Here is a 461,373-nt window from a genome sequence, read left to right as displayed (position 1 = left end):
CGAGGTCGGCATCCCCGAACTCGCCGACCGCATGCCTGAGGACATGTCGGGAGGCCAGGCACAGCGCGTCGCCATCGCGCGGGCCCTGGTCGGCAGCCGCCGGCTGCTGCTGGCCGACGAGCCGACCGGCGCCCTGGATTCCAACACGGGCACCGCCATCCTCGAGGTGCTGCGCCGCCGCGCCGATCAGGGCGCCGCGGTGCTGCTGGTGACCCATGAGCCGCGGTTCGCGGCGTGGGCCGACCGCACGATTTTCCTGCGCGACGGCTCCATCATCGACGCGACCGAACCCGACGACGTGGATCGGCTGCTCGACGGCGACGGCGCGCCCTTCGCCGGATGACGCCGGCGCCGTGCGCCCGCGCTCCCATTCCGTATCCCCATCCCGTATTCCTGCATTACGACCGCCATCCCGACTGCGAGGCCAATGATGATCCGCTCATCCCTATCCGAACGCATGCTCACCGCGTGCCGCCGCTGGAGGCCGGCGCTGCGCATGGGCTGGCGCGACGCGCGCCGCCATCTGGCGCGCACCGTATTTTCCCTGCTGCTGGTCGTGGTGCCCGTCGCCGCGCTGATCTCCGGACTGGCCGTCACCACCGCGCTGCGGGCCAACCGCCAGCAGGCGCTGGATTCGATTCCCCCGGACGCGCAGGGCGTCATCACCGCGACCGCCGTGCGGCGCGGCGACGAGCCGTTCCCGCAGTTGCCGGAGGGCGCGCCCGGGGTATGGGTGGACGACCTGTCCCAGCAGCCGGCCACCGTCGACGAGCTGCAGCGCATCATCCCGCCGGAGGACACGCTGCTGCCGTTCTGGAAGTCGCCCGATCTGCTGGCCACCACGGCCACGTCCATGCGTCCGGGCGAGCAGAGCGCCGCCGGCGAGAAGGTCAGCGCGGCGGCCGGAAAGACGGATATCGCCGCCACGAGCGTCGTCACCATGACCGAAGCCGGCGCCGAGGCGCTGGACCAGCTGCTGCCGACGCCGTCAAGCGGCTCGGTGCCGCGCGATGCGACCGAGCTGGTGGTCACCACCGGACTTGCCGAGCAACTGCATCTGCGCGTCGGCGATACGATCACGATCACCGCTCCCCCGTTCCAAGGCCATATGAGCACCGACGGCCGCATCGGCGACGTCATCGAGGATTCGCAGCGCGCATGGCGCGTCAGCGGGCTTGTCGACGATGCCGGATCCCATGCCTGGGGGCTTGAGGGATGGATGTCACGCATGGTGGAGCAGGATCCGCTGGGCGTCGACGGCCATTATCTGGTGATGGGAAGCGGCCCGGTGACCTGGGCGCAGGCGAAATCCATGAACGTGCTGCAGGCATTCGTGGTGTCGCGCCACGTGCTGACCGACGGCTATCCCCCGGCCGACCAGCGCTATCCGGTGCGAATCGACGCGCAGGCCGCGCTCGCGCAGGCCGTCGCCGGCATCCTGACCACGGTGCTCGGCGTCGTGGTGGTGCTCTTCTTGGTCACGCCGGCGTTCTCGGTCTCCACCGACCAGCAGCGCCGCACGCTCGGTCTGGCGGCGGCCTGCGGCGCGTCGCCGCGCGACCTCAAGCGCATCGTCACCTCGCAGGGGCTCATCATCGGCCTGTGCGGCGGTCTGATCGGCACGCTGCTCGGGTTCCTGGCCATGCTGGTCGCCGTGCCGCCGCTACGCCACATCAGCATTCCCGAGGTGTTCGGATCCTTCCCGTGGCCGATGATGGCCGCGGTGATCGCCATGGCGATCATCATCGGCTATGTAGCCACGCTGATGCCGGCCCGGCGGGTCGGCAAGCTCAATCCGGTCGAGGCGCTGAAGGACCTGCCCGCGGCCGAGCGCCACGGTCGCGGCCGCATGCACGCCGCCGCACAGTACGCCTCGGGGCCGGCGCTGCTCGTCGCCGCGGTCGCCTGCGGCGCGGCGAGCCTGGCCCTGCCGACGCCGGCCATAACGGACGGCGATGTGTCCGGCGGCGGGGGCACGTCCCTGCATATGACGCTGCTGGTCGTCACCGTCGTGCTGGCGCTGGCTGCCTTGGTGCAGCTGGTGCGCGGCGCCACCGCATGGGGCTCGTCGATCGGGCGGCGCGCTCCCCTGGCGTTGCGCCTGGCCTGCCGCGACGCGGCCAATCACCCGCACCGATTCGTCCCGGCGGCCACCGCGGTGCTCGTCACGATCGCCATCGCCTCGTATTCGCTGGTGCTGATCGGCTCGGCGCTGGCCGACCAGCGCGACAATGAGGGGTTGCCGGTCACCGGCCGCAACCATATGGCGCTGTTCGCGAAGGTTCCCATCAGCAACGACTACGACCGCATGGTCGTCACCGATGCCATCGACAAACTGCGCGCGGACCATCCCATCGTCGACCATCACCCGATCTACGCCGCGGCCAGCCCCAAGGCCGACTACGGTCAGGGGAACGACGCCGCGCAGCGGCGGGAATCCCAGCGGCTGCTTAGCGCGAAGGCGCTGCTGCCGCAGTCCGAGGAATGCCAGGGCAGCCTCACGCAGGACGTGGCCTCGGTCATCCATCCGGGCACGCCCGTGGCCTGCACCGACGTACGGCGGGGGTATCGCGGCAACATCGCCGGCCTGGGACTGGTCAACGCCGATGTCGAGGTGCTGATCATCGACGGCGACGCCATGCGCGACTCGGGGTATCCGAACGCCGATGCCGCGGCCAAGGTGCTCGACGAGGGCGGCATCGTGGTGAACAACGCGGCGCAGGTCGTCGACGGCGCCACCGAACTGGCCGTGGAGCCGCGCGACGGCGACATACCGTCCCGAGCCAACGCCGACCGCATCGTCACGCTGCGATCCGTATTCGTCCGCGGCTTCTATCCGCTGGCCATGAGCGGGAAGACCGCACGCGAGCTGGGCTTCACCGAAGTGCGGTACATCGGCGAGTACGTGAGCCTGGCCGGCGCCGATGGCCATGGTCTGCCCGGATTCATGGATATGGACGGCATCACTGCGGCCGTCGATGCCAAGTATCCGCTGGTCGGCACCAGCCAGGACAAGGGCGTATGGGGGGTCTCCCCCATCACCTTCGCCCAGAGCGCCATGCTGGCGCTGCTGGCGCTTGCGGCGACCCTGATCTCGCTGCTGCTGGCCAGAACTCAGACGCGGCGGGACCTGTCCACGATGCATGCGGTCGGCGCATCGCCGCGGTTCCTGCGGCGTTTCGGTCTGGCGCAGGCCGCGGTGATCCTGCTGACGGGCGTGCCCGGAGGCATGGCGGCCGGTCTGGCCCTCGGCTGGTTCCATGTGGCGTGGAACCGCCGCATCGGCGCCGACGGCGCGTGGCTGCGGACCGATCCGATATGGCCGATGCAGCTCGCATTGGCCATCGCCGTGACCCTGATCGCGCTGGCCATGGCCTATCTCGTCACCCGCCCGGCACGGGATCTGACCAGACGCTCCATCGACTGATTGCAAGGCGCCGTTGTCCGCTCGCCCCGGTCCGTCCTGAGATTCTTAGCACGCAAACCTGCGCATAAGCGTGCTAAGAATCTCAGGACGGACCGGGGGCACGGGGGCGCGGATCCGGCGCAACCGTGGCGGGTCGATGTAGCCACCAACGAGTAGGCTTGCTTACGGACGTGGAGCGTGCACGCTCCCCAATCACAATCAGTATGGAGGATGCCCACAATGGCGAAAACCGTCCTTGTCATCAATTCCGGTTCCAGCTCGATCAAGTACCAGCTGGTGGATCTCGAGTCCGGCGAAGGCCTCGCTTCCGGCCTCGTCGAGAAGATCGGCGAGCCGGTCGACGGCCACTACAAGCACGAGTACAACGGCGAGAAGCACGAGCTTGAGGAGCCGATCCACGATCACGAGCAGGGTCTGAAGCGCGTGCTCGGATTCTTCAAGGAGTACGGCCCGGATCTGTCCGAGGCCGGCATCGTCGCCGTCGGCCACCGCGTGGTCCAGGGCGGTTCCCTCTTCCCGAAGCCGGCGCTCGTCACCGACAAGACCATCAACCAGGTCAAGGATCTGGCCGTACTGGCCCCGCTGCACAACGGCCCGGAGGCCAAGGGCGCCGAAGTCATGCGCGCGCTGCTGCCGGACGTCCCGCAGATCTTCGTGTTCGACTCCTCCTTCTTCTTCCAGCTGCCGAAGGCCGCCAGCACCTACGCGCTGAACAAGGAGATCGCCGACCAGTACCACATCCGCCGTTACGGCGCCCACGGCACCTCCCACGAGTACATCTCCTCCGTGGTGCCGAGCGTCATCGGCAAGCCTGCCGAGGGCCTCAAGCAGATCGTCCTGCACATCGGCAACGGCGCCTCCGCCTCCGCCGAGGTGTCCGGCAAGCCGGTCGAGACCTCCATGGGCCTGACCCCGCTCGAGGGCCTGATGATGGGCGGCCGCACCGGCGACATCGACCCGGCCGTGGTCTTCCACCTCATCCGCAACGCCCACATGAACGTGGACGAGCTCGACGCCCTGTTCAACAAGCGTTCCGGCATGATGGGCATGACCGGTTATGGCGACCTGCGCGAGGTGCACCGTCTGGTGTCCGAGGGCAACGAGGACGCCAAGCTGGCCCTGGACGTCTACGTGCACCGCATCGTCAGCTACATCGGCAACTACACCTACCAGATGGGCGGCTGCGACGTGATCACCTTCACCGCCGGCGTCGGCGAGAACGACGACGTGGTGCGCAAGATGGTGTGCGACAAGCTCGCCCCGTTCGGCGTCAAGCTGGACGAGGAGAAGAACGCGACCCGCTCCAAGGAGCCGCGCATCATCTCCACCCCGGACTCCTCCGTGATCATCGCCGTGATCCCGACCAACGAGGAGCTGGCCATCGCCCGCAAGTCCGCCGAGATCGCCGAGAACGGCACGGACACCTACGGCAACACTTTCGCCAAGTGAGTGGATGCCGAAAGGCTCTGACTAGTCTCTAGTCGCAACGCAGTGAGGGGCTGATTCCGATCGGAATCAGCCCCTCACCTGTTGTGTGCAGTGCCGTGACGACCCGATGCGCCGCACTCCCCTCAGTCGCCTCCGGCGGACAGCTCCCCTCAGGGGGAGGGAGCCAAGTCAAAAAGGGGCTGGCTCCCCTCCCTGAGGGGAGCTGTCCGCGCAGCGGACTGAGAGGAGCATCCTACCGGAAACTACTCCCCCAGCATGCCGTTCCACATGCCGACGAAATCAGGCAGGGTCTTGCGCGTCGTGGCCACGTCGATGACCGTGATGCCGGGAATGCGCAACCCCAGCATCGCGGCGAACGTGGCCATGCGGTGATCGGCATAGGTCTCCATCACGGCGCCGTGCAGCGCATCGGCCGGGACCGGCTCGACGCGCAATCCGTCGGGCAGCTCCTCCGCCACTCCCCCGACGCGACGGATCTCATTCACCAGGGCTTCCAAGCGGTTCGTCTCGTGACCGCGCAGATGCCCGATGCCGACCATGTCGGTGGGCGCATCGGCGAACACCAGGATCGCCGCCAGCGAAGGCGCGATCTCCCCCGCCGCCGTCAGATCGAAGGTGCCAAGACCGTGCACTGTGCCGTCTCCGGCCACCTCGCAGTAGCGCACGCCGTCATCGTCCTGCGGGAAGGACACGGCCGCGCCCATGCGTTCCAGGTATCCCGGCAGCAGTCCGCCCGGCTGCGTGGTTTCGGCCGGCCAATGCGGCACGCGGACCGTGCCCCCGGCGATCAGCGCCGCACCGAGGAACGGCGCGGCATTCGACAGATCCGGCTCCACGACCACGCGGTCCGGCAGCTGCAGCGGCGCCGGACCGGCGGCCCAGACCCGGGCATGCTCGTCGGCCGTGATCCGCCCGCCGGCGCCGTTGACGTCGGCGACGGTCATGCGGATATGCGGCAGGCTCGGGGTCTTCTCCCCCGTGTGCGTCAGCGTCAGACCGCCCGGCAGCCGCGATCCGATCAGCAGCAGGCCGGAGATGAACTGCGAGGAACCGGACGAATCGATCGCGACCCGGCACGTCTCATCCGCCAGCCGGGCCGGCGGCGTGATGGTGAACGGCAGGCGGCCGGTCTCGCCACGGTACTCGACCGTGGCTCCCAGTTGCTCAAGCCCGTCCAGCACGGGCTTCATCGGGCGGGCGTAGGCCTGCTCGTCGCCGTCGAAACGCACCGGACCGTCGGCGAACAAAGCCAGTCCGGGCACGAAGCGCATCACCGTGCCGGCCAGCCCGCAGAACACGTCGACGCCGCCATGGAAACGGCCGTCGGCGGGCGGCGTCACCGTCACGGTGGTGGCGTTGGCCGGGTCGGCCTCGCAGCGCACGCCGAGCGTCTCCAGCGCGCCCATCATGAGTTCGGTGTCGCGCGAGCGCAGGAGCCCAACCAGCGTGACGGGCCGCGAGCCGAGCGCGGCGAGGATCAGGTATCGGTTCGACAGGGATTTGCTGCCCGGAATCGTCACGGTGGCGTCGAGCGGGCGCCCGGCCACCGGCGCGGGCCAAAGCGGTGATGCGGTCGTAGTCATACGCCTATCGTATCCGCTCCGGCCCGCTTTCGGCGCTGCATGGCCGCATCGCGCACGGCATGTCGCATCCGGCCGGCCATGCGGCCTCCGGTTGCGCCGCATGGCGCCTCCCCGCCAACGCATAACGACGGACCGGCCGGCTGGGTCAAATGCCCGGCAAGTTGCCCGGACCGTGATCCGGCGCCCGGGAATGGACCTATACTGGGCATCGGATGGGGTCTGGTGCATCGGCGTGGAGCCGATGCGGAAAAGAGGCGGTCATGGTCACCATGTTGCTGGCGTCGACGCTTCGCGGGGCCACGCACGCCGTGGACCAGCTTGCGCCGTCGTCGCCGCGCACGGTCACCTATATCCCGACGGCGGGGACCGTCGAGCCTTGGGGAGGGCTGCATGCCGCGGCCAACCGCCGCATGCTGCGCCGGATGGGGTTCGCCGTCGACGAAGTGGACATCGCCACGGCCGCGCCGGCCGATATCCGCCGCGCGCTCGAGCGCAACGCGTTCGTCTGCGTGTCGGGCGGCAACACCTTCTTCCTGATGCAGGAGCTGCGGCGCACCGGCGCCGACGCGATGCTGTCGGATCGGGTGCGGGCCGGCACGCCGTACATCGGCGAATCGGCCGGGGCCGTGGTCACCGCCCCGAGCATCGCCTACTGCGCCGACATGGACAGCACGGACAAGGCGCCCGACCTGAACGATTATGCGGGGCTGGGATTGGTCGACTTCCACGTCGTGCCGCATCGCGGCAACCTCACGATGGGGCGTGCCGCGCAGCGCATCGTCGACCGGTACGCCGGCACGCTGGACATGCGCGTGCTCACCGATCGCCAGTCCGTGCTGGTCAAGGACGGGCAGGCGCGCACGCTGACCGCATAGCATCCCGCGTTTGGCTCCCCTCCAAGAGGGGAGCTGTCGGCGTAGCCGACTGAGGGGAGCTCATGCGAATCGGCTTGATTCAAGCGTTCATGGCAATGCTCCCCTCAGGCCGCTTCGCGGCCAGCTCGTCCGCAATCAAGGACGGCCTTACGGCCGCAGTTTTACCTGCTCACTGTCGTTCGCCTTCGCCTACAAACGCCTCCGGCGTTTGCTTCACGGCTCAGCCTCCAAGAGGGGAGCCAAATATAGTACACGAACTTACGGCGCGGGATACTAGCGGGATCGTGCGATCCCCTGCGCGTAGGCGTGCACCTGCGCGACCACATCGTTCAGGTAGGACAGGGACGCGCGCCAGTCGCCGCGCACTTCGATCGAATGGTTGGCGCGGGGATATTCGTGCACGGCATGCGTGAGCCGCACCGCACGGTCGTGGTCGTACAGCGGGTCGGCGGTGCCGGCGCACACCAGCGGTTCGGGTGCCGGCTGTGCGGCCGGGTCATCATCGGTCGTCGGATAGTCGGCGTCGCCGGGCACGGGGATGACCGCATGGGTCGGGTCGAAATCCGCCGGCGCAAGCACCGGAGTGAGCAGCGCGATGGGCACGCCGCGTTCGAAGGCGTGCGGGTACACGAAAGTCGACAGCGATTTGGCGATCAGCAGCGTCGTGGGCGTGCGGCCCGCCGTCTTGGCGTCATCCTTCACCATCGCCAGCCATTCGTCGACGGCCTGGCCCAGCATCGCGATGATCCGCGACGACGGGGTTTTCGACAGATCCGCGTTCACGTCAAGCCGATCCACGTACCAGCCGTCGTCGATTAGCGCCATCGCGGAGCTGTACAGCAGCGGACGGTCGCAGTTGTACCCGGTGCCGGGCATGAGCAGCACGCGCTTGCCGGCGCCGCCGGCTTCGATCCGGTTCCTGCCCCACCGGCGTATGGCATATGTCGGTTCAACCGATCCGTCTCCCGCGCGCGTTTCGATCATGCGTCCGTTCCCTCCGTGCATTCATGACTCGTCGTTATCCGCCCATATTGTACCCGCGAACCGCATAAGACACCGTCGGAGGTCTCAGGCAAGCGGCCGGTTCTCCCCCGCGGCCGGTTTGACGAAATCGCCGCCGTCGAAGTATCCGGCGACGTCGTTCTGCTCGACGATGAGCCTGGGATCGATGGCGAGCGTGTGATGCGGATCCTCGGTGCCGCAATAGACCTTGTCATGGCCGAGCAGCCGGCGGTCGACGTACATCGGCAGGCCGTTCAGAAACAGCGGGCCAACCGTGCCGACGTCGTATCCGGTACGTTCCCTGACCAGCTCGGGCGAGGCGAGATGAATCTGGCGCAATCCCAGCTCACGGCCAAGCTGGCGCCACTTGAGATGCGCGGACGCGCATGCGACCACGGCGAACACGCCTTCCTTCGCCTCGACGATGTACGTGGCCGCCGCCCGGTCGATGTCGAATACCTTCGCCCCGGACACCAGATCCACGATCGCCGTCTCATGCTCGATCAGTTTGGCGCGGTCGCCGTGTTCGGCCGCGAATCGGCGGATCGCCTCGTATTTATCGTTCATGATCTCCCCGCATTGCCGAGTGCATGCCGCACATGTCGATATACCGATAATGTTGTACACGAGCATATCGTCAACGGATACGGCCTCATATGCTGGGCGATTCACGATCCAAGGGGCGAAACAAGGTCTCCGACGACTTCATTCCGCGGTTTGAGGGGTACGATCGACCGCTACTGCGACCGCCACCACGCCGTTTTCCACCAAGATTCCCCGCGCCGGGGATCCGGCTCATGCAAGAGATGCCCCTCAGATCGCCGAATGAGGTCTGCACAAGGCCGATTCTGCCCCTCAGATCGCATTTTCGCTTCCAACCATGTCTCCCGGCGGCCAGACCCTTCGAACACCACGGCGACGAAACCGGGCATGGACCGTCGCCGACGAGGAGGGTGCGCGAGGCGCTGCCGGTGCCGTCCGGTATTCAGGGCGGCACCGGCAGGACGCCCGGCGTCAGCCTTCTTGCTCCTCGAGAGGCGCCAGCAGGCGCTTCAACGCGGCCAGGTATCGGTCGAAGGCCGTTCGCCCTTCCGGGGTGATCGCCGCATAGGTGGCGGGCTTGCGGCCTTCGAAGGTCTTCTCGATACGCACGTACCCGGCTTGTTCCAGCTTGGTCAGGTGCACGGAGAGATTGCCCGGCGTCATGTCGAGCAGATCGGCGAGTTTGGCGAACGAGATCGTCATATCATCGTTCAGCGAGGCCAGCGTGGTCATGATCCGCAGCCGTGACGTGGCATGGATCAGAGGATCGAGTTCGTCACTCATTGACGGCTCCCCTGCATCAGCGCGGCGAAGGTCTTGTTCCGCCGGCCGAAGACCAGCGCCCATACGCCCATCAGGAGCATGGCGCCGCCGCCCAGCAGGGAGAGCATGGCATAGCCCATGACCCCGCTGAGAAACGCCGCCGCGAACGCGAGCACCAGCATCCACACGCCCACGACCAGCTGCGACAGATCTCGCCATATCGCCGCACCGGCCATATACAGGGTTCCGGTGATCAACGGGACGACGATGTTGTACAGCACCGCGGCGGCATTGTCGGACAGGCCGAGCCGGCCGACGGCCACGCCAAGCGATGACATGCCGAGTCCGAACGACAGGCACCACGTCCAGCCATAGATCGCCCCCATCCGCATCTCGCCGGCACCGGATTGATATCCTCGTCTCGTGCTGACGCCAACGACGATCGAGGCGATGATGCCGACCAGCAGAACCCCGCCGAAGACGGCGAACGCCCATGCCGGCATCTTGCCGCCGCCCATTCTGATCCCCACGCTCAGCATGCCGTAGGCGACCAGCCAATCGATGCCCCATATCACGCAGAACGCCCAGTCGAACACGCGGAACACGCGGTCGACGCGCCCCGACTGATGCTCGATGATGCGCAACGCCTCCCGGGCGTCCTGAATGGATTCGCTGCCGCCGCGCGGCTTCCCCTTCGCGTCCATAATGTCTCCTTGATCATCCAGTGAACTTTGTGGACATAATATACTTTACGATACAAAGTAGATTATGTCAATGCACACTTCGGATAGATCAACGCACCCCCGCAATCAGCCGCTCGGCATCTCTCATCGTAAGTTCGTGTATTATTTACGTCTCCAAAACCAATGGTTCAATGCCATACTCTTCCAAGATAGGAAGCAGACGTTCCATGCATTTGCGGCGTGCACGCTCGTCCTTCATATGCGCCATGCGCTCACCGACAACACTGATATGAAATGATTCTATTGTCTCCGGCTCTCTAATGACCTCATCTTTGAACCGCGGTACCATATCATGCCAGTGCAGTTTCCTTGCGCCCTGGCTTGAGTCTTACGAGAGCACGGCGAATGGAGTCCGGGGCACCGGTAATCAGGGGAGCGCCCATCATATGCCACGGATGATCCAAGTCTTTGGCTCGAATGCTCTCCTCACCCCAAACGTGGGCCAGCATGATGAGAACATCCTAATATCAATGCCGTCGTCGATAATCCAGCATGGCACCAGAAGACCGCATCGGCTCAGGCCAGCTGCCCCCATACGCAAGCGCGCAATATGCAACAATGATTTGCATACGCCGCACAGAACCTCAGAACCAAATACGCATTCGCTCACAAGGTCCCGCCCAAACCGGCTTTGTACCACATCACGGCGATGTTGACGCGGGTTTTGGCATCGAGTTTGGAGAGGATGCGGGTGACGGTCTTCTTCACAGAATCAGGTTGGATGCCGAGCCGATCGGCGATTTCCGCGTTGTCCAATCCGTCGGCGACCAGTGCGGCGATCTCCAGCTCGCGCGGCCCCAACGCATCGAATCGGGAGCGCAGCGTGGCACGTTCATCATCGGCGCGGCCGGCGTTGACGGGGATGGCACGGCGGATGACCTCGCCGGTGACGCGGGGCGTAAGAATCGCATCACCGGCCGCGACCGCATGGATCGCCTTGCACAGGTCGGCGGTGCGCACGTCCTTGAGCAGGAAGCCCGACGCCCCGGCGCTTAAGGCACCGAAGGCGTAGGAGTCCTGGTCATAGGTGGTCAGGATCACGACCTTGACGGCCGGCCAGCGACGCGTGATCTCACCGGTCGCATCGATGCCGTCCATGACGGGCATGCGCACGTCCATGAGGATCACGTCGGGCAGCGGCTTGCCCTGCGCCTCGAGCAGGGCGATCGCGTCGACGGCCTCGCGCCCGTTGGCCGCCTGGGCGATCATGGTCAGGGCGGGATCCTTGCGCAGCATGAGAGCGAAGCCCATGCGTGCAGCTCGTTGATCGTCCACGATCATCACGTTGATCATGTCTGCGGCTCCTCGTTCGTGGTGTTTCCGTTTGCTTCATGCCGACCATTACCGTTTCCTCTACCGGATTGCATAGATGGCATCACCGCCTTGAGCATATAGCCCATGTTGTCCGGCCCCGCCTCGAACGAGCCGCCTGCGGCCGCGACCAGTTCGCCTAGCCTGTTCAGACCCATGCCGGTGCCGGTAGCGGCGTCGTTCGCTCCATCGTGTTGTTCCGGATTGCCGCTGGCCCCATCGTCTCTGACGATCACGGTCAGGGATCCGTTATCCGCATGGTCCCATGAGATGACGATGCGGCGCAGATTACGGGCGTGGCGGATGGCGTTGGTGACGGCCTCGCGGGTCACCGTGAAGCACAGATCCGCTTGCCGGGGGTCGTCGGGTCTGTACCCGGTTTCCGTATGCGCGACGATGAATCCGAGCTGCTTGGCATGGCTGAGAATCGGCGCGACGTCATTCCACGTATGCAACTGGCTGAACGTGGAATGGCCGCGATCCATGACCGGACTGGCATCGGGATTCTGCAGGGCGCATACGGCTTGGCGGGTGTCGGCGAGACCGCTGCGGGCGAGCTCGTTGACCGTGGCGATGGCCTCGTCGATCTGCGGGTCGCCGCTCATGCCCCCCAATCCTTCGGTGAGCGCGATGATGGCGGTCAGGTCATGGCCAACGCTGTCGTGCAGTTCGGCGGCGATGTCGGTGCGACGGCGAGCCTCGTCACGCTGACGTTCCAGTTCAACGCCGCGTCTGCGCTGATCCTCGATCACGGCCTTGGCCTCGCGTCGTTCGCGGATGCCGCGCGAGCACAGGCCAAGAGCGATGACCGAGGCATCGAGGAACGCCATCGGCAGCAGAATCGCCCACGGTTCCACTGACGTACGCATGTGCAGCAGGGCTCCGGAAACGAGTACGGCCGCGTTCACGGTGATGCCCACGACCAGGAGCGACGGGACGCAAAGCAGCGTGCACGAGTACAGGGCGAACAGCATGGGCAATGCCATGTACGCTTCCATGCCGAACAGCGCGGCGCACAGGTATGCGGCGCACACCACGCAGGCCGCGACGAACGGACGACGCAGACGTACCAGCAGCGCCCCCACTGAGATGAGGCACAATACGACCATCAGGGGCAGCCCCCACGGCTGGCGTGTCAGCACGCCGGCCTGGGGATCGGCTCCCGGTCCCGCGAATACGATCCGGGTGAGCATCATCACGTCGTAGCACAGGCACAGCACCGGCACGGCCATGCGCGCGACCGAACTCGACCGCCAGAACTTGGCCAGTCCGCCGAATGGGCCGGCGAACGCGTTCCATATGACGCTTCCCGGTTTGGTCTCCTCCGCCATTCCGCTCCTCTCCCCCTCGATGCACCGTCGACCATTCTATTGCTCCTTGGAGGTGAGATTCACGGTTCCGGTGAATTGGTCGCCGGTCACGTAGACATAGAAGCTGGTGCCTTCGACGTCATAGGTCTGATCGATTGCGCCATCCGTGACGGGCACGGCTCGCTTCGCGTCGCTGCCGTTGGCCACAAGGATTTTGCCGATGCCGGACATGTTCTCGATGGTACCGGTCAGGTGGATGGAGGTCTCCTTGCCGGTGCCGCCGAACACGGTCTCCTCGCCGGTGAACTTGTCGTAGTCGGCCTGGTAGACACCCGTGTAGGAGTCGTTGCCCGTGGTGCGCGCGCCCTTGAGGTCCTTGTCTCCGGACACGCCGATGCCGGTCGAGCAGCCGGCGAGCATGATCGCGGCGAAAACCGCGAGGAGGACGGCGATGACGCGATGCGGCAGACGTATGACCCGTTCGCCGCGTCGGTTGGTGATGGTGCGCATGATGAAACCTTTCGATACATATGGATGCCGCATCGGGACGCCCCCCTCAGCGAGGGAGACAAGGTTTGCAATCCGACTCCCCGCTGAAAGGAGCTGGCGTCGAAAGCGGCGGAGAGAAGCGTCAGATGGCTCGTTCGGCGAGCCGGCGGAAGATCAGGGCGCTGACGGCGACCCAGACGGCGGCGGCGATCGTCGAGACGAGCATGGAAGCCGGGCTGGCGACATCGGCGAGGTCGCGGGCGGCGGAGGCGCTGGTGATCAGGGCGAGCGGATACAGCTGGGCGACGGCGGGCGCGGCCAGGCTCAGGGTGCAGCCGCCGATGGTCAGGACCATCATCACGCTCATCGTGCCCGCGAACGATTCCGCCTTCGCGCTCACCGCCTGCGTGAGCGTCATGATCGCCCACACCGACAGCGTCAACGGGATGCCGCGCAGCAGGAACGGGCCGAGTCGCGCCGGATCGAAACCGGCGGCGAGGCGTCCGACGAGGATGAACTCGGCCTCGAACACGAGGACGGTGAGGAACGAGGCCATCAGACCGTACAGCATCTTGCCGGCGATCGCCGCGTTCACGGTGCCGGTGGCGTTCAGGCGCTGCCAGTTGCGGCCTCGATGCTCGTTGGCTTCGACCTGCGCGGCGAATGCGGCCACGAGCACCGGCATGAACACCATGCTCGGCAGGAGGATCGCCTGACCCCAGATCGCCGCCCAGGTCACGCCCTGCCTGGCGAACTCCGCCTGGTAGCCGGCGTACTGGCTCCACCCGTTGAACATGCCGATCGCGTCGAACAGGACGGTCACGATCCAATACCACAGGTTGCCTGCCTTGCGCGACTCCCACCGGAACGCCGCCCACACGGACGGTTTGCGGCGCGGTGCCGCATGCGTGCGGGGCATCGCATGGTTCATTGCCGGATTCATCGTGTTTGCGCGCGTCATCGTCTTGACTCCTTCACCTTGACCACGGCCACCGAGACCAACGTCCAACCGAGGAACGCCACGGCCGCGGCGATGACGAGCATCCACGGGCGTGCGGCGAGCAGCATCGCGGCGTTGCCGTCCACGTCCACGGACCTGACGAACGGGCTTGCGGCCGAACTCAGGCCGGCCGGGAACAGCCAGCCCAATGCCGGCTTGTTCATCGCTCCCAGGCCGGAGGCCAGCACGCCGGCGATCACGCCGATTCCCAAGCCGATGGCCTGACGGTCGATCACCATCGAGAGCATCAGCTGGACCGCGCTCGTGGCCATCGCGGACAGAAAACCGACCGATGCCGGCACCCACAGCAGCGCCGTGAACGAGCCCGCCGCCGTGAAACCAAGGGTCTTGGCCACCAATGGAACCCACAACAGGGGGATGAGGAAGCAGACGCCGACGGCGGCGCCGGCGACGATGAGCTTGCCGACGAACCGGGCCGCGTCCGACTGGCCGAACGACAGCCATTTCACATTCATGCGTTCCGTGGTCTCCAACACGGCGATGCGGCTGGTCAACAGGGCCGCCAGAATCGGGGCCAGGAGGCTCACGATCTGATAGACCTCGCCGTCGGACAACGCAATCGACCGCAACGCCGGGGTGGGGCTGCCGGCGCGTTTCGCGAACGCCATGCCGGCCCACGCCGATACCAGCAGGACCATGCCCAGCCACATCCACCAGAACAACGACCCCCGCACCTTCAACAACTCCATACGCGCCAAGGTGAACGGATCGCCGCTCTTCACACGGGGACGAGATATGCGACGCGATCCCGCGTACACGATCATGCCGCTCATCGTGCGCCTCCGTTCGCCGGAACGAACGCCGCCCGCCCCACGGCAGGCGACGATTGGCGCGAGGATGCGCGCGCGGGCCGCGGCACGGCACCGGAAACCGCCGCGCCCTGCGTCGGATGCGACGCGGGTTCGTGGTTCCGCGGGCTCTCGATCAGTTCGAGGAACGCCTGCTCCAGCGTCTTGCGCTCAGAGGCGACACGATAGACCGCGACACCCTGGCCGACCAGTTGCGTGACCAGGGCGCCGATCCGCTGGTCCGGCAGTTCCGGCAGACGCAGCACGCCGCCATCCCTGTCCGGCAGCCACCGGTAGTCGATCCGATCCGAGCCCAGCATCGCCGCCGCCAGCTTCGCGTCCGAAACCCTCAGGTCGATATGCCCCTCCTCGCGCAGACTATCGAGCGAACCCTGATACAGCAGTCGCCCGGAGGCGATGATGCCCACGACCGGCGCCATCTTCTCGATCTCGGAAAGGATATGGCTGCTGATGATCACCGTGATGCCCTGCTCGCGGCTCAGACCCATGATCATCTCGCGCACCTCGACCACGGCCTCGGCGTCCAACCCGTTCGTCGGCTCGTCCAACAGCAGCAGCTCGGGCTGCGATATCAACGCCATCGCGATGCCGAGCCGCTGCTTCATGCCCAGCGAATAGTCCTTCGCCTTCTTGTCCTCGTGACCGGCCAGGCCGACCCGTTTCAGGATCGCCGGCGCGGCCGAATACGGCAGGTTCAGATAGTCGGCCACCATACGGCAGTTGTCCAGACCGGACAGGCCCGGGTAAAAGCTCGGCCCCTCGATCAGCGAACCCACACGCCCCGGCTGCAACCGGTGCCGGCCGTCCACCTTCTCGCCCAGCATCCACATGTCGCCGCCCGTGGCCGAGGTCAGGCCGAGCAGCAGCTTCATCGTCGTGGACTTGCCCGCGCCGTTCGGCCCCAGCAGACCATACACGCCATGCGCCGGCACATTCAGATTCAACCCGTTCACCGCACGGAAACCGCCATACTGTTTCACCAGCCCACGCGTCAGCACCGCGTCGTCGGCCATATCCGCCAGATGTGTCACATATTGCGGAACGCTCATATCGCATCTCCTTGAATGCCACGTTATTCGTTGACCATTCAAGACAACGCCAAACCGCAACGGAAGGCAACGGATCACGGTCCATCCGCCCCCCTAGGGGGACACCGGCCGGGACACACGTCCCCCATAGAGGACACAGGCCGAACGAAACCCATCCCCGCAGACAGCCAGGGCGGCTCTCCCCTCGTCCGGCATCAATGCGACGGACTGAAACGCCTCCCCGGATGCCGATAACCGGTCAGTCGGCCCGGTGATGCACACTCAGGCGACCCACCGAAGAGTCGGATTGCGGCGGCACGCAGCAGCGCGGGCTACAGGAGCGTGATCACTGAAGCAATAGCCGCCAAGCCCGCAACTGCGCCGATCCCTACGGCAAGGAAGGGCTTTCCATTGGCGCCGCCTTTCAGCGATACGAGCAACGCCACGATCAACAGCAGCACGCCGACGGCTCGACAGAGCAGACTCAGGGCATCTCCCGGAATCGCAAAAGCGAGCGCCTGCAACGCGACGGATACGGACAGCAGTACGGCGACCGGCCGTTGGGCACCGCGTTCCCGCACTGACTCGTCATCATCGGACTTTGCCATGGCGATCGCCCCGTCTTCCTTGAGTTCCGGCTTCATGACGGCACTTATGCCATTCTATTTGATCCGATCGCAGACACAAGTACAACATCATGTCAGGCAATCGCATGACATGATGGCCGGGCACCTCATTGCTCTCCGGTCAGCCGTTCCTCAGCGGTATCGCGGCGTACAAGTTCGTCGCGATACACGTCGCCGAGGGGTTTGAGACGCACACGGGCGGCGCACATACAGGCGCCGAATCGGGTTTCGCCCATCACGCGCGAGGATATACGATGACCCCGGAGTTTCATGATGTTTCGCATGAGTGACTTTCACGGGGCCTTGCATCAAATATTATAGGTCTCATGACCGATGTAACGCAAGTCACGCTCAAGGACCTACGAGACTGGTTCTCCAATGAACGCATGAAACGATATGAGGACGCGGCGGCGGATCCAGTAGCTCTGTATGTGTGGAACGCCCGTCTGTCAAAGGCTTATCTTGAAGACATCGCTCATGTGGAAGTCCTTTTGCGCAATTTCATCGCGAATCGGCTAATCGCTGAATGTGGTCAGAAGAATTGGTATGACTGTTCCGACTACTTTGGTTTTGACTATGAGTTCAAGAAAGCTGTCGAACGAGTCAGGAAACGCATCCGATATTCTGGACGTAGTCTCACCCCTGATCGAGTAATCGCCGGGCTCTCATTAGATTCATGGCGGTTTCTTCTCGTACGCAAGTTAGAGCCGACTGTTTGGAAAGCGCTGCGCGACCAAACCAATGGTGGTATGCCGTATTACCGGTCTCGACGTCGCAAAGAATTCGAGAGCCATGTTGTTCAACTGTTGGAACTGCGCAACCGATGCAGCCATCAAGAACCACTCATCCAGCCAAACGTGACTGAAGAAGACAATTATCTTGATGCCCGATGGGAAAATCTCCTGTGGATCGCGCATATCATCAATCCAAAAGCCGCTGATTGGATTCGCAACCAATCGCGCGTGCCTGATTTACGCGGACAACGGCCCGATCCCCTCAATGGGCTAACATCCATCTGACAATATTGTCATCGGTCAAGGATCCGCATGACTATCGATAAGTAGCCCGCGAGCAGAAAGGTGAACAACCATCCGAACAGCACTGACAGGTTCGGCAGAGGTGTCGTACCGTGGACCATTGCGCGGATCGCCGTCGAATAGAACAGGCCACTGGTAGCCGGCGCAAGATAGACGATGAACGGCTTGAGCAGTATGGGCACCAGAAAGTAGACGGATAATCCAAGTAGCACATTCCCGGCAAGCAAAGACAGCGATAGTGCCGCAACGCCGTTCAGCGTTGCCAACGCCATGTATTGGAGCACAAGACGGCCAGTACTTCCACGCTCATAGACGATGGCATTGCCGATGGTGCCCACCATGGTCAGGAGCAGTCCGAAAACGAGGATGATCACGATTTTCGCCGTCATCAAAGCAGCCGCCGTTCGGCATCGGGAGCCGGCGACGAGCGCGGCGATTGCCGGTTCCCCTGAATTGATATCGATGTTTGCCAGAACGGCGGCGATGATCACGAGAGCCTGTGACGCGAGTGCGACGCTGCTTTCAGCATTCAGCGGGTTGGTTCCGGAAAAGTCCAGGCTTATCGGCAGCCGTGCGACCACATACACGATGGCCACCCAGCAAAGGGCCAGTATGCATGCGATTCGTAGGATTCGTATCGTCGCATCCTTGTAGATCAGGGCTTTGATCATGGCTGCACTCCCCTCATGCTTTCGACTTCAGGAACAGCCGGCTTCGCACCATCACCGCCGCGACGAGCGACGCCACCAGCCAGCATGCCATGACGATTGCAGACGCGGCCACCGGAATTTCTCCGGCCTCGACGGCCCGTCCGAAGGCGAAGCTTTTGCCGCCGATCATCGGCAGCAGCACATCCGCGTGAACCACTTTCAGCACGCCGGACAACGAGACGACAAGCAGCAGGAGAATCACGACCAGCGTCGGCATGTCACGCTTCGTGGCCACCGCCGCGATGTAGCCGATCAGTCCCATGACCACGGCGAACACCGTCACCCGCAAAGGAGCGGTGATAACCGTAGCCGTGAGAAACAGCGGCCGCAGGGCCGGATGCAATGTCACCACGAGTATCGCCGCATTCAGCAGTGATGACAGCAGCGAGACGACGATGCAGTAGAGCACGGTCGCACTCACATCGCCGGCCACGAACGGGTATGGGCGGTTATACAGGAGCCGTAATTGGCGTTCGTCGCCCGATCGGAATCCCGCCGCCACGTTCAACGCCACGATGATCGGGATGAGGATGATCGATGTCTGGTAGGGCGAGGCGAGCACGGCGTCGGACACGATGTGCGCCGGGTTCTGGTCCAGGGCGTCGCGCGAGTGGATGGCACCGTTCGCCGCGATGGATACCGTCGAGGAAATCGTTTGCACGTCGAGTACCGAGAACAGTGCGGTGAACGCCAGGACAGCGCATAGCGACCAGTAGAATTGCCGGTTCGCGCAGTATCGCAGCAGCTGGCAGGACAGTTGGCGGGACGATGATGCCATTGTCATCAGTCTCACCTCTTCACCACGTTGAAGTACGCCTGTTCGAGGCTGCCGTACTTGTCGAGCAGCGCGTCGATATCGCCGTCGAGAACCTTCCGGCCGTTCGACAGACCCACGACGTGATCGGCGACCAGTTCGAGCTCGGCCATGTAATGGCTTGAGACGACGACGGTCCGGTGGCCCGAAACGTAATCCTTGATGAAGTCGCGTACCCATTTGATGCCTTCCGGGTCGAGACCGTTCAAGGGCTCGTCCAGTATGAGGTACGGGGCGTCGGTCAGGATCGCGGTCGCGATGCCCAAGCGCTGCTTCATGCCGAGCGAATAGGTCTTGAACATCCGGTTGCAAGCCTCGCACAATCCCACGAGCCGCAGGCATTCATCGCATCGATTGAACGAAACGCCGGCACCCAGCGCTACCCAGCGAAGATGATTCAGGCCGGTCCGCGACGGATTCGGGGTCAGCCCGTCGATGAACGATCCAACAACATTGAACGGAGACGGCCCCAGTTCGTTGTATCGTTTGCCATCGAACGTGGCCGTACCGCTACTGGCTGGTTCCAGTCCGAGCAAAATGTGCAGCAAGGTTGACTTTCCGGCGCCGTTCGGACCGATCAGCGCGGTGACCTCGGCCGTTTCCAAGGACTTTTATGTCATGTGGGGCACGGGTTCGCCGGCAGTGGCGATCAAGCATTGCCATAACCCGCATACCAGGCCGGATGTGCTGGTGTTGGATATGGCGTTGGGCGGGATCACGGGCGCTGACGTGTGCCGGCGTATCCGGCGCAGGAGCGGAGGGACGGGCATCGTGTGCGTCACCTCGTATTCCGTGGACGTCTACCGGCGGGAGGCGGTCGCGGCCGGCGCGCAGGGACTGTTCGCGAAGGAACGCCTGAAGACCGATATCGCCGACGCGATACGCCTAGCGGCCCAGGGGCTTCCCACCGGCGGACAGGCCGCCTTGGGGTTCCGTGACGCGCAGACCGCCTACGGGTTGCTGTCCGGCACGGTGCCGGCGAAGATGTCCGTTGACATGAGGGATTCCCTGTCCTCGCGCGAGAAGGAGACCCTGCGCCTGTACGCGCGGCGGCTGACCACCGACGAGATCGCGGGCCGGCTGGGCATCTCCAAGGGCAGCGTGTTCACGTACGTGCACCGCGCGGCCGACAAGCTGGGAGTCGCCAGCCGCAAGGAGGTTCTGGACGCATGCGCCAGATACGATCTGCTCTGACCCGGCTCTCCGACCGGCTCGGCCTGCGGCATGCCGGGCATCCGGTGATCGCGGCGTCCTGCGCCGTATTGTCCGTCGCGGCGCTCGCGGAATATGCGTTCTCGATGGCGGCGCGGGTCCCCGGCACCGCGACCGTGCATGACATCGTGTTGGTTCTGGCGGTGCTTGCCAGCCTGGTCGGCGGCATGTTCCGCCCGAAGTGGTTCCTGTTGCCGGCGCTCATTGCGGGCGTGGTCCTTATGCTGGATGTCCCGATGGTCACGCCGATAGCCGTCGGCGTCGCCTGCGCGGGGTTCCTCGCCTACCTCGACGCACGGGCCGGCGTCATCGCCACCGTGATCCTGCTCGCCTCCACCATGGACGGCCTTGATCCCAGCAGGAGCCGGGTGATGGTGGCTACGGTGCAGAGTCTGGCGTTCTACTGCTTCCCGCTCCTGGCCGGCCTGCTATTGCATGTGATGCGCCAGCGCGACCATGACTCGTACCTGTTGCAGCGGCAACGCGAACGCGAGGACACGGCCCGCAGCCTGCACGACACCATCAGCAACGACCTGGCCTACCTGATCCTGCGCATCGACCACGCCGGGACCAACGGCCTGCCCGCCGACGAACACGAATACCGGAGACAGCTCGACGAATTGCGCGACGCCGCCGGCCGGGCCATGGGCCACACGCACGAGGTCATCGACTCGCTCGAAGGCCACACACCAGCACAAGCTGGCCAGACGCCGGATGACGAGAACCCCCGGCCGGCCGGGCCCGCGGAAGCCGACACCGTATCCTCGCAACGTGCCGGACTGCAATCGCTGATCGACGAGGAGGAGGCCAGGCTCGAAGCCCTGGGCTTCACCGGCGACAACCTGCTCGCCGAACCACACCGGCCGCTCACACCGGAGACCATGCGCCTGCTGGCGGGCCTGCTGGCGGAACTGTACGCGAACATCGCCAAGCACGCCGACCCGGGCGAATGGTACGCCATCTGCGTCACCTTCGACACCGACGCCATCCACATCTCCGCCAGCGACACCATCACACCCGATGATACGAAACTCGGCCTGGGCAGCGGCCTCGACCGCTACCGGACCATCATCGAAACACGCGGCGGCACCTTCCAAACCCACACCGAACAAGCCCACTGGCAGTTGGACATCAGTATTCCGGTGTAAGGCCGGAAGGATTCCGGGGAGAGGATCACCCCAAAAAGAATCACGGTTCCGGTGTCACCGGCGCGACGAGTATGCTGTCGCTGCTCCGGTTATCGGGGATATACGCCGGCGTGGTCGTGCGGCTGCCGGCGGCCGTGTCGATGTTGATGATGCTCCCGACCTGTTTCACGCCCCGCTCCGGGACCCGTGAAGCCGGGTTCGAGGAGTCGCGCACCAGCAGGATGATTCGCGTGCCGGCCGCGATCGCCTGCGACACATGCGGCGACGGGACCGTATCGGGAAGCATGATGCACCGCCCGCCTATGCCAAGTATGACGGGCGGCTGTTCATCATCATCGGCGCCTCCGGGTTGAAGCGAATATCCTACGACCGGTTGCGGAAGCAAACCTTGCCGATACCCAAGACTGCCAGGTAAAGCAGGAACGTCACGGGCACGACCCATGCCACCACGTACCGTCACAGGTCGATCTGGAACACCTCGAAGACAATGAACATGACGCCCCACACATCGATGGCGACGATCGCCAGAATCTGGGCGGTCACTCCTAATATGGCGGAAGCACCGAAAAAACCGCAGCAGGCCTTGATTCCGACGTCCACCATGGGAGGCCCGCACCTCATTGTCCGCAGCCGTATCGTCCCCGCATTCCATAAAGTCCGACGCGTACGCGTGCCATCTCGATGAAGGCGCTCAAAGAGCCAAGCAGACAACATGCCTTCAAACAATCGCATGACAGGGCAGATCTTTGTCGAACAAATGCGACGAGAACATCAGATGTTGTTAAGAATCAGTTATCTTTGTTTTTATTGACAGATAAAGCAAAGAAATCGATTATAATCGATTTATATACCATTATGGCTTAAGAACACGATTACAACTGTATTGCCCGGCAAAAGGAGATCGTCATGATCGACCGTCCCATGTACATGGATCAGATACGTCCTTTCGTCGGGAAAAACGTCATCAAGGTACTTGTGGGCGCCCGACGCTCCGGCAAATCAACACTCTTGAAGCTTATCCGCAAACAATTGAGCGCCGAAGGTGTCGCCGAGCGATCCATGCTCCACATCAATGTCGAATCGGGTGAGTTCTCCGGCATTGCGAACGCCGACGACCTCACTCAATACGTCAGTGAGCGCATGAATGTGGTCGAAGGCAAGGTCCGGCTGTTCTTCGATGAGATTCAGGAGGTTGATCACTGGGAGAAGGCCGTACGGTCTTTCATGGTCGACTATGACGCCGATATTTATCTGACCGGGTCGAATGCACGTATGCTGTCCGGCGATCTTGCCACCTATATCACCGGCCGCTACGTCACCATCAATGTATATCCGTTCTCGTTCGCGGAATTTCTCGATGCCTACCGTCAATCGGTCGGCTCGATTGACGAACGCGCGGCATTTCGCCGGTATGTGGCGCAAGGCGGATTCCCGTTCCAAACCGATCTGGCCTTCGACGAGGCCGCTTCCCTGCGCTATCTTGATGACCTGTTCTCGACCATATTGTTCAAAGATGTCGTCCGCCATGCGGGCATACGCGATGCAGATGCCTTGGAGAGGGTCATCCGCTATGTCATCGGCGAGGAGGGACATCTCATCACTGCGGCCAGCATCGCCGCTTACATGAAAAACGAGCATCGCAAGGTATCGGCTGAGACGATCGCAAACTATCTCAATGCGGCGGCCAAAGCTTTCCTTATCTACCGCGTTCCGCGCGAAGATGCCATCGGCAAACGCACATTGAAGATAAACGAGAAATATTATGTGGTTGATCAGGGGCTGCGCCATGCTGTCGGACTCAACAACGCCAATGCGATTGACCAAGTTCTGGAGGGCATCGTCTATATGGAGCTCAGGCGACGCGGATATGACGTTCGCGTCGGCAAGGTGGATGATAAAGAAGTAGATTTCATTGCGAGGCGCGGAGATGCGGTCTCCTACTATCAGGTCACCTATCTCATCGGATCGCAGCAGACGGCAGAGCGCGAGTTCGGGGCTTTCGCCGGCATCCATGACAATTGGCCTAAATTCGTGCTGAGCATGGACGAATTTCCTCAAACGCGAGACGGCATTCAAGGAATCAATATCATCGATTGGCTACTTGCTGGTGATGCTCACCGACTTTGAATTCGTCTTCAAAACGATGGTTGGGCATAACTTTCGCCTAATTCAAGTCCGCTTGCGTCGGCCCATCGCGGCGGCCCGTCAAGCAAGTTCCTCGTCAGCCCAATTTCAGGAAGGTACATTGGTCCTATGGCTAAGCGCAAACATATCGGCACCGTCATTCTCGCGATACTGGTCGCGATGCTGCTGGCGGCGGGCATTGCCGGCTGGATGTTCTGGCAGTCGGCGCAGCGGGTGACCGGCGAGGCGCGGCAGGCGGGCAAATATGCGGCCAAAGCGCGGCAATCCGTCGAGCAGGGCGACTTCAAGCAGGCGCTTGAACAACTGGACGGCGCGGGCGGTCATATCGTCGCGGCGCGCGACGAAACCCAGGGCATGCTGTGGCAGACCGCCGAATACGTGCCGTACTACGGTTCGGATGTGAAGGCGGTGCGCGGCATGCTGGACGCGACCGCCGACGCCGCGACCAACGCCTTGCCCAAGATCGACAGTGCCGCGCAGGGCACGCTGGTGGACTTCGACATCACGGAGCTGCTGTCCGGCATGAGCTTTTCCGACGGCACGCTGTCCATTCCCAAAATCGCGTCCGTCAAACAGGATCTGTCCGACGCCGGCGTGGTCCTGAAACGCGTCAAGACGTCGATCCATGCGCTGCCGCAACCCCACACGGAACAGATCACCGCGATGGTCAACCAGGGCAAACAGGTGGTGGACCAGATCGACGAGACCTTCGACACCCTGAACGCCATCGTCGAAAAGATTCCGGGCTGACGTCGATAACGTTCCGCTTGCAGGATGTGCACCATGGTCGAGTTGCCGCAACCGCAGAATGTCGACTATTAGCATACAAATACATAACTATTGTCTTACATAATGCTGTTCGGAGGGTAATGATGAGCATGGCATCCGTCACCATCCGCGTGGATGCGGACACCAAGCAGAAAGCCGCAAGCATAGCCGAGGATCTCGGTCTGGACTTGTCTTCGGTCACCCGCGCCTTCTACAAGCAGATTGTCCGAGAGAAGCGCATTCCCGACCGTGCCGCCCGAGACCATGAAAGCCTTTAACGAGGCGAAGAACAAGCCCGCCGACGGCAAACCTCGTTTTCAATAATGCCGATGAGATGTTCGATTCGTTGGGAATCTGACATGTTCATGCGAACCGACAATCATGACGAGCTGCTGGGCAAATAGCGGGTCTACATCCCTGCCTTGAACCAGCCGATGGCGATTTGGGTGCGATCGCGCAGACCCAAAGTCGCGAGGATACGGGTTACGGCACGTTTGACGGAGGCTGGTTCGACGGTGAGTTGAACGGCGATTTCCTCGTTGTTGAGTCCTTCCGCGATGAGCGCGCAGATCTCGCGCTGGCGTGGGGTAAGCGCGTCGAATGCCTTGCGTAGTTCTTGCTGGCATTGGCTGCTGGTGGGGTGCGGAACGCCTCGTTCAAGCACTTGTCTGGTGATTCTCGGGGTGAGGATCGCATCACCATTGGCGATGGCGTGAATCGCATCGATGAGGTTGCGCTTGGTGACGTCCTTGAGCAGGAAGCCGCTGGCTCCGGCGTCGAGACCGCCAAAGGCGTAATCGTCCTCGTCGTACGTGGTAAGAATGAGGATGCTGATGGCAGTCCAGCGTCTGGCGATGCGGCGCGTGGCCTCGATGCCGTCCATGCCGGGCATCCGCACATCCATGAGGATTACATTCGGTAATGGCTGATGTAGAACGGCGAGCTGTTCGAGCGTTTCGATGGCGGCTTGGCCGTCAGCGGCCTGGGTGGTGACAACAATGTCGGAAGCACCGTCGAGCATGAGTTGGAAGCCAAGGCGGGCGAAGCGTTGGTCGTCCACGAGCATGACACGGATCATGAGACCGGATCCTTTCCGTTGACGTTGCGGTCCATGGATGGAATGACCGCCGTGACGACCCACTCGCCGTTTTCGTCCGGGCCATATTCGAAGGTACCGCCGATGGATTCGATGCGGTGGGTCAGGCGAGTCAAGCCGGTGCCGGTGTCTTTGCACACTGGGCTCCCCTCAGTCCGCTTCGCGGCCAGCTCCCCTCGGAGAGGGGAGCCAAGAAGGGACGATGTACCATCATTGTGAATAATTGCAGTAACGGCAGCGTTCTCAGTGTGGTTCCACGCGACATTGACATGCGTCACGTTTTGTCCGTGACGGATGGCGTTGGTGATGGCTTCGCGAGTCACATCGAAACACAAATCAGCCTGAGCTTCGTCATCGGCGCGCGTACCGGTCTCGGTGAACACCGTGACGATGCCCAGCGAGCGAGCGTGCGCGAGAATCGGCCGAATGTCATCCCATGAATGCTGGTCTGATTCTTGCGTGTGCGTATCATCACCGTTCGCCGTTCCATCGAACTCGGTCAGTGCGCGGACGGCTTTGCGCGTGTCGGTCAGACTCTCCCGCGCGATTTCGTTGATGCCGTGCAGCGCATCCTCCACGCGCGGGTCATCGGTTTTGCCGGCCAGGCCCTCGGACAGTGCGATGATTGCGGTCAGACCATGGCCCACACTGTCGTGCAGTTGGCCGGCTATGCGCGAACGGCGTATTGCGGCGGATGAGCATCCACTGCATCGCGAACAGCGTCAGACACATCAACGCCACGGCCGCCCCGATAACGACACGCGACTGCGGCGAGGCGACCGTGCCGAACGAGTCGGCAATATGCACGCCGAATATGGACGATGATTCGATGTCGCCCGCCGTGGCGCGGTCGACGCCGCCCAACGCTTCCGCCTTCCCCTCGGCGATGGCGGGTAGGGATTGCAGCGTGTAGAACAGCGAGCACAGAATCGGCGCCTGGATCAGCGAAGGCAGGCATGAGCCAAGTGGATTGGCATTATGCCGCTGCTGCAAGGCCATGATTTCACGTTGCATGGCTTCTTTGGAACGCGGGTCCTTGCGCGCGGCGTACTTGCGCTGGATGCGCCGGATCCGCGGCTGAAGCGCCTGCATGCGGCGCATCGCGCGCATCTGGGAGAGAAACAGCGGCAGCAGGCACAGGCGGATGACGAGCACGAGGCACATGATCGAGATGCCCCACGCGGGGCTGGGACCGGCCGGCATGCCGAACGCGACGAGGACGCGGTGGGACAGGGCGAGCAGTTGGGCGACGGCCCATTCCAGGGGTCGCAGGATATGGTTGAGGATAGTGATGAGGTTCATTGGGGCTTTCCTGATGAAGATGACGAATCTGAAGATGGTATGCGTATATGTAATAAGTCGCATCCATTAGCACAACGGCGACATGTCCTCCCCTCAGTCCGCCTATGGCGGACAGCTCCCCTCCAAAGGGGAGCCGAGAAAATACGGCGCGGTTGGGCCAGCGAGACGAGAGAGAGACCTGAATCAGATTCGGGAATCGGGAAGCGTGTAGCGGGCCCATCGCGGCACCCATTGCGGGCGGGCCCATGAACGGACGGCGTTCATCACCGCCGCGTCGAAGCGGAAGCTGGCCGGCAGCGGACCGCGGCCGGCCGCACCGATGACGGACAACAGCATCGTGGCGGCGCAGCACACGCCTGCGCACACCGCCGTCACCGTGACGGCGAACACCATGGCGGCCAACGTCGCCGGAGAACCGGTACCGCAGGTCCAGCATCCCGAGCAACCCAGCGCCATCAGCACCGTCGCCATCATGACGATGCTCGTCAGCGGCATCGGGCGAGCCAAGGCGCCGCCGCGCGAAGCCAGGAGAATCCTCGCACCGGCCATGCGCTGGCGCAGCGATTCCATGCAGGCCACGGGCAGAAGAACCGGCATCAGCAGCAACATGCATACGGCGAACCCGACCTGGGTGCCGAATGCGATGCCGTCCATGATTCCCCCCATATTCCCCTACGCCCGTGCCACCGTACGTGATGCAGCTTCAGTATACCGCCGATCCGGCGCCACTTCGGCATTGCCCATAGGCGCCGGGCAATGCACCGGGGATGCCGTTGCCCATACGGCGCCCGCCACGCGCCGGCCGCCACAACACCGTATATCGCCTGCTCGTTCGCGAATTATTTTCCTGAATCGTGGAACGCGCCGCAGGCTGGAATTTATTTTGAGTCCTGAGTAGATTAACCGTTCACAAGGCCAATATCGCAACGGCGCAACGGTCGTGCCAACCCACCCGAAAAGCCCGTGATTCCGCCGATGCGAGACGGTCAGCGCACCAACCGAAGCAGCACCGAACACCAACAGGAGGTCATCGATCATGTCGACGAGCATGGCAAAAACAAACAACATTCGATTTACCGTCGGGTTTCTGGCCTTCGGCCTGCTGTGGAGCACCGGCCTGTATGTGGTGGCCACCGTGCTGCTCCCCCAGCTGTTCAAGGACATCGGCGTCGCGAACCCCGACGCCGCGGTCGGCACGCTGAATTCGGTCACCGCCATCGTGGGCCTGGTCTCCAACCTCGTGTTCGGCAACCTGTCCGACCACACGCGCTCCAAGCTGGGCCGGCGCACCCCGTGGATCATCGCCGGCACGGTCCTCGCCGCGATCACGCTCGCCGCGACCGGGCAGATGCCGACCGCCACGCTCATCATCTTCATGTACTGCCTGTGCATGGTCGGGCTCAACGCGCTGCTCGCGCCGGCCCTGGCGGATCCTCTCCGACCGCGTGCCGGCGCAGCTGTGCGGCACCGTCTCCTCGTTCTACGGCGGCGGCGTGGTCGCCGGTCAGCCCATCGGCACGATGATCGGCTCGCGCATGATCAACAACGCGCAGGCCGGCTTCCTCATCGGCGCCGTGATCATGCTGGCGTCGGGCTTCGTGGCGCTCGCCATCTGGCCGCGCGAGGCCTCCTCGAAGGACATGGCGCGCACGAGGATGACCTTCAAGGATCTCGCCGTCTCCTTCCACTTCCCGAAGTTCTCCACCTCGCGCGACTTCTACCGGGCGTTCGGCTGCCGCGTGTGCATGCTGCTCAGCTACCAGATGATCTCCGTGTACCAGCTGTACATCGTCGAGGACTACGTGCACCAGACCAAGACGGAGGCAGCCGGCACGATCGCCACCATGTCCGTCATCACGATGGTCGTCTCGCTGACCGCCTCGCTGATCTCCGGGCCGATCTCCGACCGGATGCACACGCGCAAGGTGCCGGTCATCATTGCCTCGCTGCTGTTCGCCGTCGGCACCGCGATGCCGTGGATCATGCCGAGCGTCACCGGCATGTACCTGTATGCCGGTATCGCCGGCTTCGGCTACGGCGTGTACTCCGCGATCGACCAGGCGCTCAACGTCGACGTGCTGCCGAACAAGGAGGAGGCCGGCAAGGATCTCGGCATCCTCAACCTGGCCACCACGCTCGGCCAGGCCGTCGGCCCGACCATCACGTCGGTGGTCAAGACCATGACCGGCACCTTTACGGTCGCCTTCGCCATCTCCATCGTCATGGCCGTGTGCGCCGCCGCCTTCGTCCTGCGCATCCGGAAGGTGAGGTAGCGCCGGCGCCGGCCCCGCTCACTCCCGTCTCGCGCGGTGGACCGTCAGGCGCAGCGCCATCCCCAGCACGACCCACACCACGACGATCACCCACGAGGTCGGCTTGAGCGCGGCCGGCGAGAACGGCAGCACCTGCAGCGCGATGATGACCGCGCCGGCCGCGATGGCCAGGCCGATGCCGATCTTTCCCCCGGGCACCGTGTACGGGCGCGGCAGATCGGGCTCGCTCCACCGCATCTTCATGCAGGCGGCCGCGGCCATCGTGCACGCGAACACGAACGACAGCGACGAGACCTCGGTCAGCGGGATGAGCAGGTTGCCGCCGAGGAACGGCCCGATGACCGTGGCGACGGCGAGCACGATGTTCGCCGTCTTCGGCGTGCCGGTCCTGCCGTCGATGGACGCGAAGCTCTTCGGCAGATACCCCTTGCGCCCCATGGCGAGCATGATGCGCGCGGTGGCCCCGTAGAACGAGTTCATCGGACCGAGCGGGCCAAGCGTGCCGATCACCAGCATGGGCAGGTAGAACCACATGCTGATCTTCTCGATCGAGGCGAGCGCCGGCACCGGCATCGCCACGGACTGCCGCCACGGGAAGATCGTGCCGAACGCGTAGATGCAGAACACGTAGAACAGGCCGGCGGCGAGCAGCGAGGCGGAGATGACCATGCCGAACTTCTTCCAGTCGAGCCCCTCGCTCGCCTCTTCGGCGCTCTGTGGGATCGTGTCGAATCCGGTGTAGAAGAACGGCGTCATCACCAGCACCGCCAGCACGCCCGGCAGGAACGCCCCGGCCGTGGTGACCGCGCCGGACGCCGATCCCGACTGCGCGGCCTCCACCTTGGCGAACAGCGGCATGAGGTTGCCCGGGCCGCCCTTGAACAGCGAGACGACCATCGCCAGCACCATGCCGGCCAGCAGCGCCTTGGACAGGAACGAGCTGAGCTTGGCGGCGGCGGAGGCGCCGCGGAAGTTCAGCGCGATGACCAGCACGCACACGGCCTCGCTGATCAGCAGCGGCCACAGGTAGACGCTGGACCCGGCGATGTCGTACAGCTTGACGCCGGTGAGCCATCCGAACCCGTCGAGCCGGCTCCACATGGTGGCCAGCAGCGAGCTGATCGCGATCGCCTCCCACGGGCACAGGATGCCGTTGCCGAGGCTCAGGAACCAGCCGGTGATGTGCGCGGCGGTCGGCCCGAAGGTGCGGTCCACGTATTCGACGATGCCGCCGGATATCGGGATCGCGCAGGTCAGCTCGCCGAACACCGCGCCGATCGGCAGCAGGAAGACGGCGCCCAGCACGAAGGCGATCATCGCCTCGACCGGGCCGCCGCCGAGGATCATCCAGTCGCCGACCAGCAGCACCCATCCCGTGCCGATGATCGCGCCGAACCCCATGGTGAAGTAGTTCCACAGGCTCAGCGATTTGACCATGCCGCCGTGCGCCTCGCCGCCGCCGTGCGGCGGGAGTTCGGGGGACGATGCGGTGGATGCGGTTGACATGACAAGCCTCCTTTGATCCGATGTGACGCGACGCGCGGTGCGCCCGGCGCGACCCGGCACGATATGACGCCGGCCGGTCCGCTAGCGCTGCCGGATGACGTCGCCCTCCTTCATGACCATCGTCATGTTCTCCACGGCCAGGTCGCGGATGTCGGCGCTCGGGTCGCCGTCGATCACCAGCAGGTCCGCGGACTTGCCGGCCTCCAGCGTGCCGGTCACGTCGTCCACGCGCAGCATCCTCGCGCCGTTCTTCGTGGCGCAGGTGATCGCGAACAGCGGCGAGAACCCGACCTTTTCGACGAAGGAGTAGACCTCGCCGATCAGCGTGGTGCCGTAGGGCGTGAGCGACGAGCAGAACGAGTCGGAGCCGGTGACCAGCACGATGCCCTTGTCGTTCGCCTTGCGCAGGTTGTCGTAGACGCGGTTGAGCTCGCGTTCGATGCGCGTGGCTCCCGGGTAGGCGTCCTGCGCCGGGTTGTACTCGGGCGGGTAGGTCTTGAACCACTGCTCGAGGAACTGGATCGTCGGGCAGAAGTAGATGCCCTTGTCGGCCATGAGGTCGAGGCATTCGTCGTTGAGCGTCTGACCGTGGATGATCAGGTGCACGCCGGCCTTGGCCGAGGCGAGCGCGCCGCCGTAGCCCTCCGCGTGCGACCAGACCGGCACGTTGCACATCGCGGCCTCGTCGACCACCGCCTGGATCTCCTCGTCGGTGTAGTGCTGCAGCAGCTTGTCGTCGTGCCGCCAGATGCCGCCGCCGGTGGACCAGATCTTGATCGCGTCGACGTTCTCGCGCAGGCGGCGGCGCACCGCGGCGCGCAGGGGCCACGGCCCGTCGACGCGCTCGGCCCACGGGTGGGAGGCCTCGTTGTAGGCCAGCGGCAGCTTGTGCGAGTCGCCGTGCCCGCCGGTGCGGCAGAAGCCGAGGCCGGTGCACACCATGCGCGGGCCCTTCATGATCCCGGCGTTGACCGCGTCGCGGATCGCCACGCCGGAGCGCGAGATCTCGCCCACGGTGGTCAGTCCGCTCTCGAGCGCGTCGTGCGCCTGCTGCACGGCGATCACGGTCTTGAGGGTGACGTCGTCGAGCACCCACTGCGTGTCGTCGTCGCTTTCGTTGCCGGTGAAGTGCAGATGCGAGTCGATCAGGCCCGGCATCACGGTTTGGCCGGTGATGTCGCGGACCGCCGCGCCTTCGGGGATCGGCTGCCCCTCGCGGGGGCCGGCATAGGCGATCGTGGTGCCGTCGACCAGCACCAGCGAGTCCCGGATCGGCTCCGCGCCGTTGCCGTCGATAAGGGTTCCGCCAACCAATGCGATATATGTGACATGGCAAGCTCCTTTGGCTGTCTGACTGATGATCCGTCGTCCTCGACGGGGCATGCGATCATCCCCGATCGCATGGCAGCATCAGTCTACGCCCGGTTGCCGCGACACGCGCGGAGGCCCGGACGGGGCGACGCACGGGCCGAGCATGGGGCCGCACCCGCCCCAGAATCCCCGAAAAACCGGTTCTCCGATGCTAAGCCGATACCGGTCGCAGGCACGCCGAAGCGCCGGTCCAAGCCAATGCGACGAGCCGAAGGGGGCCATGATGAGCAACGTATTCGACCAGTACCCCCTCGACGAATGGAAGGACCCGTCCTACCGGTTCATGGACAAGTTCTCCCTCGCCGGCAAGAAGGGGTTCGTCACCGGCGGCGCCGGCGGGCTGGGCCGCAACGCCGCCGCCGCGTGGGCCGAGGCCGGCGCCGACGTCGCGATCGTCGACTTGCCTTCGAGCAGGGACCGGCTGGAACCGCTCGCCGCCGAGCTGTCCGGGCGCTACGGCGTCCGCGTCGTCCCCCCCCTGTACTGCGACGTCTCGGACAAGGACCAGGTCGGCGCGCTCAAGGAGTCGCTGGTCCGCGAGCTCGGCACCGTCGACGTCGCGTTCATCAACGCCGGCGTCTGCGTGCCCGGCGACGACGTGGACGTCCCCTACGAGGTGTGGAGCAAGACCATCGGCATCAACCTGACCGGCGCCTACCTGACCTCGCAGATCGCGCACCACATCATGCGCGAGCACCGCCATGGCGGGTCGATCATCATCACGTCGTCCCTGTCCGGGCACAACGCGAACTTCATCGGCGGCGGCCCCTCGCCGGTGGCCAGCTACGGCGCCACCAAGGCCGGGGTCTACGAGCTCGCCCGGTACATGGCCGCGGCGCTGGCGCCGCACCATATCCGCGTCAACGCCATCTCCCCGGGGTACGTGTGGTCGGGCATCTTCGACTGCCGCATCACCGAGGAGGGCCACGACGTGATGCTGGAGACCGTGCCGATGAAGCGGTTCGGCACCAACGACGAGATCGTCTCGGCCGTGCTGTTCCTCGCCAGCGACGCCTCGTCGTACGTCACCGGCACCAACCTGCAGATCGACGGCGGCTACTCGGTGTACTGACCGACGCCGCGACAATCCGCGCCCGTCTTCACGGTAAGCAAAAGAGCCCCGCGGCGCCGGTCCGCGGCGCGACAATGATGGGGACGATATTGGCGGGCGCGCGTCCGTGGCGTACGGACGGCGGACCGGCGGCGGATCGGCCGGAGGCATCGGCGCGTTCTCCGGTTCCGCCCGGCCGGGCCGCGGCGCACCCGCGTCACGAACATCATCGAAAGGATCATCGTCATGTCTGATCAACGGGTGAAGGTTGGCAACAGCGATCTGGAGGTGTTCCCGCTGGTGCTGGGCGGCAACACCTTCGGGTGGACGAGCGACGAGGCGGCCAGCCGCGCGGTGCTCGACGAGTACGCGGAGGACGGCGGCAACTTCGTCGACACGGCCGACGTGTATTCGGCGTGGGCGCCGGGCAACGCGGGCGGCGAGTCCGAGATCATCCTCGGCCGCTGGCTGGCGGTGCGCGGCAACCGCGACAGGATGGTCATCGCCACGAAGGTGAGCGAGCATCCGCAGTACAAGGGCCTGTCGCGCGGCAACATCCTGGCCGCCGCCGACGAGTCGCTGCTCGCCTCGGTGGATCTGCAGCTGAGCGCCGACGAGATCGTCGCGCTCGACAAGGCGTCGGAGCCGTTCACCAAGTAACGCGGCCGCGTGTTCCCGCTGGATGGGCAGTCCTGTGAACTGCTTATCCAGCGGGGGCATGCCGATTCGGGCCTCATCGCTGAATAACCGAATGGCCGGTCCTTCTGCTGAAGGACCGGCCATTCGGTATATTTGCATGCCTTATCTACGCGACGTCTAGTATCCCCGCCGTTAATTCGTTGAGTAATTCCGGCTCCCCTCTCCGAGGGGAGCTGTCGGCGTAGCCGACTGAGGGGAGCATATGCAAATCGACTTGATTCAGGCGGTCTCGGTAATGCTCCCCTCAGACCGCTTCGCGGCCAGCTCCCCTCCAAGAGGGGAGCCAGACATAGTACACGAACTTACGACGCAGGATACTAGCCGATGCGTTACAGGTGGATGTCGGGCGCCGGCTCCGCGGGGCGTTCGTCGATAGCGGCGAGCCCGCTGGCGTCCGCGGCGTAGAAGCGCTTGAGATCGGCGGCGAACTTGGCCAGACTCGGTTCGGAGGAGTACAGCATGTGGCCGGCCGGGTAGTACGTGAACGCCACGTTGCCGCGCAGCGGCTTGGGCAGGCCCAGGTGGTCGATGTCGTATTCGGTCTGGAAGAACGGCGTGCACAGGTCGTAGATGCCGTTGCCAAGCAGCACCTTCAGCGTCGGCTGGTGGGTGATCGCCGCCGCCAGATCGGGCAGGACGTTCGGGAACGGGATGCTCGCGTCCCACGAGGACTTCGTGTTGTCGGGCTGCTTGTGCCACCACACCCAGCCCTTGCCCGGCTCGGTCGAATTCCATTCGAGGGCGGCGAAACCGCGGCGTTCATCCCTGCCGGACCATCCGAGCTCGTCGCGCAGGTAGGCGTTGCACAGGCTCGAATACGCCGGGTCGAGATACGCGTCGTCGACGACGAAGGTCTCCGTGTCGTTCAACCGGTCGAGATCGTACCCGGCCACGCGCCCGTCGTACCGGCCGACGATCCGGTCCTCGTCGCGCAGCAGGGCCTTGCGGAAGCGGGTGTCCACCACGCGCAGGTCGGAGTCGTAGACGTATTGCGCGTCCAGTCCGGTCAGTTCGGCGTAGCGCTCGGCCACGCGGCGCTTGGTGCCGTCGTCGAGCGACGCGCCGGCGGCGAGCGCGAGGCGCAGCGGCCCGTTGGCGAAGGCGCGGGCGGCCTGCAGATGGTCGGCGATCTGCGCGCCGGACGCGGCGCGGCCATGATATTTCGCCACGGAGGCGAAGGTCGGGAAATAGCCGATGTAGAACTGGTCGGACGTGTCGATCGTGTACGCGTAGTCGAGGATGTTGGAGATGAGCGTCAGGCCGTTGAGGGCGACGCCGTCCTGCTGCAGGCGGTAGGCGAGCGCCGCGCCGCGCGTGGTGCCGTAGGATTCGCCGAGCACGTACTTCGGCGAATTCCAGCGCCGCTCCTGGCTCAGGTATGCGCGGATGAACGCGCTGAACCCGGCCACGTCGCCGTCCACCGACCACAGTTCCGGCTTGGCGGCGTCGAGGATGCTGGAGAAGCCGGCGCCGGGCGCGTCGACGAAGACGAGATCGGAGACGGGCAGCAGCGTGTACGCGTTGTCGACCAGCGTGTAGGGCGCCGCCGGCACCGGCACCGCGTCGGGCACGCTGATGCGCTTGGGCGCGAGCGAACCCATGAGCAGGAAGGTGCTGGCCGATCCGGGTCCGCCGTTGAAGATGAACGTGACCGGGCGGCTGGGATCCGTCTTACCGGTGGCCGTGGGGTCCAGCGCGAACGAGGCGTAGAAGACGACGGACGCGTCGCGGACCTTCGGGGTGTCGATCGGGATCGTGCCGACGTTCGCTATGTAGCTGATCTCCTTGCCGTCGATCGTCATGGTGTGGCGGGTGGCGTGCGCCGCCGGCGCGATCCGCGCCTGTTCGTTCGCGGGCCGCGCGGCCGCGGTCGAGGCCGCGGTCTCCGCCGTGCCGGCCTTGTCCCCCGTGTTGGTTGCATTGGTATTGTCCGCCATGGTGTTCCCCTTTCATCGTGCGGGCGTTGGTGACTCACACGATAGCACCAAACATCCCGACGCGCGCGGCGGAAAGGGCGCTATCGGGGGGCATTGGCGGCCCTTCGCCCGCGGACGGCTGCGGGCCGGGCGGGCGCCGGCGCGGCCATGCGCGGCCCATCGCGGACGACGCGCGAAAATACGGCAACGGCCCCTCCCCTTCGCGGGGCGGGGCCGTTGCCATGCATGCCGTCGGGCGCGAGGCCCGATCGGGCGTCAGTCCTTGTCGATGGTCTTGCCGGCGGTGGCGCCCGAGGACAGGTCCTGGATCTCGGTGATCTCGAGCACCGGGATGGCCGCGGGCTTCTTGGTGCCCTTCTCCTCGGCGACCTTGACCTGCGCCTCGTAGATGTCGTCGTCGGTGTGCAGGGTCACGACGCCGCGGAAGCGGTAGCCCTTCTTCTCGGCGAGGTTGGCGACGGCGACGACCAGCGGGGAACCGTCCTGCAGGTTGCGGTAGTGCTGGCCGGCGGTGCGCTCGTGGTAGGCGAGGTGGTTGTCGTCGAGCACGAACATCGACATCTTCGGGCCGAGGTCGAGGTTGCCGTCCTTGTCGACGGTGGTGATCCACGCCAGATTGCTCTCGATGAAGGCCTTCATATCGGCGGTAAGCGTTGCCATGGTGCGCGTCCTTTCGTAAAACACCGGTTGTTCAGCTTCTTCAAGAGTACTTCATCGGCCGGTTCGCGCACAGGGAAACAGCGCGGAACGCGGCCGATTGTGAGCAATCTCACTGCCCCGCCCTCACCGACCCGCACGAACGGGGGGGGGAAACGCTCGGGTGCCGCGCGCCACGGGCCGCTGACCGGCATGCGGTCTAGGGTGGACGCAGATCACGGGTGGTTACGGTATACGACGATCCTGAGGCGCGCCGGGCATGCCGCGCCGCCATGGAACCGCCGCGGAAAGGAGCGATGCGATGAATGTTCAGGAGGCCATGGCCGCACGCCATGCGGTGCGCGACTACGCAGACAGCCCCGTCGACGAGGGAACGCTGCTCGCGCTGCGGGAGGCGATCGAGCGCGCCAATGAGGAAGGCGATCTGAATATTCAGCTGATCCACGACGAAACGGACGCCTTCGGCGGATGCCCGACGCATTACGGCCGGTTCAAGGGCGTGCGGTATTGCATCGCGCTGATCGGCCCCGACGCCGCCGACCGTTGCGGACGCGGATTGGATGAGCGCGTCGGCTATTACGGGGAATCTTTGGCGCTCAAGGCAGTGACGCTCGGCCTGTCCACCAGCTGGGTGGTGCTGCACGACACCGAAACGCACGGCACGTGGCGCATCGCGGACGGCGAGCGCATGCCCGCGGCGATCGCGTTCGGCCATGGGGCCCGCGAGGGCAGGCCGCACCGCAGCAAGCCGGCCGAACTGCTGGGCGCCGTGGAGTCGGGCACGCTCGAGACCGCGCCCGACTGGTTCGCGCATGGCCTTGCGGCCGTGCAGTTGGCGCCCAGCGCCCTGGGCAAGCAGCCGTTCCGGTTCACGCTGCTGGCCGATGGCCATACCGTTCGCGCCGAAGCGCTGGAAGGGCTGCAATCCGAAATCTGCCTGGGCATCGCCAAGCTGCATTTCGAGCTGGGCGCCGGCGCGGGCAACTTCGCTTGGCAGGCCAGGGGCTAGTCGGCGGGAGCCGCGATGGCGGCGTCGTAGTCGGGTTCGGTGGTGATCTCCGGCACCTGCTGGGCGTAGGCGACCTTGCCGTCGGCATCGATGACGATGATCGCGCGCGACAGCAGGCCGGCCAGCGGGCCATCGGTCATGGTCACGCCGTAGTCCTCGCCGAAGGTCGAACGGAACGCCGACGCGTTGACGACGTTCTTGATGCCCTCGCTGACGCAGAACCGTTCCTGTGCGAACGGCAGATCCTTGGACACGCAGAGCACGACGGTGTTGCTCATGCCGGCGGCCAATGCATTGAAGCGGCGCACGCTCTGCGCGCACACGCCGGTGTCGAGGCTGGGAAACACGCTGAGGATCACGCGCTTACCGTCGAAATCGGACAGGTGGATGTCCTGCAGGTCGCTGCCGACCAGCGTGAATTCGGGAGCCGGCGAACCGACCTCGGGAAGGGTGCCCGACGTGTGAACGGGAGTCGAATTGAAGGTGATAGTAGTCATGCTCCACATTGTGCCGGCAAATGAGCAATAAGGGCAATCCCCGTTCGCTGATGGGATAACCGGCCCGGACCTCCGGCATCGGCGTGGTCGGCACGCCGAACTGCCATGCCGGCATAACAAAAAATCGGAACCGCCGTATCACCCGACGATTCCGATCCTTCCGGTGGAGCTAAGGGGATTCGAACCCCTGACCCTCTCCATGCCATGGAGATGCGCTACCAGCTGCGCCATAGCCCCGTATTCTGTTATCCGTTCCTTGCGGACCTGTGATAGGTTACGACGAAAACCAATCTGGTGCAAGCACCCGGCGTGTCGCGCGGGATATCGGGCCTGTTCGGCACCGTGCCCCCGCACATGCCGCAGGTCGCCGATTCTGGCTCTCCGCGTTGTGAAGAGCTCATATCCCACGCTATTCATTCGTTTAGTAATTCTGGCTCCCCTCAGAGAGGGGAGCTGTCGGCGCAGCCGACTGAACTGTGCCCCATTTGTTGGACGTGGTTTATTTATAGGGTACCCGGTCAAGCGGTGGGGAACGTGTTGCGGAATTCCTCCGGGGTGCGTCCCTCGAGTCTCGCCTGGCGTCGTTTGGTGTTCCAGTGGACGATGTACGCGTCCAGCCCGGTCCTGAATTCCTCGAAGGAGGCGAACTCGCGCCCGATGCAGAACTCGTCCTTGAGGTGGCCGAACACCTGCTCGGTCGCGGCGTTGTCCAGGCAGTTGCCCTTGCGGCTCATCGACTGGCGGATGCCCAGTTCCTCCAGGCGGGCCCGCCACCAGGAGTGCTGGTACTGCCAGCCCATGTCCGAGTGCAGGATCGGGGACACGCCTTCGGGAAGACGGGTCTCGAGCATGGCCAGCATGCGCTTCTGCTGGGCCAGATCGGGATGACGGCTCACGTCCCAGGCGACGATCTCCTTCGAGCCCATGTCGTACACGGGCGCGAGGTACGCCTTGCCGCCGGCGACCCTGAACTCGGTGACGTCCGTGCCCAGCTTCACCCACGGGGCGTCGGCCGCGAAGTCGCGTTCCAGCAGGTTCGGCGGCTTCGCGCCCGCCTCGCCCCGATAGGAGCTGTACCCGCGGTGGGGGTTCGGCCGGCGTATGACGCACTCCAGGCCCATGCGGCGCATGACCTTGAGCACGCTCTTGGAGCTCACCGTCACGCCGAACTCGTTCACGAGGCACATGCGCACCTGCCGGTGCCCGCACCCGTTGGGCGTGCGGTGGAACACCTCATCGACCAACGGCTCGATGTCGGGCCTGGTGACCCGCTCGGGATGGGACCGGTGGTAGTAGTACGTGCTCCTCGCCAGTCCCGCGGCCCTCAGCAGGAGCGGAAGCGGATGGCCAAGCCCCGCCAGCGCCGAAACGATCACCGTTTTCTCCCGGTTGGTGATCTCGAGGCCGGCAGGGCCAATGCTTTTTCCAGGTATGCGACCCTCGCCCGCAAGAACTCGTTCTCCTCCCGCAACGCCCCCTCGGGCGTCGGATCCGGCTCCGGCCTCGGCCCCGATCCCCTGGGCCTGCCCCTGCGTCCCGGTCTGAGCGCCTCGGCCCCGCCGGCCCGGTACGCACGACACCAGGCCTCCAACGTCGTGACGCACGCGATCGCGTACCGCTCCATCACCACGGACTTCGCCACTCCCCGGTCCACGTGATCGCGCGCGGCCGCGACCTTCGTGTCCCAGTCATAGCTCCTGTTGCCCCCGCGTTTCGCCATAAGCGCCTCCCGTCCGCCGACCCGATACGCCAGCGACCATTTCTTCGCGGTCATCACCGGCATGCCAACCCGACGCGCCGCGGCCTTGTAACCCAACCCCTCACCAAACAGGGCGGCCACCGAACACCTGAAAGCATCATCATACCGACGCCTGCGATCTGCACACACAGAAAACCACACCTCCAATCATCAAACATGAATTACTCCAGTCCAACAATCAGGGTGCAGTTCAGACTGAGGGGAGACCATGCGAATCGGCTTGACTCAGACGTTCGCGGTAACGCTCCCCTCAGACCGCTTCGCGGCCAGCTCCCCTCATGGAGGGGAGCCAGAATTAGTCCACAGATGAATGGCGCGGGATGCTAGTTGGCGCCGGTGGTGGTTCCGCTGCTTGACGAGGAACCGGACGAGCCGCCGTTGGAGGTCGTCGAGCCGGAGGATCCCGAGTCGGACGAACCGGAACCCGAACCCGTCGACCCGGAGGTTCCGGACCCGGAGGTTCCCGAACCGGAGGTATCCGAGCCGGACGAACCGGATCCCGTCGAACCCGCCGAACCCGAGCCGGAGGAGTTCCCCGACGAATCGGTCGACGCCCCGGAGCCGGACCCGCCGCCGGTCGAGGAATCCGTGGAGCCGCCGGTCGTGCCGCTTGTGGAATCACCCGCGCCGCCACTGGTGCCGCCGGTGGAATCGCCCGTGGTGGAGCCACTGGAATCACCGGTGGAACCGCCGGTCGAGCCGCCCGTGGACCCGGTCGAACCGGAATCCGTGGACCCGGAGTCGGTGGGGCTCTTGGAGTCCGTGCCCGTGGAGTTCTTGTCCGTCGTGCCGCCCTGCCCGGTGCCGTTGTCCGCAGGGCTCTTCCTGTCTTCGTTGCCGGGCACGGAGTCGTTGGTGCGCCTCGGCGTCTGGGTGGTGCCAACCAAGTCGCGCACCACGGAGTCGGTGCCTTCTCCTTGGGTGACCAGCATGATGACGCCCGCCGTGGCCGCCACGGCGATCAGCGCGCTGACTATGGCGACCGCGATGGCGATGCGCTTCTGCTTCACGCTGGAAGGCAGCGCGGCCGACGAGGCGGATACATGGCCCCCAGCCAGCACGCCGCCACGGGCTCGACGGCCCGACGCCGAGGCCTCGCCGACCACGCTGCGCGGCGTCGTCGCGCCCGCCGTGCCAACGGGCGTCATCACGGCCGTGCCGTCCTGCACCGCCGTGCCATGCAGCGTTTCGCCCGATGCTCCGCGCCCCGCCTCGTAGGCCGGCATGGTAGCCGTTTCCATCACGCCGGTCGCCGGTCCGTCGCCGGGCACCGGGCCGAGGGCGTCCGTCGAGGACAGCGGCGCCGTATCGTCGCCGGAGCTGACCACGCGCCCAACACGGGACAGGTCCACGGCTCCGGGCGCGATCACCGTGGTCCGGTCATCAACGGAAGAACCACCGTTCGCGGACTCCTCCCCCGGCGCCGCGCCCACGCCGACGGCGCCGGCCGCGTTCTGCAGCTTCTCGCTCGACGCCTTCAATACGTTCTGGTAGATCTGCGATGCCACGGCGGACACCACGGAGCCCGCGGCGACGCCGATCACCGAGCCGGCGATGCCGATCTTCGCCGACAGCAGGAACGACGTGACCGCGGCCAGGGCTCCGGCCGCGATCGAAGTCAGCGATATCCCTTTGAAAAAATTCCTCACGGATACCGACCGTAGCCGCAAACCGTGGCAACGCGCTGAGCGTAACGTGAAAATAACCGAATTCTCACAGCTCGTCCCGCAAATTTTCACGAATTCGCGTACCGTGCAACGGCTTATGCGCGCCAGGCTCGAGTTGTCGGTGCACGGCTCGGTGGAACAGGTCGATTATCCCTGAAATATAACGTTTCATCAGCCTCGATAGAGAGGACGTTCCGCGGCCCCGCACCGACAACTCGCATCCTCGCGGCAAACGGCAGCGGAAACCACGGCGATGGCCGCGCCACGGCGGCGCACGCCCCTCCTCACCGCCCCCGGCCGCTATCCGACGCGGAAGGAACCGCCCTCGTAGGCGATATCGGCGCCAGGCGTCGGCTCGAGATGCAGATCGACGTGCAGCCGCTCCCCGCCGCGCCCGACCGCATCGTACCCGTAATGCAGGTTGCCGAGGTCCGTCGGCACGGTCGTGGCGGTCGCCAGCCACGGATTGCGGCGCCTGACGGAGATCAGGCCCTGCACCAGATGGAGCATCCGGTCCCCGCCGTGGCCCAGCCCGTCCGGCGTGGCCGGGTACATCGGGCGGATCGCGTCGTCGCCGCCCATCGCGTCGGCCTTGACGCCGCGCCATGCCTGCTCGTCGCCGTAGTACAGGCTCGGGCAGCCGCCGACGGTGAACAGGACCGCCATCGCGAGCGCCGCCTCCTGCACGCCGATCTGGCTGACGATGCGCGTCACGTCGTGGTTGCCGACGAAGGTGAGCGGCGTGAACGAGTCCATGAACCCGTTGTGCCGTTTGAGGCTCCAGTCAAGTTCGTAGAAGTTGCCGGATTTGATGGAGCTCCAGATCGCCTTCCACAGCTCGTACTGGGTCACCGAGTCCATGCCGGAGTCCTTCACGATCGCCGGATAGTCGCCGTGGATGACCTCGCCCATGAACCAGGCGTCGGGGAATGCGCGCCGCACGTCGGGCAGCACGCGGGTCCAGAACGCCGGGGGCACCGCGTAGGCGGCATCGAGGCGCCAGGCGTCGACGCCGCGGCGCATCCAGTGCAGCATCACGTCGGTGACGAGCCGCGCGGTTTCCGGGTCGTCGTGGTTGAGCTCCGGCAGGTCCGCGTTGCCCTCAAACCGCGCGTATCCGGTGACGTTGCCGTCCCCGTCGCGCTCGATGCGGAACAGGTTCCCGTGCCCGCGCCCGGCGATCGCGTCGCGAAACAGCGGATGCGCGGAGCCGACATGGTTGAACGCGCCGTCGAGCATGAGCCGGATGCCCCTGCCGTGGCAGGCCTCGACCAGGCGGTCGAACGCGGCGTCGTCGCCGAGCCTCGGGTCGATGCGGTAGTAGTCGACGGTGTCGTAGCCGTGGGAGGTGGAGGCGAAGACCGGGTTGAGCAGCAGCCCGTTGGCGCCGAGGTCGATCAGGTAGTCGAGCCACCCGATCACCATGTCGAGCCGGGGGGTCACGGCGCGTTCCGCGGCGGATTGGGGCCGGATCGGCGCGCCGGTGAACCCCAGCGGATACACCTGCCACCAGATGGTGTTGAGATTCAGATCGTCGCTCATCGCCGCCCCCTGTCCGTAGGCCCGTCAAAAGTCCGTACCCAACCAGCATACGGCCGGCGTGGAGGGATTGACGTTCGCGCCTGTCCCGTCAGCGCTGCCGCCGCCTGCAGGAACCCCGCGGGCGCGGCGCGGCGGGCGCGCTCAGAGCGCCGGATGCTCCCACTGGTCGGTGTCGGCGATGGCCGGACCGTGATTGTAGTCGAGCAGGCGCCAGCGCAGCGTGCCGTCGGCTTGCTCGAACGGGATGAGCCTTGCCCAGTGGGCGTTGCGCATGCCCATCACGCCGGCGAAGTCGGCCCCGGCCCCGCCGAGGCCGAGCAGGGTCTGCAGCGTCTGGGCGATCCAGGCGCCGTGGGAGAACACGTACAGGTCGGTGTCGGCTCCGGCCCGGTGCGCCCAATCGTCCAGCGCGGCCGCGCCGCGCGCGCCGACGGCCTCTTTCGGCTCGGCGCCGTACTTGAGCTCGCCGCCCTTGAATTCGGACCACAGGCGCCAGTCCTGCGGGTAGCGCTCGGCGAGTTCCTCGACCGAGATGCCTTCCCAGTCGCCGAAGCTGCGTTCGCGTACGCGCTCGTCGGGATGCACGTCCAGTCCGAGCGGATCGGCGAAGGCGTGTGCCGTGGCCATGGCCCGGCCCAGATCCGAGGAGACCACGATCCTGTTGGGGATGTCGGGGTGCCGGTCGACGTACAGTTCCCGCAGCGCCTCGGCAGTCCGGAGCACCTGCCATGATCCGATCGCGTCGAGCGGGATGTCGATCTGGCCCTGCAGCCGGTGCTGGGCATTGTATGAGGTGCGCCCGTGGCGCACCAGCGTGATGGAACGAACGTGGGCTGTTCCGGTCATGCCACTCCTTTGGACGATGGTGAACGACGTGGATGCGGGCCGCCGGACGCGTCAGACGGCGGCCGGCGCCGGCGCGTGCTCCGGGTGGGCCAACTGCAGGTCCACCGTCGGGCAGTCGCGCCACAGCCGCTCAAGCCCGTAGAACCCGCGCGACTCCTCATGCATGACGTGGACGACGAAGTCGCCGTAGTCGAGCAGCACCCACTGGGCCTGTTCGAGGCCCTCGCGCGAGCGGGCCTCGCGGTGGCCCGCCTGAAGGTACAGATCCTTCTCGATCTCCTCGGCCACGGCGAGCACCTGCCGTTCGTTCGAGGCCGTGGCGATCATCATGATGTCGGTGATGCCCAGCAGGTTGCTCACGTCGAAGGAGATGATGTCGAAGGCCTTGAGACGGTCGGCTGCGGCTGCGGCGATGCGGATCGCCTCGATCGATTCCTGTGCTGCGGTCAAATTCCTCACTCCTTGTGCGCGGTCGGATGCGGCGTTCCGGTCAGGTCAGCGCTCCCACGCGGGCTTCCAGCCCTCGACGTCGTGCTGCGTGTTCTCCGAGTAGACCATCGTGTCGTCCGGCACGTCGTGGCGGATGACCGAGCCGGCGCCGGACGTGACGTTGTCGCCGACGGTGACCGGCGCGACGAACAGGTTGCCCGCGCCGATGTGCGAGCCGGCGCCGATGTGGGTGCGGTTCTTGTGCACGCCGTCGTAGTTGGCGGTGATCGTGCCGCCGCCGATGTTGGTGTGGTCGCCGAGCTCGGCGTCGCCGACATAGCTCAGATGCGGCACCTTGGTGCCGTTGCCGATGTGCGCCTTCTTCATCTCGACGAACGCGCCGGCCTTCGCCTCCTCGCCGAACTCGTTGCCCGGGCGCAGGTAGGTCCACGGGCCGATGGTGGTGGCGCGGCCGATGTGCGACTCCTGCACGCGGGAGCGCTCCACAGTCGCCTCGGCGTCGACGGTCGCGTCGATCAGCGTGGTGTACGGGCCGATGACCGCCGCCTCGCCGACCACGGTGTGGCCCTGCAGGAAGCTGCCGGGCAGCACGGTCACGTCGCGCGACAGCTCCACGTCGTCCTCGATCCAAGTGGTATCCGGATCGAGGATGGTGACGCCGGCGCGCATCCACGCCTCGCAGACGCGGTGGTTGTGCTCCCTCGCCAGCGCGGCGAGCTGCACGCGGTCGTTGACGCCCTCGACGCTCAGCGGGTCGGGCGCGGCGAAGGCCCCGACGCTGCCGTCGGCCTTGGCGGTCTCCAGCGCGTCGGTCAGGTAGAACTCGCCCTGGGCGTTGTCGTTCTTCAGCCCGGCGATCGCCTTCGCCAGCACCTTCGCGTCGAACACGTACACGGAGGTGTTCACCTCCTGCACGGCCAGTTCGCTGCGGTTGGCGTCCTTCTGCTCCACGATGCGCAGCACGTGGCCCTCGCGGTCGCGGATGATGCGGCCGTATCCGGTCGGATCGTCCAGCATGGTGGTGAGCACGGTGGCCCCGTCGCCGCTGTTCTCATGGAACGCGACGAGCTGGCGCAGCGTGTCCGCGTCGAGCAGCGGCATGTCGGAGGCGGCGATCAGCACCGATCCGTCGAGCTTGCGCTCGGCCTCGAGCTGGGCCATCGCGCACTGCACGGCGCGGCCGGTGCCGGGGATGTCGTCCTGATTGACGATCTCCACGTCCGGATCATAGGATCGCGCTGCCTCGGCCACCCGGTCCGCCTGATAGTGCACCGCCACCGCCAGCGTGGACGGTTCGAGCGCGCTGACCGAATCCATCACACGGTTGAGGAAGGTCTTCCCCGCGAACGTGTGCAGCACCTTCGGCTTGGCGGAACGCATGCGGGTGCCTTCACCTGCGGCGAGAACGATTGCGGCGGATAATGCCATCGACATCTCCCATTCTGTTATGCTGCTGCCTGCGCAATCCGGACAGCAATCAGCGGATAACGAGAGACGCCCGGCCGCGGCGCGCACGATGAATGCGCGCCATGCCGGCCGGGCGTCTGGCTCGTTCCCCCACCTGGACTCGAACCAAGACAAAGGGTTCCAAAGACCCGTGTGCTGCCATTACACCATGGGGGACCGGCGGAACGAGTTCCGCCAAGTGTTTATTATGCCATACCTTTCACGCGCCGCGTGTCGCTCCGGCATTCCCGCACGCTTTCCGCGCACGGCCGGGCGCGATGGGCGCGCGCACACGCTCACGCGAACAGGAAGCCCTGTCCGTGGTGCTCGGGATAGGTGTCGAACAGTTCCGCGACGGAACCGTCCTCGAAGACCGCGCGGATCGCGCTGGCCAGCAGCGGGGCGATCGACAGCACGGTCAGGCCGTCCCAGCGCTTCTCCTCGGGGATCGGCACGGTATCGGTGAGCACGACCTCGCGCGCGCCGCAGCCCTTGAGCCGTTCGACGGCGGGGCCGGACAGCACGCCGTGCGTGGCCACCACGGTCACCGACTTGGCGCCGGCCTCGGCGAGCACGTGGCATGCGCCGGCGATGGTGCCGGCGGTGTCGATCAGATCGTCGACGAGCACGCAGTCCTTGCCGTCCACGTCGCCGACCACGCGGTTGGCGACCGCCTGGTTCGGACGCGTGATATCGCGCGTCTTGTGCACGAAGGCCAGCGGGCCGCCGCCCAAGCGCTGCGCCCACTGCTCGGCCACGCGGATGCGCCCGGCATCCGGGGAGACGACGGTGACGTTGTCGAGCTTGTTCGAGAACCGGTCGCGGATGTAGTCGACCAGCACCGGCATGGCGATCAGATGGTCGACCGGGCCGTCGAAGAAGCCCTGCGACTGCGCGGCGTGCAGGTCGACGCTCATGATGCGGTCGGCGCCGGCCGTGCGCAGCAGGTCGAAGATCAGGCGGCAGGAGATGGGCTCGCGGCCGCGGTGCTTCTTGTCCTGGCGAGAATAGCCCAGCAGCGGGCAGACGGCCGTGATGGAGCGGGCCGAGGCGCGCTTCAGGGCGTCGATCATGATGAGCTGCTCCATGATCGCCTTGTTCACCGGCTTGGAATGGGATTGGAGCACGAACACGTCGGCGCCGCGCACCGATTCGGTGTAGCGCACGTACATCTCGCCGTTCGCGAAATCGTATGCGGTGGTTTCCAGCACGTCGATCCCCAACTGCTCCGCGACATCGGTCGCCAGTTTCGGATGCGATCGGCCTGTTACGAGGATGAGATTCTTATCGGGCTTTCCTTCAAGGATTGCGCTCACCATGATCTCCAAACGTTCGATTCGCTGAAGTGACTGTCCTTCATAGTAACCGTTCACACCGACCGTTGGCCGGACGCGTGTTCCCCGCCGGTGCCCGCATCGCCGTCACCGGTACAGTTTCATGCCCTGCGGGCACGGGGTGAATCCGGCCACATGCAGCATGCGCGTCGTGTCGGTGCGCATCGTCAGGGGCTCCCCGTTGAGGTCGGCGAAGGTGGCTCCCCCGCCCGGATCGGACCTGCGCAGCAGCGCGAAGGCCAGTTCGGCGCAGGCCGGGCGCAGGACGCCTTCGCTGCGGTCGAAGGCGATGAGATGATGGGTTTTGGGCGCCGCATAGAGCACCGGCCTGCCCTGCGCAAGCACGACCATGGTTCCCGCCCGGCGTGCCGGGCGCCTCTCGCCGCGCGGCCACGGCACCGACGCGCCGACCAGCGACGCCGGATCCGTGGCGTCGAGCGCCACGTTCGACCGGTTGTGCCACCGTTCGCCGTCGCGCAGCGCGTCGACGGTGTCCCTGCCGGCGAACTGCGCGGCGCCGAACCCGCGCACGAACATGCCCCGGACCAGCACGCCGGACTCCTCCATGCGCCGAAGCACGGGATACAGTCCCGAAAACCCGCCGGGAATGCGCTCCTTGTCCACCAGCGGCTGGGCGATGACCCCGTAGCGGTCGAGCAGACTGTCCACCTGGGCGAGCGCATACCCTTCCACGGCATGGTCCCGCGCGAAGGACGGCGCCTCGCCGCCCCCGACACCCGCTCCGACACCGCCCGCGGACCCGGAGCCGGCCGTCGCGCCGAAACCGTCACCGGCGTCGTCCGCGCCGCCCTCTGCGGCACCGGCCACGGCGCCGACCGAGGACCATAATCCGCCCATGGTGGCCGGCACGGCGGGTTTCACGCGCACGCGCCGGCGCGACGCGCGGGCCGGCGCCCGGACCGTGCGGCCGCCGGCATTCGCGGCCAAGGCGCGCAGCGGCGCAAGGGAGCTGTTGGTGACCAGCCCCTGCCAGACCAGCGACCACAGCGCCTCTTCGAATTGACCGTCCGACCACGCCGGAACCGTGATCTCGCCGGTCTGCGGATCGACCGACACCGCCGCCGACTGCCACAGCTCGCGCGTCTTCGCGGCCAGCTGCGACGCGTGGTAGGCGCCGCCGGGCCTCAATACGGCGCTTATGGCCTCGGGAATGGTCATGGCGCCATCCGCGGAAGACGCCTCAGCTTCTCCGGAAGCCGCCGCCACCGCCTTGGAAGCGCCGTTGCCGCCCGTCACGCCGTGCGGCCCAGCCGACCCAGACCGCGGCTGGGCGGGATCCGCGCCCACCAGCAGGGAATCGGCCGGATGAAAGGCGATCTGCCCCGACTCTCCCGCCTTGCCGTCGCCGGTGGCGGAGCCGACCCACACCACTTCGCCGTCCGCCAGCAATCCGTCGAGCATCGCCGGATTGTAGTCGCGCACGCGGGACGGGAACACCGAGCAGTCCCACGTCCGTATGGGCAGCGCAATACCCTCCAGCTGCTCGATGACGCGCATCAGGCCGTCAGGCCCCTCATAGCGCTCCCCGCCGACCGGGCCGACGCCCTGCCGGTCCAGCACGAAGGCCTGGTAGACGTCCGGGTCCACGGGTTTGACGGCCTTGCGCGCCTTGGCCAGCGAGCGCGAGCGGATGCGGCGGAACACCTCCTTGTGCAGCCATTGGCGTTGCCCGGCACCGCCGCCGACCGGTTCCACGGCCGAAGAAGCCGCCGCCGTGGGAGCCGACGATGCCACCGTCTTGCCGGAATCGGCATCGCCGCCGGAAGCGAGGAATGCGCCATACAGCAGCTCGCCCCGCTGCTTGAGCTCATCCAAAGCGTGCACGGCCTGCGTCGCGTCCAGGCCGAGATCGGCGATCATCCGGTCCGCGACGAACGGGCCATGGGTTTTCGCGTATCGGGTGACGCGGCCGATGACGTCGTGCTCGTCCAGCTCGTTCCAGAACGTGCGCGAAGCCAGCTGGCTCTCGACCTCGGCGATGGCCTCGGGATCGAGCACCGCCGACAGGTCGGTGGCGCCGATGAGCTTTTCCAGCACCTCCGGATCCATCGACAGGATCTGGGTGCTGCGCTCGGCCTGCGGCACATCGTACTGGTACATGACCGTGCCGACGAAGCCGAACAGCAGGCTTTCGGCGAACGGCGACGGCACCTGCGTCTGGACGTCGCTGAGCCGTATGGTCCCGGCGTTGAGACCGGTCATGATCTCGCGCAGCGCCGGCAGGTCGTATACGTCGCTGAGGCATTCGCGGGCGGTTTCCAGCAGCAGCGGGAAGTTGTGCCTGGTGCGGGCGGCGTTGAGCAGCTGCGCTGCCCGCAGCCGTTGCTGCCATAACGGCACGCGCTTGCCGGGATCGGTTCTGGGCAGGAACAGGGAACGCGCCGCGCATTCCCGGAACCGCGCGGCGAACAGCACCGACTCCCCGACCTGCGTTTCGATGGCGCGCTGCAGGTCGTCCGGATCGAACAGGAACAGGCCGCGCGCGTCGATATGGCCCTCTCCGTCGGGGACGCGCAGGACGATGCCGTCGTCGGCCGCATATGCCTGCCCGTCGAACCCGTAGCGCTGTTTGATGCGCGCGGTGATGGCCATGGCCCATGGCTCGTGGACGCGGCGGCCGAACGGCGAGTGCAGCATGATGCGCCAATCGCCCTCCTCGTCCGGGCAGCGTTCGATGACCAGGTCACGGTCGCCGGGCACCACGCCGGTGGCTCCGCGCTGCTCGCCGAGCAGCGCGGCGAGATTCGACAGGGCGTTGTCGTCCAGCCCGTCGGCGCGCAGCCGGCGCTCGGCCTCCTCATCGAATGACCATCGCCCGGCGCCCGCGTCAAAGAACCGCCCGCCCGGACCCTCCTCCGACGCCAGGCCACCGGCAAGCTCCCGCAGCAGCCGCCCCCGCGCCAGCCCGAACCCGTAGTCGCGCCCGTTGCCCTCGCCGTGCCAGAATGGCAGCCGCGCGGTACGCCCGGGAGCCGGCGTGACGACGACGCGGTCGCGCGTGATCTCCTGGATCTGCCAGGAGGAGGTGCCCAATGTGATCACATCGCCGACGCGCGATTCGTAGACCATTTCCTCGTCGAGCTCGCCGACCCGCTTGGGGCCAGGGCCCGCGTCGGACTCCGGAAGCACCACCGTGTACAGCCCGCGATCGGGGATCGTGCCGCCGCTGGTCACGGCCAGACGCTGCGCGCCGGGCCGTGCGGAGATGATGTCGCCGTCGTGGTTCCAGACCAGCGGAGGCCGGAACGCCGAGAACTCCTCGCTGTTGTAGCCACCGGTCATCATGGCCATGACCGAGTCGAACACGCTTCGGTCGAGATCGGCGAATGGGGCCGACCGGCGTACCGTGGCATACCATTCGTCCGGTTTGAGATCGTCCATCGCCGCGGCCGCCACGGTCTGCTGCGCGAGGATGTCCAACGGGTTGCCGGGCACCGACAATGGCTCGAGTTCCCCGGCCGACATGCCCTCGATGGCCGCCGCCACCCCGATGAGCTGCTCCCGGGTCAGCGGATAGAACAGGGCGTGGGACACGCCGCCGACCCGGTGGTCGGCGCGGCCGACGCGCTGCAGGCCGGAGGCCACGGACAGCGGCGGCGCGATCTGGATAACCAGATCGACCGACCCCATATCGATGCCCAGTTCCAGGCTGCTCGTGGCGACCACGCAGCGCAATTGGCCGCGTTTGAGCTGCTCCTCGATATGCTTGCGGCGATCCTTGGACACCGACCCGTGATGCGCCATCGCGATGACGTCCGCCGGATCATGCGTACCGACCAGCGCGGTGGACGAACCGACGACGGGATCGTAATGGAGGGCGCCGGCGTACCCTTCGCCATCCGGTTTCGCCGGTGCCCCGCCGCCCCTGTGCCGCACCTGCGCGTACAAGTCGTTGAGCCGGGCCGTGAGTTTTTCCGCCAAGCCGCGCGAATTGACGAACACCAGCGTGGTGCGGTGCGACAGAACCTCGTCGAGCACGCTGCGCTCCACCACCGGCCAGATCGAACCGGAGGCCCGGTCGCCAGCGGCCCCGACGATGGCCGAGGAATCGGACGGCAGCCCTTCCGCCCCGCGTGCGCCGGGCGAGGCCGCCGCCCTGGAGCCTTCCGCGGAGCCGACCACTCCCCTGCGCTCCGCAAGGCGCTGCATGGCCGGGGTGACGCCGGTGATGCGCGGAGCCGACGGCTTGCCGGAATCCACGCCGCCGGCCCGGTGCTTCACGTTGGCGGATTGCAGGTCGCGCATATTCGCCAGCGGTTCGACCACGCGCAGATCCATGGCCGGCCTCGACCCGGGGTTCACGATGCGCACCGGACGCACGCCGCCGAGAAAGCGCGCGACCTCCCGGGGCGGGTTCACCGTGGCCGACAGCCCGATGCGCTGCGCCGGGCGCGCGGTCAGTCGGTCGAGCCGTTCCAGGCTCAACGCCAGATGCGCGCCGCGTTTGGTGCCCGCGACCGCATGCACCTCATCCACGATCACGGTGTCGACGGTGGCGAGGATGCGCCGCGCCTTCGACGTGAGGATAAGGTACAGCGATTCGGGCGTGGTGACGAGGATATCGGGCGGATGGGAGACGATCGCGCGGCGCTCCTGCGGCGTCGTGTCGCCGCTGCGCGCCGCCACGCGGATGTCGGGCGAACGCAGCCCCCTCGCCTCGCATTCGGCGGCGATGCCGCTCAAAGGCGCCTGCAGGTTTTTCGCCACGTCCACGGCGAGCGCCTTCAGCGGCGACACATAGAGCACCGTCACGCCGCGGGCGCCGGAACGCTTGGCGCGCCCGCCCGAGCGCGGCTTCGCCGGGACCGGCGCCAGGCGGCCCATCAGACGGTCGATCGCCGACAGGAACGCGGACAGCGTCTTGCCCGAGCCGGTCGGGGCGATCACCAGCACATCCTCGCCCGACCGGATCGCGGGCCACGCCTCGCGCTGCGCTTCGGTCGGCGATCCGAACGCATGCTTGAACCACGCCTCGGTGGGCTCCGAAAACATATCCAAACATTCGTACATATGTTCGATTATGCCGCAATCCACCGACGCGCGACACACCGGCACGCGCCGCGCCGGTCACCTGCCCGCCACACGACAGGATATATCGTTTTTCGATATGATTATTCGGTGAAGAAATGAAATTCGATAGTTATATATCGAATTTCGATAGCTTATGCTTGCGGCAATGACTTCCGAATCAGGAGGAACCATGCACGACCAGCACAAGCACCGCACACCGCACACCGACCCGACCAACGGCGTCGCAGACAAAGTCGCTGCCGCCGCCGGCGAAGGCACCGCCACCGCCATCACTGCCGCCGCGCATTCCCCCACTGCCGCCGCGCCGCAAACCACGATCCAACCCCCACCGGAGCCGGCGTCACGGACGGATGCGGCGGCAGACGCCGCCGCACCGCTCCGCCCGAGAACCCTCCGCCTGCTCGCCGCCGCATTGGCCATATCGCTGCTGTTCGACCGTCTCGTCGCCGCGGACCCGTATCTGGCGCACTGGAATCTGACGCTCGGCGCGTTCTGGATATCATGCGCGGCCATCGTCACCGCACTGCACTGGCGCACGGCAGGATCGCGGCCGGCGATCTGGTTCGTCGACGCGGCGATCATGGCACTGGCCGCATGGCTGGCCCTGCACGGCGGCCCTTCCGGCTCCGATGCCGCATACGCGCTGCTGACCGTCTTCGTCGCCGCGCCCTCGCTGCTCATGCTGCACGCGCAACTGGCGAACGGCCTGTTCAACGTGCGCCGGCCCTGGGGCATCGCGTTGCGATGGCTGTCCGGTTGGATCATCCAGCCGCTGACCGGTTTGGGCGGGTTCGGCCGCGCCGTCGCGGCGCTGGCCCATAGCGCCGCCAGCGGCGGGCAGCGCCCGCTGGCGCGCAAGATCGGCATCGCGCTGGCCATTTCTGTTCCCGTACTGGCGGTGCTTGTCCCGCTGCTGGCGAGCGCCGACATGGTGTTCCGGTACGGCCTGCTGCATCTCATCGGCGACATCGACGCCACCGAGCTGCTGGCGCACGGCGCGCTGGTGCTCATCCCGTTCCCGTTGCTGTTCTCGCTGCTCGCCGGACTTGACGACACCGACGGCGACGCGGCCTCGGCGTATGCGGCGCATCCGCGGATCGCGCTCGACCCGACCGTCACCGCGATCGTGCTGGGCATGGTGCTGGCGGTGTACGCCGGGTTCTGCTCGGTGCAGTTCACGTTCCTGTTCGCCGGCGCCGGTCTGCCCGACGGCCTGACCTACGCCGAGTACGCGCGCGGCGGCTTCTTCCAGCTGCTTGCAGTCGCCTCCATCAACATCGCCGTTTTCGGCGCGGTGCTGTCGCACGCCGCGCGCACGCGGGCGGTCACGGTCTCGCTTGCGGGGCTGATCGCCGCGACCGGCGTGATGCTCGCCTCGGCGGCGAGACGGCTCGCCCTGTACATCGGCGCGTACGGCCTGACCTGGCTGCGGTTCGCGTCGATGACCTTCATCGGTCTGCTGGCCGTGGTGCTGGCGCTGTGCCTGATCCGCATGGCGACGGATCGGCTGCCGCTGGCCGCCGTGTGCTTCGCGCTGTTCGTCGTATGGTACGTGGCGCTCGGCTACTGCGCCGCCCCGGCCATCGCCGGGTTCAACGCCATGCACGGTTTCGGCGCGCCGATGGACCCGCTGCCATGACAGCCACGCCGGATCACGAAAACCACACCGAGACGCACAGGTCGCACCGGAGCGTTGAATCGCCGAGCCCGACGCTCACGCCACCGCGGCGGCGGGCCCGGCGTACGCCCCTTACGCCCGCTTGCGGCGCAGGGACTCGTGCATGGCGACCATGAGCGCCAGGAAGAACAGCATGTAGAACGGGAACAGCCGGATGGAGACATACTGCGCGATCAGGCCGAACAGCGGCGGCATGAGCATCGATCCGATGTAGGCGCACGCCATCTGCACGCCGACGATCGCCTGCGACTTGTCCTCGCCGAAATACGAGGGGGTCGAATGGATGACGCACGGATAGATCGGCGCGCAGCCGAGCCCGATGATCACCAGACCGCCCAGTACGCCGGCATGGTGCGGCAGCGGCACCAGCATGACGGCGATGCCGACGAGCAGCAGGGCCTGCCCCCTGCGGATCATGACCGGATCGCTGAATCGCATGGTCAGGAACCCGCTCAGCGCCCGCCCGACCGTGATGCCGATGCAGAACAGGCTCGCCCAGCGGGCCGCGGTCACCTTGTCGATGCCCTGGCCGATCACCATATAGCTGCTGCCCCACAGCATGGCCGTCTGTTCGATCGCGCAGTAGCACAGGAACATCACCAGGATCTCCTTGGCGCCGCTGATGGCGAGCACGCCCCTCAACCCGAGCGGCTTGCGCTGCTCGGCGCTCTCCCCGGCGCCGGAATCCGACGGCCCGGCCCCGTCCGCCGCGGCGGCCCCGGAGGCCCCTGATCGCGCACGCGACTTCCACAGCGGCAGGCTGAACACCAGGATGACGGTCAGCGCGACCTGCAGGATGCCGATGTACCGGTATCCCCACGGCCACCCCTGGCCGCCGGAGAGCGCATAGCCCATGACGTACGGGCCGATCAGCGTGCCGACGCCCCACATGCAGTGCAGCCAGCTCATATGCCGGCTCTCGTAGTGGATGGCCACATAGTTGTTGAGCGCCGCGTCGACGCCTCCGGCTCCCAGACCGTAGGGAACCGCCATGAGCAGCAGCGTCCAGTAGTTCGGGGCGAGGGAGAAGCCGAACAGCGCGGCGGCGGTCATGCCGACCGACACGGCGGTGACGCGGCCCGCGCCGAACCGCAGCGTCATGCGGTCGCTCAGCAGCGCCGAGACGATGGTGCCGGCGCTGATCGTCATCGAGATGCCGCCGGCCCACGAGACGGGCGCCCCCAGATCCTGGCTCATCGTCGGCCACGCCGCGCCGAGCAGGGCGTCCGGCAGGCCGAGGCTGATGAAGGCGATATAGATCACGGCGAGCAGCAGGTTGACCATGGCGTCTCCTTTCGGCGTTGTTGCATGTCCGCTCACACCGCCACAGCGATGTACGTTCGTACAAGATTATAGGAACACCAAGATAATTACCAGTTGGTAGGTAGCGCGTGTCGCAGTACCCGCCATCTCATCCCGATGTGTCCGGATTCACAGTATCGCGTTGAGCAAAACTATGGCATGTCGTGCGCAAACACGCCATGATAAGGAGCGGGATATGCTAAGGATCGCCGCACCGGGCGATGTACCGAACCGGGGGACGCGATGCACAAGGATGGACGATTATGACGAACGATACGACCACGGTTCCGGCCGCGCCTCACGCGCAGGCCATGCGGACCGAGCATGACTGCATCGGCACGATGGACGTACCTGCGAACGCGTACTGGGGCATCCACACCCAGCGCGCGATCGGCAACTTCACCGTCAGCGGGATCAGCGACATGCAGCACCCGCAGATGATCCGCGCCTACGCCACGGTCAAGCGCGCCTGCGCCGAGGCCAACGAGGAGCTCGGTCTGCTCGACCACGAGCGGGCGCGGGCGATCGCGGCGGCGTGCCTCGAGATCGAGGGCGGCGCGCTGGCCGACCAGTTCCCGGTGGACGTGCTGCAGGGCGGCGCCGGCACCTCGCTGAACATGAACGTCAACGAGGTGATCGCCAACCGCGCGCTGGAGATCGCCGGGCACGCCAAGGGCGACTACGGCTACATCCACCCCAACGACCATGTGAACCACTCGCAGTCCACCAACGACACGTATCCGGCCGCGTGCAAGATCGCGCTGGTCGACGCGCTCGGCCCGATGGCCGAGGAGACGAGGAAGCTCTCCCGCGCCTTCCACGATCTCGCCGACCGGCACGCCAACGACGTGACCATCGGACGCACCCAGCTGCAGGACGCCGTGCCGATGACCTTCGGGCAGGAATTCCACGCCTTCGCCAGCTTCCTGAAAACCGATATCGCCGAGCTGGAGGCACTGGTGCCCCAGCTGACCGTGCTCAATCTCGGCGCGACCGCCATCGGCACCGGCATCTGCGCGGATCTGCGGTTCCGCAACGCCGCCACCGAGCATCTGGCCCGCATCACCGGGCTGCCGATCCGCGCCGCCTCCGACCCGATCGCCTCGGTCACCGACATGAGCGCCTACATCGCCGTCTCCCAGACCGTCAAGAATCTGGCGATCCACCTGAAGAAGGCGGCCGACGACCTGCGCCTGCTCAATTCCGGCCCGCACGCCGGGTTCAACGATCTGACCGTTCCGGCGCGCCAGGCCGGCAGCAGCATCATGCCCGGCAAGGTGAACCCGGTGATCCCCGAATGCGTGGACCAGTGTTGCTTCATGGTGTTCGGCATGGACACGACGGTGACATGGGCCGCATCCGAGGGACAGCTGCAGCTCAACGCCTTCGACCCGGTGATGGCGCACGCGCTGCTCGAGGGCATCGGCGTGCTGACGCGCGCGATGGCGATGTTCCGCGAACGCTGCGTCGAGGGGATCACGGTGCATACGGCGACCGGGCTGCGGTACGCGAATTCCTCGCCGTCTATCGCCGCGGCGCTCAACGGCGAAATCGGCTACGAGCATGCGGCCGACATCGCGAAGGAGGCCATGGAAACGAACCGCAGCGTGCGCGAGGTCGCCGGCGAACGCACCGATCTGCCGGCTGATCGGCTCGACGCGCTGCTCGACCCGATCACGCTGTCGCGCCGCTTGGGCCAGACCTGCCGCGAGCACCGCTGATGTGCCGCGTCATTACTTCGTTAACTATGTCTGGCTCCCCTCTTGGAGGGGAGCTGTCGGCGTAGCCGACTGAGGGGAGACCATGCGAATCGGCTTGACTCAGGCGTTCGCGGTAACGCTCCCCTCAGACCGCTTCGCGGCCAGCTCCCCTCCAAGAGGGGAGCCAGAATTAATAATGATGCAGCACCGCTAGGCGCGCACGTAGAGCAGGTATTCGCTGTTGCCGTGCGTGCCTTCGATGGGCGAGGGCGCGGCGGCGACGACATGCAGGCCGTGCCGCTCGGCGCAGCGCATGACGGCGTCGAGCGCGCGCCGGCGCAGCGCCGGGTCCTCGACGATGCCGTTCTTGCCCAAGCCCTCCCGGCCGACCTCGAACTGCGGCTTGACCAGCAGCACGATATGGGCCCCGGCCGCGGCGATGCGCGCGATGACCGGAATCACATACGTCAGGGAGATGAACGACACGTCGGAGACGACCAGCTGCGGGCGGAAGGCGAGATCGTCGGCAACGACGCCGCGGATGTTGACCCCGTCCATGCGCACGACCCTGCCGTCGCCGGCGATGCGCGGATCGAGCTGCCCGTGGCCCACGTCGAGGGCGATGACCTGTGCGGCGCCGCGCCGCAGCAGCACTTCGGTGAATCCCCCTGTCGAGGCGCCGATGTCCAGGCACCGCATCCCCTCCGGCTCGGGCAGCCCATGCTGGCGGAACGCGTCGAAGGCGCCGACCAGCTTGTAGGCGCCACGCGATACGTAGTCGTCGCCTTTGTCGACGGTGATGACCGAGGCCATGGCCACGTTCGCGGCCGGCTTGGTCGTCACCCTGCCATCGACCAGCACATGGCCGGCCTTGATGAGCCGCTGCGCCTTGGAGCGCGTGTCGACCAGCCCGAGTTCGACGATGACGGCATCCAGTCGTTGCATGTCAGCGGCTTTCGTCAAGGTCGTGCTGCAGCTGGTCAAGGGCATGCTGGAACGCCTCGAGCCGTTCGGCATCGTCCATCGACTCGAGATCGGCCAGTTGCGGGAACCGCCGGAACAACGCGTCGGAATCGGGCATGCACGCTCCTTGAACGAAATCCGGCCCTCCCATGAGGAGAGCCGGAACACGGATGAATCAGAATTGGATGATCGGCAAGCGCAGACGGCCGGCGTCGCCGCCGTTGTCGGCGAAGCGCCATGCGGCGGCGCAGGCCGCGCGCAGGGCGTCGAGGCGGCGCCCGCCGCTCACCGTGAGCGTGTCCGCGTCGAAGCTGGCGACGGCTTCGCCGCACGTCCATGCGCCGTCCGCGGCCTGGTCCACGGCCGGCTGCGCCTCGAGCAGGCCGCGCAGATCCTCGGCGATGAAGGTCGGGCGCAGATGCGCCGGGGCGAGCATCAGTTCGCGGGGATTGGTCACGCCGGTCAGTACGGCCAGCGAATCATAGCCGCCGCGGTTGCCGGCCTCGATGTCGGTGTCGAGGCGATCGCCGATCGCCAGGCACCGGTCCTTGTCGACGGGTTGCTCGCCGGGACCGGCCGCGAGCAGCCGGGCCTCGTCGTACATGGCGGATTCGGGCTTGCCGGCAGAAGCGACCGGTTCGACGCCGGTAGCGTTGATCACGGCCTGGATCATGGAACCGCATCCGGGCGCGATGCCCAACTCGCGCGGGATCGTCAGATCCCGGTTGGTCACGAAGTACGAGGCGCCGCGTTCGACCGCATAGGCCACCTCGGCCATCTCGTTCCACGACATGTCCGGATACCAGCCCTGGATCACAGCGGCCGGATCGTCGGCGGCATGGTCCACGACATGCAGACCCTGCCCGGCGACCTCCTCACGCAGATGCCCGGCGCCCAGCACCAGCACCTTGGCCCCCTGCGGCACATGCCGTGCGACCATGCGCGCGGCCACGACCGAGGAGGTGATCACCTGATGCGGCTCGACGTCCAGATCGAAGCCCCGCAGCTGGTCGGCGACCACGCACTGGAGCCGCGAGGAATTGTTGGTGGTGTATTCGATGGACATGCCCGCCGCTTCGGCGCTGCGGATCGCGTCCGCGGCGTGCTCCACCGGGTTCTTGCCCCGGTAGACCACGCCGTCGAGATCCAGCAGCGCCAGGCGATAGGCTTCCGCGATGGGCCGCGATGTGGATTTCAGCATGGGCGCCATCGCCTACTCGGCGTCGGCGGGCTGGCCGTCGGAGGCGTCCCCGGGCTGCGGCTCGGCGGACTCGTCCGCATCATCGGACCGCTCCTGATCGCCGTCCTCGGCGGACTCGTCGTCGGCGTCCTCGGCATCGCCGTCGGCATCGGCATCGGCATCGGCATCGGCATCATCCGGCTCGGGCGCCTGCGCCGGCTCGACGACGGACTCGGCGCCATCCTGCGTCTCCTGCGCGGGCAGCGTCTCCTCGTCGTCGGCGTCCTCGGCCTTGTCGGCCGCGACGATCGCCTCGGCGGTCCTGATCGGATCGTCGTCGGACTCGTCGCCATCGTCGGCGTCGTTCTCGGCGTCCTCGTCGTCGGACTCGTCGTCGCTGTCGGCGGCGTCGTAGTCGTCCGGCGCGTACCGGGCGTCGTCCTCGCTGATGCCGAGCATGTCGAGCTCGTCGTCGGAGAAGCGCTCGAGATCGTGGTCGATCACCACGTCGTCGATGTTCTCGTCATCGTCGGCGTACTGCGTCTCCAGCTTGTCGAGCAGGCCGTCGAGCGCGGCGGCCTCGTCGGCGCGCCCGGCCTCCTCGAGGAAGTACTGCTCGGCCTGCACCGCGCGCATGCGGTACTCCCCCGGCAGGCCCTTCGAACGGCCGACCGTGTGCACGATGTCGATGGCCTTGTCCCACAGCTTCAGATCGGCGAGCGCGCCGGCATAGACCAGGAACATCTCGACTTTGGCCTCGCCGCGCAGCTGCTTGGCCTCGTCGGAGGTGGCCATCTCGACGGCCTTCTTCGGGTTGCCGGTGCCGCGCTCGCAATCGGCGATGAACGGCAGGTAGTCGAGGAAGCCGTTCATGCGGTACGCGGTGCGGAACTCGCGCAGCGCCAGCTTGTAGTCGCCCTGGCGGTACGCCACGAAGGCGAGCGTCTCGCGCGCGAAATCGATGCGGGAGGCCTGGCGGGCCACCCACTTGGCATGCTCGAGCGCGTTCGCCGGGTCGCTCTCCTCCAGCGCATAGGCGGCCAGAATGTGCAGGCCGATGTTCTCGGCGTGCTCCTTGGACAGGCCGCGCAGACGTTCGCGCTCGTCGGTCGACAGCATCGACCACTCCATGCCCTTGGGCATCTTCGGCTCGTCGGGGCGGCGGTCGGTGTACGGATTCTGCGAGGGGAAGCTTATCGTGCCGTCGGAGTTGCGGCGCGGGCCGCTCTCCAGATAGTCGCGGCGCTTGCTCTCGCGGTATTCGCGCTTCTCCTCGTACGTGAACTCGCGGCGCTCGCCATCGTTGCGGCGCTCGCCGTCACGGCGGTCATCGCGGCGGCCGTCGCGGCGGAAATCCTTGCGGCCGTCGCGGTGGAAGTCACGACGATCGCCGTCGTTGCGGCGGAAATCGCGACGATCCCCGTCACGGCGGTCGCCACGCCTGCGATCGTCACGGTGGAAGTCGCGGCGGTCGCCGTCACGACGGTCATCACGGCGGAAATCGCGACGATCCCCGCCATGGTCACGATAATTGCGGCGCTCACCGTCACGACGGTCATCACGATGGAAATCACGGCGCTCGCCATCGTTGCGGCGCTCGCCATCGTTGCGGCGCTCGCCATCGTTGCGGCGCTCGCCGTCACGGCGGAAGTCACGACGATCGTGATCGCGGCGATCATCACGGCGGAAGTCACGACGATCCCCGCCATGGTCACGATAGTTGCGGCGCTCGCCGTCGCGGCGGTCGTCCCGGCGGAAATCGCGGCGCTCGCCCTGATCGCCGTCGCGGTGCTGGTAGCGGGGCCTGTCACCGTCGCGGCGGTCGTCGCGTCCGCGGTACCCGCCCTTGCCGCGGTACCCGCCGTTGTCACGGCGGAAGCCGCCGTGATCGCCGTCGCGGCGCGGCCCGCGGTGGAAGCCGCGGTCCTGGCCGCCGGATTCTCCGGCCTCGCGATCGCGGCGGAAATCGCCGTCCTTGCGGAAGCCGTCCTTATGGAACCCGCCCGACTTGCGGTAGCCGTCGCGCGATCCGCCGAACGACTTGCCGTCGCGTCCGCCGTTGCCGCGCGGCTTGAATCCCTTGCCGCCGCGCGCACCCGGCCTGCCCGAGCCGTACGATTTGCGGTTGCCGTAGGATTTGCCGCCCGAGCGGCCCTGTTCTTCTGCCATTGATGTCCTTAATGTGTTGATATATGACAAGTCGTTGATTGTTGCGATCCGATGCGGGTGCCGGTGCGGGTCAGTGCCGTTCGACCGCGCCGAGCACCTTCTTGCCTCGGCGGATCAGCGCGAAACGGCCGTGCAGGAAGTCGCCGTCGGCCAGCGTCTGGTCCTCGCCCTCCACGCGGGCGTTGTTGAGGTACACGCCGCCGGACTTGATGGTCTTGCGCGCCTCCGAGATCGACTTGAACAGCCCGGCCTTCACGCCGGCCTCGGCCACGCGGTCGCCGGCCGATGCGGCCGGGAAGGCCTTCTCGCCGTTCTCGTCCTCGACCTTCAGACCGTCGATCGCGGATTCGAGCGTCGGCTCATCGATCGAGGCCAGATCGCCGCCGCGGCCGAACAGCGCGGCCGACGCGTCGATCGCGGCCTGCGTCGCGGCGTCGCCGTGCACGAGGCTGGTGACCTCCCAGGCAAGCGTGCGCTGCGCCTCGCGGGCGCCCGGATTGGTCTTCGACTCCTCCACCAGGCGTTCGATCTCGGCCTTCGGCAGGAAGGTGAACGCCTTGAGCAGGCTCTCCATCTCCACGTCCGGGCGGTTGAACCAGAACTGGTAGAACTTGTAGGGGCTGAGCATGGTGCCGTCGAGCCACACGGCGTTGCCTTCGGACTTGCCGAACTTCTTGCCGGTGGCGTCGGTGATGATCGGGCTGGTGAACACGTTCACCGACGTGCCGCGCACCTTGCGGATCAGGTCCATGCCGGAGGTGAGGTTGCCCCACTGGTCGGAACCGCCGATCTCGAGCGTGCAGCCGTACTCGTCGTACAGGTGCAGGTAGTCGTTGCCCTGCAGCACCTGGTAGCTGAACTCGGTGAACGAGATGCCGTCCTCCGAGTTGAGGCGGCGGGCCACCGTATCCTTGGCGAGCATGGTGCCGAGACGAAAGTTCTTGCCGACGTCGCGCAGGAAGTCGATGACGGACATCTGCGCGGTCCAGTCGTAGTTGGAGACGAAACGCACCGGGTTGTCGCCGGTCGTCTCGAGGATGCCGCCGATCTGGTTCTTGAGGCGTTCGGCCCAGCCGGCCACGACGTCCTTCGGGTTGAGCGTACGCTCGCCCGACTGGCGCGGATCGCCGATCAGGCCGGTGGCGCCGCCGACGAGGGCGATCGGGTGATGCCCGGCCGCCTGCAGGTGACGCATGTTGATGAGCTGCACAAGATTGCCGATATGCAGGGAGGCTGCGGTCGGGTCGAACCCGCAATAATAGGTGACCGGCTCTCCGTTCAACGCTTCGGCGAGCTGATCGCGGTCCGTGGACTGCGAAATCAACCCGCGCCATTCCAGTTCATCGAGGACGGAATCGAATCCGGCCTCCTTGAAATCGATGACGTGAGCCATGTTGTCGTTACTCCCTATCAAATTGTGGGCATTGTGCGCCTCTCAGTTTCTCAGAACAGGCCGACAGGCCCGGCAGGCGCGTCACCTGTTCCGGTACATCTTTTCCAGCATCTCACGCAGCTCCCGGAGCGTATCGTAATTGCGGTCGGTGCGCAGCTTCGGGAACGAGGCGATCATGCGCCTCTGCTGCCGGTTGAGGATGGAACTCGCCGAGTCCCTGACATGCAGCATGAAGTCCATGGACATGTCCATGCCGTTGTTCCACGATTCGCCGACCTTGGCGGAGGCGCCGTTCACGGCCCCCTTCATCGTGTCGCCGTAGTGCGCCATGATCGCCATCACCTGGTCGAGGCTCTTGTCGAAGTCGACGATGCCCGCCACGGTGACCGCCAGATCGATGGCGGTCAGGAGCGCGAACACGACGCTGAGCCAGTGGATGGCCGGCAGCGGCATCAGATCGGTCCATCCGCCGACCACCGGCTGCACGACGTCGACGATGATGATCGCGAAGACGCCGAACACGATGGCGCCCAACAGGCAGATGCGCCCGTCGAGGTTGAACCGAAAGTTCGTGTAGTCCCACCACCGGGCGTGGAACAGCTTCTCCATCGCCCACGAGGTGAAGTATTCGAGGATGCTGGCGCCAACCGCGCCGATGATGAACAGCAGCAGCGGATTGCGGATGTTGCCGAGCACCACGACGCCGCTGACCGCGCCGACCCCGTAGATCGGGCACAGCGGGCCATTGAGGAAGCCTCGGTTGACCGGGCGGCGCTCCTGGCAGGACACCAGGATCGACTCGTATACCCAGCCGCAGAAGCTGTAGAGCAGGAACCACAGGAAGAGCTTTTCGAGAAACAGCATCAGCCCCGGTCCCCCGTTCCCGAGGCCGGCGTGCGCGAGAGTTTCGGCCGGTGGAAGCGCGAGAGGCTGAGCGTCTCACGGGTGGCGCTGATCTTGTCCGCCATGGTGACCAGATAGCCTTCGATATAGCTCGGCGGCTTGGGGGTCATCGGGAACATGTGGCAGGCGATGCTGTCGCGTTCGATCGCGTTGAGGCGGAAGTCACGCAGCGCGTTGCGCAGCGCGGCGCCGCCGTGGGTGAACCCGTGCAGCCGGTGCTCGCCGCCGTCCCAGTCGTGCCAGTCATACAGGAAGTAGTCGTGCAGCAGCGCGGCGCGGATCAGCGAGTGCAGGTCGACGCGGTTCCACAGATGGAGCCGGTCGGCGAGCCACACGGCAAGGCACGCCACACGGATCGAATGGGCGAAGGTCGTCACGCAGCCGTGCTGGTAGCAGCCGCGTTCGATGCGCATATGCTTGTGCCCGATGATGTCCCGCCCGTGCTCCTGCACCAGGCCGCGGATCTGATTGCGCGTCAGCACTACTGGTCTCCCCCTGTATTCGTCATTCGGTCCGTACACATCGTGTCTTGACATATCCGTGCCCGATTGTAGGGCAGACATGCAACGCCCGTGGTCATCCGCAAGGATGACCACGGGCGGATCGAAGAAACGCGGCGCATAGCGGCATCAGTCCGTTGGCTCCCCTCAGGGTGCAGTTCACCCTGAGGGGAGCCAACGGACCGGCGGCTAACGGCTAGCGCAGCGATTCGGGAGCCTTGTAGGCAGGGCCGTCGGAGCTCGAGTTGGCGAAGGCGCGCAGCGATTCGACGGCGCTCTTGGCGGCGACGATCTGCTCGCGCACGCGCAGCGGCGAGGTGCCGCCCTTGCCGTTGCGGGCGGAGACGGAGCCTTCGGTGGAGAGCACCTCGCGCACCTCGGCGGCCTTGTCCGCCGGCAGGAAGTCCTTGAACACGCCGGCGAAGTCCTCGTCGGTCAAGTCCCACAGCTCCTGGCCGCGTTCCTCGGCGATCTTGACGCAGGCGCCCGACAGCTCGTGCGCATGGCGGAACGGCACGCCGTTCTTGACCAGCCACTCGGCGATGTCGGTGGCGAGCGCGAAGCCGGTCGGCGCTTCGGCCTCAAGACGGTCGTGGTCGAAGCTCATGGTGGCCACCATGCCGGTGAAGGCCGGCAGCAGCACCTCGAGCGTGTCGACCTGGTCGAACACGGCTTCCTTGTCCTCCTGCAGGTCGCGGGCGTACGCGGTCGGCAGCCCCTTGAGCGTGGCGAGCAGGCCGGTCAGATCGCCGATCAGGCGGCCGGACTTGCCGCGCGCCAGCTCGGCGATGTCGGGGTTCTTCTTCTGCGGCATGATCGACGAGCCGGTCGAGTAGGCGTCGTCGAGGCGCACGAAGGCGAACTCCTGCGTGTTCCAGATGATGATCTCCTCGCTCAGACGGGAGATGTCGACGCCGGCCATGGCGGCGACGAACGCGAATTCGGCGACCAGATCGCGCGAGGCGGTGCCGTCGATCGAATTGGCGGTGACGTTGGTGAAGCCGAGCTCGCGGGCCACGGCCACAGGCTCGAGGCCGAGGGTGTTACCGGCGAGGGCGCCGGAACCGTACGGGCTGGCGTCGATGCGCTTGTCCCAGTCGACCAGGCGCTGCACGTCGCGCAGCAGCGGCCAGACGTGGGCCATGAGCTGGTGCGCGAGCAGCACCGGCTGGGCGTGCTGCATATGCGTGCGGCCCGGCATCACGGTGCGGCCGGCCTTCTCGGACTGCTCGATGAGCGCGAGGGCGAGCGCGAGCAGCTGCTTGGCGATGACGCGCGCGTGGCGGCGCAGCCACATGCGGATCAGGCAGGCGATCTGGTCGTTGCGCGAGCGGCCGGCGCGCAGCTTGCCGCCGAGCTCGTCGCCGGCGATGTCGAGCAGACCGCGTTCGAGCGCGGTGGCCTCGTCCTCGTCGTCCTCGATCGGCGCGAAGGCGCCGGAGTCGACGCGGCGCTGCAGCTCGTCGAGCGCGGCCTCCATGCGGGCCAGCTCGTCGGCGGTGAGCAGGCCGGCGCGGCCGAGCGCGCGGGCGTGGGCGCGAGAGCCGGCGATGTCGTCGTCGGCCAGTCGCCAGTCGAACTGCGTGGACTTGGACAGGCGCGCCAGCTCGGGCGACGGGCCGGAGGTGAAGCGGCCGCCCCACAGGGCCAGATGTTCGTTGTTCTCAGCCATGAATGCTCCTTGAGACCTTGGATTGCAAACTAATCAGACTGTCTGACAGACTATCAGCGTGAGGCTACATACCGACCCATATCTCTCAATTCTCTCAATCCTCATCGTGCTCTTCGGCATCTATGTCGAAGCCTCCCGCCAAGATGAAACGTCTCAGTGTACGCGTGGCACGCATACGCACTTTGCGCATCGGCAGCACCATATGATCGCGCTGCTCAAAGAACGTTTTCGCCCGTTGCACGTCCACCGAAGCGCGCAACACGTCAAAGCGCCCGAACTCGTTGACGTTCGCCTCATCCACTCGGGCTCCGCAAAACTTCCCAACGGCCGGTTTTACGAGATCCGACTCGCTTGAGCAGACCATACCTGACTAATGATTCGACGTCCCTGCGCACAGTTGCCGAAGACACCCCTACGGCACGAGCCATAACATCATATGTTGCGTCAGGGGTCACTCTCGTAAATTCAAGTACGGCTCGCTGCCTTTCGGTTATCTGCTCATTTATCTGCTCATTATTATCATTTATCCGCTCACTCCGGCCGGATGAATGCTTATTGTGATCGGATATCTGCTCAAAGAAAATAATGCGGACATTCACGCACAATGTCATAGTCATTGCCGAACATCAGCAGGCCACCAAACGTGGGATGGAGCCTACCGTCTTCACGGCTCACCGCTGCCGCACCAACAGCGCGCAGAAAACGCTCGTCATCGAGGCCCGTCCAAGAGCGACCCGGACGGACCGCGCGAAAACGGATACGATACGCCCGCACCGTATCAGCATTGAAATCAGCAACAGTGAGATCGCCCAGTACCTTGGAATCCATCGTTTCGGCCCCTTGATCCCGGAGCATTGCCGAAATCTCCTGTCTCGTGCAACGATAGTCGCCTTCACCGCGTCGGCGATAAGTTCCTGCGAAGAGATTGTCGTTGATATACACGGGGCGCTCCTCACGCGGAGCTCGCGGAACATGAATGGCCACCACTATGCCATCATCCGCTTCAAGCGCTTCGACTTCCGATTCGATAGGCAGCACGGCACTCACTTTGGAGCGGTTGCTTACCGTATTCCAAAAATCCTGACGAAGATGTTCGCCCTCGGCTGCGGTGAGCCCGACTGTCCCGAATGTACCATCTTCGCGCTCTTTGACGCCAAGCAGAATGACACCGCCATAGGTGTTGGCGAAAACGGAGTATGTCTCCCATATGCTGCGCGGGAGTCCACCTTTCGCGGACTTCGCCTCGATCCGGTTGTTCTCACGATATGAGGCGAGCTTCGTGATATCGAATGTCTCCATTGCGGCCCTCCTCACATGAACATCTTATCAAGCAAGGACCTCTTGATGCTTTGCAGCAATTCCTTCTAATCAATTATTCCATCTTCCGACGTCTTCATCCCAAAGAAAAAGCTCAAAAAACAGAAGGCCCCCTCGCCACGGAGGGAGCCTAGGAGCGAAAGCTCGATACGAACTACTCGACGGTGTTGGTCGGGACCTCGATGCCGTTGCCGAACTTGACGTCGCGGGCCGCGGCCACGCGGGACGGCAGGCCGTAGATGTCGATGAAGCCGTTGGAGGACTTCTGGTCGAAGGTGTCGCCCGAATCGTAGGTCGCCAGCTTGTAGTCGTACAGCGAGCTGTCGGAGCGGCGGCCGGTGACCACGGCGCGGCCGCCGTGCAGGGTCATGCGGATCTCGCCGGAGACGTACTGCTGGGTCTCCTCGATGAAGGCGTTGAGCGAACGGACGGCCGGGGAGAACCACTGCGCGTCGTAGACGAGCTCGGCCCAGCGCTTGTCGATGTCGCGCTTGATGCGGTGCTGCTCGCGCTCCAGACAGCAGTTCTCGAGCTCCTGATGGGCGGCGATCAGGGCCACCGCGCCCGGGGCCTCGTACAGCTCGCGCGACTTGATGCCGACCAGACGATCCTCGATCAGGTCGATGCGGCCGATGCCCTGGGCGCCGGCGCGGCGGTTCATCTCCTCGATGGCCTGCAGCGGGGTGACGTCGCGGCCGTCGATCTTGACCGGGACACCCTGCTTGAACTCGATGACGACCTCGTCCTCGACGGGCGGGAATGCCGGGTCGTCGGTGTAGGAGTAGCAGTCCTTGGTCGGACCGTTCCACGGATCCTCGAGGAAGCCGGTCTCGATGGCGCGGCCCCACACGTTCTGGTCGATGGAGTACGGACTCTTCTCGGTCTGCGTGATCGGGAGCTTGTGCTCCTTGGCGAAGGCGATCTCCACGTCGCGGGTCAGCGACAGGTCGCGGATCGGGCTGATGGCCTTCAGGGTCGGGTCGATCGAGGCGATGGATACCTCGAAGCGCACCTGGTCGTTGCCCTTGCCGGTGCAGCCGTGCGAGATGGTGTCGGCGCCGAACTGGTGGGCGGCGCGCACCAGATGCTTGGAGATCAGCGGTCGCGAGATGGCGGAGACCAGCGGGTACACGCCCTCGTACATGGCATTGGCCTTCAGGGCCTTCATGCAGTATTCGTTGGCGAACTCGTCGCGGGCGTCGACCACGTAGGATTCGACGGCGCCGCAGGCGAGGGCGCGCTCCTTGATGGTCTCGAGGCTTTCGCCGCCCTGGCCGACGTCGAGGGACACGGCGACGACGTCCTTGCCCGTGCGCTCCTTGAGGTACGAGATGGCGACGGAGGTGTCCAGGCCGCCGGAATAGGCGAGGACGATACGCTTGTTATCGGTCATGATTACCTTTCTTCAAAGTCGATCTGATGCAAGTATATGCAATGGTATGTATAAGTATGCAGTCGGTGTGGCGCGCGTTCAGCTCTTGGACGCGATGCCGAGCAGCCACTGCGCCCGGTCGGCGGCAACCCCGTCGTCCGAGCAGATCACCATCACGGTGTCGTCGCCGGCGATGGTGCCCAATACCCCGGCGATCGGCTGCTTGTCGACCACGCTCGCCACGTACTGCGCCGCGCCGGACGGCGTGTGCACGACGACGAGGTTCTTGGCAGAGGCCACCGAGGTGACCAGCCCGGAGAGCACGCGGGACATCTGCAGCTCGGCCTTGGCGCCGACCCCCGCTTCGCCGGCGTCCTGGCTTGGCGGCTCGCCTACCGTATAGGCGATCGTGCCGTCGGCGAGCCGGGTCTTCATCGCGTTGATCTCGTCGAGATCGCGGCTGAGCGTCGCCTGGGTCACGTCGATGCCCTCGTCGGAGAGAATGCCGGAAAGCTGCGACTGCGACGTGATGACGTGGCTGAGCAGGATCTTCTCGATGACGCTCAGACGCGCGGCGCGCGTCGCGGGCCGCTGCAGTGACGGGGTGGAGTCGCTCATGGGCACCAGCTACGCCAGCAGGCTTTCGTCGCCTCGCTGCTGGCCGATCAGCCAGGTGAGCAGCGCCTTCTGCGCGTGCAGACGGTTCTCGGCCTCGTCCCACACCACGGACTGCGGGCCGTCGATCACCGACGCGGTGACCTCCTTGCCGCGGTACGCCGGCAGGCAGTGCTGGAACAGCGCGTCCGGCTTGGCGAGCGCCATGAGCTCGTCGTTGACCTGATAATCCCAGAACGGCTTGGAGCGCACCGCGTACTCGGCCTCCTCGCCCATCGACACCCAGGTGTCAGTGAACACGCAGTCGGCGCCGGCCACGGCCTCCTTCGGATCGGTGGTGACGAGGATCGAGCCGCCGTTCTCGGCGGCGATGCGCTCGGCGTCGGCCACGATCGCCGCGTCGGGCAGGTAGCCGTAGGGGCCGGCCACGCGCACGTGCATGCCGGCGACCGCGCCGCCAAGCAGGTAGGAGTTGGCCATGTTGTTGGCGGCGTCGCCCAGGTAGGCGATGGTCTTGCCGGTCAGCGCGTCCACGCCGCCGCGGAACTGCGCGATGGTCAGGAAGTCGGCGAGGATCTGGCAGGGATGGAACTCGTCGGTCAGCGCGTTGACCACCGGGCAGGTGGCGTACCGGGCCATCTCCTCGACGCGGTCCTGGCCGAAGGTGCGCCAAACGATGCCGTAGGCCATGCGGGTGAGCACGCGGGCGGTGTCGGCCACGGGTTCGCCGCGCCCGAGCTGGGAGCCGGACTTGTCGATGACCAGCGGGTATCCGCCGAGCTCGGCGACGCCGATCGAGAAGCTGGAGCGGGTGCGGGTGCTCGGCTTGTCGAAGAGCACGGCCACGCCCTGCGGGCCGGCGAAGGGCTGGCGGTAGAAACGGTTGGCGCGGAACTTCATGCCGAGTTCGAGGATCTGCTTCTGCTCCTCGTGGTTCACATCGTCGTCGCGCAGCATATGGCGAAGTTGACCGGTCATTGGTGGCTCCTTTTGGATTTGGTACGGATGGGTTGCGGGGCCTCCCCCGCTCCGCCGTCGCGGACGGCTCCCCAAAGGAAGGGGAGCCGGGCAGGCATGCGGATCAGTCGTTGGGCAGGTCGGCGGGGATCTGGGCGAGGATGGCGATGGCGTCGTCGACGTCCTTGGCGCTGACGATCAGCGGCGGCGCGAGACGCAGGGCGTCCGGCGCCACGGCGTTGACGATCAGGCCATGCTCCAGGGCCCAGTTCATCGCGGCGTGCGCGCACGGGCGGGTGAGCTGGACGGCGTCGAGCAGGCCGCGGCCGCGCGCGTATTCGAACAGCGGGTTGCCGGCGGCCATGATGCCGGCACGCAACTGCGCGCCGCGCTCCTCGGCGTTGGCGACCAGATGCTCGTCCTCGATCACGCCGATGGTGGCGAGCGCCGCTGCGGTGCCCAGCGGGTTGCCCGCGAAGGTCGACCCGTGGGAGCCCGGGGTGAACAGGTCGGACAGCTCCTTGCCGAAGGCGATCATGCCGCCCATCGGGAAGCCGCCGGCCACGCCCTTGGCGAAGGTGACGATGTCGGGGGTGATACCGCCGGACAGGTCCTCGCGCTGGAACGCGAACCAGGAGCCGGTGCGGCCCATGCCGGTCTGCACCTCGTCGATGATGAGCAGCGCGTTGTTCCTGTCGCACATCTGGCGGGCCTTTTTCACGTAGTCCGCGCCGAGCGGGCGCACACCGGCCTCGCCCTGGATCAGTTCCATGATGACCGCGGCCACCGGCCCCTTGCCGTACCGGCCCTTGCCGGTCTGGGCGAAGGCCTCGTAAAGCGCCACGGGGTCGCCGGCTTCCACGAACTCGATGTTGGGCACCAGCGGCTCGAACGGCTTGCGGATCACGGGCTTCCACGTGGCCGACAGCGCGCCGAGCGTGCGGCCGTGGAATCCGTGGGTGAGCGCGATGATGCGGGCCGGCTTGCCTCCGATGGCCGGCAGCGCGCCGGGCAGCGTGCGGCCGTACAGCTTGGCGAGCTTGATCGCCGCCTCGTTGCCTTCGGCGCCGGAATTGCCGAAGTACACATGCGATCCGGCGGGGGCACCGGCGAGCTCGACGAGCTTGGCGGCGAGCCTGATCTGCGGCTCGGTGGCGAAGTAGTTGCTGGTGTGCGCCACCTTCGCGGCCTGCTCGGCCACGGCCGCGACCCACTTGGGGTGCGCGTAGCCGATCGAGTTGACGGCGATGCCGGCCAGGAAGTCGAGGTATTCGTTGCCGTCGACGTCCCAGACGTGCGCTCCGGCGCCGTGGTCCATGACGCGCAGCGGCGTGCCGAACACGTTCATGTGGACCTGGGAATACTCCCCCAGCCATTTGGCGTCCTCGGCGCCCAGGGTTTCCTCAGCTGTTTGCTCAGCAGCCATATGAGCTCCTCATTTCCACACCATCCTCGGGAACGACCATCGTGCCGATGCCCGCGGTGGTGAAAATCTCGTTCAGGATGGAATGCGGCTTGCGTCCGTCGATGATGTGCGCCTGGGGCACGCCTCCGTCGATCGCGCGCACGCATGCCTCCATCTTAGGCCGCATGCCGCTCTCCAGATCGGGCAGCATGTCGCGCAGGTTCTCCACGCCGATGCGGCCGATGAGCGAATTGCGGTCGGGCCAGTCGGCGTACAGGCCGTCCACGTCGGTGAGCACCACGAGCTTGCGCGCGCCGAGCGCCGCGGCCAGCGCGGCGGCGGCCGAATCGGCGTTGACGTTGAGCACCTCGGTGGCGTCGTCCTCGTTGGGGGCGACCGACGAGACGACCGGGATGCGGCCGGCGTTGATGAGGTCCTCGACCGCCGAGGCGTCGACGCTGACCACATCGCCGACCAGGCCGACGTCGGTGGGCTTGCCGTCGATGACCGGCTTGCGCTGCATCGCGGAGAACAGCGCGCCGTCCTCGCCGGACAGGCCGACCGCGAACGGGCCGTGCGCGTTGATCAGGCCCACGAGCTCGCGCGACACCTTGCCGGTGAGCACCATGCGCACCACGTCCATCGCTTCGGGCGTGGTGACGCGCAGGCCGCCCTTGAACTCGGACTTGATGCCGAGCGCCTTGAGCATCTGCGAGATCTGCGGGCCTCCCCCGTGCACGACGACCGGGTGCAGGCCGACCTGGCGCAGGAACACCATGTCCTCCGCGAAGCACTGCTTGAGATGGTCGTCGATCATCGCGTTGCCGCCGTACTTGACGACGATGCGCTGCCCGGCGAACTCCTCGAGCCACGGCAGCGCCTCGATGAGCACTTCGGCCTTCTGGTCGGCGCGCAGGTCGGTGTGCACGTCGAAATGGAATCCGGGTCCCTTCAATTCCTTACCCATGTTCTTCTTTCGTTTGTTATCGCGTCGCCGGCTCCCCGGCAGGGGGAACCGGCGACGCCAGGCGGCTCGCGGCGCGGGCCGTCAGCTTTCGTAGTCGGCGTTGATGTGCACGTACTCGTGGGTCAGATCGTCGGTCCAGACGGTGGCCTCGGCGTCCCCCGCGTTCAGGTCGATGTCGATGTGCACCTCGCGCGGGGTCATGTCGACCTCGGAGCGGTCGCGCCCGGCACCGCCGTTCTCGCAGATGCGCACGCCGTTGACGTCGACGGTCACCTTGTCCGAATCGTAGGGCGCCACGTCGAGCGGCACGGTGCCCAGCGAGCTGACGATGCGGCCCCAGTTCGGGTCGTTGCCGCTGATCGCGCACTTGAGCAGATTCGAGGCGGCCACGGCGCGGGCGCAGGCCAGGGCCGCGCCCTCGCTGGTCGCGCCGGTGACGGTGATGCGGATGTCGTGGCTCGCGCCCTCGCCGTCGCCGATGATCTGGCGGGCGAGCGAGGCGCACGCCTTATGCACCAGCGCGTTGAACTCGTCGGGATCGGGCTCCACGCCGGAGGCACCCGAGGCGAGCAGCAGCACGGTGTCGTTGGTGGACATGCAGCCGTCCACGTCGATGCGGTTGAACGACGTGTCCACGCCGGCGTTCAGCGCGGCCTGGAGCTGCCCGGCGCCGACCACGGCATCGGTGGTGATGACGCACAGCATGGTGGCCAGCTGCGGCGCGATCATGCCCGAGCCCTTGACCATGCCGCCGATGCGGTAGCCGGCGCCCTGCACCTCGACGGTCTTGGGCTTGGTATCGGTGGTCATGATCGCGCGCGAGGCGACCGCGCCGGCCTCGGCCGTGTCGGACAGCTGTCCGTACGCGGCCTTCGCCCCGGCAAGCACGTTGTCCAGGGGCAGCAGCTCGCCGATCAGGCCGGTGGAGCATACGGCGATGTCGCCCGGCTCGGTGCCGAGCAGCGCGGCGACCGTCTCGGCGGTGGCCTTCGACTGCTCGTATCCGGCCTGCCCGGTGCAGGCGTTGGCGCCGCCCGAGTTGAGGATCACGGCCTTGACGTGGCCGTTGGCCACGGCCTTGCGCGACCACTGCACCGGCGCCGCGCAGAAGCGGTTGAAGGTGAATACGCCGGCCGCCGCGTCCAGCGGGCCGTTGTTGACGACCAGCGCCAGATCCTTCTTGCCGGCCACCGAGGAGATGCCCGCGGCCACGCCGGCCGCGGAGAATCCTTGTGCAAACGTTACGCTCATGGTGCCACTCCGATCTTGGTCAGTCCTGCATCCTCGGGAAGTCCCAGTGCGATGTTCAGCGATTGCACGGCCTGCCCGGCCGTGCCGCGGTTGAGGTTGTCGATCGCCGCGAAGGCGAGCAGACGACCGGCCTTGCGGTCCACGGCCACCTGCAGGTGCGCCGCGTTCGACCCGATGACGTTGGCGGTGGCCGGCATCACGCCGGTCGGCAGCATCACCATAAAGTCCTCGCCGGCATAGGCGCGGGTCCACACCGCGCGGATCTCGTCGTCGCTCATCGCCAGCGCCCTGTCGGACAGCCGCGCCGAGACGGAGGCGAGGATGCCGCGCGCCATCGGCGCCAGGACCGGCGTGAAGCCCAAGGTGAAGCGCGAGGCCTCCGACGCGCCGAGGCCGGCGGCGTGGGCGAAGTTCTGCAGCACTTCGGGGATGTGGCGGTGCGTGCCGCCTACCGAGTACGGCGCCGCCGAACCGAAGGCCTCGGCCGCCAGCAGGTTGGTGCGTTTGAGGTTCTTGCCCGCCCCCGAGTATCCGACGACCAGATCGACGACGATGTCCTTCGGGTCGACCAGCCCTTCGGCCACGCCGGGCTGCAGGGCCAGCGTGGTGGCCGTGACGTTGCAGCCGGGGCCGGCGATACGCTTGGTGCCGGGAAGCGCCTCGCGCTGGCGCGAGTACGTTCCGTCGGCATGGCGGCCGGTGATCAGCTCGGGCATGCCGTAGGTCCAATGCTCGTAGAAGTCGCCGCCGTAGTACTCGTCCCACGCGGACCGCTCCTCGAGACGGTGGTCGGCGCCCAGGTCGACCACCACGGATTCCGGGTCGAGCCGGGCCGCCAACGCGCCCGACGCGCCGTGCGGCAGGGCGAGCACGATCACGTCGTGCCCGTTGAGCGCTTCGGGGGTGGTGTCCTCGACGGTCAGGTCGGCGAGCTGCGGAATATGCGGCATATGCTTGCCGAGCTTGTCCCCCGCCGACGAATGGCCGGCCACGCAGGTCACGTCGAAGTCGGGATGCGCCGCGAGAATGCGCAGCGCCTCGCCTCCGGCGTAACCGGTCGCGCCGGCCACGGCTACCGTGTATTTGGCCATGTCACTTCTCTTTTCCTTGCTGGGCCATGAACTGCATACGACTATACACTTTATGCAGTACATTGCATAACTATGCAATTCGTGTCGGCCGCGGAGCGCCCGTCACCGCACGGCTCGGCACGGCCGACGCCCCGCCGGGCGCGCCCGGCACCGATGCGCTCAGACGCTCAGGCGCTCAGCGAGCCGCCGTCGCCGCCCGTGCCGGCGCCCGAGCCCCGCATCATGTTGAGCAGCTGCAGGTAGTAGTCCTCGGCCGTCATGCCGTGCATCATCAGCCACACGACGAGGATGGTCTGCAGCACGTTGAGCACCACGGCGGCGAGGCCCAGCCAGAATCCCTTCATATGGAAGGTGCGCGTGCGCCACATCGACATCGCGCCCATCAGGGCAGGCATCACGGGCACCGCGAAGAACAGCGCACACAGCAGCGCGATCACGGAATAGGCGTCCCAGCGGCCGTACATCGGGTTCTTGTCCGGGTCGTTGACGTCGATGCCGTTGATGTACCGGGGCTGGCGCCCCTGCCCGTTCGGGGATCCGTCCTGGCCGGTGCCCGGCCGCCGGTATCCGGGGTATCCGGGGTGCTGCTGATACGGCCTGTAGGGCTGGTACGGCTGATACGACCCCGAAGGCATGGGCTGTGCGGACGGCTGTTCGGCGGCAGCGCCGCTCCCCGCCTGCGCGTCGCGCTCCGGCTCCGGCCTGCCGTAGACGTACGGGTCGTATCCGGACGGGAACTGGCTCGACATGGCGCCGTATTCGGGCTGCTGGTACTGCCCGTACCGGGGCTGCCGCCCCTCTCCCGTCTGGTTGTCGTTGTCGGTTCCGGAGTCGGTCATGGGATATCCGTCCTTACGTCTAATGAATAATTCCCCGGTGCGGAGGGCACCGGGGAATATGGTGTGCGGTCGGTCACGCGCGCAGCTGGGCGCCGAGCGTGGCCGCCTTGGCGACGATCGCCTTGCGGATCGCCTCGCTGTCCTCGGCGGTCAGCGTGCGGTCGGGCGCGCGGAACACCACGGCGAACGCGAGCGACTTCAGTCCCTCGCCGATCTGGTCGCCGGTGAACACGTCGAACAGCTCGATGGACTCGAGCGCGTCGCCGGCCGCCTGGCTGATCACGGCCTCCAGCTGATCGGCGCTCACCGTGTCGGGCACGGTGAAGGCGAGATCCTGCTTGACGGGCGGGAACGTGGAGATCGGCTTGGCCTGTACCGGCTTGCCGTCGAGCGTGGCGAACAGGGCCGTCAGGTCGAGCTCGAACGCGGCGGAGTGCGCGGGGAAGCCGAGCGCCTCGTTGACGTGCGGGTGCAGCTCGCCGACGTATCCGACGAACACGTCGCCGGCCATCACGCGCGCGGCGCGGCCCGGGTGCCACTGCACGGGCACGTCGGCGGCGGCCGGCTGGTCGAGGGTCAGCTTGGCGCCGAGACGATCGGCAATGCGGCGGACGGCCTCGACGGCGTCGCTCCAGTCCACGGCGCGGCGGCCGCCCAGCCAGCCGCTGTTCTCGGCGAGCCCGGTGAGGATGCCGGCGACGTGCATCGGCTGGTCGGGCAGACCGGCGTCAAGCGCCGCGAGCTGCTCGTCGGTCGGGCGCACACCGCCCGGCAGGGCCGGGATGGCCGGCGCGTTCGGATCCCACAGATAGACGTGGCCGAGCTCGTACAGGCTGATGTTGTCCAGTCCGCGGCGCAGGTTGAGCTGCACGGTGCCGGCGAGGGTCGGCAGGATGGAGCGGCGCAGGTACGGGCGGTTGCCTGCCAGCGGGTTGGCGATCTCGACGCTCACCGGCTCGATCCGGGCCGGGTCGTAGCCGAAGGCCTTGAAGTCCTCCTCGCCGATGAACGGGTAGCTCAGCGCCTCGATCATGCCGTATTCGGCCAGTTCGCTGGCCACCTCGCGGCGATGGCGCTGCTCGTCGGTCAGGCCGACGCTGCCCTCGACCGGTGCCGGCGGCACGGTGACCGGGATCTGGTCGTAGCCGACCAGTCGGGCCACTTCCTCGACGAGGTCGCACGCCTCGTTGAGATCCGGGCGCCACGTCGGCGCGGTCACGGAGAACTCGCCGTTGCCGCCGCCGGCCACGCGGCAGCCGATGTCGGTGAGGATGTCGCTGATGCGGTTCACGTCAACGTCGAGACCGGCCACGCGCTTGACCTCGGTGGCCTTGAAGTGGATCGGGCGGCGGGTGGCGACATTGTTCACGTCGGTCGGCTTGTCGGAAGGCTCACCGTCGCCGTACTTGGACAGCAGGTCGGCGGCCATCTGCGCGGCGGCGGGCTGCAGCTGCGTGTCGACGCCGCGCTCGAAGCGGCGGGACGCCTCGGACGGGATCTTGTGGCGGCGCGCGGAACGGGCGATCGACACCTGGTCGAAGTGCGCTGCCTCCAGCAGGATGTTCTTGGTGTCGGCGGTCACCTCGCCGTACAGGCCGCCCATCACGCCGGCGATGCCGAGGATGCGCGAGCCGCGCTGGCCGTTCGGCGAATCGGTGATCAGCAGGTCCTCTTCGCTCAGCTCGTGCTCCTTGTCGTCGAGCGTGGTGAGCTTCTCGCCGGCCGCCGCGCGGCGCACGACGATCGGCCCTTCGAGCTTGTCCAGATCGTAGGCGTGCATCGGCTGGCCCAGATCGAGCATCACGTAGTTGGTCACGTCGACGGCGAGCGAGATCGAGCGCATGCCGGCGCGGATCAGGCGGCGGCGCATCCAGTTGGGGGTGTGGCTGCCGGGCTTGAAGCCGTGGATCGCGCGGGCGTAGTACCGGTCGCAGCCGGGCACGCCGTGGATCGGGTTGCTGTCGTCGATCACGACCTCGATGTCGGAGGCGCCGCCGGTCACCACCGGGGCCTTCTCGCCGAGCTCCTCGGCCGGGTCGACGTACGGGGCGCCGGTCGAATGGTGGTACTCGCGGGCGACGCCGCGGTAGGACAGCGCGTAGCCGCGGTCGGGCGTGATGTTGATCTCCAGCAGCGGCTGGTCGAGGTGCAGCAGGTGCATCGCGTCGTCGCCGGGCTTGAGCGCGTCGTACTCGGCCGGGGTGAAGCCGTAGTTGCGCAGCAGGATGATGCCGTCGTGGTTATCGCCGAGCCCCAGCTCGCGCTCGGAGGCGCACATGCCGTCGGAGACGTGGCCGTAGGTCTTGCGCGGCTCGATCTTGAAGTCGCCGGGCAGCACCGCGCCGGGCAGGGTGACGACGACCTTCTCGCCGGCGGCCATGTTCGGGGCGCCGCAGATGATGCCGCGCGGCACCTTGTTGCCGTTCTCGTCGGTCTCGTTGTACTCGTCGCCGACGTCGACGTGGCACCAGTTGATGGTCTTGCCGTTCTTCTGCGGTTCGGGCGTGGCGTCGACCACGTAGCCGACGACGATCGGGCCGGTGATCTGCGAGGAGTGGATCTCCTCCTCCTCGAGGCCGACCTTGACCAGGTCCTTGGCCAGCTGCTCGTAGGTCAGGCCCTCGGGGACCTCGACGTGGTCCTTGAGCCAATCAATATCAACCATGGGCATGGATTATCACTCCCCCATCACAAACTGTTCGCTGAATCGCACGTCGCCCTCGACCAGGTCGTGCATGTCGTTGATGTCGTGGCGCAGCAGCAGGGTGCGCTCGACGCCCACGCCGAAGGCGAATCCGGTGTAGACGTTCGGGTCGATGCCCGCCGACTTGAGCACGTTCGGGTTGACCATGCCGCAGCCGCCCCACTCGAGCCAACCCGGGCCGCCCTTCTTGTCGGGGAACCACAGGTCGAGCTCGGCGCTCGGCTCGGTGAACGGGAAGTAGCTGGGGCGCAGGCGCGTCTTGGCCTCGGGGCCGAACATGGCGACGGCGAGCTTGTCGAGCACGCCCTTGAGGTCGGCCATCGTCAGGTGCTTGTCGACGGCGAGCGCCTCGCACTGGTGGAACACCGGCGTGTGCGTCGCGTCGAGCTCGTCGGTGCGGAACACGCGGCCCGGGCTGGCGATGTACAGCGGCACGCCGCGGGTGATGAGCGCGCGGACCTGGTCGGACGAGGTCTGGGTGCGCACCACCATGTTGGAGCCGACGAACCCGGCGGCGTCCTTGGCCTGGTTGCCCTTGACGTAGAAGGTGTCCTGCATCTGGCGGGCCGGGTGGTCGGGGCCGAAGTTCAGGGAATCGAAGTTGTACCATTCGGATTCGATTTCGGGGCCGGACGAGATCTGCCAGCCCATCGAGACGAAGAAGTCCTCGACGTCCTCCATGACGCGCGACAGCGGGTGGCGCGCGCCGAGCGGCTTGCGGTTCACCGGCAGGGTCATGTCGACGGTCTCGGCCGCGAGGGCCTTCGCCTCCTCCTGCGCCTTGACCGCGGATTCCTTGGCGCCGAACGCGCGGCCGAAGTCGGCGCGCAGCTTGCCCATAAGCTTGCCGGCGTCCTTCTTCTGGTCCGCCGGCAGCGATCCGATGGCCTTGCTGGCCTGGGTCAGCGCCGTGATGACCTCGCTTTTGACGGCTTTCAGTTCCTCCGAGCTGGAGGCGTTCTCGATTCTCGCGATGCCGCCGGTGACCGCGTCGGTCACTGCCTGGGCATCGAATAGCACTTCTGCCACGAGCTACCTTTCCTTGACTTGCAACCTCTTACCACACATGAAAACATGCATTTTTCAAGCTTTTGCCGACTTCACATTCTCCCAAAGCGACTCGACATAGCCATGCTCATGAGCATGACCGCCGCGCTGGTGCCCAGATTCAGGGACTCGGCCTTGCCGTAGAGCGGGATCGCCACGATCCGGTCGGCGCGCTCGAGGATCGCGGCCGGCAGGCCTCGCGCCTCGTTGCCGAACAGGACGGCGCACCCGGCGCGATCCGCCGCGGCTCCGCCTTCCGCGTCGACGCCGGCGAGCATGTCGGGCAGCGGCTGCGGCGGGCGCCCCTCGGTGCCGTACACATCGGCGGCGATCACGCCTGCGCCGTGCTCGGATGCCCACGCGAGGAACTCGTCGGTGCCCATCGTGAGCACCGGCAGGTGGAACAGCGAGCCGGCCGTCGAGCGGATCACCTTGGGGTTGAACATGTCGACGCATTCGTCCACGAACACGATGGCGTCGCAGCCGGCCGCATCGGCCGCCCGGATCACCGTGCCGGCGTTGCCCGGATCGCGCACCTGCCAGAACGCGGCGACGAACGGGCGCTCGGACGGGCCGTCGTACCGCATGGCATCGCGCATGGCGCCGAGGTCGCCGACCGCGACGATGCCCTGCGCGTCGGAGCTGATCTTCGCGATCACATCGCGCGTCGCCTTGTGCACGTACACGCCGGCGGACAGGGCCTTGCCGGCGAGCTGCGCGACGGTCGGATTGGCGAACGGCGCGTCGGGCGCCCCCGAAGCGACCTGGACGTACAGATCCCTCACCACGCCGGGGTGCCACGCGATCGCCTCGCGCACGGACTGTGGTCCCTCGATCAGGAACCTCCCCGCGCGTTCGCGGCTCTTGCGATTGGACAGATCCCCCGCGCGGCGGATGCGTTCGGCTTTCGGATTGGCTAGTACTTCAGCGGAAATCGGCATACCCGATACCCTACCCCATGCCATCGCTATGCCTGACGCCGCCGTTCCGGCACCGGCGGCCGGACGCCCCTCATTCAGCCAATGTCCAGAAAGCACACCAAAACATCACATTTGACCGCCAGTGTCGGTTCAGCGACATTACAGGCCCCTGCCATCGAAGCACGCTGTGATGGCAGCAAGGCGGATTCGCCCAAGTTCGATCCGCCGTACCCACCCGATACCCAATCAAAGGACGACAATGTTCGTAATACGCAACGCATGGCGCAATGTCATACGCAACAAGGGGCGCAATATCCTCATCGCCATCATCGTCGCGATCATCGCGGCGGCGGCCACCATCGGCCTGTCGATCCGCCAGGCGGCGGTCAGCACGCGCGACAGCGGGCTGGAGAACACGACCATCACCGCGCAGATCAGCTTCGACCGCTCCAAGGCGATCAGCGAGATGCGCAACGGCTCCGGCTCATCCGACTCGTCCGATGCATCCGGCTCCCAGCCGGACTTCGAGTCGATGCGCGCATCGCTGAGCGACAAGCAGCTCACCCTGTCCGATTATCAGACCTACGCGAAGGCCTCCGACGCGGTGAAATCGACCTACTACACCCAGACCGCATCGCTGAACGGAACCGACGACTTCCAACCGGTCGAGGACTCGACATCCTCCAGCTCCGGCAGCTCCGGCTCCGGCGGTTCCTCCGACTCCTCCGGTTCCGGTGATTCCGGTGATTCCGGCGACGCCGGGAAGGCCGGCGGCCAGGGCGGGCCCGACGGCATGGGCGGCGGCATGACCATGACCACCGGCGACTTCTCCCTGGTCGGCTTCTCCTCCGACGAGGCCGTCGCCAACGCCGCGAACGGATCGTTCACCATGAGCGACGGCGAGGTGTTCGGCTACGGTTCCGACGCCGACGGCGACGTGATCATCACCAAGGAGCTCGCCGACTTCAACGGGCTGTCCGTGGGCGATACGATCAGCGTGGCCAACGCGAGCGACGAGGACACCACATACACGCTCACCATCGTCGGCATCTACGAGAACGCCACCGAATCCTCCAACCAGATGGGCAGGCCGATGGGCTCGACCGCCTCCGACCCGGCGAACGCGATCTACACCTCCGTCTCCACGCTGCAATCGCTCGGCCTGGACGCCGACTCGACCGCCGAATCCACCGACGCGAACGGCAACACCGTCGAAACCGCCGCGGCCCAGCTCGACTACACGTACGTCTTCGCCAGCAAGGACGACTACGAGACCTTCGTCTCCGACGTGGAGCGGGCCGGCCTGAGCGACGACTACACGGTGTCGTCCGCCGACGTGGAGCAGTACGAGGCGAGCCTCGTGCCGCTGGACAACCTCGCCCGGTTCGCGCTGACGCTGCTGGTCATCGTGCTCGGCGTCGGCGCGGTGGTGCTCGTGGTGCTCACCCTGTTCAACGTGCGCGAGCGCAAGTACGAGGTCGGCGTGCTCACGGCCATCGGCGTCAGGAAAGCCAAGGTGGCCGCGCAGTTCACCTTCGAGCTGCTGGCGGTCACGATGATCGGCCTGGCGATCGGCGCCGCGGCCGGAGCGGTGGCCTCGGTGCCCGTGTCGAACCAGCTGCTGGCCGCGCAGGTCGAGCAGCAGCAGTCGCAGCAGGCCAGCCAGAACGAGCAGTTCGGCCGCGATATGCAGGCGCCCGGCGGGCAGGACGGCGAGTCCGGTTCCTCCGGCGAATCGGCGTCGGGTTCGACCGGCTCCGGTTCGGCCGAAAGCGGCTCGTCGAACGGCTCGGCCTCCGGCGGATCCTCATCCGGCTCCTCGGTCGACGCGCAGGGCCAGCCCGGAGGCGACGCCCCGGGCGGCATGATGGGCGGATTCAACCGGGCCGTCAGCTACGTCTCGTCCGTCAACGCGACCGTCAATCTCAAGGTCGTCGGGCAACTGCTGCTCATCGGGCTCGGCCTGACGCTGGCCGCGGCGCTCGTCGCCGTGATCTTCGTCATGCGCTACGAGCCGCTCCAGATCCTCGCCGACCGCTCCTGACGGCACCGCCCAGAAACCGCTCGGGAACCTCCCAAGACAACAAGGAACCGAATACCATGACCGAATCAACCCCCATTCTCGAACTCGACAACGTGAGCTACGCGTACACCAAGGGCGGCAAGAAGGTGCTGAAGAACATCAGCCGCTCCTTCATGCCCGGCAAGGTCTACTCGATCACCGGCCCGTCCGGAGCGGGCAAGACCACGATGCTGTCGCTGATCTGCGGACTGGCCGGCCCGACCGAGGGCAGGGTGATGTACAACGGCGGGGATCTCGCCAAACAGGACCGCTACGGATACCGCAGCCACGACATCGGCGTGATCTTCCAGAGCTTCAATCTGCTGCCGTCGCTGACCGTGGCCGAGAACATCGTATTGTCGATGGACGCCTCCGGCAAGGCCTTCGGCATGCCGAAGAAGGAACGGGCCGTGCAGCTGCTTAAGGAGGTCCATCTGCCGGCCGAATACGCGAACGAGCGCATCCTGCACCTGTCGGGAGGCGAGCAGCAGCGCGTGGCGATCGCCCGCGCGCTGAGCTACGACCCGTCCGTGATCGTGGCCGACGAGCCGACCGGCAATCTCGATCTCGTCACGCAGGACGACATCATGTCGATCTTCCGTTCCCTCGCCCACGATCAGGGGCGCTGCGTGATCATCGTCACGCACAGCCCGGAAATCGCCGCGGCCTCCGACGAGGTCTTCGAGCTCGCGCCCCTGCGCAAGCGGGCCGGCTGGTCGTCGCCGGCCCCGGCCCAACCCGCTTCCGGCCAGAACCAAGCGGCCGTCTAGTGATTCATTCCGCAATTGGCTGAGGGGCGATCCTCCCGCTGGCGGGAGGTGGCGCGTAGCGCCGGAGGGTGGTCGAATGCTTGATGCTGTGGTGTCCGTCGACCACCCCCCCAGTCGGCTACGCCGACAGCCCCCGCCAGCGGGGGGCATGCACTCCGTGTATTGTTCCACGGACACTCCACCGGATCGTCCGTTCGGCGGGGCGTGGACCACTTCATTATTAACGGCGCGGACCGCCGGCGGGGAAGGCGCGCAGGCGCCGCGGATCGCGGCGCCGCACGGCGTCACGCCAGATCGTAGGCGTCCTCGAAGAAGCGACGTTCCAGATGCACGATGGTGCGGAACACGTCGGCCTCCGGCCCGTCGACGCTGGCGTACTCGTTGACCAGCGCGATCAGCCGGCCGGTCCACGCGCGGAACAGCTCGCCCTCGTGCAGGTCGACCCAGCCCTTGTGGGCGGGCACCTGCTGCACGACGCCGGCGTCGATCGTGCGCTTGGCCCAGGCCAGATACAGCCACTCCATGCAGCACAGCGCCGTGATGAGCTCCTGCCAGGTGCCGTTCACCACCTTGTCGAGGTACGCGCAGTACTCCTTGTTGGCCGGCGTCTGCGGCGCCGCGTCGTACTGCTCGTCGCTGACGCTGTACACCTTGAGGAAGTTCGTGAAGTACGGCGCCTCCTCATTGGCGAAGAACTCGGACTGCTTGCGCAGCATCGCCTTGATCTCCTCCGTGGGGGCCAGCGCGATGGCATGGTCCATGATGCCCTGGTTGAAGAACTTGAAATCCTGGATGAGGTACGAGATCAGCACGCGGTCGGGCAGCGTGTCGTCCAGCAGCTCGTTGACGAAGCGCGAGTTGATCGCGGCGCGCCAGTCGTCGGCCGCCGACAGGTACAGCGCGTCCGCCACGCTGCCGGGCTCGGCGCCGAGGAAGGCGTAGTCGCCGCTGCGGTTCTCCGGTGCTTCGGGTACGTGATTGGTCATGATTGCTCCTTGTTGTTGTGTGGTTTGTTGGTGTGGTTTGTTGGCACGCCGTCTGCCGGCATGCCGTCACGGGTGGTGGCTGACGATTCCGCCCCGCCCGGCGGATCGGGCCGGGCGGAACGGGGACGGGTCAGGAGGTGATCATCGGCTGGCTCCAGAGGCCGGTGGCGATGGCCGCGGCCAGCGCGATCACGGGCACGACGATGCCGATCACGTAGGAGACCCAGTCGATGCGGTGCAGCGAGGACACCCTCGCCGAGGATCGCGGCGTCGAGCCGCCGAAGCCGCGCGCCTCCATGGCCGTCGCGAGCTTGGTGGCGCGTCTGATCGACAGCACGAGCAGCCCGAAGGCCTGCGACATCGCGCGCTTGATGGCGTTGTCGTCGCCGAGCCCGCGCGAGCGGCGCGACAGGCCGAGCGCCCGCCAGTCGTCCTGCAGCAGGGTGAACATGCGCATGCCGGCCAGTCCGCCGTACACGAAGCGCGGCGAGAGATGGGCCACCTGCACCAGGCCGTCGGCCAGATCGGTCGGGTCCAGACCGAACGCCAGCACCACCGAGGGGATGGCGATGGCCAGCACGCGCAGGAACGTGGCGATGGCGAGGTACACCGATCCTTCGGACACATGGATCACGCCCCATTGGAACAACGTCGCCCCGGAGGTCTTGCCGTACATCAGCACGGACAGCAGGCCGCCGCACGCGGCGATCCACACGGGCCATGTCTTGCGGCAGACGGTGATCGGGTCCACGCCGCCGATCCACAGCAGCACGAGTTCGATGCCCAGCGCCACGGTGGCGCTGACCACGTCGAGGCTGAAGAACAGCGGCACGCTGAGCAGCAGCGCCATGACGAAACGGCTCACCGGGTTGAGGCGGGCCACGAACCACGACGGCGACGCCGCCTTGACCGGTTCGTTGCGTTCCGTCTGCGCGCTGACCACGACCGTGCCGCCGCTTGCGGCGGACTGGGCCTCCTGCGCGGCGATGGTAAGGCCTGAAGCCGGTTCGGGCGAAGCCTGCCGCGCGCCGTCGGAGGCTCCGGACGGTTCCGCCGCGGGCGCGGGCGCTTCGGCGCCGCCTGTGGCGCCGGCCGGAGACTCGGCCAGACCGCGCTCGTGGAACAGTATCCGCTTGGCGCCGAGCGCCTCGACCAGGGCCTCGTCATGCGTGACCATGATCACGGCGGAGCCCTCGTCTCGGGCCATGGCGATGAGCTTCACCATCTCGGTCCACGTCGCGAAGTCCTGCCCGAAAGTCGGTTCGTCCATGATGAGCACCTTGGGGGCGGCCGCAAGCATCGAGGCGACCGACAGCCGCCGCTTCTCGCCGCCCGACAGCGTGTAGGGGTTGGCCTTGGCGAAGCGGGCAAGACCGAGCCGGTCCAGCATCCGATCGGCGATGAGATACGCCTCGTCCTGGCCCTTGCCCATGGACTTGGGGCCAAGCGCCACCTCGTCGCGCACGCTCGAGGTGACGAACTGGTGCTCCGGCTCCTGGAACACCATGCCGACGCGGCCGAGCAGCTCACGGCTCTTCCACGCGCGGGGCTCGTCGCCTTTGCCGGCCGGAGCGAGGTCGGCGCGCACGCGCACGTGGCCCTCCAGCGGTTCCAGCAGGCCGGCCAAGGTCAGCGCCATCGTGGACTTTCCGGCGCCGTTCGGCCCCATCATCGCATAGATCTCGCCGCCGTCGAAGCCGAGGTTCACATGCTCGCCAAGCGGCGTGCCGCGGCCGAAGGCCAGATCCTGCGTGTACAGGATCGGACCGGCCGGCACGTCGGCCGCACTCGCTGCGGCGGGTGCGCCGGGTGCGTCGGCGGGCTCGGGCCGCGCATCGTCCTGCACGGGCCGCACCGGCTGCGGGTCGCGGTACTGCATCGGGATCGCGCGGCCGGGCACCCACGCGCCGCCCTCGGCCAGCACGTCGCCCATGGTGGCGAACACCTCGTCAGGCGTGCCGTCGGCGATCACGCCGCCGGCATCGTCATCGGCGTCCGGCTTGCCGAGCACGATGACGCGATCGATCAGGTCCAGCCACACGTCGATATGGTGCTCGACCACAACCATCGTCTCGTGCCCCTGCTCCAGCACATGGCGGACGGCGTCGTGCACCTCGCGCACGCCCTCCGGGTCGAGGTTCGAGGTCGGCTCGTCCAGCAGCAGCAGCCCCGGATGCATGGACAGCACGCCGGCGAGCGCGAGCCGCTGGCGCTGGCCGCCGGACAGATGGCCGGTGGAGCGGGCCAGATCGAGCGCGCCGAGGCCGACGATGCCGAGGGAATCGCGCACCCGGTCCCAAGTCTCCTCCCGCGGCACGTCGAGGTTCTCGCAGCCGAAGGCCGCGTCGTCGCCCAGGCGTTCGAGGATGATCTGCGAATCGGGGTCCTGCAGGACCAGGCCGGCCCGGCCGCGGGCCGCGCTCGGCTTGACACCGTCAAGGGTCAGCGCGCCTTCCTCCTCGCCTTCGTCGCCGCCGCCGAGCACGCCGGCCAGCGCGGCCATCAGCGTACTCTTGCCGGCGCCGGACGCGCCGAGCAGCAGCACGTGCTCGCCGGGGCGGATGTCGAAGTCGACATGGCGCAGCGCGAATTCGCGGCGCGTGGAATGCCGCCATCCCCAATCCCTGGCGCTTACGGCGACCGCGGAGGAGGTGGATTCAGAAGTCTTACTCATGGTTGTGTTCGTCCCCAAGTCTTTCCCCGCGAAGCAGGGAGATATAGCAGAAGCCGGCGGACGGGCCGATGCGGCCTTGTCCGCCGGCTTCATGGGCGATTGGTCAATCGTTGGATTCGGGCCGGATCAGACCAGCGCCTGGCTGCGTCCGGATTCGAAGCGGTCGAGCACGCCGGTCGAGGCGATCGCGCGATGCAGGAACCACATGAGCAGGCCGGCGATCACGGCGCCGGAGACGGCGTCGCTCACCAGGGTGACGACGATCTGCAGCGGGCCCCAACCCGGGCTGGTGATCCAGCCGTACAGCCAGCAGCCGATGCCGGTCATCGTTCCGGAGACCAGCGTGGAGACGAAGTTCCACTTCTTGTAGGCGAACACCGTGAAGCCGAGCTCGGCGAACGCGCCCTGTATGAAGCCGACGATCAGCGAGCCGGCGATGCCCCACGGGTTGCCCAGCAGCAGCTCGATGAAGGCGGCGACCGTTTCGGCGAACAGCGCGGCGCCGGGCTTGCGCACGATGATCGCGGCCAGCGGGCCGGCGAACAGCCACATGCCGCTGACCAGACCGTCGAGGCCCGGGGTCACGCTCTTGAGCACCGCCATCGGCACCGCGCACACGATGTCCCATGCCCAGAAGATGACGCCGGCCGCGACCGCGACGATGGCCGCGACGACGATATCGACGACGCGCCACTTGTTGGAATGTTTGACAGCTGCAGTTGCAGACATGATATGTGCCTTTCCTCTGTGCGCACCGGATTTCGGTGCGGCAAACAAGGCACGGGAAAAGAGCGACGTCCGTGCGCCGGCATTACCCGGATTCACGTTCAATCGGTCGAGGAAACCCTCATCTCAGCCACGCCCGAGCCCATTGCCCGGCCGAAGCCCCCGTGTCAACGCCTTGAGTGTAACCCACCCCCGGAACTTTTTCCCGAGCGCGGTCATTTTCCCGGTCAGCGGAGCTCCCGGCGCAGCGAATGGTTGGGTAACACCATGGTTCTCGGACACTATCTACGCCACACAGCCATTTGGCGTAGAAAACGGTTGAGTAACAACATGATTCTCGGACACTTTCAACGCCACACACCCAATTCGCGTAGAAAACGTCTGGGTAACACACCGGTTCTCGGACACTATCTACGCCACACACCCAATCCGCGTAGAAAACGTCTGGGTAACAACATGGTTCTCGGACACTTTCAACGCCGCGAGGGTGCCGGGCGCACCAGGCCCGGACAGCACAACACCCCGCCGCACCGGGAAAACCGGCGGACGGGGTGCATGTCACCGACGGGTCACTTGCCGAGCTTGGCCAGCAGCAGGGCCTCGGTGATCACGTTGTTCTTCAGGCCCGGCAGGCTGATGGACTCGTTGGGGCTGTGGGCGTTGGCCTTCGGGTCCTCGGGCCCGGTGACCAGCACCTGCGCCTCGGGGAAGATGCGCTGCAGCTCGGGGATGAACGGGATGGACCCGCCCTCGCCCTTGTTGATCGGGGCGACGCCGAAGGCCTCCTCCATCGCCTCGAGCGCGTCCTTGGTGGCCACGGCGTTCGGATCCATCGCCCAGCCCATGCCGCCGTCGCCCGCGTCGACGCTCACTTCGGCGCCGAACGGCGCGTGCGACTTGAGGAAGTCGACGAGCGCGGCCTGCGCCTCCTCGGGGCGCTGGCCCGGGGCGATGCGCAGGGACAGGCGGAACGTGGTCTCGGGGCTGATCACGTTGAACGAGCCTTCGACCGGATGCGCGTCGAATCCGATCACGGTCGCGCTCGGCTTGGTCCACAGGCGCGAGGCGATCGAACCGGTGCCGGCGAGGCGGTACCCATCGACGATGCCGGCGTCCTCGCGCACGGAGCCCTCGTCCAGATCGCGCTGCAGGCCGCCGACCGGCTCCTGCGCGGCGAGACCCGGCACGGCGAGGTCGCCGTTGGCGTCGTACATCGAGGCGATCAGCATCGCGGCGAGCGTGTTGGCGTCGAGGATCGGGCCGCCGTACTGGCCGGAGTGCACCGGGTGCTCGAGCACCTTGACGGTCACGTCCACGCAGGTGTTGCCCCTGAGCGACGTGGTCAGCGACGGGATGTCGGCGGACCAGTTGCCCGAATCGGCGACGACGATCACGTCGGAGTCGAATTCGTCGCGGTGCTCCTCGATGAACGGGATGAAGCTGGGCGAGCCCATCTCCTCCTCGCCCTCGATGAACACCTTGACGTTCACCTTGAGATCGTCGCCGAGCGCCGCGAGCGCGCCGGAGTGGATCGCGATGCCGCCGCCGTCGTCGGCGGCGCCACGACCGTACAGGCGGGTGTCGATCTCGGTGGCGACGAACGGGTCAGTGTCCCATGCGGCCGGGTCGGGCACCGGCTGCACGTCGTGGTGCGCGTACAGCAGCACGGTCGGCGCGTCCGGATCCACGATCCCGGATCCGATGACCTCCCACGCGCCGGGCGTGCCGTCCGGATTGTGCGACTGGACGACCTTCGTGTCGACGCCGACCTTGGCCAGTTCCTCGGCCACGAACTGCGCGGACCGCTTCATATGCCCGGCGGTGATGCCCTCGGCGGACACCGACCTGAGCGCGATCTTGCGGCCCAGCAGGTCAACGATGCGCTGCCAGTCCTTCTCGACGCGGGAACGGATCTCATCGGCGGTAAGTTCGGCCATGATGCTCCTTCTATGCGTGCGCGTGCGGGGCACGCGCACCGGTGTATGCGCCGGCGCTCTGCCGGCGACGGTATTGCCAGCAGCCATTGTATCCGTTCCGTCCAATATTCGGACGCCGCACGCGCCATGCCGCGCCCGGGCTTGCGGGGCTTGGCATTGCAGCGTCTATGCGTCACCGTAATCTGGGCAATCATGACATGGAATCCGTTTAAGAAAGACAAGGCTCAGGAGCCGGTCGAAGAAGCCGCCAAGCCCGCGCCGACCCAGGGCAAGGGCCGCCCGACCCCGAAGATGAAGCAGGCCCAGGCGCAGAACATACGCCCGCTCGTGCCCGCCGACCGCAAGGCCAGCGCCAAGGCCGCCAAGGAGCGCCTGCGCGCCAAGGAGGACGCCGAGTACGAGGCGATGCGCACCGGCGACATCAACCACATGCCGAAGGCCGAGCGCCTGCCGTGGCGCGTGTACATCCGCGACTACGTGGACGCCCGCTTCAACCTCGGCGAGTTCTTCATCCCCGTGGCCTTCGTCATCCTGATCGGGTCGATGCTGGTCACCACCGTCTATCCGGCGCTCTCGCTGCCGATGATGATCCTCATGTACGTCTATCTGTTCGCGGTGATCATCGACGTGGCCATCATGTGGCGCGGGCTGAAGAAGAAGCTCATCGACAAGTTCGGCGAGGCCTCGGTTTCCAAGGGTTCGCGTTCCGGGTCCTACGCCTGGAGCCGCGCGATCCAGGTGCGCCGCTGGCGCCTGCCCAAGCCCCGCTCCCCCAAGCGCGGCAACTGGCCGGAGTGAGCCTCCAGCGAAATCCATGGCCTGAGCACGGGCCGTGTCCGGCGTCCGCCCAGGCGGCGTTCCGGTAGGGACATCGATCGAACAGGTCAGCCTTCGGGCTGGCCTGTTCGCGTATGCGGGCCGGCCTTTCAGGATCGGTCGCAACGGCCGTAATAGTATTGGATCGTCTGCAGCAAGGAGGCATGGTATGAGCGAACAATACGATATCGCGATCATCGGCGCGGGTCCCGGCGGCTATTCGACCGCACTGCGCGCGGCGGAGCTCGGCAGGAAGGTGGCGCTGATCGAACGGGACGGCACGCTCGGCGGCACCTGCCTGAACCGCGGATGCATTCCCTCGAAGGCGCTGATCACCGCCACGCACACCATCGACACCGTGCACCGCGCGGCCGAGCTCGGCGTCAACGCCTCCGTCAACGGCATCGACTTCGGCACGCTGCGCGACTATCGGCTGCGCGTGGTCGACACCATGACCAAGGGGCTGGCCGGGCTGCTCGCGCACCGCGGCGTCGCCGTCTACCACGGCGAGGCGAGCGCCGTGGCGCCAGGCTCGGTCACGGTCAGCCCGTCGCCCGGCTCGGCGCAGGTCGAGCGCTACCTTAAGGCCGGCGTGCCCGAGCCGCTCGACGGCGATGTGACAATCGAGGCCGGCGACGTCGTGATCGCCACCGGGTCGCGCCCGCGCCCGCTGCCGGGCATCCCGTTCCGCGGCGCGCTCATCGATTCGACGACCGCGCTGTCGCTGGACGAGTTCCCCGCCAGCGCCGTCATCATCGGCGCCGGGGCCGTCGCATTGGAGTTCGCGTCGATGTGGCAGGCCGCCGGATGCGAGACGACGCTGCTGATCCGCAAGGACCGCGTGCTGTCGGGATGGGACCGCCGGGCGGCGACGACGCTGACCCGCGAGCTCAAACGGCACGGCCTGACCATCGTGACCCGCACCCATGTCACGCAGGTCGACACCGGAGCCAACCTCGGCGCGACCGTGCACTACACGCGCGACGGCGAGGACGGAGACCACACCGTGTACGGGCAGATCGTGCTGGCCGCGATCGGCCGCGACCCGATCACCGATGCCGGCTGGTTCTCCTCGTCCGGCATCGCGCGCGACGACCACGGCCTGATCGTCACCGACCAGCTGGGCCGCACAAGCGTTCCGGGCATCTGGGCGCTCGGCGACGTCACGCCGGGCCATGCGCTCGCCCACCGCGCGTTCGAGCAGGGCATCACCGTCGCCGAGGCCATCGCCGGTCTCGACCCGAAGCCGGTGGACGACGCGACCATCCCGCAGGTCGTGTTCTCCTCCCCCGAGGCGGCGTGCGTCGGCCTGACGCTCGACCAGGCCTCGGCGCGCGACGATCTGGTCGAGGTGAGCGAGACGGTGTACCCGATGATGGGCAATGCGCGCATGCTGATGAGCGGATCCGGCGGATCCATTTCGCTGGTGTCCGGGGCGAGCGTGGCCGATCCGGATACGCCGGTCGTGCTGGGCGCGCACATCATCGGCCCGATCGCGTCCGACCTGATCGCCGAGGCCGAGCAGCTCATCGGCAACCGCGTGCCGCTGCACGACGCCGCGAGGCTGATCCACCCTCATCCGACCTTCAGCGAAGCGCTCGGCGAGACGCTGCTCAAGGCCGACGGCCGCCCGCTGAATACGCGATGAGGAATACGCGACGATGAACACACGGCGAACGGCGCCTGCCGGCGGTGCTGGCGGCGGATCATGCGCGCCCCGCCGGCATGGCTCCCTCAAACCGCATGGCGGACCCGCCTTGCTGGTAGAGTAGTGAAATAGTGTGTCCATCCCTAGGCAAGTGAGGAAATACATGGCTGCAAAGGAAGCGAAGCCAAAGAAGCAGAGCACGATCAAGCAGGTCATCCAGATCTACAAGTACACGTCCAAGGAGGACAAGCAGCTGCCGTGGCTGCTGGCCGGGGCCGGGCTTGCGCCGATCGTGGTGTTCGTCATCCTGGGGATCGTGCTCAAGTGGACGTGGCTGACGTGGATCTTCATCATGATCACCGCCATCATGCTCGGCCTGCTGTTCGCCACGATGGTGCTCACCCGCCGCGCCGACGCCGTCGGCTACAAGCAGCTGGAGGGCCGCCCGGGCGCCTCGGTCAGCGTGCTCGGCAACATCAACAAGGCCGGCTTCAACTTCCCCGAGCAGCCCGTGTGGATCGACCCGCGCACCAAGGACGCCATCTGGCGCGGCACCGGCTACAACGGCATCTACCTGCTGGGCGAGGGCGAGTACGGCCGCGTCGCCCGTGCGATGGAACGCCAGGAGCAGAGCATCAAGGGCGTCACCGCCGGCTCCCGGATCCCGGTCTACCGCATCTTCGTGGGCACCGGTGACAAGCAGGTCCGCCTCAAGGACCTGCGCAAGACCGTGATGAAGCAGAAGGCCTATATGCCGACCGACCACAAGAACGCGCTGGTGGCCAAGATCCACCCGCGCCGCCGTTTCATGCTCACCAAGGAGGAGCTGGACACGCTCAACGCGCGCCTGCGCACGCTGCAGACCAAGGCCGGCTACGGCATCCCCAAGGGCGTGGATCCGAACCGCCCGCAGCACGTCAGCCGCCGCGCGATGCGCGGTCGATGACCGCCCCGGAAGGCCGTTCCACCCGTTCCAACCCGCCAGCCCCTTCGGTCCGGCGGGTTTTTTCATGCTCCGCCAAACCCGGCATCCCGCGTCATTCCGCCGTAACGCGCATGCCGTGCAACAATCCGAAACATGTTCGTAACCGAACCGTCGAGCCTGCGAAATGCTCCTTTCTAGACTTATAGCCTGTAAGTTACTTCACGAAAGGAGCGGTCCCGTGACTGCACTTGAAACCAAGGCTGACGCCGAGGCCCTTATCAACAAGGAAGGCATCGAGTATGTCTCCGTTCGCTTCACCGATCTGATCGGCGTTCAGCAGCACTTCACCGTGCCGGCGAGCGAATTCCTCAAGGATGCGTTCGATGAGGGCATGCCGTTCGACGGCTCCTCGGTCGAAGGCTTCCAGGCCATCAACGAATCCGACATGAAGCTGGTCCCGGACATCGAGACCGCCTTCGTCGATCCGTTCCGCAAGCACAAGACCCTCGACGTGGCCTTCTCCATCGTCGACCCGCTGACCGACGAGCCGTACTCGCGCGATCCGCGCCAGGTCGCCGGCAAGGCCGAGGCCTACCTGAAGGCGACCGGCATCGCCGACACCGCCTCCTTCGCTCCTGAGGCCGAGTTCTTCATCTTCGACAAGGTGCGCTACGAGAACTCGATGCAGCGCTCCTTCTACGAGGTCGACTCCATCGAGGCCCCGTGGAACACCGGCTTGGACACCGAGGAGGACGGCACCCCGAACATCGCGTTCAAGAACCGCGTCAAGCGCGGCTACTTCCCGGTTCCGCCGATCGACCACACCCAGGATCTGCGCGACGACATGGTCGCCAACCTGCAGAAGGTCGGCCTGATCCTCGAGCGTTCGCACCACGAGGTGGCCGGCGCCGGCCAGCAGGAGATCAACTACCGCTTCAACTCCCTGCAGCACGCGGGCGACGACCTGATGAAGTACAAGTACGTCGTGCACGAGACCGCCGCTCTGGCCGGCAAGGCCGCGACCTTCATGCCGAAGCCGCTCGCGGGCGACAACGGCACCGGCATGCACTGCCACCAGTCCCTGTGGAAAGACGGCAAGCCGCTGTTCTACGATGAGAAGAACTACGGCGGCCTGTCCGATCTGGCCCGCTGGTACATCGGTGGCCTGATCAAGCACTCCTCCTCCGTGCTGGCCTTCACCAACCCGTCGCTGAACTCCTACCACCGCCTGGTTCCGGGCTTCGAGGCGCCGGTCAACCTGGTCTACTCCGCCCGTAACCGTTCCGCAGCCATCCGCATCCCGCTGGCCGGCACCTCCCCGGCCGCGAAGCGCATCGAGTTCCGCGCCCCGGATCCGTCCTGCAACCCGTTCTTGGCCTTCTCCGCCCAGCTCATGGCCGGCCTCGATGGCATCCTCAACCACATCGAGCCCCCGGAGCCGGTCGACAAGGACCTCTACGAGCTGCCTCCGGAAGAGCACGCCGGCATCAAGCAGGTGCCGAGCTCCCTGGCCGAGGCCATGGACGCGCTCGAAGCCGACCACGACTTCCTGACCGCCGGTGACGTGTTCACTGAGGATCTGATCGAGACCTGGATCGACATCAAGCGCGGCGAGATCGATCAGGCCCGTCTGGCCCCGACCCCGCTGGAGTACGAGCTGTACTTCCACATCTGAGTTGCAGAGCGCTGAGATCGTTGGAATTCCAGCGATCCATACTCATGAGGCAGCCACAAGGCAGCTGAATTGAGATAAATCCCCTCTCGGGTTCTTTCCCGAGAGGGGATTTTGTTATGCGGTTTCCACTATCGTGAATCTGCCGGTGCGGGAGGGGAAAGCAGTGATCGAGACGTACGAGCGTGCGTCTGAATTGGACGTGGGCACATGGAATGGCATCATGCCGATGTTGCCGGATATCGCGTTGGGCACGGTGGGATTGGCGTTGCAGGAACGCAACGCTGCCACGGAGATGCGGTACCTGGTCGATGTGGACGGGTCCGGCGCATGGGTTGCTGGCTTGCCGTGCGCGTTGGCCACCGATCGCTCGGTATGGGTCCTGGGCCGTCCCGATCGCATGGTGGTGCGGGCCGCGAACGAGATGGGCGACGCCAAGGCGGCGGCCATGGTCGGCCTGCATGACGATCTTGCCGCCGACCTGCTGCCGTCGCTGGTGTTGGGAGGCCGGCATATGGGCAACAGCGCCGTGCTCTTGTCGGACAAGGTCGCGGACAAGCCCGCCATGCTGGAACGGCTGCTCGACGCCGCGGAAGTTCAGGCACATTCGCTGGGCGCCAGGTCGATGGCGTTTCCGTTCCTTCCCGATACGTCCGAAACACTCATCGGGCTGCTCAGGGAGCGCGGCTGGCGGATGTTCGGCCCGGACGCGCAGGCGGGCGTCATCTGCCGTCAATCACGTTTCACGCATCGACTATGGGACCGGCAGCGAACACACCAAGGCGTTGCTTGCGGCGGCTGTGCTGGAGACTCTGGGCGAGTTCATGAACAAGCAGTCCACGGGCTCGCTGCTCGCCATCATTCCGCCCAAGAGGTTCATCGGCTACGCGACGGGCATCTCCCAGACCATCATCAGTGTGCTGGAGGTATTCGTGCCCCTGCTCGTCGGCGTGGTGCTCTCCTCGAACGTGGCCGTCGGATTCGCGGTCATCTGGGTGTTCACAATCGCCGCCGCGATCATCTCATGCACCGCACGCATACGGGGCGAACTCGGCAAGCCCATCTCCGATATCCAGTAGGCGGCAGACGGGCGACGGGCGGTAAGCATCCGAAGGCCGTTGAATGCCCTAACTTCCAAGGCGTCCAACGGCCTTCTTGCACGATTCGCGCGCCTGGGAGGATTTCGCGAAACGCTCTTGTCACCGCTGTTCTTCAAGCTCCGTCCGTGCCCGATGCCACATGTGCGCGATGATGCCGGCGACTTCATGGTCACGGGCGACGAAGAAGCCCTGCCCCCTCGGGTTCATGGTCTCCCGACCATATTCATCCATGACGACGCCTCCGACTTCATGCACATGGAGGATTGCGGCATAGTGGTCCACTGGACCGAATCGACCGATCAGGCTGGCTACGCCGCGTCCCAAGGCGACCCCGGCGACCGTGCTGGTTCCGGTCCCGGGAATGCGCAGCATACAGAAGCGATCGGAGAGTTCTGTGAACATATGCGGCAGGCACGGCCATGCGACATTGTTCAGGAGCTCAACGGAAACAATGGTTCCGCTGATGGGATCCCGCTCGTCGACGGTCCGCTCCGGCAGTTCCCATTGCCTGTCATCGATCCAAACGCCGTGGCCTCGCCATGAGGTAACGACGCGCCAACCGGCTGGATCGATGGTCGCTCCGACTACAGGCTCGCCATTGCATACGAGTGCGAGCGAAAAGCTGAACCACGGCACTGCGTTGGCGAAGTTGATGGTACCGTCGAGCGGATCGACGAACCAGCACCACCCGCTATCAGGTTCCTTGCCACCCATTTCCTCCCCGACGACGGGAATGTCGGGAAATTGCGCAGCCAAGGCATCGCGCACCTGACATTCGATGAGTCCGTCAAGATCGGTGACAAGGTCAGCGGGAGTGGCTTTGCCATGTATATTGGTACGGTATTCGCTTCCGGATTCACGAATCAGCGCGACTGCCGCCTGCGCAATATGCCGTGCCGTATACAGCGCCCGAAGTTCGTCAACCTCATCGGTACGGGGGCCGTCGGCGGCTTTGAGTGCCGCGGCACGAATCGCACCCATACGGTTGGATGTGATGCCGTCTGCACCAATGCCGGCAAGATACTCGGCGAAGACCGGCTCATCGACGGTCCAACAATGAACGTTGAGCCCAAGTTCATGAGCGCGCCCGACAAGCCGCGGACCGACGATGATATACGGCAGATTGATGACCTGCGGCTTCATGGCTTGCAGATCCGATTCCTGCGGCAGTCGGCCGCTCTCCCATGCAAGCCATATGATCGCCTCGGGGCTCAGATCGCGGATAACCTGCATGCCTTCGGGCAGCCCGCACCATTCGACCTCCTTCTCCATGCCCATATCATGCACGACCTGGTAAGCGGGCTCGGCAACCCGCGCATTGTCCATATCGATGAGCAACAAGGATCCGCTGTTGTGGATGAGCGTCAGCACCTCGGACAGGAGAGGAACCCGGTTGTCGGGATTCTGGTTCGCCTCCTGCAGTTCGGCCAGCGTGACGTCTTCGACACGGCGAGCGTCTCCCCAGACCCGCTCCAGATCGGGATCATGATTGACAACCACTCGTCGGTCTTTGGTGAGTCGTATATCAAGTTCGATCAGATCGGCATGCTCTGCGACCGCGACCTTGAATGCGGCGAGCGTGTTTTCCTTGACGCCTTTGTCGGCGTCATGTACACCGCGATGCGCGGCGAAACGCATATTCATGCGAGAATCTCCTTGAGCTGGTTGTCGTGATAGTGATAGGCCTTGCTTGCAGTGATGTCAACCTGGTCGCCGATATGGAGTCTTGTGTCGCCGAGTGGGCGGAGCCCGATGATGGTTGTTCCGTCGAATGCGTCGAACCACATGTCCTCGTAGCGGCCATGAGGAATGACGCGAGTCAGCCGGGCGGTGAATGACGGGAGTTGACCAGTCACCTGCAATTGGCCTTGCGGGGCGTAGACCACATCTTCCGGGCGGACCAGCCAGTGATCTTTCACACCGTATCCTTTCGGATCGAAGGCTTTGTCGTATTCGCTCATGGTGCCGATGAAACGCGCGATGTTCTCTGTATTCGGATGTGTGTACAGGTCTTCCGGCTTGCTGATTTGCTCGAGCACACCATCGTGCATGACCGCGATCCGATCGGAAACCGCCATGGCCTCCTGCTGGTCGTGGGTGACCATAATCGTGGTGATGCCGAGTCGTTGTTGGATCTCCCGAATGTCCTCACGGACTTTTTCTCGTAGTTTCGCGTCGAGGTTGCTCAGCGGCTCATCCAGCAGAAGGATGCTGGGTTCTTGGACCAGCGCTCGGGCCAGCGCGGCACGCTGCTGCTCGCCACCGGACATTTGGGAGGGACGCACATTGCGCCGAGCGGTCAGATTGACCATTTCAAGCGCGGCGTCGACTCGTTTCACGATTTCGCCCTTGGGACGTTTGGCTACGCGCAGCGGGAAGCTCACGTTCCTTTCGACGGTCATATGAGGCCAGAGCGCATAATTCTGAAAGACAAGGGCGCTGGGGCGTTTTTCCGCGCCGAGATCGGTGACATCGACTCCGTCCATCCATACGCTGCCTCTGTCTGGGTGAAGGAACCCTGCGATCATGCGCAACGTGGTGGTCTTGCCGCATCCGGAGGGTCCGAGCAAACACACCAGTTCACCAGGCTGCACATGGAGAGTAACGTTTTTGATGATTCGACGCCCGCCCAATGATTTGTGCAAACCTTCAAGGCGAAGGCCTCCGGCATCGCTCGCTGTCATATCGTTCATGATTATTCTTTCAACGTGGTTGTCATGGTCATCAGCGGATTTGGAAACCCTCAGCCAACCGCCCGCCGACAATGTACTTGCGGCATGCGAGCAGCAGCACCGTCGACGGGATCGCCAGCAGAAGCGCGAATACGGCTGACACCTGTTCCGGATAATTGAGCACCATGGAATACATCTGCGTCGGCATGGTCATGTACTTGGGCGCTCCGACCAGATACGTTCCCTGGGATTCATCGAACGACGCAAGGAACGACATGACCACGGCGACCAGAATGCCAGGCGCGGCCATCGGCAAGGTCACCGAGAGGAATACGCGGAATTTACCAGCTCCTGCGTCAGCCGCAGCCTCTTCCAGGTTTCGCGGAACGCTGGCGAATGCGGCGGCCGGAATCCAAGTCATGTTCACCAACGTGCTGATGACATGAATGATCAGGATACCGGTCACGGATTCCATGAGATGCATACCGTAGAAAATGGCCGCCATGGATACGAACAATCCCATTTTCGGGAACGCGTTCACCGCAAACAGGCTGATTTGGAACAGTCGGCGACCAGGAAAGTCAAAGCGCGCGAACGCGTACGCGGCGGGCAGACAGATCAGGGAACTGATGGCGACGGTCAGTGGCGCGAAGAACAGGCTGTTGCCGATGGCGGATTCCAGTTTGTCGTCGGCGAATACGACGTTCCACCACTTAAGCGTGAAACCGTCCGGATACAGATTCGGATATTTCCAAGACGTGGCGAATGCATGAACGACGAGCCACAGAAATGGACCGACAATAAACAATGCCGTCAACAGGACGATCAGCCATTTCACGATCGTTCCCAGCACATGCCGGATTTGCCCGTTCATCGTTCACCTTCTTTCTTTCCACTGTCCCCAACTGATACTTTGATGTATGCGACAGCGATGCCGATAGCGAATACAAAAATCACGCAGGCGATCGCCACCGACTGTTGCGGCTGGTTGAATGATTGGAAATATTTGGAAATGTCGACTCCGAGCATGCTTGGGGCGTTCGGCCCGGTGAAATACGGCACGGTGAACTGGCCGAGCACACCGATGGCGGTGAACGTGGATGCGATCAGGATCGGCACTTTGGCGAGTGGAATGAGAATCTCGCAGACGATACGCATGGTCGAGGCACCCGCATCTCTCGCGCTTTCAATCAACGCGTCGGGAATACCCTCGATTCCTGACGTGACCATGAGGGTCGCGAACGGCAGATTCACCCAAATTGATGCAATGATCACACCGGCAGTGGTAAATCCAAGCGTGGGACCTTCCACATGGAATTGGGCGAACAACGATCGGATGAAACCGTTGGATGAGTAGAACGTCAGGTTGGCCCACGAGGCAATCACCACCGGAATGAACAATGGAATGATCGCCATGCTGGTCAGCAGGGTTCCGACCTTTGATCTGGTCAGCCGTGCGTACACTGCGATTCCCACCGTGAACACGAGCACGAACAAGGTACTCACCACGGTAATCAACAGCGTGACCCACAGGTCACGAACAAATCGCGGATCGGAGATGATGTCTCCATACGCAGCCACGGTAAACGGCGTGCCGGCATGAACATGCTGACCGATCTGAGCGGAAACCTGATTCAAACCACCCGTATATCCGAAGCTGAACAGGATTGCGAGGACAACAGGAAGCCCGACGAAAAGCACCAGCACGATGATCGGGGGCAGAGCCATAAGGAACCCAATGAGATTCCTGCGATTCTGCAGACGACGTTTCGTCGTCCTCCCCTGATCCGCCATGCCAGCGTCGGCCGGTGACGTCTGCGAAACCGTCATTTGCCTGGAACCAGCTTGTCCCACTGATTATTCATATCGGAGGTGACTTCCGAATCATAGGACGGGCGGAGAGCGGATGGGTCGGCATCCTTGAACTTCGTCGCTACGGCAGAGTCCATCTTGTCCAGATTGATGACCGGATAGCCGGACACCTGATCGGAAACGATTTCCTGCCCTTCCGGACTGAGCACAAAATCGACGAGCTTCTTGACTGCATCCTTGTTGTCAGCGGTCTTGGGAATCCCCAGGTAAGAAGCGCTGCCATTGAGTGACGGATCGGAAATCTGCGTGTATTTGATGGTCTCGGGAACGGTGCCGTTCTTCTGGGCGGTAATGAACTGATCGGACCACACCGGCGCCATTGCAATGGAACCATTGCCAAGCATCTGAATGACCTGATCGTTGCCATTCGGATACACGCCCTTTTGATATACGTATGGATTGAGCGAAGCAAGCTCGTCAAAGCCAGCCTTCCATGCGGCTTCGGACGCCTGATCCTGTCCCTGGCGCAACTTGTCCTGCTGCTCCTTGTCCAGATGACTATCGAGCACGGTGGTGACAAAAGCACCGCCGGAGCCACCGGTTGCCGGGGAATTGTATGCGAATTGGCCGGGATTCTTCTTGATCCAAGCAATTAGATCGGCAAGGGTCTTCGGAACATCCTTGACCTTGGTGGAATCATACGCAAGCAGTACGGATGACGCACGGTACGGGATGCCGACCCCCTTGCCACCGGCGACCGTATCAGCGGGAATGTCGGCGAAAGCCGGCTCATCGGATTCACTCACTTTGTCGAGCAGATCGGCCTTCGCGGCCTGACCGGTAACCCAACCCGCGTCGATCAGCTGGTATCCGGGATCCTTCTGGTCATTCACTGAGGTGGCGAGCTTGGCCACGGTCTGCTGGTCGTGTTCACCGTGAAGATCCAACTGGGTCCTGACCTGAATGTCGGGATTCTTCTTCTCGAATGCAGGAATGATGCCCTTGCTCCATAAATCATCGACATTCGTATCACCGGAGATGAACACGGTAATGGTCTTCTTGCCGTCGGACGTCGAAGCGGCCTGATCACTGCCATCACTTGCGGTCGCCCCGCAACCGGACAGCAGCAGGCCAGCCGCACACAAGAACGCAATGGCTGAGCCACAACGCTTGATGCTCATAAGTTATTCCTTCCACTGGATTGGGTCGCCGTTTCTTCAGCAACCGGAGGAAAGGAAAACACCGGTACATGAACGCGAAGCCGTTTCGACATGCCATGCACCGAAACTTTCCGAGAACTCTGTCTCGGGATCGATTCAACCGACGTTCATATTGCCGTTAGGCGTGCTCGAGCCATTGTTTGCAAACATTTGCGCTTCCGACTCTTTGACCGGATCCCTGGAAAAGACGCGATAATGTTTCCTGTATTGTTCGTACACGCCAAACGCAGAACAAACTGCGGATAAATATCGTGTAACTCGGTTTATAGATTTGCCAAGCCAAGGCAACCCCGTTATTACAGCAAGTTTCGCGTCTGGATCCGTCCGGTTATCCGTCCTATAGCGCAAAGTGGATCCACGCCTTTGTGAAAGGCATGAAGCCGCTTTGCGTATTGTGCGGATGCTCTCGCGTGCGACATCAATCCCAGCGGACTGCATGCGTATGAGGCCCTTCGGTACCGTATCGACCACCCTCAGTCTCGCTGCGCGAGCCAGCTCCCGCCGGCGGGAGCACGACGATTCCATACGATGGAACTTGTGTCGCAGCGGCCGTGGAGAACCGCGTTCACCTGATTCGGACCATTGCTTTCACTCCCCTCAGACCGCTGCGCGGCCAGCTCGGCCTGCAATCAAGGACGGCCTTGTGGGCCGAGCTTTGTCCGCTCGGCTGTCGCCTCGCCTTCGCCTACAAACGCCTCCGGCGCTTGATCGACGGCTCAGCTTCAGAGAGGAGAGCCAGACATAGTCAACGAATTAACGACACAGCACCCTAAGTACGCGGCAGAGGATGGACTGTCGCATACCGCGATCTTCTCGGCGATGCCTTGGAACGGTCATAACGGCCGTGGCGGTCACTGTGTCGCGAGCACGATGAACGGCAGGAACACCGACAGCACGAGCAGCAGTACGCCGCCGACACGCTGCATGGCCAGATAGAATTCGGTGGGTTCGCCGCCCTTGACGCTGAGGAAATTCTCTATCTTCCACAGGATCTCGGGTTTCCAGATCATGAAGACGCCGATCGCCACGATCACGATCTCCATCAGCACTATGGCAACGATCAGCATTGGGGCCTCCTTACCCTCGTTCCTCTCCGGCGTTCGCACAACCCATATCTCAAGTATGGGGCCCCGAAAACACACGAACCGCGAGTTGTCGGTGCGACCCCTGATATGGCAACCGGTTGCGGCACCGACAACTCGACGAAAAAACCGATATAGAACGTTCCAAAAGCTTGTGGCTACTCCGTCTCGCACCGACAACTCGACATTCCGCGTCCGTCCATCCCGGCGCATGGCGTCATGCCGCGCCACACCACATCACGCCATGCCATGCCACGTCACGACGCGCCCGTCATACCACCCAGCCGCTTTCGCGCCCAAAGCGCGCACGGACCGCAACCGCAGGAGTGCGGCGGGCGCGGAAATCCCTCCACACCGAACGCGCACGGCCGCAATGTCACATCAGGCGTTCGGCCAACGCCTTGAACGCCTCGGCGACCGGCGTGGAGTCCAAAGCCCCGTACCGGTCCAGCACCGCCGGTCGGCCGGACTCCCCCACCTCGCGGACCTCGGGGATGAGCGGCAGCTGGGCCAGCAGCGGCACGTCGTAGCCGAGCGCCTGCGTCAGCTGGCCGGCGACGCGCTCGCCGCCGCCCCGGCCGAAGATCTCCAAGCGCTCGCCCTTGTGCTCGTAATAGCTCATGTTCTCCACGACGCCGCGCACCTTGAACGGCACCTGCAGGGCGACCAGGCCGGAACGCACGGCCACGTCGGAGGCGCTCGGCTGCGGGGTCGTCACGACCACCAGCTCCGCGTTGGGCAGCGCCTGGGCCACCGAAATCGCCATATCGCCGGTGCCCGGCGCCAGATCGAGCAGCAGCACGTCCGGCTCCCCCCACCACACGTCGGAGAGGAACTGCTCCAGCGAGCGCTGCAGCCGGGGCCCGCGCCACAGGATGGCCCGGTCGGCCCCGGCGAACATGCCGATCGAGATCAGCTTGACGCCCCACGCGGTCACGGGCATGAGCATGCCGTTGAGGTTGGTCGGCTGGGTGGTGACGCCGAACAGCTTGGGTTGCGAGAAGCCGTAGATATCCGCGTCGATCACCGCCGTGTCGAGTCCGAGCGCGGCGAAGGTGGCCGCCAGATTCGCGGTCACCGAGGACTTGCCGACGCCGCCCTTGCCGGAGGCGATCGCGAAGATGCGCGTCTTGACGCCCGGCTTGTTGAACGGGTTCTGCTTGCGCTCGGCCTTAAGCCCCGCCACCAGGTCGGCGAGCTTGTCGCGGCTCATCGAGGTGACTTCGATATGCGGCGTGAGCCGGGCGTCCGGGTACGAGGCGACCGCGCCGTTGATCTGGTTGGTGATCGTCTCCGACAGCGGGCACCCCTCGACGGTGAGCTCCACCTGCACGGTCACGTCGTATGCCTGCATGGCATCATCGTTCCCGCCGTTCGCGGTCTCCGTATCGTCGCAGGGCACCGCGTCGATGGCGGCGATCATGCCGAGATCGGTGACCGATCGTCCGAGTTCCGGATCGATGACGCGGCTCAGCCGTTCGTAGATGGCCGTTTCGATGTGCCGGGTGTCTATCATTCGTCCTCCTTGTTGCCCGTACCAGCCTAACGTGAGATGCGGCGGCATGCCAGAGGAAAATGTTGGGAAGATTGTGACGAACCGCACAGCGCCTCGCCGGCGCCGTGCGACACGCCGTCACAGCGCCACGTCGCCGGTTTCGAGCAGCACCTTGAACTGGTCCTCGTCGAGCATGGGGACGCCGAGCGCCTCGGCCTTCTCCGCCTTGGACCCGGCGTTCGCCCCGACGACCACCCAATCGGTCTTCTTGCTCACCGAGCCCGCGGCCTTGCCGCCGCGCTCGATGATCGCCTCCTTGGCGGAGTCGCGCGAGAATCCTTCGAGGGAACCGGTGACCACCACGGTCTTACCGGCCAGGGTCTGCGGCAGATCGCTGGTCCGCGCCTCGCCGACGCCGACGCCGGCCGCCGTCCACGCCTCCAGCACCGCGCCGCGCCAATCGCCGGGCTCGCGCGCGGCCGCGAACCACGACACGACGGATTCGGCGATTTCCGGCCCGATGCCGTCGATCGCCGACAGGTCATCGACCGTGGCGCGCGAGATCGCGTCCAGGGAGCCGAACGCCGAGGCGATCAGCCGCGCGGTCGGCGGGCCGAGACGGCGGATGGACAAAGCGACGAGCACGCGCCACAGGTCGGCGCGCTTGGCCTTGTCCATCTCGTCGAGCATCTTGCGCGTGTTCTCGCCGGGGCGGACGATCACCGGCACCTCGGCCACGCCCGTGCGCGTGGTCTTGCGATCCACCCGCACGATCCGCGCATCGGACGGCACGTCATAGTCGGGATAGCCGGACGCTTGGCCGGTCTGACCGTCGGCAGCGGACCCGGTACCGACCCCGGCGGCGGCGTCCCGTTCGGCGCGCTGCTTGGCCGTCAGCTTGCGGGCCGGGGTCGCGGCGGTCCAGAACGCGGGTACCTGATGCCACAGGCCTGACCCGCCGATGCGCTTGCGCACGGTCTTCTTGCGCCCGTCCGCACCGGTGGTCTCATGCACCTCGACGATCGCGGACTCGCGCCAGACGCGCACGTCGCGCAGGTCGTTGGCGGTCAGGGCGAACAGCCCGGCCTCGCTGGAGAGCACCGGCGTCTGCGCGGCCGGCAGCTCCAGCCCCTCGACCGGCTCGTAAGGCTCCGGCTCCTCGCCCGGGCCGACCAGGATGTCGGTGATGTTCGGCGCGTAGGTGGCGACCGAATCGGGTCGGTTCTCCTCGGGGTTGGTCAGTGCGATGGCCGACTGGTCGCCCAGATGCTCGATGTCGAAGGCCTTGCGCGAGGCGAGGTTGATGATGCGTTCGGTCAGCTGCGCGGGGCAGGATTCGACGTTCGGGCACCGGATGTCCTTGTCGCCCTCCTTCGCCGGCGCCAGCAGGGCGCCGCAGCTGGGGCAATGGGTCGGCATGACGAACGCGCGCAGCGCGTCCTCGCGCCCCTTGCGCCGCTCAAGCACCGGGCCGACGAGTTCGGGGATCACGTCGCCGGCCTTGCGCACGACGACCGTGTCGCCGATGAGCACGCCCTTGCGCTCCACCTCCGAAGGGTTGTGCAGCGTGGTGCGGGCGACGGTCGAGCCGGCCACGTACACGGGCTTGAGCACCGCGACCGGCGTGACGCGGCCGGTGCGCCCGACCTGCACGGTGATGTCGAGCAGCTCGGTGTTGACCTCCTCGGGCGGGTACTTGTAGGCGATCGCCCAGCGCGGCGCCCGGGAGGTGGCGCCCAGCGCGCGCTGCAGCGCCAGGTCGTCGACCTTGACCACGATGCCGTCGAGCGCGTGCTCGATGTCGCCGCGGTGCTCGCCGTAGTAGTCGATCATGTCGAGGATCTCGTGGAACGAGCTGACCGTGCGGTTGTGCGGGGAGACGGGGATGCCCCACTTGGCGTACAGCGCGTAGGCCTCCGACTGGTCGTTGACCGTGTCGTGGGAGTCGGCCGGCCTGCCGGCGCCCCATCGCAGCGTGCCGATGCCGTGCGCGTAGAAGCTCAGGCGGCGGGTCGCGGTGATGCGCGGGTCCTTCTGCCGCAGCGAACCGGCCGCGGCGTTGCGCGGATTGGCGAAGGGCGTTCTGCCGGCGTCCTCGTTCTCGGCATTGAGCGCGGCGAAATCGTCCCAGCGCATGAACACCTCGCCGCGGATCTCCACGAATTCGGGGATGTCCTCGGCCGGGCCGCCGAGATTGGCGGGGATCGAGCCGATCGTGCGCACGTTGAGCGTGATGTCCTCGCCGGTCACGCCGTCGCCGCGCGTCAGCCCCTGCTCGAGCACGCCGTTGCGGTAGATCAGGTTCAGGGCCAGGCCGTCGATCTTGACCTCGCAGCTCATCGGCAGCGGCTTGGATTCGGGCCAGTCGAGGTCGCGCAGCACGCTGTCGTACCAGTCGCGCAGCTCCTCGATGGAGAACACGTCGTCCAGGCTCATCATGCGCGAGGGGTGGCGCACCTCGGTGAAGTCGTTCGAGAACGTGCCGCCGACGCGGTGCGTCGGCGACTGCGGCGAGTCGAGCGCCGGGAACGAGGCCTCGAGCCGTTGCAGGCAGCGCAGTCTGGCGTCGTAGGCGGCGTCGGAGGAGACGGGGGCGTCGTCGATGTAGTAGGCGATCTGGTCGGATTCCACCCATGCGGCGACGCGCGCCCACAGACGGGCCGCGGCCTGGCTGGACATCGCCGGCACGTCGAGGCGGTCGAGGCGCATCGCGTCCGCGTCGTCGGGCTGCAATGCGGCGATCCACCGCTCGCTGCCGGGGGCGAACCGCGCGGCGCCCTCGTCGCTCGCGGGGTCCGTGCCGGTGCCGGCGCCCGGCGCGTCGAAATCCCATGCCAGTTGTTCGCTCGTCATGCTCTCCTGCCTTCGTGTGATGTGCTCACCTGATTGTAAGGCGTGCGCCGGGCGTATGGGGACACGGCCGCGCGGTCACGGGTTGAGGGAGCGCAGGAATTGGTTCTGGACCACGTCGATGCCGTCGTTCGGATCGTCGTTCATGCGCGCGCAGGCCACCGACAGGGTGCGCGCCGGCACGAACATGCCCTCGTCCACGCTCACGCGGGCCGCGTCGTTGACGATCGTGGCGGCCTCGGTGTGCGGCCATACCGGCAGATCGTGCGCGGCCAGCACGGCCTTGGCCGCCTCCACGCTGTCGGGCACGACCACGCACTGCGAATTGGCCCGGGCCACCAGCTCGTGCAGTTCCTCGTCCAACGCGCCGATCTGGCCCGGGCTGATGTACTCGCTCATGATATAGGCCGCGACGCCGACGGCGAACTGGTCGCGCATCCACTCCGCGTAGGCGAACCGGTAGTAGGCGAACGCGGCGTCGTCGCGGTCGAGCGCGACGCGCAGCGCGTTGAGGCACGCGGCCCGCGCCGAATCCCAATCCTCCCGGCGGGCCAGCTGCACCGCAAGCTTCAGGTGGGACAGCGGATAGGCCGGAGCATAGGAGACCATCGCGTTGAGATGCGGCAGCGCCGCCTGCGCGCCCCTGGTCTGCGAGAGCACGTCGGCCGCTTCCGTATGCGCGTAGAACAGATCGTCGGGAATGAGCACCGTCTGTTCGCCGGTGGTGGCGAACAGACGGTTGTACACCACGCGTTCGGCGTACGAGTTGAAATAGCGCGGCACGCCGGGATTGTTGGCGAACATGATGTCGATGCGCTCGAGTTCGGCCTCGATCACCTCGATCGCCCGGTCGGCCTGGCCGGAGAACAGCAGGTCGCGGGCCTTGAGGCGTTCCCGGTCGAGCTCCGCGTTGAGCTGGAACTCGAAATCCGGCGTGTCCTTGCCGTCGATGAGCGCGCTGGTCACCTGCGGCGCCAGCGCGCTCAGCTCCGGATCGCCGATCCGGTCGATCAGGCGCATCGCCCGCTGCGCCTTGGCCACGGAAGGCAGATCCTCGTCCGCGGCAAGCCGGTGGAACGCGGCCACGCCGCGCTGCAGCAGATCGGTGCGCTGAATGGACAGGCCGGCCTCGTCCTCGGCGCCCAGCACCCTCGCCACCGCGGGGGAAAAGGTCCTGTCGGACAGTTCCGGCTCATCCTGCGACCCGTTCGGGGCGAATCTGCTGTCATGCAGATCGAATCCGGGCTCGACGGGGGTCAGGCCGCCGTGCCCGTCCAGCGACATGACCGCGCCGAACATGCGATAGGTGCCGATGGGGTGTTCCAGACCGTCCTCGTACAGACGGCCCAGCAGCTCGTCCCTCGTGAACGTGACGGTGACCATGGTGCGCACGGTCGGGTTGGCGCGCAGCGCGCTCAGCGGATCATCCGGATCGTCCGGATCGTCCGGACCGTCCGCGCCGGCCGGCAGCGCCTCGCGGCCGTCGCCGGCGAATGCGCCGCCATCCGGGCCGTTGCCGATCCCCCCGGCGTCGGGGGCCGCGTCCATGCCGTTGTCCCCCGGCACGTTGAACATGACCTCGTCCAGATCGACGTCGCGCATGAGATCCTCGAACTGGCTGTCCAGAACGTCCTTGTCGGACTGCCCGCCAGGCTTCCCCGCCCCCGCACCGGCGCCGTCTGCTCGGCCCGACGCGGGCAAGTCGCCGCGGCCATCCGCCGGGGCGGCCTCGGCCGGCTCCCCCTCATCCGCGGCATCATCCACGGTGCGGGGCAGCGTGTGCGACGGGTCGCCATGGTAATCGCCGTCCTTGGGGTCGGCCTTGGACCCGCCCAGACCGGCGTCGCCCCAGCGCGCGCTTTCGAAGGAACGCAGCATCCGGCCCATCAGATCGGAAATCGCGGAATCCTGTTCGGCCACGGCCTCCTCAAGGCCGATCGAATCGATGTGCAGCGATACCCGGCGAATGCGCGGGCTCGTCCCGAAGCTCAACGCGGCCATCATCAGCCCGGCCCGCAGGTTGTACTCGGCGCTCAGCGCGGCCCGGTCGTCGTCGCTCAGCGACACCCACGCATGCTTCGCATCGTCGTAGCGGCTGGACGGCATCATCGAGGGGCCGGCCGTGGTGAATCCGATCGCGGTCTCTCCCCCGGTCAGATTCGCGCGGAAGTCCACGTCGAAGCGATACGGCAGCCGCAGCCGGCGCAGCAGCGTCGACAGGGTCCGCCGGTACAGCCATTCGGAATCCGCGAGGATGTCCTCGCCGCTCCCGCCCCGCGCGGCGGCGATGGGGTCGGGATACCGTTCTGACAGGCGGCGCGACTGGTCCCGCGCCTCGTCGATCAGGCGCGTCACCGCGTGCCATCCGCTGCCGGCGGCCACGGCGGCCGGCGACGGATCGGCCTCGCTCTTCAGGGCGATAAGCGCCGGGTTGGTCAGCAGCATCCAGTCGATCTGCGCCGCCTGCGCGCGCGTGACCGTGTCCTCGGTGGGAGTCAGCCCGAGCCGCGCATTGCGTTCGAGCCATGCGCTGACGTTCGCGAAGCGGTTGAGGTTGCCCTCGATCTTCAGCGATTTCAAGGCGGCCGGGAACTGCAGCCCGGAATCCCAGGTGAAGAAGTAGTTGCCCGAATAGGTCGACGTGTACAGGCGCAGCGGCTCCGCGCCGTGCACGGCTTCGAGGCCGGTGGTCTGGTCGAGCACCTTGGCCTCGTGCATGAGGTCGGCGAAATGGTCCTCCAGCCCGGAGGCGCGCATGCCATGGGCGCGCGCGTCCAGGGTATCGCGCAGGCTGCGCCGGATCGCGCCGATCGGCGCCTCGCGGTTGAGCCGGCGGAAGATGTTGCCGGCCCCGAACCCGATGAGCAGGCCGTGCATCTGGGGCAGCATGTAGGTCGCGAAGAACGCGATGGTGATCGCGTCGCGGTATTCCAGATCGAAGCGCATGGACGCCGGCAGCGTGGCGCGCACCTGTTCGAGCGTGTACCGGTTGTTGGTCTTGAGCCACGAGGAGAGCCAGGTCATGCGGCCGGTCTCGTCCCGGCCGACGATGCCGCCCTGGATGGCGTCCACGATGGCGCCGCCGCCCTGCTCCGCGTGGTGCCCCAGACGCGGCCCGTCCGGCAGACGCAGTTCGCCCTCCTTGCCGAACATGAACCGCACGTCCATGCCGTGCGTGTCCATCGCCGGATCGGTGCCGACGAACACGCGCCCCTTGCTGTCGGCGAGCGCGATCTGCGAGAAGTGGTTGCGGTCGGTGAACGCGCCGAGCGAGAACGACGCCCCCTGCGTGACGGGCAGCTGCGCCCACCCGAGCTGCAGGCCTTCGGGCACACCCTCGAAATCGGTAAAGATGCGCCGTTTGACCAACGGGCCGAGCGTGATGGCATGTTCGGTGAGCGCCGCGACGACGTCGCCGCCGTTGCCTGCGCCGCCGGCCGCGCCAAGGGCGGCTTCGAACGGGTTGACGGGGGTCTGCTTCGCGCGGCGGCCCCGAACGGCTGCGCCGAGGGAACGCACCAGCCGCCCGATCGAGGCCGGCACGCCGATGCCACGATTCCTGCGATGTGGTGTGTGTCTGGACATGCCTCACATTCTTCCAATCCAACCAGACATGAAGCCGATAGAATAATGGGGTGCATTCTTCGTTCCGCCGCCCGATCATCAGGCCACGCACCCTGGCGTGCGCCGCGATAGCCATGCTGCTGATCGCGGTGCTGGAGTGCGTCGCCTTCAACCTGCCGTTCTGGACGACGCTGGCCGCCAGCACCGACACCGCGGCCGCCGAGAACACACTGGGACCGGGGCTGACGCGCACCGACGACGGCCTGCTGCGGGTGACCGATCCGACGCAGGCGTATCTCGACGTCGCCGCGGACGGCACGTCGCGCTACGCGCGCGTCGATCTGGTGTCGCCGCGCGACCTGCCCGGCGAGGACAAGCCGCTGGACACCTTCCACCTGCGCGTGGACGGCGACGGCTCCGCCGGCCGCACGCAGTCGATGTCGGCGAGGAGCCCGCGCTCGCTGTACCTCAACACCGACGCCGATGCGACGCTGCGCGTGTGGGTGCAGGAGGCCAAGGGGGCGCTGGTGCCGATCCTCGCGGTGCGCGCGAACGAGCGCGTTCCGTTCTCCTGGAGCTGGACGCGCGTGGCGGCGCTGGCGTGCGCGGTGCTGCTGGTGCTGGCGTGGCGGCCGGGCTCGCGGCTGTGGCGCACTCGGCTCGACCCCTCGGACCGGCGCCAGCGCTGGGGGCTGGCCGCCGCACTGGCGCCTGCTGCGCTGCTGACCTGCGTCAATGTCGTGTGGCAGATCGTCACGGCGGCGCCGCTGTCGTTCCATCAGCAGGGCGGCTACACCTACGATTTCGACCAGTACGCGCATGTGGCCGACGCCCTGATGCACGGCCGTCCGTGGCTGGACCTGCCAGTGCCGGACCAGCTGGCGTCCGCGGCGAATCCCTACGACATCGCCACGCGTGACCGGTTGCTGTCCGGCGGCGTGACGCCGATCTACTGGGATTACGCGTTCCATGGCGGCCACTGGTACTCCTACTTCGGCGTGCTGCCGGCCCTGCTGCTGTTCCTGCCGTACCGCGCCGTCACCTCGCTGTTCACGGACGGGGGCCTGTCGCTGCCGACCGGCGCCGCCGAGCTGCTGCTCATGTTCGGGTTCCTGGTGTTCGGCTGCCTGCTGATCATCCGCCTGGTGCAGCGGCTCACGGCGCAGGCCTCACTGGCCGGCACCTCGATGCTGCTCGTGTTCTTCCTGCTGGCGACGAATTCCAGCTACCTGTGGTTCCGCACGAATTTCTATTCGATCCCGATAGCGGCCTCGCTGCTGCTCACCTGCCTGGGGCTGTGGCTGTGGCTTGGGGCGGTCCGCCGGCCGCGCACCGACGCACAGACGCTGGACTGGTCGATCGACGGCGCCGCCCCCCTGTCGCTGCCGCATCTGGCCGGCGGCGCGCTGTGCATCGCCGCGAATTTCGGATGCCGCCCGACGTTCGCGCTGGCGGCGCTGCTGGGCATCGCGCTGTTCTGGCCGCAGATCACAAGCCTGTGCGCGCTCGTGAAGGCGCGGCGGATCGGCTGGGGGCAGGCGCTGCGGGCGCCGCTGGCCGTGCTGGTCCCGGCGATCGCCGTGGTGGCGCCGCTGATGGCGTACAACGCGATCCGCTTCGGTGGCCCACTGGATTTCGGCAGCGAGTATCAGCTGACCGTCACCGACATGACCCGGTACTCCCTGCCGGCCGCGGACATCCCCTACATGGCGTTCTACTATCTGCTGCTGCCGGCGCGGTTCACCGGGTCGTTCCCGTTCATGTCGATCCAGCCGACGCCGTTGCCGGAATGGGGCTTCACCGAACCGATCGTCGGCGGACTGTTCATGCTGTGCCCGCTGGCGCTGGCCGCGTTCCTGCTGCCCCGGTTCCGCAGGCGGCTGCGCCGCCCGTACGGCATGACGCTGATGCTCGCGCTGGCGCTCGGCATGGTGGTGGTCGCCGTCGACGTGCTGGCCGGCGGTCTGGGATGGCGCTACATGGCCGATTTCGGATGGCTGTTCGCGCTGGCGGCCCTGCCGGCCCTGCTGCGCGCGCTGGAGGGCGGCGCGGTGTTCGACACCCCCCTCGACGAGGATCTGGAAGACCCCTCGTACCGGACCACGCCCGTATGGCGCCTGATCGTGCGGCTGGCCGTCATGCTGGTCCTGCTGTTCTCGCTGGCGATCATGGTCCTCTCCTGCTTCGTGCCGGGACGCGACGATTCCCTGGTCCGCAACAATCCGGCGCTGTTCCACGACGTGCAGTCCTGGTTCACGCTGCTGGGCATCGGGTGACGCGCCCAGCCGACACCCAGCCACGCACCAAGCTTCTCCAAGGCCGGCGGCATACTACTGGTAACGTTGCCCATCCGCCGACCGAAGAGTTGCCATGAACACCCGAACCTCCCCGAAAGCCACCGCAGTACGCGCCGTCGCCGCCACCCTGGCCGCCCTGGCCGCCATCGGGCTGTGCCTGCTCACGCAGGACAACGTCAGCGCCGACATCAAGGCGAAGCGCGTCGAACGTCTCAACGCCCGCATCGCGAACGTGTACACCGCCGACTACCAGCAGATGGCCGAGGAGAACCTGGTCAAGGCTCGCGACAAGCAGGCGCGCACGATCGACGACATCTACGTGCAGGACAACCCGTACGGCACCAACACGACGTCGATGTACGTGTACTTCACCACCGACTACGCGACCAAGATCAAGTACACGGTGTCCGCCGACGGCTATCCCGATTTCACGCGCGCCGTGGCGCAGGACGAGGAGTACCAGAAGGAGCACGAGTTCCTGGTGCTCGGCCTGATCCCGGACGTGGAGAACACGATCACCTTCACCATCACCGACGACAACGGGCTGGACATCACGCAGACGATCACGCACGACGGCCCCTCGCTGCTGGGCGTCGAGGAGGTCCAGCTCGAGCGGACCGTGACCGCCGACGACGGCGCCGATCTGGGCGACGGCCTGTACGCGATTCTCGGCAACGACAGCGACGAGCAGGACTTCATGTACTACTACGACACGAATGGCGTGCTGCGCGGCGAGATCCCGGTCAAGTACTACCGCTCGCACCGGCTGCTGTTCGACGATGACGGGCTGATGTGGTTCTCGGCCTCCACGCACACGATGGTCGGTATGAACCGCCTCGGCAAGCTGGAGAAGATCTACGATCTGGACAGCCGCTTCATCCTGCACCACGACTACGCGCTGGACGCCAACGGCGACATCGTGCTGCTCGCCACCGATCTGGAGCGCGGCGACCACGCCGTGCAGGACCAGGTCGTCAAGCTCGACACCTCCACCGGCGAGACGACGCTGCTGCTCGATTTCGGCGACCTGTTCGACGCGTACAAGCAGTCCACCGACCATTCGGGCATCGACGAATCCGACCCGACCGCCACCAACCGCTGGGACTGGCTGCACTGCAACACGATCCAGCTGCTCGACGACGGCTCGGCGCTGTTCTCGGCGCGCGAGACCTCCACGATCATCAAGATCGACGATCTCGAGGGCACGCCGACGCTCGACTACATGATCGGCGAGCCGAGCGTGTGGGACGGCACCGACGAGCAGGCCGCGTTCCTCACCAAGGACGGCGACTTCGGCGACACCGGCGGCCAGCACTCGATCACCTACGTGGCCGACGACTCGCTCGCGGACGGCCAGTACTACCTGTACATGTTCGACAACAACTACGGCTACGCGATGACCCGTCCCGACTACGACTGGACGGTCATCGACGGCATCAGCACCGCGGCCTCGTCCAAGGACGAAGGCTCCCGTTCGCAGTACCGCAGGTACCTGGTCGACGAGAACGCGGGCACGTACACGCAGGTCGCCGAGTTCGACGTGCCGTATTCGCCGTACGTGAGCTCCGCGCAGGAGCTCGGCAACGGCAACATCCTCATCGATTCGGGCATGCAGGGCCTGTTCGGCGTCTACGGCAAGGACGGCACGCTGCTCGCCCAGTACCGCATGGCGCTCAGCACAAGCTACATCTACCGCGTCTACCAGTACGATTTCAGCGGCTTCTTCTTCGCCTAGTATCCCGCGTCGTAAGTTCGCGCACTATGCCTGGCTCCCCTTCAAGAGGGGAGCCAGATACGGGACGGACCGCTAGTATTGGTGGCATGGGATTGTTCGATTCGCTGTTCGGGGCCAAGGCGCCCGCCGCATGCTCCTCCGTCACCTTCGCCCTTGACCGGGCCGGCCACACCTATGACGACGGCAACGTCGGACTGGAGCCGACCACGCTGCACATCGGCCCGGACGACCGCCGCGTCGGCGTGATCGGGCTCAACGGGTCCGGCAAGACCACGCTGCTCAAGCTCATCGACGGCGCTCTGGCGGCCACGACCAGCACGGTGACGGTCATCGCCGCCGGCGACGACGGCACAGCGGCCACGCCGCTCGACCCGGCCGTCAAACGCGACCGCCGGCGCATCGAGGATCTGGTCGGCCGCGTGCGCCGCGAGGAGATCCCCGAAAGCTACTATCGGGCGGCGTCGATCCGCGAGGCGATCGACCAGCCGCTGAAGAAGCACAAGGTGCCCGAATCGGAACGGCAGGCGATTATCGGCAACCTGTTCGCGCATTTCGATCTGGCCGGCGTGGCGATGCAGCCAGCCAGCGCGCTGGACAGCGAGAAGCGGCACCTGCTGGCGATCGCCTCCGCGCTCAGCTTCTCCCCCGCGGCGATCGTGGCCGACGAGCCGACCAAGGGATTGGACGAGATCGGTTCCGCGTATGTGGCGCGCGCCCTGTTCGGCTACGACAAGCAGGTGGTGTTCGCCACGCACGACGTGGAGATGCTCACGCGCCCCGTCTACGCGATCGACCGCGTGCTGGTGCTCGACGAGCACCGGATCGTCTTCGACGGCGCCCCGGCCGAAGCCGCCGCATACTACAACGACCTGATCCGTCGGCAGTACGAGGCGCTCGGGCGGTAACGGCGCTTCCTTTCCCGGATGCATCCGCCGGCATACGGCCGCCGAGCGCCCGCTGGGAGGCCGTATGCCGGCAGGCGTCTCACAGCATGCCGTTGACGGCGGCGAGCACCGCGCGCACGTTGCGCTCGAATTCGTCGGGTTCGGGCAGCAGGGAGATCGCCAGGTACCCGTTGGACTCCATGTCGAAGAAATACCCGGGCTGGCCGCTGACGCGGTGCGATGCGATCATCGAGAGCACCAGCTCGTTCTCGTCCAGCACGCCGGGCACGCGCAGCAGCACGTTCCAGCCGCCCTCCGCGCGCAGCACGGAGACCAGCCCCCGGTCGTCCCCGTCGAGCAGACGATGCAGCAGCGCGAGATTGCCCGCCACGCGGCGCCGCACGGTCTCGGTCTGCACCGGCGCCGCGGCCAGCAGATCGGGGATGAGGCGCGCGATGAGATCGCTCATCGGCAGATAGTCGTCGGCGATCACGTCGAGGCGGCGCTGCGCCTCGGCGACCTCCGCCTCGGGGCCGGACACCTGGATCCAGCCGACCTTCGCATGGGGCGCGGCGAGCATCTTGGAGAACCCGTCGAGCGCGAAGGTCAGCGCGCCCCGTTCGCCGGCCAGGCGCGCGTTGCCGTCGAAGGGCTCAAGCGCGTAATCGTAGAACACCTCGTCGGCGATGATCGCGACGCCGTGCTCGCGGCACAGGCCGACGATCCGCTCCCGTTCGCCGGCCTTGACATAGGAGCCGGTCGGATTGTTCGGGTTGATGAGCACGAGCGCGCGGATGCGGCCGGATTCCGGCCCTTCCAGCAATGCGGCGAGTTCGGCGACGTCGATGTACCACGACCCGTCGAAGCGCAGCTGGTATTCGACGGCATCCACGCATTCGAGCCACGCGATCGACTCGATCAGCGGGTAGCCGGGCTTGGGGGCGAGCACCGCGTCGCCGGCGTCGCACAGCAGCTTGATCAGCCACGAGTACGCCTCGGACGTGGAGCTGAGCAGATACAGCCGATCCGCGTCGACCGGGCTCCCCTGCGCATGCGACAGGAACGCGGACAGCGCCTCGCGGGCCGCCCGCGGGCCCCGTGGATCGGCCGTGTACACCTCCGGGACCAGGGCCGGGGCCAGCCCATGGCGGGTCGGGTTGGAATCGTTGAGTTTGCCGAGCGTCACCCCCTGCGCCTTGGCGAGGGCTTCCGCCGCCGCGATCGGATTGGGGTCGCTGATGTCGACTCGTGAGGAAAAACGCATGGTCCCCACCATAGTCCGAGCCGCGCTCAAGCCGGCACGGCCACGAACAGAAAACGGGGCGCCCCTCCCCTCGGAAGGGCCGCCCCGCACGGCGCCGGACGACGTCCGCCGGCTCGTTCGGCCGGCGAACCGGCTGCTACTTGGTGCTCGCGTAGTAGGCGGCGCCGACGATGCCGGCCTCGTTGCGCAGCTTCGCCGGAACGATCGGCGTCTTGATGTCGAGATACGGCAGGAACTTGTCGCTCTGGCGGCTCACGCCGCCGCCGACCACGAACAGGTCGGGGTTGAAGTACTTCTCCATCAGGCCGTAGTACTTGGTCAGGCGCTTCGCCCACTTCTTGTAGCCCAGGCCCTCGCGCTCGCGCACGCCGGAGGAGGCGTACTTCTCCGCGTCGCCCTTGCCCTTGGCCAGCTCGATGTGGCCCAGCTCGGTGTTCGGGATGAGCACGCCGTTGTAGATCAGCGCGGTGCCGATGCCCGTGCCCAGCGTGGTGGCGATGACCAGGCCGTTCTGGCCCTTGGCCGCGCCGAACTGCTGCTCGGCGAGACCGGCGGCATCAGCGTCGTTGACGACGACGACCGGGCGGCCGCATGCCTCGGACAGGGCCGCGGTGATGTCCACGCCGACCCACGACTGGTCGAGGTTGGCGATCCATTCCAGTTTCTGCCCCGGCTTGACCGGCGCGGGGAACGCGACGCCGACCGGGACGTTGTCGGGTACGGCGAAATGCTCGAGCTGCTGGCGCACGATGGCGCCGACCGCCTGCGGGCTGGACACCTCGGGCGTGAGAATCTTCAGGCGCGGCTCGGCGAACTCGCCCTTCTCCAGGTTCACGGGCGCCGCCTTGATGCCCGAACCGCCAATATCCACGCCGAACGCTTGTGCCGTCTCAATCATCGTTGACCTCTCTTCATGATAGGTGGGTACCGAATCGGTACCGGCATTGTATAACGGATTTGCGCCGGCGCGCCTCCCGGCGTCCGCATGCCCGACACGCGGCGGCCCCGCGCCGCGCCGTCGCGGCCGCATCGGCGCGGCATCGGTGGGATAATGGGGAAGTATGGCAGAACATACCCAGCTTATCGATGCAATCAACATCCGCACGTCCGTGCGCGCCTATGACGCGGACCCGATCGACGACGACACCGCCCGCCAACTGTCCATGACGCTGGACGCGGTGAACATGCTCAGCGACACGCATATGCAGCTCGTGCGCGACCAGCCGGCCATCTTCGCCGAGGCGAACGCGTCCGGCCATCTGACGAACGCGGCGAATCTCATTGCCGTCATCGGCCCGAAGGACGATCCGCAGGCCCGGGAGCGCGCCGGCTTCTACGCCGAACGCGTGGTGCTCACCGCCACGCTGCGCGGGCTCGGCACGCTGTGGGTCGGCGGCAGCTGGAACCGCGACGAGGCGGCCGGGCATTGCCGTATCGGCGCCGGCGAGGAGCTGTACCTCGGCATCGTCATCGGGCACCCGCGCAACCATGCGGCCCATGTGATGAAGAGTTACGAGGAGCTGACCGAATTCCAGCGCACGCACCGGCCGACCAAGACCTACGAGCAGTTCACACGCACCATGGAGCAGGAGGAGCGCGACGCCGCCCCGGGCTGGTTCAAGGCCGGCGTCGAGGCCGCGATGAAAGCGCCGAGCGCGATGAACCGCCAGCCGATACTGTTCACCTACCGCGCGGCCGACGGCACCGCCGCCGCGCATATCGACCCGGAGGCGGGCAACGGCGAAGCGCTCAACGATCTGGGCATTGCCAAACTGCATTTCCAGATCGGCGCCGGCCAGGGCGAATGGGCGTGGGGCGACGGCGGCCTGTTCATCCACAAGTAGGCGAAGCAGGCGCACCGAAGCAGCCGCACACATCGCCAGGTGAGCGCCGGCGTTACTTGAGCGCCGGCATCGGCTTCCAGTCGGGGTCGTGCATGAGCTTGCGCGAATCCCACCAGCCCCTGGCGATCTGAGCCAGCCCGGTGCGCATGTGCTCGCGGTCGACCATCACCAGCCGGATGACCTCCTTGACCGCCGTGGCGAGCGTGCCGACGCCGAACAGGAACGGGCGGAAATCGCCGTGCACCATGAAGTAGCGGGCCATGTAGCCGCGGTTGCGCATGATGTGGTACCGGTTCGTGTCGGAGGTCGAGTTGAGCTGGCGCAGGCCGGCGATGTCCCAGTTGCCGATCTCGCGCGTGCGGCGCAGCACCACGTCGGGCACGACGATGGGGTTGGTGACCTTGCTGGCCAGATAGCCGTAGATCGTGTCGTCCCAGTAGATGAAGAAGCGGGGATCGGGGAATCCGATCTTCTCGACGACGCTGCGGCGGAACAGGCCGCCCTCGAAGCACAGCGTGTCCATCACCCGGTATCCAGCGCGGCCGAACGCGGCCGGCGCGATCGGGTTCGGGATGCCCAGCGGCACGATGAAGTCGTACTGCCAGTAGAACGGGCCGCCGTCGTAGTCGTAGCGGCTGCCCTGGATCACATCGTGGCGCGCGGTCCACTTGGCGAGCTTTTCGATGCCCTCGGGCTCGACGGCGACGTCGTCGTCCATCACCCAGAACCATTCGGCGCCCAGCTCATACGCCTTCTTCACGCCGGCGGAGAAGCCGCCGGCGCCGCCGAGGTTGCCGGACTGCGGCGCGTACACCACACGGGCATCGTTGCCGGTGCGGTCGGGCACCGTGCCGCCCCACTGCCGGGCGACCGCCGCGCCGAACCGCTCGACCATCGCCTTCGTCTCGTCGGAATGCTCGTTGTCTACGACCACCACGCGCCACGGCGCGACGGTCAGGCGGCGGATCGAATCGAACAGCTTGGTCAGCAGCTGCTGGCGCTTGTACGTCACGACGACGATGGCCAGTTTGTCAATGGTCTTCCTTGCGGCATGCTTTTCGGTCATGCTCTCCATTCTATGCGGTGGACGCGCCCGCGCACCGCAACGACATCCGCCGCGCCAGGAGGCGCCGGCATGCGGAGCATCGCGTCCGCATGCCGGACGCCATCGAACAAGGCCACGCAGCCCGCGACACCGCGGAAAACGGCGGAACGCGCGCCGCGCGCACGCCGCGTCCGGCGTGTCGCATTCCGCTTCCGGCTCATGCGCGCCCGATAAATCCACGGCTTGGCGTATAGATGATCCCGTCAGTTTCAGGGAAGGTGCAATTCCTTACTGGCGGTAACGGCGCAGCCCGCATCCATATGGGCGCCGCCGAAGCCCGCGACCCGCGCAAGCGGCTGATCCGGTGGGATTCCGGAGCCAACGGTACAGTCCGGATGAAAGAAACGGAGCTCATCATGAGCGTCTCTTCGCATACCGATCATCAGGTTTCCGCCACGGCCGCGTCCCGGCCCGACAACGCGCATTCGACCGGCGTGGCCGATTCGGGCCGCTGGTCCACCCGCCGTATCGCCGTGTACGCGCTGTTCGTCGCGCTGGCGATGGCCACGAGCTTCATCGAATTCCCGATCATCCCCGGCGTGCAGTGGCTCAAATACGATCCCTCGGGCATCGTGTGCCTCATCGCCGGATTCGCGTTCGGACCTGCGGCGGCCGCGATCGTCAGCGTGCTCGGCTTCGTGCCGCACCTGTTCCTCAATCCGTGGGGCACGTTGATGGCGGTGCTCGTCGCGCTGACGCTGTCGGTGCCGGCCGCGCTGATCTACCGCGCGAACCGCACGCGCAAGGGCGCGGTGATCGGCCTGATCGTCGGCGCCGTGTGCGCCCTGGCCGCGGCGATCGTCGGCAACCTGATCGTCACGCCGTTCTACGCGCATATGACGGTAGCCCAGGTGGCCGCGCTGATCGTACCGGCCCTGCTGCCGTTCAACCTGGTCAAGTTCGCGATCCACGGCGTGGCCACGTTCCTGATCTACAAGCCGATCAGCACGCTGCTGAACAAGTAGCGGATCCGTTGCGGCCCTTCCCGTCCAGGGAGGGCCGCGACTGCGTTTTTCCATCCCGTTCGAACAGTATCGGAACACATATCATGCACAGCGCTCCGGCAGCCGATCTCACCGGCATCCGATTCAGCTACGACGGCGGCGCGACCTGGGCGCTGGACGGCGTCGATCTGGTCATCCGTCGCGGCGAATACGTATGCCTGACCGGACCGAACGGTTCGGGCAAGTCCACGCTCTCGCGCATTCTCGCCGGCCTTGCCGCGCCCGATGCCGGCACGGTCGTGCTGCTCGGGCACACGGCCTTCGACGGGGCAGCGCACCCCGAAGCCTACCGCGCCGCGCGCCACGGCATCGGCGCGGTGTTCCAGAATCCGGAGGACCAGATCGTCACCACCGTGGTGGAGGACGACGTGGCCTTCGGCCCGGAGAATCTCGGGCTGGACCACCCCCTGATCGGCCGGCGCATCGCCGATTCGCTGCACGCGGTGGATATGGCGGCCCACCGTGCGGACGATCCCACGCGCATGAGCGGCGGCCAGCAGCAGCGCGTGGCCATCGCTGGAATGCTGGCGATGGGTCCGGACATGCTGGTGCTGGACGAGCCGACCGCCATGCTCGACCCGGCCGCGCGCGCCGAGGTCATGCGCATCCTCGACGAACGCCACGCGCAGGGCACGACGATCGTGCACGTCACGCATCATCAGGATGAGACCGCGCACGCCGACCGGGTGATCCGGCTGGAGCGCGGGCGGCTCGTTCCGGCCGATAACGCAGCCGGCCCGGCTGCCGCCGATGACGTTGCCGCTGACGGCGACGCGGCGCCTGCCGGCGGCGCCGCCCAGCCGGGGAACGATGCCGGTGACGGCGCACCGCATGCGGACGGCATGGGCAGCGGCCGCACGCCGGTCATCGATATCCGCCATCTGTCGTACCGCTATCCTGACGCGCCCTCCCCCGCGATCAGCGATCTGTCGCTGTCGGTCGGCCAGGGCGAGATCGTGGCGATCATGGGCGAGAACGGCGCCGGGAAAAGCACGCTGGCACGGCTGATCTGCGCGCTGGACCGGCCGGACGCCGGATCGATCAGCATCGACGGCATTCCCGTCGCCGCTCCGAAGCCGTCCCGAGGCACCGGCGCCGCCGCCGGCACGCCGCGCATGCTTAACCGGCGGCAGCGCGAACGGCTGCGCCGCACGGTCGGACTGGTGATGCAGCATCCCGAACGCCAGTTGTTCGCGGACACCGTGGCCGAGGACGTCGCCTACGGGCCGCGCAACCAGCATCTCGACGAGGCGGCCGTCGCGCAGCGGGTGCGCGAGGCGCTGCGCCTGCTGCGCATCGACCATCTCGCCGACCGTTCGCCCTTCGACCTGTCCGGCGGCCAGCGGCGTCTCGCGGCGATAGCCGGCGTGATCGCCTGCCAGCCCGCGGTGCTGGTGATGGACGAGCCGACGGCCGGCCTCGACGCCGCCGCGAGCGCGCGCATCCGCGAGCTGATCCTCGATCTGCGGCGGCGCGGCGTCACGACGCTCATCATCACGCATTCCCGGCGGGAGGCCCGGCTGCTGGGCGCCCGCATCGTCACCATGCCGGCCGCCCCCGCGGCGGACGCGGCCACGGCCGTGGAAGCCACTGGCGAAGGCGGGAACAACGCCGCGGAAGCAGCGGAACCCGTCGGGACCGGGCGCGAATCCCTCATCGCGCGGCTGGATCCGCGCGTGAAGATGGTCTCGTTCCTGGCGATGATGTTCGCCGCGTTCGCGATCAACACGCCGGCCCAGCTGCTGCTCGGCATCGCGGCGATCGCCGGCATCACCGCGCTGGCGCGGATCACGCCGATGCGCCTGGTCGCCTCGGTGCACATGTTCCTGGCGATGTTCGTCGTGTTCGGCCTGCTCAACGTCTTCTTCGTGCGCACCGGCACGCCGGTCGCCCATCTGGGGCCAATCCCGATCACGGATGACGGCATCGTCATCGCGATCCTCTACGCCTGCCGCTTCGCCCTGGTCGTCATGCTCGGCGCGCTCATGCTCGAGACGACCACGCCGACGGCGATGACCGACGCCTTCGGATCGCTGCTGTCGCCGCTGCGCCGCTTCGGACTGCATGCGCAGGAGATCGCGCTGGTGATGAGCCTGGCGCTGCGGTTCCTGCCAACCCTCGGCACGGAGGCCCGGTCCATCGCCGACGCGCAGGCCGCGCGCGGCGGCAGCATCGAAACCGGCTCCCCCGCCGCGCGCGTCAAGGCCATGGTCGCGATCATCGTGCCAGTCTTCGCGGGAACACTGCGGCACGCGGACAATCTGAGCCTCGCTCTCGACGCGAGGTGCTACGAGGAGGGCATCCGCCGCACGCATTGGCGCGAGCTGCGGGTCCGCCCGCGCGACGCGGCGTTCGCGGCGGCGACGCTCGCGTACATCGCGGCGCTGGTGGCACTGCTGGCGCTGCGCTAAGTGTCGCAGCAGAGCCGCGCCACAATAGGGCCGCGCCGGGATTACAGCGTGCCGGCCCGCAGGATGTCGGCGAACGACCAGACCACGTGGGCGTTGCGGTTCAGCTCGGCGTACCGGCCCGTGGCCAGCCACTCGGCGCGGTAGCGCTCGAACCACCGTTCCAGTTCCTCGGCAAGCGCATAGCGGCGGATCTTCCGCTCGCGCTCCGCGGCATCGTTCACGGCGGAGCGGCCGGAATCGCCGGCCATGGCCAGCAGCTCCTCGCCCAGCCTGTTGAACAGCTGCTGCGCGTCGAGCATGGTCCAGACGAGCGACGGCGCCAACCCGCTTCTGGACTCCCCCGCCAACGCCGCGACGATGGCCTCGCCGCAGTCGGCCAGCATGCCGTTGCGTTCCGGGCGGGTCGTGATCCGCTCCCGGTTGAGCAGCAGCAGACGCCGGCGCGCATCGGCGCAGTCCAGCGCCCGGTCGAAGATCGGCACGCCGCCGTAGGAGCGTTCCACGTACGCGGCCACATCGGCGTTGAGCGCGCCGCCGCCGGCGTCGAGCTCAAGCACCTGCACCGCAAGGTCCCAGGGGAACGACGCGCCGTCGCCGGTGCGCGACAGGCTGCCCATCATCCGCCCCGAGGCATCGCGGTAGACGAGCCGCGAGATGCGCGCGTTCATCGCGTCGGCGCCGATGTCGACGGGATTCCATGCGTTCTGGGCGCCGTAGCACAGGCCCGGCAGGCTCAGCCGAGGATCGTTGACGTGGCCGTAATCGCCCCAGTCGGTGATCACGATGCCCTCGGCGCCGTGCCTGCGCCCGGCGGACGCCATGCGGTAGGTGTTGAGCCACGCGCCCTCGTAGTCGGGGACGAAGCGGCTCCACGCGCGCACGGCCGGGCACACGAACTGGCGGCGGCCCTGGCGTTCGATGGCCGCGATGCTGTCCTCGTTGATGTCGGGGTCGTACATCCAGTTGAGCATCGTGATGTTGCCGGGCAGCAGCTCCATGGTCCCCGGCGATTCGAGCGCGATGTCGGCCCACAGCATAGGCTGGAGCCCCAGCTCGCCGAGGGTGTCGCATAGCCCCTTGACGAAGCCGGCGTACAGTTCGCCTGCGCTCGCGCCGGGGGCGGTCCGCGCGGATTGGCCGCGCCCCAGGTCGAAGGTCTCGTCGCCGCCGATGTTGAACGATCGCGAGTGGAACAGCGGAGCGTATTCGCGGATCAGCCGCTGAGCGAAGGCCAGCGCCTCGGGATCGGCTGCATTGAGCGTATGGTGCTCCATACGTTCGACGAAGCTGAACGGGCGGTCGGCGTCATCGGGGAATTCGCCGAGCCGGCGGTGCGTGCGCGTGCGCAGGTTCATGTACATGTGCCCGAAGGTGGCCAGCGACGGCACCAGTTCGATGCCGCGCCGCGCGCAGTAGTCGTCGAGCCGCACGATGTCGTCGGCGGCCAGCGGGTCGGTGCCGCGCCACGCCTCGCTGAGCTCCCCGAAGGCGAAGGCGTGCTCCACGTACAGCTGGAACTGGTTGTATTTGTAGAAGGCGAGCTGGTCGACGAACCATGTGAGGAAGCCCATCGTCGGCACGCGGCCGCGCGTGACGTCGAGGCTGTAGGCGCGCACCGCGAACGCGGGGTGGTCGCGGATGTGCACGAGGGGCAGCTCGCGCGGCGACTGGCGCAAAATCTGGCGCAGCGTCTGCACGCCGTAGCGCAGCCCGGCCGGTCCCCCGCCGCGCAGCTCCACGGCGGCGCGCCGGTACGCGGGCGAGTCCTCGCCGCCCGGTGCGACCGGCGCGACCGGCTCACCGAGCCCGCGGACATCGATCGCATATTCCTCATCGCCGAGATCCGCGTCCCAAGCCAGCGTGACCACGGCGCCGCGCATGTCCGCGCCCGTGGAGCCGGGGCGCTCCCGATTGTCCGGCTCCCGGCGCACCGCTTCCGGAACCGCCGAATCCGGCACCGCCCCCGAACGACGGATATCCGCCGAGCCGCCCGTGGCCCGGCGATACTCGCCGGCCAGCTGCTCGGCCAGGAACAGGGCGCTTTCGTCGATGCCGGCATCCATGACGATCGTCATCGCGGCGCCAAGCGCCGCCGAGCCGCCGTCGTAGCGCACCGTCACCGGTTGGGGAATCAGCACGAGGCGCTCCGCGCCGCCGTCCGTCGACTGCTGATATGCGAGCATGGGATGGTCCTTTCTTATCGCGCACCGTCGTCACACGATTTTGTAAACGTTTACGAATACTCAGCGTAGCACTGTTGTAAAGGTTTACAACAGCAGTGTGTCGCGCGCGTTCGCAGCCGCGCGCCGCCGACGCGCTACAATCGCCTACAGCGACCCATCGCCGCGCGGAGAGGACGTATACAGCGCATGCCAACCCAGACCATCGAGGACCCGACGCCGAACGGCGCATCGCCGGAACCCGGCTCGCCGCATACGCCCCGCAGGACGGCGACCATCATGGACGTGGCCGCGGAGGCCGGCGTGTCATACGCTACCGTCTCCCGCTACCTCAACGGCAACCCGCACGTGTCGGCCAAGGCGGCCGAGCGCATCGCCGACGCGGTCAGGCAGGTGAACTACACCCCCAACAACGCCGCGCGGTCGCTGGTGCGCCAGCGCACGCAGACCGTGGCGTTCGTGGTGCACGGCCAGCCGGATTCCATCGTCGCCGACCCGAACATCAGCACGATCCTGCTCAACGCGAACCAGACCATCGGCGACGCCGGCTACCAGCTCGTCATCCTGATCGCCGACTCCCCCGAAGCCGGCAGGCGCATCGCCCGCCTCGCCTCCAGCGGATTCGCCGACGGGTGGATCCTCAATTCCTTCCATACCGGCGACCCGCTGTTCGACGTCTTCACCCGCATCGATGCGCCCGTCGCCATCTCCGGCGTCGGCTACGGCGACAGGATCCCCTTCCCCACGGTCGACATCGACAACCGCGCGGCCTCCCGCGCCCTGACCGAACATCTGCGCTCATGCGGGCACCGGCGCATCGCCTATATCTGCGGTCCCGATTATCTGCCCTGCTCGGACGAGCGCCTGCGGGGCTTCCGCGACGCGATGGGCGGCGACGCCGACCCGTCGCTGATCGTCCGGGCCGGGGAATGGACGCGGCAGGAGGGGCGTGCGGCCGTCATCCGGCTGCTCGGCACGCTGGGCGGCGGCGCCGGACACGATGCCGACGCGCGCCGCATCCTCGCCGACCACCGCGTCGATGCGCTGATGTGCGGCAGCGACTGCATCGCGGCCGGGGCCATGCAGTATCTGATCGGGCAGGGCGTGGACGTGCCGGCCGACATGGCCATCGCCGGTTTCGACGACAGCTCCGACGCCACCGCCATGCAGCCCCAGCTGACCACCATCCGCCAGCCGCTCGCGGCGTTCGGCGTCAATCTGGCGTCGATGGTGCTCGATCAGATCGAGGGACGGCCGATCCGGCACACCCTGATCCTGCCGACCGAACTGGTGGTCAGGGGATCCACGGCGCGATAACGGAGATCCAGCCTCGCACGGCGGTTCCCCATATCAGCCCAGTGATCCATTTCGCACATGGATGAGCGGCTGATGCCACGATGCTATCGGCCATCCCCAGTCGGCTTCGCCGACAGCCCCCGCCAGCGGGGGCATGCACTTTGTGCACCACTGCGAACGACCTATCGGACCGCCCGCCCGGCGGGGCGTTCATCGCCTAAGCATTCACAAGACCGACCATCAGAGCACCCGCGGCCGTCAGCCCCGATCCCACTCCGGCTTCCACGAGTAGTGCATGTCGTAGGCGCTCGCCCAGAACATGTACTCGTTCTCGACGCCGGTCACGAAGATGTCGATCAGCTCGCGTTTGCGCTCCTCCGACAGCCCCTCGACCAAGCGCTCGATGTGCTCGATCAGCCACGCCGACCCTTCCCAGAACGAATCGGTCTTGTACATGTCGACCCAGCTCTTGTACGGGTTGGAGTCGAGGGTGCCGGCGAACTCGCGGGCGAGGCGCTGTCCGTAGTCGGCGTAGACCCAGGCGCACGGCAGCACGGCGACGAGCACGTCGACCAGCTGGCCGCCGTAGGCAATCGACAGGATGTTCGAGGTGTAGGCGCGGGCGAACGCGGACTGGCGCACCGCGTTCATCTCCTCCTCGCTCACGCCGTAGCTGGCCATGTAGGAGCGGTGCACCTTCGACTCGACGTTGAAGATGCCGTTCTGCACATTGACCATGAAGGTCATGATCTCGGAATCCATGGTCTTGGTGAGCGCCAGCGCGTGCACCTTGGCATAGTCCTTGAGGTAGCGGTAGTCCTGCAGCAGATAGAAGGCGAAGCGCTCGCGCGCGAGCGTGCCGTTGCCCAGCTCGCGGATGAACGGCTGCCGGTACCCCTGCTCCCAGACCAGATCCGCGGCCTCGCGCATGCGGCGGGCGAACGGCGGAAGGTGGTCCGGGGTGATCGGCCCGAACGCCTCCGCGTCGAACGGCTCGTCGGACGGCACGCCCTGAGCGGCATCGGACAGGGTCGGCTGGATGGACGGACGATACTCCATGATTATGTCTCCCTTCGCTGGTGTTAACCAACAGGTTCTAAGGGTCAGGCCCACGGCCTTTCTCAACCCGTCACCGGGTTCCCCTGCATTACGCCGATCATTATGGCACCGCACACCGACCGGCGGCGTGTGCCGCGCGCCGGTTCAGCCCTCCGCGCCGGGGTTGCCGGGCGTATCGCCCGGGCCGGGCGGGGTGGACAGACCGGCCTGATCGGGCGGATCGGCGAGCGTGGCACGCTTCCCCGCACGGCCGATGAACTAAGCTGGATCGCACGTCATATGCCACAGCGGCATCGCGTTTCGGGAGGCGATATGCACATACGGATGACGGCCAGCATCGAGGGCATCGGCGGCGAAGGTCCGGCCGGCAGCGGCGACGACCGCGTGTTCGTCATGTTCCATGGATACGGCAACGACGAGGACGAGATGGTGCGCATCATCGAGGCCGTCTACCGCACGGATCGGGACGGCGCCGCGCATGGCGGCCAGGCCGGCCCGGACCGGACCGCCCTGGGACCGGAGCCCAGCTACCTGTCGTTCCGCGGCACGCATGCGAGGCCGTATATGGGCGGCAACTACTGGTATCCGGACGGGTGTTCGGTCGGTGAACGGCGCCGCGCATGCTCCGAGGTCGGCGATGCCGTCGCCGCGCTGCTGGCCGGACCGGCGTTCGCACCGCGCCGCAAGATACTCGTCGGATTCTCGCAGGGCGGGTACCTGTCGTACCGCATGGCGCTGGAGCATCCGGGCCTGTTCGACGCCGCGGTCCTGCTCAGCCCGTCGTTCGCCGGCGAGTCCGGCACCGTGCTCGGCCCCGACCGCACGACCGCGTTCTTCCTCGCCTACGGCTCCGAGGACCGCACGATCCCCGCGGACGACCAGCGCACCGCACGGCGGGTGCTGGAGCAAACCGGGCGCCTGACGCACCGCGTCTACCCCGGCATGGGGCACGCGATCAGCGACCAGGAGATCGCGGATATCCGCGCGTTCCTGACCCGGTAGCCCCGCCGGCGACGCGCGGCCGGCGGCACCGGCGTCACTCCACGACGAGTCACTCCACGATGGATAGGCGCGCGACCGACTCCGGCCGCCATGACCCGTAGTGGCGAAGGAACCAGTTGGGCCGGTCCTTGGACGCGGCCCGATAGGAGACCCGGCCGCCCACGGCCAGAGCATGGTCCCGCCCGTAGACGGACGCCGTCGACAGCAGCGAGCCATCGTCGACGGTTCCGCCGGAGCCGGCCTCATCCAGCGTGACCAGCGCGGGAGGGATGCAGGGGTGCAGGCCGACGTTGCGCAGAGTCAATGTCGCATCCGCGGGCGCCCCACCGGCATCGTCCTTATCGTCGGAGTCATCCTTCGCCAGCATGCAGGGCTCATCCAATGCCGGATCGACATCCTCCGCCGCGCCGGATGCGTCGCCGCCGCGCAACGGCCCCAATGCGGCCTGCGAAAAGCCGCTGACGATGACGTCCATCCCCGGATCGGTCGCCAGCAGACCGTCGGCGGCAGCGTTCGCCCCGACGTGCACGGGCAGTGCGGACACTTCGCCGAACGCCAGCGTGATCGAAGTCTTCTCTTCGGCGTCGGCCTGCTGGCCCGCCTTCCATTCGACCGCCGCCGTCACCGACCGGAACGGGGCCAGCACGATGGTTTCGCCATCCGGCACGCTGCTCACGCCGGTCTGGCGGTTGCCCGGCACGACGCGCAGATGCTGGTCCTCATCGCCGCGCACGACCGTGAGCTCCGGAGGCCCCGACGGTACCGAGCACGCTCCGTCCGTCGTGTTCATGACGCGCAGGTACGCGATTGCGTCGCCCATGGCCTGATCCTGTGATTCCGCGACGGCGGCGAGATCATCGTTCCCGCAGGGCGGCGCCCCGGAACCCGCAACGCCCGCATCCTTTCCCGAAGCCACCGTCAGGGCGACGACCGGACGTGCCGGTTCCGGGTGATAGCACAACACGGCGGCGATCAGCCCGGCGATGACCGCCAACGGCGCGATCAGCGCAACGGACCTCGCCGGGCCTTCGGATGCACGACTCATGGTTTCCCCCTCTCGCAGACGATCGCGTCTGTGCCCAACTGGCTGCAAGTATAGCGGATCAAGCATGTAAAACCGCCATTTTCCAAGGGTCGCAAGCCTTCGACCACATACCCCGTTGCTGCTGGACAGCCTGGTTCCGGATCGCCTATCGTCATGCGAAAGACGTTACCGGCAGCGCTACGAAGCGTGGTCGCGACCATGGATCGGAGGCAACATATGAACAATTCCATTCTTCATAACCCCAACTATGCGCTACATCACCGTCTCATCGACGATGACGTCAGACACATCACGCCCGAAGAGGCGTCCTTTGCATGGAGCAACCAGATGTTCCGCCGTCCCCGTCCCCGTACCGATCCTCTGCAGATCGCCGCGCTGGGCCATGACTCACACGGTACAATGATCGAGATGGTCGCCTACGACGCCGGCGCGTATGCGGACAGAAACGGCAACCCGCAGAACTGGCCCAAGGACAAGCCCATGGAGCCATGGTTCCGGAAACTGCTCGACGAACATCCCGAATGGATATGCCGCGAACCGGAGCAGGACCAGGAGCAGGAGCAGGGCTAGCGCCACCCGTGCGCAATCCCGTCCGGCATGATCGCCCTGCGGCGATTCCGGCCCCATACCGGGTCCGCGCGACTAGAGTTGGACCACGGATACCGCACCCGACCAATCGCGGGAGATCCAAAGGAGGACTCATCATGGGATTGTTCGACTCATTGAAGCATGCGTTCGGCCATCACGGCCACGGCAAGCGCGTCGGCGAACCGCTGACCCTCGCCGACGCGAAGGCGCTGCTCGCCTCCATCGTGGTGCGCCAGCAGCTGGCCGACATGCGCAAGGTGGCCGACGCGGTCAAGCAGCTGCAGGACGAGCTGCCCCAATACGCCACTTTCGGGATGTCCCACTACTACAGCGAACCGAAGCGCGTGCGCTTCCAGTCCGAAGGCGGCAGGTTCATCGACGCGGACGCGATCGCGACCGCCTACGCCGCATCCACCATCGTGCGCGACGAATGCGAGATCCAGCATCTTATGGGCGATATCGCCGACAACCGCGAGCACCGTGGCCCGGCGACGACGCCGGCCGTGCCGATCGACGGCCTGCTGCGCGCCACCGCCGAGCGCACGCGGCCCGGCGCCGACGACCGGTCGCGGCGCGACTGGCTGTTCGCCCTGTTCGACCAGTTGGGCGACATCGACGAGGCGACCAAGCACAACCTCGCCCCGTTGGCCGACCAGCTGTCGGATACGCTGCCCGAATCCGGGCAGGCGCAGGCCGCGGCCGACCCGCGCGGGCGGATCACGGCGATGATCGCCGACGCGCTGTACCCGGACGATCAGAACGGGCACGCCGCCGTGCGTGAGCTGATGATGGACCCGAGCGCGACCGCAACGGATTACATGGATGCGGTGACGCTGCTGCACGGGCACGGTCTCGCCGTCCCCGGCATGGCCGACTAATCGCCGAGCAATCGTCCGCACGCGGCATACGCCGGCATACGCGACCGCCGGCCGTCGCCACGGAGGCGCCGCCGCCGCATCCGGCTCGGCCTGCTCCCAGCTCGCTTCCGGCCCGCTCAGTCCGCACCTGCGGAAACGTCCTCGGCCTCGCCGCGGGTGATGAACGGCATGCAGGCCAGCGCGCAGACGAACAGGACCACGGCGTAGATGAACATCCACCGGTACTCGCCGAGCGACTGCTGGATGAGGCCGAAGATCGTGGGGCTGATCGCCGCGCCGAACGACGTGGCGAGATAATAGTAGGCGGTCATGGCGCCGGTGTGCTCGACGCCGCCGAGCTGCGTGATCCACGGCAGGGCGTTGACGACCACCAGGATCCAGAACACGCCGTACGTGAACGCGAGGATCGGCACCATGAACGGCCGGCCGACCCACGGCATCGACACGAACAGCGCGGCGGACAGCACCAGGCCGGCGCTCATCGTGGCGCGGCGGCCGAACCGGCTGCCGATCATGCCCGCGGGAATCGCGAACGCGAGCATGCCCACCGCGTACCACACCAGATCGCCGCCGGCCGTGGCGGCGTCCATGCTCAGATCATGCGTGGCGTACAGCGTGAAATAGGTCTCCACCGCGTTGCCGCCCATCGTGTACAGAAACAGCACGATCAGGATCAGCATGAAGCTGCGCCGCGCCTCGCCGTCCAATCCCAGCCGCGGCACCACAGCCTCGCGGAATTCCTTCCACGACACGAACGGCAGACGAGCCCGCTCGCCGGGCGCCGTCACGAATTCGGCGGGTTCGCGCACCAGGCGCATCAGCGCGGTGACGGCGGCGACCATGATGACCGCCCCGGCCACGAACGCCGCGGACATGCCGAACCGCTTGTACAGCAGGCTGCCGCCAGCGAGCGCGAGCACATTGCCGATGGAACCCATGAAATTGATGATGCCGTTGGCCCTGCTGCGCAGCCTCGAATCGGTCACGTCGGGCATGAGCGCCACGATCGGCGCGCGCGACGTGGCCATGACCACCGCGTAGATCACGATGGCGGTCACGGTGAGCGGCACGTTCGGCGCGACCGAAATCAGGATCAGGCACAGCGCGCCGAGCGGTATGGAGAACAGCGCGAACGGCAGGCGCCGGCCCCAGCGGGTCCTGACCTTGTCCGACAGGATGCCGAACAGCGGTTGGACCGTGAACCCGCAGAAATTGTCGATGCCCATGATCATGCCGACGACGGCGGTCGGCAGCATCAGGCCTTTCAGCTTGATCGGCACATAGGCGTTGTAGAGCGCCCACGCCGCGGATATGGCGAGGAAACCGAACCCGATGGAGAACGTCTGCGCATAGTTGAGTTTCGGCCGTACGGCGGCGCCGGCCGTGGCGCCAGCGGCGCGCCCGGCGGCCGCATCATCGTTTCTCGAAGTCACAGTTCATCCTTAGTCGGCCGATATGGCCGGTCGCCGTATCGCGGGATACCGCAATATGACATGCGCGTGAATTCCAGTCACCACCCACCGCCCATTCTAGCGACTACACTGGTATGTCAATATCCGCGTCCGGGCCGGCCACCGCACGGCACAGCACGGGCGCCCATCCGGATCGGAGGAATCATGACCAATGCAGCCACGGCGATCGCCGCCGACCTGTCGCAGGCCCTGCGCACCATGCCCAAGGCGGAACTGCACGTGCACATCGAGGGCACGCTGGAACCGGAACTGGCGCTGGCGCTGGCCGAGCGCAACCACGTCGCGCTGCCGTGGACCGATCTGGAGGAACTCAGGCGGCAGTACGAGTTCGAGAACCTGCAATCCTTCCTCGACCTGTACTACCAGCTCATGGCCACGCTGAGGACCGCGGACGACTTCCGGGACCTCATGCTCGCCTATCTCGAACGCGCGGCGGCCGATGGCGTGCGGCACGCCGAGATCTTCTTCGACCCGCAGGTGCATGTCGGCAACGGCATCGACCTGGACACGGTGATCGACGGCCTGCTGGAGGGCCTGCGTCTTGGCCGCGAACGCTTCGGCATCACCGGAGGGCTGATCCTGTGCATCGTGCGCGACATGCCGGTCGCCTCGGCCGAGGCGATGCTTACGGCCGCCCGGCACCGCGCCGGCGACCTGATCGGCGTCGGGTTGGATTCGGCGGAGGTCGGCTACCCGCCCTCGCTGTTCGCCGAGGTGTTCGCCAAGGCCCGCGCGCTTGGCCTGCACTGCGTGGCGCACGCCGGCGAGGAGGGCCCGGCCGCATACGTGGCCGAGGCGCTGGATCTGCTGCACGCCGAGCGCATCGACCACGGCATCCACGCGATCGACGACGAGGCGCTGGTGCGCCGACTGGCCGCGGCCGGCACGCCGCTGACCTGCTGCCCGCTGTCGAACCGGCGCCTGCAGGTGGTGCACGACCTGCATGACCTGCCGCTGCGCCGTTTCCTCGACGCCGGGGTCGCGATCACGGTCAACTCCGACGACCCGGCCTATTTCGGCGGCTATATCGCCGCGAACTACGAGGCGATGGCGTCGGTCGGGTTCACGCTGGACGAGCTGTCTCGGCTCGCCGAGAACTCGATCCGGGCCACCTTCCTGCCGAACGCGGACAAGCAGGCGCTGCTTGACGAACTGGACGGCTGGAAAGCGCGGCATCTCGGTGATGAGTGTCCCGCGTCATAAGTTCGCATACTATAGGCTCCCCTCGCTGAAGCTGAGCCAGGATTACGAAACGAATGAATGACGCAGGCCACTAGCGCCCGTCAGTTGCTCTACCTGCGCCGGTCGAGCAGCGCACGGATGCGGGCGGCGAGATGCGCGTCGCGCACGGAGGTCATGGAGGGGAAGGTGCGGATGAGGCGGCGCTGCTGCCAGTTCAGGCGGCGCAGCACACGGTCGGCCTGTTCCTTCGTCCATTGCGCGGACTGGGATACGTATTCGGCCGGGTCGAGCAGCCGCCCGGCGGATTCCTGCAGCCGGCCGGCGGTCTCCTTCCACTGTTCGTTCGCCGCGTCGATGCGCGTATCGATCTGCTCGATCTGCTCGCTCTTGAACGCATCGATCTCCTCGCCGATGCGAGCCAGGCGCGAATCCAGGCTGCACAGCCCGGCGGCGGTGATCGCCGCATCGACCGTGGCCGCCAGGAACAGCACGCCGGCCACGAGATGCAGCATCAACGGCGGCCACGCATCGAGCACGCCCATCAGCCACGGCTGCACCACCAGCTTGACCAGCGTGGCGCCGGCGCCGAAGGCGATGAACCCGTTGAGGTATACGCGCCCGTTGATGTTGAGCGGCTTGCCCGTGTAATCCCACAGCCGCACATGGAACAGCTTCTCGATGGCCCACGACGACAGGTACTCCAGCGTGCAGGCGAGCACGCCGCTGGACAGGAACAGAGCGAGCGGATTGGTCACGTCGGCGAGCAGTACGATCACCAGCAGCGCACCGAAACCGTAGATCGGGCACAGCGGGCCGTTGAGCACACCGCGGTCCTCGAACCGCTTGCGCAGCACGACGCTCAGCATCGTCTCCCACGCCCATCCGACGAACGAGTAGGCCAGCCAGCACAGCAACACCCGTTCCGCCACTCCCAGCACCGTCATATCCGGCTCCTTCCCCGCCCGCGCGGCGACGGTCACCGCCTCGGAGCGGAATCCATGGGAAAACGCTTCGGGCCGGGACCGCGCAATGGAGGCCATTATTCCACCGGCCCAACGCACCCGGCCACAAACCATACAGATTCCCCGGCAATGTCGTGATTGCGGGTTCCCTTCCGCTCCGTCGGCCATCCATCACCGCCGCGAGGACGCCCTCGGGGCGGCTCCGCGCGGCGGCAATGTCGACATGTGTCGAGTTGTCGGTGCGCAGGTCGGCAGCCTCGGCTTGATTACACGTTTCAGCATGCATATTGGAACGTTATAACCGCGCTTGCTCGCAAGCCACGCACCGACAACTCGCCACTGCAGATCATCGGCGTCCCCTGACGCGCCGCTGACGCGCCGCTGACGCGCCTCCGGCACCGCGCATGCATGGCGGCGCCCGAATATTTCCGTATACTTGGCAAGCATGGACATTGCATGTGTTGTACGCAATATCATCAACGGCGACGGATCGGCCACGGTCAGCGACTACGGGGCCCATCTGATCGGCTGGACCCCGGCCGGGCAGGCGCCCGTGCTCTGGCAGCCGAAAACCCTGGCCTTCTCCCCCGGCATCGCGCTGCGCACCGGCATCCCGATCATCTTTCCATGGTTCAACGGCGGCTACGACCACGGCACGATGGCCGCGAAGCGCCCCAAGCACGGGTTCGCCCGTTCCAGCTTCTGGCACGTCGACGAGGCGTCCCTGACCGACCGCCATATCCGCTATACGCTCGACTCGGACGAGTTCGACGGCGCCACGGTGGCGCAGATCATCTCCGGCCCCGGCTCGCGGTTCCGGGCGGCCTACGACATCGAGGTCGGCGAACGGCTTTCGGCCACGCTGACGGTGACCAACACCGGCGAGCGCCCGCTGGAGTACGAGGCCGCGCTGCACACCTATCTGCGTGTGGGCGACGTGGCGGAGGCGCGCGTGCTGGGGTTGGCCGGCACGCGCTATCTCGACGCCACGCGGCCCGGATTCCCCGAATGCGATCAGGCGAATGACGCTCTCGCCTTCGACGGGACCATGGTTGACCGCATCTACTCGTCCGACACTCCGCTGCGCCTGCGCGACGATGCGCTGGACCGCACGATCGTCATCGGCAAATCGGGTTCGCCACAGACCGTGGTGTGGAATCCCGGCGAACGGGCCGGCAATGCGATCGCGGACCTGTCGGACGGAGAATGGCGCGACTTCGTATGCGTCGAGGCCGCGGCTGTCCGGGACCACGCGGCCCGCGTCGAACCCGGCGAATCGCATTCGCTCGGCCAATCCATCAGCGTGGAATGACGAGGCGGGCCGCCGAGACACCCGGCGGCCCGCCTCGTGCATGATCGATCAATCAATCACGCACAGCCCGCTTCTACCGCCTGGCGGCACGTATCCGGAAGGCCGCCGCCAGCGCCACGATCGCGATCACGCACAGCACGGTCATCGTGGCGAACACGCATGCCCCGCCAACCGCGGTGGCGTGGCGGAACGCCGCCGTGCCCTCCTCGCCGGCGCCGGCTTGGGCCACGCCGAGGATCGTGGAGAACAGCGCGGTGCCCACCGCGCCGCCGAACTGCAGGCAGGTCTGGAACACGGCGTTGCCGTCGGGCGTGAACGCGCGGTCGATGCCGCTGAGCGCGCTGGTCATGATGTTCGAATAGCCGAGCGCATAGCACAGGCCGAAAATGAAGTAGAATCCGGCGAGCAGCGCCGGCGTGAGCCGCATGGAGAACACGAGCAGCAGCACCGGGCCGAGCGTGGCCACGCCGATGGCCGAGAGCACCGGCTTCGGCGCGCCGAAGCGGTCGTACAGCATGCCGCCGACCGGGGCGAAGAACGCGCCGATCAGGGCGCCGGGCAGCACCAGGGCACCGGCGACGAACGCCGAGGTGCCGAGCGAGAGCTGCGCGACGTTGGTGATCACGTACCCGAAGCCGATGCCCACGATCGGCAGCAGCGTGTACGCCAGCAGATGCAGCCGCATGACCGGGTCGCGCAGCCACCCGAGGCGGATCAGCGGCGAGAACGAGCGGCGCGACGACCAGCCGAAGAACAGCAGCGACCCGACGCCGACGATCAGGCTGACGATCGCGATGGCCGCGGGGCGCGCCGCCGACCCTCCGGAGACGGCGGAGCCGATGGCCACGCCGGACTGGTTGAGCGCGAGGATCAGCCCGCTCAGCGCCAGCACGACCGCCACGAATTGCAGCGGGTTGAGCCGCGCGTCCTCGGTCGGGCGCTTCTGCTCGATGCAGCGCAGGCCGATCGGCAGGGAGACGAACAGCACGATCGGTATGGCGATCACGAAGATCGCGCGCCACGGCAGCACGCTGGAGATCGCGCCGCCGACGGTCGGCCCGATGGCCGGCGCGACGGTGATGACGAGCGATCCGACGCCCATGAGACGGCCGACCTTGCTGCGCGGGGACTGTTCGAGGATGATGTTCATCATCAGCGGCGTGGCCACGCCCGAGCCGATGCCCTGGATCACGCGGGCCAGCAGGATGAGCGGGAACGCGTGCCCGACGATCATGATGGCCGATCCGGCGACCGCAAGCACCACGGCGGCGACGAACAGCGCCTTCGGCGGGAAGCGCCGGTTGAGGAACGACGACAGCGGCATCGTGGCGGCGACGACCAGCAGGTAGATCGTGGTGATCCACTGCACGGTGGCCGTGTCCACATTGAATTCGCGCATGAGTTCCGGGAACAGCACGGTCATCACGGTTTCGGTGAGGATGCCGATGAACGCCAGCGAGCCGACGGCTACGATCGCGCCGATCAGGCGCTTGGGGATGCGCTCGTCCGAAGGGGTCGAACCCGGGGTCGCGCTCGTGGTTGAAGTCATGGTGATCCGTCCAGACTGACGCCAGTTGTTTCCGGATTAGCCCTTACGATACTCACACTGCGTCAAGCCACACTACAGTGTAGCGGAGGTGCGGACGAACGCGGGCGCCCGGTCCTTCCTCGGGTTCGGGAAGGGCCGGGCGCCCGCAGGGATCGGCGTCGGAGCCGACGCTATTGTTTCTTGCCGACGGCGGTGACCGCGCGCTGCAGCACCACGAAGGCGAGGATCATCAGACCGACCACGATGGTGGTCCACTCCGAGGGCACGCCGAAGTCGGCGGTCAGCGGGTCGATGGTGGAGCGCACGAGGGCGCCGACCACGGAGCCGAGCACGTAGCCGAAGCCGCCGGTGACGATCGCGCCGCCGATGACGACGGAGGCGACCGCGTCGAGCTCCCAGCCCACGCCGACCGTGTTCTTGGCCGAGCCGATGTTCGCCGTGTACACGACCGAGGCGAGCGCGGCGAGCGTGCCGGAGGTCAGGTAGATGATGTACTGCGTGCGCTTGACCGGCAGGCCCATGAGCTCCGCGGAGGAGCGGGAGCCGCCGATGGCGTAGATCGTGCGGCCGGTGCGGGTCTTGTGCAGCAGGATGTAGCCGAACACGACCACCAGCGCGGCGATGATCACGCCGACGTTGATCGACAGGTCGTTCTTGATCTTCGGGTTGTCGATGATCTTGATCGTCTCGGCGATCCAGCCGTAGTTGTTGTTGTCGGGGGCGATCAGCGAGTCGGTGGAGATCATGGCGGCGATGCCGCGGGCGAGGAACATCGTGGACAGCGTCGCGATGAACGGCTGCATGTTGAATTCCTCGATCAGCGTGCCGGCGATCAGGCCGAACACGGCGCCGATGGCCAGCATCACGACGATGACGAGCCAGGAGTTGACGCCCGCGTTGAGCATCGTCATGCCGATGACGCCCGTGATGGCGACGATCGCGCCGATGCTCAGATCGATGCCGCCGGTCAGGACCGGCAGCGTCATGGCGACGGCCAGGATGATCAGGTAGGCGTGGTCGATGAACAGGGACGAGATGAAGCCGAGGCTCGTGTAGGTGCCGAACAGCGCCTGGCCCATGATGATCATGAGGATGAAGATCACCACGGCCGCCACGGTCGGGATCATCTGCGTGTTGAGTTTGAAGCCGCGCTTCCTTGCGGCCTTCTTCACGGTAGGGGTTGCCGTTGCCGAGGTCATGCTGCCACCGCCTTAGCTTGTTCCTTGAGCGCGCGCTTGCGTTTCATTTCGGCGCTCAGGTTGTGGATCTTGGGAGCCTGCATCACGCAGATCACGATCACCACGAGGGCGAAGAAGGCCGGGGTCGCGGCCGAATCGATGCCGAGGGTGATGATGGTCTTGCGGATCATGGCGATGATGACGGCGCCGAGCGCGCTGCCGGTGAGCGAGAACTTGCCGCCGAGCAGCGAGGTTCCGCCGATGACGACCGCGAGGATCGCGTACATTTCGAGGTCCTGGCCGGTCTTGCCGACGTCGACGCGCATCACGGACGCGGTGGCGAACAGGCCGGCGACGGCGGCCAGCAGGCCGGAGACCGCGTAGACCATGAACAGGATCTTCTTGGGCTTGATGCCGGTCATGCGGCTGGCCTCGGGGTTGATACCGACCGATTCGATCATCATGCCCATGGCGGTCTTGCGGCACAGCAGGCCGACCAGCACCACGAGCACCACCGCGATGACGAAGTTGACGGGCAGGCCGAGCACGAAGCCGTTGGCCATCCAGCGCAGCGGCTCGCCGCCGGCGACGCGGGAGGCGTCGGTGTTCTCGCCGGAGGTGATGACCTTGGTCAGGCCGCGGCCGGCGAGCATCATGATCAGTGTGGTGATGAACGGCTGCAGGCCGAGGATGGAGACCAGCGCGCCGTTGACGCACCCGAGCGCGAGGCCGACGACCAACGCGAGCAGGATGGACAGCCACACGTTGGTGCCCGAGGCCAGGGTCTGCATGGCCACGGCGCCGGCGACGGCCATCACGGAGCCGACGGACAGGTCGATGCCGGCGGTGGAGATGACCAGCGTCATGCCGGTGGCGATCATCAGGTAGCGGGCCGATTCCTGCAGCATGGTGATCAGCGGGCCGGACAGGCCGCCGGTGTTGGTGTTCCAGGACAGCTTCAGGAACTGGTGGTCGAAGATGGTGCACAGGATGATCAGCGCGATCAGGGCCACGACCGACCAGGTCAGATTGTTGCCCACCAGTTTCTTGAGGACGGAGTTCTTCTCCTCGCCCTTCTTGGCTGCGTTCGCCATCTCAGGCCTCCTTTCCGTTGACGTTCGTGTTGGCGATCGTCTCGACGATGGTCTGCTGCGAGACGGTGTCGTCGTTCTCGATTTCCGCGATCTTGTGGCGGTCCTTGAGGACCTCGATGTCGTCGGACAGGCGCACGACCTCCTCCAGCTCGGAGGAGATGAAGACCACGCCCATGCCGTCCGCGGCCAGATCGAGCACGGTCTGCTGGATCTCGGCCTTGGCGCCGATGTCGATGCCTCGGGTCGGCTCGTCGAGGATGAGCAGCTCGGGGTGCGTGGCCAGCCAGCGGCCGATGAGCACCTTCTGCTGGTTGCCGCCGGACAGGTTCTTGATGAGCTTGTTCGGGTCGGCCGGGCGGACGTTGAGCTCCTTCATGTACTTGTCGACGATCTCGTCGGCTTCCTTCTTCGGGATCGGCTTGAACATGCCGCGGGTCGCCTGCAGGGCGATGAGGATGTTCTCGCGCACGGTCAGGTCGCCGATGATGCCCTCGTCGCGGCGGTTCTCGGTCGAGTAGGCGATCTTGTTCTTCAGCGCGGTGTACGGGTCGGAGATCTGCACCTGCTTGCCGTTGAGCTCGTAGGTGCCCGAATCCGGCCTGTCGGCGCCGAACAGCAGACGGCCGAGCTCGGTGCGGCCCGAACCGAGCAGGCCGGCGAACCCGACGACCTCGCCGGAGTAGATGTCCAGGTCGCACGGGTTGATCGTGCCCTTCTTGCCCAGCCCCTTGGCGGCGATGATCGGCTTCTCGCCCGCGCCGATCTCGCGGCGGGCCTTCTTGGCGCCGATCTGGCTCAGCTCGGCGGCCGACTTGCCGATCATCATGCCGATCAGCTCGTCGCGCGGCGTCTCGCTGGTCATGACCTCCTTGATGAACTTGCCGTTGCGCAGCACGGTCAGGCGGTCGGTGATCTCGTAGATCTGGTCGAGGAAGTGGGAGACGAACAGGATGGCCACGCCCGAATCGCGCACCTTGCGCATGATCGCGAACAGGTCCTGCACCTCGTTCGCGTCGAGCGAGGAGGTCGGCTCGTCGAGGATCAGCACCTTCGCGTCGATGACCATGGCGCGGGCGATGGCGACCAGCTGCTGCATGGCGATGGAGATGGAGTTGAGCGGCGCATACGAATCGAGATGGTCAAGGCCCATCTGGGCCAGGTACTTGCGGGCCTCGGCGTGGGTCTTCTTCCAGTTGATGCCCAGGGGGCCGCGCACCTCGTGGCCGAGCATCACGTTCTCGCCGATGGACAGGTTGGTGCACAGGTTGACTTCCTGGTACACGGTGGCGATGCCCGCGTTCTGCGCGTCGAGCGTGCCGTTGAAGGTCTGCGGTTTGCCTTCGACCATGATGGTGCCGGCGTTGATCTTGTACACGCCGGTCAGGGCCTTGATCATCGTCGACTTGCCGGCGCCGTTCTCGCCCATCAGGGCGTGGACCTCGCCCGGGTACAGCGTCAGGTCGACGCCGTCCAGAGCCTTGACACCCGGGAATTCGATCGTGATGCCCTTCATCACGACGATGGGTTTCTTGTCTGTCATGTTGCTGCCTTACAGGGAAAGGATTGTTATCGTTTTGTGATATTTCCGCCCGACATGGTGAACGGTGCGCATGCGGCAATCGCGTGCGCACCGTTCGATGCGGTTTTCGGTTATCTCAGGGGGTCGCGCGCTGGTGCGGCGGCCGTGGATGGCGAATGGGGCGGATCAGTACTGGCGCTCGCCGGAGTCCAGCGCGGCCTGGGCCTCGTCCTTGGTGAAGGTCTTGGACTCGATCTCGATGTTCGGCTCGACGTCCTTGCCGTCAAGGTAGTCCTGCACGGCCTGGGCGGTCTCCTTGCCGAAGATCGGGTTGTACTCGATGTCGAAGGCGAGCTCGCCGTCGGCCACGGCCTGCAGGGCGGCCTTGGTGCCGTCGTTGCCGATGATGGTCACCTTGCCCTTGAGACCGGCGGCCTCGACGGCCTGCGCGGCGCCGAGCGCCATCTCGTCGTTCTGGGCCCAGATCCACTGCACGCCGTCGGACTTGTACTTGTCGAGCAGGCCGGCGGTGACGGTCTTGGCCTCATCGGTGGACCAGTTGGCGGACTGGGACTCGAGCACCTTCTGGTTGGAGGCGATCTTCTCGTCGAAGCCGGTCTGGCGGTCCTTGACCACGGACAGGCCGGCGATGCCTTCCAAGATCAGGCCGTTGGCGCCGTCGGGGTACTGCTTGTTGAGGAACTCGGCAGCCTGCTGGCCACACCATTCGTTGGACGGTCCGATGTGGGAGACGATGGCCTTCTTGGCCTCGGCGTCCTTGACGTCCACGTTGCGGTCGACGGTGAAGACCGGGATCTCGGCCTCGGCGGCCTTCTTGAGGGACTCGTCCCAGCCGGAATCCTCGGTGGACGACAGGATGATCGCGTCGACCTCGTCGTTGACGAACTTGTTGAACGCCTGGATCTGCTTCTGCTGGTCGGACTGGGTGGTCGGCGAGTAGATCAGGTCGAAGCCGGCCTCGTCGAACGCGGACTTGATGTCGTTCTCGTTGGCGGTACGGAAGCCGCCCTCGGCGCCGACGGCCACGAAGCCGACGGTCTTCTTGCCGCTGTCGGAGCTGGAACCGCCGTTGTCGCCGGAGCCGGAACCGCAGGCCGCAACGCTCACCAGAGCCGCCGCGGACGCCACCAGGGCGATGGCCTTCTTCCAATTCTTCATGTAAACACTCCTCCTCGAGCTGTGTTTGCGAAGGGTCTTTCCTTCGCGTGGATGACCGGTTGGCCATCGATGGTTCAAGTATGTCGTGAACGTTCGGGGCGTTCAATCCGAGCCAATAACAAAACGATAATGACTGCATAACAGTTTGATAACGGCCGGTAGGGCGGATTGCGCGAACGGCGACGAGCCGTTGGAATGCCCGTGATTCCAGCGTGTTATCGACAGGATGGGGGCTGCGCTTGTCGCGCTTAAGGGGATTGCAGAGACAGGGGGGAGCATCATTCACGGACAGATTGCCGCTCCATAAGTTCGTGTACTAATTCTGGCTCCCCTCTGTGAGGGGAGCCAAGGCTGGGTCGGCGGCTTCGCTTCACCGGCTCGCTCACCGCTCTTTCAGCACTACTGTGCTGTATTCCCGGCGGCCTTACGGCCGCGGCGAGCCGCGCGAAGCCCACCGGGCTTCGCTTCACCGGCTCGCTCACCGCTCTTTCAGCACTACTGTGCTGTATTCCCGGCGGCCTTACGGCCGCGGCGAGCCGCGCGAAGCCCACCGGGCTTCGCTTCACCGGCTCGCTCACCGCTCTTTCAGCACTACTGTGCTGAAAGAGCGGTGACTTGCGAATCGGCTACGGACCAGGCGCCGTCCAGGGAGCCTCGCACGGAGCGGACCATGCCGAGGTCGTCGAGGATGGCCAGGCGGCGGTAGGAGGAGATCTGGCCGGAGGCGAGCGCGGTCACCTCGTCGGAGGGCAGCTTCTGCGCCTCGTTCGGGCCGGGGGCGATCTGGCGGTAGGCGGATTGGCCGGCATCCCCGTCACCGTCGGTGGCGAACACCAGCATGGTGTCGTTGTAGAACGTCATCATCGCGGCGTCCGCGTTCGCCGAGATACGGTCGCAGGCCTCCGACAGCCTGTCCGGCCTGCCGTCGTCGGCCCGCACGATGCCGCTGACCACAACGCCGGCCGTCATTCCCGAATCCAGCGCCAACGCCATGCGGCCGCCCTCCATGGAGACCGCAAGCGAGCGGATCGTCGCGTCGTCGTCCAGCCACGGCACCGCCACCCGGGAGCCGACGCCGTCGCGCGACACGTACAGCCCGGTGCGAGACTCGTCGACCGCCCAAATCTCGCCGCCGAGCCCCTTCACGATCGTGCTCATGCGCCGCCCCTCGAACAGTTCCCCGCATGAGGACCCGTCCGATTTCAGGCATTCGACGACATGGTCGGCGCGCAGCACCGCGCCGCCGTCCGCGGTGAACACGAATCCCCGCGCGTCGTCGAATCCGGCGGTCTGGCCGACGCGCAGCGGACTGGACGAGCTGAGCAGCACGATGTTGCCGGCGCTGAGCGAATAGATCGGCGACGATTCCTGGGCCACGGCCAGCGTCAGGTCCCGGTCCGCGTCGGAGTAGTCCGAATCGCCGTTGACCAGCACGCGGACGTTCCCGTATTCCGCGTTGCCGTCGCCCAGCGTCAGGCGGATCAGACGCACCATCAGCGCGCGGGTGTCGTCGCTCAGCGATTCGAACGCGCTGCCGAGCTGCACCTGCACGTCGTTGTCGGTCAGCGGCACCGTATTCACCGCCAGCGACACCCTGCCGCCATTCAGATCGACGGCCGCGCCGGCCAGCCAATCGGCGGGGGCGTCGAGCGCCTCCCGGACCGCGAGCGTGCGCCAGTTGCGCCATCCCAGCCATCGCACATCGGGGATCAACACGCTATGCGACGCGTCCACGCGGTACACGGAGACCTGCCGGTACACCTGTTCGAAATCGGAATCCGAGATCACCACGCCCTGCGGCAGCTTGACGATGCGCCACTGGCCGTCCTCCTTGGCCAGCGTGTAGTCGAGCGTGACCTCCTGCGCATCGTCCTCGGCGGTGAACAGACCGTGCGAATCCAGCCGCCCGGCGACGCGCAGCGTCACCTCGATGGTCACGCCGCCGCCCTGGCTCCCCGCCGTGTCGCTCGTATGCAGCGCGCGCGTGAATTCCGGGGTGCCCACGTATATGGTCGCCGCCTTGTCGCCGTTCCACGAGGCGACGCCATCGGCGCTGAGGAACTCGCGCGCCACGCGGTACCCGTCGTTCTGCACTCCGGCCGGCATCGCGTTGAAGAATCCCGACACGATGCCTTCGGGCTGGGCGTCCAGCTGCGGGCCGTCCGGCGTGGTGTAGACGCGCTTGTCCTGCTGCTCGACCGGGTCGAGCGTCTGCACGTCGCCGGAGGTCGGCAGCGCGAACGGGCTCGAACAGGCGCCGACCGGCACGGTGAGGGCCGCCACGGCGCACGCGGCCGCCGCGCGCCGCAGCCAAACGCGCCGCAGCGGCCTCGCATGGCGCTTCCATCCGTTCCGCCAGATCATAGCGTTCCCTCCCCGTCGTCCGCCTTCGCGCGGTACCCGTCCTGATAGTCGGCCGCGCCGTTGTCGGCGAGGCCAAACCCGCCGGTCACGTCCATCCGGTCGGGGTCGTCCACGAACGCGACCGGCAGATCGGCGTCCGGCACGCTGCCCCGGTCGGGGTCGCGCGGCAGGGACAGCAGGAACCATGTGCCCTCCCCCAGCCTCGACCGCACGCGCAGCGTGCCCTGATGCAGCCGCGCGTCGGTCGTCGCGATCGACAGGCCGAGCCCCGAACCGCCGGTGGTGCGCGAGCGCGACGGGTCGGCGCGCCAGAACCGGTCGAACACATGCTCGGACTGCTCCCGGCTCATGCCGACGCCGTAGTCGCGCACGCCGATCACCACGGCCTTGCGGTTGGCGGCGAGCCGCACGTCGATCGGGTGCCCTTCGGCGAAATCGATGGCGTTGTTGAGCAGATTGCGGATGATGCGGATGATGCGCCGCGCGTCGATGCGCGCCAATACCTGCACATGCGGCACATCCACCCGGATCGCCACGCCGCGGGCCTCGGCGATGTCATGCACCTGGCCGACCGCTTCCGCGATCGGCTCGCGAACGTCGGTCTCCACCAGATCGAGCGCCGCATACCCGGCGTCGTACCGCGAGATCTCCAGCAGGTCGGCGAGCATGTCCTGGAACCGCGCGATCTGCCCGCCCAGCAGCTCCACCGTCCGGCGCGTCATCGGGTCGAAATCGTCCTTGCGCGATTCCAGCAGGTCGGCGGCCATGCTCATGGTGGTGACCGGCGTGCGCAGCTCGTGGCTCACGTCGGAGACGAACCGCCGCTGGGAGGCGCCGGCCTCCTCCAGCTCGTCGATCTTCTGGTTGAGGGCCACGGCCATCTCGTTGAACGAGCGCTGCAGCGTGCCGATCTCGTCCTTGCGGTTCACGTCGACGCGCACGTCGAGATCGCCGGCCGCCAGCGTTTCGGCGGCGACGGCGACGCGCTCGACCGGATTGACGATGCCGTGCAGCACATACCAGATCAGCAGCCCCATGACGATGCTCAGCAGCACGCTGATAAGGATCAGATTGGTCTGGATCTGCTGCAGCGCGGTCTGCTGGGTCTCGTACGAGTACAGGCCGAATATCGACAGGTCGCCGACCGTGGAGAACTGCAATGTGGTGCCCAGCACGGCGCCGGGCACGGGCTTGCCGCCGTCGCCGGACAGCGCGACCGGCTGGTAGTACACGCTGCCGGCGGTGTCGCCGGCCACGTCGACGCGGATCTCGTCGGAGATCAGTCCGGTGTAGGTCGGATCGGTGGACACGGGGACGATCGACCGGCCGGACGAGCTGCGATTCCACACGTACACGCCGACCAGGTTCGAGGCGCCCTCATTCTGCAGGGTGGCGGCGAGATCGTTGACGAGCTGCTGGTACTGCGCGTACGCGGAGGTGTCGGCCGAATCCAGGTTGTGCTGCGCCTGCTCGATCTGCGCCGAAAAGTCGTTGCGCGACTGGCCGGAGACCTGGCTGAGCAGCGAGGAACGCACCGAGGCCATCGACACCATCGAGAAGACGACCGCGAGCGTGAGCGAGACGATCACGACGAACATCACCGTGCGCGTCTGCAGGGACCGGCGCACCCGGGCCCGGCCCATGCGCCACAGGCGCACGGGACCGACGACGCGGGCGATGAACGGCGACATGCTGGGCTCCCCGTCAGCCGGCGTCCTGCGGGGTGACGAATTTGTAGCCGATGCCGCGCACGGTCTGCACGATCTGTGGGTTCTCCGGGTCGGTTTCGACCTTGGCGCGCAGCCGCTGCACGTGCACGTTGACCAGCCGCGTGTCACCGGAGTTCTCGTACCCCCAGACCTTGCTGAGCAGCGTGGCGCGGCTGATCGCCTCGCCGGCGCTGGCCGCCAGCAGGAACAGCAGTTCGAACTCCATCGGGGTGAGCATGAGGTCGCGGCCGTGCTTGGTGGCCGTGTGCTCGAGCCGGTCCATGACGATCGGGCCGCGCTCGACGTGCTGGACCTCGGCCGCCGATTCCGCGCCGCCGGCCGCCGCGGGGCGCGCGATGCGGAACCGCGTGTGGATGCGGGCCAGCAGCTCGGCGACCTTGAACGGCTTGGCGACGTAGTCGTCGGCGCCGGCCTCGAGACCGGACACCACGTCGAGCGTGTCGGACTTGGCGGTGAGCATGATGATCGGCACGTTGGAGGTCTCGCGGATGCGCCGCGCCACGCCGATGCCGTCGAGCCCCGGCAGCATGACGTCGAGCAGGATCAGATCGGGGCGTATCGTGGGGAACATGTCGACGGCGCGCTGGCCGTCCAGGCAGGTGACGGTGCGGAATCCCTCGTTCTCCAATACGATCGAGAGCATCTCCCCCAACGCCTGATCGTCGTCGACGATCATGATCAGCTTCTCGTCATCGGATTCGGCCGCGGCACCATTGTCCTGCGTCATCGCACTACTCCCTTGGGTCTACTTCAATCCACCCCATCTTAGCGCCATGCCCGGCCGGTTCGATGACGTCCCTTGCATTCCCGCCCCGGCGCCCGCTCCCACCGGATCAGTCCTCCTCGTGGAGGATCCTGCGGATGCGCTCGAGCCGGGGACCGACCTCGTGCTCGTAGCCGCGGTCATTGGGATGGTAGTATTCGCGCCCCTTGAGCTCGTCGGGCAGGTACTGCTGCGGGGCGACCGCGCCCGGCCAGTCGTGCGCGTACCTGTACCCCTCGTGGTTGCCCCACTCCTTCATGAGCTTGGTCCGGGCGTTGCGCAGATGCAGCGGCACCTGGCCGATCATGCCGGCGTCCACGTCGGCGAGCGCCTGGTTGATCGCGTTGTAGCTGGCGTTCGACTTGGGGGCGGTGGCGACGGCGATGGTCGCCTCGGCGAGGATGATGCGCGCCTCGGGCATGCCGATCATCGCCACGGCCTGCGCGGCGGCGACCGTGACCTGCAGGATCTGCGGGGCGGCCATGCCGACCTCCTCGGCGGCGGCGATCATGATGCGCCGGGCGATGAACCGTGGATCCTCGCCGGCCCTGAGCATGCGCGCCAGATAGTGGATGGCCGCGTCCGGGTCGGAGCCGCGCATCGATTTGATGAAGGCGGAGATCACGTCGTAGTGGTCGTCGCCGTCCTTGTCGTAGCGCACCGTGGCCACATCCATGACCTGCGACACGATGTCCGGCGTGATGGTCGGCCGGCGCGCGCCCTTCTTGCGCGCCTGGTCGCCGGTGACGGCGCCGGCCGCCGCCTCGAGGATCGTCAGGGTCTTGCGCGCGTCGCCCCCGGCCATGCGGACGATCTCGTCGACGGCCTCATCGGCGATTTTCACCTCACCCTTGAGCCCCCGCTTGTCCTCGAGCGCCCGCTCGATCAGCGCCTTGAGGTCGTCGGGGCCGAGCGATTCGAGCTTGACGACGACCGAACGGCTCAGCAGCGGCTTGATGACCGAGAAACTCGGGTTTTCGGTGGTGGCGGCGATGAAGGTGACGTCGCGGTTCTCCACGCTGGGCAGCAGCGCGTCCTGCTGCGATTTGGAGAAGCGGTGCACCTCGTCGATGAACAGCACGGTCTCCTTGCCTTCGGCCACCAGCCGCTGGCGGGCGCGGGCGAGCACGTCGCGCACGTCCTTGACGCCGGAGGTGACGGCCGACAGCTCCTCGAACGCGCGGCCGGACTGCTTGGCGACGATGTAGGCGAGCGTGGTCTTGCCCACGCCGGGAGGCCCGAACAGGATGATCGAGCTCGGCGCGGTCAGCGATCCCCTGGACGCCGGGTTCGCCAGCCGGCGCAGCGGGGACCCCTCCCCCAGCACGCGCGACTGGCCGACCACCTCGTCGACGGTTTCCGGCCGCATGCGCACCGCCAGCGGCCGCGTCATGTCCTCGGGCGCGTCGCTCGCCGCAAACAGATCATTGTCGTTCATAACGCCCCATTCTACCCCACCGCTTCGAACATGCGTTCGACCAGCCGCAGGACGGTCCGCCGTTCGAGGCTCCCCTCCCCGAGGGGAGCTGCCGCCGTAGGCGACTGAGGGGAGCATATCCAGAACGCCTAATGTATCAGGCTGCCGCGTTCACTCCCCTCAGTCCGCTTCGCGGCCAGCTCCCCTCAGAGAGGGGAGCCACTAGGCCGTCCGCTAATTGCCGACGTGGTAGTCGAAGAAGACGACCTCGCCGGATTCCTGCGTGGCGTCGAGGTCGACGGTGCCGGTGATGGCCCAGTCATGGTCGCCGTCGGAGTCGTCGATGATCTGGCGCACCTTCCACGCGTGCTCCTTCTGCTCCAGCGAGTCGTCGAGGATGAACAGCTTGCCGGAGCGGGCGGCCGCGTCGATGCCGACGTACTCGTGCTCGTCGTAGTAGTCGTCGAGCACGTCCTCCCACTCGTGCACGCCGTAGCCCCAGTCCCGGTCGAGCGCGCCGAGCTCCTCGGGCTTGTCGAGGTCCATGAGCTGCACGCGGCGGAACATCGCGTTGCGGATCAGCACGATCAGGCCGCGGCGGTCCTCCACCACGGCGTCCTTCGTACCCGGCGCGGCCAGATTCGCCGCGGCTTCGGAGGCGTCCGTCTCGCCGCCGGCGCTCTCCCACTCGTCGACCAGGCTCGAGTCGATCGAACGCACGACCACGCGCAGCCAGGAGATGACGTCGCGCAGCTGCTCGTCGCGCTTCTCCATCGGCACGGTGCGGGCGAGCGCCCGGTACGCGTCGGACAGGTAGCGCAGCAGCGTGCCCTCGGAACGAGCGATGTTGTAGCGGGCGATGTAGCCGGTGAAGTCGGATGCGGTCTCGACCATGTCGCGCACCACGGATTTCGGGCTCAGCCAGTAGTCGTTCGCCCACGGCACGTCGTGGCGGTACTGGTCGAACGCGGCGGTGAGCATGTCCTCCAGCGGCTTGGGATACGTGATCTCCTGCAGCTTGTCCATGCGCTCGTCGTAGTCGAGGCCGTCCTCCTTCATGCGGGCCATGGCCTCGTCGCGCGCCTGCCGCTCCTGCGCGCGCAGCACCTGCTTGGGGTCCTCGAGCGTGGCCTCGACCATCGAGATCACGTCAAGCGCGTAGGTGTCGGATTGCGGATCGAGCAGTTCGAGCGCGGCGAGCAGGAACGGCGACAGCGGCTGGTCGAGGGCGAAGTCCTCGGGCACGTCCACGTCGAGGAAATAGTCCTTGCCGCCGTCGTCGCGGTCCTCGGTCTCGATCACCTTCGTGTCGAACAGTGTCTGGAAGATCTCGTCGGCGCGTTCGTGCAGCTTCTCCTTCTGGTCGGGGCTCTGCGCGGAGTCGTCGATGAGGTCGTCGACGCGGCGGCGCGCGTCGCCGCCCTGCGCCACCTCGTTGAGCACCATCGCATGGGTGATCTTCATGTGGGGCACGAGCGTTTCCGGCGCCGCGTCGATGAGCTTGTCGAAGGTGGACTGGTTCCACGCCACGAACCCTTCGGGCGCCTTCTTGCGCTTGACCTTCTTGAGCTTCTTCGGGTCGTTGCCGGCCTTGGCCACGGCCTTCGCGTTCTCGATCTCGAACTCCGGCGCCTCGGCGATCACCAGCCCTTCGGTGTCGAAGCCCATGCGGCCGGCTCGGCCGGCGATCTGGTGGAATTCGCGGGCGCGCAGCTTGCGCATCCTCGACCCGTCGAACTTGGTCAGGGCGGTGAGCACCACCGAATGGATCGGCACGTTGATGCCGACGCCGAGCGTGTCGGTGCCGCAGATCACGGGCAGCAGGCCCTGCTGGGCGAGCTGCTCGACCAGGCGGCGGTAGCGCGGCAGCATGCCGGCGTGGTGGATGCCGACGCCGGTGCGCAGCAGGCGCTGCAGGATCTTGCCGAACGCGGTGGTGAACTTGGTGCCCTTGATCGCCTCGGCGATCGCGGCGCGCTGCTCCTTGCTGGACACGCCGGTCGAGGCGAGCGCCTGCGCGGTGTCGAGGGCCGCGTCCTGCGAGAAGTGCACGACGTAGATCGGCGTGGAACCTTCGCGGAACGCGAGCTCCACGGTCTTCTCCAACGGGTCGAGCGTGTACTCGTAGGTCAGCGGCACCGGGCGCGGCGCGTCGGCGATCACGTCGACGTCGGCGTCGGTCATGTCCTCGAGCTTGTCGGCGATCGCATCGACGTTGCCCAGCGTGGCGCTCATGAGCAGGAACTGCGTGTCGGGCAGGGTGAGCAGCGGCACCTGCCACGCCCAGCCGCGCTCGGGGTCGCCGTAGTAATGGAACTCGTCCATCGCCACGCAGCCGACATCGGCGTGCCGGCCCTCGCGCAGCGCCTGGTTGGCGAGGATCTCGGCCGTGCAGCAGATGATCGGCGCATCCGCGTTGATATGCGTGTCGCCGGTGATCATGCCCACGTTATCACGGCCGAACACGTCGACCAGATCGAAGAACTTCTCGGAGACGAGCGCCTTGATCGGCGCCGTGTAGTAGGAGCGCCGGCCGGTGCACAGCGCGGCGAAATGCATGCCGAGCGCCACCAGCGACTTGCCCGAACCGGTCGGGGTGTTCAGGATCACATGGTCCCCGGCCAACAGGTCCATGATGGCCTCCTCCTGATGGGGCCACGGCTCGATGCCCTTGACATCGGCCACCCATCCGAAGAAGCGCTCGTAAATCTCGTCCGTGTCGATGTTGCGCTCGCCCTCGTCCCAACGCGGCGCCAACGCGCCCAGCGAGCCATAGTTCTTCTCGTCTGCCATGGTTCCGAGTCTACTATGATGCCGCCGTCAGAAGGGCTCCTTCTGGCCCACGGCGCGCTGGTACCAATAGACGGCCTGCCCGTCATCCTGCTCAATGCCCCGCCCGCTCGCATACATATCGGCCAGCGCGCATTGGGCCTGTACATTGTCCTGATCCGCGGTGGAACGAGATCATCGCATCGGGCGGCGCGCGGCCCTCGTTCGTCGCCGGCCGCATACTCGACGCGATCGGCATGGCCGTGCCCCGCGCGGAAGCATGCCTTGCGCGGATGCGCATCGATCAGGGGCGGTTCGGAGACGCCCAGCTGCTGTACGCGCAGGCCGCGAACGCCGTGGAGGACTATGCCGACCATATCGCCGCCGACGGCGGAAGCGGCGGCCTGTACGATCTGGTGCCGGACCACGCCAAGCTGCTCACCGACTACGCCGACATGCTGTCCAGATGCGGCGAGGCCCCGCATGTGATGGAGCATGTGGCGCAACAGGCCATCGACCTCTATCAGGCCAGAAACAAGGAGACCAGCGGCTACGGACTCCAGCTGTCCCGCCTGTACCTCATTCTCGCCGACGCCGCCCGCCGCCGGCACCTTCCCGAGAAAGCCGAGCTCCTAAGCGAACAGGCCAACGCCTATCTGCAGCAATCCCGCGGCTGACGGACCGGCTCATCAGCAATCCAAAGACGGCCTTACGGCCGCAGGCGACTGAGGGGAGCCAAACGTACGTCACTAGTGGTCCGTCTCGCAAATGGTTGAGTGGCAGTTCCTCCCGCTGGCGGGAGGTGGCGCGTAGCGCCGGAGGGTGGTCGAACGCCTGATGCGGCGATGTTCCCGACCACCTCCAGTCGTCCATCCAGCGGGGGCGTGAACCACTCCATTATGTACAAGACAGATCACTAGCCGTGCCGGAACCCATCGCCTCATCCCAACCGGCGCCGCGCCTCATCCGGGTCGACGCCGGCGGCCAGCGGCGGCCAGGTCATGTTCATGTTCTTGAGCGTGGTGCGCAGCAGCTCGGAGACGACGGCGCGCGAATACCACCGGCTGTCGGCGGGCACGAGATACCACGGCGCGAACGGCGTGCTGGTGAGCTCGAACACCTCCTGCCATGCGGCCATATAGTCGTTCCAACGGTCGCGCGCGTCCAGGTCCGACATGTCGAATTTCCAGAACTTGGTCGGGTCGTCGAGCCGGCCGAGGAAGTGCCGTCGCTGCTCCTCGCGGCTGACCACGAGAAAGATCTTGATGATCCGGCATCCGCTCGACGACAGCTCGCGTTCGAAGGCATTGACCTCGTCGTAGCGCGCCCGCCACACCTCCTCAGGGTGGGTGCCGTACACGCGCGGCATGACGATGTCCTCGTAATGCGAGCGATCGAACACGGCGATCCAGCCGTCGCGCGGCAGTTCGCGCTTCACGCGCCACAGAAAATCATGCTCGAGCTCCTCCCCGGCGGGTGCGGCGAATCCGTGGTAATGGATGCCCATCGGGTCGCCCTGGCGGAACACATGGCGCACGATGCCGCCCTTGCCCGCGGCATCCATGCCCTGCAGCACGATGAGCAGTCTGCGATGCGATCCCCTCACGCCGTTCGCGTACAGCAACCGCTGATAGCGCGCGATCTCCGAGGAGCTGATGTCGATGAACCGTTCGGCGTCGTCCTTGCGCCCGTCGAATCCCGGCGTGGAATCCCCCTCAATGTCGGCGAGCCTCGTGCCATGGTGGAACATGAGCCGCTGCGCCGGCGGCAACGACCATACGGCGCTGAGCAGTTCGGAGGATTTCGCCGCACGGGCCAGCCGTTCGGGCACCGTCAGGCTCGATTCGATGGTGCCGATCTGCGTCTCGGCGCGGTTGAGCGTCTTGCCGATCCGCCCCGGTTTCGCGTTCGGCTTTCCGGATTTCGCATCCGACCTGTCGGATTTCGCATCCGGCGTACGGCTGCCGGCACCCGTATCGTCCGCGGCCCCCGCGGCATCGGCCCTTATGCCGCCGGTCTTCATACCGCGCTTGTCGGCCCCGGCATCCTTGCCATTGGCCTTTCTGCCATCCTTGCCCACGTCGCCCCCCCGTTGTCGCGTCTGTCGGCTTCCGACCACTGCCTTCAGCCCCCATTATGCCAACCCCGCGAATTCGATTGCAAGCGACAATCGAGCCGTTGGTGCCCATTCGCGCCGATTACCGGGTACAAAACGACCGATATCAGACACGATTCACACTGGTCTCGATTATTGTGCACCGACAACTCGCCTGTACTGAGCATGATTAGGGTGCAAACAGCCCTGATGTCGGTGCATCGGCATCGACATCAGGGCCATAGACATTTCCTGGTATCCTGCGTCATTAATTCAACAATGTCTGGCTCCCCTCTCTGAGGGGAGCCAAGCGCCTTATGCGTCCTTCCGGGGCTCCTCGCCATCCTTCGGCGTGGCCGTGTCCTTGGTCTCGGACTTCAGGAACGCCGCGAACTCGCCGGTCGACGGGTCGACCTGCGATTCCGGATGCGTCTCGTCGTAGCCCTGCTCGTAGCGCGTCCGGCGCCACTGGCGGATCGAGGCGTTGGTGCCGCGGTGGTGCACATGGTACTTGCGCGGCGCGCCGCCGAGCGGCAGCTCCTCGACCTCCTTGGCCACGGCGATCTGGTTGACGTTCGAGGGGTCCATGATCGCGATCGGCGCCACCGGCTCGGGCTCGGCCGGCGCGGCCGTGCGCTGCTGCATGCGTGAGGGCAGCCATTCGGCGAGCCTCGACAGCAGCCAGCAGGCCACGAAGTAGATGACCGCGGCCATCACCAGGGTCTGCAGGATATTGAAGTACATCGATCCCAATCGGCGCGATTCCTGCAACAGATCCGTGTACATGATGATCGAGCCGAGCGCGGTGTCCTTCAGCACCACCACAAGCTGCGTGACGGCGGCCGGCAGCATCGCGTACACGGCCTGCGGCACCTCGATCTGCATGAGCGACTGGGTCTCGCTCAATCCGAGGGCGAGCGACGCCTCGCGCTGGCCGTTCGGCAGGTTGCCGACGCCCGAGCGCACGAGTTCGGCGACGACCGAACCGTTGTACAGCACCAGCGCCAGCACCACGGCCCAATACGAGGGGCTGGGCAGCCCGGCGAACGCGAACCAGCGCCAGAAGAAGATCATGAGCAGCAGCACGGGCACCGCGCGGCAGAACTCCACGACGACCGCGGAAACGCCTCTGACCAGCGGATTCGGCAGCAGGCGCCCGACGCCGAACAGCAGGCCGAACGCGACGGCGCCGACCACGGCGACGACGGTGGCCTTGACGGTCATCCACAGGCCGGGCAGGTAGAAGTCGGTCCACGCCTCGCCTTCAAGCGCGGGCTTCCACAGCTCCCAGCTCAGCTGGTTCTCGCCGTACGGCGGGTTGTGCAGCCGCAGGAGGATCAGCACGAGCACGACGGCGAAGATCGCGCCGGCGATCCAGTTGACGATGCGTATGGTGCGCCGCCCCTTGGGGCCGGGCTGGTCGAACAGCACGGAATTCGAAGTATCGGCCATGGGTCACCTCCTCACGGCGAGCTTGTTGGACAGGAACGTGGTGAGCATGCCGATCGGGATGATCAGGATCACGTAGCCGAACGCGAACACCAGGAAGATCTGGACGATCACGTCGGGTCGGAACTCGATCATCGTGCTCATCAGCGACGAGGTCTCGGTCGACACGGACGCGGCGGCGGCCACCGTCGAGTTCTTGAGCAGCGCGATCAGCGTGTTGCCCAGCGGCGCCACCGAGCCGCGGAAGGCCTGCGGCAGGATGATCTCGGTGGCCGATTGCATGAAGCCGAGGCCCAGCGCGCGGGCCGCCTCGGCCTGGCCGAGCGGCACGGTGTTGATGCCGCTTCGCAGCGACTCGCACACGAACGCGGCCGTGTACAGGCTCAGGCCGGTGACGGCCAGCCAGAAGAAGTTCACGGCGAAGGTGTCGGAGAAGCTGAGCTTCAGCTGCGCGTAGGCGCCGAGCACCATGAACACCATGATGATGGTCAGCGGCAGGTTCTTGAACAGTTCGACGTAGGCGCCGGCGACCGCGCGCAGCGAGGAGATCGGCGAGATGCGCATCATGACGAGCACCACGCCGAGGATCATCGAGAACAGCGCCGACCACAGGGTCAGCTCGATGTTGACGAGGAACGCGCCGAGAATGTCGTATTCGCCGAACAGCTGGATGAATCCGTCCATGTCCCTTACTCCTCTCCTTCGTTCGGGGTCGGCGGGTTGTACTTCACGTTCGGCGTGTACGAGGTGCCGGCCGTGTTGTCGGTGATCGCCCGCTGCCACGACCCGTCCTGGATCATGTCGACGATCGCGTTGTTGATCTTGGTGGCGAGCTGGGTGTCGCCCTTCTTGATGCCCACGCCGTAGTATTCCTGCGTGAACGGCTTGCCGACCACCCGGAGCTTGCCGCGCGAGGCCGAGGCGAGGCCGGCGAGGATGATGTCGTCGGTGGTGACCGCGTCCACGATGCCGGAGAACAGCGCGGTGGCGCATTCGGCATAGCCGGGCTGCTCCATGAGCTGCACCTCGGAGGCGAACTTCTCCTTGACGGTGGCCGCCGAGGTCGAGCCGGTGACCGAGCACAGGCGCTTGCCATTGAGATCCTCGGGACCTTTGATCGAGCGGTCGTCCTTGCGCACCAGCAGGTCCTGGCCGGCCACGAAGTACGGGCCGGCGAAGGAGACGGCCTTCTTGCGTTCGTCGGTGATCGAATACGAGGCGAGGATCATGTCCACGTCGCCGTTCTGCAGCATGGCCTCACGCTGCTTGGACGGGGCCTCCTTCCAGACGATCTCGTCCTCGGAGTAGCCGAGTTTCTTGGCCACGTACTTGGCCACGTCCACGTCGAAGCCCACGTAGGTGCCGGACTTCTTGAAGCCGAGGCCCGGCTGGTCGAACTTGATGCCGATGCGGATCTTGCCGCTCTCGTCCTGCCCGCAGGCCGCCAGCGACAGCGTGCAGGCCACGGCGGCGAGCGCGGCGACCACGCGGCAGGCCTTCCGTTTGAAAGTGTTGGTAACAGTCATATCGCGAATCCCCGTATCTCAGTGGGTGAGGATCTTCGACAGGAAGTCCTTGGCGCGCTCGGTGCGCGGATGCTCGAAGAACTCGTCCGGCGTGTTCTCCTCGAGGATCCGGCCGTCGGCCATGAACACGATGCGGTCGGCGGCCTTGCGCGCGAAGCCCATCTCGTGGGTGACGCAGATCATCGTCATGCCCTCGTGCGCGAGCTCGACCATGACGTCGAGCACCTCGTTGACCATCTCCGGGTCGAGCGCGGAGGTCGGCTCGTCGAAGAGCATGACCTTGGGCCGCATGGCGAGCGCCCGGGCGATGGCGACGCGCTGCTGCTGGCCGCCGGAGAGCTGCGAGGGCATCTTGCGGGCCTGCGAGTCGACGCCCACGCGGGCGAGCAGGTCCATGGCCAGCTGTTCGGCCTCCTTCTTGTCCATGTGCCGCACCTTGATCGGCGCAAGCGTCACGTTGTCGAGGATGGTCTTGTTGGCGAACAGGTTGAACGACTGGAACACCATGCCGACTTCGGCCCTGAGGTTCGCGAGTTCCTTGCCCTCCTGGGGCAGGGCCTTGCCGTCGATGCGGATGTCGCCGGAATCGATGGTCTCCAGGCGGTTGATGGTGCGGCACATCGTGGATTTGCCGGAGCCGGAGGGCCCTACGACCACGAGCACCTCGCCCTTGTCGACGGTCAAATTGATGTCCTTGAGGACGTGCAGGTCGCCGAAATGCTTTTCGACATGGGTCAGCTCCACGAGGGGGTGGCCGGCGTTCTCGTTGCCGGGCACGAGCGGCGCCATCGGGCGCGCGGCTGCGGTTTCTTCTTTCTTTTCGGACATAAGCCGTCAGTATAACGGCAGCGTGTTACCGCCCGGCGCCGACAGGCATGCCCGCGCCCACATTGCGGAAGGAGGCCGTGCGCTCAGAGCTCGGCTCGGGGACGGCCCAGCCCCGACACGAACCGCACGCCGGGGATGTCGGCGAAGATCGCGCCGTCGACCACCAGTTTCGACGGGCGGATGCCCGAGCCGATGTACAGCTTCGGCACCGACAGGATGTGCTGGTCCACCAGCAGCGGCCACTGCGCGGGCAATCCGATCGGCGACATGCCGCCCGATTCCATGCCGGTGGCCTCGACCGCCGCGTCGATCGGCGCGAAGCTCACCTTGGAGACCTCGAGCGTGTGCTTGACCACGCCGTTGAGGTCGGCACGGGTGTCGGCCGTGACGAACGCCGCCGCGAAATCCGGCGGGGCCTTGCGAGTCTTGTGCGTGTGGACCACCACGACGTTGCCGGTGGACGCGAACGGCACGCCGTACCGGGGACACCACAGGTCGGTGTCCGATTCCTCGTCGCTGTTGAGGGTCACGCCGAGTATCCTGCTCTCCGGCGTGCCCGCCGCGATCAGCGCGTTCAGCGCGTTGAGCACCGGTGCGGCGAGCAGGTCGCCGTCATGCCAGTCCAGCAATTCCAAAGCCATGGTCATCCCCCATCCGCAAAAATCGCAACGCCCGTTGCGGCGATGTGCGCTCCAGCATACCGTTGCGGAGACGGTGACGGCGCCTATCTCCTATACGCATTGTTTATAGCCGCTTATCGCCCCTCCGGCGCGGCCTCGCGCACGGCATCGTATGCGGTGTCTTGCCTGGTATCCTGCGTCATTAATTCGCTGAGTAGTTCCGGCTCCCCTCCTGGAGGCTGAGCCGTGAAGCAAACGCCGGAGGCGTTTGTGGGCAGATAAAACTGCGGCCGTAAGGCCGTCCTTGATCGCGGACGAGCTGGCCGCGAAGCGGCTTGATTCAGGCGTTCTCGGGAATCCTCCCCTCAGGCCGCTGCGCATGCAGCTCGTCCTGCGATCAAGGACGGGTTGCGTCCGCAGCTTGATTGCTCGTCTGTCGGCGGATATCCGTGGTCGAACGTCACGGTGACGTTGCACGCCCCCGCTGGCGGGGGCTGTCGGCGGAGCCGACTGGGGGTGGTCGTAACCGTAACCACCGCAACGGCAAGCATCCGATCACTCTCCTGTGCCGAACCCCACCTCCCGGCGCTATGGCATCACACACTCCGCGCACCGCCATGGGCAGCCCGCAAGGGTATCCATCCAGCGGGAGGACCAACCAACCATGCACGAGACAGCCCGCCGTCGCCTTGCTTGGTACGGCCGCGCGGTGGGACAATGACGGCATGGCCATGCACCGCATCATCGTTCCGCATTGGCGTACGCCGGCATCCCGCAGGATGCTCCTGGCGTGCGCCGCCATCGCCTGCTGCATTCTGGCCGAGGCGGCACTGCGCTGGCCGGCCGTCAATTTCCATACCTCGTATCTGCTCATACCGCTGCTGGCCCTGGGCACGCTGCCGATGCTCGCGATCATGCCGCAGACCGGCGCATGGCTGGTCACGACGGTGTACTGCGTCGGTTTGGTCTCGCCGTTCCCGATGTCGTATTCGTATACGCTGGCGATGGTGGCGGCGGTGGCCGTCATCTGGCGCGACGGCCGCGCGATGGCGCTGCTTGCGGCGCTGCTCGGACTGTCCGCGCTGCTCGTCGACCAGAAGGTGCTGTTCGGACTGGGCCTGTCCGATTCGGTGGTCGTCTCGTTCGCCTACTGCATGTTCGCCGTGGTGATCGGCATGATCTCCCGCTGGCAGGCCGACCGGGCCCGGCAGGCCGAGCGGGACCGCCGCGAGGCGGAGCGCGACGGGATCGCCCGCGCCCTGCACGACCGGATCTCCAATGATCTGGCTTATGCGATCATGCGCATCGACCGCGATATCGAGCGGTCTGCGGCGCCGCACGACGATGCCGCCGACGGGTTTCCCCCTAAAACGACGGCGAACGACGAGGCCGGGACCCGCTCCCCCGCGCCGGCGGCGTCCCTTCCCGTTCATCCCATCACGGTCCAAGATCTCGCCGACCCTAGTGGTTCCGGAGTTTTCGACATCTCCGTTGCCTCCGCCGTCTCCGGCACAGCGACGTACCGGACCGTGACCGTGGATGAGCTCCGTGAGCTGCGCGGCATCATCGAACAGGCACTCGACGATACGCATCAGGTCATCGATGCGCTTGACGGCGACCCCGATGCAGTCGCAAGGCACGGCGGCCATGCCGTATCGCAGCCCAGCGCACGGCCTCATCTTGCTGCTGCCGGCACGCTCCCCGATCCAAGCGCCGACGCGGCCGAAGCCCTCATCGATCGTATCGACACGCATGAGGAACGACTGCGGGCGCTGGGCTTTGACGGGCAGACGACGCTGGCGGCACATCTGCCGGCGCTGTCGAAGACCGGATCCGAGCTGTTGGCCGATCTGCTCGGCGAGACTTATGCCAATATCGCCAAGCATGGCGATCCCGCCCATGGCTATGTGGTGTCCATCGCCGGCGACGGCGACGACGTCATCGTCACGACCGCCGATACGCCCTTGGGCGGCGGGCGATCAGGCCTTGGACTCGGCAGCGGATTGGACCGATACCGCCGCATGGGCGTCGATATCCGGACCAGCGGCGACGATTCCTCCGGCCAATGGGCGATGACCGCCCGGATTCCCGCTGGCATACAGCCCGTTTGAGTCCCCGCAACGACCGTAAGCCAGCCACACCGTATTAGCTCCAGTGACGGGCAATCCGGGAACGCCCGGCGCGCCGCCGCGCTTCCGCCGCGCACTCCGTCATACAGCGACGCATTCATGGCGCCTGTTGCTTCCCGAGACAAGTACATCCAAAACTTTTTGATACTTCCATCATGAGGCAATGCGATCATGGCACCCGCTGCTTCCCCAAGATGAGCACTCATGAGTCGTTTCCCATGCTTTCATCATGAGGGAACACCTTCATGATGCGATAGCGTCTTTCCCACCGCGCGGTAAAGAATCCACGGCGAGGTAATACTTCCACCGCGCGGGAACCTCTCCACCACGCGGTAGATCCTCCACCACACAGCAAGCAAAACGGCGGAATGGCGCGGATACCATAAATTCGTCAACCGCGCCGTGGAAGCATTACCTCGCCGTGGATTCTTTACCGCGCGGTGGATCGCTCGTCACCGTCCCCTTTTTAAGCGGCATGCGTCGCCAGGAAAACCCGTATCGCCTCGGATCGCGTGTCCACGCCAAGTTTGGCCTTCGCGTGCTTCATGACCACGAAAACGGTGGAAGCCTTGATACCGAGCTTGGCGGCGATCTCCTCGGTGCCGAGGTTCGCCGCATACAATCTCAACACCTCCTTCTCGCGCCTTGACAGGCCGGCAGCCGGCCGGCTGGCCGCGGATAGCGCTTCCTTCGCGTTTTGAGCCGTCATGAACCCCTCACCGAACGCACCGTTGCGCGCAACCCCGCCTATGGCTTCGGCCAATTCACGCGGCGTGACGCTTTTGGAGATCAGCCCCTGCGCGCCGGCTTCGATGGCGGATCGGCGGTAATGCTCCAGCGAATACGACGTGATGCACAGTATGGCGGTCCGATCCTGCGCCTCACGGATACGACGGCATACGTCCGGACCGGGAATATCAGTCAGCGACATGTCCAGCAGCAGCACGTCGGGCATGGCATCATCGCCTTCATACACGCAATGATGCAGCGCCAGCGCACCGAACTCGACCGCCCAAACCACCTTGGCCCCGGCCACGGCGCGACCGACCGTCTGCGCCAGCATGGTCAGCGCAAAACGGTCATTATCCACGATTCCAATCGTCAGCACTCATCCATCATGCGCCTGACACACCGGCATCCGCAAGCAGCTCCACGGATCCTTCCGCCGAATCCGTATCCCATGCATCGGGCAGATACGCTGATCATCGGTGAAAGCGACACGCCCGAACCATGTGGATGACTCGGCCAACGAGACGACATGCCGGTGGATAACCGCTTTCGCTACATCCGAGTTATCCCCATTTATCGTTTTCGCCATCGTGCCGCCGCGCGGTACGCTACGCTCGCCGCATGAACGGTTACAGCGAAGCGCCCAACCCCGGCGAAATCAATGACTACGTGCGCAAGGATCTCAGCGCCAAAGCCGCTGCCAAGAGCGCGGCCTGTTGGAATCTGCTGGGCAGGATGCGTACGGAGCGGATCTGCTTTTCGCTGTTCACGGCATTGGAGCTTTGCGGAGTCGAACCGCCCGCGCGCAGTACGCTACCGCGCAAGGAATTCTATGTGACGGTCGCCAGCGAGCAACGACGCTCCTCATGCAAGGAGATCGACTTCCGCATCTGGAGCCAGCCATTCGGCACCTACACGTTTCCGAACGGCGTGACCTGCATGCATCCCATAGACGTGTGGATACAGTTCGCACGGTATCTCGATCTGACCGAATTGGTGATACTGGCCGAATCGCTGATCAGACGATGCGGCTATACCGTCGAGCAATTCACGGAGAGGCTTGCCACGCTGAGCCGTGTCACCGGACGGGTCCGATGCGAGGAGGCACTGCGACTTGTACAGCCATCGGATTCCGTTCAGGAGACACACACCCGACTGGTTCTACTGCAGTTTGGCCTGCCGGTGCCGCAAACACGCCATGCCATTACCGATCCGCAAACCGGATATGACTATGTTGTCGACATGGCCTATCCACAGCATCAGATCGCTCTCGAATACGATGGCGACCATCATCGGCGCTTTCGGCAGCAGTATCTCCGGGATCAGCATAAACGCCGGCGACTGCGCCAAATGGGCTGGACCGTCCTCGAGGTGTTCGCCGATGACCTGTGGAATGGGTCCAGACAGCGCGCTCTCGCGTCGGAGGTCGCCGGCGCGCTGAAAACGGCGCTGCCAGGCAGGCCGCAAATGCAATACCGATCACTGGCGGATCAGCGGCTGGCGATCAATGCCCGCAAAGGCGAACACGCAAAATACCAAAAGTACCATCGTCCGCGTCAACCGCACGAGTCCGACCCTGAAAGGGCCTAAACTTCCTCGCATGATCGCGCCCACCGCTCGGCTGTTCTTCCACCGCGCGGTAACCCGTCCACCACGCGGTTGTTCCTCCACCACGAGGTAAAGCACCCACCACGCGGTAACCAAAAACGGCGGAATAACGCGAATCCCGCAAAATCGCTAACCGCGCGGTGGAAGAATTACCGCGCCGTGGAAGCTCTAATGCGCGGTGGAGAAACAATGCGGCATGTTCTCCACCGCGCGTGGATGCCATGCTACGACCCCCATCACTGTGTAAAGCCTTTCGTCACAATACAAAACTTCTGCTGCATCACAAGCTGCTATCACGCGGCAAAGATTTTTTCCCCCTGTAACGCTTCCACCGCGGAGTAATGTCCCACCGCATGGTTGTTCCTCCACCACGAGGTAAAGAACCCACCACGCGGTAAAACATCCACCGCGCGGTAACCAAAAACGGCGGAATAACGCGAATCCCATAAAAACACTGACCGCGCGGTGGAAAAATTACCGCGCGGTGCAAGAATTATCACGCCGTGGAAGGGCCACCGCACCGTGGAAGACTTATCGCGCGGTGGAGAAACCAGTATGGTCGTTTCTCCACCGCGCATAGACACCACATTGGGGAAACGTATGCAGACTAATAAGTCCTCACAAAATCTAATGAGTCCTCACAAACCTAAGATCTCAAAAGAGCCCAAAATCTCACAAAACCCAAGACCCCACAAAACCCAAGACCCCACAAAACCCAAGACCCCACAAAACCACAAACCCGTAAAACCCTCAAACCCCCAGCACACGCAAAAACGGTATGGGCCCTTTCACCGCTGGTGGAGAAAGGGCCCATACCGCAAATACCGGCTATCGGCTACCGGCTACCCGGCAGCCTTTACCGCTTACTCCTCCTCGTCCGGGTCGTAGTCGACGCCGGTTTCGGCGCGCTGCTCGGCCGAGATCGGGGCCGGAGCGCCGGTGAGCGGATCGCGGCCGCCGCCGGCCTTCGGGAAGGCGATGACGTCGCGGATGGTATCCGCGCCGGCGAGGATCGACACGGTGCGGTCCCAGCCGAGGGCGATGCCCGCGTGAGGCGGGGCGCCGTACTTGAAGGCCTCGAGCAGGAAGCCGAACTTCTCGTCGGCCTCTTCCTTGGAGATGCCAAGGACGTTGAGCACGCGGTTCTGGATGTCGTCGCGGTGGATACGCACGGAGCCGCCGCCCATCTCCTCGCCGTTGCAGACGATGTCGTAGGAGTCGGACATGGCGTGCTCGGGATCCTGGTCGAACTTGTCGATCCAATCCTTGGACGGCATGGTGAACGGGTGGTGCATCGAGGTCCACTTGGAGTGGCCGACGGCGACATCGTCGTCGTCGGGATCGTCGGTGGGCTTGAACAGCGGGAAGTCCACGACCCAGGTGAAGGCGAACTTCTTCGGGTCGAGCAGTCCCTCGCGGCGGGCGAGCTCAACGCGCACGGCACCGAGCAGCAGCTGAGCGGATTCGCGCGAGCCGGCGCCGAAGAACACGGCGTCGCCCGGTTCCGCGCCGACGGCCTCCATCAGGCCGTTGCGCTCCTCGTCGGACAGGTTCTTGGCGACCGGTCCCTTGAGCTCGCCGTCCTCGGTGAAGGAGACGTACGCGAGGCCCTTGGCTCCGCGCTGCTTCGCCCACTCCTGCCACGCATCGAACTGACGGCGAGGCGTGGAAGCGCCGCCCTTGAAGAGCACCGCGCCGACGTAGGGGGCCTGGAACACGCGGAACGGCGTGTTCTTGAAGTAGTCGGTCAGCTCGACCAGCGGGTTGCCGAAACGCAGATCCGGCTTGTCGGAACCGTACTTGTCCATCGCATCCTTCCAAGTGATGCGCTGGATCGGCAGCTGCACGTCGTAGCCGGCGGTCTTCCAGATCGCGGCGATGACCTTCTCGGCCGTGGCCATCACGTCTTCCTGGTCGACGTACGCCATCTCCATGTCGAGCTGGGTGAACTCGGGCTGGCGGTCGGCGCGGAAGTCCTCGTCGCGGTAGCAGCGGGCGAGCTGGTAGTAACGCTCGACGCCGGAGACCATGAGCAGCTGCTTCAGGAGCTGCGGGGACTGTGGCAGCGCATACCAGGAACCGGGCACGAGGCGCGCGGGCACCACGAAGTCGCGAGCGCCCTCAGGGGTGGACTTGATGAAGGTCGGCGTCTCGACCTCGGTGAAGTCCATGTCCTCGAGCGCGTGGCGGGCGGCCTTGGCCATGTCGGAACGCAGCTTCAGGTTGTACTGCATGGACGGGCGGCGCAGGTCGAGGTAGCGGTACTTCAGGCGCACGTCCTCGCCGGGCAGCTTGTTCTCGGATTCGTTCTCGAGCGCGGTGGACACCTGGAACGGCAGCGCGTCGGACTTGGCGAGAATCTCGATGGATTCGGCCACGACCTCGATCTTGCCGGTGGCCAGATGGGTGTTCTCGTTGCCGTCCGGGCGCAGGCGCACCTCGCCGGTCACCTGGATGACGAACTCGGAGCGCAGCGGACGGGCCATGTCCTCGTCGTAGATCACGACCTGCACCAGCCCGGTGCTGTCGCGAAGATCGATGAACGCCACGCCGCCATGGTCACGGCGACGGTCGACCCAACCCGCGAGCGTCACCTTTTCGCCGACGAGCGCTTCGGTCACGTCGGTGGCATGATGTGTTCTGTAAGCCGTCTGGCTCATGCTTCCTCTTTCTTGTTGCTTGAACTGCTGCTATCGCCGCTTAGATTTCCACGGTTTGCTGGGCATACACAGTATCCGGCTCCCACGACTGAGCATCGGCCGCGGTCTGCTCGCCGGTCACGATGTTCTTGACCTCGTCGCCGGCGCCCTCGCCGGCCTTGTCCGCGGGGAACCACACGTAGGGAATGCCGAGCTTGTCCGCGTACTTGATCTGCTTGCCGAGCTTGGCGGCGGTCGGGGCCACATCGGCCGCGATGCCGCGGGCGCGCAGCGCATTCGCGATCAGATTGGACGCGGGGCGGTCCTCCTCGTCCCACACGGCGACGAGCACGCTGGCCGGGGAGACGCGGCTCGCGTGCGCGCCGGCCGAGTGCAGCATGTAGGACACCAGCCGGGACAGGCCGATAGACAGGCCGACGCCCGGGTACTTGCGGCTGCCCTGCGAGGCGAGATTGTCGTAGCGGCCTCCTGAGCAGATCGAGCCGAGCGAGGCCGCGCCGTCGAGGAAGGTCTCGTAGACGGAGCCGGTGTAGTAATCGAGTCCGCGGGCGATCTTGAGATCGGCGATCACCGCGCCCGGGCGGATGCGCGCCGCCTCGTCGACGATCATCGCCAACGTGTCGAGCCCCTGGCGAGCCAGCTGGTACGCCTCGGAATCGGCGGCGATGCCATGCGCCTCGCACAGCGCGTCGAACTTGGAGGAGAGCTCCTTGCCGTCGGCGGCGGTCAATTCCGCCAGCTCAAGGCAGGCCCTGGCCTGCGCCTCGTCGGCGCCGCAGGTCTCGACGAGCAGCTTGGCCACCTCGTCGGCGCCGATCTTGTCGAGCTTGTCGATCTCGCGCAGCACGCCTTCGACGTCGCTCAGGCCAAGCCCGCGGTAGAACCCTTCGGACAGCTTGCGGTTGTTGGCGTGCACGGTCGCCTTCGGCAGTCCGTACGCGCGCAGCTGCTCAAGGGCGGAGACCATGACCAGCGGCAGCTCGACCTCGTAGTGCTCGGGCAGGTCGCCGTTGCCGACCACGTCGATGTCGGCCTGCACGAACTCGCGGAAACGACCCTCCTGCGGGCGCTCGCCACGCCAGACCTTCTGGATCTGCCAGCGCTTGAACGGGAAGGCGAGATCGCCCGAATGCTCGACCACATACCGGCTCAGCGGCACGGTCAGATCAAAGTGCAGACCGAGGCGATCCTCGATCGGAGTGTCGTTCTCCTGACCGACCTCCTGCAGGCGGCTCAGCAGGTAAATCTCCTTGCTGGTCTCGCCCTTCTTGAGCAGGCTCGAACCCTGCTCAACAGCACGCGTCTCAATGCCTATGAAGCCATTGAGCTCGAACACCCTACGGAGCGTGTCGATGACACGCTGCTCCACAACACGTTCAGAGGGGAGCCACTCTGGAAATCCTGAAATAGATGCGCCTTTAGCCACGGTTCCCTATAATAAGGGAGGTTGCGGAAAACGCGAGTCCGATCCCGCATCGGAAACGCGGCGTACGCAGCCTCTCTACCACCTTGTAGCTTAAGGAGCTGGCCATGGCCGACGAGAACGTCACCGACACCGAAAACACCACCGTAACCACCGAACAGGCAGCGGCGCCTGTTCATGAGGAACAGGCCAGCGCCACTCCCTCGCAGCCGACACCGGCAAGCATGCCGAAGCCTCACGCTCCCTCCCCCGCCGCGTTCGCCAAGAAGCCGGCCCAGCATGTGGCCGCCCCGGCGCCCGCCACCGGCTCGTACACCGACGCGGACGTGAAGGCCGCCGAGGCGTTCGGCCGCGTTGACGACAACGGCACCGTCTTCGTCAAGGACGGTGACACGGAGCGCGAGGTCGGCCAGTTCCCCGACACGTCCAAGGAAGAGGCGCTGGGCCTGTACGCCCGCCGTTACCTGGATCTCAAGGGCAAGCTGAACCTGCTGGCCGGCCGCCTCAAGTCCAGCAACGTCAAGGCGCATGAGATCGACGAGTCGCTCAAGACGCTGGCCGAGGAGACCGCCGAGCCCGCCGTGGTCGGCGACATCGCCGCGCTCAAGGCGCAGTTCGAAAGCCTTAAGGCCGCTGGCGAGGCCAAGAAGGCCGAGCTGTCCGAGGCCCGCAAGGCCGCCGTGGCCAAGGCCGTGGCCGAGCGCACCGAGATCGTGGTCAAGGCCGAAGAGCTGGCCGCCTCGCTGGGTGACAACACGAACTGGCGCTCCACCGCCGACAAGTTCCGTTCCCTGTTCGACCAGTGGCAGCAGCACCAGCGCACCACCGTGCGCATCGACAAGGCCGAGGCCGACGCGCTGTGGAAGCGTTTCTCCGCCGCCCGCACCACCTTCAACCAGTCGCGCCGCAAGTGGGCGCAGGCCCGCGACAACGAGCGCAACACCGCGAAGGCGGCCAAGGAGGCGATCATCGCCGAGGCCGAGGAGCTCAAGGACTCCACCGCATGGGGCGAGACCTCCCGCAAGTTCAACGACCTGATGGACCGCTGGAAGAAGGCCGGCCGCGCCGGGCGCAACGAGGACGACGAGCTGTGGGCCAAGTTCCGCGAGGCCGCCGACACCTTCTTCAACGCGCGCCAGGCCGACCGCGATCAGACCAACTCCTCCGAGCGGGAGAATCTGGCCGCCAAGGAGGCCCTGCTGGCCAAGGCCGAGGCGCTGGTTCCGGTGGCCGACGAGGCCGCGGCGAAAAAGGCCCGCGAGGCCCTCGCCTCCATTCAGGAGGAGTGGGACCAGATCGGCTATGTGCCGCGCGAGGACATGCGCCGCATCGAAGGCCGCCTCGACGCCGTGGACAAGCAGATCAAGGCCGTCGAGGACGCCGCGTGGAAGAAGTCCGATCCCGAGGCCGACGCCCGCAAGTCCAGCTTCGAGGAGCAGCTCAACGCGCAGCTCGAGGAGCTGAGCGCCAAGATCGAGGCCGAGACCGACCCGAAGAAGAAGGCCAAGCTCGAAGCCGAAAAGGCGACCAAGGAGCAGTGGCTCAACGCCATCAAGTAGTCTTCACCCTTGGTTGGTGACGATACGAGCGGGCAGCGTATCAGCGGTCGCCGCACCCCGCGGACCGCAGGTACGCTGCCCGTTCCGTTATCGCCGCTCTCCCGCGGACCGTCCGACGACGGCGGAGTCGCTTATCCCAGTTGACCGATAAGGAGCGCGTGTATGAGTGTGGTTGCTAGCACGGTGTCGTCCGTGTGGGTGGTGTTGTTCGATGACCCCCAGGACTTGGACTCGCCGTCCGTCAAACAACGCTTCGAGGAACTGATCCGCACCACCCTAGCCCCCAAGGACCTCATCACCGCGCTCTACATCACCAACAGCACGGCGCATACGATCATCTCCGGGGCGCCGGCAAGCATCTTCTTCAGCGACTGGAACCGACTGTCCCCCGAACAACTGGCCACACCGCAACGCATGTACGACGGCAGCCACCCGGCCGCACCCGAATGCCAGGCCATATGGTACGTCGTCGCCCAAAACCGCCTGCTGCTGGGCGACGACTCGGACGACATCCCCGTGACCATCCTGTCACTGTGCCACAAGACCCACCCGCAGGCCGACACGGCGATCAACGCCATACCCGGACCAATCAAACAACTCACCGACACCGGGAACGACGTTGATCCCGACGCGGACATACGCCGTATGCTCGACACCTTCCAATCAGACATGAACAACATCCGGCAATCCCTATCCACCATCAGCGCCGCCACCAGCGCCAGCACCACGTCGGCAGCCGATACCGCCAGCACTGCCAAAGGCGCCTAGGAGGCGATCGTCGCCGAGGCCGAGGGACTCAAGAACTCCACCGCATGGGATGAGACCTCTCGCAAGTTCAACGGCCTGATGGACCGCTGGAAGAAGGCCGGCCGCGCCGGGGGCTCCGAAGACGGCGAACTGTGGGACAGATTCCGCAAGGCCGCCGACGTCTTCTTCAACGCGCGCGCGAAGAACTTCCAGTAGACCGGCGCTTTGCGGCCTGAGGGGAGCACTGACGCAAACGCCTGAACCAAGCCGATTCGCATACGCTCCCCTCAGTCGGCTACGCCGGCAGCTCCCTCAGCGAGGGGAGCCATACGTCGATGTTCCGGCCAACCGCCGTATGCGGCCCTCGGCGCGCGGCGAAACATCCGTTGTGCTGTAATGAGAATCACCATGCACGCCGCGCATGCGCCACAGAAGAGAAGAGATGGGAGACGGATATGCTGCCTGGAGCGACGCCATTCTATAAGTCAAAGGTTTCCGTGAGCTTTGTCGAACCGGGCCGGTTCCCCAAACCCAACAGCCTGCTGTGGACCATCGTCAACACGGTGCGCATCTGGCTCAAGAACAAGGCCCGCTACGCCGGCGCCGTGCCGATGATCAACGCCGATGCCTCCGGAGGCATCACGGATCTGTGGGATTACGGCGTTTGGTCCAGGCTCATGGTCTACGGCAACGTGCTGCGCTACCAGACCGGCAACACCAAGGTGATCGTCACCGCCAGATCGCTGCAGGACGAGGACGGCAACGTGGCGCAGTGGGCGTGCCGGATCGTCGAGCAGCCGATCGGCATCGACAAGCAGGACATCGGACTGGAACGCGGCGGCCCGAGCATGACGGTCATCCCGCGCACCTGGTACACCGAATTCGGGTTCACGCTGCACCCGGATACCGGCGAGGAGGCGCGCCACCGCACCGTCAATCCCCTGCTGACGATATCGGTCTCCTACCTGGACCGCCCCGGGTTCCTGGGCGTCACCGAACCGGTGCCGACGCCCAATGTCCCCCGACCGGTGCGGTATCTGGCGTCGAACCGCAACCTGAACGTGACCGTCTCCGGCATGCCGGTGCGCTATATGAAGGCGATCGTCACCGCCGGCGGAGCCGGGACCGCAAACCGGGAACCCGGCGCACCGCAGGACGGCAGGCAGGCCGACGAATCCGATATGATCCTGACCGCTGATCTCGCCCCCAAGGAGTTCTGGGAGCTGGCCTGCGACCCGAAGCGGTCCTTCCCGATCGTCGCCCTGGGCAACGACTCGCAGACCGGACGCCCCATCGTCGACATCGATTCGCTCGCCGAGCTTCTGTTTCCCAACGCCATGGTCGTCACGGCACGGGATGCGGACTCGCTCGGCCTGCTGAGCGGATGCGCCCCGGATGACTCCTTCGCGTTCCCCGAACACGGCCTGCGCGTCTTCTTCCCGTTCCCGGCGATGGCCGACGACGCCGAGACGCTCCGGCGCGAGGCCACCCGTCACCCCGTCCTGTCCGAAACGCAGATATGCTCCTACCGCGATCTGCATGGCTACGACGGGGAGCCCGACCTCACCGATCCGGCACTGTTGCTGCTGCGCCGCACGCTGGCGCGCGCGATCAATCCGTTGGAGAGCGACGTATGGCTCACCACCGATTCGCTCAAGGCCAAGCAGGAACGGCTCAGGCTGCGCGACGAGATCCGCCGGTCGCAGGACGAACTGTCGCAGGCTCGGGAGCGCTTCCACCAGACGCAGCACGATATCGCCGCGCAGCGCGACCGCCTGCAGCAGGAGCTCGACGAACAGACCGAGCTGCTGGAACTGATGCAGCATGCGCCAAGCGAGGAGCCCGACAAGACCGAGAAGGACACGGACCAGCTCAAGACGCGCATCAAAGAACTGACCCAGCAGCGCGACGACGCCCAGCAACTCGCCGAATACGGCGAGGAGGCGGAGAACCGGCTCGAACAGGCGAATCTCAAGATACACGAGTTGGAGCAGGACAACGACCGGCTCGAACAGGACCGGGACAACCTGCGCATCCAGCTGGACCAGATCCGCATGGACGCGGCGTACCAGAACGACTCCGACCAGTCCGGCGCCGTGGATACGACCGGTCTGGTGCGTGCCATGAGCGGCAACAAGCGCAGCTATACCGCGATCGTCGAATTCTTCCAGCGCAAGTATGCCGACCGGATCGAAATCCTCGACAGGGCATGGAAATCCCTGGACGAATGCCGGGCAATGCCGATGCTGCTGTGGCAGAGCATGGAGCTGCTGTGCAGCCTACCAGTGCTACGACGGCACGTATGCGGGAGGCAACCCGGAGAACACGTTCACCGATCACAACACGGTCAACGCGGCCATCACCCTAGCCAGTTCGGAAGGAGCCAAAACCAAGGAGGACAACAAGCTGATCGGCAAAAGGAGGATGACCGCGCCGGACGGCAGCACCTACGTGATGCTCAAGCACCTCAAAAGCGGCGGCAACGAACGCCGCGACAACTTCATCCGCGTCTATTACGAGTGGGATGCGAACAAGCGCCGGCTCGTGGTCGGCAGTATCGGCCCGCATCTGGAGAACTACCAGACCGGCAAGGTGCGGTAGGAAGCCGCCTCATTCATCCTTGTACTGTGTTTGGCTCCCCTCCATGAGGGAAGCTGGCCGCGTAGCGGCCTGAGGGGAGGATTACCGCGAACGCTTGATATTAAGCCGATTCGCGCGTGCTCCCCCTCAGTCGGCTACGCCGACAGCTCCCCTCAGAGAGGGGAGCCAAAAAGTAATGCCGGATATGGAAGAAGCTCCCCACAAGGGGAGCTTCTTCCATATCCGGCAAGGCTCATGCCGCCGGACCGGGTCGCGTCACTGGCGCGGCGTTTCGGTCCTGTCGCCGGCGGCCGCATCGGATGCGGACACGAACTTGGGTTGGTCGTCGCCGGCAGGCGCCTCGGCCTCGGCGTCCTCAGCACCGGCGGCTGCCGCATCGCCGGCCGCATCGCCTTCGGCGCCTTCCGCGGGCTTCGGCTGTTCGAAGTCCTCGCCCTTGAAGGTGAATTCCTCGTCGAGCACGTTGTCGCCCTCGGTGTCCACGGTCACCTTCTGGCCGTCCTCGAGCTCGCCCATCAGGATCTTCTCCGAGATGGCGTCCTCGATGTCGCGCTGGATCACGCGGCGCAGCGGGCGGGCGCCGAGCAGCGGGTCGAAGCCCTTCTGCGCGAGCAGGTCCTTGGCCGCGTCGGTCAGCTCGAGCGACATGTGGCGGTCGAACAGGCGGTCGTTGAGCTGCTTGACGTCGAGGTCAACGATCTGGCGCACCTCCGGCTCGGTCAGCTGCCTGAAGACGATGATGTCGTCCAGACGGTTGAGGAACTCGGGGCGGAACTGCTGCTTGAGCTCGCTCGACACCTGGTCCTTCATGCGCTGGTAGCTCGATTCGTTGTTCGATCCGAGGTTGAAGCCCGTGTTGGCGGCCTTCGCGATGTCGCGCGTGCCGAGGTTCGTGGTCAGGATGATGATGGTGTTCTTGAAGTCCACCTTGCGGCCCTGGCCGTCGGTCAGATGGCCGTCATCCAGCACCTGCAGCAGCGTGTTGAAGATGTCCGGGTGGGCCTTCTCGATCTCGTCGAACAGCACGACGGAGAACGGCTTGCGGCGCACCTTCTCGGTGAGCTCGCCGCCCTCCTCGTAGCCAACGTACCCCGGGGGCGCGCCGAAGAGGCGCGAGGCCGCGTACTTCTCGGAGAACTCGGACATATCCACGCGGATGAGCGCGTCCTCGTCGTCGAACAGGAACTCGGCGAGCGTCTTGGCCAGCTCGGTCTTGCCCACGCCGGTGGGGCCGGCGAAGATGAACGAACCGGCCGGGCGCTTGGGATCCTTCAGGCCGACGCGGGCGCGGCGGATCGAACGGGACAGCGCGGAGACCGCCTCGTCCTGGCCGATGATGCGCTTGTGCAGCTCGGACTCCATGTTCATGAGCTTCTTGGACTCGGCCTGGGTGAGCTTGAACACCGGGATGCCCGTGGTGTTCGAGATCACCTCGGCGATCACGTCCTCGTCCACGACCATCTTGACGTCGGAGCCGCCCTCGCGCCACGAGGCCTCCTTGCTCTTGCGCTCGGCCTCCAGCTTCTCCTGGCTGTCGCGCAGCTCGGCGGCCTTCTCGAAGTCCTGGCCCTTGATGGCCTCGTCCTTCTCCCCCGCGAGCTTGGCGATCTTCTGGTCGAGCTCCTTGAGCTCGGGCGGCGCGGTCAGGCGCTTGATGCGCAAGCGGGCGCCGGCCTCGTCGATCAGGTCGATGGCCTTGTCGGGCAGGTTGCGGTCCTGGATGTAGCGGGCCGACAGTTCGGCCGCGGACTGCAGCGCGCCGTCGGTGATCGTCACCTTGTGGTGGTTCTCGTAGCGCGAACGCAGGCCCTTCAGGATCTCGATGGTCTCGGCGATCGTCGGCTCGTGCACCTGAATCGGCTGGAAACGACGCTCCAGCGCCGCGTCCTTCTCGATGTACTTGCGGTACTCGTCGGTCGTCGTGGCGCCGATGGTCTGCAATTCGCCGCGGGCCAGCATCGGCTTGAGCATATCGGAGGCGCCGAGCGCGCCGTCCGCCGAGCCGGCGCCGACGATCGTGTGGATCTCGTCGATGAACAGCACGATGTCGCCGCGGGTCTTGATCTCCTTGAGGACCTTCTTGAGGCGTTCCTCGAAATCGCCACGGTAGCGCGAACCGGCCACCATGGAGCCCAGATCCAGCGAATAGACCTGCTTGCCCTTCAGCGTCTCGGGCACGTCGCCCGCGTTGATCTTCTGCGCGAGGCCCTCGACGACGGCGGTCTTGCCGACGCCGGGCTCGCCGATCAGCACCGGGTTGTTCTTGGTGCGGCGGGAGAGCACGACCATCACGCGCTCGATCTCCTTGCTGCGGCCGATCACCGGGTCGAGCTTGCCTTCGGCGGCCTCGGCGGTGAGATTGCGGCCGAACTGGTCGAGGATCGCGGAGCCGGTCTGGCTGCGCTTGTCCTGCACACCGCCGGCGTTCGCCAGATCGCCCTTGCCGGCGTCCGTCGTGGCCGAATTGCCGCGGATCATATCGATGGTCGCGCTGCGCAGCTCGCCCAAGTCCACATCCATCTTGATGAGCACCTGCGTGCCGACGCCCTCGCCCTCACGGATCAGGCCGAGCAGGATGTGCTCGGTGCCGATGTAGCTGTGCCCCAGCTGCAGCGCCTCGCGCAGACTCAGCTCCAGCACCTGCTTGGCGTGCGGCGTGAAGGGAATGTGGCCGTTGGGTGCGGCGTTGCCCTTGCCGATCATCTCCTCGACCTGCTTGCGGGTGTCCTCCAGGGTCACGCCCTTCGCGGCGAGCGCCTTCGCTGCGACGCCTTCGCCCTCACGGATCAGGCCGAGCAGCAGATGTTCGGTGCCGATGTAGTTGTGCTGAAGGGTGCGAGCCTCTTCCTGCGCCAACACGATCACGCGCCGGGCACGGTCGGTAAACCGTTCGAACATGCTTGTCCTTCCACTCTTGGTAGTCGTTTCAACACTCTACCGATTCGCGGTGACGTTTATGACGTTTCGCCCCCGAATTGCGCTCTAGACGCAACGAATGACGATATGCTGGACGTATCGGCTCTTCGTGGAGGAGGACATCATGACCGACAACACATCCAATGGAACCATGGCCGACATCATGGTCGGGGTCGACGGTTCCGACGAATCCTTCGCCGCGCTGCGCTGGGCGCTGCGCGAGGCCCAGCTGACCGGGCAGCGGGTCAACGCCGTGTACGGCTGGACCCGATCGTGGGACATGGGCTCCGAACCGGACAGCGACGAGGCCTGGGAGCGCACCCGCCAAAGCATCGTCGAGAAACTGCAGTCGTGGGTCGACGAGGCCGTGGCCGGTCTGGACCTGACGACCGACAACGTCACGCTCACCTCGGTGCACGCGTCCGGCGCGTCCGCGCTGCTGCAGATCGGGCACGACGCCCAGCAGCTGGTGGTCGGGCGCCGCTCGCTCGGCCGCGTGGCCCGCTGGTTCACCGGCTCGTTCTCCGCGTCGCTGGTGCAGGAGGCGAAGGTGCCGGTGACCGTGGTGCGCATCTTCAACGACGAGGACGAGAGCATGCAGGACGCGATCGCCAACGCGCTGACGCCCGGCAACGCCCCAGTCGGGTTCGCCCGCCCGGACACCGAGGAGAACCACCGCCCGGTGGTCGTTGGCGTGGATGGATCGAACACCTCGCGGCACGCCCTGCGGTTCGCGATCCATGAGGCGAGCGTGCACCACCTGCCCCTGCATGTGCTGTTCTGCTGGCAACTGAAGGATCTCGGCACGATCGCGGGCTACGAGAACGCGATCGCCCCGATCGACGAGGGGCAGAAGCGGGCCGAGGATGTGCTGGCGGCCATGGTGGAGAGCGAGGCGCAGACCATACTCGACGCTGGCGTCGAGATCCGCTCGCACGCCTTCCACATCTCCGCGGCCAAGGGGCTGATCTCGGCGTCCCGCTACGCGAGCCATCTGGTGGTCGGGTCGCGCGGCCTGTCCGGATTCGACGCGCACTTCCTCGGCTCGGTGTCCAAGCAACTCGTCAACCTCGCCGAGTGCACGCTCACCGTGGTGCACTGAGCGACCGCGCATACCCGGGACATGAATTTTGGCTCCCCTCTCTGAGGGGAGCCAAAATTCACGACTAATACGAACAAGGGGCTTCCCTCGCTTGAGGGAAGCCCCTTACGTTTGAACGACAGGCAACGTGCGCGGCGATCACTCGGGCAGCTGGGACCTGAGGACGATCGCGCCTTCGGGGATCTCGATGCCGGCGGCCTCAAGCTGCTCGATGAGCTCGACCGGCCCCCGCTCCTCGCGAGGCGCCTGGGCCACCACGTCGATGTGCAGATCGTCGTACGCCGGCTTGGACTGCACCCACAGATGCGTCGGCTCCGGCGGCTCGATCTCCGAATGCTCGCCGCACCCGTGATCCACGGACACCACGCGCCCGTCGTCGGGGCTCCACTTGTTCGCGCACACGCCGAACATCAGGTTCAGATCGCCCTTGAGCTGGATGAAGAAGCCGCAGTTCGCGCAGATGTTGCCGTCCGCGGTCTTGGTGGACAGGGACTTCGGACCGCGGGGACCCTCATACCAGCGCTTCGCCGTCTGGGCGCGCCCGAGCGGGCTCATCACATGCCGGCGCGACAGTTCGAATTCGTTCACCGCATCGGCGATATCCTCCTGCGAGGTCGGTGCCGGGGCATCGGCATCGCCGTCGGCCGCGGTGTCGGCCGCATCGCCGGACGCGTCCGGAGCGGGCGCCGGCGCCGTATCGGCCGCAGCGGCGTCGCCGGACGCGGCGACCGGCGCATCGGCTTGCGCCTTGGCGTCTTTCTCCTCCGCCGCCGGTTCCTCGGACACCTCCGCCACGGCGGCCTGAGCCAGATCCAGGCCCGTCTCCAGGCGCGGATCGTCGGGATCGGTGCCGAGCGCATCGGTGACCGACAGGTCGGTAGGCTCGAGACGGTCCTTCCACGGCACCCATTCCGGCGGGCGCAGCGCGGCATCGGTGGGAATCAGGGACGATTCGTTCACCGTCCAGTGCTCCGCCTCGACGTCGTGGTACAACGTGATCGTCCACTGCCACCCCTCATACCCCTTGGTGGCGCAGACGAAACGGAAATCCGTCACATGGTCGTCAAGTTCGATCGCCTCGACGAAATCGCCGACCTGATCGGGCGCATCCGCCACGTCAAGGGCGACCGCCCGTGCGATCGATACGGGATCCAGTGTCGTTTCGGGCATATATCTCAGTCCTGTACGTCAAAGTTGTCAGCCACCGCGCGCAGCAGCGTGGCCAGCTTCTTGCTGTCGGCCTGCGAAGGGTAGTGGTGGCGGCGCAGGCCGTTGCCCGCGGAGTCCAGCAGCTTGATCAGATCCTCCACGATGGCCGCCATGTCGTCAGGCTTCGGCCTCGTGGCCTTGACCATCGACGGGGCGCTCTCGATAAGGCGGACACCCATCGCCTGGGGCCCCTTGCGGCCGTCGACGACGGAATACTCGACCTTGGCCCCCTTGCGCAGGGTGGTCACGCCATCCGGCAAGGCGACGGCGGGAAGAAACACGTCCGCGCCGGCCTCGTTCGTGATGAAGCCGTATCCCTTGTTCGCATCAAACCAACGCACACGTCCGCTGGGCATCTGAATCACACCTCACTACTGCATCGCAGGCCAATCGCCTATCCGAATCAACCAAATTATCAGTTTACCCCAAGGTCTGTTCAGACCTGCTTGGTTTTCTTGTCGGGCTTAGGGGTTTTCCGATCGGTCTTGCTCGTGCGGTTCCTGCGATCCGCGCCGTCCGCGGCCGTCACGACATGCGGTTCGACGGGGGCGATTGGCAGCACGACGGTGAGGGTCAGCCCCCCGCCATCGGTGCCGGTGGCGCAGATGAAGCCGCGGTGGGCCTTGACCACCGACTGCGCGATCGCCATGCCGAGGCCGGTGCCGCCCTTCTCCCTCGCGCGCGAGGGATCGGCGGTGTAGAACCGCTCGAAGATCTGCGAGCGCGACTCGGCCGGCACGCCGGGCCCGTGGTCGGAGAACCGCACGATCGCGTAGTTCATGCCGACCTGCATGGACTGGCCGACCTCGATGGCCTCGATGAGGTGGCGCATCGACGTCTCGGTGGCGGGCATGCGCGACAGCGATTCGGGGCTGATCGACGCGGGCATCACGATGACCGACACCTCCACCGGCGAGTCGGCCGGCGTGTAGCGGTGGATGTTGCCGACGATGTTGGTAATCACCTGCCGCAGGCGCGATCCGTCGCCGGTGAGCGTCACCTGGGGCATGTCCCCGGGCACGAACACGAAGCGTGAGGGCAGGTCGCCCTCGGCCGGCCGCAACTCGAGCACGCCCTCGCTGATGCCGCGTTCGGGGTCGAGCGCGTGCAGGTCGTCGGAGGCGTCGGAGATCAGCGAGGTCAGGGGCACCTGCTGGGTGATGTCGATGCCGCGGCCCTCGTCGAGGCGGGCCAGCGACAGCAGGTCCTCGACGAGCACGGTCATGCGGGTGCTCGAAGCCTCGATGTGCTCGATCGACTCGTCGGCGCGCTCGAGCGCCCCCGGGAAATCGCGCTGCATCTTGTACAGCTCCGCATAGCCGTGGATGGCGGCCAGCGGGGTGCGCAGCTCGTGGCTGGCGTCGGAGACGAACCGCTTCATCTTGTCGGTGGTCTCCTGCTGTTCGTGGAAGCTCTGCTCGATGCGCGCCAGCATCGCGTTCAGCGAGGCCGACAGCGAGCCGACCTCGGTGTTTTCCGGCGCGCTCGGCACGCGCTGGCTCAGGTCGCCGGCGGCGATCTTCGCCGCGGTCTTTTCGATGCGCTTGAGCGGGGCGAGCGTGGCCTGCACGACGATCGTGCCGATCACGCCGCCGAGCAGCACGATGGCGATGCCGAGCATCGTGCAATACCGGGTGAGCGTGTCCGCGGTGTCGATGACGTCGCTCAGCGACAGGCCGATGAACGCGTAGCCGTTCGGATTGTTGTCCTTGTCGACCAGCTTCAGCGCCAGAACGCGCCAGGGCGAGCGCGCGGACGCCACCGCGGCGTGGTCGGCGTTGGGCGATGTGGTCTTCACCAGTGCCGTGGTGGTGAACGGCACGCCAAGCTCCACCGATCCCATGGATCCGTCGGCCGGCAGCACCGGCTCGGAGGTCACGCCGTCCTGGATGACGATGGCCGGCAGCGGGGTGCGGTAGACCTTGTAGTTCAGATCACGGATCTGCAGGTAGTACTCGTTCAGGCCAAGCGAGGCCTGGCTGTTGTTGTCGGCCTGCTGCAGCAGCTCGCTGCCGTTGACCACCAGCACGCGCTGCTGGATCAGCTGTTTGTCCACCTTTTCGAGCAGATAGTTGCCGACCAGCTGGCGGATCGAGAACGACAGGCCGAAGGATCCGATGGTGAGCAGCACGACGATGCACGCCACCAGCTTGGTGCTCAGCGGAATCGCGTCCACGCGGCGGCGCACATGGCTGGAGAACCACGACGGTTTGGCTTCGGGGGCGGCGGGCTGCGGCGAGCCCTGCGCCGGCTGGGGCGCTTGCTGCGCCTGCTGCTCCGACTGCGTCTCCTGTGCTCCGGCCGCCTGCCCCGGGTTCGGCGAGGCGCCGTTCGGGGACGGATTGCCCATGCCGGTCATGCGCCCTGTGCGGCCCGCGGCTCGCGGATCATGTATCCGATGCCGCGCTTGGTTTCGATCAGCGGGGTCACCTTGCGCTTGCCGCCGTTGCCGTCATCGACCTCGATGCCGTCGACCTTCTTGCGCAGGTAGGAGATGTAGGATTCGACGATCGCCGCGTCGCCGCCCCAGTCGTACTGCCAGACGTGGTCGAGGATCTGCGCCTTGGAGAGCACGCGGCCCTCGTTGTCCATCAGGTAGCGCAGCAGCTTGTATTCGGTGGGGCTCAGATCGATCGGCTGACCGGCGCGGGAGACGTCGTGGGAGTCCTCGTTGATCTCGAGATCGCCGACGCGGATGACCGGGTCGTCCTCGACCTGTTCGCGGGTGCGGCGCAGGATCGCGCGGATGCGGGCGACGACCTCCTCGAGGCTGAACGGCTTGGTGACGTAGTCGTCGCCGCCGACGGTCAGGCCCATCACCTTGTCCTGCGTATCGTCGCGGGCGGTGAGGAAGAGCACCGGCGCATCGACGCCTTCCTGGCGGATGCGGCGGGTGACGGTGAATCCGTCGATGTCCGGGAGCATGACGTCCAGCACGATCAGGTCGGGCTGGGTCTTTTCGATCACCTCGATGGCCTCGGAGCCGGAAGCCGCGGTGGCCACCTCGAAACCCGCGAAGTGCAGGGATGCGACGAGCAGTTCCCGGATGGAGGGTTCGTCGTCGACGACAACAATCGATGCTTCAATAGACTTACTCATGGCTCCCAGCATGTCCCGGCTGTCTGAGGGTTTCCTGAATACCGACTGAATCTTACGGAACAATCACGCCGGAGTCGTCCGGCTGGTCCGATTCCGGCGCCGGGACGGCGGTTTCGGGGCGTTCGGGGGTTTCGTCGGCCGGCGTAACGGACCAAGGAACCTGCGCGTCCGGCACGGCGTCGGCTGCGGATTCATCGGCGATGGGAGCGGCTGCAGGAGCAGCGGCGGAATCGGCGGAGGTGTCGGCCGGCGCGGATGCACGCCCCTTGGCGGACGGCGCCTTGTGGCGGCGGCGAGCCTTGCCCTTCCGGGCCTTCTTCTTGCGATGGCTGCGGATGATCGCGGTCACCACGATGATCACCACAAGCACCGCGAGCACCGCGACCATCACCACGATGCCGACGGTCACGGTGGACGACGACGTCGAGGTCTGCTTCACCTTGGCGATCTCGTCCATCATCGCCGTGGCCGCCCCGGCCCAGTCGGGCGTGTCCTTGAGCAGCGGATCGGTGGCCACCTTCGACAGGTCGTCGACGGTCTGCTGCTTCTTCAGCCACTCGTCGGAGTTCGACGAGACGGCGACCACCAGATTGCCGTCCTCCGAGGCCACCGCCATCATCACGGTGTTGTGCTCGGGCTTGAGCGCCTCGAGCACGTCGCTGGCCCACTTGGCCGGCTTGTCCGTGGTGCCGAAGGAGGGAATGTACATGAGCTTGACCGTCACGCCGGTGTCCTGCTTGGTCTTCTTGATGGCATCGGTGACGGCCGACAGGTCGGCGCCCAGCAGATTGTTGGTGTCCGTGATGTCGTCGGTGAAGGTGGAGGTCCCCTGATCCGTGACGCTGGAATCGCCGGACGAGCCGGTGCCCGATCCGTCGTCGGCCAGCGCCATCGGAGCATACGCACCCCCGAACGCCACCGCCAGCACCATCGCACACACTGCAAGCACTGGCAACACGCCGTGCCGCAAACCTTCGACCACAGAGGCCGATTTTCCGTATCCGTTCTCGCGATCTGTCATATCGTCCACCTTAGCGGTCGGCTTCGCCAAGAGGTCCGCCGCCGGCACAACCGCACAACATCACCTTGGAAAGGAACGATCATGCCGCAGTATCAAGTGGATTCCGAGCAGATCCAGTCCTCATCGGCAGCCGTCAACGCCTCCGTCGCCGCCATCAGGCAGGCGGTGAACGGCATGTACGCGAATCTCAACGCCCTGCAGGGCGTGTGGCGCGGCTCGGCCGCCACGCAATTCGCCTCGGTGGCCGAACAATGGCGCGCCGCGCAGCAGCAGATGGAGGCCTCGCTCGAGTCCATCCAGCGCGCGCTCGCCTCGGCCTCCACCCTCTACGCCGACGCCGAAGCCCAGGCCTCCCGCCTGTTCGCCGGCTAGCGCCGCGAATGCTGGCTCCCCTCAGCGAGGGGAGCCAGCACCATTGGTTCTGTACCACAATCACGATACTAACGTTTGACGTTACTAACGGAATGCGATACTATCATGTCCATAACCACACGAGACAAGGCCTTGAATGATTTCCTGTATGGCGGCCCCTACCCGCCGGGATATCCGACCGGTTGCGAGCGGCAACTCGCCCGCCGCCTTCAAATGCTCAAGGCGGCACATTCGCTCCGCGATCTCAAGGTTCCACCGGGCAACATGCTCGAACGCCTCAAAGGAGATCTGGCAGGTTACTGGAGCATCCGGGTGAACAGGCAATATCGCCTTGTCTTTCGATGGAACGACGAAACCAAGGAGGCGTATGATGTCCGATTCGACGACTACCACAGCTAACCCGTATGTCAGTGCACCCGGGGAGATTCTCAAGGAAGAGTTCTTGGAGCCGATGCACATCAGCAACTATCGCCTTGCCAAAGCCATCGGCGTATCCGAAACGGCGGTCGGCGAAATCATCAACGGACGCCGCCGCATTTCCACGGCTATGGCGCATAGGCTCGCGAAGGCATTTGACATGACCCCCGAATTCTGGATGAACCTGCAACGCGACTACGACATTTTTACTTTTGATTCCGGGAGCATCGGCGACATCACGCCTCTGATCGGGAACCGGACGCGCGACTAATGATGGAGATGCCGTGAAGGCGCCCGAAGTGCGGCGACACTCCCCCGTACGCTGCTCGCACCGTGATATATTGAGCCATAGTCGTACGACTGGCCCCTTCGGGCTCTCCGATTGTCAGCGTCTGGCGCCGCGATAAGCGCCACAGGCGCCGCATGCCGCGGCGCGGGTAGAGAAGGGAGCCAGTACCATGCGTATCGTCAATGACAAATTTATTTTTCCGCTCTTTTTCCTGATCGACACTTCCCAGTCCATGGGCTGACCGGCCGATAACACCGACTCCTCAAAGACCAGCGCGACGCGCATCGACGCCGCGAACCAACTGCTGCCCGCCATCATCGACATCTGCGACTCCAAGCCGACACTGCAGAGCCGCATCCGCTTGGAGTTGATCCCTTTCAATGAGACGGCGGAAGTCGCCATCCCTTTGTGCAAATATCAGGAATTCACTCGGTACAAGAACTATCGTTTCGATACCAACTGGCAGACGCGTTACAGCGAAGCCTTCCACCTGCTGTACGACGAACTCAAGCATCGTATGGACAATCTGCAGCGAGAGGCTTCGCTGGCTGAGATTCAGGTGAACACGCCGGTCGTGTTCTTCCTGACCGACGGCAAGCCCGAAGGTGACGATGACGAACGCATCAACGAATGGTGGAGCAAAATCTCGGCCGACGATTTCGAACACCGGCCGAATTTCATCAGCATCGGCGTCTGCCAGGAAGCCGAAGGAAAGTTGTCGAAATACCAGTGCGGCAACCATGGCAACTACTACATCGATTCCGATCCTTCGAGATCCATCGCCATGATCGAAAAGTTCATCGATGCGGTGCAGTATTCGATATCGTCGATCAAGTCCGGTGCCGGCACGCTTGACGACGCATTCTTCCGTGACTTCGATGAGAGGATGAGGCGCACCGGCGATCCCGACGATCTGCTGGCAGACCTGTGACGATGACGCCGAACGATCCCCGTACTGAGTTTTCCCCGCAAGAAGGCGGCGATCTCTCAAGGGTCTACCGTATCCTCATCCGCATTCGGGAGTTTTTCTTCCGCCGTTCCGGCATCATCTTCGTAAGGAGCGAATATATGGTCGCACCAGCGCAGCATATCGCACCGAAGGCTGGCGACACGTCGCTGCTCCCCTCATCCCCGGACACCACGCCGACCGACCGGGTTGACGCTGCGCCGGTTGAGGGTGCCGCGCAATCCGCTACCGAGGAGCCCACGTCTAACGGCCCCTCGACGTCCGCTCCGGAACCGCAGGCCACGGACTCCGCCGTGGACGAGGACCCCACACGGCCCATCGTCGTCCAGACTGGCCCCGGCACCGCTTCCCCGGACACCGTTCCCACATCTGCCGTACCGTCGCCATCCGCGTCCGAACAGGCTCCGATCGACGCCGCCACGGAATCCGTGCCGGAGCGTATCACCCCCAACCATGCCGCAGATAATGCCGAGCCTCAGCCACCGGCGAACGACGCTCAGCCGGCCCCGACACCGCCGGCCGCTGATTCCTCCTCGGCTGACGATATGGTCCCTGCAGACAACGGCGACACGCAGTCCACGGTGTCGGCACCGTCCGAGGAATTTCCATCTCCGGAAGATTCCGCGACTCCGGCGCCACGCCAGGCTTCCCCGGCCACGCCGTCAACACCAGCCGAAGATGCACCCATTCGGCACGTTGATACCCTCTCCTCAGCATGGCTCGGCCAATACTTGAAGACCGTGAACTCCGGGTGGCGGCGCGGCGTGACGAATATCGGCGAAGCCGATCTGCCCGAAGCACCGCTGTTCGCCGCCGATGAGAACCAGCAGCTGGCGTGCGCGTCCTCCGTGGCGGATGTGGTCTCGCACCAAGGCCTGCTCGTCGGATTCGCCTCCACACGTGGGCTTCACCACCAATCGGACTCTCCCGGCGCGCAGCCCAGCGTGCGCGAGGATGCAGTGGCGTGCGGCACCGCCGCCGAAGGACGTTACATCGTAGGTGCCATCGCCGACGGTGTATCCGCCGCACGGTATTCGCGCTACGGCGCGCAGTTGGCCGTGAAAAGCGCCATCAAGGAGACCCGGCGCCAGCTCGAAGCGTTGACTCCGGGCGAGGCCGAGTGGCAACGGCATCTCGATTTCAGCCAAGTCACCGCATACGTCTGCGCGAGCATGCGGAACTATTGCAGCAAGCTGGGATACGGTCGGGATGGCAAACCGATGCTCAGCGACGACGAGATTGCCGGCGGCATACTGGGCACGACATGCGAGGTACTGGTGGTACGCGCCGCCGACCATGCCGGCGGCGACGCCCCGTCCACAGGTGAGCCGGAACCGACTGAATACGTCCGGGCGATGTTGGCCGGTGACGGCAGCGGATTCATCCTGCACTCCGGTGCCAACTACTCCGAAGATCCAACGGCTGCAGATCGGGTGGAATCCCTGAGCACGGTGCGTTTCAGGAACGGTCTCTATGCCGATTCCAACCGCGTGGTCGCGCTGCCTTCCGTACGGCATGACGACTATTCGATCGTCGGGGCCGGCCACGAGCACCATGGCGATTATCCGATCGTCGAATCCGGTCGCTTGCAGCGCGGCGACTGCATCATGATCACCACCGACGGCATCGGCAAGGATATGGACAAGCATCCGCAGGTCCGTGGCTACTGCGTCAAGGAGCTGGCCGGGCGCAACGTGGACAATCCCATCACCGAATGGGAGCTGCTGCGCGTCATCCAGTATCTGTTCCCTGATTCCGACGACGATAGGACGGTGCTTGCGGTATGGCGCTGAGTGTTGATCTCGCTGATGTCAAAAGTCATATTGTGGCGGAAAAACCCGGGGGCGATGAGGGTAGAATATTCCAACTCAATGACGTCTCAAATCTTCCTCTGTATGGCAGCGGTGACTCGAGTTCCCGTGCCATCGCCCAAAAGCGCTTGCAGGGGAATATCATGTACAAGCATTACAAGCGGCAGCTTCCTACTGCTGTCTGCCATCTCCAGCATCTGATCGATCTGTATGACGAGCTCGACCCCAAGATGCGAGGGTATCTGGATCTGCTGTGCGCATGGCCCATCGTCACCGTCCGCAAAGGGGCGGACTGTACGGGATTCCTGATGAGGGACATGAACATGCAGCGCAACAAGCAGCCGGCCGTCAACGAGGTGTGGCAATCCCGTGAATGCATCACCTGCGGGCAGCTGACCACCTGGCTGCAGGACGAGCACACGCTCATGACCATGGGTTCGCCGCGTATCCCCTTCACTGACAAGGGCCGAATCACCTTTGCCACGAATCTGCTGCAATACTATACCTTTATCCACGCGCTGGGACTGGTCGTCGGCGATATCAGCGATACCAATGTCCTCGCCTATGTGCCCGTTCCCGAACGCCAACCGAAGGAATGCCTGCCGCGCCTGATCGAGGTGGAAACCTATCGCTTCGAGCATTCCCTGCCGCCGGCGCCGCAAAATGACAGTCCGAATTTCATTCCCCCCGAGCACAGCATCGAAATCTCGGACGACACGGCCGTCGACAGCTATGCAAATGCGCATGATCAAGCACGCGCCGCCATGCAGACGAAGGCCACGGACGTGTACAAGGCAGCCCTGATCATCCTGCGCCTGTTCGACGACGAACCCGGGGACGAGGCGAGCGCCAACCGGTACTATGAAAAGCCCGGTGAGCGCTATGCGCTTCACCGGCATATCAGCGATCGTCTCAATCCACGGATCGCCGATGCGCTGCTCGCGGCGTTGTCGGAGTCCCCGGCGGATCGTCCGGCAATGAAGGAACTGTCCGAGCTGTTCACCTCGTTCATCAGGCACGAGGCGCGCGCATGAGTGTGGTTGCTAGCACGGTGTCGTCCGTGTGGGTGGTGTTGTTCGATGACCCCCAGGACTTGGACTCGCCGTCCGTCAAACAACGCTTCGAGGAACTGATCCGCACCACCCTAGCCCCCAAGGACCTCATCACCGCGCTCTACATCACCAACAGCACGGCGCATACGATCATCTCCGGGGCGCCGGCAAGCATCTTCTTCAGCGACTGGAACCGACTGTCCCCCGAACAACTGGCCACACCGCAACGCATGTACGACGGCAGCCACCCGGCCGCACCCGAATGCCAGGCCATATGGTACGTCGTCGCCCAAAACCGCCTGCTGCTGGGCGACGACTCGGACGACATCCCCGTGACCATCCTGTCACTGTGCCACAAGACCCACCCACAGGCCGACACGGCGATCAACGCCATACCCGGACCAATCAAACAACTAACCGACACCACAACGTCCGCACCGACGACCGACGACTCGTCCGCACAGCAGTTCGCCTACACCGCATACAGCGTACAGCCATCGCAGCCGACCGCACCGCCTTCTTCCCGGCCCGATTCCGATGCAGCCAAAGCCAAAGCCCAGGCCGAGGCACTGCAGACCAGCATGAATCAGCTGCAGGAGCTGCTGGGCATGTCTCGCGATGATGCCGCACAGGTGCTTGGCGTCACCCCGAAGGTCCCGTCGGCAAACGCCGCGCGACGATCCACAACGTCACCGTCCGCGGCGGCATCCGCATCGTCCACGATCCGCCGGCCGCACGTCTCCCCCATCAAGCCGGCGGCATCCCGCAAGCAGTCAACCGCCGTTGCGAAGCAGCCGCCCAGCAACACCGTAGCGGCCCTGCTGGCGATCTTCAGCCTATTGGCTCTGACAGCCGCACTGGGTGTGCAGCATCTGACCGAACTGGGCATCAGCTCATGGCCGGGATTCCTCAACCCGCTGATGGGGGCAGTGAGCGGCGAGCCGTTCCCGGCAATCCTGACCGCCGCCTTCCTCAATCTGATGCTGCTGGTCATCACCGGATTGCCCCGGCACACCTGGTCCCGAGTCACGACGGTGCTGGCCGCGGATGCCCTGTATCTGGTGGCCGGCAATATACGGGAACTCACGGTGATGAATCATACGATCGATATCCAGATTCTCGTCGGCCCGGCCCTACTCGTATTCCTCACACTCGGCATCCTGTTACGGCCTTGGTTCGGCCGTCAAGCCACGCCGTACCGTATTTCGGCCACAAGTCTTCGGCGCAAGCGTATCCGCATGGGTTTGACCGGCGCCATCTCGTGGGCGGTGATCTGCATGGCCGGACTGCCTCCCGTTATCCTGACACGGTCGATGCTGATGTGGAGTACCGCCGCGGACAATACGGCGCAGTATGGGCTCATGGAGTTGTACGGGCATCTCATCTTCACGCGCGAGTGGTGGGTCGGCGTACTGCTGCTGCTCATCGTGGCGATCCTCTACGTGCTGGTCGCTCTGGCCGTGTCTGGTCTGACCTATCGTGGCAACGACTTGGCCCATGTCATCCTCGGCGGTATCGCAGTCTTCGGCATCGCTATCGGACTGCCGATCCTAGCCCAAATCCTGATGAGGTGAACGCATGAGTATAACGATTCTGCAACCCGGCACGCAGGTGGTCCTGCGCAATACCGGCATGAAGGCGCACCGCTCGTCGGTGCGGGTGCTCGGCGTTCTCGGCGAGGACGAACGCGCGTGGCATGCCGCCGCCCGTACCGAGGACGGTGAGCAGGTTGGCCTGACGTTGTTCCGGTCGTCGGTTATCCATGCTCCCCAGGAACGCCGCGTCGCATACCGCAACATCGAACGGGCCACGCGCGAGGCGACCTCCCGCTTCGGCCTGCACCCGAGAGATCTGACCCGCGTGGCGCCGAACGGCGGATTCGGTTGCGTCACCGAGCCCTTCCAGCCGGACCGGTCCGGAACGCTGGGCGACCTGGTGCAACTGCCCCGGCGCTTCGATTCCCCGGATGCCCTGGTCACCGCCGCCTTGGAACTGAGCCGCATGCCCAACATACTCGACACGCCCGGAAACCGCCGAGCCGCGATCGACCCATCGACCGGAAAGGTCAGTGTGGCCGACATGGTGCCATCCGGTGCCCGGCCGTCCCTGATGGATGCGGTCAGCCCGCCACATTGGCAGCTGCCGACCCTGACCGACGGTGACGAGGCCATGCACGATGCGATGCTGCGCTACGTGCTGGCGAACTGTCTGCTGCTCCTGTTCGTCTCCGGCTGGGCCGCCCTACCCCGGTGCGCGTCGGCGGACCCGGCGGGGGATCTTCGCAACGGCAAAGCTTCCGGACCGACCTGGGACGCCATACCCCGGTTCGTACGCGACGCCTTCGCTCCCCTGGCCGACACCGGCAAGTCCCTGCGGTTCGGCGGCATACCCCGGCAATACGCACCGGACTGGGAGCATCTGATCGGCCGCCTGCGCACGCATATCATCGCGTGCGGATCCTGCGGCAACCGCATATTCAAGGATGGCGACGCCCCCTACGGCACATGCCCCGTCTGCGCCGCATCCGTATAGGATACCTGCAAACCATAGATCACCCATCGAGGACACATCATGGAACACCCATCACTACCCGCCACACTGAACGTCGCCATCATCAGCACGCCGGACATGGCCAACTATTTTGCCGATCCCCTGAGAGACCCGATAGCGCTGTGGAATCGCACACGCACACCGAGCATACCGATGCTGCGCGTGATAGCGCCGTCCGAGGACGTCACCGGCGCGGACATCGTTCTGGCCATGTTCGGCATGCGCGCCGACCGCGAAGGCGAACCGTTCACGCAGTCGGCCGCGGCTCACGTGCTGGACAAGGCCTCGGCCGCTGGCGTGGTCTGCGGGGCGTTCTTCTACTACGAGTCCTCGTCGAACGCAAAGACGGCCGCGCACAGCGGTCTGACCACGGAGCAGGAGCTGGAGGACCAGCTGGCTTACAAACAACAGTTGCGCGACGCTGGAATACCGATCGGAACCTTCGGTCTGAGCACCGGCGCATCCACTTGGCGGAAAGCTCTGAGCGAGCTCGTGCTGCGTATCAAGCCGAAGCAGCAGCCCGATCGCGTCGTGAGGAACACAACGCCTACGGGCCGCGCCACCCAGGACACGACCGGCACGACAGCACACGCTACGCAACAGGCCGGAGGCCAGACGGCTGCGCCGAAACCCGTGTCCACCCCGAAGCCAGCTTCGACAGCACCGACGCAAAAGCTGAAGTCCACCCCGAAGTCAACTTCGACGGCGCCAACGCAGAAGCCGGTTTCGGCTTCCGTTCCGCCGAAACCGAAGCAGCCGGTCGCGTCGAAACCGACGCAGACGCCTGCTCCTGCACCAAAACCCACTCCGGCGACACCGGCTCCGAAATCGAAGCCCGCCCCTGTTCCGCCGAAGCCGAAGCCAACGCCGAAGCCCGCTCCCCGAAAGCCGGACGATCCGCCGACCCGCGACAGGCTGGTCGAGATCCTGCGCAAGGCGCAGGTCGACCTGACGGGGCCGATTCCCCTCGATACGGTTATGGATGCGCTGTCCCGCAACGGCGTTCGCCCTCCGACCACGCTTCCCGCACGGCTGGCATGGCTGGACGTGATGGCCGCCCGGCCGGATTCGGGCATCATCGTGCGCGACGACGCCGGTCAATCATCCATACTGATATACGACGCCGATGCAACGGGCACGGATCGGTATCGCGGCAAGCCCGATCTCACGACTGACGCCACACCAGCTCAGGCTCCGGCGCCGGCTCCAACCCCCAAGCCCGCATCCACTCCGGCACCAACCCAGGCACCGGCATCTACGCCGGTATCAGCACCAGCTCCCGCATTGGCACCGGCCACCAAGACCAAACCGGTTTCCGCTCCGGCACCAACGCCGGCCCCGGCCCCCGATCCTTCGACGTTGGTGCGCTTGCCGTGGAACCCGGCCCTGTACCGCGGCAAGGGCAGCCTGATCGAGCAATGGGACGACAAGCAGCTCAAGCAGCTCCATCTGAGCCCCCTGCCCGACGACCAATACGACAAGGTTCCCGGTCAGGATGCCCTGCTGTCCGAGGTACGATTGACGCCTGCCGTGGTCGCCGAATTGCAGCGTTGCCTGGTTCCGGCGACCCCGGCCCCGTCGATGCTCGCGTCGGCGTGGTCCGGAGCATGCGCCTCGCGGGCGCTGTATCTCGACAAGGAGCAGCGCGTCGCGTTCCCCATCGACAGCCCCGACATGCGCGATTCCCGCTACCGCATCGGGTTCATCAAGCGGACGGCGGATGGCACGTCACCGTCATGGGAACTCGCCGCCGTAAACGATGGCGACATGTACCCCACTCCCGTGCGCCAATTGGATCATTTCGCCCGGATCGGCCTGTACGACAACAAGACCCATCGATCGGGGAAAAAGGTCGAGGCACTCAGTCGCCTGGCCGAGTACGCCCTGCCGGAGCACTGGCAGCTTGACCGGAAGGACAACAAGAAGGTCTACAACATTCTGGATGGTTACCTTTCATCGACCCTGTGCCGGGCCAAGCGCGAGAACAAGCTGCTGATCAGCCGTGACGGCGATCGCTGGCTGGCGGCGTTCAATACCGGCCTGTACACGCGCGTCGGCAAGCAGCCCATCATCGCCTGTTTCGAGCGCAATAAAGACAAGCACGGCGACTACCGCCCCCAGTGGAAGCTCGTCGATTTCGCCACCCAGAGCGGCAGCATGTCAGGCATGTACTCGCGCAGCGTCAAAAAGGTCCTTGATCGTTTCAACATGCTGCCGGAAGAGGTCACCTACGACGTGCCGACCTTCGACTACCAGTCCCTGACCGACCCGAACCGGTCCATTCTCAACGGCCAGCACATCTTCCAGGAACGGCTCTTCCGCTTCCCCGTGGAGTTCCTGTGGGATGTGACCAGGGACGAGCCGTCGATACAGGAATCATGGCCGAAGCTGCCTCACGGGGTGGACGAGTGCGAGAAGTTCTCCCACGAGGCCCAGACCCTGATCGGCAGGAGCCCGGATCTGCAGGACCGACTGAGGGCCCGGTTCGAGGAACGCCAGCTCCGCGCAGCCCGCGATGCCGCCGCGGGCAGGACGGTGGTTCCCGCCTACCGGCAGCAGGACGATGCCATCAATTTCATGCTGCCCATCTCCCTTGGTCTGCGGGGCGACAATCCGCGGAACCGGCGTGTGCTGGTGGTGAACCAGCAGACCGACGACGATGGCAAGGTCAGCACCAATATCACCACGATATTCACGCTGAGCTACGCGTACGAAGCCGCCCGCATCGTCGGCCCGGTCAGTGCGCCGTGGCTCACCCAGATCTTCCGATCGCCGGCCGATGACCCCGCGGCGGCCAGCGCCCCCGCGCAGTGAGTTTCGTTTGTGTTGGCTCCCCTCTATGAGGCTGAGCCAAACCTAACGCGCTACTGGATCAGGGAGTCGATGCCGACGCGGGACAGGCCGACGCGCATGTCGACCGCCTCGCGCAGTCCGAGGGGCGCATGCTGGAACGAATGCACCGTCAGCGGGGCGAAGGCCAGACGCTCGCCCGCGACGGACCGGTCCAGGCCGGACAGCTCGGCGAAGGCGTCCGCCTGATTCTCGGTCACCGGCCCGTCGGCGCCCAGAACGACGATGTCGTACCCGGTGACCAGCGAGAACGGGTCGAATCCGGGCTCATCCATGCGCTCGACGCGGCGGAACAGCGCGTCGGCCGCATCGGCGACCCCGTCGGATCGGAAGGAGTCGATCATCGTGTCGACCTGATTGCGGCACCGCTTGAGATCACGCGCGGCCACGGCGGAGCCGAGCCCGTCGATCAAATGCGCGATATCCATGCCGAGCGTCACCCCGGTATCGCCATCCCCATCATCCTGAGACCAAGCCGCGACCGACAAGTCGCCGTCCGCGACGGGCTGGATCGCCGTCGCGCCGACGGACTCGTCCGCCGCGTCCATGCTCACGGTTCCCAGGTCGTTGATCATCTGCGTGCCATTGCTGTCCGTGTCGGAGGCGACCGCCATCCGCTGGGTCCCCGCGCTCCTGTGCAGCATCTGGATGCAGTCGAGCACGTCCTTCATGAAATCGGCGCAATTCTGGTAGCGCTGCGACTCATCCATGTTCATCGCCTTGAGGCAGATGCGGTCGAGCTCCTCGGGGATGGAGCCATCGATCCGCACGTCGCTGGGCTTCGGCGTCCGCAGGCTCCGCTCGTGGAGCAGCTGTTCCACGCGCTGGGCCGTGATCACGCCCGCATGCTGCTCCCGCGGGAAGGGCAGCGTGCCGGTGAGCATGTCGAACAGCACGATGCCCAGCGCATACAGATCATCGGAAGGTTTCGCCGAATTCCCCCGGCACCGCTCCGGGGACATGTAAACGAATGACCCGATAGTGCTGCCGGTGGCCGTCAGCGACGGCGAGATCCCGTCGACCGCCACGCCGAAGTCGATGACGTGCACCTGCCTCGGATCGCTCAGATACCGCCCGCCCTCGACAATGATGTTGGACGGCTTGATGTCGCGGTGTTTCACGCCGGCACGGTGGGCGCCGGCCAGGGCCTCCAGCACGCCGACCGTGATCTCCAGGGCCGGCAGCGGATCGTATTGGCCGTATTCCCTGATCCTTGAGGCCAGCGTCTCGCCGGGCACGTAGTCCATGATGATGCAGACACGTCCGTCGTACAATTGGTCGCCAGACCGCATGCCGGCCCTATATCGGCCGTAGTACCGCAGCCGGGGAATGTGCCGGTTCGATATGCGCGACAGGATGTCCGCCTCGCGTTCCATCCGCTGCCTGCTTTCCTCGCTGCCTTCGTTGGAGAGGAACTTGACCGTATAACTGGTCGGATCATCGCCCGCCAACACATCCAGCAGCCGGTGCCGATGTCCCTCGAACACCTCGCCCATGCTGCCGGAGCCGAGGCGCCTGTCGAGCGACATCATCGTCACGTCGAACCCGCTCAATCTGCCATCCTGCTTCATGGCCGTTCCATCCCTTCATGCTCGATGATACGCCGGATCTCCGCCGTGTAATAGCCCAGCACCTCGCTGACGATCATGACCGTCAGCAGGGAGCGCGATACGCGCGTATTGCGGATGAACACCGGGTAGTCCGCCTCGGGCGAGATCGCGCCAGGCGAGATCACCCGGCACGCGTCCCCGTGCAGCCGCACGTTCTTCGGCACCCGATCCTTCAGCGGGCGCCCCATCGTGTCGTCCACGATGCATACCGACACCAGACCGTCCAGGAAGCCCGCCAGCATATCGGCGTCGAGGAACCGGCGGACATCGCCGTCCCTGCTGGAGATCAGCAGCACGGGCACGCGGCGGCGGGAATCGCGCAGCACGCCGAGCAACGCCTCGGCATGGGCCGCATCGCCCACCACCACCGGGGACAGGGACCATGCCCCCTGCCCGGCGCCATGCCTACGCACGCCCATCCACTGCCTTTCCCTCACTCCCAATACCGTACAGATCATCACAGCACTGTCTGGTATCACTTATGATACAACGCGATTGGACCCGATCATCCCCCCCCCCGTATCCGCACTATTATGCCGCACCGACTGGGGCGGCGCACGGAGGCTTCGTTACCATGCGCCGGATCATGCCCGTGACGCAGCGAGGCCCCCGATCCGCGGCAAACGGATCGGGGGCCTCGCGATGCGTCGGATGCCCGGACGGCAAGCGCCCGAACATTCAGTCAGCGTTCAGCGCGACGGGCGAATCAGTAGCCCATGTCGGCGCCGGCGCCAGCGGCCGGAGCGGCTGCCGGCGGCTCCGGCTTGTTGGCGACCACGGCTTCGGTGGTCAGGAACAGGCCGGCGATGGAAGCGGCGTTCTGCAGGGCGGAGCGGGTCACCTTGACCGGGTCGGTGACGCCGGCGGCGAGCAGATCCTCGTACTCGTTGGTCGCGGCGTTCAGGCCCTGGCCGTCGGGCAGGGAACGGACCTTGTCGATGACCACGTCACCGGACAGGCCGGCGTTCTCGGCGATCTGCTTGATCGGGGCCTCGATGGCGCGGAAGACGATCGCGGCACCAGTAGCCTCGTCGCCCTCGAGCTTGACGTCCTTCTCGGCCTTGGCGGCAGCTTGGACGAGGGCCACGCCACCACCGGGCAGCAGGCCTTCCTCAATGGCGGCCTTGGCGTTGCGCACGGCGTCCTCGATGCGGTGCTTGCGCTCCTTGGCCTCGACCTCGGTGGCGGCGCCGACCTTGATGACGGCCACGCCACCGGCCAGCTTGGCCAGGCGCTCCTGCAGCTTCTCGCGGTCGTAGTCGGAGTCGGTGTTCTCGATCTCGGCGCGGATCTGGGCCACGCGGGCGTCGATGTCCTCCTTGGAGCCGGCACCCTGCACGATGGTGGTCTCGTCCTTGGAGACGATGACCTTCTTCGCGTGGCCGAGCACGGAGGCGTCAACGGACTCGAGCTTGAGGCCCAGCTCGTCGGAGACGACCTGAGCGCCGGTCAGGATGGCCATATCCTGCAGCATGGCCTTGCGGCGGTCGCCGAAGCCCGGGGCCTTGACGGCGCAGGACTTGAAGGTGCCGCGGATGTTGTTCAGGATCAGGGTCGGCAGCGCCTCGCCGTCGACGTCCTCGGCGATGATCAGCAGCGGCTTGCCGGTCTTCATGACCAGCTCGGCCACGTGCACGATGTCCTGCTGCGAGGAGACCTTGCCGGAGGTGAGCAGGATGTACGGATCCTCGAGCACGGCGGTCTGGTCGTCGGCGTTGGTCACGAAGTACGGGGCGATGTAGCCCTTGTCGAAGCGCATGCCCTCGGTGAACTCGAGGTCCAGGCCGAAGCGGTTGTTGTCCTCGACGGTCACGACGCCGTCCTGGCCGACCTTGTCCAAGGCCTCGGCGATCTTCTCGCCGACCTCGGGATCGGCGGCGGAGATGGTGGCGGTCGCGGCAATCTGATCCTTGGTCTCCACGTCCTTGGCGGCGGCGATCAGTTCCTTGACGATGGTCTCGGAAGCCTTCTCGATGCCGCGGCGCAGCGCGATCGGGTTGGAGCCGGCGGCCACGTTCTTCAGGCCTTCGTGCACGAGGGCCTGGGCCAGCACGGTCGCGGTGGTGGTGCCGTCGCCGGCGACGTCGTCGGTCTTCTTGGCGACTTCCTTGACCAGCTCGGCGCCGATGCGCTCGTACGGATCCTCGAGGTCGATCTCCTTGGCGATGGACACGCCATCGTTGGTGATGGTGGGAGCGCCATACGTCTTGTCAAGCACGACGTTGCGGCCCTTCGGGCCCAGCGTGACCTTGACGGTGTCGGCGAGCTTGTCGAGGCCCGCAAGCATTCCCTGACGAGCTTCCTCGTCATACGCAATGATCTTTGCCATGGTTGCAATTCCTCCAAATGGCTTCACGGTATTGGTTCCACGTCGCGGGCCGCGAATGGCGCCGGCCGTCAGCTGCCGGTTATCACTCCCAACCCCCGAGTGCTAATTGGGAGATTAGCACTCTCGGGGCCCGAGTGCCAACCGCGGGCATGGCGATTGCGCTGTTGGCATGAAAAAACGGGTTCGGAAACGCAAAAAGGGCCCCGGATCTCGTGATCCGGAGCCCCGAGGGATCGCTCCCAACGCAGTCTCTACAGCTTGACTACCTTGGTAGCCTGCATGCCCTTCGGGCCATGCTCGGCTTCATACTCGACCTTGTCCCCCTCGTTGAACGTCTTAAACCCATCGGCGTGAATCGCCGAATAATGAACGAACACGTCCTCACCACCGTCATCCGGATTGATGAATCCATATCCCTTGCCCGGGCTGAAGAATTTCACGGTTCCGTGTGCCATAACCATTCTCTCCTTGAGAAATTCGGTGCCGCAATACTAGCGGAAGAACACACACAACCCAATCGCATCCCCCTGCCTCGCGACTCTTTACCATTGTAGTGGCATACGGGACTTTACGGGGATATCCCCGAAAAGTTAACGTTATCGGCGTTTCGCGCCGGAAATTCAGTTCATTAGAATGGCGACGACGGGAACGTCGAGCCCCGACGTCTGCTGCACGTCGGCGATGCCGAGCGTGGTGGCCACATCCTGAGCGGTCGCCTTGTCGGCGTCGTTCTGGTACCACACCACCGAAGCGGACGGCAGCGTGCCCGTCGGATTCGCCGCCTCGACGCTCGTGTAGCCGGCTCCGTTCAGCACGCCGGCCTGCTGCGCGGCGTATCCGGAGACACCCGTCGCGTTCACGACGCGCACCGCGGTGGCCTTGTTGGGCTGGGCGTTCTGGTCGGCCTGCTGCTGATCGGTCTGCTGCTGGGACTGGTCGGCCTGCGTGCCGTCGGTCTGGTTCGAGTCGGACGAGCTTCCCTGCTGGTTCGAGTCGGACGAGTTGGCCGAATCGGAGGAATTGGAGTCCGTGCCGTTCGCCGCATCGCCGGACGCGGCGTCTCCAGACTGCTTCGAGTCGGAGGACTTCGTGTCGGACGACTGCGAGCTCTGCGTCGAACCTGGCAGGTTGAGGATCTTCGCGAATTCGCCGGTGGTCAACCCCCAGGTCAGCACGCCCACGAGCAGAGCGACCAGCAGCACGCACAGGTACGGCGCCATGCGGGCCCCCGCGGAACGCGGGCCGCGGTGGACGCCGACCGGCCCGATCGGCGGATTGTCAAACGCGTCCGGAGCATACGAATCGTAGGTTGCCTTGTCTTGCTTCGCCATACCAGCCCTTCCGTCACATCTATGAAAGAGTCTAACCGTCCCCTCTCCCCAAAGCCGGGGAGCGGCACGCGGCGTGCACTGTATATGCACACTCTCCTACAGTGGTATCCATGGATACCACTCACGTCAAACCATTATCCGAACTCGTCGAGGCGGGCTGGGCCGAGGCGCTGGCCCCCGTCGAACCCGACATCCACCGCATGGGCGACTTCCTGCGCGGCGAGCTGGCCGCCGGCCGCCGCTATCTGCCGGCCAGCCGCAACATCCTGCGGGCCTTCACCATCCCCTTCGACTCGATCAAGGTGCTCATCGTCGGGCAGGACCCCTACCCGACCCCGGGGCACCCGGTCGGCCTGAGCTTCTGCGTGGCGCCCGACGTCCGGCCGCTGCCGAAAAGCCTGATCAACATCTATAAGGAGCTGGTCAGCGACCTCGGCGTGCCGGTGCCGGCCAACGGCGACCTGACCCCGTGGACCCGGCAGGGCGTCATGCTGCTCAACAGGTGCCTGACCGTGGGCGTAGGCCGGCCGAACAGCCATCAGGGCAAGGGCTGGGAGCCGATCACCGAGGCCGCGATACGCGCGCTCAACGCGCGCGTCGACGAGCAGGGCCGTCCCAGGCCGCTGATCGCCATTCTCTGGGGGCGAAACGCGCAGAGCCTCGAACCGCTGCTGACCAACGCATTCATCATCAAATCTCCACATCCGAGCCCGCTGTCCGCCTCACGCGGCTTCTTCGGGTCGAAACCGTTCTCCCGGGCCAATGCGGCGCTGGTCGCCGCGGGCGTGCAACCGGTGGACTGGTCGCTGCCGGCGGCCGATCCGGCAGCGCAAGCCGCTACCATGTAATGCAGTCGTGAGAGAACCGCACCGCCCCGCCACAGGGGCCCAATAGCCAAGGAAAGGTGAACAATGCCACTGTTTTCACCCCAGCAACCCGTCGTTCCGGCGGCTCCCGCCGCACAGCCCCCCGCGCCGGCCGCCACGGCCGCGCTCGGCCCCGACGACGTGTCGCGCGCCCGCCAGCTCGCCGGTCGCATCCGCACGCGCTTCGCCTCCACGCTGGTCGGGCAGGACAACCTGCGCGAGTCGCTGATCGTGACGTTGGTCGCCGGCGGCCACATCCTCATCGAATCGGTGCCGGGCCTCGCCAAGACGACCGCCGCGCAGACGCTGGCGACCTCCGTGTCCGGCACGTTCAAGCGCGTGCAGTGCACGCCAGACCTCATGCCCTCCGATCTGGTGGGCACGCAGGTGTTCGACTTCGCCTCGCAGCGCTTCACCACGCAGATCGGCCCGATCCACGCGAATTTCGTGCTGCTCGACGAGATCAACCGCTCGAACGCGAAGACGCAGTCGGCGATGCTCGAGGCGATGGCCGAGGGCGCGACGACGATCGGCGGCGAGCGCATCACGCTGCCCCGCCCGTTCATGGTGATCGCCACCCAGAACCCGATCGAGGAGGAGGGCACCTTCAACCTGCCCGAGGCGCAGATGGACCGCTTCATGATGAAGGCGGTGATGGGATACCCCACCGTCGACGAGGAGACGCGCATGCTCGCGCTGCTCACCAGGCGCGGCTCGGACACCATCGACCCGACCGTGGCGCCGGCCGACGTGATCTCGATCCAGGACGTGGAGTTCCTGCGCTCGGCGGCCCGCCGCGTGCACGTGTCGAACGCGATCATGCAGTACGCGGTCGATATGGCGGCTACCTCGCGCGGCGCCGGCTCGCGCCCGATCAAGGGGCTGGCCCAGCTGGTCCGCCTGGGGGCCAGCCCCCGCGCCTCGATCGCGCTCACGCGCATCGGCCAGGCGAACGCGCTGTTCGCCGGCCGCGACTACGTGGTTCCCGAGGACATCAAGGCCTTCGCCCATGAGGTGCTGCGCCACCGCGTGCTGCTCACCTTCGAGGCGCTGGCCGACGGCGTCACCGCCGATCAGGTGGTCGACTCGATCGTGCAGGCGGTTCCCGTTCCATGATCGAACCAACCCATGCCGCGGATCCGATCCGGTCGAAGATCGAATCCCTCGGCACCTCGCTGAGCCTGCCGACGGTGCGCAAGGCGCTGGGCATCCTCGAAGGGGAACACGCGTCGCAGCGCCGTGGCGGCAATGACGACGTGATGGACATCCGCGCATACGAGCCCGGCGACGAGGCGCGTCTGATCGACTGGAAGATCAGCGCGCGCCAGGGCCGGCCCATGGTGGTGCAGCGGGAGCGCCCGGCCACCAGCCGCGTATGGATGCTCATGGACGTCGGCCGGCAGATGACCGGCTCGTGCGAGCGCGGCGAGCGGGCCTACGAGGTCGCCGCCAACGCGCTGCGCATGTTCGCCGCGCTGTCGCTGCGCCGCTCCGACGACATTTCGCTCGTGTTCGCCGACGCGGCGAGCATCACGCGCATGCCCTTCAACGGCGGGTTCGGCCAGTTCGAGCGCACGCTGGACCAGGCGCTGGAGCGCGGGTGGGACCATGACCGCAACATCGATGCGCTGCTCGGCTACGCGCGGCGCATCCGCGACCGGCGAGCCCTGATCGTGATCGCCACCGACGAGCACGCGCTGGGCGAACGCCACGTCAAGGCCATCGGCCGGATCGCGCGCACGCATCCGGTGGTGCTCATCGACGTGGCGACGGTCAATCCCTTCGACGCCGGCGCCGCGCCGTCCGTCGCGGACGGGCTGGACGGCAAGCGGGTGCCGGCCTTCCTGCGCGTGAAGGCCAACGCCGATCAGGTGGCCGCGCACCGCGGCTTCGTCGCCACGGCCTTGGAGCGCGAGCTGGCGCGCTACGGTTCGCGCATGATACGCGGAGCCTCCAGCGAGGCGATGTTCGACGCGTTCGTCCGGCTCGTATCCCGGTCGCTGGCGCCGACCACGCGCAACCAGCTGCGCCGGGCGCCCGAACTGCCGAACGGGATGCCGAACGCGATGCCGGCCGGAAGGCCGGCCGAACCGCCGCGGGGAGGTGCGCGATGATGGCCGTGACCGAAGCCGCGCGGCATGCCGCCTTGCCGCTTGCCGACGGCGATCTGACGCCGGTCGGCCAGATCGATCTGACGATGCCGCTGCTGGCCGTGGCCGGCGGCTGCCTGGTCGTCGCGATCGTGCTGGTCGCCGTGGCCGTGGTGCTGTCGCGCCCGCGGCGCAAGCCGGCCAAGCCTTCCAGGCAGGGCGCGCACGTCCCGGCCGGCGCCCTGTCCATGTGGCAGCAGCGCATCGACGGCATCGTCGCGCGCCACGCCGACGGGTCGCTGGGCCGAGAGGAGGCGTTCGTGGAGCTGGCCGACGTGGCCCGTTCCTTCGCCACGCAGGCGACCGGCAGCGATCTGAGCGCCAGCACGCTGCGCGATCTCGCAGCCATGCCGCGCACCACCGGTTCGGCGCAGGGGCTGTCCCTGCTGCGCCAGACCGTCGAGGCCCTGTACCCGCCCGAGTTCGCCGATGCCGCCGTCAACCGCCAGGCCGGGCAGGTCGGCGTCGAGGAGGCGGCCGGCTGGGTGTCCGATCTTGTGGAAAGGTGGCGAGGATGACCCTGTCATGGCAATGGCCGTGGGCGGCCGCCACGGGCGCCGCGGCCGCATTGGCCGTCATCGTGCTCGTCGTGGCGCTGACCCGGCCCCGCAAGGGCGCCGCCGACGCCACCGTGTTCTCGCTAGACGACGACCTGGCGACCGAGCATGCGTCCGCCATGCTGCGGCGCTGGCGTGCGCTGTCGCGTTTCGGCACGGTGCTACTGGCCGCCGCCGTGGCGCTCGCGCTCGTGCTGGTCGCCCGCCCCTCGCTCGTCGATCAGGGCGAGGAGCGCTCCAGCAACAGGGACATCGTCCTGTGCCTCGACGTGTCCGGCTCGGCCCTGCCCTATGACCGCGAGGTGCTGGACACCTATCTGAGCCTCGTCTCCAATTTCCAAGGCGAGCGCATCGGGCTGAGCATCTTCAACTCCACGTCGCGCACGGTGTTCCCGCTTACCGACGACTACGCGCTGGTCACCGACCAGCTCACGGCCGCGGCGAAGACGCTCAAGGGCGTGGAGACGCAGGACGACATCGACAAGATGAGCGACGCGCAGTACCAGCGGATCTCCACCTGGCTCGAGGGCACGCAGAACCGCACGAACGCCACCTCGCTGATCGGCGACGGCGTGGTCAGCTGCGCGGCGATGCTGCCGGGATTCGCCTACGGCTCCGCGAATCAGGAGAACGCGACCCGCCAGCGCGCGGCCTCGATCGTGCTCGCCACCGACAACGTGGTGTCCGGCGACCCGACCTACACGCTGTCGGAGGCGCTGGCCCTGACCGAGCAGGCCGGCATCACGGTCGACGGCCTGTTCTCCGGACCCAAGTCGAGCGAAGGCGAGGCGACGACCACCGACATGAAGGACCAGATCGAATCGCACGGAGGCGTGTTCCTCACGCAGTCCAACGGCGCCAGCGTCAACGAGCTGGTGCGCGAGATCAACACGCGGCGCAACGCCGTCAGCCAGCAGGATTCCCATGCCGCGGTGATCGACGCGCCGGGATGGTGGGCGCTCGCGCTGGCGCTGATCGTCGCCGCGTGGCTGATCGGAGCCTGGAGGTTGAGACGATGACCGATCTGACGCTCTCCCCCGCGCTCGGCTGGCCGGCCGGCGCGGCGCTCGCCGCGGCGATGGCCGCTCTGGCGGTGTGCTGCGTGGTGCTGCATGTGCGCCGGCGCGGTTCCAGCGACGAGACGGCGGTCGCCTGCGTGCGCCGCTGCCTGCTGTGCGCCACGATCGCGCTGATGATGCTGACGCCGAGCGTGCTCACGACCACCGACAGCCGCGCGGTGAACGCCACCGACGTGGTGATCGCGGTCGACGTGACCGGCTCGATGGCCGTGTCCGACGCGCATTACGGGTCCGACGCCGCGATCACCCGCATCGACGCGGCGAAACAGGCCGTCAAGGACATCACGTCGCTCTATCAGGACGCCAGCTTCCTCGGGCTGCGATTCGGCGCGACCGGCACCGTGGACGTGCCGCTGACGCCGGACGCGCGCGCCATCGGCACCTGGGCCGACACGCTGAGCGTCGAGGCGACCTCCGTATCGGCCGGATCAAGCCTGGACGCGCCGCTCGACCAGCTGCTGCTGAGCCTCAAGTCGATCCGCGAGTCGAAGCCCGACGACGCGATCATCCTGTACCTGATCACCGACGGCGAGGAGACCGGCACCACCACGCGCCGCTCGTTCTCCACGCTGCGCAAGTACCTCAACGACGGATTCACGGTCGGCGTCGGCTCCACCGAGGGCGGCACCATCCCGATCGTGCGCGACGGCGTCGGCGTCGGGCAGATCGACGGCAACGCCTGGGTGACCGACCCGGCCACCGGCCAGCCCGGCATTTCGAAGATGGACGAGGCGAATCTGTCCGCCATCGCCGACGAGATGAGCGGCACATACCTGAAGACCGGCCCCGATTCGACCATGGCCAACGGCGTGTCCGCCCAGGCGTCGCGCCAATGGCAGGTGACGCGCTCCGCCAAGAAACGCACCCGCGCCATACCGGTGGTCTGGCCGCTGGCGACGGTCGCGGCCGCGCTGCTGGCATGGGAATTCGGCGCCTGGATCTCGACGTCAAGGAGGCTGCTATGAGCCGAGCATCACGTACCGACCGCGCAGGGCGCGCCGCAAGCACAGCGCGCGCCGCTCGCGCGGGGTTGCCCGTGCGCATCATCCTCATCGCGCTCGCCGTGGCCTGCCTGGCCGTCGCGGCGCTCGCCGCGGTGAACCTGCATGCGGTGAACGCGTTCAACCAAGCCACGGCGAGCCTGACGCGGAACATCGAGGACTCCGGCAAGGACACGGTCGACTACGGCAAGCTGCGCACCCGTCAGGAGCAGACCGACGCGCAGTTCGAACAGGCCGCATCCATGGAACCGGTGCTGCTGCCGTCCGTCAAGGCGGCGATCCAAGCCAACGCCGCGGTGTCCGCACGGCTCACCGAACTCGCCAAGCTGCGGCTGAGCGAGCAGCAGGAGGGCTCGGGCGCGCAGAACGACGCCGCGCAGAGCCAGCCCCAGCAGCAGGAGCAGCAGGAGCAGAACGCCGCGAACGGCGGCGGACTGACCGACGAGCAGCGGCAGAAGGTCGAGGAGCTGCTCAAGGCCAACGAGCAGTCCACGCCGGCCGAGTCCACGACCACCGAGCAGGGCGGGCAGTCCGCCGAATCCACCACGACCAACAATTCCGGCAACTCGTCCAAACCCTGGTAGCGCCGCCGGTATCCCGCGCCGTTATTTCATTCGCTATGTCGGGCCCTCTCGGAGGGAGCCCGACATAGCCAGCACACGAACAACGCAGTGCGTCAAAGAATGCAGCGCATGACGTACATGCCCCCGCTGGCGGGGCTGTCGGCGAAGCCGACTGGGGGTGGTCGACACCACTGCAACGCCAAGCATCCGACACACTCCGCACCCCGCCATGGGCAGTCCGGCCACAGGGCTACGCTCCATCCACATCGCATGTGGAACGACACGCCGGGTGTGGATAACCCGGGAGCCTTCGACCACAGCACCCGTTCCGGCTGGACGGGCACCGACGCCATCTCCTTCAATGGGGCCATGAACACCAACGACATACCCGGACCTGCGCCGATACCGCCATTCGGCGCGCTGCCATCCCCGTTCGGCGGCGCACCCGCCGCATTCCCGTCTCTCACCGGCTGCCGCTGCCATGCCGCCGTCGGCCATGGCAGGGACCTTGTCAACGTCAACGCCACACGGGTCGGCATCGCGGCCGACAACACGGTCTCCGCCCGCGCCGCGGCCGACGCGATCGACTGGCAGGGAGCAGCCGCCACCCTGTTCCGCCAGAAACTGGCCCGATGCGTCGCCGACGGCGAGCGCCTGCGCGACGAGGCCTCGGCCACGCTGCGCATGGCATGGATCGGGGGCGAATGATGGGCTGGGAGGTATCCTCATACGTCTACGGCGGCCAGTCGTACACCGCATCGAGCGCCGAGGAGTACACCGCGCTCGCCAAGGCGCTGGAGGGCGCCGCGGCCGAATGGCGCGCGGCCTCCATCTCGTGGGGTGCCGCCTCGCTGCAGCTCGCGCAGCAGTGCGCCGGCATGACGATGTGCCCCGCATCCGTCGCGGGTCTTGCCGGAGTGCCGGTCAGCGGCCATGCCACGCTCCCCTACAGCCAGCTGATCCGGCGATTCTCCGACCATGCCGCCGCATGCGGCGCGATCGCGGCCACGATAGACGAGATGGCGTCGCTGCTGATCCGCGCGCATTCGCTGTACGCCAAATCGGAGCTGTGGACCAGGCGGCTGTTCACCGAGCTGATGCAGCTGATCACCACCGTCCGGCCGAAGGAGGCCTCCCTCGCCATGGGGATATTGGCCGCTGGCGGTATTCTCGGCGGATCGATGATGGACGGCAAATTCGCGCCGTCATACGGCAGCGCGATTACGGCTCCTCTTCAGGAAGGATATCTGAGCGGCATCGCGCCGTACATCGGCACCATCGACCCCGCCAGACCGCAGCAAGTCGATCCGCTGACCGGCCTGTTGCGCACCGACGAGGTGAACGGCGCGGCCGGCGCGATCTCCCAGTACAGCCAACCGGCTGACGGTCTCAGACAGGGCACGCTGCACGTCACGGAGGTGTTCACGGACGTGCCGGTCGTCGGTGCGTCCTCGTCGGTGGCGCAGGCGCTGGAGCAGCTGCGGCGGCTGGCCGAGGAGCGGCTCGGCAAGGTCGATCTCGACAGCGGGCTGAGCTATGCGACGATCGCGGTGCAGCGCTATCGGAGGGATGACGGGTCGCCGGCATGGCTGGTGACGATCCCCGGCACGGACGGCAAGCCCGATTCGCCGTTCGGCTGGCCGCAGAATGTGGAGCTGATGAGCGACGATCCGGCGCAGCGGATAAAGGCCGACAGCGCGATGATGGTGCTCGAGGCGATGCGCCAGGCCGGCATCGGCAAGGACGATCCGGTGGCGCTGATCGGTCACTCGCAGGGCGGCATCACGGCCGCGGCCATCGCCGCCGACATGAGCGAGGAGTACACCATTGAGCATGTGGTGACGGCCGGGTCGCCGGTGGCGAACCATCCGATCCCGCCTTCGACCTGGGTGACGAGCATCGAGATCGGCGACGAACTGGTCGCCGCGCTCGACGGCGCCGCCAATCCCGCCACCGACACCTGGCTGACAGTGCACGGCTACGCCTATCCGACCGGAGCCTCGTCGACCGGGGAGGTCGGTCCGAACGGCGAATGCGCGCCGGGGGACGCCACCTCCTCGTGGAATCGCGGCTACCGGGGCGCCGAGGTCGCCGGGGCCTCCGACGGCAAGGAGCTCACGCACTGGCTCAAGTACCATCAGGCGGCCTACCAGAACGCCACCGACCTCGGTTCGCTTGCCGTGGCGAACCACGAACGCCACTTCCGGCAGGTCATCGAAGGCGAGCTCGAGGAGACGCGCTACTTCCAAGGCCGCATGTCGCACGACAACGAATGACCGGCGCCGCGACACATGGCGCATTGACAATCGGTAGTTAAAACACTACCGTAGGGAGGTGAATTCGATGCTGGAATTCGAGGTGTGTGCATCGGCTGACGGCTCATCGCCGTTCCGCGAATGGATGGACGGTCTCGACCGACGGGAGCGGGCAAAGGTATATGCAACCATCCGCAACGTCGAACGGTACGGGATAGGCACAGCCTTGCGCAACGAGTGGGTGAAGAAGCTCGACGCCGACATCTGGGAGGTCCGCGCGCAGTTCGGAGGCAATGCCCAACGCGCGCCGTTTTTCTTCGTCTGCGGCAATACCTGCGTCATCGCCCACGGCTTCAGCAAGAAGACACCGAAAACACCGCGCCGAGAACTGCGGCGCGCCCACCGCATCATGGCACGGTACAAGGAGGAGCGCGATGCCTACGGAACGATTTGACGATATGTTCGACGATGCCGTGAAGGATCCCCGGATGGCGGAGCTCATCCATGACTGCATGGCGCAGATGACCATCGGCATGCAGCTGGCCGAGGCCCGCGCGGACTCCGGCATGAGCATGGACGCGCTGGCCCGGCGGAGCGGCGTGGCGAAGACCACGATCCTCAACATCGAGCATGGCGACGCATCGCCCACCATCGCCACGCTGACCAAGCTCGCCGACGCCATGGGCAAGCGGCTGCAGACCGCATTCGTGTGACGCCCGTCGCGGATGGCATCCCACGCGGGCGCCGGACACCCCGCACGACAACGAATGACCGGCGCCGCGACACATGGCGGTTCACGGTTGGAAGTACCCTAGGAACCATGAAGCTTACCGATATTTCCCCCGCAATCGCACTGACCCCGCTCGACGGCCGCTACCACAAAGCCACCGCCCCGCTCGTCGAATACCTGAGCGAGCCGGCCCTGAACCGCGAGCGCATGCGCGTCGAGGTCGAGTGGATGATCCTGCTGGCCAACGGCTTCTCCGGCAACGGCAACCAGCCCGTCGTCGAGGGCGTCAAGCCGTTCACCGAGGCCGAGATCGCGTTCCTGCGCGCCATCCCCGAGGACTTCGGCGCCGAGGGCATCAAGCAGCACGCCGCGCACGAGGCGGTCACCCACCACGACGTGAAGGCCGTGGAGTACTACATCGACGACCAGCTCGACAAGGCCCCGGCCGAGCTGACCAACATCAACGACGCGCTCAAGACCCTGGTCCACTTCGCGTGCACCTCCGAGGACATCAACAACCTGTCGATCGCCCGCTGCGTGAAGAACGCCATGGAGAACGTGTGGACCCCGGCGTTCAAGGAGATCATCGACCACCTCGCCGAGAAGGCCGACCAGTACCGCGACAAGTCGCTGCTGAGCCTCACCCATGGCCAGCCGGCAACGCCGACCACGCTCGGCAAGGAGCTCGCCGTCTACGTCTACCGCCTGGGCCGCCAGCTCAAGCGCATCGAGAACCAGGAGTACCTGGGCAAGATCAACGGCGCCACCGGCACCTTCGGCGCGCATCTGGCCGCCTGCCCCGACGTCGATTGGATCGCCGTCTCGCGCGAGTTCGTCACCAACCGCATGGGCCTGACGTGGAACCCGCTGACCACGCAGATCGAAAGCCACGACTGGCAGGCCGAGCTGTACGGCACCGTCGCCCACGCGAACCGCATCATGCACAACCTGTGCGTGGACGTGTGGATGTACATCTCGCGCGGCGTGTTCGCGCAGGTGCCCGTCAAGGGCGCGACCGGCTCCTCCACGATGCCGCACAAGGTCAACCCGATCCGCTTCGAGAACGCGGAGGCGAACTTCGAGATCTCCTGCTCGCTGCTCGACACCCTTGCGGCCACGCTGGTCGAATCCCGCTGGCAGCGCGATCTGACCGACTCGACCACGCAGCGCAACATCGGCTCGGCGCTCGGCTACTCGCTGCTGGCCCTGACCAACCTTATGGGCGGCCTGACGTCCATCCACCCGAACGACGCCGTGATCGAGCGCGAGCTCGACGAGAACTGGGAGGTGCTCGGCGAGCCGATCCAGACCGCGATGCGCGCCTGCGAGCTCAAGGGTCTGCCCGGCATGGACAAACCCTACGAGAAGGTCAAGGAACTCATGCGCGGCCATGAGATCAGCCAGGACGATGTGGAACGCTTCATCGACGGCCTCGCCTTCGATGCGGAGACCGCCGCGCGGCTCAAGGCCCTCACTCCGGCCACCTATACGGGCGTGGCGGCCAAGCTGGTCGATTTCGACCGCTGACCGTGCGGGGCGCCAGCCTTCCGCCAGCGACGATTCCCAATCGCGAAGGGTTCTGATGACCGATCAGACGCATTCGACCGTTTCCGGCGACGATGACACCGTCACGTCGCCGGAAACGCGTTTTTCAGACGTTGTTTCCTCCTCCCCCCGCATCGACGACGTGCCGCCGAGGCGCACCCACGACTTCGGCGACCTGTTCCGCGCCGGGGGCGCCGTGCTGTTCGCCGCCGTCGTGATGCTGTCGGCGACCTACCTGAGCGGCATCACGCGGGGCGTCGAATCGGACGCCCACACCGCAGGCAAGGCCCTGGACTGGATGGTCAACCTGCCGACGTCGATGCTGCAGCAGCTCGCCATCGTGGTCATTGTGGTCGGCGTGCTCGCCCAGCTGCTCATCAGCCGCGAATGGCTGCAGTCGGCGATCTCGATCCTGGCCATGTTCGGCGGCTACGCGCTGGCTGGCGTCCTGTCCATGCTCGTATCGCACAGCGGCAACATCACGCTGATCTCCGCGCTGAGCTCGCCGAGCACCTGGTACGGCCCCGTGTTGCTGCCCGACTTCTACGCCGGCGCCGCGGCGTTGCTCACCGCGGCCGGCCCTCGGCGCACCCGCTCCACGGTCAAATGGGGCTGGAACATCATCTACACCGTCGCCGCGCTGCTGGTGGTGCTGTCCGTCAATTCGGTCGCCGGCGTGCTCGTCTCCTTCGCCACCGGGCGCCTGGTCGGCATGCTCGTGCGCTTCCTGATCGGTACCAAGAACCAGGGTGCGTGGGGCGACGACGTCGTCCAGGCGCTGGCCGGCATCGACCTGCGCGTCGTCTCGCTGGTGCGGCGTCTGGACGAGACGCCGACGCACAGCGCGCTGCGCGCGACGCTGGACGACGATCTGGTCGAAGGATCGCGCCTGTACGACGCCGTGGACGACCACGGCCGGCACTTCGTCGTCTCCGTGCTCGACAGCCAGGTGCGCGCCGCCGGCTATCTCAAGCAGCTGTGGCAGTGGATCCGGTTCACCGGCGTCTCCATGCGCCGCGACCGTTCGCCGCGCGAGGCCACGCAGCACCACATGGCGATGATGCTCGGCCTGAAGAACAGCGGCCTGCCGACCCCGCAGGTCTACGGCATGGCCGATACCGGCGAATCGTCGATTCTGGTGCTGCAGGGCACCGACATCATGCACGAGTGCAATCTCAACGCGCTGTCCGACGACGACGCGATCGCGCTCATGCGCTTCCTGTCGGTGGCGAACCGGCGCGGGTACACGCATCGGCGCATCACGCCCGACACCGTGGCCCGCCTTGAATCGGGCACCCCGATCATCGCCGGATGGCAGAACGGCGACGATGCCAGCACATCAGCCAACGTGGCCCTCGACCACGTGCAGCTGCTGGCCCTCCTCGCGGTGCTGATCGGCCCGGAGCGCACGGTCGCCGCCGCACGGCAGGTGTGGGGCGACGACACCCTGGTCGGATTAGCCCCGTTCGTGCAGAAGGCCGCCGTGCCGTCCGGCACGCGCGCGCTGGACGGCTGGGACCGGCATGTGCTGGATCGGCTGCGCGACCGGCTGCAGGCCCTGGCGCCGCAGGAGGTCACCGAATCGCTCGAGCCGGTGTCCCTGTCGCGCTTCAGCCTGCGCTCGTTCATCGGCATCGCGCTGCTGGTCGTGGCGGTCGCCGTGGTCTTCACCCAGCTCAAGCCGGACGAGGTGATCGACGCGGTCAGGAACGCCAACCCGGAGATGGCGGCCGTCTGCCTGCTGCTGAGCGTGATCGCCTGGCTGGGCTCCGCGCTGGAGCTCGGCGCGTTCATCGAGCCCGGCAAGCGCAACCACCTCGGCATTCTCATGTCTCAGGTGGCGCAGGGGTTCGCGATGGTGTCGATGCCGGCCGGCGTCGGCCCGGCCTTCGTGAACCTGCAGTTCCTGCGCAAAAGCGGGTACCGCAATACGCCGGCGACGGCGATCATGACCGCCGTGCTGGCCGTGTATTACGGCGGCACCATCGCGATGATGATCCTGATCGGCCTGTTCACCGGCAGCGACGCGCTCTCCGGCATGATCCCGACGAACACGCTGATCACCGTCATCGGCATCGTGCTCATGGCGCTGGCCATCGCGATGATGATACCCCCGCTGCGCCATTACGCCACCTCGCACCTGCTGCCCCTGGTCAAGACGTACGCCAGGCAGCTGGTCGAGGTGCTGGGACGGCCCAAGGAACTGGCGTTCAGCGTCATCGGCATGCTGGTACTCAACATCGCCACGGGACTGGGCTTCTGGGTTGCGCTGCTCGCGTTCGGCCACATGACCAGCCCGATCGAGACGGTGTTCATCTTCCTGCTGGCCAACGCGATCGGCTCGGCGATGCCCACGCCCGGCGGCCTGGGCGGTGTCGAGGCGGCGCTGACAGTGTCGTTCGGCGCCGCCGGCGTGCCCGCCGGAGTGGCGCTGTCGGCCACCCTGCTGTACCGCGTGGTCTTCTACTGGCTGCGCATCCCGCTGGGCGCGATGGCCATGAAATGGCTGGACCGCCGCAACCTCATCTAGGGCCGGTCCGCGCCGGCCATCCCCTCGACCGGCGCAACGGGGAACTTCGGGGCTTTTTCCCGTGAAATCCCGTGAAATCCCTTGAAAAATGCGGTAATTGACGGCAACGTGCGCTAATATTCAGTATGAACGTGTGAACCGGCCGACCGAATTAGGCGGTTCCCTAACCACAAGAAGGATGCTTTATGGCATACAACAAGTCTGATCTTGTCTCGAAGATCGCCCAGAAGTCCAACCTGACCAAGGCCCAGGCCGAGGCGGCTGTCAACGCTTTCCAGGACGTGTTCGTCGAGGCCATGCAGTCCGGCGAAGGCCTGAAGCTCACCGGTCTGTTCTCCGCTGAGCGCGTCAAGCGCGCCGCTCGCACCGGCCGCAACCCGCGCACGGGCGAGACCATCGAGATCCCGGCGACCTACGGTGTGCGCATTTCCGCCGGTTCCCTGCTGAAGAAGGCTGTGACCAAGTAGTAGTCGGTTACGCTGGGCGTCACAATGGGAAAGCCCCTGACCATGGTGGTCAGGGGCTTTCTCCGTATCGGGCGGTTGCACCGCTGGCACGCGCCCGCCGGCAATTTCCGATATCTTCCGATATCGCATGCGCTGTATGCCCCACATCTAAGCTGTACCGCCGGTCACGATAGGCAATGGAGGGCTATCGCGACGAACTCGTCTTCATCCTCGCCGGATACACGGATGAAATGACCAAATTCCTCGACACCAATGCCGGCACCAAATCGCACGTGCCCATGTGGCTGAATTTCCTCGACTATTCGTCTGAGGAACTCACCATCATCACCGGCAATCTCGCCAAACGCGATGGCTATCAGCTCGCTCCCGACGTGGCGGAATTCCACCACGCGGTCTTACCTCCACCGCGATGTTTTGTTTCCACGGCGCGGTAAACCTTCCACGGCGTAATAAGCAAAACGTTGAAATACCGCGAATAACCCAAAACGACAAACCGCGCGGTGGAGGTATTACCGCGCCGTGGGAGCTTTACCGCGCCGTGGGAACGCCGTCGCAGATCCAGCCAATGGGGCTTGGCTGGATCCTTCGCGCATCAACAATACGCAGTACTTGCTCCCCTATTCCAGCGCCCGCATCAGACTCTGGCAGTCGGCAGTGGGGGTGGCGTTGAACGGGTCGAGCAGCACCGCCTCGCGGTGCTCCGGGTTGGTCAGCACCAATCGCGTCCAGTCGCACGAGAACTGGGCGCCGGACCGCAGCGCGGCGGCGACGAACGCGCCACGCAGCGCGGCGCGGGTATCGTGCGGCGCCTCGGTCATCGCGCGCTCGATCTCATCTTCATCCACGAGCCGGCGCAGCGCGCCGCGGCGCAGCAGCGATTCATAGAGCGAGCCGTTGGCGATGTCGTGGTAGTCCATGTCCAGCTGCTCGAGCTTCGCCTGGGATACTCCGCCCCTACGGGCGTGCAGCGCCTCGAACAGGCGCATTTTCGCCACCCAGTCGACACGATCGGACAGGGACTCGATCTCGCCGGCGCGCACGGCATCCAGCACGGCCCTCCACTCGCCGAGAATACGGCCGACGCCGGTGGACGGCAAAGCTACGGCCAGCGCCTGCTCGTGGTCCCGCATGAAGCGTTCCACGATGGACAGGTACCGGTACTGGATATCCAGCATGGTGGGCTCGCACGCGGCTTGTGACGAGCCGGCGCATCCACCGCTCAGCGTACGGCCGACGGCACGGTACGCGTCCGGATCGGCCAGAGCCAGCCGGGCCGAGCGGCCGGTCAGATCGCGACTGACCGCCCGATTCGACTCCCCCGGGTCGGCCAAGGCGCATGCCTCGAATCCCGAGGCCACGCCGAGACGCGCGCATTCCTCGATCACGCACAGCACCAAGTGCGTGACGGCGAGCTTCATCCACGTTGCCCACTGCGACCGGTTCGAATCCCCGATGATCACATGCAGACGGCGGAACTCCTCCGGATCGGCATGCGGCTCGTCGCGCGTGTTGACCATCGGCCGAGAGCGCGTGGTGGCCGAGGACACCGCCTCGTCCAGGTAATCGGCCCGCTGCGTGATCTCGAATCCCTCGTCGGTCACGCGCCCTGCGCCGGTATACAGCTGACGGGTGATCAGGAACGGCAGCAGCTCGTGCTCCACCTGCTCGAGCGATACGAAGCGCCGCACCAGGTAGTTCTCGTGGCATCCGAAGGAATGCCCGGCCGAATCGGCGTTGTTCTTGAACATGTGCACGCGCACCCGCTCGCCGCGCGTGGCCTGCAGCCGCTGCTGCGCCTGCAGCGCGAGCCGCGCCATGATCCGCTCGCCGGCCAGATCCTGCGCAAGCGTCCCATGCGGGTCGCGCGCCTCGGCGGTCGCGTACTCGGGGTGCGAGCCGACGTCGAGGTAGAGCCGCGACCCGTTGGACAGATACGTGTTCGTGGACCGCGCGCGCGAGACGATCGGCTGGAACATCATCATCGCCGTCTGGCCGGCCTCCACCGGCCGGTCGGCGCCGGTCACGGCCACGCCGTACTCGGTCTCCACGCCGAAGATGCGCGCGAATCCCTCAAACTGCGGGGAACGCTGCACCCGCGCCGCCGCGCCGCTGTTGGCGCTGTCGCGCAGTTGGGGCATCACTCGCCGCCTTTTTGCACGAAGCTGCTCACATACGCCTCGGCGTTGGTCTCCAGCACGGACTCGATGTCATCGAGCACCGAGTCGAGCACGTCGCCGGCCGCTTCGGCCTGCGTGGCCTCCACCCGCTCGGTCTGCTCGCTGGCTGCGGATTCCTGCGCGGCCTTGGCCTGTTCGAACTGCTGAGGCATTTCCTCTCCCCTTGTCTCTTGTGGCTACTTGCTGGTTGGTCCCGTACCCGATTGCACGACTCATGCCCCCGCTGGCGGGGGGCTGTCGACGCAGTCGACTGGGGGTGGTCGAATGCTTGGTGTTCCGATGCTTCCAGCCACCCCCGTCAGCTTCGCTGACAGCCCCCGCCAGCGGGGGCACAACACAAACCGCTGACCGATGGATGCCGATCGCCGGACCGTCTACTGGAGCGCCGCCTCCAGATACGGGCGCAGCTCGCCGACGATCAGGCCGTTGGAGGCCACCACGTCGTTCTCGCGGCGCCAGTGGACCAGACCGCCGTTCCAGGTACGCAGCTTGGCCTGCGCCTCCCAGATCACGACCGCGCCGGCGGACATGGCCGGCACGTCCCACTTGTGCAGGTTCGGCTCGAAGTAGGCGTCGTAGGTGCCGTCCGCGACCTTGCACAGGTCGAGCGAGGCCGGCCCGACGCGCTTGATGTCGGCCGGGCGGCCGGCGATCGCGCTCACCACGGCCAGCGCGCGCTTCGATTCCTCGGGCACGTACGACATGCCGTAGCTGACCACCGACCCGTCGAGGTGCTCGGTGGTGGAGGGCATGATCTTCTCGCGCTTGTCGCCGATCGGCGTCTTGCGGATGCGGATCGCGCCCTGCCCCTTCGCGGCCAGATAGGTCAGGCCCAGGCCCGGGGCATGCACGACGCCGAGGATCGGCTGGGCCGAGCCCTCCTCGTTGAACTCGAACAGCGAGATCGTGATGGCCCATTCGGGCATGTTGCGCGTGTAGTTGATCACGCCGTCGATGTTGCCGACGCACCAGTAGCGCTCGCCGGGCTTGCACTGCTCGGGGCGGTCGCGCCACTGGCCGTTGAAGCTCTCCACGTAGGAGATGCGGTTGGAGATGAACCGGGACAGGCGGTCGTCGACGTCCAGCGTCGACTGCCGCGACGAGGACAGCTGCAGCCCCTTGAGGTCGCGGGGGTTCGTCTGGTCGGTCAACGCGTGGCGGCCGGCGTCCTGCGCGATGCGCGCTACTTCCATTGTCAGTTCTCGTAATTCCATCGTCATCCTCATCCATGGTGTCGGTACCGCGGGTCCGGATCATCCGGCCACGCGCCCGCGACCGGAGCACCCGGCGCCTGCCTCCCCGTTCCTCGGGTGCCTCGCGCCGCGCATCCGGCCGTCGATCATTGCTGAGTCGATTTTACCGAGAAGACGTGATGTTTGCTGCAAGCTTGGTGAGCGTTTCGGCGGCGGTACCGCATTCGTTCACGATTCGTTCGCATTGCCGCCGGCCGAACGCCAGCGGATCCGACATGTCCAGCGCGAGCAGGTCGGATTGGCGCACGGCATGGCGGCTGGCGTTGCCGTATTCGTCGGCGTACTCGTCGGCGGCCGGGTGGGCGCGCACGGTCAGATGCGACCACGACGCGGCCACGACCTGCTCGGGATACCGCGAGACGATCGCCGCGCGCAGCCAGGCGCGCGTGTCGTCGGGGGCATGGTCCGTGGCGGACCGAACGTCGTCCGGGGTGTCGATGCGTTCGGTGTGCGGCTGGAGCCGGGCGAACACCGAGGTATTCGGATCGAGCGCCGCCCAGCTCAGGTCGAGCGCGGCCAGGCGGGGGTCGCCCCAGCCCGGGCGCACGGCGGACACGGACGCGGTGCCGCTGCGGACCGGCCCGTCCGTGCGCGCCGCGTCGCCGCCGGTCGCGGCGGCCAGCGGATGCGCCTTGCGGCGGGCCTTCTCGAGCAGCTGCCATTTGAACAGCCATTCGACGCGCCGCGCCTCGTCGGACATGCCCAGCCTCGCGTCGTCGTCGGCATGGCGGATGGCCGCCGTGTCGGCGAGCGCCTGCCCCCACATCGCCATCACCGATGCGGTCGGCTTGTCCGGCCACGACGGGTTGCCGGCCGTGTCGGTGCCGTACAGGACCGCAGCCGCCGCGAACACCGCACCGCGCAGCGTGACCTGCATCTGCCACGCGGTGGTGGCGCCGCCATTGGCCAGCGGCAGCGGTGCGGCGAGGCCCAGATCGTGGGATACCGTGTGCAGGGACTCGACCGGGTCGGCGAGCTCGAGCGCGCCGAGCAGGGCGTCCAAGTCGTAGCCGGCCTCGTCGGCATACTCGGCGAGCCACAGCAGCATCGACGTGACGCCGAGTTTGAGCGTCTGCGGCACGTCCATGCGGTTCGCGTCGCCGACGATCACGTGCAGGCGCCGCTGGTCGGCGGTGCTGTGCGACTCGTCGCGCGTGTTGATGATCGGCCGGTCGAAGGTGGTCTGCAGGCCGATCCTCATGTGGATGTAGTCGGCGCGCTGGCTCAACTGGTATCCGGCCGTCTCGCCGTGCTCGCCGATCCCGACGCGCCCGGATCCGGCGTAGATCTGGCGGGAGACGAAGTGCGCGGTCATCAGGCGCGCCACCGTGTCGAACGGCACGCTGCGGCGCATCATGTAGTTCTCGTGCGTGCCCCAGCTGGCGCCCTTGCCGTCCACGTTGTTGCGGTGCAGCACGATGGGCGTGCCGGTGACGTCGCCGGCCTTGCGGGCGGCGGCGAGCATGATCAGGTCGCCGGCGTGGTCGTAGCGCACCGCCTCGAAGGGGTCGACGGTCTCCGGCGCCGAGTATTCGGGGTGGGCGTGGTCCACGTAGACGCGGCCGCCGTTGGCCGCGATCACGTTGGTGATGTTGAGCTGCGGCGCGTCGGTGAGCATGTCGGGACGCGCGGCGGCGCGCTCCAGTCGGTGGCCGCGCGCGTCGTTGACCGGATCCTCCTGCCGATAATCCCACCGGATGTGCGAGGCGCGCTCCGTGCAAGCCGCGCCGACCACGTCGAACGACAGCTGCACCGGATTGAACCGCACCCCATCCGCACGGGACACCGCGTACTCGGTTTCCGTGCCCATCACGCGCCGCACGCTCATGGCGTTTTCCTTTCCTCCCCGCATGCCGGACGCATGCGCCGTTTCCGCCCCCGCCGGCCGGCCGGGGCATCGTCATCGGGCGTCTTCCATGGAACGCCCGGCCAGGGTCTTCGCCGCCCCTACCCCACCGCGCGGATGCGCGTGATGCGGCCGGCGTCCATGCCGTTGATGCGGCTCCACTGCTCGGGGTCGGCGTCGAGCACGGAGTCGCGCGTTTCGGCGAACTCGTCGTCGACCGCGGAGCCCAGCAGCTCCACGTTCAGCGCGACCGGCGAGCCGGATTCGATCGAGGCCTTGACGGCCTTGGTCTTGGCGCGGTCCACGATGTTCTTGAGCATCGCGCCGGAGGCCACATCGGCGAGGAACACGGCCGACCATGCGCCCTGATCGTTGCACACGTCGCACAGGTGGCGGCGTTCGGAGCGCGTGTAGATGTCGCGCACCAGCACCCGGGTGAGCGCCTGCGCGTCCACGCCCTCGGCCAGCGGCAAGTCGTCGGTCAGATAGTGGTTCACGATGGATACGGCCTGCTCGCCGTCCGGGCGCTCCACATGGATCTTCACGTCGAGACGCCCCGGACGCAGCACGGCCGGATCGATCATGTCCACGCGGTTCGAGGCGCCGATCACCATCACGTTGTCGAGGCTCTCCACGCCGTCGAGCTCGGCGAGGAACTGCGGCACGATCGTGGTCTCCACGTCGGAGGACACGCCCGAGCCTCGCGTTCTGAGCAGCGAGTCCATCTCGTCGATGAACACGATGACCGGCTGGCCGCCGGCGGCGCGCTCGCGGGCGCGCTTGAAGATCATGCGGATGAGCCGCTCGGATTCGCCGACGAACTTGTTGAGCAGCTCGGGGCCCTTGACTGACAGGAACACGCCGGAGCCGGACGCCGAACCGTCGGCGAGCGCATGGGCCACGGCCTTGGCGATCAGCGTCTTGCCGTTGCCGGGAGGGCCGTACAGCAGCACGCCCTTCGGCGGCTTCAGGTCGTAGCGTTCGAACAGCGCGCGGTGCAGGAACGGCAGCTGCACGGCGTCGCGGATGCGTTCGATCTGCGCGTCGAGGCCGCCGATGTCCTCGAAGGTCACGTCCGGGGTCTCCTCGAGCACCAGATCGGCGTCGGCCTCCTCGGGCAGCGTCTCGATCGCCATGCGGTTCGACGGGTCGACGACCACGCGGTCCGACTGGTTGATCGCGGCGTGCGCCAGCGCGCTCGCCCTGCGGATCAGCTGCGGGTTGCCGCTGGCGTCGGCGACGATGAGCCGGCCGTCGCCCAGCGTCTCCTTGACGGTGCGGATCGAGCCGACCGTGTCGGTGCCGCGCTGCTCGACCAGCACCATGTTCTCGTTGAGCATCACCGTGTTGCCTGCGCTCAGCCGGGCCGCGTTCACGTTCGCGGCCACGGGGACGACCACGCGGCGCGTGCCGGCGATCACCTCGGCGCTGGCGTGCTGCACGCCGTCCTCGTCGGTACGGGTCGAATCGACCCTGACCATCGTCGCGAAGGTGAGCGGCGGCTGGGCGAGCTGCGCGAGCTGCGATTTCGCCTTGCCGAGCTCCTTGCTCGCGCGGGTCAGCGCCTGGGCGAGCGCATGGTTCTTCTCCATGAGGCGGTCGTTGAGCTCCGCGAGCTCCTCGGCGGTGCCGCCATTCCCGTCAACCGTTGCTCCGGCCATGCATGCTCCTCCATTGTTCGAATCCGGCGGATCGGACGACGTCGAGCACACGCCGGGCGCGCGTCCCGCGCAGCCGTGTGCCGCGTCCGGCCGTCCGGTCACTCGTCGGTGTCCCGATTCCGCTTGCTGAGCACCATGCTACGTACTTTGCGCGCGACGAGCACGACGATGATCACGATGAAGACCGCGATCACCACATCCTCGAACACGCCGAGCGCGCCCTGGATCGAGCACCACTGGTCGCCGAGCAGGTAGCCGGCGGACACGAGGATCGTGTTCCATATGGCGGACCCCAGCAGCGTCCAGCCCGAGAACTGCAGGAAGCTCATCCGGTTGAACCCGGCCGGGATGGAGATCAGCGAGCGCACGACCGGAATGACACGGCCGATGAGCACCGACCAAGTGCCGTACTTGGTGAACCAGGCGTTGGCCTTGCCCACGTCCTTGCGGCTGACGCCGGGGATCTTGTCGGCGGCGAGGTTGATGCGGTGCAGGCCGACCCACCGGGAGATGCCGTACAGGGCCCAGGCGCCGAGCAGCGATCCGACGGTGGCCCAGACGACCGCCTCGACGAGGCTCAGCGTGCCGCGCGCCGCGGTGAAGCCCGCGAGCGGCAGGATCACCTCGCTGGGGATCGGAGGGAAAATCGATTCAAGGGCGATGGCGAGCGCCACGCCGACGCCGCCGATCGTCTCCATAAGGCCGACGAGCCAGTCGGTGACTGCACCGATCAGCCCGGTTTCCCCGGTGGTGCAGACGGAGGTTTCGGCAACGGCGAGAGCAAGTCCGGAAAAAGTCATAGGGGCTATTGTCCCAGCGATTTCAGACAATCGGAAGTATGCCTGAGGAACTATTGCAAGACTTTGACACACCCACGCTGGGCCGGCCCGGTCTGCTGATGATGGATGTGGACTCCACGCTGATCGACGAGGAGGTCATCGACCAGTTGGGAGAGGCCGCCGGATGCGGCGAGCAGATCGCCAAAGTGACCGAGCGCGCGATGCGCGGCGAGATGGAGTTCTGTGAGGCGCTCCGTGCGCGCGTGGCGCTGCTGAAGGGCCTTCCCGTGTCGGTGTTCGACACCGTGCACGACTCGCTGCATTTCACTCGTGGCGCAATCGAACTGATCGAGGAGCTGCATGCGTACGGCTGGAAGGTCGGCGTCGTGTCGGGCGGCTTCCACGAGGTGGTGGACCGTCTGGCGGCGGAGGCGAAGATCGACTACTGGCTGGCGAACCGTCTCGAGCTGGCCGACGGCAAGCTCACCGGCCAGGTGGTCGGCAGCATCGTGTGCAAGACGAGCAAGCTGCACGCCCTGCAGGCGTGGGCCAAGCGCGACGGCGTCGATATGGCCCAGACCGTGGCCGTCGGCGACGGCGCGAACGACATCCCGATGATCCAGACCGCCGGGCTCGGCATCGCGTTCTGCGCGAAGCCGAAGACCCAGCTCGCGGCCGACTACGCGCTCAACGAGCGCGACCTGACCAAGGTGCTCGACCTGCTGCGCCGGTAGCGCGTAGCGGGGTATACGGAACGATCATCCGTCCCCTAATGTCTGAGCAAAGAGCGAAGCCCAGTTCCCCGGGCTCCGCTTTGTAATAATCCCAAAAAAGATCAGATTCCGCTGTTCATCACTTCAACGCGGAAATCGTCTCCCCATGGCAAATCCGGGTCGCAGACCGCCACAGCAAGCGTAGTATCGGATTGTCCGTAATAGGCGAACCATTTGCCATGGAACTTCACCAATCCTTCCACAAAAGTGACGTTCGGGATCAATCCGTTATGATCCTCAAAGGTCTGCGGCTTCAGCCACGGTTCCTGCATGCGGGCGATTACCTTGGTCGGACGAGCAGGATCAACGGCGAACTGTCCGCAACGATAATCCACATCCCACGCGTTCTCTCCACGCGGCGTACGAGTGGCACCATTCATCACGAATAGCAGCAAACCGTTGTCGGTCATCACGGGAGGCGCGCCTATTTCAACCAGATCGGTATCGAAGGTGCCAGGCGTGGGCCGATACATCGGATCGGCATCGGATGTTCCCGGTACCCAGTGGACCAGATCGTCACTGGTCGCCCAATAAATCGAGCCTTCTCCAAAGTACATCCACCACTTGCCTTGGATTTTGAACGGCACGATGACTCCGGCCTTGGACCAATTGAACCCATGCGCATCTGGCGTCGCCGCAAACGTATCGAAATCCGAAAACAACGGCCCATGCTTCGTCCAATGATGCAGGTCGGTCGATGTCGCAAGGCACAGCTGCGCGCTATGACGATCCCAACCGGTGTAGGTCAGGTAGTACACACCATCGATCACGCTGACACGCGGATCCTCGCAGCCATATCGTTCGTAATCCTCGCTTGGAGACAGAACCGGCTCGGACTCACGCTCAAAATGCAGCCCGTCCTTGCTGCGCGCAATACCGATATGCGACACGATATCCTCGGCATGCGCCCGGTACAGCAACACGACCTCATCATCAACCACCAGTGCAGCGGGATTATACAAGTTCGCCGACTCCCACGAGCCACCCAACGGACGAAGGATCGGATTGTGCTCATATGGTACGAATGGACCGAGCGGAAACGAAGCACCGGTAAAAAAGCTGGTGTTGATCATAATGGTTATCCTTTCAGCGCGGAACCGATATCCGACGCGACAAAATATTTCTGGAACAGGCAGAACAGCACAATGACAGGGAATGCGAATGTCGCAGCTCCCGACAGAATGGCACCATTCGGGTTGGCGACGGACTGACTGACCGTCGAGATGTAATTTGCCAGTGATACCGCCAACGGTTGCATAGAGACATCTTTGGTGATAAGGAACGGCCACAGGAACTCATTCCACGGACCGATGAACGTCACTAGCACCACGGTCGCCAACGCCGGACGAACCATTGGAATCGCTATGGTCCACAGGATACGCAGTTCTCCGGCACCATCCACACGAGCTGCCTCAAAGATGTCCGCCGGCAATGACTTGAAGAATTGGATGAAGATGAACACGGCCGTGGTGTTGATCGCAAACGGCAGAATCATGCCCAGGTACGTATCGCCAAGCCCATAGGTTCGGGTCACCTGCACATACAGCGGAATCATGAGCAGTTGGAACGGGACCATCTGCACCAGCAGCATCAGTATCCAGACCACGCCCTTACCGCGAAAATCCATACGTGCGACCGCATATCCGGCCAGCAGCCCGAAGACGACCGTTCCGAGCAACACGCCGCACACGAAGATCAACGAATTGCACAGAGAACCGAGCAGATCGATACGGGCATTGATGTTGATGAAATTACCGGTCGTCCATCCGGACAACGGCAATAGACGGTCCGGGGTATTCGTCGGATTGCTCTGAAACGCTCCAACAACCATGAAATAAAACGGAAAGGCGAAAATGACCGCGGCAAACACCAGTAACGCATAACGTACAATCGTGATGATCGGATGCGATTTTCTCATGGCCTCTCCTCGTTAAGCTTGTTAGCGATTAGCGACAGCACGCCGACAACGATCACCAAAATCATGCCGATTGCAGCAGCCTGATCAGGATTCTGCTGCTGCAGTCCCTTTTGGTAGATGAGCAGCACAGGGGTCGCGGACGCGCCGTCCGGACCGCCGCCGTTGGTGAGCAGATACGGTTCGGTGAACAGATTCGCGCCGGTGATGATCGCCAGTACCAGTACCAATGTGGTTGTGGATCGCACGCCGGGCACCGTCACGTTCAGGAATCGCTGCAACCCGTTGGCGCCATCGACTTCCGCCGCCTCGTGCAGTTCTTTCGGCACATTCTGCAATGCGGCGAGATACAGCAAAATGTAAAAGCCGAGTTGCTTCCATGTCACGTACAGAGCAATCGACGGCATGGCCAGATGCTCGTTTACCAGCCAGGAAGGGTCCGGCGCCAATTTGCCAAGGACGGCATTCACCAGTCCATGGGTGGAAAACAACAGCATCCACACACCGACCAGTGACACGCTCGCCGTGATATACGGCAGATAGAACGCGACCCTGAATGCCGACGCCCACCGGATACCGGCATTCAATGCCGAAGCGAGCACCATGGACAGGATCACGGTCAACGGTACATTGATGATCAGGAATACCGCGATATTGCGGAAGGACTGCAGCACGTCAGGATCGCCGAGGACAGTCAGGAAGTTCCGTATCCCTACGAACGGCTTGGGCGTGCTGACCCCGGGAGCTGTGAAGAAGTAATCGTGGAACGCCATGTATACCGCGAAACATAATGGGTATGCGAATACGACCAGCACGAACACAAAGTACGGCAAGGCGAATATCGTGCCGATAGGCTGCGCGCCGAACAAACGACGACGCAGCCCACGGTTGCTGTCGTTTTCGCTGCCATTCATAGAATGATCAGCCAAACGTTTCATAGTAGTTGTTTCCTTTGCTTGGTCAAAACAATGTGGCGCAGGTCAGTTCTGTTTGAGCAGCTTGTCCACATTGGTCGCGGCCGTATCGAGGAATTCATCAACGGTTCCCTTACCGAAAATCACCGCCGCGGAATAATCCTTCCGGAATTCCTGCCATACCTCCGTGGAATTCGTCAGGCTCGGCACATCGCTGGTATGCTCGGCCTGCTTGGCGAAGACTTCATATGCCGGATTCTTCTGGAAGTATTCCGCATACGTGCCGGGCAAATTCTTCCGCAACGGCATCTGACCAGTAGCCTCGAGAAGTTTGCCGTCCGCGTCCTCGCTGGTGGTGAACTTCAGGAATTCCCAAGCGGTCTGCTGGTATGCGCAGGTGGTGAACATGGACACATTCTTGGCATCGGCATAGGTGTACGGATCGGTTTTACCGTCGCTGGTCGGGACCGGGGCAACTCCGACATTCACGGTGTCCTTGTATGAAGCGATGGCCCATGGACCGGCCATCTGCATGGCGGTCTTGCCGGTGCTCATCGCATCGTCAGTGGATTTCTCCTGAAAAGCAAGTTTCTCATCATAAATCGTCTTCCAGAATGTGGCGACCTTTTTGCCGGCTTCATCATTAAACGTCGCTTTACCATCTTCAGTGAGCGGAGTTCCATCAGTTTCAGCCAGGTATGTCGGGTAAAAATCGAACCACGGCTGGTAGAACTCGTTGGTCGGAGCCGGCCAAATGGCGGTTTGCGCGGCACCGGAACTGACGATCTTGCGCGCTGCATCGAGAAAACCGTCAAAAGTACCGATATTGGGATTGTCTGCGTCAATGCCAGCTTTACTAAAGATATCCTTGTTATACATGACCATTACCGGATTAGACTTCCACGGCATCTGATAATACTTGCCATCCGTCTGGTAAATGTTCACCCCGTCGCCGGAACGTTCTGTAATGTACTGGTTCGCGCCATCGAACTGGCCCAGATCGACCAGACCGCCTTGACGTACCCATCCGGGTACCGCGGCCGCAGAGATGTTGTATACCAGACACGGTGCGGTACCTGCAGTTATAGCGGCAGTGATAGCCTCTTCGGAAGATGAGGAGGCCGGAATCTCTTGATCGGTGATTTTCTGGTCCGGATGCTTCTCATTCCAAGCCTTGACCATGTCCTTGCCCCAAGTGACCTCCTGCTCGTTATTCGACAGCCATATTTTGATCGGGCCTGTGCCGGACGAATCACCTTGAATTTTCGCGCCGCAAGCCCCCATCGATATCGTCATCGCAAGCGCCGCAATCGTGCAGCCGGTCCTACGCAGTAAATGCTTGTTCATGATTACTCCTCTTCGAGTGGATTGGTTTATTACAAAACTCAAATAATGTAAACACACCCTAGTTTGATGAAAAGTTGATTGCAGCTTTGAGAAGGCCGTCAAGACATGGCTTCGCCATGCACGTCATGAATGAAGTCGAAATGATTCAGCCAGTTGGACGCTGACGGAGAATCTAAACATCACGGGGATCGCAGTCTCCGGGCGGAGACTTGCCCTCCGTGCTGCCACGGTACCGGATGACAGGTGCCGGAGCCGTAACGCTTTCGGGGAACGTCTCGGCAACGACTTGCACCAACTGTTGAGCTGCCAGCCGGCCACGTTCCGCCGGCCCGGTATCAACACTGGTGAGAGGGGGATTAAGATGGGCGCATATCTCATCATCCTCGAATCCCGCAAGAGCCAGATCCTCGGGAATGCGCAGCCCCTGTTCCTGTGCATAGGACTGTCCGGCAATAGCCATGACGTTGTTCGAATAGATGATAGCCGTTGGCGGATAAGACAGCGACAGAAGCTCGGATGTCAGCCGACGACCTGACTGCGCGGTGAAATCTCCCTGCCGCAACAGCTCCTTATTGCCGATTGTGCGAACATATGCCGCAGCACGTTCATAAGCATGCACATAATCCAGCGGACCTGACACATGCGCGATACGAGTATGCCCCTGCGCTCGCAAATGGTCGACAAGTTCCTCCATCGACCGACCGCTGTCGATGCGAACCGCGGTGAATCCCGGATAATCACGAGGTACATCCATGAGCACGGCCGGTAGCCTAAGCTTTGCAAGAAATGGAATACGCCAATCCTTACGATGGATGTCCAGCACCACAACGCCGTCGGCACGCCCGTGCGCCATACTCCGATACGCACGTTCCTCGGCGGACTGACTGTCCACCACCTGCATGGCCAGCATGACCTGCCTTTGCGAGAGCTCGGCCTGCATACCGGAGATGAACACCGGAAAGAAGGTATCAACGGCCAACGCATCCGGATTCTTATGCAATACCAGACCAACTGCATTCGTATGGTGTCCCGCCAAAGCAGAAGCATTGGCATTGGGAACCCACCCGAGCTTCTTAGCCGCGGCCCTCACCCGTTCCTTGGTCGGAGCGGAGATGGGACGATGACCGTTGTACACATGGGACACCGTGCCTTTGGTAACTCCCGCTTCGCGCGCGACATCTGCAATCGTTGGTCTCATTCAACTTCACCTCCTTCCCCTGGACTCATCGTCGAATCGTTTGTATTTTCAAGTTATACCGGTTTGATAATGCCGTCAAAACAGTTTGATGATTCGCTGCAGATTCAGAGATAACGCATTTGGGGAGCAGCAAGCAAGGTGTCGTCTCCCATGTTTTTCCCCCAGGGAACATCTTTAGCGAAAGACTGAAACACAAGCATGTTCCACTCATACGAATGTGGACACAGACAAAATTATGAGGGGATTCAAGAGCCATTTCCCGGATACTTACTATGCCCCATCACTTTATCGCCGCATGTCATTCATATCCGCAATGACGGCACTAGGATCAATAACGTCACACCCAGCGCTCCCCTCAGCCCGCTATGCGGACAGCTCCCCTCATAGAGGGAGCCAATGCGTTGGGCAGAGCCCGAATCGCCCACTACGGACATAGGCCGAACGGCAGGAAGATTCCGCAACGGCCGACTACGCGCTCAACGAGCGCGACCTGACCAAGGTGCTCGACCTGCTGCGCCGGTAGCGCAATACGAAATACGAACAGCGGGGCCGCTCCCCTCAATCCGCCACGCGGACGGCTCCCCTCATGGAGGGGAGCCCCCACACCCGCGTTCAGTCGCAGTAGGCGGATTCGGCCAGGCGGGCGCCGCGCGCCCAGTCGGCGGCGCACATGGCCTTCTTGCCCTGCGCCTTGACCTCAAGCAGCTCCAGCACGCCGGACGCGGTGCCGACCCATGCGTTCTTCTTGCCGACGACGAACCGCCCGGCGCCCGGATTGGCCGGCACGTTCGGGCCGTCGGCGTCCGCCGGCTGCGCGCGCAGCACATGCAGCGTGGTCGGCTCGACGGCGTCGTCCCCATCGCCCTCCGCATGCAGAAGGCACCATGCGCCCGGGTTCGGCGTGCACGCGCGAATCTGGCGGTCCACGTCGGCGACGGGCACGCCGAAGCGGATGTGCGCGTCCTCGACGCGGATCTTGTCGGCGATCGGATAGTCGCCGTGCTGCTGCTCGACAGCCGCGGCGCGGCCCTCGTCAAGGGCCTGCAGCGCGCGCACGAACACGCTGGCGCCGCTGACCGCAAGGCGGTTCAGCAGGTCGCCGGCGTTCTCGTGCTTGTCGATGTCGGTGGCGCACTGCGCGATGATCGGACCCTCGTCCATCGCCAGCGTGATGCGGAACACGCTCACGCCGGTCGAGGCGTCGCCCGCCCAGATCGCGCGCTGCACGGGCGCGGCGCCGCGCCACTTGGGCAGCATCGAGAAGTGCAGGTTGTACCAGCCCAGCGGCAGCGCGTCCAGCACCGACTGCCTGAGGATCTTGCCGTAGGCGACCACCGCGGCGGCCTGCGCGCCGGTGGCGGCCAGCTGGCTGACGAAGCAGTCTTCCTCGGACGGGTCGGATTCGATCACCGGCAGGTCGAGCTCCTGCGCGGCCTGCTTGACGGGGCTCGGCATGAGCCTGCGGCCGCGGCCGGTCGGCGCGTCCGGCCTGGTGAGCACGGCCACGATCTCGAAATGCTCGGTGTCGGCGGCCAGTGCGCGCAACGACGGCACGGCCACCTCGGGCGTGCCGGCAAACAGAATCTTCAGCATACGGTCCTTTCAGTCAATGTTCCCTACCGTACTCCCATGCGGATGCCCCGCGGCCGGCGCCGGCGGGACTCGCCGGCAACGCGCCGCGGGGCATGGAAGGCGCTCACTTCACCGCGGGGATGTCCACGCCCTGATTGATGAGGATCTCGCGCAACTTGCGCGAGTCGGAGAAGCGGATGCCTCGAATGCCGGCCTCGTTGGCGCCGACGATGTTCATCGCCTTGTCGTCGATGAACACGCTGGTCGCGGGGTCGATGCCGAACCGGTCCAGCGCCGCCTCGTAGATCTCCTTGTGCGGCTTGCGCAGCTTGACGAATCCGGAGACGAGCTTGCCGTCGAGCTCCTGCAGGATCGCGCAGTTCTCCTCGGCGACGTGGAACAGCTCCTTCTCCCAGTTCGACAGGCCCCACACGCCGACGCCGGCGGCCTTCAGGTCGTTGATCAGCACGCGCATGCCCGGCACGATGCCGGTCAGGGAGTCCTGGAAGTTGTCGAGATAGTAGCGCAGCATGTCGGCCCACCGGTCGCCGTGGGTCTCGCGCATCCACGCCACGCCCTCGTCGACGGTGGCGCCGCCGTCCATCATGTCGTTGCCGTCGTAGAAGCCCGAGATGTCGTTGTCGAGGAACTGGTCGATGTGCTCCTGCGTGTAGCGCGGGATCATCACCGCCTGCGGGTCCCAGTAGATCAGCACGTTGCCGAAGTCGAAGATCACGTCGGTGATCGGCTTGCCCGCCGCCGAAGCGGCGTTGCCGTCCGCCATGAGCACGTCATGTTCCATATCCGGTTCGCCCGGCCAACCCTTCATAAGGCCTCCATTCCCGTTCAGAGCCATGCACTGCGTACGCGGAACACCCGTCATGCGCATGCGGCGCCATGCGCCGCTACGGCTATCGTCCCATGCCGCGCCGACCAGCCGCAGCGGACCGTCACAGATCCTTGGGATCGAGCCGGAAGCGCAGCTCCCCCGGCTCCCGCGAGGCGACGTGCTTGGCGACGGCCGCTCGCAGCCTCGTCGCCAGCTCGGCGCGGCGGGTCAGATCGACGAGCACGACCGCCTTGACCCGGTCGGCGGTGTTCTCCAGCTCGCGAGCGTTGATCGTGGCCGGCTGCGGGATCGGCACCGGGCCGAGCACGGCGGGCACCGGCACGCCGTCGGATTCCACGCGCGTCCAGTCCCCCTCGCCGGTCACGCCGATGCGCGAGAGGGCCGTCATCACCGCGTCGCGGCGACCCCACACGCAGGCCGCGCCCAGCACCGGCGGGAATCCGGTCTGCGCGCGCTCGGCGATCTCCTTGGCGGCGAGCAGCGGGGCATCCCACAGCATCAGCGCCTGGGCCAGCGCCGGATCGGTCTCCCCGATCAGCAATCCCTGGCCGCCCCTCGCGCGGGGCGCGCACATCGCCATGGCGCGCATCCACGAGCACAGCGTGTCGGGCCGCGCGTCCATGCCCAGCGCATACAGGCTCGTCCATGCGTCGAGGATCGCGACCGCGCGGTACTCGTGCCCCTGCGGCCCGTCGTTGCCGGGCACCGGGCTGACGCGCGGCTCGCAGCCGGGCGTCGCGATCACGATCTGCGGCCGGCATTCGATGGATTCGACGACGCCGCGCGGCTGGTTGCGCGATGAGACGACGATCGGCACGCCGCGGAACAGCCCAGCGAGCTCCTGCGCGGTGCCGGCGGCGCCGACGCGCACAACGCGCAGGCGGTCGCCGCCGCACCCGAGACAGGTCCAGTTCACGGCGGCCGCGCCGCACCAACGGCAGCGCACGCCGTCGTCGCGTTCGCGCTGCAACGGGCCAGTGCAGCGCCGGCAGCGCGCCTGACGATGGCATTTGGCGCAGCTGAGCGCCTCGGCCACGCCGTCCGCGGGGATCGACAGGAGCACCGGCCCCTGCTCGAGCGCCTTGGCCAGCACGCGGACCGCCGTATGCGGCACGCGCGCGCCGATCGACGGGTCGGCCAGGCGCGCCAGCTCGTCGCGGTTGAGCCAGCGGATCCACGGGCTCCGTTCCTTGGTGACGGCGGGCAGCGCGTGGATCGGCATGCTGTAGCCGCAGGTCGGCGTCTCGCGCGCCGCGCCGGCCGCCGGATCGCCCGAGGCCCCGGTGCCGCACGCCTCCCACTGGCTGATCGGGCTGCGCGCGTGGGCCATCGCGACGAACACGCCGCCGTGCGCCTTGGCGCGCAGCCTCAGCACGCCGCGCGCGTTCGGATAGGGCATGAACCCGTCCATGTTCTGGTAGGCGAGATCGTCGAATATGGCGAACAGGGCCGGCCCCTCGACCGGCGCGTACATGGCCGCGCGCGGGCCTATCGCGCAGCGCACCTGGCCGTTCGCGATGGAGGTGTAGGCGCGATAGCGCTCGGCCGGCGGCATCGAGGCGCTCAATACGGCGAAATCGCCGCTGTATCCGCCGTTCGAGGCCGGGTTTGGGATGAAGGGCCTGAGCCCGCAGGAACGCAACGCCACCGTCATGTCCTGCACCTCGCGCATGGTCGGCAGCACCAGCACGGCGGCCTTGCCGGCCAGCATCGCCTCCAGGGCCATCCACGCGAGCTCGCGCGCCCAGCGTTCGGGTCCGGGCAGCGCATCGACCACGAACGGCGAGAATCCGCTGCCCTCCAGCGCGGAGCGCAGACGGGCGGCATCGGCGTAGGAGGCCGCGAATCGCGCGGCGCCCCGCTCGGCGGCGCCGGCCACCTGTTCGGACCGCTCGCCGAACCGCTGGCGGCCACGCCACACGGATGAGGCGGCCAGCCGCTGTTCCTCGTCGATGCGCGCCACGCGGGGCGGCACCGCCAGCCGCACGATGTTCGCGCGCGTGCCGCCGTAGGCCTCGGCCACACGGGTGATGTCCTCGCGCATGGACGCCGAGACGATCGGCTGCGGGCCGTACACGCGCTCGACGTAGCGCAGCGACGACATGGGCGTCTCGCCGGCGGCGACGCGGTTCCAGATGATGCCGCCGACCCGCTGCCCGCCGAAGCGCACGCGCACCATGACGCCGGGCTGCGCGGCCTCGGACTGGCTTTCCTCGATGAGATAGTCGAAGGTGCGACCCAGGTGCGTGGCCTGGATGTCGAGCACGACCTGGACGACCGGATCGGTCGAGGCCGGGGTTTTGGCCGCGGGCGCGCGCTTGCGGCGCTTGCGCGGGGCCAGCCCGTCAAGCGCCAGCTGTTCGGCGTCCGGTGAAGTCATAGCTTCCTGTTTTACCACAGATCGCGATCCGGCTCCCCTCTGAAGAAGGGAGCCAGCTGGGCAAGATCATGCGAATCGGCTTAATGTCAAGCGTTCACGGGAATCCTCCCCTCAGACCGCTTCGCGGCCAGCTCCCCTCACCGAGGGTGAGCCAAGCAGAGTGCACGGCTACGCGCGCCACCACTGGCGCAGCGGGTACCAGCGGCCGTCGGGGTGGCCGACGCGGTCGGGCTTGACGGCGAGGAACTGGTGCACCTGAATGCCGTCGATCTCGAAGTTGAGCGCGCAGGCCGCCATGTACAGGCCCCACACCTTGGCGCGTTCGAAACCGACCTCCTTGACGGCCTCGTCCCAATGCTCGGCCAGGTTGCGGTTCCAGTGGTGCAGGGTGAGCGCGTAGTGCTGGCGCAGGTTCTCCTGGTGCACCACGTTGAAGCCGGCATCGTGGATGCAGCTCTCGATGAAGCCCGGCGCGCCCAGGTCGCCGTCGGGGAAGATGTAGCGGTCGAGGAACTCGTCGGTGCCCGGCTTGCCGTGCGGCTTGTCGTGGCTGATGGTGATCTGGTGGTTGAGCAGGTGCCCCATCGGCTTGAGGAGCTTGAACATCTCCTCGAAGTAGCTCTGGTAGTTCTTCACGCCGACGTGCTCCATCATGCCGATCGAGCAGATGCCGTCGAAATCGCGCTCGGGCACGTCGCGATAGTCCATCACGCGCAGTTCGGCCAGATCCTCGAGGCCTTCGCGCTTGATCCACTCCTGGCCGTATTCGATCTGCTCCTTGGACAGGGAGACGCCGAGCGCCTTGATGCCGCGCTTGGCGGCCTCGATGACGAGCGAGCCCCAGCCGCAGCCGATGTCGAGCAGGCGCTCGCCCGGCTTGAGGTCGAGCTTGTCGAGCACCAAGCGGATCTTGTTGAGCTGCGCGTCCTCCAGGCTCATGTCCTCGTTGTCGAACACCGCGCAGGTGTAGGTCATCGAGGGGCCGAGGAAGTTGCGGTAGAACTTGTTCGACAGATCGTAGTGGAAGCTCACCGTCTCGGAGTCGGCCTTCTCGGTGTGCGGCAGCAGGCCGGACTTGATGCGGGCGAACTTGGAGGGGCCTTCGGTCTCGGGCACCGGGGGCTTGCGGATGCCGTGGCTCAGCACGGCGGAGCCGACCTTCGCCACGGAGAGCGGCGACAGGCTCTTCACATACGGCGCCAGCGACAGCAGCTGGCGCAGCTGGGGGTACGGATCGGCGTAATCGATGCCCTCGATGTCGAAATCGCCCAATACGTAGGCGCGCACCGCGCCGATCTCGTTGGGATGCGCCAGCAGCTGGTAGACCGCATTGGGGGTCTTCACCTTCACGACCAGATCGGCCGACGCCGGGCCGAAGGCCGACCCGTCGAACGCCTCGACGCGCAGCAGCGGGTTCGGCTCGATGAATTCGCCCACCATGTCGCTGACGGTCATTGCCTTGCCAATACTCATATTCGCCTCTTTACCTATTCCATATGCATGTCGCATGCATTGCTGCATCGCCCGGGATGCATCGCCCGGACCCTCGCGGGCCCGCGCGCGGCGCCCCGGGGCGAAAAACTCGTTTCCGTATGGCGGCCCGTGCCATGGCGGCCCATACGGCGATAACGCAAAGCCTGCCGTAACCACAGTGGTCCCGGCAGGCTTTCGGTCTGTCTGGATTGTCTCTCCGCCGCCCTGCGTCAGGCGGCGACCTCGGCGACGGCGGCCTTGAGCTCGTCGACCTTGTCGGTGCGCTCCCAGGTGAAGTCGTCGTCCTCGCGGCCGAAGTGGCCGTATGCGGCGGTCTTCGAATAGATCGGGCGCAGCAGGTCGAGCTCGTCGATGATGGCGGCCGGGCGCAGGTCGAACACCTTGCGCACCGCCTCCTGGATCTGCTCGCGGGTCACGCCGCCGATCTCGCTGCCGTACGTCTCCACGTTGACGGACACCGGGTCGGCCACGCCGATCGCGTACGCGACCTGCACCTCGACCTTGTGCGCCAGGCCGGCGGCCACGATGTTCTTGGCCACCCAGCGCGCCGCATAGGCGGCGGAGCGGTCGACCTTGCTCGGGTCCTTGCCGGAGAACGCGCCGCCGCCGTGATGGGCCGCGCCGCCGTAGGTGTCGACGATGATCTTGCGCCCGGTCAGGCCGGAGTCGGCCGCCGGGCCACCCAGCACGAAGGATCCGGTCGGGTTGACCAGCACGCGGTAGTCGTCGTGCTCGACCCTGTCGCCGAGCACCTCGTCCAGCACCGGCTTGATGACGTGCTCGGTGAGCTGCTCGGTGAGCCACTCGTGGCTAGCCTCGGGGTCGTGCTGGGTGGAGACGAGCACGGTGTCCAGGCGCACGGCCTTGTCGTTCTCGTCGTACTCGATGGTCACCTGGGTCTTGCCGTCGGGGCGCAGATGCGGCATCTCGCCGCTCTTGCGCACCTGGGCGAGGCGGTAGGCCAGACGGTGGGCCAGATGGATCGGCAGCGGCATCATCACGTCGGTCTCGTCGGTCGCATAGCCGAACATCACGCCCTGGTCGCCGGCGCCCTGCGCCTCGTAGCGCTCCTCGCGCGAGGCGGCGGACTCCTGGTCGAGGCTCAGGCGGGACACGCCCTGGTTGATCTCGGCGCTCTGGCCGGTGATCGAGACGAGCACGCCGCACGAATCGGCGTCGAGGCCGATCTCGCTGCTCGTATAGCCGATGCGCCGCACCACGTTGCGTACGATGTGCTGCACCTCGCAGTAGCCCTCGCTGTTCACCTCGCCGAACACCAGGAACTGCCCGACGCCGGCCACCGTTTCCACGGCGACGTGCGAGTGGATGTCCTGCCTGAGCAGATCGTCGAGGATCGCGTCGGAGATCTGATCGCAGATCTTGTCGGGATGCCCCTCGGTCACGGATTCGGCGGAAATCAGTCGTCGTTCCATATCGCTCCTCACCATTCCCCGTCCGGTTTCCCCACAGCCGATCCCCGCCGACGGAATGCGGGAACCGTGAAACTTTGGTCAAGAAAAAGATAACACGCCCCGCGGATACTATTCCGCGGGGCGTATATCACACGACAATGCGACGGAACCCGCCAGCCTGCCCAGATATCGGCCCGGCTCAGGGCGCCGCAAGCACCGGATGCGCCGGCGCAGGCCATGCCCTGGGTTCCGGGACAGGCATTGCGGGCGCTGCCGGCGATCAGTTGCCTTCGCTCAGATCGTCCTCGCCGAGGGTCTCCTCGAGCAGACCTTCGTTGATTTCGCGGAAGGCGATCGACAGGGGCTTCTCCTGGTTCTGGTACTCGACCAGCGGGCCGACGTTCTGCAGCAGACCCTCGTTGAGCTGCGTGAAGTAGGAGTTGATCTGACGGGCGCGCTTGGCGGCGAAGATCGCGAGCGCGTACTTCGAATCGGCGTGCTCCATCAGGTCGTCGATCGGCGGGTTCGCGAGTCCCTGCGGGCGGGGATCAGTGCCAAAAGCCATAGTAGTTGTTCTCCAAAATCATCGTGAAAGCGTATGTGAGCTATTCCAGCCTCCTAAGTATACCCCGCCCCCTTGTCAGCGCCGGCGTACCGCCGCCCCGGCCAGCCGGCCAGCCGGCCGGCTTCCGGCTCATGTCAGGAAACGGCTGGGCACGCGGGCCCTGCCGGCCGTGCCGTCCTTGGTCCTCGCATACGACATGTGCAGGCCATCCTCGGCGCGGGTGACGCCCACGTACATGAGCCGGCGCTCCTCCTCGAGCACCTCCCCGCCGGCCGGCGACCCGTAGGGCATGAGTCCCTCCGAACAGCCGATAAGGAACACTTGCTTGAATTCGAGGCCCTTGGAGGCATGGATGGTGGACACGGTCACCGCGCCGGCCACGCCCCCAACGCCCAGCTGCTCCAGCTTCGCCTGGCGCTGCGCGGCGTCGTCGTCCACGCCGCCGCCCGACCACCCGGCGTCGCGGCGGACCCGATAGCGCAGGCCGGCCGCGCGCAGGGCCGAGCACACCGCCGGCTGCTGCGCGTTGATGCGGGTCAGCACCGCGCAGTCGGACGGATCGACGCCGTTCGCGGCCAGACGCAGGATGCGGCCGGCCACGCCGCGCGCCTCCTCGTCGTCGGTGTCGTAGACGGTGTGGCTCACGCGGGCGCCGGATTCGCGGGCGGAGACGAGCTTGAGATAGTCCTGCCGGTTCGGCGCGGCGGCGAGCACGCGGTTCGCGTACCGCACGATCTGCGGCGTGGACCGGTAGTCGGTGTTGAGGCTGACGTCGGCGGCCAGAGGGCCGAACTGGTCGGCGAAGGCCAGCAGATCGTAGCTGCTCGCGCCGGCGAACGAGTAGATCGTCTGCGCGGGGTCGCCGACCACGCACACGTTGCGGTTGTCGCCCAGCCACAGGGTCAGCAGCCGGTGCTGCAGCGGCGAGACGTCCTGGTACTCGTCGACGGTCAGCCACCGGATCGAGCGGCGGATCCGATCGGCCGCGTCCTCGAAATCGTCGAGCACATGGCAGGCGACGAGCAGGATGTCGTCGAAGTCGATCAGGCCGCGGGACGTCTTCTCCTGCTCGTAGCTGTCGTAGACGTCGGCGAATCGCTGCGGGTCCAGCCCGGCCGGCGGCTGGCGGTGCATGGCCGCGCAGACGCGCGGGTAGTCGCCCGGCGCCACCAGGGAGATCTTCGCCCAGTTGATCTCGGCTTGCACGGCGCGCACGGTCGGGTCGTCGGCGTCGGCCCCGCACGCGTGCCGCAGGGCGATGCCGACGATGCGCCGCGGCTCCGGGTCGTCGGCGAGCCGGGGAAACGGGGCGTCGCACACGTCGTCCCATACGCGGCGCAGCTGATGCAGGGCCGCCGAATGGAAGGTGGCCGCCGTCACCTGGTCGCCCACGCCGAGCGAGGCGAGGCGCGAGCGCATCTCGGCGGCCGCCTTGACCGAGAAGGTGACGGCCAGCGCGCCGCTCGCCTCCCACTGCCCGGTGGCGCAGGCATAGGCGATGCGGCGGGTGACCGTGCGGGTCTTGCCGGCGCCGGCGCCGGCGATGATGCGTACCGGGCCGTGCAGCGTCGTCGCCGCGGCGCGCTGCGCCTCGTCGAGCCCCTCAAGCATGTGTTCCGCCGATGCATCCATGGGCTCCATTGTGTCAGCCGCTCTGCCCTTGGCCCCCGGCAGGCGTTTCCCGGAGGCTTTCGCCGAGTCAGCTCCGATTTTTCTCCCAGGATGTATTAGTGTTGAACTGTGAGCGAACGAAGCAATCTTATGTTGGCGGCCCTTGCCTCCGCGGCCATGCCTCAGATCACCGTGGCGGCGGTGCGCGGCGGGTACCAGGCCAACGCCACCGACGACCGCAACGGCATCGACTATGCCATCGTGCAGGATGCCGCAGGCAAGCCGTACGACGTGTACGTGTCCGACACCGACGCGGGCCGCAAGCGCCTGTCCGCGCGCGTGCGGGCGGCGCGGGCGCTGGACGAGGCGCGCGAGCCGAACGGGCTGGGCTTCGGCTTGGACCAGGTGCTCGCGTTCGAGGACGGCGAGCGCAAGAACAGCCCGACCGGCACCACGGCGGTGCTGGTCACCGGCCATTACGACGGCGCGCCGCGCAACCTCGACCTGCTCACCTTCGACGACTGTTCCGCCATCGGCACGGCGATCGGCGCGATCCACCGGCTCAACCCGGCGATGCTGCGCACCGACGACTACCCGAGGTTCTCCACCGGCCAGATCCACGCGCAGCTGACCGCATGGATCCGCCGGCTGCGTTCCGCGGGCCATATCCCGCCCGAAATCACGGGCAGCTGGGAGCGCATCATCGAAACCGAGGGGCTGTGGTCGTTCGGTACCTGCTTCGTGCACGGAGGGTTCTCCGACGGCGACGTGCTGTTCTCCGGCTCCACGATCACGGCGATCACCAACTGGCAGGGCATGCAGACCAACGACCCGGCCCGCGATCTGGCGTGGATCTTCGCCAAGCTCGACGAGGAGCACCGCAATGCCGTGCTCTCGGCCTACGGGCGCATCATGGGCTCCCGGCTCGACGACCTGATCATGCTGCGCGCCAACCTGTGGCTGCAGATGGAGCAGGTCGGCGAATTCATCCAGGCGCTGAGCCGTGCGGACAACGTGAAGATCATGCAGTTCAAGGCCCAGGTCGACCGGCTCGCCCACCAGCTTGGCGTGGCCACGCAGCGCATCGACCACGCGGAGGGCGCCCAGCGGGCCGCCAAGGGCGATCAGCGTTCGCCTTCGACCATCACCGTCGGCACGCTGCTGCACGAGGGCGAACGCCGTCGGGCTGCGGCCGCGCGGCAGGCGCCCGCAGCCACCGAGCCCGCCGCCGGCATCGCCGGAGCGCAGGACGACACCGGCGAGCAGGACCGCACCGACTCCGCGCAGGTGACGGCGGCCGATCCGACCGGCGGTGCGCGGGCCGAAACCGACTCGACGGCGGATCGCCCCGTGGTCGGGGCGGCCGGCGCGACGGGCGGCACGCGGACGACCGATCTGGGCAACGGCGGCGGCACGGCCGGGCACCGGTCGGCGACCTCGCCGACGATCGTGGTCACGCAGCTGGATCAGAGCACGCTGCGCGACGGCATCGCGTCGGAACTGGACGACGAGACCGGCGACTCGCAGCCGCAGGCCGCCGCATCCTTCCCCGCCGGAGGCGCCGCGGCCGATCCGATGTCCACCGCGACGATCGTCATCCCCCTGCTCGAACAGGAGGAACGCGCGCTGCGCGACGCGCAGGCCGGGCTGGACAGCTGGAACGACGCCGACGGGCACGCGCCCGAATCATCCGGCGTGCCGAACTCGCCGGAGACGTCCGGCACGCCGAAGGCGTAACCGGCATGCCGTGTGCACAGGCTGTGTGCACAATGGGAGCAGGTGCACACAGCACAACACAACCACCAACAACTCGCATGTGAGGAGTGACTCATGGATATCGAACTGGGCATTCGCAATGTGGCGCGCACCGTCACCTTCAGCACCGACCAGAGCGCCGACGAGGTGAACGCGGTGATCGCGGACGCCATCGCCGCCAAGACGCCGATCAATCTCACCGACGACAAGGGGCGCCACATCGTGGTGCCCGCCGACGCGCTCGGCTACGCGATCGTCGGTTCCGAAACGAAGCACGCCGTCGGCTTCGGCACGCTCTGAGCGCGGCCGCCCGCAAGGTTTATTGCGCTTGCGCCTGGCTCCTCTCTCTGAGGGGAGCTGTCCGCGAAGCGGGCTGAGGGGAGAAATACCAGAACGTCTGAATCAAGCCGATTCGCGCGATCTCCCCTCAGTCGGCTACGCCGCCAGCTCCCCTCGGAGAGGGGAGCCATTTTTCTCTCTGACGTCACGGCCTGCGGGACGGGCCGTTGGCGGCCCACAGAGGAATCGCGCCACGGCGCACGATCTCGGCCACCGTGTCGGCGTCGGTGAGGTTTTCGCCAAGCCGGTTCGGCTTGCCCCGCCCGTGCCAGTCGGAACCGCCGGTGACCAGCAGATCATGCTTCCGGGCGATGCCCAGCAGCCGTTCGCGCTGTTCGGGGGGATTGCCGCGGTGCCACACCTCCAGCCCGTCAAGGCCCTCGTCGACGAGCCGCAGGATCTGCCCGTCGGACAGCAGGCGCCGATTGCGGCTGATATCGCCGGCGTGGGCGATGATCGTCACGCCGCCGGCCTCGCCGACCGCGCGCACCACCTCGTGCGTGCTCGGCGAGGGCGTGGGGATGTAGTACTTGCTGGACGTGCTCACCACGTCGGCGAAGGCGTCGGAACGGGTCGGGTACACGCCGGCGGCGACCAGCGCGTCGGCGATGTGGGGCCTGCCGATCGTGGTCTTCTCCCCCTCCCTGACCTGTTCGAGCACGCTGTCCCATGTAATCGGGTAATCGCGCGACAGCAGCTCGACCATGCGCTTGGTGCGCTTGAGGCGGGCGGCCCGCGTGCTCGCGAACAGCTCGCAGATGTGGCGGTTGCGCGGATTGTATTGGAAGGCGAGCATGTGCACCGATACGTCCTCGTCGCCGGCGGTGATCTCCGTGCCGCGCAGCAGGGGCATCCCCGCGTCCGATGCGGCCTGTTCGGCCAGCGGCCATCCGGCGGTCGTGTCGTGGTCGGCGATGCCGACCCCGAGCAGCCCCAGATCCTTGGCCTGCCCAATCAGCGTGGCCGGCGTCTCCGTGCCGTCGGAGAAGGCCGTGTGGCAGTGCAGGTCCCATCCGCGCAGCGGCGGAGCGGAAGGAATGTCAACGCGAGTCATATGTCCATCGTAATCTGAGAACCAACCAAGACATACCAGCCGACGATTATCGCGCGGCATCGCCAGTCGGCGCGCCCGGCACCGGCCCCGCTTTTCCCGGGACCACGGGCCGCCGGCCGTTCCCGCAGCAGGAAGGGCCACGTCCCCGACGAGCCCGGCCTGCCGGCGCATGGCGGGGACGGCGCCGCGCACAAGGAGAGATCATGAACTCAGCACAGGCAGCGGATCAGTCGCGCGCGGCGGACGCTTCGGCGTCCCCGGCGCCGCAGGCATTGGCCGGATGGCGGCACGGCGCGACGTGGACGTATCTGGTCATGCTGATCGTCTCCGCCGTGGCGCTGGTCGTCTCGTTCGTGCTTTCGGCAGAAACGCTCCAACTGGCGCGGCATCCGAACCAGATCCTCAGCTGCGACGTCAACAGCGTGCTCTCCTGCTCCGACGTGGCTGAATCATGGCAGGCGGAGATCGTCAAATTCGGCGGGCTGAGCTACCCGAACGCCTTCTTCGGCATCGCCGCCGAATCCGTGTTCGTCACCATCGCGGTGATCGGCCTGGCCCGCGTGCGGGTGCCCCGCTGGTTCGCCGCATGCACCTGGTTCGGCGGGCTCGCCGCGCTGGCCTACTCGTACTGGCTGACCTCGCAGTCGCTGTTCGTGATCAACGCGCTGTGCCCGTGGTGCCTGGCGCTCATGTTCTCCACGACCATCCAGTTCATGGCCCTGAGCCATGCGACCGTCACCGTGCAGGGTCTGCCTCCGCGGGCCAGCGCCAAGGGGCTGCGCACCTACTACCGGCTCAACTACGACCTTATGGCCGACGCGGTGTGGATCCTCGCGATCATCACGCTGATCCTGGTCAAGGACGGCCCCGCGCTCTTCGCGTAGGAACGGTTCAGGGCCGCGGTCCCGGGTCTCGGCCGGCACCTGGACCGCGGCCGAGAGCCCCCGCGATTACAGCAGCTCCACGCGCCCGACGATGGTGGCCGAACCGGTGAGCTTCACGTCCCGGTCGCTCACGTTGACGCGCAGCGTGCCGCCGCGCACGGTGATCTGCCAATGGTCGACGCCGGTCTTCGCGCGCAGCGTGACGCCGGTGGCACACAATCCGGTGCCGCAGGACAGCGTCTCGCCGCATCCGCGCTCATTGACGCGCATCGTCGCCTCGCCGCAGTCGGCAGTCTCGTCGAGCTCGTCGACGCGCACGAATTCCACGTTCTGGTCGGATTCCAGCGCCGGAGCCACAACCGGTTTGGTCACCAAATCCAGATCCTCCACGTTGGGCAGCGTAGCGAACGAATCCTCGATCACCGCCACCACATGCGGGTTGCCCATATCCACGAAGGTGCCGCGGGCCGCGCCCGGCGTGCCGGGAATGGACACTTCGAACGCGTCGGTTGCGCCCGCCTTCCACGGCCCCATGTCCACCTGGAACACATCCTTGCCGTACGGCGCCACGTCGCCGAGCGAGGTCAGCACCTTCACGCCGGCGCGCGTGCCGAGGCGGAACGGCTCGCCTCCAACAGGCTCGGCATAGCCCTGCCGCTGCGCGAACAGCGTGATCGCGCGCGTGCCGTTGCCGCACATCTCGGCCAACGAGCCGTCGGCGTTACGGTAGTCCATGAACCACTGCGCTCCCCCGGCCTCGCACGCGCCGATCTGGTCCTCGCTCAGATCAGACACGGCCCGCGGCCGGGTCAGGCGGATCAGGCCGTCGCCGCCGATGCCGAAATGGCGGTCACACAGGAAGCGGACCTCGTCGGCGGTCGGCTCGAATTCGCCATCGGGATCGGCGTACACGACGAAGTCGTTGCCGGTGGCATGCGCTTTGAACACGATTTGCGGAATACTCATGTTCTTCACTGTACTCCGAACCATACGGAGTACCCTATGAAGAGTCCACCAGTCACCGCGCGCGGCGCGGGAGCGGCGGACGGACGCATGCGCCCGCATGCATCCGCGCGTACCCGCGTGCATCCATGTGCGCGGCGGGCATGGGAGCAAGCAAGGAGAAGGCATGGCTTCGACGGCACCGATCGGCGTATTCGATTCCGGACTGGGCGGCATCTCGGTGGCCCGACAGATCATGAAGGACATGCCGCACGAACGGGTGCTGTACTTCGGCGATTCCGCGAACGCACCGTACGGCACGCGCCCGCCCGAGCAGGTGCGCGAACTGTCGTTCGCCATCGTCGAACGGTTCGTGCGCCAGGGGGTCAAGGCCGTGGTGATCGCCTGCAACACCGCCACCTCGGCCGCCGTCAACGAGCTGCGCGACCACTACGACATCCCGATCATCGGCATGGAGCCGGCGCTCAAGGTGGCCTGCGACCGGGGCGACCGGCCCGATGGCACGCACGTTCCGCAGCGCGTGATCGTGGCGGCCACCCCCCTGACGCTGCGCGAGCACAAATTCGCCGCGCTGATGGACCGGTTCAAGGCGGACAATGTGATTTCCCCCGAACCGTGCCCGGGCCTGGTCGAAATCGTTGAGCATGGGCGGCTGTCGGACCGCGATCTGGTGATGCGCACGCTGCACGGGTACTTCGACCAGTACGATCTGCACGCCATCGACGCGGTGGTGCTCGGATGCACGCATTTCGTGTTCTATCGCGAGTATTTCCGCGATCTGCTGCCCTCCACCGCCGCGATCATCGACGGCAACGAGGGCACGGTGCGCCATCTGGGCGTCGTGCTGGAGTCCTTGGGCAAACTCGCCCCGGAGGCCGCCTCCGGTAGCATCGAACTCGACAACTCGTCCTCCGAGCCGCGGATCGACGCGCTCGCGCACGCCTTGCTTGCGGCGTAGTTTTTGGGGCTTGGGGCTTTGGCTTGGGGTTCTTGGGATGCTTGGGGCTCTTAGGACTTGGGCTTGACTCCGGACTGGGGCTGGGGCTTGAGTTTGCGCGGCACGATCTGACGAGGTGATGGGGCCGAACTCGACCCGTTTTGGTCACTTTCGAAATATCTGTACGGTTTCTCGGAGGGTCGCCGAACACCGCCCTATCTTTGTCCCGACTGCGCGCGTAAGCTCGGATTCCACAGCAGGAAAGGGGTTGCGATGAGCGGTGCGGCGCATAGGACGGCATTGATCGATGTGGGCGGGGGTTTCCGCGCGATTTTCGGCGCGGGCGTGATGGACCGCTGTCTGGAGGACGGCATCGCATTCGACCACTGCTACGGCGTTTCGGCCGGAAGCGCGAATATGGTGTCGTTCATCGCCGAGCAGCACGGCCGCAACCACAAGTTCTACACCGAATACGCGTTCCGCAAGGAATACGCGAGCCTCAACAGCTATGTGAAGCACCACAATTTCGCCAATCTGGATTACATCTACGGCACGCTGAGCAACCATGACGGCGAATACCCGGTCGACTACGCGGCGTTCGAGAAGAACCCCACCGGGTTCACCGTGATCGCGTGCAATGCCGAGGACGGGTCCGCCAAGTACTTCGACAAGTCCGACGTGCATTACGACGACTTCAATGTCATCAAGGCCTCGTCCGCGGTGCCGGTGGCCTGCGAGCCGTACATGATCGACGGGGTGCCGTACTATGACGGCGGCATCGCCGATCCGGTGCCCGTGCAGAAGGCGCTGGATGACGGCTACGACCGGGTGGTGCTGGTGCTGACCCGGCTCAAGGACGTGCTGCGCGAACAGAAGAAGGACATCGCGCCCGCGAAGATCCTGCGGCGCACGTATCCGGCCGCCGCGGAGCGGCTGATGGAACGGTACAAGACGTACAACGACGAGGTGGCCTTGGCCAAGCGCTACGAACAGGAGGGGCTGGTGCTCATCCTGGCGCCAGACGACCTGTACGGGCTGTCCACGCTGTCCAAGTCGTTCGAAGGACTGGAGCGCATGTACCGCAAGGGCTACGCCGACGCCGAGGCGATTCCGGAGTTCCTCGCCAGCTGAATGAGCATCGGTCGCCCGACTGCTGAAGCGGGCATCGGTCATCGTCAGCGTCAGCTTAGGATGGCCGGTTTCAGTGGCCCGCCTCGTACATCCTCCTGCTATGTCGGGCTCCCCTCTGGAGGGGAGCTGGCCGCGAAGCGGACTGAGGGGAGGTCACCCTAACGCCTGATATTTCGTATGATCTCCCTCAACGATGGGAGCCGGAATTATTCATCAAGGAATGAACGCGCGGTACACCAACACCGTCATCGCTCCGAAAACACGCGGAAACCCGCGCCCGTCCCCTCGGATTCCAGCGGCATCGAGCGGACTTCGACGTGTTCGACGCGCGCCCACTGAGGCCCGACCTTCAGCCAGGAAACCAGTTGGGCCACGGCCGCGCGCGTGCCCTGCGCCTCGACCTCCACCGACCCGTCGTAGCAGTTGCGCACCCATCCGCGCACGCCGATCCTTCGGGCGTTCATCACCGTGAAATAGCGGAACCCGACGCCCTGCACCAGGCCGGTCACCGTGGCATGGATGCGGATCTCCGCGTTCCCGTCATCCGCGCTCCCGCCATTCGGCGAATCATCCGGCGAATCGGCGTTGACGCCGCGTTCCGGTTGCCGTTTCGTCTGCCGTGCCGTCTGCCGCATCGCGGTCTCCCTGCCAGTTTTTCCTGCACCGGTTTTGTGGTTGTGCCGGCTTTGTCTTGTGCCGGTTTGTCTTGCCGGTTTTGTCTTGCCGGTTTGTCCTGCCGGATTCACCACCGCTGGATTCGCCTCGCGCCGTCGCGGTATTCGCCGTGATCGGCGTGACGGTCAACGGCGGCGGTTCGCCAGGGGTTCCCCCGCCGCATACCGGCGCACGTTGTCGAGCGCGATGGCGATGATCCGGCGCTCAGTCGAGGCCAGATGATTGCCTCCAGCCACATGCGGGGTGATCAGGCAGTGGGGCTCATCCCACAGCGGGCTGTCGGCCGGCAGCGGTTCGGGCTCGGTCACGTCGATGCCGGCCCCCTGCAGCTGATCCTCACGCAGCGCGAAGGTCAGCGCCACCGGGTCGATGGCCGTGCCACGGCCCGCGTTGAGCAGCACCGCTGTGGATTTCATCGAGGACAGGCGCCGCGCATCGATCAGATGGTACGTGTCCGCGGCGGCCGGCACGACCAGCGCCACCACGTCGGCCTCGGGCAGCAGCGCATCCAGATCATCGAAGCCGTGCATCTCGTCGATGCCGTTCGCCGACTTCGACGGATCACGGCGGACGCCGACCGTACGGGATCCGACGGCCTTGCACAGTCCGGCGAAATGCGAACCGATATCACCGGTGCCGATCACCAGCACGGTGGCGTCTTGCGGGGAGAACGCCGCACCGACGTCATGCCAACGGCGTTCGTTCTGCTGACGAGCATACACCGGAATGTTCTTCATCAGCGACCACATCATCGCGAACAGGTGCTCGGCGACGCTTTGGCCGTACGCACCGGTCGCGTTCGTCACCATCGTGCGCTCGGGCAGCACCCCGTCGGCCACATACCGGTCGACGCCGGCGCTCCAGGTCTGCAGCCACTCAAGACGGGGATACCGCGAGCATTCGAATGGCGGGATGTTGCCGATCACCGCCGTGGCCCGTTCGCACATGCTTGCCGGCGCTGGCACACCGGCATTCCACACCATCATGCCCCGCTGCTTCGAGTCACCGACGAATTCCTGCGGCACGTCACCGGCCGCCTCGGCAAACACCTGCCGCTCCTGATCGGTCAGAGGCAGATAATTGACAATCAATCGATCCGTGTTCTCGCTCATAGCCCCCAACTATAGCGCGATGCGGCCAAATCGGTGAGGAAAGGAGAAGCGTTTTCAGGAGCCTCCTCGGTCTCTGGTTGCTCGGCATTCTCGGGAGCTTCTTCGGTCCCTCGACATTCCCAAGGACCCCTTCGATCCCTCAGCATTCGCAGGAACCCCTTCGGCATCTCGGCATTCCCAAGAACCCCTTCGGCATCTCGGCATTCTTGATGTGCCGCAAACGCCATCTCCTGGCACAATACTCTCGCTGCGCATGCATTCGCCAAGCCAAAACAGCCAGCAGGCGGATAAAGCCTCTCATTAGGTATGCGTTCGGCAAGTCAAAGCATCCACCTATTGGCTGAAATCTCCCGCGCCTACAACTCAGCGAGCCGAAGCAGCCACTTCCCGGCAGAATGCTCTCATCAAGCGAATCTCACTGAGCCGGACCAGCCATTCCCCGGCAAGACGCTCCCACCAAGCAGACCTCACCGAGCCGAAGCAGCCATTCCCCGGCAAGACACTCCCGCTAAGCGAACCTCACCGAGCCACGTCAACCACTCCCCGGCAAAACATTCTTACCAAATAGACCTCAGCGAGCCTGATCAGCCACTTCCCGGCGAAACGCTCTCGCTAAGCAGATCCCACCGAGACGAACCAGCCATCAACCGGCGAGGCAATCCCGCCAATAAGATCCAGCAAGCCATGACAGCCACTAAACAGCGACAATCTCTTACTCAGCACATGCTCAGCGAGCCAAATTCACCACCAACCGGATGGATCCTCCCGCGCAATACTCGAAGCATCAATAACAACACGGTCAATAACCGATACTCGCCCCACAGCAAAAGTCCTCCTGAACGAAACCGTTCAGGAGGACTTCAGCAGGATATCGGATCAGGCCGCGTCACAGCACCAGCCATGACCGCACCGGATCAAAACCTACTTGGTCTCGGTGGTGGTGAGCATCGCCTTGGTGATCTGCTGGTACAGGTCCTCATAGCCACCCGGGGTGGACGCCGGCAACACCACGGTCTTGGCGTTGCTCGACTCGGACAGCGAGCGCATCACATCGAGATACTGGTTGAACAGCACCACATTGTTCACATCGTTGATGTTCATGCCCACGGCCTGCAGGCTCTTGATCTGATCGACGATGCCGTTGGCGATCTCGCGGCGGTAGTTGGCCTGGCCCTCGCCCTGCAACCTCGTCTTTTCGGCGTCGGCGGCGGCCTGCGTCTCGATCTGGATGCGCTGGGCCTCGGCACGCTGGCGGGTGGCTTCCTTCTCGCGCTGCGCAGCGTTGATCGAGTCCATCGCGCTCTTGACCTGCGGGGAGGGATCGATGGCGGTGATCAGCGTCTTGACCACGGTGAAGCCGAAGCGACTCATCTCATTGCCAACGGTCTTCTGCACGTCGAAGGCCACGTCGTCCTTGCGCGCGAACGCATCGTCGAGCGACAGCCCCGGGATGGCGGAACGCAGCGCGTCCTCCATGTAGGACCGCAGCTGGCCGGCGGGATCGCGCAGCTCGTAGTAGGCGGTGGCCACGTTCTCGGAATTCACGCGGAACTGCGTGGAGGCGACGACCGTGACGAACACGTTGTCGAGCGTCTTGGTCTCCAGCTGCACGTTGAGCTGCGAGACGCGCATGTTCGTCTTGGTGGCGATGCGGTCCACGAACGGGATGCGCGCGTGGATGCCGGCGAACTGCACCTTGTGGAATTTGCCGAATCGCTCGATGATGTACGCCTGCTGCTGAGGAACCACGAACACCGACGCGCTCAGCAGCAATATGATGATGACCAGAATGATAGCGGCAACAACCAGTCCCATCATTCCCCCTTTTGTCTCAGGCCATGGCCACTTATTGGCCATTTGGCTCAGTGATGCCCATCCTATCAGGATCGGATTCGGCACGCTCGATGCCCGAATCGCACGTACACGCGTGTGGACGGAAAGATCGACGGCGCACGGCCGCTACGGCAGGCGCCTCAACAATAACGACCGTGCGATCCTGGCGCACGGCCAAGCCTTCACGCATGCATCACAGCGTTTTCGCCGCTCTGCTTGGCAATCAAGGACACCTTTTGCGGCGCAACCTCGAGTTGTCGGTGCACCAACCTTCATAACAGGCGCATTCCAACGTCGTAAACCTTCATTAGAACGTTACAAACCGTCGTTGCTCGATGCTCGCGCACCGACAACTCGCCACTACGCTACAAAAACCACTGCCGAACACGCGAAATGCAATCAGTACGCCCCGGCGATGGCCTGATCGAGATCGGCGATCAGGTCGTGCACGTCCTCCAAACCAATGGACAGGCGGATCAGGTTGTCGCTCACGCCGGCGTCGAGCCGGTATCCGGCCGGCACCTCGCGATGGGTGACCCTGGCCGGGTTGACGATCAGAGAACGGGAATCGCCGATATTCGGCACACAGGAAAACAGCCGGACGCCATCGATGATGCGGTACACGTTCGATTCGTCGCCGTCGACCAGGAACGACAGCACCGTGCCGACGCCTTGCGGGAAGTATTTGGCCACCAGATCGTACTGCGGCGTGTTGCCGAGACCGGAATAGTTGACCTTGACGACGTGCGGCGCATGCAGCAGATGCCCGGCGATCGCGGTCGCGGTATGCACTTCCTGGCTGACGCGCTGGGGCAGCGTCTCCAGTCCGATCAGCGACAGGTAGGCGTTGAATGGGCTCTGAACGGCACCGAAGGTGCGCAGGTATTTGATGCGGATGCGCTTAATGAAAGCCTCGTTGCCGAATCGTTCGGAGAAGCTGTGCCATTCGCCCGTTCGATCATTGCTGATGACCTGCTGACGCTCGGTGAACTGCGGGAATCGTCCGTTGGTCCAGTCGAAGCGACCCGCATCAACGATCACGCCGCCGATGGCGTTGCCATGCCCGGTGATGCCCTTGGTGGTGGAATGCACGACGATGTCGGCACCGAATTCGATGGGCCTCAGCAGGTAAGGCGTCGGGATCGTGTTGTCGACGATCAACGCGATGCCATGCCGATGAGCCAGATCGGCCAGCGGTTCGATGTCGGTGATTGCCGTGCTTGGATTGGCTACGGTCTCGGCGAAGATCGCCCGCGTGTCCGGACCGATCACGGCCGCGACCTCATCGAGATCGTTGATGTCCCGCACGAAATCGACATGGATGCCGAACTGCGGCAGAAAGTCGCCAAGCGCATCGACCGAAGCGCCATACAGATTGGTGGGCGCAATGATGCGGCCGCCGCCCTCCCCCACGCACATCAGCGCATAGGAGACCGCGGCCATGCCCGAGGACACCGCCACCGCGCCGATGCCGCCCTCGAGCGAGGCGATCCTTTTCTCGAGCACATCGACGGTGGGGTTGGCCACACGGGAATATTCGAAACCGCTCAGTTCACCGGATGCCAGAGCGTCGCCTCGGACCGCGTTCTCCAGATCGAATGCGGCCGAAGCGTAGATCGGAGTGCTCACCGCATGTCCGTTTGCGCTCGGATCGTGCCCCGCGCGGACGGCCCGCGTGGCGAAACCCGCCGCAGCACTCTGCTCGTTCCGCGTATCCCCGCTATTACACATACGTTGCTCTCCCAACCGGTTCCTGTCGTTCCACCGACCGACTTTGATATCATCAGCCCACATTAACCGCTCCGACGGCGCAACACGGTGCCCCGATTACAGGCAATGGTTATGAGCCGTTATCAGCGGCATTCATCGCCTTGCATGCGAGCATTCCGCCCACTACGCCATCTATGCATCCGCGTGCGGATGCCGGATGAGCCAGTCGGCCAGGTCGAACGCGCCGTTGACGAAATAGTCGATCGCCACGGGGATCGTCTCGTCCTTGGCCACGAAATCGGGACTGTGCCATGCGGCGGCATCGGCGTCCCCGTTCGATCCGATCAGCGCGAACAGGCCGGGCTTGGTCTTGAGATAATAGCTGAAATCCTCCCCTCCGAACGACGGTTCGGGTTCGATAAGCTGCGCGTAGTCATTGACATGGCCGGACACCGCGTCCACGAACCGCGGGTCGGACACCACGGCGGCGCCCGTGAACAGCCACCGGTCCACGCTTGCCGTGATGCCATACGCCTTCGCCACATGGTCGACCAGTTCGTAGAACCGCGTCTTGATCAGTGCCAGCACCTGCGGGCTGAATTCGCGGATCGTGCCGTCGATCATCGCTTCCGAAGGAATGACGTTGTACACGTCTCCCGCATGGATCTGGGTGACGCTCACCACGGCGGAGTCCAGCGGCGACAGGTTGCGGCTGACGATCGTCTGCAGCGCTCCGACCAGCGTGGCCGCCGCTTCGATGGGGCTGCGTCCCTTGTGCGGATACGCCGCGTGGCAGCCGTGACCGTGCAGCGTCACGGTGAAAATACCGGCGTCGGCCATGATCGGCTTCTTGCTGATGCCGACGGTGCCGGGCGCCGTTCTCGGATCATTGTGGAATCCGACCAGCGCATCCGCATCGTCGATGAGATGCGCCTTGGCGACCACCTCGGCGCCGCCGTACTCCTCCGCCGGCTGGAACAGCAGCGTCACCCGCCCGATGATCAGATCACGGTGCCGCTGCAGATACAGCGCCGCTCCAAGCAATGCCGCCATATGCGTATCGTGACCGCAGGCATGCATCACCCCCTCGCGGTGCGAATGGAACCCGTATGCGCTGTGCTCGGCAACGGGCAAACCGTCGATATCGGCCCGCAGCAGCACGTTGACCGGATCGTCGGTGCCGCGGATCACGCCGATCACACCCGTTTTGAGCGGCGTCGGCACAACTTCGATGCCGTGCCGGGTCAGGAATTCGGTCAGATAGGCCGTCGTGTCGTATTCCTCATGCGATCGTTCCGGCCATTCGTGCAGATGGTGGCGGGCCTCGATCGCCTCGTCGCTGATTTCCCGCCCGACGTGCACGGCGGCACGCGTTTGCCCGCTCATAACGATATTTCCTCCCTAAAAAATGTATGATTCGCTGTATCGGAACCGGCATACCCACGCCGGAAGAAGCTGAAGAGGCTGTTGTCGCAGCCGACTGGGGCGGCCCGACCTGTAGTGAACAACCACCCTCAGTCTCGCTTCGCAAGCCAGCTCCCGCCAGCGGGAGCATGCCGCAATCGGCTAACGGAACCGAATGCATTGCATCCGTGCGTTACGCTCCCATTGGTACCGAATATGCTGTACTACAGCGGGGCGAATTACCGGAATCGAGATATCTCTTTATCCTGATGTGCATCATCAAATAACGCATACCCGATCATCGAATTAATGAATACGGATACACAGCATTAATCCAGCCATGCCTTGCCGATACATGCCGGGCACATGCCCATGACCGCACGGTCACAGCAGCAGCACAGGAACGCTCATGCCAGCCGGCACGTACCCCGCAGCCGGCCGCCCGGTCACGCGAATACGCCGGCGGACAGCTGGCCGAGTACGTCGGCCTCGGCGTGCGTGCTGATGAACGCCCCGTACGCCTTGTCGAGCGCCTGACCGAGATCCTCGATCAGATCGCTCTTGTCCTCGATGCCGATCGACAGTCGGATCAGCTCGTCGGTGATGCCGACCTTCAGCCGCTCCTCGCGGGGCAGTTCGAAATGGGTCATGCGGCACGGCAGTTCGGCGAGGCTTTCCACCGCGCCGAGGCTCACCGCCAGACGGAACACGTTGAGATTGTCGAGGATCACCGAGGGGTCCACACCGGGGATCACCTCGAAGCTCAGCACGCCGCCACCGCCCTTGAGCCCCTTGGCCGCAAGCGCCTCGGCGCTGCTCAGGCCGGTCACATCGTGCCCGGGCAACCCCGGGTAGTGCACGACCTTGACCAGCGGGTGCGCCAGCAGGTAGCGCGCGACCGCGGCTGCGTTCTCCTGCTGCCGGTCCATGCGCAGCGCGAGCGTCTGGATGCCGCGGCGCACCGCGTCGCACTCGACCGGGGCGAGCACGCCGCCCAGTCGGTTCTGCGCGAAATACACCTTTTCCGCGAGATCGTCGCGGGACACGACTACCAGACCGGCGTTCACCTCGGAGTGTCCGGCCAGGTACTTGGTGGCGGAGTGGATCACCACGTCGGCGCCAAGATCGAGCGGCTGCTGCAGGTACGGCGTGACGAAGGTGTTGTCGACGATCGACAGCGCGCCGTACTCGTGGGCGATCGAGGAGATCTCGCGCACGTCGTTGACGTCGAGCAGCGGGTTGGTGATGGTTTCGAAGTAGACGGCTTGCGCAGGCGAGATGCCGTTCTCGCGATCCCCTGCGACTGCGGCCCTGAGGGCTTCGGGATCATGGGTGTCGGCGGCCTCCACCGTCAGTCCCCAACGGGAGAAGAACTCGTTGAACAACGAGTAAGTGCCGCCGTAGATGTTGCGGCCGACGACGATGCGGTCCCCGGCGGAGAACACGCTCAGCACGGCGTGGATCGCCGCCAGGCCGGATGCGAACGCGAATCCTCGCGTGCCGTGCTCCAGCTGCGCGATCTGGCGCTCGAGGAACTCGCGGGTCGGGTTGCCGCTGCGCGCGTAGTCATAGCGGGGCATGGCGTCGACCGATTCGAAAGCATACGTGGATGAGTTGTAGATGGGCGGGTTCACGGCTCCGGTGATGTTGTCATCGATCGGCAGCCCGTGGACCAGCTGAGTGTTGAACCTCGTCATTGCGCACCCCCTTGCGTGTGATTGGCGCTTCGCGCGGAGTCGTTCCCCGTGCGACTAGTTGAGAGCCTACATGACGCGCGGCCGTATGGCCACGGCGTGGCTATATGGCTTTCTTATGGGGTGCTATCGGACGCCCTTCCGCCGCGAGCGCGCGCAGGATGCCGGTTCCCCGAACATTCGGCATCGCCCGCGGCGAGACGGCAGAACTACTCGGTGCGCAGGGCGGTGGCCGGGTCCTGCTTGGCGGCCTTGCGCGAGGGGATCAGACCGCCGATCAGCGTGAGCACGACGCTCAGGATCACCAGCACCACGCCGCCGGTCACGGGCAGGGCCGCATTGACGTCCGCATTGCCGATGAAGTGGTGCAGCACCGCGTTGATCGGGAAGTTGAGCAGCACGGTCAGGCCGACGCCCAGCAGGCCGGAGCACAGGCCGATAATGCCGGTCTCCGCGTTGAACACCTGTGAAACATTGTGCTTCGAGGCGCCCATCGCGCGCAGGATGCCGATCTCCTTGGTGCGCTCGAGCACCGAGATGTAGGTGATGATGCCGATCATGATCGACGAGACGATGAGCGACACCGACACGAACGCGATGAGCACGTAGGAGATCACGTTGACGATCGTGGTCACCGAACTCATCATGAGCCCGACGTAATCCGTGTAGGTGATCTTGTCCTTCTTCGACACGGTCTTGTTGTAGTCGGTGATCGCGTCGGCGATGTGGTCCTTGTCCTCGAAGCTGTCGGCGTAGATGTTGATCGAGCTGGGCGCGTCGCGGCTCACCACGCCGAACGCGGCGAGGTTGTCGTCGTAGGTGCCCGTCGACACGTACTGGTCGTAGATCGCGACGAGCACGTCGTCCGACGCGGTGGCGATGTAGGCGTCGAAGCTGTCGGCGAGCTGCTGCTCGCTCATCGCGGCCATCGCGGTGGCCTGGTCACCGGCCGCACCAGCCGCACCAGCGGCGCCCGAGGCGCCGGACTGCTGCCCCGCTCCCATCATCGACTTGGCCATGTTCGCCTTCTGCGTCACGCCGAGCGATGCCACGTAGGTGCGTGCATCGGCGGCCTTGGTGGCATCGTCGGAGGGCGAGAACGTCATGCCGTTGAGCACGTTCACGTTCGGATCGGCCTTCTGGTCGGTGACGATCGCGCTGGAGGCCGCACGGTCGATCAGGTCGTTGGTTAGGGCGCGCGTGTAGCCCACGCCCGCCGCCAGCGGCGTGGCCGAGGCGTCCTTCTTCGCCTTGACGACGCCGACCACCTTGAGTTTGGTGGCCGAATCGAGCCGCTGCTCGATCGCGTCCTTGTCGTCGCCGATGAACCGGTAGTGGCCGTCATCGCCCTTGACGTACTGGTCGGACGCCGGGATCAGGTACAGCGTCTGGTCGAGCGCCTTCGCATAGTCGATCTTGCCCTGCGGGGTGCTGACCTTGTCGCCGGCGTTGAGCTTGGACATCATCTCGTTGTAGTCGGAGGCGGGCAGCAGGCCGAGCTCGTACAGCGTGGTCAGCGGCACGCTGTTGTTGTCGTCGAGCACCAGCACCACCTCGTCCTTGGACGTCGGCCACGAGCCGTCGACCACCCGGTAGTTGTCGGTGATGACCTTGCCCACGAGCTGGCTGTCGTCGGAACCCGGCATGATCTCGCTGAACGAGTCGGGCGCGGCGTTCTCGTCGGTCTTGCCGGTCAGCATCGACATCTGCTTCGAGGTGATCGACGAGGAGCCCGACATGCCGGTCGAGCTGGTGGAGGCCATCTGCGAGGCCATCGAGGCGGAGCCGTCCGAGCCGATGGTCACGCCGTTCGCGTTGACCAGCGTTCCGTCCGGATCGCGGTCGAACACGGAGAACTTCACGTCGTACGTGTACTGGATGCCGGTGGAGCCCACGTACTGGTGGATCTCGCTGTTCTGGTCGTCCAGGTATTTCTTGAAGCTGGTCAGGTTGTTCTCGGTGATCGAGCTGGTCAGGCTCGACGCCTGCTTGATGCTGCGGTCGTCCGGGTAGATGCCGTCGGACTTGTGCGTCTTGCCGCCGTAGCCGTCGTCGCCGCCCATCTGGCTGCCCATGATGCTCGACATATCGAAGGTCTGCTCGTCGATGGTGATCGGGTAGGCGGTCATCGTGTCGCGCTGGATGTTGTCGATGTACGCGTTCACGCCCGTGGACACCGACAGGATCAGCGCGATGCCGATGATGCCGATCGACCCGGCGAATGAGGTGAGGAGCGTGCGCGCCTTCTTGGTCTTCAGGTTGTTGAAGCTCAGCGCCAGCGAGGTGGCGAACGACATCGACGCCTTGCCCATCGTCTTGTGCACGGCTGGGCTTGCGCTCGCCTCGTCGATCTCGAACGGGGCCGAGTCGGAGCGGATCACGCCGTCGCGCAGGTTGACGATGCGCGTCGCGTACTGTTCGGCGAGCTCGGGGTTGTGGGTGACCATGACGACCAGGCGGTCCTTGGCGACCTCCTTGAGCAGGTTCATGATCTGCACGGAGGTGTCGGAGTCGAGCGCGCCGGTCGGCTCGTCGGCCAGCACGATGTCCGGGTCGTTGACCAGCGCGCGGGCGATGGCCACGCGCTGCATCTGGCCGCCGGAGAGCTGGTTCGGCTTCTTGTTGATGTGGTCGCCGAGGCCGACCCGCTCCAGCGCCTTGCGCGCCCGCTCGCGGCGGTCGGCCTTGCCGATGCCGGAGATCGTGAGCGCGAGCTCGACATTCGACAGGATCGTCTGGTGCGGGATCAGGTTGTAGCTCTGGAACACGAAGCCGACCGTGTGGTTGCGGTACGAATCCCAGTCGCGGTCCTTGTACTGCTTGGTGGAGATGCCGTTGATCACCAGATCGCCGTCATCGTAGCGGTCGAGGCCGCCGATGATGTTGAGCAGCGTGGTCTTGCCCGACCCGGAGGGGCCGAGGATCGCGACGAACTCGCTGTCGCGCAGGTTCAGGCTGACCTTGTCGAGTGCCTGTTGGACGAAATCACCGGTCTTGTAACGCTTGGAGATCGATTTGATCTGCAGCATGGATACCTCATTCCTGACTGACGCTGACTGACGGCATGCTGCTGCCTACTGTATCGTCACACCCCCGAACTACCTCGGGGCATCGCTCCTGGTCTTCGCTCTGAGCGTCATGGCACCCCACTATCGGGCAAAACTGGGCATTCCCGCCGTCACGAGTCCGGTATTCGCCGGGGACCGCTAGAACGTCAGGCGCATCTGGTGCCAGACCACGCCGCCGTGCTCGGAGGAGGAGACGCCCTCATCCACGTAGCCGAAATGCTCGTAGAAGCCGATGAGCCGCTCCTTGCAGGTCAGTACCATGCCCTTGCGGCCGGCCGCCCGCGATTCGTCGATGGCGGCGCGCATCGTGCGGCTCGCGCAGCCGCTCCCCTGCCTCGCCGGCGCGGTGTCGACGCCAAAGACCATCTGCCACGCGCCGTGCCCGTCGTGCATCGAGGCGTCCTCGTACATGTCGTCGGTCAGGTCGGGCAGATCGGTGACCATGCCGTTGACGAACGACACCAGCTCGTCGCCGTCGAACAGCAGCCAGAAATGATCCGGATACACGCGCAGACGGTCCTCGATATCGGCCCGCGTGGCGGCCTCCGCGGCCGGGAAGCACTCCGCCTCAAGCGCCGCGATCGCGGGCGCGTCCTCCAACGTCGCATGTCTGATCATCATGCGCCCAACTGTAGTACCGCCGCCGTCCATCTCACCGCCCGGAGGGCTCGAGCTCCGCCGTCTGTCCCACTCCCGGCTACCCCACGGCCGGCCGCGCATCCGCATCCGGCCGTTCGTTCACGTTCGTCCAGCGCCGGCGCAGCAGCATGAACAAACCGATGACCACCGTGACGCCGCCGAGCCCGATGCCGAACAACCCCGACACCTGCGCGGCGTGGCTGGCCCCCTCGGCCTCCAGCAGCACGTCCTGCGTGACCACGAGCGAGAGCATCGCGTCGATGAAGGTCACGAACTTCACCGACGCGTCGATCGGATTGCGCGTCCGGTGCGAAATGACCATGCCGCGGATCGCGATGCCGATCTTGGTGAAGGTGATCGTCGCCACGGTGATGGCGACGATCACCCCGTACTGATGGGGCGAGCCCGTATAGTACATGGTCAGCGAGAACGCCGCGTACGACAGCCCGATGAAGCACAGCAGCCCGCCCGTACGGTGGTAGACGCCCATCTCCCGGCGCAGGCGCTGCACCCGGTCGGTGATCAGCCGCGTGCTCGTATGGGATTTGACGATGCTGAAGCGGGAGACACACAGCATCGCGTAGTACACCGCGCTCACGATGAACAGCACCGACATCGTCCACAGGCCCATCGCCAGCTTGACGATGGCCATGGCGCCGCCGATCACCGTGGAGACGGCGGTCGACAGCGCCACCTTGTCGTTGTTTTCCATCAGCAGATAGGTGCGGTACGCGCGATCCGCGCGGGTGCCCCGCAACGCGCGCGGCATCCGCAAGGCGCGCGGCTCCCGTTTGTTCCGCACGCGCGCTTTCTTCCGAGTCTCTCGTTCCATCATTCCCGTTCGGTCATGGTCTCGCCCGCGGCCGGACTGCAGCCGCATCCCTTCCATCATGATATCCCGATCAACCAACGAGCTCCCTGCACTCGGACAGGGATCCGTCGGCTTCGTTCGTCTGATGGCAATCATGCTATCGGGAATTCATTGACCGATTGCTTACGGATTATTGATCCTGTATTAACGAGGCCCTGATTGACGGGTCACGACACGGGCCGTCACGGCGCGAGCGGTTCGCCGTCGACGCGCACATCGGCCGGCGCGTAGGTCGCGCAGCCGTCGAGCAGCACGGCCGGACGCTCGTCCGGGCGGATCGCGTGCAGGCGGATGCGGGTCATGTCGAGGCCGCGCACGTTGCGCAGGTCCATGAACGCGGCGCGGGACCAGTCGGGCCAGTAGTTCTCGCTCGACTTCACGCCCGGCTCGGCGAGCTTGTCCACCAGCCGCGGGTATTCGGCCGGGATGTCGGACTGCTTCACGCCGCCGATGAAGGTGTAGCGGATGCCGTCGAGCGCCACGTCCTCGATCGGGTGGCCCTCGGCCGCGTCGAAGCGGATGCCGTTGAAGCGGGGCTCGCCCATCACGTCGTCGGTGAAGCGGCGGTGGACGTTCGCCATCTCCTCATCGTCGGTGGCGGTCAGGTTGGTGATGCTGATCCGCGACATCGCGCCGATCTCGGGCATGTGGTCCAGCTCGACCGACGTGCCGTAGCCGTCAAGCTCGAAACGGCTGTTGAGGATCGCGGACACCGGACGGGTGACGTTGCGCATCACGATGTTGTCGAAGGAGATGTCGCTGATCGCGCCGCCCTCGGTGCATTCGATCTTGATGCCCTCGCGCCACACGCGGTTGAGCGTGCAGTTCGAGACGGTCACGTCGTAGATGTCGCCGATGGACTTGAGGCCGAAGCGCAAGCCGGCGCACACGCCGGTGAACTCGCAGTTGGTAACGTGCACGTCGTGCACCGGATGGTCCTTGCTGCTGGCCTGCAGGCAGAAGTTGTCGTCGGTGCCGCGCACGTAGCAGTCGGAGACGAACACATGGGCGCTGCCGTCGAAGTCGAGGCCGTCGCCGTTGTAGCGCTTGTCGTTCTTGATGTCGACGCCGCGCACCCAGATGTATTCGCTGTCGAGGAACGCGGTGGTCCATGCGGCGGCCTCGTACAGGCGCAGGTTCTCGACGTGCACGTTGCGGCAGCGCAGCAGGCGGATCATCATCGGCCGGTAGATGGAGCCCTCGTTCGGGAAGGCCTAGGCGTTGCCGTCGATCGCCGATTGGATGGCGGCGGCGTCGTTGGTCACACCGTCGGCCTTCGCGCCGTAGTCGCGCACGTTGTACATCATTGCCATCGCATTCCTTGTCTGTATACGGATGAATCGGCTCGTCAGCCTCCGCACCGCGATTATGGATCCCGCCGTGCGGAGGTTCCCTCCGGCCCCCGTTCGGCTAGTATCCCGCGTTGTTAATTCGTTGAGTAATTCCGGCTCCCCCTCTCTGAGGGGAGTCAGACATAGGACACGAACTTACGGCGCGGGATACTAGCGGACCGGCCAGTACGGCGCGACTTCCTTGTCGAAGGAGTCGGCGACCTTGGCGGCGACCTGGTCGAACGGGGTGTCCCAGACGGCCTGATTGAAGATCTCGCATTCGATGTCGCCGCGACAGCCGGTGGCGGCCACGGCCTCAGTGAGGCTCTTGAAGTCGATGACGCCCTCGCCCATGTAGTGGCGGCTCAGGAGCACGTCCTTCTCGAACGGGGTGCGGTAGTCGCACACCTGGTACGTGGCGATGCGCCCCTCGCGGCCGGCGCGCGCGATCGAGTCGAGCACCTGCGGATCCCAGAAGATGTGGAAGGTGTCGACGGTGACGCCGACGGCCTTCGGGTCGAAGGGCGCGGCGAGGTCGAGCGCCTGGCCGAGCGTCGACACGCAGGCGCGGTCGGTGCAGTACATCGGGTGCAGCGGTTCGATGGCCAGCGTCACGCCGGCCGCAAGCGCGTCCTGCTCCAGCTCGGCGAGGGCGTCGGCGACGCGGGCGCGGGCGCCGATCAGGTCCTTGGAACCTTCCGGCAAACCACCGACGACGAGCACGAGCACCTTGCAGCCGAAGGCGGCGGTCTCCTCGATGAGTTTGCGGTTGTCGTCGATGGAGGCGCGGCGGGCGGCGCCCTCGGGCATGGTGAAGAAGCCGCCGCGGCACATCGTGGAGACGCGCAGCCCGGAGTCGGCCACCATCTTGACGGCGGTGTCGAGGCCCACGGCCTCGACGGGCTCGCGCCACAGGCCGACGCTCCGGTATCCGGCCGCGGTGAGCGTGTCGAGGGTCTGGCGCAGGTCGGCGTACTTGATCGTCGCCTGGTTCATGGACAGAATCGGATTGGTCATTGCTTGGTCCTTTGTGGTTGTGATGCGGCTTGGCGATCGCGGATCATCGCGCGATGCCGTTGATGGCGAGCAGGGCGTTCCAGCGCTTGGCCGCGAGATCGGGCGTCTCGAAGGCGCCGCAGGAGTTGGCGAGCTCCACGACGCAGCTCAGGTTCGGCAGGCTGCGGGCGGACTGCAGGCCGCCGACCATCTGGAAGGCGGGCTGGTGGCCGTTGAGCCAGCTCATGAACGCCACGGAGGTCTTGTAGAACTCGGTGGGGTGCACGAACACCTGCTGCGCAAGGGCCTGGGTCGGTTCCAAGATGCGCAGGTACTCGGCCGCGTCGCCCCTGTCTAGCGCCTGGATGGCGGCGGAGGCGTGCGGCGCGAGCACGGAGAACGCGCCGAGCAGCGCGTTGGAGTGCATGACGGCGCGCTTGCCGGTCTTCGGATCGTCCTGCTCGGCGTCCTTGATGAGGTCCACGTAGTGGAAGTCGTCGCCGGTGAGCATCATCGTGCCTTCGGGCAGCATGGCGCGCATGTAGCGTTCGGAGTCGGCGTCGAGCAGCGACATCTTCACGCCGCGCACCTTGCCGGGGTTGTGCTCGATGATGGCGAGCACGGTCTTGGAGGCCTCGCGCCAGTCGGCGGAGCCGAAGTAGCCGTGCAGCTGCGCGTCGAAGACCTCGCCGAGCCAGTGCAGGATGACCGGGCTCTTGGCGGCGCCGATCACCTCGTCGTAGACCTTGATGTAGTCGGCCGGGCTCTGCGCGGTGCGGCACAGGTGGCGCGAGCACATGATGACCGGGCCGTCGCCGGCCTCCTCGCACACGCTCAGCTGCTCGAGATAGGCGTCGACGATCTGCGCGAGCGTGTAGTCGCCGCCCTGCTCCAGCTGATCGGTATTGACGCCGACCGATACCAGATCGGCCACGGAGCGCCCCCAGCCCTCCTTGTCGGCGTATTCCTTGGCGGCGGCCCCAGAGCGGCGCATGAGCTCGGCGGTGGCGGCCCAATCCATGCCGAGGTTGCGCTGCGCGGTATCCATGCAGTCGGCGACGCCGAGTCCCCAGGACCAGACCATGCGGCGGAATCCGATCGTGGATTCCCAGTCGACTTCAGCGGGACGGCCCGGCGTGTTGTCGGCCCAGGCGACCGGCACGACGTGCGCGGCGGCGTAGGCGATGCGCGACTTCAGCGGCGCGGTCGGCTTGCTGAAGGCCGGCGCCGGATTCGCTTCGACCTTGCGGGTGGCGCCGTTCTTATCGATCAGTGTGAATGTTGACATTGTTTCCTCTTTCTGGCTTCCGCCGGCGGGGCTGTCTGCGTCAGCGGACTGAGGGAAGTTCCGGAATCGAGGTAAACTCCCCTCAGCCGCTACGGCGACCGCTCCCCTCAGAGGTGAGCCAATTGCAACGAACTCAGTACCGGCCTTCGGGGACCTGAATCTTGGCGCCCTTTTCAGCGGATTCGTAGCCCAGCTCGGCCAGACGAACGCCGCGCGCACCGGAGGCGAAGTCGTACGGGTAGTCGGCGCCTTCGGCCAGGGAGCGCAGGTACTCCTCCCACTGCACCTTGAAACCGTTCTCGAAGGTCTCGTCGGTGCAGATCTCCTGCCAGTTGTCCATGTACTTGTGCGGATCCGGCACGTCCGGGTTCCAGAAGGCCTTCGGGGTGACGTCGCGCACCTGGATCTCAGCGCCGAACAGGCCGACGACCGCGGAGCCCCTGGTGCCGTCGATCTGGAACTCGAGCAGCTCGTTGCGGTAGACGCGGGTGTTCCACGAGGAGTTCATCTGCACGGTGATGCCGTTGTCCAGCTCGAAGATGGCGTAGGCGGCGTCCTCGGCGGTGGCCTGGTACGTGTTGCCCTTCTCGTCCACGCGCTCGGGGATCTCGGTCTTCGCCTCGGCGTAGACGGTCTTGATCTTGCCGAACAGGCCTTCGATCACGTAGTTCCAGTGCGGGAACATGTCGGAGATCATGCCGCCGCCGAGTTCCTTCTTGTAGTTCCAGCTGGGGCGCTGGGATTCGCGCCAATCGCCTTCGAACACCCAGTAGCCGAACTCGCCGTGCACCGACAGGATGCGGCCGAAGAAGCCGGACTTGATAAGGCGGCGCAGCTTGAGCAGACCGGGCAGGAAGAGCTTGTCGTGCACCACGCCGGTCTTGACGCCCTTGGCCTCGGCCAGGCGGACCAGCTCGCAGGCGTCCTCGTAGGTTTCGGCGATCGGCTTTTCGGTGTAGATGTCCTTGCCGGCGGCGATGGCCTTCTCGATCGCCTCGACGCGCGCCGAGGTGACGAGGAAGTCGGCGTACAGCGAGTAGTGTGGGTCGGCGAGCACCGCGTCGAGATCGGTGGTGTACTTGAGACCGCCGTGCTTTTCGGAGGCCTCCTTGAGCTTGGCTTCGTGGCGGCCGACCAGGATCGGGTCGAGCTGCACGCGCGAGCCGTCGGACAGCTCCACGCCGCCCTGCTCGATGATGGGCAGGATGGAGCGGCACAGGTGCTGGCGGTAGCCCATGCGGCCGGTCGCTCCGTTGAGAATGACTCCGATCGTCTTGTCTGCCATGGTATTCGGTTCCTTTCGCTGATTGCGACGTCGCATCTACAGTTTTCTGGTTTGCTCGGTCTGAAGCTTACCATTTTGGTAAGCGCTTTCCATTAATTGCAGTATACAACGGCAGGAACCGTGACGCAAATCACAAGAAACGCCGAGTGTTACCAGTTTCATCCGCTTCGAATAGTTGCCGTATTACGGTAAGCGATTGCGATTGACGGGACGGCGACCCGGCCAAGAGCGGATTCTCGAATACGGTGCGACTCCCGAGAGTGTATACTATGTATATACACTAAGGAGGTTGCCATGAACACCACCACATTGACGAAATGGGGCAACGGACAAGGCGTTCGCTTGTCCAAGGACACGATGGAAAAAGCCGGTCTGCATGTAGGCGATTCACTGGAAATACATACGGAAAACGGGAAAATCACCCTTCTGGCGGCCAAAAAACGCTATATCGATGTCCTCGACTACCAGGCACTGTTTCGGGACTATGATGGTCCGGCTCCCGAAGAAGACGGCTTCGCCCGGCCCGTCGGTCAGGAGCTCGCATGATACGAAGGCATCACTATGGCGATGTCGTCTGGGCCGATCTCGATCCGGCCGCGGGCCATGAACAGAATAAGCGACGCCCGCTCATCGTGGTCAGCAACGACGAATACAACCGGTACAACAACCTCGTCATGACCGTCCCCATCACCAGCAATCACGAGTACCCGCTCCATATCAACGTAGGCCTCATTCCAACCGAGGATGGCGGCGAGGTATACGGCTGGGCCGAGATCGAGCAGGCGAAAAGCCTGGATCTCGATGCGCGCAACGCCAGCAAGGTCGCATCCCTAGAAGAGGAGACCATGGAACGCATCACCGTAATGCTGCTCAGCGGACTGATGCGCCCCTCGATGCGCATAGAGCGCATCTACTAGTATCCTGCGTCGTTAATTCGTTTAATAATTCTGGCTCCCCTCTCGGAGGCTGAGCCAGACATAGTACACGAACTTACGACGCAGGATACTAGAGGCCTGTCTCAATTTGTTGCATCCGTCACCTTTGCGGATACGGAAGGACCCTGCCTTATACATGCTCTCGCAGAGTTTTACCGAAGACCATGCTGCTCCAGCACATTGTGCGGAACAACATCTTCAGGGGCATCGCATTATCCGGAAACGCCCACCGAACATACTCAGCCCCATTGCCCCCAGTACGAACTGCAGAATCTTGCCTCGCTGAGTATCCGGCTTGAGGCAACACCTTCTTGCGTTGTCGATTCCCTACATATAGCATGGAAAATGCATTCAGGGCCGCTCACATGTGGGGCGGCCGTTTTTGTCGCCTTCAGCTTACCCGCGCCGCACCTCCGACATGCGTCGTTACCGGGGCAGGAGATATTTCAGGCATGCCCTTGTGCAAGGCAGCATGTCACCGTCCCAATAACACAGTAACGGGTTAAGCAACGCATCGTGCGGCATGTATCGGGTGCAATACGCTATTCGATCTACCCACGACGGCCATCCGCGCGTCCCTCAAAAATCGCTCAGTATTCCTCGCGGTATTTCAGCGGCTTGCCGGCGGTGTGGCGCGCCAGCTCCTCGGCCACGTTGAGTCCCATCGCATGCAGTTCGCTGCCGGTGGATCCGGCGATATGCGGGGTGAGGATCACGTTGGGCATGTCCCACAGCGGCGAATCGCCCGGCAGCGGCTCGGGCCAGGTGACGTCGAGGATCGCGTTGATTCTGCCGGTCCTGAGTTCCGCGATCAGGGCGTCGTGGTCCACCACACGGCCGCGCGCCGAATTGAGCAGCGTGGCGCCGTCCTTCATGAGCCCCAGCTCGCGAGCGCCGATCATGCCACGCAACGGCGGAATATCCGGCGCATGAAGGGAGACGATATCGCCGCGGCCCATGACCTCGTCGAGACTGGCCTTGGTCGCGCCGTACGACGCGGTCTCATCGGCGGACATGTCGATGGCGTAGGCCAGCACGTCCAGACGGGTCATCTGCAGCATGGTCATGAGCCGGCGTCCGATGCGCGAGGACGCGCAGACGAGTCCGACCGTCTTCTCATAGTTGCCGACGTTGGCGAACACGCTCTGCACGTCTACCCACGCTCCCCAACCGCGTTGCTCATGGTACATGCGCTCGGCCCGGAAGAACGACTTGTTGGCCAGCAAGATGTTCGCGAAACAGTACTCCGCCACCGGCAATCCGTTGAGGTACCCGGAGTTCGACAGCGCAACGCCGCGCTCCCTCGCCGTCTCCTTGGCCCGGTCATCGGCGAAGATGCGATCGGCGGCGCCGCTGGCCGCGAAGATGCCCCGCAGCTTCGGCATGGCGTCCAGCGCCGCCGCGTCGAGCAGTCCCTCGGCGCCCCACCCGGTGATGATGTAACTGGCGGCGGCGATGCGTTCCGCGTGCACGGGGTCATGGAAATCCTCCACCACCGGGATGCCGCCGTTCGAGTCGTGGTCGAACGCGGCGACGGAAGCAAGCGTCCGCCACGCATCTGCCCCCATGATTTTCCCGATCAGATCGGCCGGACGGAACGAGAAGACCACCGACGGCCCATCGGGCCGTTCGGACGGCACAGCGGCCGACGTGGCCGATGATTCCAACGATGATTCCAACGACGGCGACTGTGCCATAACGGCTCCTTTGCATGGTGGCGATGCAATCAATGTGAATTGTACGCCGAAAGAGCCGCCCGACGACATTGCGCAATGGTCTTTATGCCTTTTTTCAAAACGTCATCCTGAAATTCGCATGCGGCATCATCAGTCGTCAAAAGGTCGTGTGCGCGATGCAAGCATTGCGCACACGACCTTTGCAACACGTTCAGACACGTCGCCGTAGATCAGCCGACAGTAGCGAGTTTCTCATCCATCGCCTTGCCGACCTCAGCCGGAGTGATCTCACCCTGAACCATACGCTGCACCTGAGCGTACATCTCGGCCTGCAGCACATCCGTACCCCTCGGCCAGTTGTTCACCGACAGATAGTACTTGCCCTTCATCAGGTAATTGTCATACAGATCCTTGTATTCGGGAATGACATCGGTCTTGTAGTTCTTCGCAGTGATCACCGTCGCCGTATTCTTCTCCAGAAGAGCCAGACCCTTTTCACTGGTGAGGAATGTCAGGAGCTTCTTGGCAGCCTCGAGCTTGGCACCCTTGGCAGTGGCCGCGATTGCGATACCCTGTGAGGCATTGCCGGACAGATACTGTCCTTCCCCATTTACGGAAGGGTTTGGCGCAAGACCGAACTTCACGCCCGACTGCTTCAATCGGTCCAGATCCCACGTGCCGGACTTGTACACCGCAACCTTGCCGGCGGTGAACATCGCGAACAGATCGTCACCGTTGGCACCGACCATGTCTCGGCTGACCAATCCCTTGTCGAACAAATCGTTCCACTTGGTCAGGTACGGCGTGTATTCCTTTTCGAAAGTCGACTTGCCGTCGAACACCTTACGCTCACCCGCCTTGTCGCCCGTAGCGGCATAGTGTGCCCCCAACATGGCCTGGAACTCGTGCGGGGTCTGATCGACCGGAGTTACATATGGGGCGATCCCGGCGTCCTTGAGTTTCTCAAGCATGGTCATGAAGTCATCCCAGGTCGTCGGAAACTCCGAGTATCCCACCTTGGCCAGCAGATCGGGGTTATACGCCATGGCGTTCGACCACGCTCCGATCGAAGCACCATACACCTTGCCCTTTCTGGTCAGATACTCGCGGTTGCTATCCGACAGGTTCTTCACGAACGGCTCGTTGGTGACATCCAAGGTGTAGCCACTGTCGATCATCTGGTCGCGGATTTCCGAAGCAAGCATGAACACATCCGGAGTCTGATTGCCGGAGATGCGCGTACGCAGCGTCTGCGCGTACTGCGCCGGATTCGCGGCGAAGCTCACATCGACTTTGATATTGGGGTTGTCCTTCTCGAATTCCTCGATGACCGGCTTGATCATGGAACCGTTCCATGTCGAGAAATACGATATGGTGGTCTGCCCGGTCGCGCCGCTTGCGCTGCCGCATGCGGCAAGCCCCGAGAGCATACCGACGATCGAAACCGCAGCGATCACCTTGTTACGTAACTTCATTGTTATTCCTTTCTGGATTACTGCAAAATATTGTCTGACCGATGATGAGGCCGAATGGCACCCCACCGGATTGGAAACTGTTGTGATACTGAAGATCAGCCCTTCACCGAACCGGCGATCAATCCGGCCACGATCCAACGCTGGCATAGGATGAAGAACACGAAGACCGGAATCAGCGCGATGAGCGTCATAGTCATATAGGACGGCCAATCGGTGGTGAACTCCCCCACCGCGTTGTACGTCTGCACGATGATCGTCTGCAACTCCGACGACGACAGGAACACGTTCGGATACATGAAGTTGTTCCACGTTCCCATGGTCTGGAACACGATCACGGTCACCAGAATGGGCCGGATCAGCGGCAATACGATTTGCCAATAGATACGGAGCGGGCCGGCGCCGTCTATTCTGGCCGCCTCGATGAGCTCGTACGGCAGCTTGCGCATATATCCGACAATCAGGAAGTAGCAGAACACCGCACCGCCAAGGTACAGCAGGATCAGTCCCTGCAACGTATTGACCAGGTGCAGCTCCGATTCCATTTTGTACAGCGGGATCAGAATAGCCTGTGTCGGAATGACGAACGCGATCATCAGCAAAGTGCCGATCGCCGCGGTGAACCACGACTTCCTCAGGATCATGCCGTATGCCGCCATAGAACCGATGATCACTTCAATCGCCACTGCCACGACGGTCACGATAATGGTGTTCATGAAACTGCGTCCGACGGGGATTGTCTCCAGAATGTGCCGATAGTTGTCCAATGTCCACTTGGTCGGCAGCCCCAGAGGATTGCTGGCCATGTCATTGATGGTTTTGAAGGTGTTGATGACCACATACCATAACGGAATGGCGCATACGATGGTGATGGGTAATATGATGGCGGACCGCAGTATGGATTCGCGCCGTTCGCGAGCGGACCGACCCAGATTCGATGCCTTGCGCATGATTATTCAAACCTCTTCTCGATAAAGGTGGAGACACCCATTTGCACGAATACGACCACGGCAACGGCGATGGTGAACAACACCGACAACGCGGAGCCAATGCCGTACCGTCCCTGCGAAATACCTTGGATGATGATGGATTGGGTCACGGTATTCGTCGCGAAACCCGGGCCTCCGTTGAGCATGGCAAACGGCAGATCATAAATCTTCAAACCGCCGTTCATCAGTAGGAATGTCGACACCACGATGCCAGGCATAAGCTGCGGCAAGGTGATATGGATGAACTGCTGGCGCGAGGAGGCGCCGTCCACTTCGGCCTGCTCATATAAATCGCTGGGAATCGCCTGCAAGTAAGCGATGTACAGTGTGGCATGCCATCCTATCTGCGCCCAGATGGCGATAAAGATGACGCAAAACCTTGCCAAGTGGGAGTTGGAAAGCCACGGCACGGATTCCCCGCCAAACCAGCGGATCACCGTATTGACCACGCCAGTGTCCAACGGGGAGAAGATGTACCGCCAGACCAAACCAAGAAGGGCCATCGACGGTACCGAAAAGAAGAAGAACATGGACCTGGCGAAATTGCATCCCCAGAATTTCTTATTCAATTCGACGGCAAGCAGAATGGCAAAGATCGTGATGAAAAATGTCGTGCAAACCGCAAAGAGAATTGTGAATCCAAGACCGGTCAGGATAGATTTATCCATAAACACGGTTTTGTAATTAGTTAGACCAATAAATTTTGGATGAAGACTAAATCCGTTGTAGTCAGTGAACGAATAATAGAACGTCCTCATCATTGGAACTGCAATCATTACCGTGAATACGGCAATGATCGGCAGGAGGAACCAGAACGGAGCGAGGTCTACCCCCCCCCCCGGCGTTTTTCCGCTGGACTGGCTGTTTTGCTCAGATTCCGTTTAACGATCAACTCAATTGCTCCTTTGCGCTGACTTCATCTTTGAACAAGTGGGATTTGGATTCAACATCGAATGCACCCAACTCTAACACGCTCTCTCGCATTATGCTGTATTTCGCTGTAATTACAGTATTTTCACGGCGTGTCTTCAGAGAACGTTCATTGTTCTGGCTTCTCCGGCAGCATTCCGTGAGCGTCGCCGAAAATTCAAAGAACCTCCAGCAGTACGTCGAGATCACTACGCGAATCTACGTCTAAAAACAAGAATATTCACGGAGATAAACCTATTTTTTTTCAGTCAGTCTAAGTTTTCATTTCTTTATCCGAATCCAGGCAACCGATCGCAACATGAAGACAACCCTGCTATAAGTACTGCAAGTAAAAGGTTTTCAGCCATCTCTCTCGTCTCATCGGACTTGCAAGACACGCAGGGATATACTTTTATCGCAAACTCATGTATAGTTTAACGACAAACGACTATGTTGATGGATCTCTCCATATATTTCTTTCTCAGGAGCACATCGTGCAACAGCTACTTAAACCAGCGACCTTCCTGCTGATCATTTTGATCGGCTACCTGCTCAAGCGGTGCGGCCTGTTTGGGCCGCGCGACTACCGCATCATGCAGGTGGTGGTGTTCGACTGCACGCTGCCGGCGTCCATCCTAGTCTCGTTCGCCACCAACCCGAACAGCGCGAGCCTGCTGTGGGTCACCCTGTTCGGTTTTCTGGCGGCGTTCATCCCCGTGCCGTTCGTGTTCCTGGCCTCGCGCAAGCGCCCGGTCGCCGACCGCGCGTTCCTGATGCTGAACTCCTCCGGCTACAACATCGGCAACTTCTGCTTCCCGCTGCTGCAGGCCTTCTACGGCGGCGGAGCCATCGTGACCGGCGCGATGTTCGATATCGGCAACGCGATCATGACCACGGCCGGCAGCAATGTGATGACCACCTCGCTGCTGCACATCGACCCGAACAAGCCCCTCACCGAGCAGAATGCCGGCGACGCGCCGACGCTCCCCTACCGCAAGCCGGCGACCAAGCAGGAAAGCCGCGCGCTGCTGCGCGCCCGGCTCAGGACGATCGCCCTGGGATTCCTCAAATCCGGCCCCTTCGACATGTACATGATCATGACGCTGGTGGTGCTGTTCAACCTGCCGATCCCCGCTCTGCTGTCCGACGTGCTGGAACCGCTCGCGAACGCCAATCCCTTCTGCTCGATGCTCATGGTCGGCATGCTCATGGAGCTGCCGGCCAACGGCAAGGACGTGCGCGACCTGCTGCAGGTCATCGGCTGGAGACTGCCGTTCGGCGTGCTGTTCGCCCTTGCGGCGTGGTTCCTGCTGCCGCTCGACCCGGTGACCCGGCAGGCCGTCGCGCTGATGTGCTTCGCGCCGACCGCCGTGTTCTGCACGCTGTTCACCGACCGCGTGCTCGACAACGCCAAACTCGCCGGATTCACGCTGGCCACCACCAGTTTCATCGCGATGTTCCTGATGACCGGACTGCACATGATGATGTGACGTCAGGTCGCACGGTCCCGCACGGCACCGCACCGCACCGCCCTGCACCGCACCCGATCACCATCCAATCTACAATTTTGCAATAACACCAACCCCACAAGGAGAACAATCATGGTCGATACCTGCCGCATCAGCGTCGACGCCGCAACGACGGTCGGAGAGCTGGATCATTCGTGGCGCTTCATCGGATACGACGAGTGCAACTACACCTACATGCCCGAAGGCAAGGAGCTGCTCGCCAAGTTCGGCGGACTGGACGACGCCCCGTACTACGTGCGCACCCACTTCATGTTCTGCAACGGCAGCTGCACCGGAACCCAGAAGTTCGGCTCGACGAACATCTACCGCGAGCTCTCCGACGGCAGGGTGATCTACGACTTCACCTACTACGATCTCATCCTCGACTCGATCCTGGAGTCCGGCAACAAGCCGTTCGTCGAGCTCGGCTTCATGCCGCAGCATCTCGCCGATCCGAAGTACCACGAGCAGCCGTCGCTCGCCGGCTTGGACGTATACAAGGAGATCGGCTGGACGTACCCGCCCGAGGACTACGGCAAGTGGCACGACTTCATCCTCACCACCGCGAGGCATCTGGCCGAGCGCTACGGCGCCGACGAGATCGCCACATGGTATTTCGAGCTGTGGAACGAACCCGACATCTTCTACTGGTCGGGCACCGTCGACGAATACTGCACGCTGTACGACAACACCGAGCACGTCCTGCACGAGGCGCTGCCCGGAGCCCGCCTCTCCGGCCCGGCCTGCACCGGCATCTTCCTGCACAACGGCGCGAACGCGTTCATGAAGCAGTTCTTCAGGCACTGCCGCGAGGGCCGCAACGCCCGCACCGGCCAGACCGGCACCCGCCTCGACTTCATCACCTTCCACGCCAAGGGATCGGTCTTCCCCGCCGACGTGACCGCCACCAAGGCGGTGCCCAGCGTGGGCAGCCTAGTCCATCAGGTGCGGCTCGGCCTCGAAGTGATCGCCCAGGAGGGGTACTCGGACCTCGACGTGGTCATCTCCGAGGCGGACCCGGACGGATGGGCCGCCGGCGGCATCGCCGACAACCCCAACATGAAGTACCGCAACAGCGAGTACTATGCCTCCTACGTGGCCGCCACATACAACGGCATCCACAAGCTCGGCCGCGAGCTCGGCGCCAACGTGTACCCGCTGGCGTGGGCGTTCATGTTCCCGCAGGAGGAATGCTTCGCCGGCACGCGCACCTTCTCCACGCAGGGCATCGACAAGCCGGTGTTCAACCTGTTCCGCATGCTCTCGCGCATGGGCTCCCACGAGCTGGCGATGACGAGCAGCGACGAGGCGGATCCGGCTTACGACCGCAGGCTGATCGACGACTTCGACGAGGAGGCGCCCTCCCATTACGACGGCGCCGGGGCACAGACCGTGCTGTCCGGGTACGCATCCCGTTCGGACGACGGCGCGACGCAGATCCTCGTCTACTCGCACTGCGACGACATCGACCGGCAGGGCGAGCATGAGGTCGAGCTGCACGTCCGGGGCCTGAAGCCCGGCCAGTACCGGCTCTCGCACTATCGCATCGACGGCGACCACTCGAACGCGCACACCGTATGGCAGGCCGAAGGCCGGCCCAAGTACCCGCAAGGGGCGCAGTACGAGACGATCAAGAGCGCCGGGGCGCTTCAGGAGCTGGAACCGGAACGGGTGCTCGACGTGGCCGGTTCGGACGACGAGGCGGGCGCCACGCTGCGCTTCTCCATGCCGGCCCACGCCATCTCGCTGCTGACGCTGCGCGCCGCCTGACCGGGGCGCGGCCGGTGCCGGCCTGCGACGCTGCAAGCCGGCACCGGCCATCACAACCCCGTCAACCCGAATTCGAAAGCCGATCATCTATGATGAATACCATGAGTGGCCAGTCCGAGCACAGCAACGATCGTTCCGAGTTCGAGAATCCCGTCACCTTGGCCGACATCGCCAGGGTGACGGGATTCTCCCAGATGACGGTGTCCAACGCCTTGAGGGACAAGCCCAAGGTCAGTGCCAAGAACCGGGCCAGGATCAAGCAGGTGGCGCAGGAGATGGGCTATCAGGCGAACGTCGCGGCCACCATACTGCGCAACAACCGCAGCGGCATCATCCAGGTCGTGGTCGACGATTTCGAGGTGCCCTTCCATGCGCGCATCGCCAAATACCTCGCCCAGGCCGCCACGGGATACGGCTACCAGCTGCTGGTACGCCAGTCGTCCAGCTTGGAACGCGAAGAGGTCCGAGCGCTGAAATCGACTCCCGGCCTGTTGTACGACGGCATCATCCTGGATGCGCCGAACATCACCGAACAGCAGGTGCTGGAGCATGTGCAGAGCAAGCCGGTGCTGGTCATCGGCGACTGCGCCTCGTTCATCCGCATTAATTCCATGGACACCGCGTGCGTGCAGGGATCGGCGATGGCCGTGGAACATCTGTGGCAGCAGGGCTGCCGCACGTTCCGCGTGCTCGGCGCGGCGCATCCGTCGCTGCAATCCCTGCGCCACGGCAGCGGCAACGGCTTCGCCCCCCGACGCATGGCGGCGATCGACGAGGCGCTGCAACGCCATGGCGTGGAGCTTGCGGCCTCGCAGTGCGTGGATTGCGAGCGCACCTTGCAGGGAGGCCATGACGCGGCGCAGCGCATGCTGGCCGATCCGTCATGGGCCGCCGACGTCAGCGCGGCCGGCGCTCCGGGCATCGGCATCCTGTGCCTGTCCGACACCATCGCGCTGGGCGCGCTGCGCGCCCTGGCGGACCACGACGTGCCGGTGCCGGCCACCGCCAAGATCATGGGCTTTGACGGCATCCCCATGTCCGCATACGCCAATCCTTCGATCAGCACGGTGGAGATGGACGTTCCGGCCATGGCGCAGACCGTCATTCTGCGCATGCTGAGCATGATCGAGGCTCGCAACCACCATGAACCGCTGCCGCCCGTAGCGCACGACAACATTCCGTTCAGGCTGATACCGCGGGGTTCCACGCGCTAGGCCGCATCAAAGCTCTGCCGGGTCCCGGCATAGCCGGTGCCGGGATACGGCCGACCGGGAACCCGAACCAGACCGCATGCCGGCCGGGAAATCGCGCAGGACACCGTCCGATGCGGCGTAGGTTCGAGTTGTCGGTGCGCGCCTTTGTAGACCCAGTTGTTTTAGATTCGATTTATATCGTTTATCAATATAATTTGATACGAAAACGCCTTGGTCTCCGGCATCACGCACCGACAACTCGCATCCTCCGCGCATTCATGCCCACGAATCCGTCTGCTCGGCCATGCGCCGCCCCGCCCGATCGGCAGACGGCCGGCCGTCAACGGCCGTTGCCGCCGAATCAGGCCCTCAGCGGGACAGTTCCACACCTTCGGCATTGGCGAGTACCTGCGCGTTGGCCTCGGCAAGGCTCCCGCACGCGCGCCCGTCGCGGCGCATGCCGCGGATGGTCACGCCGCGCACCGGATGTTCGGCGTCGTATCCGCCGATCAGCGACGGTTCCTCGTCGCCTCCGGTGGTCACGTCCACATCCTCGATGCGCACGTTTTCGATCAGGCGCCCCGGCGCGGGGTTGTAGTCCGTGTTCCACTTGGTTTCGATGTCGAACACGCGGCCGCGCGAGATGCGTTCGATGCGGATGGACCGCCACAACACGTCGCGCACCGTGTTCTTGTCGCCGGCGTTGATCGCCATCACGCCCAGATATCCGCTCTGGTATTCGTTGTGTTCCAGCACGTCGATGTTCTCGAAGCGAAGCCGTTCCAGTACATCGCCATCGTGCTCGTGGTCGCCGTGCGTGCCGATCATCATCGGATGCGCCACATCGGCCCACAGCGTGCAATCGCGCACGCTCACGTCGCTCGACCCGCCACGGTACTGCCAACGGCTGCCGTACACGGCGATGCAGTCGTCGGAGGTACGCAGGAAGCAGTCGGCGATGCGCACGTCCGCGCAGGCCATCATGTCGATGCCGTCGGACCATCCCTCGCAGCTGAACGTTTTGACGCCGCTGATCGCCACATCGCGCGACGAGCCCATGAACACCGTGTAGTGCGGCGGATTGATGAGGATAAGGTCCTCAAGCGTCACGTTCTTGGAGAAGGTGACGACGACGCCGCTCGTACCGGAGAACCGCTTGAAATCGGCGAGGTAGAGCACTCCCCTGCCCCGCACGCGCACGTCCTCGGCGTGGTCGATGACCAGCGATCCCTCGAGCACCGCGCCACCCTCGATGATCACATCGGTGTGCGAGGGGATGTTCCACACGCCGTCGGCGAGGTAGTGGTAGCCGGGCTCGATGAGCACGACGGCGCGGGGGCGCCCGGTATCCAGCGCGGCCTCGATACGCTCGTTGACCTCATAGCACCCGAGCGTGGACGGGCGGGTGAGGGAGCCGGGCACGGTCACGTCGGCGGGTTCGGCGCCGGATTCCGGATCGGGCGCGCAGCGCAGCGAACCGGCGAAGACGTGCAGGTTGTGCTGGCGTTCGCGGTTGATCTCCACGCTCAGGTTCGCCGGCTTGTCGAGCGTGAACACCAGACGGTTCGCCTCCGCCAGGCGCGGTTCGACGCCGAGCGACAGGGGGCGGATGTCCGCGCGGTACATGGTGTACCAGCCCTTGACGCGCACCTCGACCTCGACGCGTCCGTCGAAGTCGAAGTAGCACATCGACGATTCGCGCACGTCATGCATGTTGACCTTCACGCGGTAGACCGGGACCTCCCGTCAGCCGGCATCGGCGACGGAGCCATCACCGGCATCAACGCGCGCGCCGTCCCCGGCATCCCGAAGCGGGCGGACGCGCACCGCGTACTCGTCGCGGAGCACCGCGCCCTCGGGGGCCGGGTACACGCGGACCGACGGATTCGTCCCGTTCAGCGTCTCACTCGATTCACTCATCAGATAACACCCTTCACACAGTCGCGCCGGCGCGCCACGCCCCCGCAACACGCGGGGCGAGGAAACAACGCTCCTCGCCCCGCGAATCTCTTCATATTCAAACCGGCCACGCAACGGACCGGCCATGCCCTACATCACTTCAGGCTACCGACCGTCACGCCGGACTTCCAGTAGCGCTGCAGCGCGATCATCAGGCACACCACCGGGATCATCGAGATGAACGCGCCGGTCAGCACCAGGATCGTCAGATCGTACTGGGAGTCGGTGCCGCGCGCGATCCAGGACTGCAGGCCCAGCATCACGGTCCACTTGTGGTAATCCTTCAGGAAGACCATGGGCCACATGAAGGAGTTCCAGTTGCCCACGAACGACAGCAGGAAGATCGTGGCCGCCGGGGTGACCAGCAGGCGCGAGGAGATCTGCCAGAAGATGCGGTACTCGCCGGCACCGTCGACGCGAGCGGCCTCCATCAGCTCGGTCGGCACCGATCCCTCGGCGTAGACCTTGGCAAGATAGACGTTCATCGGCGTGAACATGCCCGGCAGCAGCATCACCCACCAGGTGTCGTACATGCCGACCTTGTTGAACAGGATGAACGAGGGGACGATGAGCAGCGAGCCGGGGATCAGGAAGGACACGATGATCATGCCCATGATCAGGCCGCGGGTGTGGAACCTGTACTTGGCGAGGCCGTAGCCGGCGGTCACGGTGATGAGCGTCACGCCGGCGGAGCACACCAGCGAGATCCAGATCGTGTTCCACAGCCACTGGCCGTAGATGCCGTCCTGGTAGGTGAACAGGTCATGCAGGTTCTTGACCAGGTTGAAGTCCTTGGCGAACCACAGCCCGTTGGTGGTGTACAGCTCCTGCTTGTTCTTCGTGACCGAGACGATGAGCCACCACAGCGGACCGACCGCGTAGACGGTCAGGATGATGAGGATGGTGAGCACGCCCCATTTCGAGGCGCCCTTGGCCTGGTTCGCGGTGGATTCGCCGATCTGCGAGTTTTCCCTCTCGCGGTGGAACAGTGACTTCTTCGTTGCTGTGGCAGCCATATCACTTCTCCCTGTTCTGCAGCTTGTAGATGATGCCGGATGCGATGCCCATGATCACGGCGAGCACGATCGACAGCGCGGTCGCGTAGTTGAGGTTGCCGACCTGGAACGCCTGGTTGTAGATCATCATCGCCGGGGTGAAGTCCTTGGTGATGGTCTGCGGGCTGACCGAGCGGAACAGGAACGGCTGATCGAACAGCTGCACGGTGCCGATGATGTTGAGCATGGTGGTCAGCGCCACGGAGGTGAGCATGTAGGGCACCTTGATCGAACGGGCGATGCGGAACTCGGAGGCGCCGTCCAGGCGGGCGGCCTCGATAACCTCGCCCGGAATGGCCTGCAGCGAGCCGTACATGATGAGCATGTTGAATCCGAGACCGCCCCAGATGGCCATCTGGCCGATGGATCCCCACACCATGTTCGAGGAGAAGAAGTTCACGTTAAGGCCGATCGCCTTGAAGAACGGGGTGAGCGGGCCGACCGACGGGCTGTACAGGTAGATCCAGATCGTGGTGGCCACGATGCCGGGGGTCATGTACGGCAGCAGCAGGAAAATGCGGAACCGGCCGGCCATCTTGCGCGACGACGCGTCGATCAGCAGCGCGATGGCCATCGACAGGATCTGAGTGAGCGGCACCACGATGACGGCGTACAGCGCCACGCGCCCCAGGCCGGCCCAGAAGGTCGTGTCCCTCATCGCGTTGAGGATGTTCTGCAGGCCGACGAACTTGGTCGTCGCCTCGCCGAGTCCAAGGCCGGATTTCTGCTTGGAGTACAGCGACACCTGCAATGCCATCACCACGGGGATGATGACGAAGAATATGAAGCCGGCCAGGAACGGCCAGGTGAACGAGGCGCCCTTGAGGGCCTCGAGCGTACGCCAGGAAACGTGGCCGCCCTTGCGCTTCGCTGGCGCGGGCGTCGGCACCGCCGCGGCGGATTTCGCGTTCGACATCTGCAATGCTCCTTAATAACGAACTCGGACGAGTGGCATCGGCATGACCCGCCCATGGCAGGGCCGCAGCAGCAGGAGGAGAAATGCCGCTGCGGCCCTGTGGATCGGACGGGACCGGCCGTGTCAGCCGATCGTGTAGTTGATGCCCTTGGACTTGAGGTCCTTGGCGACGAAGTCCTGCGTGTTCTTCAGCGCGTCCTTCACCGTGATCTGGCCGTTGACGGCCTTGCCCCACTGGTCCTGCAGCTCCGGGAACCAAGCGTCGTAGTTCGGGCCGAGGTTGAAGCCGCCCATCACGTCCTTGGTCGCGGTGCCGATGATGTCGACGGCGGCGTCGGGATTGGAGTAGAAGCCGTCGGGGATGTTGGCCTTGACGTACTTGGTCAGGTCGCCGGACAGGCCGGACGGCAGCGGGATGGTGTTGCTGGCCTTGTCGCGGCCGGCCTCAAGGCCCTCGTCGGAGTTGATGTACTTCTCCCACTTCATCACGGCGTCCTGGTGGGCCTTGTCGGTGCCCTTCGGCACGAAGTCGACCTGGCTGACGACGCCCGGCACCTTGAAGGTGCCGTCGATGGTCGGGTATGCGGAGATTTCCCACTTGCCGGAGGTGTTCGGCATGTTGGTCTTGAAGTTCGGCACGGACCAGTACTGCGTGGTCATGAACGCGAGCTTGCCGGAGTCGAAGAACTTGTACAGCGAGCCGGTGTCGGTCCAGGTCTCGTTGGAGACCATCTTGCCGTCGATCATCTGCTGGATGATGTCGGCCGCCTTGAGCGTGCCGTCATCGAGGAAGTTGACCTGCCACTTGTCGCCCTTGATCTTGAACCAGTTGCCGCCGGCCTCCTGGGCCAGCTGCTCGAGCACGGACGGATCCTCGCCCGCGAGGTTGAAGATCTTGACGCCGTCGGCGTTGGCCCTCTTGCCGAGGGCCAGCAGGTCGTCCCAGGTCTTCGGGGCCTCGACGCCGTACTTGGCGAGCACGTCGGCGTCGGAGATGCTGTACTGGCCGGCCGGGGCGACGGGGATGCCGTAGTACTTGCCGTTCAGCTGGGCGTTCGCCTTGGCGCCCTCGTTGAAGATGCCCAGGATCGGCTTGATGGAGTCGGTGATGTCCTCGGCCCAGCCGTTGGACACGTTGGTGGTCAGCGGCGCGAAGCCCTGGACCAGATCGGGCAGCTTGCCCTTGGCTTCGAACGCATTGCGGAAGTTCTGCTGCTGGGCGGTGTTGGAGGCCTGCAGCACGAACTTGACCTTGACGTCGCTCTGCGCCTTGTTGAACGCATCCGCCTGCTGCTGGCCGGTGGTGCTCCAGCTCCACACCTCGATCTCGGTCGGGCCGGAGGACTTCGACGACGTGTCGTCGCCGTTCGAGCTCGAGCCGCATGCGGCCATGCCGACCAGTGTCGCCACGGCGGCGACGCCGGCGCCGACGCGCTTCATCGTTGCCCCAAACGTAGAACGCTTCATGGTTCTATTTCCTTCCTTCACGAAAAACCTCGTTGGTTTTCTGCTTTCGTTCACCAGTTAGTGAATCCATTCACCGGTGAATGGCTTCAATTAAAACACCCTCGGTGAATCGTGTCAAATTGGAAAGGGGTTATCGTTATACTTAACGCTGGAATTCCAATGTTTTTCAGCGATTATGGCGCGACACGCCGTACCATTTAGGCAAGCGTTTTCCGATATCGTGGAACCCACCCATAGCACGAAGTGAATCATTTCACCGGTGAACATCTTCACCGTCGTGCTAAGATGCGCTCAACGGCGCGGCGGAACAGCGCATACGGTTCCCACGGCCCCTCCCCCGACACCAAGGACGATCATGGTTACATTGCGAGACGTGGCGAACGCCGCTGGCGTATCACCGGCGGCCGCCTCCTATGCGCTGTCCGGCAGTTCCAAGGTCACCGAGGAGACCGCGAGGCGGGTGCGCAAGGCCGCCCGCGCGCTGCACTACACCGGCAATTTCGCGGCGCGCAGTCTGCGCAGGGGAAAGAGCGGCATCATCGGCGTCGCCATGTTCGAGCTGCGCCGCGAGTATCCGGCCACCTTGGCCTATGCCATCGGCAACGAGGCGGCGAAGCATGGACGGCAGGCGCTCGTCCAGCAGATCTCCTATTCCGACGAGCGCGAACGCGCGTTCATCCGCAGCATGGCCAACCAGTACAGCGACGGTCTGCTGCTGTGTTCGGCCGGCGTGCCGGAATCCGAGATCGACGCCCTGAGCAAGGGCAAGCCGGTCGTCGTGCTCGACGACGTCTCGATCAAACGGTACGACACCGTCCTCAACCCGCGCGAGGAAGGCGAAAACGCCCTGGTCGGCCATCTGGTCTCCATCGGCAGGACCGACGCGCTGATCATCGGGGCCGATCGGCTCTCCAGGAAGGAGATCATCGCCGCACAGCCGGGGCGGTACCGTTTTCTGGCAAGCTGCTATGCGGCCTATGCGAACCACGGCATGCGGCTGAACAAACGGCGCATCGAGCCGCTGCCCGCCTGGGACATCGAACAGGCCCGGCTCAAGGCGCACGAGCTGGTCGAGCGGCGCTGCATCTTCGACAGCGCCATCTGCGCCACCGACACGGTGGCCCTTGGATTCATCCGCGGACTGCTCGAATGCGGCGTCCGCGTGCCCGACGACGTGGCCGTGGTCGGCTTCGACGGCATCGCCACCGGCCGGTACTGCTCCCCCACGCTCACGACGATCGAAACGGACATCGACGAGGTGGCCCGCCGCGCGGTCGATCTGCTGATGCGGCGCATCGGCAACGCCGAAGACAACGATGACGACGAGGGCGCACCGACCGATCCGCAGCACGTCACCGTCGGGTATCGGCTGCGGATAGGCGAGTCCACCGTCGGGGCGAAGGACTGACCCGACGGCGCCGTTGACCGGTGGCGTCATTGACTGACGGCATCGTCAGCCGGCTGCGCCACCGCCATCGGCGCCGTAGCCGGACCAAATCAGTCGCGGCGGCGCAGGGCGCGGGTCATGGCGACCAGCACGACCACGATGATGACGGCCATGATCGCATAGTCGATCTGCGCGCCGGTCCTAGTCGCCGCGGCATACGCCGGGGAGCCGATCTTGCCGGAGCCGGACTGGAACACGGAGATCACGGTGGCGACGACCGTGGTGCCGGCCGCGCCGGCGAACTGCTGAAGCGTGCTGAACATCGCGTTGCCATCCGGCCGCGCATCGACGGACAGCAGCGACAGGCCGCTGGTCATGATGTTCGCGTAGCACAGCGAGAATCCGACCATATACACCACGTACAGCACGGCGAGCAGGGCCGGGGTCATCATCTGCCCGAGCACGGCGAGCGCCGCCAGCGCCGCCACGGCGAGCACCGAGGCGCTCAGGATCGGCTTGCGCGCGCCGAACCGGTCGAGCAGCATGCCGCCGACCGGCGAGAACAGCGCCCCGACCAGCGATCCGGGCAGGATCAGCAGCCCGGCGACGAGCATCGGCGTGCCCATGCTCATCTGCGGTACGTTCGGGATGATGTAGCCGAAGCCGATCGTCACGCCCTGGTAGAGCATGTACGAGAGCAGGTGGCAGCGGAACGCGCCGTTGCGCAGCACGCCGAGACGGATCATCGGCGTTGGCGAATGCCCGGTCCGGTGCCCGAACGCGGCCAGACCGCCGAGTCCGACAAGCGCTCCGACCACGCACAGCGCAGCGGGCGTGGCGACCGATCCGCCGCCGCGCGACACGCTGACCGCCTCCGCGCCTTGGTTGATGAAGACGATGAGGCCGCAGAAGCCGAGCGACAGCTCAAGGAACTGGATGTACATGAACTTCGGCTTGCCGACCTCGCGCTTCTGCTCGATGGTGGCGACGCCCAGCGCCAGGCACGCGAGCATGATGGGGATGAGCGCGATGAAGATCACGCGCCACGAGACATAGGCCGACACGAACCCGCCGACCGCGGGGCCAAGCGCCGGCGCGGTGCCGACAACCAGCGTTCCGAGGCCCATGAGCTGGCCGATCTTGGAATGCGGCGCCTGTTCGAGGATGATGTTGAACATGAGCGGCAGGGCGAGTCCCGCGCCGATGCCCCCGAGCACGCGCGCGAACAGCAGCACGGGGAACGCGGCGCCGACCGCCATCACCACGCATCCGGCGATGGAGAACAGATCCGCCGCGATGAAGATATCACGCTGCAGGAAGCGACGGCGCAGCCACGGACTCAGCGGCACGGTGATCGACACGACAAGCAGGTAGCCGGTGGTGAGCCATTGGATCGTGGCGGCGCTGACGTGCATCGTGCCCATCAGTTGCGGGAACAGCACGTTCATCACGGTTTCGGTGAGAATGCCGAAGAAGGCCAGCGATCCGACCGCCACGATCGCGCCGATGAGCTTGCCGGGGATGCGCTCGTCCTTGGCGGCGCGCATGGCGGCATCGGCGGCGCCGACGGTTGGTGCATTGGGGTGGGTGTTGGACTGGGCGTTGGCCGCGGCGTTGGCCGCGGCGTCGGGAGCGCCGGTGGAAGCGCCGGTGGAAGCGCCGGTGGAAGTGCCGGCGGAGCTGGAAGCGCCGGGAGCCACAGAAACGGCTGTTGGAGCAATTGCTGATACTTCGGAAGTCATGATTCCAATATACACCATTTTGGTAAGCGCTTGCCATAATGGTCCACACTCTGCTTTTCTGAGATTGCGTTTGAACGCTCGTAGAACCGAGTTATCGCAAGGATAACCGCGATAAAACTCTTAACATAGCGTGGGTCGCACGCAGGTAATTTTCCTATAGCCGATTGTTTTAGGTAAGCGTTTGCCGATTTTGGAACGCCATGTTGCGCATGACGCACGGCAACGCACCGGATGATGCGTTTGACGCGAAGTGCCTTGGATACACAGGATGCGCTGCTCAGTGCTCAGAGCCCCAGCCCACCGGTAGCCCACGTGCGAGCAACCCAAATAGTCCATAGAAGAACCACTCCGACTGCAACACCACAGGCGGAGCAGCTCTCACATCCTCCAGAACACACGCCCCACCAATACACCATCGGCAAAGCAACACCCACAACCTATAGAAGAACCACCCCGCCCATGGCATCCCAAGCGGGGCATAATCCCCATCCTCCAGAACAATCGGATCACCGAAAAATGCAAGCGAAGCACATCACACAGCCCATAGAAGAACCACCCCGCCAGCAATACCCCAAGCGGACCATCCCTCACATCCCCCAGAACACACGCCCCACCAATACACCATCGGCAAAGCAGCACCCACACCCTATAGAAGGCACGCCCCACTCACAACACCCCAAGCGAAGCGCGTCTCATACCTCCTACAACAAACACCCCGCCAATAATCTGCACGCGCAGCAACACCCACATCCTCTAGAAGAACCGCCCTGCCCACAGCCTTCCCGGCGAGGCACAACCCATATCCTCCAAGGTACGCGCCCCGCCGGCAAAGGCCACACGCAAGGCAACACCCACATGCGAGGCAACACCCACTCCGCCGGAAAGCCACCGGTCAGAACCGCTGCAGGCCGCACCGCTCGATATGCCCCTGCCACGCGTCAGGCTTGGGAATCGAGCGAAGCACGCCATTCGACGAGGCGATCAGCGCGGCAATGCCCATGATCCCGGCGAGCGCCAACGCGGCGGTCGTATATCCGAAACGATCCATCATCACGCCGCCGGCCGCGGTCAGCAGCGCGTACGCACCCATACCGCACAGGGTCTGGGCCGCACCGAGCCGCCCCTGATTGCCCTTGGACACCAGTATGCTCAGGTATCCGCCGGCCACCGCGTTGCCGGCCGGCAGCATCAGCAGGCCGACGAACAGCAGCAGCCCCTTGCCCCACACGTTGGGCATTAGCGCCACACCGAACGACCCGACGGCCATCAGCCAGAACGACAGGCAAATGATGATGCCGCCCCGCAACCTGTCGATGATACCGGCCGCCGCAGCGGCGCCGATCAGCATGCCGACCGACCCGATGGTCCCCACCATGGCCGCGACGAAGGTGCTGCCGGTCTGCCGGGTCACCTGCATCTGCGTGATGAGCAGCAGCGCGTTGATCGAACCGTTGAACGCCATGGATGCGATGATGACGCAACGCTGGAACGGCCAGCGGAACAGCCATTCCATGCCGGAGAACGCGACTCGCCAGCCGATCTCCATCTCCTTTCGAACAGTACTGCCACTCGGACCGCCGTGACGCCCGCCATCGCCACCATCTCCATTCCCATCGTCGTCACCGACCTTCCAATAGCGGCGAATGCGCCACGCGCCGATCATCGAGATCACGTTCATCACGGCGCCGGACAGCAATGGCACCGTATTGCCCATATGCATGAGCATGCCGCTGATCGGGTCACTGGCCAGGTTGATCACGGCGTCCCGGGCGCTGTTGAGCGACATGGCGCGAGCCAGTTCCCTGTCGGGAACGACGCCGCGCAGCATCGCGTTCGAGGTGTTGCCCAGCAGGCCGGAACGCAGGCCGAGCAGTATGGCGAGAACCATCAGCCCCGCGACACCCAGCCAGCCCATCCGCCCGAGCAGCCCGGCGCCGCCGAACAGCAGCACACCGGTCGCCGACCAGATCAGCAGCAGCATGCGCCGGTCGCAACGGTCCTGCAGCAGCCCGCCGGGAATATTCGTCGCCGCGGAAACGCAGCTTTGCACCGCGCTGACCAGCGAGGCCTGCGCCGCCGACCCGGTCACCGCCAGCACGATCAGCGGTATCGCGAAGCCGGCCATGCTCGCGCCGAGCGTGCCGGACGTATCGGCCACCAGCCACGGACCGTAGTCGGTCGTTTTCCACAATGAGGGGCGCGCATCGTCGGCCACGATGCCAGCATGGTCGTTTTCGGGCAGGCTCGCGCCAGAGTGTGATGATTGCTTCATGATCAGATCCTCGATCGATAACACATGTTGTGAAATATCATGCGGAAAATAGAAAATGTGATTCGATAAGCCGGAATCGGCATATCATGCCCCTGCGATAGAGCCGTCGGCGAAGCCGACCGGAGAAGCATGGACCATCCTCAGTCTCTCTTCGCGAGCCAGCTCCCGCCGGCGGGAGCATGACGGACTCGGCCGAGCGGAACAAGCACGCACCTGCGGGAAGGCAGCGCCTACACGATTCGCATCGCCGGAATCCCATATCGCCGAAACTCCGCATCGCCGCCGACGATGATCCGTCGACGGCAACCGGCCCATCCGAAAAAACACAGGGACGGATGCGGCCGGCCCGATATGCCGGATCCGTTCAGCGGCCGGCGATCAGCGAACGGATATGCCGCGCCGTGCGCCGCAGATCCTCGTCCAGGGCGCGCACCGCGTCGGCCGACAGCGTTCCGGCCGCGTCGGCCGCGCGCAACGTGTCCCGCATATCCATTCCGAACCGGTATATCATCCGTTCCGCGGTCCCGACGGATCCGCGCCCCGGTTGCCGCGCATCATCGCCGGGAGCATCGCCTCCGCCGCGACCGCCCTCACGTCCTTCGCCGAACGCATCGTCAAACGAATCGCTACGGGGATCGCCCCGGAAGCCGGCACGGGAACCGCCGCGCTGGTCGGATCGTCGCCAATCGGCGCTGTCGGACCGGCCGGACCGGCCACGCCGAGCGTCCCGACCGCCGGCGTCGAACGGCATCCACGACGCATCCGCGCCCGACGGCGAGGAGAACTCGGCGTCGAGATCATCCTTGAGCGACCTCATGGAGCTGCGCACGTCGGAGCGCAGCTGATCGGCCAGCCGATGCACGGATGAGTCGATGTCGTCCTCCAGTCGGTCGGTCTCCGGCTTGCGCCGGTCCAGCTCGGCCCGCCCCTCATCGGTGATCTCATAGACGGTCTTGCGGCCGACCGTCCGCTTGGTGATCAGCCCGTCATCGGCGAGCTTGGCCAAGCGCGGATAGATCGTGCCGGCGCTGGGCACGTATGTGCCGTCGAATCGCTGCTCGATCGCCTGCATCAGCTCGTAGCCGTGCATCGGCGACTCGGCGAGCAGCGTGAGCAGATAGAGCCGCATCTGCCCGTGCGCGAAAATCGGCGCGGCCATTATGATGCGCTTTCCTCACCGCGGACGCCGTCCGAGGAATCCGACGCGCCCGAATCATCCGCGATCCCCTCGCCGCGAGCGCCGCGAGCAGCGCCGCTCCCCCGGCCGCCGTCCGAACCATCATCGTCGCCGGTCTCACCGCCGTCCGGGTCGAACGGCTCGAAGGCCCGGCGGACGACCTTCAGGCTGCCGCCGACCGCATTGAACTCGATGTTCACCGGGCGGCCGTGCTCGGGCCCGTCCGCGAAGTTCAGCGCGTCGCGGATCTTGAATTCCTGCGCGCCGATGCGCGCGCGGCCCCCGATCGAGCTGGCCTTGTACGTGGCGCGCACCTCGGGGTCGAGCCGCACGGCCATGCTGCCGCTGACCGCGTGGTAGCGGATCCGCTCCGGCGCGCCGAACGCATCCACATACAGGTTGCCGCTGACCGCCTCGGCGGAGACGTCCGTGCAGTTGCCGCTGACGACCACGTCGCCGCCGACCGTCTTCGCCCGCACCGAGCCGTGGTGGTTGCGCGCCTCGACCTTGCCGCTGACCGTATCCATGTTCAGCGCGCCGGACACGCCGTCGCTGAGCAGCGTGCCGGACACGGTGTCCAGCTTGGCGCCGCACGTCAGGCCGCTGATCAGCGCATCGCCGCTGATCGTGGAGATCTTCGCCGCCACATCGCGCGGCACCAGCAGGCTGACGTCGGCACGCGCGGTCATCGTCCGCGGAACCCCGCCGAAGCTGACATGAATGCCCAGGAAAGACAGCACGCCATTGGATACCTTGTCGTCGTTGGCGATGACGAGCCTGCGGCCGTCGAAGGAGACGTTCACCGGTGCGCCCTTCACCTTGGTGATCTCCAGACGGCAGCTCTCGTCGTCGTGGCCGATCACGTCGATGCGCCCCTTGAGCAGCGAGACCTTGAGCCGCTCGACGCCGTCGAGATCGAAGGTCTTGGATTCCCCTTCCCCGACGACCCACCGCTCGCCGCCGCGGTGCATGTCACCATCATCCCGGCCATGGCCCTGAATCCGATCACGATCATCCATCGTGTACGACATGATGCCCTCGCATTCCCCGGCGCCTCGCGGCGCCGGATAGATTGTTCGCAATATATCGCGTTTGACATCACTATAACACGATATATCGCGATATATCGTCGGCATGTCGCGATCGTGGGAAACCGGGCCACAGCGGCGGGATGCGATATTTCCCGCCGGAATCGCATCAATCCGTCAGCGTTCCGAATCGCGCAGGCACGGGCGCCCCTGCACCACCTCGACCCGGGCCGGCGGCATTTCGGCGCCCGCGCGCTTGGCCCGGATCTGCTCGAACACCATGCGGAACGCCCGCTCCCCCATGTCCAGGAAATTCTGCGTGTAACTGGTCAGCGCCGGCTCCCACATGGAGGCGAAGTTCCGGTTGTCGAAGCCCACGACGCTGACGTCGCCCGGCACCCGGCGCCCGGCTTCGCGCAACCCCCGCATCACCGCGATGGCGGTCTCGTCGTTGCCGGCGAAGATCGCGGTCACGTCGTCCCGCTCGCCCAGGCTGCGCCCGGCGCGCACCGCCTCGTCCAGGTCGGCGTCGGAGACGATGATCGGGTCGGGCGGCTCGATGCCGCATTCCGTCAACGCGTCGAGCCAGCCATTGGTGCGCGTGTTGTCGGTGGGCCCCTGCGCGCGCGCCACATGGAATACGGTTCGATGTCCCAGATTCAGCAGATGCATGGTCATCCACCGGCCGCCATCGCGCTCGGCGTTGATGATCTGGTAGTCGCCGTCGCCGAAGCTGCCGCCGACCACGACGGTCGGCACGCCCTGCGGGACGTGTTCGAGCGCCTTGATGCCGGATTTGTCGTACTCGTAGACGATGACGCCGGCCGGCCTGACCGACAGCCCCATGCGCACGCGCGCCTCGACGGAATCCATATCCGATTCGTCCAGCGAGACGATGTTGATCAGGAAACCGCGCTTGCGGGCGGCGGCCTCCACGCCGTGGTTCGTCTCGGACGTGGAGAAGGCCGAGGGATTGGCGGCGAACACCACCACGGAATCCATCTCCCGGTTCGACAGGGCGCGCGCCACGACGCTCGGCTCGTAGCCCAGTTCCTCGATGGCCCTGGCGATGCGCTCGCGCTTGTCCTCGGTGACGTTGACCGTGCCGTTGAGGTAGCGGGAGACCGTCGGCGCGGACACGCCGGCGAGCTTGGCGACGTCCTTGATCACCGGCCGCGTACGGCCCTTGCTTTTCGCCATCGAAACCTTTCCATTCCCGTAGTCGTCATTTGGCCGACGGCGATTCAGGTCATACCGAGCCACCCGATCCCGCGGCACAGCCATATTGTAAGACAGGGCGAGGAGTCCGGAAACCGCCGCAAGACGCATCGACGCGATCCGACCAGCCGGCGCCCGCCGCCCGATCAGGGCCGGCATCGCGGCCGAAACGCCGTGGGCGACAAACGCGCCCTTGCATTCGTCGACGATATGCGCTATTCTGAAACCGGTTTCAGAAAGAAGCCGAACAGAATAACACAACACAGTCAAGCTCCCGAGCTTGACCCAAGGAAAGGAAATACGATGTCCTTCAAGGATTCGATGATCCGCGGTCTCGCGATGTACGGCATGAGCGCGATGAGCCAGCACGGCCGCCCCACCACCACGATGATGCGCGACATGATCGACGAGGCCGACAAGAGCGCCCGCTGAGCCCCATTCCGCAACCCGGTCCCCGGACGCCCGGAAGACTGACCCGCCTTACGGCGATACGACCGCAAAGCCCGCAACGGCCTTGCGCAATGACAATTCACGACGAAAGGAAATATCATGATGTCTCTCAAGGATTCGATGGTCCACGGTCTCGCGCTCTACGGCATGGACGCCATGGCCCGTTCCGGCTACGCCAACTCCAAGATGTTCGCCGACATCGTCAACGGAGTCAACAAGAGCGCCCGCTGAACATCCGTTTGGCGGCCGCCACGAGTTTGCCCCGAACGGCAAGCCCCCATCGGTCGACTTCGACCGCATGATTCGGCATCGCGACAACCGGACGGCAGCAACCGGACGGCAGCAACCGGACGGCGATGACTGAGCGATAACCGAACCGATAACCGAACCGATAGCTGAATCGATAACTGAACGATAACCGGACAACGGCGTCCATATATTCTTGTTTTCATCATCTTCTTGTTTCACGCCACCCCGCTTTCCGCACGCGACCAATCGTCCGACTCCCCTTACGCATCCAAACGAGTCCCGACCGAACGGCACGCTGCATCGCAGCCACCGGATATGACAAGGCCCCGTGCGCGCGAAGCACACGGGGCCTGTGATTTCCTCAGAAGCCGGAAAGCGGCTGCGTTCACCATACCGCGCACGCCCCTGCCCGGCCCCCGGAAACACGCCGACGCCGCCCTGAAGGATGTGGCGAAAGCCGCCGGGGTGTCCGTCTCCACCGCCTCGCGGGCCCTTGCCGGCAACACGATGATCAGCGCGGATACGCGGGCGAGGGTCGCGCAGGAGGCCCGGAATCTCAATTATGTGGTCAACGGCCTGGCGCAGTCGATGTCCGGGGCCGGCACCAAGACGCTGGCCTTCGTCACGAACGCCTTTCTCGCCGAACCATTCGCGCGCATCGCCCAGAGCGTGGACGGCGTGGCCAGAAGCCACCGCACCATGCTGCTGACCAATTCGTCGCACACCGACATGGCGGACGAACGCGAATCCATCGAACTGCTCGCCCGGCAACGGGTTTCGGGCGTGTTGCTCATCGGCTCCCGAACGGCAAGCGCGTCGTACCGGGCGCATATCGCCGTCTGCCGGGATATTCTGGCCTCCGTCGGCGCATCGCTGGTGCTGTGCGGCGTCTCGCGCATCCCCGGCTTGGACGAGGTGCCGTCCGTGGCCTACGATCAGCGTGGCGGCGTTCGGGAAGCGACCACAGCGCTGCTCCAAGCCGGTCACCGCCGCATCGCCTTTCTGGGGTACGACGACCGCTCGACCGCACGGGAGCGCTTTCTGGGATATCGCGACGCCCTGCAGGCCAATGGGCAATATGTTGACAACCGAAGCGCACTGGTCGGCCATTCCGACAACTTCAAGGACACCTTGGCTCCGGCCATGGATCGCCTGCTGCGCATGGCCCCGGACCGGCGCCCGACCGCCATCGTCTGCGTCACCGATTTCGCCGCCTACTGCGTGTATTCGATCGCCCGGCGATACGGCTTGCGTATTCCGGAGGATCTGTCGATCACCGGCTTCGACGACCTGTCCAGCAACGAGGTCCTCATCCCGAGACTGAGCAGCGTGGCCGTCCCCTACGAGGACATCGGCCGGTACAGCGCCCGACTGGCGCTGGGATTGCCCGTCGACCAGGGCGAACACCCGGTGTTTCCGGTGACGTTCCACGCCCGCGAGTCCATCGTCCCGCCGCGCGCATGAACCCTGCCCGCAAGTCTCCGCCGCACACGCGACCCGCCACGAATCCGACCTTCCCGCTGACTTACGATCATGCCGCTATTCCACGGGGGCGATCGGGGATCAGTTCACCGGCCCGGTGGATTTGCGGACGACCAGTTCGGCGGGCATCATCACATCCTTGAGGTTGCCGAGACCAATGCGCACGGCGGTGGCGCCCATGTCCGCGAAGGGCACATGCACGGTGGTCAGGGGCACGATGAGATCGCCGGCGTAGGGCATGTCGTCGAAGCCTCCGGCGGAGATCTGCCCGGGCACGGCGACCCCAAGGGACTGCAGGGCGTTGATGGAGTCGAGCGCGGCCACGTCGGTGACGCCGACCACGGCGGTGAACGGGCTGCCATCCCGATATCGGGCGACGACGTTGGCGGCGTCAGCCGCACGGTTGCCGTCGAAGGGCAGGTCGCCGGCGGGATCATGGTCGATGCCGGCATCCGCCAACGCCTTCAGGAATCCCTGATAGCGCTGGGTGAAAATGGGCGAGGCCGTGCGCACGCCGACGAACAGCATGTCCCGATGGCCTAAGGAAATCAGGTATTTGGTCATCATGTACACGCCGCGCTCGTTCGCGTAGTCCACCACGCCGATCCGATCGGCCAGATCGATGCGGGGCCGGGCCAGGGCCACCAGCGTGGTGCCCATCGATTCGAACTGGCCCACGTATTCGTTGAGCTCGGCGTCCTTGATGGAGCCGGGGTCGTCGTCGGCCACGATGATGGCCACGCGCGGGCGCTGCGCCAGCAGGTCGGTAAGCACCGCCTTGCCGTCCACCCGGGCGCCGCCTGTGGCGATGAGCCGGAAGGTCATGCCCCGGCGTATGGCCTCATCGGCGACCGCGCCGGCCATCTCGCTATAGGTGCCGCCGGTGATCGAACGCATCACCAGGGTGACCGAGTTGGGCGGGGTGGTCAGGGCGAGGGCGTGGGCGTTGGGCACGTAGCCGAGGTCCTTGACCGCCTGTTCGACCTTGGCGCGCGTCTCGTCGGAGACCTTGGCGTTGCCGCGCATCACGCGGGAGACGGTGGCCACTGAGACGCCGGCCGCCGCCGCGATGTCGCGGATGTTCGCGCCGGCGGTCTTGGCCGGGCCCTTGCGGCTTTTGCCGTTGCCCGCCGAATGCGCGGAAGCCGCCCCTGGCTGTGCGTCTGTCATCGGGGAATCGCTCCATATCCTTCACACGTCATCGGTGAACATCGAGTGTGTAACTGTTTTCATCTTACGCAGAGTATGGAAAAGGGCGACCGCAACGTCACCCCTCAATATCCTGCGCATGCGCATCGTTCCCGCAAGCGGGAGCCGAATCACACAGCGAGCGCGGCGGAGACCAGCCGCAGTTCCGCGTCAGCGTTCTCGTACAGCCCCCGGCTGATGGCCCAGCTGACCACCTCGTCGGAGAAGCGGACCGGGTCCTCGAGGAACATGAAGTGCCCGTGGCCGCCGGACCAGATCTCCACGTCCGCGGTGCCGCACTCGCGCTCGAATCCGGCCCGGGCCGGCGTCAGGTAGATGCCGAGCGTGGGCTTGGTGCGCTTCAGCCCCATGGCGACGGCCGGCTTGCGGTTGCCGAACGACTCGGGATCCATGTACTCCGAACGGAAGTAGTCGGCGATGGCCTGCGGGTTGGTGCGGCGCACGTCCCCCACGACCATCTCGCGCACGCTCTGCGGCGTGTACGGCGAGAACGCGCCTTGGATGAAGCCCTCCGTGGTGCCGTAGGCGTCATCGGTCAGCGCCTTGAGCAGGGTCGGCTGGCCGGCGATCTCGGCGTCCTCGGCGCCCAGGGCGGGGTCCATGACGACCTCGCCGGCCACCAGCTCGGGATAGTGCACATGCACGTAGAGCGAGAGCTGGCCGCCCATGGAGTGCCCGATGAGTATGGCCCGCTCCCCCGCGGGAACGTTGCGGCGGATGAACTCCGCCAGATCCTCGCCGGCGCCGGGAATGGTCCAGGGGCCCTCGTCCCTGCGGCTGCCATGGCCCGGCAGCTCGTACGGCAGCACGGTCCAGTCGTCGGGCCACCCGATGTGGTCCCAGACCCGTACCGAGCCCGCCCAGCCGTGGATCAGCACGGCATATACCTGTTTCGATTCCATGATGATTGAACTCCCCTGATGCAAGCCACCCGGCTTGCCCATATCCATTCTGTAACTAGTTACAGACATTTGCGTCGGCAGACGGGCCGATGCGGCGGCGATCAGCCCTTCACGCCGCCGAGGGCCACGCCGAACTTCCAGAACCGCTGCATGGCGATCATCACCACGGCCAACGGAATGATGGAGAGCACCGCGCCCGCCAAGGCGATGGTGGTCGGGTCGAACAGCGAGGATTGCTTGGTCTGCATGAAGCTGTAGGGGCCCAGGGACAGGGTCCACTTGTCGCTGCCGCGCAGCCTAGTGATCGGCAGGTAGAAGTTGTTCCACTGCAGCACGAAGGTCAGGATGAAGATGGTGGCGGCCGGGGTCGGCAGCAGCGGCATGACGATCTTGCGGAAGATGTGGAACTCGCCGGCGCCGTCCACGCGGGCGGCCTCGAGCAGTTCGTCCGGCACGGAGCCGTCGATGTATTCCTTGGCCAGGTACACGTCGAAGGTGTTGACGAAGGACGGGATGAGCACGGCCCAGACGGTGTCGGTCAGGTGCAGGCCGGAGAACAGCAGGTACATCGGCAGCGTGAGCAGCGCGGTGGGTACCAGGAAGGACGACATGACCAGGCCCATCTCGACGGCCTTGCCGCGGAACTCGAACTTGCTCAGCGAATAGCCGGCCATGATGGAGATGACCATGCACACCAGGGAGCCGACGCCCGCGTACAGGATCGAGTTGAGCATCCACTTGAAGAAGATGCCGTTCTCGTAGGTGAACAGCTGCTGGAAGTTCTCGACGAGGTGGTTCTCCTTGCCGAACCACAGGCCGTTGGTGTTGTAGAGCTCCACGCGGCTCTTGGTCACGGAGACCACCAGCCACCACAGCGGGGCGATCGAATAGAAGGTGAGGACCGCCAGGGCGATCAGGATGCCGGGGCGGCTCCACTTGGACTTCGGCTTGTTGCTTGCGCCAGCGCCGTACTTGGACTGCATAATCGCGTTGCTCATATCACTCACTTGCCCTTCTTGTTGGTGGCTCCGTAGACGATGGCGGAGATGATGGCGATGACGATGGCGAGCACGACCGACAGGGCCGCCGCATAGTTGTAGTCGCCGCCGGCGGTGAACGTGTAGTTGTAGATGGTCATGATCGGCGTGAAGTTCGCGGTGACCGTCTCGGGCGAGGCGGAGCGGAACAGCAGCGGCTGGTCGAAGAGCTGGAGCATGCCGATCATCGAGAGCAGGCCGGTCAGCACCAGGGTGCCGCGCACCATCGGTATCTTGATGGGCCAGGCGATGCGGAACTCGCCGGCGCCGTCCACCTTGGCGCTCTCGTAGAGCGAGGGGTCGATGGAGGTGAGCGAACCGTAGAGGATCAGCATGTTGAAACCGATGTTGATCCACAGCAGCAGGTTGGCCATGGAGACCCACAGCATCTGCGGGCTGAAGAAGTTGACCGTCAGCCCGAAGACGGCGAAGAACTTCTTGAGCGGGCCGATGTCCGGCGAGTACATGTACACCCAGATCAGCGTGGAGACGATGGAGGGCACCATGTAGGGCACGAGCAGCAGGAAGCGGCAGGCCTTCTTGGCCTTCTTGCGCGCGGAGTCCAGCAGCAGGGCCTCGACGAGCGCGAAGATCATGATCAGTGGGGTCACCACGCAGGTGAACAGGGCGACCCGGCCCATACCGGACCAGAACGCGCCGTCCTTGAAGACGCGCAGGTACTGGCTCAGACCCGCGAAGTGGAGGGTGGCACTGCCGACGCCCAGCCCGCTGGACTTCTTGACGAACAGGCTCTCCCACAGGGCGTACAGGAACGGGATGATGAACGAGAACAGGAACAGGCCGAAGAACGGGACGCCGAACAGGGCGCCTTTCAGGCCAAGCCTCTTCTTCCACACGGGAGTGGCGTTGGTTTTCACTTCCGCGGGCCTGGCCGAAGAGTTTGTTGCACTCACGATAACTCCATTGCTCAGTGATGTGATTGGTTGGTGATGTAATTGGTCGGATGTGATTGGTCGGATTGATGGTGGTATGGGCGGCGCTCCCCTGTCTTGTGGACCGGGGAGCGCCGGTTGAGGACGGAGGGATGGCTGCGGTCGGCCGTGATTGCGGTTGCGACTCGGGGCCTTGGCCGGTCAGACGGATTCGGCGCTGATGCCCTTCTGCTTCAAGTCGTTCAGGGTCCACTCCTGGATGGTGTCGAGCATCTGCTCGCCGGTGACCTGCTTGCTCAGGAACTTGGCCCACTGATCCTGCAGCTGCTTGCACATCGAGGACCAGTTCACGCCGGGGAGTATGGGGTGACGGTCTCGGCGGACTTCTTGACCACGGCATCGGCCTGTGACTTGTCCTTGAGGAGCTTGTCGGGCAGGGAGGCGGCGATGTAGTCGGACGCGTCCTTCAGGGCCGGGAACGTGCCGCTGCCCTTGGTCGGGTCGGCCGCGATCTTCAACGCCTCGTCATCGATGGTGAGCCATTCGGCGAAGGTGACGGCGGCCGCGGTGTTCTTGGCGCCCTTCGGGATGCCGTAACCGGTGGCGTTCAGCGGGGAGACGACGTCGGAATCGGCGGATTCCTTCGGCCAGTCATAGGCCACCCAGTCTCCCAGCGAGTTCTGGAAGTTGGACTGGTAGGCGCTCAGCTGCCAGGTGGAGGTAGGGATGATGGCCAGGTTGCCGGACTGGAAGAACTGCATCAGCGCGTCCCATTCGATGAAGGTCTTCTGGCTGAACATGTCGTTGTCCACGATCTGCTGCAGGTAGTCCACGGCCTTCTTGGACTCGGGGCCGTTGATGTCGATGACCCACTTGTCGCCCTTGACCGAATACCATTTGGCGCCGAACTGCTGGGCCAGCATCACCAGCGTGGATGCGTCCTCGCCGGCCAGGTTCAGGATCTTGATGTCCGGGTTCTTGGCCTTCAGGTCCTTGCCGGCCTGGATGAGCTCGTCCCACGTGGTTGGCACCTTCACGCCGTTGTCGTCGAAGGTCTTCTGGTTGACGATGATGAACTGCGGGGCCGCCTGGAACGGGATGGCGGCCAGCTGGTCGCCCACCTTGAAGGAGTCCACGACGTTCGGGTTCAGCTTGGACAGGTCAGGGTTGAACTGGCTGATGTCCTAGATGGTGCCGTCCGCGAGCAGCGAGATGGCCGAGTCCTTGTCGACCTCGACCAAGTCGGGCACGCCGCTGCCGGCCTTGACGGTGTTGACGAGCGACTCCTCCGCCTTGACGTTGGAGGCCCGCTTCTTGAAGACGACCTTGATCTTGTCCTACGACTTGTTGAAGGCATCGGCCTGTTCCTGCTGGCCCTGCTCCCAGCCCCACCACTCGATGGTGGTGACGCCGTTCGCATCGGCGGAGCCGTTGCCGGCGGTGCCGGAGCCGCATGCGGCGAGCGGTACGAGCATGCCTGCAGCGGCTGCGGCGGAGACGGCGATCTTGGTCCAACGACGTGAAGTGCTCATTGCGAAAACCTTCCTTGGTTCTTCTTTGTAACTAGTTTCATCACTGAAACAACTACAAGCTAACATCTCGGTAAAATCGTTGTCAAATCAACGATAAAACTAGTTACATAGAAGTCTGTTGGCCAAGGTTTCACAACGGTTGTTTGCGCAATCAAGCCAGGCGTCCGGCGTGTCGTTTTTTGATTCAGCCGGCGGGCTCCACGCTCGCTCCCTTCCGCTTCAGATCGTTGACGGTCCGCTCCTGGATGTTGTCGAGCAGCTTGTCCGGCGGGGAGTCAGCGACGAGCCGGCGGCCATCGACGCCAAGGAGATCGCCGAAAGGCATTGAACCGACTCCCGACCCGCATCGAAGACGGAGAGCACCACGCCGACCATCCCGGCCTCAGTCGCCGAAATGGAACATGGACACCATGTATATCGGCAGATATACCACAGGGCCAGAGACCTCCACATTGGTCTCGGCAAGGACATACGCCTCATCGATACCGTTGTTCGCTACATTCAGCGCATTGGTGAGAGAGGCATGCGTTCGATACGAGGACCCCGATTTCACCTCGAACATGATGACGCCGCCATCGGCTCGTTCCGTTACGAAGTCAAGCTCGCCCATGCGTTTGCTCGCGCAATAGTACGTCGAGAGACCATGAGTGTTGAGTTCCTGCGCCACCGCGTTCTCGTACACGCCCCCGACGTTCATATTGGTTCCGCCATCGAGCAGATCGATGGAGGCTCGTTTAATGAATGTGCTGGTCAAAAGACCCACATCGGAATAGAACAACTTGAATCTGCTGTCGTTCTTTGCAATGAGCAATGGATGCCTGGGTTCCGAAGCATTATAGGTGGCGATGGCCACGCCCGCATTAATAAGCCATAGGAACTCGTCGGTCACCTGATCGAATCGCTTCACGTTCTCAATCGAACTGAATTTAAAGCGTTTGCTGGTTCCGGTCAATTCGCTGGGTATCAAGTCATAGATGTTCTGAATGACCAGCCGGTTCTCCTTGGGCGCGTACTTGGCGATATCGCGTTTGTAGACGCGGATGATCTCCGATTGCGACACACGCACCTGATCGATGACGCCGCTGCCAAGGAACGCATTCACCGCATCCGGCATGCCTCCCACCAACAAGTAACGATGGAACAGCTTCAGCAACTTCTCATGGATGAAATCCGGAACGGGCGTGCGTGACACGAACGCCTTGCAGGCCCCGTCCCAAGCCGCCTCGGGCAGTCCGTTCGCCCAGCAGAATTCCTCGAAATCAAGGGGGAACATCTCCACTTGGGTCAGATATCCGCCAGGCAGCGAGTCCGCACCTTCCAATTTCACGCCAAGCAAGGAACCGGACAGTATGAAGTCGTATTCCCCTCTGTCCACGAGCAGTTTGATATGTTCCATCACATTGGGGCATTCCTGGATCTCATCGAGGAAAATCGCCGTCTCATGCGGCACCAAATGCGCATCCGCCGCCACGGAAATTCTGAGCATCAGGTCATCGGCATCGGTGGCCGCCTCGAATGATCTGCGTGCGGCGGCATCGTCGGCAAGGTTGATCTCCACGGAATTCGGATAATGGGACTGCATGAGCTCGCGAACCAGATACGTCTTGCCGACCTGACGAGCCCCGGTTACCAGCAACGCCTGCTTCGACTTGTTCCGCTTCCAGAACTCAAAGCGTTCATATGCCTTGCGTTTCAATGCCATCAGCGCCCGCCTTTCATGCCACACCTAGTTTGATGATATCCTGAATCACATTTTTCCTCAATTTCAAATCAGTGATTTCTGCACTTTTCAGTAATTTCAAATGCGAGTTTTCTGCACTTTTCCGCAAATTCACATAGTCGGGAACAGACCGGGACGACGAGCGGGGTCAACAAACGCATGATCCGAAACGTATGGCCCGTCGAACGCAGCGATACGCGATGCGTTCGACGGGCCATACGCCGATATGAAACAGGAAAACGAAACGGTCAGCTCAGGTCAGCTCACCGCTGGGATTCGGCGGGCAGGGCCTCGATGGCCTTGCGGGCGGCCTTCAGGGCCTCCTCGAGCGGCTCGACCTGCGGGTACCAGCGGCGCTCCCACTCCAGAGACAGCGGGCCGGTGTAGCCGCCGTCCTTGAGGAGCTTGCAGCATTCGGCCAGCGGCACGCGGCCGGTGCCCTGCAGCACCGGGGTCTGGTCGCCGGGGAACGCGCAGTCCTTGATCTGGACGACGCCGCGGCCACCCACCAGGTACGGCTTGAGGTATTCGAAGGTCTTGGCCGGAGCCTCGCCCACGCGCCACGGGTGGGCGATATCCCAGATGGAGCCGGCCTGGTTGCCCGGGGCCAGCTTATCGAGGTAGTAGTGGATGATCGCGTTGCGCTCGCCGTTGGTGTGGCTGTCGTGCGTTTCGATGAGCGGCTGGACGCCGAGCTTGTCGGCGGTCGGCAGGGCGCGGGCGATGATCTCGGCGCCGCGCTTGGAGACGCCGGCCAGGTTCATGCCTTCGGGCAGCACCATGCCGGGCAGGCGGTCCGGATCCCAGCTCGACTCGAGCGGCGCGGTCGGGAAGACGCGCACGTACTTGGCGCCGAGCACGTCGGCCATGTGCAGGCAGTGCTCGAGACTTTCGACCAGTTCGTCGTCCTCGCGGGCGGTGTTGCACACCTGCACGCGCGAGTCGACGGCGAAGATGGAGACGCCGGCTTTCTCGGCCAGTTCGTCGCGCATGGCCTTGAGCTCGTCGTCGGTGGAGGCCATCGTGAACTTCATCTCATCGCCGACGGCCACCTCGATCTGCTTGACGCCGGTGGCCTTGAAGGTCTTGGCGAGCTCGTCCATCGAATCGTACGGAGCGCCGAGGGTCGACGCAGCCAGTTCCCATGTCATTGTTGTTTGTCCTTTCGTTGGGGTTCCGCTCCCGCTGGCGGGAGCTGTCAGCGCAGCTGACTGAGGGTGGTTCGTGACCTCCCCTCAGTCGCTTCGCGACAGCTCCCCTCCAGAGGGGAGCCGAGAACGGTTATTTCTCCCGGTAGTCGAGGTATTGGAAGTCGGCGTGCGAGAGATGGGCGTCCATGTCCTGCGCGCAGATGCCTACCATGGCGCCGGTGAACGCACAGCCCATGATCTGGCTCTCCACGTAGTCGTCGCTGATGTGGTCGGCGGGCTGTGCGCCGCCCACCGCCTTCCACGGAGCGTTGTCGGCGTGCATGTTCTCGCCTTGCGCATAGAAGAAGTTCGCCTTGTCGTGGCGCACCTCGACCTTGATGCGCACCGGCCCGTCCTCGAGCGCGATGGCCTCGGAACCGTATTCCAGCCGCTCGTGGTCGCAGCGCAGCACCTGGATGATGCGCTTGTCGCTGCCTTCGGAGTCGAAGGAGACGTAGGCGTAGATCCAGTTCTGCGTGTCGTAGTAGAGGATCAGGCCGGCCATCTGCTGGTAGTTGGCCGGGTCGAAGTCGAGCACGGTTTCGACGTCGAAATCATAGGCCTCCCAACGGCGGGCGAACAGGGTCTGCAGGTGCTGGGAGCGCAGCGACTGGGCGCCGTAGAGGCGCAGCCAGCCGGGGCGGGCGGTGAGGCTGTAGTGCTCTTCGGCCGTGAGGGCGGTGCGCAGGGTCTTCAGGCTCGGCGGGATGGCCGGGTCGGTCACGGAGGTGAGGGGCGCGTTGGCCTGCGCCACGCCGTCCAGCTCGAACTCCACGCGCTCGGAATGGTCCATGTTCTGCACCACGTTCCGGGCGATCTTGGGGGCCGGGACCTCGAGGTCGGGGCTGATGGTGTCGTTGATCAGGCGCGGCCAGCCGTCCTCGGTCCAGTAGATCTTCTGGATGGCGGTCTCGCGTCCCAGCGTGCAGTTGCCGCGCTCGGTCAGCGGGCGACCGCAGATCTGGGTGACGTACCATTCGTCGCCGATCTGCAGGAAGCAGCAGTGGCCGGACTTCTGCAGCGGGTTGCCCGGCTCGTCGCGCGTGGTCATCAACGGCGTGTACGGCGAATCCTCGAACGGGCCCTCGAGCGAACGGGCGCGGGCCACGGTGGCGGCGTGCATGTAGCCGGTGCCGCCGGCGGCGCACAGCAGATAGTAGTACCCGTCCTTCTTGAGGATCTGCGGGCCCTCGCACACGCCGAGCTTGGTGCCCTTGTAAAAGTGCTTGCGCTCGCCGATCAGGGTCATCGACTCGGGGTCGAACTCCTGGATCACGGTGCCGGCGAACATGGCGTGGCCGGGGCGGTAGTCATAGAGCATGTTGAGGAACCACTTGCGGCCGTCATCATCGTGGAAGATGGCCGGATCGAAGCCGGAGGCGGTCAGGAAGTGCGGTTCGCTCCACGGGCCGGTGATGGACGGCGCGGTGATCACGTAGTTCAGGGTGTCCTTGAACGGCGCGTAGGTTTTCACGTCGGTGTAGACGAGCCAGAACCTGCCGTCGGCGTAGCTCAGGTGGGGCGCCCACAGGGAGCCGGAGTCGTAGTTGCCCTTGAGATCGACCTGGGATTCGCGGTTGACCGGCGAGGCGACCCACTCCCAGTTGACGAGGTCCTTGGAGTGGTAGATGTCGATGCCCGGCCACCATTCGAAGGTGGAGTTGGCGATGTAGTAGTCGTCGCCGACGCGCAGGGCGCTCGAATCCGGGTGGAAGCCCGGCAGGATCGGGTTCTTGATCATCGTGGTCATTGGTGTTCCTTGCTTGGTTGCTTAAGTCTTAAGTTCTGAGTCTTGGCTCCCCTCTTTGAGGGGAGCCAGCATGGGGAGGCTATTCCAGCAGGACGGCGACGCCGTCGAAGTCGGACAGGTCGGTGATGCGCAGCTGGCGGCCGGAACGCTCGACCCGGATGCCGTCGCGGTGGAAGACGCCGACGACCCGGCCGAGCACCGGCAGGTCGATCACGCTGGGGGCGTCGTGGAAGGTATGCAGCACGACGAGCGTGCGGCCCTCCGCCTCGGTGCCGGCCTCGCCGACGCGGGCGATGGCCTGCCAGCCGACCGGCCGGCTGTAGCTGCCGAGCTGCAAGCCGTACCAGCGGCTCTCGCCGTGGTCGATGACCGGCGCGGCCTTGTGGTAGAACGCGACGCCTTCCTTGATGATGTCGTTCTTGCGGCCCGTGAACCCGTTCGGGTCGCCGCTGAAGCACAGGCGGCCCAGGAGGCCGGAGCAGATCTGGTAGTAGAGCTTGTCGGCCGAGGCCTCCTCGCGCACCACGGCCCAGATCTGCGACTGGCGCGGCAGGATCATGCGGTGCATGTTGGCGGCCACGACCGGGATGTAGTCGCATTCGTGGGCGTCGGAGAAGCTGGCCATGGCGCCGATCTCCATGAAGCTCTGCACCAGGCGGTGGCCGCCGGAGGCGCAGATCTCGATCATGAGGTCGGGCAGTTCCTCGCGGATGCGGCGGAAGAACGCCTGCGACGCCTGGATCTGGTCGTACAGGCCCTCGCCGAGCGAGGCGTTCGGATCGCCGGGCGTCTCGCAGCCGATGCCGATCGTGTCGTTGTAGTCGACCTTCATGTAGTCGAAGCCGTTGTCCTTGAGGAAGTCGATGACCTTGTGCGCCAGGTATTCCCGGACCTCCGGATTGCGCATGTCCCACCAGCGGCGGTTGCCGGAGGTGATGGGCAGGCCGTCGCGCTTCAGCAGCCATTCGGCCTTGTTGAAGCAATCCGGCTCCTCGCGGCCGGCGACCTCGAATTCGAACCAGATGCCGGCCTTGAGACCCGCATCGTGGATCCTGTCGACCACCGGCTTCATGCCGTGCGGGAACGCGGTTGCGCTGACCTCCCACTTGCCGAAGCGGCTGGCCGCCTCGAAGGCCTGGTCGTCGAACCAGCCGGCGTCGATGACGAAGTACTCCACGCCGAGCGCCTTGACGGCGTCGAGCTGCTCGGTGACGCTCCGCTCGGTCGGCGTGCCCCAAGTGGAGCAGAATTCGTTGAAGATCACCGGAAGATGAGCTTCGCTCTGCGGCAGTTTCAGGTCCTTGCGCACATTGCCGGCCAGAACCTGCGAGGCCTTGTCGACGCCGCCGACCACGGCGGTGGCGACCGCGTACGGAGCGTCGAAGCGCTCGCCGGGGGCGAGGGTCTTGGTCCACTGGCCGAATTCGCGGTCGGCGATGCCGCCGGACAGGCTCAGTCCGTCATCGCGGCGGTACGCCTCGATCTGCCAGCTGGAGGCGTGCGTGGTGGCCACGGCCCAGGTGACGCCCGCGTGCTGGTCCTCGACGGCGGCGAATGGCACCCATTCGCGCACCGGGAAGCTGCCGACCGAGCCGAAGCGCACGGAGTTCGCGCTGTACTTCTGCCAGCTGGGTTCCAGTTCAAGATTCTCGACCGGCTGCGAGAGCAGCCGTCCCTCGGCGCTCCAGGTGCTGCGCAGACGATGCAGGATCAGGTTCTCCGGGTCGAGTCCCCTGGCGAACGGCGAGATCGATCCGAGCGTGAAGCTCGAGAGCATCTCCAGGGTGATCGGGCGGTTGGATTCGTTGACCACCGCGGTGCGGATCTCCGCGGCACCGCTGGCCGGGGTCATGGTGAGCGTGTGCTCGTAATGCCAGCCGCGCGCGTCGTCGATGCGGGTGACCACGGCGAGTGAGCCGTCCGACGCATTGCGGGAGACGACGGGATCGCCGTACGACATATGGTCGGTCACGGTTTTCGCGTTGCGCATCGTGCGGCCCTGGCTGAAGCCGAACGGATAGTCGTCGCCGACGATCTTGGACTGCACGAGCGGTTCGGCGGCGCAGTCGTCGCGCACGACGTCGTCGATGCGCGCGGTCGGGACCAATACCAGCTCCACGGCTCCGGTCTCGTCGTCCTTGCGGTAGACGGCGGATAGTTCGCCGCAGCTCACGGTTTCCAGTGTGGTACGCATGTTTTCCTTTCCGATACTTGCTCCCGCTGGCGGGAGCTGTCTCGCGTAGCGGGACTGAGGGTGGTTCGGCACCGGCCCCAGTCGAGCAATGCCCGGCAGCCCCGCCAGCGGGGGCCTGTTCACAGTTGCAGGATTCGCACGATCTGTTCGGTGGTGCGGGTCACGTTGGAGGCCGCATCGGCCAGCAGTTCTTCGAGGCTGGCCGCGCCCGGAGCGATGCCGAAGATCGCGTCGATGCCGCAGTCGTGCAGTTCGCCGATGCCTTCGCCGATATGCCCGGCCACGGCGATCACCGGCTTGCCGTGCCGTTTCGCCGTGGCCGCCACGCCGGCCGGGGTCTTGCCGAACTTGGTCTGGAAGTCGATCGACCCTTCGCCGGTGAACACCACGTCGGCCCACTGCGCGGCCTCGTCCAGCCCCGACCGTTCGATCACCAGATCGATGCCGGGTTTGAAGGAGGCGTGGAGGAACGACAGCAGCGCGGCGCCGATGCCGCCGGCCGCGCCACCGCCCGGCCAATTCGATACGCGCACGCCAAGCTGGCGTTCGGCGACGATGGCGAAACGGGTCAGCGCCTTGTCCAGCAGCGCCACGTCGGCGGCGGAGGCGCCTTTTTGCGGTCCGAACACGGCGCTGGCGCCGTTCGGGCCGACCAGAGGATTGGTCACGTCGCAGGCGGCGATCACGGTCGTCTCGCCAAGGCGCGGGTCGAGCCCTCCCATATCGATCAGCGCCAGCTTCGCCAGCGCGGCGCCGCCGCGGGGCAGTTCCCGCCCGCTCGCGTCGAGCAGGCGCACGCCAAGGGCCTGCAGCAGGCCGGCGCCGGCGTCGTTGGTGGCGCTGCCGCCGAGCCCGACGATGATGGTGCGTGCGCCGGCGTCCAGCGCGGCCCGGATCAGCTCGCCGGTGCCGTACGATGCGGCGACGAGCGGATCGCGCTCCTCGGGGGCGAGCAACGCCAAGCCGCTGGCTTCGGCCGTTTCCACGACCGCGGTGGATCCGTCGCCGAGCATCGCATAGCTCGCGCGGACGGGCCGGCCGAGGGGGTCGTGCGCGTCGACCGCATGCATGGCGCCGCCCGTGGCGTCTGCCAGGGCTTGGGCCGTGCCTTCTCCCCCGTCGGCCATGGGCAGGCACCGGACCTGCGCCGCCGGGTCGGCTTGTGTGATGCCCCGTGCCATCGCCTCAGCGGCCTCTTTGGCGGTCAGGCTTTCCTTGAAGGAATCGGGGGCGCATAAGTATCGCGTCATGGCTTCAAGCGTACCGCACGACACGCCAAAACGGAAAGCGCTTACCGATATTTTGTCACGATATATCCCTTAATCGGCAACACACGGCAACGCTTATTCGAGACATCGGCGTCGAATGGCGCTACAATGCATGGTAAACGCTTAAGACAGTTTTCCGTTTTGCGTGCGACGCAGCGGTGCAAGGAGCAGAGAACGTGGCGCAGCATACCGACAAGGACGACAGGGCGGACAAGCCCTCCTCCCCCGCAACGCTGATGGACGTGGCCGCCAAGGCCGGCGTCTCCATCGCCACGGCGTCCCGCGTACTCAACGGCAGCACACGCAAGGTGCGCAACGACTCCTACGTGAAAGTCATGGAGGCCGCGACCAAACTCAACTACCGGCCGAACGCCTACGCGCAGGCCGTGGCCAAGGGCACGGCGCCGAACATCGTGCTGCTCGTCTCCGATATCTCCGACCCGTACTTCGCCTCCGTGTCGCAGAGCGTGGTCAAGGCGGCCGGCGAACAGGGCGTCTCGGTGACCATCGGCGTCGCCGCGAACGCCAAGGCCGAGCTGGAGAGCGTACGCAAGTCGGTGGCCACGCGCCCGCGCGGCATCATCATCTCCGAAAGCGAATACATCGACGCGCCCGAACGGGCCGAACTGGAGCGCGAACTCCGCCAATACGAGGCATCCGGCGGCCGGGCCGTGTTCATCCTCAACCGCAACCTGCCCTTCCCCGCCGTCGACGTGGCCAACGAGGTCGGCGCGCGGGCCATCGCCAAGCTGTTCGTCGACTCGGGGTACACGCGCCCGGCGATCCTCAAGGGCGACGACAACCACCGCTCGTCGAAGGAACGCCTCGCCGGGGTGATGGACGTGCTCGGCAAGGCGGGCATCACCGTCGATCCGCGCGTCATCGCCAACGGTAGGTTCAGCCGCACCGAAGGCTATGCGGCGATCATGCAGATGGCCCGCGCCGGATTGCTTGCGCCGGGCGGCGACGCCGCCTATGACGGGGCCGGCATCGATTCGGTGATCGCGCTCAACGACGTGATGGGCATCGGCGCGATGACCGCGCTGCGCGCCAACGGCATCGAACCCGGCCGCGAGGTCGGGATCACCGGATTCGGCGACATCCCCTATTCCGCGGATGTGCACCCGTCCCTGACGACCGTGCACCTGCCCCTCGCCGAAATAGGCCAAGCGGCCGTCGACTGCGTGCTGGCGGACCGGGACGACGCCGGCGCCGCGGATTCCGCGGCGGGCAACCGCCTGATCTTCGTGCAGAGCGCGCCCGATATCGTGCTGCGCGAGTCCCTGCCGAGGCGCTGAGCCGAGGGGGCCGGTGGCCGGCGTTTGCTTTTTTGACGGTGGCACCGGCTTTGGCGTTAGAGCCGGCATTATTGCCGGCAGAACCGCTTATGCATCCAACTCCAGCGAGAGATACCCGCCACATGACGGCAGGCACCTCTCGCCCAGCCATACCGCAACGAGAGACACCTGCCGCGCAGAGGCAAACACATCTCATGCATGAGATCCATCAAGAGACAACCGCCACCCAATGGCAGGCACCTCTCGCCAAGCTGCCCCGCGCCGAGAGACACCCGCCCCTCAGAGGCAAACACCTCTCGCACATGAGATCCATCAAGAGACAACCGCCACCCAATGGCATGCAACTCCCGGCGAGACAGACCCCAGCGAGAGATGCCCGCCACATGACGGCAAGCACCTCTCACCCGCGGATCCACGCAAGAACCAATCGCCATATACCGGCAAAAACATCTTGCCAGAGCACCTGTCAGCGAGAGATAGCTTCCACGCGGCGGCGGATATCGAACGCATCACGACAACACAAAAGAGGCTCCCGCCATATACAGGCAGGAACCTCTCAATAAGGCCATACTCGTCAAGCCATCACCGCCATCTCATGGCAGAAATGTCTCCGATCAGGCAGAGCTTCCAAGGCGGCCGCAACCCACGCAGCCAGCCGGCGCCCGGCGTCACTCGCTGAATTCGAGCGCTTCGCCCTTGATCATGTGGGTGAGCTCGTTGACCACGTTCTCGCCCATGCCCTGCAGCTCGGTGCCTTCGGAACCGGCGATGTGCGGGGTGAGGATCACGTTCGGCATGTCCCACAGCGGCGAATCGGCGTTCAGCGGCTCGTCCGGATCGGTCACGTCGAGGATCGCGTTGATACGGCCGGTCTTGAGCTCGGCGGTCATCGCGTCGGCATCGACCACGGCGCCGCGGGCGGAGTTGATGAACCAGGCGCCGTCCTTCATCATCTTGAAGTACTTGGCCGTGATCATGCCCTTGGTGGCGGGCAGGCTCGGGGTGTGCAGCGAGACGATGTCGGACTCGCGGAAGATGGTCTCCAGATCGGCCTTCTTGGCGCCGTAGGAGGCGGCCTCCTCCTCGCTCATCGAGCGGGATTCAGCGAGCACGTTCAGGCGGTAGCCCTTGAGCAGGCCCATCAGGTGGCGCGCGATGCGGGCGCCGGCGGTCACCAGGCCGACGGTCTTCTGGTAGTTGCCGGCGGTCGGGAACTCGACCTCGCGGTTGATGTACTCGCGGCGCTCGCGGTAGATGCGCTCGGCGCGGAAGAAATCCTTGTTGGCCATGAGGATCATGGCCATGCAGTATTCGGCGACCGGGATGCCATTGACATAGCCGGAGTTGGACAGCAGGATGCCGCGCTTCTTGACCCCGTCGAGCGCCTCCGGGGTGAGCAGGCGCCACGCGTTGCCGGCAGCGGCGGCGATGCCCTTGAGGTTCGGCATCTTGGCCAAGACATCGGCGTCGATCCTGGCATCGGGGCCCCAGCCTGAGAAGATGTAGTCGACGGCGGCGAGGCGCTCGTCGAGACCCTCCACATGAAAATCGGTGATGACGTCGCGGTCCACATTGGCGACGGACTCAAGACGCGCCCACTGCGTATCGTTCATCAGCTTGTTCACCAGTTCCGGCGGCTGCATGGTCAGGACGACATTGGGCTTGGATTCGGTCATAATCTCCACCTTCCCCACTCTGGGAAACGTTTTCCGTTTAACTTGTTGACGACAGTATCTGTTTGGACATACCCATATTGCTGAAACATCACCGAAATCAATCAGTGTGTCGTTTCCATCGAAACGACCATTGCCACAGCTCTACGGTAAGCCCTTACCGAATAGTGTAACGCATTTTCCGTCCAATGTCGATGCGGGGCCCACCGGCATGTCAGATCGCCGGCCCGGCGGAAACCCGTTCAGTCCTCGAAATGGGCGTTGCGGTAATCGTCCCAATCGGGCGCGGGCGCGTTGCCGCGCAGGTGCTCGCGGATATCACCGTAGAAATGCAGCTTGCGCAGCACATGCGCATGGGCCTCCTCCAGCGCGCGCAGCTGCTCGTCGATCGCGTCGTGGCGCTCCTCAAGCAGCGTCATCATGTCGTCGATATGCGTGCGCTCATCGGCCTCGTAGACGAAGAACCGCTTCAGGTCGGCGATCGACATGCCGGCATGCTTGAAGCAGCAGATCGAGCTCAGCCGATTGATATGGCCCTGCCGATAGACGCGCTGCCCGGTCGACGTGCGCTCGACGTTCGTCAGCAGGCCGGCGTCCTCGTAGTAGCGCAGCGTCGACGGCTCCATATCGAACATATCGGCGACCTGGCGGATCGAATACCGCCGGCCCCCATCCTCGCCGCACGCGTTTTCCAGCGCCTTGTTCCGCTCGTCATCCGACATCGCAATCGCTCCCTTCGCCGGGCGCCATCGCGGCGCCGGCAGCCATCGTCCACGGCCATCAGGCGGCCCGCGGGAACCCGCGAACCGCAGCGCCGGCACACCGTACCGATCGCCGACTTGCCTTCAAGTGTACTTGAGGGTCCATGATGGAACACGCAACACGATACTCGTCCCATCAATGACGACCTCGGGCGCCCCGGCCCTCGCCGCGGGCATCCGATGACACCAGACGACATACGGAGGCATTATGCTCGAACCGACCAACGACTACACGCCGGCACCGACCCGCTACGACTCGATGCGCTACAACCGCTGCGGCGCCAGCGGACTGAAGCTGCCCGCGATCTCGCTGGGCTTCTGGCACAACTTCGGCGACATCACGCCGTACGAGCAGATGAAGCAGCTCGTCTTCACCGCCTTCGACAACGGCATCACCCACTTCGACCTGGCCAACAACTACGGCCCCGAGCCCGGTGCGGCCGAGAAGAGCGCCGGCCGCCTGATCCACCAGTACTTCGCCAAGCACCGCGACGAGCTGATCGTCTCCACCAAGGCCGGCTACGAGATGTGGACCGGCCCCTACGGCGACTGGGGCAGCCGCAAGTACCTGCTCGCCAGCCTCGACCAGTCGCTCGAGCGCCTCGGCCTGGACTACGTGGACATCTTCTACCACCACCGCCCGGACCCGGAGACCCCGCTGGAGGAGACGATGGGCGCGCTCGCGCAGGCCGTCACCAGCGGCAAGGCGCTGTACGTGGGCCTGAGCAACTACGACGGCGAGCGCCTCGAGAAGGCGAGCGCGATCCTGAGCGAGCTGCATGTGCCGTTCGTCATCAACCAGAACAAGTACAACATCCTCGACCGCACGATCGAGAACAACGGGCTCAAGGATACAGCCAAGCGCCTGGGCAAGGGGCTGATCATCTTCAGCCCGCTGCAGCAGGGCCTGCTCACCGAGCGCTATCTCGACGGCATTCCGGCCGACTCGCGCGCCGCGCACGACCCACGCTTCCTGACGCCCACCGACGTGGAGAAGGAGCACGGCAAGATCGTGGCCCTGCACGAGATCGCGCAGCAGCGCGGCCAGACGCTGGCCGAGATGTCCCTCGCATGGCTGCTGCACGACGACGCGGTGACCAGCGTGCTCGCCGGTGCCTCCAAGCCGCAGCAGATCCTCGACAACATCGGCGCGCTCAAGAACACCGAGTTCAGCGCCGAGGAGCTCGCCGCGATCGACGAGATCGCCAAGCGCTGATCCGCGCGGCCCTGCAATTCCCATGGGCGCCGCCCAGCCTCTCTCCGGCCGGGCGGCGCCCATGTTATATGACTAGGCGCCCTTGCGCTCCCAGCGGCGCTTGAGCAGGAAGGCGGCCTCCTTGGGCTGGCGGTCGCGGGTGAAGGCGCCCTTCTTGTTGCCGTCGACGCGCATGATGCCCTCGCCGGTCTGGAAGTCGCACAGGTTCCACATCTGCTCGCCAACCACCGCGTCGAACATGTCGAACACTTCGTGCTGCATGTCCAGGTACTCGCACTGGTATTCCTCGCTCCACTGCACGCTCGGCAGCTTGTGCACGCCGGCGTCCGTGTCCGCGCCGTATTCGGTGAAGACGAAGGGCTTGTCCGGCTCGACCTCCATCCACCGGTTCATCTCGTCGATGAAGGCCTTCCTCGCGCCGGCCAGCTGGTAGCCGCCCTGCACGTACCACCCGTAGTAGCGGTTGAGGCAGATCACGTCCGCGAACTGGTGGCACTTGTCCTTGCCGGCCGCAGCCGACATCAGGTTCGTGTAGGTCAGCGGCCGCCCCTGCGGGTCGAGCGTGCGCGCGTAGCCGAAGATCTCCCTGAAATACGGCACGGCCGCGTCGGCCGCGGAATCCGGCTCGTTCATCAGGCTCCACATGATCACGCTCGGATGGTTGCGGTCGCGTTCGAACAGCTCGCGCACCGCCTCCTTGTGCACGGCGATGGTCTTGCCGCGCACCACCGGGTCGTCGAAGAAGCCGCGGTCACGGTTCGGATTGGCATCGTTGGCCGCGTCGAGGAAGTTCATGAGGCTGGCCATGAAGCCGACGGCCGCGCATTCGTCGATGACCAGGAAGCCCTCGCGGTCGGCCATTCTGAGGTTCTCCTCGCTGTACGGGTAGTGCGAGGTGCGGAACGAGTTCGCGCCGATCCACTTCATAAGTTCGAAGTCGCGCTTGATCACGGCCGGGTTCTCGCCGCGGCCGTTGACGATGCTGTCCTCGTGGCGGCCGAATCCCTTGAGGTACACCGGCTTGCCGTTGACAAGGATCGACCGGCCGCTGACCTCGACCGTGCGGATGCCGATCTCGTCGAAATAGCGGTCGATGACGGCCCCGCCGTCGCCGACGATGGTGAATTCGATGCGGTACAGGTAGGCCGCGCGCACGTTCCACAGATGCGCGTCGGGCACATGCAGCGTGCCCTTCGCCCCGTCGGCCCGGGCTACGAGCGCGCCGCCGGCGTCGTACAGCCGCGCCTCCACCCGGTGCCCGCCGTTGGTTTCGGCCTCGTACCGCACGTCGGCGGAACCGTCGCCGTGAATGGCGTAGGTGGTCGAGTACCCGGTGAGCGCCTCCTTCGGCACGGCGAGCAGACGCACCGGGCGCTGCAGCCCGGCGTAGTTGAAGAAGTCGAAGTACGGGCCGGCCAGCTTCGTACCATCCGGCAGCGCGCCGCCGGTACCGGCCGGCAGCGAGGCGTGGCTGAGCTCGTTGTTGAGCCGAACCGCCACATGGTTGGGCTCGTCGAAGCGGGCGACGTCGTTGATGCGCACCGCGAACGGCGTGAATCCGCCCTCGTGCGAGCCGACCTTCACCCCGTTGACGAACACCGTGGCGCGGTGGGTCGCCGCATCGAAGCGCAGGAACAGATCCTTGTCCCTCCATTCGCCGGGGACCGTGACATCCGTCTCGTACCAGAAATCCCCGGCGTAGTCGCGGCTCGCCTTGTCGATGAACAGGTCGTTGAAGCTGGCGGGCACCGGCATCGCGACCGGATCGGGCAGGCCGTTCGCCGCCCAGCCGTCGCGCTCCCCCACGCCTTCGGGATCGAAGCGGAACCCCCACATGCCGTCCATGCCCTGCACGCGCCGCGTCGCGGTGACCTGCGGGTACAACAGTGCGCCATCCATACTCATGCCTCCTTGGCCATCAATGGAACATTCCCGTTTTCACGATAGCCGATCGCGCCCCACAGAGGCGCCGTTCCCCTTCGGTTTGCGCCGATGGGCTGATTTGTCCGGAGCCGCCGCCCCCGCGGCGCCGCATGCCGCACGCATGCGGCGGCAACGCGGCCGGCCGGACTACACTGTGCGTAGGAATCACGCGCGGGATGCGCGGGGACGGCCACGGCCCCGCCGGCCCGGAATCGGCATGCCCGTCGGCGGGCGGCGCATGCCGCAACCGGCCGCACCGCGCCGGAGCCAAGGAAGGGCGGAAGGATATGGGACGCATGAGACTCGTCGATTGGCTGACGTACGAGCGCGGGCAGTACCGGGACCACGGGCTGTACTACAACACGTAGGTGCTGTTCGCCTATCACGCGAACCGCATGGCGGGTTCCACGCTGACGCCGGCGCAGATCTCCCTGCTGTTCGTCACCGGCTCGTTGCGCCCGGGCGACCTGGACGCCGACGCTCCGGCGGCCGACGTCACCGCGGCCGTCAACCATTTCCGCGCGTTCGACTGGCTGCTCGGGCATGTCGACGATCCGCTCGACGCCGGTCTGATCGGCACGCTCCACGATATGCTGCGGCACGGCGACGGCCGGACGCCGGCCACGGCGGCCACGTCCGACGGATCCGCCACGGCCGATGCGGCCGCCGTGCCCGGAACGGTCGCATCCTCTGCGGACTTGGACCAGGCGCTCGCCCGCTGCGCGTCCCTTGCCGACGACCCGGCCGCCATAGCCGTCGCATACCATGCGCTCGCGGCCGCCGACCCGTTCGCCGACGGCGACGGCAGGCTCGCCGGGCTGGTCCTGTTCAAGGAACTGCTGCGCATCGACGCCGTGCCGGTGGTGCCGCTGAGCTACCACCGCGACGAATACGCACGGGCCCTGAAGCGTTTCCCGTCCGACCCGGAGCCGCTGACCGGGCTGCTGCGCGGCGACCGGGAGATCTACCACCGCATGATGGACGCGTACACGGCCGGCCGCGTCCGCTGCTCCTACCACCGATAGGGTGGGCACAGGCACAAACCCCCGATCGGCGGCTTTGGGCGTTCGCGGCGGGCCGGATCGGAACCGTCCCGCCGCCACGCATTACGCCCTCGACAAAACACGATCTTCCGTTTGACTTCGAGTGCTTGAGGTTTCTAGGTTGTTGCTCAGCACAACACAAGGAGCATGACAGTGAGCAATGCCAATCAGGCGCGCCGGCAGGTGCGTCAGGCCCGTCTGACCGGCGAGCGCGCCGAATTCTTCGCGCACGACGCCGTATACACCGACACGATCTTCGCCGACGGCGAATCGCCGCTGAAGCACTCGCGCGACATCGAGCTGATCGACAGCGCGTTCCAGTGGAAATACCCGCTGTGGTACGCCGAGAACATCGTCGCGCGCGGCTGCACCTGGTTCGAGATGGCGCGCGCCGGCGTGTGGTACACGAACCACATCCACGTCGAGGACTCCACGATCGAGGCGCCCAAGAACTTCCGCCGCTGCAACGGCGTCGCCCTGCTGCGCACCGACCTGACCAACGCCGAGGAGACCTTCTGGAGCTGCACCGACGTGGAACTGGACGACGTGGTGGCGCGCGGCGACTACTTCGCCATGAACTGCACGAACGTCACCGCCCACAGCCTCAGGCTGGTCGGCAACTATCCCTTCGACGGGGCCCGCGACATCACCGTCACCAATTCGCGGCTCATCAGCAAGGACGCCTTCTGGAACACCGAGAACGTCACCGTGCGCGACTCCTACATCTCGGGCGAGTACCTCGGCTGGAACTCGCGCAACCTCACCTTCGAGAACTGCACGATCGAAAGCCTGCAGGGCCTGTGCTACATCGACAATCTCGTGCTGAAGCGCTGCCGCCTGATCAACACCACACGGGCCTTCGAATATTCGACGGTCGACGCCGATGTGCAGGGCGCCATCGACGGCGTGGTCAACCCCGCGGGCGGGGTGATCCGCGCCGAGCGCATCGACGAACTCGCGCTCGAGGCGGACCGGATCGATCCGGGCGCCACGACGATCATCACCGGCGAGACGCCGCGCGAATAGCCGCTTGAAAGGACTGGACATGGCTGCTGGCTTTGACTTCGATACACCGATCGACCGGTCGGGCACGTTCTCCCTCAAGTGGGAGGAGGCCGGCGACGCGCTGCCGATGTGGGTGGCGGATATGGACTTCGCCACCGCGCCGGCGATCCGCGAGGCGCTGCGCCGGCGGCTCGACCACGGCGTGTTCGGCTATTCGATCGTGCCGCCGGAATGGAACCGCGCCTACGCCGACTGGTGGAAGGACCGCCACGGCCTGACGATCGACCCGGAATCGCTGATCTTCACCACCGGCGTGATTCCGGCGATCTCGAGCATGGTGCGCAAGCTGACGACGCCGGCCGAGAACGTGCTGATCCAGACGCCGGTGTACAATATCTTCTTCAATTCGATCCTCAACAACGGCCGCCGCGCGCTCGAGGCGCCCCTGGCCTACGACGGCCGCGGCCATTACTCGGTCGACTGGAACGATCTGGAGTCCAAGCTGGCCGACCCGCAGACCACGCTGATGATCCTGTGCAACCCGCACAACCCGACCGGCATGATCTGGGACCGCGCGACGCTGGCGCGGCTGGGCGAGCTGTGCTGGAAGCACCACGTCACGGTGATCAGCGACGAGATCCACTGCGATCTGACCGACCCGGGATACGGGTATGTGCCGTTCGCCTCGGCCGGCGAGCATTGCGCGATGAATTCGGTGACCTGCCTCGCGCCGACCAAGACCTTCAATATCGCCGGGTTGCACACGGCAGCCGTCATGGCGCCCGATCCGGTGCTACGGCACAAGGTGTGGCGCGGGCTCAACACCGACGAGGTCGCCGAACCGAACGCCTTCGCGGTGGATGCGGCGATCGCCGCGTTCGGGCGCGGCGGCGAGTGGCTCGACGCCCTGCGCGCCTATCTGGCCGACAACAAGCGCGAGGCACATGCCATGATCGACGCCTACAACGCCTCGGCGCCGCTCAACCGCCAGGTCAGGCTGCTCGAGGGCCATGCCACGTATCTGATGTGGCTCGACTGCTCGGCGTTCACGCGTGGCGGCAAGGCGCAGGCCGGCGCGGAAGCCGGCGAGCCGGACGTCGACCCCTTCGACGCCGCGCTGTCGCTCGCCGACCCGGATATCGCCCGCGACACCGCGGATTCCGTCTCATTCGCCGATACGGACGGGCTGTGCGACTATCTGCGGCGCGAACACCGCGTGTTCTTCTCCCCCGGCGCGCAGTTCGGCGGCGACGGCCGTGATTTCATCCGCATCAACGTCGCCACCCAGCGCGCCCGCATGCGCGAGGGTCTGCGCCGCCTCACCGCCGGCCTGGAAGCGCTGCGCTGAATCTCCTGTCTGGCTCCCCCTCAGAGAGGGGAGCCAGACGGAATGCCAGTCGTCTACCTGTCTGTTTCGCGGCTCAGCTTCCCTGAGGGGAGCCGGATATCAGACGGCTTCGCGCGCGACGATGCGGCGGATGCCCTCGCGGATGATCGCCGGATCGCGCGCCACGTTGCCGAGCGCGCGGTGCAGGGTGAGGCCTTCGACCATCGCGTCGAGCAGCACCGCGGTCTCATGGTCGAAGAACCGCTCGTACTGGGTGCGGCTGGCGGCCATCCACCGCTCGCCGATATCGCGGTAGGCGGGATCGCGCGCGGCCAGCGTGTACAGCTCAAGATTGAGGTTGAGATCACGCTGCGTGCGCAGCAGATCGCCTTCGATGTGCACGGCGATCGCCTCGCACGCCTGTGATGCGGTCGAGGCGCCGTCGATGCGCCGGCCGAACTGGTCGATGGCCTGCTGCGCGAACTGCTCGAATGCCTGATGCAGCAGATCGGCCATGCCGTCGAAATAGTAGGTCATCGACCCGAGCGGCACATGCGCGGCCGCGGCGACCACGCGGTGCGAGGTGCCGGTCACGCCGCGCTCGGCGATCACGTCGAGGCATGCGTCGATGATGCGCTGCTTGCGCTCCGGGTCGACCCGACGGGTCGTTTCGGCCATGCGTTCCCCCTCCCGATCGCGCGCTACCGGGCGAAGCGCTCGCCGAGCTTGCGGTCGCGCCAATAATAGACGTCGTCGTGCTCGTTGATCTCGCGCACCACCCTGCACGGGCTGCCGTACGCCACCGTGTCGGCCGGGATGTCCTTGGTGACCAGCGATCCGGCGCCGATCACGGCGTTGTCGCCGATCGTGACGCCGGGCAGCACCGTCACGTTCGCGCCGATCCACACGTTCGCGCCGATGTGGATGGGCAGGGAGTACTGGGCGTAGATGCGGCGCAGGTCGGGGCGCACCGGGTGCCCCGTGGCCACCAGCGTGACGTTCGGCCCGATCATGGTATGGTCGCCGATGAAGATCTCGCCGTCGTCCACCAGCGTCAGGTTGAAGTTCGCATAGCAGTGCGCGCCCCAATACGTGTTGCAGCCCCAGTTCGCATAGACGGGGCATTCCAGGTACAGGTTCTCGCCCGCGGCGCCGAAGAACGCCTTCATCAGCGCGGCACGGCGCGGCCGGTCGGTCAACGGCGTGGCGTTGAGCTCCAGCTGCAGATCGCGCTGGGCCGCCTGCACGGCGAAGAAATCCTCCATATCGTCCGGCAGATAGACGTCGCCGGAATACATCGGCGCCATTTTCGCGCGGAGCTCATCGGTCATGGGCGGAACCGGCGCGGCCTGCCGGCCGGCCTCCGGAGTCTGGGGATCGGTCATCATCACTTCCTTGTACTCGACGGTTTGATACTCGACGGTTCGATACTCGGCGACCTGTCCCTGCGGCGAATCGCCCCGACCATCCATTGTGTCACATGGCCAGCCCCGGCCGCCGGGTCCGGATGCCGCCGCGTTGGAAACGATTACACGAATGGCGAAACGGATATGCGAATGTCCCCCACGCCGATAGACTGTTGCGAGCAATACCGGCAGGGGCCACGGGGCGGCCGTCCCGCTCGGCACGCATCCGATCCGCGCGATACGGGTCGGGGGAAGCGCGCCGAGCGGACCGCACGCGCCGGCCGAGATCGGCTGGGGTCGTATCAGCAAGCAACGAGGTGTCTTATGGAAATCACCATGCTCAAGGACCAGTCCGGCCGCACCGCCGCGCAGCCGCCTTCGTCGAAACGCGAGCTCATCCCCATCCTCGTGATGATGGTCGGCAGCTTCACCGCGATCCTCAACCAGACGCTGATGACCTCCGCGCTGCCGCATCTCATGGCCGAGTTCAGCATCACCAGCAACACCGCGCAGTGGCTGACCACCGCGTTCATGCTCACCAACGGCATCATGATCCCGATCACCGCGTTCCTGATCCAGCGCTTCACCACACGGCAGCTGTTCTTCTACGCGATCGGCATGTTCCTGTTCGGCACCATCGTGTGCACCGCCGCCCCCGGTTTCGGGGTGCTGCTGCTCGGCCGCATCCTGCAGGCCACCGGCGCCGGCATCCTCATGCCGCTGCTGCAGACCGTGCTGTTCGTCGTGTTCCCGCCCAACAAGCGCGGCACCGCGATGGGCTGGTTCGGCATGGTCATCGCGTTCGCGCCGGCGCTGGGCCCGACCCTGTCCGGTCTGATCATCGATTTCCTGCCATGGCGTTTCCTGTTCGTGCCGCTGATCGTCATCGCCGCCGCCGTGCTCGCCGTCGCGGTCCCGACCGTGCGCAACGTGACCGAACGCACCGATCCGCGCATCGACCTCCCGTCGATCGTCCTGTCGACGCTCGGTTTCGGCGGCCTGCTGTACGGGTTCAGCGTCGCCGGCCAGAACGGCTGGTCCGCGCCGCCCACGATCGGCGCGCTGGCCGTCGGCGCGGTCTCGTTGGTCGTCTTCATCGGGCGCCAGATGCGCCTGCGCCAGCCCATGCTCAACTTCCGCGTGTTCGACAGACCGATGTTCACCCTGCCGATGATCGAGGTCGTGCTGGTCTTCGTCACGTTCATCTCCACGATGAGCATCCTGCCCATGTACATCCAGAACGTGCTGGGATTCACGGCGCTGCAGTCCGGCCTGCTGCTGATGGCCGGCGGCGTGGTCGAGGGCGTGCTGAGCCCCATCGCCGGCCGCCTGTTCGACCGGTTCGGCGCCAAGCGTCTGGCCACGCCCGGCCTGGCGCTGATGCTCGCGGCGATGCTCGCGCTCTCGCGCCTGGGCGTCGACTCCCCCGCCTGGTACCCGGCCACATGCTTCACGCTGATGATGGTCGGCGTGGCGTTCAGCCTGATGCCGCTGACCACCACGGCGCTGAACCAGCTGACCGGGCCGCTGATCCCGCACGGCACCGCGATGAACAACACGCTGCGCCAGACGATGGCCGCGATCGGCACCGCCGTGTACTTCACGATCATGACCACGAACACCCTGCCGGCATCGGTCGCCGGCAGCCAGGCGGCGGGCCTCGCGCACGGCGTGTCCGCCGTGTTCGCGGTCTCCACCGGCGTCATCGCACTCGCCTTCGCGCTGTCGTTCCTGATCCGCGAGCACGGCGAGATCTGACCTGCGGCGTTCGGGACCGTCTTTCTTAGCGCCGTCTCAGTGGCATGCCGATAGCATGTGTCTCATCTGACCATCGATGAGGCACACGGAGGAAACGTGCAAGACGAACATATCATCGGACTGACCGGCGCCGAGGTCGCCGAGAGGCGGGCCCGCGGCGAGGGCGAGACGGGCGCGCGCAGCGTCACCAAATCGGTCGGCGCGATCCTGCGCGAGAACATCTGCACGCTGTTCAACGCGCTGAACTTCGCCATCGCGATCATCCTGTTCATGGTCGGCGCCTACACGAACATGCTGTTCATCGCGATCATCATCCTCAACATCGTGATCGGCATCGCCCAGGAGCTCAAGGCGAAGAAGCTGGTCGACGAGCTGACGATCCTCAACCAGCCGCGGGCCGTGGTGCTGCGCGACGGCGCCGAAACCGAGATCGAGGCGTCCGGCATCGTCAAGGACGACATCATCGTGCTCGATGCCGGCCGCCAGATCTGCAACGACGCGGTGGTCGTCTCCGGGGCGCTGGAGGTCAACGAATCGCTGCTCACCGGCGAAAGCGACTCGGTCGACAAGACGGCCGGTGCCCAGCTGTTCTCCGGAAGCTCGGTGATTTCGGGCCGCTGCTACGCGCGCGTGACGCACGTCGGCGACGCGAACTACGCGAACTCGCTGATCAACGAGGTGCGCAAGGAGAAGCGCGTGCACTCCGAGCTGCTCGACTCGATGCGCAAGGTCACCAAGTTCACCAGCTTCCTGATCATCCCGCTGGGCATCGCGCTGTTTACGGAGGCGACGCTGCTGCGGCACGCGGCCATGTACGATTCGGTGGTCGCCTCGGCGGCCGCGCTGCTCGGCATGCTGCCCAAGGGCCTGGTGCTGCTGATCTCCGTGTCGCTGGCCACCGGCGTGATCCGGCTCGCGAAGAGACGGATCCTCGTGCAGAACATCTACGCGCTGGAGACGCTCGCCCATGTGGATACGCTGTGCCTTGACAAGACCGGCACGCTGACCGACGGCAATATGGCCGTCGAGCAGGTGGTGCCGCTCGGCGGCATCGCCGACGCCGACGCCCGCCGCCTGATCGGCGCTTACCTGAATGCCAGCGAGGACAACAACGCCACCATCACCGCGCTGCGCGAATACTGCGCGGCCGCGTCCCCGGCCGGCGCCCCGACCCCGGCCGCCGCCAATGTCATACCGTTCTCGTCGAAGCGCAAATGGGGCGCGATCTCCTTCGCCGCCGGGCTGCCCGGCGGCGAAGGAGCCGGGCCGGGCGCCGCCGGCGGCGCCGTGACCGTGTTCCTCGGCGCGCCAGAACGCATTCTCGGCGCCGACCTGCCCGATCAGGCCGCCGACATGATGAACCGCGGGCTGCGCCTGATCGCCCTGGGGTACCTTCCCGGCGACTGGCGCGACGAGGAGCGCCTGCCCGAGGCCCTGCGCCCGATGACGCTGATCGCCCTCAAGGACACGATCCGCCCGCGCGCCAAGGAGACGCTCCGGTACTTCCGCGACCAGGGCGTCGAGGTGAAGGTCATCTCCGGCGACCATCCGCGCACCGTGGCCGCCGTGACCATGCAGGCCGGCCTAGAGCACTGGAACAACGTGATCGACATGACCGCCATCCCAGCCGACGCCCCGGACGACGTGTTCGACGACGTGGCCGCCCGCTTCACCGTGTTCTCCCGCGTCACGCCGAAGCAGAAGCGCCAGCTGGTGCAGGCCATGCAGCGCGCCGGCCATCAGGTGGCCATGACCGGCGACGGCGTGAACGACCTGCTCGCGCTGCGCGAGGCCGACTGCTCGATCGCCATCGCCTCCGGTTCGGACGCCGCCCGCCAGATCGCGCAGATCGTGCTGCTCGAATCCGACTTCACGCATCTGCCGCAGGTGGTGCTGGAGGGCCGCAAGGTGGTCAACAACGTGACGCGCACCGCCGCCGTGTTCTTCATCAAGACGATCTACTCGGTGCTGGTCTCGTTCTTCTGCCTGGCGCTGAACATCCCGTTCCCGTTCATCCCGATCCAGATCACGCTGGTGGACGCCTGCATCGAGGCGTGGCCGTCGTTCCTGACGATTTTCGAGTCGGACACCGCCCGCATCCGCGGCCGATTCCTGCCGACCGCGCTCGGCAAGGCCGCGCCGTTCGCGCTGGCCGTGACCGGCATGATCGTCGCGTTCAGCCTGATCGCCCCGTTCCCGGAAGCGCAGAACCGGACCGTGATGTACGCGCTGCTCATCGCCATGTCCATGATCGCCGTGGTTCGCAGCTGCGTGCCGTTCACGAGGATCCGCGCGTTCGTGTGTGCGACGATGGCGCTCGGCACGCCGCTCGCGCTGCTGATCCTGCCGCACCTGTTCGAGGTGACGGCGGTCAGCGCGCCGATGTGGGGATGGTTCGCCGTGTCGCTGGCGATCATGGCCGCGGCGGCGGCCGCGATCATCGGCGTGCAGCGCGCCCTCGCCGCGCGCGGCGGCCAGCGCCCCCGCCGCCACTGAGCAGGCGGCACAAACACGCCCCCCGGGGAGCATGTCGGTCCCGTTGAGCGGCGTGTTCGACGAACGGGGCCGGCTACTTGGCCTCGACCTCGACCTTGGCCTTCTTGGCCTTGGCGAGCGGCAGCAGGCCGCTGGTCATGCCGAGGCCCATGCCAAGCGCACCGCAGACCGTGCCGAGCACCTTGCTGATGTTCTGCAAGCCCAGGAACACGGTCATCAGCGCGAAGCTGGCGAGCCACAGGAAACAGAACATCGCGGCCGGAGGGAAGCCGGAACCGGTCATCCACAGGGCGCAGCATGATCCGAATGCCACGACGGCCGACCAGCCAAGTGCGGCGACGAGCTGGCGTCCGAAGGCGATCCAGCGCTCCGACTTGGTGGCGTAGTACTTACGGCCGAATTCGCCAATGAGCAGGATCGCGACGAGCATCGACATCATGTAGGTCGGCATGATGAGCACGTTCTGGCTCATCATCGAGGCGGTGCGCAGGCTGCTGTGGGACTTGAGGCTGCCCTTGTTGAGCACCTTGACGTTCACGGTGGCGCCGGTCGATGCCAGCGCGGTCGGGATGCTCTGCTGCAGCAGGTTGGAGACGAGCGGGCTCTTCGAGTTGTCGACCTTCAGCGTGACGGTCGGGGTGTTCTTGTCGTCGGTCTTGGTGGCGGTGCCGGACTGGGCCTTGGTCATGGCCTGGGCGAGCGTGGTCGCGGATTCGATCTGCTGTTGGGTTAGAAGGAGTCGATGAGATCATCTCGCCGACCACCCTTCAGTCGGCACAGCCGACGGCTTCCCGCCAGCGGAGAGCCGCAAGCATGAAAGGAAACGCCATGGGACGACCGAAATCGGATGAGCAAACCGCGCCGGAGAAGATGCAGGAGGCGTTCTGGCAGTTGTACGAAACCAAGCCGATCGAGAAGATCTCGGTGCGCCAGATCACCGAACTCGCCGGCTACAACCACGCCACGTTCTACCTGTACTTCTCATCGGTGCGCGACGTGCGCGAGCAGATCGAGGACGACCTGCTCGCGCAGCGGGACGTCATATTGCAGCGATGCCTGCACGACGGCACGCTGGAGATGGGCCCGGCCATCTCGGCCCTGGCGACCATGCTCATGCCGTACGGCCATGTGCTGCTCGGCCCGCACGGGGACCCGGCGTTCATCACGCGCGCCGAGGAGACCGCCTGGCCGTTCCTGCAATCGATACTGTTCCCCGGCGAGCCGGATATCGATTCCATCGCCGATCCGGCCGAGCGCAAACGCCGCATCCTCCTGAAGCAGTTCTACGTCTCCGGCATCATCGGCACCTTCCGCGCAGCGCTCAACGGATCGATCATGACCGACCCCGCCGAAATCGGGAGTTTCGTCTCCGAGGAACTGCTCCCCCGCATCACGCCGCACACGCAGGAAGCCGGGTACGTCAGCGCGTAGCGAGGAAGAAGAAGCGCGGGAACGGGAAGATGATGCTGCCGTCCGACTGCACGGGGTATTCCTCGCGCACCTGCGCGAAGACCTCCGCCTCGAACTCCTTGCGCCCGGCCTCGTCGAGCGCCTGCAGGTAGGGCCGCATGCCGGTGCCGCGATACCAGTCCATAATCGCCTCGTGCGAGGGCAGCGTGTGCATGTACGTGATCTTCCATATGCGGAAGGCGCTGGCATGCGCGTGCAGCAGCTCCCAGTACTCGGGCGGCGTGAGGGTGTAGAACTCGCGCTGCTGCGGCAGCTTGTCGGCGTACTTCGGCGAATGCACCAACCGGCCGATGATGCGGTGGATCGCCTCCTCGTAGTTCATCGGCGTCTGCACGGCCAGCACTCCCCCGGCCCTGAGGAGGCCCAGCAACCCGGGAATCAGATGCGGATGGTCCGGCACCCACTGGATGCACGCGTTGGAGAAGACCACGTCGAAACCGCCGGGCAGCTCGCCCAATTGCGAGGACACGTCACACAGCCGAAAATCGATGTCCGGATAGGCTTTGCGCGCCGCTTCGACCATGTCGGGCGAACTGTCGACGCCGAGAATCTCGGCGTGCGGGTAGCGTTCGCGCAGCACGGCCGTGCTGTTGCCCGGCCCGCAGCCGATGTCGAGCACGCGCCGGACGCCGCCGTCGTCCGGCGGCAGCTGCATCGCCAGATCACGCGACGGCTGCGTGCGCTCCTTCTTGAATCGCAGATACTGTTCCGAATCCCAGGTAACCATACCACCCACGCTATTCGCACGACCGCGGTTCGACCATCCCCGTCCCAGCATCCGGCCTTCAAGGCCACCCGCCGGCAACCGTCGCAATCGACATACATAAATACTAATATAGTAGTAGTTATTGCCTATTTTATCAAATATTGCTAATATATTAGTATGTATGATCTGCTGGATGCACCCTTGCCGGGAGAGGTAATGGCCGGAATCGCCCAAAGAATGGCCAAGAGGCGCAAAGAGCATGGCATGACGCAGTCCGGTCTTGCCGAGAAGTCAGGGGTGAGCCTCGGGTCGATTCGCCGATTCGAGCAGCTGCATGAGATATCGCTGAATGCGCTGGTCAGCATCGCTTTCGCCTTGGGCTGCGAGCAGGATTTTGACGTATTGTTTTCACACCCGTATTACCGCTCAATCGACGACGTGGTCGCAGCGACGCGACACGACTGACGTACGGTTTCCCATCAGTCCGACAAGCCTTCCGCCCACGGATGGCATATTCATCGATATCTATCGCCTTCACCGTCCGCTCTGATCGGCGACCATGCGCGCGTAGATGCCGTGCGCGGCCATCAGCGACTCATGCGTGCCCTGTTCGGCGATGCGCCCGTGCTCGATGACCACGATGAGATCGGAATCGCGGATGGTGGACAGGCGGTGCGCGATGACGAAACTGGTCCGCCCGGCGGTCATCGCCAGCATCGCGTCGCGGATCGCGGCCTCGGTGACGGTGTCCACCGCGCTGGTCGCCTCGTCGAGGATGACGATCGGCGCGTCGGCGAGCAGCGCGCGGGCGATGGTGAGCAGCTGGCGCTCGCCCTGGCTCAGCGCAGCCCCGCCGCCTTCGAGCATCGTGCCGTAGCCCTCCGGCAGCCGTTCGATGAACGCGTCGGCTCCCGCCGCCTTCGCCGCGACGCGGATCGCGTCCATGCCCGCTCCCGGCCGCCCGTAGGCGATGTTCGCGGCGACGGTGTCCTCAAACAGGGACGGATCCTGCAGCACCGTGCCGAAGGCGGCGCGCAGATCGGCCAGCCGGTAGTCGCGCAGGTCGTGCCCGTCGAGCAGGATGCGGCCGGCATCCGGATCGTAGAACCGGGCGAGCAGGTTGACCAGCGTGGTCTTGCCCGAACCGGTCTCCCCCACGAACGCTACGCGCGTGCCGGCGGGGATCGCAAGGGTCAGGTCGTGGATCACCGGATTGCCGGGGTCGTAGCCGAAGCGCACATGGTCGAACGCGATGTCGCCTCTCGGGCTGTCCAGCGGCAGCGCGTCCGCCCGGTCGGCGGGCTCCGGCTCCTCGTCCATGATCTGGAAGATGCGTTCGGCTCCGGCCACCGCGGTCTGGAAGGTGTTGTAGATGTTCGCGATGTCCACGAACGGACGGGAGAACTGCCGTACGTACAGCAGGAAGCTGGCGATCACGCCGACGCCGATCCAGCCGCGCACGGCCATCAACCCGCTGATCACCGCCACGAGCAGAAAGCCGAGGTTGTTGATCACGTTCGACAGCGGCATCAGGTATCCGGACCAGGTCTGCGCGCGGACGCCGGTGTCGCACAGCTCGTCGTTGAGCTTCTCGAAGTCGGCGATCATCCGCTCCTCGCGCCCGTAGGCCTTGACCATCGTGAGCCCGGACACGCTCTCCTCCACCAGACCGTCGAGCCGTCCAAGCACCTGCTGCTGGCGCGCGTACAGCGGGCGGGTGCGTGTGGTGACGACCTTGGTCAGGATGAAGACCAGCGCCACGGGCAGCAGCGACACCACGGTGAGCACCGGACTGAGCGCCAGCATGCAGACGAGCGTGCCGGCGATGGTGAACGCGTACACCATGAGTTGCGCAAGCGAATCGGAGATCGTGGTGGATATATTGTCCACGTCGTTGGTCAGGCGGCTCATCAGCTCGCCGTGCTGGTGCCGGTCGAAGAAGCGCAGCGGCAGCGTGGCGAGGGCATCGAACAGGGACATGCGCAGGTGGAGCACGATGCGCTGCCCGGCTGCGGCCATGAGGTACTGCTGGCCGAAATTGACCAGCCAGTCCAGCAGGTACACCGCGGCAAGCAGGGCAAGCGCCATGGCGACCGGGTCGCCTGCCGCGATGGCGTTGACCACCAGCCCGACGAGCAGCGGCGAAAGCACCGCCGAGGCGGAGGACAGCCCGGACAGCGCGAACACCCATCCCAATCCTTGGCGATGGCCGCGCGTGATGTCGTAGAGCCGGCGCAGCGTGCCACGCATGTCCTTGGGCTTGACGACGGCGGCCCCACGCCGGGCCATGCCGCCGCCCATCTGCGGGGGCTGGCCGGGGCGCTGCCCGCCGAAGCCGCCGGTACCGGGGAAAGGCTCCCCGGCGGATTGCGCCGACTGAGTGGATTGCGCCGACTGTGCTTTGCGATCGCTCATCGCACGGCCTCCTTGCCATCGGATTGCGCGGGCGCACGCCGGACGACGCCGACCTGCGAGGCGTAGATCGCCTGATATTGCGGGCAGGCGGCCATGAGCTCGGCATGGGTGCCGACCGCCGCGATACGCCCGCCATGCATGACCGCGATGCGATCGCACCGGCGAACCGTGGCGATGCGTTGGGAGATGAGCAGCACGGTGAGCCCGCGTAGCGCGGCCACATGGTCGAGCACCCGCCGTTCGGTGATGGCGTCGAGCGCGCTGGTGCAGTCGTCGAGGATCAGCATGCGCGGCGTGCGGATCAGCGCGCGGGCCAGACTTAGCCGCTGCTTCTGGCCTCCGGACAGATTCACGCCGCCCTGACCGATCGGGGCGCCGTACCCGCCCGGCAGTTCGCGCACGAATTCGTCGGCGCAGGATTCCCGGCAGGCCCGCTCGAGCCGCTCGTCGCCCGCGTCCGGGTCGCCCCACAGGAGATTCGACCGCACGCTTCCGGTGAACAGCACGGGTTTTTGCGGCACGAGCGCGATGTCCGCGCGCAGCCGTTCGACGTCCATGCCGGCGATGTCACGGCCATTCCACAGGATGTGCCCGGATTGCGGCGCGTAGAAGCGCGGCAGCAGCGAGACCAGCGTGGACTTGCCGGAACCGGTCGGGCCGATGACGCCCAGCGTGCCGCCTTCGGGCACGGCGAGGCTGACATCGGTCAGGGCCGGGCGCGGGCTGTTCGCATACGCGAAGGTGACATGGTCGAACCGCAGTCCGGAGCCGGTGCCATCGCCGTGGCCGTCGTCCGGGCCGCCGCTCGGGCGGGAGTCCCGCGCCGGATCGGCCTGCGTGCCGGCAGCCGCATCGGAGGCGGCCGGCTGGTCGAAGATCTCCTGGATGCGCCGGGCCGACGCGCTGGCCCTGACCGCCGAATTCAGGATCATCGACACGCGCCCCAAGGCGAACAGCACCTGCGTCATGTAGTTCATGGAGGCCATCAGCGCGCCGATGCGCCCCGGATCGGTGGCCCGCGACAGCCACAGCAGCGCGACGATGCCGAGGTTCACCGTCAGGTTGATCAGCGGACCGTATACGGCGTTCACCCGCTGGGCGGCGATGTTCGCCTGCGCGAAATCGCCGGCGGAGGTCCCGAATCGGCCCGACTCCTCCCGTTCCATGCCGAAGGCCTTGACCACGCGCACCGAGCGAAGGAATTCGCGGCTGACGGTGCCGAGCCGGTCGAGCGCGTGCTGCACGGCGAGGAACCGCGGGAAGCTGGCGGCCATGTTGCGCCAGATGAGCACGCCCGACACCGCAAGCAGCATGATGACGACCGGCAGCTGCCCGGGAACCTGCACCACGATCAGCACGATCGCGCCGACGCAGGTGATCGGCGCCTTGAGCATGATGCGCATCAGGCCTTGGGCGAAGTTCTGGATCTGCACCACATCGTTGGTGATGCGCGTGATGATGGCGCCGGGTTGCAGGCGATCCACCTGATCGCAGCTCAGGGACATGACCGTGCGGTAGGCGTCGGAACGGATGTCGCGGCCGATGAGCTGGGCGGCGCGGGAGGCGAAGATGTTGCGCGTGACCGCACCCAACGCGCCAACGGCCGCGACGGCGAGCATCATCGCTCCCCACATGAGCACCCGGTTCAGGTCGCGGTTCGCCACGCCGTCATCCACCACCATCGACATCAGCGTGGGCTGCAGCAGGTCGGCCACGGTCTCGATGCTCAGGAACGAGACCGCGGTCAGGGCCATGGCCCAATGCCTGCGCATATACCGAAAGATGAGTCCCATCGTTCACCTCATGCCCGAGAATCGCCGTCAACCCAGTATAGGCCCGCGTCCGCGCCCGGCCGGGTCAGCAAGGCATAATTGTACGAGACAGACCACTAGAAGCCTGCGTCGTAAGTTCGTGTACTATGTCTGGCTCCCCTCTTGGAGGGGAGCATTACCGCGAACGCCTGATCAAGCCGGCTCTCATGCGCTCCCCTCAGTCGGCCACGCCGACAGCTCCCCTCGGAGAGGGGAGCCTGAATTACTAAACGAATTAACGACGTGAGATACTGGAAGCCTGCGTCCACACCAAAGGAGTCCCAAGGATGGAACTGCGAGTCCTGCGCTATTTTCTGGCGGTCGCCGAGGAAGGCAACATCACATGGGCGGCCCAGCTGCTGCGCATCTCCCAGCCGACGCTCTCCCGCCAGCTCAAACAGCTGGAGGAGGAGTTGGGCGTCACGCTGTTCGAACGCGGCAGCCATACCATCACGCTCACCGAGGAAGGCCGGCTGCTGCGCGAACGCGCGCAGACCATCGTCTCCTTGGCGGACAAAACCGAATTCGAGCTGCGGCAATCCGGCGGCGAATTGAGCGGTGAAATCGCCGTCGGATGCGGCGAATTGCGCGGCATGTCGACGTTGTCCCAACGCATGGCGGCGTTCCGCGAACCGCACCCCGGCGTGCGGTTCCGGGTGACCAGCACCACATCGGACATCATTCAGGATCAGCTCGAGCAGCGTCTTATGGATTTCGGGCTGCTCGCCGACCCGGTGGACGTGAGCCAATACGAATATCGGCGCACCGACTCCACGGAGCCTTGGGCAGCAATGGTTCCCGAGAACCATCCGCTCGCGATGCGCGCATCCCTGACCCCGCAGGATCTCAAGGATTTCCCGCTGCTGTTCCCGGTACGCACACCGGTGCACAATCTGCTGCTGAACTGGTTCGGCCGGTATGCCGACCAGGCCAGAGCGAACATCGCCGGCTATTGCTCGCTGACCAACAACGCCCTCATCATGGTGTCGAATGGCCTCGGCATCTTCCTCGGCATCGATTTGGGCATCGCCTACCCGGGCACGCGCAGCGTCCCGCTCTCCCCCGCGCTGGAGACCAGCTCGTCCATCGTCTGGAAGAAACAGGCCGCGACCTCGCCGGCCGCCGCCGAATTCGCCCGATTCCTGTCGCGGTGAGGCGCATTACGCCAAGCTCTCAGTCAAACTTGGCCCAGCCCGTTACACGGAAGCCTTAGTGAGTTCCCTCACCCACGAATATCGGAATGTATCGGCCTTTATCCATGCGTATCCATTGTTTTGGGCCCGTTTTTGACTTTATATGCCCGTATCCATTCCGCGTCCGCCCGTACCTATGCCGACTTCGAGAACGAATATGAAAAGGCGGCAGCCGGAGGAGGTCGGCTGCCGCCTGATGGGCATGGGCATGGATTCAGGGCAGCGAATCCACACCGCTGAGGATGGGCGACGGTAGGAGGAACCGCCGTCACCCACGTATGGGGTTATTCGGCGTCCGGCTCGGGCGTATCCGTAGTGGGCGGCGCAGTCACGCCGGCAACAGCACCGGCCCCGGTACGGCGACGGCTCACAAACCGCTTGATGGCAATCGCCTCAAGTCCAACCAGCGCCACGCCCAGCACCACGTCGGCCACGATCATCGCAATTTGCCATGCGGGCATCGGGTCAGCGGGCTCACCGTCCGCGTATCGCCAGCTGTTGACGGCTGTGTACAGGATGTTGTGCACGGCCCGACGCATGGCGATCACGGAGGTGGCGGAGTGATCGGTCACATGATTGGTGGTCTCGGTGGAGGCGAGCATGATGTCGGCGTATCCGCGAATCGCCTGATCGGCGGTCTGGTAACCGTAGTTCAGGCCGGAGAAGTGATCGGTTTCCAGCATGCCCTTGAAGCCCCATTCCTCGCGCAATATGGTCTGGTTCAGTCCGACGTGCGCGCTGGCGTAGGTGTTGCCGATGTAGTTGAACGCGCCCATCATGGCCTGCGCGTCGCCGTCGGCCTTGACGACTTCCTCGAACGGACGCAGGTAGATTTCGCGGATTGCCTGCTCGTTCGACCATGTGCACAGCTGCCCGTTGCGCTCGTTTTCCTGCTCGTTCAGGGCGAAGTGCTTGGTGAAGGCGTACACGCCACGGTCGGCCGCGCCAAGCACCTGTTCGGAGGCAAGTCCAGCGGTCAGCACGGGGTCTTCCGAGAAGTATTCGAAGTTACGACCGCCGAATGCCGAACGATGATTGTTGATGGAAGGCGCGTACCAGCCGGACACCTGCATTTCGTGGGCCATGTCACCAATGGTTTCGCCGTACTGGCGGGCCAGATCCTTGTTCCACGAGCAGGCGAGCGCAATGTTGGCGGGCAGGCCGATGGAGCTTACACCGGTGAAATTGTCTTTCAGGGCAGCCGGACCATCCACATCCGACAGACGTATCTTGCCGATGGATTTGATGGCTGTGTTCTGGTAGCCGCCGTTAGCGATGATGTTATCCATCTCATCGAAGGTGAGCTGGTCGAGTAGCTGGTCCCACTGCGCGTTGTCATAGTCCACGCCGCGCAGGTCCACGAGTCTCAGTCCGTTGTTCGCGCCGGTGGTCGGCATCTGGTCATCCGTATTGTCGAATTCGGTGGGATCGTAGTTGCCGATGTTGTAGAACGTGGATTTCACGTCGTCCGACATACTGTAGTCGGCAGGCGCAGCGGTGGCTTCGTCATAGTTGGCGAATCCGTTCGCACGGCTCAGATAGGTCACGTTGCCTTCCGTGTCATCGAACACATTGGTAGCCACGATGGCATCGCCGTTATGCGTGTTGCTGTCGGCAATCGTAGGTGATGGTTTCCGGCACGTTGACCGTTGCCGAATCAATCACGTCATGCGAGTTCTCGTTGATGGACACCGTGTAATCGCCGGCTTCCAGCACATAAGCCTTGGCGTTCTGGTAGTTATAGGAGGCCATGTCATCGTCATCGAATTCGACCGTCACGGTTTCGGATTCGCCGGGTGCGAGTTCGTCGGTTTTCTCTCATAGGCCACGAGGTTGGCAGTGGCTTTTTCGATGCCTCCGTTGGTGTATGGCGGGTTGTAGTAGGCCTCGACCACATCCTTGCCGGTCGTATCACCGGTGTTGGTCACAGTCACGTCGAACGAGACCACGCCGTCAGCGTAAGTCAGGTCGCCCATTTGCTGGCTGAAGGTGGTGTAGCTCAGACCGTAGCCGAACGGGTAGGTTACGGTTGCGTCGCAGTCGATCAGTCCTTCTGCCGCGGCGGTTTCGTAGAACCGATAGCCCACGTAGATGCCTTCCACATAGTTGACGAACTTCGGCGAGCGCACGCCACGCGCGGATTCGACTTCGAATTCAGAGACATTGTCATACTGGAAGGCACCGAAGTTGTCCCAGTTCGGGGTCTGGGTCAGGTCGCCTACGAAGGTGTCGGCGGTGCGTCCGGAAGGGTTCACGGCACCGGTCATAACTTCGCCGAGTGCCGTGAAACCGGCCTGGCCGGGGTGCGGTGCCCACAGCACGGACTTGATTTGCGGGTAATCATCAAGGAATCCGAATTCGAAGGCGTTTGCGCCGTTGTAGACCAGCACCACGTTTTCGAAGTTCGTGGTGACCAGGTCGATCATGTTCTTCTCGCTCTGGCTGAGCTCAAGATAATGGGAGCCTTCGGGGAAGTCCTGATAATCGAAGGAATTGTCGTTGTATGTCACACCGTTCGCGTTCATGTCGGTGGGCAGGTCGAGGCCTTCGCCGCCGACGCGGCCGATAACAATCATGGCGGTGTCGGAGAATTCCTTTTGCGTGTGGCCGTGTTCTGTACGGTTCGGCGGTTGACCGACACCGTGACGACGATGGCGAGCACCAAAAATACCGCAATCGCGATTAATCCGGCCTGGATGGATTGGACGACTGCGATGACGTCATCCATATTGATTTCCAGAATGGTTTCTCCTGTTCTTCGCGTCCGTGCGATGATTCGCAAAGCCTTGGAATCATTGGGATTGTGAGCTGTTCACATTGTTGTGAACGTCATGCCATCATTGTGCTGGATCTGCCTGCGGAGCAACAATGTTCGCCATGCATCGTATAGCATGCGCGTTATGCATAGCTGCACCGTAAACTTGCTCGAACACCAATAATTCCAAGGGTTTATCATTCTCATACCAATTTTTGCAATGCGCACGACCTCACCGATTCGGCCCTAACCTGTCGTTTTGCCCGCATAATCTGACGCCATCGCCTATCGATGTAGCCCCTCCTCACACCAGTACACTGGTTTCACATCCACTTGCAAAGAAGAGGTGCCATGAACAGCGATTCCATCAAGGACATGATGTCGGAGAATCTCTCGACCCCGTCATTTGACCTGCACGCATTACGCATGTTTTTGGCGATCGCGGAGGAATCAAGCATTTCCTCGGCCGCCGACCTACTGCGAATGTCTCAGCCGGCGTTGTCCCGGAATCTGAAGAAGTTGGAACAAGATCTAGGTGTCACCCTTTTCACCCGCGAAGCACGCGGCATCAAACTCACGCCCGAAGGCGCATTCGTGAGGGAGCGAGCGCAGGCCATAGTGGCGATGGCAGATCGTATGGAACGTGAGCTGCACACGGTGCATAGTCGGCTGACCGGATCCGTTGTCATTGGTTGTGCTGAGACATTGAGCATGACACTTCTGGCAGAACGCATCGCCGCATTCCGCATCGCGCACCCTGACGTGCGATTTGATATTCGCACCATGGGTGCCGCACAAGCCAAGCCGCTTATGGAACAAGGCAAATTGGACATGGCACTGCTGTTCGAGCCTGTGGATATGGATCGCTACGACTATGTGCGTATGGAATCGAATGACCGCTGGGGCGCATTGATGCGCAGCAACCATCCTCTGGCAAGCAAGCCGTTCATCCGCCCGAAGGACCTTGACGGGCAAGCGCTGATCCTTCCCGACCGTGATGCGGTACGCGGCCTAGTGATGAGCTGGCTCGGCGACTGGGCCGATACCGTCACGGTTGCGGCCACCGCGAATTTCCTCTCAAACGCGACGGTTCTGGTACATACCGGAGTGGGCATCATCATCGGTATCGACATACCGACCTATGATGCCCAGATGCATTTCATACCATTACGGCCCAAACTGGAGAACAGCACGCTCATCGCATGGAAGAAAGGCCGCCCGACCAGCCCCGCAGTAAGCGCCTTCGCCGATTTTCTCCGAGCCGACTCATGACTGGATGCACCAATCGGCGAGGGAAATGGTCCTATGCCAGTAGTCGGCGTTGATTGGTTTGCCTTGCAACGGCGGGCAATGGCCGAATACCTCGGTTTTGATATCGGCGACGCTTGCACGCAAAGACTTGGTCAAGGTGCGGTCAACCAGCAGTTTGAGCCAGTCGGAGCTGGAACCTTCACAAGTGAGGATAACGCCAAGCCGTTTCTTCGGACCTCGTTCATAACCGTTGCGCAAGGCAATCGGATAGTAGAGACGATCGATTGCGGTGATGAGCCTCGCTTCAAGATTGTTGTAATAGATGGGCGAGATGACGATGATGGCGTCAGCTTGGTGAATCGCAGCGAGTAATTGCGGAAAGTCATCATCGGGCTCATCAGAATGCGCCACTGAATCCTGTCCCGTCGCTATTGGCTGAATATCGAGGTTGCGCAGATTAAGCATAGACGCATTGGCACCTCGAGCAGTCAGTTCGTTTGCCGCGATCGAGGCGATTACATCGCCATTGCCTCCAACAGTGGGAGAGCTAGTAATGATAAGTACATTGTTGGATTGCATGGTGGTTCCTTTGTGATTGGTGAATGATTCAGCGAAGAGAAAGTCGGCCGGACAGCGAGACCCGAATAGGCAGTAACACGAGCAGGATGGCGGCGAATGCACATGCCATGCCGGCAGCGGCACGGATGGATCCGAGAGCGATTGCCGCGCCTCCCGCTGCGGTGCCTACGGCGATGCCGACATTGCCGAAGGCGATGGACATGCCGTTGGCGAAGTCGGGAGCATCAGGCATGGCACCACGAACCGCTGATGGCCGATTCGGGACAGCCGACCAACCATGCCTTTCGCGGACTCCGGTTCTTCATGCATCAGCATACTCTGCACGCTGCGTTTTCCCGCAGACCGGCAATCGCCACGAGTCAACTACTTCACCTCCTGCAGGATCTGGTAAATCTCATCGCGACTGAGGCGAACGCAACAGCCCGGCTGGATGTTGCAGGTGTCGGCCACCTTGCGCAGGATTGCATCGTCATCGGCACCGCCACCAAGCTGGCCGAGCGTGGTGGGAAGCCCGCATTCCTTGATGAACGCGGCAAGAGCATCAATGCCAGCCAGGGCGACTTGGAGTCTATCCTTGTTTTCCGGATCAATGCCCAGATGGCGGTGGCGAATCGGGCGAAACGCTCAGGCGCGGCCGAAACGAGATGACGATAGAGCGCCGGGTGAATGACGGCAAGCCCCTCACCATGGATGCAGTTGGTGAACGCGCCAAGCTGATGCTCGATCTGATGGCATTGGAAATCGGTGACCTTGCCGATTTTCAAGATGCCGTTCTCCGCCATCGCGGAATCCCACATAAGTTCGCTGCGAGCCTCATAATCATCAGGCCGCGCAAGCATCACGCGGATATTGCGAATGATGTTGCGCATAATCGCCTCATTGATGTCGTCGGACACGTTATCGGTACGCGGGGAGCCGAAGTAGGTTTCCATGCAGTGACTGAACGAGTCGAAAGCGCTGGAAATGACTTGGCGGAATGGCACGGACAGGGTGTATGACGGGTCAAGCACCGCGAATACCGGCGCTGCGGAGAACAGCCCACCCTTGATACCGACTTCTTCGTTCGTGATGACAGCTCCCCCGTTCATCTCCGAACCGGTACCTGAAACAGTAGGTACCGCACCGACCGGCAGGGAAGCAGTCGGGAAGCGGTGATCGCGGTATTCCAGATTCCACAGGTCTTCATCGAGTTTGGCCTGTGCGGCCACGGCCTTCGAGCAGTCGATGGTGGAGCCGCCGCCGACCGCAAGAATGAAGTCAACATTGTGTTCGCGAGCGAGAGCCGCGCCTTCCTGCACCTTCGCGTAGGTGGGATTGCCCATGATGCCGCCAAAATCCACGAGATTCTTGCCTGACTCGATGAGGATGGCTGTGATTTCATCATAAATGCCGTTGCGTTTGATGGAGCCGCCGCCGTAGGCGAGCATCACGGTATTTCCCATATTGGGCATTTCTTTGACGAGCGCGTCTCGTACGGAATCTTTGCCAAAGTAGATACGGGTCGGGTAACTGAACGAGAAGTTCTGCATAATATTGCCTCTTTCACTACTTTACGACACACCGTGTTACTTATTTCTCAGTGTGTGGTATAAACAATATAACCGGCCGGAAATTCAAGCAAAGGACAGCAAGAAACAGTATGATGATTACGCCACACAGACATGGATGATGTGGCGTAATCAAGAAAGGAGTATTGCCTATGAACGAATCCGACCTACGAGTATTGAAGACCCGCGCAGCCATACAATCGGCATTCGAGCAGATGATATGCGAGCTTGACTACGATCAGCTTACCGTCAGCGAGCTCGCGTCTCGCGCACACATCAATCGCAAGACCTTCTACCTGCACTACCAGTCCATCGATGAATTGATGGACGAGGTCGTGGTGGAGAGTACGGTCGCGCAGTTCACCAAACAGAACGTTTCCTATGCCAGCCTTGACGACATCGCCGGCATCGTTCGCTTCTATATGACGATGGCCACCAAACAGTCGAAGCTGCACGAACGCATTCTGTGTGAACCGAGCTACCGACCGGTCTACGAGCGCATCAGCCAGCGCATCATGGACTACCGCCGTGAACGCAATCGCGGCGTGCTGGATCTCGATTCGCTCGCCGAGAACATCGTGTACGCTTTCTTCGCGTCGAACTCCCCCACCCTGTATCGCCAATGGGTGGCCGACGGCAAGAAGATGCCGTTGGAGGATTTCATCGAACTGTCGATAGGCCTAATCACCCGCGGCATGTCGTATGCGGTGGAAGGCTACCGCAAGCAGATCGACGCCTGACATGCCTCATGACGTCGGCTCTCCTGTTTCGCCGCATTCCATCGCCTAATATCCATTCCACATCATCCAAACCGTCCATCATCCACGCCTGAAGAAAGGCACTCCCATGACTTCCACGAACCGACCGCGAATCATCATTCTGCGTAAGTCCTTCGCCATCGTCGGCACGGTGATGCTCTCCGGCGCGATGCTTGCCGGCTGCGGCACGAACTCGACAGCCAGCAATGACACAGGCACTGCTTCGACGCCCAATACCAGCGGCCAAAGCGCCGACACCGATCAGCAGACACCGGTATCCACCAGCAACGCGCTAGTCATCTACTTCTCCATGCCCGAGCCGACCGGCACCTACACCAAGGCCGGCGCGAGCCGCGTGGTGCGCGATGGCGAACTGTACGGCAACGTCGAACTTATCGCCAGCCTCATTCAGCAGCAGACCGGTGCTGATATGTTCCGCATCGACACGGTTCAGGAGTATCCGGCTGATCATGACGAGCTCATCGAATTCGCCGTCAACGAGATGAGCAATAACACCGAACCGGAACTGACCGGCAGCATCGCCGATTTCGAGAGCTACGACACGTTCTTCATCGGATTCCCCATCTGGAACGCCGTGCTGCCGATGCCATTGCACACGCTGTTCGACTCCTATGATTTCTCCGGCAAAACCATCATTCCGTTCACCGTGCACGGCGGCTCTGGTTTCGCCGGGACCATCGAACAGATCAAGAATTTCGAGCCGAATGCCACCGTGCTCGACAACGGATTCTCCGTCTCCCGCAATGATGTCGGCGCAGCCGACGCCGATCTGACTGCTTGGGTTGATTCCATCGAAAACTAATTGCTCGCCCCGCTGGCGGGAGCAAAAAACTAACGCAACGCCAATGCCATAGCGTGAGCCTACCCAAAATCACCCTGTTACCCACGAAAAATACCCGCAAAAAGGAGCCAACCATGGCCACTACGACCAACATCCGCCACCATCTGACCGCAATCTTCGCCGCGATAACATTGCTCGCCTGCCCGTTACTCGCAGGATGCTCATCGTCAAGTACCGCGCAGAATCCGTCAGACACGGGTAGTACCCCATCCGAACAATCGGATGGGGCCGCCAATAACACCGATTCCGGCAACCACGACAATGTACTCATCGCCTACTATTCGTACAGCGGCACCACCAAGGCCGTAGCCGAGAAAATCCATGACGCGGTCGGCGGCGACCTAATCGAGATCCAGCCCGCCGAACCATATTCCGACGGTTACGCCGAGGTTGCATCCCGCGCCGAAAAAGAGCACGATGACAATGCGCGGCCAGCCGTGGCAAACACTGTCGAGAACATGGACCAGTACGACACGATTTTCCTGGGCTACCCGATTTGGTACGACACCGCGCCGATGGTGATCGCCACGTTCCTCGAATCCTACGATATGTCCGGCAAGACCATCTACCCGTTCTGCACCAGTTCGCACACGCCGATCGATGACAGCCTCGCCCTGCTCAAGGAAGCGGCCCCGAACGCAACACTTGGCGACGGACTGACCGCGAATTCCGATGCCGACACCGAGGCATGGATCACGCAGGTTTCTTCGGCAATCAACGCCGAGTAACGAGAACGGTCATGCCATACTACCCACATAGCGAGCCTAGCGGCGGCATCGGCGCCACTTCCGACGCCAAAACCGCCGCCCCGGCTCTCGATCCGATTCCCCGTGAACAGCTTGCCTCCATTACCATTGACGACGCAACCCAGCACATCCACTGCCGGTTCTTCGCCTTCGACACCAGCGTGGTCATCGAGTTCGGCCCACACCCGCATCTCGACACCGGCATCGCATTGGCAGGGCAGCTTATTGCCATATGCCGCGAATACGAGCGCCTGTTCTCCCGTACACTCCCCCATTCGGACGTATCACGCATCAACCGCGCGCACGGCGAATGGGTGCGCATCGACCCGCGCACGGCCGACCTCATCGGCGAAGCCGTACACTATTGCACACAAAGCGAAGGTACGTTCGATATCACCATCGGCACCCTGTGCCGGCTGTGGAATTGGAAAGCGCGGCAGGTCCCCAATTCAACCGAAATCGCACAAGCACTGCGGCATGTGAACTACCGCGCCATCGAAATGTCTTATGGCTATTCAGCCGACCAAACCGGCGGCGACAACAGCAACGGCAGCAGCAACGACGACGAAGCATGGTGCCGATTGCGAGATCCGCAGGCGGCCATCGATCTCGGCGGCATCGCCAAAGGCTGGATCGCCGACCGTCTCTGCGAGACGATCCAATTCGCCGGCTACGAGCATTTCCTCATCGATCTCGGCGGCAACACCGTGCTCCACGGACGACCGGCCGACCAGCAACCATGGAATATCGGCATTCCCAATCCACTCGATACCGGCCACTCAATCGCCACGTTGCAGCTCACCGACGTTTCCATCGTCACCAGCGGCATCTACGAGCGCCGGTTCACCGCGGACAACATCACCTACCATCACATCATCGATCCGCACACCGGCTATCCGGCACGCACCAATCTGGTCAGCGTCACCATCATCGCGCGCACTTCACTGGACGCCGAGGGCTATTCCACCACCGTGCTCACCCTCGGCGCTCACCGTGCCGCCCGCTTCATCGCCGCGCACCCGGCGATTCTCGGCGCTCTGCTTATCCGCGATGACGGCACACTGCTGCGATTCGGCATCGGATAGCGACATAATCGGCATAAACGGCATCATGGCCGGCAATCCTTCGCGCATCATCGCAAGCGTGCAGAATGAAGATGCCGTAGAAATGAGCGTGCTCACGAATTGGGTGGCACGCTCTCCTTTTTCCTTTCTTTTGCGGCACTTCTCAGCCCGTTGGCTCTTCGACCGGATTCTCGTAGTATAAATGGCAATCAACCGATGTCACAAGTGTGACAGTTTTGATTCCGTTCAGCAACCACATGCCGGACAGCAAACCGCAAGGAGGATGAGCCCGCTTTTATGAAAGGCCTTGTATATACCGAGATGGGTCGCCCGAACGTTCTGAGGGTCTTGGACGTGAAAAAGCCCATACCGCAACGAAATCAGATTCTCGTGAAGGTAAAAGCGTCTTCGATCAACTCCACGGACTTCGTGCAATTCGAATCAGCAGTGAAGACAGGCAAGGTTTCCGCCTTGTTCCGAATCAAAGAGAAATTAAAAGACAAGAAACTCGGCAAAGTGCTGGGCACGGAATTTGCGGGTATCGTAGCGGAAGTCGGTGCCGATGTTACCGGTTTCAACAAGGGTGATGCCGTGTACGGCATCGCCGACGGCATGCTCGGCGCATGGGCAGAATATGTGTGTGCCGACAGCAACGCCGTGTGCGCCATGCCTGAAACCCTTTCGTTCGAGGAAGCGTCCGCCGTTCCGGTCGCGGGAACCACGGCATTGTCTGCGATACGAAAAGCACAGATAAAGCCAGGGCAACACGTTCTGGTATATGGAGCATCCGGCGGCGTCGGCCAATTCACTGTACAGATTCTCAAAGCGTATGGTGCCACAGTCACCGCAGTATGCAGCACCAAAAACGTTGATACGGCATGGAAATTAGGGGCTGATCACGTTGTGGATTACAAGAGGGAGAACGTTTTCGCTAACGAGAAACAGTATGATGCGATCATCGCCGTCAACGGATTCAATCCCACTCCCGGTTATTCATGTGTTCCGGCACCGGGAACTGACGGCAAAGATTGCGGCGCTGACAGAGGATTTGGAGGAGCTGCGCTCAGAAAAGAATCTGCTTCTGGCGTCGCTGGCCTATACCGAGGAAGATGCCACCGATAAATTTCCTAAAGACATCGCCGCTATGGAGCAGAGCCTGAAACGGCTGGAAGAACAGGAACAGAAATATTCCGCCGAGTTGGATGCTGCCCTGACCGAATATGCCGGGCTTCGGGAACGGGCGCAGGGCTTTGACCCGGTGCAGTTCTATGAGGCGAGGCAGGCCATCCGCCCCGACAAGGAGCAGGAAGCGGAGAACCGGGCACAGCAGGTTTACGGCGAGAAGTACAACCCGCTTTTGATGTTTGACAGCAAAAAGACGGTTTCCCGTATGCTGCATGAAGATGTAGAGCGGCAGGCAGTACGGAGGATGGTGCGGCAAGCGCAGAAGGTACAGCAGACTTTTCAAAAGAAAAAGAGTGAACAGGAACGGTAACCCACCGTTCCTGTTCGATGCTTTCTTACAAGAGACCATTCTATAAATTCATGTACTTTACCTTCTGTTGGAGATTGGTGCTCCCATAGACATTCAAAGTGAACGAAACATTCTTGTGTCCAAGGATTTCGGAGAGGGATTTGATGTCAAACTTCGGTATCTCGATCGCCCGCCCTGCGAAGGTACGCCGGATCTTATGAATTTTCACTTTCCCAGAATGTTACATTTTATTGAATTACGTTAAGGACATAATTCCTAAAATGACCATCCCAAATATTGTTGCTACAACTCCAACAGCTAATAAGATTCCGATTGGCATTCCTACAAATGCAACTGCCCAAAGCACAAACGGATGGTGGCTGAAATATGCTTCCATTTTATCTTCAAGTTCTACTTGTTTGCTTTTTAAAAGAGCAAATATATGTCTATCAGCAAAGTTGCTTTTATTATAGTGATTTATTCCGCATAACTGTCTGGTCATCATTTCAAATACCTCTTTATCAACTCTTTTATGCTTCGGAGTATATCATAAAGTATAAAAAGATAGTGTTAGAGGATACCGAGTGCCATTAATGAGGCATTAAGATTTCTTTCTTAATACAATCTTAATGCCTCAGATGTCTTCTTTACATCACAAAAAGCCCAAATGTGGTATGATCAAAAAAAAATAGAAAAATGGAGTGATGCATCATTGGAAAATATGGAAGGTACTTATAAAGAGCATATAGACAATCAAAGACAAGGGAGTCTGAAGATTTTCTTTGGTTATGCGGCAGGTGTCGGTAAAACCTACGCTATGCTTAAAGCCGCACATCAGGCACAAAAACAAGGGATTGATATCGTAGTTGGGTATATTGAGCGTCACACCAGACCTGATACGCTTGCATTGCTCGAAGGATCAGAACAACTTCCCAACAAAGAAGTTGATTATAAAGGAATTAAACTCAAAGAATTCGATTTAGATGCTTCTCTTAAACGTCATCCTCAAATAGTGCTTGTAGATGAATTAGCACACAGCAATGCGGCAGGATGCCGTCATGCTAAACGGTATCAAGACGTGGAAGAACTCCTGCGGGCAGGCATCGATGTTTATACAACCGTTAATGTTCAGCATTTGGAATCTTTAAATGACTTGGTGGCTTCTATTACACAAGTTGCCGTCAGTGAACGAATTCCCGACTCTGTGTTTGACTCTGCAGATCAAGTGGAACTGGTTGATATTGAACCGGACGATTTAATTGCCCGGTTACAGTCGGGAAAAGTATATCGTAAAAGTCAGGCTTCCCGTGCGCTCAATCATTTCTTTACAAGAGATAATTTGGCGGCGCTTCGTGAAATTGCTTTGCGTCGTACTGCTGATCGATTAAGTCGGAACGCTCAAAAAAGCGGAAATGAAACAGTTGCCAAAGCAGGAGAGCATATTTTAATTTGTCTTTCAAACTCTCCTTCCAACGCCAAAGTAATCCGAACAGCTGCTCGTATGGCAGAGGCATTCCACAGTGGATTTACAGCTTTGTTTGTTGAAACTCCTGAAACAAAAGAATTGAAAGGTGACAGCTTAAAAAGATTACGGGATAATCTTCGGCTTGCAGAGCAATTAGGGGCTCAAATTTCTACTGTTTATGGTGATGATCCGGCTGTACAAATTGCAGAATATGCTAAGGTTAGCGGTATTACGAAAATTGTTCTGGGAAGAACAAATCACAAATCCACAATATTTTTACGGAGTAAGACATTAGCCGACAAATTGACAAAATTAGCTGGAGATATTGATATTTATATCATTCCGGATACTCAGCCGCTCTATAAGAAGAAATTTAATTCACTTCGAAAAGAGGAACCGAAATTTAGGTGGATTGATCTGCTGAAAGTTGTACTGATTACACTTTGTGCAACAATCATCAGTTTTGGATTTTACACCGCTGGTCTTCGGGAAGCGAATATCATTACTGTGTATATTTTGGGAGTTTTACTTACCGCAATTTGGACGCATGGTCATTTATACGGTGCGCTTGCATCACTGCTCAGCGTCATTTCCTTTAATTTCTTTTTTACAGTTCCAAGATTTTCATTAGAAGCCACCGATCCTGACTATCCGGTTACCTTCTTGATTATGTTGGTAGCCAGTATTATTTCTAGTACATTAGCTATCCCTGTAAAAAAACAGGCTCGCCAATCTGCTCAAAAAGCTTACTATATGGAGCTTCTGATGAATAGCAGCCAGAAGATGCAGCAAGGGCGGGATGAACAGGAAATTATTGCTCTTGCAGCAGAACAGGTACGGGCTCTTCTGGATCGGCCGATTTTGTACTCTTTGGTAGTAAAAGAAAAAGAACTTGATTTTCAGGTTTGTCCACAGTCAGAAACCAATAAATTGATTGGAGCAATGACTGCGGAAGAAGTAGGCGTTGCAGACTGGGTTGTAAAAAATAACAAACACGCCGGAGCAACTACTAATACATTATCTCACGCACAGAATCTATATTTATCCGTCCGAGGGAATCAGGAAGTGATGGGCGTGATAGGGATTCCGTCCAAATACTATCCGCCGTTGGATGTGTTTGAGAAAAATTTGCTGATTGCACTTTTAAACGAATGCGGATTGATATTAGAACGCCGCAGACTTCGGGCTGAAAAACAAGCGATTGAAATGGAAACACAGAGAGAACGTCTTCGTTCCAATTTATTGCGTGCGATTTCTCATGACCTTCGTACGCCGCTTACCAGTATCAGCGGTAATGCCGGTGTTTTAATGGAAAAAAGCATTTTGCTGGATGAAAGCAAAAAACAGGAGATCTATAGTTCTATTTATGATGACTCGATGTGGCTTGTAAATCTCACGGAAAATCTTTTGTCGATTACCCGGATTGAAAACGGAACAATGCATCTTCAGATGAATGCGGAACTAATCGACGATGTGTTTCGGGAGGCGATATCTCATGTGGACCGGAAAGCAGCTGAACATGAGATATCGGTAGAGCTTGCGGATGATCTTTTAATGGCGAAAATGGATGTTCGGTTAATTGTTCAAGTGATTATCAACATTGTAAATGACGCCATTAAATATACGCCGGAAGGTTCTCATATCTGTTTATCAGCGAAAAAAGAGAAGAAAATGGTTCGTATCCGTATTGCAGATGACGGACCGGGTATTTCAGATGAAGCCAAGCTGCATTTATTTGATATGTTTTACACGGCAGGTATCGGCAAAGCAGACAGCCGCAGAGGGTTAGGCTTGGGCTTGAGCTTATGTAAATCTATTGTAGACGCTCACGGAGGAGAAATTTCAGTCAGCGATAATAAACCGCATGGTGCGGTGTTCTCCTTTACATTACCTTTAGAGGAAGTGAAATTTGATCATGTATAAACCAAAAATTCTTGTGATAGAGGATGATCCGGCTATCACAAACCTGATACGAACAACGTTGGATACACAGGATTATCAGTATCATACTGCGAAAAATGGAACAGGCGCTCTTTTGGATGCGGTGTCCTATAACGCTGATGTCATTATTTTGGATTTAGGTTTACCGGATATGGATGGGGCTGAAATTATCCAAAAAGTTCGTGGATGGAGCAATGTCCCTATTATCGTCGTAAGCGCTAGAAGCGAGGATCAGGACAAGGTAGAAGCATTAGATGCTGGGGCAGATGATTATTTAACAAAACCATTCAGTATTGATGAACTTTTGGCCCGACTTCGCGTGGCTTTACGCAGAAGCAGGACAGATGAAGCTTCTTCCCAAGTACAAACCAGTGTATACCGCAATGGAGAATTGACCATTGATCTTGCTGCTGGATGCGCATATATGGATGAAAAAGAGATTCATTTGACTCCTATTGAATACAAACTGCTTTGTGTTCTTGCTAAAAATACCGGGAAAGTTTTGACCCATAATTACATTTTAAAAGAAGTATGGGGAATCGCATCTGCATCAGATACACCTTCTTTGCGGGTGTTTATGGCTACTCTGCGGAAAAAGATTGAGAAAAATCCTTCTGCCCCTCAATATATTCAAACACATATTGGTGTAGGGTATCGAATGATACGGCAATAAAGAAAAGTCTATAAATTAAAATTCCTTAATAACGTTGTCCATCTCGCATAAATGGGCAACGTTATTTTTGTTCATCGAGTATGTTTATATAAAAATCCAAGTTGGAAATGTGTACTGTATATCTATGAACAAAAGCTTCATGACTACAAGTAGAGCTTTATCTCCCTCTGATTCTATTCGATAGATAAAAATTTGAAAGCGTCTGACCTGATGGGGCCAGACGCTTTTCTTAATGCAATCTTTATCTGATATAAAAAAAGCTAAGACCAATTTCACAGTAAAACTGCTACAATATTTTGTGTAAAACCAAAGAGGAGGATACCGTTATGATGGATTTTATCATGATAGCAATTTTGGCAGGCTGTGTCGGGCTCGTTTTTTTGTTAATCAGCTGGTGCCAAAAGCAAGTAGATCGAAATGAATAAGGAGGAAAGAACATGATTGTTCTTGGAATTATTGTTTTACTGCTGGGTGGATATTTAGTTTATGCATTGGTACACCCAGAAAAATTTTAAACCAGCAGGAGGAAATTATCATGCTACAAATTATATTGACCATTATCCTTTATCTGATAATGGTAGTTCCAGTAGGTGTTTATGTTTATCATATCGCAGCTGGAAAACATACTTTTGCCGATCCGGTTTTTGACCGTGTAGACGGCGTTATCTATAAAATCAGCGGCATTAAACCGCAAAACGGAATGAACTGGAAAAAATACGCTTTGGCTTTACTTGCAACAAACGGTGTAATGATTCTTCTGGGATACATCATTTTGAGAATTCAAAGTATCGCCCTTTTCAATCCCAACGGAATCGGAGGTATGGAGGAATCCCTTTCCTTCAATACAATTATCAGCTTCATGACCAACACCAATCTCCAGCACTATTCCGGTGAGTCTGGGTTGTCTTACTTATCTCAGATGTTGGTCATTACATTTATGATGTTCGTTTCTGCAGCAAGCGGATATGCTGCTTGTGTTGCATTCATCCGTGGCTTGGCCGGAAAAACAAAAGACAATGTAGGAAACTTTTTCGCAGATCTGGTTCGCATCACTACTCGTGTGCTGTTGCCTTTTTCTATCGTCGGCGGTTTGTTGCTGGTATGGCAGGGCGTTCCGCAGAATTTCTCCGGAAATGTTATGGTAGATACCATTGAAGGAGCCAAACAAGTAATTGCAATGGGCCCTGTTGCAGCATTGGAAATCATCAAGCATTTTGGAACAAACGGCGGTGGATTTTTGGGTGCAAACTCCAGTACACCTATTGAGAATCCAACCATCATTACCAATCTGATTGAGCTTTATTCCATGATGCTGCTGCCGGGTGCGTGCGTTATCACCTTTGGCAAAATGGTGCGTGACCGCAAGCGTGAAATGGCACAGGCAAAGTCTGGTCTGGATGCAGAGCAGGCATTTGAGTCTCAGCGCAAAATTCGCAAGAGCTTTACCGTATGGATGTATGGTCGTGAAGGCCGCAGCATTTTCGCTGCTATGGGTATTATTTTCCTGATTGGTCTTTCTGTATGCTTCTGGGCAGAGAGCCAGGGAAATCCTGCACTTGCGGATGTTGGTTTAAGCCAGTCTATGGGTAGTATGGAAGGTAAGGAAGTCCGCTTCGGTATTGCACAGTCTGCAATGTTTACCACCACTACAACATCCTTTACAACCGGTACTGTGAATAACATGCATGATACCTTAACCCCCTTGGGCGGCATGATCCCGATGCTTCACATGATGCTCAACGTTGTGTTTGGCGGTAAGGGTGTTGGGCTCATGAACATGATCATGTATGCAATCTTGGCGGTATTTATCTGCGGTCTGATGATTGGTCGTACACCTGAATATCTGGGCAAAAAGATTGAAGGCCGTGAGATGAAGCTGACTGCCCTGTGTATCATCATTCATCCGCTGTTGATTCTGGCGTTCTCTGCTTTGGCCGTTGGAACGCAGGCTGGAATGGAAGGAATTACAAATCCGGGATTTCATGGATTTTCTCAGGTGCTTTATGAGTATGCTTCTTCTGCCGCAAACAATGGTTCCGGATTTGAGGGCTTGGCTGACAACACAATGTTCTGGAATATCACCACAGGTCTTGCTATGTTCTTCGGTCGCTATCTCTCCATTGTCATTCAGCTGGCGATTGCAGGATCTTTGATGAAAAAACGCTTTGTGAACGAATTTGCGGGTACCCTGCATACTGATACTGTAAGCTTTGCTGTAATTCTGGTGTTTGTTGTTTACATCTTTGCAGCGCTGACATTTTTCCCGGTACTTGCACTTGGCCCCATTGCGGAACATTTGACCCTTTGGGCATAAGGAAGAACTTTTATGAGCAAGAAAAATCAGAAACTGATTACACCTGAAATATTCCGTCAGGCGATTATCGGCTCCTTTACAAAATTAAATCCCGTGTACATGACGAAAAATCCCGTCATGTTCGTGGTGGAAGTAGGATGTTTTATTACCCTGATTCTTTCCTTTTTCCCCGGGTTGTTTGGTGATGTAAGCGATGGCACCAATTTGAGAGTTTACAATATTATCGTCTGTGTAGTGCTATTCATCACCGTTTTGTTTGCAAACTTCGCTGAATCTGTTGCAGAAGGTCGCGGCAAAGCACAAGCAGCAAGCCTCAAAAAAACGCAGAAAGATACCAAAGCCCGTTTGCTCATGGAAGACGGGACAGAAAAGGTTGTTCTTTCCAGCGAACTGAAAAAAGGCGATGTTGTAATGGTTTCTGCCGGTGAAATTATCCCCGGCGACGGAGAGGTCATTGAAGGCATTGCTTCTGTGGATGAATCTGCCATTACGGGTGAATCTGCTCCCGTTGTTCGGGAATCCGGCGGTGACTTCTGCTCCGTTACCGGTGGTACTACGATTGTATCTGACTGGCTGAAAATCCGTATTACTTCCGATGCAGGTAACAGCTTTCTTGACCGTATGATTGCACTGGTAGAGGGTGCTTCTCGTAAGAAGACTCCGAATGAAATTGCGCTGAGCACTCTGTTGGTATCTCTGACCATTATCTTTATGATCGTCATTGTAACCCTGTATCCTATTGGTATTTATTCCGGTGTGCAGCTGCAAACCTCCACTCTAATCGCCTTGGCTGTCTGTCTGATTCCTACCACCATTGGCGGCCTGCTTTCTGCAATCGGTATTGCTGGCATGGATCGTGTTACCCGCTTTAATGTTATCGCTATGTCCGGTAAAGCTGTGGAGGCTTGCGGCGACGTAGATACCATGATTCTTGATAAAACTGGTACAATCACATATGGTAACCGTCTTGCTGCTGATTTCTTTCCGGTAGGCGGTGCAAACCGCAGTGATTTGATCCGCTGCGCAGCACTCACCAGCCTGCATGACGAAACCCCTGAAGGCAAATCTACCTTGGAGCTTGCCCGTCGTTTGGGCGATAACAGCGAAGAAATTTCCGGTTCGGAATTTATTGAATTTACCGCGCAGACTCGAATGAGCGGCGTCAATCTTCCGGATGGCACAAAGGTTCGTAAAGGCGCAGCAGAAGCGATTGAGCAGTATGTGAAATCTCCTGGAGGAGTAATTCCTGAAGATCTCCATGAACAGGTTGATAAGATTTCCAGCTTAGGCGGCACACCCCTTACTGTCTGTGAGGGTGATCGGATTTTAGGTGTCATTTATCTGAAAGATACTGTAAAGCCCGGTATGGTAGAGCGTTTTGAGCGGCTGCGCGCCATTGGCATCAAAACGATCATGTGCACCGGCGATAATCCGCTTACTGCTGCTACTATTGCAAAGGAAGCCGGTGTTGACGGATTCATTGCAGAATGCAAACCGGAGGACAAAATTGACGTAATTAAGAAAGAACAGTCTGAAGGAAAAATTGTAGCCATGACAGGCGATGGCACAAACGATGCCCCTGCATTGGCTCAAGCAAATGTCGGCTTGGCAATGAACAGCGGTACTACTGCCGCAAAAGAAGCTGCCAACATGGTCGATCTGGATTCCGATCCCACAAAGATTTTGGAAGTTGTGGAAATTGGTAAACAGCTTCTTATTACACGAGGAAGTCTTACCACATTCTCCATTGCAAACGATATTGCAAAATATTTCGCAATTATTCCTGCGATGTTTATGATGGCGATTCCTCAGCTTCAGGTTTTGAACATTATGCACCTGGCTACCCCTTACAGCGCCATTTTGTCCGCCTTAATCTTTAACGCTATTATCATTCCATGCCTGATTCCTCTGGCTATGAAAGGTGTTAAATATCGTCCGATGTCTTCTGGAAAGATGCTGGCAAGAAATATGCTGATTTATGGCTTAGGCGGCATGATTACTCCTTTTATCGGAATTAAAATTATTGATATGATCATTGCTCCTCTGCTTACTTTAATTGGTTTTGGGCTTTAAGAAAGGATGCTTGTGTTATGAAAGAATCAGTGAAAAACTTGCTGCACGGGACACGACAAGCAGTTACAGTTACAGTTGTTTTAATGCTAATTTGCGGACTTTTGTTTCCCTGCCTATTAACTGGATTATCCGCCTTGATTTTCCCGAATCAAGCGGGAGGAAATCTCATTACCGTAAATGGCCAAACAGTTGGCGCAAAATATGTAGGACAGGAATTTACAGAGGATTACTACATGTGGAGCCGTCCTTCTGCTTACCACTATAATGTCTATACCGAGGGTGAGAATGGAAAGCAGTATTATCGGGACGAAACAGAATTTCCGGGGCTCGGATCTGGATCCAATAACTATGCGCCCTCTAATCCTGCACTGACGGAACGTGTGGAAGCAGATATTGAATCATTTTTGGAGAAGAACCCCGAAGTAAAACGGGAAGATATTCCTACCGATTTGTTGACTGCTTCTGGTTCCGGTTTGGACCCACATATTTCTCCCGAATCAGCTGAAATTCAAATTCCCAGAATTGTGGAAGCATCTGGGCTGAGTGAAGACACTGTTCGAGATATTGTTAGAAACAATACGGATGGCAAGTTTCTTGGCATTTTCGGTGAAGAAACAGTCAATGTATTGATGGTCAATATTGAGATTGCTCAAAAGATGGACCTAATCTAACGGAAAGGAGAGGATTAATATGATGGAGATGCATTCCTTCTTGGATAACGTCCGAATTATTGCGCAAATTGGTTGAGGGCTTGGAATAGGGCATGGCCCGTGTCCTGTGTACGATTTTCTGTCGCCAAACAAAACAAATCGCGATTGGAAACGAGGGCACGAAGCCATGTCACAGCAGATTCTACAGGTCGACCAGGCCATGTTGGAGACCACCCTGGACCGGATGGTCCGCAAAAGCGTCGAGGAGACGTTGAACGCGATGCCCGACGCTTCAGGCCTACGAGATCACCGGCGCCGCCCGATACGAGCGCAGCGGGAAGCGGAAGGCGTACCGGGCCGGCCACTACGGGCGGGACCTGACCGTCAAGGCCGGCAAGATGAGCCTCAAAGTACCGAAACTGAAAGGGGCGGTGTTCGAGTCGGCGGTGATCGAACGCTACCGGCGCCGTGAGGAGAGCGCCCGGGGAGGCGCTGATCGACATGTACCTGGCCGGCGTGAGCACCCGGCAGGTCGATGATGTCGCCCAGTTGTTGTGGGGCGATCGCATGCCCTCGCAGACCCTGAGCGACAAGCTCAGGAAGGTGTACGCGGACATTGACGCATGGCGGGAGCGTCCGTTGGAACAGGAGTATGCGTACGTGTTCATGGACGGCGTGTGGCACAAGCGCTGCTGGGGAGGCAGCGTGGAGAACGTGAGCGTGCTGGTGGCCATCGGCGTCGGTGCCGACGGGCGGCGCGAGGTGCTTTCGGTGGCGGAGGGCATGAAGGAGGACGCGGAAAGCTGGCGCTCGTTCATCAAAGGCATGCTCGCACGAGGGTTGAGGGGCGTGCGATTGGTGACGGGAGACCGGTGTGCGGGGCTGGTCGCCGCCGTGGGCGAATTGCTGCCCGGGGCGCGTCATCAGCGGTGCATGGTGCACTTCGAGCGCAACATCCTTGCCAGGGTCAACCCCGGGAACAGGGATTGGGCCGCGGACGCCCTGAAGGCCGTGTTCTCCATGGAGACCCGCGGCAAGGCGCTGGAGAAGGCGGAATCCGTCGCCGAGGAGATGGATTCGAGGAAGCTCGGGGGAGGCCGCCGAATGCCTTCGTGAGGGCATCGGCGAGACCACGACCTACCTGCTCGACGGCTACCCCCGCGAGCATCGCCGCCGCATCCGCACGAACAACATGATCGAACGCCTCAACCGCGAGATCCGCCGGCGCACGCGCGTGGTCGGCAGCTTCCCCGACGGACGCAGCGCGCTCATGCTCATATGCGCGCGCATCCGCTACGTGACCTCCAACGAATGGTCGACACGACGCTACCTCGACATGTCAAGACTCGGTGAGAACGTACCAGCAGCGCACTGATCACCGCCACAGGAACGGGCGAAGACCAAAGTGCGCAAGAATCCGGGCACTACCCCTTTCCTTGGGGAAATTCCCTATATTCAACGTTCTACTGACCTCAAGCACGCGAAGTCAATATCCGATACCTTGCATTACATCGCGCCTGCGTCGCAATATCCAATAGTGTCGTCTCATGCCCAGCCATGCTCTACAGGCATGTGTCTCACGCAGCATCCGCAAACTGTGGTAGCGGTGTGGAGGAGAACTAGGGGTGGCTGCGGAATCCGCGCCGCATCAGGCTTTGCCACCCCCAGTTCGCATCCGCAGACAGCCACCGCCAGCGGGGCAGACCTACAACCGTGCGGCTGGCAGACGCACGGTGATGGTGGTGCCTTTGCCTTTGGCGCTGGCCACGTCGATGAAGCCGCGGCTCAGGTCCACGGCGCGCCTGACCATCGCCATGCCGAGGCCGTTGCCTTGAGAGGCATGCGAGGTGTCGCCCTGATAGAACTTGTCGAACATGTGGGCGGCTTCGTCCGGGGTCATGCCGCAGCCATCGTCGCTGATTTCTACCGACACCATGCTGCCCTGTGAGCGCTGAATCACGCTCACATGGCCGCCTCGCTCAGTGTATTTGAGCGCGTTGCCAAGAACATTGCTCCAGATGAGCGTGGTGATGCCGGGGTCGGCGTGCACCATCGCACGGTCTTCCAGATCGCAGTCCAGGTCGATGTTCTTTTCGGTGAACAGGTCATCAAGCGTGAGGATCTCTTCGGTCAGCTGGCGGGTCAAGTCGTAATCGACGGCTTGTGAAACGATGGTCTGGCTTTCAAGCTTGTTGAGCTTGAGGATATTGGTGACCAGCGCGTTGAGTCGTTCGGACGCGGCAGTGATGATCCGTACGCATTCCTCGCGCTGGTCCTTGTCCATGTCTATGTCGCGCATCATGGTCGCGTAATTCTTGATAACGGCTAGGGGATTGCGGATTTCGTGACTCACGTTGGAAACGAAATCGTTTTTCATGGTCTCGATGCCGCCCAGCTCCTCGACCATGGTGTTGAAGTCGGAGAACATCTGATCGGTCGAATTCCAGTCGCGGCTCCCCTCAATATGCTGAGGTGCCACGTACACGGAAAAATCGCCTTTGGCGACTCGGCTGGTGGCTTCGCCGAGCTTGCGCATCGGCCATTCCACACGATCGTAGATCTGCTTACCCGTCTCCCAGGCGAATAATACGGCCAGCAGCAGCCAGTACGCCAGAATGATGACGGCCTGCAGGTACGCCATATCATCGAAAATCGGGAACAGCCTCGGCAGCCAGACGATCAGGCTCATCTGCCCGGCCGCCGCCGCAATGAACACGATAAACGACCACAGCACGATCCAGCCGGATAACGGGCCGGAAATCATGCTGTATTTGGCTGGCTTGTCTGGCTGTTCTGTTTCGTTCATATCGATTCTCTTATTCTCATTAGCCCCTTCATCAGAGGGGGCTCAGCATGGAAAGTCACTGATTCGGGACGGCTTTGTAGCCCAAGCCACGCATGGTCAGAATGCTGAAGTAGGGGCAATCGGCGAATTTCTGACGCAGGCGGGTGATGTACACGTCGGTGACGCGCAGATTGTTGTCCGCGTCCTGCCCCCAGAATTCGTCCATGAGCTGGCCGCGTGAGAACACCTGGCGCGGGAAGCTCAGTAGTTTGTACAGTATATTGAACTCGCGCACGGTCAGTTCGACCGGATTGCCGTCCCATTGGGCCGACATCTCCCCTGCGTCAAGCACCAGTCCACCCACCTTGAGCAGGTGGCTTTCCTCAATGCCCGCACGGCGCAGAAGCGCCTCGACGCGCAACACCAGCTCGTCCAATTCGACCGGCTTGACCATATAATCATCCACACCGGTATGGAAACCATGCTTCTTCGAGGCCATATCGTCACGCGCGGTCACGAAGATGATCGGCAGATGCTCGTCCATTTGCCGCAATTTCGCCGCAAACTCGAACCCATCGAGACCGGGCATCATGATGTCCGAAATCACCAGATCGATGATTCGCCCATGCATCGCCGCGTACGCCTCGTTGGCCGACAGACACCCGTGCACCGTGTATCCCGCGTCGCGCAGGTACATGCACATGATGTCGTTGAGCTCCTTCTCGTCCTCCACGACCACGATGGTTGCCATAGCCATCCCCTTCTGCTCCTTCAAAAGTTCAATATATTTCAGGCTACTCCAGTGTCTTGCTCTCGCTGCCATCGGCGGTATTAGAGACACTATCGGTGTCGTCGCCGCGCATCAGCAGGGAGTTCGCACGCCGGCATACGTCGTAGTTCACATCATGCAGATGGTCGATTGCCGGCTCATTGCGCTCGGTCATGATCTTGCGTATCCGCTTGGCGAGAGGCCCTGCACCGAGCCAGCAGAGGAAGCCCGGGATCGCCAGCGCGACCATCAGGCCCATCAGTCCACCCAGATACGAGAACGTGGCCCCGCCGAGAAACACGCATCCGATCAGCCCGACGCACCAGCCGATAATCGATGATTTACGGGCAGGAGCCTTTCCCAAGGTCTCCAGCTCGCGCATATGCGAATCGAACTGGCGCTGCAGACGGGTCAGTTCGGTACGATTCAGCAGATTGCGGTCACGCTTGAAGTGCAGCTCACCGCCGCGCCGCGAACCGTCCGGCAGCCAGCCAAAATTCCGGTAGGCGTCGATCACCATCGACTCATGCGCGCCGTCCGCGCGCACGGATGTGTATTCATAGCCGACGAAGTCCGGGGTGATGCCCGCCATTTGCTGTTCCATATGGGGCTCCTGTTGTTCGCCGCCGTATGTGGTACCGCAGCGGTCGCACGATTCGTATATGCGCCCGAATCTAAAAGCAATCGTCAACGCAATATTGAGCCAGTATTAACGATTTATTAAAAGCCAATGGTTGCAACGTTTTTCACGGTTTTTCAGACAGTTTTTGAGCCCGACACACCGTTTAATATCCCATCAATATTTCGTTAGCAATCGGCCGGAAGACGACTCGTAGCTTGTACAGCGTCAACAACGACGGGGCACATCCCGCCAACAAGATTCCAACGCAGTTACGAGAAAGGTCGTCATCATGACGAAGAAGAATTTCGCCTCAATGATCCTGGGCACCATCGGCGGAGTACTGTTCGCCATCGGCATGTGCATGACCATGCTCCCGGAATGGAATGCCTTCAACCAAGGCGTCGGCATCGGAGCCGTGGGCGCCGTAGTGCTGCTCATCACGCTGCTGGTTCGCCGCAAGATGGAAGGCAAGCCCATGTTCGTGCCGCTAAGTTTCAAAACGGTTGGCATCACTCTGCTGGCCATCATCGGGGCTCTGGCGCTCGGTGTCGGCATGTGCATGACCATGATTTGGAACATGCTCGTCTTCGGCATCATCGTCGGACTGGTCGGCATCGTGCTGCTGCTCGCCCTCATTCCCCTATGCAAGGGACTTAAGGACTGAAACAGTCAAGCCACACCAACAAAGAAGTTCATCGTGGCCAAGTCGCCGCCAGGCAACAATCCGATAAATACGGCTAAGGCCCCTGACCGCGCTGTCAGGGGCCTTGCCATGTTCCGTGCCGAATCAGTGATTAAAAGCCATGACGCCGACGAGCTTGTGCGGCACGTACGGTTCCTCCAGATAGGCGATTTCCTCATCCGTGAGTTTGAGCGTCACGGCGGCGAGCGCGCTATCGACATGATGCGGCTTGGTCATGCCGACCACGGGCGCGGTGACCTTGGCTAGCAGCCAGGCGAGCGAGACGGCGGTCATCGAGGTCTCATGGCGCCGGGCGATTTCGGCCACGCGGTTGATGATCACATCGTCCTGGGCTTCGGTGGCGTCGTACTTGGAATGCGCCACCTGATCCTCGACCCGTCGCTTGGTGGCTTCGGCACCGGGCAGACGGGACAGTCGGCCGGCGGCGAGCGCGCTGTACGGGGTCATGGCGATGTTGTCTTCCCGGCACAGGCGGGCCAGTTCGCGCTCGTCTTCGCGGGCGATGAGGTTGTAATGGCTTTGGATGGACACAAACTTCGCCCAGCCGTTGGCTTCGGCGAGCGCGTTCATCTTGGCGAGCTGGTAGGCGTAGCAGTTCGAAATGCCGATGGCGCGCGCCTTGCCGGCCTTGACCGCCTCATTCATGCCTTCCATGACTTCGGCCATGTCGGTGTGGTAGTCCCACATGTGGCAGATGTAGAGGTCCACATAGTCGAGGCCGAGGTGCCTGAGGCTTGCGTCGAGATTCGCGGCCACGTGCCGCTGACCGGTCACGCCGGCTTCCCTTTCGGCATCCGTGCGCGGCAGAAACTTGGTGGTGATCTGGTATTCGTCACGATTGCCGGCAATCGAACGCAACGCTCGGCCCACGTATTCCTCGCTGGTGCCGTCCGCGTATCCGATGGCCGTGTCGTAGAATGTGATGCCATGCTCGAAGCCGTATGCGATGATCTCGCGCGATTGGTCGGCGTCGAGAATCCATGAATGGTGCCCCTTGGCCGCATCGCCGAATCCCATGCATCCCATGCAGATGCGGGACACGGTCACGTCGCTGTTGCCCAGCTTGGTGTATTCCATCAGCCGCTCCTTCGCCGCGTATCCGATATTGCGTGCCGGTCCGGTTCGTCGGTCTGCCTTCCGGCGCCGACGCCGCAGCACATCCCGCATCCATTACACGCCAAACGCGCTGCCATATCCAATAGGTTTGCCCAATGCCCAGCCATACCTTGTGCGTATGGGAGGATCCGCCACAACACATCAGCCGCAGTACCAATGCAGACGCCACTCTCGCCGTGCACCCGTTCACCGGAGAACCGATCATCACCCATTCCCTTGCTCGCCAGTGGCCACATCAGCCGCCGCCCACCCAAGCAGGACAGCCGGGTCATGATGGTCAGCCTCACCAATCGCGGTCGCAAAGCCGCCGATCTGCTTGGGGACAAACCCGATCGACCCTCCTCCATACTGGATTGCCTGAACGACGACGAGCCGCGCACCCAATACGGCTACCTGCAGCGCATCATCGAAGCCTCCTCCGACGGCATACCGATCACCACCGCCGAAAACGCCGGCAAACGGGAACCGCCTATCGCAACATCTCAGGCGCAGGCGCATGGCGGACGATCGCGCATAGGCCGCGAACGAATCGCACGGCGGCGCTCCAGCACCGCATCGCCACAGCCAGCTGCATGATCACACAGCCGCATACGCCCCTTGCCTACACTTTTGAGACGCCATGCGCGCAGCATTCTGCACGACATTTTGAACGGTATTTTGCACCAAAACCCTACTTTAAAATTCGGTATTTTGCACCAAAACCCCATTTCAAAATGCGGTATTTTGTACAAACAGGATGGAAAATGTTACTCTCGTAAGGGATTCGGAAAGGAACTGCCATGCTTGAGCGCAAAATCTCGAACGATCTGCTGGAATGGAAGCGCAGCGGCACCGGCAAAGCACTGCTGCTGACCGGCGCCCGCCAGATCGGCAAGAGCTACGCAGTACGCGAGTTCGCCAAACATGAATACGCCCATTACCTTGAAATCAACCTGTACGAGAACCGGCAGGCGGCCCGCGCGCTCGCATCGGCGAACGACGCGCAGGAGTTCATCAGCCGTCTGACCTTGTTCTCACCTTCAACGCTCGTCCCGGGCAATACATTGATTTTCATCGACGAGGTGCAGGAGGCCCCGGACGTGATGACCATGGTCAAGTTCCTGGTGGCCGACGGTCGTTTCGATTACGTGTTCTCCGGCTCCATGCTTGGCACCGAATTCAAAGGCGTACGATCCTATCCCGTTGGCTCGGTCATCGAAAAAACCATGCGTCCCATGGATTTCGAGGAATTCTGCTGGGCTATCGGCGTACGGAAGACGACACTTGAAAGCATCCGAGAGTCCTGCCGGTCGGTCACACCGATCGACCAGTATGTTCACGATGCGATGATGACGAACTTCCGCACCTATCTGGTGGTCGGCGGCATGCCGGAAGTCGTGCAACGTTTTCTGGACACCAAAGGTGATTTGGCGGCTGTGCGCGCGGTGCAGCACGAGCTGAACCGGCAATATCGACACGATATCTCGCAGTACGCGGGCAATCGTGCATTGCAGGTGCAGGAGATCTTCGATCAGCTCCCCACTCAGCTGACCGACGGCAACGGCAGATTCGCCGTCTCCTCCATCAGCCCCGGCGCCCGGTACGATCGCAATCAGAAGGATTTTCTCTGGCTTGTCGATGCGGGCGTGGCATTGAAAACTGACTGCGTCACCGAACCGAAATTGCCATTGAAACGCACGGCGCAATCGCCGAAGTTCAAACTGTATCAGTCTGATACCGGCATGCTCATGGCACGATACCCGCAGCCGACCGCTCAGGCCGCATACCTCGATGATTCATCCCCGAACCTGGGCGCCATCTACGAGAACGTAATCGCTCAGGAGCTGACGGCGCAAGGCATTCCGCTGTATTACTACATGGCGAAGAAACATGGCGAAGTTGATTTCATCGCAGATACGAATACCGATTCCGTAATGCCGTTCGAGGTCAAGTCGGGGCGAAGCTACCGCACGCACGCCGCCATTGATGCCGTACTGGCCAATGCCGAATATCGCGTCTCGCAGGGCGTGGTGCTGTCCCGCTCCAATATCGCGCAGGACGGCGGAACAACCTATCTCCCACTGTATGCCACGTACTGCTTGCGAGATGTCTGCGATCTGGCCTCGCCCTCGACCATCAGCACCATCGGCGACTTTTCGCTGACGGTGCACCCCGTGTAGACTTCGCATCGGCGCGTGCTTTTACCACTGCGCACGCAGGACGTTGAAGGCGTCATCGAGGCTCGCGCCAAGCCGGCGGGCCTCGTCGGCATAGGTTTTGGCCGCGCGCATCAACGGTTCGGGAATCGGCTTGATCCGTTTCACACGCGCCGCGCGGCCGGCACCGGTGTCGATGATGCCGCAGTCGGCGAGTTCGGCGTATGCCTTGGCCACGGTCCCCGGCGCGATGCGCAGATCGCCGGCAAGCTGGCGGACCGACGGCAGACGGTCGCCATCATGCAACGCGCCGACCCGAACCATGCCTTCGATCTGAGCGCGGATCTGCTCATACACCGGCGTCGGCGACGATTCGCGAATCACCAGCCGCAGCTCGTCGCCACCGTTCACGACCGACCCCCGAACGTTTCGAGCCGCTTCGGCGCCATCCACAGGCGAACCGCCGACATGACCGCCATGACCAGAAACGCCAACGCGGCGATGGCCAGCACATCGCCGACCACGATCTGCGCCCAGCCCAAGGTCGGGTACACGTCATCCGCATACGAAGCCGGCCACGTACCGCCATTGGTGCCGACCCGCACCACCGCAGAGCCGGCGACCAGCAGCACCGCCACGGCATAGGCCAGCATGGAGCCGACGGACAGGAACACCGTAAAGCGCGTCAACGCCACGCGCCACAGCCGATCGGCATGCGCATACCGTTCATCCGGCACACTGGGCGTGTGCGCGATCCGCCATAGCGCGCAGCATGTGAGCGCCAGCAGCAGCACGGTAACGGCGATCAGCGGCACCGAGTAATACGAGCCCGGATACGGACCCGCGCTGCCGGTCAGCTCACCGTCACGCCCATACGTCAGCGAGATGCTGCGCATCAGGCCAGAATCGTCCGGACTGGCCGTGGCCATGGTGAAGCACAGATACGCGATGAGCAGCACGGCGGCAAGAACCGGCTGGATCAGCACATACCGGCGCGCGTACGCCCACGGTTCGCGCGACCGCAGCGACGCCACGCGCACTCCCCCGCCGCCGATCCCCACGGACGATTCGGGGAACGGCAAGGCCAGCACCAGCATCACCGCCGACGCCGCAAGCCCGGGCGTTACGGACGCTATCCGATAGAGCGGGGATATCGCATCATTGACCGCCAGACCCACGACCAGCACCACGACGCCGGCGGCAACGGCCGCCAGCATGCGCCTGCGGGCCGCGCGCACCGGCCCCGCATTCAAGAACTCGCCCTGCGCCGGTGTGATCGCGGTCAACGACGGCTCCCGGTTCATATGCCGGAGCGCCCGCACCACCAGCGTCAGCACCGCGACGGTCAGCACAATCATCAGCAGCCATATCGCCATGGCCATCACTATCCACGATTGAGAAAACAGCATCCCCATACTCCCGTCACATACGGTCACGGCACGGCTTCCTGATGTTCGGCAGCAAACTGTGTCATATTTCTAATACAGTTTAAAGTGTATCAAAAGTATGACACAGTTTCAATGGGTGCGCGCCCGGCACGATCAAGTTCCCCGCATCACAGGCAGTGGGCCATATACAGCGGCAGCTTGATACGTTCTCCATCCACTTCAAGTTGGCGGGGATGCAGAACGTATTCCTTGCCCAATCGCTGGGCATATGTTTTACGGAATTTGTCGAGCGAAGATACGCCGTATCGTTTCGTGGATTTCACTTCAATTGGACTGATACGAGGTTTCATCGCGGCATTATCGTATTCCCGAACGATGAGGAAGTCTATCTCCATGGTCTTCGAGGCATCCGCCCTATCCGAGCGCGAGAAGAAATACAGCTTGCGCCCATTCGCTCGGAACTGCTGAGCGACCGCATTCTCCACCAACATTCCTTCGTTGAGCGAGAGTTTATCGAACAGAATATCCCGATACACATCATCCGGCGTTGTCTCTCGGTCGGCAAACGCCTGCGACACCAGTAAGCCGGTATCTGCCATATAGCATTTGAACGAATCGTTATCTTCGTACAATCCCAGCTCTACCAAAGGGTCAGTCGAATTACGGCACAGGTTCACCAAGCGGGCGTCTTCCAACCAGAAGAATGCCGAATCGTATTCGCGGGATCGAGCATCCTTGTTGACCGATGCCAGAGTGAATCGTTTCTCATGCTTGGACAGCTGCCCTGGAATCTGAGCGAAAATGCCCCTCACGCGGCCGGCATCGCCATTGGCGAACTTGCCGGTATCATCGCTGTACAGTTGCAGAATACCGCGCTTGATTGAATCCACCTCGCCAAAATCGCGATACTCGACATAATCGGCAACAGCCTGCGGCATGCCGCCCACCAACAAGTATTCACGCCATAGTCTCATTGCCCGCTTATGCAGCGCATCAGGCAATGGGATCAAACTCTCGAACGATTTGCGAATCGTTTCAACAAGCAGCTCCTCCCCCATGGCCCAGCAGAACTCCTCAAAATCGAGCGGCCCCATATCCATTTTCCGCTCCTCGGAGGGGATGACGATATTCGCCACGTTCCGCTTGATGGAGATCAGCGAACCAGTTTCCACATAGTCATACCGGCCATCCGCAACCAGATATTTGATGAGTTCCCTCGCCGCCGGATACCGCTGAACCTCATCGAAAATAATCAGCGATTCCCGCTTATACAGTCGCGTACGGTAATACGCAGACAGCAGCATGAAAAATGTGTCAAAGTCGTCACGCTGGTTTTCGAAGATGTCGCGAACGTCACGCGGCAAACGCGCGAAATCGACGAGAATATACGACTTGTACTGAGTGCGGCCGAATTCTTTGGCAATGGTGCTTTTGCCCACACGGCGAGCACCTTCAATGAGAAGCGCCTCACGCCCGCCCGCTTTTTGTTGCCATGCGATCAGCTTATCCAGCACTTTGCGCTTCAACATGAGCAATCACCTCATTACACGAAAACAACAGTATAGATATATGCCATTTTACACGAAAACAGAAGTATAGAAGTAGCTGATCATTCACGAAAACAGAAGTATAAAAACTGCCGATCCTACACGAAAACGCTGAATACAGCCGCCACGGTATAGATCAGCATCGAACATGCGAACGACGACCGCCACAGGCACAGCATGAGCAGGAACAGACTTGCCGCCTGCGCTCGCAGACGGAACAGGTCGCCGAGAAGCACGGCGGCGCTCGTGCCGGCAGCGGTCAGCCACGGCCGTGGCAACCAGCGAATGCTCCAACCAACGCTTATTCCATTTTGGAAACAGTTAAATGCTGATTGACCCTATAAAACACGTTTTCACAGAATGGTTTTTCCTTATCGTGGTAATCACAAACGGTACCAACAGAATACCGGACACCAAACATATTTAATGCACCACAGTAAGGACATTATCATGATGAGGAAAACAGCCGTCACTCTACTGGCCGCGGCATCATTGTTCGTCTTCGCCGGATGCGGAGAAACCTCCGGTGGATCATCGACCGGCAATGATTCCAGCTCGGGTAGCGCCTCGTCCGGTTCGGCGTCGCAGAATGCGACTACTGGCGAGACCGTTGCCGGCAGCGGCGACGGTAAGACGCTGGTCGCGTACTTCTCCCTGCCGGACAGCGAAACGGATGACAGCACCGTTACCGTGGATGGCGAGAATCTCGGCAACGTGCAGTACATGGCGATGACCATCGCCGATTCGACCGGCGCCGACCTGTTCCGCATCGAACCGGCAACCCCGTACACCACTGATCACGACGCGCTTACCGAAGTCGCATTGCAGGAGCAACGTGATAACGCCCGCCCCGAATTGGCCGCGAACGTCGAGAATTTCGACCAGTACGACACGGTGTTCCTCGGCTACCCGATCTGGTGGTCGGATATGCCGCAGATTCTCTACACGTTCATGGAATCCAATGATTTCGCCGGCAAGACTGTGATTCCGTTCAGTTCTCACGGCGGTTCCGGGCTGGCCGGCACGGTCGAATCAATCACACGCACGTTGCCGGATGCCACGGTGGTCGAAAACGCGCTGTCCATCTCCCGCAACGATATGGAGTCCACGCCGGATCGGGTGTCCGCCTGGCTCCAGGAACTCGGATACTGACGAATCATCCCTTAACACGCCACCACACAAGAAAGGAATATGTCACAGCCATGCATACACGCACATTGGGCAAGAATCTGGAGGTCTCGGCCATCGGCTTGGGCTGCATGGGATTCTCGCACGGCTACGGCGAGCCGACCGATGAGAAGGAAGCCATCAAGGCGATTCTCGAGGCCGTGAACATGGGTTACACGTTCTTCGACACAGCCGAAGTGTACGGACCATATGTCAACGAGGAACTGGTGGGCAAGGCGTTGCGCGAGGTGCGCGATCGTGTGGTCATTGCCACGAAGTTCGGCGTGCATCTGGAGCATGTGAGCACCGGCGCACCGATTCCGGACGCCCGCCCCGAGGTCATCCGCCAGTCGGTCGAGGGCTCGCTCAAGCGGCTCGGCACCGAACGCATCGATCTGTATTACCAGCATCGGCTTGACCCGCAGGTGCCGGTCGAGGATGTGGCCGGCGTGATGAGCGAGCTAATCGACGAAGGCAAAATCGCCCACTGGGGGATTTCCGAAGCTGACGAAAATGCGATTCGACGCGCGCATGCGGTCTGCCCGCTCACGGCCGCGGAGAACCGGTATTCGATGATGGCTCGTAAGTACGAGTCACTGTTCCCCGTATTGGAGGAGTTAGGCATCGGTTTTGTTGCCTTCTCCCCTATGGCCAACGGCTTCCTGACCGGTAAATATCTGGGTCAGGACCGGTTCACGCCGGGCACCGACTACCGCAGTGACATGCCGCAGTTCACACCTGAAGCCGTGCGACAGAACCGTGAGCTGCTGCGTCTGATCGCCGACATGGCCGACTCCAAGCATGCGACCAGCGCGCAAATCTCGCTCGCGTGGATGCTGTGCAGGAAGCCCTGGATCGTGCCGATTCCCGGTAGCCGCAAGATTGAGCGACTGCAGGAAAATGCACAGGCCGCGGATATCCAATTGTCCGCCGACGAGGTGCGTGGGCTGGACGCCGCGCTCGACTCGATTCCCATGTCCGCCGTGTTCGGCGGCCACCAAGCGAAGTAACTCTATTCCCACAATACAAGGAGCAATCATGGAATACATCACCCTGAACAATGGCATCAAGATGCCCGCCGCCGGCTTCGGCGTCTTCCAAATCAAGGATGCCGACGAGTGCGCCCGCGTGGTCTACGACGCAATCGCCTCCGGCTATCGCCTCATCGACACCGCCCAGTCCTACTACAACGAGGAAGCGGTAGGCCGGGGCATCGCCCGCGCCATCGATGAGGGCATCGTCAGCCGCGACGAACTGTTCATCACCACTAAGGTCTGGCTCAATGCCGCCGGATACGAGCCGGCCAAGGACTCACTGGCGGAATCGATGCGCAAGCTCGGTCTCGGCTATCTCGACCTCGTGCTCATCCACCAGCCGTACGGCGACTATTACGGCACGTATCGCGCGATGACCGAGCTGTATCAGGCCGGCCGTATTCGCGCGATCGGCGTGAGCAACTTCTACCCCGACCGTCTCGTCGACCTTGCCCTGCATGCGGACGTGGTGCCGGCCGTGGACCAGATCGAGGTCAACCCGTTCGACCAGAAGAACGAGTCCTTGAAGTGGGCCGCCAAATACGGCGTGCAGGTCGAGGCGTGGGCACCGTTCGCCGAGGGCCGGGGCGGTCTGTTCACCAATCCGGAGCTGACCGCAATTGGCGAGAACCACGGCAAGTCGGTAGGCCAAGTCGTGCTGCGTTGGCTCATCCAGCGCGGCATCGTGCCGATTTCCAAAACCACGCGCAAAGAACGTATGGCTGAAAACCTCAACCTGTTCGACTTCCAGCTCACCCCCGACGAAATGGCCGCCATCGCCAAGCTCGATACGGCAACCAGCCAGTTCTTCGACCATCGCACTCCCGAATCCGTCGAATACGTGGCCAAGCTCCACTAAACAGTATTTGCCGATTAACTCGAACCAGGAAGTTCAATGCACCACGCACATTGCGTATCTCACCGGATGGCCGTTGCCTGGCTGATCGCACTGTTCACAGTGCCTATGCCGTTCGTGGCGGTACTGGCTGTGTTCATCGCGCCAGTGTATCGGGAGATGATGATGACGCCAATCACGTTGGGCATCATCGCGTATGTGTGGATGTTGGAGTCCGTGTACCTGAGCTGCCGGCCACACTGGCTCGATAGACTCATCGGACTGCCACATATGTACGTCATGCACGGGACGCTCGGTATGATGGCGTTGTTGCTGGCCGCCTTGCACCGCGTCGATCTGCCCGCGTACGGGTTGCCGAAAACGCTGGGCGATATCGCATTCTGGCTAATGGTTGTTCTCGCGATTCTGGCACTGATGTTCATGGCCAGGCCAGTGGCGGACAGAGTGCCACCAATCGGTTGGCTCCGCCGCAAACTGGAGCATACGTTCCGCCATGAGTTCACGGTATGGCTGCATCGTATTCTACTGGTTGCGGTGATATGCGTGTGGGCGCATTTCCATCTCATCCGGTATATCGCACGCGTCCTGCCATTCACCGTGTTGGTCGACTGCGCAACCATAGCCGTACTGGGCTGCTATGCGTACCGCATGACGCGCGAGCAGTTCTGCGCGTGGCATGGCAAGGTTACGCAATGCCGTACCATAGCGCCGAATGTGGTCGAATTGTCGATCCGCATATCCGCCCCCCGAACCTCGACTTCATGGGAGGAGGGCGATTTTGCATTCATTCGTTTCCCCTCTATTCGCGGCATGCGTGAATACCATCCGTTCTCGATGGTCAATGCGCCGGACGGCACCGGCGTGATACGTTTCGCAATCCGCGCGGATGGCGATTTCACCCGACGCCTGCCATCCGCCGCCAGCCCCGGGACGACAGTCGACTTGCTGCCGCCGTTCGGTCGATACCGTCGTTTCCTTGACGAGCATGAGGCATCACGCCCCATCATCATTTACGCCGGCGGCATCGGCGTCACGCCACTGCTGCCCGTCATATTCCACTACGGCGCACGGAATCGCCGCCGTATCACCATGCTGTATTCCGCACGCACGCAATCCGGCCTTCTCTACCAGAATGAGCTCAGCACATGGCAGCAGGCTACCGGCAATACGTCGATGCTCAAGGCCGGTCAGTTCACGGCCGAAGAACTCCGGCACGCAATAACAACGGATGCTTTGTACCTCATCGCCGGACCCGCAGCTATGACCAGAGCCATCACCAAACTACTGCGCAAAGCGGGCGTCCCGGCCAACGACATCTGCTACGAGCCGTTCTCTTTCTGAGAGTCAGATCTTGGCGACCTTGGTCACGGCATCAAGCATGGCCTGTGTGGCGCCGGAAGGCTGCGGGCCGTGCATCAGACCAAAGGAGATATCGTAATCCCAATCGACTGGCAGCACCTTGAACAGCGGGTGCACTCCGTGCCAGTAGTCGATGGTCAGGATCGCCGCGTCACGCTGCTCGCACTGGTTGAACACATCGATACTGTAGAAATCGAAATCCACAATGGTGATGCCGTGATGGCGCGCTTCGAGATCGTCTCGCAAGGCGTCCACCGACCGGTTCCAACCGCGACGGATGATCATCAGCTCATAGCCGGTCAGGTCCGCCAACCGCAGACGCCGCTTGCCGGCCAGCGGATGATGCACAGATACCGCGCAACGTAGCGGCACGCTGTCCAGCGACAGAGCCTCGCAATGGCGGCTTGCAAGGAACGCCGGATCGTAGACGCCGGCCACCACATCGATGTTGCGGCCCAAGTTGCCGAGGATTTCACGCGCGTTCTGTGGCGTGTTCTCGAACGGCACCAGTTCGAATTTCAATTCCGGCTGCAACCGGTGGATAGCCGGCCACAGGTCGACGAGGAAACCGGCCGGGGTCATCGGCGAGGTGCCGATGCGCACCAGTTCGCCCGCATCCGCCAGCGATGCACGACGTGCACGTTCCAGCGAATCCTTCGCATAGCCGACCATATACCGCGCGTCCGCCAGCAGCGATTCACCTGCCTTGGTGAGTGTCAGGCCGCGTTTCGACCGGTCGAACAGCCGCAATCCCAAGTGCGTTTCCAACCCGTTGATTTGCTTGATCACCGCCGACGGCGTCACATACAGAGCCTTCGCCGCCTGGTTGAAACTGCCCAGCTCAGCCACCGCGACGAACGTCTCCAACTGCGGATTCAACATGACAGAAATGGTATCCCATGTTCGTCCAACCGAAACGTATCCGAATACGGGCGGGCGTGTCGTTCGCGAAGCCGGGTTGCCAGTACCTGGCATAGCGGCTCCGCTGACGCCTCTCTCAGCGAAGCCGACCTGCCAAATACTGGCAACCCGGCACCGCAATCGGCACATTGCCCGTCAACGAATATGGGTGAAGTTCGACGCCACGTTCAGTCAGGAATCGCGTCCCGGAATCACTCAGGATACCACCAGCAATGCCACGTCGGACGCTACCGCGCAGACATGCCTGGCATCCCGCACGAACACGCGCCAGACATTGTGCACCACGTTGCCTTTTCCTTATGCAGAATGCCCTGTTGCTGTGACGAGATAAGCGATTTAATAGACAATGCGAACAATAAAGCCTCCATTACCGCACGGCAATGAACAGTTTTGGCGAAACCGTTAATCGCTGGAAGCCACTGCGAGAATCCGCGACGCCCACAGCTCACGGCCTGAGCGGGCCGTAGAAGTAGCTGGCGGTTGCGCCGCCGTCGATAAGCACATCGGTCCCGGTGATGAATGCACCACGATCGCTCATCAGCAGTTCGGCCACGTTCGCCACCTCATCCGCCGTACCAGGGCGACCCGCCGGGCACTTGGCGAACATGTTCTTGTAGAAGTCGCCGCGCGGCCCGTTGAATTCATCGACGGCCAAGGATCTCAAAGACGTACCGGTCATCGTGCCGCAGGGCGTGCTGGCCCGGCGCGACCTGTCCGGCTGGTTCGGCCGCAACGTCAAGTCATTGAACATCGTCGGCACCATGAACCTCATGCATAACGCCAGCTGCTTTGTGCAAGAGGGCTATGGCTGCGCCATCGGACCAGCCGGACTGGTCAGCGACTCCCCCGATTCAGGGCTCACGTTCCGCCCGCTCGACCCGCCCATGAGCACGCAACTCGCCATTGCCTGGAAAAAGAACCAGCCACTGACACCGGCCGTCAACGCATTCCTCAATGCATTGCGCGAGGTCGTGCAATCCCGCATCGCCCCGGAAGCCTGATTCGGGATTTTCGACAAATGACGAATCCGTGTTCGCCCAGAACGAATCGGATGTTATGCGGGCGTGTCGTTTGCGAAATCGGCGCGCATCATTTAATATCTCGTTTCGAGATATATCGAAACGATACTCATACAGACTTATGACAGCAAGGAGATACACCATGAAGACGCTGGTTCTCGTGTTCCACCCGAATCTGAAGGGACAGTCGCGCGTCAACGCCGCGCTGGCCAAGGCCGCCGAGGAGCTGCCGAACGTGACCGTGCGCGACGAGTACGCGCTGTACCCGGATGGCAAGATCGACGTGAAGGCCGAGCAGAAGGCCGTCGAGGAAGCAGATCGCATTATTTTCCAGTTCCCGATCTTCTGGTTCTCCTCCCCCGCCCTGCTCAAGGAGTGGGAAGACAAGGTGCTTGAGCACGGATGGGCATACGGCTCCGAAGGCCACGCCTTTGAAGGCAAGGAATTTGGCGTCGCCGTGTCCACCGGTTCGCCGGAATCGGCATACCAGACCGGCACCCCCGGCCGCTACCCCATCGAGCAGCTGCTCATTCCGCTTGAGGGCACGGCCTATTACATCGGCGCGACCTGGCTCAAGCCGTTCGCCACGTACGACGCCTTCGGCATCACCGACGAAGCCCTCGCCCAGTCCGCCGCACAGTACAAGGCGCTGCTCGCCGAGTAGTCATGTTCAGCGAACGGTTCTCAATAAGCAACGTGTGAGCCTTCAGCTCGGCCAAACGAACAAGGGGATGCTCGGAACGTTGCAATTCCAGGCATCCCCTTGATGTCCGATTGTGCGGTTTTGCGCGAATGGCTCACACAATTCTTAGTGAGAACCGTTCTCTGCGTACCTGACCCTAGAACCGAATCAGCGCCTTGATCACCTTGCGCCGGTCCATGGCCTCATAGGCGTCCTGGATATGGTCGAGGTCGTACTCGCCGGTGAACACGCGGCCGGGGTTGATTTCGCCCTTGAGTACCGCGTCGAGCAGGCCGTCGTCAAGGCCATAGTGGCGCACCGGCGCCGGGCCGCCTTTGATGCCGACATTGGCGTAGAACGTGCCTTCGGCGCTGACCTCCACATCGTGCGGCAGCCCCACGCGGCCGATCACGCCGCCACGGCGGATCAGGCCGATCGCCGTGTCGAAGGACTGCTTGGAGCCCACGCATTCGAGCACCGCGTCGGCGCCGTAGCCGCCGGTCATCTCCAGCACTTTGTCGATGGCGGCTTGGCCGCGCTCGGGCACGATGTCGGTCGCGCCGAACTCGCGGGCGAGCGCCGCGCGATCCTCATGGCGGCTCATGGCGATGATGCGCGTGGCACCTCGCATCTTGGCGGCGATCACACCGCACAGGCCGACCGCGCCATCGCCCATGACCACGGCGGTGTCGCCGGGCTTGACCTCGGCGGACACGGCAGCATGGTAACCGGTGGACATCACATCGGAGATGGTCAGCAGCGAAGCGAGTGTCGCGTCATCGTAATCCTCAGGGCTTCCGGGCACCTTGACCACGGTGCCGTCGGCCTCGGGCACGCGCAGGTATTCGGCCTGGCATGCGGAGAAGTAGCCGCCGTGCGGGCACACGGATTCGAAACCGGCCTTGCACACGGGGCACCTGCCGCAGCTGTACGGGAAGGGCACGACCACGAAATCGCCCGGCTTGACGGACGTGACTTCGGGGCCGGCTTCCTCGACCACGCCGATCGACTCGTGGCCGGTCTGTCCGCCTGGTTCCTGAGAGGACAGACCGCGGAAGAACCACAGATCCGAACCGCACACGCAGGTGCGCACCACGCGGATGACGATGTCACCATCCGCTTCGAGCCGCGCCTTCGGCATCTCCTTGACGGCCATCTCGCCCGGCTTGACGAACACCGCGGCTTTCATCATGTCACTCATAGCATCTCCTTAGGCAGTGAGTCGCATTGTCTGTTTCACACACCACGCTAAGGACCTCAAGCGCTCGAAGTCAACCGCGCCCGGTGTCGTCCTGAGATTCTTAGCACGCGGCACAGCCCGTCAGCGTACCAGGAATCCGAGAACCGGTATGCTGCCCAAATTCTTAGCACGCAATACGGCGACTTGGCGCGCTAAGAATCTCAGGACGGCACCGGGCGGGAATCACGTGCAGTAGTATCTCGTAGGAGTCATCACAGGAAGGCAGGGCAATGGCATCAGACAGCGACAAGCGGAACGGGCTGGCCGTACTGGGCAAGTATGTGGGAGTCTCGGCCACGCAAACCATCGTCGAATATGCGACCTTCGCCATCCTGCACCTGATCGGCGTTCCCTCGCAGGCGTCCAACGGCATCGCCGTGGTGTGTTCGGCGACCTATAACTTCGTGATGAACCGCAATGTGACGTTCAAATCGTCCAGCAATTTCACCCGCTCCGTGGCGCTGTTCGTGCTGCTGTGGATCTGGAACTTCACGTTCAGCACGCTGCTGATCGGCTGGATGCCGGGCGCGACGGGAATAAGCCCCTACGTGGTGAAGTTCATCGCGATGGCCTGCCAGTTCGGCTGGGGCTATCCGCTGTGCAAATACGTGATTTTCAAGTGACCGTCGGGCTTCGAACAACTTACCGGCGGACGCGTATGGGGACCGGCACGGCGCCGGCACGCACAATCGAGCCCGACATGGCATGATTTTCGGCCGGATTGCCGCTCCGCAACCGCCGGCGCTCGTTTCTTAGGCACTTTCCTCGTTTCTTAGGCAGGCGTCCTGCCGGCCGCCATCCGCAAACGGGCTGAATGGCGGCCTCCGATAAACCGGTCTCGGCGAGCACCTGCCTAAGAAACGAGGAAAGTGCCTAAGAAATGAGCGTCACGGCATCGGTACCGGCTCCGGCGTCAGCCGAGCAGGGCGTCGCGGCGCGCGATCAGCGCGTCGATCGCCTCGGCGCCTTCGATGACGGTGAAGGTCAGCGACTTGCGCTCGGTACCCTGCGGCGCCAGTGTATGCAGATCGCCGCGCTCCTCGTGCCAGCCACGGCCGTGAACGCTGGAGTTCGAGGGTTCGAGACCGACCACGTAGTCGCCGGCACCCATCGACTTCCATTCCATGAAGTACGGGAAGAGGCTCCGGTCGAACTCGACGACCACGCCGAGCCCGAGCTTGCGGTTCACCACCGCGGCGAAGCTGCGGCCGTTCTCGTCGGCGACGAGATCGTGCAGGTACACGCTCTCCGGCCTGTTGGCCACCGGCGCGCCGATCTCGTTCCACGGCGTGGCGTCGGCGGCCGTGGTCTCGTCTCGCGGCGTGGCCTTGCGGCTGGGGATCACGACCTCGGCGCCGGCGTCGAGCAGCGGCCAGCCGAAGTTGCAGTGGTACATCCACATGAGCGGCTCGTCGCGGAAGGATTCGTTGGTCACCTCGTCCTCGACCGTGATCGACGGCTGGCCATACACGCTGGTGATCCTGCGGCGCAGCACCATGTTCTCGCCGAACAGCTCGGCCTCGCGCATCTCGCCGGAGACCTCGAGCACGTATTCGCCTTCGGCGTTCCAGTGCGCGTCGGAGCTCACATGCTCGGCGGGCGTGGTGCGGATGCGGCCGTGCATCGGATAGCTGCCAGCCGGGTACTTGCCGCCTTCCGGCGTGACGTACGGCGCGCAGATGTTCTCGAATCCGCAGGTGAAGAACAGCCCGCCCATGATGGAGCGCTGCGCCTCAAGCCCGTTGGTGTCGAACTGGTTGCGCCCGTTCAGCCCCGGCTTGGACAGGAAGGTGAGGTTCTCGCCGCGGTACTCGAACTGGCAGATGTCGAGGGCCCGGTCGGCCATGGACACGAAGCGCAGCGGGCCGTTCTTCACCTCGATGGCCTTGAGGCCGCGGGCGCGGCCCTCCTGGTACTCGATCGGGCGCGTGTAGGCGGCCTGCTGGAGGCTGCCCATATGGGCCAGCATGTCGGCACGCGCGCCGCCCACACCGGTTTCGTTGGTTTCATTGGTTTCGTTGACGCTCATTGGTTCATTCTCCTTGCGATTATCGGTCCGGCGATCCGGTCCGGCGCCGGGCCTCCGACGCCGGGCCTCCGACGCTGATCGTCGGCGGCCCGTGCTCCGTGGGCGGCGGCTGTCGCACCGCAACCCTGCTGTATATCACTCTACGCCATACTGCAAGCGCTTTCCGTAGTAGTCGGCGGTTCATCGCCCTTCGATGCCGCCCGACACCGTCATGCCCGCATGTCCTCCAGCGCCACGCCCTTGGTCTCGCGCATGCATTTGAGCGCGAAGAAGAACGAGACGAAGGCGAAGAAGGCGAACAGGCCGTAGACCAGCCCCACGTTGATGCCGAGCAGCACCGGGAAGGAGACGGTCACCACGAAGTTGGACAGCCATTGGGCGGCGGTGCCGACCGCCATGCCCGCGCCGCGCATCGTGTTCGGGAACATCTCGGAGAGCATCACCCACGAGGTGGTGCCCCAGGTCACGCCGAACGCGACGACGAACAGATTGGCGCACACCAGCGCCAGAGGCCCGGCGACCGGCCCCAGCACGGGAGAGCCGCCGATCATCGGAGCGGTGCCGAAGAGCACCGCGAGCCCGCCCTGAGCCACGACCATGCCGACGGATCCGGCGAGCAGCATGGGCTTGCGGCCCACACGGTCGATGATCGTCATGCCGATGACGGTGGCCGCGATGTTGATCAGCGAGGTGATGGCGGTGATGGTGAAGGAGTCCTTTTCGCTGAAGCCCACGGCGCTCCACAGCGAGTTCGAATAGTAGAAAATGACGTTGATGCCGGTGAACTGGTTGAGAATCATGAAACCGATGGCGGCCAGGACCACTGGCTTCAGGCGCCCGTTCGAGCCGATGAGATCGCGGAACGAGGGCTTGCGGCCGGCGCCGAGGGACGCGCGGATCGCCGCGAGCTGGCCGTCCACGTCGATTTCGGCGTCGTCGATCTTCGCCAACACCCCGGCCGCCAGCAAGCCCGGCAGCGGCACCAAGCCGAGCCAGCAGCCGATGACCAGCCTGTTCGAGCAGTCGTTGCTGCTGGTCGGCGACGCCATCGCCATGTCCATGGTGCGCAAACGCGATATCGACCTCGATTCCCTGTGGGAGTACCAAGCGAATCTGGAGTAGAAAAGCCGTATTATCGGGCGAGTCCATCGGGCAACAGCATTCGCATGGCGAACGGTGCCGTCTTGCCAGTCTTCGGCAAGACGGCACCGCCGGCAAGAATCACGGTTGTTTTACCGCGTTCGAGCCATCGGGCTATAGCGCCCCATTCGCGCCTTACGCTTCCGCGGCGGCCGCGTCCGCGGCATCGTCCTTCAGGGCGCGCAGCAACGCCTTGTTGCGGGCTTCGATGATGCGCTTGCCGTCCTCGCCCTGCCACGAGAAGAAGCCGCGGCCGGTCTTGGCGCCGAGGTCGCCGGCCTTGACCTTCTCGGCGAGCAACGGGCTCGGGCCGGTGCCGTTGTCCATGTCGTCGAACAGATAGGTGCTGATGTTGTAGAACACGTCGAGCCCGCCGAGATCGATGCTGGCGATCGGGCCGACCAGGTTCCAGCGCCGGCCGAGGCTGTACTTCATCACGTTGTCCACGGTGGCCGCGTCGGCGATCCCCTCCTGAATGATGTGGAATTCCTCGCGCAGCACCGCCATCTGCAGCCGGTTGCCGATGAACCCCAGCGATTCCCTGTTGAGCTTCGCCGGCTTCTTGCCGATCCTGGTCATCAGGTCGAAGGTGAGATCCGCCACATGCGGGTCGGTCCTCTCCCCCGGCACCACCTCGACCAGCGGCATCAGCTGCGCCGGATTCCAGAAATGCGCGACGACGAAGCGTTCCGGATGCGCCAGCACCGACTGGATCTCAGTGGGGCTCAGGCCGGAGGTGTTCGTGGCCAGGATCGCATCGGCCGGAGCGGCCTGTTCGATCTCGGTCCATATGGTTTTCTTGAGTTCCAGGTTCTCGGCCACCGCCTCGATGACGAAATCGGCGCCGGACACGCCGCCGGCGTAGTCGGTGTACCGAGTGATGCGCGCCAGCACGTCGTCCACCGACTCGCCTTCGCGCAGCAATCCGGCGTCGGCGAGTTCGGCGGCATCAGCCCGGATCGCCGCCATCGCCCGATCCAGCGATCCCTCGCTGCGCCCCACCAGATGCACCGGATACCCGGCCACCGCGAACTGCAGCGCGATCGCATGCCCCATGGTTCCCGTGCCGATGTTGGCAATCGTCCTGATATCATCCACCGATTCGATCATGAAGATCCGTCCTTCTTGCCGGCGTGTCGCCCGGCGCGGCGCCACGAGCGATCCCATATCGCCACGCGCGCGCATGCGGGCCATGCCCGCTCGCCGTGAGGGGCATGTACCAAACATTGTACGTTGCGCACGTCACCGATCGGCGAATGACACCGGGCACAGCGCCGGTCTCACGCCCGGCGCGGCGCGGGCGAGCGTGCGGCCGGCCGCTCAGTCGCGGTCGTCGATCGGGCGCAGCACCCGGCACGGATTGCCGACGGCGACCACGTTCGCGGGGATGTCCCTGGTGACCACGGAACCGGCGCCGATCACCGAATTGCTGCCGATGGTCACGCCCGGGCAGACGATGACGCCGCCGCCCAGCCACACGTTGTCGCCGATGACGATGGGTTTGGCGGCCTCCAGCTTGTCGCGGCGCGGAACCGGATCGATGGGATGGACCGGCGTGAGCAGCTGCACGTTGGGGCCGATCTGGCAGTCGTCGCCGATGGTGATGTCGACGACGTCGAGCGCGGTCAGGTTCATGTTGACGAAGGTGCGCCTGCCGATGTGGACATTCTCGCCATAGTCGACGAACAGCGGCGGCTTGACGTAGGAATCCTCGCCGATCGAACCGACGAGCCGTTTCAGGAAACGGCCGGCGTCCGGATCGGCGCCGACGGTGGCGCGGTAGTACTCGTCGCACAGCGCATAGCCCTGCTGGCTGATGCGCGCGCTGTCCGGGTCGTCGCCGCCGATATAGAAGTCGCCGGCGAGCATGCGCTCGCGGTTGGTGCGCGAGTCGTTCTGGAAATAGTGTTCCTCGGCGTATTCGGCCGGGGTCTGCCTGTGCTGCCCACCGGACGCGCCGGCATCGTTGATCGTGACGTCGCTCATAGTGTACGAACGTACACGATAGCGTGTACATCCGCGATTCACGAACGCAACACCCCTACGAACCACCGAGACCAGCCCATGCGGCACTTTCGCCGGTCCAAACGCCGACATGGCCGCGATCAGAAGCGCGCCGAACAAGTCATCGTCGCCGGCGTCCCGGCACGCGTGGTCCGCCCCATCACCGAAGCCGACCGTCTCGGACTCATCCGATGACCCATCGGTTTCCATGCCCGCCCGGCATGGGGACCGATGCCTCAACGGCAATTGTCACGGCGCACGATCGCCCCTATGCTGTGGTGGCGTAGGTTGCAGCGGCCGGCATATCGCACGGCCGGGAACTTCAAGGACGGCATTATGGCAGAGAACAACAGCACCCCGATCACCAATCCCAGCGCGTTCCCGATCGGCGCGCCGAACGACGCATACGCCAGGTATTTCATCGGACAGAGCTATCTGGCGCCGCTGGTCTCGGGCAAGGAAGTCAACGTGTCCAACGTCACGTTCGAGGCGGGCTGCCGCAACAACTGGCACATCCATCACAAGGCCTGCCAGATCCTCATCGCCGTGGGCGGGCGCGGCTACTACCAGGAGTGGGGCAAGGAGCCGGTCGAGCTCAACCCAGGCGACGTGGTGTATGTGGCGCCGGAGACCAAGCACTGGCACGGGGCCGTGCCGGACGCCGACTTCGCGCACATCGCCATCATGAACGTGGTGAACGGCGCCTCGAACGAATGGCTGGAGCCGGTCGAAGCCGAATACGACGCGCTGCGCCGTACCGGTGAGGCCCCGAAGAGCATGGACTGAAGCCTGCATGCATGCATGCATGCATGCACTCATCGCCTTTGGCGGAACAGCGGAAAATGGTTCCTGATGTGTGGTAGAAAAGAATAGCCGCCATTTATTTATGAATGAGGCTCCAAGCGCCGGGGGGGTTCCCCGGCATTCTTTTCGCCGAAGGGGGCAATGATGAGCTCCATCAGTATCTTCGTCGACGAATCAGGAGAACGAGGACAGGAATCTGAATATTACCTGCTGACTCTGGTTTTTCATGATCAGAATGAGGATATCCTCGAGAGAATCCGCATGTACGAACAAGCATTGCGAGACAGACGCCTGCCCGATATCCCATTTCATGCCGGTCCTCTTTTCAACGGGCACGACGATTATGAGTCGATTCCTCTGCCGATACGCAAACAGTTATTTACGGCTTTCTATACGCTTGTCTGGCATCTGCCAATCACCTATACGACATTTACTTACCGCAAGCATGATCTTCGAGGTATCAAAGAACTTGAAACACACATGAAGCAGGACATCATCAACTTCCTCTTCACGCATCTTGAATGGTTCCAGCAATATGATGCCGTAAAAATCTATTACGATGGCGGACAGCCGGTTGTGACGTATGCATTGCGCACGGCCGTCGAGTATGCACTATCAATGACGGCAATCCAGTATCGGAACAGTTCCCCAAGAGATTATCGGCTTTCACAAGTTGCTGACTGCATTTGCGCGCTGGAACTCACTGCACAGAAATACGCGGATAAACGGTCGACAGTAGCTGATGGAAAAATGTTTGGAGGCATCGGTGCCTTCAAACGGAATTATCTCAAAAAGATCCGCCGCATGCGTCTGGATCGCTGACAATCCGCGCTATTGGATCTCCTCATGCCCTTAACCGCAACGCATATTCGCCGCATGGCGGAAGCGGCTCCCCTCAATGACGAGAGGAGCCACGGCACGAGCCGCGATCAGCGGCGCTTGGCGCGCAGCTTGCCGGCGGCCTTGGCGAGTTCCACGCCGATGACCGACAGGGCGGACAGGCCGAGCACGACCAGCCATTCGGCGCCGCCGAGCGCGGTGACCTTGAATGTCAGCCGGCCGGGCCGGCAATCAGGCAACCGATCGGCCAGCCGGCCAACGGTCAGGCCTCCACGCCATCCGCGGCCCGGCGGCGGAAACGCCGGTACTGCTGCGGGGTCATGCCGGTCTGTTTGCGGAAGGCGTGGATGAAGTAGCTGGCGGTGCCGTATCCGCATTTGACGGCGATTTCGCCGACGGTGCCGTCGCTTTCCTCCAGCAGGGTGGCGCTGGTCGAGATGCGGAACCGGTTCAGGTAGGCGTTCGGCGGCGTGCCGGCGAACCGGTCGAACAGCTCGTAGCAGGCGCTGCGGCCGACCAGCCCGGCGCGGGCGATGTCCTCGATGGTCAGGCGCTCGCCGTAATGGTAGTAGATGAACCGCGTCATGCTCCAGAACGCCATCCAATCCGGGTCGTTGCGCGGGTGCGCCGCTTCCAAGCCGACGTGCGCGAGCATGATCGAGGAGATACGCGATGCGGAGGCGATGAGGTCCAGCGGCGTGGCCGGGCCGGCCGGCGATGCGTCCGAGCCGAGCGGTTTGACGGCCGGCGATCCGTCCGCCGCGCCATCCGCCGGCCCGCCCGCCGATTCGACCGGCGACCCGCCGAACAGGGCGCTGGGAGGAACGCCGCCGGCCGGCACGGGAGGCCCGGTCAGTTCGATCTCATCATCCGGCGCCGGACGCACTTGCAGCCGCGCTTTGTCCGAACGCGTCAACGTGTTCGCCGGCGGGGTCGAAGCGATGGCGCACGACCGCATAAGGCCGTTGAGCCGCTGGATCTCGCCGATGACCTCCCGCTGCCACGGTTCGTGGGGTCCAAGCATGATGAAGTCGCTCGCCGATTCGCCGGTCTTCGCATCGAAATAGGCCCGGCCCGCTTCCGCGCCGCCGGTGAACACCGAGGGATGGATGACGGTGGAGATGAAGGTGCAGTCGGTGCGCGTGTCCGAATAGCCGAAATGCAGACGGCGCGAGTTCACGAAAATCGCATGCCCCGATTCGATGGTTTCCACATGCCCGTTGACCGAATACCGCATCGAGCCGGACAGCGCGAGGATGAACTCGAGATCGGGGTGCCAGTGGCAGGCCGAGGTGTAGCCGTAGCGCCACAGATCGTCGCGGAACGAGTAGAGCGGCAGCCCGGGCACGTTGTAGTGCACGCGCTCCGACATGTCGGAGAACACCTCAAGCTTCTTGACCATGCTGCATCACCCCTCATCGCCATCATCAACTGCGGACGATCACGCTATCACCTCGTACATTATCGCAATGCGAGGGGTTTGGCGAAATCATACAATTGGTATCGCAAACAACCTTGAAACCATTGCTGTTTTACCGAGGATTACCACCATGACCGAACTTACCAACGCCGAACGCCGCACCGAACAATTGCCGTATCACTATGACGACCCGAACATCATGGACGGCCAGCTTGAATGTCAGGAGAAGCTCTACGAGTTCAACCGGACCCACCCCACCGACGCGGAAGGCAAGCAGCGCCTGCTCAAGGCGATGTTCGCCGAGATCGGCGAGGGCTGTCACGTCGAGACGCCCGCCCATGCGAACTGGGGATTCGCGCACGTGCACATGGGCAAGGGCATCTATTGCAACGTGAACTTCACCTGCGTGGACGACGCCGACATCACCATCGGCGACTACTGCATGTTCGGCCCGAACGTGGTCATCGCCACCGCCGGGCATCCGGTGCTGCCGGTGCTGCGCGAGCACCACTACGTGTATTGCATTCCGGTGACCATCGGGCGCAACGTGTGGGTCGGCGCCAACGTGTCGATCCTGCCGGGAGTCACCATCGGGGACAATTGCGTGATCGGCGCCGGCTCGGTCGTCACGCACTCCATCCCCGCCAACTCGGTCGCCTACGGCGCGCCTTGCGAGGCCGTGCGCGAGATCGGCGACAAGGACCGCGAGTATTTCTACAAGGACCGCAAGCTCGACGTGTGGGAGTGAGCCGTCGGAACGGACCATGCCATGGCTGCACCAACCAGGACTCGCCGGCGCTTCTTCACGCCGCCGGTCAGCACGCTCATCGCATTGAGTTTCCTGCTCGGCCTCAGCGAGTTCATCGTCGTCGGCATCCTGCCGGACATCGCCGGCGGCATCCACGTACCGGAGGTGATGGTCGGCAATCTCGTATCGCTGTTCGCCATCATCTATGCGCCGCTCACCCCCATCGGCTCGGCGCTGACCGCACGGCTCCCCCGTTTCGCCACGCATCTCGCGTTGGCCGCCGCGTTCCTGGCCGGCAACATACTGTGCGCCGTCGCCCCGAATTATGCGGCGTTGTGCGCGGGGCGCGTCATCATTGCAGCGGCGTCGGGCACGATTCTTTCGCTTTCCATGACGTATGCGGACGACGTCGCAAGCCCCGAACATCGCACGAAGTTCATCGCATGGGTGTTCTCCGGCTTCTCGATCGCCTCCGTGGCCGGCGTGCCGCTGGGCACCTGGGTGGCGGACTCGTTCGGCTGGCGCCGGACGTTCTGGCTGATCGACGCGCTGACCGGCATCGTCATCGCCGCCATGCTGGTTTCGCTGCCGAAGCGGAACGCTCGGGCCTCGGCCCGCGCGCATGAGGTCCGCTTCTTCGCGCAGTTCCGCCTGTTCGGCGATCGCAGGATACAGATCGGCACCGTCGCCATGGTGTGCGGCGCGGCGGCCGGCTACACGTACTACACCTATCTGACGCCGATCCTGCGCGATGAGATCGGGCTGCCGGCGCGGTTCGTCAGCCCCGCGCTGGTCATCTATGGCCTGGCGTGCCTGTGGAGCAGCCTCACCGCCGGCAAACTCGCCGCACGCGGCCACGGCGCACAGCCGATGGCCGGCATCCGGCCGGTATATGCGCTGCAGGCCATACTGCTGTGCACGCTGCCGCTGGCCGGACTGGTTCCGATCTATGGCGCGCTGCTGCTCATCGGGCTCGGCATGCTCATGTACCTGCAGAATTCCGCGGCCCAGGTGCTGTACATGGACGTGGCGGAAGAGGCCTATCCAAGCGCCCTGAATCTGGCGTCCTCCATGAGCTCCACCGCCTGCAACATCGGCATCGCCGTCGGTTCGGCGGTCGGCGGGCTGGCCAACGACGCGTTCGGCCTGACCTGGCTGGGGCCGTTCGGCGCCGTCTTCGCCCTGCTCGCCGTGGGCGCGACCACCCTGCTGAAACATACTGACCGCATACGGCGGCGCGGAGGCGCGGCATGAAGGATGCGGTCAACCAGCCGCGATCATTCGGCTTCGATATCCAGCATCGAACGCAGCCACTCGAGTTCGGCGGCGATTTCGGCGTCGTGCACGGCGATGATGCCGCGGCGGTAGGGGTCGTCGATCTGGTCGATGGAGAGCGGATTGCCGGCGTCGCAGTAGAAGAAATGCACGTCGTGGCCGTTCAGCAGGTCATAGCGGCGGCGCAGCACCGCGTCGCGGTCGGCCTTGCTCGGCACGGCGGCGAGAAAGGTGAGCACGACGGCCCATCGGGTGATGTCGGTGAGGTTGAATCCGCTCGTGTTGCGCAGCTCGTCGACCAGCCTGCCACGCCCGGCCTCAAGCAGGGTGAAGACGCGGCGCTGTCGGCCGTCGCGCGTTTCGGACAGTTCGGAAATCAGGCCGGCTTCGACGAGCCGGTTCGTCGCGGGGTAGATCGCGCCGTCGCTGAATTTGCGCGCGTAGCCCTGCAACTGCTCCATCTTCTTGCGCAGCTCGTACCCGCACATGGACCGCTCGCTCAGGAATCCCAGAATCATCATTTCAATCAGGCTCATGGCCACCAGTTTACCTCGTTTCGACACGCCACGTTTCGATATGTCTCGTTTCGAGGTATTCTATGCCAAGGGAATACAGAGCACCGTCGGGCGGCCTCCATGGGGCATGACCGGCGGTTTTACGGCCGCGAAGCAAGCGACGCGGTGCGATGGGCGGCCAGGAACGACGCGCCTTTGGCCTCCTCGTCACGGTACGCCTTGCCGAATTCGTCGATGAGGCCATGGAATTCCTGCAGATCCCCGACGCTGAGGCTGGTGCCCAGCACCGCGGGCGAATAGGCCTTGTGGAACGCCGAGTAACCGGCCGGCACGTCGAATCCGAGGAAGGCGAACAGCCGCCGCGCGTACGTATCGGCCACGAAGGTGCGCCGGGAGAACACGTACAGCATCAGGTCGTCGGCCGTCTCGCCGCCGATGCCGAACAGGCCGAGCAGTTCGGCGCGCAGCTCGGCATCGGGAATCGTTGCGGCACCTTCGGGCGCGGCTCCGCAACGCTCCTCATACCACCGGCTCAGCGACTGCAGCGTCCTGGATTTGTTGACGTAGAAGCCCGACGGCCTGATCAGGTTCCGCAGACGCTCCGGCTCCATGGTCGCCAGCGCATGGGGTTCGAGCGCACCCGCCGCCTTCAACGCCGCAAGCGAACGGTCGACGTTGCCCCACGCCGTGTTCTGCGTGAGCACCGCGCCGACCATGATCTCGAACGTGATGTCCGCCGGCCACCATCCGGTCGGCCCGAGCGCGCCGGCCATGGTGCGGTACAGCGACTCGATGCGCTCGGGCGCTGGCAGGTGATTCGTCCGCATGGCGGCTCCTCTCTGTTCTCTGTGCGAGCCTAGTATCCCGCGTGTTAATCCGTTGAGTAATTCCGGCTCCCCTCCAAGAGGGGAGCCAGACATAGTACACGAACTTACGGCACGGGACACTAGCGCGTTTTTGACATGCCGAAATACCCGTTATCGCGATTGACATGCCGAAATACCCATTATCGGGCCCTATTTCGCCTGTTTGGGCATGCCAATCGCAATAACGGGTATTTGGGCATGCCTACGGCTACGCCAGCCGCAGATACCGGCCGGTGACGCTGCACGGATCGGCCGCGACCTGCTCCGGCGTGCCGGCGGCGACGATGCGCCCACCGCTTTCGCCGCCCCCGGGGCCCATGTCGATGATCCAGTCCGCGTTGGCGATGACGTCGAGATCATGCTCGATGACCACGACGGTCGCGCCGGCGCCGACCAGACGGTCGAAGACCCCGAGCAGCACGCGCACGTCGAGCGGATGCAGGCCAATGGTCGGTTCGTCGAACACGAACACGGCATCCGACTGGGCCTTGCCCATCTCGCTGGCGAGTTTCAGCCGCTGCGCCTCGCCGCCCGAAAGCACCGGCGTCGGCTCGCCGAGCGTCAGATACCCGAGTCCCAGATCATGCAGCGTGGTCAGGCGCGCATGGACTTTGCGAAGGTCGCCCGTCGCCGCCAGCGCCTGGTCCACGCTCATGGCCATAAACTGCGGCAGGCTCATCTCGCGGCCGTCCCTGGCCCTGCGCCGAATCGCATCGGCGGCTGGCGCATACCGCGATCCCCGGCAATCCGGGCATTCGATGTCGACGTCCGGCAGGAACTGCACGTCCAGCGAGATCGACCCGGTGCCATCGCATGTGGGGCAGCGCAGCCGACCGGTGTTGTACGAGAAGTCGCCGGCCTTGTATCCGGCAGCCTTCGCCTCGTCGCATCGCGCGAAGGCCCGGCGCAGCTCGTCGTGGATGTCGGCGTAGGTGGCCACGGTGGAGCGCACGTTGGCACCGATCGGCGTCGCGTCGATCAAATTCGCCCGGGCGACGCCGTCAGCCTCAATCCCGCGCACATGCTCCGGCAGCCGCTCCCCCGCGGCCTGCGCCTTCAATGTGGGAATCAGCGACTCGAGCACCATCGTGGTCTTGCCTGAGCCGGACACGCCGGTTACGGCGACCAGTCGGCCGCGCGGAACGTCGACGTCCAGCGGATGGACCGTATGCAATCGGCCGGTGCTCATGCGGATATGCCCGGCGGCGAACATACTCTCGAACGGCACACGTTCGCGCACACGCGACTGGCCCCTATCCGACAGGAACGGCGCGATGCGGCTGCCCGGAGCCGCCTCCACCTCACCGACCGTGCCCTGCGCGATCACATGCCCGCCGTCCGCGCCCGCGACCGGACCCATCTCGATGAGATGGTCGCACGCCTTGAGCACGCGTACGTCATGGTCGACGACCACTACGGAGTTACCGTCGGCCACCAGATCATGCATCACGCCGAGCAGCCCGTCCACATTGGCCGGATGCAGGCCGATGGACGGCTCGTCAAGCACATACAGCACGCCGGTGGTGCGGTTGCGCACCGAACGGGCGAGCTGCACGCGCTGGCGTTCGCCGGTGGAGAGCGTGGCGCCGGCACGGTCGAGCGCCAGGTAGCCAAGCCCCAGATCTAGCAGCCGGCGGGCCACGTCCAGGAACGATTCGCAGATGTTCGTCGCCATCGACCGCATGTCGGGCCGCAGCGATTCCGGCACCCCGCGCACCCAATCCACGGCGGCGTCCAGCGTCATCGCACTGGCCTCGGCCAGGTTCAGCCCGCGCACCCGCGGCGCACGGGCCGCCTCGCTGAGGCGCGTGCCGCCGCAATCGGCGCACGGGCCCTCCTTGAGGAACCTCGCCACGCGCTTCAGCCCCTTCTCGTCCTTGGCTTTGGCGAGCGCGTTCTCCACGGTATACACGGCGTTGAAATAGGTGAAGTCGAGCTCGGCGAAATCGTCGCCCTTCTTCGGCTTGTAAAGGATATGCTTCTTGACGGCCGGACCGTTGAACACGATGTCGCGCTCCTCGGGCGTGAGCTCGCTGAACGGCACGTCGGTGCGCACGCCCATCGCGCCGCACACCTGCTTCATCAGGTCCCACATGAGCGAGCCCCATGGCAGCACCGCGCCGTCGTCGATGCTTTTGGATTCGTCGGGCACCAGGGCCGCGCGGTTCACTTCGCGCACGATGCCGGTTCCGGAGCAGGTCGGGCAGGCCCCGGCCGAATTGAAGGCGAGCGATTCCGCGCCGGGCGCATGGAACTCCCTGCCGCAGCCGGCACAAGTAATGGGCAGTCCGGCGGCCACGTTGAGCGCCGGCTCGTTGCGCGCGCCGCAGTGCGGGCACACATGCGAGGCGACGCGGGAGAACAGGAGCCGCAGACTGTTGAGCAGCTCGGTCATCGTGCCGAAGGTCGACCGGATGCCGGGCACGGTCGGCCGCTGGTGCAGGGCCAGCGCGGCGGGCACGTGCAGCACCTCGTCGACTTGCGCGCGGCTGGCCTGGGTCAGGCGCCGGCGCGTGTACGTGGACAGCGCCTCCAGATACCGGCGAGACCCCTCCGCATACAGCACGCCCAGCGCCAGCGAGCTCTTGCCCGACCCGGAGACGCCCGCCACGCCGACCAGCTCGCCCAGCGGGACGTCGACGTCGATGTTCTTGAGATTGTGCACGCGCGCACCGCGTACGGCGATGGCCCTTGGCTGCTCGTTCTGCATACCTCTGGTGTACCAGACCGTGGTCCCGAACGCGGGCGGGCGCACCCGGGCACACCAGGCACACCAGGCCAGCCACGCGCCGGGCGCTTCGGCCTCAGCGCCGGCGCAGCTCCCCGAGGATGCGCACGATGAACGGCACGGTGACGACGGCGGTGAGCACGTCCGACACCGACTGGCCCATCTCGACGCCGAGCAGCCCGACCACATGCGGCAGGATCAGCACGGTCGGGGCCAGGAACAGGCCCTGCCGGCATACCGCCAGGAACGAGGCGATTCCGGTTTTGCCCATCGTCTGGGTCATCATGTTGCCCATCATGTTGAACCCGTTGAGCACCACCGTGCAGCATTGGATGCGCAGCGCGGCCACGCCGACCTCCACCACGGCCGGATCCGAACGGAAGATCTCGACCAGATGTGGGGCGAAGATCCACAGCGTCACGGCCAGCGCGAACAGCACGCAGGTGGACAGGCGCACGCAGAACCAATACCCCTCCTTGACGCGCCCGAACAGCCCGGCGCCGTAGTTGTAGCCGCACACCGGCTGGAACCCCTGCCCCAGACCCACGATCACCGAATTCGCGCCGAGCATGATGCGCATCACGATGGCCATGCCGGCGATCGCCGCGTCGCCGAAGGGGTTGGCCGCGATGTTCACGCAGGTCGTCGCGATCGAACCGGCGCCCTGCCTCAGCAGCGATGGCAGGCCGCCGCCGAGGATCTCGCGCACCAGCAGCGCGTCCGGCTTGCAGTTGCGCAGCGACAGCTTCATCACGCCGAACTTGCGGCTCATCGTGGTCAGGATCGCGAAGCTCAGCGTCTGGCATATGCCGGTGGCCAAGCCGGCGCCGACGATGCCGAGGCCGAGCACGAAGATGAACAGCGGCGCGAGCAGGAAGTTGAGCAGCGCGCCCGACACCAGGCCGATCATGCCGAACGCCGACTGCCCCTGATAGCGCAGCAGGCCGTTGAGCGCGAACGACCCGCAGACGCAGGGCGCCGCGACGAGGATCGGCGTCAGGTATTGCACGGCGTACGGCGCGATCGTCGGCGTGGACCCGAGCATGACCACCAGAGGCCGCAGCGTCAGCAGCCCCAGCACCGCGACGAGCAGGCCGGAGAGCACCGCGCCGGTGAAGCCGATGGCCAGCAGCTTGGCCGCCCGCTCATTGTTCTGCTTGCCCAGCTCGCGGCTCATCGAATTGCCGGCGCCGTTGCCGAAGAAGAATCCCAGCGCCTGCAGGATGGTCATGATGGAGAAGGCGATGCCGATCGCGCCGGATTGGGCCGTGCCCAGCTGGCCGATGAAAAAGGTGTCGGTCAGGTTGTAGGCGGTGGTGACCAGATTGGAGATGACGGCCGGCAGGCACAGCTTCAGAATCAGCGGCTTGACCGGTTTGCCGGTCATCTGCCGGTATTTCGCGTCCGCGCTCGCCCTTTTGATGCCATGAACCTGAACCATACCCGCCACCCTACTCACGGCACCGGCCGAATCCCGGCGCCATGATCACAGTGAGAGAACCGCCGGCTCACACCGGGGTCACGCCAGGCGGGACTGCACCAGACGGTTGAGCGATACGCCCTGCTCCGCGGCCTCGATAACCAGCCGACGATGCATCTCCGGAGGAACGCGCACCATGAAATGCCCCGAATAGGACCGATCCTCAAACGGGACCGGCACCTCGGCCCCGCTGCGGCGCAGCGCGCCGACCCGCTCCTCGACGCGGGACCGGGCGCCGGTCAGCGCCTCGACCGCCGACTGAGCCACGTAGCGCACATCGGGAAGCTCCGCCACGGTGCCGACGAAACCGGATTCCCTGTTCGACCAGTGGATGCGATACACGTATCGGCTGCTCTCATCCGCCATGCAGGCCTCCTCGATAGCACAACTTAATACGCACACCATAGCGCAACTGACCACCACCAAAAATCGCCTTCGACACGCATCGGCCAGCAATCGAACATTTGTACGAGCATTATGGTATCGCTATTAATATCGATATTTTGCATCGTGCAACGGAGACGAAAGGACTGATCATGGCGACCGCAGCTTTCTACGCCCCCGAAATCGACAACCTCATTCGTTTCCGCAATACCACCACACCCGATCTCGACCTGCCGTTCGACACCAAGGCGCAGGCGCTCGTCGCGCTGATCAAGAACATCGCACCGAGCGGCGAGCACCGGGTCAGATCCTTCTGGATCCCCGCAAAACGGGGCCCCATCGAAGCCTTCGGCGACTACGACCAGCTTCATGACGAGGGCGAGTTCGGCACGCCACGGGAGTTCAAGGACCAATGGCTCGCATGCTACCCCAACGAGGAGTGCTGGTACACGATCAGCTATGCCCAGCACCAGCAGGAGCATCTGATTTCGATCAACGGCGGTTTCTCCATCCGATTTGCGCGGAATAATTCTCTTTATTCTGAGCGCGAACACATCGACGTGTTGCTGGATTGGCTGCTAAAAGGCACCGAGGATTGCATTCGCCAGTGCGCGCAGGGCACCTACAACGCATTCGTCGCCGATCATCTGCCCTACGACATGCGTACCGGCACGATCCGCCGCGCGGATCTGTGGCGCATCTTCGCGAAGGATAGGGACTATCTGCTGCCCCGCATCGCCGATGGGGACCTCAGCCGTTTCGCCGGCCTGTTCACCGAGCGGGCGGCGCAGCATTCGCCGACCGACCGTTCGGGAGCCGATCCAACGGGCTCCGAGGGCGGCGCGCCCCACGCCCCGGTTTCCGGGATGACCGCCGCACGCTACCTTGCGGCCTGCGCCTCGGGGTACCGCGCCATAGGGCTCAAACCGCCGCGCAACCACGCCCCATCCCCGGCCGACTGGTACAGGGCCTACGCCAACCCGCGCGGTCTTGAGCTGCTCGACATCGATCAGGACTCACCCGGCGCATTCGCCTCCCTGGCCAACGACGATCAGGGCACCGGGCACACTTGGGAGGTACTCGCGGGAGCCGGATTCTCCTGGATGCCGCTGCTGCCCGTCCAAGACGGCAACGGATGGTCGTTCCACCTCGGCGACGGCAACTACCCGTCCGCCGCGGAAGCCATCGAGTTCGCGCTGGGATTGCATGACGCCGGTCTGCCCGTCACCGTGCAGCAGGCCGATGCCCTCGCGCGCGCCGCCAAAGGCGAGGATCTCGTGGGCGCGGTTCCCCATTACGTCGTGCCGGCGCACGCCGGCGTCCTGTTCCCCGGAGACGAGATCATCGACTTCATGACGCTGCCGAGCAACCACCGCCAGGAGATCATCGACGCCGTCCGCTGGCAGCCGGTGCACGAGGTGACGCTCGCCGCCGAGTGCTAACGCCCCGCCTCGTATACGACCGCACGGCTCACGCATCCACTGCAATCACTGCCATCATCGCCGCAAACTACGTACCCAGCAAGCGTTCAGAAAACCTCCAGAGAATCTTTCCGGCTCGCATAGCCCTTCTTGCGCAGCGGCACAGCGGCCCTTACGAATACAGCCGTTCAATGGGATCATCCAAGCGAAAGGATGATCATGAACGCGCAAGAACCAACGTCACGCCAACGCACGCGGACGCCGCTGCTCGCCACGCGCAGACTCATCGCGCTCACCGCGGCACTCGCCCTGGCCTCCGGCCTCGCCGCCGGCGCCGGCGGCGCCGCGTTGATCCGGAATCTCGGTTCCGGTTCCTCCTCCCCCAACGGCACGACCGGCCCGGGAGGCATGAACGGAACCATAGGCGGCGCGAATACCATGCAATACGACTACAGCGGGTCGTACAGCGCCACGCTCACCGCGGACGGATCCGACGAGACCTCCGACGGCGAGGATATCAACGCATCCGACACCGATGCCAACGTCGCGCTTGCGCGCAACGGCGGCACCCTGACGGTCAGCAACGGCACACTCGCCAAAACCGGCGACGGATCCAACGACGACAACTGCAATTTCTACGGCACGAACGCCATCGCGTTGGTCGTCGGCGACGGTTCGACCGCCATCATCGACGGCAGCGAACTGACCGCGGACAGCACCGGATCGAACGGCGTATTCGCCACCGACTCCGGCACCGCGCTCGTCAACGACACGACGATCACCACCACGGCCGACAATTCCCGCGGGCTCGACGCCACCTATGGCGGCACGATCCTCGCGAGCGCCGTCACGGCCGACACCAGCGGCGACCACAGCGCCACCGCGGCCACGGACCGTGGCGGCGGCACCGTATCGATCACCGATTCGACGCTGACCACCGCGGGGTCCGGTTCCCCGCTGCTGTATTCGACCGGCGACATCCAGGCGAGCGGCGTCACCGGCACCGCGTCCGGCAGCCAGATCGCCGGCATGGAGGGTCTGAACACCATCCTGATCAACGATTCGACGCTCGAGAGCACCAACACCGGCACCACCGGCTCCGATCCGATCGCCAACGGCGTGATCATCTACCAATCCACCTCGGGTGACGCCGAGGCCGCCACGGGCGAGCACGCTACCTTTCAGGCCAAGGATTCCACGCTGACGTCGGCGATCGGTTCCGGCTCGATGTTCTACGTCACGAACACGACCGCCGACGTGGTGCTGTCCGGCACCGCGCTCGATTTCGACACGAGCGCCGCCACGCTGCTGCAGGCGTCCGGCAACGACGCGAACGGCTGGGGTCAGGCCGGCTCGAACGGCGCCACCGTGAACTTCACCGGGCGGGATCAGACGCTTGCCGGCGACGTGGTGGCCGATACGATCTCCACGGTGAACCTGTACCTGCTGGACGGCACGACATGGACCGGCGCGGCGTCGATCACCGACAACGCTTCGGCGGCGTCCGGTTCGACCAGCGACGCTCCGATCACCGTGAACGTCGACGGCACCTCGACCTGGATCGTGACCGACGACACGACGATCTCCGCGCTGAACGTCGCCGACGGAGGATCGGTCGTCGACGCCAACGGCGATACCGTGACGATCATCGCCGACGGCGGCACCGTGGTCAAGGGCACCGGCGACGTGACCGTGACGGTGATCGGCGGCTACACGACCACCGTCGACGAGACCGCTGACACGCAGCTCAGCGACGACATCGCCGACCGCTCCGCCTTCGACGAGCAATTCGGCACCAGCACCGCATGGTCGATGGCGTGATGCGCCGGCGAGCGCCACAGCCATCGCCCGCGTCCCGTTCCACAGACGGCCGGCCCCATCGACCGACCCATCAGCCGGTCAGCCAATCCATCAATCAATCCATCCATCCATCAATCAATCCACCAATCCATCAATCAATCCATCAATCATCCAGCATTCCAACGAAAGGATCATCATGACCAACGACAACACCAACCCCGACACCGTTCCGGGCACCTCCGCCACGGATAGCGGCCAACCTTCCACCCCGGACACGGCGCAACGCGATCCGGACAACGCGCAGACGGCCACCGTCAGCGGAACCGACAACGGATCCGCCGGCAACGGGGCTCCGACGGATGCCGGATCGTCATCCGGAACCGGCGCTGGCAACGCGCAGGACAGCGCGGCTCCCGGCGGCGCGAACCGGCCTGCATGGGACTGGCAGCGAGCCGATTCGCCCGATTCGGACACCCGGCAGGATACGATCCCCCAGTCGGCGGCGGGATCCGACGCTCCGACGACCGGATCGCAGCCCGGTCAGCGTCCGGCCCAGACCACCGGACAGCCCGGATACGCCGCGCAACCGGGGTTCCAAGGATACGGCCAGCCCGGATACGGCCAGCCGAATGGCGTCACCCAACCGGGTTACGCGCCGGGATACATGGCCGGCTACGCCGCTCAGCCGAATTACAGCGGACCCCAGGCCTACGGCGCGCAGCCGGCGTGGCCACAGCCGGCGCCGAATGCCGGAGCCAGCGGCCAGACGGGCACCTTGGGCCGCATCGGCGCGCAGTCCCTGGGGCAGTTGACCAAAAAGACGTGGGCCATTCTCGTCGGGGTCGCGCTCGTCTGCGGACTGGTCGGCGGCGCGATCGGCGCAGCCGGGTTCTCCGCGCTCGACGGCGATTCCAGGTATCGGGTGCAGCAGATGCAGATGCCCGGCGGCATGGGCGAATCGAACGGCAACGGCATGGGCGAGCCGCCGAGCGGCAACGGCCAGTCGGGCAACTCCGGCTCCAACGGCAGCGCCGATTCCGGAACCGGCTCCAGCAGCTACTCCGACGGATCGACGTCCGACCTCATCGAGTCCTGAGATTCTTAGCACGCAGATGCGTCGGTTTGCGTGCTAAGAATCTCAGAACGATACCGGGCGGGGGCCGCACCGCATGTCCGGCCTGCGAGTAGGCTTGGGATGCGGCGATGGGACCCGCCTGAAACTTGTTTTCGAACCGCATCACGCTGATAGTTCCTGCACACGACACCTACTTTAGGGATCGTTGTGCCGTCAGCGGTCCACAGCGATTCGGAAAGGCTTGGGGCTCATCATGAGTTCATCATCAGCCGGCGCGCAACGAACCGCCGGAACCACCGGCGACATGGCGCCATCCACACCACCGGTACCGTCAACACCGCCGGCATCCCCGACTCCATTCGCATCGAAACGCCGTCCCGATATTCGTCTCGACCTGCTCGCCGTCGTCTTCGCCGGCGGTACCATCGGCACCGCGATCCGATATCTGTTCACTCAGGTGCCGCCATCCGGCGCCTTCCACACCGGCACGCTGACCGCCAATCTGCTGGCATGCCTCTGCTATGCCGGGCTGACCGCCTATCTCGCGGCGTCGCCGCGCATCGGATCCCGCGGCAAGGAGCTCGCCAGCCGCGGCCTCGGCATGGGCATGTGCGGCGGACTCTCCACGATGTCGACGCTCGCGCTGGAATGCTTCACCGCGATCCGCTCCGGACAGGCCGCAGCCGGCATCGGCTACCTTGCGGCGACCTTCGCCGCCGGTCTCGCCGCCGCGACCTTCGGCGCATGGGCCGGCACACGTCTGGCCGCGCAAGCCGACCGAACCGGCGCCACGCCCCTTCGCAAGGGAGGCGAGGCCCGATGATGCACGCGACGCTCCCCGTCCTGGTCTGCCTGGCGGAGGCGTCGGCGCCTCCTGCCGCTATCTGCTCGACACGACGATCAAGACGTACTGGTCGAAGGCCTTCCCCCTCTCCACCTTCACGATCAACCTGATCGCCGGTTTCCTCGCCGGCCTGGTCGCCGCGATGGCCATGGGCGGAGCCATCGGGGAACCGTGGCGTCTGGCGCTGGCCACCGGCGCGCTCGGCGGATTCTCCACGTTATCGACCGCCATCAACGAAATGGTCACGCTGGCCCGCAAACACCGCTACCCCACCGCCGCCGGATACCTGCTCGCCAGCGCGGTCGTCCCGGTGGCCGCGGCCGCCTGCGGCTTCCTGCTCTGACCGCGCACCCTGCCGGCGCATCCGCCAAACATCACGCCTCGCGCTTCCCGTTTGCTATCGTAGGAAGGCAACGGGAAGCACGGGACGCATGGAGGCGAAAGATGGTTGCCATTGCCGTGGTCGACGATGATGCCGAGGCACGCGAGCTGCTGGGCGGCTATATCACGCGCTTCGCCGGAGAACGCGGCACGGACGCGCAGATCACCGGTTTCACCGATGCCGCGGAGCTGCTGCACCATTACAAACCGGATTATGACATCATCTTCCTCGACATCGAGATGGCGCAGGTCGACGGCATCAAGGCCGCGCAGGTCATCCGCGAAACCGACCCGTCCACGGTCATCATCTTCGTGACGAACATGGCGCAGCTCGCGATCAAGGGCTATGAAGTCGAGGCGCTCGACTTCGTGGTCAAGCCGGTCGATTACTTCAGCTTCGACATGGTGATGCGCAAGGCCCTGCAGCGTATCAGCCGCCGCAAAACGCAGACCATACGTCTGGTGACGCGCGACGCGATGCAGGTCGTGCCGATCGAGCGCATCGATTACGTGGAAGTGCAGGACCACTACGTCACCTATCACACCGCCGACGGCGACCACACGGTCAAAGGCACGCTCGGCCAGGCCGAGCAGACGCTCGCCGCAGGCAACTTCATGCGCTGCAACCGCTGGTATCTGGTCAATATCGACAACATCACGGCCATTGACGGCAACACGATCACGGTCGGCGGCAACCGCATCGAGGTCAGCCGATCAAAGAAGCAGGAGATCCTGCGAGCGGTGACCATGTCGTTGGGGCGCTGAGCACGATGGAGTTTCCCAACATCATGGTGGGCACCGTGCCGGCGCTCAGCATCTTCAACAACGAAGCCGCCACCGTGGAGATGATCGTGGCGCAGCTGCTGTTCGCCCTGCGCACGCCCGAAAAGCCGGGCGGGCTGCGTCGGCGCGCGGTCGTTGCCCTGCTGGCGATGATGGCGTTCTGCGTGCTGATCACCGAATGCGGCATAATCGTGCTGCCTCAGTATCTGCTGCGCTCCACGGCCAACTTCACGCTGCTGTTCCTCGCGTCCATCACCGCCGTGAAACATGTGTGCCGTTGCGACTGGCGCATGGCCACCGGCATCGCCATGTGCGGATACGCGCTGCAGCATATCGCCGCGGCGGCGGTGGAGATCATCGATCTGGGTCGCATGCGGCTGTCGTGGGCCGCCGGACTGCCGCAACTCGCCTCGTGGACGGCCGGTGAAGCCACGCGTGTGGCGGTGTTCGCCGCTGTCTACGCGATATTCTGGCAGTGGTACATCCGTCGTTTCGACGTGGCCAGGATACGCATGAGCTCGGCGGGCGTATTGGCAGCCTTGGTGGCGAGTACGCTGCTGGTCACCGTCGGGCTGAGCTCCTACGTCTATGCCTCCGATCTGAACGACGAGACCCAGTTCGCGATGCGCGCCATTTCCGTGCTCACCTGCGTGATCATCCTGCTGCTGTTCAACGAATTATCGCGCAATCAGACGCTGAGCGACGAGATCGCCTTCATGCGCCAGATGAACGATCTGCGGACCAACTACTACGAATTGCTCAAAGACACGATCGAGACCACCAACGTGCGCTACCACGATCTCAAGCATCAGATCGGGCGTCTGCGTTCCGCCGTCAACGCGGACGGGGCTGCCGGCGCGGCCCGTTCGAACGCCGTGCTCGACGAGATCTCCGATTCAGTCGGCACCTATGACAGCATCGCCAAAACCGGCAACGCCGCCCTCGACGTGGTGCTCACGCAGAAAAGCCTCGAATGCGCACGGCTCGGCATCAGATTCACGTATATGGCGGACGCGACATGCGTGGATTGGATCAGCGATTACGACATCTATTCGCTGTTCGGCAACGCGCTGGACAACGCGATCGAGGCGCTGCGCCGGCTCGACGACCCGCAGCGGCGTGTAGTGAAGCTGACGATGGCGATCCGTGGCGATCTAGTCAGTATCCGCATCTCCAACTATTTCGACCACGTCATACGCTCCGGCAACGGCGATCTGATCACGACCAAAACCGACCCGGCATCCCATGGATACGGCGTGAAAAGCATCCGCATGATCGTCGATGCCCTCGACGGCGATATGGTGATCACCACCGAGGATGGCGTCTTCGAGCTCGGCATCGTACTGCCCCGGCCTCACTGACGCCGGCTCTCCGACATAGTCGTGCCCCGCCACCGCCCGCCAAGGACGGCTCCATACCGTTCACGTACCTTCGCCAACCTCTCCCGAACCACGGTTCACGCCGCGATTCCCTTTCCCGATATCGTCGCCATCATAAGCAGATACCGGGCGTCGTAGCCCTGTCGCCGCTTATGGATCGGGTCTCCGGTCACGCTTCATGGAAGAACGGCCGGAGGCGGAGAAACACGATAGAAGGAGCAACGTATGCTGGGCATCAATTTCTCGGATGTCATCAGTACCCTCGAATCCATACGCACGCAGCTGATCGTCATCGGCGTGGTGCTCGCGGTGGCGCTACTGGCCACGTTCGCGGTGAACCGCCGTACGGTGAAGAATGCCGGCACACGAAAGCTGGTTCACTCCCAAACGTGGATCGTCACCGCGGTCGCGGTCATCGTGGCAGTGAGCACCATGCTGTTCGGCCCACTGAACACGATGCTGTCGCTGCTGTCGGGCAGCGGCACGCTGACCGACCAGACCATCGCGAAGACCAAGGACCTGGCCGTGGACATCGAACGCGAGGGCATCGTGCTGCTCAGGAATGAGGATGGCACCCTGCCGCTCTCCAGCGATCAGGTCAACGTGTTCGGTTGGGCATCCACCAATCCGATCTACGGCGGTACCGGTTCCGGTTCGATGAACGACCAGTACGAAACCACGTCGATCCTGCAGGGCATGCAGGACGCCGGGCTGAAGACCAACACCACACTGACCGACTTCTACACCGGATACCGCGCCGACCGACCCACCTTCAGCGCCGGCATCCAGGATTGGACGCTGCCCGAGCCGCCGGCCAACACCTACTCAGACCAGCTGATCGCCAACGCGAAGGCATTCTCCAATACGGCGATCGTCGTGCTGGCACGCACCGGAGGCGAATGCTTCGACCTGCCGAACGACATGACCGATACGGGCGCGAACCGCCAGTTCGGCCCCGCGGACAGCGCGGTCACCGATCCGGGCGAGTCGAGCGACGCGGTATCCGTGTATCACAACAATTCCGCCGACTACGCGGATTTCGAGGCCGGGCAGGGGTACCTCGACCTGTCGCGCAGCGAGCGCGACATGCTCGATCTGGTCACCGCGAACTTCGATGACGTCATCGTGGTCTACAACGGCGCCAATGCGCTGAACATGAGCTTCGTCGACGACTACGCGCAGATCAGGTCCGTGCTGTGGGCGCCACCCGCGGGCCAGACCGGCTTCACCGCGCTGGGCGAGGTGCTGACCGGCGCGGTCAACCCGTCCGGCCGCACGACCGACACCTTCGTGCGCGACTTCTCGAAAGCCCCATGGGCCAACAATTTCGGCCAGTTCCAGTACGACAACATGGCCGAGTTCGCGGTGGACACCGCATTCGCCGGCCAGGACCTGCATGTGCTGCCCAGCTTCGTGAACTACGTCGAGGGCATCTACGTCGGGTACAAGTACTATGAAACGGCCGACGACGAGGGCGCGATCGATTACGACGCGGTGGTGCAGTATCCGTTCGGATACGGCCTGAGCTATACGACCTTCGACCAGCGGATGAGCGAGGTGACGTACCGCAACGGCACGATCGGATTCGACGTCACCGTCACCAACACCGGCGAAACGGCAGGCAAGGATGTGGTCGAGGTATTCTACAACCCTCCGTACATCAACGGCGGCATCGAGAAATCCTCCGTCAACCTCATCGACTTCGCGAAGACCGACGAGCTCGAACCCGGCGAGTCCACCACCGTGTCCTTCTCCTTCAAGGACGAGGATATGGCCTCCTACGATGCCGACGACGCACGCGCCTACGTGCTCGAAGCCGGTGACTACGCGATCTCCATCAATGCGGGGTCGCACCGAGTGATCGACCAGAGAACCGTGACCGTGCCCGACACGATCACCTATTCCGGGGACGATCACCGGTCGTCCGACACCTCGGCGGTCACGAACCAGTTCGATGACATCAAGCCCGCATTCGAGACGCTGTCACGAGCCGACCACTTCGCCAACTACGCCGAGGCGACCGCCGCGCCGAGCACCCATGCGATGCCGGACCAGTACAAGGCCTCTTTCGTCAATACGTCGAACTACGAGAACGACAACGACGGCTCCGACGAGATGCCGACGACCGGCGCTAGGAACGGCATCGACCTGTACCAGCTGTACGGTAAGGACTACGACGACCCGATGTGGAACGATCTGCTCGACGAGCTGACCGTGGACGAGATGAACCAGCTCATCGCGTTCGCCGGATACGGCAACGCGGCCGCCGACTCGATCGGCAAACCGCGGCAGTCCGACGTCGACGGTCCCTCGACGCTGAACAACAACTTCACCGGAGTCGGTTCGATTGGCCTGCCTTCGGGCGTGTCCGTGGCGAACACCTTCAGCAAGGATCTGGCGAGGCAGTTCGGCGAGACGATCGGCGCCACGGCCCGAGAAATGAACGTGACCGGCTGGTACGCGCCGGCCATGAACATCCATCGCACGCCGTATGCCGGCCGCAACTTCGAGTATTTTTCCGAAGACGGCGTGCTGTCGGGCATCATGGCCTCCCAGCAGGTGGCCGGCGCGAAGTCCCGCGGCGTGTACCCGTTCATCAAGCATTTCGCGTTGAACGACCAGGAGACGAACCGCGTGGCCATGCTGTGCACCTGGGCCGACGAGCAGACGATGCGCGAGATCTACTTCAAGCCGTTCGAGCTGGCGGTCAAGGACGGCGGAGCCACGGCGGTGATGGCCTCATTCAACTATGTCGGCAACGGTTACTCCTCCGCCAACGAGCATATGCTCAACGGCGTACTGCGCGGCGAATGGGGCTTCCGCGGCTTCGTGGAAACCGACTACTTTGGCGGTTTTGGCTATCAGATCGGCGATCAGGCGATCCGTTCCGGCAACGACGCGATGCTCGCCACCATCGAAGGCGACAACGTAATCAAGGACCGCTCCGCCACCTCCGTGACGGCGATGCGCACCGCTTCGCACAACATCCTGTACACGGCGGTGAACAGCTGGCTATATGAGGATGGCCAGCCGGAGGTAAAGACCCCTGCGTGGCAATATATCTACTACGCGGTGGTCGCCGTATTGGCCATGGCGCTGCTCGCCCTTGAGACGCTGTCCATCCGGCGCTTCCTCACTAGGCGTGCCGCCGGCCGGCGCTGATCCGCCACAGCCGCGTCCTGAGATTCTTAGCACGCCAGCGCACCGCATTGCGTGCTAAGAATCTCAGGATCAACGTGCTATGCGAACTGGGAGTTGTAGAGGGCGGCGTAGCGGCCACCGGCCTCGAGCAGCCCGTGGTGGTCGCCCATCTCGACGATATCGCCGTGCTCCATGTAGAGGATCAGGTCGGCGTCGCGGATCGTGGACAGGCGATGCGCGATCACGAAGCTCGTGCGCCCGGCCATGAGCTTGGCCATCGCCTTGCCGATCTCCGCCTCGGTGCGCGTGTCGACCGAGCTGGTCGCCTCGTCGAGGATGAGGATCGGCGGATCGGTGAGGAACACGCGCGCGATCGTCAGCAGCTGCCGCTGGCCGACCGACAGGTTGCCGGCCTCGTTGTCGAGCACGGTGTCATAACCATTCGGCAGCGTGCGGATGAAGTAGTCCGCACGCGCGGCCTTGGCGGCGGCCACGATCTCGTCGCGCGTCGCATCGGGCTTGCCGTAGGCGAGGTTCTCGGCGACGGTGCCGCCGAACAGCCACGTATCCTGCAGGACCATGCCGAATTCGCGCCGCAGGTCGCCGCGCGTCATGTCCGCGGTCGGCACGCCGTCGAGCGTGATCGACCCGCCGTCGATCTCGTAGAACCGCATGAGCAGGTTGATCAGCGTGGTCTTGCCAGCACCGGTCGAGCCGACGATCGCGATCTTGCGCCCCGGTTCGGCGACGAAGCTCACGTCCCGCATGAGCGGGCGGTCCGGCTCATAGCCGAAGCGCACATGGTCGAACACGATTCGCCCGCGCACCGGCTCGCGCACGGCGAGCGCATCGGCGCGGTCCGGGCGTTCCTCGTCCTCGTCGAGCAGCTCGAAGGTGCGTTCCGCGGAGGCGAGCGCCGACTGCAGCGAGTTGATCATGTAACTCGCCTCGGTCAGCGGCTCGGACACCTGGTTGATGTACTGGTAGAACGCCTGCGCCACACCGACGGTCATGCGTCCGCCGATCACCATCCACCCGGCGATGAGCATGACGAACATCTGCGAGAAGCGCGCGATCATGCGGATCAGAGGGTTCACCGACATGGTGATGAAATCGGCGAGCTGCGCGGCGCGCCGGGTGCGCTCGGCCGCGTCGCGGATCGCGGCGGAGCTCTCCTCCTCGCGGTTGTAGGCCTTGATGATGTTGCGGCCCTTGTAGTATTCCTCGGCCAGACCGGTCAGCTCGCCGATCGTCTCCTGCCGCAGCGAGGCGACCTCGAGGTTCTTGCGCGCGACGAGCTTGGTGACGAGCATGCTCAGCGCCATGAACACGAGGAACACCGCCGTCAGGACCCACGAGTACCAGATCATGATGATCAGCGAGCCGGTGACCGTGGTGATCGCGGTGATCAGGCGCAGCAGGCCGGTCTGCATGACCTCGCTGATGCGGTCGAGATCGTTGGTCACCTTGCTCAGCACCTCGCCCGGCTTGTTGCGGTCGAAGAAGCGCAGCGGCAGGCGCTGGATCTTGCCGCTGATCTGCCTGCGCAGCGTGAGGTTGAGGTTTTCGGCGACCGACGCCATCAGGTAGCACTGCAGGTAGTAGAACGCCCACTCCCCCACGTACAGGATGGCGAGGATGAGGATCGGCCACCCGAGGCCGCCCTCGCCCCAGCCGATCGCGAACGGCGCGCCCGACTGCCATGCGTCCTGCACGGCGTTCCAGATCGCGTCGACGACGACCGCGCTGTACATGGGCGCGCCGATGTGGAAGAAGGTGTACAGGATGATCGACGCGGCGACGACCGCAAGGCGCACGCGCTGGTTGCGCAGCTGCCCGAACAGGCGCCCGGCGGTGGCCATCGCGTTCTTCGGGGCGTCGAGCCCGGCGTCTTCGGCGGCGGTGCCGGTGACGTTGTCGGTATCGTTCGCCATGTCAGGCCTCCTCTCCCATGCTCGGTTCCTTGGTCTGCGATTCGACGATCTCCCGGTACACGTCGCAGGTCTCCATGAGATCGTCGTGCCGCCCCAGCCCAGCGACCCTGCCATCGGACAGGACGATGATCTGGTCGGCGTGCTGTATCGTGCTCACGCGCTGCGCGATGATGAGCACCGCGCGGTCGCCCATTTCCGCGGCGAGCGCGTGGCGCAGCGCGGCGTCGGTCTTGAAGTCGAGCGCGGAGAAGCTGTCGTCGAAGACCACGATCTGCGCGTCGCCGACCAGCGCGCGGGCGATCGACAGGCGCTGCTTCTGCCCGCCGGAGAAGTTCATGCCGCCCTGGGCCACGCGCGAGTCCAGGCCGTCGGGCAGCGAGTCGACGAACTCATCGGCCTGCGCGACCTCGAGCGCATGGTTCAGCTCGCGGTCGGTGGCGTCCTTGTCGCCGTAGCGCAGGTTCTCGGCGATGGTCCCGGAGAACAGCCACGCCTGCTGCTGCACGTAGGCGATGCGCGAGCGCAGGTCGCGCTGGGTCATGTCGCGCACGTCCACGCCGTCGAGCGTGACCTTGCCCCAGCTCGCGTCGTGGAATCGCAGCGCGAGCATCGCGATCGTCGATTTGCCGGAGCCGGTGCCGCCGATGATCGCCGTGATCTGGCCCTTGCGGCAGACGAAGTCGACGTGACTCAGCGCATCCTCCTGCGCGTCGGCGAACCGGAAGGTCACGTCGCGGAAGGCGAGCACCTCGCCGTCGTCCAGCGGGCCGCGGCCGCTCATGTCGACCGCGTCCCCCGGTGCGGGGTCGGCGATCTGCGGGTCGTGGTCGAGCACGAGGCGCACGCGCTCGCAACATTCGAGGGCGCGCGGCAGGGTCATGATCACCATCTGCGCCATCATCAGATAGAACAGCGCCATGATCGCGTATTCCACGATCGCCGTGATGTCGCCGATCCGGAAGCCGCCGGCGCTGATGCGCCCGCCGGCCAGGAAGTACACGACGACGATGAACGCGTTCATGCCGAAGTACGACAGCCCGTCGAGGTTGGCGAACAGCCGGTTCGCCTTGATCGAGGTGGTGGCGTAGTCGGCGAAGGTGTCGTCCATGCGGCGCTGTTCGTGGCGCTCCTTGCCGAAGGCGCGGATCACGCGCACGCCGGTCAGGTTCTCGAGCAGCACGGCGCCGATGCGGTCGAGCAGCTTCTGCAGGCGGCGGAAGAGCGGCGAGGCGGTGCGCATGATGAACCACGCGACGACGCACACGAAGGCGATCGCGGCGAGCAGCCACAGCGACATCGTCACGTCGAGGCGGAACGACAGGGTCAGCGCGATCGCGAAGATGACCGGCACGGGCAGCAGCATGCCCATCACGTTGGTCATGGCCATCTGGATGTTGACCACGTCGTTGATGGTGCGCGTGGTGATCGACGCGGTGCCGAAGTTGCGGAAATCGTAGATCGACAGGTCGAGCGACTTGTTGTACAGCGCCACGCGCATGTCCTTGCCGACCTTCGAGGTCAGCTGCGAGCAGCACCAGCCGCCGGCCACCGCGGCCAGGCCCGAGACCAGCGCGGCGGCGCCCATCTTGGCCGCGGTCGCGACCATCGCGTCGAACGACGCGTGCGTGGCGCTCTCGTTGAGCAGCTCCGCGGCAAAGGTCGGGATGATGAGCGCGCCGATCACATCGGCGAACAACAGCACCGTCGTCACCGCGAACAGCCCCCAGTATGGCTTCATGAAACGGACAACCAGCCGCATAATGACCTTCCTCGTGTTCCGGCCTGTTCCTTGTCTGTGGCCCGCGCGACGGCGCGCCCGGCCAACCCGCCTGTACGGGCATACAATCGCTATATTGTCCTATACTGGGACAGTTGTCAATTTCCGGCGCGCCACATCTGGCGGCGGAATACCTGTCCGTAGATCTCCATGCCGCGCAGCAGCGCATCGCGCAGTTCCCCCGGCATCTCGCTCATTGCGCGGTATTCGGCGGCCCGGCTCGGCGCGATCAGCCCATTGCAGTACCGGCGCCCGGCGTCGGTGAACCGCACGGTCTTCACCCGGCGGTCCTCCTCGGATTCGCCGAGCTCCACCAGGCCGCGCTCGGCGAACGACGCGATGATGTTGTTGACTGTCTGCCTCGGCAGCAGCGTGTATTCGCAGATCGCGCGCTGCGACGCGCCCTCGTGGTCCTTGAGGTAGTCGAGGATGCACATCAGATTGTCGGAGACGCCGGCGCGGCGGGCATAGTCCGAGTAGGCCACGTCGATGCGGTGCAGCTCGTCGAAGAACCGGTCGATCTGCTCGGAGATCGATTCGCGCCGCCCAACCGCGGGATCAAGCTCCCCATCCCCATCCGCATTCCCCGCCACAGCAACCACCGCCCCTTCATCGATTGTCACATCCAAGGACAATTATAGCCGTTGCCGGCAGTACTCCCGAGTTATACACGGAAAAGAGCCGTCCAGCGTGTGAAACCCGGGAGCAGCCGAGGGGAGCTCCCGGGGTTTACACGCCCAGAGGCCGTTTTCCGTGTGAAACCCGGGAGCAGATGACCGCACGCGGGCTACATCACGTCGCTCGCGTAGCCGAGGTGCATGAAGTCCGGCACGCGATACCACTTGACCGGGTAGCCGGCGCCGTGCGCGCAGAACACCGAATCGGGCGTATTGTCGAGGTCCGCTTCCGGGTCGTAGGCGGCCCGCTCGATGACCCCGGCCTCGTCGTGGCAAGGCCGGTACCCGCCGAAAGTGCAGGAGAGCCGCCCGAGCCCATGCGTGTAGGCGTTCACATCCATCGCGTAGTCGCGCATCTCGGAGACCGGGCAATCGCCCTCCAGCACCGCGTACTCCCCGTCCGAGAGCGGCGGGTCGAACCGCCCGGCCATGCGCTGCACGTCAGACATGGCACGGCCGAGCATGTCCTGCGGAATCTCAAGACGGAACCGGTACCACGGCTCGAGCACGCGGCACCAGCCGGGGTGCTCCGCCGCGGCGCGAGCGGCCTCGGGCGCATCCGCCCCGGCATCGCCGGCATCCGCATCGTCGCGCTTCCGCGCGCCGCGCTCCTCCGCGATCTGTTCCGCGGCGTCATCCTCGTCGCGCCCGCCGAACCGCGACTCGACGTCGCCCTCGACCAGCGCCATCATGAGGCCCTGGCGGATCGCGCGATAGGTCGCCTGGCGGAAATCGCCGCCTTCCGTGTGCTTCTCGTGCGCGCGCCCGGCCACCAGCGTCAGCCGCATATCGTTGATCGGCGCGCCGATCAGCACCCCGAGATGCTCCTTTTCCGCGAAATGCGTAAGGATCAGGCGCTGCCAGTTGCGCGCCAGCTCGTTCTCGCTGCATGAGCTGGCGAAGGTCAGCCCGCTGCCCGGATCGCCCGGCTCGAGCAGCACATGAGCCTCGGCATAGTGCCTCAGCGGCTCGAAGTGGCCAACGCCCTCGACCGGGTGCGTGATCGTCTCCTTGTACAGGATGCCGCCAGGGCCGAATTCCACGTCGAGCCCGAACCGGTCGTGCATCATCTGCCGGACGATCTCCAGCTGCACCGCGCCCATCAGCTGCACATGGATCTCCTGCAACCGCTCCTGCCACACGACGTGCAGCAGCGGGTCCTCGTCGTCCAGCTCGCGCAACGCCATCAGGCACTTGTGGACGTCGTTGCCGCCGGGCAGCAGCGTATAGGTGAGCACCGGCTGCAGCACCGGGCTGCCGGCATCGGACTCCAGGCCAAGCCCCTCGCCGGGGAAGGTGCGCGTCAGGCCGGTCACCGCGCAGATGGAACCGGCCGGGGCGCGATCGGAGACCGTGAACTTCGCGCCCGAATACAGGCGTACCTGATCGGCCTTCTCCCGCCATATCCGTTCGGGGTCGACCAAGCTGTCGGCCAAGCCGCCGGCCGGCAGCCCGTTCTCCTGGCCCCGGCCGCCGGCGTCCTCATCGGCCCCGGCGTTCGTCAGCGTCATCTTCGCGCGCAGCTCGCCGCCGGTAACCTTCAGCCAAGTCAGCCGGTTGCCCTGCGCATCGTGCGATACCTTGTACACCCGCGCGCCGAACCCGTCGCCGTATGCCGGCTCGCGCACGTAGCGCCCGAATCCGGCGAGGAACTCGTCGATGCCCTCCATGCGCAGCGCCGAGCCGAAAAAGCAGGGGAACACCTTGCGCTCGGCGATCATGCGCCGGATATCGCCGTCGGGCACGCGGCCCTCCCCCAGCAGGGCATCCGTCGCGCGCTCGTCCTGCATGGCGAGATCCTCCATGACCCCGGGGTCGTTTCCTCCCTCGAAGTCGATGCAGCCGTCGCCGAACCGGCCGCGCAGCTGCGAGAGCAGCGCCGCGCGATCGGCGCCGGGCGCGTCCATCTTGTTCACGAAGATGAAGGTCGGCACCCGGTAGCGCGCCAGCAGCCGCCACAGCGTGGCGGTATGGCCCTGCACGCCGTCGGCGCCCGACACGACGAGGACCGCGTAGTCGAGCACGCGCAACGTGCGCTCGGTCTCGGCCGCGAAATCGACGTGCCCCGGGGTATCGAGCAGGGTGACGGCCAGATCGCCGGTCTGAATGATGGCCGGTTCGGCGAAGATCGTGATGCCGCGGGCGCGCTCCATCGCGTCGGTGTCGAGGAAGGCGTCGCCGTGATCGACACGGCCGAGCTTGCGGATCCGCCCGGTGCGATAGAGCAGCGCCTCCGACAACGTGGTCTTGCCCGCGTCCACATGCGCCAGAATGCCCGCGACGATCTGCTTCATGCCGTTCTCCCTGCCTTCCGTTGCCCCGCCATCCGACCGCACAAACTACAGCAACGATACTCGGCACGCCGGAATCCGCGGGCGTCGGCGGCCGGGACGCCACAGCCACGGAACATCCGGGCTTCCGATATTCTTGGACGGTGACGGACGGGGCTCCAGGCGGGCGCGTCGCCGGCCCGCCGCCGCAGGAATCCCCGCAGAGAGTCCATACACAGAAAGAGGATGCTACCGTGCTGCTGCCCGATGACTACGTCGTGCTGGATTTGGAAACGACCGGCGTGAGCTGGTACCGGGATACGATCATCGAATTCGGCGCGGTCAAGGTGGTCGACCGCAAGCCGATCGCCACGTTCCAGCAGCTGGTGAACCCGTTCCGGCCGCTCAGTCCGCGCATCACGCAGCTGACCGGCATCACCCGCGACATGCTGGCGCCGGCGCCGGATCTCGACGACGTGCTGCCGGCCTTCCTCGACTGGTGCGGCGACGACGCGCTGATCGGCCACAACATCGCGCGTTTCGACATCAAGTTCATCGACATCGCGGCGCAGCGCATCCTGCAGCGTTCGGTGCCCAACCCGGTGATCGACACCCTGCAAATGAGCCGCACGCTGTTCCCGTACGAGCGCCACCACCGGCTGCTCGACCTGATCCAGCGCTTCGGCATCGCCGACGTGGAGGAGCACCGCGCGCTGGCCGACGCCGAGCAGACCCGCATGTGCTTCGAGTGGATGCGCGACTACGAGGAGCGCCACTGACCGCGTGCGGCGTGTCGCGGCGGCGCCGATGCCGCCGGACGCCCATGCCCGTGAGGCTACCGGCGCCGCCGATGGCGTCGACGGAGCACCGTCGGTAGCGCCGTAATGTAAACTCCTCGTAAATTCCACGATGTGACTCTTGACAACGCGCGAGTCCTGCTTACGCGGTTGAATAGAACCATGACCGAAATGCGATCCGCAAAAATCATGAACGGGCGCGTCTTTGCAGGCGCCCGAGCCCTCTACCGTGCAGCCGGCGTCAGTGGCGACGACATGGGCAAGAAGCCCATCATCGCCATCGCGAACTCCTTCGACGAGTTCCTGCCCGGCCACGTCCACCTCAACAAGGTTGGCCGCATCGTCTCCGAAGCCATCCGCGAGGCCGGCGGCATCCCCCGCGAGTTCAACACGATGGCCGTGGACGACGGCATCGCCATGGGCCACACGGGCATGCTGTACTCGCTGCCGAGCCGCGACATCATCGCCGACACCGTCGAGTACCAGTGCAACGCGCACTGCGCCGACGCGCTGATCTGCATCCCGAACTGCGACAAGGTCGTGCCGGGCATGCTGATGGCGGCCCTGCGACTCAACATCCCGACCGTGTTCGTCTCCGGCGGCCCGATGGAGGCCGGCACCACGACGCTCGCCGACGGCACCGTGAAGAGCACCGACCTCATCGACGTGATGTACGCCACCGCCGACGACTCCGTCTCCGACGAGGAGCTGCTCAACTACGAAAAGACCGTCTGCCCGACCTGCGGCTCCTGCGCCGGCATGTTCACCGCCAACTCGATGAACTGCCTGACCGAGGCCATCGGCTTGGCCCTGCCCGGCAACGGCACCATTCTCGCCTCCCACTCCTACCGCAAGGACCTGTTCAGGCGCGCCGCCCGCCAGGTCGTCAAGATCGCTCACCAGTACTACGACGATTCCGACGATTCCGTGCTGCCTCGCTCCATCGCCACCAAGGAGGCCTTCGAGAACGCCATGACCATGGACGTGGCCATGGGCGGCTCCACCAACACCGTGCTGCATATCCTCGCCATGGCCCAGTCCGCCGACGTGGACTTCACCCTGGACGACATCGAGCGCATCTCGCACACCGTGCCGTGCATCTGCAAGGCCAGCCCGTCCGGCAAGTGGGAGATCTCCGACGTGCACCGCGCCGGCGGCATCACCGGCATCCTCGGCGAGCTCGACCGCGCCGGCAAGCTGCACACCAACGTGCATTCCATCGACTACCCGACGCTGGAGGCCAAGCTGGCCGACTGGGACATCATGCGCCCGACCTGCACCGAGGAGGCCCAGCAGATGTACAAGGCCGCTCCCGGCCACATCATCTCCCCGGAGCCGTGGACGCACACCACGCTGTTCGACTCGCTCGACCGCGACCGCACCAACGGCGCCATCCACGACATCAACCACCCGGAGATCCACGAGGGCGGCCTCGCCGTGCTGCGCGGCAACCTGGCGCCCGACGGCTGCGTGGTCAAGACCGCCGGCGTGCCGCCGGAGATCTGGAAGTTCCGCGGACCGGCCCTGGTGGTCGACTCCCAGGAGCAGGCCATCGAGGTCATCCTGAACGACACCCTGAAGCCCGGCATGGCGCTCGTGATCCGCTACGAGGGCCCGAAGGGCGGCCCGGGCATGCAGGAGATGCTGTACCCGACCTCCTTCGTCAAGGGCAAGGGCATCGGCAAGCAGGTCGCCATGCTCACCGACGGCCGCTACTCCGGCGGCTCCTCCGGTCTGGCCATCGGCCACATGGCCCCCGAGGCCGCGAACAAGGGCCCGGTGGCGCTCATCAAGAACGGCGACATCATCGACATCGACATCGAGGCCCGTTCCGTGAACGTGGAGCTGACCGACGAGCAGCTGGACGAGCGCCGCCGCGAGCTCGAAGCCGGCGACGGCTACGTGGCTCACCGCAACCGCCACGTCTCGCAGGCGCTCAAGGCCTACGCCGCCTTCGCCCGCTCCGCCGACAAGGGCGCTACTCGAGATCCCGAGCTGATCAACAAGCTGTCGGGCCTCGCCTGATCCACGCACGGGTCGGTGTCCGCACCGGGGACCGACCCACATATATGATTTGGGGGCTTTCCGCGATCATGCGGAAAGCCCCCAATTTTTTAGATTCACTGAGCCGGAATCGGCGAATAACGCGTGCGGAGACCGCCGTCCGAAGCCGAAGGCGTGCTTCGCACGTCGAGGCTGAGGAAAGGCGGTATACGCTCCGTTATTCGCCGATTCCGTATTCTTTGGCGATGATGGACCATAGCTCCTGTGCCGCCCTCTCGACGTCGTCATTGGTGATGGTGACGTCGAATTCGCCTTCGGCGGCCAGTTCGACCTTGGCGGTTTCCAGGCGGCGGGCGCGCTGCTCGGGGGTTTCGGTACCGCGGCCGGTGAGGCGGCGGACGAGTTCGTCGAAGCTGGGCGGGGCGATGAAGACGGAGACGACCTCGAGGCCGAGCTCGGAGGCGCGCTCCTTGACGCGGCGGGCGCCTTGCAGGTCGATTTCGAGGATGGTCGGGACGTTGTGCGCCAAGTGGTCCTGAACCGGCTTGAGCGGCGTGCCGTAGCGGGCCATGCCGTGCACGGTGGCGGTTTCGAGGAATTCGCCGGCCTGTTCCTTTTTGGCAAACTCCTGATCGTCCATGAACCAATAGTTCACGCCGTTGACCTCGCCGGGGCGGGGCGCGCGGGTGGTCGCGGACACCGACAGCCAGATCTCGGGGTGCTTCTTGCGCAGGGCGGTCTCCACGGTACCCTTGCCGACACCGGCGGGGCCGGTCAGCACCAGCAGACGCCCGCCGCGGGGCTTGGCGGAGGCGGGCGCCGGAGCCGGCGACGACGCGGCCTGCGGCGCAGCACCAGCCGTGGGCGCGACGGCGGCACCGGCCGCCGCCCCCGTCGTCTTCTCGTCGGACGGCATGGAAGTCGCTTCCATCAGCGCCTGGCGCACGTCGAGGGAGATCGCCTCGGTGGCCTGCGCCAGCGCCGAGATGTTCGGCCCGTGGGAGGCGATGAAACGCGATACGGTGACCAGCACGTTGCCCTTGGTACCCTTGAACACAGTGCTCAGGTCCTTGGCCTCGGCGCCCTGCCAGCCGTAGCCGGGAGACAGGATCGGGCCGGTGAACTTGGAGGGGTCGATGCCGCTGTCGTTCATCCACTGGCCGATGGTCGCGCCGATGATCAGGCCGGCCGACCCCATACCCTCGATGCCCTGGTTGAACTTCTGCACGGTGCTGGCGATGCCGAAGGACACGGTCTTGCCCTCGTACTCGCCGCTCTGGCGGATGGCGGTCTGCAGGCTGGCGCCCTCCGGGTTGGAGGTCAGCGACGCGACGAACACGCCGCGGCCGTTGTCCATGGCCTCGTTGATCAGGCTGCCGAGCGAGCGGGCGCCGTAGTACGGCAGCAGCGTGATCGCGTCGGCGAGCAGCGGGGCGCCCGGCTTGAAGTAGGCGTCTGCGATCGCGGAGATCGTGGTGGACAGGCCGCCGTGCAGGCAGTCGACGATGGTGATGATGCCCATCTGGCGCGCCGCGTAGAGCACGCGCTCGAGCGCCGCGAATCCCTTGGATCCGTAGCGCTCGTACATGGGCGTCTGGAATTTGACGGCGGCGGCGCGGCCGCTCGCTGCCTGCAGCATGCGCACCGAGAACAGCTCGGCGCCTTCCGCGTCGACGTTGTACCCCCAGTCGGCAAGGATCTTCCGATGAGGGTCGATGCCTACGCACAACGGCCCGTATTTCGCCATCGAGTTGCTCAGACGCAGACCGAAGTCGGAACGATGGGCAAGGATCTCACTGCTGCTGGGGGTACTGGTCATGATAGGTCCTGCTTCTCCAATGCGAACAATTGCTGTGAATGCTCCTGGATGCTCATGATCTGGTAGTCGTTCTTCTTGACGGCTTCGATGGCCATCAGCACCGCGGAGAACTCGGTCATCGTCGTGAACTGGGGCACGTCGGCGGCGATGGCCGCGGCACGGATCGAGTATCCGTCGGACCGGGAGCCACGCGAATTCGGCGTGTTGAGGATCATGTCGATGCTGCCGTCCTCGATGAGCTCCACCACGTTCTTGCCGATGCTGCCCTCCGCATGGGTGACCTCGACCGGCGCGTCCGGATCGGTGTCGATGCGCGTGCTGATCTTGTCGACGATCTTCGAGTCGATGCCGTAGCGGCGCAGCACGGAGGCGGTGCCCTCGGTGGCCCAGATCGTGAAGCCGAGCTCCACCAGGCGCACCGCGACCATCGGCAGCTGGCGCTTGTCGGTGTCGTTCACGGAGATGAACACGTTGCCGCCGGTCGGCAGGCCGCCCTCGTAGGCGGCGAGCTGGCTCTTGGCGAAGGCGTGCGGGAAGTCGCGGTCGAATCCCATGACCTCGCCGGTGGAACGCATCTCGGGCCCGAGCAGCACGTCGACGGTCTTGCCGACGGGCGTGCGGAAGCGCTTGAACGGCAGCACGGACTCCTTGACGGCGACCTGCTGGCCGCGGTGGATGGTCCCGCCGTCGCCGACCGGCAACAGCAGCCCGTTGGCGCGCTGATCGGCGATGGTCTCCCCCGCCATGATGCGGGCGGCGGCCTTCGCCAGAGCCACGCCGGTGGCCTTGGACGCGAACGGCACGGTGCGCGAGGCGCGCGGGTTGGCTTCGATCACGTACAGCGTGTTCGCCATGAAGGCGTACTGCACGTTGATCAGGCCCTGCACGCCGCAGCCCTTGGCGATGGCGTAGGTGCCCTCGCGCAGGCGGCGGATCTGGTCGTCGGACAGCGTGGAGGGCGGCAGGGTGCAGGCCGCGTCGCCGGAGTGGACGCCGGCCTCCTCGACGTGCTCCATGATGCCGCCGATGTACAGCTCCTCGCCGTCGAACAGCGCGTCGACGTCGATCTCGATGGCGTCCTGCAGGAACTTGTCGATGAGCAGCGGGGAGGGCAGACGGCCGGACACGACGGTGTCGGCCTTCGCCTCGTCGAGCGCGCGGTTGACGTACTTGACCAGCTGGTCGTCGTCGTAGACGATCTCCATGCCACGGCCGCCGAGCACGTAGCTCGGGCGCACGAGCACCGGATAGCCGATGTTGTGCGCGGCCTCGCGGGCCTCCTCGAGGCTGAGCGCGGTACCGTAGCGAGGCGCGTTCATGTGCGCCTTCTTGAGCACCTCGCCGAACAGCTCGCGGTTCTCGGCCAGATCGATCGACTCCGGGGTGGTGCCGAGGATCGGCACACCGGCGGCCTTGAGGCGGGCGGCGAGCGAGAGCGGCGTCTGGCCGCCGAGCTGCACGATCACGCCCTTGACCGGGCCCATCTTCTTCTCGGCCTCGTAGATCTCGAGCACGTCCTCGAAGGTGAGCGGCTCGAAGTACAGGCGATCGGACATGTCGTAGTCGGTGGACACGGTCTCCGGGTTGCAGTTGACCATGATCGTGTCGTAGTCCTTGCCGAGCTCCTGCACCGCGTGCACGCAGGTGTAGTCGAACTCGATGCCCTGGCCGATGCGGTTCGGGCCGGAGCCGAGGATGATGACGGCCTCGCGCTCGCGCGGACGCAGCTCGGACTCGTCGGCGTAGCAGCTGTAGTAGTACGGCGTGACCGCGTCGAATTCGGCGGCGCAGGTGTCGACGGTCTTGTAGACCGGCTTGAGGCCATAGGTCCAGCGCAGCTCGCGCACCGTGTTCTCGCCCTCGTCGCCCAGCTTGCGCAGATGGGCGATCTGCAGGTCGGACAGGCCGGCCAGCTTCGCCTTCTTGAGCAGCTTCTTCGTGAGCGTCTCGGCGTCGCGCACCTCGAGCGCGGTGTCGTTGATCATCGCCAGCTGGCGCACGAACCACGGGTCGATCTTGGTCGAATCGAAGATCTGCCGCTCGGTGGCACCGCCCCACAGGGCGCGCTGGATCTGCAGGTAGCGGTGCTCGGTCGGCACCTTGATCGCCTCGAGCAGTTCGGCGACCTCGGCCTCGCCCGGCTTGTCGCCGTCCCAGTTGAAGCCCATGTGGCGCTTGTCGATCGAGCGCATCGCCTTGCCGAGCGACTCCTGGAAGTTGCCGCCCAGGGCCATCGCCTCGCCGACGGACTTCATCGACGTGGTCAGGCGCGGATCGGCGCCCGGGAACTTCTCGAACGCGAAGCGAGGCACCTTGGTGACCACGTAGTCGATGGTCGGCTCGAAGGAGGCCGGGGTCGACTGGGTGATGTCGTTGCGGATCTCGTCGAGCGTGTAGCCGAGGGCCAGCTTGGTGGCGATCTTGGCGATCGGGAAGCCGGTGGCCTTCGACGCCAGCGCGGACGAGCGCGAGACGCGCGGGTTCATCTCGATGACGATGATGCGGCCGGTGTCCGGGTGCACGGCGAACTGGATGTTGCAGCCGCCGGTGTCGACGCCAACGCCGCGGATGATGGCGATGCCGATGTCGCGCAGCTTCTGGTACTCGCGGTCGGTCAGGGTGAAGCACGGCGCCACGGTGATCGAGTCGCCGGTGTGCACGCCGACCGGGTCGACGTTTTCGATCGGGCAGACGACCACGACGTTGTCGTTGCGGTCGCGCATGAGCTCGAGCTCGAATTCCTTCCAGCCCTCGATGCCCTCTTCGATGAGCACCTCGTCGGTCGGCGAGTAGTGGATGCCGGCGCCGGCGATGCGGTGCAGCTCCTCCTCGTTGTGGGCGATGCCGGAGCCGAGGCCGCCCATGGTGAAGCTCGGGCGCACGACGAGCGGATAGCCGAGCTGGTCCGCGATGCGGTCGCATTCGGCGAGCGTGTGGGCGATGAACGAACGCGCGGATTCGGCGCCGGCCTCGTCCACGACCTTCTTGAACAGCTCGCGGTCCTCGCCACGGTCGATGGCCTCTAGGGAGGCACCGATCAGCTCGACGTTGTACTTCTTGAGCACGCCGGCCTCGCCGAGCGCCATGGCGGCGTTGAGCGCGGTCTGGCCGCCGAGGGTCGGCAGCAGCGCGTCGGGGCGTTCCTTGGCGATGATCTGCTCGAGGATCGGCGTCGCGATCGGCTCGATGTAGGTGGCGTCGGCCATCTCCGGGTCGGTCATGATGGTGGCCGGGTTGGAGTTGACCAGGATCACTCGGATGCCCTCTTCGCGCAGCACGCGGCAGGCCTGGGTGCCCGAGTAGTCGAACTCGGCGGCCTGGCCGATCACGATCGGACCGGAGCCGATCACCATCACGGACTTGATATCGGTGCGCTTAGGCATTGCGGGTATCCTCCTTGGCCGACTTCATCAGGTCGACGAAGCGATCGAACAGGTATGCGGCGTCGTGCGGGCCGGCCGCCGCTTCGGGGTGGTACTGCACGGAGAACGCGGGGATGTCCACGCACTGCAGGCCCTCGACCACATCGTCGTTCAGGTCGACGTGGGAGACGAACACCTTGCCGTAGCGGCCATCGCCGTACGGGGCCTCCACGGTCTCGCCGATCGGCGCGTCCACGGCGAAACCGTGGTTGTGCGCGGTGACCTCGACCTTGCCGGTGGTCACGTCCTTGACCGGCTGGTTGATGCCGCGATGGCCGAACTTGAGCTTGTAGGTGCCGAAGCCGAGCGCGCGGCCGAGCAGCTGGTTGCCGAAGCAGATGCCGAAGAACGGGTAGCCGGCGTCGAGCACCTGGCGTAGCAGCTCGACCTCGGGGCCGGCCTGCTCCGGATCGCCCGGGCCGTTCGAGAAGAACACGCCGTCCGGGTTCAGGGCGGTCAGCTCGTCGAAGGTGATGGTGGACGGCACGACGTGCACGCGGCAGCCGCGCTCGGCCATGCGATGCGGGGTCATGGCCTTGATGCCCAGATCCACGGCGGCCACGGTGAACAGCGGCTCCTTGCCCTCGAACTCGCCGCAGGGCTCGATCGTGTAGGTCTCCTTGGTGCTCACCTCGCCGTACAGGTTCAGGCCCTTCATCTGGGGGGTGGCTTTGACCTCGTCGAGCATCGATTCGACGGTGCGCGGCGCGCCGGTCGCCGGGTCGGTCAGCGCATCGCCGGAGAAGATCGCGGCACGCATCACGCCGGCGGAGCGCAGGTGGCGCACCAGCTTGCGGGTGTCGATATGGCTCAGGCCGACGATGCCCTGCTTCTTGAGGTCGTCGTCCAGCGACCCGGTCGCACGCCAGTTGCTCACGTTCGGGCTGGGATCGCGCACGATGTAGCCCGCCACCCAGATGCGGGAGGATTCGGGATCCTCCTGGTTGATTCCGGTGTCCCCGATATGCGGGAACGTCTGCACCACGATCTGTCGGTCGTAGCTGGGATCGGTCAGCGTCTCCTGGTAGCCGGTCATACCGGTGGCGAACACGATCTCGCCGCTCGTCACACCGGTCGCGCCGTAAGGCTCCCCCACATACACTTGTCCGTCCTCAAGAACAAGAACTGCTTCATCAGGGGAAAAACTCACGGCTTCGGAATCAATCTGGTTCACCAAAACCCCCTATAGTCACTCGGGATATTCGTCATTCACGATAGCGGCCGGCGGGGACTCGAAAACCCGGCGAAACCGCTTGATGTCGGTTGTTTATTCGGACTCGCCGGAGCCCGCGTCCGCCTCGCCTTGCGGGGCCGGTCCGCTCTCCCCGTCCCCCGAGGATCGGTCGGCCGGATCGGCGGCCGGGACATCCCCGGATTCCGGATCGGAGGAATCCTGCGGCTTGGCGTCGGAGACGGCGTCGTCCGCGGTATCGGCGGCGTCCGTCTTCGCCGGGGAACCGGCTTCGGCCTCGGCCTTGGCCGCCTCGCTGGAGCACACCGCGCTGAGCAAGCCGTGGATGAAGGCGGGGGAATCCTCGTCGCACAGGGTCTTCGCCAGACCCAGCGCCTCGTCGATGGCGACCCTGCCGGGCACCTCATCGTTGAACAGGATCTCCCAGACGGCGATGCGCAGGATGTTGCGGTCGACGACCGGCATGCGCCACACCTTCCAGCCGGTGGAGTGCTCGTTCAGCGTGCGGTCGATGTCGCGGCGATGCTCCGCGACGCCACGCACGATCTCGATGGCGTAATCGGGAAGCGGGGTCTGCGCGCCGGGTTCGGCGATGCGCTCAGCAAGAAGGGACAGGATATCCTGTCCCTTCTCGTCCGCTTCGTACAACGTGTTCAGAGCCCTTTTGCGAGCGGTGGAACGTGCCATGAAGCCTGATCTTCCTTTGCGTCTAGCGTCTCAGTTGTTTTCGCGACCGAGGTAGGAGCCGTCGCGGGTGTCGACCTTGACCTTCTCGCCCTCGTTGATGAACAGCGGGACCTGGATCTCGGCGCCGGTCTCGACGGTGGCGGGCTTGGTGCCGGCGTTGGAGCGGTTGCCCTGCAGGCCGGGCTCGGTGTGGGTGATGGTCAGGATCACGAAAGCCGGCAGTTCGACGCTCAGCGGGGTGCCGTCGTGGAAGGAGACGACGCAGTAGGTGCCTTCGAGCAGGAACTTGGCCTGATCGCCGACCAGGGTCTTCGGGATGTAGACCTGATCGTAGGTGGTCATGTCCATGAAGACGAAGTTGTCGCCGTCCTCGTAGGAGTACTGCAGGTTGCGGTTGTCGACGGTCTCGAACTCCATCTTCATGCCGGCGTTGAAGGTCTTGTCGACGATCTTGCCCGAGAGCACGTTCTTGATGGTGGTGCGCACGAAGGCGGGGCCCTTGCCCGGCTTGACGTGCTGGAACTTAGTGACGGTCCACAGCTGTCCGTCGAGGTTCAGGACGGAACCGTTCTTGATGTCATTGGTAGTCTGTGCCACGTTAACTCACCTATTCACTTGACTAACTTGCTGGAGCTTAAAAATAGCCTTCGCCATTATGCCATACCGCCTATACAGGCCTGTCGCGCCCCTTTTTCCCCGTCAATCCGACGGGGCCCGATCGGGACCTGGAATGCGGGAAGCCCCGGAACCTTTGGGGTTCCGGGGCTTCCTTGGAACGCTAGTTCAGAGCGTGTCCGATGCTCGCTGATGGAAATCAGGCGAGGATCTTGGTGACACGGCCCGAGCCGACGGTGTGGCCGCCTTCACGCACGGCGAAGGTCAGGCCCTCCTCCATGGCGATGGGCTGGATCAGCTCAACGGTGAAGGTCGCGTGATCGCCAGGCTGAACCATCTCGACGCCTTCCGGCAGCTCGATGACGCCGGTGACGTCGGTGGTGCGGAAGTAGAACTGCGGACGGTAGTTGGAGAAGAACGGCGAGTGACGGCCGCCCTCGTCCTTGGTCAGCACGTAGACTTCGCCCTCGAACTTGGTGTGCGGGGTGACGGAGCCCGGCTTGGCCACAACCTGGCCACGCTCGACATCGGTACGGTTGATGCCGCGGAGCAGCAGACCGGTGTTGTCGCCAGCCTCGCAGGAGTCCATCGTCTTGTGGAAGGTCTCGATGGAGGTGACGGTAGTGTTCTGGGTCGGACGGATGCCGACGATCTCGACCGGGGAGTTGACGGCCAGCTGGCCACGCTCGACACGGCCGGTGACGACGGTACCACGACCGGAGATCGTGAACACGTCCTCGATCGGCATCAGGAACGGCTTGTCGAGGTCGTGGACCGGGGTCGGGATGTACTCGTCGACGGCGTCCATCAGATCCTTGACGGTCTGGACCCACTTGTCGTGATCCGGGGCGTCATCGTGCAGCGCGCCGTAGGCGGAGGTGCGGATGACCGGGCAGTCGCGATCGAAGCCGTTCTCGTCGAGGAGGTCACGGACCTCTTCCTCGACGAGCTCGATGAGCTCCTCATCGTCGACCATGTCGCACTTGTTCAGGGCGACGAGGATCTTCGGGACACCAACCTGACGGGCGAGCAGGACGTGCTCGCGGGTCTGGGCCATCGGGCCGTCGGTGGCGGCCACAACGAGGATGGCGCCATCCATCTGGGCGGCACCGGTGATCATGTTCTTCACGAAGTCGGCGTGGCCCGGGCAGTCGACGTGAGCGTAGTGACGCTTCGCGGTCTGGTACTCGATGTGGGCAATGTTGATGGTGATACCACGCTGCTGCTCTTCAGGAGCGGCGTCGATCTGGTTGAAGTCGTACTCCGGGTTGAGATCCGGGTACTCCTCGTGCAGGACCTTGGAGATGGCCGCGGTCAGGGTCGTCTTGCCGTGATCGACGTGGCCGATGGTACCGATGTTAACGTGCGGCTTAGTACGCTCGTACTTTTCCTTTGCCATTACTTTTGTCCTCCTGGACGTCTCGTGTAGTCAGCACCGGTCTCATGGACCAGCACCCTACAGTTTACTGGGTTTCTGGGTTATGTGCCACTTTGGAGCCAGAACCCAGTCAGCGCTACACGATATTAGCGCTGACTGGAGACACTGTCATCTCAATGCGGCTGCGCGTGTCACTCGCCGCGCTGGGCCTTGATGATCTCGTCCGAAACGCTCTTCGGCACCTCGGAGTAGGAGTCCATCTGCATGGTGAACATGGCGCGGCCCTGGGTCTTGGAACGCAGATCGCCGATGTAGCCGAACATCTCGCTCAGCGGCACCTTCGCGTCGATGACCTTGACGCCGGTGGCGTCGGTCATGGACTGGATGTTGCCGCGGCGCTGGTTCAGATCGCCGATGACGTCGCCCATGTACTCCTCCGGGGTACGCACTTCCACGGCCATGATCGGCTCGAGGATGACGGGCTTGGCCTTCGGAGCGGCTTCCTTGAACGCCATGGAACCGGCGATCTTGAAGGCCATTTCCGAGGAGTCGACCGGGTGCATCTGGCCGTCGTACACGGTGGCCTTGACGCCCACAACCGGGAAGCCGGCGAGCACGCCGGATTCCATGGCTTCCTTGACGCCGGCCTCGATGGGTCCGATGAACTCGGCGCTGATGTGGCCACCAGTGACCTTGTTCTCGAACTCGAAGGTCTCGCCGGCCTCGGTGTCGAGCGGCTCGAAGTTCATGAAGACCTTCGCGAACTGGCCGGAACCACCGGTCTGCTTCTTGTGCGTGTAGACCTCGTTCATGACGGCCTTGCGGATCGTCTCGCGGTAGGCGACCTGCGGCTTGCCGACGTTGCACTCGACCTTGAACTCGCGGCGCATGCGGTCGACGATGATGTCGAGCTGGAGCTCGCCCATGCCGGCGATCAGCGTCTGGCCGGATTCCTCGTCGGTGGTGACCTGGAAGGTCGGATCCTCGTCGGAGAGCTTCGCCAGGGCGATGCCCATCTTCTCCTGGTCGGCCTTGGTCTTCGGCTCCACGGCAACCTGGATCACCGGATCCGGGAAGGTCATGGACTCGAGGGAGATCGGAGCGTTCTCGGCGCACAGGGTGTCACCGGTGGAGACGTTCTTCAGACCGACGAAGGTGTAGATGTTGCCGGCTTCGGCGGCGTCGACCGGGTTCTCCTTGTCGGCGTGCATCTGGAAGATCTTGCCGATGCGTTCCTTCTTGCCCTTGGTGGAGTCGAGCACGTTGTCGCCGGGCTTGACGGCACCGGAGTAGACGCGCACGAACACGAGCTTGCCGTAGAACGGGTGGGTGGAGATCTTGAACACCAGGGCGGCGAACGGATCGGTGGTCAGCGGCTTGCGGTCGATCTCGATGGACTCGTCCTTCGGGTCGAAGCCCTTGATGGACGGCACGTCCTCCGGGGACGGCAGGTAGTCGACCACGGCGTCCAGCATCGGCTGCACGCCCTTGTCCTTGAACGCGGAACCGCACAGCACCGGGTAGGCGCGACGTTCGATGGTGAGCTGGCGGATGCCCGCACGCAGCTCGTCCTCGGTCAGCTCGCCGGCTTCGAGGTACTTCTCGGTCAGCTCGTCGCTGGCCTCGGCCACGTCGTCGACCAGCTGGGCGCGGTACTCCTCGGCGCGATCCTGCAGATCGGCCGGGATGTCGACGGTGTCGTAGTGGGCGCCCTGATCGGTGGACACGTCGTTCCAGACGTAGGCCTTCATGCGGACCAGGTCGACGACGCCGGCGAAGTCGTTCTCGGCGCCGATCGGCAACTGGACGACGAGCGGCTTGGCGCCGAGCTTGTCCTTGATGGTCTGCACCGAGAAGTAGAAGTCGGCGCCGAGCTTGTCCATCTTGTTGATGAAGCAGATGCGCGGTACGCCGTACTTGTCGGCCTGACGCCACACGGTCTCGGACTGCGGCTCCACGCCTTCCTTGCCGTCGAAGACGGCGACGGCGCCATCGAGCACGCGCAGGGAGCGCTCGACCTCGGCCGTGAAGTCCACGTGGCCGGGGGTGTCGATGATGTTGATCTGGTACTTGTCGCCCGTGTCGTGGGTCTGGCGGTTCCAGAAGCAGGTGGTCGCGGCGGACTGGATGGTGATGCCGCGCTCCTGCTCCTGAGCCATGAAGTCCATCGTCGAGGCACCGTCGTGGGTCTCGCCGATCTTGTAGTTCTTACCGGTGTAGAACAGGATACGCTCGGTGGTGGTGGTCTTACCGGCATCGATGTGAGCCATGATGCCGATGTTGCGGACCTTGTGCAGGTCGTTGAGCACGTCTAGTGCCATGAGTCTTCCTTAGCTCTCGTTCTCGGGTGATTACCAGCGATAGTGAGCGAAGGCCTTGTTGGCCTCTGCCATCTTATGAGTATCCTCGCGACGCTTGACAGAAGCGCCGAGGCCGTTGGAGGCATCCAGGATCTCGTTGGCGAGACGCTCGGCCATGGTCTTCTCGCGGCGGGCGCGGGAGAAGTCGGTCAGCCAGCGCAGCGACAGCGTGTTCGCGCGGTTCGGCTTGACCTCGACCGGCACCTGGTAGGTGGCGCCGCCGACTCGGCGGGAACGCACCTCGAGGGACGGGCGGATGTTGTCAAGAGCGCGCTTGAGAACGGCCACCGGCTCCTGATCGGTCTTTTCCTTGACCATATCGAGAGCGGAGTAGACGATGTCTTCGGCGATCGACTTCTTGCCGTCGAGCAGAATCTTGTTGATCAGCTGCGCCACAACGGTCGAACCGTAGATCGGATCGGGCAGCACGACGTGCTTCTTAGCGGGTCCTTTACGTGACATATCTCTTACTTCGCCTTCTTTGCTCCGTACAGGGAACGACCCTGCTTGCGGTCCTTGACACCCTGGGTATCGAGCGCGCCGCGCACGATGTGGTAGCGCACGCCCGGCAGATCCTTCACACGGCCGCCGCGCACGAGCACGATGGAGTGCTCCTGCAGGTTGTGGCCCTCACCCGGAATGTAGGCGGTGACTTCGATGCCCGAGGAAAGGCGCACACGGGCGACCTTACGCAGAGCCGAGTTCGGCTTCTTCGGGGTGGTGGTGTACACACGGGTGCACACGCCGCGGCGCAGCGGGCTGCCCTTCAAGGCCAAAGTCTTCGACTTCTTCGGCTTGGCCTGACGTCCCTTACGGACAAGCTGTTCAATAGTAGGCAACTTGAATTCTCCGATTCAGTGGTTTCTTGTCTTCGTGCGGCCGCCGCACTGCGCCCACACTCCGCCGACCGAATCGTCGAAGATAGCCACAGTCCACCGGCCCGATGGCCCGATCCTCTTTCACCGGCCGCATTGCTGCGCGTGATCCATGCGATTCACGGGATATCCCAACCCGCACGCCTGTTACATAAGGCATGCCGTTGGCACACACGAATATCTATGATACATGCCGGCACGACAACGCCACGCCGGCGAAGCCGCGCCCGGCGGCGTCGCCGGCACCTAAGGATCCGCCACCCGCACGCGCGATAGTCCACTTGCATGCACAAAAGCATCCGATTGCGGCCCTTCCCCGCCCCGCCCGCGCGGCGGTGATAGATTGAGCGTCGGGGATATCGGATCGGCCCGCATCGGGCCGGAAACAGACCACGAACCGAATCACGAATCGGACCAAAGGAGGGCCGGTTTCATGAATGACACCGCATCCATTCCGTCCCGCAGCGCGCGGGACGCCTATCTCAAGCAGTTCCACGAGCGGACCGGATACGTGAACTTCTCCAGCGTCGGCCCGCCGCCGCTGTGCGTGCTGCAGGCCGACGAGAGCATGGCCGTGCAGCTGGAGCACGCGTCGGTCGGCACCGTGGCCAATCTCATGGAGGCTCACAATTCCGCCGCGCGCCGCATCGCGGATCTGACCGGACGGCGCGTCGAGGAGATCGTCTCGCAGCCCAACACGAGCACGGGCCTGTACCACGCCGCGTTCTCGCTGCCGGTCAAGGGCGGCGACGCGCCGGTCGTGCTGATCAACAACAACGAGTTCCCGGCCAATCTGTACCCGTGGAAGCGCGCCGAATCGATCGGGCTGCTGCGCGTGCGCACCTACGCCGGCCCCGCGAACGCCGCCTCCATCGCGCCGATGCTGGATGGCGTCGACGTCGTGGCCCTGAGCGCGGTGGACTTCCGCACCGGTTACCTCGCCGATCTGGACGAGATACGCGAGACCATCGGCGACCGGCTCATGGTGGTCGACGGCATCCAGGGCTTCGGCGCCGTCGAGGCGAACTGGAACCAGGCCGATCTGCTGGCCGTGGGCGGCCAGAAGTGGATCCGCGCCGGCTGGGGCACCGGGTTCATGGCCTGCTCGCCGCGCGCGCTGGAGCGGCTGAGCCGCCCGCTGCTGTCGGGATGGTCCGGGGCCGCCGACGACGAGCGGTACGACGGCGAGCTCCACGACCCGCTTGGCGACGCCGGGCGGTTCGCCATGACCGTGCCGAGCCCGATCGCCGCCGGCCGGCTGGACGCCGCGCTCGCGCTGATCGAATCGGTCGGCGTGCCGTGGATCCGCCAGCGCATCGAAGACTTCGCGGAACGGCTGGACGACGACGTGCACGCGCTCGGCGGCCATATCGTGCGGGACGTCGACCCGCGCCACTGGTCGACGATCCTGCCGTTGGCCTTCCCCGGCCGGGACATCGCCGCCATCGGCCGCCGGCTCGCCGAGGCGGGCGTCACCTGCTCGGTGCACCCCACGACGATCCGCATCTCCCCGCATGCCTCCGCCAGCGACGCCACCTATCGGCTGCTGACCGACACGCTGAAGGAGGCGGCCACGCGCTGATCGGGCGGCCGCGCGCCCGGACCGGCGCCATCGCCGGCCATGGCATTCACAGCATCACATCGCCGAAGGCCAACGACGGCCATCGGCGGACGCGCGGCGGAAGGCGCGGTTCGGCCTTCCGCCGCCACGACACGGTACATACGGCACAACGGCAAAGGAGCCAATCATGAGCAACGACGCACTCGGCATCATCCGCCAGGCGGCCGCGGGCAACGCGGTCACGCCCGAGGCGAAGCACCAGGCCGGCGGCATGGGCACGCGGCTGCAGGGGCAGGGGTTCCAGGACATCATCTACGGCAACTGGGGCAAGGCGCACCGACCGGAAGCCAAACGCGGCAAGTTCGCCGACGAGGCCGTGGCCCGCCGCGACGCGATCGCGAATCTCCTGCCCGGCGAACGGCTGATCATCCCGGCCGGCATCCCCAAGACCAGGGTCAACGACATCGATTTCCAGCCCTTCCGCATCGGCACGGCCTTCGCCCATCTGACCGGGCTCGGCGAGGGGCACAAGGCCGACTCCGTGCTGGTGATCTCGCCTACCGTGAACGACGACGGCACGGTCGGCCACCACGACGTGCTGTACATCGAGCCGCCGATCGACCGCACCGACCCGCGCTTCTACTCGGATCACAAGCACGGCGAGTTCTGGACCGGACCGCAGCCGACGCTCGCGGACTTCGAGACGATGACCGGCATCGAGACGCGCGACCGCACCGAGCTCGAGGACGCGCTGCGGGCCGGCGCCGGCCCGGACGGCATCCGTCTGCGGCTGTGCCGCGACGTGGACGCCAACGTGGATGCGCTGGTCGACGCCATCCGCGTGGATCTCGGGCTGGGCGGCGCGGACGACAATGCCGGCATCGACGAGGTCTTCCAGGAACGGCTGAGCGAAATCCGCCTGATCAAGTCGCCGCTGGAAATCGAGGAGATGCGCCGGTCGGTGCGCGCCACGCTGCGGGCGTTCGACCGGATCGCCGATCTGCTGCCCATCGCGCGGCAGGTCAAGCGCGGCGAGCGACTGCTCGAAGTGGTGTTCACCGGCACCGCGCGCTACGAGGGCCACGTCGTCGCGGGCATCCCCGCCGTCGCTTCGGGCAAGCGCAGCGGCATCCTGCATTACGAGGACAACATCGGACCGCTCGAGGACGGCGGCCTGGTGTTGATCGACGGCGGCGGCGAGCTGAACTCCCTCTACACCGCCGACATCACGCGCACGTTCCCGGTCAACGGCAAGTTCTCGCCGGCGCAGCGGCGCGTCTACGACGCCGTGGTGGCCAGCGAGATGGCGGGCATCGAGGCGGCCGGCAAGCCCGGTGCGCGCTACTGCGACATCCAGGAGGCCGTGATGGTCAGCGTGGCCCACTCGCTGTACGACATGGGCATCCTGCCGGTCACCCCCGAGGAGGCGCTCCGGCCGGAGGGACAGCAGCAGTGCCGCTGGCTGTACCACGGCACCGGCCACATGCTCGGCATCGACATGCACGATGCGCAGCACGCGCGCAATGAGTACTACCCGTTCGCCGAGCTCAAGCCGGGCATGATCTTCACGATCGAGCCGGGCATCTACATCGACGCGGACGATCTGCTGGTACCCGAGGAATACCGCGGCATCGGCGTGCGCGTTGAGGACGACATCCTCATCACCGAGCACGGCGCCGAGGTGCTGGTCGACTACCCGCGCACCTCCGACGAGATCGAGCAGTGGCTGGCCGAGCACAACCCGCAGCACTTCCTGGACAGCTTCCTCGAGCACGAGAGCATGGCCGTGGAGGACGAGTAGCGCCGCCACTGAGATTCTTGGCACGCAATTGAATCCAGTTGCGTGACAAGAATCTCGGTCTTCCGCGCCGGGGGCCAGCGCGGCACGACACGGCGCGCACAAAACGACGGCCCCGGGGAGTTCTTTCGCTCGCCCGGGGCCGTCGCCCGAAAGGAGGTTGGTCGCCCATCCACTTGCATGCCGCACCACCCTGTGCGGCCTCATCATCTCTATGCCGTTCTCCGCATTCTCATTCTCCGTTCCGCTGACGTGCGGCACCGCGACTCCATCGCCGCGGCTTCACTGCCTTGGTGGCCCGGCTCCCGCCGTATCTCCTCGCTGCCACCGCCTCCGCACACGCCAGTGCGTTCTTCAATTATCCCGAAGGCGTTGCGCATGAACCTCACGGCCGCGGCGCTTCGTTGCTTTCCTCAGGATCCCCTGTTGATTCGCAACTCCGGCCTTCACTTGTAATTATACCCATTAATCCAGGTAAACGCGAGCGTGTCGAACACCAAGATATCCCAATGTTCCCAACTGTTTTGCCACTCAATATAAAATGAACAAAATATAACATTTCATCCATATCGACAATGCGAAACGAACATTATCAACATCCCGCCACCACCGCGACACACGGAAGTGACATATCTCCCCGGTTCGTGTATAGTATCCATCTGTTGCGCGAATCCAGTCCGCTGGAATCGGCTGCAATGGTGGCCATAGCTCAGTTGGTAGAGCATCTGATTGTGGTTCAGAAGGTCGCGCGTTCGAGCCGCGTTGGCCACCCCGGAAAACCCCGGTACCGTATGGTGCCGGGGTTTTGTCATTGCGCATCGGCGGCCGCCGCGCATCGTGCGTATCACACGCCATGCATCACACGCATCGTGTGGGGGCGCTCCCCCGCGTCGCGCTATCGTTCGGGGTAGGCTCGGCTGGGGTATCCACTGGAGTCAGTGCAATCAAGGAGTCACCATGCTGTCCTTCGAAAACGACTATTCGTGCGGGGCATGCCCCGACATCATCGCGCGCCTCGCCGAGACGAACGCCACGCAGTTCCCCGGCTACGGCTCGGACGAGCTGTGCGCGTCCGCCAAGGGCAGGATCCGCGAGGCCTGCGGCGCCCCCGATGCGGACGTGTGGTTCCTGGTCGGCGGCACGCAGACCAACCAGACGGTCATCGACTCCATCACCCCGCAGTACGCCGGCGTCGTCGCGGCGGCGAGCGGGCACGTGAACGTGCATGAAGCCGGCGCCATCGAGGCGACCGGGCACAAGGTGCTCACGCTCCCCCATCACAACGGCAAGATCAACGCCGACGAGCTCGACCGCTACTGCGCCACGTTCTACGGCGACGGCAACTACGAGCACATGGTGTTCCCCGGCAGCGTCTACATCTCGCAGCCGACCGAATACGGCACGCTGTACACGCTCGCCGAGCTGGAGGCGATCGCCGAGACCGCGCACAAGTACGACATGCCGCTGTTCGTGGACGGCGCCCGCCTCGGCTATGCGCTCACCGCCACCGGCAACGACGTGACGCTTCCCGATCTGGCCCGCATCGCCGACGTGTTCTACATCGGCGGCACCAAGGTCGGCGCCCTGTTCGGCGAGGCCGTCGTCTTCACCAACCACGGCGCGTTCAGTGGCACGCCGAAGCATTTCCTGACGCTCATCAAGCAGCACGGCGCGCTGCTGGCCAAGGGCTGGCTGCTCGGGCTGCAGTTCGACACGCTGTTCACCGACGACCTGTACCAGCGCATCGCGCGCAACGCGAACACGGCGGCCGACCGGATCCGCGCAGCGCTCACAGCCAAGGGCTATACGCTCACCTTCGACGCGCCGACCAACCAGATCTTCATCACGCTCGACCAGCCGACCCGCGAACGGCTGGAGGCCGGCGTGCGTCTCGGATTCATGGAGCAGGCCGACGACACGCACACCGTGATGCGCATTTGCACCAGCTGGTCGACCACCGACGAGCAGGTGGACGAGTTGCTCGCGCTGCTCTGAGACGCCCTGAGACGCCCTGAGACGCCCTAAGCCCGGGCGGCGGCATCCTTCCCGTCCGCAGCTGCCCCGTTCACCGCGCATCGCGCGCATTGTCCGCGATGGCCTCGCGCTCCATCGCCACGAATTGCGCGACCGACGCCTCCACCGAATAGTGGGCCTTGGTATGAGCGGCGTAACGCGCGCCCCACTCGGCCAGCTCGGCCGGATGGTCGATCCACCAGTCGATGCGGCGAGCCAGCGTCACCGTGTCATGCGCGGGGAACAACGACTCGTCGAGCAGCGCGAACTGCCCGGCCGCGCTCAATTCGGCCGACGCGATCACCGGCACCAAGCCGGAGGCCATGCCTTCGATCACGCTCAGCGATTCGATATCCACGATCGAAGGATGCACGAACAGGTCGCAGGAGCGCAGCAGCGCCGGCATCTCCGCGTTCTTGTGGAAGCCGATCGACGCCGGGCGCGACAGCAGCATCTTCGCGCGGAATCGCAGATAGCGCCGCAACGGGCCGGTGCCGCAGATCGTCAGCTCGATGTCCTTGGCATGGCGGCATCGGGCGATCGCCTTGATCAGCGTGATATGGTCCTTCTCATGGCTCAGGCGCCCCGAGGCCACGATGCGGAACGGCACCGGCGCCGGAGCGTCGGCCCGGCACTGCCGCTTGGGCGTGAACCGCGGCACGTAGCCGTTGGAGATCACATGCAGCTTCGCCGTGTACCCATGCGCGCGCAGCTGGCCGGCGATCATCTCGGTCGGCACATGGATGTGGCCGATATTGCGGTACAGCCAGTGCCGGAACAATGCATACAAAAAGTTCGAAATGCCCGGGATATATTTGATCGGCCCGGCCGAATAGGTCACGTTCTCGGGCTGGAGATGGAAGCCGGCCGTCACGGCGATGCCCATGCGGCGGGCCACCTTGGCCGCGCAGCGCCCGAATTTGAACGGCAGATAGATGTGCACCACATCCGCGCCCGCAAACGCGGTGCGGAACAGCGTCTCGCTCGGTTCGGCGAACTGCATCTGCTGCTTGGCCGCCACCCAGGAGACCAACGGCACCTTGTTGACGCGCGCGGGGTACTCGGGGGCGCCGATGCCGACAAGCCGCACATGATGGCCCTGACGCTCCAGCTCATGGGCGTATTGCAGCGCCGAGTTCGAGGTGCCGTTGCCCTGATTGCCGATGGTGTCCATGACCAATACGATGGTCAGGGGCCGGTCGATTTCCGGAAGGCCGCCATTGCCTTCGTTCCCGTTTTCAAGCATTGCTCCATCCTAACCCCGCTTCGGCCGGGCCTTTTCAGACATATCGCCACGATTCGACCATTATCCGGTTCCTTCGCCCGGCATTCCGGACGCGGCCGACCCCGCTGAGGTATCCCCTCGATGGCACAATACAACTATGACTGAGATGAACGTTGCCCGTCCCTCCTCCCCCATGGAATCCTCCCCGATCGCCGTCGACGCCGATGCGAAGCGCATGCCCGCCACCGCGGGCCGCGTGCTCGGCACGCCGCTGGGGTCGCATCCGACGCGCGTGCTGTTCCTCGGGTCCGGCGAGCTGGGCAAGGAAGTCGCGATCGAACTGATGCGGCTCGGCGCGTGGGTGTGCGCGGCCGACTCATACCCGGGCGCGCCGGCGCAACAGGTGGCGCATGAGGCGCGCGTGCTCGATATGGCCGACGCCGCTCAGCTGCGCGCGCTGTTCGACGACGTGCACCCGGACATCATCGTGCCGGAGGTCGAGGCGATCGCCACGACCGAGCTGGCCGATGCGGCCTCCCACGGCATACAGGTGGTGCCGAGCGCCGAGATCGCGGCGATCTGCATGGACCGCGAGCGCCTGCGCGTGCTTGCGCATGAAGAGCTTGGGCTGCCGACCACACCGTATCGTTTCGCCGGCTCGCCGGAGGAGCTTCGCGCCGGGGCGACGGCCGTCGGCTACCCGTGCGTGGTCAAGCCGGTGATGAGCTCGTCGGGGCACGGCCAGTCGATCGTGCGTTCGCCCGAGGCGATCGACGCCGCATGGGTCGAGGCCCAGGAAGGCCGGCGCGCCGCCGACGAGGGCGATGTGTCGCGCGTGATCGTCGAGGCGCTGGCGCCTCTGGAACGCGAGCTGACGGTACTGACCGTTTCCTCGTCCGCTGGCATCGTGACGTGCGCGCCGATCGGGCAGCGCCAAGAGAGCGGCGATTACCGCGAGTCCTGGCAGCCGGCCGTCGAACCCGGCGACGAGGCGGAACGCGCGCAGGATATCGCGCGCGCCGCGGTCGAGGGGCTGGTGGCCAAGGCCCGGGCGACCGGCGAAACCGGATGGGGCGTGTTCGGCGTGGAGCTGTTCGTGCTCACTGACGGATCGATCCTGTTCAATGAGGTGTCCCCCCGCCCGCACGACACGGGCATGGTGACGATGGCGTCCCAGCGTCTCAGCGAGTTCGCGCTGCACGCGCGCGCGATCCTGGGGCTGCCGATCGGCCCCGAGCATGTGGCGCTGGGCATTCCCGCCGGTTCGGTGGCCGCCAGCCACGCGATCGTGGTGGCCGGCGACGGTGAGGCCGAGTTCGCCGACGTGGCTGCGGCCTTGGCCGAACCCGGCACGGATCTGCGCATCTTCGCCAAGCCCGAGGTGCACGGCCACCGCCGCATGGCAGTGGCCCTGGCCGTCGACGCATCCGAGGCCGAAGCGCGGTCCAAGGCAGGGCGCGTGGCCGATGCGCTGACGATCACCGTGCGGTAGCCACCGTGCGGTAACGCCAACGAAAAAACGGGGCCGGCTCCCACAGGATGAAGGAGCCGGCCCCGCATGGTTTTTTATGGCTTTCGCCGGTTGCCGGCAGCCGGCTCCGTCAGCTTTCGCCGGCTGTCATCAGCTGAGCATGGCCTCGATGTTGTTGCCGTCCGGGTCGTGGATGAACGCGGCGTAGTACGTGGGGCCATAGTTCGGGCGAGGGCCGGGCGCGCCGTTGTCGGTGCCGCCCGCCGCCAGACCAGCTTCATGGAACGCCTTGACGGCGGCCTCATCCTTGGCGCGGAACGCCACATGGCTCGGCACCACCGGCTCGCCGTCCTTCGGGGACTCCACCCAGATGCTGTCGCCGTCCTCGTCGTTGGCGAAGCACACGGCGGTCGGATAGGCCGCCTTCTTCACGTAGCCCAGCGGAGCCAACAGCTTCTCATAGAAATCCGCTCGCTTCGCGGCATCGGCGACAAACAGCCCAATATGATCGATCATGACGAACCTCCTTGCTGCATGCATCGTCACTCCCATTATCGTGCGTGAGCGGCCGAAGACCCATGTTTTGTCTATTGATGAACATCCCGCCGTCCGGAACGGCAGCGCGCCATAAGCGCCGTAAGCGTGTCACGGCAATGACGGCATCGGATCTCCAACAGTGCCGGCACCTCTATGATGGAAAGCAATACGGTCCAGAATCGCGGCGCAAAGGAGCGCATCATGCGGATGAGACGAATACTTGCCATCATGGCGTTGCTGGCGATGCTGTTGCCGGCCGCGGGATGCGAGAAACCGACGGCTCAGGGCAACGGCACGCAGGCGACCTGTGCGATCAGTTACGCCAATAGCTATGACACCCCGCAGGCGTATATCGATGACGTCAAGCCCGATCTGATTGCCAAGGCGACGTTGAGCGAACCGAAACGATCGTCTTCCGGACGGAGGGTCACGTTCAACGCGCATTTGCTGGACGTTCGATACGGTGATTACTCGGCGGGAGACGATATCAAGGTCTGGTTCGAATGCGACTCAGTAGACACCTTCATGCCGGAAGGCTACACGACCGGCGACGAGCTGATCGTGCTGGCCAATGACGGCCGACTCCGCCACCCCAACAGCGTCTGGCTGTTCGATGAGGAGACCTATGACACGCTGACCGTGGAAGGATAGATTCTGTACGTTCAGCAAGGCTCCCCTCGTTGAGGAGGGCTGTCACCGGTAGTGGGTGAGGGGCTTTCGTATTGCTCCCCTCAGTCGGCTTCGCCGCCAGCTCGCCGCAATTACCGACAAAGCTTCGCTTGCAGATTCTTTGCTCGACTCTCGTCTCGCCCTCGCCTACGGACAGCCTCAAAGAGGGGAGCCAGAAAACGATCAGCGCTGATTTGATGCGTGTGTCCGCAAGGCGCGGAAGGCGCTCATCAGATCAGTGCGGAGCACTGAAACAACGCGTGCGGTATCGGTGCGGTAGAAGGTGAAGGCGTACGAAGGTACGTCGAACCTTCTACCGTGCCGATAACGCTCCGTTATTTCAGTGCTGGCCGTAGACGTTCTGGTAGCGGTCGTTGAGCTTATCGATATCGGCCTGATCGATCTCGATGATGTCGCCAAGCTGACGGGCGGCCCACATCGTATGCGCGACCTCCTCGGTCATCGCCGCAGCCTTGACCGCACCCTCGGCATCCTTGCCGATCGTGAACGGACCATGATTCTGCATCAGCACCGCCGGAGACTTCGGATACTTCTTCAACGTCTCGACGACACCCTCGCCGATCGCCTCGGAACCGATCAGACGGAACGGGCCAACCGGCACCGGGCCACCAAACTCGTCACCCATCATCGTCAGACCGCACGGAATGTTCTGACCCGTCGCCGCCCACGCGGTCGCATACGTGGAATGCGTGTGCACCACGCCGTACACGTCCGGCATGTTGCGGTAGATGTACGCGTGCGACGCGGTATCCGAGGACGGGGCCTCGGCGCCGTCGACCACATTGCCGTCCAGATCGCACACGACCATGGAGGACGGGGTCAGGTACTCATAGCGCAGGCCCGAGGGCTTGATCACCATCAGGTCGGCGGTGTGCAGGCGCTGCGACACGTTACCCGCGGTCCACACGACCAGATTCCACTTGATCAACTGCTCGTGCAGGGCCGCCACGACCTCGCGCACCTGCTTGACCTCGGCACGGACCTCAGGACCGTAATCAGCCAAAGTTGCCATTATTGGATTTCCTTTCCACTTGCGGATGGATTGATGTTGCACTTGCATTCGGTTATGGGTGGGGGCGGTCTTACGGCCGACGGTGTTTTCCGTCGTTCTCCCCCATCCGGCTTGGCCGGGAGCTCCCCTTGGCGAGGGGAGCCGGACCGCGCCCAAGGCGGGATTATGCGGCTTTGCGCAGGATGGGTTCCTGGGTGATGCCTACCCGCTCGAAGAGTCCGTCGAAGTAGGCTTTGGAGGCTGTGACTTCGGCGATGGGGTCGGCGGCCTTGGACGTCCACATTTCCACGGTGTAGCTGCCGTTGTAGCCGAGTCGGTTGAACAGACGCAGCACGGCTTCGAAGTCAACCGTGCCGTCGCCGAACGGCACCTCCTTGAACTGGCCGGGGAAATCGGCGGTGACCGGTTTGGTGTCCTTCAGATGCACGGCGACGATATTGTCGATATTCGATTCGATTTCGTGCGCCACGTCGTTTTCCGGCCAGGCGGTCAGGTTGCCGACGTCCGGATACGCCTGCAGGAACGGGCTGTGGATCTGAGTTTTCAGATAATCGACCTTGCTCAGCGAGTTGAGGAACGGATCGTCCATGGTTTCGATGGACAGCATCACCATTTTCTTGGCGGCCATGTCCACGCAGGTCCGCAGGTTCTCGATGAACCACTCGCGGCTCGATTCGGTTTTCGGCTCGTAGTACACGTCGTATCCGGCCATTTGGATATTGCGCACGCCCAGGTCAACGGCCAGGTCGATGGCCTTGTCCATCATCTCCAGGGCTTTGCCCCGCACGGCCGGATCGGCGGAGCCGAGCGGAAAGCGGCGGTGGCCGGAAAGCATCAGCGTATTGATGCGTGAGCCGGTTTTCCACATCGCCTCGCGGAAGGCGGCGCGCTCGGCCTCGGTCCAGTCGAGGCGGGCAAGCCGTTCATCGCTCTCGTCCACGGAGAACTCCAGGAAGTTGAAGCCGAGTTCGTGAACGAGGTCGAAGGTCTCCTCCCAGCTCAGGCCGGTCGGCAGAGCCTTCTCATAAATGCCAACAGCATTGACGGTCATAATCGTGTCCTTACGTTCTTGAATATCAAACGCACAGCAATGTGCGCAACAAATCACAACACATGATGGCTGCGGCCCGCGTGGTCCGGAACCGCCTTGGATAAGGTAGTGTTCACCCAGACCTTCCGTAACGTCGTATCCGAATCGCACGGGCCGCGGTCAAATCTGTACAAACCGGATCCCGGTAACGGTGGCTGCGGTGCCTGGCCACAGCAGGCGTAGCCGCCGCAGCCGTCACAGGGATTCGAGGTTCTTGCCCTTGGTTTCGCGGGCGAAGAGGTAGATAATCGCGCCGAGCACCAGGCAGCATCCGAAGAAGGTGAACGCGGTGGTGATGACGCTCAGGCTGATGTTCTGCGAAACCGCGCTGCCGCCCACCAGCACGCCCATCAGCGACGGCCCGACGATCTTGGCGATGGCGCCAAGGCCGTAGCCGAGTCCGATGCCGGTGGAACGCACGTCATTCGAGAATTGCTCGGAGCCGAAGGCGTTGATGATGCCGAACACGCCATCGGCGAACATCATGATGACGAGCACCTCGATATAGAACGCCCAGCCGGAGCCGTGGAAGAACACGGCGGCGAAACAGGCCGCAGCGCCGATCATGCCGTAGAGGAACATCGTCCAGCGGCGGCCGATGCGGTCGGCAAGCCACGCGGAGCCGAATCGTCCAAGGCAATCGGCCACGGCCACGCCCATGAACAGGTAGGCGACCATCTCCGTATCGAATCCGAATCCGTCCTTCAGCAGGGTCTGGCCCCACGATTGGATGGCGAAGCTGCCCAGGATGAAGCAGAACGAGCCCAGCGAGACGATGACCAGCGGGCGCAGGTGGTGCGCGAACAGCTCGCCGTAGGAGGCTTTGCGCTCGGCCTTGACCTGCGGCAATGCACCGACTTGCGATTCCGGCACGTCCAGCGCCCAGGCCAGCGATTGGCGCGCCTTGTCCGGCTGGCCGTGCAGCAGGTAGAAGCGCGGCGATTCCGGCACGAAGTGAATCCACACCAGCAGCAGCACGGATACCAGGCTCAGCGAGACGAGCACGCGCCAGTTGTCGCCCACGATGCGCTGGCAAATCGAGCCGAGCAGCAGACCCATCGGAATGAACACGGAGGCCAGCCCGGAGAGCAGGCCGCGCTGCTTGGTCGGCACGAATTCCTGCACATAGGGAATGGAGGTGATGTTGAGCCCGCCAACGCCCATGCCCACGCCGACGCGGCAGATCGCGTAGAAGTACCAGCCGCCTTCGGGAATGAACAGGGTGAGTATGGTGAATACGAGGAAGAACAGCACGCAGCAGCGGAAGGAGGCGCGCCGGCCGATGCGGTCGGACATGCGGCCCCACAGAATCGAGCCGATGACGGTGCCCAGACCGGTGCAGGAGGTGATGATGCCGGCCTGCATGCCGGTCAGGTTCCACGCTCCGGTCAGCAAAGAAATAACGAAGCCGACCATGAAGATGTCGAAGAATTCGGCGATGTTGCCGATTACGGCGAGCGCGACGAGGCTTTTCTGGTGGCCGGTGAGCGGGCGCGAATCAATCTGCTCGTAGGCGGTGAGGCCAGCGTTCGCAGCGGCGGCGTTCGGGGTTGAAGTCGATGCGGTCATGCCTGTTCACCTCAGCGGTCGATGTCGGTGCCGAGCGGAATGTCGAGCTCGCCGGGGCGCACGCGGGTCAAATCGCCCTTGTGGGTGAGCGCCACCTTGGAGGCGTACTGCCCCCACTTCACACCCTCGCGGATGTCGCCGGACAGGTAGCCATGGATGGTGGCGGACACGAAGGAATCGCCCGCGCCCGGACGGTCGATGACGTTGACCGGCGTGGTGCGGTAGGGATAGAAGCCTTCGCGACCGCGCAGGTACGGGCCGTCGGTGTGGTTGGTGGAGACGACGTACTTGCAGCCGAAGCGGTTCTGCAATTCGGCGGTGACTTCTTCGGGGGTGCCGGTGATGCCGAAGACCTTTTCGGCATCGGCGATGGAGCAGAACAGCACGGTCGCCTCGCCGGCGATGGGTTCGAGCACCTCGCGCGCCTTTTCGCCGCTCCACAGCTTGCGGCGGAAGTTGACGTCGAGGATGACCTCGACGCCGCGCTTGACGGCCTCGTCGGCGGCGTAGCGCACCACTTCGGCGGTGGTGTCGGTCAGGGCGGCGGTGATGCCGGTCAGGAAGATGACCTTGGCGTCGAGGATCTCGTCCCAGTCATAGTCGTCGATGCCGGTGGCGCGGAAGGTGGTCCATTCACGGTCGTAGATCACGTTGGCCGGCATCGGGTATTCGCCCGGCTCCATGAAGTACAGGGCGGTGCGGCCGCCGGGGCGGCGGACCATGGCATCCATGTGCACGCCGACGGAGCGGTATTCGGACAGGATGTAGTCGCCGAGATCGCCTTCGGGCAGGGAGCTGGTCCATAGGGTATTGCGTCCGAGCTGGCTGAGCAGGCCGGCCACGTTGGCTTCGGAACAGGCCGGATTCATATGCACGGAACGGGTGAACATCAGTCGTTCGCCACGCTCGACGGTGAGTCGGATCTGGCCTTCGCCGATGGTGGAGAGGTCGTATTTAGGGGTGGATGCGGTCATGTCGCACTTCCTTGTGACTATGATGGTAATGAAAATTCTTGTAAGGGTTTTCGCCATGGGGCATCCCCGGACAGGGGGATGCCCCATTTTTTTTGGGGGGGGGCCGACGAATCGGTCCCCTCCTTGGTGAGGGGAGCATTATTCGTTATGGGGCTCCCCTCAGTCGGCTTCGCTGACAGCTCCCCTCAGGGAGGGGAGCCAACAGATCAATCAGGCCAGACTTCGCGGATCGTGGCTTTGAGCTCGGTGGCCGCGGCAAGCGGGTCGTCGGCCTTGACGATGCCGCGGCCCGAGATGACCACGCCGACCGGCGCTCCGGCGAAGAACGGCAGATCCTTGACGTTCACGCCTCCGGTGACGGTGACCGTGAAGCCCATCGCGTGAAGCTCCCTGATACGCTCCACGTCGTCCGGACCCCAGGTCAGCGTGCCGGCGACCTCCGCATCGCGCGAACGGTGGACGATGACGTGCTTGGCGCCGAGTTCCTTCCACTTGCGCGCCTTGGCGGCGTCATAGTCTTCGCCGAGCTCGATCTGCACTTCGCCGCCGAACTCGTCGGCCACCTTCACGACCTGTTCCACGGTGGTCAGCGAAGCCCCGGCCACCACGGACACCCAGTTCGCCCCGGCCTCGAAGCAGTTGCGGGCGATCAGCGCGCCGGCCTCCGCGATGCGCACATCGGCCAGAATCGTCTTGTCCGGGTACAGGGCGCGAATCTCGCGCACCGCGCGCAGCCCTTCGGCGATAATCAGGATCGTGCCGCATTCGATGACGTCGATCTGGTCGATGGCGGCGTTGAGCGGGCGCAGCGCGCTCGGCATATCGGTGGTGTCGAGCGCGATCTGCAGACGCGGCTGGGCAATCTTGCATGCAGACTGTTCCGTCATGGCCGGTCAGCCTTCCTTCTTGAAGGTGAAGAACTCCTGGGCGTTCTTCATGAGCAGCTTGTCGATGTATTCGCGGTCGAAGCCCTCATCGACCATGCGCGGGCCGTCGACGGCCGGGTTGTAGTCCACGCCGGAGGTGGCGCCGTACGCCTTCTGGTAGCCGCGCTTGCCGGAATCGGTGCCCAGCAGGATGCGGTCGGCGAAGCCGTCCTCGTAGAAGGCCTTGAGCTCCATCATGCGGTTGGAATCCGGCTGGTACTTGATGCGGTTGGTGCCGTCGATCTCCAGGTAGACGCCGAGCTTGAGAATCTGCTCAAGGTAGTACACGTCGGCGTTGCGCTGAATGTGGCCGATGGCGATCTGGTTGGCCGGCACGCCGAGCTCGAGGAAGCCTTCGGCCTGCTCGAGGCCGCAGGTGCCGTAGGTGGTGTGCGTGTTGATCGGGCAGCCGGTTTCGATGGCGGCGATGGCGGCGGCCTCCATGCACTTGCACTCGAACTTGGTGATCTTGCCGTAGGCGGTGCCGACCTTGATCACACCGGCCTTGTACGGGGTGCGATCGACGATGGGGCCGGAGTAGTCGTTCCTGTCGATGCCTTCGCGGATGTCGGCGATGACCAGCTCGGCGACCTTGTCCACGCCGTAGCGGTTGATCCAGTGGGACTGGGTCTCCAGGTAGACATGCTCGCGATGGAAACCGGTGGCGGCGATGACCTGCAGGCCGTCGACCGCCTTGGTCACTTCGGCCAGCTTGTCGAGGTCGCGGCCGCAGTTGATCGGGCACATGTCCACCACAGTGCCGCCGTTGGGGCTCCACTTCCTGGAGGCCTCGGCGAAGTAGCCGCCCTCCTCGATGGCCTTCTCGACGGAATCGAGCTGGTGGTCGCCGTCGATGTAGACCTCGCCTGCGCCCACGCGGATCAGATGGTCGTGGCAATCCACCACACCGAGGGTGCTGGGGTCGACGTCACCGAAAATCGTACGTGCGAATGCCATGATGGTACTCCTTTGTCCTTGTTACCTTTACTCGAGGTTGTGGTTTGGCCTTGGGCTCGCCCCGCGGCCTGCTGACGATTCACAATCTACGGCCGACATCGCGCCGATTCCAGACACCTGATGAACAGATGTTCACGCACACCTTTGCTCGCAACCAAGGAAGACCGAAAATCGCTTGACTTTCCATATTTGCGTAACGCTTTGTCCACTTGCACAGTTACCGAGTCCGGCAATAAGATGAACATATGTTCAACGATGACTCCATAATCGCGACCGCAACGTCACGGAAGCACATCGATCTGATGCTCCGGGTCGCGCGCGCCTACTATCTGGAAGACAGGACGCAGGCCGAGATCGCCAAGGAGATCGGCTATTCCCGACCGACCGTCTCCCGCCTGCTCAAGGAATCCCGCGACCTCGGCATCGTGCATATCACCATCGGGCATACGCTGGAACGCATACGCACGCTGGAGCGCGGGCTGGTGAACAAATACGGGCTGAGATACGCGCGCGTGGCCGAGGTGAAACCGGGCGAGGACCCCAAACTCATCGTGCCCAGATATGCGGCCGCGCTATTCGCCGAGACCTGCTCCCCCAATTCGCTGATCACCGTTTCCAACGGCAGCGCAGTGGCCGCGACCGTGCGCGAAATACCGGTATGCGACTGGCCGAAATCAAACGTGGCGCAAATGCTCGGCACGCTGAGCCCGGACAATCCGATGACCGACTCCCCCGATATCTGCCGCATGCTCGCGCACCGCATCGGCGGCACGTTCACGATCCTGCCGGTGCCGATGATCCTGTCAAGCGGCGAGCTGGCGGCGGCCATGCGCAAGGAACCGCAGATCGCCACGGCATTGGCGCTCGGAGGCGGGGCCGACGTAGCGATCGTCGGCGTCGGCGCGGTGACCACGGAGCGTTCCGGGCACATCTTCGACGCCTACATCGATCAGAAGAAAGTCGCGGAACTGCACCGGCGCGGCATCGTCGGGCATATCTGCGGCCATCATATCGACGGGAACGGCAACCATGTGCGCACCGAACTGTGCGACCGCACGATATCCATCGACATCGAACGCCTGAAGCGCATCCCGCTGGTCATCGGCGTGGCCTGGGGCGCCCCGAAGACCCCGGCGATCCGAGCCTGTCTGGTCGGCAGGCTCATCTCCGCACTGGTCACCGACCAATCCACGGCCGAGGCCCTGCTGGCGTGAGTGTCGGTTGTAGCCCTCGATTGGTACCCTTTTAGCGTTAGTTCACCCAGAATTCCGCTCCTTAAGAACAACTTGAAAGGCAGTCATGGAGAAACTGGAAATGCTCTACAAGGGCAAGGCCAAGAAGATGTACGCGACCGACGATCCGGATGTGCTCTGGGTCGAATACATGAATCAGGCGACCGCCGGCAACGGCGAGAAGAAGGCCCAGATCGAAGGCAAGGGCAACCTGAACAACCACATCACCTCCGTGATCTTCGACCTGCTCAAGGCCCGCGGCGTGGAAAGCCACTTCATCAAGCGCCTCAACGACACCGAGCAGCTGGTCAAGAAGATGGACATGTTCCCGCTTGAGATCATCATGCGCAACACCGCCGCCGGCTCCTTCGCCAAGCGCTACGGCGTCAAGGAGGGCACCCCGCTCAAGAAGCCGATCCTCGAGTTCTGCGTGAAGTCCGACGAGCTCGGCGATCCGTTCATCAACGACGACGGCGTCGTCGCGCTGGGCCTGGCCACCGAAGAGGAACTGGCCGAGATCTCCCGCATCGCCCGCGCCGTCAACGACGGCCTGAAGGACATCTTCTCCAAGATCGACGTGCAGCTGGTCGACTTCAAGATCGAGGAAGGCAAGACCTCCGACGGCACGATCCTGCTCGCCGACGAGATCACGCCCGACACCTGCCGTCTGTGGGACCTGAAGGACAAGAGCGGCAAGATCGAGCACCTCGACAAGGACCTGTTCCGCCGCGACCTCGGCAACATCATCCCCGCCTACGAGGAGATCTACAGCCGACTGACCGCCCTGGCCAAGGCCGAGGGCATCGAGCGCGCCGAGTAACTACTACAACTAATCCGGCTCCCCTCTGGAGGGGAGCTGTCAGCGAAGCTGACTGAGGGGAGGTCAAGACGTTCATCGCCATGATTCCTCCCCTCAGTCAGCTCCGCTGACAGCGTCCTGCAATTAAGGACAGCCTCCGGCTGACCCAATCTGGCTCACTGCCGTTCGCCTTCGCCCAAAAAACGCCTCTGGCGTTTTCTTCACGGCTCAGCCCCTCATAGAGGGGAGCCAAGCTCATTTTTAGAAAAGAAAGGATTTCCATGGTTTTTCGCGTGTACGTGGAAAAGAAGCCCGGCTTTGACATCGAGGCGCAGCAGCTCGCCGGCGAGCTGCGCACGATCCTCGGTCTGACCGGTCTTCAGGGTCTGCGCATCGTGAACCGGTACGACGTCGAGGGCATCTCCCAGGAGCTGTTCGACCAGACCGTGCCCACCGTGTTCAGCGAACCGCAGGTGGACAACGTGGCCTACGATCTGCCCGACTTCGCGGGCGCCAAGGTCTTCGCCACCGAGTTCCTGCCCGGCCAGTTCGACCAGCGGGCCGATTCCGCCGCCGAATGCATCCAGCTCATCTCCCAGGGCGAGCGCCCGACGGTCCGCTCCGCCAAGGTGTACGCGCTCGAAGGCGACCTGACCGACGCCGACGCGGACACCATCAAGCGCTACGTGATCAACCCGGTCGAGGCCCGCGAAGCCAGCCTGGAAACCAAGGAAACCCTGAAGACCCAGGTGCCGGTGCCCGGCACGGTCGAGACCATCGCCGGTTTCAACGAGATGGACGCCGAAGCCGGCCAGAGCTTCATCGACGAGCGCGGTCTGGCCATGGATCTGGCCGACCTCGAATTCTGCCAGAAATACTTCAGCGAGGAGGGCCGCGAGCCCACCATCACCGAGATCAAAGTGATCGACACCTACTGGTCCGACCACTGCCGCCACACCACCTTCGGCACCGAGCTGGACGAGGTCGACATCGACGATGCCGCCGTCAAGGCCGCCTTCGAGCGCTATCTCGAGCTGCGCCACGAGCTGGGCCGCGACGCCAAGCCCGTGTGCCTCATGGACATGGGCACCATCGGCGCGAAGTGGCTCAAGAAGAACGGCGTCCTCACGGGCCTGGACGAGTCCGAGGAGATCAACGCCTGCACCGTCAAGGTCACGGTCGACGTGAACGGCGAGGACCAGGACTGGCTGTTCCTGTTCAAGAACGAGACCCACAACCACCCCACCGAGATCGAACCGTTCGGCGGCGCGGCCACCTGCATCGGCGGCTGCATCCGCGACCCCCTGTCCGGCCGCTCCTACGTGTACCAAGCGATGCGTGTCACCGGCGCCGCGGACCCGACCGTGCCTGTCTCCGAGACGCTGGAGGGCAAGCTCCCCCAGCGCAAGCTCGTCACCACCGCGGCCGCCGGCTACAGCTCCTACGGCAACCAGATCGGCCTGGCCACCGGTCAGGTCGACGAGATCTACCATCCCGGCTACGTGGCCAAGCGCATGGAGGTCGGCGCGGTCGTGGCCGCGACCCCGGCCGACCATGTGCGCCGCGAGACCCCGGCTCCCGGCGACAAAATCATCCTGCTGGGCGGCCGCACCGGCCGTGACGGCATCGGCGGCGCCACCGGCTCGTCCAAGGCGCACAACGTGGAGTCGCTGGAACTCGACGGCGCCGAGGTGCAGAAGGGCAACGCCCCGGTCGAACGCAAGCTCCAGCGCCTGTTCCGCCGCGGCGACGCCTGCCGCCTGATCAAGCGCTGCAACGACTTCGGCGCGGGCGGCGTGTCCGTGGCGGTCGGCGAGCTGGCCGACGGCCTGTTCGTCGATCTCAACACCGTGCCCAAGAAGTACGAGGGCCTCGACGGCACCGAGCTCGCGATCTCCGAATCGCAGGAGCGCATGGCCGTGGACGTGGCCGCCGAGGACGTCGACGAGTTCCTGGGGTACGCCCGCGAGGAGAACCTCGAAGCCACGGTGATCGCCACCGTGACCGAGGACCCGCGCATGGTGATGACCTGGAACGGCGACAAGATCGTGAACCTGTCGCGCGAGTTCCTGGCCTCCAACGGCGCCTCCAAGCACCAGACCGTGCATGTCGAGGAACAGCGGCCCTACGAGACCCCGTGGGGCGAGGGCACGCTGGCCGAGCGCATGAACAAGATGGTCACCGACATCAACGTGGCCTCCAACAAGGGCCTTTCGGAGCGCTTCGACTCCACCATCGGCGCGGGCACCGTGCTCATGCCGTTCGGCGGCAGGCGCCAGCTCACCCCGAACATGGCGATGGTCGCCAAGCTGCCGGTGTTCGGCGAGACCACCACGGCGTCGGCCATGGCGTGGGGCTTCAACCCGTACATCATGTCGAAGAACCAGTTCACGGGCGCCTACCTGTCCGTGGTCGAGTCGCTGGCCAAGCTGGTCGCGGCCGGCTTCGAGCACGAGAAGGCCTACCTGAGCTTCCAGGAGTACTTCGAGAAGCTGCGCGACGAGCCGGAGCGCTGGGGCAAGCCGACGGCCGCCGTGCTCGGCGCGTTGATGGCCCAGATCGATCTGGGCGCCGGCGCGATCGGCGGCAAGGATTCCATGTCCGGCAGCTTCGAGGATCTCGACGTGCCGCCGACCCTGATCTCCTTCGCCGTGGCGGTCGGCAACATGAAGCGCGCCACCTCCCCCGAGTTCAAGGGCGCCGGGCACCGCGTCGTGCGCATCGCGCCGCGCTATCTGGCCGATGGCCTGACCCCGGACAAGGACGCGCTGCTCGAGGCGTTCTCCGTGGTCGAGGAGCTCACCGACTTCCACGACGCGCTGGCCGTCTCCACGCCGGGCTATGGCGCCACCGCCGAGGCCCTGTTCAAGATGACGCTCGGCAACCGCATCGGCGTGACGCTGAACGACGACATCGCCGTGGACGACCTGTTCACGCCGGCGTACGGCTCATTCATCGTCGAGTTGGCGGACGACGCCAAGATCCCGGCCGTCTCGAACCTGGTCGAGGTCGGCGAGATCGGCGTCACCACCTCCGCGTACGTGTTCAAGGCCGCGGGAGAGACGCTGGATCTGGCACAGGTGCAGGAGGCGTGGGAATCTGGCATCGAATCCGTGTTCCCGTACCGCTCCAAGGGCGCCGACAAGGGCAAGACCGTCGAGACCATCGACTTCCACGCCGGCAAGAAGACCGTGTACGTCGGCTCCCCGGTGGCCAAGCCTCATGTGGTGATCCCGGTGTTCCCGGGCAACAACTGCGAGTACGATTCGGCCGCCGCCTTCGAGCGCGCGGGCGCGGACGTGTCGACGCTCATCGTCAACAACCTGACGCCGGCCGCCGTCGCCGAATCGACGCAGGCGCTGGTCGAGGAGATCAACAAGAGCCAGATCGTGATGATTCCCGGCGGGTTCTCGGGCGGCGACGAGCCCGACGGCTCCGCCAAGTTCATCACCGCGTTCTTCCGCGCCCCGGCCGTCACCGAAGCGGTGCGCGACCTGCTGAAGAACCGCGACGGCCTGATGCTCGGCATCTGCAACGGCTTCCAGGCGCTCATCAAGCTGGGTCTGGTGCCGTACGGCGACATCGTGCCGATGACCGACGCCTGCCCGACGCTGACCTTCAACACCATCGGCCGCCACCAGAGCCGACTGGTCCGCACGCGCGTCGCTTCGGACCTCTCCCCCTGGCTGGCCCGCACCGCCGTCGGCGACATCCACACGGTCGCGGTCTCCCACGGCGAGGGCCGCTTCGTGGCCTCCGACGAGGTGCTCGCCCAGCTCAAGGCCAACGGCCAGATCGCCACGCAGTACGTGGATGAGTCCGGCGTGCCCGGCATGGATCTCGACGTGAACCCGAACGGTTCGCTGCTCGCCATCGAGGGCATCACCAGCCCCGACGGCCGCGTGTTCGGCAAGATGGGCCACTCGGAGCGTTCCGGCAACGGCCTGTACGTCAACGTGCCCGGCGACAAGTACCAGCCGCTGTTCGAAGCCGGCGTGGAGTACTTCGCCGCGTAAGCCGACGGCAAACGCGAAGAAGGCGGGGAGGCCCTGTGCGGTCCTCCCCGCCTTTTTCGATGCATGCCTTCTTCATGCGTATGGGAGTACATTGAAGGCATGAGCGAACACGACGCGGCACCGGCCGCACACACGGCATCCACGGCAACGACAGACACGGCGGCACGGACCATGACCTTCCTCACCGGCGGCTTCGGCGCGCTGAACGGGTCGCACTGCCCCGGCATCGAGCGGCTGACCGCCCGTGTCGGCGCCGAGCAGCGTCTCGCGCTGCACCACGGCGAGCTGCTGGCCGACGTGCCGTCGCCGTCATGGATCGAACGCGACGGCGACCTGCTGTACGCGACGCTGGAAAACACCGACGAGATCGCGACGCTGCGGATCGGAACCGATCCCGATTCCGGGGCCTTGCGGCTCACCGAACTGTCCCGAGTGCCGTCCCGCGGTTCGAGCCCGACGCACGCCGCCGTCGCCGCCGACGATACGGGCCGCAAGCATCTGATCGTCGCGAATTATATGGATGGCCACGTCAGCATGCTGCCGATCGCCGACGACGGCTCGGCGCAGGAACCGGCGCAGGTGCTTGCCGGCGCCGGCCACGGCCCGCTGCCGGCTCAGGAGGGGCCGCACGCGCATTGGGCGCTGCCGCTGCCCGACGGCCGCGTGCTCACCACCAATCTGGGCGCGGACCGCATCTACGTGCATCACTGGAACGACGGCGAGCTCGTGCGCGTCGGCGCGGTGCGGCTGGCGCCCGGCACCGGGCCCCGCGACATGCATCTGTTGCCGATGCAGACGTCCGGATCCGGAGACGAGGCCGACTGGCGCGTGGCCGTCGTGGACGAATGGGGCGATACGGTGACGCTGCTGGGGCCGGACGACATCGCACGGCACACCGCCGGCGATGGCAGCGCCACCGACGATGCCGACGGCATCCGCGTCCTGCAGACGATCGACCTTGGCGGCGATGCCAGCGATCAGGCGGCGTCACTGGCCTTTATGCCATGGCAGATTCTACGCGGACATGAGCGGGCGGACCTCCCCGGCACGGATGCGCCGCACGCGGCCGACGGCGCCGATCCCGCCGCCGAGCGGCCCTATGCCGGACTCGTCTACGTCGGGCTGCGCGGTTCCGAACGCATCGTCGCCCTGTCGTGGGACGGCGTGCGACTGGCCCGTCTCGCCGCGCCGGACAAGCCGGGCTGGCGCGGCCGAGGCGTCGACTGCGGCGGCCGCCGCCCCCGTCATATTCTGGCGGTCGGCAATCTGCTGTTCGTCGCCAATGAGGTGTCCGACCGCATCACGGTCTTCGCGATCGGCCCGGACGGCGCCCCGACGCCCGCTGCCGACATGCCGTCCGGCTCCCCAACGGTCGTCGTGCGCCTATAGCCGCCGGCCAAGCGTTCCGGGCGGACCGTCATGCGGCCGTCTTGCCGTGGGAGCCGCCCTTCCGGATGCCCTTCCGGATGCCGGCGACCAGTCGCGACAGCGGCAGCAGGTACAGGAAGCATGCGGCGGCGAGGCTGACCGTCGGCGCGTTGATCGTCGTCAGGGGCAGCGCGCCGGCAATCGACCACGGGATGAGCGGCGCGATCACCACGGCGGTGTCCTCCAGATCGACGGCCATCGCCTGGCCGTTCCGGTCGGCGCGCACGGCACCGCCGTTCGGCCGCGCATACAGCCCCTCGCACAGCTGATGGGTGAGCATGATGGTCAGGGTCTGGTTGCACGCGAACGCCGCCGTGCATGCGGCGGTGACCGCCATGGCCCCGGACGCGCCGATCCTGCGCCCCATCACGCCGATGGCGCGCTGCAGCCGCAGCAGCATGCCGGTCTGCGCGAAAATGCCGGCGTAGGCCGAGGAGATGCACACGATCGCCGCCACGGAGATCATCGACAGCAGCCCGCCCCCGCCCAGCAGGGCGTCGATTCTAGGGTTCGGCGAATCGTAGCCGAACACCAGCAGCCGCGCCAACGCGCGGACGCCCATCCCCTGCATGCCGACGCACACCGCAAGGGACCCGGCGATGCTGGCCAGCATGGTCATCCGCACATCCACGCGCAGCAGCGCCAGCACGATCACCAGCACGGCCGGCACCACGACCGGCCACCGCAGATCGAACGCCGCCGAAAACAGCGCGACGACATCCGAAGCGTCGACCGCAGTTTCAGCAGGGCGGCCAAACGCCTCGGCATCACGCAGCAGACGCTCAGCGCCAACATCGCCGCGCTGGAGAGGGAGCTGGGCTGCGCGCTGTTCGTCCGCCGCGTGCCGCTCGAGCTCACGTATGCCGGCACCGTGTTCGCACGATACGCGAAGCGGTTCCGCCGCGACCGGGACACGCTCGGCCAGGAGATGCGCGACATCGCCGGGGACCGGGCCGGCGTGCTGCGCGTCGGGGTCGCCTACACGCGCAGCCGCGCCATGATGCCGCCGATCATACGGGACTTCCGCTCGGCACGGCCGAAGATCACGGTCGAGCTGTCCGAGGGGCGCAACGACCAGCTGCAGCGCAGGCTGCTGTCCGGCGACCTCGATCTGGCGATCGCCGATTTCGAGGGCAGCCCGACCGGCGTGGAACTGTCGGACTTCTATGCGGAACGCATGGTGCTGGTGGTCGCGCGGTCGCTGTGGATGGATCTCGCCGCGGCCGGCACGCCGCCGGACCAGGCCGCGATCGCGAACGGCGACCTATCGTCGCTGGAGGTGTGCCCGTTCCTGCTCGGCAACCCGGAGGACATCGACGGACGCATCGCGCAGACCCTGTTCCAGCGCTCCGGGGTTCTCCCCGACCGTCGCCGCCCGGTCGGACAACGTGATGACGCTGCTGGAGCTATGCGGGTACGGCATGGGCGCGTGCCTGTGCCCGCAGCAGTTCCTGACCGCGCTGCTCGGCCGGGACCGTCTGCGCGCGCTGCGGATACTGCCCTGCGGCCCCGGCACCGCATACACCATCTGCTTCGGCGTGCCGGCCGCCGACTACCACTGGAGCGCCATCGACGATTTCGTCGCGTGCGCCCGCCGGCATGCGGTGATGCCGGCGCGATGACGGACCGGAACGGCGGCGCGTATGGCGGCGAGTATGGAGGCACCCGGCCGGCGCCTATGCTCTGCGCCAACCCGCGCATCCGGACCACGGCCGTGGGATAATGGGCGTGATTCACCCCCTGCCGAAAGGATTCGCCGACATGCCGATCAACGAGGCGCTGTTCGCCGCGATGAAGGCCGCCAGCTTCGTCAAGCCCAACGCGCGCAAATCGTATCGGCTCCAGCGCATGGCGGAGGAACTGATCGCCCGGGCCGCGCCGGCCAATCCCAAAAGCCGGGTCGACGACGCCACGGCCGCCATGCCGGACGGCCACGCGCTGCCGCTGCGCGTATTCACGCCGGTGGCGCCCTACGGCGCGCCGCCGCCCAAGACGCAGACGGAGGACGGATCGGACGTCCCCATTCCCACGCCGCGCGGCACGATCCTGTTCTTCCACGGCGGCGGATGGGTCACCGGCGGCATCAACCTGTACACCCAGGCGTGCGCGCACATGGCCGTGCGGCTGCAGCGCCGCGTGATCTCGGTTGAATACCGGCTGGCACCCGAATACCGCTTCCCCACCGCCGCCGAGGACTGCTACGAAGCGGCCCGCCAGCTGTTCGCCGGCGAACTCGAACTGCCGGCCACTCCGGCCGGCGAAGGAGCCCCGGACCCGAACGACATCGTTCTGTTCGGCGACAGCGCCGGAGGCAATCTTGCGGCCGCGGTGTCGCTGATGGCCCGCGACCGCGGGGAATTCATGCCGCGCACCCAGATGCTGCTCTACCCGGTGGTCGGCAACGACTACAACCCCGACACCAGCCCGTTCGAATCGGTGCGGTCCAACGGCACGGACTATATCCTCACCGCGCAGGACATGGCCGACTATGTGGATATGTACCGTTCCTCCGTGCAGGACCTGACCAACCCGTATTTCGCGCCGATCACCGCGCACAACCTGAGCGGCCAGCCGCGCACGCTGGTGCTGTCGGCCGAATACTGCCCGCTGCGCGACGAGGACGAGGCCTATGCCCGGCGGCTGCAATTGGTGAACGGCGATCATGCCGTGTCCTGCTACCGGGTCTCCAACGGCGTGCACGGCTATCTGCTCAACACGTCGGCGGTGGAGCTGGTCGCCACCACGTACCGGCTCATCGAGCATTTCCTCGACGGCACGCCGCTGGCGGCCCCTGCGGCCGGCGCGGCGGGCGGCACGGCTGGCGCGGCTGACACCACCATGGCCGCCGCATCTACTGTATCCACCGCATCCACCGCATCGTCGGCGGACGGCGCGCCTCGGACCACGGAAGGAGGCGCCGCGTGGCGCGACGTACTTGGTACCGACTAGACAACATCGGCAAGTTCTACTCGTCGCAGGCCGGCCGCTCCTCGCAGACCGTGTTCCGCTATTCGGCCGGACTGGCGGACGACATCGACCCGACGGCGCTGCAGCACGCGCTGGACCGCGCGATCGCGAAATTCCCCAGTTTCAACGTGCACCTGCTCAACGGCCTGTTCTGGCACTACCTGGAGCAGGCGGACGAGCGCCCGCTCGTGGAGCCGGAGCATCTGCCGATCTGCTCGCGGCTGCACTACGGGCCGAAAAGCATCCTGTTCCGCGTAAGCTATTACCGCGACCGGGTCAATCTGGAGGTCTCGCACATGATCTCCGACGGACGCGGCGCGATGAACCTGTTCAAGGCGCTGCTGCACGAATACATCGCCGAGCGGTACGGCGTGGCCGGCGTGCCGTCCGACTACGACGGCTCGGACAGCGACAAGGCTGAAAACAGCTTCGACAAGTACTACGAACGCGACAAGGCCGGCGCCGCGCCGGGCACGCGCATCTACCGCCTGGCCGGACTGCAGGACCGCGAGGCGCCCACGTTCATGGAATACCACGTCAGCGTGCGGCGCGTGCTCGGCGCGGCCCACGCATGCGGCGTGAGCCTGACCTCGTACATGATCGCGGCGATCATCAGCGCGATCCGCGACGGTATGCCCTCGCGGGCGCGCAGCCGCGCAATCCGCGTGGACATCCCCGTGGATCTGCGCGCGTTCTTCCGCTCGGAGACGGTGCGCAACTTCTATGGCATGACGTACGTCGCCTACACGCCGACCGACGACGAGCCGCTGGGCGACATCGCGCGGCACGTGCAGGAACAGCTGGGGCACGCGACCAGCCGCGAACGCGTTGAGGCGCATATGAACCGGATGATCGCGCTGGAGAAGAATCCAGCGCTGCGCATCGCCCCCTCGCCCATCAAGGACTGGGTGCTGGAGCTGGCCCGGTTCATCGCCGACCACGAGACCACCACGACCGTCTCGAGTCTCGGCAGGATCACCCTGGACGAGCGTCTTGCCGCCTATGTGCGCACGATGAACATCCTGACCACGCCGGCCGGACTGAACTTCACCATCTGCTCGTTCGGCGACGATCTGAGCATCGGCGTCTCCACGATCTACCGCGACCTCAACGTGATCCGCAACCTGTGCCGCATCCTGACCGCGGCGGGCATCGACGGGCTCATCAACATCGGCGGCGCGCACGTCGAGGGGACAGCGGCGCGCAAGGAGGAACCGCCGAGCGGCGTGCAGGCGGATGCGCAGACGGCCGGCAAGGGCGGCACGATTGGCGGGACCGGAACGGCCGACCAATCCGAAGAGAGCGACAAGGACGAAGAGTCCAGCAAGACCGACGAGACCGGGGAGACCAAAGAAGGCGGTACCCATGATGCGATGTGACGCATGCGGCGTCGATTTCTCCGGTTCGCTGGAGCGCTGCCCGCTGTGCCAAAGCGACCTGACCGGCAGCGCCGATCCATCCGTGTTCCCCGCGCAGCGCACCTATCTGCGGCCGCGCCGGCTGGCGGTCGAGATCCTGACGTTCATCGCCGGCGCGACGGTGTTGCTGCTGCTGTTCTTCGGCTATCTGTTCGCGTGGCCGGCGCCGATCGTGTTCTCGTCGGCCGTGGCGCTGATCGTCAGCGTGTTGTTCCTCAACAGCGCGATCCTGCATGCGCCGCAGCCGATCAGGATGCTGTCCCGGTACTTCTACGTCATGCTCGCCATCGCGATGGTGTGGTTCGCCACCACGCGCAAACCGATGATCACCGAATTCGTGATGCCGATCATCTGCCTGGTCTCGCTGGCGGTCGACGTGGTGCTGCTGATCGCGCTGCGGGAACGGGCCATCGCCCAGTACGCCAAATATCTGGTGTTCGACATCGCATTCGGCTTGGCCGCGCTGGCGTTCATTCCGCTGGGATGGGCGCGTTGGGACGTGCTCGTGCTGGTCAGCGCCCTGGTGTCGGCGCTGCTGCTGTTCGGGCTGCTCGTCTTCGCCAGACGGCAGCTGTGGGGCGAGTTCAGCAAGCAGTTCTCCGCGTGAGTCCGTGCGGGCCCGCTGTCGTTGACCCTTTGGCCGTGAGCCCGCTGGCCGTGAGCCCGTTGTGAATCCGCTGTAAGCTCGTTGCCGTTAACCCTTTGGCCGTTTAACCCTTTGGACGCGAGCCCGTGTGAACCCGCTGCCGCCGCCCCTTTGACGGGAGACTGTTGGCCGCAAGACTGTTGGCCGCAAGCCCGTTCTGAACCCGCTACCGCTACCCCTTTGACGGGAGCCTGTTGGCCGCAAGACTGTTGGCCGCAAGCTCGTTATGAACCCGCTGGCCGTAAAACCGTTGTCCCGGTTTTCGCCCGAGCCCTCTCACACGACTCCGAAGGAAGGCGCGCCGGGGCCGCCTCCATCGGATTCGGGCACGACGTCGACGATATCGTCCAGCGGAATCGCCGTACCGTCACGCAGCAGCAGCGTTCCGTGTTCCCTGTCGAGCCCCCGGACCACGCCGGTGACGGTGACGTATGCGCCGCCGTCCTTGCGCGCGTCCTCGCGAAAATACGTGATCGCGGCATGCGGTCGGCTATCCGGCGCGGACGACGTGGTCGCCTCCATGATGTCGCGCAGCTTGCGGGAGACGTTCTCCTTCTCGTCATCGCTCAGCGCCACGCGCTGCCGGGTCTGCCGCGCGGTCTCCATGATGGCCGCATCGTAGCCGGTGAGCGCCGCGAACGGCATGAACTGCACGGCCCGGTTGGCCCGCGGCATATGCGGGTGGGTCCGGGACCGGTGATGCGGCAGGTCGATGATGTCGTCGTACCGCTCCGTGGGGGTCAGCGGCATGAGGCGCCTCCCCTCCCGGCCCCGCCCGGGACCGTCTCCGCCCCGCGCATCGGCCCGCCCATAGTGCGTTCCATATGCAGGTATGTTTCCCGCGGGGCTCCCGTCGTCTCGTTACGGATCGACAGCGGCATGAGCCCCGCATGCGCGTATGTTCTCCGTGTCGGCACCATCATGCGGCATGCCCTCCGATCTGGTTGTTGCGCTGCACGCCGGTGGCGTCTGGCTCAAGGTTCATGCCCTTGAGGATCGCGTTGCGCCCGAATTTGGTCTTGACGGCGAGCAGCGCCTGCTGCATGTCGTGCTCGCGGCGGTCCTGCTCGCGCCGCGCCGCACGATCCCGGTCCACGGTCTCCAAGTCGGAGAACAGATCGGGCTGCTCGTAGCCGCCGCCCGATTCGGCGAGCGCGCCCTCCCCGATCGTGCGCCCGACCGTGACGGTGATGCGCCGCACCAGCAGCTTCGGATCGACGATGCGGTCGTACAGCTCCATCATCGCGGCGACGATGCGCGTGGTGGACGAGGTGTATTCGCCGAGGTCCTTCGAACCGCCGGCCGGTTTCGGCACTGCCCGGCCATAGCGGTCGCTGACCGTATGATCGGCCGGTGAGCTGCGGTCGTACCCGACGTACAGCCCTATGCAGTCGGTGAGCTGGCGCTTGCCGACCATCTCGAGCACCAATGCATCGGTCATCTCGCGCGTGACCAGCCGCGCGGAATCAAAGCCGTACGGCTGCTGCAGCACCTGGCCGGAACTCAGGGAGTTGGCTTCGGGCCGATACGCCTTGATGTCGGCGATCGTGCACGGCTCCCACCCCCACGCGTGGTCAATGAGCAATTCCGCGTTGACGCCGAACAGGCGATACAGCAGGTCCTCATTGTAGTAGTCGCCGGGGCCTCCCGCGGAGCAGCGCGCGATGTCGCCCATGGTCAGCAGCCCGTGCGCCTCCAGCTTCTTCGCATACCCGCGCCCGACCCGCCAGAAGTCGGTGAGCGGCCGGTGATTCCACAGCAGGCGCCGGTACGACGCCTCGTCGAGTTCGGCGACGCGCACCCCGTCCGGCCCGGCCGGGATGTGCTTGGCGACGATATCCATGGCAACCTTGGCCAGGTACAGGTTCGTCCCGATGCCGGCGGTGGCGGTGATGCCGGTCTGACTGAGGATATCGGCTATGATCGCGCGCGACAGCTCGTGCGCGGTGGTGCGGTACAGGCGCAGGTACCGCGTCACGTCGATGAACACCTCGTCGATCGAGTAGACGTGGATGTCCTCGGGCGCCGCGTATTTGAGATAGATCGCGTAGATCCGCGAGCTTTGCCGGATATAGGTGGCCATGCGCGGCTTGGCGATGATATAGGCCGCTTTCAGCGCGGGATTGGCGCTCAGCTCGCGGGCGTCGCAGGACTCGCCGATGAACCTGCGGCCGGGGGCGGCCAGACGCCGGCGCTCGTTGACCTCCCCCATCTTCCGCACGACCTCGAACAGCCTGGCGCGGCCGGGCAGGCCATACGCCTTCAGGGACGGGGACACCGCCAGGCAGATCGTCTTCTCCGTGCGGCTGACATCCGCCACCACCAGATGCGTGTTCAACGGATCGACATGGAGCGCCGCGCACTCCGCCGACGCATAGAACGACTTCAGGTCTATGGCTACATAGGTACGGCCCACGGCACTCACCTCCCGCAAGTATTATCGAACAAATGTTCGACAATATCGGAGGTGCGCGTGTCCCGGGCGCACGCCATCGCAGCCGGCGCGCCTGGCCTTCCCGGTCTCACGAAAACGGCGGCATGCCGGCCTCCCGAACGGGAGAGGCCGGCATGCCGCCGCAGCGTCAGCGAGCGGTCGAATACTTGCCGTTATCGAACGCGAAGCCGGTGCACTGCTCGTATTCGCGCACCATCTGGTCCCAAGAATCCTCGATGCTGTCGGTCAGGCCGAACAGGCCGGAGCGACCGATCACGTAGATGTCCGGGTTGGCGTCGGAAATGAGCTTCCAATGATTGAGGTTCGTGGATCCGTCCATCTCGATCTCGTACCCGTAGCCGCGTTCCTCGCGCAGCCTGCGCAACTCGACGATCTTGTCCAGCGTGACTTCGAGGAATCGCTGCCCCGCGAAGCCCGGATCGATCGTCATAACCGTGACCTTGTCGAGCAGGTCGATATACGGCAGGATCGTGTCGATCGAGGTCTCCGGATTGAGCACGGCGCCGGCCTTGAGCCCGGCCGCATGGATGTCGTCGATCATGCTGAAGGCCACGCCGTTGGCCACTTCGGAGGGAAAGCAGATTTCGTCGCACCTGACGTCGATCAGCTGGCGGACCCAGAACGGGGCGTCGGTGACCATCATATGCGCGGACAGCGGCACGTCGGAGATCTTGCGCACCTGCTCGATGAACCACGGCGAGAGCGTGATGTTCGGCACGAAGTGGCCGTCCATGATGTCGATGTGGTAGGAGTTCACCTTGTCGTTGAGGAAGGTGATCTGCTCCTTGAACTGGTCCAGGTCCATGGTCATCAGCGACGGGGACAGTTTGATTGTTCTGGTCATTCGGATGTGGTCCTTTCTATGCTGTCTATGCCGTTCCGCGCGGCCGGCGCGGCGGCGTCGGATTTCGGCTCCGGCGCCGCATCGCGCCGCCCTGCGCCGGTCACATGACCTGGATGGCGTCCAGATCGAGATCTTCCTCGTCCTCGGCGGAGTTCCTGACCGCGGTCATGGCCTCGGCCGGAATGTCCTTCTTGATCAGCGCGTAGACCGTACCGGCGACCACCACGTTCGCGGCGATGGCCAGCAGGCCGACCCACCAGTTCGCGCCCATCGTCGGCAGCATGAGGAAGCCGCCGAACGGCACGGTGGCGCCCTGCCCGTTGGTCAGGGACATGAGGATGGCGCCCTCGACGCAGCCGCCGAGCCCGGCCGCCACGATGCCGCGGACCAGGTCGTTCATGACGATCGGGATGGAGCCCTCGACGATGTTCACCACGCCCATCGGCACGGCGGACTTGAGGGTCTCGATCTCCTCATGCGTGTAGATGTTCTTGCGCAGCAGGCGGGCGACGAGGAACGCGAAGCCGAAGCCGATCGGGGTCGCGGTGTTGGTCAGCTGCAGCGCGGTGACCGGGCCGTTGATGCCCTCGGCCTGCAGCGTGAGCGCGAACGCGAACGCGGTCTTGTTGATCGGGCCGCCGAAGTCGACGATGGACAGCGTGCCGAGCACGGCGCCGAAGATCAGGTTGGAGGCGCCGGACATGCTGGTCAGCACGCCGGTCAGCCATGAGGTGAACCACGACACCGGGGTGCCGATGATGTACACCATGATCAGGCCGCTGGACAGCGATGCCAGGAACGGCACGATCAACGTGGGCATCAGGCCCTTGGCCCAGCTCGGCACCTTGACGAAGGTGAGCACGGCGAAGGCGATCCAGCCGGCCATATAGCCGCCGATCATGCCGCCGATGAAGCCGGCGCTGATCGCATTGGCGGCCAGACCGGTCACGAAGCCCGGCGCGATGCCCGGCTTGCCGGCGATCGAGAACGCGATGCCGGTGGCGATGATCACCGGCAGCATGCCCAGGGCCTTGCCGCCCAGCGTGGCGAGTGCCTCGAAGAAGTTGAATTTGCCGATGACCAGCGCGTCCTGGCTGGTGCCGCCGAACGCCATGCCGATGGCGATGATGAAGCCCGCGCCGCAGACGATCGGGATCATGTACGAGATGGCGGTCAGCAGATGACCCTTGAAGTTGGCTTTCTTCCAGAAGGTTTTCATGATGCTCTTGCTCCCCTTGACACTAACGGAGAAATGGATGTTGACGCGGCGTCACTTGCCGACAATGTCGTGCAGCTTGGCGATCAGCTTGTTCGGGGACTTGATGGCGGTCTCGGTGGACACCTTGACGACTTTCCTGCCCTCGAAACGGCCCTCGTCGGCGATCTTGATGTCGATGGCCAGCAGCACGACGTCAGCTTCGGCGATGTCCTGCTCGGTCAGCGCGTTCTCGATGCCGATGGTGCCCTGGGTCTCGATCTTGACGTCGTCGCCGGCCGCCTTGGCGGCGTCCTCCAGCTTCTGCTGGGCCATGTAGGTGTGGGCGATGCCGACCGTGCAGGCGCTTACTCCGACGATCTTCATGATGGTTCTCCTTTGTCTTGTGGTTGGGTTGGTTGGGGTATTGGGTTGTTGATTTGTTGGTTTACAGGGTTGCCCGGCGGGCGCGGCTCCGGCGGGCGGGCCGTCAGTCTGCGAAGCAGCCGATGACCTCGTCGATCGTCCCGGCTTTGAGCAGCGCGTCGATGATCTCCTGCTTGGCCATCTTGCGGGCGAACAGCGAGAGCAGGCGCAGATGCTCGTTGGCCCCGTCGCCGCTGGCGCCGACGGTGAACAGCACCACTACCTTCGCGCCGGTATCGTCCAGCGACTCCCACTCGATCTCGTGGTCGAGGACCGCGATGGCCACGCCGTTCTTGTTCACGGTCTCGCTGCGGCCGTGCGGGATGGCGACATGGTTGCCGATGCCGGTGGCGCCTTCCTTCTCGCGCTCGTGCACGGCGTCGACGAACGCGTCGACGGAGGCGATGTAGCCGTGCTCGCGCAGCCGCCGGGCCAGCGCGTCGATGACGTCGTCCTTGGCGTTCGCGTTCAGATTCGTCAGGATCGTGTTCCTGTCGAGAACATCGTTCAGGGAGGATGCGTCCATGGTCAGTTCCTTTCTTGTTGCAATACTGTGAGGACGTCGCTCGGGCCGCCGCCGGCCAACGCCTCAAGCGTCCGGTCGTCGGCGAGCCGCGTGTACAGGCTTTTGATCGCCTCGAGATCGGCGGTCGGGGGGCGTTCGGGGATCAGCGTGAACAGGTACCGGTCGACGGTTGCGCCCGGCTGCCAGTCGTCCAGCCCGTCGCGCAGTTTGACGAACAGCACGACGGACTCGTTGACGGCGTCGCTCATCGCATGCGGGATCGCCAGATGCGGGGCGATCAGCGTATCGCCGAGGCTTTCGCGCAATCGCAGCGCCTCGGCCGCGGCGCACCGGTCGCCGACCAAGCCCTGCCCCGACAGATACGTGGCCACGGCGTCGATCAGCGTGCGCTTGTCCGGTATCGAGGTATCCGGCTCCCAGATCGTCAGGCATCGCATCGCCGCGTCACCCCCTTGCGGATCAGGTCGGCCTCGCGTTCGAGACGGTCCTGGTCCTCCACGGTCAGCATCGCGCTGACCACCAGCGTCGGCAGGTGGACATCGGCTCCGAGACGAATCGTGGACACCACCAGATCGATTTCGGGATGCCGATCGATCGCCTGATCGATGTCGCGCGCCGCCACGGTCTGCACGATGTGGAATCCGGCGAACCGCTTCTCGATCTTGGCGCGCAGCAGCTGCGCCGTGCCCAGCCCCGTGGTGCACACGAGCAGGATGTCGAGCGGCATGCGCCGGTTCTCGACGGCCTGCGCGAAATAGACCGTGATGAATCCGGCCTCCTCGTCGTCGATCCGGTTCAGCCCATAGCGCCGCGCCATGTCTTCGGTCGCAACCTTCACCGTTTCGAACAGGTGCATGTACTCGAGCTTGATCTGCTCGAGCAGGTTGTTCGTCACCCTGATGCCGTTTTCGAGCCGGTTGAGCAGCGGGCGCATATGCTTGGCAAGGCCGATGAACAGGTCCTGACTGTTGATGTCCCGGTATTGGGGATCCTCGATCACCCGCGAGATCAGGTACTCGGTCACGTCGCGCACGAGATCGGGGATCTCGCCGGGGTCGACCCGATTGTCGTCGATGCGCGAGGAGGTCAGGTACCGGTACAGGTTGTACACCTCGATCCGCGGCAAAGGCGTGTCCAGATAGGCGCCCAGATTGGCGATGACCTTGTTGCAGACCGCCACGAGCTCGCCGTTCCTCATCGGCTCGTCCGCCGATGTCCCGCCGTACTCGTCGATGATCGAGCCGGCGCTGCGGAACCGTTCAATGAGGATGTACAGATGGGTGAACAGGTTCACGCTGTACGGGTACGGGATCTCGGAGCGGGTCATGTCCTCGATCAGATCCAGCTGATGGGTCACGAATGCGGCGTCACGCTGCTTGATGAGCTGGTTCGGCTGATCGAACTGGCCGCTGACGATCACGTCGTCGGCGAAAAGCAGCGAGGTGATGGCCCGGCGGATGTCCGACTCCACGCCTTCCACCCAGATGTAGTCGCTGCTGCGGCTGAGCGTGAGATGGAATTTGCCGAGCATGTGCCGCAGGATCTTCATGTCCGAGGCGATCGCGGAATCGCTGATGTAGAACTTGCCCCAGATATCGTTCATGCGGTACTGCTGCGGCGAGGTGATGAGCAGGCGCTTGATGATCTCGTCGCGGCGCTCCACCGAGCTCAGTCCGCCGACGTCGACCGTGGAATCGACCTGATCGCGGTGATCGTAGTAGTTCTGGTAGTTGAGCCGATACCCACGCCCGCGCTGCGATTCGATGATCGGACCGTTCTCATACTGGTCGTTGATCTGCTTGACGATGCGAGAGACGGTCTTGGTGGACACGTCCAGGGTCGCCGACAACTCCTGCCCCGACACGAAATCGCGCCGGTTCAACAGGTAGTTGATAAGTGATTTACCGTGTCCAGTCGTCATTGCCACGCCTCCTTGCACTATCCAAGATACGGGCGGGCCGATGGGAAACGACGGCGTAGTATACACACTCCTGTCCGTTAGCAACGGACATTCGACGGACTGCGGAACGGTACGAGGCCTGATAGGCGTATGGCTGATGGTTGTGAGGATACTGGCTTGCGAGCGCGATACGGGGGTTGACGGGGCTGCTGCGGCAAGGGGCTGCGGACGAGGAGGAGCGGGAAGGAGCGGAAGACGGCGCGGCATGTCATGCGTGTCGCGGTATGGCGGCGTTTTATGCCATACCGTGTTGTGGCGGACCGTGGCACGCTGTGGCGAGCCGTTCGTGCCGCAGCGTGTTATGGCGTGCTGCGATGGAAGCACGCCTCGGAGCCGATTCGAATCGATCGGTGGATAATCCCTCCTGCCCTATAGGCGCTATACCCCGCTGAGTAGCTTCCCAGCGGCGCATCCCACCTACACTCATGCGAATTGCATCGCCACCGACACCCCGACGGAGCACCACCGCGAGCCTCTAGACGGTATACCTCGCTAAGCAAGCGCTCCGCGAGGTTCTTCACCTATACCCCAGACGAAGCACCTTGATGCCAGTACTCAATGGAACGATGCTGCTACCCCGTAGGAGTTATACCCCGCTAAACAGCTTCTCCACGAAGCATCCCGCCTATACCCCATGCAAAACGCATCATCACGGCCACCCCGACGGAGCACCACCGCTATCCTCTAGGCAACTCGCCCCGCTGAGCGAGTTCTCCGCGGCACCATTCATCTACACCCCATACGAATCGCGCCGCCACAGCCACCCCGACGGAGCACCACCGCTATCCTCTAGGCAACTCGCCCCGCTGAGCGAGTTCTCCGCGGGGCTATGCACTTATCCCCCAGACGAATCGCATCGCTGCCAATGCTTAATGGCGCCCCTCTAGTATCCTGCGTCGCAAGTTCGTGCACTATATCTGGCTCCCCTCTTGGAGGGGAGCCAGACAGAGTAAACGAACTTATGACGCGGGATGCCGGCAAAGCCTGACGGTTTTGCCGGCATGAATCCGCATCCTGCAAACATGCGCAGAGTCAATCGACGTGGTCTCATTGAGCTCCGGCCGATCAGCGCCGCAATCGTTAGATCACGCCATCGTGCAGAGGAACGCCGGCCGCGCGCAATCGGTCAAGGACCGGGGACCGCTGCACGACCTCGTCGAAAGTGAACAGGACGATGGCGGTGACACCGGCGCGATGCAGGGCCTGCTCCCGCTCCCGCTCGGCCAGCACCACGCCTTGCACGCTTCTTCGATTCGTCATCGACGGATCCACGTATTTGCCCATGCCATCGAACTCGGCGACGATGATGTCGCTGCCATCGATATGCCATACGAAATCAGCCCGATAGACTTTCCCCGTCTGCGGATCGACAAAGGTTTCCTGCGTGCGCGGCGGCATGAACCCGCAGTCGATGATGGTGCCCCGCATCAGCGATTCGCCGCCATTCTCGCTGTTCGCGTCGGCATAGTGCAGCGCGCGGAACACCGACGAGCAGTCCCTCTGCAGATTGTCGCAGACGGACAGAATATCACCGACCTTCACGCCCTGGCCGAGCGCGGAATCGACAATCGGCAGCGCATAGCGGAAGGGAAACAGGCGGCAGCAGTCCACAACCGTGCGGCCTCGATCCACGAGCGTCAAACCGCTTGCGGTCTCGACCGAGTATCGCGATGCGTAAAGACGCTGGACCCGATGACCTTGCGACTCGGTGCTTTGGGTATGCGAGACGATGGAGATCGTGCCGGTGTGCAGCGACCACTGATGCTCAAACCCATATGCCGCGGCCGCCACTATGCCGGAGAACACCCAATCGGGGTGCTTCACGCCAAGAGTTCTCGCGATATGCAATGTCTGTTCGGGCGGATCGAGAGCATTCCAGTATTCCGGCGTCGCATACATGTTGGGGAACACGCGCTTGAGCTCCAATGCGGCGGCTCGCCGGCCCATCGCGGAACGGACCGATTTCTTCGCGCCGAATGCGCATCGGCGCTGGCTTTCAGCCTCGAGGATCAGTGCCTCGACTTCCTTATGACGTTTCATGGGGAGACCATAGGCACTTCGGCGACTGCGCGTACAGGCGGATCGGAGATTGTGTACAAAGGCTTGGGGCTTCGGCGTGTTGTGGACAACCTGCTGTGGATAACTCATGGCGAAAGGGGTCTTTGTGGATAAGTGACCGTCGATGCCATCTCTGGGTGGGGCAGCTGAAGGTCCGATGAGCAAGGACGTGTGCTTCCGCGATTATGGCGCAAACCCCGTGGGAGGCGTCTTGCGTATAAGCACCAGAAGTTTTGCATCTCTGGGAGGACACGCAGCGGGGTCTCTCGTTTAGAGGGTCAATGGCTCACTTTGCCTAGTGCCTTCTCGGCGGAGTATTCCGACTAGCGGGCAGAAGCATGGACCCGGCAAAATCCATCAGTGAGGAAGATCTACTACAGGATCGAATCAACGCCCCTCTGACAAGCTTCTCCGCGAGGTATACCTGCTATAGAGTGGTGACTTCATCCCGGTAAAAGCAGATAGCGACGCACATTAACTACAGGGCAGAAGAAGCACTTCGCTAAGAACCCCGTTAGCGAGTCTCCTCGTCTAGACACTAGAAGCGCCACGCCGCCGAAAAGAAAAATCGAAAGCATTCCTCCCAGAGGGTAGGTAAAACACCCCGCCAAACCCCGTCAGCGAAGCATATTGTTCAACAGATAGAAGCTTCACCCCGCCAACCGATCCCTCAGCGTCCAATAGATAGAAGCTTCACCCACCGACCGATCCCTCAGCGAAACATATCGTCCAATAGGTAGAAGATTCACCCCGCCAACCGATCCCCCAGCGAAGCAACCCGTCTAGAAAGCCGAGACCCCACCCCGCGGCAGCGCCGAGCCACCTCCGGACGCGAAGGCGCCACAGGTTTCGCCGAGACCCCCGCCCCACGGCGGCGCAGAGCCACCGGCAAGTCGATCGCCGAATACGCGGCCGGCCTGCCCCGCCCCGCGGCGGCGCAGAGCCACCCCCGCCACACACGAACAAGCGGTTGTATTTGGCGATTGGTAGGGTTAACAGGTAAGCGAATCCCCCGTTTTAGCGGTTTTGGAAGGAGCTTTGGCTTGTCGGCTGAACTCGAAGATATCCACGAAGAATGCGGAATTTTCGGCGTCTGGGGCCACCCCGACGCCTCCCGTCTCACCTATTTCGGACTCCACGCCCTGCAGCATCGCGGCCAGGAGGGCGCCGGCATCGTGTCGAACGACAATGGTCATCTGATCGGCCATCGCGGCCTTGGCCTGCTGACCCAGGTGTTCGGCGACGAACGCGAGATCGGCCGGCTCACCGGAGACAAGGCCATCGGCCATGTGCGCTACGCCACCGCCGGCTCCGGCACCACCGACAACATCCAGCCGTTCATCTTCCGCTTCCACGACGGCGACGTGGCGCTGTGCCACAACGGCAACCTCACCAACTGCGTGAGCCTGCGCCGCAACCTCGAGGACGAGGGCGCGATCTTCCACTCGAATTCCGACACCGAGGTGCTCATGCACCTGATCCGCCGCTCCAGCAAGCCGACCTTCATGGACAAGCTCAAGGAGTCGCTCAACACCGTGCACGGCGGCTTCGCCTACCTGCTCATGACCGAGGACGCCATGATCGGCGCCCTCGACCCGAACGGCTTCCGCCCGCTGAGTCTCGGCAAGATGAAGAACGGCGCCTACGTGCTCGCGTCCGAGACCTGCGCGCTCGACGTGGTCGGCGCCGATCTCGTGCGCAACATCCGCCCCGGCGAGATCGTCGTGGTCAACGACCACGGCTACAGGATCGTGCAGTACACCGACAACACGCAGCTGGCCATCTGCTCGATGGAGTACATCTACTTCGCCCGCCCCGACTCGGACATCTACGGCGTCAACGTGCATTCCGCCCGCAAGCGCATGGGCGCGCGCCTGGCCGCCGAATCCCCCGTCGAGGCCGACATGGTGATCGGCGTGCCGAACTCGTCGCTGTCCGCCGCCTCGGGCTACGCCGAAGCCGCCCATCTGCCCAACGAAATGGGCCTGATCAAGAACCAGTACGTGGCCCGCACCTTCATCCAGCCGACGCAGGAGCTGCGCGAGCAGGGCGTGCGCATGAAGCTGTCCGCCGTGCGCGGCGTGGTCAAGGGCAAGCGCGTGATCGTCATCGACGACTCGATCGTGCGCGGCACCACGTCGAAGCGCATCGTGCAGCTGCTCAAGGAGGCCGGCGCGGCCGAGGTGCACATGCGCATCAGCTCGCCGCCGCTCAAGTACCCCTGCTTCTACGGCATCGACATCTCCACCACCAAGGAGCTGATCGCCGCGAAGAAGTCGGTCGAGGAGATCCGCGACTTCATCGGCGCCGATTCGCTCGCCTTCCTCTCGCTCGACGGCCTGGTCGAATCGATCGGGCTCAACGCCGCGGCCCCGTACGGCGGCCTGTGCGTGGCCTACTTCAACGGCGACTACCCGACCGCCCTGGACGACTACGAGGACGACTTCCTGAAGTCCCTCACCCCCGAGGACCGCGTGCGCCTGCCCGAATTCGCGCTCTACAAGAGCAAGTACGAGGGCAACGAGTACGCCACCGTCCAGCCGGGCAACGGATCGGGCGCATCAGCCGGCGAGGAACGGTAGGACGCCGGCGGCAGGCAACCGCAGACACCGCCAACCGCAGACACAACAGAAAACAAGCGGCATACCGCATCCGCCGCCGGTCTACGGCCCGGCGGGAATCCGCGGGACGCCGCAGCAACGGACAACAGCAGACATCAAGACAGCAGACACACAAGAAAGGTACGTTCATGCCACAAGCGTATGAGAACGCTGGAGTCAGCGTCGAAGCCGGCTACGAGGTCGTCAAGCGCATCAAGTCGCACGTCGCGCGCACCACGCGCCCGGGCGTGGTCGGCGGCATCGGAGGCTTCGGCGGCCTGTTCGACCTCGCCTCGCTCGGCTACAAGGAGCCGGTGCTCATCTCGGGCACCGACGGCGTCGGCACCAAGCTCGTCGTCGCCAAGCTGGCGGACAAGCACGACACGATCGGCATCGACTGCGTGGCCATGTGCGTCAACGACATCGCCGCCCAGGGCGCCGAACCGCTGTTCTTCCTCGACTACATCGCGTGCGGCAAGAACGACCCGGCCCTGCTCGAGCAGGTCGTCTCAGGCGTGGCCGACGGCTGCGTGCAGGCCGGCGCCGGCCTGATCGGCGGCGAGACCGCCGAGATGCCCGGCATGTACGACGAGGACGAGTACGATCTGGCCGGCTTCGCGGTCGGCGTGGCCGAGAAGTCCGCGATCGTCGACGGCTCGGGCATCGCCGAGGGCGACGTGCTCATCGGCCTGCCCTCCACCGGCGTGCACTCCAACGGCTTCTCGCTGGTGCGCAAGGCCCTGTTCGAGCAGGCCGGCTACACCGTGGACACCGTGCTGCCCGAGCTCGGCGGCGACAAGCTCGGCGACGTGCTGCTCACCCCGACCAAGATCTACGTCAAGGCCCTCGCCCCCCTGTTCAAGGCCGGTGTGGTCAAGGGCGTCGCGCACATCACGGGCGGCGGCTTCATCGAGAACGTCCCGCGCATGATCCCCGACGGCCTGGCCGCCGAGATCAAGCTCGGCTCCTGGCCGGTGCTGCCGATCTTCGACGTGCTGGAGCGGGCCGGAAGCATCGATCACGCCGAAATGTTCAACATCTTCAACATGGGCATCGGCATGGTGCTCGCCGTGGACGCGGCGCGCGCCGACGAGACGCTCGAGCTGCTCAAGGGCAACGGCGAGGCCGGCTACGTGCTCGGATCGATCGTGCCGGACACGGACGGAACGCAGATCTCGCTGCGATAGAACGGCCCGGCTGCCGGCGGCTTCCCCGGTCGCAGGCAGCGCGCGGCGGCACGCATAGTACTTTGTGGAAAGGATTGGAAATGGGACAGAAGGTTCTGGTCATCGGTTCGGGCGCGCGCGAGCACGCCATCGCCCACGCGCTGCTGCGCGGCGGCAGCGTCGACGAGGTCGCCGTGGCCCCCGGCAACCCGGGCATGGAGCTCGACGGCATCCGCACCGTGGCGCTCGGCTCCTCGAATCAGGCGGCGCTGATCGACTTCGTGAAGGACAACGACTACGACTGGGTGTTCGTAGGCCCGGAAGTGCCGCTGATCGAAGGCATCGTGGACGCGTTCGCCGCCGCCGGCATCAAGGCGTTCGGCCCGTCCAAGGCCGCCGCGCAGATCGAGGGGTCGAAGGACTTCGCCAAGCAGCTCATGGCCCGCCACGGCATCCCGACCGCCCAGTACCGCACCTTCGACGATCTGGAGACGTCCGTCGCCTACGTGCGCGAGCATGGCGCGCCGATCGTCATCAAGGCCGACGGCCTGGCCGCCGGCAAGGGCGTCACCGTCGCCATGGACGAGGATACGGCCGTCGAGGCGCTCAAGGACATCTTCGTCGACCATCGCTTCGGTTCGGCCGGCGCCAAGGTCGTGATCGAGGACTTCCTCGAGGGCCAGGAATTCTCGCTGATGAGCTTCGTGAGCGGCACCGACTTCTGGCCGATGCCGATCTCGCAGGACCACAAGCGCGCCTACGACGACGACAAGGGCCCGAACACGGGCGGCATGGGCGCGTACAGCCCGGTGCCGCAGATCGGCCAGGACGTGGTCGACGCGGCGATCGACACGATCGTGCGCCCGACCGTCGAGGCGATGGCCGCCGAGGGCACGCCGTTCGCCGGCATCCTGTACGCGGGCCTGATCGCCACCGCCGACGGCCCGAAGGTCATCGAGTTCAACGCCCGCTTCGGCGACCCTGAGACCGAGGTCGTGCTGCCCAAGCTCACCTCCGATCTGGGCGCCGGCATCGGCGCGATCCTCAAGGGCGAGACCCCCGAGTTCACCTGGGATGACGCCAACGCCACGCTTGGCGTCGTACTGGCCTCCGACGGCTACCCGGTCAACGTCGTCAAGGGCGCGGCGATCCCCGAGATCCCCGTCGACGAGGACACCCACGTCTACTACGCCGGCGTCGCCAACGGCGAGCACGGCCTCGTCGCCTCCTCCGGCCGCGTGCTGCTGGTCGAGACCACCGCCCCCGACATCAAGGCCGCGCAGGACAAGGTCTACGCGATCCTCGACGGGCTCGACACCACAGGCATGTTCTACCGCCACGACATCGGGTCCAAGGCGCTGAAGTAGGGGCGCGATTCCCCTGCCTCGGGGCATGCGGCACCGGAGGATAGCGGCCGATCCGCGATGATCGGGTTTCGACCACCCTCCGGCGCTGCGCGCCACCTCCCGCCGGCGGGAGGATCACAACTGCCGGCCGGTCACGGTTCGTCAGCCATGATGCGACAGCAACAACAAAGCAAGGGGCGCTCTCCGCGTAACGGAGAGCGCCCCTTATGCGTTTCGGGCTACGGCAGCTTCATGAACGAGGTGTCTTTGAGGTAGTTCTCCCCCGCGGTGATGTCATACTGGATGAGCTTGTAGTCGGCCAGCAGCTGCTTGGTCTGCTCGTCGAACTCGCTTGCGGACATCGGGTTGCCCTTGGCGTCGAGGTAGATGTCCTGCCCAGCGGGGATGCGGTCCCACCCCTGGATCGAGTTGACCACCGGCGGCTCCATCGCGGCGATCTTCTCGTGCATCTCGGTCAGGAAGGCCAGATACGGCGACACCTTCGCGTCCATGTGCTCGGCGGCCTGCGCCACGAAGAAGTTCGGCGACGAATACGTGTCGTCGTCCAGGTCGTTGCCTCGCGAGGAGGACGCCTTGTTCGACCAGATGAAGTAGTCGGTCAGGTGCAGGTCCAGCGAATTGCCCGTATCGGAGCTGGCGGTCTCGTAGATGCCGGGCAGGTGGTCTCCGTAGAAGACGACGGTGACCGGCTTGTCGAGCTTGTCAAGATCGTCGAGGAACTTGCGCGTCGCCTGATCGGTCAGCTCGGCGCCCTTCGCGTAGGTCTGGATCGATTCGGTCTCGTCCCGGCCGAGCGGCTTCGACGGATCGGTCGACTCGGCCGTGAACTCGTTGTTCTCATACCAGTTGTTGTACGGCATGTGGTTCTGCATCGTGATGATCTGGATGAACTGGTTGTCGTCGCTGCCGGAGATCTCCTCGAGCGCGCTGCGGTACGTGGACTCGTCGGACACGTACGGCGACTCGTCGATCTTGTCCTGGTACTTGATGATGTCGCCGCCCTCGTCGTTGCCGGTGAGCGTGTAGAAGTGCGAGAACCCGAACTTCTCGTAGTTGGTGGCGCGCGAGTACATCGACGATTCATAAGGGTGGAACGCCTCGGAGAACTTGGCCGCGCCCCACATCTGGTTGATGGTCGGCGTCCAGTGCTCGCCGGGCACGAGCTGCTGGTACGGGCTGGTCAGCGACGAGTCGAAGTTGGCCATGCTCAGGCCGCTCAGGCCCATGTATTCGAGGTTCGCGGTGCCGCCGCCGTAGCCCGACGACAGCATCAGCCCGGAGGTCGTGTTCTTCTTGATCGAGCGGATGTTGGGCATCGCGTCCTTGTTGATCTTGAGCCCGGGCACGCGCTCCGGGTCGGAGAACGATTCGGACAGCACGTACACGACCGTCGAGTCGGTCATGTTCTCGGAGCGGTTCTCGTTGATCGCATCGGCCTCGGCGGAGTACTTTTCCGCGAGCGCCTTCATCGTCTCCTCGCTGTAGTCGCTCGGCTTGTCCATGATCTTCGGGTTGAGCTGGCGCGTGAAGGAGACGAGCGGGCCGTTGCGCTGCGCGTCGTAGACCGAATCCCACATCGAGGGCATGTCGCCCATCGCGGTGGCGAAGGTCTTCGCCCACGACCCGACCGTGCTCACCTGCATCGTGTACAGGCACAGGAACAGGCCGGGGATGATGATGAGCAGCAGGCGGCTCGCCGCCGCGAGGCCCCTGTTGTCGAAGCGGATCAGGCGGCCGTTGCGCCCGTCGATGTGGTACAGCAGGAAACACAGGCCAACCACGCCGATGAAGATGGCGACGGCGCCGATGATCGTCCAGTGCGCCCCCGGCGGCATGAAGCTGAGCAGATTGCCGGTGTTGGACCCCAGGAAGCTCAGGTCGGAGGGCAGCACCGCCTCGTAGCGGATCTCGATCTTGAAATGCTCGATGACCGCGATGACGATCGCGATGGCCATGAATATGGGCGTGGCGATCCAGAAGCGGTTGATGAGCATGAGCAGCACCAGATAGATGATGCCCCACAGCAGCAGGTTGAGCACCAGCACGTAGTTGCCGTCGGTCCACATCTTGGTGACGAAGCCCCACCCGACGGTCGGGCTCGACAGCTTCACGCGCGTGCTTTTCTGGGACACGCCCCACTGCAGCGCGGCCACCGCGGCCAGGTCGAAGAGGATGAAGCATACGGCATACGCCCATCCGGGGAACGGCGTGCTGCGGAACTTGAACAGCCTGCGGTCGGATGGATCACTGTCCTTGCGCGCGATATCGAGCTCCTCGATATCGTCGTCGGGCATGGTGGTCTGTTGGACGTTCTCGTTGGTCATAACCTGCACTTCACGATTGCTTGATGGTACACGTATGTTCTCGGCCGTAAGGCACATTGCCTGTCCATTGTCCTCGCCATCGCTGACAAAGTGGGGGCAATATCCCATACATTCACGATTGTTTGGCTTTTCGCCAGCTTATCGCGGCACTATCCCCGTAATTGTCGCAAAACCACTGAGATTTCCCTGAAAACACCCTGAATTGCCCCGTCATGATCGGGGAAGGATCATCCCCGCGGTTGATGCATCCGCCGCCGCAGCATGTCTATGATGTCACGTTTGGGATGTGGGTCGGGCCCGGATGCGGGCCGCGCCCATGAGAACACCCGTTGCGGTTTGGGAGGCGCACACATATGGAACACTGGCCCGGATGGCTGCAGTCCCTGATGTCGGTGCACATCACATCGGGACCGCTGTATACCGGTATATGGCTTACGACGATCATCGGCCTGGCGGCCCTGCTGATCTGGCAGGTGCTGCGAACCGACCGACGGCGTGCGTGGTGGCAGCTGCTCGGTGCGGCGGCCCCGGGCGGCGCCGGCCTGCTCGTCGCATGGCTGCTGTCCGACGTGTTCATGGTGTTCGGCGTCTCGCTCGGCTGGGCGGTGATCCGCGGCATCGCCGTCGGATTCGCGATAATCGGCTTCCTGGGCGTCACCGTCGCGCACGCTCGCGCCTGGCGCCGCGCCGTCGCCATCGCCCTGATCCCGGTCGCGCTAGTCGCCACGGCGATGCATGTCGACTCGATATACGGCGAATACCAGACGATCGGCAGCCTGTTCAACTATTCGCCGTACCCGTCGATCCGCAAGAGCCGGAAGACCACGGCCAAGACGACGGTGAAGCAGTGGCGCCGCCTCGCCGAGACGGGCAGGCTGCCCGAACTGCCGGCCGCGGGCAAGCTGTTCACCACGTCCATCGACAACACGAACTCCGGGTTCGCGGCTCGCGACGCGATCGTCTATCTGCCGCCGGCAGCGCTGAGCGACGATCCGCCGGCCCTGCCGGTCATGGTGATGCTCGCCGGGCAGCCGGGCAGCCCGAACCGGTTCTTCACCGCCAGCGGCATCGTGCCGATGCTCGACGCATACGCCGCCGCGCACGACGGGCTGGCGCCCATCGTGGTCTCCCCCGACCAGAACGGGGCGGCCACGATCAACAGCCTGTGCGCCGACACGACCAAGCACGGCAACGCCGAAACCTATCTGACCCAGGACGTGAACGACTGGATCCGCGCCCATCTGCCGGTGGCGACGGCACCGTCGGCATGGACGATCGGCGGATTCTCGCAGGGCGGCACCTGCTCGACCCAGCTGGGGCCGCGCCACCCCGACCAGTACGGCAACGTGCTGGCCGTGGACGGCGAGATCGAGCCAACCGCGGGAAGCGTCGACGAGATGGTGCGCGACTACTTCGGCGGCGACCGAAACGCCTACGAGGCGCAGGTCCCCGTCAACGCGATCGCCGATCACGCGCCGTCGGACCAGACTATGATCCTGGCGGCCGGCGGCAACGACGAGAAATCGGTCGGCAACGTGCGCACGATCGGCAAGGCCGCGCGCAAGGCCGGCATGACCGTGGTGACGCTCACCGTGCCCGGCACGGGGCATGACTGGCATGCGGTGAACGCCGTGCTCGAGGCGTCGCTGCCCTGGCTGTGCGCGCGCATGGGGCTGGGATCCACGGACAAGACTTGGAAGGACTACCCGAAAGTGAGCGAACTGCTATGACCAATACAAACGCATCGAAAGGCGGGAGCAAGGGCGCGGCGCGCAACGACGGTCGCCTCGCGCTGCTGAACGACGTCAGCGGCTGGGCCGTAGCGCATCCGTTCGCGATCGGATTCGCCGCCGAATTCGTGGTGGTGAACCTGGCGATATGGGCGCTGGCGGCGGCCTACGGCCATCCGCTGCCCCTGATCGGGCTCAACACGTCCATCGGCGAGTTCAACCTCACGCACCTGCTCATCACCCTGTTCCTGGCGAAGGGGCCGATACAGCTGATCATCGACACCGTGCTGCTGCTGATCATGATGTCCATGGCCGAGCGGGTGCTGGGCCGCACGCGCATGGCCGTGTACGGCGCGGTCTCCACGCTGGTCGGCGTGGGGCTCGGGCTGGCGCTGTGCGGTGGCGTGGCGGCGCTGCTGCAGGGCAGCCAGGTCGTCGCCCACATCCGGTTCGCGCTCAGCCCGCTGTCGCTCGGCGTCGGCGTGCTGATGGCGGCGAGCGCGCTCAGCCGGCCGCTGTGGCGCCGGCGCATGCAGATCATCGGGTACAGCGCCATCGTGGCCGCGTTGCTGTTCAGCGGCAATCCCGGCGCGTACTGCATGCTGGCCGCCGCACTGATCGGCCATCTGATGGGCGCGGTGACGGCGCGGCACCGTCTTCAGGCCTCCGAAGCCGCCGCGCAGGCCTCGGCGCAGGGCGCGCCGGCCACACCGTACCCCGACGGGCAGGAGGCGGCCGGGACGGCTGGCGCCGATACGAACGCCGCCGAAACCGCCGAAACCGCCGACGCCACGGCGGCGCTTCCCGCTCCGTCCATAGCCGGCAGCGAAACGGATCCGATGCACTGGCGGCTGAGCACCTCCTACGAGGCGCGGCGCATGTTCGCGGCCGTCGCGGTGGTGCTGGCGCTCGGCCCGCTGCTGACGATCACCTCGCCGACCCACGCCGGCCCGCTCAGCTCGCTCGGCCTGATGCTCAGCCCGATCGACCCGGACAGCTCGGTGCTGGCGAAGTGCCTGGCCGGCGCCGCCCGCCGCACCTGCTTCTTCCAGTTTGATCTGCTGCGCACCTCGATGCCCGGCACCATAATGCGCTCCCTGCTGCCGACCGCCATCCTGCTCATCATGGCGTGGGGCCTGTATCGCGGCCGCCGGCTGGCGGCGTGGGCGACGATCTTCTGCAACATGGGCGCGGCCGTGCTGGCCGTGTTCTACTACTTCGTGATGCCGCTCAGCTTCGCACCGAACGGCATGGCCTCGCTGATCCGCCACGGCGCGATCGCGGCGAGCGCGGCCAACGTGCTGCTGCCGGCGTGCTTCGCCATCGCGCTGATGGCGTCGTTGCGCCATTTTCCGATCCGCACCGGCGCGCAGCGCCTGTGGAGGGGGCTGGGCGCCATCGCCGTCACCTTCGTGGCCTGCGTGGCCGTGTACCTGTCGTTCGGCCTGCTCAGGCCGCATGACTTCCGCCCGCCGACCACCCTGCACGATCTGCTGGTCGAGCTGCCGGGGCGGTTCATCCCGATCGGGTTCCTGAGCCGCACCAGGCTCCGCTTCGCGCCGCACACTCCGGTCTCCTCCGCCGTTTACCAGGGCGTCGGCCTGGTGTTCTGGGCGGTGGTACTAGTCGTGTGCATCCGCTGGATGCGCGACATCCTGGTCGTGGATGGCCGGGCCCGCGCCCGCGCCGGCGCCCTGATGGAGCAGAACGGCGAATCGATGACCTTCATGACCAGCTGGGAGGGCAACCACTACTGGTTCTCCCCGACCGGCCGCTCGGCCATCGCCTACCGGGTGATCAACGGCATCGCGCTGACCTGCACCGGTCCGTTCGGCGACCGCGGCGAGTGGATGTCCGACCTGCGCGAATTCGCGCGGTTCTGCGCCCGGCAATCGTGGTCGCCGGCGCTGTACGCGGTGCATCGCGAGCAGCGCGACGCGCTGGTGGACGACGGATGGTACTCGCTCGAGGTCGGCGGCGAGATGGTGGTCGACCCCCGGCAGTGGAAGACGACCGGCAAGAAGTGGCAGGACATCCGCACGGCCATCAACAAGGCGAAGCGCGACGGCATCACCGACGAGCTGACCACCTTCGAGCAGGCCGGCGGCGACATCCGCGAGCAGATCGAGGAGATATCGGAGCAGTGGGCGGCGCTCAAGGCGCTGCCGGAGATGAAGTTCACCCTGGGCGGCGTCGAGGAGCTGCGCGACCCGCGCGTGCGGATCCTCTACGCGATCGACGCGAACGGCACGGTGCTCGGCGTGACCAGCTGGCTGCCGACGTGGCGCGACGGGCGGATCATCGGCTGGACGCTGGACTTCATGCGCCACCGCACCGACAGCCCGAACGGCATCATGGAGTTCCTGATCGCGCGCATGGCCGAGCGCCTGCGCGACGAGGGGCTGAAGCATCCCGAGGCGGCCGCGGAATTCATGAGCCTGTCCGCGGCACCGCTGGCCGGCATGAATCCCGACCGCGACAACGTCGACGAATCCGGGCGCACCGACACCGGCACGGCGATGCTGCAGCACGCGCTGCAGATCGTGGCCGACTGGATGGAGCCGGCGTACGGCTTCCACTCGCTGTTCAATTTCAAGCGCAAGTTCCAGCCCAGCGAGGAGCCGGTGTACGTGTGCTACCCCGACCCGGCGGCCCTGCCCCAGCTCGGGCTCGCGGTGATGCGCGCCTACGTGCCCTCCGTGACCGTCAACGAGGCCATGGGCATGCTCCGCTCGCTCAAGAAGTAGGGCGAGGGTGCGGGCCATGGGGATTCATAGGCCCCGCCTCCACGGTTCAGTGTTGACTTACAGCCTTTTGACGGTGCTGCCCGACCGTAAGTCAGCACACGAATCCCGCATGGTTCCCCGCTCACTCCCCGCTGGCATACAGTCTTTTTGGTTCGCCGAGCAGACTGTAAGTCAGCACAGTGCTCGGCATCCCTGCTGGCTTACAAGTTTCCCGGGAGTTCCACAACGACCGTAAGTCAGCGGGACGAATACGAAAAAGCCGCCGGACAAGATGTCCGGCGGCTTTTGCCATGTCCGCGAACCTACCGCATCAGGCCTTGGCGAATTCGCCGACCAGCGCGGTCATCCACTCGAGCAGGTTCGAGTACTGCTTCGGCATCTGCTCGGTGAGCTCGATGATCGGCACGTTGGCATCCTTGGCCGCACCGGTGATCTGATCGGTGGTGGCGTTGGCCTCCTGCGTGTTGAAGACGAGCATCTTGATCGAACCGCCCTTGAGCGCGTCCTGGAAGGCCTTGATGTCGGCCGGGGTCGG

The 461,373-nt window shown here is 64.5% G+C and carries 380 protein-coding genes, 3 tRNA genes, 14 pseudogenes and 3 riboswitches (2 of these 400 only partly in view); of the genes and pseudogenes, 152 read left to right on the top strand and 245 right to left on the bottom strand.

The genetic code is table 11. From position 1 onward, the window contains the following. From BBSC_RS05680 to BBSC_RS05670, 3 genes are all read left to right on the top strand, one after another. On the top strand, positions 1–343 hold the 3' end of the coding sequence (locus BBSC_RS05680) for an ABC transporter ATP-binding protein (protein WP_081893004.1). The gene continues 464 nt to the left of window position 1, outside the view; 343 of the gene's 807 nt are visible here — the last part of the coding sequence; the start codon falls outside the window, past its left edge; the stop codon is at positions 341–343. Positions 344–427: 84 nt separating this feature from the next. Continuing rightward, positions 428–3,427 (top strand): ABC transporter permease, encoded by a 3,000-nt coding sequence (locus BBSC_RS05675; RefSeq protein ID WP_081893005.1) that lies wholly within the window; start codon positions 428–430, stop codon positions 3,425–3,427. A gap of 219 nt (positions 3,428–3,646) precedes the next feature. Beyond that, the gene (locus BBSC_RS05670) at positions 3,647–4,876 is read left to right on the top strand and encodes an acetate/propionate family kinase (RefSeq protein ID WP_033519505.1); all 1,230 of its coding nucleotides are present in this window, start codon (positions 3,647–3,649) and stop codon (positions 4,874–4,876) included. Positions 4,877–5,118: 242 nt separating this feature from the next. Here the strand turns inward: BBSC_RS05670 and aroA are convergent, their stop codons facing one another. Continuing rightward, entirely contained in the window at positions 5,119–6,459 is a 1,341-nt protein-coding gene (aroA, locus tag BBSC_RS05665; protein WP_033519506.1) for a 3-phosphoshikimate 1-carboxyvinyltransferase, read from the bottom strand. Between the two features lie 260 nt (positions 6,460–6,719). On the opposite strand from aroA, the gene BBSC_RS05660 reads away from it, so the two are divergent. Then, the gene (locus BBSC_RS05660) at positions 6,720–7,334 is read left to right on the top strand and encodes a Type 1 glutamine amidotransferase-like domain-containing protein (protein WP_033519507.1); all 615 of its coding nucleotides are present in this window, start codon (positions 6,720–6,722) and stop codon (positions 7,332–7,334) included. A 273-nt stretch (positions 7,335–7,607) separates the two neighbouring features. Here the strand turns inward: BBSC_RS05660 and BBSC_RS05655 are convergent, their stop codons facing one another. The 11 genes from BBSC_RS05655 to BBSC_RS05600 all read right to left on the bottom strand — a co-directional run bounded on the left by BBSC_RS05655 (position 7,608) and on the right by BBSC_RS05600 (position 16,996). Continuing rightward, positions 7,608–8,318, bottom strand: a complete 711-nt coding sequence (locus tag BBSC_RS05655) for a hypothetical protein (protein WP_033519508.1) — start codon at positions 8,316–8,318, stop codon at positions 7,608–7,610. 84 nt (positions 8,319–8,402) lie between these two features. After that, positions 8,403–8,903 (bottom strand): aminoacyl-tRNA deacylase, encoded by a 501-nt coding sequence (locus BBSC_RS05650; RefSeq protein ID WP_033519509.1) that lies wholly within the window; start codon positions 8,901–8,903, stop codon positions 8,403–8,405. A 447-nt stretch (positions 8,904–9,350) separates the two neighbouring features. Then, positions 9,351–9,662 carry a winged helix-turn-helix domain-containing protein gene (locus BBSC_RS05645; protein ID WP_033519510.1) on the bottom strand — a complete coding sequence of 104 codons (312 nt, stop codon included), beginning with the start codon at positions 9,660–9,662 and terminating at the stop codon, positions 9,351–9,353. Then, on the bottom strand, positions 9,659–10,345 hold the full coding sequence (locus tag BBSC_RS05640) for a hypothetical protein (protein WP_033519511.1): 687 nt from the start codon (positions 10,343–10,345) through the stop codon (positions 9,659–9,661). The genes BBSC_RS05645 and BBSC_RS05640 overlap by 4 nt, the downstream gene beginning before the upstream one ends. A gap of 645 nt (positions 10,346–10,990) precedes the next feature. Further along, entirely contained in the window at positions 10,991–11,677 is a 687-nt protein-coding gene (locus BBSC_RS05630) for a response regulator transcription factor (RefSeq protein WP_033519512.1), read from the bottom strand. Beyond that, positions 11,674–13,026, bottom strand: coding sequence for a sensor histidine kinase (locus tag BBSC_RS05625; protein WP_051923234.1), 1,353 nt, complete (start codon positions 13,024–13,026; stop codon positions 11,674–11,676). Before BBSC_RS05625 ends, BBSC_RS05630 begins: the two co-directional genes overlap by 4 nt. 36 nt (positions 13,027–13,062) lie before the next feature. Further along, a complete protein-coding gene (locus tag BBSC_RS05620) occupies positions 13,063–13,515 on the bottom strand; it encodes a hypothetical protein (RefSeq protein ID WP_144414429.1) in 453 nt (150 codons plus the stop codon). A gap of 121 nt (positions 13,516–13,636) precedes the next feature. Continuing rightward, positions 13,637–14,455, bottom strand: a complete 819-nt coding sequence (locus tag BBSC_RS05615; protein WP_033519514.1) for an ABC transporter permease — start codon at positions 14,453–14,455, stop codon at positions 13,637–13,639. Beyond that, positions 14,452–15,288 carry an ABC transporter permease gene (locus tag BBSC_RS05610; RefSeq protein ID WP_033519515.1) on the bottom strand — a complete coding sequence of 279 codons (837 nt, stop codon included), beginning with the start codon at positions 15,286–15,288 and terminating at the stop codon, positions 14,452–14,454. The genes BBSC_RS05615 and BBSC_RS05610 overlap by 4 nt, the downstream gene beginning before the upstream one ends. Further along, positions 15,285–16,373, bottom strand: coding sequence for an ABC transporter ATP-binding protein (locus BBSC_RS05605; protein ID WP_033519516.1), 1,089 nt, complete (start codon positions 16,371–16,373; stop codon positions 15,285–15,287). Before BBSC_RS05605 ends, BBSC_RS05610 begins: the two co-directional genes overlap by 4 nt. A gap of 311 nt (positions 16,374–16,684) precedes the next feature. Next, positions 16,685–16,996 (bottom strand): hypothetical protein, encoded by a 312-nt coding sequence (locus tag BBSC_RS05600; RefSeq protein WP_033519517.1) that lies wholly within the window; start codon positions 16,994–16,996, stop codon positions 16,685–16,687. A 308-nt stretch (positions 16,997–17,304) separates the two neighbouring features. Here BBSC_RS05600 and BBSC_RS13285 point away from each other — a divergent pair, with 308 nt between their 5' ends. Next, positions 17,305–17,997, top strand: coding sequence for an Abi family protein (locus tag BBSC_RS13285; protein WP_081893007.1), 693 nt, complete (start codon positions 17,305–17,307; stop codon positions 17,995–17,997). Between the two features lie 8 nt (positions 17,998–18,005). Here the strand turns inward: BBSC_RS13285 and BBSC_RS05590 are convergent, their stop codons facing one another. From BBSC_RS05590 to BBSC_RS05580, 3 genes are read right to left on the bottom strand one after another with little or no spacing between them, the layout of a single operon-like run. Next, the gene (locus BBSC_RS05590; protein WP_033519519.1) at positions 18,006–18,686 is read right to left on the bottom strand and encodes a hypothetical protein; all 681 of its coding nucleotides are present in this window, start codon (positions 18,684–18,686) and stop codon (positions 18,006–18,008) included. Positions 18,687–18,699: 13 nt separating this feature from the next. After that, complete coding sequence (locus BBSC_RS05585; protein ID WP_231649345.1) at positions 18,700–19,503, bottom strand: hypothetical protein; 804 nt, start codon at positions 19,501–19,503, stop codon at positions 18,700–18,702. A gap of 11 nt (positions 19,504–19,514) precedes the next feature. Next, positions 19,515–20,144, bottom strand: a complete 630-nt coding sequence (locus tag BBSC_RS05580; RefSeq protein ID WP_081893008.1) for an ABC transporter ATP-binding protein — start codon at positions 20,142–20,144, stop codon at positions 19,515–19,517. A gap of 13 nt (positions 20,145–20,157) precedes the next feature. Between BBSC_RS05580 and BBSC_RS05575 the strand changes: the two genes are divergently transcribed. Beyond that, on the top strand, positions 20,158–20,733 hold the full coding sequence (locus tag BBSC_RS05575; RefSeq protein ID WP_231649346.1) for a response regulator: 576 nt from the start codon (positions 20,158–20,160) through the stop codon (positions 20,731–20,733). After that, complete coding sequence (locus tag BBSC_RS13280; RefSeq protein ID WP_231649347.1) at positions 20,709–21,899, top strand: histidine kinase; 1,191 nt, start codon at positions 20,709–20,711, stop codon at positions 21,897–21,899. Before BBSC_RS05575 ends, BBSC_RS13280 begins: the two co-directional genes overlap by 25 nt. Before the next feature lie 40 nt (positions 21,900–21,939). Here BBSC_RS13280 and BBSC_RS13910 read toward each other — a convergent pair whose 3' ends face one another. Beyond that, positions 21,940–22,185: a hypothetical protein gene (locus tag BBSC_RS13910; protein ID WP_171818078.1), complete on the bottom strand. Its 246-nt coding sequence runs from the start codon at positions 22,183–22,185 to the stop codon at positions 21,940–21,942. A gap of 170 nt (positions 22,186–22,355) precedes the next feature. After that, entirely contained in the window at positions 22,356–22,502 is a 147-nt protein-coding gene (locus BBSC_RS14200) for a hypothetical protein (RefSeq protein WP_231649348.1), read from the bottom strand. A gap of 303 nt (positions 22,503–22,805) precedes the next feature. Here BBSC_RS14200 and BBSC_RS05560 point away from each other — a divergent pair, with 303 nt between their 5' ends. The 3 genes and pseudogenes from BBSC_RS05560 (at position 22,806) to BBSC_RS05550 (ending at position 25,170) form a co-directional block, all read left to right on the top strand. Further along, positions 22,806–24,026 (top strand): ATP-binding protein, encoded by a 1,221-nt coding sequence (locus BBSC_RS05560; RefSeq protein WP_033519521.1) that lies wholly within the window; start codon positions 22,806–22,808, stop codon positions 24,024–24,026. Positions 24,027–24,152: 126 nt separating this feature from the next. Continuing rightward, entirely contained in the window at positions 24,153–24,794 is a 642-nt protein-coding gene (locus BBSC_RS05555; protein ID WP_033519522.1) for a hypothetical protein, read from the top strand. Between the two features lie 122 nt (positions 24,795–24,916). Continuing rightward, positions 24,917–25,170: pseudogene (locus tag BBSC_RS05550) on the top strand (type II toxin-antitoxin system RelB/DinJ family antitoxin). 51 nt (positions 25,171–25,221) lie between these two features. On the opposite strand, the gene BBSC_RS05545 reads toward BBSC_RS05550, so the two are convergent. The 4 genes and pseudogenes from BBSC_RS05545 to BBSC_RS05530 all read right to left on the bottom strand — a co-directional run bounded on the left by BBSC_RS05545 (position 25,222) and on the right by BBSC_RS05530 (position 27,864). Next, positions 25,222–25,890, bottom strand: a complete 669-nt coding sequence (locus tag BBSC_RS05545) for a response regulator transcription factor (RefSeq protein WP_034535467.1) — start codon at positions 25,888–25,890, stop codon at positions 25,222–25,224. Then, positions 25,887–26,600: pseudogene (locus BBSC_RS05540) on the bottom strand (sensor histidine kinase); the annotation flags it as partial. The pseudogene BBSC_RS05540 and the gene BBSC_RS05545, both read right to left, overlap by 4 nt. Next, positions 26,494–27,072, bottom strand: coding sequence for a YidC/Oxa1 family membrane protein insertase (locus tag BBSC_RS05535; protein ID WP_306558613.1), 579 nt, complete (start codon positions 27,070–27,072; stop codon positions 26,494–26,496). The gene BBSC_RS05535 and the pseudogene BBSC_RS05540, both read right to left, overlap by 107 nt. Before the next feature lie 321 nt (positions 27,073–27,393). Further along, the gene (locus BBSC_RS05530; protein ID WP_033519943.1) at positions 27,394–27,864 is read right to left on the bottom strand and encodes a hypothetical protein; all 471 of its coding nucleotides are present in this window, start codon (positions 27,862–27,864) and stop codon (positions 27,394–27,396) included. A gap of 382 nt (positions 27,865–28,246) precedes the next feature. On the opposite strand from BBSC_RS05530, the pseudogene BBSC_RS13660 reads away from it, so the two are divergent. Then, positions 28,247–28,561: pseudogene (locus tag BBSC_RS13660) on the top strand (MFS transporter); the annotation flags it as partial. Positions 28,562–28,850: 289 nt separating this feature from the next. Further along, positions 28,851–29,483, top strand: a complete 633-nt coding sequence (locus tag BBSC_RS05520) for an MFS transporter (RefSeq protein WP_033519949.1) — start codon at positions 28,851–28,853, stop codon at positions 29,481–29,483. An 18-nt stretch (positions 29,484–29,501) separates the two neighbouring features. On the opposite strand, the gene BBSC_RS05515 is transcribed toward BBSC_RS05520, so the two are convergent. Next, a complete protein-coding gene (locus BBSC_RS05515) occupies positions 29,502–30,989 on the bottom strand; it encodes an APC family permease (protein ID WP_081893009.1) in 1,488 nt (495 codons plus the stop codon). 81 nt (positions 30,990–31,070) lie between these two features. Continuing rightward, positions 31,071–32,303: a metal-dependent hydrolase family protein gene (locus BBSC_RS05510; RefSeq protein ID WP_202806187.1), complete on the bottom strand. Its 1,233-nt coding sequence runs from the start codon at positions 32,301–32,303 to the stop codon at positions 31,071–31,073. Positions 32,304–32,580: 277 nt separating this feature from the next. Between BBSC_RS05510 and BBSC_RS05505 the strand changes: the two genes are divergently transcribed. Together BBSC_RS05505 and BBSC_RS05500 are read left to right on the top strand one after the other, a co-directional pair. Continuing rightward, positions 32,581–33,432 (top strand): SDR family oxidoreductase, encoded by an 852-nt coding sequence (locus BBSC_RS05505; RefSeq protein ID WP_231649351.1) that lies wholly within the window; start codon positions 32,581–32,583, stop codon positions 33,430–33,432. 225 nt (positions 33,433–33,657) lie between these two features. Further along, entirely contained in the window at positions 33,658–34,071 is a 414-nt protein-coding gene (locus tag BBSC_RS05500) for an aldo/keto reductase (RefSeq protein WP_033519941.1), read from the top strand. Between the two features lie 368 nt (positions 34,072–34,439). Here BBSC_RS05500 and BBSC_RS05495 read toward each other — a convergent pair whose 3' ends face one another. Together BBSC_RS05495 and BBSC_RS05490 are read right to left on the bottom strand one after the other, a co-directional pair. After that, positions 34,440–36,047, bottom strand: coding sequence for a S10 family peptidase (locus tag BBSC_RS05495; protein ID WP_081893023.1), 1,608 nt, complete (start codon positions 36,045–36,047; stop codon positions 34,440–34,442). 255 nt (positions 36,048–36,302) lie between these two features. Then, a complete protein-coding gene (locus tag BBSC_RS05490) occupies positions 36,303–36,707 on the bottom strand; it encodes a pyridoxamine 5'-phosphate oxidase family protein (protein ID WP_033519939.1) in 405 nt (134 codons plus the stop codon). 298 nt (positions 36,708–37,005) lie between these two features. On the opposite strand from BBSC_RS05490, the gene BBSC_RS05485 reads away from it, so the two are divergent. Next, positions 37,006–37,713: a nitroreductase family protein gene (locus BBSC_RS05485; RefSeq protein WP_033519938.1), complete on the top strand. Its 708-nt coding sequence runs from the start codon at positions 37,006–37,008 to the stop codon at positions 37,711–37,713. Here BBSC_RS05485 and tpx read toward each other — a convergent pair. The 12 genes from tpx to BBSC_RS05425 form a co-directional block, all read right to left on the bottom strand. Continuing rightward, positions 37,710–38,210, bottom strand: a complete 501-nt coding sequence (tpx, locus tag BBSC_RS05480; RefSeq protein ID WP_033519937.1) for a thiol peroxidase — start codon at positions 38,208–38,210, stop codon at positions 37,710–37,712. The genes BBSC_RS05485 and tpx overlap by 4 nt on opposite strands. Positions 38,211–38,374: 164 nt before the next feature. After that, a tRNA-Ala gene (locus BBSC_RS05475) sits at positions 38,375–38,447 on the bottom strand. A gap of 281 nt (positions 38,448–38,728) precedes the next feature. Then, a complete protein-coding gene (locus BBSC_RS05470; RefSeq protein WP_081893131.1) occupies positions 38,729–39,583 on the bottom strand; it encodes an IS3 family transposase in 855 nt (284 codons plus the stop codon). Beyond that, positions 39,583–40,098: a helix-turn-helix domain-containing protein gene (locus BBSC_RS05465; protein ID WP_033520085.1), complete on the bottom strand. Its 516-nt coding sequence runs from the start codon at positions 40,096–40,098 to the stop codon at positions 39,583–39,585. The genes BBSC_RS05470 and BBSC_RS05465 overlap by 1 nt, the downstream gene beginning before the upstream one ends. Before the next feature lie 194 nt (positions 40,099–40,292). Then, positions 40,293–41,618 (bottom strand): hypothetical protein, encoded by a 1,326-nt coding sequence (locus tag BBSC_RS05460; RefSeq protein WP_033520010.1) that lies wholly within the window; start codon positions 41,616–41,618, stop codon positions 40,293–40,295. Positions 41,619–41,936: 318 nt separating this feature from the next. Then, positions 41,937–43,178: an alpha-amylase family protein gene (locus BBSC_RS05455; protein ID WP_033520011.1), complete on the bottom strand. Its 1,242-nt coding sequence runs from the start codon at positions 43,176–43,178 to the stop codon at positions 41,937–41,939. A 141-nt stretch (positions 43,179–43,319) separates the two neighbouring features. After that, positions 43,320–44,024, bottom strand: a complete 705-nt coding sequence (locus BBSC_RS05450) for a histidine phosphatase family protein (protein ID WP_033520013.1) — start codon at positions 44,022–44,024, stop codon at positions 43,320–43,322. 51 nt (positions 44,025–44,075) lie between these two features. Then, complete coding sequence (rsfS, locus tag BBSC_RS05445; RefSeq protein ID WP_033520014.1) at positions 44,076–44,474, bottom strand: ribosome silencing factor; 399 nt, start codon at positions 44,472–44,474, stop codon at positions 44,076–44,078. 45 nt (positions 44,475–44,519) lie between these two features. Then, the gene (glmU, locus tag BBSC_RS05440; RefSeq protein WP_033520015.1) at positions 44,520–45,902 is read right to left on the bottom strand and encodes a bifunctional UDP-N-acetylglucosamine diphosphorylase/glucosamine-1-phosphate N-acetyltransferase GlmU; all 1,383 of its coding nucleotides are present in this window, start codon (positions 45,900–45,902) and stop codon (positions 44,520–44,522) included. A 124-nt stretch (positions 45,903–46,026) separates the two neighbouring features. Then, positions 46,027–46,097: transfer RNA gene (locus BBSC_RS05435), tRNA-Gln, on the bottom strand. Between the two features lie 119 nt (positions 46,098–46,216). Next, entirely contained in the window at positions 46,217–47,239 is a 1,023-nt protein-coding gene (locus BBSC_RS05430) for a ribose-phosphate diphosphokinase (protein WP_034535518.1), read from the bottom strand. 102 nt (positions 47,240–47,341) lie between these two features. Then, positions 47,342–52,285, bottom strand: coding sequence for a DEAD/DEAH box helicase (locus tag BBSC_RS05425; RefSeq protein ID WP_046726202.1), 4,944 nt, complete (start codon positions 52,283–52,285; stop codon positions 47,342–47,344). A 190-nt stretch (positions 52,286–52,475) separates the two neighbouring features. Here BBSC_RS05425 and BBSC_RS05420 point away from each other — a divergent pair, with 190 nt between their 5' ends. Next, positions 52,476–53,945, top strand: a complete 1,470-nt coding sequence (locus BBSC_RS05420; RefSeq protein ID WP_033518646.1) for a DUF4153 domain-containing protein — start codon at positions 52,476–52,478, stop codon at positions 53,943–53,945. A 111-nt stretch (positions 53,946–54,056) separates the two neighbouring features. Here the strand turns inward: BBSC_RS05420 and BBSC_RS05415 are convergent, their stop codons facing one another. Continuing rightward, the gene (locus tag BBSC_RS05415; RefSeq protein ID WP_033518648.1) at positions 54,057–55,268 is read right to left on the bottom strand and encodes an MFS transporter; all 1,212 of its coding nucleotides are present in this window, start codon (positions 55,266–55,268) and stop codon (positions 54,057–54,059) included. 281 nt (positions 55,269–55,549) lie between these two features. Between BBSC_RS05415 and BBSC_RS05410 the strand changes: the two genes are divergently transcribed. After that, entirely contained in the window at positions 55,550–57,007 is a 1,458-nt protein-coding gene (locus BBSC_RS05410; RefSeq protein ID WP_144414428.1) for an aspartate ammonia-lyase, read from the top strand. Between the two features lie 189 nt (positions 57,008–57,196). On the opposite strand, the gene BBSC_RS05405 is transcribed toward BBSC_RS05410, so the two are convergent. The 21 genes and pseudogenes from BBSC_RS05405 to BBSC_RS05310 form a co-directional block, all read right to left on the bottom strand. Next, positions 57,197–57,931 (bottom strand): TlyA family RNA methyltransferase, encoded by a 735-nt coding sequence (locus BBSC_RS05405; protein ID WP_033518649.1) that lies wholly within the window; start codon positions 57,929–57,931, stop codon positions 57,197–57,199. A 1-nt stretch (position 57,932) separates the two neighbouring features. Beyond that, on the bottom strand, positions 57,933–58,067 hold the full coding sequence (locus BBSC_RS14365) for a hypothetical protein (protein ID WP_269429203.1): 135 nt from the start codon (positions 58,065–58,067) through the stop codon (positions 57,933–57,935). Positions 58,068–58,124: 57 nt separating this feature from the next. Continuing rightward, entirely contained in the window at positions 58,125–59,159 is a 1,035-nt protein-coding gene (locus BBSC_RS05400) for an HAD-IIA family hydrolase (RefSeq protein WP_144414427.1), read from the bottom strand. A 3-nt stretch (positions 59,160–59,162) separates the two neighbouring features. Continuing rightward, on the bottom strand, positions 59,163–61,298 hold the full coding sequence (locus tag BBSC_RS05395) for a tetratricopeptide repeat protein (RefSeq protein ID WP_046726203.1): 2,136 nt from the start codon (positions 61,296–61,298) through the stop codon (positions 59,163–59,165). Between the two features lie 70 nt (positions 61,299–61,368). After that, positions 61,369–62,691 carry a tyrosine--tRNA ligase gene (tyrS, locus tag BBSC_RS05390; protein WP_033518652.1) on the bottom strand — a complete coding sequence of 441 codons (1,323 nt, stop codon included), beginning with the start codon at positions 62,689–62,691 and terminating at the stop codon, positions 61,369–61,371. 81 nt (positions 62,692–62,772) lie between these two features. After that, positions 62,773–63,555 carry a putative ABC transporter permease gene (locus tag BBSC_RS05385; RefSeq protein ID WP_033518654.1) on the bottom strand — a complete coding sequence of 261 codons (783 nt, stop codon included), beginning with the start codon at positions 63,553–63,555 and terminating at the stop codon, positions 62,773–62,775. Then, complete coding sequence (locus tag BBSC_RS05380; RefSeq protein WP_033518656.1) at positions 63,555–64,076, bottom strand: HD domain-containing protein; 522 nt, start codon at positions 64,074–64,076, stop codon at positions 63,555–63,557. Before BBSC_RS05380 ends, BBSC_RS05385 begins: the two co-directional genes overlap by 1 nt. Positions 64,077–64,290: 214 nt before the next feature. Beyond that, positions 64,291–65,766 carry an argininosuccinate lyase gene (argH, locus tag BBSC_RS05375; RefSeq protein ID WP_033518657.1) on the bottom strand — a complete coding sequence of 492 codons (1,476 nt, stop codon included), beginning with the start codon at positions 65,764–65,766 and terminating at the stop codon, positions 64,291–64,293. A 94-nt stretch (positions 65,767–65,860) separates the two neighbouring features. Next, positions 65,861–66,067, bottom strand: a complete 207-nt coding sequence (locus BBSC_RS05370; protein WP_033518658.1) for a hypothetical protein — start codon at positions 66,065–66,067, stop codon at positions 65,861–65,863. Then, positions 66,060–67,065: pseudogene (locus tag BBSC_RS13275) on the bottom strand (RNA-binding domain-containing protein). Before BBSC_RS13275 ends, BBSC_RS05370 begins: the two are co-directional and overlap by 8 nt. 172 nt (positions 67,066–67,237) lie before the next feature. Continuing rightward, positions 67,238–68,476: an argininosuccinate synthase gene (locus BBSC_RS05360; RefSeq protein WP_033518661.1), complete on the bottom strand. Its 1,239-nt coding sequence runs from the start codon at positions 68,474–68,476 to the stop codon at positions 67,238–67,240. Between the two features lie 78 nt (positions 68,477–68,554). Next, positions 68,555–69,073: an arginine repressor gene (locus BBSC_RS05355; protein ID WP_033518663.1), complete on the bottom strand. Its 519-nt coding sequence runs from the start codon at positions 69,071–69,073 to the stop codon at positions 68,555–68,557. A gap of 9 nt (positions 69,074–69,082) precedes the next feature. After that, complete coding sequence (gene argF, locus BBSC_RS05350; RefSeq protein ID WP_033518664.1) at positions 69,083–70,048, bottom strand: ornithine carbamoyltransferase; 966 nt, start codon at positions 70,046–70,048, stop codon at positions 69,083–69,085. 103 nt (positions 70,049–70,151) lie between these two features. Continuing rightward, positions 70,152–71,453 (bottom strand): acetylornithine transaminase, encoded by a 1,302-nt coding sequence (locus BBSC_RS05345; protein WP_033518665.1) that lies wholly within the window; start codon positions 71,451–71,453, stop codon positions 70,152–70,154. Further along, positions 71,443–72,399 carry an acetylglutamate kinase gene (gene argB, locus BBSC_RS05340; RefSeq protein WP_033518666.1) on the bottom strand — a complete coding sequence of 319 codons (957 nt, stop codon included), beginning with the start codon at positions 72,397–72,399 and terminating at the stop codon, positions 71,443–71,445. The genes BBSC_RS05345 and argB overlap by 11 nt, the downstream gene beginning before the upstream one ends. An 81-nt stretch (positions 72,400–72,480) precedes the next feature. Further along, positions 72,481–73,650, bottom strand: a complete 1,170-nt coding sequence (argJ, locus tag BBSC_RS05335) for a bifunctional glutamate N-acetyltransferase/amino-acid acetyltransferase ArgJ (protein WP_033518667.1) — start codon at positions 73,648–73,650, stop codon at positions 72,481–72,483. Beyond that, entirely contained in the window at positions 73,647–74,741 is a 1,095-nt protein-coding gene (gene argC / locus BBSC_RS05330; RefSeq protein WP_033518669.1) for an N-acetyl-gamma-glutamyl-phosphate reductase, read from the bottom strand. Before argC ends, argJ begins: the two co-directional genes overlap by 4 nt. A 167-nt stretch (positions 74,742–74,908) precedes the next feature. Continuing rightward, on the bottom strand, positions 74,909–75,580 hold the full coding sequence (locus tag BBSC_RS05325) for a hypothetical protein (RefSeq protein ID WP_033518671.1): 672 nt from the start codon (positions 75,578–75,580) through the stop codon (positions 74,909–74,911). Between the two features lie 73 nt (positions 75,581–75,653). Further along, positions 75,654–78,251, bottom strand: a complete 2,598-nt coding sequence (gene pheT, locus BBSC_RS05320; RefSeq protein WP_033518673.1) for a phenylalanine--tRNA ligase subunit beta — start codon at positions 78,249–78,251, stop codon at positions 75,654–75,656. A gap of 6 nt (positions 78,252–78,257) precedes the next feature. Then, positions 78,258–79,304: a phenylalanine--tRNA ligase subunit alpha gene (pheS, locus tag BBSC_RS05315; protein ID WP_033518674.1), complete on the bottom strand. Its 1,047-nt coding sequence runs from the start codon at positions 79,302–79,304 to the stop codon at positions 78,258–78,260. A gap of 80 nt (positions 79,305–79,384) precedes the next feature. Next, complete coding sequence (locus BBSC_RS05310) at positions 79,385–80,272, bottom strand: TrmH family RNA methyltransferase (RefSeq protein WP_033518675.1); 888 nt, start codon at positions 80,270–80,272, stop codon at positions 79,385–79,387. A gap of 238 nt (positions 80,273–80,510) precedes the next feature. Here BBSC_RS05310 and BBSC_RS05305 point away from each other — a divergent pair, with 238 nt between their 5' ends. Further along, positions 80,511–82,295 (top strand): FtsX-like permease family protein, encoded by a 1,785-nt coding sequence (locus BBSC_RS05305; RefSeq protein WP_033518677.1) that lies wholly within the window; start codon positions 80,511–80,513, stop codon positions 82,293–82,295. Between the two features lie 56 nt (positions 82,296–82,351). After that, positions 82,352–83,083 (top strand): ABC transporter ATP-binding protein, encoded by a 732-nt coding sequence (locus tag BBSC_RS05300; protein ID WP_046726204.1) that lies wholly within the window; start codon positions 82,352–82,354, stop codon positions 83,081–83,083. A 284-nt stretch (positions 83,084–83,367) separates the two neighbouring features. On the opposite strand, the gene BBSC_RS05295 is transcribed toward BBSC_RS05300, so the two are convergent. The 4 genes from BBSC_RS05295 to BBSC_RS05280 all read right to left on the bottom strand — a co-directional run bounded on the left by BBSC_RS05295 (position 83,368) and on the right by BBSC_RS05280 (position 89,406). Further along, positions 83,368–84,069, bottom strand: a complete 702-nt coding sequence (locus BBSC_RS05295; RefSeq protein WP_033518678.1) for a TenA family protein — start codon at positions 84,067–84,069, stop codon at positions 83,368–83,370. A 130-nt stretch (positions 84,070–84,199) separates the two neighbouring features. Next, the gene (locus BBSC_RS05290) at positions 84,200–86,743 is read right to left on the bottom strand and encodes an ATP-binding cassette domain-containing protein (protein WP_046726205.1); all 2,544 of its coding nucleotides are present in this window, start codon (positions 86,741–86,743) and stop codon (positions 84,200–84,202) included. A 126-nt stretch (positions 86,744–86,869) separates the two neighbouring features. Then, the gene (locus BBSC_RS05285) at positions 86,870–87,472 is read right to left on the bottom strand and encodes an ECF transporter S component (RefSeq protein WP_033518680.1); all 603 of its coding nucleotides are present in this window, start codon (positions 87,470–87,472) and stop codon (positions 86,870–86,872) included. A 566-nt stretch (positions 87,473–88,038) separates the two neighbouring features. Beyond that, the gene (locus BBSC_RS05280) at positions 88,039–89,406 is read right to left on the bottom strand and encodes a dipeptidase (RefSeq protein ID WP_033518682.1); all 1,368 of its coding nucleotides are present in this window, start codon (positions 89,404–89,406) and stop codon (positions 88,039–88,041) included. A gap of 192 nt (positions 89,407–89,598) precedes the next feature. On the opposite strand from BBSC_RS05280, the gene BBSC_RS05275 reads away from it, so the two are divergent. The 5 genes from BBSC_RS05275 (at position 89,599) to BBSC_RS05250 (ending at position 95,546) form a co-directional block, all read left to right on the top strand. Further along, entirely contained in the window at positions 89,599–90,204 is a 606-nt protein-coding gene (locus BBSC_RS05275; RefSeq protein WP_033518683.1) for a DUF3043 domain-containing protein, read from the top strand. A 187-nt stretch (positions 90,205–90,391) separates the two neighbouring features. Further along, positions 90,392–91,870 (top strand): dihydrolipoyl dehydrogenase family protein, encoded by a 1,479-nt coding sequence (locus BBSC_RS05270; protein WP_033518685.1) that lies wholly within the window; start codon positions 90,392–90,394, stop codon positions 91,868–91,870. Positions 91,871–92,033: 163 nt separating this feature from the next. After that, positions 92,034–92,816, top strand: a complete 783-nt coding sequence (locus BBSC_RS05265; protein ID WP_033518687.1) for a DUF4191 domain-containing protein — start codon at positions 92,034–92,036, stop codon at positions 92,814–92,816. A 217-nt stretch (positions 92,817–93,033) separates the two neighbouring features. Further along, a complete protein-coding gene (gene glnA, locus BBSC_RS05260; RefSeq protein WP_033518688.1) occupies positions 93,034–94,470 on the top strand; it encodes a type I glutamate--ammonia ligase in 1,437 nt (478 codons plus the stop codon). A 797-nt stretch (positions 94,471–95,267) separates the two neighbouring features. After that, positions 95,268–95,546 (top strand): hypothetical protein, encoded by a 279-nt coding sequence (locus tag BBSC_RS05250; protein WP_033518692.1) that lies wholly within the window; start codon positions 95,268–95,270, stop codon positions 95,544–95,546. A 120-nt stretch (positions 95,547–95,666) separates the two neighbouring features. Here the strand turns inward: BBSC_RS05250 and BBSC_RS05245 are convergent, their stop codons facing one another. The 9 genes from BBSC_RS05245 to BBSC_RS05205 form a co-directional block, all read right to left on the bottom strand. Continuing rightward, entirely contained in the window at positions 95,667–97,211 is a 1,545-nt protein-coding gene (locus BBSC_RS05245; protein ID WP_051923139.1) for an inositol monophosphatase family protein, read from the bottom strand. Further along, entirely contained in the window at positions 97,208–98,260 is a 1,053-nt protein-coding gene (locus BBSC_RS05240) for an ABC transporter ATP-binding protein (protein WP_051923140.1), read from the bottom strand. The genes BBSC_RS05245 and BBSC_RS05240 overlap by 4 nt, the downstream gene beginning before the upstream one ends. A gap of 31 nt (positions 98,261–98,291) precedes the next feature. Then, complete coding sequence (locus BBSC_RS05235) at positions 98,292–99,113, bottom strand: ABC transporter permease (protein WP_046726206.1); 822 nt, start codon at positions 99,111–99,113, stop codon at positions 98,292–98,294. After that, positions 99,110–100,069 carry an ABC transporter permease gene (locus BBSC_RS05230; protein ID WP_033518694.1) on the bottom strand — a complete coding sequence of 320 codons (960 nt, stop codon included), beginning with the start codon at positions 100,067–100,069 and terminating at the stop codon, positions 99,110–99,112. Before BBSC_RS05230 ends, BBSC_RS05235 begins: the two co-directional genes overlap by 4 nt. Next, positions 100,066–101,232, bottom strand: coding sequence for an extracellular solute-binding protein (locus tag BBSC_RS05225; RefSeq protein ID WP_033518696.1), 1,167 nt, complete (start codon positions 101,230–101,232; stop codon positions 100,066–100,068). Before BBSC_RS05225 ends, BBSC_RS05230 begins: the two co-directional genes overlap by 4 nt. Before the next feature lie 890 nt (positions 101,233–102,122). Then, a complete protein-coding gene (locus tag BBSC_RS05220) occupies positions 102,123–102,338 on the bottom strand; it encodes a DUF6199 family natural product biosynthesis protein (protein WP_197074452.1) in 216 nt (71 codons plus the stop codon). 391 nt (positions 102,339–102,729) lie between these two features. Beyond that, positions 102,730–103,869, bottom strand: coding sequence for an Mrp/NBP35 family ATP-binding protein (locus tag BBSC_RS05215; RefSeq protein ID WP_033518698.1), 1,140 nt, complete (start codon positions 103,867–103,869; stop codon positions 102,730–102,732). Between the two features lie 117 nt (positions 103,870–103,986). Further along, on the bottom strand, positions 103,987–106,701 hold the full coding sequence (gene ligA / locus BBSC_RS05210; protein ID WP_033518699.1) for an NAD-dependent DNA ligase LigA: 2,715 nt from the start codon (positions 106,699–106,701) through the stop codon (positions 103,987–103,989). Between the two features lie 75 nt (positions 106,702–106,776). Further along, entirely contained in the window at positions 106,777–110,283 is a 3,507-nt protein-coding gene (locus BBSC_RS05205; protein ID WP_033518701.1) for a hypothetical protein, read from the bottom strand. A gap of 113 nt (positions 110,284–110,396) precedes the next feature. On the opposite strand from BBSC_RS05205, the gene BBSC_RS05200 reads away from it, so the two are divergent. From BBSC_RS05200 to BBSC_RS05190, 3 genes are all read left to right on the top strand, one after another. Further along, positions 110,397–112,538 (top strand): hypothetical protein, encoded by a 2,142-nt coding sequence (locus BBSC_RS05200; protein WP_033518726.1) that lies wholly within the window; start codon positions 110,397–110,399, stop codon positions 112,536–112,538. A gap of 94 nt (positions 112,539–112,632) precedes the next feature. Then, a complete protein-coding gene (locus BBSC_RS05195) occupies positions 112,633–114,294 on the top strand; it encodes an aryl-sulfate sulfotransferase (RefSeq protein ID WP_033518703.1) in 1,662 nt (553 codons plus the stop codon). 86 nt (positions 114,295–114,380) lie between these two features. Beyond that, on the top strand, positions 114,381–115,199 hold the full coding sequence (locus BBSC_RS05190; RefSeq protein WP_033518704.1) for an ATP-binding cassette domain-containing protein: 819 nt from the start codon (positions 114,381–114,383) through the stop codon (positions 115,197–115,199). Positions 115,200–115,278: 79 nt separating this feature from the next. On the opposite strand, the gene BBSC_RS05185 is transcribed toward BBSC_RS05190, so the two are convergent. Further along, positions 115,279–116,442, bottom strand: coding sequence for a pyridoxal phosphate-dependent aminotransferase (locus BBSC_RS05185; RefSeq protein ID WP_033518706.1), 1,164 nt, complete (start codon positions 116,440–116,442; stop codon positions 115,279–115,281). A 136-nt stretch (positions 116,443–116,578) separates the two neighbouring features. Further along, positions 116,579–117,340 (bottom strand): polyphosphate--glucose phosphotransferase, encoded by a 762-nt coding sequence (gene ppgK, locus BBSC_RS05180; RefSeq protein WP_033518708.1) that lies wholly within the window; start codon positions 117,338–117,340, stop codon positions 116,579–116,581. 163 nt (positions 117,341–117,503) lie between these two features. On the opposite strand from ppgK, the gene BBSC_RS05175 reads away from it, so the two are divergent. Continuing rightward, positions 117,504–118,286: a nitroreductase family protein gene (locus BBSC_RS05175; protein ID WP_033518709.1), complete on the top strand. Its 783-nt coding sequence runs from the start codon at positions 117,504–117,506 to the stop codon at positions 118,284–118,286. A 52-nt stretch (positions 118,287–118,338) separates the two neighbouring features. Here BBSC_RS05175 and BBSC_RS05170 read toward each other — a convergent pair whose 3' ends face one another. Continuing rightward, positions 118,339–119,352: a glycosyltransferase family 2 protein gene (locus BBSC_RS05170; protein ID WP_033518711.1), complete on the bottom strand. Its 1,014-nt coding sequence runs from the start codon at positions 119,350–119,352 to the stop codon at positions 118,339–118,341. 240 nt (positions 119,353–119,592) lie between these two features. Further along, positions 119,593–119,742: riboswitch (FMN riboswitch) on the top strand. 5 nt (positions 119,743–119,747) lie between these two features. Here BBSC_RS05170 and BBSC_RS05165 point away from each other — a divergent pair. Together BBSC_RS05165 and BBSC_RS05160 are read left to right on the top strand one after the other, a co-directional pair. Further along, positions 119,748–120,356, top strand: coding sequence for an ECF transporter S component (locus BBSC_RS05165; protein WP_033518728.1), 609 nt, complete (start codon positions 119,748–119,750; stop codon positions 120,354–120,356). An 83-nt stretch (positions 120,357–120,439) separates the two neighbouring features. Then, on the top strand, positions 120,440–122,806 hold the full coding sequence (locus tag BBSC_RS05160) for an energy-coupling factor transporter ATPase (protein WP_034535403.1): 2,367 nt from the start codon (positions 120,440–120,442) through the stop codon (positions 122,804–122,806). Positions 122,807–122,847: 41 nt separating this feature from the next. On the opposite strand, the gene BBSC_RS05155 is transcribed toward BBSC_RS05160, so the two are convergent. Further along, a complete protein-coding gene (locus BBSC_RS05155) occupies positions 122,848–124,989 on the bottom strand; it encodes a beta-N-acetylhexosaminidase (protein WP_033519198.1) in 2,142 nt (713 codons plus the stop codon). Positions 124,990–125,175: 186 nt separating this feature from the next. On the opposite strand from BBSC_RS05155, the gene BBSC_RS05150 reads away from it, so the two are divergent. Continuing rightward, positions 125,176–126,303 (top strand): LacI family DNA-binding transcriptional regulator, encoded by a 1,128-nt coding sequence (locus BBSC_RS05150; protein WP_051923141.1) that lies wholly within the window; start codon positions 125,176–125,178, stop codon positions 126,301–126,303. A 237-nt stretch (positions 126,304–126,540) separates the two neighbouring features. On the opposite strand, the gene tenA is transcribed toward BBSC_RS05150, so the two are convergent. Beyond that, on the bottom strand, positions 126,541–127,212 hold the full coding sequence (gene tenA / locus BBSC_RS05145) for a thiaminase II (protein WP_231649306.1): 672 nt from the start codon (positions 127,210–127,212) through the stop codon (positions 126,541–126,543). Between the two features lie 120 nt (positions 127,213–127,332). Then, a riboswitch (TPP riboswitch) is annotated at positions 127,333–127,436 on the bottom strand. 217 nt (positions 127,437–127,653) lie between these two features. Here tenA and BBSC_RS05140 point away from each other — a divergent pair. After that, positions 127,654–128,343 (top strand): alpha/beta hydrolase, encoded by a 690-nt coding sequence (locus BBSC_RS05140; RefSeq protein WP_033519197.1) that lies wholly within the window; start codon positions 127,654–127,656, stop codon positions 128,341–128,343. A 49-nt stretch (positions 128,344–128,392) separates the two neighbouring features. Here BBSC_RS05140 and BBSC_RS05135 read toward each other — a convergent pair whose 3' ends face one another. Beyond that, on the bottom strand, positions 128,393–129,388 hold the full coding sequence (locus tag BBSC_RS05135) for a DUF4232 domain-containing protein (RefSeq protein ID WP_033519196.1): 996 nt from the start codon (positions 129,386–129,388) through the stop codon (positions 128,393–128,395). 216 nt (positions 129,389–129,604) lie between these two features. On the opposite strand from BBSC_RS05135, the gene BBSC_RS05130 reads away from it, so the two are divergent. Beyond that, positions 129,605–129,958 (top strand): hypothetical protein, encoded by a 354-nt coding sequence (locus BBSC_RS05130; protein ID WP_033519195.1) that lies wholly within the window; start codon positions 129,605–129,607, stop codon positions 129,956–129,958. A 134-nt stretch (positions 129,959–130,092) separates the two neighbouring features. Further along, on the top strand, positions 130,093–130,854 hold the full coding sequence (locus BBSC_RS05125) for a hypothetical protein (protein WP_033519194.1): 762 nt from the start codon (positions 130,093–130,095) through the stop codon (positions 130,852–130,854). Between the two features lie 116 nt (positions 130,855–130,970). Here BBSC_RS05125 and BBSC_RS05120 read toward each other — a convergent pair whose 3' ends face one another. Next, positions 130,971–132,287, bottom strand: coding sequence for an MFS transporter (locus BBSC_RS05120; protein WP_051923142.1), 1,317 nt, complete (start codon positions 132,285–132,287; stop codon positions 130,971–130,973). Positions 132,288–132,470: 183 nt separating this feature from the next. Here BBSC_RS05120 and BBSC_RS05115 point away from each other — a divergent pair, with 183 nt between their 5' ends. Continuing rightward, a complete protein-coding gene (locus BBSC_RS05115; RefSeq protein ID WP_046726208.1) occupies positions 132,471–133,529 on the top strand; it encodes an adenosine deaminase in 1,059 nt (352 codons plus the stop codon). An 89-nt stretch (positions 133,530–133,618) separates the two neighbouring features. On the opposite strand, the gene BBSC_RS05110 is transcribed toward BBSC_RS05115, so the two are convergent. Continuing rightward, a complete protein-coding gene (locus tag BBSC_RS05110) occupies positions 133,619–134,452 on the bottom strand; it encodes a putative ABC transporter permease (protein ID WP_033519193.1) in 834 nt (277 codons plus the stop codon). Between the two features lie 463 nt (positions 134,453–134,915). Between BBSC_RS05110 and BBSC_RS05105 the strand changes: the two genes are divergently transcribed. Continuing rightward, positions 134,916–135,782 (top strand): D-hexose-6-phosphate mutarotase, encoded by an 867-nt coding sequence (locus BBSC_RS05105; protein ID WP_033519192.1) that lies wholly within the window; start codon positions 134,916–134,918, stop codon positions 135,780–135,782. Between the two features lie 73 nt (positions 135,783–135,855). Here BBSC_RS05105 and BBSC_RS05100 read toward each other — a convergent pair whose 3' ends face one another. The 11 genes and pseudogenes from BBSC_RS05100 to BBSC_RS14470 all read right to left on the bottom strand — a co-directional run. After that, complete coding sequence (locus BBSC_RS05100) at positions 135,856–137,331, bottom strand: MFS transporter (protein ID WP_033519191.1); 1,476 nt, start codon at positions 137,329–137,331, stop codon at positions 135,856–135,858. A gap of 170 nt (positions 137,332–137,501) precedes the next feature. After that, positions 137,502–138,530 carry an ABC transporter permease gene (locus tag BBSC_RS05095; RefSeq protein WP_033519190.1) on the bottom strand — a complete coding sequence of 343 codons (1,029 nt, stop codon included), beginning with the start codon at positions 138,528–138,530 and terminating at the stop codon, positions 137,502–137,504. Next, on the bottom strand, positions 138,527–139,603 hold the full coding sequence (locus BBSC_RS05090) for an ABC transporter permease (RefSeq protein WP_033519189.1): 1,077 nt from the start codon (positions 139,601–139,603) through the stop codon (positions 138,527–138,529). The genes BBSC_RS05095 and BBSC_RS05090 overlap by 4 nt, the downstream gene beginning before the upstream one ends. A 1-nt stretch (position 139,604) precedes the next feature. After that, the gene (locus BBSC_RS05085; protein WP_033519188.1) at positions 139,605–141,143 is read right to left on the bottom strand and encodes a sugar ABC transporter ATP-binding protein; all 1,539 of its coding nucleotides are present in this window, start codon (positions 141,141–141,143) and stop codon (positions 139,605–139,607) included. Positions 141,144–141,308: 165 nt separating this feature from the next. After that, complete coding sequence (locus BBSC_RS05080; protein ID WP_033519187.1) at positions 141,309–142,301, bottom strand: ABC transporter substrate-binding protein; 993 nt, start codon at positions 142,299–142,301, stop codon at positions 141,309–141,311. A 591-nt stretch (positions 142,302–142,892) separates the two neighbouring features. After that, positions 142,893–144,665, bottom strand: a complete 1,773-nt coding sequence (locus BBSC_RS05075; RefSeq protein WP_161787659.1) for an LpqB family beta-propeller domain-containing protein — start codon at positions 144,663–144,665, stop codon at positions 142,893–142,895. Continuing rightward, positions 144,662–146,356, bottom strand: a complete 1,695-nt coding sequence (mtrB, locus tag BBSC_RS05070; protein WP_081892856.1) for an MtrAB system histidine kinase MtrB — start codon at positions 146,354–146,356, stop codon at positions 144,662–144,664. The genes BBSC_RS05075 and mtrB overlap by 4 nt, the downstream gene beginning before the upstream one ends. 13 nt (positions 146,357–146,369) lie before the next feature. Continuing rightward, positions 146,370–147,122, bottom strand: a complete 753-nt coding sequence (gene mtrA / locus BBSC_RS05065) for an MtrAB system response regulator MtrA (protein WP_046726209.1) — start codon at positions 147,120–147,122, stop codon at positions 146,370–146,372. A 106-nt stretch (positions 147,123–147,228) separates the two neighbouring features. Next, entirely contained in the window at positions 147,229–148,596 is a 1,368-nt protein-coding gene (locus tag BBSC_RS05060; RefSeq protein ID WP_033519186.1) for a replication-associated recombination protein A, read from the bottom strand. A 213-nt stretch (positions 148,597–148,809) separates the two neighbouring features. Next, complete coding sequence (locus tag BBSC_RS05055) at positions 148,810–151,368, bottom strand: DEAD/DEAH box helicase (protein WP_033519185.1); 2,559 nt, start codon at positions 151,366–151,368, stop codon at positions 148,810–148,812. Between the two features lie 27 nt (positions 151,369–151,395). Further along, positions 151,396–151,497, bottom strand: a pseudogene (locus BBSC_RS14470) (SEL1-like repeat protein); the annotation flags it as partial. A gap of 140 nt (positions 151,498–151,637) precedes the next feature. Here BBSC_RS14470 and BBSC_RS05050 point away from each other — a divergent pair. After that, positions 151,638–152,021 carry a hypothetical protein gene (locus BBSC_RS05050; RefSeq protein WP_033519184.1) on the top strand — a complete coding sequence of 128 codons (384 nt, stop codon included), beginning with the start codon at positions 151,638–151,640 and terminating at the stop codon, positions 152,019–152,021. Positions 152,022–152,284: 263 nt separating this feature from the next. On the opposite strand, the gene BBSC_RS05045 is transcribed toward BBSC_RS05050, so the two are convergent. The 6 genes from BBSC_RS05045 to BBSC_RS05020 form a co-directional block, all read right to left on the bottom strand. Then, positions 152,285–153,367 carry a PPK2 family polyphosphate kinase gene (locus tag BBSC_RS05045; protein ID WP_046726222.1) on the bottom strand — a complete coding sequence of 361 codons (1,083 nt, stop codon included), beginning with the start codon at positions 153,365–153,367 and terminating at the stop codon, positions 152,285–152,287. A 387-nt stretch (positions 153,368–153,754) separates the two neighbouring features. Further along, entirely contained in the window at positions 153,755–154,891 is a 1,137-nt protein-coding gene (locus tag BBSC_RS05040; RefSeq protein WP_046726210.1) for an amino acid ABC transporter permease, read from the bottom strand. Positions 154,892–154,894: 3 nt separating this feature from the next. Beyond that, positions 154,895–155,572 carry an amino acid ABC transporter permease gene (locus BBSC_RS05035; RefSeq protein ID WP_033519183.1) on the bottom strand — a complete coding sequence of 226 codons (678 nt, stop codon included), beginning with the start codon at positions 155,570–155,572 and terminating at the stop codon, positions 154,895–154,897. A gap of 5 nt (positions 155,573–155,577) precedes the next feature. Further along, positions 155,578–156,414: a glutamate ABC transporter substrate-binding protein gene (locus tag BBSC_RS05030; RefSeq protein WP_033519182.1), complete on the bottom strand. Its 837-nt coding sequence runs from the start codon at positions 156,412–156,414 to the stop codon at positions 155,578–155,580. Between the two features lie 18 nt (positions 156,415–156,432). Next, on the bottom strand, positions 156,433–157,203 hold the full coding sequence (locus BBSC_RS05025; RefSeq protein ID WP_144414517.1) for an amino acid ABC transporter ATP-binding protein: 771 nt from the start codon (positions 157,201–157,203) through the stop codon (positions 156,433–156,435). A gap of 122 nt (positions 157,204–157,325) precedes the next feature. Next, on the bottom strand, positions 157,326–157,883 hold the full coding sequence (locus BBSC_RS05020; RefSeq protein ID WP_033519203.1) for a YbaK/EbsC family protein: 558 nt from the start codon (positions 157,881–157,883) through the stop codon (positions 157,326–157,328). Between the two features lie 704 nt (positions 157,884–158,587). Here BBSC_RS05020 and BBSC_RS13650 point away from each other — a divergent pair. Then, positions 158,588–159,973 carry a hypothetical protein gene (locus BBSC_RS13650; protein WP_065422479.1) on the top strand — a complete coding sequence of 462 codons (1,386 nt, stop codon included), beginning with the start codon at positions 158,588–158,590 and terminating at the stop codon, positions 159,971–159,973. Between the two features lie 484 nt (positions 159,974–160,457). On the opposite strand, the gene BBSC_RS05010 is transcribed toward BBSC_RS13650, so the two are convergent. Beyond that, positions 160,458–161,081, bottom strand: a complete 624-nt coding sequence (locus BBSC_RS05010; RefSeq protein WP_269447130.1) for a response regulator — start codon at positions 161,079–161,081, stop codon at positions 160,458–160,460. 260 nt (positions 161,082–161,341) lie between these two features. On the opposite strand from BBSC_RS05010, the gene BBSC_RS05005 reads away from it, so the two are divergent. Continuing rightward, on the top strand, positions 161,342–162,310 hold the full coding sequence (locus BBSC_RS05005; RefSeq protein WP_046726211.1) for a DUF559 domain-containing protein: 969 nt from the start codon (positions 161,342–161,344) through the stop codon (positions 162,308–162,310). A gap of 311 nt (positions 162,311–162,621) precedes the next feature. On the opposite strand, the gene BBSC_RS13645 is transcribed toward BBSC_RS05005, so the two are convergent. The 3 genes from BBSC_RS13645 to hisS all read right to left on the bottom strand — a co-directional run bounded on the left by BBSC_RS13645 (position 162,622) and on the right by hisS (position 166,414). Then, positions 162,622–162,906, bottom strand: a complete 285-nt coding sequence (locus BBSC_RS13645) for a hypothetical protein (protein WP_144414424.1) — start codon at positions 162,904–162,906, stop codon at positions 162,622–162,624. A 285-nt stretch (positions 162,907–163,191) separates the two neighbouring features. Next, complete coding sequence (gene aspS / locus BBSC_RS05000) at positions 163,192–164,988, bottom strand: aspartate--tRNA ligase (protein WP_033519180.1); 1,797 nt, start codon at positions 164,986–164,988, stop codon at positions 163,192–163,194. 40 nt (positions 164,989–165,028) lie between these two features. Next, a complete protein-coding gene (gene hisS, locus BBSC_RS04995; protein WP_033519179.1) occupies positions 165,029–166,414 on the bottom strand; it encodes a histidine--tRNA ligase in 1,386 nt (461 codons plus the stop codon). Between the two features lie 104 nt (positions 166,415–166,518). Here hisS and BBSC_RS04990 point away from each other — a divergent pair, with 104 nt between their 5' ends. The 4 genes and pseudogenes from BBSC_RS04990 to BBSC_RS04980 all read left to right on the top strand — a co-directional run bounded on the left by BBSC_RS04990 (position 166,519) and on the right by BBSC_RS04980 (position 171,365). After that, positions 166,519–167,970 (top strand): DUF349 domain-containing protein, encoded by a 1,452-nt coding sequence (locus BBSC_RS04990; protein ID WP_033519178.1) that lies wholly within the window; start codon positions 166,519–166,521, stop codon positions 167,968–167,970. 162 nt (positions 167,971–168,132) lie between these two features. Next, entirely contained in the window at positions 168,133–168,738 is a 606-nt protein-coding gene (locus tag BBSC_RS04985; protein WP_162180135.1) for a hypothetical protein, read from the top strand. Then, positions 168,739–168,915: pseudogene (locus BBSC_RS13905) on the top strand (DUF349 domain-containing protein); the annotation flags it as partial. Between the two features lie 299 nt (positions 168,916–169,214). Beyond that, positions 169,215–171,365: a hypothetical protein gene (locus tag BBSC_RS04980; protein WP_033519898.1), complete on the top strand. Its 2,151-nt coding sequence runs from the start codon at positions 169,215–169,217 to the stop codon at positions 171,363–171,365. A gap of 208 nt (positions 171,366–171,573) precedes the next feature. Here BBSC_RS04980 and BBSC_RS04975 read toward each other — a convergent pair whose 3' ends face one another. Further along, positions 171,574–174,216 (bottom strand): ATP-dependent Clp protease ATP-binding subunit, encoded by a 2,643-nt coding sequence (locus BBSC_RS04975; RefSeq protein ID WP_081892858.1) that lies wholly within the window; start codon positions 174,214–174,216, stop codon positions 171,574–171,576. A gap of 142 nt (positions 174,217–174,358) precedes the next feature. Here BBSC_RS04975 and BBSC_RS04970 point away from each other — a divergent pair, with 142 nt between their 5' ends. Further along, complete coding sequence (locus BBSC_RS04970) at positions 174,359–175,336, top strand: universal stress protein (RefSeq protein WP_033519906.1); 978 nt, start codon at positions 174,359–174,361, stop codon at positions 175,334–175,336. A 138-nt stretch (positions 175,337–175,474) separates the two neighbouring features. On the opposite strand, the gene BBSC_RS04965 is transcribed toward BBSC_RS04970, so the two are convergent. From BBSC_RS04965 to BBSC_RS04945, 5 genes are all read right to left on the bottom strand, one after another. Next, positions 175,475–176,506 (bottom strand): DUF3027 domain-containing protein, encoded by a 1,032-nt coding sequence (locus BBSC_RS04965; RefSeq protein ID WP_046726212.1) that lies wholly within the window; start codon positions 176,504–176,506, stop codon positions 175,475–175,477. A 5-nt stretch (positions 176,507–176,511) separates the two neighbouring features. After that, positions 176,512–176,901 carry a cold-shock protein gene (locus BBSC_RS04960; RefSeq protein WP_033519896.1) on the bottom strand — a complete coding sequence of 130 codons (390 nt, stop codon included), beginning with the start codon at positions 176,899–176,901 and terminating at the stop codon, positions 176,512–176,514. 80 nt (positions 176,902–176,981) lie between these two features. Further along, positions 176,982–178,895 (bottom strand): sensor histidine kinase, encoded by a 1,914-nt coding sequence (locus tag BBSC_RS04955; protein ID WP_081892865.1) that lies wholly within the window; start codon positions 178,893–178,895, stop codon positions 176,982–176,984. A 5-nt stretch (positions 178,896–178,900) separates the two neighbouring features. Beyond that, positions 178,901–179,644, bottom strand: coding sequence for a response regulator transcription factor (locus BBSC_RS04950; protein ID WP_033519902.1), 744 nt, complete (start codon positions 179,642–179,644; stop codon positions 178,901–178,903). Positions 179,645–179,696: 52 nt separating this feature from the next. Then, on the bottom strand, positions 179,697–180,593 hold the full coding sequence (locus tag BBSC_RS04945) for a TPM domain-containing protein (RefSeq protein WP_144414423.1): 897 nt from the start codon (positions 180,591–180,593) through the stop codon (positions 179,697–179,699). A gap of 153 nt (positions 180,594–180,746) precedes the next feature. Here BBSC_RS04945 and BBSC_RS04940 point away from each other — a divergent pair, with 153 nt between their 5' ends. From BBSC_RS04940 to BBSC_RS04930, 3 genes are all read left to right on the top strand, one after another. Next, positions 180,747–181,037, top strand: coding sequence for a WXG100 family type VII secretion target (locus BBSC_RS04940; protein ID WP_033519894.1), 291 nt, complete (start codon positions 180,747–180,749; stop codon positions 181,035–181,037). A 105-nt stretch (positions 181,038–181,142) separates the two neighbouring features. After that, positions 181,143–181,436, top strand: coding sequence for a type II toxin-antitoxin system RelE/ParE family toxin (locus tag BBSC_RS04935; protein ID WP_065422515.1), 294 nt, complete (start codon positions 181,143–181,145; stop codon positions 181,434–181,436). Beyond that, positions 181,405–181,725, top strand: coding sequence for a HigA family addiction module antitoxin (locus tag BBSC_RS04930; protein ID WP_231649288.1), 321 nt, complete (start codon positions 181,405–181,407; stop codon positions 181,723–181,725). The genes BBSC_RS04935 and BBSC_RS04930 overlap by 32 nt, the downstream gene beginning before the upstream one ends. 114 nt (positions 181,726–181,839) lie before the next feature. On the opposite strand, the gene BBSC_RS04925 is transcribed toward BBSC_RS04930, so the two are convergent. Then, complete coding sequence (locus BBSC_RS04925; protein ID WP_144414422.1) at positions 181,840–182,067, bottom strand: hypothetical protein; 228 nt, start codon at positions 182,065–182,067, stop codon at positions 181,840–181,842. An 82-nt stretch (positions 182,068–182,149) separates the two neighbouring features. Here BBSC_RS04925 and BBSC_RS04920 point away from each other — a divergent pair, with 82 nt between their 5' ends. From BBSC_RS04920 to BBSC_RS04895, 6 genes are all read left to right on the top strand, one after another. Then, on the top strand, positions 182,150–182,674 hold the full coding sequence (locus BBSC_RS04920) for a hypothetical protein (RefSeq protein WP_033519891.1): 525 nt from the start codon (positions 182,150–182,152) through the stop codon (positions 182,672–182,674). 2 nt (positions 182,675–182,676) lie between these two features. Then, on the top strand, positions 182,677–184,503 hold the full coding sequence (locus BBSC_RS13260) for a protein phosphatase 2C domain-containing protein (RefSeq protein ID WP_144414421.1): 1,827 nt from the start codon (positions 182,677–182,679) through the stop codon (positions 184,501–184,503). A gap of 161 nt (positions 184,504–184,664) precedes the next feature. Further along, positions 184,665–185,555, top strand: coding sequence for a serine/threonine-protein kinase (locus BBSC_RS04910; protein ID WP_033519889.1), 891 nt, complete (start codon positions 184,665–184,667; stop codon positions 185,553–185,555). Next, positions 185,552–187,147: a hypothetical protein gene (locus BBSC_RS04905; RefSeq protein ID WP_034535406.1), complete on the top strand. Its 1,596-nt coding sequence runs from the start codon at positions 185,552–185,554 to the stop codon at positions 187,145–187,147. Before BBSC_RS04910 ends, BBSC_RS04905 begins: the two co-directional genes overlap by 4 nt. 4 nt (positions 187,148–187,151) lie before the next feature. Continuing rightward, on the top strand, positions 187,152–188,105 hold the full coding sequence (locus tag BBSC_RS04900; protein ID WP_033519839.1) for a hypothetical protein: 954 nt from the start codon (positions 187,152–187,154) through the stop codon (positions 188,103–188,105). 39 nt (positions 188,106–188,144) lie between these two features. Further along, positions 188,145–190,937: a DUF3825 domain-containing protein gene (locus tag BBSC_RS04895; protein ID WP_156102366.1), complete on the top strand. Its 2,793-nt coding sequence runs from the start codon at positions 188,145–188,147 to the stop codon at positions 190,935–190,937. Positions 190,938–190,987: 50 nt separating this feature from the next. Here BBSC_RS04895 and BBSC_RS04890 read toward each other — a convergent pair whose 3' ends face one another. The 5 genes from BBSC_RS04890 to BBSC_RS04870 all read right to left on the bottom strand — a co-directional run bounded on the left by BBSC_RS04890 (position 190,988) and on the right by BBSC_RS04870 (position 196,243). Then, positions 190,988–192,544, bottom strand: coding sequence for a serine/threonine-protein kinase (locus BBSC_RS04890; protein WP_033519836.1), 1,557 nt, complete (start codon positions 192,542–192,544; stop codon positions 190,988–190,990). Further along, positions 192,541–193,002: a hypothetical protein gene (locus tag BBSC_RS04885; RefSeq protein WP_033519835.1), complete on the bottom strand. Its 462-nt coding sequence runs from the start codon at positions 193,000–193,002 to the stop codon at positions 192,541–192,543. Before BBSC_RS04885 ends, BBSC_RS04890 begins: the two co-directional genes overlap by 4 nt. Before the next feature lie 287 nt (positions 193,003–193,289). Next, a complete protein-coding gene (gene groL / locus BBSC_RS04880) occupies positions 193,290–194,912 on the bottom strand; it encodes a chaperonin GroEL (RefSeq protein WP_033519834.1) in 1,623 nt (540 codons plus the stop codon). 251 nt (positions 194,913–195,163) lie between these two features. Continuing rightward, entirely contained in the window at positions 195,164–195,367 is a 204-nt protein-coding gene (locus BBSC_RS04875) for a cold-shock protein (RefSeq protein WP_033519833.1), read from the bottom strand. Positions 195,368–195,532: 165 nt separating this feature from the next. Next, positions 195,533–196,243: a LytR C-terminal domain-containing protein gene (locus BBSC_RS04870; RefSeq protein WP_033519832.1), complete on the bottom strand. Its 711-nt coding sequence runs from the start codon at positions 196,241–196,243 to the stop codon at positions 195,533–195,535. 110 nt (positions 196,244–196,353) lie between these two features. On the opposite strand from BBSC_RS04870, the gene BBSC_RS04865 reads away from it, so the two are divergent. The 15 genes from BBSC_RS04865 to BBSC_RS04795 all read left to right on the top strand — a co-directional run bounded on the left by BBSC_RS04865 (position 196,354) and on the right by BBSC_RS04795 (position 210,420). Further along, the gene (locus BBSC_RS04865) at positions 196,354–197,091 is read left to right on the top strand and encodes a uracil-DNA glycosylase (RefSeq protein ID WP_033519831.1); all 738 of its coding nucleotides are present in this window, start codon (positions 196,354–196,356) and stop codon (positions 197,089–197,091) included. A gap of 63 nt (positions 197,092–197,154) precedes the next feature. After that, on the top strand, positions 197,155–198,225 hold the full coding sequence (locus BBSC_RS04860) for an AAA family ATPase (RefSeq protein ID WP_033519830.1): 1,071 nt from the start codon (positions 197,155–197,157) through the stop codon (positions 198,223–198,225). Next, the gene (locus BBSC_RS04855) at positions 198,222–199,223 is read left to right on the top strand and encodes a DUF58 domain-containing protein (protein ID WP_046726214.1); all 1,002 of its coding nucleotides are present in this window, start codon (positions 198,222–198,224) and stop codon (positions 199,221–199,223) included. The genes BBSC_RS04860 and BBSC_RS04855 overlap by 4 nt, the downstream gene beginning before the upstream one ends. Further along, positions 199,220–199,777 carry a hypothetical protein gene (locus BBSC_RS04850; RefSeq protein WP_231649290.1) on the top strand — a complete coding sequence of 186 codons (558 nt, stop codon included), beginning with the start codon at positions 199,220–199,222 and terminating at the stop codon, positions 199,775–199,777. Before BBSC_RS04855 ends, BBSC_RS04850 begins: the two co-directional genes overlap by 4 nt. Next, complete coding sequence (locus BBSC_RS04845) at positions 199,774–200,835, top strand: VWA domain-containing protein (protein ID WP_033519827.1); 1,062 nt, start codon at positions 199,774–199,776, stop codon at positions 200,833–200,835. The genes BBSC_RS04850 and BBSC_RS04845 overlap by 4 nt, the downstream gene beginning before the upstream one ends. Next, positions 200,832–201,860: a VWA domain-containing protein gene (locus BBSC_RS04840; RefSeq protein ID WP_033519826.1), complete on the top strand. Its 1,029-nt coding sequence runs from the start codon at positions 200,832–200,834 to the stop codon at positions 201,858–201,860. The genes BBSC_RS04845 and BBSC_RS04840 overlap by 4 nt, the downstream gene beginning before the upstream one ends. After that, complete coding sequence (locus BBSC_RS04835) at positions 201,857–202,480, top strand: DUF6466 family protein (RefSeq protein ID WP_046726215.1); 624 nt, start codon at positions 201,857–201,859, stop codon at positions 202,478–202,480. The genes BBSC_RS04840 and BBSC_RS04835 overlap by 4 nt, the downstream gene beginning before the upstream one ends. A 270-nt stretch (positions 202,481–202,750) precedes the next feature. After that, positions 202,751–203,167, top strand: a complete 417-nt coding sequence (locus BBSC_RS04830; protein WP_033519823.1) for a hypothetical protein — start codon at positions 202,751–202,753, stop codon at positions 203,165–203,167. Beyond that, positions 203,167–204,735, top strand: a complete 1,569-nt coding sequence (locus BBSC_RS04825) for an alpha/beta hydrolase (protein ID WP_033519824.1) — start codon at positions 203,167–203,169, stop codon at positions 204,733–204,735. Before BBSC_RS04830 ends, BBSC_RS04825 begins: the two co-directional genes overlap by 1 nt. A 67-nt stretch (positions 204,736–204,802) precedes the next feature. After that, positions 204,803–205,168: a type II toxin-antitoxin system RelE/ParE family toxin gene (locus BBSC_RS04820; RefSeq protein ID WP_033519213.1), complete on the top strand. Its 366-nt coding sequence runs from the start codon at positions 204,803–204,805 to the stop codon at positions 205,166–205,168. Next, positions 205,149–205,427 (top strand): helix-turn-helix domain-containing protein, encoded by a 279-nt coding sequence (locus BBSC_RS04815; RefSeq protein WP_081892860.1) that lies wholly within the window; start codon positions 205,149–205,151, stop codon positions 205,425–205,427. Before BBSC_RS04820 ends, BBSC_RS04815 begins: the two co-directional genes overlap by 20 nt. A 107-nt stretch (positions 205,428–205,534) precedes the next feature. After that, positions 205,535–206,971, top strand: coding sequence for an adenylosuccinate lyase (purB, locus tag BBSC_RS04810; protein ID WP_033519215.1), 1,437 nt, complete (start codon positions 205,535–205,537; stop codon positions 206,969–206,971). A gap of 55 nt (positions 206,972–207,026) precedes the next feature. Then, on the top strand, positions 207,027–209,519 hold the full coding sequence (locus tag BBSC_RS04805; RefSeq protein ID WP_033519216.1) for a lysylphosphatidylglycerol synthase transmembrane domain-containing protein: 2,493 nt from the start codon (positions 207,027–207,029) through the stop codon (positions 209,517–209,519). 185 nt (positions 209,520–209,704) lie between these two features. Then, entirely contained in the window at positions 209,705–209,986 is a 282-nt protein-coding gene (locus BBSC_RS04800; RefSeq protein ID WP_003808664.1) for an HU family DNA-binding protein, read from the top strand. Between the two features lie 176 nt (positions 209,987–210,162). Further along, entirely contained in the window at positions 210,163–210,420 is a 258-nt protein-coding gene (locus tag BBSC_RS04795) for a hypothetical protein (protein ID WP_033519217.1), read from the top strand. A gap of 183 nt (positions 210,421–210,603) precedes the next feature. Here the strand turns inward: BBSC_RS04795 and pafA are convergent, their stop codons facing one another. From pafA to BBSC_RS04765, 6 genes and pseudogenes are all read right to left on the bottom strand, one after another. Beyond that, on the bottom strand, positions 210,604–212,124 hold the full coding sequence (gene pafA / locus BBSC_RS04790) for a Pup--protein ligase (protein WP_033519218.1): 1,521 nt from the start codon (positions 212,122–212,124) through the stop codon (positions 210,604–210,606). Next, positions 212,124–212,315, bottom strand: coding sequence for a ubiquitin-like protein Pup (locus BBSC_RS04785; protein ID WP_033519219.1), 192 nt, complete (start codon positions 212,313–212,315; stop codon positions 212,124–212,126). The genes pafA and BBSC_RS04785 overlap by 1 nt, the downstream gene beginning before the upstream one ends. 222 nt (positions 212,316–212,537) lie before the next feature. Further along, a complete protein-coding gene (locus BBSC_RS04780) occupies positions 212,538–213,377 on the bottom strand; it encodes an inositol monophosphatase family protein (protein WP_033519243.1) in 840 nt (279 codons plus the stop codon). A 142-nt stretch (positions 213,378–213,519) separates the two neighbouring features. Next, a complete protein-coding gene (gene dop, locus BBSC_RS04775; protein WP_033519220.1) occupies positions 213,520–215,244 on the bottom strand; it encodes a depupylase/deamidase Dop in 1,725 nt (574 codons plus the stop codon). Positions 215,245–215,363: 119 nt separating this feature from the next. Then, positions 215,364–216,878 (bottom strand): annotated as a pseudogene (gene arc, locus BBSC_RS04770) (proteasome ATPase); the annotation flags it as partial. A gap of 143 nt (positions 216,879–217,021) precedes the next feature. Next, positions 217,022–217,723, bottom strand: a complete 702-nt coding sequence (locus tag BBSC_RS04765; RefSeq protein ID WP_033519222.1) for a DedA family protein — start codon at positions 217,721–217,723, stop codon at positions 217,022–217,024. A gap of 38 nt (positions 217,724–217,761) precedes the next feature. Between BBSC_RS04765 and serB the strand changes: the two genes are divergently transcribed. Continuing rightward, on the top strand, positions 217,762–218,436 hold the full coding sequence (gene serB / locus BBSC_RS04760) for a phosphoserine phosphatase SerB (RefSeq protein ID WP_033519223.1): 675 nt from the start codon (positions 217,762–217,764) through the stop codon (positions 218,434–218,436). Positions 218,437–218,537: 101 nt separating this feature from the next. Here the strand turns inward: serB and BBSC_RS04755 are convergent, their stop codons facing one another. The 12 genes and pseudogenes from BBSC_RS04755 to BBSC_RS04700 form a co-directional block, all read right to left on the bottom strand. After that, positions 218,538–219,548, bottom strand: a complete 1,011-nt coding sequence (locus BBSC_RS04755; protein ID WP_048349657.1) for a glycoside hydrolase family 130 protein — start codon at positions 219,546–219,548, stop codon at positions 218,538–218,540. Positions 219,549–219,652: 104 nt separating this feature from the next. Beyond that, positions 219,653–220,102, bottom strand: a pseudogene (locus BBSC_RS14465) (carbohydrate ABC transporter permease); the annotation flags it as partial. Positions 220,103–220,389: 287 nt separating this feature from the next. After that, a complete protein-coding gene (locus tag BBSC_RS04745; protein ID WP_046726217.1) occupies positions 220,390–221,328 on the bottom strand; it encodes a carbohydrate ABC transporter permease in 939 nt (312 codons plus the stop codon). Between the two features lie 42 nt (positions 221,329–221,370). Continuing rightward, positions 221,371–222,651: an extracellular solute-binding protein gene (locus BBSC_RS04740; protein WP_033519225.1), complete on the bottom strand. Its 1,281-nt coding sequence runs from the start codon at positions 222,649–222,651 to the stop codon at positions 221,371–221,373. Between the two features lie 172 nt (positions 222,652–222,823). Beyond that, positions 222,824–223,849, bottom strand: coding sequence for a LacI family DNA-binding transcriptional regulator (locus BBSC_RS04735; RefSeq protein WP_033519226.1), 1,026 nt, complete (start codon positions 223,847–223,849; stop codon positions 222,824–222,826). A 612-nt stretch (positions 223,850–224,461) separates the two neighbouring features. Continuing rightward, a complete protein-coding gene (gene fmt, locus BBSC_RS04730) occupies positions 224,462–225,442 on the bottom strand; it encodes a methionyl-tRNA formyltransferase (protein ID WP_033519227.1) in 981 nt (326 codons plus the stop codon). Between the two features lie 103 nt (positions 225,443–225,545). Further along, positions 225,546–226,250: an HAD family hydrolase gene (locus BBSC_RS04725; RefSeq protein ID WP_033519228.1), complete on the bottom strand. Its 705-nt coding sequence runs from the start codon at positions 226,248–226,250 to the stop codon at positions 225,546–225,548. A 121-nt stretch (positions 226,251–226,371) separates the two neighbouring features. After that, entirely contained in the window at positions 226,372–228,651 is a 2,280-nt protein-coding gene (locus BBSC_RS04720) for a primosomal protein N' (protein WP_033519229.1), read from the bottom strand. Positions 228,652–228,819: 168 nt separating this feature from the next. Next, positions 228,820–230,124, bottom strand: a complete 1,305-nt coding sequence (locus BBSC_RS04715; protein WP_033519230.1) for a class I SAM-dependent methyltransferase — start codon at positions 230,122–230,124, stop codon at positions 228,820–228,822. Between the two features lie 230 nt (positions 230,125–230,354). Beyond that, positions 230,355–231,578: a methionine adenosyltransferase gene (metK, locus tag BBSC_RS04710; protein ID WP_033519231.1), complete on the bottom strand. Its 1,224-nt coding sequence runs from the start codon at positions 231,576–231,578 to the stop codon at positions 230,355–230,357. 259 nt (positions 231,579–231,837) lie between these two features. Beyond that, positions 231,838–232,122, bottom strand: a complete 285-nt coding sequence (gene rpoZ / locus BBSC_RS04705) for a DNA-directed RNA polymerase subunit omega (RefSeq protein WP_033493015.1) — start codon at positions 232,120–232,122, stop codon at positions 231,838–231,840. Positions 232,123–232,251: 129 nt separating this feature from the next. After that, a complete protein-coding gene (locus BBSC_RS04700; RefSeq protein WP_374042846.1) occupies positions 232,252–233,754 on the bottom strand; it encodes an ATP-dependent helicase in 1,503 nt (500 codons plus the stop codon). A 129-nt stretch (positions 233,755–233,883) separates the two neighbouring features. On the opposite strand from BBSC_RS04700, the gene BBSC_RS04695 reads away from it, so the two are divergent. Both BBSC_RS04695 and BBSC_RS04690 read left to right on the top strand, forming a co-directional pair. Continuing rightward, a complete protein-coding gene (locus BBSC_RS04695) occupies positions 233,884–235,470 on the top strand; it encodes a phosphotransferase (RefSeq protein ID WP_033519233.1) in 1,587 nt (528 codons plus the stop codon). Positions 235,471–235,563: 93 nt separating this feature from the next. After that, a complete protein-coding gene (locus tag BBSC_RS04690) occupies positions 235,564–235,788 on the top strand; it encodes a DUF3107 domain-containing protein (RefSeq protein WP_033519234.1) in 225 nt (74 codons plus the stop codon). Positions 235,789–235,972: 184 nt separating this feature from the next. Here the strand turns inward: BBSC_RS04690 and BBSC_RS04685 are convergent, their stop codons facing one another. Beyond that, a complete protein-coding gene (locus BBSC_RS04685; protein ID WP_033519235.1) occupies positions 235,973–236,881 on the bottom strand; it encodes a PHP domain-containing protein in 909 nt (302 codons plus the stop codon). A gap of 203 nt (positions 236,882–237,084) precedes the next feature. Here BBSC_RS04685 and BBSC_RS04680 point away from each other — a divergent pair, with 203 nt between their 5' ends. Further along, a complete protein-coding gene (locus BBSC_RS04680; RefSeq protein ID WP_081892824.1) occupies positions 237,085–237,765 on the top strand; it encodes a vitamin K epoxide reductase family protein in 681 nt (226 codons plus the stop codon). A 66-nt stretch (positions 237,766–237,831) separates the two neighbouring features. Here BBSC_RS04680 and dapF read toward each other — a convergent pair whose 3' ends face one another. Beyond that, positions 237,832–238,731 carry a diaminopimelate epimerase gene (gene dapF, locus BBSC_RS04675; RefSeq protein WP_033519247.1) on the bottom strand — a complete coding sequence of 300 codons (900 nt, stop codon included), beginning with the start codon at positions 238,729–238,731 and terminating at the stop codon, positions 237,832–237,834. 163 nt (positions 238,732–238,894) lie between these two features. Between dapF and murI the strand changes: the two genes are divergently transcribed. Beyond that, positions 238,895–239,686, top strand: a complete 792-nt coding sequence (gene murI / locus BBSC_RS04670) for a glutamate racemase (RefSeq protein ID WP_033519236.1) — start codon at positions 238,895–238,897, stop codon at positions 239,684–239,686. Between the two features lie 252 nt (positions 239,687–239,938). Then, entirely contained in the window at positions 239,939–240,796 is an 858-nt protein-coding gene (locus BBSC_RS04665; protein ID WP_033519237.1) for a patatin-like phospholipase family protein, read from the top strand. 245 nt (positions 240,797–241,041) lie between these two features. On the opposite strand, the gene BBSC_RS04660 is transcribed toward BBSC_RS04665, so the two are convergent. The 14 genes from BBSC_RS04660 to BBSC_RS04595 all read right to left on the bottom strand — a co-directional run bounded on the left by BBSC_RS04660 (position 241,042) and on the right by BBSC_RS04595 (position 258,702). Further along, a complete protein-coding gene (locus BBSC_RS04660) occupies positions 241,042–241,431 on the bottom strand; it encodes an acylphosphatase (RefSeq protein WP_081892825.1) in 390 nt (129 codons plus the stop codon). Positions 241,432–241,596: 165 nt separating this feature from the next. Beyond that, positions 241,597–242,583, bottom strand: coding sequence for a D-2-hydroxyacid dehydrogenase (locus BBSC_RS04655; protein WP_144414417.1), 987 nt, complete (start codon positions 242,581–242,583; stop codon positions 241,597–241,599). 921 nt (positions 242,584–243,504) lie between these two features. Then, positions 243,505–244,398, bottom strand: a complete 894-nt coding sequence (locus tag BBSC_RS04650; RefSeq protein ID WP_033519239.1) for an SPFH domain-containing protein — start codon at positions 244,396–244,398, stop codon at positions 243,505–243,507. 417 nt (positions 244,399–244,815) lie between these two features. Continuing rightward, complete coding sequence (locus BBSC_RS04645; RefSeq protein ID WP_046726218.1) at positions 244,816–246,147, bottom strand: O-acetylhomoserine aminocarboxypropyltransferase/cysteine synthase family protein; 1,332 nt, start codon at positions 246,145–246,147, stop codon at positions 244,816–244,818. Between the two features lie 171 nt (positions 246,148–246,318). Next, positions 246,319–247,512 carry a M20 metallopeptidase family protein gene (locus BBSC_RS04640; RefSeq protein WP_033519241.1) on the bottom strand — a complete coding sequence of 398 codons (1,194 nt, stop codon included), beginning with the start codon at positions 247,510–247,512 and terminating at the stop codon, positions 246,319–246,321. Between the two features lie 464 nt (positions 247,513–247,976). After that, a complete protein-coding gene (locus BBSC_RS04635; RefSeq protein ID WP_033519242.1) occupies positions 247,977–249,227 on the bottom strand; it encodes a trans-sulfuration enzyme family protein in 1,251 nt (416 codons plus the stop codon). 206 nt (positions 249,228–249,433) lie between these two features. Further along, positions 249,434–252,253: an ABC transporter ATP-binding protein/permease gene (locus tag BBSC_RS04630; RefSeq protein ID WP_034535386.1), complete on the bottom strand. Its 2,820-nt coding sequence runs from the start codon at positions 252,251–252,253 to the stop codon at positions 249,434–249,436. 177 nt (positions 252,254–252,430) lie between these two features. Beyond that, the gene (locus BBSC_RS04625; protein ID WP_033519416.1) at positions 252,431–252,913 is read right to left on the bottom strand and encodes a GNAT family N-acetyltransferase; all 483 of its coding nucleotides are present in this window, start codon (positions 252,911–252,913) and stop codon (positions 252,431–252,433) included. Positions 252,914–252,989: 76 nt separating this feature from the next. Further along, a complete protein-coding gene (locus BBSC_RS14195) occupies positions 252,990–253,733 on the bottom strand; it encodes a hypothetical protein (protein ID WP_231649292.1) in 744 nt (247 codons plus the stop codon). A 251-nt stretch (positions 253,734–253,984) separates the two neighbouring features. Next, the gene (locus tag BBSC_RS04610) at positions 253,985–254,983 is read right to left on the bottom strand and encodes a glycosyl hydrolase family 28 protein (protein WP_051923112.1); all 999 of its coding nucleotides are present in this window, start codon (positions 254,981–254,983) and stop codon (positions 253,985–253,987) included. Positions 254,984–255,016: 33 nt separating this feature from the next. Then, positions 255,017–255,115 (bottom strand): glycosyl hydrolase family 28-related protein, encoded by a 99-nt coding sequence (locus BBSC_RS13250; protein WP_081892826.1) that lies wholly within the window; start codon positions 255,113–255,115, stop codon positions 255,017–255,019. A gap of 189 nt (positions 255,116–255,304) precedes the next feature. Next, positions 255,305–256,150 (bottom strand): sugar phosphate isomerase/epimerase family protein, encoded by an 846-nt coding sequence (locus BBSC_RS04605; protein WP_033519415.1) that lies wholly within the window; start codon positions 256,148–256,150, stop codon positions 255,305–255,307. Positions 256,151–256,193: 43 nt separating this feature from the next. Then, positions 256,194–257,417, bottom strand: a complete 1,224-nt coding sequence (locus BBSC_RS04600; RefSeq protein ID WP_033519414.1) for a DUF993 family protein — start codon at positions 257,415–257,417, stop codon at positions 256,194–256,196. Positions 257,418–257,550: 133 nt separating this feature from the next. Further along, a complete protein-coding gene (locus tag BBSC_RS04595; RefSeq protein ID WP_033519413.1) occupies positions 257,551–258,702 on the bottom strand; it encodes a Gfo/Idh/MocA family protein in 1,152 nt (383 codons plus the stop codon). Between the two features lie 294 nt (positions 258,703–258,996). On the opposite strand from BBSC_RS04595, the gene BBSC_RS04590 reads away from it, so the two are divergent. Further along, the gene (locus BBSC_RS04590; RefSeq protein ID WP_046726219.1) at positions 258,997–259,248 is read left to right on the top strand and encodes an AbrB/MazE/SpoVT family DNA-binding domain-containing protein; all 252 of its coding nucleotides are present in this window, start codon (positions 258,997–258,999) and stop codon (positions 259,246–259,248) included. Then, positions 259,245–259,619 (top strand): type II toxin-antitoxin system PemK/MazF family toxin, encoded by a 375-nt coding sequence (locus tag BBSC_RS04585; RefSeq protein ID WP_033519412.1) that lies wholly within the window; start codon positions 259,245–259,247, stop codon positions 259,617–259,619. The genes BBSC_RS04590 and BBSC_RS04585 overlap by 4 nt, the downstream gene beginning before the upstream one ends. Before the next feature lie 608 nt (positions 259,620–260,227). Here BBSC_RS04585 and BBSC_RS04580 read toward each other — a convergent pair. The 4 genes from BBSC_RS04580 to BBSC_RS04565 form a co-directional block, all read right to left on the bottom strand. Continuing rightward, positions 260,228–261,334 (bottom strand): hydroxyacid dehydrogenase, encoded by a 1,107-nt coding sequence (locus BBSC_RS04580; protein ID WP_051923113.1) that lies wholly within the window; start codon positions 261,332–261,334, stop codon positions 260,228–260,230. Positions 261,335–261,543: 209 nt separating this feature from the next. Then, positions 261,544–262,788, bottom strand: coding sequence for an ABC transporter substrate-binding protein (locus BBSC_RS04575; protein ID WP_051923114.1), 1,245 nt, complete (start codon positions 262,786–262,788; stop codon positions 261,544–261,546). Positions 262,789–262,883: 95 nt separating this feature from the next. Beyond that, entirely contained in the window at positions 262,884–263,735 is an 852-nt protein-coding gene (locus BBSC_RS04570) for a carbohydrate ABC transporter permease (protein WP_033519411.1), read from the bottom strand. A 2-nt stretch (positions 263,736–263,737) separates the two neighbouring features. Continuing rightward, positions 263,738–264,550 (bottom strand): carbohydrate ABC transporter permease, encoded by an 813-nt coding sequence (locus BBSC_RS04565; protein WP_048349656.1) that lies wholly within the window; start codon positions 264,548–264,550, stop codon positions 263,738–263,740. Positions 264,551–265,177: 627 nt separating this feature from the next. Between BBSC_RS04565 and BBSC_RS04560 the strand changes: the two genes are divergently transcribed. The 3 genes from BBSC_RS04560 to BBSC_RS04550 all read left to right on the top strand — a co-directional run bounded on the left by BBSC_RS04560 (position 265,178) and on the right by BBSC_RS04550 (position 269,175). Beyond that, complete coding sequence (locus BBSC_RS04560; RefSeq protein WP_033519402.1) at positions 265,178–266,173, top strand: AEC family transporter; 996 nt, start codon at positions 265,178–265,180, stop codon at positions 266,171–266,173. Between the two features lie 111 nt (positions 266,174–266,284). Further along, positions 266,285–267,961, top strand: coding sequence for a GH39 family glycosyl hydrolase (locus tag BBSC_RS04555; RefSeq protein WP_051923115.1), 1,677 nt, complete (start codon positions 266,285–266,287; stop codon positions 267,959–267,961). 89 nt (positions 267,962–268,050) lie between these two features. Continuing rightward, entirely contained in the window at positions 268,051–269,175 is a 1,125-nt protein-coding gene (locus tag BBSC_RS04550; RefSeq protein ID WP_156102362.1) for a LacI family DNA-binding transcriptional regulator, read from the top strand. Between the two features lie 348 nt (positions 269,176–269,523). Here the strand turns inward: BBSC_RS04550 and BBSC_RS04545 are convergent, their stop codons facing one another. The 5 genes from BBSC_RS04545 to BBSC_RS04530 all read right to left on the bottom strand — a co-directional run bounded on the left by BBSC_RS04545 (position 269,524) and on the right by BBSC_RS04530 (position 274,551). Continuing rightward, positions 269,524–270,867, bottom strand: a complete 1,344-nt coding sequence (locus tag BBSC_RS04545; RefSeq protein ID WP_144414415.1) for a glycosyl hydrolase family 28 protein — start codon at positions 270,865–270,867, stop codon at positions 269,524–269,526. Positions 270,868–270,900: 33 nt separating this feature from the next. After that, positions 270,901–271,074, bottom strand: coding sequence for a hypothetical protein (locus BBSC_RS13900; protein ID WP_156102363.1), 174 nt, complete (start codon positions 271,072–271,074; stop codon positions 270,901–270,903). 134 nt (positions 271,075–271,208) lie between these two features. Further along, positions 271,209–272,129: a carbohydrate ABC transporter permease gene (locus BBSC_RS04540; protein ID WP_033519401.1), complete on the bottom strand. Its 921-nt coding sequence runs from the start codon at positions 272,127–272,129 to the stop codon at positions 271,209–271,211. A gap of 1 nt (position 272,130) precedes the next feature. Then, positions 272,131–273,084 carry a carbohydrate ABC transporter permease gene (locus BBSC_RS04535; protein WP_033519400.1) on the bottom strand — a complete coding sequence of 318 codons (954 nt, stop codon included), beginning with the start codon at positions 273,082–273,084 and terminating at the stop codon, positions 272,131–272,133. A gap of 123 nt (positions 273,085–273,207) precedes the next feature. After that, entirely contained in the window at positions 273,208–274,551 is a 1,344-nt protein-coding gene (locus BBSC_RS04530) for an ABC transporter substrate-binding protein (RefSeq protein ID WP_081892831.1), read from the bottom strand. A 355-nt stretch (positions 274,552–274,906) separates the two neighbouring features. Between BBSC_RS04530 and BBSC_RS04525 the strand changes: the two genes are divergently transcribed. Continuing rightward, positions 274,907–275,959, top strand: coding sequence for a LacI family DNA-binding transcriptional regulator (locus BBSC_RS04525; RefSeq protein WP_081892832.1), 1,053 nt, complete (start codon positions 274,907–274,909; stop codon positions 275,957–275,959). A gap of 89 nt (positions 275,960–276,048) precedes the next feature. Here the strand turns inward: BBSC_RS04525 and BBSC_RS04520 are convergent, their stop codons facing one another. The 5 genes from BBSC_RS04520 to BBSC_RS04500 all read right to left on the bottom strand — a co-directional run bounded on the left by BBSC_RS04520 (position 276,049) and on the right by BBSC_RS04500 (position 283,357). Then, positions 276,049–277,680, bottom strand: a complete 1,632-nt coding sequence (locus BBSC_RS04520) for an MFS transporter (RefSeq protein WP_081892848.1) — start codon at positions 277,678–277,680, stop codon at positions 276,049–276,051. Positions 277,681–278,572: 892 nt separating this feature from the next. Further along, the gene (locus BBSC_RS04515; RefSeq protein ID WP_051923119.1) at positions 278,573–279,952 is read right to left on the bottom strand and encodes an MFS transporter; all 1,380 of its coding nucleotides are present in this window, start codon (positions 279,950–279,952) and stop codon (positions 278,573–278,575) included. A 364-nt stretch (positions 279,953–280,316) separates the two neighbouring features. Further along, positions 280,317–281,111 carry a PadR family transcriptional regulator gene (locus tag BBSC_RS14045; RefSeq protein WP_051923120.1) on the bottom strand — a complete coding sequence of 265 codons (795 nt, stop codon included), beginning with the start codon at positions 281,109–281,111 and terminating at the stop codon, positions 280,317–280,319. Further along, the gene (locus BBSC_RS04505) at positions 281,111–282,160 is read right to left on the bottom strand and encodes a DUF4097 family beta strand repeat-containing protein (RefSeq protein WP_144414414.1); all 1,050 of its coding nucleotides are present in this window, start codon (positions 282,158–282,160) and stop codon (positions 281,111–281,113) included. Before BBSC_RS04505 ends, BBSC_RS14045 begins: the two co-directional genes overlap by 1 nt. 174 nt (positions 282,161–282,334) lie before the next feature. Beyond that, positions 282,335–283,357: a LacI family DNA-binding transcriptional regulator gene (locus tag BBSC_RS04500; protein WP_033519397.1), complete on the bottom strand. Its 1,023-nt coding sequence runs from the start codon at positions 283,355–283,357 to the stop codon at positions 282,335–282,337. Positions 283,358–283,678: 321 nt separating this feature from the next. Here BBSC_RS04500 and BBSC_RS14360 point away from each other — a divergent pair, with 321 nt between their 5' ends. The 3 genes from BBSC_RS14360 (at position 283,679) to BBSC_RS04495 (ending at position 285,538) form a co-directional block, all read left to right on the top strand. Beyond that, on the top strand, positions 283,679–283,807 hold the full coding sequence (locus BBSC_RS14360; RefSeq protein ID WP_269429196.1) for a hypothetical protein: 129 nt from the start codon (positions 283,679–283,681) through the stop codon (positions 283,805–283,807). A 117-nt stretch (positions 283,808–283,924) separates the two neighbouring features. Further along, on the top strand, positions 283,925–284,056 hold the full coding sequence (locus BBSC_RS14355) for a hypothetical protein (protein ID WP_269429198.1): 132 nt from the start codon (positions 283,925–283,927) through the stop codon (positions 284,054–284,056). A 465-nt stretch (positions 284,057–284,521) separates the two neighbouring features. Continuing rightward, the gene (locus tag BBSC_RS04495; RefSeq protein WP_033519396.1) at positions 284,522–285,538 is read left to right on the top strand and encodes a LacI family DNA-binding transcriptional regulator; all 1,017 of its coding nucleotides are present in this window, start codon (positions 284,522–284,524) and stop codon (positions 285,536–285,538) included. Between the two features lie 99 nt (positions 285,539–285,637). On the opposite strand, the gene BBSC_RS04490 is transcribed toward BBSC_RS04495, so the two are convergent. The 13 genes from BBSC_RS04490 to BBSC_RS04440 form a co-directional block, all read right to left on the bottom strand. Next, positions 285,638–286,726: a LacI family DNA-binding transcriptional regulator gene (locus BBSC_RS04490; RefSeq protein ID WP_033519395.1), complete on the bottom strand. Its 1,089-nt coding sequence runs from the start codon at positions 286,724–286,726 to the stop codon at positions 285,638–285,640. Positions 286,727–286,875: 149 nt separating this feature from the next. Continuing rightward, a complete protein-coding gene (locus tag BBSC_RS04485; protein ID WP_161787662.1) occupies positions 286,876–287,667 on the bottom strand; it encodes an alpha/beta fold hydrolase in 792 nt (263 codons plus the stop codon). Between the two features lie 101 nt (positions 287,668–287,768). Next, complete coding sequence (locus tag BBSC_RS04480) at positions 287,769–288,665, bottom strand: carbohydrate ABC transporter permease (RefSeq protein WP_034535504.1); 897 nt, start codon at positions 288,663–288,665, stop codon at positions 287,769–287,771. A gap of 5 nt (positions 288,666–288,670) precedes the next feature. Next, positions 288,671–289,618, bottom strand: a complete 948-nt coding sequence (locus tag BBSC_RS04475) for a carbohydrate ABC transporter permease (RefSeq protein ID WP_197074450.1) — start codon at positions 289,616–289,618, stop codon at positions 288,671–288,673. Between the two features lie 180 nt (positions 289,619–289,798). Continuing rightward, a complete protein-coding gene (locus BBSC_RS14350; protein WP_269429195.1) occupies positions 289,799–289,933 on the bottom strand; it encodes a hypothetical protein in 135 nt (44 codons plus the stop codon). Between the two features lie 11 nt (positions 289,934–289,944). After that, positions 289,945–290,757 (bottom strand): ABC transporter substrate-binding protein, encoded by an 813-nt coding sequence (locus tag BBSC_RS04470; protein WP_269429197.1) that lies wholly within the window; start codon positions 290,755–290,757, stop codon positions 289,945–289,947. A 177-nt stretch (positions 290,758–290,934) separates the two neighbouring features. Then, the gene (locus BBSC_RS04465; RefSeq protein ID WP_033519048.1) at positions 290,935–291,129 is read right to left on the bottom strand and encodes a hypothetical protein; all 195 of its coding nucleotides are present in this window, start codon (positions 291,127–291,129) and stop codon (positions 290,935–290,937) included. Between the two features lie 184 nt (positions 291,130–291,313). Next, positions 291,314–291,454, bottom strand: coding sequence for a hypothetical protein (locus tag BBSC_RS13895; protein WP_171818099.1), 141 nt, complete (start codon positions 291,452–291,454; stop codon positions 291,314–291,316). Between the two features lie 57 nt (positions 291,455–291,511). Then, entirely contained in the window at positions 291,512–292,831 is a 1,320-nt protein-coding gene (locus tag BBSC_RS04460; protein WP_033519049.1) for an ATP-binding protein, read from the bottom strand. A 281-nt stretch (positions 292,832–293,112) separates the two neighbouring features. Further along, entirely contained in the window at positions 293,113–294,000 is an 888-nt protein-coding gene (locus BBSC_RS04455) for a sugar phosphate isomerase/epimerase family protein (RefSeq protein WP_033519050.1), read from the bottom strand. Positions 294,001–294,130: 130 nt separating this feature from the next. Beyond that, the gene (locus tag BBSC_RS04450; RefSeq protein ID WP_033519051.1) at positions 294,131–295,789 is read right to left on the bottom strand and encodes a glycoside hydrolase family 43 protein; all 1,659 of its coding nucleotides are present in this window, start codon (positions 295,787–295,789) and stop codon (positions 294,131–294,133) included. 79 nt (positions 295,790–295,868) lie between these two features. After that, the gene (locus BBSC_RS04445; protein ID WP_033519052.1) at positions 295,869–297,983 is read right to left on the bottom strand and encodes a glycoside hydrolase family 36 protein; all 2,115 of its coding nucleotides are present in this window, start codon (positions 297,981–297,983) and stop codon (positions 295,869–295,871) included. Positions 297,984–298,102: 119 nt separating this feature from the next. Next, positions 298,103–299,233 (bottom strand): glycerate kinase, encoded by a 1,131-nt coding sequence (locus BBSC_RS04440; protein ID WP_081893026.1) that lies wholly within the window; start codon positions 299,231–299,233, stop codon positions 298,103–298,105. Positions 299,234–299,487: 254 nt separating this feature from the next. Between BBSC_RS04440 and BBSC_RS04435 the strand changes: the two genes are divergently transcribed. Next, entirely contained in the window at positions 299,488–300,549 is a 1,062-nt protein-coding gene (locus BBSC_RS04435; RefSeq protein ID WP_033519072.1) for a LacI family DNA-binding transcriptional regulator, read from the top strand. Between the two features lie 668 nt (positions 300,550–301,217). Here the strand turns inward: BBSC_RS04435 and BBSC_RS04430 are convergent. Both BBSC_RS04430 and BBSC_RS04425 read right to left on the bottom strand, forming a co-directional pair. Then, positions 301,218–302,225, bottom strand: coding sequence for a hydroxyacid dehydrogenase (locus tag BBSC_RS04430; protein WP_033519054.1), 1,008 nt, complete (start codon positions 302,223–302,225; stop codon positions 301,218–301,220). A gap of 239 nt (positions 302,226–302,464) precedes the next feature. Further along, a complete protein-coding gene (locus BBSC_RS04425) occupies positions 302,465–302,944 on the bottom strand; it encodes a MerR family transcriptional regulator (RefSeq protein ID WP_081893027.1) in 480 nt (159 codons plus the stop codon). A gap of 247 nt (positions 302,945–303,191) precedes the next feature. Between BBSC_RS04425 and BBSC_RS04420 the strand changes: the two genes are divergently transcribed. Next, positions 303,192–304,199, top strand: a complete 1,008-nt coding sequence (locus BBSC_RS04420; protein WP_033519055.1) for an aldo/keto reductase — start codon at positions 303,192–303,194, stop codon at positions 304,197–304,199. 72 nt (positions 304,200–304,271) lie between these two features. Here BBSC_RS04420 and uidA read toward each other — a convergent pair whose 3' ends face one another. Beyond that, on the bottom strand, positions 304,272–306,098 hold the full coding sequence (gene uidA / locus BBSC_RS04415; protein WP_033519056.1) for a beta-glucuronidase: 1,827 nt from the start codon (positions 306,096–306,098) through the stop codon (positions 304,272–304,274). Between the two features lie 134 nt (positions 306,099–306,232). On the opposite strand from uidA, the gene BBSC_RS12800 reads away from it, so the two are divergent. The 4 genes from BBSC_RS12800 (at position 306,233) to BBSC_RS04400 (ending at position 309,518) form a co-directional block, all read left to right on the top strand. After that, the gene (locus BBSC_RS12800; protein ID WP_144414413.1) at positions 306,233–306,490 is read left to right on the top strand and encodes a hypothetical protein; all 258 of its coding nucleotides are present in this window, start codon (positions 306,233–306,235) and stop codon (positions 306,488–306,490) included. Between the two features lie 27 nt (positions 306,491–306,517). Beyond that, the gene (locus BBSC_RS04410) at positions 306,518–307,147 is read left to right on the top strand and encodes a hypothetical protein (protein ID WP_144414412.1); all 630 of its coding nucleotides are present in this window, start codon (positions 306,518–306,520) and stop codon (positions 307,145–307,147) included. Positions 307,148–307,318: 171 nt separating this feature from the next. Then, a complete protein-coding gene (locus BBSC_RS04405; protein WP_231649136.1) occupies positions 307,319–308,191 on the top strand; it encodes a DUF3737 family protein in 873 nt (290 codons plus the stop codon). Positions 308,192–308,210: 19 nt separating this feature from the next. Beyond that, complete coding sequence (locus BBSC_RS04400; RefSeq protein WP_033519058.1) at positions 308,211–309,518, top strand: MalY/PatB family protein; 1,308 nt, start codon at positions 308,211–308,213, stop codon at positions 309,516–309,518. 99 nt (positions 309,519–309,617) lie between these two features. On the opposite strand, the gene BBSC_RS04395 is transcribed toward BBSC_RS04400, so the two are convergent. Continuing rightward, positions 309,618–310,175: a TetR/AcrR family transcriptional regulator gene (locus tag BBSC_RS04395; RefSeq protein ID WP_033519059.1), complete on the bottom strand. Its 558-nt coding sequence runs from the start codon at positions 310,173–310,175 to the stop codon at positions 309,618–309,620. A 23-nt stretch (positions 310,176–310,198) separates the two neighbouring features. After that, positions 310,199–310,828 carry a sugar O-acetyltransferase gene (locus BBSC_RS04390; RefSeq protein ID WP_033519074.1) on the bottom strand — a complete coding sequence of 210 codons (630 nt, stop codon included), beginning with the start codon at positions 310,826–310,828 and terminating at the stop codon, positions 310,199–310,201. A 399-nt stretch (positions 310,829–311,227) separates the two neighbouring features. On the opposite strand from BBSC_RS04390, the gene BBSC_RS04385 reads away from it, so the two are divergent. Together BBSC_RS04385 and BBSC_RS04380 are read left to right on the top strand one after the other, a co-directional pair. Then, positions 311,228–312,661 (top strand): MDR family MFS transporter, encoded by a 1,434-nt coding sequence (locus tag BBSC_RS04385; protein ID WP_033519060.1) that lies wholly within the window; start codon positions 311,228–311,230, stop codon positions 312,659–312,661. Between the two features lie 96 nt (positions 312,662–312,757). Continuing rightward, the gene (locus BBSC_RS04380) at positions 312,758–315,157 is read left to right on the top strand and encodes a cation-translocating P-type ATPase (protein WP_046726144.1); all 2,400 of its coding nucleotides are present in this window, start codon (positions 312,758–312,760) and stop codon (positions 315,155–315,157) included. A gap of 73 nt (positions 315,158–315,230) precedes the next feature. On the opposite strand, the gene BBSC_RS04375 is transcribed toward BBSC_RS04380, so the two are convergent. Then, positions 315,231–315,845 carry a hypothetical protein gene (locus tag BBSC_RS04375; RefSeq protein WP_033519061.1) on the bottom strand — a complete coding sequence of 205 codons (615 nt, stop codon included), beginning with the start codon at positions 315,843–315,845 and terminating at the stop codon, positions 315,231–315,233. Between the two features lie 140 nt (positions 315,846–315,985). On the opposite strand from BBSC_RS04375, the gene BBSC_RS14190 reads away from it, so the two are divergent. After that, positions 315,986–316,588 (top strand): TetR/AcrR family transcriptional regulator, encoded by a 603-nt coding sequence (locus BBSC_RS14190; protein WP_231649130.1) that lies wholly within the window; start codon positions 315,986–315,988, stop codon positions 316,586–316,588. Here the strand turns inward: BBSC_RS14190 and BBSC_RS04365 are convergent. Continuing rightward, the gene (locus tag BBSC_RS04365; protein ID WP_033519062.1) at positions 316,578–317,354 is read right to left on the bottom strand and encodes a methyltransferase domain-containing protein; all 777 of its coding nucleotides are present in this window, start codon (positions 317,352–317,354) and stop codon (positions 316,578–316,580) included. The genes BBSC_RS14190 and BBSC_RS04365 overlap by 11 nt on opposite strands. 156 nt (positions 317,355–317,510) lie before the next feature. On the opposite strand from BBSC_RS04365, the gene BBSC_RS04360 reads away from it, so the two are divergent. Next, positions 317,511–317,798, top strand: coding sequence for a helix-turn-helix domain-containing protein (locus BBSC_RS04360; protein WP_231649128.1), 288 nt, complete (start codon positions 317,511–317,513; stop codon positions 317,796–317,798). A gap of 69 nt (positions 317,799–317,867) precedes the next feature. On the opposite strand, the gene BBSC_RS04355 is transcribed toward BBSC_RS04360, so the two are convergent. Continuing rightward, positions 317,868–319,748: an ABC transporter ATP-binding protein gene (locus BBSC_RS04355; RefSeq protein ID WP_033519063.1), complete on the bottom strand. Its 1,881-nt coding sequence runs from the start codon at positions 319,746–319,748 to the stop codon at positions 317,868–317,870. Further along, positions 319,745–321,541 carry an ABC transporter ATP-binding protein gene (locus tag BBSC_RS04350; RefSeq protein ID WP_046726143.1) on the bottom strand — a complete coding sequence of 599 codons (1,797 nt, stop codon included), beginning with the start codon at positions 321,539–321,541 and terminating at the stop codon, positions 319,745–319,747. The genes BBSC_RS04355 and BBSC_RS04350 overlap by 4 nt, the downstream gene beginning before the upstream one ends. 305 nt (positions 321,542–321,846) lie before the next feature. Here BBSC_RS04350 and BBSC_RS04345 point away from each other — a divergent pair, with 305 nt between their 5' ends. Next, positions 321,847–322,713, top strand: coding sequence for a LysR family transcriptional regulator (locus tag BBSC_RS04345; RefSeq protein WP_033519064.1), 867 nt, complete (start codon positions 321,847–321,849; stop codon positions 322,711–322,713). A gap of 323 nt (positions 322,714–323,036) precedes the next feature. Here BBSC_RS04345 and BBSC_RS04340 read toward each other — a convergent pair. Both BBSC_RS04340 and BBSC_RS13890 read right to left on the bottom strand, forming a co-directional pair. Beyond that, a pseudogene (locus BBSC_RS04340) lies at positions 323,037–325,349 on the bottom strand (glycoside hydrolase family 3 N-terminal domain-containing protein); the annotation flags it as partial. Further along, positions 325,325–325,480 (bottom strand): hypothetical protein, encoded by a 156-nt coding sequence (locus BBSC_RS13890; RefSeq protein WP_156102382.1) that lies wholly within the window; start codon positions 325,478–325,480, stop codon positions 325,325–325,327. The gene BBSC_RS13890 and the pseudogene BBSC_RS04340, both read right to left, overlap by 25 nt. A 378-nt stretch (positions 325,481–325,858) precedes the next feature. Here BBSC_RS13890 and BBSC_RS04335 point away from each other — a divergent pair, with 378 nt between their 5' ends. Next, entirely contained in the window at positions 325,859–326,779 is a 921-nt protein-coding gene (locus tag BBSC_RS04335) for a LysR family transcriptional regulator (RefSeq protein WP_081893029.1), read from the top strand. Here the strand turns inward: BBSC_RS04335 and BBSC_RS04330 are convergent. The 3 genes from BBSC_RS04330 to BBSC_RS04325 all read right to left on the bottom strand — a co-directional run bounded on the left by BBSC_RS04330 (position 326,774) and on the right by BBSC_RS04325 (position 328,866). After that, positions 326,774–327,337, bottom strand: coding sequence for a flavodoxin family protein (locus BBSC_RS04330; RefSeq protein WP_046726142.1), 564 nt, complete (start codon positions 327,335–327,337; stop codon positions 326,774–326,776). The genes BBSC_RS04335 and BBSC_RS04330 overlap by 6 nt on opposite strands. A 28-nt stretch (positions 327,338–327,365) precedes the next feature. Then, the gene (locus BBSC_RS13630) at positions 327,366–327,569 is read right to left on the bottom strand and encodes a hypothetical protein (RefSeq protein WP_144414411.1); all 204 of its coding nucleotides are present in this window, start codon (positions 327,567–327,569) and stop codon (positions 327,366–327,368) included. 136 nt (positions 327,570–327,705) lie between these two features. Continuing rightward, a complete protein-coding gene (locus BBSC_RS04325) occupies positions 327,706–328,866 on the bottom strand; it encodes an iron-containing alcohol dehydrogenase (protein WP_197074449.1) in 1,161 nt (386 codons plus the stop codon). Between the two features lie 170 nt (positions 328,867–329,036). On the opposite strand from BBSC_RS04325, the gene BBSC_RS04320 reads away from it, so the two are divergent. The 6 genes from BBSC_RS04320 (at position 329,037) to BBSC_RS04300 (ending at position 333,809) form a co-directional block, all read left to right on the top strand. Next, positions 329,037–329,624 carry a TetR/AcrR family transcriptional regulator gene (locus BBSC_RS04320; protein ID WP_033519066.1) on the top strand — a complete coding sequence of 196 codons (588 nt, stop codon included), beginning with the start codon at positions 329,037–329,039 and terminating at the stop codon, positions 329,622–329,624. A 106-nt stretch (positions 329,625–329,730) separates the two neighbouring features. Continuing rightward, the gene (locus BBSC_RS04315; RefSeq protein ID WP_051923246.1) at positions 329,731–330,465 is read left to right on the top strand and encodes a flavodoxin; all 735 of its coding nucleotides are present in this window, start codon (positions 329,731–329,733) and stop codon (positions 330,463–330,465) included. A 113-nt stretch (positions 330,466–330,578) separates the two neighbouring features. Then, positions 330,579–331,232, top strand: coding sequence for a flavodoxin (locus tag BBSC_RS04310; RefSeq protein WP_046726141.1), 654 nt, complete (start codon positions 330,579–330,581; stop codon positions 331,230–331,232). A gap of 11 nt (positions 331,233–331,243) precedes the next feature. After that, entirely contained in the window at positions 331,244–332,335 is a 1,092-nt protein-coding gene (locus BBSC_RS04305) for an FAD:protein FMN transferase (protein ID WP_051923247.1), read from the top strand. A gap of 276 nt (positions 332,336–332,611) precedes the next feature. Then, positions 332,612–333,436: an NAD(P)-dependent alcohol dehydrogenase gene (locus BBSC_RS13245; RefSeq protein ID WP_081893031.1), complete on the top strand. Its 825-nt coding sequence runs from the start codon at positions 332,612–332,614 to the stop codon at positions 333,434–333,436. Positions 333,437–333,458: 22 nt separating this feature from the next. Next, on the top strand, positions 333,459–333,809 hold the full coding sequence (locus BBSC_RS04300; protein WP_169742222.1) for a hypothetical protein: 351 nt from the start codon (positions 333,459–333,461) through the stop codon (positions 333,807–333,809). A gap of 235 nt (positions 333,810–334,044) precedes the next feature. Here BBSC_RS04300 and BBSC_RS13625 read toward each other — a convergent pair whose 3' ends face one another. Further along, on the bottom strand, positions 334,045–334,293 hold the full coding sequence (locus BBSC_RS13625) for a hypothetical protein (RefSeq protein ID WP_144414410.1): 249 nt from the start codon (positions 334,291–334,293) through the stop codon (positions 334,045–334,047). A gap of 162 nt (positions 334,294–334,455) precedes the next feature. Here BBSC_RS13625 and BBSC_RS13235 point away from each other — a divergent pair, with 162 nt between their 5' ends. The 7 genes and pseudogenes from BBSC_RS13235 to BBSC_RS13215 all read left to right on the top strand — a co-directional run bounded on the left by BBSC_RS13235 (position 334,456) and on the right by BBSC_RS13215 (position 344,279). Continuing rightward, positions 334,456–337,176 carry a sensor histidine kinase gene (locus BBSC_RS13235; RefSeq protein ID WP_081893032.1) on the top strand — a complete coding sequence of 907 codons (2,721 nt, stop codon included), beginning with the start codon at positions 334,456–334,458 and terminating at the stop codon, positions 337,174–337,176. Further along, a complete protein-coding gene (locus BBSC_RS13230) occupies positions 337,169–337,867 on the top strand; it encodes a response regulator (protein ID WP_081893033.1) in 699 nt (232 codons plus the stop codon). Before BBSC_RS13235 ends, BBSC_RS13230 begins: the two co-directional genes overlap by 8 nt. A gap of 437 nt (positions 337,868–338,304) precedes the next feature. After that, entirely contained in the window at positions 338,305–338,382 is a 78-nt protein-coding gene (gene kdpF, locus BBSC_RS14460) for a K(+)-transporting ATPase subunit F (protein WP_081893036.1), read from the top strand. Positions 338,383–338,402: 20 nt separating this feature from the next. Then, a complete protein-coding gene (locus BBSC_RS04290) occupies positions 338,403–340,181 on the top strand; it encodes a potassium-transporting ATPase subunit KdpA (RefSeq protein ID WP_033519069.1) in 1,779 nt (592 codons plus the stop codon). 12 nt (positions 340,182–340,193) lie between these two features. Beyond that, positions 340,194–342,254: a potassium-transporting ATPase subunit KdpB gene (gene kdpB, locus BBSC_RS04285; protein WP_033519070.1), complete on the top strand. Its 2,061-nt coding sequence runs from the start codon at positions 340,194–340,196 to the stop codon at positions 342,252–342,254. A gap of 17 nt (positions 342,255–342,271) precedes the next feature. Next, entirely contained in the window at positions 342,272–342,925 is a 654-nt protein-coding gene (gene kdpC / locus BBSC_RS13220; protein WP_081893034.1) for a potassium-transporting ATPase subunit KdpC, read from the top strand. Between the two features lie 166 nt (positions 342,926–343,091). Beyond that, positions 343,092–344,279 (top strand): annotated as a pseudogene (locus tag BBSC_RS13215) (IS256 family transposase). 330 nt (positions 344,280–344,609) lie between these two features. On the opposite strand, the gene BBSC_RS04270 reads toward BBSC_RS13215, so the two are convergent. Genes BBSC_RS04270 through BBSC_RS14185 form a run of 3 tightly spaced genes read right to left on the bottom strand, consistent with a single transcriptional unit; the run spans position 344,610 to position 347,050 of the window. Further along, positions 344,610–345,710 carry a HAMP domain-containing sensor histidine kinase gene (locus tag BBSC_RS04270; RefSeq protein ID WP_231649021.1) on the bottom strand — a complete coding sequence of 367 codons (1,101 nt, stop codon included), beginning with the start codon at positions 345,708–345,710 and terminating at the stop codon, positions 344,610–344,612. 55 nt (positions 345,711–345,765) lie between these two features. Beyond that, positions 345,766–346,446: a response regulator transcription factor gene (locus BBSC_RS04265; RefSeq protein WP_197074438.1), complete on the bottom strand. Its 681-nt coding sequence runs from the start codon at positions 346,444–346,446 to the stop codon at positions 345,766–345,768. Between the two features lie 37 nt (positions 346,447–346,483). After that, positions 346,484–347,050: a hypothetical protein gene (locus tag BBSC_RS14185; RefSeq protein ID WP_231649022.1), complete on the bottom strand. Its 567-nt coding sequence runs from the start codon at positions 347,048–347,050 to the stop codon at positions 346,484–346,486. A 319-nt stretch (positions 347,051–347,369) separates the two neighbouring features. On the opposite strand from BBSC_RS14185, the gene BBSC_RS04255 reads away from it, so the two are divergent. Beyond that, positions 347,370–347,744, top strand: coding sequence for a hypothetical protein (locus BBSC_RS04255; protein WP_033518601.1), 375 nt, complete (start codon positions 347,370–347,372; stop codon positions 347,742–347,744). Positions 347,745–347,867: 123 nt separating this feature from the next. Here BBSC_RS04255 and BBSC_RS04250 read toward each other — a convergent pair whose 3' ends face one another. Further along, positions 347,868–348,860: an aldo/keto reductase gene (locus BBSC_RS04250; RefSeq protein ID WP_033518600.1), complete on the bottom strand. Its 993-nt coding sequence runs from the start codon at positions 348,858–348,860 to the stop codon at positions 347,868–347,870. 309 nt (positions 348,861–349,169) lie between these two features. On the opposite strand from BBSC_RS04250, the gene BBSC_RS14180 reads away from it, so the two are divergent. Continuing rightward, the gene (locus BBSC_RS14180) at positions 349,170–349,475 is read left to right on the top strand and encodes a hypothetical protein (RefSeq protein ID WP_231649023.1); all 306 of its coding nucleotides are present in this window, start codon (positions 349,170–349,172) and stop codon (positions 349,473–349,475) included. Between the two features lie 203 nt (positions 349,476–349,678). Further along, positions 349,679–351,058 carry an ATP-binding protein gene (locus BBSC_RS04240; protein ID WP_033518596.1) on the top strand — a complete coding sequence of 460 codons (1,380 nt, stop codon included), beginning with the start codon at positions 349,679–349,681 and terminating at the stop codon, positions 351,056–351,058. A 21-nt stretch (positions 351,059–351,079) separates the two neighbouring features. Here BBSC_RS04240 and BBSC_RS04235 read toward each other — a convergent pair whose 3' ends face one another. From BBSC_RS04235 to BBSC_RS04220, 4 genes are all read right to left on the bottom strand, one after another. Further along, a complete protein-coding gene (locus BBSC_RS04235; protein ID WP_197074439.1) occupies positions 351,080–351,445 on the bottom strand; it encodes a GntR family transcriptional regulator in 366 nt (121 codons plus the stop codon). Continuing rightward, positions 351,442–352,416: a hypothetical protein gene (locus BBSC_RS04230; protein ID WP_033518595.1), complete on the bottom strand. Its 975-nt coding sequence runs from the start codon at positions 352,414–352,416 to the stop codon at positions 351,442–351,444. The genes BBSC_RS04235 and BBSC_RS04230 overlap by 4 nt, the downstream gene beginning before the upstream one ends. 173 nt (positions 352,417–352,589) lie before the next feature. After that, entirely contained in the window at positions 352,590–353,951 is a 1,362-nt protein-coding gene (locus BBSC_RS04225) for an ATP-binding protein (protein WP_033518594.1), read from the bottom strand. A gap of 116 nt (positions 353,952–354,067) precedes the next feature. Further along, a complete protein-coding gene (locus BBSC_RS04220; protein ID WP_033518592.1) occupies positions 354,068–354,247 on the bottom strand; it encodes a hypothetical protein in 180 nt (59 codons plus the stop codon). A 172-nt stretch (positions 354,248–354,419) separates the two neighbouring features. On the opposite strand from BBSC_RS04220, the gene BBSC_RS04215 reads away from it, so the two are divergent. The 4 genes from BBSC_RS04215 (at position 354,420) to BBSC_RS04200 (ending at position 358,367) form a co-directional block, all read left to right on the top strand. Beyond that, entirely contained in the window at positions 354,420–355,121 is a 702-nt protein-coding gene (locus tag BBSC_RS04215) for a flavodoxin (RefSeq protein ID WP_197074440.1), read from the top strand. A 65-nt stretch (positions 355,122–355,186) separates the two neighbouring features. Continuing rightward, positions 355,187–356,146 (top strand): aldo/keto reductase, encoded by a 960-nt coding sequence (locus BBSC_RS04210; protein WP_231649025.1) that lies wholly within the window; start codon positions 355,187–355,189, stop codon positions 356,144–356,146. 28 nt (positions 356,147–356,174) lie between these two features. Continuing rightward, on the top strand, positions 356,175–357,029 hold the full coding sequence (locus BBSC_RS04205) for an aldo/keto reductase (protein WP_033518588.1): 855 nt from the start codon (positions 356,175–356,177) through the stop codon (positions 357,027–357,029). Positions 357,030–357,065: 36 nt separating this feature from the next. Then, positions 357,066–358,367 carry an FAD-binding oxidoreductase gene (locus tag BBSC_RS04200; protein ID WP_046726076.1) on the top strand — a complete coding sequence of 434 codons (1,302 nt, stop codon included), beginning with the start codon at positions 357,066–357,068 and terminating at the stop codon, positions 358,365–358,367. A 3-nt stretch (positions 358,368–358,370) separates the two neighbouring features. Here BBSC_RS04200 and BBSC_RS04195 read toward each other — a convergent pair whose 3' ends face one another. Beyond that, a complete protein-coding gene (locus BBSC_RS04195) occupies positions 358,371–359,267 on the bottom strand; it encodes a LysR family transcriptional regulator (RefSeq protein ID WP_033518586.1) in 897 nt (298 codons plus the stop codon). Between the two features lie 484 nt (positions 359,268–359,751). Further along, on the bottom strand, positions 359,752–359,961 hold the full coding sequence (locus tag BBSC_RS04190; protein ID WP_033518584.1) for an SDR family oxidoreductase: 210 nt from the start codon (positions 359,959–359,961) through the stop codon (positions 359,752–359,754). 25 nt (positions 359,962–359,986) lie between these two features. Here BBSC_RS04190 and BBSC_RS04185 point away from each other — a divergent pair, with 25 nt between their 5' ends. After that, complete coding sequence (locus tag BBSC_RS04185) at positions 359,987–360,307, top strand: substrate-binding domain-containing protein (RefSeq protein ID WP_231649026.1); 321 nt, start codon at positions 359,987–359,989, stop codon at positions 360,305–360,307. A gap of 160 nt (positions 360,308–360,467) precedes the next feature. Next, the gene (locus tag BBSC_RS04180) at positions 360,468–360,989 is read left to right on the top strand and encodes an NAD(P)H-dependent oxidoreductase (protein WP_033518583.1); all 522 of its coding nucleotides are present in this window, start codon (positions 360,468–360,470) and stop codon (positions 360,987–360,989) included. 175 nt (positions 360,990–361,164) lie between these two features. Here the strand turns inward: BBSC_RS04180 and BBSC_RS04175 are convergent, their stop codons facing one another. After that, on the bottom strand, positions 361,165–362,208 hold the full coding sequence (locus tag BBSC_RS04175; RefSeq protein ID WP_033518581.1) for a zinc-dependent alcohol dehydrogenase family protein: 1,044 nt from the start codon (positions 362,206–362,208) through the stop codon (positions 361,165–361,167). 269 nt (positions 362,209–362,477) lie between these two features. Between BBSC_RS04175 and BBSC_RS04170 the strand changes: the two genes are divergently transcribed. Beyond that, positions 362,478–362,870, top strand: a complete 393-nt coding sequence (locus tag BBSC_RS04170; RefSeq protein WP_033518579.1) for a GtrA family protein — start codon at positions 362,478–362,480, stop codon at positions 362,868–362,870. A 290-nt stretch (positions 362,871–363,160) separates the two neighbouring features. Here BBSC_RS04170 and BBSC_RS04165 read toward each other — a convergent pair whose 3' ends face one another. The 4 genes from BBSC_RS04165 to BBSC_RS04145 all read right to left on the bottom strand — a co-directional run bounded on the left by BBSC_RS04165 (position 363,161) and on the right by BBSC_RS04145 (position 367,402). Then, positions 363,161–364,276 carry an aldose 1-epimerase family protein gene (locus BBSC_RS04165; RefSeq protein ID WP_046726077.1) on the bottom strand — a complete coding sequence of 372 codons (1,116 nt, stop codon included), beginning with the start codon at positions 364,274–364,276 and terminating at the stop codon, positions 363,161–363,163. Positions 364,277–364,485: 209 nt separating this feature from the next. Further along, complete coding sequence (locus BBSC_RS04160; RefSeq protein WP_231649028.1) at positions 364,486–365,325, bottom strand: MFS transporter; 840 nt, start codon at positions 365,323–365,325, stop codon at positions 364,486–364,488. Positions 365,326–365,551: 226 nt separating this feature from the next. Beyond that, positions 365,552–366,526: a 3-hydroxyacyl-CoA dehydrogenase family protein gene (locus tag BBSC_RS04150; protein ID WP_033518577.1), complete on the bottom strand. Its 975-nt coding sequence runs from the start codon at positions 366,524–366,526 to the stop codon at positions 365,552–365,554. A gap of 210 nt (positions 366,527–366,736) precedes the next feature. Then, positions 366,737–367,402 (bottom strand): sugar O-acetyltransferase, encoded by a 666-nt coding sequence (locus tag BBSC_RS04145; protein ID WP_081893038.1) that lies wholly within the window; start codon positions 367,400–367,402, stop codon positions 366,737–366,739. A gap of 354 nt (positions 367,403–367,756) precedes the next feature. Here BBSC_RS04145 and BBSC_RS04140 point away from each other — a divergent pair, with 354 nt between their 5' ends. Beyond that, on the top strand, positions 367,757–368,206 hold the full coding sequence (locus BBSC_RS04140) for a cupin domain-containing protein (RefSeq protein WP_046726078.1): 450 nt from the start codon (positions 367,757–367,759) through the stop codon (positions 368,204–368,206). Between the two features lie 159 nt (positions 368,207–368,365). After that, positions 368,366–369,046: a DUF3800 domain-containing protein gene (locus BBSC_RS04135; protein ID WP_231649030.1), complete on the top strand. Its 681-nt coding sequence runs from the start codon at positions 368,366–368,368 to the stop codon at positions 369,044–369,046. 107 nt (positions 369,047–369,153) lie between these two features. Here the strand turns inward: BBSC_RS04135 and BBSC_RS13885 are convergent, their stop codons facing one another. Together BBSC_RS13885 and BBSC_RS12795 are read right to left on the bottom strand one after the other, a co-directional pair. Further along, positions 369,154–369,303, bottom strand: a complete 150-nt coding sequence (locus BBSC_RS13885) for a hypothetical protein (protein WP_156102383.1) — start codon at positions 369,301–369,303, stop codon at positions 369,154–369,156. Positions 369,304–369,326: 23 nt separating this feature from the next. Then, complete coding sequence (locus BBSC_RS12795; protein WP_051923252.1) at positions 369,327–370,466, bottom strand: AraC family transcriptional regulator; 1,140 nt, start codon at positions 370,464–370,466, stop codon at positions 369,327–369,329. Between the two features lie 148 nt (positions 370,467–370,614). Between BBSC_RS12795 and BBSC_RS04125 the strand changes: the two genes are divergently transcribed. Then, complete coding sequence (locus BBSC_RS04125) at positions 370,615–371,232, top strand: sugar O-acetyltransferase (protein ID WP_033518576.1); 618 nt, start codon at positions 370,615–370,617, stop codon at positions 371,230–371,232. A 21-nt stretch (positions 371,233–371,253) separates the two neighbouring features. Next, positions 371,254–372,486, top strand: coding sequence for an MFS transporter (locus BBSC_RS04120; RefSeq protein WP_033518572.1), 1,233 nt, complete (start codon positions 371,254–371,256; stop codon positions 372,484–372,486). A gap of 23 nt (positions 372,487–372,509) precedes the next feature. Here the strand turns inward: BBSC_RS04120 and BBSC_RS04115 are convergent, their stop codons facing one another. The 5 genes from BBSC_RS04115 to BBSC_RS04095 all read right to left on the bottom strand — a co-directional run bounded on the left by BBSC_RS04115 (position 372,510) and on the right by BBSC_RS04095 (position 378,462). After that, positions 372,510–373,043: a PadR family transcriptional regulator gene (locus BBSC_RS04115; RefSeq protein ID WP_033518619.1), complete on the bottom strand. Its 534-nt coding sequence runs from the start codon at positions 373,041–373,043 to the stop codon at positions 372,510–372,512. 119 nt (positions 373,044–373,162) lie between these two features. Next, positions 373,163–373,849, bottom strand: coding sequence for an endonuclease III domain-containing protein (locus BBSC_RS04110; protein WP_033518571.1), 687 nt, complete (start codon positions 373,847–373,849; stop codon positions 373,163–373,165). A 247-nt stretch (positions 373,850–374,096) separates the two neighbouring features. Then, complete coding sequence (locus BBSC_RS04105; RefSeq protein ID WP_033518569.1) at positions 374,097–376,598, bottom strand: excinuclease ABC subunit A; 2,502 nt, start codon at positions 376,596–376,598, stop codon at positions 374,097–374,099. A 94-nt stretch (positions 376,599–376,692) separates the two neighbouring features. After that, positions 376,693–378,057 carry an MATE family efflux transporter gene (locus tag BBSC_RS04100; RefSeq protein ID WP_033518567.1) on the bottom strand — a complete coding sequence of 455 codons (1,365 nt, stop codon included), beginning with the start codon at positions 378,055–378,057 and terminating at the stop codon, positions 376,693–376,695. Between the two features lie 78 nt (positions 378,058–378,135). Then, positions 378,136–378,462, bottom strand: a complete 327-nt coding sequence (locus BBSC_RS04095) for a type II toxin-antitoxin system HicB family antitoxin (RefSeq protein WP_033518565.1) — start codon at positions 378,460–378,462, stop codon at positions 378,136–378,138. Positions 378,463–378,632: 170 nt separating this feature from the next. Here BBSC_RS04095 and BBSC_RS04090 point away from each other — a divergent pair, with 170 nt between their 5' ends. The 8 genes and pseudogenes from BBSC_RS04090 to BBSC_RS04055 all read left to right on the top strand — a co-directional run bounded on the left by BBSC_RS04090 (position 378,633) and on the right by BBSC_RS04055 (position 389,325). Beyond that, a complete protein-coding gene (locus tag BBSC_RS04090) occupies positions 378,633–379,922 on the top strand; it encodes a hypothetical protein (protein WP_033518564.1) in 1,290 nt (429 codons plus the stop codon). Between the two features lie 198 nt (positions 379,923–380,120). Beyond that, positions 380,121–381,722 carry a beta strand repeat-containing protein gene (locus BBSC_RS04085; protein ID WP_144414408.1) on the top strand — a complete coding sequence of 534 codons (1,602 nt, stop codon included), beginning with the start codon at positions 380,121–380,123 and terminating at the stop codon, positions 381,720–381,722. 175 nt (positions 381,723–381,897) lie between these two features. Then, positions 381,898–382,797 (top strand): hypothetical protein, encoded by a 900-nt coding sequence (locus tag BBSC_RS04080; protein ID WP_033518560.1) that lies wholly within the window; start codon positions 381,898–381,900, stop codon positions 382,795–382,797. A 94-nt stretch (positions 382,798–382,891) separates the two neighbouring features. Continuing rightward, positions 382,892–382,963: riboswitch (Fluoride riboswitch) on the top strand. A gap of 117 nt (positions 382,964–383,080) precedes the next feature. Further along, positions 383,081–383,599, top strand: coding sequence for a FluC/FEX family fluoride channel (locus BBSC_RS04075; RefSeq protein ID WP_046726079.1), 519 nt, complete (start codon positions 383,081–383,083; stop codon positions 383,597–383,599). Beyond that, a pseudogene (locus tag BBSC_RS04070) lies at positions 383,599–383,963 on the top strand (fluoride efflux transporter FluC). The gene BBSC_RS04075 and the pseudogene BBSC_RS04070 overlap by 1 nt, the downstream one beginning before the upstream one ends. A 101-nt stretch (positions 383,964–384,064) precedes the next feature. Continuing rightward, entirely contained in the window at positions 384,065–384,766 is a 702-nt protein-coding gene (locus BBSC_RS04065) for a LytR/AlgR family response regulator transcription factor (RefSeq protein ID WP_033518558.1), read from the top strand. Between the two features lie 23 nt (positions 384,767–384,789). Continuing rightward, entirely contained in the window at positions 384,790–386,145 is a 1,356-nt protein-coding gene (locus BBSC_RS12790) for an ATP-binding protein (protein ID WP_051923253.1), read from the top strand. A 243-nt stretch (positions 386,146–386,388) separates the two neighbouring features. Next, positions 386,389–389,325: a glycoside hydrolase family 3 C-terminal domain-containing protein gene (locus tag BBSC_RS04055; RefSeq protein ID WP_033518557.1), complete on the top strand. Its 2,937-nt coding sequence runs from the start codon at positions 386,389–386,391 to the stop codon at positions 389,323–389,325. A gap of 77 nt (positions 389,326–389,402) precedes the next feature. Here the strand turns inward: BBSC_RS04055 and BBSC_RS04050 are convergent, their stop codons facing one another. From BBSC_RS04050 to BBSC_RS04035, 4 genes are all read right to left on the bottom strand, one after another. After that, on the bottom strand, positions 389,403–391,238 hold the full coding sequence (locus tag BBSC_RS04050) for an ABC transporter ATP-binding protein (RefSeq protein WP_033518555.1): 1,836 nt from the start codon (positions 391,236–391,238) through the stop codon (positions 389,403–389,405). A 1-nt stretch (position 391,239) separates the two neighbouring features. After that, positions 391,240–392,997 carry an ABC transporter ATP-binding protein gene (locus tag BBSC_RS04045; protein ID WP_033518553.1) on the bottom strand — a complete coding sequence of 586 codons (1,758 nt, stop codon included), beginning with the start codon at positions 392,995–392,997 and terminating at the stop codon, positions 391,240–391,242. 116 nt (positions 392,998–393,113) lie between these two features. Beyond that, positions 393,114–393,608 carry a MarR family winged helix-turn-helix transcriptional regulator gene (locus BBSC_RS04040; RefSeq protein WP_046726080.1) on the bottom strand — a complete coding sequence of 165 codons (495 nt, stop codon included), beginning with the start codon at positions 393,606–393,608 and terminating at the stop codon, positions 393,114–393,116. Between the two features lie 194 nt (positions 393,609–393,802). After that, positions 393,803–395,986, bottom strand: coding sequence for an elongation factor G (locus tag BBSC_RS04035; RefSeq protein WP_033518551.1), 2,184 nt, complete (start codon positions 395,984–395,986; stop codon positions 393,803–393,805). Between the two features lie 230 nt (positions 395,987–396,216). Here BBSC_RS04035 and BBSC_RS04030 point away from each other — a divergent pair, with 230 nt between their 5' ends. Continuing rightward, positions 396,217–396,741: a 3'-5' exonuclease gene (locus BBSC_RS04030; protein ID WP_033518549.1), complete on the top strand. Its 525-nt coding sequence runs from the start codon at positions 396,217–396,219 to the stop codon at positions 396,739–396,741. A gap of 180 nt (positions 396,742–396,921) precedes the next feature. Then, positions 396,922–398,784 carry a dihydroxy-acid dehydratase gene (ilvD, locus tag BBSC_RS04025; protein ID WP_081893042.1) on the top strand — a complete coding sequence of 621 codons (1,863 nt, stop codon included), beginning with the start codon at positions 396,922–396,924 and terminating at the stop codon, positions 398,782–398,784. 196 nt (positions 398,785–398,980) lie between these two features. Here the strand turns inward: ilvD and gmk are convergent, their stop codons facing one another. The 10 genes and pseudogenes from gmk to rpsL form a co-directional block, all read right to left on the bottom strand. Further along, a complete protein-coding gene (gmk, locus tag BBSC_RS14175) occupies positions 398,981–399,550 on the bottom strand; it encodes a guanylate kinase (protein WP_231649055.1) in 570 nt (189 codons plus the stop codon). A gap of 129 nt (positions 399,551–399,679) precedes the next feature. Beyond that, positions 399,680–400,582 (bottom strand): annotated as a pseudogene (gene pyrF, locus BBSC_RS14170) (orotidine-5'-phosphate decarboxylase); the annotation flags it as partial. Beyond that, positions 400,579–403,965: a carbamoyl-phosphate synthase large subunit gene (gene carB, locus BBSC_RS04015; protein WP_033518545.1), complete on the bottom strand. Its 3,387-nt coding sequence runs from the start codon at positions 403,963–403,965 to the stop codon at positions 400,579–400,581. The pseudogene pyrF and the gene carB, both read right to left, overlap by 4 nt. Then, positions 403,958–405,178 carry a glutamine-hydrolyzing carbamoyl-phosphate synthase small subunit gene (carA, locus tag BBSC_RS04010; RefSeq protein ID WP_033518611.1) on the bottom strand — a complete coding sequence of 407 codons (1,221 nt, stop codon included), beginning with the start codon at positions 405,176–405,178 and terminating at the stop codon, positions 403,958–403,960. The genes carB and carA overlap by 8 nt, the downstream gene beginning before the upstream one ends. A gap of 93 nt (positions 405,179–405,271) precedes the next feature. Further along, the gene (nusB, locus tag BBSC_RS13200; protein WP_046726081.1) at positions 405,272–405,883 is read right to left on the bottom strand and encodes a transcription antitermination factor NusB; all 612 of its coding nucleotides are present in this window, start codon (positions 405,881–405,883) and stop codon (positions 405,272–405,274) included. A gap of 30 nt (positions 405,884–405,913) precedes the next feature. Beyond that, entirely contained in the window at positions 405,914–406,480 is a 567-nt protein-coding gene (gene efp, locus BBSC_RS04000) for an elongation factor P (RefSeq protein WP_033518544.1), read from the bottom strand. Between the two features lie 217 nt (positions 406,481–406,697). Then, positions 406,698–407,897: an elongation factor Tu gene (tuf, locus tag BBSC_RS03995; protein WP_033518543.1), complete on the bottom strand. Its 1,200-nt coding sequence runs from the start codon at positions 407,895–407,897 to the stop codon at positions 406,698–406,700. Positions 407,898–408,067: 170 nt separating this feature from the next. After that, positions 408,068–410,197, bottom strand: coding sequence for an elongation factor G (fusA, locus tag BBSC_RS03990; RefSeq protein WP_033518541.1), 2,130 nt, complete (start codon positions 410,195–410,197; stop codon positions 408,068–408,070). A gap of 30 nt (positions 410,198–410,227) precedes the next feature. Further along, a complete protein-coding gene (rpsG, locus tag BBSC_RS03985) occupies positions 410,228–410,698 on the bottom strand; it encodes a 30S ribosomal protein S7 (protein WP_033518539.1) in 471 nt (156 codons plus the stop codon). Between the two features lie 5 nt (positions 410,699–410,703). Further along, a complete protein-coding gene (gene rpsL, locus BBSC_RS03980; protein ID WP_003813881.1) occupies positions 410,704–411,075 on the bottom strand; it encodes a 30S ribosomal protein S12 in 372 nt (123 codons plus the stop codon). A gap of 469 nt (positions 411,076–411,544) precedes the next feature. On the opposite strand from rpsL, the gene BBSC_RS03975 reads away from it, so the two are divergent. The 4 genes from BBSC_RS03975 to BBSC_RS03960 all read left to right on the top strand — a co-directional run bounded on the left by BBSC_RS03975 (position 411,545) and on the right by BBSC_RS03960 (position 416,465). Further along, the gene (locus BBSC_RS03975) at positions 411,545–412,693 is read left to right on the top strand and encodes an aminotransferase class V-fold PLP-dependent enzyme (RefSeq protein WP_051923254.1); all 1,149 of its coding nucleotides are present in this window, start codon (positions 411,545–411,547) and stop codon (positions 412,691–412,693) included. A 166-nt stretch (positions 412,694–412,859) separates the two neighbouring features. Beyond that, on the top strand, positions 412,860–414,473 hold the full coding sequence (locus tag BBSC_RS03970; RefSeq protein WP_051923255.1) for an aminopeptidase P family protein: 1,614 nt from the start codon (positions 412,860–412,862) through the stop codon (positions 414,471–414,473). A 695-nt stretch (positions 414,474–415,168) separates the two neighbouring features. Beyond that, positions 415,169–415,241: transfer RNA gene (locus BBSC_RS03965), tRNA-His, on the top strand. 186 nt (positions 415,242–415,427) lie between these two features. Continuing rightward, the gene (locus BBSC_RS03960; protein WP_033518537.1) at positions 415,428–416,465 is read left to right on the top strand and encodes a threonine aldolase family protein; all 1,038 of its coding nucleotides are present in this window, start codon (positions 415,428–415,430) and stop codon (positions 416,463–416,465) included. A 70-nt stretch (positions 416,466–416,535) separates the two neighbouring features. On the opposite strand, the gene BBSC_RS03955 is transcribed toward BBSC_RS03960, so the two are convergent. Then, a complete protein-coding gene (locus BBSC_RS03955; RefSeq protein WP_033518536.1) occupies positions 416,536–417,729 on the bottom strand; it encodes a glycosyltransferase in 1,194 nt (397 codons plus the stop codon). A gap of 172 nt (positions 417,730–417,901) precedes the next feature. On the opposite strand from BBSC_RS03955, the gene purT reads away from it, so the two are divergent. Continuing rightward, positions 417,902–419,200, top strand: a complete 1,299-nt coding sequence (purT, locus tag BBSC_RS03950; RefSeq protein ID WP_046726082.1) for a formate-dependent phosphoribosylglycinamide formyltransferase — start codon at positions 417,902–417,904, stop codon at positions 419,198–419,200. A gap of 129 nt (positions 419,201–419,329) precedes the next feature. Here purT and BBSC_RS03945 read toward each other — a convergent pair whose 3' ends face one another. Next, positions 419,330–419,695: a VOC family protein gene (locus tag BBSC_RS03945; protein WP_033518534.1), complete on the bottom strand. Its 366-nt coding sequence runs from the start codon at positions 419,693–419,695 to the stop codon at positions 419,330–419,332. A gap of 222 nt (positions 419,696–419,917) precedes the next feature. Here BBSC_RS03945 and BBSC_RS03940 point away from each other — a divergent pair, with 222 nt between their 5' ends. Continuing rightward, a complete protein-coding gene (locus tag BBSC_RS03940) occupies positions 419,918–420,367 on the top strand; it encodes a hypothetical protein (RefSeq protein ID WP_144414407.1) in 450 nt (149 codons plus the stop codon). A gap of 358 nt (positions 420,368–420,725) precedes the next feature. On the opposite strand, the gene BBSC_RS03935 is transcribed toward BBSC_RS03940, so the two are convergent. The 6 genes from BBSC_RS03935 to BBSC_RS03910 form a co-directional block, all read right to left on the bottom strand. Continuing rightward, entirely contained in the window at positions 420,726–421,418 is a 693-nt protein-coding gene (locus tag BBSC_RS03935) for an L-ribulose-5-phosphate 4-epimerase (RefSeq protein ID WP_033520096.1), read from the bottom strand. A 163-nt stretch (positions 421,419–421,581) separates the two neighbouring features. Then, a complete protein-coding gene (locus BBSC_RS03930; RefSeq protein ID WP_033518187.1) occupies positions 421,582–422,469 on the bottom strand; it encodes an L-ribulose-5-phosphate 3-epimerase in 888 nt (295 codons plus the stop codon). Between the two features lie 234 nt (positions 422,470–422,703). Then, entirely contained in the window at positions 422,704–424,077 is a 1,374-nt protein-coding gene (locus BBSC_RS03925; protein WP_033518189.1) for an MFS transporter, read from the bottom strand. Positions 424,078–424,088: 11 nt separating this feature from the next. Then, entirely contained in the window at positions 424,089–425,051 is a 963-nt protein-coding gene (locus tag BBSC_RS03920) for a sugar kinase (protein ID WP_033518191.1), read from the bottom strand. A gap of 206 nt (positions 425,052–425,257) precedes the next feature. Then, complete coding sequence (locus BBSC_RS03915) at positions 425,258–425,938, bottom strand: 3-dehydro-L-gulonate-6-phosphate decarboxylase (protein ID WP_033518193.1); 681 nt, start codon at positions 425,936–425,938, stop codon at positions 425,258–425,260. Between the two features lie 6 nt (positions 425,939–425,944). Next, complete coding sequence (locus BBSC_RS03910; protein WP_033518195.1) at positions 425,945–426,934, bottom strand: phosphotriesterase family protein; 990 nt, start codon at positions 426,932–426,934, stop codon at positions 425,945–425,947. Between the two features lie 245 nt (positions 426,935–427,179). On the opposite strand from BBSC_RS03910, the gene BBSC_RS03905 reads away from it, so the two are divergent. The 4 genes from BBSC_RS03905 (at position 427,180) to BBSC_RS03890 (ending at position 434,370) form a co-directional block, all read left to right on the top strand. After that, positions 427,180–428,148: a sugar-binding transcriptional regulator gene (locus BBSC_RS03905; protein ID WP_033518197.1), complete on the top strand. Its 969-nt coding sequence runs from the start codon at positions 427,180–427,182 to the stop codon at positions 428,146–428,148. 85 nt (positions 428,149–428,233) lie between these two features. Beyond that, on the top strand, positions 428,234–428,986 hold the full coding sequence (gene purC, locus BBSC_RS03900) for a phosphoribosylaminoimidazolesuccinocarboxamide synthase (RefSeq protein WP_033518199.1): 753 nt from the start codon (positions 428,234–428,236) through the stop codon (positions 428,984–428,986). A 260-nt stretch (positions 428,987–429,246) separates the two neighbouring features. After that, the gene (locus tag BBSC_RS03895) at positions 429,247–432,981 is read left to right on the top strand and encodes a phosphoribosylformylglycinamidine synthase (RefSeq protein WP_033518200.1); all 3,735 of its coding nucleotides are present in this window, start codon (positions 429,247–429,249) and stop codon (positions 432,979–432,981) included. A 99-nt stretch (positions 432,982–433,080) separates the two neighbouring features. Further along, the gene (locus tag BBSC_RS03890; RefSeq protein WP_231649033.1) at positions 433,081–434,370 is read left to right on the top strand and encodes a lactonase family protein; all 1,290 of its coding nucleotides are present in this window, start codon (positions 433,081–433,083) and stop codon (positions 434,368–434,370) included. 28 nt (positions 434,371–434,398) lie between these two features. On the opposite strand, the gene BBSC_RS13195 is transcribed toward BBSC_RS03890, so the two are convergent. After that, positions 434,399–435,082 (bottom strand): Na+/H+ antiporter NhaC family protein, encoded by a 684-nt coding sequence (locus tag BBSC_RS13195; protein ID WP_231649034.1) that lies wholly within the window; start codon positions 435,080–435,082, stop codon positions 434,399–434,401. On the opposite strand from BBSC_RS13195, the pseudogene BBSC_RS14165 reads away from it, so the two are divergent. From BBSC_RS14165 to BBSC_RS03865, 5 genes and pseudogenes are all read left to right on the top strand, one after another. Then, positions 434,975–435,217, top strand: a pseudogene (locus tag BBSC_RS14165) (helix-turn-helix domain-containing protein); the annotation flags it as partial. The gene BBSC_RS13195 and the pseudogene BBSC_RS14165 sit on opposite strands and share 108 nt — an antisense overlap. Before the next feature lie 33 nt (positions 435,218–435,250). Beyond that, positions 435,251–436,132, top strand: a complete 882-nt coding sequence (locus BBSC_RS03880; RefSeq protein WP_231862254.1) for a LysR family transcriptional regulator — start codon at positions 435,251–435,253, stop codon at positions 436,130–436,132. Positions 436,133–436,170: 38 nt separating this feature from the next. Beyond that, entirely contained in the window at positions 436,171–437,358 is a 1,188-nt protein-coding gene (locus BBSC_RS03875) for an alpha/beta hydrolase (protein ID WP_033518204.1), read from the top strand. After that, on the top strand, positions 437,331–438,755 hold the full coding sequence (locus BBSC_RS03870; protein WP_033518206.1) for a phthiocerol/phthiodiolone dimycocerosyl transferase family protein: 1,425 nt from the start codon (positions 437,331–437,333) through the stop codon (positions 438,753–438,755). Before BBSC_RS03875 ends, BBSC_RS03870 begins: the two co-directional genes overlap by 28 nt. Next, positions 438,742–439,401: a DUF6320 domain-containing protein gene (locus BBSC_RS03865; protein ID WP_033518208.1), complete on the top strand. Its 660-nt coding sequence runs from the start codon at positions 438,742–438,744 to the stop codon at positions 439,399–439,401. Before BBSC_RS03870 ends, BBSC_RS03865 begins: the two co-directional genes overlap by 14 nt. A 600-nt stretch (positions 439,402–440,001) precedes the next feature. Here the strand turns inward: BBSC_RS03865 and BBSC_RS14495 are convergent. From BBSC_RS14495 to BBSC_RS03820, 9 genes and pseudogenes are all read right to left on the bottom strand, one after another. Continuing rightward, positions 440,002–440,190, bottom strand: a pseudogene (locus tag BBSC_RS14495) (hypothetical protein); the annotation flags it as partial. A 169-nt stretch (positions 440,191–440,359) separates the two neighbouring features. Further along, positions 440,360–441,856 carry a Y-family DNA polymerase gene (locus BBSC_RS03855; RefSeq protein ID WP_231649035.1) on the bottom strand — a complete coding sequence of 499 codons (1,497 nt, stop codon included), beginning with the start codon at positions 441,854–441,856 and terminating at the stop codon, positions 440,360–440,362. A 166-nt stretch (positions 441,857–442,022) separates the two neighbouring features. Beyond that, the gene (gene alsE / locus BBSC_RS03850) at positions 442,023–442,739 is read right to left on the bottom strand and encodes a D-allulose 6-phosphate 3-epimerase (RefSeq protein WP_033518211.1); all 717 of its coding nucleotides are present in this window, start codon (positions 442,737–442,739) and stop codon (positions 442,023–442,025) included. Between the two features lie 100 nt (positions 442,740–442,839). Beyond that, positions 442,840–443,958 carry a PTS fructose transporter subunit IIC gene (locus BBSC_RS03845; protein ID WP_033518212.1) on the bottom strand — a complete coding sequence of 373 codons (1,119 nt, stop codon included), beginning with the start codon at positions 443,956–443,958 and terminating at the stop codon, positions 442,840–442,842. A 51-nt stretch (positions 443,959–444,009) separates the two neighbouring features. Beyond that, positions 444,010–444,321, bottom strand: a complete 312-nt coding sequence (locus BBSC_RS03840) for a PTS fructose transporter subunit IIB (RefSeq protein ID WP_033518214.1) — start codon at positions 444,319–444,321, stop codon at positions 444,010–444,012. 103 nt (positions 444,322–444,424) lie between these two features. Beyond that, complete coding sequence (locus BBSC_RS03835; protein WP_033518216.1) at positions 444,425–444,886, bottom strand: PTS sugar transporter subunit IIA; 462 nt, start codon at positions 444,884–444,886, stop codon at positions 444,425–444,427. A gap of 2 nt (positions 444,887–444,888) precedes the next feature. Continuing rightward, on the bottom strand, positions 444,889–445,323 hold the full coding sequence (locus tag BBSC_RS03830; protein ID WP_051923257.1) for a PTS sugar transporter subunit IIA: 435 nt from the start codon (positions 445,321–445,323) through the stop codon (positions 444,889–444,891). Next, the gene (locus BBSC_RS03825; RefSeq protein WP_033518218.1) at positions 445,311–446,807 is read right to left on the bottom strand and encodes a BglG family transcription antiterminator; all 1,497 of its coding nucleotides are present in this window, start codon (positions 446,805–446,807) and stop codon (positions 445,311–445,313) included. Before BBSC_RS03825 ends, BBSC_RS03830 begins: the two co-directional genes overlap by 13 nt. A gap of 1,119 nt (positions 446,808–447,926) precedes the next feature. Next, positions 447,927–448,994 carry a hypothetical protein gene (locus tag BBSC_RS03820; protein ID WP_306558629.1) on the bottom strand — a complete coding sequence of 356 codons (1,068 nt, stop codon included), beginning with the start codon at positions 448,992–448,994 and terminating at the stop codon, positions 447,927–447,929. A gap of 953 nt (positions 448,995–449,947) precedes the next feature. Between BBSC_RS03820 and purF the strand changes: the two genes are divergently transcribed. The 3 genes from purF to purD all read left to right on the top strand — a co-directional run bounded on the left by purF (position 449,948) and on the right by purD (position 454,037). Beyond that, a complete protein-coding gene (purF, locus tag BBSC_RS03815; RefSeq protein WP_033518222.1) occupies positions 449,948–451,486 on the top strand; it encodes an amidophosphoribosyltransferase in 1,539 nt (512 codons plus the stop codon). A 167-nt stretch (positions 451,487–451,653) separates the two neighbouring features. Continuing rightward, the gene (gene purM, locus BBSC_RS03810) at positions 451,654–452,691 is read left to right on the top strand and encodes a phosphoribosylformylglycinamidine cyclo-ligase (protein WP_033518224.1); all 1,038 of its coding nucleotides are present in this window, start codon (positions 451,654–451,656) and stop codon (positions 452,689–452,691) included. Positions 452,692–452,771: 80 nt separating this feature from the next. Beyond that, a complete protein-coding gene (purD, locus tag BBSC_RS03805; RefSeq protein ID WP_033518225.1) occupies positions 452,772–454,037 on the top strand; it encodes a phosphoribosylamine--glycine ligase in 1,266 nt (421 codons plus the stop codon). A 218-nt stretch (positions 454,038–454,255) separates the two neighbouring features. Here purD and BBSC_RS03800 read toward each other — a convergent pair whose 3' ends face one another. Further along, positions 454,256–456,361, bottom strand: coding sequence for an LTA synthase family protein (locus tag BBSC_RS03800; RefSeq protein ID WP_033518226.1), 2,106 nt, complete (start codon positions 456,359–456,361; stop codon positions 454,256–454,258). A gap of 353 nt (positions 456,362–456,714) precedes the next feature. Here BBSC_RS03800 and BBSC_RS03795 point away from each other — a divergent pair, with 353 nt between their 5' ends. Both BBSC_RS03795 and BBSC_RS03790 read left to right on the top strand, forming a co-directional pair. Continuing rightward, the gene (locus BBSC_RS03795; protein WP_033518228.1) at positions 456,715–458,091 is read left to right on the top strand and encodes an alpha/beta hydrolase; all 1,377 of its coding nucleotides are present in this window, start codon (positions 456,715–456,717) and stop codon (positions 458,089–458,091) included. Beyond that, on the top strand, positions 458,088–460,838 hold the full coding sequence (locus BBSC_RS03790; RefSeq protein ID WP_034531570.1) for a bifunctional lysylphosphatidylglycerol flippase/synthetase MprF: 2,751 nt from the start codon (positions 458,088–458,090) through the stop codon (positions 460,836–460,838). Before BBSC_RS03795 ends, BBSC_RS03790 begins: the two co-directional genes overlap by 4 nt. Positions 460,839–461,148: 310 nt before the next feature. On the opposite strand, the gene BBSC_RS03785 is transcribed toward BBSC_RS03790, so the two are convergent. Continuing rightward, positions 461,149–461,373 carry the 3' end of a metal ABC transporter solute-binding protein gene (locus BBSC_RS03785; protein ID WP_231649038.1) on the bottom strand. Its footprint extends 711 nt past the window's final position, so the window shows 225 of its 936 coding nt (coding positions 712–936); its start codon lies beyond the right edge, outside the window — the gene reads right to left on this strand; its stop codon occupies positions 461,149–461,151.

It is taken from the genome of Bifidobacterium scardovii JCM 12489 = DSM 13734 (assembly GCF_001042635.1).
Lineage (GTDB): Bacteria > Actinomycetota > Actinomycetes > Actinomycetales > Bifidobacteriaceae > Bifidobacterium > Bifidobacterium scardovii.
Note: the sequence above shows the minus strand (reverse complement) of the source record. Positions and strands in the feature narration are given on the sequence as shown.

Coding starts and splice junctions, on each gene's coding strand:
- BBSC_RS05675 (WP_081893005.1), top strand. CDS start 428: ATGATGATCCGCTCATCCCTATCCGAACGCATGCTCACCGCGTGCCGC.
- BBSC_RS05670 (WP_033519505.1), top strand. CDS start 3,647: ATGGCGAAAACCGTCCTTGTCATCAATTCCGGTTCCAGCTCGATCAAG.
- aroA (WP_033519506.1), bottom strand. CDS start 6,459: ATGACTACGACCGCATCACCGCTTTGGCCCGCGCCGGTGGCCGGGCGC.
- BBSC_RS05660 (WP_033519507.1), top strand. CDS start 6,720: ATGGTCACCATGTTGCTGGCGTCGACGCTTCGCGGGGCCACGCACGCC.
- BBSC_RS05655 (WP_033519508.1), bottom strand. CDS start 8,318: ATGATCGAAACGCGCGCGGGAGACGGATCGGTTGAACCGACATATGCC.
- BBSC_RS05650 (WP_033519509.1), bottom strand. CDS start 8,903: ATGAACGATAAATACGAGGCGATCCGCCGATTCGCGGCCGAACACGGC.
- BBSC_RS05645 (WP_033519510.1), bottom strand. CDS start 9,662: ATGAGTGACGAACTCGATCCTCTGATCCATGCCACGTCACGGCTGCGG.
- BBSC_RS05640 (WP_033519511.1), bottom strand. CDS start 10,345: ATGGACGCGAAGGGGAAGCCGCGCGGCGGCAGCGAATCCATTCAGGAC.
- BBSC_RS05630 (WP_033519512.1), bottom strand. CDS start 11,677: ATGATCAACGTGATGATCGTGGACGATCAACGAGCTGCACGCATGGGC.
- BBSC_RS05625 (WP_051923234.1), bottom strand. CDS start 13,026: ATGGCGGAGGAGACCAAACCGGGAAGCGTCATATGGAACGCGTTCGCC.
- BBSC_RS05620 (WP_144414429.1), bottom strand. CDS start 13,515: ATGCGCACCATCACCAACCGACGCGGCGAACGGGTCATACGTCTGCCG.
- BBSC_RS05615 (WP_033519514.1), bottom strand. CDS start 14,455: ATGACGCGCGCAAACACGATGAATCCGGCAATGAACCATGCGATGCCC.
- BBSC_RS05610 (WP_033519515.1), bottom strand. CDS start 15,288: ATGAGCGGCATGATCGTGTACGCGGGATCGCGTCGCATATCTCGTCCC.
- BBSC_RS05605 (WP_033519516.1), bottom strand. CDS start 16,373: ATGAGCGTTCCGCAATATGTGACACATCTGGCGGATATGGCCGACGAC.
- BBSC_RS05600 (WP_033519517.1), bottom strand. CDS start 16,996: ATGAAGCCGGAACTCAAGGAAGACGGGGCGATCGCCATGGCAAAGTCC.
- BBSC_RS13285 (WP_081893007.1), top strand. CDS start 17,305: ATGACCGATGTAACGCAAGTCACGCTCAAGGACCTACGAGACTGGTTC.
- BBSC_RS05590 (WP_033519519.1), bottom strand. CDS start 18,686: ATGATCAAAGCCCTGATCTACAAGGATGCGACGATACGAATCCTACGA.
- BBSC_RS05585 (WP_231649345.1), bottom strand. CDS start 19,503: ATGGCATCATCGTCCCGCCAACTGTCCTGCCAGCTGCTGCGATACTGC.
- BBSC_RS05575 (WP_231649346.1), top strand. CDS start 20,158: ATGTGGGGCACGGGTTCGCCGGCAGTGGCGATCAAGCATTGCCATAAC.
- BBSC_RS13280 (WP_231649347.1), top strand. CDS start 20,709: ATGCGCCAGATACGATCTGCTCTGACCCGGCTCTCCGACCGGCTCGGC.
- BBSC_RS13910 (WP_171818078.1), bottom strand. CDS start 22,185: ATGCTTCCCGATACGGTCCCGTCGCCGCATGTGTCGCAGGCGATCGCG.
- BBSC_RS14200 (WP_231649348.1), bottom strand. CDS start 22,502: ATGGTGGACGTCGGAATCAAGGCCTGCTGCGGTTTTTTCGGTGCTTCC.
- BBSC_RS05560 (WP_033519521.1), top strand. CDS start 22,806: ATGATCGACCGTCCCATGTACATGGATCAGATACGTCCTTTCGTCGGG.
- BBSC_RS05555 (WP_033519522.1), top strand. CDS start 24,153: ATGGCTAAGCGCAAACATATCGGCACCGTCATTCTCGCGATACTGGTC.
- BBSC_RS05545 (WP_034535467.1), bottom strand. CDS start 25,890: ATGATCCGTGTCATGCTCGTGGACGACCAACGCTTCGCCCGCCTTGGC.
- BBSC_RS05535 (WP_306558613.1), bottom strand. CDS start 27,072: ATGTGCCTCGTGCTCGTCATCCGCCTGTGCCTGCTGCCGCTGTTTCTC.
- BBSC_RS05530 (WP_033519943.1), bottom strand. CDS start 27,864: ATGGACGGCATCGCATTCGGCACCCAGGTCGGGTTCGCCGTATGCATG.
- BBSC_RS05520 (WP_033519949.1), top strand. CDS start 28,851: ATGGCGCGCACGAGGATGACCTTCAAGGATCTCGCCGTCTCCTTCCAC.
- BBSC_RS05515 (WP_081893009.1), bottom strand. CDS start 30,989: ATGTCAACCGCATCCACCGCATCGTCCCCCGAACTCCCGCCGCACGGC.
- BBSC_RS05505 (WP_231649351.1), top strand. CDS start 32,581: ATGATGAGCAACGTATTCGACCAGTACCCCCTCGACGAATGGAAGGAC.
- BBSC_RS05500 (WP_033519941.1), top strand. CDS start 33,658: ATGTCTGATCAACGGGTGAAGGTTGGCAACAGCGATCTGGAGGTGTTC.
- BBSC_RS05495 (WP_081893023.1), bottom strand. CDS start 36,047: ATGGCGGACAATACCAATGCAACCAACACGGGGGACAAGGCCGGCACG.
- BBSC_RS05490 (WP_033519939.1), bottom strand. CDS start 36,707: ATGGCAACGCTTACCGCCGATATGAAGGCCTTCATCGAGAGCAATCTG.
- BBSC_RS05485 (WP_033519938.1), top strand. CDS start 37,006: ATGAATGTTCAGGAGGCCATGGCCGCACGCCATGCGGTGCGCGACTAC.
- tpx (WP_033519937.1), bottom strand. CDS start 38,210: ATGACTACTATCACCTTCAATTCGACTCCCGTTCACACGTCGGGCACC.
- BBSC_RS05455 (WP_033520011.1), bottom strand. CDS start 43,178: ATGAGCGACGATCTGAATCTCAACACCATCTGGTGGCAGGTGTATCCG.
- BBSC_RS05450 (WP_033520013.1), bottom strand. CDS start 44,024: ATGACCGGAACAGCCCACGTTCGTTCCATCACGCTGGTGCGCCACGGG.
- glmU (WP_033520015.1), bottom strand. CDS start 45,902: ATGGCATTATCCGCCGCAATCGTTCTCGCCGCAGGTGAAGGCACCCGC.
- BBSC_RS05430 (WP_034535518.1), bottom strand. CDS start 47,239: ATGGTGAGCGCAATCCTTGAAGGAAAGCCCGATAAGAATCTCATCCTC.
- BBSC_RS05425 (WP_046726202.1), bottom strand. CDS start 52,285: ATGTACGAATGTTTGGATATGTTTTCGGAGCCCACCGAGGCGTGGTTC.
- BBSC_RS05420 (WP_033518646.1), top strand. CDS start 52,476: ATGCACGACCAGCACAAGCACCGCACACCGCACACCGACCCGACCAAC.
- BBSC_RS05415 (WP_033518648.1), bottom strand. CDS start 55,268: ATGGTCAACCTGCTGCTCGCCGTGATCTATATCGCCTTCATCAGCCTC.
- BBSC_RS05410 (WP_144414428.1), top strand. CDS start 55,550: ATGACGAACGATACGACCACGGTTCCGGCCGCGCCTCACGCGCAGGCC.
- BBSC_RS05405 (WP_033518649.1), bottom strand. CDS start 57,931: ATGCAACGACTGGATGCCGTCATCGTCGAACTCGGGCTGGTCGACACG.
- BBSC_RS14365 (WP_269429203.1), bottom strand. CDS start 58,067: ATGCCCGATTCCGACGCGTTGTTCCGGCGGTTCCCGCAACTGGCCGAT.
- BBSC_RS05400 (WP_144414427.1), bottom strand. CDS start 59,159: ATGGCGCCCATGCTGAAATCCACATCGCGGCCCATCGCGGAAGCCTAT.
- BBSC_RS05395 (WP_046726203.1), bottom strand. CDS start 61,298: ATGGCAGAAGAACAGGGCCGCTCGGGCGGCAAATCCTACGGCAACCGC.
- tyrS (WP_033518652.1), bottom strand. CDS start 62,691: ATGGCTCACGTCATCGATTTCAAGGAGGCCGGATTCGATTCCGTCCTC.
- BBSC_RS05385 (WP_033518654.1), bottom strand. CDS start 63,555: ATGCTGTTTCTCGAAAAGCTCTTCCTGTGGTTCCTGCTCTACAGCTTC.
- argH (WP_033518657.1), bottom strand. CDS start 65,766: ATGGCTGAGAACAACGAACATCTGGCCCTGTGGGGCGGCCGCTTCACC.
- BBSC_RS05360 (WP_033518661.1), bottom strand. CDS start 68,476: ATGACCGATAACAAGCGTATCGTCCTCGCCTATTCCGGCGGCCTGGAC.
- BBSC_RS05355 (WP_033518663.1), bottom strand. CDS start 69,073: ATGAGCGACTCCACCCCGTCACTGCAGCGGCCCGCGACGCGCGCCGCG.
- argF (WP_033518664.1), bottom strand. CDS start 70,048: ATGACCGGTCAACTTCGCCATATGCTGCGCGACGACGATGTGAACCAC.
- BBSC_RS05345 (WP_033518665.1), bottom strand. CDS start 71,453: ATGGCTGCTGAGCAAACAGCTGAGGAAACCCTGGGCGCCGAGGACGCC.
- argB (WP_033518666.1), bottom strand. CDS start 72,399: ATGGGTAAGGAATTGAAGGGACCCGGATTCCATTTCGACGTGCACACC.
- argJ (WP_033518667.1), bottom strand. CDS start 73,650: ATGAGCGTAACGTTTGCACAAGGATTCTCCGCGGCCGGCGTGGCCGCG.
- argC (WP_033518669.1), bottom strand. CDS start 74,741: ATGGCCAAATACACGGTAGCCGTGGCCGGCGCGACCGGTTACGCCGGA.
- BBSC_RS05325 (WP_033518671.1), bottom strand. CDS start 75,580: ATGACCGACTCCGGAACCGACAACGACAACCAGACGGGAGAGGGGCGG.
- pheT (WP_033518673.1), bottom strand. CDS start 78,251: ATGCCCATGGTTGATATTGATTGGCTCAAGGACCACGTCGAGGTCCCC.
- BBSC_RS05310 (WP_033518675.1), bottom strand. CDS start 80,272: ATGCCGATTTCCGCTGAAGTACTAGCCAATCCGAAAGCCGAACGCATC.
- BBSC_RS05305 (WP_033518677.1), top strand. CDS start 80,511: ATGTTCGTAATACGCAACGCATGGCGCAATGTCATACGCAACAAGGGG.
- BBSC_RS05300 (WP_046726204.1), top strand. CDS start 82,352: ATGACCGAATCAACCCCCATTCTCGAACTCGACAACGTGAGCTACGCG.
- BBSC_RS05295 (WP_033518678.1), bottom strand. CDS start 84,069: ATGACCAATCACGTACCCGAAGCACCGGAGAACCGCAGCGGCGACTAC.
- BBSC_RS05290 (WP_046726205.1), bottom strand. CDS start 86,743: ATGAGTAAGACTTCTGAATCCACCTCCTCCGCGGTCGCCGTAAGCGCC.
- BBSC_RS05285 (WP_033518680.1), bottom strand. CDS start 87,472: ATGTCTGCAACTGCAGCTGTCAAACATTCCAACAAGTGGCGCGTCGTC.
- BBSC_RS05280 (WP_033518682.1), bottom strand. CDS start 89,406: ATGGCCGAACTTACCGCCGATGAGATCCGTTCCCGCGTCGAGAAGGAC.
- BBSC_RS05275 (WP_033518683.1), top strand. CDS start 89,599: ATGACATGGAATCCGTTTAAGAAAGACAAGGCTCAGGAGCCGGTCGAA.
- BBSC_RS05270 (WP_033518685.1), top strand. CDS start 90,392: ATGAGCGAACAATACGATATCGCGATCATCGGCGCGGGTCCCGGCGGC.
- BBSC_RS05265 (WP_033518687.1), top strand. CDS start 92,034: ATGGCTGCAAAGGAAGCGAAGCCAAAGAAGCAGAGCACGATCAAGCAG.
- BBSC_RS05245 (WP_051923139.1), bottom strand. CDS start 97,211: ATGAATATGCGTTTCGCCGCGCATCGCGGTGTACATGACGCCGACAAA.
- BBSC_RS05240 (WP_051923140.1), bottom strand. CDS start 98,260: ATGAACGATATGACAGCGAGCGATGCCGGAGGCCTTCGCCTTGAAGGT.
- BBSC_RS05235 (WP_046726206.1), bottom strand. CDS start 99,113: ATGAACGGGCAAATCCGGCATGTGCTGGGAACGATCGTGAAATGGCTG.
- BBSC_RS05230 (WP_033518694.1), bottom strand. CDS start 100,069: ATGACGGTTTCGCAGACGTCACCGGCCGACGCTGGCATGGCGGATCAG.
- BBSC_RS05225 (WP_033518696.1), bottom strand. CDS start 101,232: ATGAGCATCAAGCGTTGTGGCTCAGCCATTGCGTTCTTGTGTGCGGCT.
- BBSC_RS05220 (WP_197074452.1), bottom strand. CDS start 102,338: ATGCTGATCGTTGCCATAGTGCTGATGGAGATCGTGATCGTGGCGATC.
- BBSC_RS05215 (WP_033518698.1), bottom strand. CDS start 103,869: ATGATAGACACCCGGCACATCGAAACGGCCATCTACGAACGGCTGAGC.
- ligA (WP_033518699.1), bottom strand. CDS start 106,701: ATGACGAGCGAACAACTGGCATGGGATTTCGACGCGCCGGGCGCCGGC.
- BBSC_RS05205 (WP_033518701.1), bottom strand. CDS start 110,283: ATGTCCAGACACACACCACATCGCAGGAATCGTGGCATCGGCGTGCCG.
- BBSC_RS05200 (WP_033518726.1), top strand. CDS start 110,397: ATGCTGCTGATCGCGGTGCTGGAGTGCGTCGCCTTCAACCTGCCGTTC.
- BBSC_RS05195 (WP_033518703.1), top strand. CDS start 112,633: ATGAACACCCGAACCTCCCCGAAAGCCACCGCAGTACGCGCCGTCGCC.
- BBSC_RS05190 (WP_033518704.1), top strand. CDS start 114,381: ATGGGATTGTTCGATTCGCTGTTCGGGGCCAAGGCGCCCGCCGCATGC.
- BBSC_RS05185 (WP_033518706.1), bottom strand. CDS start 116,442: ATGCGTTTTTCCTCACGAGTCGACATCAGCGACCCCAATCCGATCGCG.
- ppgK (WP_033518708.1), bottom strand. CDS start 117,340: ATGATTGAGACGGCACAAGCGTTCGGCGTGGATATTGGCGGTTCGGGC.
- BBSC_RS05175 (WP_033518709.1), top strand. CDS start 117,504: ATGGCAGAACATACCCAGCTTATCGATGCAATCAACATCCGCACGTCC.
- BBSC_RS05170 (WP_033518711.1), bottom strand. CDS start 119,352: ATGACCGAAAAGCATGCCGCAAGGAAGACCATTGACAAACTGGCCATC.
- BBSC_RS05165 (WP_033518728.1), top strand. CDS start 119,748: ATGAGCGTCTCTTCGCATACCGATCATCAGGTTTCCGCCACGGCCGCG.
- BBSC_RS05160 (WP_034535403.1), top strand. CDS start 120,440: ATGCACAGCGCTCCGGCAGCCGATCTCACCGGCATCCGATTCAGCTAC.
- BBSC_RS05155 (WP_033519198.1), bottom strand. CDS start 124,989: ATGCTCGCATATCAGCAGTCGACGGACGGCGGCGCGGAGCGCCTCGTG.
- BBSC_RS05150 (WP_051923141.1), top strand. CDS start 125,176: ATGCCAACCCAGACCATCGAGGACCCGACGCCGAACGGCGCATCGCCG.
- tenA (WP_231649306.1), bottom strand. CDS start 127,212: ATGCGCGAGGCCGCGGATCTGGTCTGGGAGCAGGGGTACCGGCAGCCG.
- BBSC_RS05140 (WP_033519197.1), top strand. CDS start 127,654: ATGCACATACGGATGACGGCCAGCATCGAGGGCATCGGCGGCGAAGGT.
- BBSC_RS05135 (WP_033519196.1), bottom strand. CDS start 129,388: ATGAGTCGTGCATCCGAAGGCCCGGCGAGGTCCGTTGCGCTGATCGCG.
- BBSC_RS05130 (WP_033519195.1), top strand. CDS start 129,605: ATGAACAATTCCATTCTTCATAACCCCAACTATGCGCTACATCACCGT.
- BBSC_RS05125 (WP_033519194.1), top strand. CDS start 130,093: ATGGGATTGTTCGACTCATTGAAGCATGCGTTCGGCCATCACGGCCAC.
- BBSC_RS05115 (WP_046726208.1), top strand. CDS start 132,471: ATGACCAATGCAGCCACGGCGATCGCCGCCGACCTGTCGCAGGCCCTG.
- BBSC_RS05110 (WP_033519193.1), bottom strand. CDS start 134,452: ATGACGGTGCTGGGAGTGGCGGAACGGGTGTTGCTGTGCTGGCTGGCC.
- BBSC_RS05105 (WP_033519192.1), top strand. CDS start 134,916: ATGGACATTGCATGTGTTGTACGCAATATCATCAACGGCGACGGATCG.
- BBSC_RS05100 (WP_033519191.1), bottom strand. CDS start 137,331: ATGACTTCAACCACGAGCGCGACCCCGGGTTCGACCCCTTCGGACGAG.
- BBSC_RS05095 (WP_033519190.1), bottom strand. CDS start 138,530: ATGACCTCGGCAACGGCAACCCCTACCGTGAAGAAGGCCGCAAGGAAG.
- BBSC_RS05090 (WP_033519189.1), bottom strand. CDS start 139,603: ATGGCGAACGCAGCCAAGAAGGGCGAGGAGAAGAACTCCGTCCTCAAG.
- BBSC_RS05085 (WP_033519188.1), bottom strand. CDS start 141,143: ATGACAGACAAGAAACCCATCGTCGTGATGAAGGGCATCACGATCGAA.
- BBSC_RS05080 (WP_033519187.1), bottom strand. CDS start 142,301: ATGAAGAATTGGAAGAAGGCCATCGCCCTGGTGGCGTCCGCGGCGGCT.
- BBSC_RS05075 (WP_161787659.1), bottom strand. CDS start 144,665: ATGATCTGGCGGAACGGATGGAAGCGCCATGCGAGGCCGCTGCGGCGC.
- mtrB (WP_081892856.1), bottom strand. CDS start 146,356: ATGTCGCCGTTCATCGCCCGCGTCGTCGGTCCCGTGCGCCTGTGGCGC.
- mtrA (WP_046726209.1), bottom strand. CDS start 147,122: ATGACGCAGGACAATGGTGCCGCGGCCGAATCCGATGACGAGAAGCTG.
- BBSC_RS05060 (WP_033519186.1), bottom strand. CDS start 148,596: ATGAACGACAATGATCTGTTTGCGGCGAGCGACGCGCCCGAGGACATG.
- BBSC_RS05055 (WP_033519185.1), bottom strand. CDS start 151,368: ATGGCAGACGAGAAGAACTATGGCTCGCTGGGCGCGTTGGCGCCGCGT.
- BBSC_RS05050 (WP_033519184.1), top strand. CDS start 151,638: ATGCGCATCGATCAGGGGCGGTTCGGAGACGCCCAGCTGCTGTACGCG.
- BBSC_RS05045 (WP_046726222.1), bottom strand. CDS start 153,367: ATGAAGACCGGCGGCATAAGGGCCGATGCCGCGGGGGCCGCGGACGAT.
- BBSC_RS05040 (WP_046726210.1), bottom strand. CDS start 154,891: ATGGCCGATACTTCGAATTCCGTGCTGTTCGACCAGCCCGGCCCCAAG.
- BBSC_RS05035 (WP_033519183.1), bottom strand. CDS start 155,572: ATGGACGGATTCATCCAGCTGTTCGGCGAATACGACATTCTCGGCGCG.
- BBSC_RS05030 (WP_033519182.1), bottom strand. CDS start 156,414: ATGACTGTTACCAACACTTTCAAACGGAAGGCCTGCCGCGTGGTCGCC.
- BBSC_RS05025 (WP_144414517.1), bottom strand. CDS start 157,203: ATGGCGCCGCTCGTGCCCGGCAACGAGAACGCCGGCCACCCCCTCGTG.
- BBSC_RS05020 (WP_033519203.1), bottom strand. CDS start 157,883: ATGGCTTTGGAATTGCTGGACTGGCATGACGGCGACCTGCTCGCCGCA.
- BBSC_RS13650 (WP_065422479.1), top strand. CDS start 158,588: ATGGCCATGCACCGCATCATCGTTCCGCATTGGCGTACGCCGGCATCC.
- BBSC_RS05005 (WP_046726211.1), top strand. CDS start 161,342: ATGAACGGTTACAGCGAAGCGCCCAACCCCGGCGAAATCAATGACTAC.
- BBSC_RS13645 (WP_144414424.1), bottom strand. CDS start 162,906: ATGCGCGGTGGAGAAACGACCATACTGGTTTCTCCACCGCGCGATAAG.
- aspS (WP_033519180.1), bottom strand. CDS start 164,988: ATGAGCCAGACGGCTTACAGAACACATCATGCCACCGACGTGACCGAA.
- BBSC_RS04990 (WP_033519178.1), top strand. CDS start 166,519: ATGGCCGACGAGAACGTCACCGACACCGAAAACACCACCGTAACCACC.
- BBSC_RS04985 (WP_162180135.1), top strand. CDS start 168,133: ATGAGTGTGGTTGCTAGCACGGTGTCGTCCGTGTGGGTGGTGTTGTTC.
- BBSC_RS04975 (WP_081892858.1), bottom strand. CDS start 174,216: ATGTTCGAACGGTTTACCGACCGTGCCCGGCGCGTGATCGTGTTGGCG.
- BBSC_RS04970 (WP_033519906.1), top strand. CDS start 174,359: ATGACCGACAACACATCCAATGGAACCATGGCCGACATCATGGTCGGG.
- BBSC_RS04965 (WP_046726212.1), bottom strand. CDS start 176,506: ATGCCCGAAACGACACTGGATCCCGTATCGATCGCACGGGCGGTCGCC.
- BBSC_RS04960 (WP_033519896.1), bottom strand. CDS start 176,901: ATGCCCAGCGGACGTGTGCGTTGGTTTGATGCGAACAAGGGATACGGC.
- BBSC_RS04955 (WP_081892865.1), bottom strand. CDS start 178,895: ATGGGCAATCCGTCCCCGAACGGCGCCTCGCCGAACCCGGGGCAGGCG.
- BBSC_RS04950 (WP_033519902.1), bottom strand. CDS start 179,644: ATGAGTAAGTCTATTGAAGCATCGATTGTTGTCGTCGACGACGAACCC.
- BBSC_RS04940 (WP_033519894.1), top strand. CDS start 180,747: ATGCCGCAGTATCAAGTGGATTCCGAGCAGATCCAGTCCTCATCGGCA.
- BBSC_RS04935 (WP_065422515.1), top strand. CDS start 181,143: ATGTCCATAACCACACGAGACAAGGCCTTGAATGATTTCCTGTATGGC.
- BBSC_RS04930 (WP_231649288.1), top strand. CDS start 181,405: ATGATGTCCGATTCGACGACTACCACAGCTAACCCGTATGTCAGTGCA.
- BBSC_RS04925 (WP_144414422.1), bottom strand. CDS start 182,067: ATGTCGATGATGGCGGGCAGCAGTTGGTTCGCGGCGTCGATGCGCGTC.
- BBSC_RS13260 (WP_144414421.1), top strand. CDS start 182,677: ATGACGCCGAACGATCCCCGTACTGAGTTTTCCCCGCAAGAAGGCGGC.
- BBSC_RS04910 (WP_033519889.1), top strand. CDS start 184,665: ATGTACAAGCATTACAAGCGGCAGCTTCCTACTGCTGTCTGCCATCTC.
- BBSC_RS04905 (WP_034535406.1), top strand. CDS start 185,552: ATGAGTGTGGTTGCTAGCACGGTGTCGTCCGTGTGGGTGGTGTTGTTC.
- BBSC_RS04900 (WP_033519839.1), top strand. CDS start 187,152: ATGAGTATAACGATTCTGCAACCCGGCACGCAGGTGGTCCTGCGCAAT.
- BBSC_RS04895 (WP_156102366.1), top strand. CDS start 188,145: ATGGAACACCCATCACTACCCGCCACACTGAACGTCGCCATCATCAGC.
- BBSC_RS04890 (WP_033519836.1), bottom strand. CDS start 192,544: ATGAAGCAGGATGGCAGATTGAGCGGGTTCGACGTGACGATGATGTCG.
- BBSC_RS04885 (WP_033519835.1), bottom strand. CDS start 193,002: ATGGGCGTGCGTAGGCATGGCGCCGGGCAGGGGGCATGGTCCCTGTCC.
- groL (WP_033519834.1), bottom strand. CDS start 194,912: ATGGCAAAGATCATTGCGTATGACGAGGAAGCTCGTCAGGGAATGCTT.
- BBSC_RS04875 (WP_033519833.1), bottom strand. CDS start 195,367: ATGGCACACGGAACCGTGAAATTCTTCAGCCCGGGCAAGGGATATGGA.
- BBSC_RS04870 (WP_033519832.1), bottom strand. CDS start 196,243: ATGGCGAAGCAAGACAAGGCAACCTACGATTCGTATGCTCCGGACGCG.
- BBSC_RS04865 (WP_033519831.1), top strand. CDS start 196,354: ATGGATACCACTCACGTCAAACCATTATCCGAACTCGTCGAGGCGGGC.
- BBSC_RS04860 (WP_033519830.1), top strand. CDS start 197,155: ATGCCACTGTTTTCACCCCAGCAACCCGTCGTTCCGGCGGCTCCCGCC.
- BBSC_RS04855 (WP_046726214.1), top strand. CDS start 198,222: ATGATCGAACCAACCCATGCCGCGGATCCGATCCGGTCGAAGATCGAA.
- BBSC_RS04850 (WP_231649290.1), top strand. CDS start 199,220: ATGATGGCCGTGACCGAAGCCGCGCGGCATGCCGCCTTGCCGCTTGCC.
- BBSC_RS04845 (WP_033519827.1), top strand. CDS start 199,774: ATGACCCTGTCATGGCAATGGCCGTGGGCGGCCGCCACGGGCGCCGCG.
- BBSC_RS04840 (WP_033519826.1), top strand. CDS start 200,832: ATGACCGATCTGACGCTCTCCCCCGCGCTCGGCTGGCCGGCCGGCGCG.
- BBSC_RS04835 (WP_046726215.1), top strand. CDS start 201,857: ATGAGCCGAGCATCACGTACCGACCGCGCAGGGCGCGCCGCAAGCACA.
- BBSC_RS04825 (WP_033519824.1), top strand. CDS start 203,167: ATGGGCTGGGAGGTATCCTCATACGTCTACGGCGGCCAGTCGTACACC.
- BBSC_RS04820 (WP_033519213.1), top strand. CDS start 204,803: ATGCTGGAATTCGAGGTGTGTGCATCGGCTGACGGCTCATCGCCGTTC.
- BBSC_RS04815 (WP_081892860.1), top strand. CDS start 205,149: ATGCCTACGGAACGATTTGACGATATGTTCGACGATGCCGTGAAGGAT.
- purB (WP_033519215.1), top strand. CDS start 205,535: ATGAAGCTTACCGATATTTCCCCCGCAATCGCACTGACCCCGCTCGAC.
- BBSC_RS04805 (WP_033519216.1), top strand. CDS start 207,027: ATGACCGATCAGACGCATTCGACCGTTTCCGGCGACGATGACACCGTC.
- BBSC_RS04800 (WP_003808664.1), top strand. CDS start 209,705: ATGGCATACAACAAGTCTGATCTTGTCTCGAAGATCGCCCAGAAGTCC.
- BBSC_RS04795 (WP_033519217.1), top strand. CDS start 210,163: ATGGAGGGCTATCGCGACGAACTCGTCTTCATCCTCGCCGGATACACG.
- pafA (WP_033519218.1), bottom strand. CDS start 212,124: ATGCCCCAACTGCGCGACAGCGCCAACAGCGGCGCGGCGGCGCGGGTG.
- BBSC_RS04785 (WP_033519219.1), bottom strand. CDS start 212,315: ATGCCTCAGCAGTTCGAACAGGCCAAGGCCGCGCAGGAATCCGCAGCC.
- BBSC_RS04780 (WP_033519243.1), bottom strand. CDS start 213,377: ATGGAATTACGAGAACTGACAATGGAAGTAGCGCGCATCGCGCAGGAC.
- dop (WP_033519220.1), bottom strand. CDS start 215,244: ATGAGCGTGCGGCGCGTGATGGGCACGGAAACCGAGTACGCGGTGTCC.
- BBSC_RS04765 (WP_033519222.1), bottom strand. CDS start 217,723: ATGACTTTTTCCGGACTTGCTCTCGCCGTTGCCGAAACCTCCGTCTGC.
- serB (WP_033519223.1), top strand. CDS start 217,762: ATGCCTGAGGAACTATTGCAAGACTTTGACACACCCACGCTGGGCCGG.
- BBSC_RS04755 (WP_048349657.1), bottom strand. CDS start 219,548: ATGATCAACACCAGCTTTTTTACCGGTGCTTCGTTTCCGCTCGGTCCA.
- BBSC_RS04745 (WP_046726217.1), bottom strand. CDS start 221,328: ATGAAACGTTTGGCTGATCATTCTATGAATGGCAGCGAAAACGACAGC.
- BBSC_RS04740 (WP_033519225.1), bottom strand. CDS start 222,651: ATGAACAAGCATTTACTGCGTAGGACCGGCTGCACGATTGCGGCGCTT.
- BBSC_RS04735 (WP_033519226.1), bottom strand. CDS start 223,849: ATGAGACCAACGATTGCAGATGTCGCGCGCGAAGCGGGAGTTACCAAA.
- fmt (WP_033519227.1), bottom strand. CDS start 225,442: ATGCTGAAGATTCTGTTTGCCGGCACGCCCGAGGTGGCCGTGCCGTCG.
- BBSC_RS04725 (WP_033519228.1), bottom strand. CDS start 226,250: ATGAAGGGTTGGCCGGGCGAACCGGATATGGAACATGACGTGCTCATG.
- BBSC_RS04720 (WP_033519229.1), bottom strand. CDS start 228,651: ATGACTTCACCGGACGCCGAACAGCTGGCGCTTGACGGGCTGGCCCCG.
- BBSC_RS04715 (WP_033519230.1), bottom strand. CDS start 230,124: ATGAGTATTGGCAAGGCAATGACCGTCAGCGACATGGTGGGCGAATTC.
- metK (WP_033519231.1), bottom strand. CDS start 231,578: ATGGAACGACGACTGATTTCCGCCGAATCCGTGACCGAGGGGCATCCC.
- rpoZ (WP_033493015.1), bottom strand. CDS start 232,122: ATGGCTTTTGGCACTGATCCCCGCCCGCAGGGACTCGCGAACCCGCCG.
- BBSC_RS04700 (WP_374042846.1), bottom strand. CDS start 233,754: ATGGATGCATCGGCGGAACACATGCTTGAGGGGCTCGACGAGGCGCAG.
- BBSC_RS04695 (WP_033519233.1), top strand. CDS start 233,884: ATGTTGGCGGCCCTTGCCTCCGCGGCCATGCCTCAGATCACCGTGGCG.
- BBSC_RS04690 (WP_033519234.1), top strand. CDS start 235,564: ATGGATATCGAACTGGGCATTCGCAATGTGGCGCGCACCGTCACCTTC.
- BBSC_RS04685 (WP_033519235.1), bottom strand. CDS start 236,881: ATGACTCGCGTTGACATTCCTTCCGCTCCGCCGCTGCGCGGATGGGAC.
- BBSC_RS04680 (WP_081892824.1), top strand. CDS start 237,085: ATGAACTCAGCACAGGCAGCGGATCAGTCGCGCGCGGCGGACGCTTCG.
- dapF (WP_033519247.1), bottom strand. CDS start 238,731: ATGAGTATTCCGCAAATCGTGTTCAAAGCGCATGCCACCGGCAACGAC.
- murI (WP_033519236.1), top strand. CDS start 238,895: ATGGCTTCGACGGCACCGATCGGCGTATTCGATTCCGGACTGGGCGGC.
- BBSC_RS04665 (WP_033519237.1), top strand. CDS start 239,939: ATGAGCGGTGCGGCGCATAGGACGGCATTGATCGATGTGGGCGGGGGT.
- BBSC_RS04660 (WP_081892825.1), bottom strand. CDS start 241,431: ATGCGGCAGACGGCACGGCAGACGAAACGGCAACCGGAACGCGGCGTC.
- BBSC_RS04655 (WP_144414417.1), bottom strand. CDS start 242,583: ATGAGCGAGAACACGGATCGATTGATTGTCAATTATCTGCCTCTGACC.
- BBSC_RS04650 (WP_033519239.1), bottom strand. CDS start 244,398: ATGGGACTGGTTGTTGCCGCTATCATTCTGGTCATCATCATATTGCTG.
- BBSC_RS04645 (WP_046726218.1), bottom strand. CDS start 246,147: ATGTGTAATAGCGGGGATACGCGGAACGAGCAGAGTGCTGCGGCGGGT.
- BBSC_RS04640 (WP_033519241.1), bottom strand. CDS start 247,512: ATGAGCGGGCAAACGCGTGCCGCCGTGCACGTCGGGCGGGAAATCAGC.
- BBSC_RS04635 (WP_033519242.1), bottom strand. CDS start 249,227: ATGACGAGGTTCAACACTCAGCTGGTCCACGGGCTGCCGATCGATGAC.
- BBSC_RS04630 (WP_034535386.1), bottom strand. CDS start 252,253: ATGCTGCAGATCAAATCGATCTCCAAGCGTTACAAGACCGGTGATTTC.
- BBSC_RS04625 (WP_033519416.1), bottom strand. CDS start 252,913: ATGATGATCAGACATGCGACGTTGGAGGACGCGCCCGCGATCGCGGCG.
- BBSC_RS04610 (WP_051923112.1), bottom strand. CDS start 254,983: ATGATGATCCGCCTGCTGCGCTGCCGCAACGTGCACGTCGAGAACCTG.
- BBSC_RS13250 (WP_081892826.1), bottom strand. CDS start 255,115: ATGGCAATGATGTACAACGTGCGCGACTACGGCGCGAAGGCCGACGGT.
- BBSC_RS04605 (WP_033519415.1), bottom strand. CDS start 256,150: ATGACCAATCCGATTCTGTCCATGAACCAGGCGACGATCAAGTACGCC.
- BBSC_RS04600 (WP_033519414.1), bottom strand. CDS start 257,417: ATGTCAACATTCACACTGATCGATAAGAACGGCGCCACCCGCAAGGTC.
- BBSC_RS04595 (WP_033519413.1), bottom strand. CDS start 258,702: ATGGCAGACAAGACGATCGGAGTCATTCTCAACGGAGCGACCGGCCGC.
- BBSC_RS04590 (WP_046726219.1), top strand. CDS start 258,997: ATGAACACCACCACATTGACGAAATGGGGCAACGGACAAGGCGTTCGC.
- BBSC_RS04585 (WP_033519412.1), top strand. CDS start 259,245: ATGATACGAAGGCATCACTATGGCGATGTCGTCTGGGCCGATCTCGAT.
- BBSC_RS04580 (WP_051923113.1), bottom strand. CDS start 261,334: ATGGCACAGTCGCCGTCGTTGGAATCATCGTTGGAATCATCGGCCACG.
- BBSC_RS04575 (WP_051923114.1), bottom strand. CDS start 262,788: ATGAAGTTACGTAACAAGGTGATCGCTGCGGTTTCGATCGTCGGTATG.
- BBSC_RS04570 (WP_033519411.1), bottom strand. CDS start 263,735: ATGCGCAAGGCATCGAATCTGGGTCGGTCCGCTCGCGAACGGCGCGAA.
- BBSC_RS04565 (WP_048349656.1), bottom strand. CDS start 264,550: ATGATTGCAGTTCCAATGATGAGGACGTTCTATTATTCGTTCACTGAC.
- BBSC_RS04555 (WP_051923115.1), top strand. CDS start 266,285: ATGGTCGATACCTGCCGCATCAGCGTCGACGCCGCAACGACGGTCGGA.
- BBSC_RS04550 (WP_156102362.1), top strand. CDS start 268,051: ATGATGAATACCATGAGTGGCCAGTCCGAGCACAGCAACGATCGTTCC.
- BBSC_RS04545 (WP_144414415.1), bottom strand. CDS start 270,867: ATGCATGACGTGCGCGAATCGTCGATGTGCTACTTCGACTTCGACGGA.
- BBSC_RS13900 (WP_156102363.1), bottom strand. CDS start 271,074: ATGAGTGAATCGAGTGAGACGCTGAACGGGACGAATCCGTCGGTCCGC.
- BBSC_RS04540 (WP_033519401.1), bottom strand. CDS start 272,129: ATGGCTGCCACAGCAACGAAGAAGTCACTGTTCCACCGCGAGAGGGAA.
- BBSC_RS04535 (WP_033519400.1), bottom strand. CDS start 273,084: ATGTCGAACGCGAAATCCGCCGCGGCGGTGCCGACGCCCGCGCCAGCG.
- BBSC_RS04530 (WP_081892831.1), bottom strand. CDS start 274,551: ATGAAGCGTTCTACGTTTGGGGCAACGATGAAGCGCGTCGGCGCCGGC.
- BBSC_RS04525 (WP_081892832.1), top strand. CDS start 274,907: ATGGTTACATTGCGAGACGTGGCGAACGCCGCTGGCGTATCACCGGCG.
- BBSC_RS04520 (WP_081892848.1), bottom strand. CDS start 277,680: ATGACTTCCGAAGTATCAGCAATTGCTCCAACAGCCGTTTCTGTGGCT.
- BBSC_RS04515 (WP_051923119.1), bottom strand. CDS start 279,952: ATGAAGCAATCATCACACTCTGGCGCGAGCCTGCCCGAAAACGACCAT.
- BBSC_RS14045 (WP_051923120.1), bottom strand. CDS start 281,111: ATGGCCGCGCCGATTTTCGCGCACGGGCAGATGCGGCTCTATCTGCTC.
- BBSC_RS04505 (WP_144414414.1), bottom strand. CDS start 282,160: ATGTCGTACACGATGGATGATCGTGATCGGATTCAGGGCCATGGCCGG.
- BBSC_RS04500 (WP_033519397.1), bottom strand. CDS start 283,357: ATGGCGAAAAGCAAGGGCCGTACGCGGCCGGTGATCAAGGACGTCGCC.
- BBSC_RS14360 (WP_269429196.1), top strand. CDS start 283,679: ATGTCCTTCAAGGATTCGATGATCCGCGGTCTCGCGATGTACGGCATG.
- BBSC_RS14355 (WP_269429198.1), top strand. CDS start 283,925: ATGATGTCTCTCAAGGATTCGATGGTCCACGGTCTCGCGCTCTACGGC.
- BBSC_RS04490 (WP_033519395.1), bottom strand. CDS start 286,726: ATGACAGACGCACAGCCAGGGGCGGCTTCCGCGCATTCGGCGGGCAAC.
- BBSC_RS04485 (WP_161787662.1), bottom strand. CDS start 287,667: ATGGAATCGAAACAGGTATATGCCGTGCTGATCCACGGCTGGGCGGGC.
- BBSC_RS04480 (WP_034535504.1), bottom strand. CDS start 288,665: ATGAGCAACGCGATTATGCAGTCCAAGTACGGCGCTGGCGCAAGCAAC.
- BBSC_RS14350 (WP_269429195.1), bottom strand. CDS start 289,933: ATGTGCAAGCAGCTGCAGGATCAGTGGGCCAAGTTCCTGAGCAAGCAG.
- BBSC_RS04465 (WP_033519048.1), bottom strand. CDS start 291,129: ATGAGCACTTCACGTCGTTGGACCAAGATCGCCGTCTCCGCCGCAGCC.
- BBSC_RS13895 (WP_171818099.1), bottom strand. CDS start 291,454: ATGCCTTTCGGCGATCTCCTTGGCGTCGATGGCCGCCGGCTCGTCGCT.
- BBSC_RS04460 (WP_033519049.1), bottom strand. CDS start 292,831: ATGGCATTGAAACGCAAGGCATATGAACGCTTTGAGTTCTGGAAGCGG.
- BBSC_RS04455 (WP_033519050.1), bottom strand. CDS start 294,000: ATGACATGGGAACTGGCTGCGTCGACCCTCGGCGCTCCGTACGATTCG.
- BBSC_RS04450 (WP_033519051.1), bottom strand. CDS start 295,789: ATGACCACGATGATCAAGAACCCGATCCTGCCGGGCTTCCACCCGGAT.
- BBSC_RS04445 (WP_033519052.1), bottom strand. CDS start 297,983: ATGCGTACCACACTGGAAACCGTGAGCTGCGGCGAACTATCCGCCGTC.
- BBSC_RS04440 (WP_081893026.1), bottom strand. CDS start 299,233: ATGACGCGATACTTATGCGCCCCCGATTCCTTCAAGGAAAGCCTGACC.
- BBSC_RS04435 (WP_033519072.1), top strand. CDS start 299,488: ATGGACGTGGCCGCCAAGGCCGGCGTCTCCATCGCCACGGCGTCCCGC.
- BBSC_RS04430 (WP_033519054.1), bottom strand. CDS start 302,225: ATGACCGAATCCAAGCCCAATGTCGTCCTGACCATGCAGCCGCCGGAA.
- BBSC_RS04425 (WP_081893027.1), bottom strand. CDS start 302,944: ATGTCGGATGACGAGCGGAACAAGGCGCTGGAAAACGCGTGCGGCGAG.
- BBSC_RS04420 (WP_033519055.1), top strand. CDS start 303,192: ATGCTCGAACCGACCAACGACTACACGCCGGCACCGACCCGCTACGAC.
- uidA (WP_033519056.1), bottom strand. CDS start 306,098: ATGGATGGCGCACTGTTGTACCCGCAGGTCACCGCGACGCGGCGCGTG.
- BBSC_RS12800 (WP_144414413.1), top strand. CDS start 306,233: ATGCCGCACGCATGCGGCGGCAACGCGGCCGGCCGGACTACACTGTGC.
- BBSC_RS04410 (WP_144414412.1), top strand. CDS start 306,518: ATGGCGGGTTCCACGCTGACGCCGGCGCAGATCTCCCTGCTGTTCGTC.
- BBSC_RS04400 (WP_033519058.1), top strand. CDS start 308,211: ATGGCTGCTGGCTTTGACTTCGATACACCGATCGACCGGTCGGGCACG.
- BBSC_RS04395 (WP_033519059.1), bottom strand. CDS start 310,175: ATGGCCGAAACGACCCGTCGGGTCGACCCGGAGCGCAAGCAGCGCATC.
- BBSC_RS04390 (WP_033519074.1), bottom strand. CDS start 310,828: ATGACCGATGAGCTCCGCGCGAAAATGGCGCCGATGTATTCCGGCGAC.
- BBSC_RS04385 (WP_033519060.1), top strand. CDS start 311,228: ATGGAAATCACCATGCTCAAGGACCAGTCCGGCCGCACCGCCGCGCAG.
- BBSC_RS04375 (WP_033519061.1), bottom strand. CDS start 315,845: ATGACCAAGGCCCAGTCCGGCACCGCCACCAAGACCGACGACAAGAAC.
- BBSC_RS14190 (WP_231649130.1), top strand. CDS start 315,986: ATGGGACGACCGAAATCGGATGAGCAAACCGCGCCGGAGAAGATGCAG.
- BBSC_RS04365 (WP_033519062.1), bottom strand. CDS start 317,354: ATGGTTACCTGGGATTCGGAACAGTATCTGCGATTCAAGAAGGAGCGC.
- BBSC_RS04360 (WP_231649128.1), top strand. CDS start 317,511: ATGTATGATCTGCTGGATGCACCCTTGCCGGGAGAGGTAATGGCCGGA.
- BBSC_RS04355 (WP_033519063.1), bottom strand. CDS start 319,748: ATGAGCGATCGCAAAGCACAGTCGGCGCAATCCACTCAGTCGGCGCAA.
- BBSC_RS04350 (WP_046726143.1), bottom strand. CDS start 321,541: ATGGGACTCATCTTTCGGTATATGCGCAGGCATTGGGCCATGGCCCTG.
- BBSC_RS04345 (WP_033519064.1), top strand. CDS start 321,847: ATGGAACTGCGAGTCCTGCGCTATTTTCTGGCGGTCGCCGAGGAAGGC.
- BBSC_RS13890 (WP_156102382.1), bottom strand. CDS start 325,480: ATGGATGACGTCATCGCAGTCGTCCAATCCATCCAGGCCGGATTAATC.
- BBSC_RS04335 (WP_081893029.1), top strand. CDS start 325,859: ATGAACAGCGATTCCATCAAGGACATGATGTCGGAGAATCTCTCGACC.
- BBSC_RS04330 (WP_046726142.1), bottom strand. CDS start 327,337: ATGCAATCCAACAATGTACTTATCATTACTAGCTCTCCCACTGTTGGA.
- BBSC_RS13630 (WP_144414411.1), bottom strand. CDS start 327,569: ATGCCTGATGCTCCCGACTTCGCCAACGGCATGTCCATCGCCTTCGGC.
- BBSC_RS04325 (WP_197074449.1), bottom strand. CDS start 328,866: ATGCAGAACTTCTCGTTCAGTTACCCGACCCGTATCTACTTTGGCAAA.
- BBSC_RS04320 (WP_033519066.1), top strand. CDS start 329,037: ATGAACGAATCCGACCTACGAGTATTGAAGACCCGCGCAGCCATACAA.
- BBSC_RS04315 (WP_051923246.1), top strand. CDS start 329,731: ATGACTTCCACGAACCGACCGCGAATCATCATTCTGCGTAAGTCCTTC.
- BBSC_RS04310 (WP_046726141.1), top strand. CDS start 330,579: ATGGCCACTACGACCAACATCCGCCACCATCTGACCGCAATCTTCGCC.
- BBSC_RS04305 (WP_051923247.1), top strand. CDS start 331,244: ATGCCATACTACCCACATAGCGAGCCTAGCGGCGGCATCGGCGCCACT.
- BBSC_RS13245 (WP_081893031.1), top strand. CDS start 332,612: ATGAAAGGCCTTGTATATACCGAGATGGGTCGCCCGAACGTTCTGAGG.
- BBSC_RS04300 (WP_169742222.1), top strand. CDS start 333,459: ATGGAGCAGAGCCTGAAACGGCTGGAAGAACAGGAACAGAAATATTCC.
- BBSC_RS13625 (WP_144414410.1), bottom strand. CDS start 334,293: ATGATGACCAGACAGTTATGCGGAATAAATCACTATAATAAAAGCAAC.
- BBSC_RS13235 (WP_081893032.1), top strand. CDS start 334,456: ATGTGGTATGATCAAAAAAAAATAGAAAAATGGAGTGATGCATCATTG.
- BBSC_RS13230 (WP_081893033.1), top strand. CDS start 337,169: ATGTATAAACCAAAAATTCTTGTGATAGAGGATGATCCGGCTATCACA.
- kdpF (WP_081893036.1), top strand. CDS start 338,305: ATGATTGTTCTTGGAATTATTGTTTTACTGCTGGGTGGATATTTAGTT.
- BBSC_RS04290 (WP_033519069.1), top strand. CDS start 338,403: ATGCTACAAATTATATTGACCATTATCCTTTATCTGATAATGGTAGTT.
- kdpB (WP_033519070.1), top strand. CDS start 340,194: ATGAGCAAGAAAAATCAGAAACTGATTACACCTGAAATATTCCGTCAG.
- kdpC (WP_081893034.1), top strand. CDS start 342,272: ATGAAAGAATCAGTGAAAAACTTGCTGCACGGGACACGACAAGCAGTT.
- BBSC_RS04270 (WP_231649021.1), bottom strand. CDS start 345,710: ATGAACGAAACAGAACAGCCAGACAAGCCAGCCAAATACAGCATGATT.
- BBSC_RS04265 (WP_197074438.1), bottom strand. CDS start 346,446: ATGGCTATGGCAACCATCGTGGTCGTGGAGGACGAGAAGGAGCTCAAC.
- BBSC_RS14185 (WP_231649022.1), bottom strand. CDS start 347,050: ATGGCGGGCATCACCCCGGACTTCGTCGGCTATGAATACACATCCGTG.
- BBSC_RS04255 (WP_033518601.1), top strand. CDS start 347,370: ATGACGAAGAAGAATTTCGCCTCAATGATCCTGGGCACCATCGGCGGA.
- BBSC_RS04250 (WP_033518600.1), bottom strand. CDS start 348,860: ATGGAATACACCAAGCTGGGCAACAGCGACGTGACCGTGTCCCGCATC.
- BBSC_RS14180 (WP_231649023.1), top strand. CDS start 349,170: ATGATGGTCAGCCTCACCAATCGCGGTCGCAAAGCCGCCGATCTGCTT.
- BBSC_RS04240 (WP_033518596.1), top strand. CDS start 349,679: ATGCTTGAGCGCAAAATCTCGAACGATCTGCTGGAATGGAAGCGCAGC.
- BBSC_RS04230 (WP_033518595.1), bottom strand. CDS start 352,416: ATGGCCATGGCGATATGGCTGCTGATGATTGTGCTGACCGTCGCGGTG.
- BBSC_RS04225 (WP_033518594.1), bottom strand. CDS start 353,951: ATGTTGAAGCGCAAAGTGCTGGATAAGCTGATCGCATGGCAACAAAAA.
- BBSC_RS04215 (WP_197074440.1), top strand. CDS start 354,420: ATGATGAGGAAAACAGCCGTCACTCTACTGGCCGCGGCATCATTGTTC.
- BBSC_RS04205 (WP_033518588.1), top strand. CDS start 356,175: ATGGAATACATCACCCTGAACAATGGCATCAAGATGCCCGCCGCCGGC.
- BBSC_RS04200 (WP_046726076.1), top strand. CDS start 357,066: ATGCACCACGCACATTGCGTATCTCACCGGATGGCCGTTGCCTGGCTG.
- BBSC_RS04195 (WP_033518586.1), bottom strand. CDS start 359,267: ATGTTGAATCCGCAGTTGGAGACGTTCGTCGCGGTGGCTGAGCTGGGC.
- BBSC_RS04180 (WP_033518583.1), top strand. CDS start 360,468: ATGAAGACGCTGGTTCTCGTGTTCCACCCGAATCTGAAGGGACAGTCG.
- BBSC_RS04175 (WP_033518581.1), bottom strand. CDS start 362,208: ATGAGTGACATGATGAAAGCCGCGGTGTTCGTCAAGCCGGGCGAGATG.
- BBSC_RS04170 (WP_033518579.1), top strand. CDS start 362,478: ATGGCATCAGACAGCGACAAGCGGAACGGGCTGGCCGTACTGGGCAAG.
- BBSC_RS04165 (WP_046726077.1), bottom strand. CDS start 364,276: ATGAGCGTCAACGAAACCAATGAAACCAACGAAACCGGTGTGGGCGGC.
- BBSC_RS04160 (WP_231649028.1), bottom strand. CDS start 365,325: ATGGCGTCGCCGACCAGCAGCAACGACTGCTCGAACAGGCTGGTCATC.
- BBSC_RS04150 (WP_033518577.1), bottom strand. CDS start 366,526: ATGATCGAATCGGTGGATGATATCAGGACGATTGCCAACATCGGCACG.
- BBSC_RS04145 (WP_081893038.1), bottom strand. CDS start 367,402: ATGAGCGACGTCACGATCAACGATGCCGGCGCGTCCGGTGGGCAGCAC.
- BBSC_RS04140 (WP_046726078.1), top strand. CDS start 367,757: ATGGCAGAGAACAACAGCACCCCGATCACCAATCCCAGCGCGTTCCCG.
- BBSC_RS04135 (WP_231649030.1), top strand. CDS start 368,366: ATGATGAGCTCCATCAGTATCTTCGTCGACGAATCAGGAGAACGAGGA.
- BBSC_RS12795 (WP_051923252.1), bottom strand. CDS start 370,466: ATGGTCAAGAAGCTTGAGGTGTTCTCCGACATGTCGGAGCGCGTGCAC.
- BBSC_RS04125 (WP_033518576.1), top strand. CDS start 370,615: ATGACCGAACTTACCAACGCCGAACGCCGCACCGAACAATTGCCGTAT.
- BBSC_RS04120 (WP_033518572.1), top strand. CDS start 371,254: ATGGCTGCACCAACCAGGACTCGCCGGCGCTTCTTCACGCCGCCGGTC.
- BBSC_RS04115 (WP_033518619.1), bottom strand. CDS start 373,043: ATGAGCCTGATTGAAATGATGATTCTGGGATTCCTGAGCGAGCGGTCC.
- BBSC_RS04110 (WP_033518571.1), bottom strand. CDS start 373,849: ATGCGGACGAATCACCTGCCAGCGCCCGAGCGCATCGAGTCGCTGTAC.
- BBSC_RS04105 (WP_033518569.1), bottom strand. CDS start 376,598: ATGCAGAACGAGCAGCCAAGGGCCATCGCCGTACGCGGTGCGCGCGTG.
- BBSC_RS04100 (WP_033518567.1), bottom strand. CDS start 378,057: ATGGTTCAGGTTCATGGCATCAAAAGGGCGAGCGCGGACGCGAAATAC.
- BBSC_RS04095 (WP_033518565.1), bottom strand. CDS start 378,462: ATGGCGGATGAGAGCAGCCGATACGTGTATCGCATCCACTGGTCGAAC.
- BBSC_RS04090 (WP_033518564.1), top strand. CDS start 378,633: ATGGCGACCGCAGCTTTCTACGCCCCCGAAATCGACAACCTCATTCGT.
- BBSC_RS04085 (WP_144414408.1), top strand. CDS start 380,121: ATGAACGCGCAAGAACCAACGTCACGCCAACGCACGCGGACGCCGCTG.
- BBSC_RS04080 (WP_033518560.1), top strand. CDS start 381,898: ATGACCAACGACAACACCAACCCCGACACCGTTCCGGGCACCTCCGCC.
- BBSC_RS04075 (WP_046726079.1), top strand. CDS start 383,081: ATGGCGCCATCCACACCACCGGTACCGTCAACACCGCCGGCATCCCCG.
- BBSC_RS04065 (WP_033518558.1), top strand. CDS start 384,065: ATGGTTGCCATTGCCGTGGTCGACGATGATGCCGAGGCACGCGAGCTG.
- BBSC_RS12790 (WP_051923253.1), top strand. CDS start 384,790: ATGGTGGGCACCGTGCCGGCGCTCAGCATCTTCAACAACGAAGCCGCC.
- BBSC_RS04055 (WP_033518557.1), top strand. CDS start 386,389: ATGCTGGGCATCAATTTCTCGGATGTCATCAGTACCCTCGAATCCATA.
- BBSC_RS04050 (WP_033518555.1), bottom strand. CDS start 391,238: ATGGCGAACGATACCGACAACGTCACCGGCACCGCCGCCGAAGACGCC.
- BBSC_RS04045 (WP_033518553.1), bottom strand. CDS start 392,997: ATGCGGCTGGTTGTCCGTTTCATGAAGCCATACTGGGGGCTGTTCGCG.
- BBSC_RS04035 (WP_033518551.1), bottom strand. CDS start 395,986: ATGAAGCAGATCGTCGCGGGCATTCTGGCGCATGTGGACGCGGGCAAG.
- ilvD (WP_081893042.1), top strand. CDS start 396,922: ATGACCGAAATGCGATCCGCAAAAATCATGAACGGGCGCGTCTTTGCA.
- carB (WP_033518545.1), bottom strand. CDS start 403,965: ATGCCTAAGCGCACCGATATCAAGTCCGTGATGGTGATCGGCTCCGGT.
- nusB (WP_046726081.1), bottom strand. CDS start 405,883: ATGGCACGTTCCACCGCTCGCAAAAGGGCTCTGAACACGTTGTACGAA.
- tuf (WP_033518543.1), bottom strand. CDS start 407,897: ATGGCAAAGGAAAAGTACGAGCGTACTAAGCCGCACGTTAACATCGGT.
- fusA (WP_033518541.1), bottom strand. CDS start 410,197: ATGGCACTAGACGTGCTCAACGACCTGCACAAGGTCCGCAACATCGGC.
- rpsG (WP_033518539.1), bottom strand. CDS start 410,698: ATGTCACGTAAAGGACCCGCTAAGAAGCACGTCGTGCTGCCCGATCCG.
- BBSC_RS03975 (WP_051923254.1), top strand. CDS start 411,545: ATGAATGACACCGCATCCATTCCGTCCCGCAGCGCGCGGGACGCCTAT.
- BBSC_RS03970 (WP_051923255.1), top strand. CDS start 412,860: ATGAGCAACGACGCACTCGGCATCATCCGCCAGGCGGCCGCGGGCAAC.
- BBSC_RS03960 (WP_033518537.1), top strand. CDS start 415,428: ATGCTGTCCTTCGAAAACGACTATTCGTGCGGGGCATGCCCCGACATC.
- BBSC_RS03955 (WP_033518536.1), bottom strand. CDS start 417,729: ATGCTTGAAAACGGGAACGAAGGCAATGGCGGCCTTCCGGAAATCGAC.
- purT (WP_046726082.1), top strand. CDS start 417,902: ATGGAATCCTCCCCGATCGCCGTCGACGCCGATGCGAAGCGCATGCCC.
- BBSC_RS03945 (WP_033518534.1), bottom strand. CDS start 419,695: ATGATCGATCATATTGGGCTGTTTGTCGCCGATGCCGCGAAGCGAGCG.
- BBSC_RS03940 (WP_144414407.1), top strand. CDS start 419,918: ATGCGGATGAGACGAATACTTGCCATCATGGCGTTGCTGGCGATGCTG.
- BBSC_RS03935 (WP_033520096.1), bottom strand. CDS start 421,418: ATGGCAACTTTGGCTGATTACGGTCCTGAGGTCCGTGCCGAGGTCAAG.
- BBSC_RS03930 (WP_033518187.1), bottom strand. CDS start 422,469: ATGACCGTCAATGCTGTTGGCATTTATGAGAAGGCTCTGCCGACCGGC.
- BBSC_RS03925 (WP_033518189.1), bottom strand. CDS start 424,077: ATGACCGCATCGACTTCAACCCCGAACGCCGCCGCTGCGAACGCTGGC.
- BBSC_RS03920 (WP_033518191.1), bottom strand. CDS start 425,051: ATGACCGCATCCACCCCTAAATACGACCTCTCCACCATCGGCGAAGGC.
- BBSC_RS03915 (WP_033518193.1), bottom strand. CDS start 425,938: ATGACGGAACAGTCTGCATGCAAGATTGCCCAGCCGCGTCTGCAGATC.
- BBSC_RS03910 (WP_033518195.1), bottom strand. CDS start 426,934: ATGGCATTCGCACGTACGATTTTCGGTGACGTCGACCCCAGCACCCTC.
- BBSC_RS03905 (WP_033518197.1), top strand. CDS start 427,180: ATGTTCAACGATGACTCCATAATCGCGACCGCAACGTCACGGAAGCAC.
- purC (WP_033518199.1), top strand. CDS start 428,234: ATGGAGAAACTGGAAATGCTCTACAAGGGCAAGGCCAAGAAGATGTAC.
- BBSC_RS03895 (WP_033518200.1), top strand. CDS start 429,247: ATGGTTTTTCGCGTGTACGTGGAAAAGAAGCCCGGCTTTGACATCGAG.
- BBSC_RS03890 (WP_231649033.1), top strand. CDS start 433,081: ATGAGCGAACACGACGCGGCACCGGCCGCACACACGGCATCCACGGCA.
- BBSC_RS03875 (WP_033518204.1), top strand. CDS start 436,171: ATGCCGATCAACGAGGCGCTGTTCGCCGCGATGAAGGCCGCCAGCTTC.
- BBSC_RS03865 (WP_033518208.1), top strand. CDS start 438,742: ATGATGCGATGTGACGCATGCGGCGTCGATTTCTCCGGTTCGCTGGAG.
- alsE (WP_033518211.1), bottom strand. CDS start 442,739: ATGACCAGAACAATCAAACTGTCCCCGTCGCTGATGACCATGGACCTG.
- BBSC_RS03845 (WP_033518212.1), bottom strand. CDS start 443,958: ATGAAAACCTTCTGGAAGAAAGCCAACTTCAAGGGTCATCTGCTGACC.
- BBSC_RS03840 (WP_033518214.1), bottom strand. CDS start 444,321: ATGAAGATCGTCGGAGTAAGCGCCTGCACGGTCGGCATCGCCCACACC.
- BBSC_RS03835 (WP_033518216.1), bottom strand. CDS start 444,886: ATGGACGCATCCTCCCTGAACGATGTTCTCGACAGGAACACGATCCTG.
- BBSC_RS03830 (WP_051923257.1), bottom strand. CDS start 445,323: ATGCGATGCCTGACGATCTGGGAGCCGGATACCTCGATACCGGACAAG.
- BBSC_RS03825 (WP_033518218.1), bottom strand. CDS start 446,807: ATGACGACTGGACACGGTAAATCACTTATCAACTACCTGTTGAACCGG.
- BBSC_RS03820 (WP_306558629.1), bottom strand. CDS start 448,994: ATGAGTTATCCACAGCAGGTTGTCCACAACACGCCGAAGCCCCAAGCC.
- purM (WP_033518224.1), top strand. CDS start 451,654: ATGCCACAAGCGTATGAGAACGCTGGAGTCAGCGTCGAAGCCGGCTAC.
- purD (WP_033518225.1), top strand. CDS start 452,772: ATGGGACAGAAGGTTCTGGTCATCGGTTCGGGCGCGCGCGAGCACGCC.
- BBSC_RS03800 (WP_033518226.1), bottom strand. CDS start 456,361: ATGACCAACGAGAACGTCCAACAGACCACCATGCCCGACGACGATATC.
- BBSC_RS03795 (WP_033518228.1), top strand. CDS start 456,715: ATGGAACACTGGCCCGGATGGCTGCAGTCCCTGATGTCGGTGCACATC.
- BBSC_RS03790 (WP_034531570.1), top strand. CDS start 458,088: ATGACCAATACAAACGCATCGAAAGGCGGGAGCAAGGGCGCGGCGCGC.